The following is a 461,373-nucleotide window of genomic DNA, read 5'->3' on the forward strand; positions in this document are numbered from 1 at the left end:
ACCAGCAAAGTCTGGCAGGACAACATTCAAACCAATGCCTGGACGCCGAGCGTGTTGACCGGTGACGAGTTCGGCAAGTTCGTCGATGAAGAACACGTGCGCCTGCGGGCGATGCTGGTCAAGGTCGGGCTGCTTTGAGATGGCCGGGGTGCGCGCAATCGTACCGACACAATTGGCGATCGGCCTCGGGCTGATCGCCCTCGGCGCCGTGCTGGCCGTGGGGGCGTACCGCTTTCCGCCCGAGATGGGCTTCGTGATTCTGCCGGCTTTTGTTTACCCCTATGTTGTCGCCGGGTTTCTCGCCGTGGTGGGCCTAGTGCTGAGTTACCAGGCGTTCACCGGTGGTTTTCGCGAACTGGACAGCGGCAATGGCGCGATCCCCGGCGGCAAATCCGGCGCGGCCTGGGTGACTGGCGGGTTGGTGGGCGTGGCGTTGCTGATCAACCTGATCGGTTTCGTGCTGGCCGCCGGCCTGCTGTTCGCCTTTTCCGCACGGGGCTTCGGCAGCCGTTACCCGTTGCGGGACCTGGCCATCGGCATTGCCTTGACCTTGCCGATCTACTGGCTGTTCAACGCCGGGCTGGGGGTTTCCCTGCCGCCGCTGGTCAACGCCTGGATCTGAGGGCGAAGGAGATCGACTGCGTGGATATTCTCTCAAGCCTGTTGGCGGGTTTTTCCTCGGCGCTGACGCCGATCAACCTGATGTGGGGTTTCATTGGCTGCTTGCTGGGCACCGCCATCGGTGTGTTGCCGGGCATCGGGCCGGCGCTGACGGTGGCGTTGCTGTTGCCGATCACTGCCAAGGTCGATCCCACCGGGGCGCTGATCATGTTCGCCGGGATCTATTACGGTGCGCAGTTCGGCGGTTCCACCACTTCGATCCTGCTCAACACACCGGGCGAATCGTCTTCCATGGTCACGGCCCTGGAAGGCAACCTCATGGCGCGCAATGGCCGGGCAGGGCCTGCCTTGGCAACGGCAGCCATTGGGTCCTTTGTGGCGGGCACCATCGCGACGATCCTGCTGACCCTGTTCGCCCCCGTTGTGGCCCGACTGGCGCTCAACTTCGGGCCGGCGGAGTACTTCGCGATCCTGGTGCTGTCCTTCACCACGGTGTCGGCGGTGCTTGGCGCCTCGATGCTGCGCGGTTTTGCGTCGCTGGGAGTCGGCCTGACTATCGGCATGATCGGCCTGGACTCGACCTCGGGGATTGCTCGCTACACCCTGGGCGTTCCGGAACTTGTGGACGGCATCGAAGTGGTACTGGTGGCGGTGGGGTTGTTTGCGGTGGGGGAGGCGCTGTACAGCCTGCTCTATCAACAGGAACAAGCGGAGGGCCGGCATCGCCTGACCTCGTTGTGGATGACCCGCGCCGACTGGAAACGGTCGGTGCCCGCCTGGTTACGCGGCACGCTGATCGGCTTTCCGTTTGGCTCGATTCCGGCGGGTGGTGCGGAGATCCCGACGTTTCTGTCCTATTCCACCGAACGCAAGCTCAGCCGGTATCCGAAAGAGTTTTCCGCCAATAAAGGCGTGGGCGCCATCGAAGGCGTCGCCGGTCCGGAAGCGGCGAACAATGCGAGCGCGACCGGGTCATTGGTGCCGTTGCTGACCCTGGGCATACCGACATCCGCCACGGCGGCGATTCTGTTGGCGGCGTTCCAGAACTACAACCTGCAACCGGGGCCGATGCTCTTCGAGACCTCCGCCGATCTGGTCTGGACGCTGGTGGCCTCGTTGTACATCGGCAACGTCATCCTGCTGGTGCTGAACCTGCCGTTGGTGGGGCTGTGGGTCAAGCTGCTGCAAATCCCCCGACCGTATCTGAACGCCGGGATTCTGGTGTTTGCCACCATCGGCGTGTACGGCATGCGCCATTCTTCCTTCGACTTGCTGTTGATGTTGGCCATTGGCTGGGCCGGTGTGCTGATGCGGCGTTTCGACTTCCCGGTGGCGCCGGTGATCGTGGGCATGCTGCTGGGGCCGATGGCCGAGAAACAACTGCGCAATGCCCTGTCCATCAGCCAGGGCGACTGGATGATCTTCGTCACCCAACCGATCTCGGCGTTTTTCATGGGCCTGACTTTGCTGGTGCTGGTGGTGCCGCATCTGCTGCATGCGCGGGGAATCAAGTTGCATGAAGACGACTGAGTGTTGAGGTTACGCGCAACTCCTGTGGGAGCGAGCCTGCTCGCGAAAGCGGTGTCTCAGTCACATCAATGTTGCATGTGCAGGCTTATTCGCGAGCAGGCTCGCTCCCACAGGTTGCAGGATCTAACTTGCTTGCTGGGCAAACCACTGCATAACAAACTCGCACGCCGGATGCGAAGCCGCCGAAGGTTGCAGGCACAACGAGTAAATCCCGCGGGTCTTCAACGGCTGGCCGAACGGGATGTGCAGCACGCCACGTTCGATTGACTCGCCCGCCAGGGTCATGTCGGTCATGGCCACGCCCAGTCCCCGCGCGGCGGCATCCAGAGCCAGTTCGTCGAGGTTGAAAGGGATGTGCCGAAAGTCCTCCAGGGACTTGCCGCCGTTGGCGGCCAACCAATGCTTCCAGTCATTTTTGTCCGCCGAGCGATGCAGCAGGGCAAAGCGTGCCAGTTCTTCCAGCGACGCCAGTGCCAGGCCGGGCGCACACACCGGCACCAGCGCTTCTTCGAACAAGGTCAGGCAATCCGGGGCACCGGACGGCTCAGGCAAGTAGAGGATGTAGGCATCGCTGTCGCTGGCCGGTTCCACCACCTCCGTGGCCACGGTTTCGATAGCCAGTGAAACCTCCGGGTGATGGCGATAGAAATCACTCAGTTTCGGCAGCAACCAACGCACCGCCAGCGACACGTGCATGCGAATGCGGAACGGGCGCTTCTGCGGGGCGATGCGGTCTTCGAGGGTTTTCAGTTGCTCGAGGATGTTGCGCGCGCTGGCCAGCACCTGTTCGCCTTCGGGTGTCAGGCGCAGGCTGCGACTGCTCCTGACGAACAGGGCGACGTCGAAGTGACTTTCCAGTTGTTGAATCTTGCGGCTCACCGCGCTTTGGGTCAGGCACAGCGTTTGCGCTGCCTGGGTAAAGCTGCCCGAATCGGCGACTTCGACCAGCGCCTGCAACCCCTGGAGCGAGGGTACGTGGCGAATTTTATCCATGCGTTTTCAGAATACCTGGATGATTTATTAACGTTGGTTGTATCGAGCAAGAGCCTTTAGATTCTAGCCATGGCCGCCGTCATCTCAAACCATTCATGCGATGAGTGCATACAGATTTGCGGTTGCGCAACGATAGTCGAAGAGGTGATGCATGGAAAACAAATGTGGCTGGATCGCACAGGCCGAGGATTCTCCGCTGCGCGCGTCCTTGAACGGTACGCAACAGGCCGATTGGCTGATCATCGGCGCCGGTATCACTGGCCTGTGTGCCGCGCACTCACTCGCGGAAATGCATCCCCAGGCGCGCATTGTGGTCGTCGACAGGCAACGCGCTGCGCAAGGGGCATCGGCGCGTAATTCGGGATTCGTCGTGGCCCACGAACATCCGACTACCGCAGAGCTGCAAGGCAATGCAGGGTTCGCCGGTTTCCAGGTGGACACCTCGATTTCCCGCGCTGCCAGCGATGAAGTGCGCAAGCGCATCGCCCGGCATGGCATCGAATGCGATTTCCGTGAATCGGGTTACTTCTTTGCCGTCAGCGACCCGCGCAAATTGACCGATGTCGAGGCCAAGTTGCAGACGCTTCGCGCCGTCGGTGCCTCCGCGCAGTTTCTGCAAGGTGAACAACTGAATCAGAAGTTGGGCACCGAGCATTACAAAGCCGCGATCTGGTGCGGCAATGGCAACGCCTTGCTGCAACCGGCGAAGTACGTGAAGGGGTTGCTCGATGCACTGCCGGAAAAGGTGAGGTTGTTCGAGAACACCGAGATCATCGGTTTGCAGCGCATGGGCAATGGCCGGATACGCGCCAGCGGCATCAATGGCTACATTGAAGCCAAGCAAGTGCTGGTCTGCCTGAACGCCTTCATTCCCCGTTCGGGCATCAGCGACAGCGGCACCTTCGCGATGGAACTCAGCGCCAGCCTCACCCGACCGCTCAGCGAAGAGGAGTTTCAAGCCATTGGTGCGCCGAAGTCCTGGGGCGTGCTGTCGACCCGGCCGTTGGGCGCCACGGTGCGCCTGACGCCGGATCGGCGGGTGATGATCCGCAACACCGCCGAATACCGTGCACGGGACTTGTCCCTCAGTGAGCTGGCGGTGCGCCGCCAGCACCATGTGCTGGGTTTGCAGCGCCGGTTTCCGATGCTGGGCGAGCAGGACATCCAGTACACCTGGACGGGCCACCTCAGCGCGTCACGCTCCGGGCAAGCGTATTTCGCCAAGGTCGAGGAGGGCGTGTTTGCCGTGGCCGGCTGCAATGGCTCCGGTGTGGCACGGGGCACGTTGTGGGGACGGCTACTGGCGGAACTGGCGTCGGGCGGCAGCTCGCCCCTGCTGCAGTCGGTCATGGAGCGTGCCCGGCCCGGCTGGCTGCCACCCAAGCCCTTGCTCGATATCGGTGCCATGCTGCGCATGCGCATCGAGACGGCCCGGGCCAAATCAGAAATCTGAAACACCACCTGTTACCCACAATAAAAGCACTTCTGCACGAAGGTGATCGAACATGCGCGTCAATACAATTTCCCTGGTGGCCTTACTATCGACCTGTTGCGCGGCCGCTAACGCCGACGAAACCGTGAACATTTCCAACTGGAACGGCTACATCGCCGACGACACCCTGACCACCTTCACCAAGGAAACGGGGATCAAGGCCACTTACGACATCCACGACAGCAACGAAGTGCTGGAGTCGAAGTTGATGACGGGCAACACCGGGTATGACGTGGTCAGTCCGTCGAACCATTTCCTGTCGCGCCTGATCAAGGCCGGCGCCATCCAGAAACTCGACAAGAGCCAGTTGCCGAACTGGAGCAACCTGGACCCGGCGCTGATGAAAAAGCTCGAGGTCAACGACCCCGGCAACCAGTACGGCTATCCCTACATGTGGGGCACCGCGGGCATCGGCTACAACGTCGAGAAGATCAAGGCGATCTTCGGCAACACCGATGTCACTCATTCCTGGAGCCTGTTTTTCGACGAAGCCAACATCAAGAAACTCAGCGAATGCGGCGTGGCGATCATCGACAACCCGACCCAGGTCCTGCCGATCACCCTCAACTACCTAGGATTGCCACCCCACAGCCACGAGCCTGCCGATTACAAGAAAGCCGAACAGGCGCTGCTGAAGATCCGTCCGTACGTGCAGTACTTCCACGCCTCCAAGTACATCAGCGACCTGGCCAACGGCAACGTCTGCGCGGTGATCGGCTTCAACGGCGACATCGTGCAGGCGGCGGCCAGCGCCAGGGAAGCAAAAAACGGCATCGACATTGCCTACTCGATCCCGGACGAAGGCTCCACCCTGTGGTTTGACATGGTGGTGATGCCCAAGAGCGCACCCCACGAGAAGAACGGCTACACCTACATGAATTACCTGCTGCAGCCGCAAGTGATCGCCAACATCAGCAACAGCATCCACTACGCCAATCCCAACAGCGCAGCGGATGCCTATGTGGTGCCGGCGGTGAAACAGGACCTGGCGATCTACCCGCCGAAAACGGTGATGGACAAATTGTTCACCGTGGAAGACCTGCCGGCCTCCATCGCACGCTTGACCACCCGGTTGTGGACCAAGCTGAAGACCAATACCTGAATCAAAGGTGACGCACTGATTTTGTGCTCGACACAGCGCCCCTGTAGGAGCGGGCAAGCCCGCTCCTACAGGGGTTGGTGGATGGTTCGAATTCGGCTCAAGCCAGCATCGACATCAACCCGCCCTGGCGATCCAGTTTGGCCAGGTCGTCGAAGCCGCCGATGTGCGTGTCGCCGATGAAAATCTGCGGCACGCTGCGTCGTCCACTGCGGTCGAGCATTTCTTCGAGTTTGCCGGGTTCGCGCTGAATGTTGATCTCTTGCATCGCGATCCCTTTGCTGGCCAGCAGCGATTTGGCACTGCGGCAGTAAGGGCAGGTGTCGGTGGTGTACAGGGTCACGGTATTCATGTGCAATCTCCTTTGATTTTGCATTCCCTGTAGGAGCGAGCTTGCTCGCGATGGTCGTAAACGATAACGCGTGCTGACTGGATGAGCGCGGCGTTCTCGGGTTCATCGCGAGCAAGCTCGCTCCTACAGAAAACATGGCGTTGATCAAGCGTCGATGGCCGGAAAATCGACAGCGGTCAGGGCGACGTTGTTCAGGTAGTTGGTCAGCGTCTGCGAAGCCACGTGGGCGATCACTTCAATGATTTTGGCGTCATTGATCCCGGCGACGCGGGCGGCGGCAATCTGCTCGCTGCTCAGGTGGCCACGGCTTTCGGTGAGCTGTCGGGCGAGCAGGGCATAGGCGTCGAGTTGGCCTTGCCGGGCGCTGAGAATCTCCTGGCTGGACAGCCCGGCCTTGCCGGCAAACAGTGTGTGCGCCGCCAGGCAGTAGTCGCAGCCATTGACCTGCGAAGTGGCGAGGAAGATTGCTTCCTTCTCCGTGGCGCTCAGGGAGGTCTTGCCCAGTGCCGCCGAATTTTGCAGATAAGAGGCGAGCACGGCAGGGGCTTGGGCCAGTACCCGGAATACGTTGGGCAGGAAACCGATTTTCTTCTGCACACCTTCCAGCAAAGGGCGGGTGGCGTCGGTGGTGTGTTCCAGGCTGACTGGGGTAATGCGGGTCATGGTGATTCTCCGTTATTTGAAGCGCGACAGGCGCTGGGTACGGAGCTCATGCTAGTGAGGTGCACTGGTCAATTGGATGCAAATCGTCGACGATATGCGACAGATCGTCCAGAACCGCGCCCGGGAGCCTGCCCATGGATCGCTTGTCCACCTTGCTCACGCATTTCGGCGTCAACGCCGGCACCTTTCACAGCGGTACGTTTTGCGGCACGACGGCCTTCGACGGCAGCCAGGCGTGCGGTCATGTGCATTTGCTGCAGGCCGGCGAGGTCGTGCTGAAACTGGCCGATGAGCGCGAGTTGCGCCTCACCGAGCCGACGTTGATCTTTTTCCCCCGGCCGTACCGTCATCGCTTGTTCGCCACGCAAGATTCCGCCACGCAGTTGGTGTGTGCGTCGCTGAGTTTCGATGGCGGCTCGGGCAATGCCCTGGCGGCGGCGTTGCCGGAATATCTGATACTGAAACTCGATGAAATCCCGACCCTGGCCAGCACCCTGGAGTGGTTGTTCAACGAGGCGTTCGATGGCACCTGTGGGCGTGAAGCCGTGATGGACCGTTTGTTCGAACTGCTGGTGATTCTGTTGCTGCGGCACATTCTGAGCACGCGCAACCAACAGCCGGGGATGATGGCCGGGCTGGCCGACCCGCGTCTGGCGCGGCCCTTGAGCCAGATGCACGAAGCACCGGGCAAGGCCTGGAGCGTGGCGCAGCTGTCGGCCCTGGCCAACATGTCCCGGGCCAGTTTCGCCGAACACTTCAAGCGTGTGGTCGGCCAGGCACCGGTGGATTACCTGGTGAGCTGGCGCATCAGCCTGGCACAGAAACGCTTGCGCGAAGGCAAGCCGATTGCCCTGATCGCCGAAGAAGTCGGCTACGAAAGTCCTTCGGCCCTGGCCCGGGCGTTTCGCCGCAAAACCGGGGTCAGTCCGCGTGAGTGGAAAGGGTGAACGATCATGATTCAGTGCAAACGTGTCTGCGACCCTGTCGCGCCGGAAGACGGGCGGCGAATTCTGGTGGACCGTCAGCGGCCGCAGGATTGCCTCAAGGCATCAATGCCTTCCGATGCCTGGCTGCCCGACGTCGCGCCCTCGGCTGATTTACACCAGGCGTTCATCGCTGGGCAGTTGGATTTCGCCGGGTTCACGCAAGCCTATCGCCGGGAACTGGCCGCCCGGCCGGCGCATTGGTGGGCACTTTTGCACTACGCGCAAACAGGCATGTTGACGCTGGTGTTCACAGCGGATGACCCGCTGCAAAACCCTGCCGTTGTACTCGCCCAATGGCTGGAAGAGGAGCTGGATCGATTCCAGGGCTCCAGCTCGCCGGTGTGTTATCGGGATGAGTTTCCAGAGAGCGGCGAACTTTAAGCGCTCGGCCTAACGCTGACGTTGATCCCGCCAGGACGAATGGGGGCTGCGCTGATTGATTTCAGGCGCCGCTGATTCAGGTGTCCGGGAGGCTGTAACGCTCGGCGAAGTATTGCCGCAGGCATTCAACCGCCACCCGCACCTTGGCCGAAGTGGCCAGGGGTGCGGTGTACACCGCCCAGATGTCAGCCGGCTGAATATACTCGGGCAATACCTGCACGAGGCGCCCGTCCTCCAGACTGTCGTACACGTCCCACCACGAGCGCAGCAAGATGCCTCTGCCATCGATGCACCACTGGTGCACCACTTCACCATGATTGGACGACAGGGGGCCCGTCACTTTCACCTGTTCCTCACCCTCCGGCCCTTGCAGGTGCCAGACCCCGAAGGGGTGATCGCGTTCCTTGATCACCAGGCAATCGTGTGTGGCCAGCTCCGCCAGTGTGCGCGGTGTGCCGTGCCGTTCCAGATACGCCGGCGCGGCGCAGAGTACCCGGCGATTGCGCGCCAGCGGCTTGGCGATGAGGTGCGGATCGATTTCGTTGCCGACCCGCACGTCGAGGTCGAAGCCTTCGTCAATCAGGTCGATCAGGCGGTCCTGTACATCGAGGCGGATGTCGAGTGTCGGGTAGCGCTCGGCCAGTTCCGAGAGGGCAGGGGCGACGAAGCGCCGGCCCAGTCCCAGGCTGCTGGCGATACGCAGCTGTCCGCTGGGCTCGCGGTGCAGCGTACTGACGTCATCGCCCATGCGCTGCACCGAGTCGAGGATGCGCAAGGCCCACTGGTAGATACGCTCGCCATCGTCACTCACCGACACCCGGCGGGTGGTGCGATGCAGCAGGCGCACGCCGAGGTTTTGCTCGAGCAGGCGAATGCGCTTGCTGATGAAGGCGGCGGACATGCCCAGTTCGGAGGCGGCGCTGGAGAAGCTGGAGCGACGGGCGACATGGACGAAGACGTTGAGGTCTTCCAGGTTCGGTAGATTGTTCACAGTTCGGATAATAAGTATCAACAGTTGCGCTGATTATACTTGCGTCGTCAACTTATAGCATGCCCGGCATCACATCCAACCTCTGATCCAACAAGGGTGCCAGCATGAACAAGACATTCAGAATCGCCGCGATTGCCGGTGACGGTATTGGCCTGGAAGTACTGCCGGAAGGGCTACGCGTAGTCCAGGCGGCGGCCCGCAAATTCGGCCTGGCACTGGAGTTCGAACACTTCGAGTGGGCCAGCTGCGACTACTACCTGGAACACGGCAAGATGATGCCCGATGACTGGTTCGACCAGCTCAAGGGCTTCGATGCCCTGTACTTCGGTGCCGTGGGCTGGCCAGACAAGGTGCCCGACCACATTTCGCTGTGGGGCTCGCTGCTGAAGTTCCGTCGCGACTTTGACCAGTACGTGAACATTCGTCCGGTGCGCCTGTTCCCCGGCGTACCGTGCCCGCTGGCCGGCAAGCAGCCGGGCGACATCGACTTCGTGGTGATCCGCGAGAACACCGAAGGCGAGTACTCCTCGCTCGGCGGCCGCATGTTCGAGGGCACCGAGAACGAGTTCGTGCTGCAGGAATCGGTGTTCACCCGTCGTGGCGTCGACCGCATCCTCAAGTACGCCTTCGACCTGGCACAGACCCGTGAGCGCAAGCGCCTGACCTCGGCCACCAAGTCCAACGGCATGGCCGTGAGCATGCCTTACTGGGACGAGCGCACCGCCGCCATGGCCGCCAATTATCCGGACATCACCTGGGACAAGCAGCACATCGATATCCTGTGCGCGCGTTTCGTGTTGCAGCCGGAACGCTTTGATGTGGTGGTGGCGTCCAACCTGTTCGGTGACATCCTCTCCGACCTCGGCCCGGCTTGCGCCGGCACCATCGGCATCGCGCCGTCGGCCAACCTCAATCCGGAACGCAAGTTCCCGTCGCTGTTCGAGCCGGTGCATGGCTCGGCACCGGACATCTTCGGCCAGAACATTGCCAACCCGATTGCCATGATCTGGTCCGGCGCACTGATGCTGGAGTTCCTCGGCCAGGGCGACGATCGCTATCGCGCCGCCCACGACGAGATCCTCAAGGCCATCGAGCAAGTGATCGCCAACGGCACCGTGACCCGCGACATGGGTGGCTCGCTGTCCACCCAGGCGGTCGGTCAGGCCATCGCCGAAATCATCGGAGGCTGATCGCTGAAGCGTTTGCGCCACTGTTGGCGCAAGCGCTCAGCCGACACGCTGCTCTTGCGCTGCGTGCTGAATATCTGCAAACTGTTAACCGTTGGGTAGCTGTTAACCAACGGTTAACGAAAGGGAAGTCGTCAACCTGTATTAACGCTGCACTTTCCTTCCGAGTCGCCTGCCTGCGTCGGATGCGAGATTTAAATAAAAAAAACGTCCCAGGAGACGCCTGATGTCCCACAAGAATAAAAAGGTCGATGTGTTCCTGATCACCATGAGCTTGATTGCGGTACTGCTCACGGTAATCGGACTCGCGGCATTCCCCTCCGAAGCGGAGAAAGCAGCGAACCAGTTGTTCGAATTTTCCACCCGTACTTTCGGCACCGCCGTGCAAATGCTGATCTTCGGCAGCTCGCTGGCTGTGCTCTACATCGCCTTCAGCAAATACGGCAACATCCGCCTCGGCAGCGGCAAGCCGGAATACTCCACCGCCACGTGGGTGTTCATGTTCATCTGCGCCGGCATGGGTTCCTCCACCCTCTACTGGGGCGTGATGGAGTGGGCCTACTACTATCAGACGCCGGGCCTGAACATCGCCGCGCAATCCCGTGAAGCGCTGGAATACAGCGTCAGTTACTCGTTCTTCCACTGGGGCATCAGCGCGTGGTCGATCTACGCCCTGGCGTCGCTGGCGATGGCGTATCACTTCCATGTGCGCAAGAAGAGCGGCCTCAACCTGGCCTCCATCATCGAAGCGGTCACTGGCTTCAAGGCCACAGGCCCGGTCGGGCGCATCGTCGACCTGATCTTCCTGCTGACCATGATGGGCGCGTTGACCGTGTCCCTGGCGCTGACCGCGTCGACCCTGACCCGTGGCCTGTCCGGCCTGGTCGGGATTCCCGATACCTTTACCCTGCAAGTGACGGTGATCGGCCTGATCGCCGTGCTGTTCTCCCTCAGTTCCTACATCGGCATCGACGGTGGCCTGCAGAAGCTCAGCAAGATCGTCTGCTACGGCGCACTGCTGTTCGCGGCCGTGGTGCTGCTGGTCGGTCCGACGCAGTTCGCCATCAACAACACCGCCAATGGCATTGGCCTGATGATCCAAAACTACGTGCACATGAGCCTGTTCACCGATCCGGCCGGCGATGGTGAATTCACCCGCAACTGGACCGTGTTCTACTGGCTCTGGTGGGTGTCCTACGCGCCAGGCGTGGCCATGTTCGTGACCCGGGTTTCCCGCGGTCGGCAGATCAAGGAAGTGGTGTTCGCCCTGTTGATGGGCGGTAGCGTCGGTTGCTGGTTCTTCTTTGGCGCGCTGGAAAGCTTCAGCATGCACCAGTTCATCACCGGCGCCATCGACGTGCCGAAAATCCTCACCGAACAAGGCGGTGAAAGCGCGGTGCAAGCGCTGATCATGTCGCTGCCGGTGGGCAAGGTGTTCCTCGCCGTGTACCTGTTCATCATGGCGGTGTTCTGCGCCTCGCACATGGACGCAGCTGCCTACGCCGTGGCAGCCACCAGTACCCGCAACCTGAAGGAAGGCGACGACCCTTCGCCGACCCATCGCCTGTTCTGGTGCATCACGCTGACCCTGGTGCCATTGGCCATGCTGTTCGCCAAGGCATCGCTGTCGACCATGAAGACCGCCGTCGTGTTGACCGCCATCCCCTTCACCCTGATTCTGCTGGTCAAGGTCTACGGCTTCTTCAAGTGGATGCTGCAGGACTACGGCCACGTGCCGGCGCACCGCATCGAAGAGGAAGCCGCCGCCATGGCTGCGCAGCAACCGGTGGCCAAGCCTGCGGCAACCCACGGCGCTGAGCCGGTGGCCGTGGCCTGATGATCCTGGGGTCGCGCCGTCTGCCCGAAGACAGCGCGACCGACAGGCTTTTTTTTGCCTGTCTTGTTAACCATCGGGTTGCAGTTAACTGATAACTAAAGTCCTGCGTTCAGCGCAGGTCATTGAGAGCCTGGAGACACCCATGACTGATTTCGAACGTTTGCCCGCTGATTTCTGCAGCGATCCTGCGCGCGCTTTCACCATTCCTGCCAACTTCTACACCAGTGCGTCAGTCTTCGAACACGAGAAGGAAAAGATCTTCGCCAAGAGCTGGATCTGCCTGGGGCACCGCAGCGAAGTCGCGGAAAACAATGCCTACATCACCCGTGAAGTGATCGGTGAAAGCATCATCGTGATCCGTGGCCGCGACAGCGTACTGCGCGCCTTCTACAACGTGTGCCCGCACCGTGGCCACCAATTGCTCGAAGGCAGCGGCAAAGCCAAGAACGTGATTGCCTGCCCGTACCACGCCTGGACCTTCAAGCTGGACGGCGAACTGACCCACGTGCGCAACTGCGACCAGGTCGAAGCCTTCGACAAAGGCGACTTCAGCCTGGTGCAACTGCGCGTCGAGGAATATGCCGGCTTCATCTTCGTCAACATGGACCCTGACGCCGGTAGCGTCGAAGACCAATTGCCGGGCCTGGAAGCCCGTATGCGCAGCGCCTGCGGTGTCATTGATGACTTGCAGCTGGCGGCACGTTTCGTCAGCGATACGCCGGCCAACTGGAAGTCCATCGTCGACAACTACATGGAGTGCTACCACTGCGGTCCGGCGCACCCAAGCTTTGCCGACTCGGTGGACGTCGGCCAGTACGTCCACACCATGCACGGCAATTGGTCTTTGCAGTACGGCATCGCCAAGTCGTCGGAGCAATCGTTCCAGGTCGACGAGTCGGTCACCGATCCGTCCTTCGCCGGTTTCTGGGCCTGGCCGTGCACCATGTTCAACGTGCCGCCGGGCGCCAACTTCATGACCGTGATCTACGAGTTCCCGGTCGACGCCGAGACCACCCTGCAGCACTACGACATCTACTTCCTCAACAAGGACATCACCGAGGAACAGCAGAAGTTGATCGACTGGTACCGCGAAGTGTTCCGTCCGGAAGACCTGCGCCTTGTGGAAAGCGTGCAGAAGGGCCTCAAGTCCCGCGGCTATCGCGGCCAGGGCCGGATCATGGTGGACAAAGAGCGCAGCGGTATCAGCGAGCACGGTATCGCGCACTTCCACAACCTGATCGCCGTGTCCCACCTCGACTGATAAAGCACGCGCCGCAGGCCCCAGGGGCCTGCGGCCGTTCGCGGAGTACCTTGCGTGAAACTCAATGATTGCAACCTGTTCCGCCAGCAGGCCTACATAAACGGGCGCTGGTGTGACGCCGATAACGGCCGCAGCGTGGACGTTCACGACCCGGCCAATGGCGAACACCTGGGCCACGTGCCGTTCATGGGCGGCGCCGAAGCGGTGCGCGCCATCGAGGCTGCCGACGCCGCGCTGGAAGGCTGGCGGGCCAAAACCGCCAAGGAACGCGCGCAGATCCTGCGCCGCTGGTTCGAGTTGCTGCTCGAACACGAACAAGACCTGGCGCAACTGATGACCTTCGAGCAGGGCAAGCCGCTGCACGAAGCGTTAGGCGAAATCCGTTACGCGGCGTCGTTCATCGAGTGGTTCGCCGAGGAAGGCAAGCGCATCTACGGTGATGTGATTCCGAGCCCGGCGGCGGACAAACGCCTGCTGGTGATCAAGCAGGGCATCGGCGTCTGTGCGGCCATTACCCCGTGGAACTTCCCGGCCGCGATGATCACCCGCAAAGCCGCGCCGGCCCTGGCCGCCGGTTGCACACTGGTGATCAAACCGGCCAACGAGACGCCATTCTCCGCCCTGGCGCTGGTCGAGCTGGCCGAGCGCGCCGGCGTGCCGGCAGGCGTGATCAACGTGGTGACCGGCGATGCCCCGGCCATTGGAGCCCAGCTCACCGGCCACCCGCTGGTGCGCAAGCTCAGCTTCACCGGCTCCACGCCGGTCGGCCGCCTGTTGATGGGCCAATGTGCCGAGACCATCAAGAAAGTGTCCCTGGAATTGGGCGGCAACGCGCCGTTCATTGTTTTCGAGGACGCCGACATCGAGGCGGCGGTGGAAGGCGCGCTGGTGGCCAAGTACCGCAACGCCGGGCAAACCTGCGTCTGCGTCAATCGCTTCTACGTGCATGGCGCCGTTTACGAGCGTTTCACCGCTCGCTTCGTCGAGCGTGTCCGCGAGCTCGACGTCGGTCATGGCTCGGCACAAGGCACGCAAATCGGTCCGTTGATCACTGACAAGGCCGTGGCCAAGGTGCAGGGCCTGATCGACGACGCCACCGCCAAAGGCGCCGAACTGCTGCTGGGCGGCAAGCCTCATGCGCTGGGTGGCAACTTCTTCGAGCCGACTGTGCTCGGCGGCATCCGTCCGGGCATGGACCTGTTGCAGGACGAAATCTTCGGCCCGGTCGCCGCGCTGGTGCGCTTCTCCTCCGATGACGAAGTGATTGCCTTGGCCAACGACACGCTCTACGGGCTGGCGGCGTATTTCTACAGCCGCGACATCGCCCGGGTGTTCAAGGTCGCCGAGCGTCTGGAATACGGCATGGTGGGCGTCAACACCGGGCTGATCTCCAACGAGGTCGCGCCGTTTGGTGGCATCAAGCAGTCCGGCCTGGGGCGCGAAGGCTCCAAGTACGGCATCGAGGACTATCTGGAAATCAAGTACCTCTGCCTGGCGGTCTGAGCCCGGCGAGGTTTTACCGGGGCGGCGCGGCCGCTGCCGCCCCGTGTTGCAGTTGAGGTGAATCATGGCCAATACATACGAAATGTTCAGCGTGCGGGTGTCCGCCGTGGAACAGGCAACACCACAGATCAAGCGTTTTACCCTCGCACGCGAGGATGGCCAGCCGATGCCGGCGTTCACCGGCGGCAGCCATGTGATCGTGCAGATGAAAGGTGCCCAGGGGCAGGTATTCAGCAATGCCTACTCGCTGATGAGCGACCCGCGAGACCTGAGTCACTATCAGGTCGGCGTGCGCCTGGAAGAGCAGTCCAAGGGCGGCTCTGCGTTCATGCACCAGCAAGTGGAAGTCGGCAGCGTGCTGACCATTTCCACCCCGAACAATCTGTTTGCGCTCGATCCAACGGCCGGTCGCCACGTGTTGATCGCCGGAGGCATCGGGATCACGCCGTTCCTGTCCCAGCTACATGAACTGCAAGGCGCTAGCGTGCCTTACGAATTGCACTACGCATTCCGCAGCCCGGAGCATGGTGCGTTTCAAGGCGAGCTGGCCGACGGCCCGCATGGGCAAAACGTCAGCTTCTACATTGACAGCCTTGAGCGTCGCCTGGACCTCGCCGCGCTGTTCGCCGGCCTGGCCGATGACGCCCACGTCTACGTCTGCGGCCCGAAACCGCTGATCGACGCGGTCATCGAAGGCGCGAAAAAAGCCGGCATTGCCGACGCACGCGTGCACTTCGAACAGTTCGCAGCCGCACCTGTCAGCGGTGGCGCCTTCACCCTGGTGCTGGGCCGTTCCGGTCGCGAACTGCGGGTGGAAGAGGGCATGACCATCATTCAGGCCATTGAAAACGTCAAGGCCGCCCAGGTTGACTGCCTGTGCCGCGAAGGCGTCTGCGGTACGTGCGAGACCGCCATCCTCGAAGGCGAGGTGGAGCATTTCGACCAGTACCTGTCCGACGAAGAAAAGGCCTCCCAGCAGACCCTGATGCTCTGTGTCTCCCGGGCACGGGGCGAGCGGTTGGTGATCGATCTCTGAGTGTCGTGGGCGCGGGCTTATTGGCTGAGCGCGTTTCACTGTAGGAGCGAGCCTGCTCGCGAAAAACCTGAGATCGCCGCGGGGAGTCAGGCAGCCCGCGTCATCGTTGACCACCATCGCGAGCAGGCTCGCTCCTACAGGGTTTGATCTGGCCGCCAGGGATCCCTGTAGGAGCGAGCCTGCTCGCGAAAAACCTGAGATCGCCGCGGGGAATCAGGCAACCCGCGTCATCGTTGACCACCATCGCGAGCAGGCTCGCTCCTACAGGGAACGGTTGACTCCTGTGTATACTGCTGTCCCCGGCACCCCGCACAGGACCGAACATGACGGAAAACAGCTTCGCCTTCCGCCTGAAGGAATTGCTCGAACTCAACAAGCTGACGCTGCAAGTCGTGGGCACAGCGCTGGGCATCTCGCGCACCTCGGTTCACAAATGGACCCGTGGGGGTGAGATCGATTACGACAACCTGCGCAAGCTGGCGGACTTCCTCAAGGTCAATTGGATCTGGCTGCGTTACGGCGAAGAAGCCCTGCGCGATGTGCAGGGCGCCGCAACTGTCGAATTGCCGATGACTGACCTGCGCCGCCGCTACACTACCCAGATCATGGAAAGCGAAGAACGCATGAAGCTGGCCCAGGAAGGCGCACGCATCGTCACCTGGGAGTGGAACCTGATCAGCGACGAGCTGACGTATTCACCCAACGTCGAAACGGTGTATGGCTGGCCGGTCCATTCCAACGAGGATTTCTGGCGCCACCTGCCGCCGGAAGATGTCGCCGCGATGCAGGCCATGTACCAACGCGCCATCAACGAGGGCAGCGGCTGTGAATTCGACTTCCGGATCTTCCAGCCCAATGGCGAGATGCGCTGGATCTCCTCGCGGGCGACAGCGGTCAGGGATGCGGTCGGGCGAACGGTGAAGATCGTCGGCATCAGCATGGACAACACCCCGCGCATGATCATCGAGGAAGAACTGCGCATCAGTGAAGAGCGCTTCCGGGCCATCTTCGAGCTGACCTGGGGCGCCCTGGCCTATATCGGCCTGGATGGCGGCTGGCAACGGGTCAATGGCAGCCTCTGCGAATTGCTGGGTTACAGTGCCGATGAGTTATACGGCATGACCTTCCAGGCACTCACCCATCCTGACGACCTGCCGAACAACCTCCAGTTGCTGGACCAGCTTCTGGCCGGCCATATCGAGCGCTACGTGGTTGAAAAACGCCTGCGCCGTCGCGATGGAAGCTACCTTTGGGTCCGGGCGCGTACCTCGCTGCAGCGCCAACCTCAGAGCGGCTTGCCCGACCACCTGATCAGCGTCTTCGAAGACATCAGCGCCGAATGCGTCGAACGTGAGCGCCTGCAGGCACGCATCGTGGAACTGGAAGCGCGTTTGACCGAGCGCGCCTGACACAAGGCCGGCGCGCATTTCGAGTCTTCCTGGATGGGTTAACCGAAGGTGCCGGGCAACAGGATACCGCTGTTGACCTTTTGCACATCCGTAACGCCGCAGAATGCCATGGTCAGGTCCAGTTCCTTGCGGATGATCTCCAGGCACTGGCTGACGCCTGCCTCGCCCATTGCCCCCAGACCGTACAGGAAGGCGCGGCCGAGGTAGACCCCCTTGGCGCCGAGCGCCAGTGCCTTGATCACGTCCTGCCCGGAGCGGATGCCGCCGTCCATGTGCACTTCGACCTGCTCACCGACCGCTTCGACGATGGCCGGCAAGGCTGCGATCGAGGAGGGTGCGCCGTCGAGCTGGCGACCGCCATGGTTGGACACGATCACCGCGTCGGCTCCGTGTTGCACGGCCAGGCGTGCATCTTCGGCATCGAGGATGCCCTTGATGATCAACGTGCCGCCCCATTGTTGCTTGATCCATTCGATGTCGGCCCAGCACAGGGTCGGGTCGAACTGTCGGGCGGCCCAGTGCGCCAGGCTGGCCGTGTCGCTGACGCCGCTGGCATGCCCGAGAATGTTGCCGAGGTTGCGCCGCGACGTGCCGAGCATGCCGTGGCACCAGCGGGGCTTGGTCATCATGTTCAGGAGGTTGGGGAGGGTGAGCCGGGGAGGGGCCGAGAGGCCGTTGCGAATGTCCTTGTGGCGTTGCCCCGGTACTTGCAGGTCGAGGGTCAGCACCAGCGCCGAACAGCGCGCAATCCTGGCACGCTCGATGAGCTGACGGATGAAACCGCGGTCGCGCATCACATAGAGCTGGAACCAGAAGGGTTGGCGGGTGTGGGCGGCGATGTCTTCGATCGAGCAGATGCTCATGGTCGACAGCGTGAAAGGCACGCCGAACTTCTCGGCTGCCCTGGCCGCGAGAATCTCGCCGTCGGCGTGCTGCATGCCGGTGAGCCCGGTGGGTGCCAGGGCGACCGGCATGGCGACTTTCTGGCCGGCCATCATGGATTCAAGGGTGCGATTTTCCAGGTTGACCGCGACGCGCTGGCGAAACTTGATGCGTTCGAAATCATCGCTGTTGGCACGATAGGTCGATTCGGTCCAGGAACCGGAATCGGCATAGTCGTAGAACATGCGCGGCACGCGCCGCTTGGCAAGCACACGCAAGTCTTCGACAGAGGTAATGACGGGCGTCCCGGAACGGATCATCAGGCAATCACCAACTCGATCAGGAAGGGGCCGGGTGTGCGATTGGCCTGGGCAAAGCGTTCGTTGAACTGCTCCAGGGTGTCGACACGTGCAGCCGCCACGCCCATGCCGTTGGCGAGTTGCACCCAATCCAGGTCCGGATTGCCGATATCGAGCATGTCCAGCGCGGTCTTGCCGGTGGTGGCGCCTACGCTCGCCAATTCGTGCTGGAGAATGGCGTACTTGCGATTGGCCAGGACAACGATGGTGACGTCGAGCTTTTCCCGGGCCATCGACCACAGTGCCTGCACGGTGTACATGCCCGAGCCATCGGCTTGCAGCGCGACGACCCGCCGGTCCGGGGCGGCAATGGCCGCGCCGAGGGCCATTGGCAGGCCGTCGCCAATGGCGCCGCCGGTGACCTGCAGCCAATCGTGCGGCGCGGCGTTGAGGGTGCCGGGATAGAAGGCGTGGCCGAAGCTGACGCTTTCATCAACGACGATGGCGTTTTCCGGCAACAGCGCATTAAGGCTTTGCGCCACGGCCTGGGAGGTGATGGCACCGCTGCCGGGTTCAGGGTTGGCCGGCAGGGCGGCGGTCGATGTCAGTGGCGGCGCGTTCAGTTCGTCCGCCAGGCGCGCCAGCGCGTCGGCCAGGTCTTCTTCGGGGCGGGCCAGCACATGGACGACCGCATCGTCCGGATAAGGACGCGGCGACTTGCCAGGGTAGGCGAAGAACGTCGCCGGTACCGGCGTACCGACCAGAATCACGTTGGCGATGCCTGCCAGTTTGGTGCGGGCCATGTCGCCGAAGTAGGGCAGGCGTTCGACGGCAAGACGCCCACGGCCACGGGCCACCCGCGGGTTCATGGTGGTCGACAGCAGGCGTGCATCGGTGGCGGCGGCGATGCGGTGGGCACTGCCCAGGGCATCCTGTTCCAGCGCGCGTCCGGCGAGCAGCAGCAAGGTCGGTTGGCCGCTGCGCAATACACGCGCCATTTGCGCCACCACGTCCGGCGCGACCTTGGGCGTCGGGATCGGCGCCAGCGGCTTGGCCACCTGGCCGCCCGCATCCCAGCAGACGTCCGACGGCAGGATCAGGCTGGCCACGCCGCACGGTGCGGCACTGGCGGCCTGTATCGCGGTGGCGGCTGCCGTGCCGACCGAAGCGGCGGTGGTGGCGGTACGTGTCCACACCGAAACCGGCCGGGCCCAGCCCTCGGTGTCGGCGGTCAGCGGGGCGTCGAACGGGCGGTGGTAAGTGGCCTGGTCGCCGATGATATTGACCACCGGCGTGTTGGCGCGCTTGGCGTTGTGCAGGTTGGCCAGGCCGTTGGCCAGCCCGGGCCCGCAATGCAACAGGGTGGCCGCTGGCTTGCCTTTGATGCGGGCATAGCCATCGGCCGCACCGGTCACCACGCCTTCGAACAGGCAGAGCACGCAATGCATCCCGGGAATGCGATCCAGGGCCGCGACAAAGTGCATCTCACTGGTGCCGGGGTTGGCGAAGCAGGTATCCACACCGCCGTCGAGCAGGGTCTGCACCAGGCTTTCGGCGCCGTTCAGCGAATTCTCGTTCATGCTTGTTCCTTGGTCGGTTTCTGATTGCGACGCTCATTGAGGCTGTGTGCGGGAATTCCGATCAGCAGTGCCAAGGCACCCAGTACGAGCAAAGTGGCGATCACGTCGAAGGCCAGGTACAGGTCGCCGGTCGAGGTCTTGATCGCGCCGACCATGGCCTGGCTGGTGACACCGGCCAGGCTGCCAAGGCTGCTGATGATGGCAATCCCGCCCGCGGCACCGGCTGCATTAAGGAAGGCCGGCGGAATCGTCCAGAACAGTGGTACAGCGGACAAGGCCGCCGCCGCGCCCAGCGTCAGAAGCGCTATCGACAGCATGGCGTTGCCCTGGGCAAAGCCGAGCAGGGCGAAACTGCCGGCGCTGACCAACATCGTCAGACCGAGGTGCCAGCGTCGTTCCAGATGGCGATCGGAGCTGCGGCCGAGCAGGTACATGCCTGCCATTGCGCTCAGGTAGGGCAGGCTGGTGACCATGCCGATGGTTTTCAGGTCGGTCAGGCCAAAGTCGCGAATCAACGTGGGCATCCAGTAGGACACCGTGTTCGAACCGCTGTAGATGCAGAAGTACACCAGCCCGGCGATATACAGCCTGGGGTTGCGCAGCACCTGGCTAAAACCGCCCTGGGTCTTGCCGGGCTCGGTTGCCAGCGCAGTGGCCAGCGTCTGTTTCTGTTCCGGGCTGAGCCACTTGGCTTGCCCCGGTGTGTCGGTCAGCCAGAACCAGCCGAACAGGCCGAGCACAATGGCCGGGATGCCCGTGAGAACGAAGAGCATCTGCCAGTCATGCAACCCCAGCCAGCCGTGGAGATGGGTCATGATCGCGCCGGCCAGGGGGCCGCAAATGATCCCGGCGACGACGCCCGACATCATGAAGGCTGCCGTAATGCGACCACGCAAGGCGGCAGGAAACCAGTAAGTCAGGTACAGGATCACGCCGGGAAAGAAACCGGCCTCCGCCATGCCGAGCAGAAAGCGTGCGGCGATGAGCTGGTTGGCCGTCGTGACGAACGCAGTCGCTACGGTGACCGCGCCCCACAACACCATGATCCGGGTGAGCGTGGCCCGGGCACCGACGCGCTGCATGTACAGATTGCTGGGCACTTCAAAGAGGATATAGCCGAAATAAAAGATCCCGACGCCGATGCCATAAGCCGCATCGCTCAACAGGATATCTTCGGCCATGCGCAGTTTGGCGAAGGAAATATTGATGCGGTCGATGGCGTTGATGATGAACGCGACCAGCAGAAAGGGCATCAAGCGCCAGATGATCTTGCGATAGAGACTCGCCAGATCGACGTCAGGACGTGCCCCGGCGAGCGGCAAGCTTTGTTCGAGTTGATTCATGGAATGATCCCTGCGCGAGTACGCGACTTGTGGCCGTCGCTCTTGCGTGCAACCGTGTGCACACCCCGCATGGATACTGCCCCGCGCTTGGTCGTTCCTCACCCTCTCCAAACGGGGGGGCGCGGAGAAAACGTAAAGGGGACAGATTTATTTTTTCAGAAAGATAAGGCATTGGAGTAGAAAGCGTCCGCCTATAGGCGGACGCTGGAGAGCAGGTCTTTCTATTTCTGCTTCATTTTCTCCGCAATCTGCTTGTCTACCTCTTCGCGAATCTGATCGATGCTGAAGCTGGCCGGACGTTGGCTTGGCGGGTAATCGACAAAGGTCTGCAAGAAGGCTGCGGCTTTTTGGGTTCCCTCAAACAGCAGGTAGTCGTTCTTTGTCAGCCAGTCATAGTATTGATCAGACACCACATCGGCGCGCTCGTAGGGGTCCATGCGCAAGTTGAATAGCTTCGGCACGCGCAGGCAGGTAAAGGGTTCGCTCCATACCTTCAGCCCGCCCGGTGCGCGCTGTTCGCAGTAGACGATTTTCCAGTTGTCGTAGCGCATGCCCACCAGAGCGCCATCATCGTTGAAATAGTAGAACTCGTTACGCGCGCTTTGGTTGGTCTTCCCGGTCAAGTAGTCCAGTTGGTTGAAACCATCGAGATGGACCTTGAAGTTCTTTCCTCCGACATCGGTGCCCTTGAGCAGGCGGTCCTTGATATCAGTGTCTCCCGCTGCGGCCAACAAGGTAGGGAACCAGTCCAGTCCGGAGAACATTTGACTGGACACAGCGCCAGCCTTGATCTTCCCAGGCCAGCGGACCATCGCCGGAACCCGGTAAGCACCTTCCCAGTTGGAGTTTTTCTCATTGCGGAACGGTGTGGTCGCCGCATCCGGCCAGGACCACTGGTTAGGACCGTTGTCGGTGGTGTAGATCACGATGGTGTTGTCGGCGAGCTTGAGGTCGTCGATGCTCTTGAGCAGCTTGCCCACGTCGCCGTCATGTTCGAGCATGCCGTCGGCGTAATCATTGCCGGCCATGCCGCTCTGGCCTTTCATCGAGTCGCGTATATGGGTGAAAGCATGCATGCGCGTGGTATTCATCCAGACGAAAAAGGGCTTGTCCGCCTTGGCCTGTTTTTCGATGAAGCTGATGGCGGCCTGAGTGGTCTCGTCATCGATGGTTTCCATGCGTTTGCTGGTCAGTGCACCTGTGTCTTCGATCTTGCCGTCGGCGAAACTATGGATCACCCCACGAGGCGAGGCTGCCTTGAGGAATGCCGCATTATTCTTCGGCCAGTAGGGGCGCTCAGGCTCCTCTTCGGCATTGAGGTGGTAGAGGTTACCGAAGAACTCGTCGAAGCCGTGGTTGGTGGGAAGGTATTCGTCCTTGTCCCCCAAGTGATTCTTGCCAAATTGCCCGGTTGCATAGCCATGGGCCTTGAGCGCCTGGGCAATCGTCACGTCCCTTGCTTGCAAACCGACTGGCGCGCCTGGCATCCCCACCTTGGAAAGACCTGTGCGCAGGGGCGACTGCCCCGTAATAAAGGTCGAGCGTCCTGCCGTGCAACTGTTCTCGGCGTAGTAATCGGTGAACTTCATGCCTTCCTTGGCAATTCGATCAATGTTCGGCGTTTCATAGCCCACCACGCCGTCGGCGTAGGCACTGATGTTGGTCTGACCGATGTCGTCGCCGAAGATCACCAGAATGTTGGGTTTGTCGGCCGCTATAGCGGTCCCTGATAACGTGAAGAGCGAGGTCGCCACGAGGGCGATTTTGGGAAGCCACTTGCGTACGCATGTCATTTGACTTGCTCCTTTGCCGGTGGATCGCATGCTGCAACTGATATTTTGTTCAGTCCTGCCTCTATGCAGATTGTTGCCGGCTTGAGTGCGGCGGTATCCCGGATGTGTTCGACGCGTATCGGCAACCCTATCGACGATAGCCCAGACGAGAGCGTTGCTAGGTAGAAGGCTTGAACGGAGGGTCAATAAGGCGATTAACGGTAGAGCTATGGAGTATTCGAGTGCGGAGTTTGTGCCTGTTTTTTGAGTTGTAAGACACATGAAGCTACTAATGGGCTATCAGTGAATTGCTTCGGTTTTTTAATCAATGAGTGACCGCTATTGGCTGTGGATTCAACCGGTCGATGCAACACAACTAAATTCTGTGAAGGCAGAAGGCGTGTTGCATATGAAGCAGAGATCTCGGCGCTACTTGACCTCCTCAACCTCATAATTCACATAGCCGAACTCGTTGCTGCGAGCCGCCATGTATTTGCCGTTTTGCTCGAATACCGTGGCCTCGAAGGGTGTGCCGCCGAATGTTGTCACTAGGTGCCCGTCCTTGATTTCATATTTGGCCGGTACACCAAACTGACCGCCATGCAGCATGTTCAGGTATTCCCCTTGCGCAGGTGGATTGCCATCGACGCTGGCGACCAGGCGTTGGCCGTCAGTGCCATAGACGATTTCGAATGTCTGGCCGGTGACGGTATTGCGCACCTTGATGGTTTTGCCCACTACGAAGGCTTGCAACTGCTCGTTGGAGAGCGCTTTGGCGCCTTCGGTTTTCAGTTGATCGATGGTTTTGCCGCCAGCGACAGACTGGCTGTCCTCGGCTGTCGGCGTGTACCAGATCGGTGAGGTCCACGCGCGTTCCTGAACGGTTGACGAGACGTCGGCCGGCGGCGGTACTTGCAGCTTGGCCGCGTCATAGGTGCTCCAGCGCGGAGTCGGGATCTGTAGCACGCGGGCGTAGTAGAACGCGTGCTGGGTCGGATCGAAATCCGGATCGACCCAGACTTTTTTCAGCTCGGTGGCACCGATGGTATTGGTGTAGGTTGCCTTAGAAACATCGACCGTCGAGCCGACCGGCGGGACTTTGCCGGTGACCGGGTCCAGTTGGCGATCACCGGACCAGGCAACGTCGTAGATCTTCTCGAAGGTCTGGCCATTTTTGGTCCAGCCCTTGATGATCTGGATTCGGTCGAGGTTGCCATCGTCGACATCCTTGACCGCCCACACAACGAAGGACGGCACCTGTTTGCCCTGTTTTGCCGGCAAGTCGGCACCCATGGGAACGCCTTTGGCGTAGGCGGCATGCACCCAGTCTTTTTCGTTCCACACACTGTTGTCGAAACCCCAGCCACCAAACATGCGCACGGGGATGCGCACGCCGCTGGTGCCGTAGACCTCTTTACGCTTCATGGCATCGAAGATCGATTCACGGGTGTTTTCTTCGGCCCAGACGCCGGCCAGACCGGAGGTGCTGGTTTGCAGGGCAATCATGCCCGAGTTCTGTTTGCCGGAAAGACGCGCCGCCGGGGTGCTGTCGGTAAAGCCGTGGGAGCCGAAGTTGTAGCTCTGCGAATAAGGAATCACCCCATTGTGCGAGTCGCTGGCGCCGACCACGCCCATTTTGTAAGGGTTGTATCCACGAGCTTGCTGCAAAGCCATGCCGTTTTGCCAGGCTTGCCTGATGTAACTGCCATTGAGTTTCGACGTGCTGTTGTCCATGCCAAGCAGGAAACTCATGACTTCATAATTGGCAAATTCGTCTGTAGGCGACAGTTCCGGGTGGGTTTCCGAGGTGCCCTTTACCTGGTGAATTTCGGTGAGGGATTCATTGCGCATCCGCGACTCGGCCCAGGCGGCATCGATGGGGCGGCCACGGTCATCGACGTCCACCGGAAACATCAGGCCGTTGCTGAGGTTGGCATTGTGGGAGATCGCCAGCACCTCATTCCCTTTTTTGCGTTGATCGTCCATCCAGCCCCACAAATCTTCCGGTTTGTCCGAATCGAGGGCCGTGAAGGGCAGGTCTGGCACTTTCTTCGAGTCGCGGAAAAACACATTGCGGTGCATGTTTTGATTGTTGGGGGCTGAAGTCCATTCATAGGCGACAAACGTGGTGAATTTTCCGGGCTTGTAGTACTTGTCAGCGATGGCGATGCTCTGCTGCCAGATATTGCCGGCGACCTTCGGATCGATCAGCTCCTTGATCGGGTGGCTCAAGCTGCCGGCGATCCATTTGAACACCCGGTTGAAATCTTCCGGGGTTTTGACAATCAGCTTTTGCGCGATGGGCAGCTTGCTGAAGTCTGAGTTCGGATCGTTGGCCAAGGCGATCACGCCCACGTATTCCGAGTGGTCGGTCACGCCATGGAAATCCAGCGGGCGACCCTTGAGTTGTACTTCAAACCCCATTGGATGCTTGATCGGCATTCCAAGTGAGTATTGGTACGTCTGCTCGGGATCGACCTGGTGGTTGCCGATCAGGTAGGCATCGATCGACCAGGAGCTGTGCGAGTGCGTCTGGCCAAAGTAAACCTCGCGATCCGGGTTGCCCTCTGCCAATGCCAGCGCGCTGACAGTTAACACGGCGCAACCGAGCAGTGTTGGCGCGGTGAAGTGTGTAGGGTTTTTCATATTCCACGTCTCCGGAATACGGCAATGACAGGGTGCAACTCAGGACAAGAAACTCGAGACTCTTTCGAAAAACCAGAAGGCAGCCAGCGTGCCCAACCCGTAAGAAGCAATCGGTCGGGCATACAGGACTGCGGGTCGTGGCAGTCGACAACGCAGCAACAGCGCGCGCAGGCTCAACACGACGGCGACGAACATCAGTTGGCCGATCTCGACGCCAACATTGAAGGTGAACAGCGCCAGCGGCAGGTCGCGTTGCGGCAAACCGATTTGCGCCAGCGCACCGGCAAAACCGAAGCCATGCAACAAGCCAAAACAGAACGCCACCACCCATGGCCACTGGAGGGTGAAACTGGTTTCGTCACGGTTCTTGCGGGCGATTTCCACCGCCAGCAACAGAATGCTCAACGCAATCGTCGCTTCCACAGGTGGGCCGGGCAGCCGCACCGCACCCAGTGTAGCGAGTGCCAGGGTGATGGAATGGGCGAGGGTGAATGCGGTGATGGTCTTCACCAGCATCCAGCCATTACCCACCAGCAACAGGAGACCAAAGACGAACAGCAGGTGATCGAAGCCCCCCAGGATGTGTTGGATGCCATGAACCAGAAATATACCGGCCACCGAGAACGCTCCCGGCGTGGCAGCAATCTCAATCCAGGGATGCGCTGGGTGGACGAGAGTGGTCGCCAGGCTGCCGTCCAGGCGCGAGACACGCACCAGCACATCGGTGATGCTCGCTTGCAGGCCGACGAATTCAATACGTTGTCCGACCAGTCCAGCGGGACCGGCATCAATGATCCGACGCTCGATCAGTGAATCGTTCAGTTCGCTTTCCACGGGCTGTACGACAGTGCTCACACCTTCGGCAAACCGGAGCGCAATCGGCAATCGCATGCCTGAAAGCACAGGCGTGCGCCACAATACGTCATAGCGCCCGGCGGCCGTTTCGTTGAGTTCCAGGTAAGCGGGGCGCGACTCATGGGCAATGGCCGTTAGCCCTACGAACCAGAGCATCAGCAGCAGCCATACCGTGCACCGCATCACGGCCGCTCCGTGAGTGTGGCGGCAATCGCACCGGCGGAAGCCGGTATCATAACCTCGACCTTATAGCGTGCTCTCAATGCATCGAAATTCGCGCGTTTCGATGCACTGCGTTGTTCGGACAACCAATCGGACTTGACCTGCTGGGCCACGGCTTCGAAGGGCGGAGGAGGTGATTTGGCCAGCGCATCAATCCAGACCAAATGCCAGCCAAAACCCGACTCCACAGGCCCCACCCACCCCCCCGGCGTTTGCTTGAACAATGAAGTGGCGAACGTTGAACCAAAGACCCGCGCCACCTGATCCTGGGATTGTTCTGTGTAGGCGTTTTTAAACATGAATGCATCGCCTTCACCACTGTTTTTGTCTGACAGTCCACTTAGTGCGGACTGAGCCTGCGCTTGCGCATCGGCACCGCGTTTGTCCAAGGCGAAAAACAAATGATGGAAGGTCAAAAGTGGCGGCGGGGCATATTGGTCCTGATGCTGGTTGTACCAGGTCTCAAGTACACCGGGTGCCGGTTCGCGAAGTGACGCTACATCCTCGGCGAGGAAGTCCATTTTTTGCGCCAGTCGGCGGCGAATAATCGTGTCGTCTTTATCCAGGCCAAGTTTCAGTGCTTCGCGATAGAGGATTTCCTCTTTCACATACTCATCAATCAGGCCCTGCAATTGTTGCTCCGATGCGGGTCGTTGCCATCGCGCCAGCCAGGAAATCGCGATCCGCTGAACAACTTCAGGAGTGATTTCGATGCGTTGCGGATCCTGATCAAGGGTTGAGCGGTGTAAACCTCCGTACATTACAAAGAGCGCAAAACCGGCGATTAGAAAGTGCAATAACGGCTGGCGAAGGCATCGCTTGATTAACGGAATTCGAGATTCTTTCGCTTCACATACACCCAAGTTCATGACTTATTGCCCCACGTTATACTGCGAGTAGTTTTCGCAGCAGAGTGGAGTATTACTGCTGTACCGGAACTTTCCACCAAGGCTAATCACGATAGGCACTAAGGCTTAGTAGCAATCGGATTAACCATTTCTCCAGGGCCGTCCAGTCTTGCACCTATACAGCCCGGGACGGAGCGCCCATGTGATGAAAGGACTGCTTATTTTCGCCGCGATCATCGAGGCAGCCACTGGCGTAGCGTTGATACTTGTCCCGTCGCTGGTCGGGCAACTTCTGCTTGGCATCGAACTAACGGGCGTCATTGTCCGCGTGGCCGGCATTGCCCTCATCGCATTGGCCATCACCTGCTGGCCCGGACCAGCAATGCTCGGCATGTTGATCTATAACGCAGCCGCTACGCTTTATCTCGCCTACGTTGGTTTTTCGGGAGATTCGCGTGGGGTTCTATTGTGGCCAGTGGTCGTCTTGCACGGGATCATGACGGTTCTTTTGATTCGAGCAATGACAAGCGAGAGAAGGAACTCACAGACATAGTCAACGCCTGGCCATATGCGTTTTCAGGCGTTGAAGGGGCATGCTTATCTACTCCTTGTCGGTTGCAGTAATCCTGATGATTCGAAGCCAGGGCAACAGTTCAACGACTGCTTTTGGCCGTTTCTGCCTGTCGCGAGGGGCAGAAAACGACCGAACGGGGTAGTCACTACACATCGGCGGTCCCGCTCCTCAATACGCAGAAGGCGCTCATGTGAAGATCAAGCCCTCGCCTGGTACATCTCACACACTTACTGGTCTTCTACGCTGCTCCAGCTTCAGATTATTTTGCCTTGATGCATCACAAAGATTACCGCGACTTCTTTTCACTCGCCTTGAGGTGATTGGACGATTTTCGCGAGCGAACTCGCTCCTGCAGTCAGGGCGTTCATCTACTTTTTAAACATCATCAGAAGCCGCGTGTTTAACGGGTCTCACGCTCATTTCCTGAAAGCTACAAAGCCTTGCGTCGTTGCCTACGGTTACGCCAGAATCCGCCGGCTTGTGCGCCTGGGACCCGGGTTCTATCGTTTGCCGGTCGCTGAAAACAGCGATCGGGTTTGGTAGCCCGGTTTTTTCAGGTGCGCAGTGCTGCCTTTTGCAGAGGCTGATTCAACTCTGCTTTTATGGTGGCCGTGCGCAGGGCGTCTTCGGATGCGCCGGGTTCCTGGACCGGTCTACCAACCTGTGTATGGCCACCACCCTCGTTTGGTAGCGAAGGATGGTGACTCCTCATTCTTTCCAGGAGCTTCATCCATGTTCAAACCAACACCCAATCCCCCGGACACCGCCCCCACATCTCCTTACGACCCCGATTCCAAAAAATTCAACGAAGCCGCCGAACGCGCCCTCGATTTCCACTTCCCCTCGACCGCCGACATCAAAGCCACCCCGCGTACACCCAGCACCCTGTTTACCGTGAACCCGGAGACCACGATCGAAACCCTGATGGTGTATCTGGTCGAGACGCTGGCTTCGGTGGATGTCATGGTCCATCAGTTGGTGGATCATCTGGACGGTGGATCGCGCAATGCGCTGCTGGGGATTTCCAACAGCATCATGTTGGCGGAGATCACGGCGAATCGGGTGCTGGATCAGATTGATCCCTTGTAGAAGCTGTCGTCAGGTCCGAGAAATAAAATGGCCACCCAGGCATTGAATGCCGGGGTGGCCATTGGTCCTGCCTGCTATTTCACTTCAGGTCAAAGCGATCCAGATTCATCACCTTGGTCCACGCCGCCACAAAGTCCTTCACGAATTTCTCCTTGTTGTCGGAACTGGCATAGAACTCCGCCAGGGCCCGCAGTTGTGCGTTGGAGCCGAAGACCAGGTCCACGCGGCTGGCGGTCCATTTTGGCTGGCCGGTCTTGCGGTCGCGACCTTCGAATTCCTCATTGGTGTCCGAGGTGGGTTTCCATTCCACGCCCATGTCCAGCAGGTTGGTAAAGAAGTCGTTGGTCAACGCGCCCTTGCGGGTGGTGAAGACGCCGTGGGCGGTTTGTCCGACGTTAGTGTCGAGCACGCGCAGACCGCCAATCAGCGCGGTCATTTCCGGTGCAGTCAGGGTCAGCAACTGCGCCTTGTCGATCAACAAGTGCTCGGCCGTTACGCGGTAACGGGTTTTCAGGTAGTTGCGGAAGCCATCGGCGATGGGTTCGAGGAAGCCGAAAGACTCGACGTCCGTCTGTTCCTGGCTCGCGTCCATCCGCCCCGGCGTGAAAGGCACCGTGACGGTTTGCCCGGCATTTTTCGCCGCCTGTTCGACGCCGGCACATCCGGCCAGCACGATCAGGTCCGCCAGCGAGATTTTCTTGCCGCCGGCGTTGAACTCCTTCTGGATGCCTTCGAGTTTCGCCAGTACGTTGGCCAGTTGCCCGGGCTGGTTGGCGGCCCAGGACTTCTGTGGCTCCAGGCGCAGCCGTCCACCGTTGGCCCCGCCGCGTTTGTCGGAACCACGGAAGGTAGAAGCTGCCGCCCAAGCCGTTGAAACAAGCTGCGAGACCGACAGGCCCGAAGCCAGCACTTTGCTTTTGAGCGCAGCGACGTCACTGTCGTTGACCAGGGCATGGTCGACCTTCGGAATCGGGTCTTGCCACAGCAGTTCCTCGTTGGGCATTTCCGGGCCGAGGTAGCGCGAGAGTGGCCCCATGTCACGGTGAATCAGTTTGTACCAGGCGCGGGCGAAGGCGTCGGCCAGCTGATCCGGGTTTTGCAGGAAACGGCGTGAAATCGGCTCGTAGATCGGGTCGAAGCGCAGGGCCAGGTCGGTGGTCAGCATGGTTGGGTTGCGGCGTTTGGACGGGTCGTGGGCGTCCGGAATAATGCCGGCACCCGCACCGTTTTTCGGAACCCACTGGTTTGCGCCGGCCGGGCTTTTTGAGAGTTCCCATTCGAAGCCGAACACGTTCTCCAGAAAGTTGTTGCTCCACTTGGTCGGCGTTGTGGTCCAGGTCACTTCCAGGCCGCTGGTGATGGTGTCGGCGCCTTTACCGGTGCCAAAGCTGTTTTTCCAGCCCAGCCCCTGCAGCTCCAGGCCCGCGGCTTCCGGTTCGGCCCCGACGTTATCGGCAGGACCGGCACCGTGGGTTTTACCGAAGGCGTGACCGCCGGCGATCAGCGCCACGGTTTCTTCGTCATTCATGGCCATCCGGCCGAACGTCTCGCGGATGTCCAGGCCGGCGGCGACCGGATCGGGATTGCCCTCCGGACCTTCCGGGTTCACATAGATCAGACCCATCTGCACGGCGGCCAACGGGTTTTCCAGGTTACGGCCCTGGTCGGTACGGCTGTCCTCGTTTTTCCCGGGTTCGGCCACCAGTGGAACATCGCCGGGTGCTTGTACGGGTTTTTGCCCCTTGTCGTAACGGACGTCGCCGCCCAGCCATTTGTTTTCCGAGCCCCAGTACACGTCCTCGTCCGGCTCCCACACGTCCGGACGACCACCGGAGAAGCCAAAGGTCTTGAAGCCCATGGACTCCAGTGCGACGTTGCCGGTGAGCACGATCAGGTCGGCCCAGGAAATGTTGCGGCCGTACTTCTGCTTGATCGGCCAGAGCAGCCGGCGAGCCTTGTCGAGGCTGACGTTGTCCGGCCAGCTGTTGAGCGGCGCGAAGCGTTGCTGGCCGGAACCGGCGCCACCGCGGCCGTCACCGGTGCGGTAAGTGCCGGCGGCATGCCAGGCCATGCGGATGAACAGCGGGCCGTAGTGACCGAAGTCGGCCGGCCACCAGTCTTGCGAGTCGGTCATTAGCGCAGTCAGGTCTCTTTTGACTGCCGCAAAATCCAGCTTCTTGAAGGCTTCGGCGTAGTTGAAGCCCTCGTCCATGGGGTCGGACAAGGACGAGTGCTGGTGCAGGATCTTCAGATTCAGTTGGTTAGGCCACCAGTCGCGGTTCGTTGTGCCACCGCCGGCGGCATGATTGAACGGGCATTTCGATTCATTTGCCATGTCTGAGCTACCCTCGGTCGAGTTCATTCAGCTTTCCGGCCCGGTACGGGCCTGCAATAGAAGCGAGCGGAATCAATGACTCAGGTTTGCGGACCCGCTTTTCGATCCTCTGATCGATGCGGTCACGCGGGCATTGCTGTCAGTGGCAATCAAATTGCCATCATGACGGCCCACACTACGCCTGGTCAGTTTCTGACTCATTCTTATCTTCGCATCAGGTCTGTGCCGGCCAGACTTCGCCGACGCCAGTAAGGCTAGACCCCGATTGGCAAGTCAGCTAATAGCGCGAGTATTGATTGCCGATAGGCGAAATCTTTCAAGCGAGCACAGAGTTTTGCAGGCGCTCGTGAACGATGTGCCACAATAGTTCACGTCACCGCAGCATTATCAGGCGAACACTATGGATGGCCTTGGATTTCGGCACGAGCAGGAACGCTTCATCGCCCAGCAGGTGCGTACAGACCGATTGCAACAGCTGTTTCGCCAATCGGTAACAGCGGTTTTTGGCAGTTTCCTCGCGCTGGTCATGCTGTGCTGGCTGTGCTGGGAACGTTTCGACCATACCGTCGTTGCCTGGTGGGTGGCCCTGCTGACGGCCTCGACGCTGGTGCGCATCACGATGTTCCTGGTCTATTTCCACAGCCCGGAAGCGGCGCGCACACCGCAACGCTGGGAACGCATCTACCTGGTCACCCTGGTGCTGTCCGCCGGCATCTGGGGTGGGGGCGCGCTGGCGGTCATGCCGGCCAACGACCTGTTGGCCCAGGCGCTGGTCATGTTGTTTACCGTCGGTATGTCCGTCAGCGCGGTGTCCTGCTACTCGGCCTATCGCTACATGACGGTGGTGTCCATCGCGCTGGTGTTGTTGCCCTGTACCCTCTGGCTGTTGTTCCAGTCGTCGACCCTTCAGCTCGGCATGGGCCTGGCGGTCCTGGTGTTCGCGTCCTTTGTGTGCAGCGCGACGCGCAAGCTGTCCGATGCCCTGGAAACGGCGTTCCGCCTGACCCGTGAAATGGAGTTGGCGCACAGCATTTCCACCCGCGCCGCACAAACCGATGAACTGACGGGCCTGAAAAATCGCCGGGCGTTTTTCGAACATGCCCAGCGCCTCTATAACCATTGCCAGAACTATCAGTTGCCGCTGTGTGCGGTGATGCTGGACATGGATCACTTCAAACACATCAACGACACCTATGGGCATCAGGTCGGCGACCAGGTGTTGCGGCAAATGGGGGTGGTGATCTGCCGGTCATTTCGCGAAACCGACGTGTACGGACGGCTGGGTGGCGAGGAATTTGCGGTGCTACTGCCGGAAACGTCTCTTGAGACCGCGCAGAACATTGCCGAGGAACTGGTGCACTCCATTGCCGGGCTGATGACCGGGCCGGTGCACTGCATAACGGCCAGCGTCGGGGTGGCGGCCATGGATTCCAGTGACAAGGATCTGCATGGTTTGATGAGCAATGCCGATAGAGCGCTGTATCGGGCCAAGGCCCGGGGGCGTAATCAGGTTGTGGTGTCGGAGTAGGAGCAAGCTTGCTCCGGGCGGCGCTCCGACGAAAAAACCTGGACAAGGCGATCATTCAGACAGCACGCGTTATCGTTGTCGTCCATCGCGAGCAGGCTCGCTCCCACAGGAGATTACGATCAACTGTGGGAGCGAGCCTGCTCGCGAAGGGGCCCTGTCAGACGACATCATGGGGGGATGCCAGGCCGTATTCGCGAACAGGTTCGCTCCCACATTTGGATTTTTGCCATCCCTCAACGCAACGAACGGAACGCCGTGCGCACTTCTTCGGTAAACAGCTGTGGCTGTTCCCAGGCAGCAAAATGGCCACCTTTTTCGGCCTGGCGAAAGTAAATCAGGTTTTTGTAGGCGCGCCGGGCCCAGCTCTCCGGCGGGCAATAGACGTCGTCCGGAAACACTGTTATCGCCACCGGCAGCGAGATCTCGGCGGTCTTCTGGGCGCTGGCCGACAGTGGGCTGCGTCCCTTGTTTTCCCAGTACAGCCGGGCTGACGAAGCACCGCTGTTGGTCAGCCAGTACAGGGTGATGTCGTCCAGCACTTGATCCCGGGTCGGTGACTGTTGCGGGTCAGCGCCGTAACGCCATCGGGAAAACCCCGGGTGCACCAGCAGGAACGCGGCGAGGGCCACCGGGGAGTCCGCCACGCCGTAGCCGATTGCCTGAGGTCGGGCAGCCATCATGGCGCTGTAGGCCAGGTTGCCCTGTTTGATCAAGGCGGCCACGGCCTCGTAGGTCGCGCGTTCCTGGGCGGAAAACTCCGCCGGTGCGGGCCCGGCAACTGCCAGCGCAGCACCCGTTTCGGGTGGTATCGTCGCCGGCAGATTAAGGTGAATGCCGCGCAACCCCGGCGGCGCCTGACGCGCCATGGCGCCGGTGATCGGCCCGCCCCAGTCGCCTCCCTGGGCGACGTACCGCGGGTAACCGAGGCGCTGCATCAATTGCGCCCAGACCTGTGCAACGCGATCCGGATCCCAGCCGGTGCCACCGGGCTTGCCCGAAAAGCCGTAGCCGGGAATGGAGGGGATCACCAGGTCAAAGGCATCGCCGGCGTTGCCGCCGTGAGCCACAGGGTCGGAGAGGGGACCGATGACCTTGATGAATTCGAACACCGAGCCGGGCCAGCCGTGGGTCATGATCATGGGCAACGCGTTCGGGGACGGCGAGCGTACCCAGATGAAATGGATGTCGACGCCGTCGATGGTCGTGACGAATTGCGGCAAGGCATTGAGCTGCGCTTCGGCCTTGCGCCAGTCGTAATCCGTGCCCCAGTAACGAACCAACGCTTGCAGCTGCGCCAGCTGCGCACCCTGGGACGCATCGTCGACAGTCTCCTTGTCCGGCCAGCGGGTGGCTGCGATGCGCTGGCGCAGGTCGGCCAGTGCCTTCTCCTCGACGGCGACGTGGAAGGGGCGGACGGCGTCATCGGCGAAGGCCGTGAGCAGGGTGCAAAGCCACAGGGCGAGGACGAGCGTGCATCTGGGGTTCATGTTCTTTGTCCCTGAGGCATACGCGAAGAGGTCATTGGTCATCAGCATGGCACGGGGCTAAGGCATGGGTGGGGTGAATAGACGCACGGAACCTTGCCTGGAGTTCTCCGGCGGCAATTCACAAACGCGGACCCTGGGCTTGCGATGGCAATGAATCTGAGTGACCATGCGCGTTATATATAGGTAGGGGGGGTATGGTATGTCTCATGTTCATGGGCAAAAGGATGACTTGCTGAAACGGGTTCGGCGCATTGCCGGGCAGGTACAGGCGATAGAGCGGGCGCTGGAGGCCGATGCGGACTGTGCGAAAACGCTGCACCTGGCGGCTGCTACCCGTGGGGCCATGAACGGGCTGATGGATGAAATCATCGAAGCTCACGCGCATGCACATGTCGCCAATCCTGAGTTGAGTGACGAAGAGCGCGCCAAGGGCGTTGCCGAGTTGCTTGAAGCCATCCGTCGTTATTCGAAGTAGGCCCGGTCATGACAGATTTTGCGGAACTGCTGCAGCAGGGTAGTGCCCATGCGTGGCTCTATTTCCCCAGTGCGATATTGCTGGGTGCGTTGCACGGGCTTGAGCCGGGGCATTCAAAGACCCTGATGGCGGCCTTCATTGTGGCCATCCGTGGTTCGGTCAAACAGGCAGTGTTGTTGGGGCTGGCCGCAACGCTTTCGCACACGGCGGTGGTGTGGCTGGTCGCCATCGGTGGCATGTACCTGGGCGCAGGCTTGAACGCCCGGGCCACCGAGCCTTACTTTCAGCTCGCGTCCGCCGCACTGATCATCCTGATTGCGCTTTGGATGTTATGGCGCACCTGGCGTGGCGAGCGGATGTTCAAGTTCGAGCAAGGCGATGATCACCATCATGGCGAACATGGCCACGATCATCATGATGAAACTCAGCGAATCGATACCGGCCATGGTCGGGTTGAGCTGTCGATTTTCGAAACAGGCATGCCGCCGCACTGGCGTCTGAAAGCATTGAGCGGGCATGCCTGGCCTGCCGCCGACGTGCGTCTGCTGACGACTCGTCCGGACGGCAGCACTCAGGCGTTCTCATTTGTCGAGCAGGGTGGCTGGCTGCAATCGACGACCGATATCCCGGAGCCGCATGAGTTCGACGTTCGCTTGAGTCTTGGGCATGCAGGGCATTCCCATGACTATGACTTGAGTTACCGGGAGCATGCCCACGGGCATGCGCATCCCGACCTGCAAGGCCTGGAGCTGTCGATCGAGGGTTATCAAGACGCCCACGAGCGCGCCCATGCCAATGATATCCGCAGGCGCTTTACCAATCGCGAAGTCACGACTGGCCAGATCATCCTGTTCGGCCTGACGGGGGGGCTGATCCCGTGCCCGGCGGCAATCACTGTTTTGCTGCTTTGCCTTCAGGTCAAGGAAATCGCCCTGGGGGGCATGCTTGTCCTGTGCTTCAGTATCGGCCTGGCGTTGACGCTGGTATCGGTTGGCGCGGCGGCGGCCATTGGTGCCAATCAGGCCGCCAGCCGCTGGCCATGGTTGGGCACGGTGGCTCGTCGTGCGCCTTACCTGTCCAGCGTGTTGATCATCGGCGTTGGGCTGTATGTCGGTGTACAGGGGTGGATCGGGTTGAGTGCCTAGGGTCCGAGGGGGATTGCCGCTGGTCGATGTCATCTTGATCTATGGACTCAACAAGCCTATTTATGAGTCTATGGATCAAAGATGAGAGACCGGACATGCCACTCGCCCTTCAAGTGCAGCAGGGGTTTACCAAGAACCAGTGCGTGACCGGCCTGCGCGCCGCTGTCGGCATACTCGAAAAATGGGCGGCCTCCAGCGAGCAGGCCTGCCACGTCCTGCGCATTTCCCGTAGCACCTACACCCGCGCCAGGCAGCGTGATCCCGACTGGGCCGTGGCCCTGGATGCGGACCAGATGCAGCGCATCAGCTTTGTGCTGAACATTCACGCCACCTTGCGCCTGATCTTCGATAACCCGCAAAACGTCTACGGTTTTGTGTCGATGGCCAACGACAACGAGTTTTTCAACGGGCGGACCCCGCTGGAGATCATGGCCCAGGGGGACATGATCTCGCTGTACGAGACGTTTCGGCGAATCGACGCGCTGCGAGGCGCGCAATGGTGAGGGTCAACCAGCTGCCGGCGTTCGCCGGCGAGTCGCTGCAGGCCTACCGGTTGGTCAATTCGAAGTTTCCGCCGATAGCGATGTTTGATGACGTGGCCGATGCGGACGAATTCGAGGTGTTGTACGAGATCCAGGCGCTCACCAACCCGCGCCTGAAAAACGAGGTCGGGCAACTGGAGTTGATCGCCCGCAGCGAGATCCCGTTCGGTATTCCCGGTTGTTCGTACGCGACCGCGCCCTTTACTCACGTCAACCCGGCGGGATCGCGCTTCAGCGATGGCCGCTTTGGTGTGTTGTACCTGGCCGACTCCATGGAAACGGCGCTGGCCGAGGTGCAGCATCATCAAACGCTGTACTGGTCGAACGTGCACAACCTCAACTATGAGCGCTTTGTTTTTCGGGGTCTGTCCTGTGCTTTTGTCGACAAGGCGATGAAAGACGCGACGGCCATTTCGATCACCGATCCGATCTACGATCCTGACGATTACACCCATTCCCATGGATTCGGCAACGCCATCAGGCAGGCCCGATGCCCCGGCCTGCGTTACCACTCCGTTCGCCGGCAGGGCAGCCATTGCTGGGCGTTGATGACCCCAAGGCCAGTGTTGTCGATTGTCCAGACCGCCCACTACGAGATGATCTGGAACCGGCAGATCACCAGCGTCAACCAGATCAGCGAAGCCTGACGTCAGGCCTTGACCCAGCGCTGTCGGCTCCAGCTGCTCAGCGAGTCGACGGCGAACACCAGCAACAGCATCGCCAGGATCACGGTGCTGGCCTGGGCTTCCTGGAACAGGCTGAGGCTGACATACAACATCTGCCCCAGACCGCCGGCGCCGACGAAGCCGAGCACGCTGGCCATGCGGATATTGTTTTCCCAACGGTACAGGACGTAGGCGAGCAACTGAGGCAACAGGTTGGGCAGGGTGCCGTAACAGAACGCCCACAGGGCGTTGCTGCCTTGCAGGCGGATCGCGTCGGCGGGTTGTGGCGGGGTGTTTTCCAGTGCTTCGGCGAATAACCGGCCGAGCACGCCGGTGGTGTGCAGGGCCAACGCCAGGGTGCCGGCATTCGGGCCGAGCCCGGCGGCCAGGACCATCAACGCGGCCCATACCAGCTCCGGAATCGCCCGCAGGGCGTTGAGCACCAGGCGCGACGCGCTCTTGAACGGCCAGCCGAACCGCCCGGCCGCCGGCAGCGCCAATATCAGACCGAACACCGCCGCGAGCAGGGTACCCAGGGCGGACATGGCCATGGTTTCCAGGGCACCATGGCCGATGGCCTGGAGATGCGCCGGGCTCAGGTCCGGGCTGAGAAAACGCTGCGCATAGGCGCCCATCTGCTTCAGGTTGCCACTGCCGCCCAGTGCGCCGAGGTCGATACCCAGATAGCTGAACGACGCGACCACCGCGACGCCGATGCACAGCAGCAGGGCCAGATTGATCAGGCGATTCATTGCAGTCTCCAGCGCAACAGGCGGCTGAGCTGATCGGCCAGCAGCACCAGTAGCACAAAGGTCAGCAACAGACTGGCCACTTCACCACCGGCGAACATGCGCAGCGACAGGTCCATTTGCTGGCCCAGGCCGCCGGCACCGACGAAGCCCATCACGACTGACGCACGGATGGCGCACTCCCAGCGATACACCGTGTACGACAGCAGTTCCGCCGCGACGTTGGGCAGGATGCCGTAGCAAAACGATGCGAGCCGACCGCTGCCGGCTTGCAGCAGTGCGTGGGCCGGACGCTGGTCCACCGATTCGAAAATCTCTGCATAGACCTTGCCCAACATACCGCTGTAAGTAATGGCGATGGCCAGCACCCCAGCGGTCGGACCAAGACCGACGGCGCGTACGAACAACAGGGCCCAGACGATTTCCGGCACGCTGCGCAGGAAGATCAGCAAGCCACGCACCGGCCAGCGCAGCAGGCGGCCCAGGTAACCGGGACGGCCGGCGCGAGAGGCCGCCGACAGCGACAGCGCCCGACTGGCCAGCAGGCTGGCGGGCACCGCCAACAGCAAGGCCAGGGCCATGCCGGCGGTGGCGATGGCCAGAGTTTGCAAGGTGGCTTGCCACAGCAGCTGGAGGAACTCTTCACCATGGGCTGGTGGCCAGAAGGTTGCCACGAAGCGGCCCATTTCGCTCTGGCTGTCGGTCGCCAGCAACACGCCCAGGTCCAGTTCGCTAAAGCGGATGCCGGGCCACAACAGCGCAAGGGCCAGCAGACTGAGCAGCAGGCGGGGCCAAGTGGCCGGGTCTCGGGAATCGCGGGTCAGCATCGGGGGATCTGCACGCTCAAGGGGGGCGCAGGCGTCGGTGGCGATTGCAGTTGCTCGTTGGCGTAGAGCTTGTCGAGCAGCTCGTGGTCGACTTCGCTGGCCGGCAGGTCGAACAGGATCTGCCCATCACGCAGGCCGATGATCCGCGGAAAATGCGCCAGGGCCAGTTCCACCGCATGCAGGCTGGCGACCAGGGTGACGTTGTGTTCCCGGGCGTGGCGGCAGAGCACCGACAGCGTGTGCCCGGCCAGCACCGGGTCCATGGCCGACACCGGCTCATCGGCCAGCAACACCTCGGGTGCCTGATACAGCACCCGGGCCACGCCGACACGCTGGAGCTGACCCCCGGACAGTTGCTGGCACTGTGCGAACAGCTTGTCACTCAGGTCCAGCCGGGCCAGTGCCGCACGGGCGCCCGGAATGTCCACCGGATGCAGCAGGTTCAGCAGACTGCGGCCCAGGCTCCACTGGCCCAGCTTGCCGGCCAGCACCGCCGTGACGACCCGCTGGCGTGGGGGCAGGGGAGGCGATTGATGCACCAGGCCGATACGGGCGCGCAGGCGCTGGCGCTGACGGGCCGACAACTTCCAGGCGCGTTCGCCCAGGACTTGCAACTCGCCGCTGCCGGGGCGCAGGGCAGTGGCCAGCAGATTGAGCAGGCTCGACTTGCCGGCACCGGACGGACCGATGATGGCGACCTGTTCGCCTGCACCGATGTGCAGGTCCACGTCACGCAGTGCCTGGACGCCATTGGCATGGGTCAGGCTGACCCCGGTCAACTGCAAGGTCATTTGAGCAGGTCGGCGGCGCGTGCGGCTTCCTCGATGCCCTTGTAGTTCTCGGGGCTGGTTTCGATGAAGCGGCTGGCGGCCTGCAGATCCAGGATCTCCTTGTCCGCGGGCTTCGCCGGATCGAGGGCCAGGAAGGCTGCCTTGATTTTGTTGGCGAGCGCCGGATCGAGGGTGCCGCGCACGGTCCAGTTGTAATCGAAGTAGGCCGGAGTGGTGGCGAACACCTTGACCTTGTCGGTGTCGACCTTGCCGGCGGCGACCAGTTTTTCCCACACGCTGGCGTTCAAGACCCCGGCATCGACCTTGCCGGCCTGTACCCAGGCGACCGTGGCGTCGTGGGCACCGGAATAGCCCACGCGACTGAAGTAGCTTTCCGGCTTGATGCCGTCCTTGAGCATGAAATAACGCGGCATCAGACTGCCCGACGTGGAGGACACCGAGCCGAAGGCGAAGGACTTGCCCTTGAGGTCGGCGAGGGATTTGACGTTCGGGTCGGCAGAGATGAATTTGCTGGTGAACTTCGCGTCCTGCTCACGCTGTACCAACGGAATGGCATTGCCGGTTTTCAGGCGGGCCTGCACGAAGGTAAAGCCGCCGAGCCAGGCCAGGTCGATGCGGTCGGTGGCCAGCGCCTCGACCACGGCCGGGTAGTCGCTCACCGGCACGAACTCGACCTTCATGCCCAATTGCTGTTCCAGGTACGCACCCAGCGGCTTGAATTTGCGCAGCAGTTCGGTCGGCGCCTCATCGGGAATTGCGCTGACTTTCAGGGTGTCAGCGGCCTGCGTGAGCACGCTGCAAACAGACAGGGTCAAGCCGATGGCTAATGCCAGGGTACGCTTGAGCATGGAAGTTCTCCGTTTTATTTGCGCAAGTTGGGTCGATGCACTGAGAGGTTAGCCGAAATGACCGTGGGAGCGAGCTTGCCCGGGAAGCGGGCGGCACATCCTACATCATCGTTACCTGACACACCGCTTTCGCTGGCAAAGCCAGCTCCTACGGGGGGCTGTGTTTGTCAGAAATACAGGCGAACATCCCAAATCACTGTAGGAGCTGGCTTGCCAGCGAAGGGGCCGGCACATCCACCATCGTCGATGCCTGACACACCGCTTTCGCTGGCAAAGCCAGCTCCTACAGGGCCGGTGTTGGTCAGGAAAACAGGCGAACATCCCAAATCACTGTAGGAGCTGGCTTGCCAGCGAAGGGGCCGGCACATCCTGCATCATCGTTACCTGACACACCGCTTTCGCTGGCACATTCACCATCACTGATGCCTGACACACCGCTTTCGCTGGCAAAGCCAGCACCTACAGGGCCGGTGTTGGTCAGATAAATAGGCGAACACCCCAAATCACTGTGGGAGCTGGCTTGCCAGCGAAGGGGCCGGTACATCCACCCTCACCGATGCCTGACACATCGCTTTCGCTGGCAAGCCAGCCCCTACAGGGCCTGTGTTGGATGTTCTACCCAGGCCTCAGAGCAGACTCCACGACACCCCGACATAAACGCCCAAACCCTCGCCCGGCGTGGAGCGTGCCGCGTCCAGCCCTTTGTCGTCGTAGCCCGGCGTGACGGTGGCGGCGTAGTGTTTGTCCGTCAGGTTGCGCATGTCCACCCACGTCTGCCAGTCGCCCTTGGGCGCGTTGTAGCCCAGGGTCGCGCCGAACAGGGCATAGGGATCGGCGTAGTAGCTGTTGGCGTAATCCACCGCCACCTTCGACACCAGCTGGGTGTTGAGCGCGGCAAAGAAACCCTGGGGCCAGTCGTAGCGCAGTTCGCCCTGGTAGTAGTGCATCGGCAGTCCCGGCAGGCGGTTGTCGCCGAAGCGGTCGTCGTCGCGGTAGTGGAAGTCACTGAAGGTATAGCTCTGGCGCAAGCTCAACTGGCCGCCATCGGCCCGTGACCACAGGAGACTCTGCAAGCTGGCTTCCACGCCCTGGTGCACGGTGGGGCTGGCGTTGAGCTCGTAGGGCGTGGTGGCGTTGGCATCCGGCAACACCGAGAGCAATTCGTGGCGCACTTGGGCGTAGTACCAGGCCAGGCTCCATTGACCCAGCGTGCTGTCGCCGCGGCCGCCGAGTTCCAGGGTGGTCGCGGTCTGGTTTTGCAGTTCGACCGGATCGCGTTGCGCACCCGTGGCGGGGCCACTGCCGGCCGGGAACCTCTGGTTGGCGCTGTAGATCAGCGACCACGGGTGTGGTGCTTCGACCGAACGGCTGAGATTGCCGAACAATTGCAGGTCAGGGGTCAGTTGATAGCGCAGGCCCACCCGTGGCGCATAGTCCCAGTCGCCCATACTGGTCTTGCCGCCCCCGTCGGGGTAAGTCACCGCGCTTTCACGACGGGTGTAAATGGCAGCGAGGCCGGTGGTCAGCCACAGGTCGTCGGCGATCTCCAGGTCATTGCCAACATGCAGGACGCTGTCCGAGCCCTGGTAGGTGAAGTCGCGAATGTGCGTACCCGGTGCATAGCCGGCGGTGTTGCCGGTGGGGATACGTACAAATTCGCTGGCCCCATCATTGGGCAGGTGTTTGGTCACGCGCAAACCCACCGTACTGTGGCTTTCCAGGCCCCAGAGGGTATCGCGACGCTTGTAGTCGAATGTGCCGCTGACATCCGTGTAGGCCACCTTCAGGCGGTTGGGGCCTTCACGCAAGTCCATGGGATAGTCGTGGTAGACAAGGCCGGTCTGGATGCTTGAGTCGTCATCGAGGTAGAAGGTGGTCTTGTTGCCGATAAAGGTGCTGCCCGGCTGGTCACGGCTGTCGTCCCGCGCTACGTAGGCGGGATTGGCTGCCCGTGGATCGTGTTCGATGGAATGCTTGGTCACCCGCCCGGCGAGGTCGTTGTCGGTCTGGCGGTGGCGCAGATAGAAACGCGTTTCCAGGTTCGGGTTGAAGCGGTAGCCGAAGTTGGCGATGACCCCCTGGCTTTCGCTGGCCGTGTGGTCCTGATAGCCGTCGGAGCGCGCGTCGGTCATGGACAGGTAGTAATCGAAGTCGCCCAGCACCTGCCCGGAGCTGACCTGGCGTTGCTGATAACCGTGGCTGCCCGTCGCGTAGCGCACCTGCAACCTGGGAGCGTCGTAGCCGGTGTGGCTGACGTAATCGATAGCCCCGCCCAGGGCCAGTGCGCCCCTGTCGAATCCGTTGGCACCGCGCAGCACTTCCACATGGTCGAGCCACAGCGGTTCCAGCAACTCATAGGGCGTGCCACCCGGGCCGGTCAGCGGCAGGCCGTCGAGCATCGTGTACAGCCCCGAAGCGTGGGCGCCCGGTGCACGGTTGATCCCCGATCCGCGGATCGAGATCTTGACCCCTTCGTTGCCCGCCGACTGGGCATAAATCCCCGGTTGATAAGCCAGCACATCCTGATTGCTGGCCACGCGGCCCTGCAGGGGACGGCGCATATCCACCACATTGGTACCGCCGGGCACCTGGGCAAGCCGGGCCCTGGCGTCTTCGATGGACGAGTCTTCGTCGCTCCGGTCCTCAGCCCCGATCAGCACCTGTCCCAGTTCCAGGCCTTCGGCCCAGGCGGTGGCCGGACAGACAAGGGCCAGGCCCAACAACGCAGTGGGCAGGGATTTGGGCGAGGGCATTGAGACAACTCCAGACGTACAGAACGGGCAGTGAAGAACTGCGACGCAGGGAGGAACGAAGGAAACACATGGCAATTTTGTTTTTTTGCCGGGTGAGGCTGCAGCTTCCAGCCTCAGGCTGTGCGAACGCTCGTCAGATCGATCCGACAGCCCGGGGCCGCATCACTGACGGCCAGCTTCATGTCATGCAGGCGCGCAACTGCCGACACCATGCTCAACCCCAGGCCATTGCCGGGCGTATGGCGGCTCGATTCGGCGCGGTACAGTCGGCGCAAGACCGCTTCTCGCTCCGCTGGCGCGATACCCGGCCCGTTGTCCGTTACGCGTATCCCGACCCTGTTCGGGTCTGCAATAACGGTCAACCGGACCTGGCTGTGGTCGGGACAGAATTTGATGGCGTTGTCCAACAGATTGCAGATCGCATCGAACAGCAGTTGCGCGTCCCCGGGAATGATCGCGGGTGCCTGGCTGGCGTCGAGTGTCAGGCTGATGCCGCGTTCTTCGGCCAATGGCTCATACAGCTCGACGGCGTCGGCACTGATCAGGTTCAGATCCAGAGGCGCGAAGTGACTGCGACGCGCGCTGTCTTCAATTTCCGAGATGCGCAGCAGGGCCTTGAAGGTCAATAGCAGGCCCTTGGCTTCGGTCAACGCGGCATCGATGCTGGCAGCGTATTGCGCCTCGTCCAGACCACGGCGCTGGGTGCGTTCAAGGCCGGCGATCAGGCGGGTCAGCGGGGTGCGCAGGTCGTGGGCGATGTCGTCGCACACACCCTTGACCTCGCTCATCAAGCGTTCAAGCTCATCGAGCATGCCGTTGACCACCGAGGCCAGTCGGTCAATGTCATCGTTGTTGCCCTGGATCGGCAAACGGCCGGTCAAGTCGCCTTCGATGATGCCCTTGATCGAGCGACTGACCTTGTCCAGCCGCCGGTGAGCCGAGTATCCCAACACCAGCGCACCGAACAGGCCGACCACCAGCAACAGCACGCCACCGGAAACCAGCGCCTTGATCAGCAGTTCGTCGAACTCGCGTATGTCGTGGATATCCTGGGCCACCAGCAGCGTCTTGCCATCGGCCAGGCGATGCACGATGAAGCGGACGGGGCGCTGATGCCCGTTTTCCTTGCGCCAGTCGAATTCCTGGGGTTTGTCATAGGTGGAGAAGGGCGGCAGCTGCTGGATGGCGCCGGCAATAAACTGGCCCTGAGCGTCGAACAAACTGTGGGGCAGGCGTGCTTCGACGTCCTGCACGGCGTGATTGCGGATCTCCCTGAGCTGCAGCTCGGGGTCCTGGGCACTGCGGTTTTCCACCTGGCGATACAGCGCCGTATCGGCTTCGGTCTTCAGGTAAAACGCCGTTTGCCAATAGACATAGCCGAACAGCGCCAGGAACGAACAGCCAAACAGGCCGAGAAACAGCAGCCCGGTTCGAAAGCTGATGGTGCGCGGAATCTCACTCAGGCGAACGGAGGACATAACCGGCTCCACGAATGGTATGAATCATCGGTGGCTCACCCTCGCCGTCGACCTTGCGCCGCAAGCGGCCCATATGCACTTCAATCACGTTGGTGCGCTCGTCATAGCTGTAATTCCACACCGCCTCGAACAGCATGGTGCGCGTGACCACCTGCCCGGCGTTGCGGATCAAGTGTTCCAGCAAGGCGTATTCCCGTGGGACCAGTTCAATGACCCGGTCACCGCGCCGTACCGTCCGGCTCAACAGATCGACCTCCAGGTTGGCGACGCGCAAGCGGGTTTCCCTGGCCTCGGCGACCGGCTCGGCGCGACGGCGGTTCAAGGCATCCAGGCGTGCGGTCAGTTCGATGAACTCGAACGGCTTGGTCAGGTAATCGTCACCGCCGGCGCGCAAGCCGCGAACCCGCTCGTCGAGGGCGTTCAGGGCACTGAGGATCAACACCGGCGTGTTCACGCTTGCCGCCCGTAAAGCGGTGAGTACGCCGAGCCCGTCGAGCCCGCCGGGCAGCATGCGGTCCAGAACGATCAGGTCGAACGGTTCGCTCAAGGCCTTGAGCAGGCCTTCGCGACCATTGTTGGCACAGCTCACGGTAAAGCCGTGGTCACACAGGGCGGCTTCGATTTCGCGGCAGGTAGGCAAGTCGTCTTCGACGACCAGAACATGGGTCATGGCAGTTGGACCGCTCACATCATCGGGCAGAGATGGCATAGTGTGACAAAGCCTGCGGCTGCGCCACGTTCCCGTCGGGTAAACAAAAGTTTAGGTTTGATTCATGGAGACGGTGCCGTGCGCATTCTAGTGGTTGAAGACGATGCCCAGACCGCCGCTTACCTGCTGCGCGGGTTGACCGAAAGCGGTCACGTCGTCGATATCGCCAGTGATGGCAATACGGGGCTGGGCATGGCCCTTGAAGACATTCACGATGCCTTGATCGTCGACCGCCGTTTGCCCGGCCTCGACGGCATCGGTTTGATCAAGGCCCTGCGTGCACGCAAGCTGCGGGTGCCGATTCTGATGCTCAGTGCGCAGGCGTCCACCACCGACAAGGTTGAGGGCCTGCAAGCCGGTTGCGATGATTACCTGGCCAAACCCTATGCGTTCGCCGAAGTGCTGGCCAGACTCGATGCCTTGCTGCGCGGACGGGAGCAGACGACGGGGCCGGCGCGTCAACTGGTGGTTGGCGAGTTGCACCTCGATTGCGCCACCCGCACCGCCGTGCGTCAGGGTCGGGTCATTGCCTTGCAGCACCGTGAGACGCTGTTGCTGGAAAAACTCATGCGCCACAGCGGTCAGGTGGTGACCCGCGACATGCTGCTCGACAGTGCCTGGGATTACGCATTCGACCCCAACGACAACGTGATCGACAAACACATTCATCGCTTGCGACGCAAACTCGATGAAGGTTTCGACTACTCGCTGATCAAGACCGTGCCCGGCGCCGGCTACAGCTTTCAGGTGACACCGGACCAAGGCTAAATAAAAGTTTACCTGCCGACGAACGCTCTGGCAGGCGCCCCTCGCTATCTTCGCCTCATTCGTGGATCGCTCCACACAGGCTCAAGCGGGGGAAAGCTTGCCCATGTCGTTTTCAACCTTGGCCGCGCGCAGTTGGCGCGCGGCATTTCGCTCACCTGTGTCATTGACGTTGCTCGGCGTGCTGATGCTCGGCGGCTGCTCCATGGTGCCCGAGTATCGGCAACCGGAGTTGCCCCTGGCCCGGCAGTGGGATGGCGCGACGAGCAGCCAATCGGCCCAGGGCGGGCAATGGTGGAGTGAATTTCACAGCGCCGAACTGGATCAACTGATCGCCCGTGGCCTGGCGTCCAACTACACCCTCAAGGCGGCGGTCAGTCGGATCGATGAGGCCCGTGCATCGGCGCAAGTGGCAGGGGCGGCGCAATACCCGGCGTTGAACCTGGGGGGCAATGTCCAGCGTCAGAACAACTACGGCACCACGGAAAAACGCAGTGTTTTTGCCGAAGCGACTTACGAGATCGACTTCTGGGGCAAGCAGCGTGCCGCCGCCGACTCCGCCGACTCATTGGCCAACGCGACGGCGTTTGATGCCCAGACCTTGCGCATGAGTCTGGGGGCGAGCATTGCCGACAGCTACTTCCAGGTGCTGTCCCTGGAGGACCGGCTGCGTCTGGCCCGATCCATCGCCGACGATGCGCGGCAGGTGTTGGATCTGGTGGAAGTCCAGGCCAGCCAGGGCGCGGTATCGAACCTGGAAGTCGCCCAGCAACGCAACGCCATGCAGACCTTTGAAGCGGCGATACCGCCACTGCGTCAGCAACGGGATCTGGCGTTGTACCAATTGGCCGTTCTGGTCGGCGCGCAGCCCGAGGGCTTTCACCTGCAAGGTGATGGGCTGAATGCCCTGCAAGTGCCGCAACCTGCGACCGGGTTGCCGATTGGCTTGCTGCGCCAACGGCCGGACATCCAGGCCGCCGAAGCGCGGCTGAAATCAGCCAACTTCGATGTAGGCGTGGCTCGCGCCGCGTTTCTGCCCAACCTCTCACTGGACTTGCTGGGCGGCATCGACACGCTCGCTGGCGGCCAGATCTGGAGCGCCATCGGCACGCTCAGCCAACCGGTGTTTGCCGGTGGCCAGCTCAAGGGGCAGTTGCACTTCGATCAGGCCCACGTTCAGGAGCTGACGTCGAGTTATCGCGAATCAATCATTGAGGCCCTGCAAGATGTGGAGACGCAACTCAGCGCCGCCCGCGAGCTCGACAAGAGCTATGCGTTGAACCAGTCCGCCGTCGATTCGGCGCGAGAAGCGGCGCGCCTGGCGCAGGTTCGCTACCGCCTCGGGTCCACCGATTTCCAGACGTTGTTGATCGTCGAACGCACCCAATACCAGGCCGAAGACACGCTGTTGCAGGTACGCCTCCAGCATTTGCAGGCCGCCGTCGGCCTGTTCCGGGCCCTGGGTGGGGACTTCTCGTCTGACACCCTCGCTTCCAATTCTCCCGCTCAGGTTGCCCACCCATGAATGCCTTGAACCCACGTCGTCGTTTTGTTTTCGGGGGGCTGGTGGTGCTCTCGCTCGCCGCCGCCTTCAGCGGATTTCAATGGATCAAGCGTGCCCAGGCCGCGCCGGTGAAATCCGAGGCCGGTGCCGTGCCCGTGCAGATGACGCAAGTCAGTCGGCAGGACTTGCCGATCTGGATCAGTGCCATTGGCAATGTGCAGGCGCTCAACAGCGTCAATGTGCGGGTGAGGGTGGACGGCGAACTGCAAAAAATCCTGTTCAATGAAGGGCAAACGGTCACGGCGGGCAGCCTGCTGGCGGTGATCGATCCACGGGTGTATCAGGCTCAGGTCGCCCAGGCTCAGGCCATGGTCGCCAAGGATCAGGCGCAATTGGCCAACCTCAAGGTCAACCTCGACCGCGCCAGCAAACTGGCCGCGGCGAAGGCCGGCCCGACCCAGGATGTCGACACTTACCGCGCGCAACTGGCCGCCCAGCAAGCCACGGTACAGGCCGATCAGGCGGCGCTGGATACGGCGCGCCTGCAATTGGAATTCACCCAGGTCAAGGCCCCGTTGACCGGGCGCACCGGCCAGCGTCTGCTGGATGTCGGCGCCATTGCCCATGGCGCCGAAGCCACCGGTTTGGTGACGATTACCCAGATGAACCCGATCTCGGTCGCCTTCGCCGTGTCCCAGGACGAACTGGCGGACATTCTCGAGGAAAACGCCAAGGGGGCGTTGCAGGTGGTCGCGATGACCCGCGATGGCCAACAGGAAATCGCCCGTGGCCAACTGAGTTTCATCGACAGTCAGGTGACCGCCGCCAGTGGTCAGATCCAGCTCAAGGCACAGTTCGACAATGCTGCCGCCAAGCTCTGGCCGGGCGAGTTGGTGACGGCGCGATTGCTGGTGCAGACGCGTCGGGACGTGGCCGTGGTTCCTGCTGATGCCGTGCAATTGGGGCGTCAGGGTAGCTTTGTCTATGTGGTCGATGGTGATCAGCGGGTCCAGCCGCGTCTGGTCGATGCCGCCACTGTCGTTGATGGCAAGCAATGGATTCGCCAAGGCCTGGCGGCCGGTGAAACCGTGGTGGTGCAGGGCCAGTCCCGCGTCGCGCCGGGGCTGAAAGTGACGCCGGTCAAGACGGACACCCCTGCCGAACTGGCAGAGGTGGCCCAATGAATGCCTTGGCCGGATTGATTCAACGGCGAATCGGGCTGAGTCTCCTGGCCCTCGGGGTCATGCTGCTGGGCGCCTTCGCGTATTTTCATCTGCCGGTGGCACCGCTGCCGACCGTGGATTTCCCGACCATCCAGGTCACTGCCAAGCTGTCCGGGGCGAGCGCGGAAACCATGGCGTCTTCGGTGGCGACACCCCTGGAGCGCGCGTTTGCTGCCGTGCCGCAAGTGACCTCGATGACCTCATCGAGTGCAGCCGGTAAAACCCAGGTCGTGCTGCAATTTGATTTGTCGCGGGATATCGACGGTGCTGCGCAAGATGTGCAGACAGCGATCAACACCGCCACGCCGAACCTGCCCAAGACCATGTCCAGTGCGCCGACCTTCAACAAGGTCAATCCGGCCGAAGGCACGGTGATGTCGCTGGCCGTGACCTCGCCAATCCGTACGCTGCCGGAGCTGGATCGCTATGCCGACAACTACATTGCCCAGCGGCTGTCGCAGATGCCCGGCGTCGGCCTGGTGGACTTTCATGGTGAGCAGAAACCGGCGGTGCGGGTACAGATCGATCCCGATGCATTGGCCGCTCGAGGCCTGACGCTGGAAGATGTGCGCAGCGTGATTGGCGTCAGCACCCTCGATCAACCCAAAGGCAGCCTCGATGGACAAAGCCGTTCGATCACCCTGGGCGCGACCGACCAAATGCTCGACCCGCAGCATTATCGCGATCAGGTCATTGCCTATAAAAATGGCATGCCGATCAAACTCGGTGACCTCGGCCGGGTGATCGCCGGTGCCGAAGACACCCAGCAAGCCGCGCAGTTGGGGGCCGAGCCCACGGTCATTGTCGACATCCACAAGCAACCGGGTTTCAACCTGCTGTCGACCATCGCCACGATCAAGGCCAAGCTGCCCGAGCTGACGGCGTCGTTGCCGCGAGACGTGCAGGTGCAGGTGGTGGGCGACCGTACCCAGACCATCGAAGCCTCGGTCAATGACATGCAGTTCACCTTGCTGCTGTCCATTGCGCTGGTGGTCGTGGTGATCTTCGTGTTCCTGCGCAAAGCCACCGCCACCCTGATTCCGAGCCTGACCATCCCGTTGTCGCTGGTGGCGACGTTCGGGGTGATGTACCTGCTGGATTACAGCCTCGACAACCTGTCGATCATGGGCCTGGCGATTGCCGTCGGGTTTGTGGTGGACGATGCCATCGTGGTCATGGAGAACATCGTCCGGCACCTGGAGATGGGCAAGTCTCGCCTGCAATCGGCGGTCGATGGCTTGCGCGAAGTGGCGTTCACCATTGTCTCGATGACCGTATCACTGATTGCGGTGTTCCTGCCGATCCTGCTGATGTCGGGCATTGTCGGGCGCTTGATGCGCGAGTTCGCGGTGACCGTCAGCGTTGCGATCATCATGTCCGGTATCGTCTCCCTGACCATCACGCCGATGCTTTGCGCCTGGCTGCTCAAACCCCACGCCGAGCGCGAAGAAGGGCGCTTTGCCCAAGCCTGCGAGCGGGTATTCGATGGCCTGCACAACGGCTATCGGCGCAGCCTGGATTGGGTGCTCGACCATCAACGCATCACTATGGCCGTGGCCATCGCCACCCTGGCGGCGACGGCAGTGCTGTATGTCGGCATTCCCAAGGGCTTCTTCCCGCAACAGGACAACGGCTTGATCCAGGGCGTGGCGGAAGCGGCGGCGGATATATCGCCCATCGCCATGCGTGCGCAGGTCAATCGTGCCGCCGAGGTCATTGGCCAGGACCCGGCGGTGGCCCGGGTGTACTTCTGGATCGGCCCGAACCCGACCGTCAGTCAGGGCAAGGTCATGATCAACCTCAAACCGTTCAGCGAACGCACCGCCAGCGCGGCCGAGGTCATCCGTCGCCTGCAACCGGCGCTCGACCGGTTGTCCGGGGTCAAGGTGTTCATGCAGGCCAACCAGGACATCCAGATTGGTGGTCGGGCCAGCAAGACCCAATATCAGTACACCCTGCAAGACCCGGACAGCGTCGAACTGGATCACTGGAGCGGGGTGCTGCTGGAAAAACTCAAATCCTTGCCACAGTTGCAGCACGTCACCTCCGACCAGCAACAGGCCATCGCCCAATCGACGCTGGTGATCGACCGGCCCACGGCGGCGCGCCTGGGTGTAACGGTGCAGGCCATTGACGATGTGCTCTACGACGCCTTTGGCCAGCGACAGATCGCGACGATGTTCACGCAACTGGATCAGAACCACGTGATCCTTGAGCTGGACCCGAGCTGGCAGACATCCACCGCGACCCTGGAACATCTGTTTGTCCGCGCCAGTTCCGGCGCGCTCGTCCCTTTGAGTTTGCTGGCGAGCATCAAGACTGAACAGGTGCCGATCATCATCAACCACCAGGGCGTATTCCCGGCGATTACCCTTTCATTCGACCTCGCGCCGGGGCACGCCTTGAGCGAGGCGGTGGATGCGATCAATCAGGCGTCGTTGGCGGTCGCGATGCCCGACACAGTGGTCGGCAGCTTCCAGGGCACCGCCCAGGCGTTTCAGGATTCGTTGAAGTCGCAACCCTGGTTGATTCTGGCGGCGATTCTTACGGTCTACATCGTCCTTGGTGTGCTGTACGAGAACGCCATTCACCCACTGACGATCATTTCGACCTTGCCGTCGGCCGGTTTCGGCGCACTGCTGGCCTTGATGCTCTGCGGGCAGGACTTATCAGTGCTGGGGATGATCGGCATCATCCTGCTGATCGGTATCGTCAAGAAAAACGCGATCATGATTGTCGACTTCACCTTGCAGGCCCAGCAGCGGGGCCTGTCGCCCCGGGACGCGGTTCGCGAAGGGTGCCTGTTGCGCCTGCGCCCGATCCTGATGACCTCCCTGGCGGCCTTGCTCGGCGCCGTGCCGCTGGCGTTCGGTCATGGTGCCGGCTCCGAGTTGCGGCAGCCGTTGGGCATTGCGATTGTCGGTGGCCTGGCGGTGTCGCAGATCCTGACGCTCTACACCACGCCGGTGGTCTATCTGTGGTTTGAACGTCGGCGGGGCAGGGCGCAGGCCGACGCCACGGAGGTCGCCATTTGAAACTTCGACTGCCCCCTGTGGGAGCGAGCCTGCTCGCGATGGGCGTCAACGATAACGCGGGCTGTCTGGATGTCCGCGTTGTCTCGGCATTCTTCGCGAGCAGGCTCGCTCCTACAGGTCCAACGCAGACCTGTAGGAGCGAGCCTGCTCGCGATTGACTTCAACGATAACGCGGGCTGTCTGGATAACCCGCGTTGTCCTGACGTTTTGCGCGAGCGGGCTCGTTCCTACAGGTTCGGGTTGAGAACCTTCAGGGCGGATCGACCTGATCCAGCACCCGATTCGCCGTGATCTCCGCCAGCATCACGCTGTTGGAAATACCGAGCAGCGCGTTCCGATCATTGGCCTACTGCAAAGACAAGGACAGAAAATAGATCCGTCCCCTTTTTCCCAGCTCTGCTTTTTTCGCTGTGCCGCAACGGCTTTGGCGGCGCTGAAAGGTTCAGCTCTTGGCGACGAGGCGTGAGTTTCGTTCATTGCGAAAGGCCAGTTGGTCGATGGTCTGGGTCGCGTGCTCAGCCTCTTCGCGAGCCTTGAGGATCACGCCGTGATGGGGCGACTTGCTGCACACCGGGTCGGCGTGGCTCGCGTCACCGGTGAGCATGAACGCCTGGCAGCGGCAGCCGCCGAAGTCTTTTTCCTTCTCGTCGCAGGAGCGGCACGGCTCGGGCATCCAGGCATAACCGCGAAAACGGTTGAAGCCGAACGAGTCGTACCAGATGTGCTGCAGGCTGTGGTCGCGCACGTTGGGAAACTGCACCGGCAGTTGTCGGGCACCGTGACAGGGGAGCGCGGTGCCGTCTGGCGTGACCGTCAGAAAAATACTGCCCCAGCCGTTCATGCAGGCTTTGGGACGTTCTTCATAATAGTCCGGCGTGACAAAAATCAGCTTGCACGGATGCCCTTCGGCTTCCAGTTTGGCGCGGTACTCGTTGGTGATGCGTTCGGCGCGCACCAGTTGCTCGCGGGTCGGCAACAGCCCGACGCGATTGAGCTGGGCCCAACCGTAGAACTGGCAGGTGGCGAGTTCGACGAAGTCCGCTTCAAGGGCGATGCACAGCTCGATGATGCGGTCGATCTGGTCGATGTTGTGCCGATGGGTGACGAAATTCAGCACCATCGGATAGCCGTGGGCCTTTACCGCGCGGGCCATGGCCAGCTTCTGCGCGAAGGCCTTTTTCGAACCGGCGAGGAGGTTGTTCACCTGTTCGTCGCTGGCCTGGAAACTGATCTGGATATGATCGAGGCCGGCCTGCTTGAAGTCGCTGATTTTCTGCTCGGTCAGGCCGATGCCGGAGGTGATCAGGTTGGTGTAGAAACCCAGCTGGCGCGCCTCGGCAATCAGCTCGGCTAGGTCCTGGCGCACCAGCGGTTCGCCGCCGGAAAAGCCCAGTTGCGCCGCGCCCATTTCCCGCGCTTGGCGAAACACCTTGATCCACTGCTCGGTGCTCAGCTCCTGGCCTTGCCCGGCGAAGTCCAGCGGATTGGAGCAGTACGGGCATTGCAGCGGGCAGCGATAGGTCAACTCGGCCAGCAGCCACAGCGGCAGGCCGATGTCCGGTGTGGGCGGTACTTGCACCGACGAATCAGGCCAGTTCGATCCAGTGCTGCGCACGGGCCACCTCCATGAATTGCTCGATGTCGTCACCGAGCTCGGGCACGCCGGGGAACTGCTGGTCGAGTTCGGCGATGATCGCCGCGACATCCCGCTGGCCATCGATCAGGCCGCCGATCAACGCCGCGCTTTCATTGAGCTTGATCATGCCTTCCGGGTACAGCAGCACGTGGCCTTTCTGGGCCGGTTCGTACTGGAAGCGGTAGCCGGGACGCCAGGTCGGGGTCCGGCTGCGGTCGAAACTCATAAGCTGATTCCTTTGTGCCAGACCCGCTGGTCGGTCACGCTGTGATAGGGCGGGCGATTCAGTTCGTAAGCCATGCTCATGGCATCGAGCATGCTCCAAAGTATGTCCAGTTTGAACTGGAGAATGTCCAGCATGCGCTCCTGGCCTTCCCGCGTGGTGTAGTGCTGCAGGGTGATCGCCAACCCGTGTTCCACATCGCGACGCGCCTGGCCCAGGCGCGTGCGGAAATACGCGTAGCCGGCCGGGTCGATCCACGGGTAATGCTGCGGCCAGCTGTCCAGGCGCGACTGGTGGATCTGCGGCGCAAACAGTTCGGTCAGCGAGCTGCTGGCGGCTTCCTGCCAACGGGCGCGGCGGGCGAAATTGACGTAGGCGTCCACCGCAAAACGCACGCCGGGCAGTACCAGTTCCTGCGAGCGTAGTTGCTCCGGGTCGAGGCCGACCGCCTGGCCCAGGCGCAACCAGGCTTCGATGCCGCCGTCTTCGCCGGGGGCGCCGTCGTGGTCGAGCAGGCGCTGAATCCACTCGCGGCGGATTTCGCGGTCCGGGCAGTTGGCCAGGATGGCGGCGTCCTTGAGCGGGATGTTCACCTGATAATAGAAGCGGTTGGCGACCCAGCCCTGGATCTGCTCGCGGGTGGCCCGGCCTTCGTACATCGCCACGTGGTAGGGGTGGTGGATGTGGTAGTAGGCGCCCTTGGCGCGCAGGGCGGCTTCGAATTCGGTGGGGGACAGCGGGGTGTCGGTCATTGCGGGTCTCCGGTGTACAACCGTTGAAATCCTGGGTGTCTGGTTGGACGTCATCGCTGGCAAGCCAGCTCCCACAGGTTTTGTGTGCGCCACAGATCCTTGTGGGAGCTGGCTTGCCAGCGATGGGGCCATTCGCTACAACACGATACTCATGCCGTCATACGCCACTTCCACACCGCGCCGCTCCAGTTCCGCGCGCTGCGGCGAGTCCTCATCGAGAATCGGGTTGGTGTTGTTGATGTGGATCAGCACCTTGCGCGGCCCGGGCAGTTGCTCGAGCACCTCGAGCATGCCGCCGGGACCGTTCTGCGCCAGGTGACCCATCTCCCGGCCGGTGCGGGTGCCGACGCCACGGCGCTGCATTTCGTCGTCGTCCCACAGCGTGCCGTCCACCAGCAGGCAATCGCTGCCGGCCATAATCGCCAGCAACGGTGCATCGACCTTGCCCAGGCCCGGTGCGTAAAACAGTTTACCGCCGGTGCTCAGGTCCTCGACGATCAGGCCGATGTTGTCGCCCGGGTGCGGGTCGAAGCGGTGCGGCGAGTAGGGCGGCGCGGCGCTGCGCAAGGGCAGCGGGGTGAAGCGCAGGTTTGGGCAAGCCGGGACGCTGAAACTCTGATCGAGTTCGATGCGGTTCCAGGTCAGGCCGCCATTCCAGTGGCTCAGCATGTTGAACAGCGGGAAGCCGCTGCTCAGGTCTTCGTGGACCATGTCGGTGCACCAGACCTGATGCGGGCAACCTTCGCGCAACATGAGCAGACCGGTGGTGTGGTCGATCTGGCTGTCCATCAGGATGATCGCGCCGATGCCGGTATCGCGCAGGGCACGGCCCGGTTGCATCGGGGCGAAGCTCTGCAGTTGCGCGCGGATGTCCGGCGAGGTGTTGCACAGCACCCAGTTCACGCCGTCATCGGAAATCGCGATGGACGACTGGGTCCGCGCCTGGGCCCGCAGGCTGCCGTCGCGAAAGCCGGCGCAGTTCACGCAGTTGCAGTTCCACTGGGGGAAACCGCCGCCGGCGGCGGAACCTAGAATCTGGATATACATGATGTGATCCGACCAACAATCGCGTCAGGGCGACTGCGCAAAAAAATGCCCCGGCGCACCGGGGCCAAATTGAAGTGGTGCCATGCCTGTGGAGTGGAGCAGCGCACGGCACCACGCTCACGGGTCAGCGGCTGGCGAAGTACATAGTGACCTCAAAGCCGATACGCAGGTCGGTGTAGGCAGGTTTGGTCCACATGGTTGAGTTCCTCAGTATTGTTGGATGGTTCATTTCAAAAAGCTGTTGCGCATCTTTGCTCGACATGACGGCGAGTCCGGTCAGGCTGGCTCGCCGTCGTCGCGTTACCGCAGTGCGGTCATGGCGTGGCTTTGGCCGTGGCCGGCTGTTGCGACTTGAGGTAGTCCGCGTACTCCCGGCTCATCACGTATTGCTTGATTTTCTCGACCTCGGCGGGCTCCAGCGTGTCTTTGAAAGACGGCATGCCCAAGGGCCTCAACACGCCGTCCAGGACGATCTGCTGGAACAGGCCGCGCCGCGCCTCGTCGGACTTGCGCAGGTCGGGAATCAACCCGCCGCTGACGGCGCCCACGCCGTGGCAGACAGAACAGTAGGAGCCGAACAGCTGTTGGCCCGCGGCGAGGTCTGTGGCGGATGCCTCGACCGGCTTCGGTATGCGGGTGACGACCTGCGCTTTTTCGGGCAATGGTGGCAGTGAGTCTTTGCCGCCGAGTTTGAACACCAGCAGGCGACTGACGTTGCCCACCCCCGGCGCATTCGCGGCGTCACCGCCGATCAGGGGCGCGACACCACCCCAACCCGCCATTACGGCAACGTACTGCTCACCTTCGAAACGGTAACTGATGGGGGCAGCGACGATGCCGGTCTGGGCGGCAAAGGACCACAGTTTCTTGCCTTTGTCCGCAGAGTAAGCGATGAAGTTACCGTCTGCCGTTCCCTGGAACACCAGGTTGCCCGCGGTGCTCAGGGTGCCGCCGTTCCAGTAGTTCGAATAGGGCACGCGCCAGACTTCTTTTTGCTTCACCGGGTCCCAGGCCAGAAGCGCACCGGATACCGCCTCGCGCGGAATTTCAGTGGCGTCGGAGAACCCGGCGCCGGTGTTGAATCCCTTGCGTTTGATGAAGTCCTTGGCTTCGTTGCGGTAGACGCCCGGAATTTCCTGGTAGGGGATGTACACCAGGCCGGTCTGCGGGTTGAACGACATCGAGTGCCATCCATGTGCGCCGAACGGGCTCGGCCACATCACTATGGGTTTGTCCTTGTAGCGCACACCGGGTGCTTCCACGGGTTTGCCGGTCTTCATGTCGATCTTCTCGGCCCAAGTCACTTTGCCGAATTTTTCAGCGGAGAGCAGTTGGCCGGTTTCGCGATCCAGAACATAGAAGAAACCGTTCTTGGGTGCCTGCATGATGACCTTGCGTGGCTTGCCGGCAATGTCCAGCTCTGCCAGGGTCAGCTGTTGGGTGGCGGTGAAGTCCCAGCTGTCCCCCGGGGTCACCTGATAGTGCCAAGCCAGGCGGCCGCTGTCCGGGTGGATGGCCAGAATCGATGACAGGTAGAGGTTGTCGCCGCCTCGCGGACTGCGGATATTGCGGTTCCAGGGTGAACCGTTGCCGGTGCCGATGTAGAGCAGGTCGAGTTGCGGATCGTAGGCCATGCTGTCCCACACGGTGCCGCCGCCGCCGAGTTTCCAGTACTGGTCACCGGTCCAGGTCTTGGCTGCCTCGGCCAGCTCCGGGTGCTCGTAGGGTTGGTTCGGATCGCCCGGCACGGTGTAGAAGCGCCATTCCATTTTGCCGCTTTCGGCGTCGTAGGCGGAAAAGTAGCCACGTACGCCGTATTCGGCGCCGCCGTTGCCAATGATCACCTTGCCTTTGACCACCCGCGGAGCACCGGTAATGGTGTAGGGCAGGCTGTTGTCGGTGGTTTGCTGGCTCCACACCTGTTGACCGGTCTTGGCATCCAGGGCGATGAGACGGCCGTCGAGGGTGCCGATGTAGACTTTGCCGTTCCACAGTGCGACACCGCGGTTGACCGCATCGCAACAGGCATCGCGGGCTTTGCCGCGATCAATCTGCGGGTCGAAGGCCCATAGCTGTTTGCCGGTCTTGACGTCGATGGCGATGGCACGGCTCCACGACAGCGACGCATAGAGCACGCCGTCCGAGAAGAGCGGCGTTGCTTCCAGACCCCGGTGGTTATCGAGGTCAAGATGCCAGGCCAGGCCCAGTTGGTCGGCGTTTTGTTCGGTGATCTGCTGGAGGGGGCTGAAGCGCTGTTCGGCATAGGTACGACCGTGGCTGAGCCACTGGCTGCCGTCGTTCTCGCTGGCGACGATGGCGGCTTGATCGACCGGGGTGGCGCCGACCATGGGGGCCAGCAGGGCCAGGGCCAGGCTAGCGATTTTCAGGGGTGATAACTGCGTCTTGATCATTACGCAAGAGTCCTATTGTGCTTGTTGTAGGTAGATCGTTTTGCGTGCTCTGCGCGCGAACGCGTGAAAGCTAGAACAATTGCAGGAGGCGTAGATTGATTCGCCTTTCCTCTTTGAAGCCACTGTCCACGGACATGTCCTGGCCGTAATTGGCCATCAGCTGGGTGCTCGGCGTGATGAAGTAGGAAGTGCCCACGGTGTATTTGCTGGTGCCGGGTTTGTCATTCATGTCCAGCCCGGCGATTTCGCTTTCGCCACCCCAAAGTTTCGATACGCCGGCACGTACATCGAAGCGCTCGGTAAAGTTGTAGCGCAGAAAAGCCTGGCCCTGGTAGAGCGGTTCCTGCTTTTGCGTAACGCCTGCGTTGCCGTAGTCATTGTTGTGGCCGAAGAACGTGACATCGCCTACCAGGTCGAGGGTCACCTTGTCGGTCAGCCCGGTGATGTAGCCACTCTGCAATGTGAACTTCCAGCGGTTCTCGCCCAGGTTGATCGCGTTGTCTTTGTCGTAGCTGCCGGTGGGCACGAAGAGAAAAGGGGTGATGCCGAAGTAGCGGCGTTTTTCAGGTTCATTCACCAGCCAGACGGTCGCGGCAAGGATCAGGTCGCCGATGCCGCTGTCGCTGCCCAGGTCTTTCAGATCGTCCTTGGCCCGCACGTTGCCGAATGGCAGGAGAAACTGTGGATCGACGATGTAATCGCCCAACTGCATGAAATGCACGCCACGCAGGATGCCGATATCCGAATCCAGCCCGGCATGGATCGGCACCTTGTGGCCATCGGCATAGAGCGCATTGCGTTCGGCATGTTGGTAATAAAGCAGGCCCAGGTTGGTGTCTTTGGGAAGTGCGGTGTAATCGCCGGCATCGACGTCCATGGCCAGGGCGCCGCAGGAAAAACCGGCCATCAGGCCAAACAGCGAAGCGTGCAACAGATGCGCTTGAAGACGTCCGCGCGATAACCGCCCCGGGTTGGCGCGAGCCGGCCCTGTGCTCATTTTCATGACATCACCTTTATTGTTTTTGTTTATGATTAGCGCCAGGCCGGAGGGGATGTCCGGCTTGGTGATGTCATTGAGCAGGGCCTGTGCCAGTTTTTCTGTTTGGTGGAAAACTTCATATAAATCAATAATATGAATAACATTGGAAGTGGTCGAAGCAAGCGCGGGATTTGTCCCGCTGTATCGCTGGCTCAAACTGAGACAGTGGCTTGGGGTCAGGTTGACCCAGTTCGAGACACCCACCCGCGAGATGCCTGCCATGCGCAAAATCAGCACCCCCTCTGAGACGCCTCCATCGCGCAAACGATTCGTCGATTCCGAAGTGGTCGAACGCTCGTGGCAGCGTTCGCGCAACTACGGAATATGTCAGCGCGACAACCTGCTTTTCGAAGCGCCGGTCGTCGCCAGCAGTTCGCAGATCGCCGAAAGCAATCGCCTGTTATTGAGCTGTGCCACTCCGGAAATGGAACAACTGCATGCGGCCCTGTCGCCCAAGGACTGGGTGCTGGCGTGCCTTGATCTGGAAGGCGTGGTCATCAGCAGCCTGGGCCGACGCAACACAGAGAATCGTGAGTTGAACCAGGTCTTCCGCGTTGGCGCACAGATTTCCGAGCAGAATGTCGGCACTACCGCACCCAGCTGCGTGCTGACCGAATGCGATTCGGTTTTTTTCGTCGGCGAAGAACACTATCTGGAAGAGGCACGCCAGTTTTCCTGCCTGGCCACGCCGATCTTCGGTCTGAACGGCAGCATCGTCGGTGTCCTGGATGCAAGCAGTAAGCAGGGGGCGCCTTCGATCTACACCCTGGAGTCCCTGGTGTTTGCCGCCCGTGCCATCGAAAACCGCCTGTTCGCCCAGCTCGGGGAGGTGCTGCTGGTGCATGTGCACCACCGCCTGGACATCCTGGGAACGCCGATGGAAGGGCTGCTGGCTTTCGACCCGGCCGGCAAGCTACGGTGCGCCAACCGCATCGCCGGTCAGTTGTTGAAGCTCGGCGACATCCAGATCGGCCTGGATTTCTCCGAGCTGTTTGACATGCCCTTCATCCATGCCGCCTGTTACCGCCGTCACGACCTCAGTGCACCGCTGCGTTTGCGCAGTCACCATAGCGGCGAGCTGCACGCTTGCATCACCATGACGCCTGGCCAGAAACCGGCGCGGCGCGAACCTGCGAAGCTCCTGCCAGCCATCGTCGCCGAACAGCCTCCAGCGCCGCAATCTAGGCCCTGTCTGGAGGATCCTGCCTTGCAGGATGCCCTTGGCCGCGCACGCAAGGCCTTTGCCCACGACATCCCGGTGCTGGTCAACGGCGAAACCGGCACGGGCAAGGAGGTCTTTGCCCGACTGTTGCACGAAGGCAGCAAGCGCGCCGGCGAAGCCTTCGTCGCGATCAATTGCTCGTCCATCCCGGCCAGCCTCATCGAATCTGAACTGTTCGGTCACGTTGAAGGTGCCTTTACCGGTAGTCGCAAAGGGGGCGCCAGCGGCAAGATCGAAGAGGCCCACAAGGGCACACTGTTTCTGGACGAGATAGGCGACATGCCCCTGGAGCTTCAGGGTCGGCTGCTGCGTGTGCTGCAAGAGCGCAGCCTGACCCGTCTCGGCAGCAGCCAGGTGATCAAGGTCGATTGCGCGCTGATCTGTGCCACCCACCGCGACCTCAAGCAACTCACGGACAACGGGGGCTTTCGCGAGGATCTGTACTACCGCATCAATGGCCTGCGTGTGGCCCTGCCAGCCCTGCGAGAACGCAGCGATCTTCAGGCGCTGATCGGCCATCTGCTTCGCGCTGAAACCTCCACACACCGGTCGGTTCAACTCAACAGCCAGGCGTTGCAGGCGCTGTTGGCCTACCGCTGGCCAGGCAATATTCGACAGCTTTACCAAACCCTGCGCCTGGCAGCCGCACTGGCAGAAAATGAAGGGGAAATAGGTTTGCAGCACCTGCCGGACGAAGTCCTGGAGACCTGTGCCGTGCAGACCGAAGTGGAGCTTGGCACACCGCAACCTCAGGAGCGGACGACCTTGCACGCCACCGAGCTGCGCGCCATCAAGGCGGCGGTGGAAGCCAACGGCGGCAATCTCTCGGCGGCAGCCCGCAGTCTGGGCATCGGCCGGGCGACGCTGTACCGCAAGCTCAAAGGCATGGAGGACAGTTGACGCTGAGGGCAAGGCTGCGCTCCGACGGGGCGGCAACCTTGTCCGGGCAGAGGGTCTATTCGGCGGTGGTCGGATCGATGATTTCAACCACTTCGGACACGCGGTTGGCCGGGAAACCGCCCTGTGCGGCGTGTTCGCGAACCTGTTGCTCGTTCGGTGCGATGTACAGGCAATAGACCTTGTCGTCCGTCACGTAACTGTGCAGCCATTGAATCTGTGGCCCCAGGGAGCCAAGCACTGCACAGGATTTTTGCGAAATCGCCCGGAGTTCCGGCGCCGAGAGTTTTCCGGCTCCCGGGATTTCTCGTTCGATGACATATTTCGGCATGGTGGTTTCCTCGAAAGCAGTGAGGGGCGGGTCGCCCGGAATAAAAAGCAGGCAGAGGCCGCGTGAGACGGCCCCGACCTGAAAGGGAGCATCAAAGTTTGATCATGACGGTTTTCAGTTCCGTGTAATGCTCAATGGCCGCCGCACCCATTTCGCGACCGATACCGGAAAGCTTGTGGCCGCCAAAGGGCAGTACCGGGTCGAGGGCGCTGTGGCAGTTGACCCACACCGAGCCCGACTTGATGCGCGGGATCATGCGATGTACCGCCCCCAGATCGTTGGACCAGATACTCGCACCCAGACCATAGGGATTGTCGTTGGCCAACCGCACGACCTCGTCGATGTCGTCGAAGGGCATGGCCACCAGCACAGGTCCGAAGATTTCCTCCTGGACCAGGCGATGCTTCTGGTCGACATCCACGATCACCGTGGGTCTGATGAAGTAGCCGGGGCCTGATTTCTCGCCGCCGCAGGCAACAGTGGCGCCCAGCTCGCGGCCCATCTCGATGTAGTGGTGCACCCGGTCCTGTTGCTTGGCGGAAATCAGCGGGCCCATGTCCACGCTGGGGTCGAGGCCGTTGCCCAGCTTCATGCCATTGGCGACGTCGACGATGTCACCCACCACCCGGTCGAAATGCTTGCGCTGTACATACAGGCGCGACCCTGCGCAGCACACCTGGCCCTGATTGAAGAAGATGGCGTTGGCAGCACCGGCGGCGGCTTGCTGCAGGTCGGCATCGGCGAGGACGATGGTCGGGGACTTGCCGCCCAGTTCCAGGGTGACGCGGGTCATGTTATCCATGGCCGTCTTGCCGATCTGCTTGCCCACTTCGGTGGAGCCGGTGAACGTGAGCTTGTCCACGCCGGGGTGGCGGGTAAGGGCAGCGCCGGCATTGAGTCCGGTCCCCGTGACCACGTTGAACACACCGGCGGGATAACCGGCCTCCAGCACCAGTTCGGCCAGCTTGAGCGCACTGAGCGGTGTCTCATCGGCAGGCTTGAGTACCAGGCTGCAACCGGTGGCCAGGGCCGGGCCCAGTTTCCAGCACGCCAACATGAAGGGAAAGTTCCAGGCAACGATGGCGCCAACTACACCGACCGCCTCACGACGGATGAAGGCGTGGAAGTCGGAATCCGGCATCAGCGGCAGCGACGGATCCACGGTGCTGCCGGAAATCTTGGTCGCCCAGCCCGCCATGTAGCGCAGGAAGTCGATAGACAGCTGTACGTCCACCAGCCGCGCCATCTGCACGCTCTTGCCATTGTTCAGGCATTCGAGCTCGGCGATCACCTGCGCATCACGCTCGATGAGATCGGCCAGGCGCCACAGCAGGTTTTGTCGCTCGCGCGGGCGCATGCGACTCCAGGCGGAGTCGTCGAAGGCGCGACGTGCGGCTTGTACGGCACGGTCCACATCGACATGGTCAGCGGATGGCACTTCCAACAAGAGGTTGGCAGTCGCCGGATTGCGCACGGCCATGGTCGCGCCGCTGGAAGCGAACACCCATTCGGCGCCGATCAACATGCGCGGTTGCCTGGAAAGGAATTGGAAGGTCTTGTGATGCAGCGGTACAGGGTCCATGGGTGCGGCCTCGTTGTTGTGGGTCTTGTTCGTGACCCTGGAGCAACGGATGTGCCAGCCACAGGAAAGTGCCACGGGCACTGGCCCCGGCGTTGGTCGTCAGGAAAACCAGACAGTGACGGACATTGGGGAGTTGTATCGAACCCGTACAACTGTCTCAGAACGGGGCAGTCGCCCGGGAAGCCGATACGATCAGATTGGCGCGAAGACCTCGATCACTGCGGCGCAAGTCATTCACGCCCGATCCTGAGTGACTGCTGTTGGCCGATTCGCAGAGGCCCCTTTAAACCCGTGGAGACAACAGGATATCGACTAGCGAGTCAGCGATATCTTGTAAGCGTTGCGGGTCCTGATAGAGCCGCTCGATAACGACAATGCCCCTGGTCAGGGTAATCACCAACCGTGCCGCAGCCGTGGCTTCCATGGCTAAAGTCTGCTCCGCCTCAGCGGATGCGAAACGCTCGATGAGCAGAGCCTCCAGACTATCCAGCAAATCTCGTAACGCCTGGCGGATCGGCTCGCTATTAGCCGTCTCATCGATCGCCGTCTTAGTGGTCAGACAGCCTCTTGGCGGGGTGCCTTGGGTCATTGAGGCAATGGTGTAAGCAAAAAAAGCCTTCAATGCCTGAGCCAGATCAGGCTCTCCCAAAGCCTGACGTGCGGCCTCCAGAAACCGCGTTTGATATCGGGCAAATACTTCTAGAAACAGCGCCTGTTTGTCGCCATAGGCGTTGTACAACGAGCCGCGCAGCACCCCCGTGGCCTCAGCCAATTGCGGCATCGATGTCGCTCCGAACCCCTGACGCCAAAACACCTCCATGGCCAGGTCCAGGGTCTGGTCTTCATTGAACTGTCGTATTCCAACCACGCTGATCGTCCCTAGAAATGCTGTGAAGTGGATCTTGACACACCTGACAAACATGTCAACACTGACAAGCATGACAGGTGTGTCAAAGATCATTTGGCCGTTTGTTCTGCTCACTTCGCTTACCCCCCAAAAGAGGTTTTCCATGCAAAAACGTACTTTCCTCATTACCGGCGCCAGCAAAGGCATTGGTCGCGCGCTTAGCGAACGCTTGGCTACAGCAGGTCATCACGTGGTCGGCCTGGCGCGTCGCGCCGATGATCCGAGTTTTCCTGGCACTCTGGTTTCGGTCGATCTCAGCGACCGGCACGCCACTGATAAAGTCTTGGCGGAACTGGTCCAGCGCTACACATTCGATGGCGTGGTCAACAATGTGGGCTTCATTCGGCTTGGCAAGCTGGGCGAGATAGATCTGGATGATCTTGACGATGCCTTGGCCCTCAATTTGCGGCCTGCGGTTCAGACTGTACAGGCGGTGCTGCCAGGCATGCGTGCCCGGGGCTGGGGACGCGTAGTCAATTTGTCCAGCCTGGTTGTACTCGGGGTGGCCGAGCGTAGCACTTACGCGGCGGCAAAGAGCGCAATGATCAGCTTCACCCGTACGTGGGCCCTGGAACTTGCACGTACCGGCATTACGGTCAATGCCATTGCCCCCGGTCCCGTGGAGACCGAAATGTTCCGTGAGAACACCGCCGCCGGTAGCGAGGCAGAAAAGCGTTTTCTGGCGATGGTGCCCATGAACCGACTGGGCAAACCGGAAGAACTGGCCGCAAGTATTGCCTTCCTGTTATCGGAAGAGGCCAGCTTTATCACCGGGCAAACCTTGTTCGTCGACGGCGGGGCGTCGATTGGCCGCGCACCGCTTTGACCAAAACGGGCGACTGACTTCCCTACAAGTTGGTCAGTCTCCCGCTGACAGAAATGGGCTACCTTGTCGACCCGACTACTCATCGCTCAGGGAGAGCGCCATGCCTTTAGAGATCCAGCTTTCAGAAATTGTGACTGAAGCAGAGCGGTTCGGGATTTTGAACCCGCTGCTGGCCCATAACCTGGCCAAAGGTGGGGACGATGCCCATGAGACATTTGCCCTGTTGCTACGAGATCCCGATAGCAATGAAGTCATTGGTGGACTGTATGGCAAGGTCTCTTATCGATGGCTGCTCATCGATCTTGTCAGCGTTCCCGAGTCGATGCGTGGCCAGGGTATCGGAGAACGGCTAATGCACATGGCCGAAGAAGTCGCGAAGCAAAAGCACTGCATCGGTATTTGGCTGGAGACGTTCAGCTTTCAGGCACCGGGGTTTTATCAAAAACTGGGTTACTCCGAATTTGGACGCCTGGCAGATTATCCGCCGGGACATACCCGGTTCTATTACCAGAAACGGCTGTGCTGACAACCTATTGTGCAGATTGCTCCACTTTGTGCTTGGATGCATCGGTCATTTGGCGCTCTTCTTCAGTTGTGGATTGTTGTCTGTCGCGAAGGGCTACAATCGACCCGATCGGTCGTTCACCCTATCAAGGGCAGATGAGTCACCCTGTGTGCCGGTTGCTTCCCGGTGCAGGCATTCGCCGACCAAAATGGAAGAGGTGTCACCCAACGGAAGATAGCGTTCCTCTCTCTCAAGCAGCCTCCCCGCAGAGGGAGGCTGTGATCGTCAGAAGTCGAAGAACACCGTTTCCGCTTCGCCTTGAAGGTGAATGTCGAAGCGGTAGGCCAGCTTCCCGTCGACTGTGCAGCGCCTGGCAATCAGGGATTCACGCCGATGTGGCTGTTCGATCAGATTCAAGACGGGGTCCACGGCATTCGCCTCGGATTCGTCGTCGAAATACAGTCGGGTCTGCAGGTGAATGTTGATCCCCCGGGCGAACAGCGACACGTTGATATGCGCTGCCATAGGCGCACCCGAGGCATTGTTCACCGGGCCAGGCTTGACGGTTTCGATCGTCCATTCGCCGGCATCGGTAGTGGCGGTACGGCCAAAGCAGTTGAAGGGTTTTTCCAGATCGAAACCGCTGTCGTAGTGGCCTTCGTGATTGGCCTGCCAGAGCTCAAGAAACGCGTCACGAATCAAGTGGCCGTTACCGTCATAAACGTGACCCAGCAATAGAATGTGCTCGCCGGGCGCGCCAGGTTTTGCCATCACATTCCAGATTTCCTGTTCCCGCGGCGGGTTGCCGGCCGCCTCCAGTGCCAGTCCGATATGGACATAGGGGCCGGCTGTTTGCGACGGGGTTTCAGGCAGAAGTTGAACGGGCATTTGCAGGCCTCCTCAGCAGTTTTCGAAGTGGGTCTTGCGCTGGCCGCGCAGGACGATATCAAAGCGATAGGCCAGGCAATCCATAGGATTGGCCATGCTCATGTCGAGCCTGGCGATCAGACTGGGTACCGCGTCCGGATTGGCGATCGACTTGACGATCGGGCACATGGGGATCAACGGATCGCCTTCGAAATACAGCTGGGTAATCAGGCGCGTGGCAATGGACGGGCCACTGATGGAAACATGGATATGGGCGGGTCGCCAGTCGTTGGGGCCATTGCGCCAAGGGTAGGGACCGGGCTTGACGGTGCGGAAGCTGTAGTTGCCATCGCGGTCGGTCAAAGCACGGCCGACACCGCCGAAATTCGGATCAAGAGGCGCCAGGTAACTGTCTTTTTTATGTCGGTAACGACCACCCGCATTGGCTTGCCACATTTCCACCAAAGTGTGGGGGATCGGCTTGCCGTACTGATCACAAACCCGACCCGCGACGATGATGCGTTCGCCAATGGGCAAGCCGCCGTGATTGAAATTCAGCAGCAGGTCGTTATCGTGCCGGCCCATCTTCAGATGGGAAAAGTCCGGGCCGCTGGTTTCCGAGACAGACTGGGGGATGCTCACCAATGCCTGGCGGGGGGAGCGCAGGATCGAAGTCTTGTAGTCAGGTGTCAGGGCTTTGGGATGCCAATTACGGTCACGAATGGCGAAGCGGCTCTCATGCGCATCAGACATGTCGTTCTTCCTGTTGTTATGGTTGGACTGAGGCAGGCACTGCGTTGGCAGTGACGCGACGCCCAGTCTCCGCTTGTGCGACCCAACCCAAAATTGAAAAAGCCGACTTGTTGCATGTCCAAATGGTTATGGATATTTCCCTTCGCGATATTCTTGTCCGACCTCGCGCAGTGCCTCCACGCACCATTGGGCGGCGGGTGTCACCGGCAACACAGGATTTGTGCAGAGCCCCACGGAACCACCGGCTTCACGCATCCCCAGTTCCACCAGCTCACCTAGCTTCAAGTCCTGCCTGACCGCGTCAAACGGCGCGACCCAGATTGCCTGGCTGCATTGTAGGTAGCGCCGGCTCAGGGCAATCGACAGGGTCTCCAGGCGTTGGCGTGAGGGGGTGATCCCGTACTGCACAAACAAGCTGTCGGCGAATTTGCGGATCGTCGTCCCCGCCAACGGTAGTACCACCGGATAGTCTTCGAGGTTTTTATGCCCCGGCGGATCACTCAGCACTGGATGGTCTTTACGTACCACCAGGGTCATGGATTCGCTGTAAAGGTGCTCGAACGTCAATCCGTGAATCGATGGACTATCGGTCATTCTGCCGACCACCAGGTCCAACTCGCCGACCCGCAGCTGGGACAGCAGGTAGGCGCTCGGTCCGGTCACGACACTGACCGCCAGGGCGGGATGCCGGTCATGTAAGCGGCAGACAACCTCAGGCACCAACAGGCTTTCGACGGTGGATAGCACGCCGAGTCGTACGACAATCGGCTCATGTACACCGGAGCGCAAACTGTTGACCCCTTCACGCAGCGATTGCACGCTCGGCCCCGCATAACGCAAAAAGGCCACCCCGGCCTCGGTCAGCGTCGAGCCCTTTTTGCTCCGCTCAAACAGCCTGGCATCCAGCAGGGATTCCAGTTCCTTGAGCGTCTTTGAAAGTGCCGGCTGGCTGATTTCCAACTTGTCGCAGGCACGTGCCAGGCTGCCTTGGCGCGCCACCTCGAGAAAGCAGACAAGATGACGGAATTTGATTCGGGTATCGATGTTCAATCTGCTGCTCCGCCTTCGTGGTGTGGCATTCATTATTCCTGTTGAGCGATGCCGGCAAAACGGTAGCTATCGGTCGACATTCGGCAGTTCGCAGCCCGGGATCAGTCGTCCCAGTTTGACCGCCTGCAGATAAAGCACCTGCATGAGCTGCGTGGCGGATTCGCCAAGCGGCTCGAACCGCGAGTAGACAAAGCTGATATCGAAATGAATCGCCTCAACCAGCGGCACGACGATCAGGCCGCTGTCCTGGGCCACGAACTCATCGATGATGGTCAGCCCCATCCCTTGCTTGACCAGGGCGACCGCTTCGTTGGCATTGGTGAAGTTCAGCATGGAGCACAGGTTCAGGCCCTGGCGTTCGATCTCGTCGGCCAGCAACCGGCCAAATGGCATGTCGGGGCGAAACAGCAACAACGGTTGGTCGACCAGTTCGTGCAGTGACAATGAAGATCGCTGGGCAAAGGGGTGATCGGCCGGCATCACGCAGACCATGCGTGCGCGCATGAAGGCCAACGAGTGCAGGTGGTCATGGATCAGCGGCAGTGCCGAAACAGCCAGGTCGACCTTCTTCGAGAGTATCTGGTTGGGCATATCGCCCATCAACGTGGTTTGCCATTCAATGTTCAGCGATGGCAATTGCTGCTTGAGTCGGGCCAGGGCGAACGGGATAACCACCGTCGACAGCGAAGCACTGCAGCAGATGCGCAGCTGACGGTGGGGACCGTTGGCCAGGGCCAACGCACACTCATTGACCGCCAGCGCGGCTTGGTAGACACGCTCGACTTCCCGGTAAAGGGTCACGGCTTCGGCGGTGGGTACGAGGCGATTGTTGATGCGCTGGAACAGGCGATAGACCAGCCGACTCTCGATATAAGTGATCAGCTTGCTGACTGCCGGCTGCGACACGTAGAGCATTTTTGCCGCACCGCTGATCGAGCCGGTCAGCATCACCGCCCGGAACACTTCCATGTGCCGCAGCTTGAACACCATCGTGTTGGCTTCGGGGCCTTCGCCGTAGGGCATGGGTCATTAACCTTTGGTTATTGTTCGAGCGATATGTGTATGAGCGCTATTGATCGCCGGATCGTATCTTCACTGCAACGGCATCGCCCACCGCGGCGAACGATAACAAAGATCAGTGAGCAAGCGCAGTGACGCTTGGCGGGAGCAGCCTTGAGCATCTACGACGAACCCAAGATCGATTGCCATAACCACCTGTTTGATCCTGCGCGGTTTGCCTATCGCGCCGACACCGTTTACGCACCCGCCGGGCAGGAGGTCGCGACCCTGGAGCAGTTCGGTCGGGTCATGGGCGCCTACGGTGTGCAACACGCTTTGCTGGTGGGGCCGAGCAGTGGCTACCGCACGGACAATCGTTGCCTGCTGCATGCGCTGGCGCAAAGCGATGGCCGTTTCAAGGGAATTGCGGTTGTAGACCGTGACACCCGACTGGATGAGCTGGCAGCGCTCAAGGAGCAGGGCGTGGTGGGCATTGCGTTCAATCCGGCGCTGGAAGGCGTGGACGTCATGAGTGATGCGGCCGGGCTTTTCGGGCAGCTCGCCGAACTGGACCTGTTCGCCCAGATCCAGGTCCAGGGCAATCAACTGGTCGAGTTGCTGGGCTTGATCGAGTCGACTACGCCTCGCCTGCTCATCGACCACTGTGGCCGTCCCGACGCCCGTGCAGGCCTCGGCCAACCAGGGTTCCAGGCGCTGCTGGGGCTGGCGGAAAGCGGCCGGGCCTCGGTGAAAATCTCCGGCATGCAGAAATTCGCCGGCCACGATCATCTCGATGAGCAAGCCGGTGCCTACGTGCGGGCGCTGCTCCAGGCCTTTGGCCCGGATGCCTGCGTGTGGGGGTCGGACTGGCCGTTCATTCGCGAGCAATCGCGTGTGGACTACGGGCCGCTGCTCAAGTTGGCTGAGCGACTGATGCCCGACTCCAGTGAAAGGAAAAAGGTGATGTGGGACACGCCACGGCGACTGTTCGGTTTTGGCGAGCGTTGAACTGGCCCTCGGCAGCCGAGCCACCAGTAATACCCCCTGATAACAACAAGGAACAAAACGATGACGACCGACAATAGATTTGCGGCGGCAACGCTCGCCTGTCCGGTGGCGAAAACCGCCAGGACCCGTACCCGATTCATGATCCTGGCGCTGATTTCCGGTGGCACCATGATCAACTACCTGGATCGCAGCGTCATGGGGATCGCCGCCCCCAGCATCAGTGCCGACCTGGGCCTGAACGCCGTCATGATGGGGCTCATCTTCTCTGCATTTTCCTGGACCTACGCAGCGGCGCAGATTCCCGGCGGCATCCTGATCGACCGGCTTGGCACCAAGTTCACCTATTGGCTGGCGCTGACGTTATGGTCGCTGTTCACTGGCCTGCAGGGTTTCGCCCAAGGCTTTCTCTCGTTACTGGGCTTTCGATTGCTGGTGGGCGCCAGCGAAGCACCGTGCTTTCCCACCAATAGCCGGGTGGTCGCGACCTGGTTCCCGCAAAGCGAGCGAGCTCGGGCGACTGGCATCTATACCTTCGCTGAATACGTCGGTCTGGCGTTCCTCACGCCGCTGCTGTTCTGGGTGCTGCATGCCCATGGCTGGCGTGTGCTGCTGATGGCGGTGGGCATCCTGGGCGTGCTCTATGGCCTGGTGTGGTGGCGCAAGTACCACGAGCCCCATGAGTCGACCACGGCCAATCAGGCCGAGCTGGATTACATCGCCGAAGGCGGCGGGGTGATCGATGGCGGCCAGAAAGCCACGCGGTTTTCCTGGTCGCAGATTCCGGCACTGCTCAAGTATCGCAACATGCTGGGGATCTGCCTGGGGCAGTTTGCCTGCAACTCGACCAACGTGTTCTTCCTGACCTGGTTCCCCACGTATCTGGTCACCGAGCGGCACATGCCCTGGCTCAAGGTCGGTTGGGTGGCGGTGCTGCCGTTCATTGCGGCGTCCCTGGGTACCCTGGCCGGCGGCTGGCTGTCGGATGCGTTGTTGCGCCGTGGGTACTCGTTGAATGTCGCGCGCAAGTTGCCGGTGATCGCAGGCCTTTTGACCGCATCGGTGATCGTGCTGGCCAATTACGTGGACTCCGACGCACTGGTGATCACCATTCTGTGCGTGGCCTATTTCGCCCAGGGTATGTCGGCGCTGGCCTGGATGATCGTCTCCGATATCGCCCCCAAAGGCTTGCTTGGCTTGAGCGGCGGTGTGTTCAACCTGTTTGCCAATGCGGCCGGCATCGTGACCCCGTTGACCATCGGCGTGATTGTCACGACCACAGGTTCGTTCGTCTGGGCCCTGGCTTTCGTGTCCTCGATCACCGTTCTGGGGGCGCTGTGTTACCTGTTCATGGTGCGCGATCTGCGCCGCCTGCCTGAAATCCAATCCGTTCAACAAGGAGCACTTTGATGACTCGATACCTTGAAGGCCAGACGGCCATCGTTACCGGCGGCATGCGTGGCATTGGCCTGGGCATTGCGCGGCGCTTGCACACTGCTGGCGCGCAGATCGCCATCTGGGACCTGGCGGTCGATGGCTGGGACAGCGTCGCCAACGGCTTTGAACCGGTGATGCGTCAAGCCGTCGATGTCGCCTCGCTGGCGTCAGTGGAGGCGGCATTTGGTGAGGTCGTTGCGCAACAGGGGCGGGTCGATATCCTGGTCAACAATGCCGGTATCAATGGACCGGTAGCCCCTTGCTGGGAATACCCGGCAGCCGCCTGGGACCAAGTCATCGCCATCGACCTGACGGGCGTGTTCTATTGCTGCCGCACGGCGATCCCGCATATGCGCGAGCGCGGCTACGGGCGCATCGTCAATGTCGCCTCGATGGCCGGCAAGGATGGCGTGCAATACATCAGCGGTTATTCGGCAGCCAAGGCCGGTGTCATCGCGTTTACCAAGGCGGCGGCCAAGGAGTTGGCCCAGGACGGTGTGCTGCTCAATTGCATCGCGCCGGCCATGGTGGAAACCGGGCTGATGGCGGAAATGACCCCCGAGCACATTGCCGCGAGCAAGGCCAAGATCCCCATGGGGCGTTTCCTGCAAGTCGAGGAGATCGCCAACATGGTGACCTGGATCGCCGGGCCCGAGTGCAGCTTCACCACAGGCTTTGTGTTCGACCTCAGTGGCGGGAGGGCCACCTATTGAGTGGCCTGGGCGTCGCGCACCTCACCGCGCTGGAGCTGGCGCCCGATGCCCTGGTACGGGAGGCGGCGCGCGCCGGTTTCAGTTCGGTCGGCCTGCGCCTGCACCCGGCCATGGCGGGTGGTATCGCTTACCCGCTGGCGCCGGGCAGCCAGGCGCTGCAGCAGTTAAAGGTCACGCTGGATGGCGAAGGCGTGGTGGTCAACGAGATCGAATTTGTCGAGCTGACGCCACAAGTGGACGTCGCCGGGTTTGCGTCGCTGCTGGAGTCCGGGGCGCAGTTGGGCGCGCGTTGCCTCACGGTGTCGGGCGACGACCCGGAACAGTGCCGGCTCACGGATAATTTCGCTGCGGTGTGCGAGTTGTCTGCCGGTTATGGCCTGCGTGTGGACCTGGAGTTCATGCGCTGGCGTCACATTGGCAACCTGCAACAGGCCGTCGCGTTGATCGCGGCGGCGGGGCAGGTCAACGGCGGTGTGCTGCTGGATGCGCTGCACCTGTTCCGCTCAGGTGGCGACGCCGCTGCCGTGGCTCAACTGGATCAACGATACATCCATGGCGTGCAGTGGTGCGATGCGCCAGCGCTCGCGCCCACGGGGGAGGGCATCATCCGCGAAGCTCGCGAGGGTCGACTGCCGCCCGGTCAGGGGCAGTTGCCCTTGACCTGGTTGCTCAACGTCCTGCCTCCCGATGTGCACTGGAGCGTGGAAATCCCATGCCTCGCGACGTGCGCACCAGAGCGCTTGGCTCAAGCTTTCTCGGTCACCCGGGCCTGGTTGGCCAAGCATAAGTTGTCGTGAGCGTGCATGTTTTGCAGATCGTTGGCATTACCTTGCATCCTCTTTTGAGCGGGCGCTTCTGGCCGAATGCTGCCCATCATGGGCGACTGGGGCGGGGCTTGAAAACGCGACAACGAGACGAGCTTGTTGTTTAAATTCCGTACTTGCAGCATTCCTTCTGGCGATCCGCACCAGGGCGCTGAGCGGATAGGGCTGGTATCCAGTGAACAGCCTTTATTAGGCACGACCGCGATAAGCATACCGTCTCCCATCACTTCGGCACTGGCCGAATACCGACGCTCGGCGTCCAAAAGGAATGCTTCGATGAAAGAGTTGCCGGCGTAGGTAAGTTTCACCTCAAAAAAACAACGGGCGTATGCGTGACCAGGCACGGTGGGCGCTTACAACAAGGTCTGCAGTCGCGGTTGAACCGTCAGAGAAATCCAGGCTGTGCCGTTCACCGCCGAGCGAGTAACAGCAGTCAGCTTGTGACCCCAGCGAATGGTGTCGGCGGGCAGGAATTCCAGCGGGATTCTACTCAGTTCGCCCCGTTCTACCTCCGGGCGACCATCATCATTGGTGGTTGGCCAATCGAGTAGGACCTTTCCGCCCTTGTCACATATACGCTTGGCATCGGCACTGACGATGATGGTCTCTAGAAACCTCTCGAACGACCCGGCCGCCTTGAGCGCGAGCTGGCCGCTGTTTTTAAGGATATCAAGCAGGCTGCCTTACGCACGTGAGTTCGCCGGGGTTTTCGCCTCGTAAATCGTCACTGCAATGCCTTGGACATGAAGCTCTAGGGCGAGGGTCAAACCGCCGAGCCCAGCACCGATGAACGCGATAGAGGTAGTCCTCCAGATTCTTTGGTCATGCAGGTCCGCGGTGATTAACGTGTGGGGAATCCCGCGCCACAGCAGCCGGGCGCGAGATTATCGTAATCACTGAGCAAGCGGCGATCACCGGCCCTCCACCGGCCAAGTGTCGGACAGACGATAGCCCGCCGGGAACGGGTCGGTTGGGTCCAGGGTGTGTTGATGCGTGCCGGTGATCCAGGCTTGGCCGGAGATGATCGGACTGATACCGGGTCGGCCACCCACTGACAATTCTGAGTCGATTCGGCAATCGAATTCGGTACCCAAAATCGACCTGCCGATGTAGCGGTCACCCACCTTCATCTGGCCTTTGGCAAGCAGTACCGCCATGCGGGCTGAACATCCTGTGCCGCATGGCGAACGGTCGACTTTTCCAGGGCGTATAGCCACTGCATTGGCTGCGGTCAGCACGCCGTTTTTCATTTCGACCGGGTTGGCGATCTGACAGAAGGAAATATGCTTCCAATCATCGTTTTCCGGGTGGGCAAAACCTAACTGCTCGTTGGCAGCCTGGGTGATTTTCATGCCGTAGTCGGCAATCTCCCTGGCCTCGTCAGGGGTGAGCGAGAAACCCAGTTTTCTAGCGTCGGTGATGACGAAACTGTCGCCGCCATAAGCTGTGTCGACCAGCAGCGTACCGATCCCCGGCACCTCAATAGTGACGTCGAGTTTGTCGGCGAACGACGGCACGTTTCGCACGCTGATGCGTTCAGCCTTGCCATTACGGCAAGTTGCAACCACCTCGATCAATCCTCCAGGCGGTTCAAGGAAAATGCGGGTTTCCGGTTCGACCATGGGAATGATCCCAGTCTCCAGCAGTACGGTCGCCACGCACATCGAGTTGGACCCGGACATCGGCGGTGTGTCGCACGGCTCCATGATTATCCAGCCAATATGTGCCTTCGGGTGCTTGGGCGGCACCAGCAAATTGACATGCCGGAATACCCCGCCACGGGGTTCATTCAAGACAAAATTGCGCAGGGTCTGATCGGTCTCGATGAAGTGGCGTTGGTCCCAGATAGTTTCACCCGGAGGAGGCGCGACGCCACCGACAATGACATCGCCCACTTCACCCGCTGCATGGCAACTGACGACGTGGATGACTTTAGATGCTCGCATGTTATTTCCTCCGGGATCTCATGGGCGTATATCGCCCAGGCAGTATTGAAAGTGCAGAAATTGAAAGCGTCAGGAGTCAGTGGCCAGCCGAGGTCCGTTGATAAGCCAGGATCGCTGCCGCTAGGTCTTCAACTGACGCGCCAACCGACTTGAACATTGTCATAGCCTGATCCGGATTCTTCAGCGCAGTACGCCCTTTATGCTTGCCGGCACAGAGTTCGCTGAACTCGGCGATGACATCGCTTGCAGCGATGACGCCGTTGCGAATCGGCTGGATCAGGTCGCCGGTCTCTGCGAGAGCCCCTTCACGGGTGTCGACGAAAATGTCGCAGCGCGCTACGGCATCGTCATCAACTTCGCGCATGGCTGGGGTAAAGCTGCCGACCAAGTCTAGATGCACACCCGGTTTCAGCCATTGGCCCTGGATGACTGGCTCTGTGGCCAATGTTGCGCAACTGATGATGTCGGCGTCCGCGGCTGCTGCGGGCAGTTCCTGAAGAGTGACGGCTTTTGCCTGGAGTCCCTGGGCACGAATGTCGTTGGCGAATGCTGTTGCGGCGTCAATGTTGAGGTCATAAATAAGCACCTCTTGCAGATTGCGCACGGAGCGGTGCGCACTGACGAGATAGCGGCCCATGCGGCCGGCTCCAACCATCAGCAAGCGTTTCGAGTCGGCACGAGATAGATAGCGAGAGGCGAGAGCAGAAGCGGCGGCCGTGCGTCGGGCTGTCAGCTCATTACCGTCAAACTGACCCAGCGGCAGGCCGGTTTTCGCGCAACTCAGGAGATAGTGGCTGCTGAGTCCCGGTTGACCTTTCGCATTGTTGCCGGGGAACACGGTGACTTGCTTGACTCCCAGGTACTCACCTTCGATCCAGGCTGGCATGAGTAGCAGCATGGCGGCGGGATCGCCTGGCACTTCTATTTTGTGGTGATGACGCACAGGTGAGTGCACGGTGCGGGTGAAGATATCGGACAACGCACCAATGAGGGCGTCCCAGGGCAGTGCATCGGCCAGTTGTTGGGCATTCAAATACATGAGCAACACTCGACATTGGATGAAAGTAAGCAAAGCGCTTTCGGGATTGATCGCTTTCAATCCGAAAACGCCATTCGGTGAGACGTTTAACGATGGGGTGCAGGCGGGGGGGCAGCGACTGAAGCACTGAGGGGCTCTCCGGCAATCACCCAGACGCAAGCCGCTACATCCGTAAAGGTGATCGTGACGTCCTTCGGAGCGGACCCGAGGATCCTGGTAAAGGCAGCGGTTATCTCACGCGCCAGTTCGTGTTTTTTCTCACTAGGTCGTCCTGCGAGCATTTCGATTTTTACTAACGGCATTCTGGGTTCTCCTGAGTGTTCGAATTGCGAGACTCAAAGGCGGGTTTCGATAAACCCATATCAAAGAATGAGCATGTGTTCGGGGGAACTGGGGATCCACATCAGGTCGTGGATGAGGGATCGGAAATCTTCACGTTTTCCGGACTTTTTTGCGTGTTGTTGACGGGCGCCAACTTCGCCAAAGCCTCTGTCTGCCCGCGATTGGAGGGCAGCTTTTTTTTTCAGGTTTTGCATGCAGAGCTTCTCCTGTTGTTTTTATTGATAGCGATGCAGCGCAAACCCTGAGGCTCGCCGCTTGACACCGGATGAACCAAACTCTAGATTGAATATCGTATACGTATAAGATGATGTCAACGGGTTTTTAAGAGCTGATCTGGGTGTGTTAGCGACCCTCACGAGGTTGTATCACCTGACAGACCGGCCGATGGTAAGCCACGATATGATATAGAATACGGTTATTCGATCGTGGCTTCCCGATTGCACACATGGAGTTCAAATTGCCCCTAAGTCCTGCAGATCTGCCGTCGCTTGGTTCCGCGCCAACTGCGTCCGATATCATTGCCAATCACATTCGAGAAGCGATCATCACTGGCGACTTTGACGAAGGCGAACCGATTCGCCAGGACGACGTCGCTAAGCTTTTCGATGTCAGTAAGATTCCGGTGCGTGAAGCACTCAAACGGCTCGAAGCCGAAGGCCTGGTCGAGTTTCAACGCAACCGCGGCGCTGTCGTCAAAAGCATCTCGGAACCGGAAATTGCTCAGATTTTTGAAGTCCGGGCGATGCTGGAGTCCAGTGCGCTGAAACTTTCCGTGCCGCTGATGACCGAAGCCACCTTCAAGAGAGCTGAACAATATTGCGATGAGTTCGCGCAAGAAACGAACGTAGCACGCTGGGCGGAACTCAACTGGCAGTTTCATTCCTGCCTGTATGAGGATGCGAACCGGCCGTTCCTGATGAATCTCATCCGCTCGGTCAATGACCGTATCGAGCGCTACTTGAGAATTCAGCTGACGCTTTCAGGTGGTACAGGGGTGGATGATCGCGAACATCGGCAAATCCTGGCTGCGTGTCGCAAGGGCGATGCTGATGAGGCCGCCGAGTTGCTGTGGCAGCACATCACCAAGGCGTGCGAGTCGCTTCTGACCAATATCCGCAAGTAAAACCCAGGCGTTATCTGCCGTAGATCGCCGTAGCCTCGCTACGGCGACTTTGTTTTAAAGATCTTCGTATACCATATCCGAAACAGCCTCGATTTAATGCAGCCTTCTAAGGGGGATACATGACACTTGTTCATTCTTCCGAGCACTTTCGCTTGTTTTCAGAAAGGGTCGTTGTTGTAGGTGGCGGGATCGTAGGAGTTTGTTGCGCGCTGTACCTTCAACGCGAGGGTTATGCGGTGATGCTGATCGACCCCGCCGCGGCAGGCGACAGCACGGCCAAATGGAGCTGCGGCCAGATGGCTATCGGAGAAGTAATACCGCTGTCCAGGCCTGGGGTAATGCAGAAAATTCCTGGTTGGTTGCTCGATCAGAAAGGGCCCTTGGCGTTGAGAGCAAACGCATTGCCAGGCATGTTGCCATGGTTCCTGAGGTTTCTGGCATGTGCCAGGCAAGCGAAAACAGAAGAAATTGCCCGGGACATCGCCAGCCTTACACATCATTCCCACGCGGACTACGTACCGCTGTTGCAGGCCTGCGCCGAGCGGACATTGTTGCGCGATAGGCCGGTGATCAAACTTTTCGATTGCGCCAATGGGCTGGAGCAGGAACGTCCCCATTTGGCGTTTCGCACGGCCCTCGGCTTCAAGGCAGAAGTACTCGATGCTGCCGCGATTGCCGATCTCGAACCGTCGCTAGCCGGCAAATTCAGTCATGGCTTGCTGTTTCCTGACTGGCGTTCGGTCAGCGACACCGAGGGTTTCATTACGGCGCTGACGCAAAGTTTTATCGATCAAGGCGGTGTTCGCGTGCGCGGTTTGGTCAGACGGCTCGAAGAGGTGGCCGATCACGCCAGCGGTGTCACCCTCGCTAATGGTGAACGCTACGCGGCTGATCACGTGGTGATTGCAGCGGGCGTCGGTTCGCGACAGTTTTTTGATCAACTCGGTGCACGAATTCCGATGGCTGGAATCGCCGGGTATCAAGTGCTTCTGCCAACGCCGGGAGAGACGATACGCCACTCGGTCATTTTCCCGGATGGCGGTTTTTGCATCAGCCCCATGACTCGGGGCCTGCAAATCGGTGGCACCATGGAGTTTGCCCGACCCAATGCCGAGCCGAATTTCAAGCGCGCCGAAATCATTCTTGAGAAGGCGCGTAAGATTCTTCCCGGGCTACAAGTGGACAACTTCGAATACGGTGTCGGGTACCGCCCCTATCTCCCCGATACTAAGCCAGTGATCGACCGTAGTACCCGGCTATCGAATGTTTTCATGGCGTTAGGGCATGGACAGCTTGGACTGACACTGGGCGCCACGACCGGACGACTCATCGCGCAGATGGTTGCCGGCCGCACGCCTGTGCAGAATCTGGAACCCTTCAGCGCCGAGCGTTTTTCCCTGTAACGGGAGCGCGGCCGGCGCCGGGGTTATCCCTCTGACTTGCGCATGAAATTCAGACCGGCCGCTGCGGTGGCAAAGCCCCATTTCTCATAGAAGGGGACCATGTCATCCAGGCAGTAAAGTTCGCGATGTTTGATGTCGACCAGCGCCGGATCGTTTAGTACGGTGTTCATCAAGACTCCGCCAAGACCGGTTCCTCGCCACGTCTCCTTGACGATGATGTCGAAGATCATCGCTTTGTAGACGCCGTCGGTCATCGCCCGCGCGAACGCGACGAGTTCATCATTGTGTGGATCGATGAAAGCGAAGAGCGGGCCGCTTGATTGCACCAGCTTTTCTACATCTGCTTTGATGCGCCCCTTGGTCCACCATTCGGTTTGAAACAGCGCCACCAGTTGATCGATGTGCGAAGGCGTCAGCGATCGATGGAGTTCCAGTTTGTTGGTGTCACGAGATAGGTTGCTCATGTCTCTTCCAGATATTGCATTGAGTTGGGGTGAATGTGTCTGTAACCACGGTCAAGACGACGATGCGGCACCGCCCGTAGCCATTTGAAGCAGCTCCGACAAGGCGTTTTTTGCAATGGGAATGCCGGAGGTTTGTGTGGTATGCCGGTTCTTGTAGCGCCGGGCGCCTGGCAGCCGGTCTTGACCAGCCTCCACCAGGTGCTTGCACAGAAGTGCCGCGCGCTGACTGAAGTCGGTCGATCCGCCGCGATCCGGGTCGATAACGATCAATAGCTGCCCGGCCTTTGGCGTCTGCGCACCAACGCAATGGCCAAAGTCGTTCTCGAACGACAATTGCCCTCCGGTCAATGCGCCAGCCAACAGTTCGACCATGAGTGCGATAGAAGAGCCCTTGTACCCGCCGAATGTGTTCAATGCTCCGCCAGCCAGCACCGCATGTGGGTCGGTAGTGGCGGCGCCTGAGCTGTCGACGCCGGTACCCGGCGGAAGTGGTTGGTTGTCCAACGCATGAAGGCGAACTTCGCCGTTGGCCATGACGCTGGTTGCCTGATCCACCACAAGTGGTTCGGCGTCGGCAACCGGCGTTGCGAAGGCAATCGGGTTGGTGCCGAAAACCGCTGTGTGTCCGCCGTGCGGGACGACATTGGCCAGGCCGTTGACAAAGCTGATCGCGACCAGTCCTTTGCGTGCGAACGGTTCAACGTCTGGCCAGAGCGCGCTGAAATGGTGGGAGTTACGGATGGCGACGACGGCTACGCCGGTGCGTTCGATCGCCTCATCAATGGCACCCGCAGCGGCGGCCAGTGCTGGTTGAGCGAATCCGTTGCAGGCATCAATACGGATGAACGAGGGACTTACGAGGCTCACCTCCGCATCGGCTCGCCCATCCACCCAGCCTGTTTTCAATGAGGCCACATAACCTGGCATGCGGAAGATGCCATGGCTGAGTGCACCATCTCGCTCGCAGCCTGCACAGTTGGCGGCCAGGATGTCGGCGACGAAGGCGGATGTCCCGTGGCTGATAAAGATTTTTCTCAGCAACAAAACAAGCTCGTCGAAGTCCATGCGCACGGCAAGAAGTTCATCTGTCATGGCGTTATTCATCATTTGAAGTGGTGGTGGAGTGAGGTGGTTTTTGCAGCAGCTCATCGGAACTGCATGAGAGTTCGAGGAATTTGCGCAAGCAATTTTCCAGTAGGCGCGACACGTTGTTGTCGTAGTGGTTGTGCGAGAGGCTGCCGCAAAAGGTGATCGACCCAACCGAAAACAGACCGCCACCGTTCTCATCTATGCCGTAGACGATGTTCGAGCGGATGCCACCGTAAGGTCGCGGGCCACCATCGAAGATGCCCGGAAGCAGTAGTTCTTCGAAGGTGGTTTCAAAGGTCGGGCCATGACCTTCGGAAGCGGCAATTACCGTCACGAAGTCCGGAGTTCCTAGGTCCGAACAGACTTGGTCGATCTCGAACCCGGCAGCGCCGCCTCCTGAAAGACCGAAGTCGCCGATTTTCTGTTCAGAAGGGATGCCTTCGAACAGGAAGGCCAGTTCACTGTGAAACGATTCCCGGGTGCGGACGTAGTATGTCCCTTCGAACGCACCCTCGGCGGTGAAGCCCACGCCGACGACTTGTTGTGGTGCGATGCCGTTGCGGCGCCACAAGCCCCCGTACTCGCCATCGAGTTGGTGGTAGTACTCGCCGGGCTGGCTGGCCCAGACCCGCATGCCTCCTTCCGCTCGACGCACCTCGATCAAATGAGGGTGCTGTGGATCGCGACCGATTTTCCAGTAGAAGCCGTTGCCGCCGAGATACATCAATTTTCCGCCGCCCTCGCGATAGGCTATCAGCGCTTCCAGCGTACGGCGCGTGTGGTATTCAGGCTGAGTGCCGGTCAACACGACATCGTAGTGCGCCAAGGCATCAACACCTTCACGATCGAGGTCCTCATCGGTGATGACATCGAACTCGAAGCCCCTGGCGTTCAACCAGTCGGTCAAATGCGAGTCAGAGGCGAAGCCACGCATCCCCGAACCATGCTCGTCGAGGTAGACCAGATAGGCAGGGCGCATGGTCATGATTGGCCGCAGACGGGAGGAGAGGGTAATCCCTGAACCATCGGGATGACGGTTGTAGTTTGAGTATCCAAAGGTGCCGATGACATCCGGATTATGCGGATAGGCGTTCCACTCTCTGACACGGTCTTGCAACGCGCCTGCGAATGTTCCGCGCGTGTGGTTCGCGTAGGCCTGGTAGGTGAATGTGGGTGCCAGAAAGAGGATTTTTCGGCGAGGCGAGTCTGCGCCAGGCAAAACGTAAAACGGGATGGTATCGCTACCTGACCGGTTGTCGACAATCAGTCCGTAAACACCTGATGGCACACCTGTAGGCACTCGAACCGCCAGGGTCGTGCTCCATTCACAGTCGCTCAGGTCATCAGCGTGGAAGGTAATGGCTGCATATTCGTCAGGTGCTGTTTTCCAGTCCATATTGCGGCCGGTCCAACCCGAAGAGCGCACGCCGCGCATTGGCATGTTGACCAGAGTGAGATTGCGCGAGGAATCAATGTCGTCTTTGATCGTTTGGCTGTACGCGTCATTGGCGAAAGACCAGCGTGCAAGCACTTCAGAATCAGTTGTGGAGAAAAGCGGGGAACTGCTCAGGCAGGGCGCTTCGATGGAGCCGTTGAAGCAATCCTCAGGATAGCCGCACCAGATTGCTGCAAGACACAGATGGCTAGTGTTTTTGAGTACGGCTAGAAGCCCCTCCATCGGTACGTCGGACTCGACAGTGTGTCCGTTGATCAAAAGTGTCGAGCGGAGGATTACCTTATCCAAGGCGAAGCTGATTTCCAGCTCGCTCCATCGGTTGATCTCCAGGCGAAGGTCGAGCTCCCGGCGGGTGTGCATCCCCAGCCTTTTTAAAACCAGCGTGCCTTCGTTGAGGATTAATGCGAAGCCCGACGTTCCAGTCTCATCCTGTAGTGAAAAGATCACCTGGTCGGTGGTGCTGAATAATGTGGGTTTGATCAGTAGCGACAGTTTCAGGCTGTGAGCTTCGGGGATAACCGGCAGGGGGGCGATTGCACATGATCCCAAATAAGTCTTTTGTTCGGTCGCGCGATAGCTTTCGTCGAGGCCGAAATCTACTTCCACGCTTTTTAAGCCTGGGCCCTGTGGATTGGGGTCGCAGCAATCCAGCCGGACAACTCTGGCGCAAATGTCCCGATCACCTGCCGAGGAAATTTTGAATTCGAGCAGTCCCCCGGGCTGCGCGCTCAGCGGCGTTACGTAGCCGATCACTGCCGGGAAATCGATATTTGAGTGGGCCATACACCTGCTACCTGATGTTTTTATCGAATATCGTATACCTTATCGCCCCTGTCAACGACATCATGACTGTTCGCGGCTTGACGCTTTTTCCCTTCTCCGAAGCCCTTTTAGGTATTCGCGTCCTGGTCGTCCCTGGGCAGCGGTCTCGACCCAATTGACAGTTGACGAATATAGTTTATCGTATACCATATCTGAAATGGCGATCTGTCCAAGCCATTACCAGCTTTCGCAACCCTGAGATATGGAGAATACGAATGCAGTACGAACGATCATTTGCCACGGTTGAGTTGCACACGAGTGGGGAGACATTCCGTCTTGTTACCCAGGGATTACCCAAAGTGCCTGGCGCAACCATTGTCGAGCGCAGTACCTGGCTGCAACAGAACGCCGACCATTACCGGCGAGCCCTGATGCTTGAGCCTCGTGGTCACAAAGATCTGTATGGTGGGTTTCTCACCGAGCCAGTGAGTGAAGACGCCGATTTCGGCATCATTTTCCTCAACAACATGGGCTACAGCCCTCACTGCGGTCACGGTGTCATTGCGCTGGCTACGGCCGCCGTGGAGTTGGGTTGGATCGAACGCAAATCCCCTGAGACCCGCGTAGGTATCGACGCGCCATGCGGGTTCATCGAGGCGTTTGTCGAGTGGGATGGCTCGCGGACGGGGGCGGTACGTTTCGTCAATGTGGCGTCATTCATCTTCGAGCGAGACGTGACGGTAAGCACGCCGACTTTTGGCGACGTGACGGGTGATATTGCCTATGGCGGCGCGACTTATTTTTACGTCGATGGCAGGCCGCACAACATTGCCATCCGCGAGAAAGACCTGTCGACGATTACCCAGTTTGGCTATGAAATCAAAACCGCCATTAATGCACGGGGTTCTTTCATCCACCCTGAAATCCCAGAATTCAATGACGTGTATGGCGTCATGGTGTATGGCGATCCGCGTCATGAGGGTTCAACCCAGGCTAACTGCTGTGTGTATGCGGATCGTGCGATTGACCGGTCGCCGACTGGATCGGGCACTGCCGGCCGAGTTGCGCAACTTTATCTGCGTGGCGAACTGTCGGCCTCCGATGCATTGGTCAACGAGTCCATCATCGGCACGGTGTTTAAAGGGCGCGTGCTCAGCGAAACCAAGGTCGGCACATTGGAAGCGGTTATCCCTGAAGTGAGCGGAAAGGCCCATATCTGTGGCTACGCCAATTGGGTCATCGACGAGACGGATCCTCTTACCTACGGTTTTCTAGTCCAGTGAGACCAACAATAACGATCTAAGAGCTGTAATTTTACTGCCCCGATAATACGTATACGATATCCAAGATACGCTAAAATAAGCGTATCTTGTTTCTGAGTTCAGCCAACAAACGAGGGGAACAAAAAATGCGCATCAACCAACTCATCCTGGCCGCAGCCTTCGCTGCTTTGGGTACCACCGCCGTTCATGCAGACCAGTTGGACGACATCATTTCGTCGGGCAAGCTGCGCTGTGCGGTGGAACTCGATTTCCCGCCCAACGGTTCCCGTGACAAGGACAACAAGCCGATCGGCTTCGACGTGGATTATTGCAACGATATGGCTGCCGCCCTTGGCGTGAAGGCTGAAATCGTCGACACCCCGGATCCGGATCGTATCCCTGCGGTTCTGTCTGGTCGTGCGGATGTGGGCATCGCCGTGGCTTCTGACACGCTTGAACGTGCAAGAACGATCGGTTTCTCGATTCCCTATTTCGTCTTCAACACGATCATTCTTGCCCGCGAAGACTCCGGTATTAAAAGCGTCGCCGATTTCAAGGGACATACGGTGGGAGGCCCGGCAGGGGCCTACGAAACGACCGCTCTGAAAGAGACGGTGCAAAAGATCAACGATCCGGCAACCAAGATGCTGACCTTCCAGTCCCAATCGGACAGCTTTCTGGCGCTCAGCCAGAAGAAGATCGATGCGACGTACACCACCGCGACGATCGCCACCCACGTCATCAAATCGGGGAAATACCCAGGTCTGAAAATCGTCGGTGATGCTCCTGTCGACCCGGACTACTGTGCGTTTCTCGTGCAGCGCCAGGAACTGGGACTGCTCAACTACGTGAATCTTTTCCTCAACCGCCAGGTTCGCTCCGGTCGATATGCCGAACTCTATGCGAAATGGGTGGGAGCAGAAGGCGGGCCGGCTCCGGATCTGACTGTCAAAGGTACCTATCGTTAAGGAAAACGGAGCACTCGTTCCGGAATAACAAAAACCTTTCGCGTAAAAAAAGGTAATCGTATGTCTTATACCTTCCAGTGGCGCCCGGTTTTGGAGTCGCTTCCGGAGATGTTGTCGGGAGCGCTAGTCACCTTGGAGATTGCCACCCTGGCGATGGCAATTGGTACGGTGATAGCAGTCCTGTTGGCGCTTGCAAAACGATCGGGTAACAAATCCCTTTCAGGTCTGGCCAGTTTGTGGATTGAAACGGCTCGCAATACCCCGGCTCTGTTTCAGATTTACATGGTCTATTTTGGGCTGGGCTCCATTGGAGTGGGTATCGACTCGTACTATGCACTCTTGCTCGGTATTACGTTCAATAACGCAGGTTATCTGGCAGAAACTTTCCGGGGCGGTTTCTCTGCCGTCCCGGAAACGCAAGTTCGGGCGGCTCGTTCGCTAGGCATGGGGGCGGTTCAGACGCTATGGCACATCGTGCTTCCGCAAATGTTGCGTGCGGTGTTCCATGCCATGACCAACCAGATGGTCTGGTCAATTCTGATGACTTCTCTCGGTACCATCGTTGGCCTGACGAGCGACCTGACGGGTGTTACTCAGCAACTTAATGTCATGACTTATCGGACATTCGAGTACTTCTTCGTCGCAGCTTGCCTGTACTACCTGATATCGAAAATATTCACGATTTGCGCGCGGCTATTCGCTTGGCGCCTGTTTCGTTATTGAGAGGTGCGCCATGTTTTTTGAAGGGACATTAGCGTGGAGCGACATCCTGTTTTTATTGAAGGGTGCTGTTGTCACTATCGCTATTACTTTGGCAGCGGTCGGTATAGGTACTTTGTTCGGCACGCTGTTCGGTGTGATCAGGGCTGGTGCCGCGTGGTGGATAAGTTCCCCCCTCGGCTGGGTACTGGATATCTTCCGTTCGGTGCCACTGTTGATTCAATTGGTCATATTCAATTCGTTCAACAGCATGTTTCGCCTGAATTGGCCAACTTATGTGGTTGCATGCATTTGCCTCGGGGTTTATGCCGCCGCACTGTGTACCGAAATCGTCAGGAGCGGGGTGGCGGCAGTACCGACGACAACCCGCCGCGCAGCACGATCGCTGGGTTTGACCTGGCGTCAGGAAGTGGTCTCGATCACTTTGCCGATTGCCACCAGGATCGTGTTCCCGAGCTGGATCGGTCTGGCCCTCGGCATCATGAAAGATACATCGCTGGTGTTATGGATCGGCATTATCGAACTGCTACGCAGCTCGCAGATTGTCACAACCCGAATCCAGGAACCGCTGACTATTCTGGCAATTACCGGCGTGATCTACTTCTTAATGAGCTTCCCCATTGCGAGACTCGGTGCTCGTCTTGAGAAAAGGTGGCAAATACAATGATTAAAATTGAAGACGTACATAAAAACTTTGGCGCCTTGCATGTTCTCAAGGGTGTCAGCCTGAGCGTGAACAAGGGCGAAGTGTTATCAATGATCGGTGGTTCTGGTTCCGGCAAGTCGACCATGTTGATGTGTATCAATGGACTGGAGGATATCCAGCAAGGTCGTATCAGCGTCGATGGCATTCATGTTCATTCGAAAAAAACCGACCTCAATAAACTTCGGCAAAAGATCGGAATTGTGTTTCAGCAATGGAATGCCTTTCCCCATATGACAGTTCTCGAGAATGTGATGCTTGCCCCGCGAAAAGTCCTGGGCAAGTCGAAGCAGGAAGCCGAGGCGATCGCTGTCGAAAAACTCAGGCACGTTGGTCTGGGTGAAAAACTGACGACGTTTCCAGCGCGTCTGTCGGGTGGACAACAGCAGCGGATGGCGATCGCTCGCGCGCTAGCTATGTCGCCGGACTACATGTTGTTCGACGAGGTGACATCTGCGCTGGACCCGCAACTGGTTGGTGAGGTGCTAGATACCTTGCGCATGTTGTCCCATGAAGGAATGACGATGATCGTGGTCACCCATGAAATGCGCTTTGCCCGCGAGGTGTCGGACCGTGTGGCGTATTTCCATAAAGGGCTGATCCACGAGTTAGGAACGCCCGAACAGATCTTCGACCGTCCGGAAAAAGCTGAAACAGCAGACTTTCTACGCTCGGTACTCTGAAGATCACGCTCTTGCAATGAGAGCGGCGAACACGCGGTTACCGGTTGATGCGGTAACCGCGGTGGTGGCGCGTAAAGCGTCATTTCACCTGGTAGCAACCATTGCCTTTGAGCACGCTGAAGTTACCAGGAGTGTCGCATTTGTGCGTCTTCAATTCGGTCTACGACCGCTCCATTTTCCTTTTAACGGTTTCCTTGGCTGGGCTCTAATAATGGCGACTACCCTCGGTGTGAAACTCGACGACCTGACCCGCGAGCGTCTCAAATCTGCTGCTGCATCGATTAATCGAACCCCGCACTGGTTGATCAAGCAGGCGCTCTTCAATTGTCTGGAAAGGCTTGAAGGCGGCGTCACGTTGGATGAGCTCCTGGGCACGCATCTCGGCGATCCGGAAGAACAAGGTGAACTGGTGGTGGAGACGGCCTGTCAGCCCTTTCTGGATCTGGCAGAAAACATCCATCCGCAGTCAGTGCTGAGAGCGGCGATTACTTCAGCCTATCGGCGGCCTGAAGAAGAAATGGTGCCGATGCTGCTGGAACAAGCACGGCTGTCTTCAGAGATGGCCTCATCGACAACCAGACTGGCCGCCGGCATTGCCGAAAAGCTGCGCAATCAGAAGAACGCCAGCGGGCGGGCGGGGCTCGTGCAAGGTTTGCTTCAGGAGTTCTCGCTTTCATCGCAGGAAGGCGTCGCCTTGATGTGCCTTGCCGAAGCGCTCCTGCGCATTCCGGACAAGGGCACGCGAGATGCGTTGATCCGCGACAAAGTCAGCAATGTCAACTGGCAGACGCATATCGGTAAAAGCGGCTCGCTATTCGTGAACGCGGCGACGTGGGGGCTTTTGTTGACCGGGAAACTGGTCTCCACCCACAGCGAAACCGGCATGACTTCGACGCTCACGCGCATTATCGGCAAAGGCGGGGAGCCGTTGATCCGCAAAGGCGTGGACATGGCGATGCGGGTCATGGGTGAGCAGTTTGTCACCGGCGAAACCATCGCCCAGGCGCTGGCCAATGCCACACGATTCGAGTCCAAGGGTTTTCGCTATTCTTATGACATGCTGGGCGAAGCCGCCCTGACCGAGCACGACGCACAAAAGTACCTGGCGTCCTACACCCAAGCCATCCATGCCATCGGCAAGGCTTCTCACGGGAGGGGAATCTACGAAGGGCCAGGCATCTCCATAAAGCTCTCGGCACTGCACCCGCGCTACAGCCGCGCGCAATATGATCGCGTGATGGCCGAGCTTTATCCGCGCCTGCTTTCGTTGACGCTGTTGGCCAAGCGTTACGACATCGGTTTGAACATCGACGCTGAAGAGGCCGATCGCCTGGAACTGTCGCTGGGCCTGCTCGAGCGGCTTTGCTTCGAACCGGAACTGGCAGGCTGGAATGGCATCGGTTTTGTCATTCAGGCTTATCAGAAACGCTGTCCCTATGTGATCGACTGTGTAATCGATCTGGCACGCCGAAGTCGTCATCGTCTTATGATCCGGCTGGTGAAGGGCGCGTACTGGGACAGTGAAATCAAGCGTGCTCAAGTCGAGGGGCTTGAAGGTTATCCGGTCTATACCCGCAAGGTGTATACCGACGTTTCCTATATCGCGTGTGCACGTAAACTGCTGGCCGTCCCTGAAGCCATTTATCCGCAATTTGCGACGCACAATGCCCATACGCTGTCAGCGATTTATCACATCGCGGGCCAGAACTATTACCCCGGGCAGTATGAGTTCCAATGCCTTCACGGCATGGGCGAACCGCTCTATGAACAGGTCGTCGGCAAGGTGTCCGAAGGCAAGCTCAACAGGCCATGCCGGGTCTATGCCCCCGTAGGAACCCATGAAACTCTACTGGCGTATCTGGTTCGTCGTCTGCTCGAAAACGGCGCGAACACCTCATTCGTCAACCGCATCGCTGACCATTCGATCACAATTCAGGAGTTGATTTCCGATCCGGTGCTGACGGTGGATGCGATGGCCTTTGAGGATGGAACCTATGGTCTGCCTCATCCAAAAATTCCGTTGCCACGGGATTTGTATGGAGCGGATCGAGCGAACTCCGCCGGGATCGACCTGGCGAATGAACATCGCCTGGCCTCACTCTCTTGTGCGTTGCTCGCCACGGCGAACACTGAGTGGACGGCTGCGCCGATGTTAGGCGGAGTTGGTCGATCCGGTGATCTGAAGCCAGTCTGTAATCCTTCGGATTTGCGTGACGTAGTCGGTCGCGTTCAGCTGGCTGACCTTGAGGATGTTGAACAGGCGCTAGGATATGCGATCAGCGCCGCCCCTATCTGGCAGGCAACACCTGTCAGCGAGCGCGCTCAAATACTGGAGCGGGCAGCGGATCTGATGGAGGCTGACATTCAACCGCTCATGGGGTTACTGGTGCGAGAGGCCGGTAAAACCTTCGCCAATGCCATTGCGGAAGTGCGAGAGGCTGTCGACTTTCTTCGATATTACGCCGCGCAAGCGCGCAGGGATTTTACCAATGACTCCCATCGGCCATTGGGTCCGGTCGTATGCATCAGCCCCTGGAACTTCCCGCTGGCGATTTTTACCGGACAGGTTGCTGCCGCATTGGCGGCCGGCAATCCAGTGCTGGCCAAGCCAGCTGAGCAAACTTCATTGATCGCCGCACAAGCCGTGTGCATCTTGCTCGAGGCCGGTATTCCAAGCGGTGTGCTGCAGCTTTTGCCGGGTCGTGGCAGTGTCATTGGTGCAGCGTTGATCAGTGATGACCGGGTCAAAGGTGTCATGTTTACCGGGTCGACGGAGGTCGCCCGCCTGCTGCAAAAAAATATCGCCGGGCGCCTCGACGCTCTAGGCCGTCCGGTTCCGTTGATTGCGGAAACGGGTGGGCAGAACGCAATGATCGTCGATTCATCCGCTTTGACCGAGCAAGTCGTTATTGACGTTGTGGCTTCTGCGTTCGACAGCGCCGGTCAGCGATGCTCTGCTCTGAGGGTGCTTTGCCTTCAGGACGACTCGGCGGATCGAGTGATCGAAATGTTGAAGGGCGCGATGGCTGAATGCAGGCAAGGCAACCCGGACCGGCTATGTGTGGATATCGGGCCGGTCATCGATGCAGAGGCGAAAGCCGGCATCGACAAACACATTGAAAGCATGCGCGCCAAAGGTCGCTCGGTTTACCAGACCTCAATCATGTCAGGTGAGGATGTCAGGCGAGGCACGTTCGTACAGCCCACACTGATCGAATTGGAAAGTATCGACGAACTTGAGCGGGAAATCTTTGGTCCTGTACTACACGTCGTCCGTTACAGCCGCAAGAATCTCGATCAACTGATCCACCACATCAACGGTTCAGGGTACGGGCTGACGCTGGGCGTGCACACTCGTATCGACGAAACCATTGCCAAAGTCATTGGCAATGTTCATGCAGGCAACGTCTACGTGAACCGAAACATCGTCGGAGCGGTTGTCGGAGTGCAGCCATTCGGTGGGGAGGGGCTATCGGGTACTGGCCCCAAAGCCGGTGGACCGCTATACATGTACCGCCTTCTGTCGACAAGACCGGAGCAGGCCTTGTCAAAGGCGTTTGTCGAGTCTGACGGGCAAAGCATCCCAGAGAAGAGTGCTCGGGAAAGTTTACTTTTACCGTTGAAGTCTTTAGTCGATTGGGCAAATGCCAATCAAAAAAGCACGCTGTATGCGCTGTGCAATGCATTCGAAAACGAATCTCAAAGCGGCACGACACGCTTGCTGACTGGGCCTACGGGAGAGCGAAATACATACACGATACTGCCCCGGGCTCGGGTGCTTTGCATCGGCGATACAGAAGCGGATCTATTGGTGCAACTGGCGGCAGTGCTTGCCGTCGGCAGTCAAGTCCTGTGGGTCGAAAGTCCGCGAACCAAGGCGTTGTTCAATAAGCTTCCCGAGGCCGTGCAGCGCACTATTTGCATCGCCGCTGACTGGAACAGCGGGACGGCTGAGTTCGACGCGGTTCTTCATCATGGGCATTCGGATCAGTTGCGGCATTTGTGCCAACTGATCGCCTCCAGGTCAGGGGCAATTATCAGTGTTCATGGCTTGTCTCCCGGTGAATCTGACATTCCACTGGAAAGATTGGTTATCGAACGGGCAGTAAGCGTCAACACCGCAGCAGCGGGTGGTAACGCAAGTCTGATGACCATCGGTTAAGCGAAAAGAAAGAGGCCGACAAGGAGCGTTGGCCTTTTGACGTGCAATTGCCGCAATCAATGATCTACATGTGTAGGAGCAGTGATGTTCAGACCCGTTCTGGCTTTGATGAACCGTGCACGATACGCCCAAAAATTTTCGCTGATTTTCACGGTGTTCATGCTTCCTTTTTGTTGGCTCTCCTTCGACAAGCTGGCCAGCATTTATCAGGAGCACCAGTCTGCTCAACTCGAACTGCAAGGCCTTGAAGCCGTCGGAAAAAGTTTATCCGAATACAAAAAAGCAGTGGAAGTCGCAGGTCTTGAGGTCGTCGCAAATGCGCGTAACAAACCTGACATTGCCGAGTTAATCAGCAAGCAGGCTGATTTGCTCAAACAGCAAACAACAGGACTGAATGAATGGCTGAAAAAGAGCCCTTTCTCCGACCACATCGTAACTTTGAATTCCCCGGAGCGGACTGCTGACAGTTCTCAGCTTTTAAGCGTGCAATACACTGAGCAAGCTCGCGCACTGCAAAAACGCTTCAATACCATTAAGGAAATTTCCGCTTCGGCGCGACTCAACCAGGACGACGACCCGCTGGTCTATCGCAACATGGCGCTGCTGCTCGACGAAATTTTGCCCCTGTACCAGATCCTGGCGCAGACCCAAAGCTACGCCAGCTATGTCACTGCCTTTGGCTACCTGGATTCGTCCACACAGTCGACTGTAGTGAACCAGCTGAACAATTTTGATCGCTTTGTTCAGACCGGAAACAATGGGTTGGTAAATTCCGATGTGCGATTGCTCATTGACAATGCGGCTCAAGAGGCTGAGTCCAGATACAAATCCAGCATCATCGACCTGTACTCGGTAACTGGCTCGGTCTACCAGAAACTGATGGGTACATGGCTTGATCGTTTCAACGATTACACGCCTTTTCTGGCAAAGCTGGACCAGGCGACTCAGTCGGTGTTGGCGCAAGCTGACCATCAACTCCGTGTGCGTTTTGCAAACCTTCAACACAAACTCATGCTCTGGGCATTGGTTCTGATGACAACAGTCATTGTGATCATTTATTTGTTTATCGGCTTTTACCTGTCTGTCCGTCAGGCTATCCGCGAAATCTCTGGAGTAACGCGTCTCCTTGCTCAAGGCGATCTGCGGCACGGCATAAAGTCATTGGGGCGCGATGAACTGGGTGACCTTGCGCAAGACTTCAACCTCATGCAAGTCCGTATGCGTGAATTGATATCCGAAGTGAAAAACTTCTCCTCTTCCACACAAGACAAGGCTGTGCATGTCAGCGAGCATGCGCTGTCATCGCAGCAAAGCACAGAACAGCAATCATCCAGATTAGAGCTGATTGCGACCTCAATGGTCGAGTTGGTGAGTAGCGTGCAAGAGGTTAGTGCCAGTTCCAACACCACGGCCGACAAAGCAAGCCAAGCAGGTCAAAAATGTCGCGACGGTAGTATCCAGGTTGGCCGGGCGATGGCTGGAATCAATAACTTATTCCATGAGCTAAACGACTCGCTGGCTTCAATTAACGCAGTGGAGAACGAAAGTCAGGCCATCTCGAAAGCAGTAGGTCTTATCAAAAGTGTTTCCGAACAGACAAATCTGCTCGCACTCAATGCCGCCATCGAGGCGGCCCGGGCTGGGGATCAAGGCCGAGGTTTTGCGGTCGTCGCTGATGAAGTACGAAGCCTTGCGATTCATTCGCATAAGTTGACAGGTGAGATTCACGCCAACATTAGCCGTCTACAGCAAGAGGTGATCAACGCGGTCGCGACAATTCGCAGTTGTCATAGCAATGCATCCGCGACGGTAGACGAAGTGACCCGAGCCGCTGGTTTCTTTGATGAGATTACCTGCGGCATGACTCAAATCATCGATCAGAATATCCAGATCGCTTCAGCCACAGAGGAGCAGGCCAGTGTTGTGCAGGGCGTCGAGCAGAATACTTTTGAGATTAAAGCTCTGAGTGAGTCTACGGCGAGCCAGGCAGTCAGCACGGTAAACATCAGCAATGAGGTTGCGATTATGACGCGCGATCTGCACGGGCTGATTGCCAATTTTAAGGTGTGAGCGAGTAGTTGGCATTCGTCACTGGGTAACTTCACCGACTTGCCCACCCATTTACATTCGGTCTGAGAAGTCATTTGCATCAGATTTAACCAGCACAATTCGCGGACAATACCGGCAGAGAACGACCCAATATAGATAGTCCGTCCCAGGGACATAATCTGGGTGATGTGTACCAGTGGGCTGCGGAGTCGACATGAATGTGTTTTTGCTTTTGAGGCATGAAAGACGTGTCGAGCGTGCCCAGTGCTATCGAAATCCAGTCGGTAAATTCGCCTTGAAATCGTGACCAGAACAACGTAGATCCACAGGTCTCGCAAAACTCGCGTAACACCGTCTCAGAGGATGCATAGGTTTTGATGCTGGTGGCGCCGCCAAGTATCCGTAGCGATTTGCGGGGAACGCTGCCGTACGAAGCGAATGCTGCTCCGTGACCTTTGCGACACTGGCTGCAATGACAATGACTCACTGATTTTGGTGGAGTGAGTAGCTCGTAACTGACGGCTGCGCATAGACAGCTTCCTTGGTATTTCTCTGTCATGCGTCCAGCCCTGCGCTTGAAAACACGCCAGCTTAACCATCTCAGGCTAGTCAGTCGACTGACCGCTATAGGCCGGTTGCTGCCTGTCGTGAAGGGCTGCAATCCAACGCCGACATTGGCAACAGGCAGAGGCTGGCCGCTTCCTGCCGATCATGAGGAATGGCAGTCGGCCATTTAGCAGGCGCTTGCCAAACTGTACTTCGAGCTTGAATAGACGTCCTCCAATCGTCAGTTTTCTTTCATCTTGAAGCTTAGCTGCTGCCTATGGCGGTAGGTGCCTACCCCGTCTGAAAAGGCTCACCTCGTTGTAAGTCATTTTTAAATTTTTTGCGGGCCAACCACTGGTCGACTTTTCTGTGCGCCGCTTGAACCACTGTCTAAAGAGGTCTAATTATTAAGCGTGGGAAAAAATCCCACGAGAAAGTTGCCGAAAAATTTATACCGATTTCCGACTGATTTGGCGTTTCTCACGGTAATGACCAGGAGACGGAAAATGTAAATTCATAGGCTGTTCAACAGGGCTTAATTGGCGATGGTCATTGGTGGTGTGCTGTCGGCGTCCATCGTTTTGGTTCCGGATTCGATTTCTCATGGCTCCAGTGCTTACGCTAAAGAAGGCGGCGGCAATGGCAATGGTGGAGGCGGTGGACACGGCGGAAATGGAGGGAGTGGCGGCGGAAATGGAGGCGGCGGTGGCCACGGTGGAAACGGCGGCGGAAGCGGAGGTGCAGGCGGACATGGTGGAAGCGGCGGCGGTAACGGAAATGGTGGCGGCAGCGGTGGTAGTGATGGTAGTGGCGGTCATGCTGGTAACGGCGGTAATAATAGTGGCAGCAGCCATGGCGTTGCGGGCAACGACTACAGTGGGGTTTCGAGTTCAGGTCGCAGCAGCAACCATGCTGAAGCGGGCGATGATCATGGAAATCACGTTGGTGGAGAGCCTGGCGATGATCATGGCATTCATGTTGGTGGCCAGCCCGGGGACGATCATGGCAATCATATTGGCGGCGAGCCTGGAGACGACCATGGCAATCACGTTGGTGGTGAGCCTGGCGATAATCGTGGCAACCATGTGGGTGACGAACCGAGTGATGACAACTGCAGAAGCCGAGTCGCTCTGACGGGATCTCATATTTTCGTTGATCTTGAATAGCAGGGATGGGAGTAGATCTGTGCTGACATCGTGAATTCTCCGTAGAGATTTCAGCGTAGCGGCAGAGTTCTGGCTGGTTAGCAGTGGAGCTGGCAGGACGCCTGAAGTATGGGAAAGATGGAATAGTTTTGTAATGAATCGCCCCTAGTTTCGAAGACTCGCCGAGTTACCGCTTCTGGCCGCGGGCTGCCTTCCGCGAAGGGCAGCTCTGGGTGGACTTGCGTCGATCATGGCGGGCTCGAATCGATCAGATCATGGTTGGGCGAAGCTCACCTTCGTACCCAGGTGGGGCTCAGATTTTTCTGTGCAATTCTCACCGAAATTTATGCGACCACAGCCAGAGGGCCTGATGGCAACCACGCAGTCCACATAGGCACGTGCAGGGCAATTAGAAAATCCGGGGGGACTCATCTCCTGAAAGATTGGGTTGGGTTATTGACTGATGCCACATCACATCGGTGATGCCGAATCGTTCAGCTAACTCAGTCATGTCTGAATAGCTGCCCACCCAGCCCGATGGTCTTTCAAGTAAAACAGTGCCCGAATGGAAAAACGCATAGCACACAGCGTCGTGTGGAGTCAGGTTATCGTCAGAATGCTCAATGACCTTTCTTTTGCCTTGAAAGCTGTAGCAGATCGTAAATCCCATGGACGACTTCCTCATGTAGGCGATTTGCCACTACAAAGATAGTCGCCCTCCTAGCATTTCCAAAGTAATAAAGTAGCCACTTATCGGGAAGCCTTTGAGCCAAGCTCAGCAGCCTTTGCTGAAGTATTTGTGCAAGGTCATCTCCTGCCTCCCTGAGGAAGCGTCTGGATACACCAATCTTTCACTATCAAAAAACTAGTCACATCTGAATGACTGCTTTTGGCCGATTGCTGCCTGTCGCGAAGGGCAGTAATCGACCCGTAGCAGACGATCAGGGCTATGGAAAATAAATCTGCGTTTTTCTGTTTTTCAGCCAATTTTCTGGGATATGGCCTTTTGCAATCACCGCGCACTCTCTAGAATCCGCCCAGCACTCCGGCTATGGAGGCGCTATGCCATCATTTTAGGAAGCCATCATGCAAATGGGAAAAATTCTGGGGTTGGCCCTGGTGCTAGGGTTGAGCGGTTGTGCCAGCTTTACCAAGGATGAAGTGGCACCGGTGAATCTGCCGTCCATGTCGAGCTATTCGAACAAGCCGAATGTGTATGTGGACTTTGATTTCTACCAAGGCGCGCCAAAAAGCGCCTCAGCCGTTGAAATGCCCCAAGCCCGCGACATGCTCAAGCCTGAACTACAAAAAGTGCTGAGCGATTCCGGGCTCTTTGGTCGTGTCACGCTGGATGAATTCCAGAAGCAGCCTGGGGATTACAACCTGCGCCTCAAGGTTTACAACCACCCGCCTGGTGGTGGTCAGCTTGTCATGGCCTTTATCAGTGGGCTCACCATGACCGTCATCCCTTCGATGGCCACTGATCAATACACCATGAGTCTCGAGGCGCTTGACCAACAAGGGCTGGCAATCAGCAATGCCAGTAACCATGACTCGATCAATACCTGGATCGGTATCTGGTTTGTGCCTTTGATGGGCAATACCCCGAAAGCGGCGATTAGCGATACCTTCAGCCGCCAGGTCAATGCGTTGCTCAAACAAATGGTAGAGAGCAAGAGCCTGAAATATTCGGCACTCGATTCCGGGGTGTCACGGATCTGATGAAAAAAGAGCCGCCATTGCGGCTCTTTTTTACCCTCATTTCAGGGCCTGTATGAACTGCGGGTCGCTGTACAAGGTCTTCAGCAAATCACGAACCATCGGGTTGTAGGCATTGGCGGCGTTCGGGATCGCAATGGCTCCGAAAAAACTGCTGTCCCACTGGCGGCTCACGTCCTTGGTCGCGTCGTAAACCACCTCATTGCCCTTGAGCAAAGTAAAACGGGCAGCGAGCTGGCCGGTACCGGTACTCACGCCTGCCGTCAGCTCATTCTTGACCAGCAATACATCCAGGTGCCGCTGTGCTTGCGTATCCAGCAGGCCCGCTCGGCGCAGTTCTTCGTTGATGGCCTCCTGAATATGCAGAGGGATGCTGCCACTGGGCGAGCTGATCGGATTGGCCCGAACACTCAGCGAGCCCTGGCCAGCGTCCGCCTTCACCTGAGCATTGCTGATTGAGTGCAGTGGTGGGGTCTGCTTGAGTTGTTGGACGTTCTCGTAACTCGGCTCATAACGCGTCATGGTGACACCACAACCTTGCAACAGCAGCGCGAGTAGCGGGACGAACAGGAGGGACTTTTTCACGGCATTTCCTTGCATGAGTGGAGGGGGCCGAGATTATCGTAAGATGGCACTTAGCTATCAATCATGTTTCAACTGTTGGCTGAGAAAAACTGCTCGGCAAGCCCGACGATAATGCCCTCAGGCCCACGCAGATAGGCGAGCCGGTACGAAGTCTCGTACTGCATCCGGCCAATGAGTTCGGCGCCATGGGCCTGCATCCGCGCCACGACAGCGTCGATACCAACGACGGCAAACATGATGCGACGAAGACCCAAGGTGTTTACCGGCGCATCCACGGGGCCGAACCTGACCGCGTCTGGCGTGTGGAATTTATCCAGCTCTATTCCCTGCCCGTCGGGCGTGCGCAGCATCGCGATCGTGGACCGGACGTCTCCAAGCCCTATGAGGCTCCCGACCGCGGGCCCTTCAACGGTGGTTTGGCCTTCGAGTTTGAGGCCTAGTTCGATAAAGAACGCTTTTACCGCTTCGAGATCGTCGACGACGATCAGGACGTTGTCCATTCTCTGGATTGTCATGGGCGTTGGTCCTTCTTTGAACGGTGTCGTGGAGTTCCCAGCTTTCAGGCTCGTCAACCGCCACTGACTTTCCAGTGCTTGACGTCATCGGCAAATACCATCTGCTTCATCTCATGAGCAATGCCGTAGGCCAGGGACTCGTGGGCGGCGATGACTTTTTCCTCGGCGGACAGGCAATGGAAAATATCCAGTTTGGTCACGGCGTCCGCTGTTTCGAGCGTGAAAATTTGCACATAGCGTGCAAGATCATTGTCGAGACTGGACAGGTATTCGCGCAGTCGTTGGTGGTCGACCGATTTTTGGCTGAAGTACCAGTTCATCGGGTGAATCAAGAATCTGGCATGAGGCGAAGTGATGCGTCGATTGGCCGCCAGAAACATGATGATCCCCATCGATTCGATATTGCCGGCGTTGATGGCGCAGAGCGGAACCGGCAAGGATTTGAGGAACGTGTATAGCGTGAAGCCGAAGTTGGTGCTTCCGCCACAGGTGGACAAATTCAGGAGCAGTGAGGTTGCGCCCTGGTCGATGGCTTCCAGGCAGCAATCCCTGAAGCGTTCAGTGGTTGCCTGATCGATCTGGCAGTGAAAATGCACGATATGTTCTGTCATCGACGACCTCCTGAATGACATGCCGGGAGGGCTGCTTTCAAGATAATCAGTCTAGTGAAACTTGGTCCTGATGTCTGAAAATCCGGCATGCGGCGCCCCTTGATCATGGGGATGCCGCCAGTCGAATGAGTTGATTTCCGATGGAACCAAACCCCGAAATCCGCTCGTCGCGAGCTCGATATTTCCGTTCAAACTTTCGATTTTTGGCGCCCTCCGAATTAAACGAGCACCTGCTCGTGTCAACGATCTAGAGGTGAACAGACATGGCCAACACAGGAAACAACAACCCAGGTGGCTTTTCTGACCGGGACAAGACTTCGCAAGCCGGCAAGAAAAGTGGAGATTTTTCCAAGGATCCACAACGCACCTCTGAAGCAGGTCAAAAGGGAGGCCAGGCTTCGGGCGGTCAATCATCACGGGATTCGGATCGCATGTCCGGTGGCGGACAAGGAACGAATCGCGGCGGTGAATTTACCGACGATAACGAAAACATGTCCAAGCCCGGCCAGAAAGGCGGTCAGGCTTCAGGCGGACGGCAATCAAACGATCCTGATCGTATGAGCAGCGGTGGACAGGGCAGCGGTCGCGGGACCAATGTCACCGATGATCGCGACAAGTCCTCCGACATGGGACGCAAGGACAATGAGCAGGGTGGCGGTGGAGGACGCAAATCCTGATGCAGTGTGATTGCCATCAAGCCCCGACCCATACTCGGGGCTTGATTTGATTGAACATCGATCCGGGAAAATCTGAAAAAAGGCCCTAAATCGAGGTTTTCATGGAAGCTGCGCGGTTGAGCCAGGGCATCGAGACCCCGGATCAGATCCAGTTTGCGATCCTTGAGCGCAACGGAAAAATGTCGGTGATTTCCCGTGAGTCGTGAACGTGGAAGCGGCTGATTCGGCGCTGATGGTCGCGCGCGCGCAGTTTGCGATCACCATTGGTTTTCATATCGTGCTGGCCGCACTCACCATTGGGCTGGCCAATTTTCTGATGGTGCTGGAAGGGCTCTGGCTCTGGCGTGGCTGTAAAATCCATCTGGATATTTACCGTTATTGGCTAAAGGTGTTCGCCCTCAATGTGGTGGTAGAAAGGTGCGTTCTGCCCGCAAATGACGGTGACGGTTCCAACAATGCGCCGGGCCTCAAACATGCGACGGGAAGTGCGGCAAGACGTGCTCACTGAGCTCGTCGAGAATCTCTCCATAGGGTTGGCGGCTGACCTTGGGGTTAAGCGCGATATGCGAAATGCCGGCAGCTTGCGCTTGTTCCAGATAATTGCGCAGGCCGTTGCGCCCCGCCCGGAAGCCTCCCTGAATGCGCTGGAATGGGTGGTCCGGGTTGTCGCTGAGGTCAAAATAGCCACCCAGACCTAACGGTTTGAAAGCGTTTCGGCCTTCGATCTCACGCACTTTGGCGTGCCAGCTCTCGCCTAACGATGCCAGTCGCTCGGGGCTTTGCACGCCGGCCAGATAGCCATCGAGGTGTTCGGCCAACCATTCAATGCTCTGCTGCGCCTGGCCGACAGCGATTGAAGGGACGCGGCCATACGGCGCTTTCGGTACCAGGTCGAGGTTTCCGAATGAGTGACCGAATCGCTCGGAGCGAAAACGCGGGAAGTTCTGCTCGATCAGGGTGCGAAACACCGAAAAGGCATCACGATACCGATCACCACGGGTTTCATAATCGATACCCAGCATCGGGTAGTCGCTGTATCGATCGCCCGAGGACAGCCCCAATACCACGCGCCCTTCGCTCAACTGATCCAGGGACGTCGCTTGTTTGGCCAGATACATGGGCTCATGGGTAGGCAGCACGATACCGGTGGTTCCCAGGACGATGTTGCGCGTGGCGGCGGCCAGGAAGCCGATGTAAACCAGGGGCTCGAAGATGTGCGCCACATCGTTGTAATCCGGGTCGTAGAAAGGAATGTCACGCATCCACAGCGCGCCAAAACCCAGCGCCTCGGCGCGTTGCGCCATTTCAACGTGGCCACGCATGGTCGGTGCCGCGCGACCGGCGTGAGTTTCGAGGGGCAAAATAAGGCCAATCGTCAGTGCCTGTGGTTTAAACAGGCGCTGAAAACCAGGGTGACGCTCAAGCGAGGGATCAGCGGTCGGCAGGGCGGCAGGTTGCACGTGTGGCGAGGGTTGGGTGGCAATGGTCATGATGGCAGTCTCGGTGAGTGGCGTTGACTGACATATTTATTGATTCCTCAATCCGGATAAACAGCAGTCACAGACCATTACACGGTCCGCTGAGTCCCTAATGATGTTCAGACTCCCAAGGCACCCCTGATTCCCAGCGTTCAATCAACAGATCAATAAAGGCGCGGACACGCGGGGATAACTGACGCTTGCTCGGGTAGACAACCCGGATGGGGTCGGGCGATGCACGGTAAGGTTTGAGTACTTCCACCAACGTTCCGTCGCGCAGGTCGTTACCGGTGATATAGGTCGGCAAGTGAATCAGGCCAATGCCAGTCAACGCCGCTTCGCGCATGGCTTCAGAACTGTCGATGTTCAGCCGCCCTGGCTGTTCGTACAAATAAAGGCCAGTGGGTGTCTGGTAACGCCAGACACTGGCCTGGCCACTGATGAACGCTATGGTGTCATGCCCGAGAAGATCAGCAGGCGTTTGTGGTACGCCGCAGCGGGCCAGATAAGACGGCGAGGCACACGTTGCGAACTGCTGCCAACCCACTGTTCGGGTTAAGAGTTGTGAATCATCTTTTGGCGCACCAATGCGGATGGCTATGTCGATACCTTCTTCGACAAGGTCGACAAAGCGATCGGTAAACCAGACGTCTGCGCGAAGTTCAGGCCACTGTTTCAGATAAGCATCCAGAATCGGCAGGATATGGCGCTGACCGAAGGATAGGGGGGCTGTGAGTTTAAAAGTGCCGGTCGGCCGCCCACGGCGCAAGGCCATGGTTGCCTCCACCTCATCAAGATCCTCGAGAATTTGCTTCCAGCGTTCATAGGCAACCCGTCCCTCGTCAGTCAGGCTCAGTTTGCGCGTCGTGCGATTCAGAAGCCGTGCTCCCATTCGACCTTCAAGACGAACAATACTTTTACCTACAGCCGATCGGGTCAGACCGAGTGAAGCTGCAGCAGAGGTAAAGCTTCCAGCCTTCACAGCCGAGACAAACGCAGCGATGTCACCGAATCGGTTAGCTTCCATGGGTAGCTTTACTCCAGTGCGTACGCGTTGTAGCGGGAAATGACGCCCCCAAGACTGGTTCTTGCTGTCAGCCCGGGACCACACAATTATTACCCTGCCAACGAGGTAGTGTCTCAAAGTCAAAAACGCTGTCGAACCAGGTTTTGTCGCCTGCTGGTGGGCACATTGAGGGCGGGGCGTCGGTGATCTCATCTGATTATGCAGCTTGCGATTCCACCTTTCGCTGCTAGGCTTAATACGTCGGAGCTGTCCGCAAGGCGACATGTTTCGCCCCTTGGATCCCGGTGATCCGAGGCCTTTCACGCCACCAGCCATCCTCAGCCGCTACTGCCGACCGTGCCAGGCCATATTTCGGTCACGCGCGCTAAACCCATGCACATGTGTTGACCCGCGAAGGAACGGAGTAATGGGTGTGATTTTTCACGCCCCCATCAATCATTGGCAGGCCACAACGACGGCTCAATCGGGAATTCGCATGTCCTCAGGCATTCTTTGGAGAAATTGCCATGAGACTTCAATTGCTTACGGCTGCATTGATTTTCGCCAGCATGGCGACGACAGGTGCTGCTCTCGCTGGCGATACAGCCCCTTCAACCGCCACCAAGGCGGCTTCCACCACTGCGGTCAAACAGGAAATCAAGCTCACGCGAATCACACCCGAATACTGGCGGGTCACGTTCCACAACCCGCCGTACAACATCTATGGTCCGGAAACCATGCCGCAGTTGAACGAGGTGGTCACCGCCATCGAGTCCGATCCGAAGCTGGTGGTCGTCGTGTTCGACAGCGACGTGCCGGATTTCTTTCTCACCCACTATGACTTCGTCCCCCCGCTGACTGACACCACCAGTCTGCCCAACGGCCCGACCGGCCTGCCGCCGCTGCCTGACATGCTGGTGCGATTGAGCAAGGCGCCGGTGGTCTCGATTGTGTCGATTCGCGGTCGCGCTACCGGCGTTGGCAGCGAACTGGCGTTGGCCAGCGACATGCGCTTCGCCAGCCGCGAGAAAGCCATCCTGTCGCAATGGGAAATCGGCGCCGCCCTGGTGCCTGGCGGTGGTCCTATGGCGCGCCTGCCCAGACTGATGGGGCGCGGGCGAGCGCTGGAAGTGCTGCTGACCGGCAACGACATCAATGGCGAACTGGCCGAACGCTATGGCTACGTCAATCGCGCGCTGCCCGACGCCGAACTCGACAAGTTCGTCGACACCATGGCCCGTCGCATCGCCCGGTTCGACAAGCAGTCGATAGCCGACATCAAGCGCCTGGTCGACGCGGCCAGCCTGCCGCCCAATGACGCCATCGCCAGCGAATGGGAAGGTTTCATCGGTTCGGTGAAACGCCCGACGGCACAGGCGCGGATCAAACAATTGATGGAGCTGGGCCTGCAAAAGAAAGCGGACGTCGAAAAACGCCTGGCCCATTACACCGGCACTTTGGGTGAGGCGTCGAAATGATCCTGCATCCCGTTTCCTTATAAGAATCGCGGTTGCTTCCCAGGCTGGCGTAGGGAAGCAACCGTGACAATCTTTATTTATGGCGGACAATCGGGCCAGTGCTCTATGACGCTCTTGTAGCGAGTGTAAAAGCGCACGGCTTCCTCGCCGTATGCGTGATGAGCACCGAACATCGATCGCTTCCAACCCCCGAACGAATGCCACGCTGACGGCACTGGACTCGGAAGGTTGATGCCCACCATACCGATCTGAATCTGCCGGGTGAATGCGCGCGCGGCGCCGCCGTCGGATGTGTAAAGCGACACGCAGTTCCCCAGCTCGTGGGCGTTGACGAGTGCAATTGCGCTCGCGAGATCAGGCACCCGGACAACCGACAGGACCGGCCCGAAAATCTCTTCTCGATAGATGCTCATTTGCGGCGTTACGTCGTCAAACAGCGAGCCGCCGAGAAAGAAGCCCTCTTCGTGGCCGGCCACGGTCTGGCCGCGGCCATCGACGACAAGCCTGGCACCTGCCGTGAGGCCCGCATCGATATAGCCCAACACCTTGGTGCGATGCGCGGCACTGATAAGCGGTCCCATATCCAGACCGGGCTCCATGCCACCGCCCATCTTGAGCGAGCGCACGCGCGGCGCGAGACGTTCGATCAACTCATCACCGACACTCCCTACCGCCACCACGACTGACGTCGCCATGCAGCGCTCGCCGGCTGAGCCATATGACGAGTTGATTATCGCATCGACCGTTTTATTGAGATTGGCGTCGGGCAAGACCACGAGATGGTTCTTCGCACTGCCCAGTGCTTGAACGCGCTTGCCGTATTTCGCGCTTTCTTTGTAGATATATTCGGCAACTGGCGTCGAGGCGACGGCAGATACCGCAACCACATCGGGGTGCTGCATCAGTGCATCGACGACGGCCTTGCTGCCATGGAGGACGTTGAACACGCCTTTGGGAAAGCCCGCTTCGATGAATAGCTCCGCGAGCCGAATCGAAGCCGACGGAGTGCGCTCCGAGGGTTTGAGGATGAAAGTGTTGCCGGTCGCGGCCGCCATCACAAACATCCAGCACGGCACCACCATCGGGAAGTTGAATGGCGTGACGCCCATGGCCACGCCGACGGGTTGACGCAGATTCCACGCGTCGATGCCGGGGGCGCTCTGATCGGTGAAGTCGGTCTTGAGCAGGTTTGGAATGCCACACGCGAATTCGACGATTTCGATCCCGCGTATCACCTCGCCCTTTGCATCCTCAAACAACTTGCCGTGGTCGCGGGTAATCAACTCTGCGAGTTCGTCGCTATACGTCTCGAGCAGTTCCTTGAACTTGAACATCAAACGCGCACGCTTCAGTGGCGCGGTTTCGCTCCAGCCCGGGAAGGCGGCTTTCGCCGCAGCGACGGCCGCGTCGACGTCTTCTGCGTTGGCGACCGGCAAGCGGGCTGTCACTCGGCCTAGCGCCGGGTCCAACACGTCGGCGAACTGTCCGCTCGTGCCTGCAGCGTGTTGACCGTTGATGAAATGACTCAGTTGACGCACCGAGCCTTGATTTGCTTCGCTCATACGGTCCTCCTGAACATCAGGGTCCTGTACTGGCAGCAACATGCTGTGATCCATCCGTCACTATGCGCTCGCCCCGGCGTTTATCAAGGAGGTCGTCGCGTCAACCGTCGAACGAGGTAGTCGCGACCCATGGCGCACGAGTTAAGTTCGGGCTGCAACGAACGGTTGTCCAATACCTCTAAACACCCCGGAATGAGCCGTGAACCATTCTTCCTGAGCAAGCTGCATTCTCCAGGGAGAGTTGTTCGCCTGTTCGCGCGCACTGGATTGGAGGGCATCGGCTGTCGCAAGGTAGTGCAAGGCTAGATGGGTGAACGGCTGCGGCTCCCCATCCACGATCCGGAATCGTCGCACCGCAAGCCAATCGGAGCAGTCGAGCAATGTGGGGATGTGATCCTCTTCATACCAGCGGTCAAACGCTTCGGTGCGGGGCGCGGGCACGGTGAAGAATACGGCATAGACCAGTGCGGCTTCGCTTGAGGATGCGTTGTGCGCCTGCGGATTCTTCCAGCTGCTGATTTCCTCCCCGATATAGCGCGTGACATCTTTGGCTCCGGCCACTATGCGGCGAGTCGATTCACCCGAGCTGGCCTTGATTTCCTTGTACTCGGGTGTCAGCAGGGCACACTTGTCTTGCAATTCGTAGAGGGCCAGGTACGCAGGGCCATCTGCATTGCGAAAGCGCTGCGCACTGACGAAGCCCGGTGCTTGCATGCGCGGCGGGATATGCTCGGTGTCATACCAGTGGTTGAATTCGTCCTCCTGGGTCGCACCAGGCGTCATCTCTGAAAACAGCACAGCTTTGCGGGTCATTGGCCTGTCTCTCGTAAATGTTCAGCGCTAGCGCCAGCCGAGGTCGGGGGCGACATGGGTGAGAATCGATTCGATGACGTGCGCGCAGTACTCCACGCCCAATTGGTTTGGCACCGTGAGGAGCAGGGTGTCGGCGGCAGCGATCGCCTCGTCCTTGGCCAGTTCCGCAACGAGGACATCCGGTTGCGCCGCGTAGTTTCGACCGAAAATCTTCTGAATATCGTCGTCCAGGAAGCCGAGCGTATCGTTGCTCTGAGTGTCTCGACCGAAGTACAGCCGGTCCAGATCGTTCACCAGCGCGAAGACACTGCGGCTGACGGACACGCGCGGTTCTCGTGTATGTCCGGCTTCTTTCCAGGCCTCACGATAGGCGCGGATCTGTTGTGCTTGCTGGATATGAAGGGGGAGGCCGCTTTCGTCGTTCTTCAAGGTCGAGGTCTGCAGATTCATACCCATCTTCGCGGCCCAAACCGCGGTTGCATCGGAACCCGATCCCCACCAGATGCGCTCGCGAAGGCCTTTGGAATGCGGTTCGACCCGTAGAAGCCCAGGCGGGTTTGCAAACATCGGCCTTGGATTGGGCTGCGCAAAGCCCTTGCCCCGCAGCACCTCATAAAAAACTTCGGTGTGACGGCGCGCCAAATCGGCATGAGTCTCACCCTTGTCAGGCTCGTAGCCGAAGTGGCGCCATCCGTCCATAACCTGTTCGCCGGAGCCGCGGCTGATACCCAGCTGCAGCCGTCCACCCGCAATCAGATCGGCTGCCCCGGCATCTTCTGCCATATAGAGCGGGTTTTCGTAACGCATGTCGATGACACCCGTTCCGATTTCGATCCTGCTGGTTTTTGCTCCGATCGCTGCGAGAAGCGGAAAAGGCGATGCAAGCTGTTGAGCGAAATGATGGACGCGAAAGAACGCCCCATCTGCGCCCAGTTCCTCAGCGGCAACCGCCAGGTCGATGGATTGCAGAAGAACATCAGACGCCGACCGCGCCCGCGAACCCGCAGAATCGCTCCAGTGGCCAAAAGAAAGAAAGCCGATTTTTTTCATGGGAACCTCACCGAAAGGGTTCAGATACAGGGTAACGGGTGGTCATGATCACCCTGAAGCTGGTTAATCAGATCGCTTCTCAAGCACGTCCTTAACCACAGGCAATGCCGTATAAACGCTGGACCAACCCGTGTAAAACGCCAGTTGCGTCATGACTTCGCCCACTTGCGTGCCGGTCAGTCCATTGTCCATTGCGCGGTTCAAGTAGAAGGACAGTTGTGCGATCTGCGCCGTGGCCACCACCGAGCTGACCGTAACCAGACATCGATCGCGCGGGGCGAGGCCCGGTCGCAGCCACAGATCATGAAAGAGAACATCTCTGGTGAGCTGGACAAGCCCCGGCGCCACCGCACCGAAGTTCTGCGCGACGGTGGTCTCGCGTTGTGCTTCGGCTACCTCGTCGATGGGGAGGAGGTCGACGGTAGCCGGCGCAAGCTGCGCTGCACCCATTGCGCGTCGTTCAAAGACCGCATTCGTTACCTTCGCGGCCGCCATCGCATTGGCCCAGCCGGAATAGAACGCCAGATGGGTAATGATTTCCGAGATTTCGCCAGGATCGAGGCCGTTATCGAGGGCCAGGTCGAGGTAATACGACATCTCCGCACTCTGATTGCGCGCAATCAATACCGACAGCGTCACGATGCTGCGGTCTCGCGCGGACAGTTGCGGTCTCTGCCATAAATCGCCGAGCACGACGTCGGTCGTATAACGCGCAAGGGCTGGCGAAACCGCGCGGATGCCTTCAAGCGCGTTGCCGGAGTCGTAGCGAACTGAATGTTGCATGGCTGTTTTCCTCAGGTTGGTGTGCGCAACGGTGTCAGGGGCAAAGACTGGCCGTTTTCAGGCGGCCAGCCTGAGGAGGGCGAGTCTTGCCTAGACTGCGAGTGAGGCGTTCTGCGGGAATAGTGCGCGACGGGTTTCTTCGTCGAATTCGGTTTTGAACTGAAGTTTGTCCTTCAGCGCCAGAGCGCGGGCGGCCGCCGGGCGCGACGAGATTTCATCGACCAGGCGCTTGACGTGGGGATAATCGGTCAGACCCTTCTCGCCGAAGATATAGCCGGCAAAATTGGCCCAGCCCCAAAGTGCCATGTCGGCAATCGAGTAAGTATCGCCAGCCAGGTACTTCGAGCCGCCGAGACGCGCATCGAGAACCCGGTAGTGGCGCTCGACTTCTTTGATATAGCGGTTGCGCGCATATGGCAGGGGTTCCGGCGCGTGGTGCATGAAGTGCACGGCCTGGCCGGAGAACGGCGAGAGGCCGGTCGCGATGAACAGCAGCCATGACAGCATCGCTGCATGCTGCGATGGGTTGGCCGGCACGAACCTGCCATGTTTTGCCCCAAGGTGCAGCAGAATGGCGTGGGAATCGAATACCGCGACCCCGTCGTCAACGATGGCCGGGACCTTGCCGTTCGGATTGATCTCCAGAAATGCCGGCTGGTGTTGCTCACCCTTGAAGGTGTCGACGGCAGAAAGCTCGAAAGGGATTTCAAGTTCTTCGAGCAGGAGCGCGACCTTGGTGGGATTGGGCGTCGGATGAAAGTAAAACTCAAGCATGATGTTTCCTTGATTTGACGTGAGATAAATCGCAGTGCATTGGCAGGCACGGAGGGCACGAGATCAGCGAACCTGGGGCTTTTCAGGAGGCCTCCAGAGCGCGTAGGGAGATAGTGGACCGATGTCCCGGGTTTGACATACGATCGCCCCGATGAAAACGTTCGGTGAGATCGCACATGTTGTCTGAAGACGAATTGGCACTGCTGGAAGCGATTCGCGAGACTGGCAGCCTTTCACGCGCAGCCGCGCGGCTGGGCAAGGCGCCGTCGACGATCTCGCACGCCGCACGGCAACTGGAGGCGCGCTTCGACGCCTTGTTGTTTGATCGCCGTCGTTACCGACTGCAACTGACGCCCGCCGGTCAGGTGCTCGCCGATGAAGCCGCACGTCTGATGCTTGATGTGTCGCGCATGACTCAGCGTGTACGGCAGATCGCGAGCGGCTGGGAGGACCAGCTCTGGATCGTCACCGACGAAATTATCGAATTCGCACTGCTGATGCCGCAGGTACGCGATTTCGATGCGCTTGCGTCTGGCGTCAAGTTGCGCTTCACGCACGAAGTCTTGAACGGCACCTGGGAAGCATTGCGTGACGGCCGTGCGGACCTGATCGTGGGAGCGACCAATGAACCGCCGGCGATTCCCGGGCTGCGCTGGTTCGAGCTCGGCTCGATCGAATGGGTGTTCGCGGTGGCGGCGCGACATCCCCTGGCGCGCGTTGACGGGCCTCTCGGACGCGAGCACCTACGCGAGCATCGCGCGGTGGTGGTGGGCGATTCGTCGCGTGCGATAGCGGGGCGCGCTTACGGGGTGATCGGTGGCCAGACTTCGCTGGCCGTGCCCAACATGCAAGCAAAAATACTCGCGCAGCGTGAAGGCCTGGGCATCGGCTGGTTGCCGCGTCAGCGCGTAGCGTCGTTGCTGGAAAATGGCGAGCTGGTGGAGAGAGCGACCGTCGATCCGCGCGAGCCGACCGTATCGTATGTTGCGTGGCGCGGTGATCGCGAGGGGCGGGCGTTGCAATGGTGGCTGGAGCAGTTGCGGCAGCCGCGCCTGGCCAGGCGGTTGATACAGGGCATGGATATGACGATCGGCTCATGACACGAATCGAGTTGCGCGCTTGATCACAGGGCACTGGCATCGTTTTCGTGTTCATCGGCAAAGGCCATGAGCACTTCCAGATCGAGCACATCCAGTTTTATCTGAGCGATAAAAGCGGAGAAGGCCAGGTTGGCAGCGAGTAGCCGTAGATCGCTGGCCCAGGCCGGGACATAGGTGGGGCCCTGGAGCCAGCCGGACTCGAATAGCGGCGCCAGGCGTAAGGTATCCGCCAGGCTGAGGCGTCCGGCAAATAAATGCCCCACCAGTTCCGGTCGATTGTCGCGGATTGCGATGCGCAGCAGTGTATGGACACCCAGTAAACCCGTCAGGTAGGCGGCATCCTTGGTAAACGCCGAGCCACCACGCAGGTCGGCACCACGGAAGACCCGCTGGGTTGAGCGGAAAGACTCCTCTTGTGACTGGCCGGCGGCAAGAAAACCCTCGAAGACCTGTATGAAGTCGGCGCCATCCAACGCCTGCTGGACCGCAAGCACGCGCAGGGCCAGGCGGCGCAAGCGGTTGATGTCCATGCTGCCCGTGAACAGTTCTGCCAGGGTGGCAATGCCTTCCTGGGTTTGTGTCGTGCGTGGCGCTCCCAAACCCAGGCTTTTGAGGTTGGGCTGCAGCGCGCCATTTTGTGCGGTAGCGACATGCACGAAGGCCTCGTGCTGCAATAGCTGATTCTTGTCCAGTTCAGAGAACAGCGCGCCGGTACGCAGGCGGATGCGGCTTGCCCCGGCGATCGCCTTGGCGGCCAGCGTCGGGTCGAGCACGACCGTGACCCGGCCCTCACCGAAGAAACGGTCCAACTCCGGCTGCATCCAGGCGGCGAAGGCCTCGGCCGGAATCTCAGCCTGAGTCGGTGGAATCCGGGCGCCACCCAGCAGGGCGTCGGTGGTCGTGAGAAAGAACTGCGCCGCGTCCAGCATGCTGAGTTTCTGGTTCGGATAATAGAAATCCGGGCGCCGGTACAGCGCGGATGAATAGTGAGTAAAGGCGGGAGTGCCGATCGCACCCAGCATGCGTCCGGCCGTGGCATAGCTACGCGCGGTCATGGCCAGATAGTTCCCGGCCGGGTGCCCCAGGTCGCAACGCCCGATAAAGGCTTCCAGCGCGGCGATGTCGGCGCTGTGTTCGCGGGGGCTCAATTGGACTCTGGGCAATTCTGCTTTCCCTTCGCGCCAGTGCGCCAGGAACACTTCCTCGACGCCATCGGGCCAGGACAGGGCATCCAGTACGCGGATCCTGCGCACCAAGCCGGGTAGGGTGGCATCGAGTTCAGACAGGGGGGCGCTGCTCATGGAGTCACCCTTGGAAGATGAGGTTCATTCGAAAAAGCTTAGCCGTTGCGATGCATTGCGTCGTAACCGATCAACGGTTTCAATTAATAATGACAAAAACATCAATATTGAAATATCTCTCAATATTGCATACCTTGGTGACGCTTGACGATGAGACCTGTGCGCCTCACGACTTCAATCTCCCAAGGGCTCAAAATGAACAACAACAAGAACGTTTGCGAATTGCCTTCCTCCGCCGTCGATGTACTGGTCGTCGGTAACGGTCCCGTAGGTGCGACAATCGCGGCGCTGCTCGGCCGCTACGGGGTTACGACCCTGGTCCTGGACAAGCTCCATGACATCGTACTGATGCCTCGTGCCATTGCGCTGGACAACGAGGCCTTGCGCATCCTGCAACTCGCCGGATTATCGGAGGACGCCTTCGAGAAGATCGTGATCCCGGAAGTGAAGATGCACTCTCCGGTGCTCGGGCAATTCGGTCGAGCCAATACGCAAGGGTGCATCGACGGCCATCCCAAGCTTGTGACCTTCTATCAACCCGACCTCGAGCGAGCGATGCGTGGCCAGGTTTCCCGCCTCAAATCAGTGACCAGCCTGGGTGGTTTCGAGCTGGAGAGCCTGGTTGAGGAAGCGGATGGCGTGGTCGCCACCGTGCGGGATGAAAATGGGCATTCGCATGCTGTTCGCGCCCAATACCTGATTGGTGCAGATGGCGCCAGCTCCCGGGTCAGGGCGCTGATCGGCCAGGAGTTCGAAGGGCAAACCTATGCCGAGGACTGGTTGATTGTCGATGCCAAGAACCGGCATCAGTCGGCCATTGATCACATCGAGTTTATCTGTAATCCGCAGCGGCCCACGCCGCACATGCCCGCCCCCGGTGGCAGGGAACGCTGGGAATTCATGCTGCAACCCGGTGAATCCCGGGAGGAGCTGGAAAGCCCGGAAAGCATCGCCCGGCTCATTGCGCCATGGGTCAATCCGCAGGAACTGGAAATCGAGCGCAAGGCGGTGTATCGATTCCACGCCCGTTGCTGCAACCGATTCAGCAAGGGACGTACGTTCCTCGTTGGCGATGCCGCGCACATCACGCCGCCCTTCGTCGGGCAAGGTCTCGTCGCGGGCCTTCGTGATGGTGCCAACCTGGCCTGGAAGCTGGCGTGGGTCCTGCGTGGCCACGCCGCGCCGGCGATACTCGATACCTATGACGTAGAGCGCCGCCCGCATGCCCAGGCGATGATCAATCTGGCAAAAATGATGGGCCGCCTGGTGATGCCCAAGAACAAGATCGCAGCGTTCTTCATCCATGGCTTTATGCGCACACTGGGGTTGACTGCCTCGACCAGAAGGTACTTCGAGCAGTTGGACATCAAGCCGAAGAACACCTTCAAGCACGGCCTGTTCGTGCCACATCGCCGGGGTGACAAGCTGGTACGTGGCAGCCTGTTTCCCCAAGCCTGGATACGCACCCTGCAAAAGCAGATCAAGCTGAGCGACGATGCACTGGGAGACAACCTGACCCTGGTTGGATTTGGTGTTGACCCGTTGTCACTGCTCACCGCTGATCAGATCGTTGCCTGGGAAAAGATGGGAGGCCACTTCCTGGAGGTCAGACCCCGCGGCCAACGTTCCGGCGGCCGTTGCGACTTCATCGAAGACATGAACCATGAGATCCTGCCGCTGGCGGCGAAAGGAACACTGGTCGCCGTTCGCCCTGACCGTATCATCATGCACCATGCCCCTGGCAAAGAGGCCGGCAGGCTCCTTCGAGAATGCCAGAGCCTGCTGATGAGTGATGAAGTCACTCCTGACAGGGTTTCCAGTACCATCAACGAGCCGATTAGATTAAGAGCTTAATCATGCCTATCTCCACACCTCCTTTAGAAGCGGCTGTGCCGGAACCTCTCACCAGGGGGCACAAGAAGCGCGAGCGCACCCGTCGCGGTCTGATGGACGCGGCATTGCGACTTGTCGCACGCAAGGAGGTGGGGGAGATCGCCTTGTTGGAAGTCGCCGCCGAGGCGGCGGTATCCAACGGCACCATCTACAACTATTTCCGAACGCGCGACGAAGTAATCGAAGCGGTGGGCATCGCCATGGCCGCCGAGTTCTCTGACGCCATTTCTGTCCTGAACGCGGATGTGCAGTGCGGAGCACAGCGGGTTTCGATTGGCGTGCGCATGTTTGTGTGTCGGGCCGCCGCCGACCACCCCTGGGCGAATGCGTTGCTGCGGATCATCCATTTCGACCAGGCCATGCGCTCGCGTCTGGCTGATCATGTGCTGGGCGACCTGCGTGCAGGGCTGCAGGAGGGCAGTTTCACTTACGAAGACGAGGGCATCGCCCTGGATATGGTCGTATCGTGCACAACTGGGGCAATGCGTGCGGTTGTCGAGGGTCGTGCCGTGGCGGAGCATGATGTGCGGGTCGCCGAAATGATTCTCCAGGCGCTGGGCGTAACGCCTGCCAAAGCCCGGAAAATTGCGGCCAAGCCACTGCCTGGGTAACGCAGGACAGGTATTCCGGCTTCCTCATAAATGACGGCGCTGTACATGTCATAGGCGGTAAGCATCGTCCATTTTTTGCCCTGGGCCTTCATCTGTTTCAGGTGGGGAATTCGGACGCGCTCCAGCTGTTGGGCGAGAGGCGCACTGCCATACGGTGAAGGCTGGTCGTTCATTGGGATGTCTTACTGAAAGTGTATTAACCGAGCATCTGTTCGATAAATAGAACCACTGCGATGATGACCATGGCCGCACCAGAGAGGCGACTGACCCTATGTGCGGCGGCTGGACGTGCTCGAAGAACAACCTGCGATCCAAATCCGACTAACAAGTAGATCACGCCACAACTGAACGTGTGGACGAGCCCGAGCGCAATCATCTGCATCGGTACAGGCCAGGGTGCAGTAACGTCGGAAAATTGAGGCAACAACGCCAGGAAGAGCAGGAACACTTTCGGATTCAGCCCGCTGACACAAAGCCCCTTGATCGCCCAGCGCTTCCATGACCTTGACGCCTCGACGTTGTCTGCATGCAGCGTAGAGGGGCGGACGAGCATGTTGATGCCCAACCAAAGCAGGTAACCCGCCCCGGCCACTGTCAGCACTGACAGTGCCACAGGGTGCTTGGCAACCAAAGTGCCTACACCACCGGCTACCACCATTGTGGCAATCAAGTGCCCGGATAACAGCCCGCCCACGGCGGGTATGACGACTCGATGCTTCAAGCCGGCGGATATCGCGTAGGCCCAATCGGCTCCAGGTGTGATGACGAACAGAATCGACACTGCCCAGAAGGCAACCAAAACACTGAAGGTCATGGTGTTACCTGTGCCATTTCATAATTCACTGCATAAGTCATCATCCCGCTTCTCCAATCAAGGCCGTTCCTCTGGTTCTCTCAAGAGGAGTACGGTTGTTAATGAGTGGAGGAAGATTAGTGAAAAATGGTTAGAATTCACTTCCAAAGATGATTGTTTCTGTGGCCCAGCTTAGGAGAATTTTCTGATTGGATAGAATAGATAGGAAGATTCTTGCTGAGCTGCAAAAGGATGGGCGCCTTTCGGTCACGGAACTTGCCGACCGCGTAGGCCTGAGCCTCTCACCTTGTCACCGGCGAGTGCGGGCACTGGAGGAGTCCGGTGTGTTGCTGGGCTATCGCGCGCAACTTGATCCCGGTGCATTGGGTCTGAATTTTTCCGCCATGGTGTTTGCCACCCTTCGCGAGGGCGACCGCAAAGCAGTCGAGGCGTTCGAGGCGGCACTCATTGATATACCTCAGATAGTCGATGCCCAGAGGTTATTTGGGGAGCCGGATTACCTGCTGCATGTCATCGCCCAGGACTTGCCCGCTTTTCAAAGACTTTACGACGAGAGCCTTTCAGCCTTACCCAATGTACAGCGGCTGACGTCGACGCTTGTCATGAAGCGGGTTGTGCAGGATCGCCCCTTGCCTTTGTAATGTTGGTTGCTTTGCTTCGCACTGGGGAACCACGGTCACGGGAAAAAAGCCCAAAAGGAATTGGGCTTTTGTGCTCCTTCCCTTGCGCTAGGCCGCGATGTTCGGCGAGCCGAGACTCTTTTTCAGTGATGCTTTCATTGCCTCCATTTCCTTGCCCAGCTCATCCAGCTTTTCTTTGCCCAGCAGCTTTTTGGCTTGAGGAAACATTTCGGTCTCTTCTTCTTCGATATGGTGTTCGAGTAACTCCTTAACGACTTTCACGCGTCCCGCAAACTCGGGGGTAGAAGGATCAGTGGTTTTCAGATCGGGCAGAACGAGAGAATCGACTGTCCGGTGCTCTTCCTTGGCCTCGTAATACATTTCGTCCTGCTTCTTACCGCCAGCTTCCTTGTAGGCGGGGTACAGGATCTGTTCTTCAAGCTGGGTATGAATCGTGATTTCCATCTCGAGCTTCTCCAGCAGTTCGGTCCTTTTCTTGGTGGCTCGGTCTGTGGATCCGCTCAACTGGGCCAGGATTCCTTTGACTTTTTCGTGGTCGGCTTTCAGGAGGTCGATTGCGTTCATTGGGATTGCCTCTTCTATCACGGATGGCCGGCTGATCGTGGTCAGCGCTTCATGGTTGCCCAGATAGATCGCACTTTGCATGCCAGTTACCCACCAGGTGAAAAACCTAATAAATTTAATGACATGGAAAGCCTGCCGGCGACGTAAGGGCATGCACTATGCACGAGATGGGGTACAAGACCGTGCAGAAGATGGATTTTCGTGACCGTACGTGTTTGTGCAACTGCAAGGGCCTCAGGCGTTATCAATCCACTGCCGATACCGCTTCGCCTGACGTCGAGATTTCAGCTGACTGCTGATCAGTGCCATAAGCGGTGACATCCCGGGTCGTGTCCGCTTCCCTTGGCTCAGCAGGCCAAGCTGTTTCTTGATCAGCGATGCCACAGCCAGTGACGCCAGCGCCTTGTTCTTCCAGCGCACAACGACGGGCTCCACTTCGGTGTCCTGACCTGCCATCCACTGGCTGGGCAGGGTCGGCTCGATGGCCAACGCCGTGGCAAGCCCGACCATCGACACCGAGCCGCTCACCACGCGCTCCGCGACTTCCTTTCTGCGTACGCCACCCGTGACCATCAGCGGCATGCGCGCGATGTCTGCGATCCTCTCCGCGAATTCGAGAAAATAGGCCTCTCGGGCCAGAGTGCTGCCGTCGCGGGTCTGTCCCTGCATCGCCGGGCTTTCGTAGCTGCCACCGGATAACTCAACCAGCTCGACCGCCTTGGCGTTGAGCATTTCCACCACGCGAGCCGCATCCTCAGCATTGAATCCACCGCGCTGAAAGTCTGCGGAATTGAGCTTCACCGCCACGCAAAAGATCGGTGCCACGCGCTGACGTATGGCGTCGATGGTTTGCAGGAGAATGTGCGCACGATTTTCCAGGCTACCCCCCCAGCGGTCGTCACGTCGGTTGGTCAAGGGCGACAGGAATTGGCTGAACAGATAGCCATGCGCCGCATGAATCTGCACACCCGTGAACCCGGCACGCTCGGCCAGCACCGCCGATTGGGTATAGCGCTCGATCAGCTCCTCGATTTCCTGCTCATCCAACGCCCTGGGCGGCACAAAAGCTTTAGACAATCCTGGGATATCGACCGCAACGGCGGAGGGGCCTCTTGCCGGCTGCCCCATTGAAGCCAATAACTGCCGTCCGGGATGATTGATCTGCATCCAGGCTTGAGCCCCGCGACTGCGGCAAGCTTCGGCCCATAAGCGGAAATGGCGCAGGTTCCGATCGTCCTCAAGCACCACGCCTGCGGGGCCGGTCAAGGCGTGGCGGTCAACCATGACGTTACCCGTGATGATCAGGCCGGCGCCACCTTGCGCCCAACCCCGATAAAGCCTGGCCAACGCTTCACCTGGAGCGTGATGTTCGTTGGCAAGGTTTTCTTCCATGGCGGCCTTGGCGATTCGATTGGGAATCACCACACCATTGGGCAATCGAAGCGGTTCGAAGAGTTTTGACGCAGACATGCTCGCACCTACAGTGATGAAACTTCTACCAGCCGACATGGGCGCACGTGGTCGTTGAGTGACACTGAACGGCTGGGTCAGGAACCATGAAATCGAATGGCTATTGAGCACGCGTGTTCAACGATGCCATTAAAAATGGTGAACTGGCAAGCCCTCTGGTAATCACACCTTGCGTTTGCCTGGCCACGCTCATCCAGCCCATTGTCAGATACAGGAAGGGGGAGGGTATTCTCACCCCCAAAAAACCCGTTGACACAAATTGAACACGAGTGTTCAATCAAGGCTCAGATGAGTCTGGAGATAAATTGTGCAATCCCTGAATCCAACACAGCGTCGCATTCACCAGGCTGCATTTCGCTTGTTTGCGGAAAAAGGCACCTTGCAAGTCAACATTCTCGACCTTGCGCAAGAAGCAGGGGTTGCGCGCGGCACGGTCTACAGCAACATCGAGAGCATGGAGACCCTGTTCGAATCGGTCGCCAGCCAGCTCGCCAAAGAGATGCATGAACGGGTCAGCAAGAGCTTCAACTCCCTCTCCGATCCCGCCCAGCGCCTGGCCAACGGCATCCGGTTTTTCATCCGTCGGGCTCACGAAGACTCCCAGTGGGGGGCATTCATCCATAAGTTCGCCATGAGCAACGCTTCGCTGCGTGAAATGTTTTCCAGCCAGGCGACGACGGACCTTCTCAGTGGACTGTCCAGCGGTCGGTACAGGTTTCAGCAAGAGCAATTGCTCTCGGTGCTGACGCTGATATCGAGCAGCGTCCTCGGCTCCATTTTCCTGGTGCTGGAAGGGCACAGAACGTGGCGCGAATCGGGATCTGATACCGCCGAACTCGTACTGCGGGCCTTGGGTGTGCCTCTTGAGGAGGCGAAAGCGCTGGCGACCGTAGAGTTGCCGGCGCTTCCTCCGATCGACTAAGCGCGGTAACCGACACTTCGAACAAACTCCTGGCATTTTCAGGGGTTCGGGGATCGCTTTGCCCTGAGAAACTGGAAAACAAAAACAATGAATAGCAAAAATGAAATCCTTCGGTTGGCAACGCAACAGCCTGCCAGGCATCCGCAACCGACGGTGAAGGCCCAAGGTCTGACTCACCTGATTTTTCAAAGGCCGGACTTGAATGAGGCGGCGCATTTCCTGACTGACTTCGGCCTGACCGTCAGCCATCAAGCAACCGATACGCTCTATCTGCGTGGCACTGCGCCGGCTCCCTATTGCTACCGCGTGCACCGTGCAGAAAAGGCAGGCTTTATCGGATTCGGCCTGGCAGTCCGATCGCTCAAGGATCTGGAAAAGCTGACGAAGATTCCAGGCGCATCCTCGGTCGAGACCTCGATGCATCCTGGTGGCGGCCACTGCGTCAGACTCACCGATCCTTCCGGTTTTATCGTCGAGGCGATTTACGATCAGACACCCGGTAATCCCCTGGAACACCGGGCACCGCTTCCCTGGAATCTGGCGCAAGAGCAACCGCGCATCAACGCCACGCAGCGCCCGCCGGTTGCACCGCCTGAAGTGATCAAACTGGGTCACATCGTCATTGAAGTGGCCGACTATCAGGCGACCTGTGCCTGGTACACCCGCCATTTCGGGTTCATTCCCAGCGATGTGCAGGTACTCGCCGATGGCACCCCGATTGTCGCTTTCATGCGCCTTGATCTCGGCGACAAGCCGGCGGATCACCATACGCTGGCGATTGCGCAGGGGTTCATGGCGACCTACAGCCATAGCGCCTATGAAGTCGTCGATGCCGACGCGGTGGGCATGGGGCAACGAGTCCTGCGCGAGCGGGGTTGGGAGCACTCATGGGGCATCGGCCGACACATCCTGGGCAGTCAGATCTTCGATTACTGGCAAGACCCCTGGGGTGATAAGCACGAGCACTACTGTGATGGGGATGTGTTTACCGCCATGCAGCCTACGGGCATCCATCCCGTGAGCCCTGAAGCCATGGCGCAGTGGGGGCAGCGCATGCCCAAGAGTTTTACCCAACCCAGGATGAGCTTCAGCAACGTGCGAGCGCTGGTTCGCAACCTGCGACGCAGCCCGGACCTGACCCTTCGCAAGTTGATCACGCTGATGCGGATGTTCGGGTAAGCGGCCGCCATGTCGGGCATCACTAAAGGGTATGGCCGGCGCGACGTGCTCAAGGCCGGTGCCTTGATCGCCGGCGGCTCGTTGATCTACAGCGTCGCCAGCCCACCCTCAGAACAACACCACAGATCTCGCGCCCTCGAGCGCGGGACAAACGCTGCTCCAGGAGTACCTTCAATGTCTGCTGTACACGTAGTCCGCTTTGAGTTTGAGAACGGTATCCACTGGGGCGTATTACGCCAGGACCGAATCACGATTGTCCCGGGCACTTTTGAGACCACGGGGGACTTCATCTGCCAGAACAGTATCGATGACCTCGCGCAACTGACAGGTACTCAGTTGGAGTCGCACAAAGTGAAGCTGCTGTCGCCGGTGACCCGTAACCAGCAGTTTGTCTGCCAAGGGGCGAACTACCGACAGCACATGATCGAGTCGGGCATGGACCCGGATGCGAAGAAATACAACATGATCTTCACCAAGGCGACCAGTTGCCTGGTGGCTGCTGACAGCGTCCTGATCAAGCCGCGCAGCGTCCGCTTCCTTGATTATGAGATCGAACTCGGGCTGGTGATGAAACGCGTCATCAGCGGCGCAGTGACCGTCACCGACGCCAACCTGCATGAGTTCGTTGCCGGCGTGGTCATTGTCAATGACTACTCGGCACGCGACATTCAGATTCCGCAGATGCAGTTCTACAAGGGCAAGAGTTTCCGCACCTTTGGCCCGGTCGGCCCGTACCTGTGCCTGCTGGATGCCCGGGGCATGCATTACCTGAAAGCATTGCAGTTGCGCCTGACGGTCAATGGCGAAGTCCGCCAAAGCGACAGCACGGCCAACCTGGTGTATGGCCCCGCTGAAACCCTGACCGAACTCTCCGCTGTCCAGGATCTCGCCCCCGGCGACCTGATCGCCACCGGTACGCCGGCGGGATGCGCGCTGACCATCCCTTCGCCCGCCAAACAGCGCATTGCAGCCCTGATGCCGGAAGCCACCAAGTGGAAGCTGTTCCTCAAGGCGCAGGAAGGGCGGACGCAGTATCTCAAGGCAGGCGACGTGGTCGAAGCGCGCATTCGCAGTGCCGATGGCGTGATTGACCTGGGTGTGCAACGCAACCGAGTGGTAGAGGAAGCCTGACGATGATAGTGCGATCGCTGAACGACATTGAAAATATCGAGCAGGTTTCGTTGGCGAAGCGTGGATTGGCTTCCAGCACCTATGAAGCACTGACACGCACAGCCGAGCTTAGCCCCAACGCGTCCGCACTGAGTTTCTTCACCGACGCCAGCTGCTTCAAGAACACCCACCACTGGAGCTATGCCGAGCTCGTCGAAGAGATCACTCGCGCGGCGAATGCCTTCCACGACCTGGGCATCACCCCGGGTGAAGTGTTGGCCTTTATCCTGCCCAACCTGCCGGAAACCCACTTCACCATCTGGGGCGGTGAAGCGGCGGGTGTCGTCATGGCGATCAATCCGCTGCAAGAGGCCAAACAGATGGCGGCCTTGCTACGGGCCGCCAAGGCCAGCGTAGTGGTCACGCTTGCACCGACACCGGGCAGTGACCTGTGGCCCAAGTTGGCCTCGCAGCTGGATCAACTGCCTGAGATCAAGCACATCGTTTGGGTGGGCATGAGCCCCTATGTTGATGTCGCGCAGCGTGAATCCCTTGCATCCCTTGCACAGACAGAACGTGAGTTGCACCGGGGGGCCACGATTCACGACTTACGGACATTGATGGATGCTCAGCCCGGCACGCACCTGAAAAGCGAGCGGCAATTTCGCCCTGAGGATCGTTCCTCTTACTTCTGCACCGGCGGTACCACCGGACTGCCCAAGATTGCGATGCGTACCCATGGGGCGGAGGTCTTTAACGCGTGGGCCATGGCCACGCACATGCAACCCCGTGGGAGTGGCCAGGTCATTTTTTGCGGGTTGCCGCTGTTCCATGTCAATGCTCAGCTGGTGACAGGCCTGATGCCCTGGACCCAAGGTGATCATGTCATCCTCGGCACGCCGCAGGGTTATCGCGGTGAGGGTGTGATCCCGCGTTTCTGGGAGATGGTCGAGCACTTCGGCATCAACTTCTTCTCCGGCGTGCCTACCGTCTATTCCGCACTGTTGCAAAACGAGCTCGAAGGCCGCGACCTGTCCAGCCTGCGTTATGCCATGTGTGGTGCCGCACCGCTGCCGGTCGAACTTTTCCGGGAGTTTGAAGGCCGGACCGGGGTAAAGATTCTCGAAGGCTATGGACTCACGGAAGGCGCGTGCGTCTCCTCGGTCAATCCGCCCCATGGCGAGCGCTACATCGGTTCCATCGGTATACGGATTGCCTACCAGGGCATGCGTGCGGTCATCCTCGATGACGCTGGAGAGTATCTGCGCGACGCCGACACCGACGAAATTGGCCTGATCGCCCTCACGGGGCCGAACCTGTTCGAGGGTTACGTTGAAGAGAGTCATAACCGGGGCCTGTGGATCGAGATCGACGGACAGCGTTGGCTGAATACGGGCGACCTGGGTCGCCAGGATGAAAATGGCTACTTCTGGCTGACCGGGCGCAAGAAGGAGCTGATCATCCGCGGCGGCCACAATATCGATCCCAAGCAAATCGAGGAGGCCCTGCAAGCCCATCCAGCGGTGGCACTGGCGGCAGCCATCGGCAGCCCGGACGCCTATTCGGGTGAAGTGCCGGTCGCCTACGTGCAACTGCGCCCCGGCCACGACTGTACCCTCGAAGAGCTTGAGCAGTTTGCTCAGCGCCACATCAGTGAGCGGGCGGCCATTCCCAAGCGGATCGAAATCCTCGAAGCACTGCCGTTGACGGCGGTGGGCAAGATCTTCAAACCCGCCTTGCAGCAGCGTGAGGTCGCCCGAGTCATTTGGCAGGAAGTGGAGCGCATGTGCCTGAAGGACATTGCGGTCGAGGTGATTCAGCATGAGCAGCGTGGGCTGGTCGCGTGCATCCGGGCAGGGCGGGATCAAGAGTCCCTGGCCCTGCTTCTGGGTCGCTATAGCTTTCAGGTGGAGTGGCTCAAATGATCCTGACTTCGTAAGTTCGGCACCCCGGCCCTGGTAGTCATCAGCCAAGGCCTTTTTCACAACTTCGATGAATGCCAACCGGCACTGCCAAGTGCACCGGAAGGCGAAGCTTTGCCTGCGCACCAACCAATAACAACAATTCGAGGTGGGAAATGAAACTGAGCAACCGTGCAACCCCGTGTCACTTTGCTGTGCGAGAAGTGTCTTGCTGGATCAAATTCGCAGGTGCCGCGGCAATACTCAGCGCCTCCACAAGCGCGGCGGCCAATGGCATTGCCTTGAACGAACAAAGTGCAAGCAGCGCGGGAACTGCTTATGCGGGAAGGTCGTCTTCGGCACTGGATGCCAGCACCATCTTTGGCAACCCGGCTGGCTTGACCAAATTGAAGCGCAGTGAGATTTCCGGCGGAGCCGCGGTCGTCTCGGTGAGCGACGACATCAGTGATGCACAGAGCAGTGCCCCGGGAACGAATAAAGGGGACTCGGTACCGTTGGGGGTTGTGCCCTTCGCGTATATGTCGACGCCACTGGATGATCGATTTTCGATTGGCCTGGGCCTGTACGCGCCGAGTGGCCTGATCAACGACTACGAGAGCAGTTTTCAGGGCCGTTACCATGGCTCCTACAGTACGACCAAGGAGATCACCCTTCAGCCCACCATTGCCTGGCGGATCAATGATTACGTGTCCATCGGTGGCGGACCGACCATCAACCATTTCGATGCGAAGCTTCAGAATTACCTGGCCACCGGTGCGCTGAACAACGGCGAGGACACGCTGGTCACCATCAAGGGCGATGACACCGCACTGGGCTACAACGTCGGGGTGTTGTTTGACTTGAGTGATGCCACCCGTTGGGGGATTAACTATCACTCGAAGGTGGACTATGAACTCAAGGGGCATACCGAGGTGTCCGGCTCCCCGAGTGCTATTCCGCTGGATGGAAAGTATGACAACAAGATCGACATCACGATGCCCGAATCCGTGGACACGTCCATCACCCATCATTTCAACAGTCGCTGGACCGGATACGTGGGGACCACCTGGAAACGGTGGAGCCGGATCCAGAAGGTCGAGGCAGTCAACAGTGGTCTTTCTCCCGTAGGCCAGGCAGCAGGTCTAGGCACTGTGACCGAAGAAATGAACTGGCGCGACACGTGGTCTACGGCCGTGGGCGCCTCCTATCAATTGAACCAGCAATGGCTGCTGCGCGCAGGCTACGCCTATGATCCGTCGCCAGTCAGGAATGCCGATCGCAGCGTGCGCATCCCGGTTGGCAATCGCCAGGCCGTGACCCTGGGCGGTGCCTATTCGCCGAATACCGATCTGACGATCGACTTTGCCTACGGTTATCTCTGGGATTCCAAAGTCTCGGTGAATCAGTCGAACAACTCCGGTCTTCAACCGGCATACAGTGCCAACTACGACAACAGTGCGAATGGAATTTCAGTGCAGGCCACCTATCGCTACTGATCGCCCTGACCCAGAGCATTTCCACTAAGAATGGATTGATTGGTTTTTCAGCGCCCATGACTGAACCTGTCATGGGGGCTCTTTACAGCGGGCGGACGCTACGCGTTCCACGGCGTTAGTAGCCATGCCCAATCGAGGCGCTTTACCAGGCGCCTTGCTGTCGGTGCACTCTCCACAAGAGGGTCTCTGCTTTATCTCTGCGCCTGTCTGAAGCTCGTCGCTATCCGTGGCGATTTGGAAGACCCCGAACTCGCACTCAGCGAGTTCGGGACGGCGCCACCGAATGACGCAAATCAAAGCCTGGAGGTGGTGTGTGGCCAACAGGACTTGGCGCCCGACCGGGGAAGCCGATCATTATTGGCTGATGTTTATGCGGTATCTGTCAGGCCGTCATCGCGGGCAAGCCTTGCTCCCACGGAATCGGCGTCGTGCCCAAGATCGGCGAACAACACAAAACCTGTGGGAGCAAGGCTTGCCCGCGATGAGGCCAGAACTGCCAACACAAAAACCTCAGGCAACAAAAAGCCCCACCCGACTCAACATCGGGTGGGGCTTCGATGACGCCAAACGCTACTTACGCAACATTCATCGTCTTGTGCGTATCAATCAAATGCTGCACCACCCCCGGGTCCGCCAGGGTGGAAATATCCCCCAACCCGTCATATTCAGCGGTGGCAATCTTGCGCAGAATCCGCCGCATGATCTTGCCCGAACGGGTTTTCGGCAGGCCCGGCGCCCACTGGATTACGTCCGGCGAAGCAATCGGGCCGATCTCCTTGCGCACCCAGTTCTTCAGCTCCAGGCGCAACTGCTCGCTGGTTTCTTCGCCGGCGATCAGGGTGACGTAGACATAGATGCCCTGGCCCTTGATGTCGTGCGGCACACCGACCACCGCCGCTTCCGCGACTTTCGGGTGCGCGACCATGGCACTTTCGATCTCGGCGGTGCCCATACGGTGGCCGGAGACGTTGAGCACGTCGTCCACGCGACCGGTGATCCAGTAGTACCCATCGGCATCGCGACGGGCGCCGTCACCGGTGAAGTACATGCCGCGGAAGGTCTTGAAGTAGGTGTCGACGAAACGGTCGTGATCGCCGTACAGCGTGCGCGCCTGGCCTGGCCACGAATCGAGAATCACCAGGTTGCCCTCGGCCTCGCCTTCGATGATGTTGCCCAGGTTGTCCACCAGGGCCGGCACCACGCCGAAGAACGGACGCGCCGCCGAACCTGGTTTCATGGCATGGGCGCCCGGCAGCGGGCTCATCATGTTGCCGCCGGTTTCGGTCTGCCACCAGGTGTCGACGATCGGGCAACGGGACTGGCCGACGTTCTTGTAGTACCAGTCCCAGGCTTCCGGGTTGATCGGCTCGCCCACCGAACCGAGCAGGCGCAGGCTGCTGCCATCGGCGCCTTCCACCGCCGCCGTGCCCGAGGCCATCATGGCGCGGATCGCCGTCGGTGCGGTGTAGAGGATGTTGACCTTGTGCTTGTCGACGATCTTCGCCACCCGGGTGATGTCCGGGTAGTTCGGCACGCCTTCGAACAGCAGCGTGGTCGCGCCGTTGGCCAGCGGGCCGTAGACGATGTAACTGTGGCCGGTGACCCAGCCGACGTCGGCGGTGCACCAGTAGATTTCGCCCGGACGGTAGTCGAATACACGTTCGTGGGTCATCGCCGCGTACAGCAAGTAGCCGCCGGTGGTGTGCTGCACGCCCTTCGGCTTGCCGGTGGAACCGGAGGTGTAGAGGATGAACAGCGCTTCTTCGGCGCCCATCTCTTTCGGCGCGCACACGGTGCCGGCCACTTTCATCAGGTCTTCGTACCAGATGTCGCGGTGCTGGTTCCACTTGATGTCGCCACCGGTGCGCTGGCAGACGATGACTTTCTGGATGCTGCTGGTTTCCGGGTTGGTCAGCGCGTCGTCGACGTTGGCCTTGAGCGGGATCTTCTTGCCGGCACGGATGCCTTCGTCGGCGGTGATCACCACTTTCGAGCGGCAGTCGATGATGCGACCGGCCAGCGCTTCCGGCGAGAAGCCGCCGAACACCACCGAGTGAATCGCGCCGATCCGGGTGCAGGCCAGCATGGCGACCACGGCTTCGGGGATCATCGGCATATAGATCGTCACCACGTCGCCGCGGTGCACGTCCTGGCCGCGCAGGGCGTTGGCGAACTTGCAGACTTGTTCATGCAGTTCGCGGTAGGTGATGTGGCGGCTTTCGGCAGGGTCATCGCCCTCCCAAATGATCGCGACCTGATCGCCGCGCTCGGCCAGATGCCGGTCGAGGCAGTTGTAGGAAACGTTCAGGGTGCCGTCGGCGAACCACTTGATGTCGACATGGTGATCGTCGAAGGAGGTCTGCTTGACCGTGGTGAAAGGCTTGATCCAGTCGAGGCGCTTGGCTTGCTCGCGCCAGAAACCGTCCGGGTTGACGACCGACTGCTGGTACATGGCCTTGTAGGTCGCCTCGTCAGTCAGCGTATTGGCCAGGACCTCGGGACGAACGGGATACAGGGAAGCCGCACTCATCTTTCTTACCTCGGTGGAATTGGTTGTTTGGGGAATCTGTAAGGGGCGGGTGGTCCGACCTGGGTTCAATGCCATTCAAAGGCAGCCTTCAAATCCTGAAGCGGCTCAGAAGCTGGTCCTGCTGACCGACGTACCCCGCCATCGTTGAACACTGGCGGACCTGCCTTTCGGCACTGTCGGAAACTTCCAGACTGATGTCGCGGATGTTGGTCGTGTTGCGATTGATCTCCTCGGTCGTCGCGCTCTGTTCTTGCGCGGCGGCGGCAATCTGCAAGTTCATGTCATTGATCCGATAAATCGCTTCACGAATGCGCGCAAGCGTCGAGTTGGCGGCATTGGCATCACCGGCCGTCTTGCTCGCCGCGTCGCGGCTTTGCTGCATTCGCGCCTGGGCGTGTTTTACACCCGCCTGCAGTTGATCAATCATCTGGCGAATTTCCTGGGTGGATTGCTGGGTACGTGAGGCCAGCGAGCGCACCTCATCGGCAACCACGGCAAAGCCACGCCCGGTTTCACCCGCTCGCGCCGCCTCAATGGCCGCATTGAGTGCGAGCAAGTTGGTCTGGTCGGCGATACCGGTGATGACCGCCACGATCGATTCAATGCTTTGACTGAGGGTGGACAGTTCATTAATGGCACGACCGGTGTCGTCCATCTCCACGGCCAGGCGATTGATCGCGCCCGTTGACCGGGAGACAAGCGCCACGCCGTTTTCGGTTTCCTCGTTGGCGGCAACCGCCGCCTCGGCCGCAGCCTGGGCATTGCGCGCCACATCCTCGGCTGTCGAGGCCATCTCCCGCATGGCGGTGGACAATTGATCCAGTTCCTGTAGCTGGTTCTGGACCCGGCTGGCAGCCTGATCCGCCTCACAGGACGTGGCCGTGCTGCTCTCGCGGACGTGTTGCGAGCCCGTTTTCACATCGCCGATCAGCGCCTTGAGGTTCTGCAGGAGCCGGTTGAACTCCCCGGAGACCTGGGCAATTTCATCGTTGCCATGCACCGGCAATTCACGGGTCAGGTCGCCGCTCCCTCGATTGATATCGGCGAGCGATTCCTTGAGCTGATCCAGCGGCCAGAGCAGGCGCCTGACCAACAGCCCCAACACCAACAGGCTGAGCAATACACCCAGGCCCGTGCCGATGATTGCGCGCCCGGTCAGGACGCGGAGGGCGGCCATGACGATGTCCTGGTCCAGCACCACGCCGATGTACCAATCCATACCTTTGAGATCGGTGAGCGGAATAAAGGCAACCAGCCGGGACTTTCCACCGCTGCTGACTTCCTGAAGCCGGTTGTCGAGCGCCGGCGAGCTTCCGGCAAAAAGCTCACTGTAGGGCTTGCCGTTCAGCTCGGCGTTGGGATGGGAAATGATGTTGCCACTCTTGCTCAGCAAGAACGCATAGCCGGCCCCGCCAAAATCCAGGGTATTGATGGCATCGGCCACCGCCGTCAGGCGGATGTCACCACCCAACACCCCGAGCAGTTGCCCGGCATCGCTGATCCGGGCGACAGCGGAAATCAGGATTTCACCCGTGGTGGAGTCCTTGTAGGGTTCGGTCAACACGGCCTGGTGACCGGCCTTGCCCGTCGCGTACCAAGGACGGGTGCGACCGTCATAGTCAGGCTTGGGGTTCCAGGATGCGGTGTTCTTGATCGGTTTACCGTCGGACTCGAGGGCACCGAATACCAATTTGAATTCTTCTTTGAGAACGGGCGACTCGATGATTCGCTGGGTCGCTTGCGCGCTGTACTGACTGTCGATCGCCTGGGAGGCCAGATCCATCAGGCGCAGCTTGCCGTTGAGCCAGTTTTCAATCTGGCGTGCTACCGCATTGCTTGTTTCGGCAATGCTCGCCTCGACCTGGTGACGCAAGATCGTACGTACCTGTTCTACCTGGACCAGCGACAGCAGGCTGGTGGTTATCAACAGTACACAGGCAGCCACAAGGCTTACCTTGTAACGGATTTTCATCGAGGGCTCCGCGCGGAGAGAGGGTGATTTTTCGCTGTTTTGAGACCGCCATCGCGAGCAGGCTCGCTCCCACAGGGGGACGCGTTGCAACTGTGGGAGCGAGCCTGCTCGCGAAAGCGGTTGGAAAGGCGATACAGGGCTACCTGCATCGCCCACTGTTTTTAGAAGAAGCCCAACGGATTGATGTCGTAGCTCACCAGCAGGTTTTTGGTCTGCTGATAGTGATCGAGCATCATCTTGTGGGTTTCACGGCCGACGCCGGACTTCTTGTAGCCACCGAACGCGGCGTGCGCCGGGTACAGGTGGTAGCAGTTGGTCCACACACGACCGGCCTTGATGGCGCGGCCCATGCGGTAGGCGCGGTTGATGTCGCGGGTCCAGAGGCCGGCGCCCAGGCCGAACTCGGTGTCGTTGGCGATGGCCAGGGCTTCGGCTTCGTCCTTGAAGGTGGTGATGCTCACCACCGGGCCAAAGATTTCTTCCTGGAACACACGCATTTTGTTGGTGCCCTTGAGCAGGGTCGGCTGGATGTAATACCCGCTCGCCAGGTTGCCCTCGAGTTTTTCCACCTTGCCGCCGGTGAGCAGCTCGGCGCCTTCGCCCTTGGCGATTTCCAGGTACGAAAGGATTTTGTCGAATTGCTGCTCGGATGCCTGGGCGCCGACCATGGTGTCGGTGTCCAGCGGGTCGCCACGTTTGATCTGCAGGACCTTCTTCATCACCACTTGCATGAATTCGTCGTAGATCGACTCCTGCACCAGGGCGCGGGAAGGGCAGGTGCAAACTTCGCCCTGGTTGAAGAACGCCAGCACCAGGCCTTCGGCGGCTTTTTCGATGAAGGACGGTTCGGCCTTCATGATGTCTTCGAAGAAGATGTTCGGCGATTTGCCACCCAGCTCCACGGTGGACGGAATGATGTTTTCGGCCGCGCATTTCATGATGTGCGAGCCGACCGGGGTCGAGCCGGTGAAGGCGATTTTGGCGATGCGCTTGCTGGTGGCCAGGGCTTCGCCGGCTTCTTTGCCGAAGCCTTGCACGATGTTCAGCACGCCAGGCGGCAGCAGGTCGCCGATCAGCTCGACCAGTACGGTAATGCCCAGCGGGGTTTGCTCGGCAGGCTTGAGCACCACGCAGTTACCGGCAGCGAGGGCCGGGGCGAGTTTCCAGGCGGCCATCAGGATCGGGAAGTTCCACGGGATGATCTGGCCGACCACGCCCAGTGGTTCATGGAAGTGATAGGCCGCTGTGTGTTCGTTGATCTCGGCCGAGCTGCCTTCCTGGGCCCGGATGCAACCGGCGTAGTAACGGAAGTGGTCGACGGCCAGCGGGATGTCGGCATTCAGCGTTTCGCGCACGGCCTTGCCGTTGTCCCAGGTTTCGGTGATGGCCAGCAGTTCGAGGTTTTGCTCGATGCGATCGGCGATTTTCAGCAGCGCCAGCGAGCGGTCCTGCACCGAAGTCTTGCCCCAGGCATCGGCGGCGGCATGGGCAGCGTCCAGGGCCTTGTCGATGTCTTCGGCGCTGGAGCGCGGGAACTCGGCAATCGGCTGGCCATTCACGGGCGAGGTATTGGTGAAGTACTGACCTTTGACCGGCGCGACAAACTCACCGCCGATGTAGTTGCCGTAACGGGACTTGAAGGAAACGATGGCACCGGGAGTGCCTGGGTGGGCGTAGTTCATGATCGGGTTCTCTTGTTGTTTTGGGTTGTGACCGCCCGCAGGACGGTCACTGTCAGTGGCATAAGCCCGGCAGGTCAGGAGCCCTGAGGTGTTTCGCCACGTGCCAAACGCTTGTTGATGTCTTCAATGACCGCAGGCAAATCCACGATGGTGTCGATCAGGTAATGCGGGCGAGAGCCTTCGAACATCTTGATGATGCGTGTGCGCTCTTGGGCCAACTCTTCGAGGGACAAGTCTCTGAATTCCTCATAGGTCAGGCCCAGTGCGTTGCCGGAGCAGGTCAGTGCGACTGTCCACATGCCTGCGCTGCGGCCTTCGAGGATGCCCGGCCAGGTGTCGTCGACCTTGACGCAAGCCGCGACATCGTCGATCCCCAGCGCGATGACATTGGCCAACGCCTGTGCGGGATGCGGACGACCGTTAGGCACTTCGTCGGTGGCAACCACATGGTCGGTGACGTAGCCGTTCTTGCGCGCCAGCTCTACGACTTTTTCCATGACCACTGCCGGGTAACCCGAGCAGGAGCCGATCTTCAGGCCCTGGTCGCGCAGGCCGTTGATCGTATCGAGCGCTCCGGGAATCAATGCCGAGTGCAGGGCGATCTTCTCGATCTGCAACGGCATGAAGCGCTCGTAGAGGGCGGTGACGTCGTCGTCCGTTGGCAGGCGGCCAAAGACGGCATGGTAGCGATCGGCGATTTGTGGCTCGTTGCACAGCGTGCGGATGTGATCCCACTTGCCCATGCCCATCGGCCCGCGGGCTTCTGCCAGGGAGACGGCAACGCCGAACTCGGCAAAGGCTTCGACGAAGATTTGCGTCGGTGCGAAAGAGCCGAAGTCGACGACCGTGCCCGCCCAGTCCAGGACCACGGCTTGCAGTTGAGTCGGTTGTTTGTAGTGCATGTTGATTGCTCCAGTAAGGGGAGTTGGACGTTCGGAATCAGGAAGCGGTGCCGACAACGGCCGGTTGCACCGGGGTCGACTCAAGCGAAACGGTTTCCACTGTTTTCGGGCGGCTGTTCCAGAAAGGCACCAGCATCAGGCTGGCCAGCAGTGCCGTGCCGGTGAACACCAGGAACACGGTTATGGTGTCGAAGTAGCCCGGCAGCAGGCCGCCGAGGACCGCCCCCACCGAGCCACAGCCGTTGACGAAGCCTGCGGCAGAGGCCGCGCCGTCCTTGCTGCCGAAGTCAATGGCCGCCGAACCGCTGATCATCGAGTCCGGTCCGTAGAGCGTCAGGCCCATCATGAACAGCAAACCGACCACCATATAAAGGCTGCCGCTCTGCATGGCCGGCACGAACAAGCCCAGGCAAATAGTGAGCACGACCAGGCTCAGGACGCAGGCCGGTATGCGACGCGCACCGAAGTACTTGTCCGATGCAATACCGATGAGGATCGGGCCGACCAGGCCAGCCAGTTCAAACGAGGTGGGAACGATGGAGGAGGCAACCTTGCCGATCTCGGGCATCCGATCGTAGATGATCACCGGACCCCACAGGAGAATGGCGTAGCGCGCAGGCTTGAGCATGAAATAGGCCAGGCCGAGCACCAGCACGGTTCGATTCTTGATCACGGTGCGCAAGCCGGCCCACATGCTTTCACGTGGAACGACGACGTTGCTGACCGGCTCGAGTTCGATCTCGACAGCTGGCAGGCCCACGTCTTCCGGCCGGTTCCGTTGCAGCACGAAGAACAACACCGCCACCACCAGGACCACGACAGCGCTGCTGATGAACGCGATGCGCCAGTCATGGAACGAGTTGTAGGCCCACCAGCCGGCAAATGGCGTTGCCACCAGGCCGCCGAAGGCATAGCTGGTGCTCCAGTAACCCAGTACCCGGCCACGCTCTCCGGTACTGAAGAAGCTGCCGACGTTCTTGCACAGACCTGACCAGCCGGTGGACTGGGCAAGCCCTTGAATCAGCATGCAGGAGACGAAAATCGGCAAGGTGGCGTAGGTTCCCATGGCCAGCGCGGCCACGGCCGAGATGACTAGACCGCTGAGCACCACGACCCTCGGGCCGAAGCGGTCAGAAAAGTTACCCCACAGAAACTGGCCCACGGCATACGCGGTCAGGTAGAGCGCATCGAGGTTGGCCATCATGGACTTTTCGAGCATGAAGCTCGGGTCTTCGCCAATACCCAGCTTGGCCACCGAAAACGCTTTTCGGGTGAAGTAGAAGGCGGCATAGGCCACCCAGGTGATGAGGAAAATCTGCACGCGCCAACGCTGGAGAGATTTCCAGCCAGTTGCGAGTGGGTTTTTGGTGTGCTTGTTCATGGTGTTCTGATCCCGTGTGAGGTGCCAGACAGCGCAAATTTGGTTGGTTTTTGTTTTTGTTTTTGATGCACAAGCCCGTCCGGACTCACGACATTGTTCAGATGGCGGTGAGAACGGCTTGAGGCTTGAACTATCAACTTGTCGCGATCACTGACGGGTGTCCGGCGCAGCCGGGCGATGTGTCAGCGAGTCCATGATTAAAAAAAGATCCCTGTCCAAAGGTGCTACCCATTGCACCTGTGCTCGAATTGACGGGGACCTTGAAAGGGGGCGGTCAGTCAGGCGTTTTGCGCATGTCCACACCCATGGCAATGAGGCTGTCGGCGATGGCGCGTAGCAGTTGATGGACGACGTATTCGTCGATCTGTCCGATGCAGCCGATGCGGAAGCTTTCGGCCTGGGTCAACTTGCCCGGGTAGATGATGAATTGGCGGGTCTTGAGTTCATCGTAGAAACGCATGAACTGGAAATCCGGGTGTTCGGGGCAAAAGAACGTAGTGATGATCGGCGACAGCCAGCAGTCTTCCAGCAAGGTGCGGAATCCCAGCTCACGCATGCCGCTGACCAAAACGTCGCGGTTACGCGTATAACGCGCCAGCCGGCCTTGCACACCGCCTTCGTTCGCGTGCTGTTCGAGGGCTTTGTGAAAGGCCACCACGCTGTGGGTCGGCGGAGTGAAACGCCATTGGCCGGTGCGTTCCATGTAGACCCACTGCTCGTAGAGGTCGAGGGACAACGAATTGGCGCGCCCCTTGGCCGCTTCCAGGACCGAGCGACGGATGATCACGAAGCCAAAGCCGGGGATGCCTTCGATGCACTTGTTGGCCGAAGACACCAGCACGTCAAAGGCGATGTCATCGACGGTCACCGGTACGGCGCCGAAGGTGCTCATGGCGTCGATGATCAGACGCTTGCCGTGGGCCTTCACCACGTCGGCGATCGCGCGCAGCGGGTTGAGAATGCCGGAGCTGGTTTCGCAATGGACCAGAAACACGTGGGTCACATCCGGATTGGCCTTGAGCAGTGCGTCCACTTCATCCGGCTGCGGCGGCAGGTAGTCACCTTTGTCCAGCGTGATGAAGGCGCGACCAAGGTATTCCAGGGTCTTGGTGGCGCGCTGGCCGTAGGCGCCGTTCATCAGCACCAAGGCTTTGCCGTCACGGGGGATGGCAGTGGCCAGCGCCGCCTCCACCGAGTAGCTGCCGCTGCCTTGCAACGGTACACAGGCAAAACTGTCGTCTTGCACGCCGGCCATGTGCAACAGGTGCTGGCGAACCTCGGCGGTGACACGGTTGAAGGCTCCGTCCCATGAACCCCAGTCACGGAGCATGGCTTCCTTGGTGGCTTTCGAGGTGGTCAACGGCCCCGGGGTCAGCAGGTAGGGTTCACCCAGGGCTGGTGTGGCCAGCGGCAGGGGAGTCGGAAACTCAGCTTTGGTCATGATCTTCTCCGGCGGTTTTGTTTTTGTGGGGAGTGATGCACGGAGCGATAAAAACACTCGCTGAAAAATAACTGAAATCGATTTATCACATGTCACAAACAAGCTGAGCTTATAAATGTCCAGGCGATGATCCGCCCGGTTTTGTTGAAATGACAGGTCCTGCATTGCATATCAGCCAACATCAATTGTCGGATTTTCCCGTGGGCGAGCGAGTACGCACCCCTCACGCCGATGTCATCGCGCAACGAAAGGCCTTGAGATTAAGTAATTGAAGTTAAAGATTATTTTTTTGGCTGAGTGACCTTCCACGCACCTCCCGTCTCGAGAGGGTTTGTGGATGAGTCCTGAGGGGGGCGGCGTGGCTGAAATGACACGTGGCAACCGATTCCGAACGATCTGGTTCGTGTGCAAATCATGCGCTTTTAAAAAACCTGCCCGGTCGGCGCCGGGCAGGTTTTCTGTCGGCCAGCGAAAATTTTTTTGCCGGCAAGACGAAGCGGTTAGCCTTTATCCGTCTTGCCTGCCGCGGCGGCGAATTTTGCCAGGTGCACATCGAGTCGACTCGGGCGTCGATTGTGATCTTCGGCTCGTTCCTTGCGGCGAACGGCATTGCGCACCATCAGTGAACCCAGGTAGCGAATCGGCTCCGCAGGGAAGTAGCCGAGCGGGCCTTGCAGTAGCGGTGAGCGCGTCCAGGGATTGTCCAGTCCCAGCACCAGCGACGAGAGGATTTGCCCGCCCATATGACAGGGACCGACGCCACTGCCGGAGTAGCCGAAGCCATAGTAGATATTGCCCCTTGCGCCCATACGGCCGAAGAACGGCAACCCGGTGACCGAGCGATCGGACGGGCCGTTCCAGGTGGCGGCGATGCCGACATCGGCAAACTCCGGGAAGAACTCCCCCAGGGTGTTACGCAACAAGCCTTCATAGGGGGAGGGCTGGTCGAACACCGGCAGGATGCGCCCGCCGTAGGCGAAGGTATTACCTCCTTTGCCGAGCATGATCCGGCCGTCCGGGGTGTTGTGGTAGTAGTGCACGAAAATTCGCGAGTCGAGTACGGTGACCCCGCTGGTCAAGCCGATGCGCTTGAGCAAATCAGGTCGCGGCTCGGTGATGATCATGTCGCTGGAGACGATGGCCACTGTCCGCTCGAACGCTGGAAAGGCCCGCGCCATCCAGGCGTTGATCGCCAGCACCACGCGATCGGCGACGACTTGCCCACCCGGCGTGTCGACGGTGGCCGGCAGCCCTTGTTCCAGGCCGGTCATCGGCGAACCTTCGTAGATTCGCACGCCCAGTTCCAGCGCGACCCGACGCAGGCCGCGGACCAGCTTGCCCGGTTGCACACTGGCAGCCGCTGGCGAAAACCAGCCTTCGATGTGCCGGGTCGAACCCGCCATACGCTGCACGTCAGCCTGGGCGTATTTGGAAAACGAGTTGATGCCATTGCGCTCCAGCGCCGCGATCACCCCGTCAGTCGAACCCACCTGGGCGCGGTTGGTCGCGGTGTAGAGCGTGCCATCGAGACGGTAATCGGCATCCACCGCGTACTTTTCGCAAAAGTGGCCGATGGCGTAAATGCTCTGCTCCGATTCCTTGACCAGGCGTACCGCCTCTTCGACGCCGAACAAGCGCTCCAGGGTGAAGTACTTGGCCGACCAGGACAGCGCGCAACCGCCGTTTCGTCCGCTGGCGCCGGCACCGCAGATGTCGGCTTCGACGATGACCACGTCCAGTTCGGGGTTCTGTTCCTTGATCATGATCGCGGTCCACAAGCCGGTGTAACCGCCACCGACAATGCAGACGTCGGCGCGGGTGTCCTGCTGCAGTCGCGGACAGGGCATGTCGGGTTGGTCTTTCAGGGCCTGGTCGAGCCAGTAGGGTCGCATGGGGGGTATCTCCATTGATCGGTTCGAGGTAAAGGACTGGAAATGATCACGCGCACGCGGCGACCACGATCATTTCCACGCGCCAGGCGGGGTCGATCAACTGCGCCAGTGTGCAGGCACGGGTGGGCGCATGGCCTGCGGGAAAAAATTCATCCCAGACCCTGTTCAGCCCTTCGTAGTCCTCACGGTCGGCGAGCAGGATGCGCACCGACAGCACCCGCGTGCGGTCGCTGCCGGCACTGAGCAACAACTGCTCGATACCCGCGAGCACCTCACGGGTCTGCGCCTCGATATCGCCACTGAGGTCCGTGGCTACCTGGCCCCCGATGTAGAGGTGGTTGTCGTACCGGACCATGTCCGAACGGCGTTTAATCGCGGCAAAACGTTCAATTTCCATAGAGCACTCCAGGTCAATGCCAGCGGTGCCGCTGCTCAGGCAGCAGTCAGACGACTTGCGAAAACCATGCTTGCAGTTCATCTTTCATAAATAAAATCGATTTAACGAATGCATGAATAAGCTGAATCTATAGCAGGGTCTCCAATGTCGATTTCCCATACGCAACTCAAGGCGTTCCACGCCGTGGCCATGAATGGCAGCTTCACCCGGGCGGCCGAACAGCTCTGCCTGTCCCAGCCAGCGGTGTCCGACCAGGTGCGCAAACTCGAGGATTACTACGGGGTGATGGTGTTCTATCGCGACAAGCGGCTGGTGCGCCTGACGGAGGTGGGCGAGCAATTGTTCGGCTTGACCCAGCGGCTGTTCGACATCAGCGTCGATGCCCATGACATGCTCATGGACTACCGCACCCTGTCGACCGGGACCCTGAACCTCGCCGTGGATGCGCCGGTGCATGTATTGCCCTATGTCGCCCGCTTCTGCAGCCGTTACCCCGGCGTCGACGTGAAGATTGAAACGGCCAACACCGATGAGGTCCTGCAGCGGTTGTTCGGGCACCAGGCAGACATTGCCCTGTTGGGACGGCACATCGAGGACGAGCGCTTGCAGACGCTGCACCTGCGCAGTGACCCGATGCTCGCCTTCGTCGCCCATGACCATCCATGGGCGCAACGCACCTCCATTTCCCTCGCTGACCTGGACAACACGCCGCTGGTCTTGCGCGAACAAGGTTCTGTCACACGGCTGTCCCTGGAAGAGGAGATGGCGGCGGCGGGCTTGCGCATCCGCAAGGCGATCGAAGTGGAGGGGCGTGAGGCCGCGCGCGAAGCCGTGGCGATCGGCATGGGCGTCGGTGTGGTCTCGGCAGCCGAGTTGGGCTCTGATTCCCGGCTTCGAGGATTGCCGATCAGCGACTGCCAGCGCTGCTTCACTGAGACTCTGGTGTGCCTGCGGGCACAGAGCTCGCGGCGAATCTTGACGACCTTTTTCGACATCGTCAGGGAAGGGTTGGGAGCGTGAAGTTCATCGTTCAACCTTGGCCGTTTTCTGCCTTTCTCGGCGGGCTGAAACCGACCCATAGGAGACGTTCATACCTGAGATGGCAGATCACACATCCCATGCCTGCACACTACCGGCCGACCTGACAGGTAATTCTTGCGCATTCCCCTGCAGGAGCTGGCCAAGCCAGCCCCTGCAAGTCAGTGTGTTATCTGTAGTCGTATGCGGACTTTGGCTTTACTGACAGTCCGCCAAGGCCACACCCACGGCCTTGATTCAGCAACCAAATCACCGTTTTTAGCGCTTGATCAAGGAAATCTTGGTGCCTTCGATGCTGATCCCGGCCATCAACCCTTGCTGGTCGAAGATGAACGCGTAGGCGTCGTCTTTCAGCGTCGAGCTGGACAGGTTCTTCGCGACCCCTTCATCAACCACCACCACCGTTGGCCCTACGCCGATTTCCCAGCCCTTGGTTTCAGTGATGTATTTCACTGCTTTGTCGGTCATCAGGAACACCACATAGCCGTACGACTGGGCGCCTGCCTGCAGCCCCCATGAGCCGCTGACGGAGTTGTAGTAATTCTCGACTTTCGTGCCCTTCATCAATACGCCTTCGCCATAGCTGCCGCCGAAGACAAGGCCCGCCTTGATGATTTTCGGGAAGACCAGCACAGCCTTGGCCTGGTGCGAGATGGTTTCAGAGAAGGGATTGGTTTTGTAGAGCGTGTGCAACGCTTGCCGGGAGTCGGCATTCAGATCTTCGGCGGTGGCGGCACCTGCAGTGTTCAGGAGGCTTGCCGAGATCAATGATGCGGTTGCGAGGAAGATCGACAGGAAGAAGCGCATTGATTGAGTCATTTGCGTACTCCGATAAGGGAGCATGGGATGGGAGCAGCAGTCAGCACCTGCCTTGGACAGGGCCGAACCCACTGCACGTTATCCTTCGCACCCTAAAGTGTGTGAGCTGCAAGCGTCGTTCCTGAGTGGAGCAGACCCTGGGCCTTTGATCAGGCGCGATGCCATCATTTGTTGTGACCACAGTGCAAGGGCCAAGGTTCGTCGTCAGAGGTTACTTTTGACAGACTGCTGTATCGTCGACAGGGGGGCTCTGGCGAAACTGGAAGCGGACCCGTCAGAACGACGGGTCCTGAAGGGGTCAGAGTGTCGGCAACTGCCCGACGCGTCCCATCATCTCGGTCACGATTTGCAGGTCCAGCAGGAATTGCCCGGTGGTCTTGAACTCGTTGTCGTTATGGCCGGTGTACTTGACGTCGGGCATGGCCAGGCCGAATTGCACGCCGTTGGGCAGTTCATGAACCGACGTGGCGCCGGCGGAGGTGCCGAACTTGTGTTCCATGCCGAGGTTTTCGCTGGTCACGGCGAGCAGGGCCTTGACCCATTCACCCTCGGGGTTGCGGTACATCGGCTCGGCGATCGAATAATCGAACGTCGGTGCAATCCGGGTCTTTTTGCTCCAGGCCTCCAGCTTTGCTGCGATTTCGGATTTGAGCACTTCCGGGGATTTGCCCTTTGGCACACGCAGGTTGACCGCTAGTTTGAAGGCTTTGTCATCCATTCCGACATAGGTCAGGGAAGTGGTCAGCGGGCCCATGAATTCATCGGAAAAGCCGACCCCCAGTTTGCTGCCCAGGTAGTCCAGCCCCCAGTTGTCGGCGGCGTAGCGGGCGGCGTCGGTAAACGCGTTGTGCTTGAGCGCGACCTTGCCGTCGAGGCTATTGATGAAGTCCAGCATCCTGGCCACCGGGTTGACGCCGGACTCGGGCTCGGAGGAGTGGGCGGAAACGCCGGTGACCGTCAGTTTGACGTCCTTGCCGACGACCTTGGCGGTGACGTCGAAGTTACCGCCATTGTGCTGGGCATAATCGCTGCCGGCCTTTTGCAGGCGGGCGGCCAGTTCGGCGGGCTTGTCAGTCACTAGGGTAGCGACCGATGTCGACGGAATCTGGTTGGTGGCCAGGCCGCCGGTCATGGCGGTGATCTCGGCGCCCTTGCCTTGAGCGTTACGCCGGGCAAAGCGGGCCATGACGGTGCCGTAGCCTTTTTCGGCAATCACCACCGGGTAGCCGCCATCCAGCGCCAAGTTGTAGTCGGGCGTCGGGTTGCGCTCGAAGTAATAGGGAATGGCGTCGCCCGTGGTTTCCTCGGTGGTGTCGACCAGCAGCTTGAAATTGCGCGCCAGTGGCAACTTCTCTTCCTTGATGGTCTTCATGGCGTAGAGAGCTACCACGATGCCGTTCTTGTCATCCTCGGTGCCCCGGCCATACATGCGATCGCCGACCAGGGTGACCTTGAAGGGATCGAGTTTTGTGCCGTCCTGCAGCACCCAGTTCTCCGGCGTCACCGGCACCACATCGGCATGGGCGTGAATGCCCACGACTTCATCGCCCGCGCCTTCGAGGGAGATTTCATAGACGCGGTTGTCGATGTTGCGAAAGTTCAGGTCGAACGCCTGGGCAATGCCCTTGATCTTGTCGGCGATCTTGATGAATTCGGGATTCTCGTGCTGGGCCACGCCGTCCACGCGGACAGTCGGGATGGCCACCAGCTCACGCAAGGTTTCGGTGGCCGCGCTGCCGTATTTGACCCGGGCATAGAGGCCCAGCAGGCGATGGATGTCGTTTTGCTGCTCCGCCGAAAGCGTCTTGTTGTCGAGGAAAGCACGGATGGCCGGGCCGAGGTCGTCGGTCTTGGCGACATCGCTCTGGGCCAGGCGTCCCAGGAACTGTCTGAAATCCGTCACCGATGCATCACTGAACGTCTTGAGAATGATCGTGCTCTGTTGCGGGGTGATGTTGGCGTGGGCTGCGGTGGTGAACGACGAAAGGCTGGCTAGCACCAGGGTGGTCGCGGCCAGGTGCTTGAATGAAAAATCCATTGTGGGAGCATTCCTTTGCAGGCAGTTTGTGAGAAATATCTGATCGTTTGATCAGAAACATTTCCAAACTAACACCGCGAAGGCGTGAAGCGGGAGCCCCTGAAGCGGGATCTGTCGCACAGAAATGCAAAAGCGGCGCACAAACGAAAGTCCGGGGAAGCGGTGAACGACGATGTGAACGCGCTATTGCTCTATTGATTTTTGCACTCCGCCAGCACCACTTGGCAGGTATCGGGTGTGCCACCGGATCGACCGGCATAGCGTATGCAGTTGTTCATGGATTTCTGGCGAGCGATGTTCAAGGTAGCGCCCCAGGCCAGGCCACCCTCGCCGACAGACGGTAGCGCCTTTGCATAGCAGTTCGAGCCAGCGGTTGATTCTGCACGGCGAGCGCTGGCAGCTTTGTGCGCACATCCCGCCGTCAGCGCCAGGTTGATGGCGAGCAGGGAAGGGAGGACCCAGGACGGGCATGGGCGTGCTATCAATCGAGTCATCCCGTTTCCCCTGTATCAAGAGGCTGGAGGCGTGATTGCGCTGGCGTTCTACTCAGGTTAGATCAAATTGACCGCTGATTGACGCGCCGGGTCAGTTCTTCTGCCGACGCCTTGCGTTCCGGGCAGCGGTCAACCAGATCAGACGCGTTATGACAGGCGCGATTCGCGTGTCGCGCTGTTCAAGTACCCGGCCGTTACTCCGATGCGCGAATACACCAGCCACACAAACAGCAGCACACTGCCACCAACGAGGAGCGAGGCGATGGCAATCACCGGTTCGACTGACGGGAAGCCCTTGAGGCGCAGCGTCAGTGCGCCGAGCATCACCGGTACGCCAACGTTGTACGCCCAGAACTGTGCGGTGGCGGTGCGGCCTTCGGTGATTGTCGGGTGCACTGCGCCGATGAGTCCGAACAGTGCCATCGACACCCATCCCAACAGATTGATATGGGCATGTACCGCGAAAAGCGAGTGGTCGCCGGAAGCGCCCATCGCCACACCCAGCACCACGCCAATGGCAAAGTAGAGGACAGCGAGCCGAAACCAGGTCCGCGAACGGGGGTTGAGATTCATGGCATTCACCTCATGCGCCCTGAGGCGAGCTCAGTTGCTGAAGAAACGATATAACTCGTTAAGCCCGGCGCGACGGTTGTGTCGCGCCTGCCGTATGCCTATTATGAGACGCGTGTCTCATTACAAGACTGAGTATCATTTAATCCATGCCGACCCCGAAGTCAAGCCCGTCCAGACCGGACGGCGATTCGCCAGGCCGCGCCAATCAGAAGAGCCGAACGCGGCAGGCGCTTATCGAGGCAGCCGTCGCATTGCGCGACGAGGGCCATAATCCGACCGTTGCGCAAGTGGCCGAGCGCGCGATGGTGTCGCGGGCCACCGCGTATCGCTATTTTCCCTCACCCGAGGCGCTGATCAGCGAGACCGCGGCCGATCGCGACATGCAGCCGCTGGAGCGCATCTGGCGACCGGGGGACGATCCGGTCAAGGGTATTGGCCTGGCGGCTGACGCGTTGAACACACTCTTGATCGGCGACGAGATCGGCCTGCACGTGATGGAGCGTTCGTTCATGACGGTGTGGCTTGAAAACGAGTCCCACGAGACACCCCTGCGACCGGGGCGACGCATGAGCTACATCGAGCCGATTGTCGACTCGCTGAAGGACGTGCTCTCACCCGGGGCGTGCAAACGGCTGAAGCAGGCACTGTCGATCGTCATGGGCACCGAGGCGCTGATCGCTGTGCGCGATATTGGGGGGGCGAGCATCGAGGAATCTCTCGACGCTGCCGCCTGGGCGGCGCGGGCGCTCGTGCGCCAGGCGCTGGCGGAGGAGGAACTGTAGGCGCTGGCTTGTCGGGTTGCCGCATCGCAGCGAAGGCCACGGCACATGCAATGGAAGGGATGTCTGACCCACCGCTTTCGCGAGCAGGCCCGCTCTCACAGTGTTGAGCTTCAGCGAACGCCAATGTTGTGGTCGCCAGAAATCCCTTGTGGGAGCGAGCCTGCTCGCGAAGAGGGCGGCACCTCCAAAAGAGATGTCCTCAGACCCACCGCTTTCGCGAGCAAGCCCGTTCCCGCCCAACACCCACCACCAACAGCGAATCAACGGGCCCGCAAAGCTTCACCGCGCGCAAGGGTCCCATCGACCAGGCGGATACGGTTGCGTCCACCGCGTTTGGACTCGTAAAGCGCCACGTCGCCTTGCTCGATCAAGGCTGCCAGGCTGGCCGGCGGCTGGTCGAACAGGTTGGCGCCGATGCTCAGGGTCACTGCTTCGGGCGTGGCGAATGTCTGTGAGGCGGTGCCGTGAAACTGGTCACGCAGTGCGTTGCCCAGCGCCACGATTCGCTCGCTCGAGGCGTGACTGAGCAGGATGACAAACTCGTCACCGCCCAGCCGGGCGGCCAACGCGCCTTCGGGCACCACCGAACGGATCATCTCGCTCAGCGCCACCAGCAGTCGGTCGCCCGCAGTGTGGCCGTACAGGTCGTTGACCAGCTTGAAGTTGTCGATATCGATCAGCAGCAACGCGCCCGGTCGAGCGGTCGAGACTTCACCCAACAAACGCACGGCCCGCTGCTCCAGGGCTCGGCGGTTGTACAGGGCGGTCAACGGATCACGTTCGGCCAGATGTGCGATGCGTCTCTCCCGCTGGTAGCGCTCGGTTCCGGTCATCGACAGGGCGATCAACATGATCGCCATTACGCCTTCGACCAGAGATATCTGAATGATCTCGCCACGCAGGGAGGCCAGATCGATCAGGGTGCCCGGCACCACTGCCGTGATCGCCTTGACGAGATAGAACAGACCGTGGACCAGCAGCACATAACGCAGTTGTACCGCCCCCACGCTCAACGACTTGCCATGGGGACGCAGGAGCAGGCTGGCCCTGAACGACAACAGGGCAATCAGCAACGAATTGGCCAGCAACATGATCTTCGACCATGACGGTTCGTCCGGCAGTAACAGCAAGGCAAGCCAGGCGACGAAAATCAGGTACCAGGCACGAGACAGACGCGCCTGGGTGAAGCGGGCGACACCGAGCAGGAAAAACCAGTGGGCCATGACCAGCAGGCCGTTGGCGAACCAGATGCCGATCAGCAACAGGCCGCTCATGCGCAGCAAGGCGAGTGTGGAACCCACGGTAATCGTTGCAAAACCCGCGCTCCAGATCAGAAGCGAGGATTCACGAATGCTGCGCCACTCGACCGCCAGATACAGCGCGGCGGCCGCGGCGAGGGCGGTCGAGATTGCCAACATCGTGGGAGGGTCAAGCGCCATGTCTTTACTGCCTGTCGGGTTCGCGATGAAAAGGCAGGATTGTAAGCGTTTAAGCGGATTTTTCGCAGACTGTGTCGACCCTTTGCAGGCGCTGGCTTGTCGGAACGCCGCACCGCAGCGAAGGACCCAGGAGCGACATGGTTTGCCAATCCACACGCGTTATCGTTAGCGACCGTCGCTGGCAAGCCGGCTCTTACAGTCGACTGTATTTGCTTAACGCTGTCGAGGCGTTAAAGGGGTTGTAGTAATCATTCGTCGCAAGGCGTGGCCACCAGCAGCAGCGACTGCGGCACAGGGCTTTGCGGGTGCTGCGGCTCTCGCAGTTCGCTCAGCCGAAAGCCGCCCATGTCCAATGCATTGAGCCAACTGGACAAGGTACGGAAATACCACGGCATGGGTTGCCACTGCCCCTTGAACCCGGTGAAGGTCTCCTGGCGCCAGCCATCCTGATAGTCGCCCGCCGCCACGCTCCATGGATGCAGGGTCTGGATCACCAGCGCACCACCAGGGGAGAGCAGGGTTTTCATGGCAGCGAGCAACGGGATGATGTCCTGGTGCAGCAGGGCGAAGTTGGCACAGATCAGGTCGTAGTCACGGCCGATGTCCACTGTCGCGTCCACCAACGCTTCATAGCTCGCCAGATGCACCGGCGATGCGCCCGACGCCCGCGCCGCCTCGACCAGCGTCACATCGCCATCCACACCGACCGCCTCGATGGCCCGTTCCGCCAGCGCCCGCAACAGCCAGCCCTCGCCACAGCCCAGGTCGAGCACGCGCCGGGGCTGGCGACCCTGCACCGCCAGCAGGATGGCCTGGTCGGTGACCTTCTGGCGGCTTTCGATGCTGCCCGTGCGGATAGCTTCGATCCAGGCGTGAGCATTGTGGTGCCAGCTTTGCAGGAGGGTGGATTCGGGGGCGGGCATGTCGGTGACCGGTGTTGTGGGTTGGATCAAAGCATAGGCCAATGGCCTGATGTGGGCCTTCATCGAACTGCTATTTTTAAACCGACCTTTTGTTTGCAGAGGAGACGCAGAATGGACCGATTCACCGGCGGCTGCCTGTGCGGCGATGTTCGAATAGTGGCGTCGGGACGTCCCTACCGGGTCGGCCTTTGTCACTGTCTCGATTGCCGCAAACACCATGGGGCACTGTTTCACGCCTCCGCGATTTTCCCGGAGGATGCGGTCACCATCGACGGTGAAACCAGGGACTACGCCGGACGGTTCTTCTGTCCGCGCTGCGGTTCCTCCGTATTTGCCCGCACCGGCGATGAAGTCGAAGTGAACCTCGGATCCCTGGATGCACCTGACCAACTGATGCCCACCTACGAAAGCTGGACGGTTCGTCGGGAGTCCTGGCTGCCGGCGTTTCCACTGGCCAGACGTTACGCGCATGACCGAGAGGGGGCGGGGCGCTTTGAGGATTAGGGGGCGCCGTGGAGAACATGCGTACCTGTAGGAGCTGGCTTGTCGGGTCGCCGCATCGCAGCGAAGACGGCGGCACAGTCAACATCAATATCGACTGACAATACGCGTTCGCTGGCAAGCCAGCTCCTACAGTGCAGCCCCGTTAAATCCGCGCCAGTGCCTGAGCCAGGTCCGCCCGCAGGTCTTCGACATCCTCGACCCCCACGGACAACCGCACCAGCGCATCGCCGATACCCAATTGTGCGCGGGTGGCGGCGGGGATGGTGGCGTGGGTCATGATGGCCGGGTGTTCGATCAGGCTTTCCACGCCGCCCAGGCTCTCGGCCAGGGCGAAGATCTGCACGTTTTCCAGGAAGCGTTTCGAGCCGGCCAGGTCAGTGTTCAGGTCCAGGGAGATCATCCCGCCGAAGCCGCGCATTTGCTTGCGCGCCAGTTCGTGCTGCGGGTGCGAGGGCAGGCCGGGGTAGTAGACCCGTGCCACCTGCGGTTGCCGTTCCAGCCATTGCGCCAGTTCCAGTGCGTTGCTGCAGTGGCGTTCCATGCGCAGCGCCAGGGTCTTCACGCCCCGCAGGGTGAGAAAGGCATCGAACGGTCCGGCGATGGCCCCCACCGCGTTCTGCAGGAAGCCCAGGCGCTCGGCCAGTTCGGCGTTCTGCCCGACCACGGCGATGCCGCCGATCACGTCGGAGTGGCCATTGAGGTACTTGGTCGTCGAGTGCAGCACGATGTCGAAACCCAGCTCCAGCGGACGCTGAATCCAGGGGCTGGCAAAGGTGTTGTCGGCCACGCAGATGATGCCGCGGTCACGGCAGGTGCGGGCGATGGCGGCCAGGTCGGTGAGGCGCAGCAGGGGATTGCTCGGTGTCTCGACCATCACCATGCGCGTGTCGTCCTGCAACGCCGCTTCGAAGGCGCCCGGTACGGTCAGGTCGACATAGCTGAAACGGTGCCCGGCACTGCGTTGACGCACCTTGTCGAACAGGCGGAACGTCCCACCATACAAATCGTTGCCGGAGACAATGTGCGAGCCGGCATCGAGCAGTTCAAGTACGGCAGAGATCGTCGCCAGCCCGGAGGCGAAGGCGAAGCCTCGGGTGCCGCCTTCGAGATCCGCCACACAGCGTTCCAGTGCAAAACGTGTCGGGTTGTGCGACCGCCCGTAGTCGAAGCCTTTGTGCACGCCGGGACTGTCTTGCAGGTAGGTGGAGTTGGCATAGATCGGCGGCATCAGCGCCCCGGTGGTGGGGTCCGGCGTTTGTCCGGCGTGGATCACCCGGGTGGCGAAGCCACGTGGCGCGGCGTTTTTGTCGTGCTGAGTCATGCAAGGGTTCTCCGTAAGTGATTGAGCATGTCGACCCGGGTAATCAGGCCGTGGAAACCCGAGGCGTCGGCGATGATTGCCACCAGCCCGCGGTCGAGCACTTCTTGCAGTTGCGCCCGGCTGGCGTCGGGAGCCAGGGTTTGCAGTTTGTCGGTCATGGCGCTGGTCACGGTCATGCGAAAGTGCGCGTCACCGTTCTGAACGTTCAACAGAATGTCGGACTCATCGATCACCCCGACCAGTTGCTTGCCACCCACCAGCACCGGCAATTGCGAGACATCCGCCAGGCGCATGCGCTGGAACGCGGTGAGCAGGGTGTCATCCGGTCCCACGCTGATCACCCGGCCATCCTCGAAGCGCCGGGCGATAAGGTCGCGCAGGTCGCCGTAGTGTTTGCTCTGCAGCAGGCCCTGATCGGACATCCACTGATCGTTGTAGACCTTTGACAGGTAACGGGTGCCGGTGTCGCAGACGAAGCTGACCACCCGTTTCGGCTCGGTCTGTTCACGGCAATAACGCAGCGCCGCCGCGAGCAGGGTGCCGGTCGACGAACCGCCGAGGATGCCTTCGGCACGCAGCAGCTGACGGGCGTGATCGAAGCTTTCCTCGTCGCTGATCGAGTAGGCGTGGCGCACGCTCGACAGGTCGGCAATCGACGGAATGAAGTCTTCGCCAATGCCTTCCACGGCCCAGGAGCCGGGTGTGCCGAGGGTGCCGCTGCGGCTGTATTCGGCCATCACCGAACCGACGGGGTCGGCCAGGACCATTTCCAGGTCCGGCTGCACGCGATTAAAGAAGCGGGTCAGCCCGGTCAGGGTGCCGGCGGAACCGACGCCGACGACGATGGCATCAACATCATGTTGGGTCTGCGCCCAGATCTCGGGCGCCGTGCTGTATTCGTGGGCCAGCGGGTTGGCCGGGTTGTTGAACTGATCGGCGAAGAAGGCGTCGGGAATTTCCTCGGCCAGCCGCGCGGCAACGTCTTGATAGTAGTCGGGGTGACCCTTGCCGACATCGGAGCGGGTGATGTGCACTTCGGCGCCCATCGCCTTGAGGTGCAGCACCTTCTCGGTGGACATCTTGTCCGGCACCACCAGTACCACCCGGTAACCCTTGGCACGGCCGACCAGAGCCAGGCCAAGGCCGGTATTGCCGGCGGTGGCTTCGACGATGGTGCCACCGGGTTTGAGGCGGCCATCACGCTCGGCGGCATCGATCATCGCCAGTCCGATGCGGTCCTTGATCGAACCGCCGGGATTTTGTGATTCGAGCTTGAGAAACAGGGTACAGGGACCGGTATCGAAACGGCTGACACGCACCAGCGGCGTGTTGCCGATGAGTTCGAGCACGGCAGGGCGGGAGTCGTTCGGCATGGCGTCACCTCGCTGCATGGATCCTCGATGGATGGCCAGCGATCGGCGGCGAGTCATCGCGCCGATCGCGGCAATGCTTCGTCTGGACCATAGGCCCGGATCGTCATACGCGCAACCGGCCGGGCGAAGGTACCCCCGACATTGGGGAAATTCCCTGTGATTGGTTGGCTTTATGGGGAGTGTTGCCGGTGAACGACGTGCCTAGAGCGTGGCCGCGATCATCAGCAGATTGACCTGTTGCATCAGCTCGGTGACCGTCGCCAGGCTCCCGGTTTGCAGGGTCGCCATGATCAATACCTGGTTCGACGTGAGGGCCAGCGCTGCGAGGGGCTGGATGGGCGGCATGTTCCTTTGCGCCAGGCCAATGGCCGTGAAAGTGGCCGCCAAGGCCCGCGCCGCCGCGGCGGCCACACAGACCGTCACCATGACGATCACGATGGCTGCGAGCACAGCCATCCATACCGCCAGCGTTGTTTCCCCCGCCATGAGTACCTCCGCGATTGCGCCAGTGTGGGCGTTTACCCCTGGGCGGAATCAGCCAAAGCAAGGCGCGGGCCAGCTTTGATGACGGTGTACGACGGCTAGCGAAACCGTTCTGGCAGGGCCTCGGCAAACGGATAAAAAGAGAACCACGGCCTGGCTTCGTCAATGACCCGCTGGAACGAAGGTCGCTGGATCAAACGCTCGAAGTAAGCATTCAAGTGCGGGCAGTCGTCGGGAAGCGGCACGAGGGTGCTGGCATAGAACAGGGCCGGGGCGGCAGAGCAATCGGCCAGGCTGAAGTCAGGGCTGGCCACCCAGGTGTTTTGCGACAACTGGCGTTCGAGCATGCCGTAGGCGGTCCGCAGGGTGGCCCGTTGTTTCGTCAGGTCGCCGTGGGTGGCGTACAGGCGATCGGCGACGATCTGTTGCAGCGGCCCCTGGATGTATTGGTCGAAAAAACGATCCCACAGCCGCACTTGCAACGCGGTGTCAAAATCCTCGGGAATCAACGGATGTCGGCCGACATAAAAACGGTCCAGGTACTCGATGATGACACTCGATTCCGGCACGACGCGCTGCCGGTCGTGGTCGCGGATCACCGGGAATTTAATGAGTGGCCACAGCGCTTCGAGCTCTGCCCGGTCGGCCGGGCTCGAGAGGTCGATGAGGCGCTTTTCGAATTCGACTTCATGTTCGTAGAGCGCGATCAGCACCTTGTGACAGAACGATGAAAGAGGGTGGTAGTACAGAGTCAGGGCCATCTTGCGTCTCCTCGGTACGGGGGTGAAAAAGCAGTATCGACCATCACTCGACAGGGCGCGAGGTTCGATGCAGGCCGGGGGACGTCGATGAAAACCGGTGGGGTGGATTTTCAGATACGACGCCTGGCCGTGCCTGTGTACGACAGGCCTTATCCCTCCACGAAAACTACTTTCACCTTGTTTGATAATTGCGTCTCGAAATGTTTTAAGAGTTTCACCAACGCTTGACTTGTAGGAGCTGGCTTGCCAGCGAATGCAGTCTTTCAGGCGATAAATATGTCGTCTGAACCAGCGCATTCGCTGGCAAGCCAGCTCCTACACAGGGATGCGTGCGCCTAATCCATCAGTGTGTCAGCCGCCAAAAAACTCGAAAGCTTTAAGCCCATGTTCACCCATCGGGCGCGTCATCTTGCGCGCCGGAATTGATAACGAAACACCCCAATAACGATAAGAAAACACCCAGGAGCCCCGTATGTTCAACCGAGCAATCCCCACCGCCATACTCCTAGCCACCGGCTCGATGTGCGTCCAGGCCGCAGACACCAACGCCCACGGTTTTCTCGAAGACAGCAAGGCCACGCTGTCGATGCGAACCCTGTATTTCAACAGCGACAACCGCGACGGCAGTGCCGCCCCTTCGAAAACCGAAGAAGCCGCCCAGGGTTTCGTGCTGCGCTACGAGTCTGGTTTCACCCAGGGCACAGTCGGTTTCGGCCTCGATGCCCAGGCCCTGCTCGGCGTGACGCTCGACAGCGGAACGGGGCGACACGTCGGCAGCGGCATGATCCCGACCGACGGTGACGGGGCTGCCGACACCTGGAGTAGCTTTGGCCCGACGGCAAAGATGCGCATCAGCAAAACCGAGTTGCGCTACGGCACGCTGCTGCCAAAACTGCCGATTCTGATCTCCAACGATGCCCGTGTATTGCCGCAGTCGTTCACCGGCACCCAGATCACCTCGAAAGACATCGATGGCCTGACCCTGACCGGCGGTGTGCTGGAGCACGCCGTGGGACGTGCCTCGACGGATCGCACCGGTCTGTCGGTCGCCGGCGCCACTCGGGACAGCAACAAATTCTCCTTCGCCGGTGGCGACTACGAGGTCACCAAAACCCTCAAGGCCCAGTATTACGTCGCACAGCTGGAGGATTTCTATAACCAGAACTTCTTCGGGCTGACCCATCTCCTGCCGTTCGACGACGGCAGTTCGATCACCACTGACCTGCGCTACTTCCGCACCACGTCGAGCGGTGCCAACAGCTCGGCCGCGGGCCGGGCGCAGGGCTATCGGGTGTCGGGTTACACCCGGGACAACGACGGTGAAATCGACAACAGCACCTGGGCCGCGATGATCACTTATGCCAATGGCGGCCACGCGGTGGCGTTGGGGTATCAGCGGGTAGGGGACGGCAGCAACTTCGTGCAGCCGAACCAGGGCAGCCTGCCGGACAAAGGCGCCGGTGGCGGCAGCGTCTACCTGCCCACCGACCGCATGATCCAGAGCTTTACCCGCGCAGGCGAGCAGACCGGTTTCGGTCAGTACACCTACGACTTCGTGGCGCTGGGCGTGCCGGGGCTGAAAGCGTCGATCGTGTATCTGAAGGGGACCGGCATCAAGACGCAGGATGCCGGGGATCAATCGGAGTGGGAACGCGACATGACCCTGGACTACGTGATTCAGTCGGGTACGTTCAAAAACGTCGGCTTCTCGTTGCGCAACGGCCAGTCGAACACTGACGCGGGCCGCGACGTCAATCAGAGTCGCTTCATCATCAACTACGCGATTCCGTTGTTGTAGTCCGTCCGCAAAGCGGCCCGGCTTGCGCGGGTGTACGCCCCCCCTGTAGGAGCTGGCTTGCCAGCGAAAGCGTATTGTCAGTCGATATTGATGTTGACTGTGCCGCCGTCTTCGCTGCGATGCGGCGACCCGACAAGCCAGCTCCTACAGGAGGTCTCGTATGTCCGGTTTTGCGCGACGGATCAACCCTTGTCCGCGGGTGTTTTTTTCAGGCGATAGGCCAGCGCCGGACGCGTCAGGCCCAGCAAACGTGCCGCTTCCGAGACGTTTTGCTGGCTGCGTTCCATGGCCGCGTGAATCAGTGCGTCCTCCACCGAGTCCAGCGCAATACCGCTGTCGATGATCTTGTCGATCCAGTCCTGGCCGGGGGGCGCAGTGGCCTTGACCAGCCGACCGTCACTGGCCAGGCCTATGCTTTCGGCCAGTTGCGGCGAGTGCGGGAAGAGGGCATCGACGGTGATGCTCTGGTTCTCATCGGTAATGATCACGCCCCGTTCCATCAGGTTTTCCAGCTCGCGGATGTTGCCGGGCCAGTCGTACTGAAGGCACATCTGCAAGGCCCGGTCGGACAGACCCAAGGTCTTTTTCTTGTAGCTGGCGTGGAGTTTTTCCAGGAAGTGTTCGATCAACAGCGGGATGTCTTCGCGACGGTCACGCAAGGCCGGGATACGCACCGGGAACACGTTCAGGCGGTAGAACAGGTCAGCCCGAAAACGCCCTTGCTTGACTGCACTTTCGAGGTCCTCATGGGTGGCGGTGATGACACGTACATCGACCTTGCGGGTCTGCGAGTCACCGACCCGTTCCAGTTCCTGCTCCTGCAACACCCGCAGCAAAGTGGCCTGCGCCCGTGGGCTCAATTCGACGATCTCATCGAGAAACAGCGTACCGCCATTGGCTCGTTCGAAGCGGCCCATGCGCGACTGCTGGGCGCCGGTGTAAGCGCCTTTCTCCACGCCGAACAGCTCGGCCTCGATCAGGTCCGGCGGGATCGCGGCGCAGTTCAGCGCGATGAACGGCCCGCCGGCGCGCTCGCTGCGCAAGTGCAGGCTGCGGGCGATGACTTCCTTGCCCACGCCGGTTTCGCCCAGCAGTAACACCGACGCCTTGCCCAGGGCCACCTTGTCGATCAGTGAACAGGTGCGGCGATAGATCGCCGATTGGCCGATGCCATAAAACTTGCCGGCCTCGATCTGCAAGCGCTGGCGCATGTTCGCCACTTGCACCTGCAACGCTTGCAGTTCATCGATGATCGGATCGCTCTGGAAGTAACGCATGATCTCCTCGGCATCGTCCCATTGCTCGGCCGGTTTGCCGATGATCCGGCACTGGGCGTCACCGCAACCGCGGCAGCTGACCTCCTTGTAGATGATCTGCCGACCGAGGAAAAACGAGCTGTAGCTGATGGCATAACCGAGCAGCATCCAGCACACCGGCTGCTCGGAGTGCAGGTTTTCGCTCTGGCAGTTTTCCACTTCGAAGGAGTCTTGCCATTCGATGTCCGCATAGAACTGGCCATTCTCCAGGTCGATGTCGATTGCCTGCGGACGGACGTTGACCATGCCCTTGAGCGAGTGCAATTGCGGGCCGGTAAAGAACATTTCGATATCGCTGCCCTGGGGCCGCAGCTTGCGCGCCAGCTCGGCGTCCTTGAGCCCGGATTGATAGCCCAGGCGCAGGAAAAATCCCTTGGCGCGTTCGACGCCGAGCATTTCAATCAGCTCGCGTCTGCACGACGCCATCATCGACACCTGGATCAACAACATGCGCTGTTCGTCCAGCCAGATTTTTCCCTCACGCCCGTGAAAGCGAACCTGATCGCTCAGGTCCTTGAGCGGTGGCGGGAGCTGGGAAGCCTTGTACGTGGTGATCATTCACTGCGCCCCTGGGGTTGTAGTTATTGGGGTGGTGACGCGTTCCGCTCAGGCCATGGCGGTTTTTTTACGCATCGATAGCGACCGGTATTTTTCAGGCAAGGCAGGTCGGTTTCTCTTTTTCTAAGCGGCCTGAAAGCGAGTGAAAAGTCAATCGCCACGTGATTGGTTCATTTGATCGAAGGCACCGCAGACGATTGAGCAAATGATCAATTTGACAGTCCGTGGCGTGGGCTACTGACTTGGCTTTGATCGCTCGTTTGTTGCGGGTACGTTCCGTAACTATCTGTATTTAAACGAATAAAAAATCAATTTTAGGCGATTTTGCAGCGCTGGCACCCTTGTTGCTCCGTACCCCGAACATAACAAGGGAGTACCCGAGCATGAACTTACCCGCCAGCACTTTCGATCAGATGCCGCGCTACATCCGCGTGCGCAGCGGCCCTGACGACACCTTCGTCGAATTCGATTTCGCCATCGGCTTTCCCGACCTCTTCGTCGAGCTGGTGCTGCCGCGTCAGGCGTTTCGCCTGTTCTGCGAAAACAACCGGGTGCAGCACATGGACACGCAGATGTCCGAGGCCCTCGACGCCGATGCGCGCAAGTGGCGCTACGGCGAAACCCGCGACGCGGACTGAGCCGACCCTATCCCGAGACATCCCTAAAGAACAATAACCACAGGAGTCCACTCCATGAGTGTCGAGATCAAGACGACCACCGTCGAGACGATCCGCAACACCTTCAGCCACACCCGTCGCCGGTTTGGCGACAAGGTCGCCAGCCGTTATCAGGAAGCCAGTTTCGACCTGGAGTCGGCGACCAATTTCCACTACCGGCCGCTGTGGCAACCGGACAAGCTGCTCAACGATGCCACCCGCACCGCGGTGGTCATGGCCGACTGGTACGCGGTCAGCGACCCGCGCCAGTACTACTACGGCGCCTATGTCCAGGCCCGGGCGAAGATGCAGGAAAACGCCGAGCACGATTACGCCTTCTGCGAAAAGCGCGACATGCTCGCCGGACTGTCCGGCACCAATGTCCAGTTGATCAGCAAGCTGCTGTTGCCGCTGCGTCACGCCGAGATGGGCGCCAATATGAACAACAGCAACATCGCCGCCGATGGCTTCGGCACCAGCGTCACGCAGATGCACATGTTCCAGGCCATGGACCGTTTGGGCATCGCCCAGTACCTGTCGCGGATCGGCCTGATGCTCGATGACGGCGACGTGTTGCTGCTGGCCCAGGCCAAGCAACAGTGGCTCAACGATCCGGCGTGGCAGGGCATGCGCCGCTACGTCGAGGACACCCTGGTGGTTCGCGACTGGTTCGAACTGACCGTGGCGCAAAACCTGGTCAGTGACGGTCTGGTGTACCCGCTGCTGTTCCACAAACTCGACGAACAACTGTCGGCCAACGGCGCCGGCCAGGTCGGCATGCTCACCGAATTCATGCGCCTGTGGTTCGCCGAAAGCCAGCGCTGGGTCGATGGCCTGCTCAAGACTGTGGTCAACGAAAGTGCGGTCAACAAGACGCTCGTGCAGGGTTGGATCGATCACTGGAGCCTTCGCTCGGTGGAGGCACTGCAACCGCTGGCTGGCCTGGGTCTGGATGTATCGGCACTCGATGCGGTGTGCAGCGAATTCAGCGCTCGCCTGAAAAAAATCGGCCTCTCAGGAGCCCAATCATGACTTCCCTCGTCTACATGAACCTGCAGGACACAGATTACGCCCGATCGATCGTCGACGCCATCGTGCAGGACAACCCCCACGCCGAGATCCAGCACCAGCCATCGATGATCCGCATCGAGGCCGAAGGCCGCCTGGATATCCGTCGCGACACGGTGGAAGAGCTCACCGGCAGTCCCTGGGACATCCAGGAAATGCTGATGTACGTGATCACCCTGGGCGGCAACGTCGTGGAAGAGGACGACAGCTTTTCCCTGTACTGGAACCGCTGATCGAGCTTGCCGCCACTGATCCATAACAAGAATTCGGGAGCGCCATCATGGCCGTGAAAAAACGCCTCAATGCCAAAGAAAAATACCGCTGCATGACCCGTGACCTGGACTGGGAGCCGAGCTACCAGACCCACGAAGACATCTACCCTCACGAGCGCTTCGAAGGGATCAAGATCACCGACTGGGACAAGTGGGAAGACCCGTTCCGCCTGACCATGGACACCTACTGGAAATACCAGGCCGAGAAAGAGAAAAAGCTCTACGCGATCTTCGATGCGTTCTCGCAAAACAACGGCCATACCACGCTGTCGGACGCTCGTTATGTCAACGCGCTGAAGCTGTTTCTGTCGGGTGTCACGCCGCTGGAATACCAGGCCTATCAGGGCTTCGCGAGGGTCGGTCGGCAGTTCAGCGGCGCCGGTGCGCGTATCGCCTGCCAGATGCAGGCCATCGACGAACTGCGCCACGTGCAGACCCAGATCCATGCCATGAGTCACTACAACAAGCACTTCAACGGCCTGCATGATTTCGCCCATATGCACGACCGGGTGTGGTTCCTCTCGGTGCCCAAGTCGTTCTTCGAAGATGCGCGCACAGCGGGCCCGTTCGAATTCCTGACGGCGATTTCGTTTTCGTTCGAATACGTGCTGACCAACTTGCTATTCGTGCCCTTCATGTCGGGCGCGGCGTTCAACGGCGACATGGCCACCGTCACCTTCGGCTTCTCCGCGCAGTCCGACGAAGCCCGGCACATGACCCTGGGCCTGGAAGTCATCAAGTTCCTGCTGGAGCAGCACGAAGACAACGTGCCGATCATCCAGCGCTGGATCGACAAGTGGTTCTGGCGCGGCTACCGCCTGCTGACGCTGGTGGGGATGATGATGGACTACATGCTGCCCAACAAAGTCATGTCCTGGTCTGAAGCCTGGGGCGTTTACTTCGAAGAGGCGGGCGGGGCGCTGTTCAAGGACCTGGAGCGCTACGGCATCCGCCCGCCCAAGCACGTCGAAGAGGCGAACATCGGCAAGGACCACGTCAGTCATCAGGCCTGGTCGATCTTCTACCAGTACAGCCAGGCGACCAACTTCCACACCTGGATGTCCACTGACGAAGAGTTGGATTGGTTGTCTTCCAAGTACCCGGACACCTTCGACAAGATCTACCGCCCACGCTTTGAACACTGGCGTGCGCTGCAAGAGAAGGGCGAGCGCTTCTACAACCCGACGCTGCCGATGCTCTGCCAGATTTGCCAGATCCCGCTGTCGTTCGGCGAGCCGGACGACCCGACGACCCTCAGCCATCGCAGCGCCGAGCACGAAGGCGAGCGCTATCACTTCTGCTCCCAGGGTTGCTGCGACATCTTCGAATACGAGCCGACCAAATACATCCAGGCCTGGCTGCCGGTACACCAGATCCTGCAGGGCAACTGCGGTGGCGGCGATGTCGAGTCGGTGGTGCGCGACTACTACAACATCAACCCCGGCCAGGACAACTTCGAGTACCTGGACTCCACCGAGCATCGACGCTGGCAGGACTGGCACCCGAAGGAGCGCAACTCCGCGCCGGCCACCCCCGTCGACCCGGACCGGCTCAAGACTGGTTAAACACCGATCCACTGTGGGAGCGAGCCTGCTCGCGAAGAGGCCAGAACATTCACCCGCTTCAGTGCCTGTTGCACCGCCTTCGCGAGCAGGCTCGCTCCCACAGTTCAACTGACAATAAAAAGGAAACGATCATGCCCGTGACAGCCATCGGCGCCTACAACGCCCAACCCCTGGACCGCCAGGAAAACTTCCACGGCCTGCAACTGGTGTACCTGTGCTGGGAAAAACACCTGATGTTCTGCGCGCCCTTTACCTTTCCACTGCCACCGGCGATGCCGTTCGGCGACTTCATCGAGCAGGTGGTCAAGCCCTCGATTGCCCAACACCCGGATGCGGCGCGGGTCGATTTCAGTCAGGCGCTGTGGCGCCTCAACGACCGGCCGCTCACCCCGGACAACGCAGCGAGCCTGATTGCCAACGGCATCGACCACAAGAGCCTGCTGCACCTCAATACCCCCGGCTTGAACGGCATTGCCGGCAGCTTCAACTGAGGACACGGCCATGAGTTACCAAGTCACCATCGAACCCACTGGCGAACAGATCGAAGTGGAAGAAGGGCAGACCATTCTCCAGGCCGCGTTGCGCCAGGGCGTCTGGTTGCCGTTTGCCTGCGGCCATGGCACCTGCGCCACCTGCAAGGTCCAGGTGCTGGAAGGGGAAGCGGACCTGGGCGCGGCCTCGTCCTTTGCACTGATGGACATGGAGCGTGATGAAGGCAAGGTATTGGCGTGCTGCGCGATCCCGCAGAGCGACATGGTGATTGAGGCCGACATCGATGCCGACCCGGATTTCCTCGGGCATCCGATCGAGGACTATCGCGCGGTGGTCAGCGCGCTGGTTGACCTGTCACCGACCATCAAGGGCGTGCACCTCAAGCTTGATCGGCCCATGTCCTTTCAGGCAGGGCAATACATCAACCTGCAATTGCCCGGCATCGAAGGTACGCGGGCCTTCTCGCTGGCCAATCCGCCGAGCCGTGCCGATGAAGTCGAACTGCATGTACGGAGGGTCGAAAGTGGGCTGGCCACCGGCATGATTCATGACGAGTTGAAGGTCGGCGATACGGTGGATCTCTCGGGACCCTACGGACAGTTCTTCGTCCGTGGCTCGCAAAGCGGTGACCTGATTTTCATCGCCGGCGGTTCGGGTTTGTCGAGCCCGCAGTCAATGATTCTCGACCTGCTGGAAGCGGGCGACAGTCGGCAGATCGTGTTGTTCCAGGGCGCGCGCAATCGCGCCGAACTGTACAACCGCGAGCTGTTCGAGGCACTGGCCCGGGATCACGCCAACTTCACCTACGTGCCGGCGCTCAGCCAAGCGGTGGAAGATACCGAATGGACCGGCTTCAAGGGCTATGTGCATGACGCGGCCAAGCAGCATTTCGACGGCCGTTTCAGCAGTCGCAAGGCCTACCTGTGTGGACCGCCGGTGATGATCGACTCGGCCATCACCTGCCTGATGCAAGGGCGCTTGTTCGAGCGCGACATCTTCATGGAACGCTTCTACAGCGCCGCTGACGGGGGCGAGTCGACCCAGCGTTCCGCGCTGTTCAAAAGAATCTGAAGCTCGCCACAAATCCACTGTGGGAGCGAGCCTGCTCGCGAAGGAGGCGTGTCAGTCGACATTTTTGCCAGCTGACACACCGCTTTCGCGAGCAGGCTCGCTCCCACAGGGGCCAATAACAATAAGAAAGGTTGAACTGCATGACTCCCACCACAAAACAACTGATCGTGACCGCTGCTTTGACCGCCTTGCCTCTGGTGGCCCATGCCACCGAAGGCGGAGGTACTTCCTACCCGCTGGGGGCGGAAAACTACATGTCCGGGGCGATGCCGCCACCGGGTTTCTACGGGCAACTGTTTGTCACTCACTATGAAGCCGACAACCTGCGCGGCAACGATGGCCGCAAACTCCCGGTGGATTTTCGCGTGCGTGCCAATGCCGTCACCCCGCGACTGATCTGGGTCAGCGACTACACCCTGTTCGGTGCCAGCGTGGCGTTGCACGCCATCGTGCCGCTGGTAGATCTCAAGGTTGAACTCAATGGCCAGTCACAAAGCAAACAAGGCCTGGGCGACGTGATCTTCGGTCCGGCGCTGGGCTTTCACCACAGCGAAAAATTCCACAGCATCCTCGCCCTGGACATGATCGCCCCGACCGGTCGCTACGACCGTGGCGACCTGGCCAACACCGGGCGCAATTACTGGGTGATCGAACCGGTCTACGCCATGTCGTACATCGACCCGGACGGACTCAACCTCGATGCCAAGATCATGTACGACTTCAACCGCGAAAATCCGGCGACCGACTACCGTTCGGGCCAGGAGTTTCATGTCGACTATGCCGTCGGCTGGGGCCTGGGTAACGGCTGGGTATTGGGCGTTGGCGGCTACTACTACCGACAGACCACCGACGACCGCCAGAATGGCGAGACGATTGAAAACAACAAGGGGCGTGCGCTGGCCGTCGGGCCTTCGATCAAATACACCAGCAAGGCGGGATGGTTCGTCACGGGGAAATGGGAGCAGGAAACCGAAGTGCGCAACCGCGCGCAGGGCAATGCCTATTGGATGAAATTGACCGTGCCGTTCTGACACGGTCAATGCAAAACCCCATTTAGGGGAACACTGCGAAACCCTGTGGGGGCGAGCCTGCTCGCGAAAGCGATGTATCAGTCGCTATTTATGTCGCCTGACACTCCGCATTCGCGAGTAGGCTCGCTCCCACAGTTAATTTATTGACCGGTAGGCAGCGGCGGGGTACGCGGCGGAATCTGCCGCTTGCTGCCCGTGGACTCGAACGCCGCCGCAAAACGCAGCAGCGCCGAGTCGTCATAGGCTCGGCCGGCAAAGGTCAGGCCGACCGGCATGCCGATATCCGGCATGACACCCATTGGCACCGTGACGGTCGGAACGCCCAGATGGCGGATCGCGAGGTTGCCGTTGGCCACCCAGATACCGTTGCTCCAGGCGATGTCCGCCGACGCCGGATTGACATCGGCATCCGCCGGGCCAACGTCGGCGACAGTGGGGAACAACACAGCATCCAGGCCCAGCCGATCCATCCAGTCCTCGAGATCGATCTTGCGGGTCTTCTCAAGCCCGCGCAGGCCGTCTGGCACCGTGCTGATCTGGTCCCAGGGCGTGATGCCGCGCTCGGCCATCTTCACGTATTCGTCCATGCCGGCGGCCAGGTCGCCCTCGCGATTGGGCAGGGTCCCAGGGTCATGGGGGAAAATCTGCGGGCCGTCGACGTCCACCAGGCGGTTCAATTTCGGGTCGCCGTTGGCTTGCAGGAAGTCATCGAACGCCCACGCCGTCAGGTCCCACAATTCATGATGCAGGAACTCCTTGGACACGATCCCGCGATTGAACACGGTCGGCGCGCCAGGACGATCGCCTTCGCAATTGGAGACCAGCGGGAAATCCACTTCAAGCACTTCGGCACCGGCGGCTTCGAGGGCCTTGCGGGCTTGCTCCCAAAGACCGATCACTGAAGGACGGGTGTTGATGCGCTGCCCGGTCGGGCCACCGATACCGGGTGCTTCGCTGGTGCCCGCTTCGGGGTCGGCGTTGATGTACATCTTCGGAATGCCAAAGCGTTTGCCCGCGAGCGAATCGGCTTTTGCCGCAAGTTCCAGATAGGAAGCAGGACGCACCGAGGCCACGCTCGGAATCGGCACCCAGGGTTGCAGGCGCCACAGGTCGCCACGGGTATCGGTATCTTCGGCCACTACCACATCGAGCACTTCGAGCAGGTCGGCCATGGTCCGGGCGAACGGCACGACCACGTCCATGGTCGGCGTCAGCGGCCAGTTGCCGCGCACCGAGATCACCCCGCGCGAAGGCGTGTAGGCGCACAAGCCGTTGTTCGACGCCGGGCCACGACCGCTCGACCAGGTTTCCTCAGCCAGGCCGAAGGCGGCGAAACTGGCGGCGGTGGCGGTGCCGGCGCCGTTCGACGAACCCGAGGCGAACGGGGCGGTGAGGTAGTCAGCGTTGTACGGGCTCTCGGCACGGCCATAGACCCCGCGCTGCATGCCGCCATTGGCCATTGGTGGCATGTTGGTCTTGCCCAGGCAGATCGCCCCGGCGGCGCGCAGGCGCTCGATGGTGAACGCATCGCGGTAGGCAATCAGGTCCTTGAAGGCCGGGCTGCCCGACGCGGCGGTCAGGCCCTTGACCAGATAACTGTCCTTGGCCGTGTAAGGAATACCATCCAGCGGGCCGAGGGTCTGGCCCTTGGCGCGACGCTCGTCGCTGGCTTGCGCTTCCTTGAGCGCATCGGGGTTGCGCACCACCACGGCATTGAGCGCGGTAGGGGTGTCGGGGCCGTCGTAGGCGTCGATCCGGGCGAGGTAGGCCTGCACCAATTCGACCGACGTGGTCTGGCCGGATTCGAGCGCAGTGCGCAGTTGGGCAATGGAAACTTCAGTGACTTGGATCATGCGGTCAGTACCGGCAGTAGAGGGGGAATATGGTGAGTGTTTGCCTGGCGGGGATCTTGAGCACAGGAGCTTCACTTCTCTTTAAAGGTTTTTCATAACGTTACTGGTTGCACAGCCTTACGCGACAGAGCCGGGATTTCAACCTTGGTGTTGATTTTTTTTAACTAAGGCGGGGCAAGTCGTCACCGTCACCTGCATTTCCTTGAAAAAGCGCTCGTCCGACCGCTCGGTCACTTTCCCGATATTTTTTTCGAAGCGTGTTGACAGCCCGATTCGTTCAAAACTAATCTGCATACAGCGCTGCACACATGACAGCGCACAGAGATGTTGATTTGTACCTTCCTGCCTACAAGAACGAAATTATCGGAGAGGTCAAAATGGCTCGGTTCCTTCCTCGCACCATCCGCAACATGCTCGTTTGTGCATCCGCCATTGGCGCGCTGCTCACTCAGGTCCCAGCCCAGGCGGCTGATGTTTCACTCTGGAAAGACATACAGAAAGCCGGCGTCCTGCGCTGCGGAGCGGCGGTTGCCGCGCCTTACGTCATGCGCGATGCCCGCTCTGGTGAATACAGCGGCTACTTCGTGGACCTGTGCCGGGACTTCGGCGAGAAGGTGTTGAAGGTGAAGGTCGAGTTCGTCGACACCAACTGGGACAACCTGGTGGCCGGGCTGCAAGGTGGCAAATGGGACATGGCCATGGCGCTTAACCAGACCCCGGAACGCGCACTCGCCGTAGGCTTTTCGGTGCCAGCCACTGACTATCAGGTGTCGTTTCTGATCAACAAGGACAACCCGAAACTGGCCAATGCGGGCAACACCCTCGCCGATTTCGACAAACCTGAAGTGACCTTCGCGGTCATGTCCGGGACCGCCCAGGACAAGGCCATTTCCGGATCGATCAAGCAGGGCAAGATCATGCGCCTGCCGGGCATGGACGAGGTGCGGCTGGCGGTCATGTCCAAGCGCGCTGACGTGCTGGTCGATGCCAGCGACACCAACCACCTGTTTGCGGTAGCGAACCCCGGCTGGTCGAAGGAAGTGCTGCCCAAACCCGCGCTGGCCAAGCAGGGCGTAGCGTTTGGTGTCCGCCGTGATGTCAGCCCCGCTGACTTGCAGACGCTGAACATCTACATCTCCCAGCGACGCGAGACCGGTGAGATCGACGCCCTGGTCGACAAGGCTTCGCAACTGGCCAACGCCGACAAAACCCCTCAGTAAACCCTGCCGATGTCGAGCGCGCGGCGGGCTGCGCGCTCCCGGAGAATGATCAATGAAAGCTTCCAATCTGGCAGCGGTGCCGGCACGGCCTCTGCACGTGCGCGAAACGTCGAGCGGCGAGTTCATTCAGCTGCGTGACGTGTACAAATCCTACGGCGAAAACCTGGTGGTGATGGACCACCTGGACCTGGATATGCGCGCCGACGATCGACTGGTCATCATCGGTCCCAGCGGCAGCGGCAAAAGCTCTCTGCTGCGGGTAATGATGGGCCTCGAAAGCATTCAGGGCGGCACCATCCGTTTCCAGGGCAAGCCCTACATCGATGGCAATGCCCGAGGCAAAGGCAAGCCCATGGATTGCTCGCTGCAAACCCAGGTGGGCATGGTGTTTCAGCACTACACCCTGTTTCCGCACCTGTCTGTGCTGGGCAACCTGATCCTGGCCCCGATGAAAGTGCATGGCCTGTCGAAAACCCAGGCCACCGAGAAAGCCAGGGCGTTGCTTGCCCGGTTGGGTCTGGAGAGCAAACTCAACGTTTACCCCAGCCAACTGTCCGGCGGCCAGAAACAGCGTGTGGCCATTGCCCGTGCCCTGATGCTCGAACCCAAGTTGATGCTGTTCGACGAGGTCACCTCGGCGCTCGATCCGGAAATGGTCATCGAAGTGCAGAACGTGATGCTGCAACTGGCCGAGCAGAAGATGGCGATGATCATCGTCACCCACGACATGCATTTCGCCCGGCATATCGCCACCCGCGTGGTGTTTTGCGCCAACGGAAAAGTGGTCGAGCAAGGCCATCCCGATCAGCTGTTCACCCAGCCCAGGGAACCGCGCACTCGCGAGTTCCTGGAAAAAGTGCTGCACCTGGATTGAGGATCAATTCATGAACTATCAATTTGACTTCAACTTTCTGCAGGGCAACTTCGGCCTGCTGTGGGATGGCCTGAAAGTCACACTGCAATTGGCTTTGGTGTCGAACATCGTCGGGCTGGTGCTGGGTTTCGGCCTGTGTCTGCTGACCTTGAGCCGCTGGTTTTTCCTGCGTTGGCCGGCCCAGCTGTTCATCGAGTTTTTCCGCTGCACGCCGGTCCTGTTGCAGATCGTCTGGTTCTTCTACTGCGTGCCGATGCTCTTCGATGTGTTCATCGACCCGATCACCATGGGCGTGCTTGCCCTGGGGTTGAACCTGACCGCATTCAATGCCGAAGCCTATCGGGCTGGCGTTCAGGCCGTACCCCGTGAACACCTGGATGCCTGCGTCGCCCTGGGACTGAGGCCCTGGCAGCGCACCCTCTACGTGATTCTTCCCCAGGCGTTGCGCAGTGCCGTGCCGGTGCTGATGACCAACGGCATCTCGATCCTGCAGCAGAGTGCACTGGTGGCGATCGTGGCGGTAGGGGACTTGATGTACGTCGGCAAAAGCATCGCCACCGAAGCCTATCGCCCGCTGGAAACCTATTCGCTGATCGCGCTCATCTACTTCGCCCTGTCGCTGCCCATTGCTCAGTTCGTGCAGTGGCTGGAGCGGCGTCAGGACGCTGCGCTCGCGCGCTGAGGAGACTGTCATGAACCTTGATTTCACCGTGGTGTTTTCTTACTGGCAAGCCTTGTTGCAGGGGCTGGCGCTGACGCTGGCGTTCACCGTCGGCTGCGCGATCCTGGGCAGTTTGTGCGGGTTCTTCCTGAGCCTGTTGCGTGCAAGCCACCATCGCTGGTTGAGCGTACCGGCCGGGCTCTATGTGGAACTGTTTCGCGGCACGCCGTTGTTGATTCAGCTGTTCTGGGTGTTTTTCTGTTTCCCGGTGGTGTTCGGCGTCGATATCCCGCCCTACCTGTCGGTACTGCTGGCGCTGACCCTGTACATGACCGCGATCACCAGCGAGACCTTCCGTGGCGCGCTCAAATCCATTCCGGGCGAGCAGCACGACGCGTGCGTTGCGCTGGGCCTGGCCTCGTGGAACAAAACCATTTTCGTCGTGTTTCCCCAGGCCCTGCTGCGGGGCATTCCGCCGCTGCTCTCCAACGTGGTTTCGCTGTTCAAGGAGAGCGCGCTGATTTCCTCGGTGGGCATCGCCGACCTGATGTTCGTCGGCCAGAACATCTCCAACAGCACGGCCCGCCCGGTCGAGTTTCTCTCGGCGGTGGCGGTCATCTATTTCCTCGTGGCGTTCCCGCTGACCCGTCTGGTCGGCGTGGTCGAGACGCGGATGCTGCGTCGTTATGCGTACTAACCCCAACCCTCGTATCCAAATCCGTGGAGTGTCTGCAATGACTCAACTCAAAGGCATCCTGCCTGCTCTGGTCACACCGTTCGACAAGGCCGGCAAGGTCAATTACGACATGCTCTCCAACATCATCGAGCATCAACTCAAGGAAGGCGTCACCGGCTTCGTGCCGCTGGGGTCCACCGGTGAGTACTACGCGCTGACCAATGAAGAGCGTCGGCAGATCCTGGCCACCGTGCGTGAAGTGGTGGGTGACCGTGGTGTGCTGATTGCCGGTGCCAATGGCTCCTGCACCCGCGAGGTGATCGAGCAGGTCAAACAGACCCGTGACGCGGGCTACACCAACCTGCTGATCGCGCCGCCTTACTACGCATTGCCTTCACAGGATGAGCTGATCGGTCACTACCAGGCCATTCTCGATGCGGCACCGGACATCAATGTGGTGCTGTACAACTACCCGGTCCGCACCAACGTTGAAGTCGGCTTCGGCGTGCTGGAAGCATTCAAGGACAACAAACGCGTGATCGCGATCAAGGAAAGCAGCGGCAACCTGCTGCGGGCCATCGAAATCGGCAATACCTACAAGGACCACTATCAGTTGTCCTGCGGGTCCGATGACCAGGCGCTGGACTTCTTCCTGTGGGGCGCGACCAGCTGGATCTGCGGCCCGGCCAACTGCCTGACCCAACAGGTTTGTGATTTCTACAGCAAATACACGACGGGCGATCAGGACGGTGCCCAGGCCATCGTGCGCTCGCTGTTCCCGGTACTGGCCGACATGGAGTCCGGCAAGTTCATTCAGAAGGTCAAGTACGGCTGTGAGTTGGCCGGCTTCGATGCCGGCAATGCACGGATGCCGCTGCAACCGCTGACCAGCGAAGAGAAGGCCGGTTTCCGCAAGGCTTTCGAACTGGCATTGGGCTGATATTGGCTGGCTGCCGCATCGGTCGCCACGCCCGGTCGATGCGGCGCTACGGAGTGAGATGAGATGACCCGACACGTATTCAACTGTATCGAAGGCCACACCGAGGGTATGCCGGTACGCATGGTGATCGCCGGGGCCCCGTCGCTCAAAGGCGAAACCATGAGCGAGCGGCGTACGCATTTCGTGGCGCAGTACGACTGGATCCGCCGCACCCTGATGCTCGAACCGCGAGGTCATTCGCACATGTCGGGCACGATTTTCTATCCGCCGATGCGCGAAGACAGTGACTTCAGTCTGTTGTTCATCGAGACCTCGGGCTGCCTGCCGATGTGCGGGCATGCCACCCTGGGTTCGATTACCTTTGCGCTGGAGGCCGGCCTGATCGAGCCAAAGGTGCCAGGTGTGGTCGTGGTGGATGTACCGGCGGGACAGATTCACGCCACTTACACCCGCAACGGCGACAAAGTCAGTTCGGTGTGTTTCACCAACGTCCCGTCGTTCCTGTTGCACCGTGACTTGACCATCGACTTTCCACCCTTGGGATCGTTGAACGTCGACATTGCCTACGGCGGCAATTTCTATCCGATTATCGAGGTGCAACCCAACTTTCCGGGTTGCGAGCATTTCAGCCCGCAGCAACTGCTGGAATGGGGGCGCGACATACAGGGTCTGATCAACCGGACAGTGGAGGTGGTTCATCCGCAAAACCCGGCGATCAGGGGCGTCAACCATTGCATGTGGACCGGTTCGCCGCTGTCGGGCGAGTCTCAGGGAAGGGCCGTGGTGATTGCCGGCTCGAGTCTGATCGATCGCTCCCCATGCGGGACCGGCAGCTCGGCCCGGGTCGCCCAGCGCTTCGCCCGCGGCTGGCTGGCGCAAGGCGCGGCCTATCGCCACGAAAGCCTGATCGGCAGTTATTTCATCGGCCGTGTGGCGCAGCAGCTTGAATTGGAGGACGGCCGCAAGGCGATTCGCCCCAGTATCGAAGGACGGGCGTGGATTACCGGGCGCGCGGAGTTTATGGTCGACGATACCCAACCCTGGTGGGACGGCTTCAGTCTGGAGGACTTTGCCGCTCCAGCCTCTACTCAAGAGACTTCCCTATGACACCGTTGCAGTCCGTTGCACAAGCCCCCGTCCCGCTGGAAAAGGCCGTCGTGGTCGGCGGGGGGATCGTTGGCGTTTGCTGTGCCCTCTATCTGCAACGGGAAGGCTATGCGGTCACCTTGATCGATCCCGCTGCGGCAGGCGACAGCACGGCCAAGTGGAGTTGCGGGCAGATGGCGGTCGGCGAAGTCATTCCGCTGTCCAAACCGGGGATCCTGAAAAAAATACCGGGCTGGCTGCTCGATCAGAAAGGCCCGCTGGCGCTCCGGCCCAGCGCCTTGCCAGGCATATTGCCGTGGTTCCTGCGTTTTCTGGCCTGTGCCCGGCACTCGAAGATTGCCGAAATTGCCCAGGACATGGCGACCCTCACACATCATGTCTATGACGACTATGCGCCTTTGCTGGCGGCTTGCCCGGACAAGACGTTGATGGGCGAACGCCCGGTCATTGAGGTGTTCGATACGCCCTCGGGCATCGAACACGAGCGTGAGCATCTGGAGCTGCGCAAGGCGCTGGGCTTCAAGTCACAGGTGCTGGACGCTGGCGCCATCGCCGATCTTGAACCGGCGTTGGCCGGCAAATTCAGCCATGGCCTGCTGTTTTCGGACTGGCGCGCGGTCAGCGATACCCAAGGGTTTATCGCCGCGCTGACCCAGAGCTTCATCGAGCAGGGCGGGGCGAGGGTACGCGGGCAGGTCAAACGGATCGATGAAGTGGCCGATCGCGCCAGCGGCGTCACGCTCGCCAACGGTGAACGTTTCGCCGCCGATCATGTGGTGATCGCAGCGGGGACCGGCTCGCGGCAGTTTTTCGAGCAGCTCGGTGAGCAGGTTCCACTGGCCGGGATTGCCGGCTACCAGGTGCTGTTGCCCAATCCGGGCGTGGAGTTTCGTCACTCGGTGATCTATGCCGATGGCGGTTTTTGCTTCAGTCCGATGACCCGCGGCTTGCAGATCGGCGGCACCATCGAGTTCGCCGGCCGGAATGCCGAACCCAACTTCAAGCGCGCCGAGATCATTCTGGAAAAGGCCCGCAAGATCCTTCCCCGGCTGCAACTGGACAGCAGTGAATACGGCGTCGGCTACCGTCCGTTTCTGCCCGATACCAAACCCGTTATCGATCGCAGCGCCCGTTTTTCAAATGTGTTCCTGGCGTTCGGCCACGGTCAGCTCGGCCTGACCCTGGGCGCCACCACCGGACGCCTCATTACCGACATGGTCGCCGGGCGCACACCCGCCCAGGACCTCACCCCTTTTAGCGCCAAGCGTTTTGCCCTTGTTGGAGGCCATGCATGAAATCCCGTGACCAGCTCTATATCGACGGCCAGTGGGTTCGCCCCAAGCTCGGCGGCACCTTTGACACCCTTGATCCGAGCGACGAATCGGTCATCGCCCAGGTGGCTGCGGCCACCTCGGAAGATATTGACCTGGCAGTGAACGCCGCACGCCGGGCGTTTGATGAGGGCACCTGGCCGCAAATGACTGGCGCCGAACGGGCGACGATTCTGCGGGCCATCGCCAATGGCATTCGCGAGCGTCAACAGGAATTGGCCGAACTTGAAGTGCGGGATAACGGCAAGCCTCTGCCCGAAGCGCTGTGGGACATCGGTGATACGGCCGGGTGCTTTGACTTTTATGCGGGCCTGGCCGAAGACCTTGATGGTCGTCGCGAGCAGAATATTTTGCTGGCCGACGAGCGTTTCAGTTCAATCGCTCGCAAAGAGCCGGTGGGTGTCGCCGGGGCGATCATCCCCTGGAATTTCCCCATGCTGATGGCAGCCTGGAAAGTTGCCCCGGCCCTGGCCGCCGGCTGCTGCATGGTGCTCAAGCCGTCGGAGCTGACGCCGCTGACTGCTCTGGAACTGGCGGACATTGCCCATCAGGCCGGTTTGCCGGCGGGCGTGCTCAATGTCGTGACCGGTCTCGGTGCGGATGCCGGCGCGCCGCTCAGCGAGCATCCGGGTATCGACAAACTGGCGTTTACCGGCAGCGTTCCGACCGGCACGCGGATCATGCAGGCCGCTGCTCGGGATATCAAAAACATCAGCCTGGAACTGGGCGGCAAGTCCCCGTTCATCATCTTCGATGACAGCGATATCGAAGCGGCGGTCGAATGGATCATGTTCGGGATTTTCTGGAATCAGGGTGAGGTGTGTTCGGCCACCTCAAGGGTGCTGGTCCAGCGGGATTTGTATGAGCCGCTGCTCAAGCGGCTGGTCGAGCAGACTCAGCGCCTGAGCATCGGCAACGGCATGCACGACGGCGTCTTGCTCGGGCCGCTGGTCAATCGCGGCCAGTATGACAAGGTGCTGGCGGCCATCGCCCGCGGCAAGGAGGAGGGTGCCACGCTGCTCACCGGCGGCACCCGTCCGGCGCACTGCGAAAAGGGCTATTTCCTGACGCCGGCGATTTTCGCCGACGTGCCGGAGGACAGCTGGATCTGGAACGAGGAAATCTTCGGCCCCGTGGTGTGCGTGCGTCCATTCGACGATGAAGCCCAGGCGTTGCGCAGTGCCAACGACTCGCGTTTTGGTCTGGCCGCCGCAGTGATGTCCCGCGATTTGGTGCGTGCCGAACGCGTCGCCCGCCGGCTGCGCGCGGGTATCGTCTGGATCAACTGCTCGCAACCGACCTTTACCGAAGCCCCGTGGGGCGGCTACAAGCAAAGCGGCATCGGCCGCGAACTGGGGGAGTGGGGCTTGAACAACTACCTGGAAACCAAGCAGATCACCCGCTATGACAGTGAGCAGCCGTGGGGCTGGTACATCAAGTAAAGGAACCCGCCATGCGCTGGAAAAAGACGCTGCAAATGGCCGACGTGCATTGCGAAGGCGAAATCGGCAAGGTCATCACCGGCGGGGTTATCGATATCCCCGGCAAGACCATGCTCGACAAGATGAACTACCTCAACGAAGTCGACGATAGCCTCAGAAGGCTGGTGATTCTCGAGCCGCGCGGTTGCCTGCAAATGTCGGTGAACCTGCTGTTGCCACCGACCCGACCCGAGGCCCAGGCGGGTTTCATCGTGCTGCAGGCGGACAAGGCACACCCGATGTCCGGCAGTAATTGCATCTGCGTGGTGACGGCCTTGCTGGAGCTGGGCATGGTGCCGATGCAAGAACCCATGACCACCGTGGTGCTGGATACGCCGGCCGGTCTGGTGACGGCACATGCTCTGTGCGAGGACGGGCGCTGCCGCAGTGTCTCACTCGACATGGTTCCGTCCTTTGTCGAGCAACTGGACGTGTCGATCCAGACGCCCGAGTTCGGTTTGATCAAGGCCGACATCGCTTTCGGCGGCGTTTACTACGCCTTGATTGATGTTGATCAAGTCGGTCTGACCATCTCCCCCGAGAACGCCCGCGCACTGGCAACGCAGGGTGTGCGCTTGAAAGGGCTGATCAATGAACAAGTGAATGTCAGACACCCGTTGTTCAAGGAACTCAACGAGGTGGCCTATGTAATGTTCCGTCATCGACTCGACGCGAAGACGTACCAGACCTGTACCACGTTACCTCCGGGGCGGGTTGACCGTTCGCCCTGCGGGACCGGCAGTTCAGCCAACCTGGCAACCCTCAGTGCACGGGGCCTGGTGGCGGTGGGGGACACGCTCACTTCGCGATCCACCATCGGCGGTGAATTCGCCGTCGAACTGCTCGGCCTGACGGAAGTCGGCGGTAAGCCCGCAGTGCTGCCGAGAGTCACCGGGCGTGCCTGGATTTACGGGCTGCACCAGATCGGCGTCGACCCGGATGATCCGCTGGCGGCAGGCTTCATGCTGAGCGATACCTGGGGTGAGGGTTTTTAACTATCCCCGGGCCAATGTTAAAGTTGCGGGCTGGTCGGATGACTGGCCTGTACCCCTGAGAACAAGATCCTATGAGCAAAGACATGCACGAAGTCGCCAGTGGTGCGAAACGCCATGGCGGTCGCTATATCTACGAAGAACTGCGCAAGCAGATTCTGACGCTCAAGCTCAAGCCCGGCACGCCGCTGGATGAAGTGTCGTTGGCCGCGCAATTCGGCCTTTCCCGCTCGCCGGTACGCGATGCGCTGGCGCGTTTGATCAGTGAGGGGCTGGTCACCATCCTGCCTAACCGCACGACCCTGGTGACGCCTTTCGAAATCGAAGAATTCCCCAACTACATTTCCGCGCTCGATCTGATCCAGCGCGCAGTGACCCGCCTGGCGGCACTGCAACGTACCGATGAAGACCTGCAGCGCATTCGCGACGCTGACGCGGCGTATCACGAAGCGGTCGATACCGGCGATTTCCAGGCCATGTCCGAGGCCAACAAGGCCTTTCACATGGCGATTGCCGAGGCGGGGAAAAATCCGTACTTCATCAGTTACTACGAAAAGCTCCTGGGTGAAGGCCAGCGCCTGCTGCATTTGCACTTCGACTACATCGTCAGCGCCGCCGCCAGGAGCAATACCCGCCTGGGTCGCGACCACGATGAAATGGTCAACGCCATCGCGGCCGGCAAGCCAGACGAAGCCGAGCAGGCGGCGCACGAGCATACGATGCTGTTCCAGCGCCGTTTCCTGGCGTATTTGCAGCAAAACCTCACCGAAAAAATGTCGGTTGTTTAAGCGACGCTAATAATGAAATTGTCTGCTTTAACCGCGGTTTTCAGTTTCGAATACAACAAGTTGCTGTTTTAAAAGAAAAATTGTGATCGAGGGGCTTCCCAGGCGAAACAAAAGTTGGTAAATTTCCGCGCATTCCAACACAGCCCCTTAAACAGGTTGTGAATCAGGAATCGAGTGCCAGGCACTCATCGCAACTTTTGCAGGGGCGTCGCCAAGCGGTAAGGCAGCAGGTTTTGATCCTGCCATGCGTTGGTTCGAATCCAGCCGCCCCTGCCATCTTCAAGAAACGCCAGTTCCGATCGGGACTGGCGTTTTTTTATGCCCGCAGATTATCCCCCCAGCTAAGGTCCATCCTGATCCATCGGGACACGGATATTGGCCATATCGATCTCCTTTTGGCCTGCCTCACGCTGTGAACCGTCCGGGCTGTCAGCAAGAATCGGAACCGGGTCGCTTCTTGGCCGTACCCATCGAATCCATAACCTGAATCCTGATTTTCCTTGCCCTTGCCCTTGGCCTTTTTGCAGGCCGCTGCCGTGAATAGAACATAAAAAATCAACGAGCTGACATTGGGGAACTGATCCATGGAAACCATGAAACGCATCCTGGGCGCCACGGTTTGCGGGCTGACGCTGCTGGCCAGCGCGGTGCACGCCGAACAGCGCGAGTTGAGGGTCTATAACTGGGCGGATTACATCCTGCCGTCCGTGCCCAAGGACTTTGCCACGCAAACCGGTATCAAAGTGACCTGGGACACCTTCGACACCAACGAGTCCCTGGAAGCCAAGCTGCTGACCGGCAATTCCGGCTACGACCTGGTGGTGCCATCGAACCAGTTCATCGAAACCCAGATCAAGGCCGGGGTGTTCCAGAAACTCGACAAGTCCAAGCTGCCCAACTGGAAGCATCAGGATCCGGCACTGCTCAAGTTGCTCGACGCCAACGATCCCGGCAACCAGTACGGCGTACCTTATATGTACGGCACTGTGCTGATCGGCTTCAATCCGGCCAAGGTCAAGGCGGCGCTGGGCGAGCATGCGCCGGTGGACAGTTGGGACCTGGTGTTCAAACCCGAGAACATGGAAAAGCTCAAGGCCTGTGGCGTGGCCATGCTCGACTCGCCTTCGGAAATCCTGCCGCTGGCCCTGCATTACCTGGGACTGGACCCGAACAGCCAGAACCCGGATGACTACGAAAAAGCCAAGGCGTTGATGCTGAAGGTTCGTCCCTACGTCACCTACTTCAACTCGGCCAAGTACATGACCGACATCGCCAACGGCGACATTTGCGTGGCCATCGGTTACTCCGGCAGCTTCTACCAGTTCGGCAACCGGGCCAAGGAAGCGGGCAATGGTGTGGTGGTCGACTGGCGCTTGCCGAAGGAGGGCGCACCGATCTGGTTTGACACCTTCGCCATTCCGAAAAGCGCGAAGGACGTCGACGAGGCCCACGAGTTTCTCAACACCTTGCTCGAGCCGAAAGTCATCGCGCCCATCAGCGACTTCCTCGGCTATCCCAACGCCAACAAAGACTCGCTGGCGCTGATCAACAAAGACATTACCGGTAACCCGAACCTGACGCCGACCAGCGAAGCACTGAAAACCTTGTATGTCGTGCAGCCGTTGCCGCAGAAACTGGAGCGGGTGCGCACGCGGGTGTGGACCGCGATCAAGTCCGACAAATAATCTTTAAACACCACTAAAACCTGTGGGAGCGGGCTCGCCCGCGAAAGCGGAGTGTCAATCAATACATGTGTCGACTGACACTCCGCTTTCGCGAGCAGGCTCGCTCCCACACTGGATCAGCGCTTACTTGTCGGCGTTGGTCGTGCGAATCAGGTTATTGCGCAACGCCACGATTGCTTTCTGCATCTGCACAAAATCATCCGGATCAAGGCCGGTTTGCGGAAAGCCGTCTTCTGTCAGTTCTTCGCGAAGTTTGCGACCTTGCGGGGTCAGGCTGATCCGCACCTGACGCTCATCTTCCGGGTCACGCTGGCGAAGCAGATACCCCATCGCCTCAAGCTTTTTAAGGATTGGCGTCAGGGTGTTGGATTCGAGAAACAGCTTTTCACCGAGGCTGCCCACGGTCTGGTTGTCGACCTCCCACAGCGCCACCAGGGTGATGTATTGCGTGTAGGTCAGGCCGAGTCGTTCGAGCATCGGCTTGTAGGCCTTGCCGAAGGCCAGGTTGGTGGAATAGACCGCAAAGCACAGGAAGTCGGAGAGCTTCAGATCCAGTGCGGATGGCTTGTCGGTGGTTTTCATGGGCGATCTCTATGGCCAGTCTTGACAGGCTGAAACTATACGTCGGATGCGATGGTGTCGGAAGTGCTTGAATCCTTCAGTCAGCTCAAGTTGTGTAAAGGCCGACGGCCGGTTCACCCGGTGGAATGCCTGGTGAACCGGCCGTGGGTTGCGTTACGCGGTGACGACATTCAGGGTGACGTCAATGTTGTTGCGGGTGGCCTTGGAGTACGGGCAGATGGAGTGCGCGATGTGCGCCAGTTCAGTGGCGATGCCCTGTTCCAGGCCCGGTGCACGCAGGGTCAGGCGAGCCTGGAGGAAATACTCCGCACCGGTCTGGCCAAGGTCGACTTCGATGTCGACGGCTGTATCGGCCGGCAGTGTCACCTTCAACTGTTGGGCTGCCAGGCCGACCGCTGCGATGTAGCAGGCCGACCAGGCCCCGGCGAACAGTTGCTCGGCTTTCGGGTGCGGCTGGACACCGGTGAACACGTGGGCCGGTGTGGCGCTGCCAGGCGACGACAGTTCGATGTCGAGGCTGCCGTTGTGGCCGCGCGAGGTGTAGCCGGCACTGTTGTGGGTGGTGTGGGTTTTGCCGCTGGCCAGTACTTTTTCGATCTTGCTCATGATGATTTCCTCGGATTTACAGTATGGTGTGTTCGCATGCGCTTGTATCGCATGCGATATTAGTGATTCGCTAAAAGATCACGCCGTGATTACGGTCAGGGCAACGTCGATATTGCCGCGTGTGGCTTTGGAGTAGGGGCAGATGGAATCTGCGATGTGCGCCAGTTCGGTCGCAACATCTTGGGCCAGCCCCGGAACGCGCAGGGTCAGTCGGGCCTGAAGGAAGTAGGCCGGACCAGTCTGGCCCAGGTCGACTTCGATGTCGACGGCCATGTCCGCTGGCAGCACGATGTTGCGTTCCTGGGCCACCAGACCGACGGCGGCGGTGTAGCAGGCCGACCAGGCGCCGGCGAACAATTGCTCGGCTTTCGGGTGGGGCTGGGTGGCGGTGAACACGTGGGCCGGCTGGGCGGAACCGGGCGACGACAGTTCGATATCGAGGTTGCCGTTATGGCCGCGCGAGGTGTAGCCGGCGCTGTTCAAGATGGTGTGGGTTTTGCCGGTGGCCAGTACTTTTTCGATCTTGCTCATGGGTGAATCCTCGGTGGTACATTTTGGTTTGATTTAGTATCGTGTGCGTTTAGATCGCATCCGATGGAAGTGATAGTCCCGCAGAACCCAATCGGCGTCAACGGGTATTTTTGTACCTGGCGACGAGCGGTTGGAGTGCGCATTCCCCGGTAGGAGCTGGCTTGCCAGCGAAGACGTCGGAACAGTCGCAGAAAATCCCGCGGCGTCCTGCGCAGAGAACTCTCTGAGATAGACTCAAGCGACTATCCACCGCTGGAGTGATTCCCATGGCAGGACTGCAATGGACTCGCTGATCACAGCCGCCGCCCAGGCACTGGCGGCCGGTGATCCGCTCGGCGCACTGGACCGGGTTGCGTTGCGCGAGGATGCACCCGCGCTGGCGCTGCGCGGGATTGCCATGGCGCAACTGGGCGATCTGCTGCGGGCCAAGGCGCTGGTACGTCGGGCGGCGCGGGCGTTCGGGCCGAAGGAGGTGGTAGCCAGGGCGCGGTGCATCGTCGCCGAAGCCGAGATCGCACTGGCTTCACGGGACCTCGGTTGGCCGGTGAAAGCACTCTACGCGGCACAACACACGCTGGAGACTCACGGGGATTGGGTAAATGCCGCCCATGCGCGGTATCTGGATATCCGCCGCCTGTTGCTGATCGGCCAGCTCGAGGAGGCACAGGAAAAACTCGCCCGACTTGACCCGGCAACCCTGCCGCCGCCATTGCGGGCGACCCATGAGCTGGTGTCGGCGGGGATCGCCATGCGGCACCTGCAATCACAAACCGCCCGCGCGGCTCTCGCCAGAGCCGAACTCGCCGCCCGGCAATCCGCCATTCCCGCGCTGGTGGCGGAAGTCGACAGTGCCGTTCGCATACTCGACAGTCCCGCCGCGTATTGGCTGACCCTGGGTGAAGAGCGACCGTTGCTGCTCGACGAGGTGGAGGCGTTGCTGGCCTCGACCTCGCTGGTGGTGGACGCCTGTCGTTACCTCGTGCGCGGTGCGGGCATGTCGGTGTCGCTGTCGACGCGGCCGATCCTCTTCACGCTCGTGCGATCACTGGCCGAAGCCTGGCCGCACGATGTGCCACGGGAAACACTCATCGCCAGGGCCTTTCGCCTGAAGCTCAGCGATGAATCCCATCGTGCCCGGCTGCGGGTCGAAATCGGCCGGTTACGGGCGGCACTCAAACCCTTGGCCGGTGTGAGCGCTACCCAACGCGGCTATGCACTGGTCTTGCAGGTTTCACCCGACGTTGTCCTGCTCACCCCACCGGTTGAAGAAAAACATGCAGCGGTGTTCGCCTTGCTCAGCGACGGCGAGGCATGGTCGAGTTCGGCCTTGGCGCTGGCATTGGGGAGCAGCCAGCGCACCGTCCAGCGGACCCTCGATACGCTGGCCGAATCGGGCAAGGTGCAGTCGTTCGGACAGGGGCGGGCACGGCGTTGGCTGACCCCGCCGGTCCCCGGTTTCGCGACGACCTTGTTACTCCCGGTTCCGTTGCCCGGTGGCTAGGATGAACGCCACCAACCCCTGAAGAGGAACACCCACATGAAACAGTCAGCCGCCGAAATCCTCCGTGACTATGGCCCCATCGAAGGTGTCGACGCCGTACACGGCGTCACCTGGGACGGCAAGCAAGTGTGGTTTGCAACCACCGACAAGCTAAACGCCCTGGACCCCGAGAGCGGCCGGATCCTGCGCTCGATCGACGTCGCCGCCCATGCCGGCACCGCCTTCGATGGCAAGCATCTGTTCCAGATCGCCGAGGACCGCATCCAGAAAATCGACCCTCAGACCGGTCGCGTACTTTCCACCATCCCGGCACCCGGTGGCGGCAACGACTCGGGGCTGACCTGGGCCGAAGGCACGCTGTGGGTGGGCCAGTACCGCGAACGCAAAATCCATCAGATCGACCCCGAAAGCGGAGTGATCCTGCGCACCCTGGAATCCAACCGCTTTGTCACCGGCGTGACCTGGGTCGAGGGCGCACTGTGGCATGGCACGTGGGAGGGAGATGAAAGCGAATTGCGCCGCGTCGATTCGAACACCGGCGAGGTGCTTGAGAGCCTGAAGATGCCGGCAGGCATCGGGGTCTCCGGACTTGAGTCCGATGGTGGCGAGCGGTTTTTCTGTGGGGGTGGCAGCAGTGGGCGGGTGAGGGCGGTACGTCGTCCTTCATCGGGCGTCTGATTTGACGCTCAACTCGTTTGTGGGTGCCGATCTGCTATCTCATACCAACTCGCTTTCGAATCGACGCAGCTGTGTTTCTGCTTGCGTACCGGGAACGGCGTATCCAGCGTAGCGATGGCAATCGACATCCACTGTGAAAACGATCCCTTCGAATCACACCAGAACAGCGAAGAGCCGCAGTTGGAGCAGAACTGGCGAGTGACGCCTTCGGATGACTCATAGCCCTTGAGCGACTCACTGCCAGTCAGAATTGATACCGCCGACGCAGGAGCGCTTGCATAAGTGGCGAAGGCTGCGCCATGTCCCTTTTGGCACTTGTTGCAATGGCAATGGGTGACGGCTTTCAGCTCGGTCGATACGCCGTATTTGACTGCGCCACACAGGCAGCTGCCCCGATGTAGTTCTTCCATGCAAGATGATTCCCTGAAGTATGTCGCGCTACTTTAACTGGACAGGGTCAGGTTTGCTGTTACAGCGGAGGCGGCAGGGCCACTTTTCCAGGGCAGCAGCGAGCCACAGCAAAATGGGCAGCACGGTCCTGCGCATGGGCGGGCCTCCGCGGATATCGCTTCGGCAAGCGTAGGCAGGGGCAATCGATAGAGCCAGTGATGTCGATGGCGTTTGTTGCGGTTTTGTAGTGATTCGCTTGCTCACGGGTCTCAACTTGAGTAAACAGAGCACGCAGCGAGCAAATTCGGGTTCGCCGGCTTCGTTTTTTGCGGTCAGGAGCGACAGATATCAAGGCGTTGAATCACATGGTCGTCAACACGACGAAGCGAGGCGTGCGTTGGTAGAGCGACGTCAGTTCAGCGGTGGCATGAAGGGTAAAAACCTGCGCTACCTCAATGAGCACGAAGGCCAGTCAGTCCGGGCCCGGGCGGGCTTTCTGTTGCTGGAGCATTTTTCGTTGCCGGCGTTCACCCAGGCGCTCGACACGATCGTCACCGCCAACCTGTTGCGCCCCGAGCTGTTTTCAACGAAAACCTTTGGATTGAGCGAAGGGGAAGTGATCAGCGATCTGGGGTTGGTGATCCGACCCGATGCCAGCCTCAGTCACGCCGAGATCCAGGAACTGGATTTGCTGGTGGTGTGCGGCGGTTACCGCACCGCGCTCAAGGCCGACGAGGCGTTGATCAACCTCCTGCATGATGCCGCCGAGCAGGGGGTTACGCTGGCGGGTGTGTGGAACGGCGCCTGGTTTCTCGGGCGGGCCGGTTTGCTTGACGGCTATCGCTGTGCGATTCACCCCGAACATCGCCCGGCGCTGGCAGAAATCGCCAAGCTGACCCAAGTCACCAGCGAAGCCTATGTGGTGGACCGCGACCGCCTGACCGCCTCCAGTCCTAACGGTACGTTCTACATGGCACTGGAGTGGATCAGGGGATTGCACGACAAGGCGTTGACCGACGGCATTGAAGATATCCTGGCGTTCGAGGCTTCGCGTTACCGGCGCATAAAGCCGTCGCTGAATGCCTCGGTCTGTGGCCCGCTGCGGGAGGTGGTCAACCTGATGGACGCCAACCTCGAAGAGCCGCTGGAGATGGAAGCGCTTTGCGAATATGCGGGGCGCTCCCGGCGGCAGATCGAGCGGCTGTTCAAGGAGCAACTGGGCACCACGCCCCAGCGCTACTACATGGATTTGCGGATCACTGAAGCACGGCGTTTGCTACAGCACACCACGTTGAGCATTGTTGAGGTGTCGGTGGCCTGTGGTTTCGTGTCGCCCAGCCACTTCAGCAAGTGCTACAGCGCTTATTTCGGCTATCGGCCATCAAAGGAAACACGGCTGGTCAAGTAAAGGCCGGATGGGTTCTGCAATGAAGAGGCCCGCCATCCCGGAGATTTTTGGTGGGGCAGCGATCGCCTTCGCGAGCAGGCTCGCTCCCACAATGGACCGGTGTGTACACAGATTTTGTGTTCACCAAAGTTCCCTGTGGGAGCGAGGGTGCTCGCGAAAGCGGCATCACAGTCAACAGAAATTCAAGCAGTCACCCTCAAGGCGCCCCAAACAACATCGTCCAGTAAACCCCTTCATCACTGCGCGCTTGCGTCGCGAAGCCCGCACCCACCTGGGTAAACATCGGGTTCATCAAGTTGGCGCAATGCCCGGGGCTGGCCAGCCAGCCGGCCATGGCCTGGCTCGGTGAGCCCTGGCCGGCGGCGATGTTTTCGCCAATCTGCCGACCACGGTAACCCGCGGCTCTGGCCCGGTCGGCGGGCATCTCACCATCGGGATCGCGGTGGGCGAAGTAGTTGCCGTAGGCCATTGCCTTGCTGTGCCCCTGTGCTGCAGCGCCGAGGTTGGGGTTCCAGGCCAGTGGCCGGGCGGCGGCGAAGCGCTGGCGACCGCACAGGCGTGGTTTTGCGCGGGCCGCGTTGACTTGCGCCAGCAAGGTTTTGCCGACGCTGCGCGTATCGTTCAATTGACTGCTCATGACCGGCTGCGCCAGCACCACTTGCCATTCACCCCGGCTGCGGCTGACCCCGACATCGGCATATTGGCTGTCGAGCAAGGCGGAGCAGTGCTCGCTCTGCATCAGATCGAACGCCTCATCGGCATCGCGCGCACCCACCACACGAATGCTGCGCACCGACACCGCCTGATACCCGGAATCCTTCAGTCTTTCCCGCAAACCACCGCCATAACCCACCGGCAACGCCAGGCTGGATTTGAGTGCCAGCGGTGCCAGGCGTTGGCCGGGACGACTCCTGCAGCCCTGGGGATGGGCGCGGAAATCATTGATGGCGTCCACCAGTTCTCGCTCCGCACCGGCATGGGCGGGGCTGGTGATCAGGGGCAGGGAGAACAGCAGGCACAGCGAAGTGAAGCGCAAGGCGAGGGCGGTTTGGCGCATGGGGCGGACAACTCTGATGAGATGACGACGGTTGGGAGGAGGATCAATCGCCGGTTTTAGACTGGCGCCCCGAAACTAGTTCAAGGGGCAGGGGGGGATATTTTCTGATGCGCTCGAGTGTCCGACGAACGTAGCGAAGGGACGGGCCTATTCGGTTTTAGCCTTCGGTGCCGGTTCGACCGGCCGCAGTTTGAAACGGCAGACATGACCGCCGCGAACCATGCATTCGCTGTGCTCGACTTCTCCGCCGCCCAGGGTGCCGATCAACGCCAGGTCCAGCTCGCAGACCACCGGGTGGGCCGCGGCCAGGCGATGGAACACGCAGTTGTGGGCGACGATTTGCGGGTCGCCGGATGAGCGAAAGAACACCTCGGCCTCATAACCGGCCTGATTCATGTGCTCCACGATCTTCGCTTCATCGACAACGCCCTGCTCGCGGTCCAGGGCCAGTTTGCGGCCCAGGCTGCGCATCAGCGTCGCCAGGGCCTCGGGGCCGATGATGTCGGCCACTTCATTGATCAGCGCGTTGGCCAGCAGCTGATACTGGCGAGGGAATTGTTCCCTGGCATGGTCCGTGAGCCGATACAGCTGCTCCGGTCGCCGTCCCGTCGGGCGGGTTTCGCCGCGCAGCACCAGGCCGTCACGCTCCAGCGCCGCCAGGTGTTGGCGAATCGCCGTGCGCGTGACGGACAGATGGTCAGCCAACTCGTCGATGCTCATGCCGCCCGCATGGTGCAGCAACGCATTGAGCAAGTCTTGCTGCGTCCGGCCCAGTCCTTCCAGCATGGTAGGTATGCCCCGCGTGGTGTCAGAACTTGTCCGGGAATTGCTTGACCAGTGCCGCGGTCAAGGCATCGGCCAGCGCCAGGATATGCGTGCGCATCATCGACCAGGTGCGCGCTTCACCGGCGTAATCGTGGGCGGCGAACTCATCGATCTGGGCCACGTGATGGCCGCCATGGGCCGACAACATATTCACCAGCGTCGCCTCCGGCAGGTTCGGGTTGGCACCGGCCAGGAACGCTGCAATCGCCTTGGCATTAGTGGTCAACTCGGTGACGGCGGCCTGTTTGCCCTTGGCGTCCTTGGCCACCGTGGCGTCGCTGTAGTGTTTCACCGCGCCCCAGTGACCGGCAAGCAACTTGAGCAGTTGATCCGCCGCCGGCTGGCCGTAGAGCGGGGCGATGCTGTTGGCGATTTTGGTGGCGTTGTCGACCACTTGGTCCGCGGCGACCTTGGCTTGCTTTTGGTCGGCGGATTGATTGGCCTGTGCGTAGGTCCTGATCCAGAAGATGTGCTCGACCCACAAGTCACGCAGCGCCAGGCGCGTGGTCAGTGCCGGGCTGTCGGCGGTGGGGGAGGCGGCGGGCGTTGCGCTCCAGGCCGGTTGCGCGCAGAAAGCCAGCAGGATCAGAGCCAATACCTTGATATTCATGACGGCACCCTCGTGTTGGTGGGAACGACAATATCAATTTAAGCATACAAATATGTTTTTATTGGCTGAAGGCGAAATCTCGGATCAACGGTCGTGAGTGCTGGTAGCCGCACATCAATGTGGGAGCAAGCCCGCTCCCACAGGTTTGTCGGCAACCCATCAATAAACATCCCGCAAATACCGCTTCTGCTCGCTCAACTGGCGCCAGTAATCCGCAGCGCCTTCGGTGCACAATCCGCCATGATCCTGGGCGATCCGGCGCAGTGCCTGGTCGACATCCCTGGCCATGTAGCTTGCATCCCCGCAGACGTATAACTGCGCACCTTCCTGTAGCCAGCGCCACAGTTCGGCACCCTGTTCGCGGATGCGATCCTGCACGTAGATTTTCTGTGCCTGATCCCGGGAGAACGCCAGGCTGAGTTCAGTCAGCAGGCCATCGCGGTGCATGCCTTGCAGTTCATCGCGGTAGTAAAAATCAGTGGCGGCGTGTTGTTCACCGAAGAACAGCCAGTTCTTGCCCTTGTCGCCCCGGGCGCGACGTTCTTGCAGGAAAGCACGAAACGGCGCCACGCCGGTTCCGGGGCCGATCATGATCATTGGCGAGTCGCCATCGGTTGGCGCGCGGAAGTGCTTCGACGGTTGCAAGAACACAGGGACGGTCGTGTTTTCGGCGCGGTCGGCGAGGAAGGTCGACGACACGCCTTTGCGCTTGCCGTAGCGCACGGCGGCCACTGTCAGATGAACTTCCTGCGGGTGCGCCTTGGGGCTGGAGGAAATGGAATACAGCCGGGGTTGCAGGCGCTTGAGGGTGCCCAGCAGCTCACTGGCCGTGCAGTCGACAGGGTACTCCTGCAACACGTCTGCCAGTTGTCGGCCCCACAACCAGTCTTTCAGTTCGGCCTTGCGCTCGCTGCCCAGCAGTTGTTTCAACCCCGGATTGCGGCTGCGTTCGGCGATGAAGGCGAGGGTGTCGCTATTGGGCCGGGCGATTTCAAAGTGCTCGCTCAGGGCCTGAAGCAATGGCCGTTCACCGACCTTGTCGATGTTGACCAATGTGTCGGCGTTCAACCCCGTCAATTGCAGCATTTCACCGACCAGTTCCGGGCAGTTGCGCGGCAAAACCCCCAAGGCATCGCCTGCCTGGTATTGCAGCCCGGAATCGTCCAGCGCCAGGGAAAACATTCGGGTTTCCTTGTTGAGGCTCTGCTGGTTCAGGTGCAGGTTGCTCAACAAGCGTGAGGCATAGGGGTTGGCCTTGCAGGGCGTTGCGAGGGGGCGGGTGACAGCGGCCGGTGATGGCTCGACTGTTATCGGTTGCAGCGATTGCTGGAATTGCGCCAGCCACTGATCCGCCCGCGCCTCGAATTCCGTGTCGCAATCGACCCGGTCCAGCAGCCGTGTGGCGCCCAGTTCCTGCAGACGCTGATCCAGTTTTTTGCCGTGCTGGCAGAACTGGTCATAGTTGCGATCACCCAACGCCAGAACCGCGAAACGCAAGGACTTCAAAGGTGTCTGGGCACTGCAGAGGCTATTCCAGAAACCTTCTCCATTGTCCGGCGCATCGCCGTCACCAAAGGTGCTGCTGATAATGGCCAGGGTTTGTGTATTTGCCAGTTTGCTGGCGGGAAAATCGGCCATCGCGCTCAGTTCGACGGTAATACCCTTGTCCCGCAACCGTGAAGCAAAACGCTCGGCCAAGCCTTCGGCATTCCCCGTTTGCGAGGCCCACAGCAGCGTCACCGCAGGCGAGGACGTGGTTGATTCGCCGCTGTCGGCCAGTGCTGGCGTGGCGCAATCGACCCGGCTGAACAACCCACCCAACACACCGTCCAGCCACAGTCGGGTGTCGCTGGCCAGGGGCGCGTTGGCGGGCAGGGCAGGTACGCCACCCGCCTGACGGCCTGCCGTGGATTGCAGGCCACTGAGAAAACCGGCGAGGTACAGGCGTTCCTGTTCATTGAGCTTCGGTGAGGGCCGGCGACTGATACCGGCGATATCGGCAAAGGCCTCGATAGACGACATGGCAGGTTCCTCTGGCAAGGGGGAAACGGGGGACGGTTTGTCGAAAGCCGGCGCGGGCACTTCGAGGAACTGGTGCTCGATCAGTTCGACCCGTTGCAGGGCGACCGCGCAGAACTTGAATTCAGGCTGCTGTGAGATTGGATCGACCGCGTCGTGGGTGACGGCATTGATCGCCAGGTTTTCTCCGAACACATCGTTCCAGTGAAACGGCGCAAAGCAATTGCCCTGGCGCACCCGGTCGGTCACCACCGCCGGCAGCACGGCCCGGCCACGCACGGAGCGCACTTCGACCGGGTCCTTGTCGCGTATGCCGAAGCGGGCGGCATCTTCCGGATGGATCTCGATGAAGGGCCCGGGGTTGAGCTTGTTCAGGGTCGCCACCTTGCCGGTCTTGGTCAGGGTGTGCCACTGGTGTTGCAAGCGCCCGGTGTTGAGCACGAAAGGGAAATGTTCATCCGGCATCTCGGCGGGCGACATGTGCGGGCGGGGGAGGAAAATCCCCTTGCCGCGCTCGGTGGCGAACACGATCGCCGGCCGGCTGCCATCGGCGTCGGTCTTGAGTGTTTGGCTCACGCCGGTGTTGAGGTAGCGGATCGGATTGCGATCTTCGGCGTCATCCGAAGCGCACGGCCATTGCAACGGTTTTTCCCGCAGGCGCGCATGGCTCGCCCCCCGAATGTCATAACCGGTCTTGGGGTTCCAGGCGCGCTTGATCTCTTCGAATACTTCAGCGCAAGAGGCATAGGTGAAGGCTTCGGCAAAGCCCATTTCACACGCGACCCGGGCGATGATCTGCCAGTCGGCCAGCGCTTCGCCGGGGGGCTCCACGGCTTGTTGCATCAGCGTCAGGTTGCGTTCGGAGTTGATCATCACGCCTTCGGCCTCGGCCCAGAGTGCACCGGGCAGGAGGATGTCGGCGTAGCGGTTGGTCTCGGTGTCGAGGAAGGCATCCTGGGTGATGACCAGTTCGGCGGCCTGCAAGCCCTCGATCACGTTTCGGCGGTTGGGCACCGACGCCACGGGGTTGGTGCAGATGATCCAGCAAGCCTTGATCCGGCCCGCGCTCATGTCCTCGAACATCGCCACGGTGCCACCGCCGACGGTGCGGGGCAGGCTGCCGCGGGGGATGCTCCACAAATCCTCGATGAACCCCCGGTCCGCCTCGACCAGCACCGAACGCTGGCCCGGCAGGCCGGGGCCCATGTAGCCCATCTCCCGACCGCCCATGGCGTTGGGTTGCCCGGTCAGGGAAAACGGCCCGCTGCCGGGGCGGCAGATTGCACCCGTGGCCAGGTGCAGGTTGCACAGGGCATTGGTGTTCCAGGTGCCGTGGGTACTTTGGTTCAGGCCCATGGTCCAGCAGCTCATCCAGTTGGCCGCCTGGCCGATGGATTCGGCAGCCAGGCGAATATCCGCCTCGGCAAGGCCGGTGAGTGCCGCGACTTTTTCTGGTGGGTAATCCTCAAGGAATGCCGGCATGACCTCCCAGCCTTCGGTGAACGAGGCGATGAAGTCCGGGTCGGTGTGGCCGTTTTTCACCAGCAGGTGCAGCAAGCCGTTGAGCAATGCCAGGTCGGTGCCGGGGCGGATTTGCAGGAACAGGCCGGCCTTGTCCGCCGTGGCACTGCGCCGTGGATCGACCACGATCAATTTTGCCCCGGTCTTGACCCGGTCCATCATGCGCAGGAACAGAATCGGGTGACAGTCGGCCATGTTGGCGCCGATCACGAAGAACAGGTCCGCCTTGTCGAAATCCTCATAGGAACCGGGCGGCCCGTCGGAACCGAGCGAGAGCTTGTAGCCGCTGCCGGCGCTGGCCATGCACAGGCGCGAGTTGGATTCGATGTTGTGGGTGCGAACAAATCCCTTGGCCAGTTTGTTGATCAGGTATTGGGCTTCCAGCGACATCTGCCCCGACACATAGAACGCCAATGCATCGGGCCCGTGGGTATCCAGAATATTGCGCAGCCGGCTGGCCGTCTCGCTGATGGCCTTGTCCATGGTGACCCGCACCGGGTCCCGGTCACGGGCCTGGCGCAGGTAGGCATTTTCCATCCGGCCCGACTCGGCGATCGCCTGCCCGCAGGTCGTGCCCTTGGTGCAGAGCCGGCCGAAATTGGTCGGGTGGGCCTTGTCGCCGACGATCTTGACCACCCGATTGCCCTCGACCTGCATGACGATGCCGCAGCCCACGCCACAATAGGGGCACACGCTACGCACGGTTTTGTCTGCCATCTTCAAACCCTGCCAACACTTGATCCATCCAGAAACGCAAAAGGCGCCATGCGACCCTCCATCGAAACGGGGGTTACACGGCGCCTTTGTCGTATAAGTGCAATCTGCGTTGACTGCGTATCGGGTATTGCAAGTGGCGGGCCAGAACAGGCATTTAAATCTGTAGGAGCCGGCTTGCTGGCGATGGCGGCGTATCTGGCACCGCATTGTTGACTGGGCTGCCGTATTCGCCAGCAAGCCGGCTCCTACAGAAACTACCGTTTTCATGCACTTTTTTATTGCGATGTTCGTTCGGGATGCACCAGCTCATGGCGAGCGACACCGAACCCTGTGGGAGCGAGCCTGCTCGCGAAAGCGGTGTATCAGGTACAGATGATGTGACTGACACTCCCTCTTCGCGAGCAGGCTCGCTCCCACAGTGGAGGCTGTGTTGTCGATGAGATCACGGATCTAGGAGCCCCACCCCTCACGCACCGCCCGCCGAATCCCCTCCAGCAACATCGCGAACGCCGGGTTGTCGTTGTTCTCGCGCCAGATCAGGTGCAATTCGCTTTGCACCCCCTCGCCCAGGTCGATGTCGCGGAACACCACGTTCTTGAACACCACGCTGGTGGCGCAGCGGGGCACCAGGGCCAGGCCCATGGCGGCGTTGACCAGGGCGAGGATGGTCAGGGACGAGCCGAGCCATTGCACATAGTCCGGGGCGACGCGGGCCGAGCGCAGCGTGCCGGTCAGCAGTTCGTTGAAGGGCGGGTAGGCGGCGTGGGAATACATCAGGAACGGTTGGGCGTCGAGGTCCTTGACCGATACGGTGGCAGCCGTGGCCAATGGATGGGTGCTCGGCACCGCCAGCACAAAGGGCTCGCGTACCAGGCATTCGGTGGAGTAACCGGGTTCCAGCAACGGCGCGCGGGCGATGCCCAGGTCGATGCGGCGGGCGCGCAAGGCTTCGTGTTGCTGGTAGGTGTTCATTTCCGACAAGTCGATTTTGACGTGGGGCTGTGTGAGCCGTGCTTCGGCAATGACCTTGGGCAGGAACTCGTACACCGCGCTGCCAACGAAACTTATGTTAACGGTGCCGATGTCGCCCTCGGCAAAGCGCCGGGCGGTCACCGCCGCTTGCTGGGCGCGCTCCAGCAGGTTCTGCGCTTCGATGAAGAACGCGCGGCCGGCGGCGGTGAGGGCGACGCTGCGGGTGCTGCGGGTGAACAGCTCAACCCCCAGGTGATGCTCCAACAACTGAATCTGCCGGCTGAGCGGCGGTTGGGTCATGTTCAGTCGCTCGGCGGCGCGGCGGAAATTCAATTCGGTGGCCACGGTGGTAAAGCAACGCAGCTGAGTCAGTTCGAACATTGATCTAATCCAGGTATCAATCGAATGCCAAGTTAGATTAGACGGGATCAATGCCCGCGTCCATGATCGGCCCAGGCCTGAAGCCATCCCAAGCTATCCCTAAAAAGAACAATGACCGGGAGTCGCCCCTTGAAAACCCTCCAGAGTCCACCCGACCCGAATGTGCTCGCCCGCGCTGCCGCCAGGGTCAAGCGCCACGTGTTGCCGCTGTTCGTGATCATGTTCATCGTCAACTACATCGATCGGGTCAACATCGGCTTCGTACGCAGCCACATGGAAACCGACCTGGGCATTGGCGCTGCGGCCTATGGCCTGGGTGCCGGGCTGTTCTTCGTCGGTTACGCAATCTTCGAAGTGCCGTCCAACATGTTGCTGCAACGCTACGGCGCCCGCGCCTGGCTGACACGCATCATGTTCACCTGGGGCTTTGCCGCGATGGCGATGGCCTTCGTGCGGGGAGAAACCAGTTTCTATGTGCTGCGCTTCATCCTCGGCGCCGCTGAAGCGGGCTTCTTCCCCGGCATCATTTACTACTTCACCCAGTGGCTGCCCTCGTCCGAGCGCGGCAAGGCCATGGCGATTTTTCTCAGTGGTTCGGCCATCGCTTCGGTGATTTCCGGCCCGGTGTCCGGCGCGCTGCTGCACATCAACGGCTTGAGCCTGCACGGTTGGCAGTGGATGTTCCTGATTGAAGGCTTCGCGTCTATCGTCCTTTGCGCTTTCGTCTGGTTCTGGCTGCAATCCCATCCACGGGAAGCGAAGTGGCTGAGCGAGGAAGAAAAGACCGCCCTGACTGCCGCCATCGACCAGGAACAACAGGCCCGGGAAGCCGCGCAGACGGTCAAACCGTCGATGTTCAAGTTGCTGGCCGACCGGCAGATCGCGCTGTTCTGCTTCATCTACTTCTCCATCGCCCTGACCATTTACGGCGCCACGTTCTGGCTGCCGAGCATGATCAAGAAAATGGGCAACCTCGGTGACTTCCAGGTCGGCCTGTTCAACTCGATTCCGTGGATCATCTCCATCGTCGCGATGTACGGCTTCGCCGCCATGGCCAGCAAATGGAAGTACCAGCAGGCCTGGGTCGCGGTGACGCTGGTGATCGCCTCGATCGGCATGTTCATGTCCACCACCGGCGGGCCGGTGTTCGCCTTCGTGGCCATCTGTTTCGCCGCCATCGGCTTCAAGGCGGCCTCGGCGCTGTTCTGGCCGATTCCGCAAGGCTATCTGGATGCCCGCATCGCCGCGGCGGTGATCGCCCTGATCAACTCCATCGGCAACCTCGGCGGCTTCGTCGCCCCGACCGCGTTCGGCTTTCTGGAGCAGACCACCGGTTCCATCGAGGGCGGCCTGTATGGCCTGGCCGCCACATCGCTGATCGCGGCGGTGGTGATCTTTTTCGCCCGCACCGCACCACGGGGCAACGCAAAACAACCCATCAATCATCAAGCCCTGAAATCTGATCCAACGGGAGCAGCCTCTTGAAAATCAAACGAGTCACCGTCACCCCCATCGCCTTCCGTGATCCGCCATTGCTCAATGCCAGCGGCATTCACGAACCCTTCGCGCTGCGCTCGATCATCGAGATCGAAAGCGACAATGGCTATATCGGTCTGGGTGAAAGCTACGGCGACGCTCCCGCGCTGGCGATCCAGCAGCAACTGCAAAGCCAGTTGATCGGCCTTGATCCGTTCAACCTCAATCAACTGCGTGCGATCGTGAAGGCCACGGTGGCAGCGAACAAACCGGCAAGCCTGGCCGGCGCAGAGCTGGCCCCCGGTTCCCACGCCAGCAAAGCGGTGAGCAATGCCTATTCGGCGTTCGAAGTGGCGTTCCTCGATTTGCAGGCGCATTCGTTGAACGTGCCGCTGGTGGACTTGCTGGGCGGGGCGATCCGCGACGAGATTCCGTTCAGTGCCTATCTGTTTTTCAAATACGCCCGGCACGTCGATTCACCTTACAAACCCGACAATTGGGGCGAGGCGTTGAACGAGGAGCAGATCGTCGCCCAGGCACGGCGCATGATCGAGGCCTATGGCTTCAAGAGCATCAAGCTCAAGGCCGGCACGCTGCCGCCGGAGCATGAAGTGTCGTGCATCAAGGCGCTGAAAAAAGCTTTTCCCGGTTATCCGCTGCGCATCGACCCGAACGGCAACTGGTCGCTGGAAACCTCGATCCGCATGGCCGAACTGCTCGGCGATGACCTGCAATATTACGAAGACCCGACGCCAGGCCTGGATGGCATGGCCGAGCTGCACAAGCGCACCGGCCTGCCGCTGGCGACCAACATGGTGGTCACTGACTTCGACGAATTCCGCCGCAGCGTGGCGCAGAACAGCGTGCAGATCGTCCTCGCCGACCACCATTACTGGGGCGGCCTGCGCGATACCCAGGCGCTGGCGAAAATGTGCGAAACCTTTGGCCTTGGCGTGTCCATGCACTCCAATTCGCACCTGGGCATCAGCCTGATGGCCATGGCCCACGTCGCCGCTTCGGTGCCGAACCTCGATTACGCCTGCGACACCCATTACCCGTGGCAGGAGCCGGACGAAGAAGTGATCAAGGGCGGCAAACTGCCGATCGTCGACGGCTGCGTGAAAATTACCCGCGCGCCGGGGTTGGGCCTGGAGCTGGATCATGATCAGTTGGGCAAGCTGCATGACCAGTACCTGAGCTGCGGGATTCGTCAGCGTGATGATGTGAAGCAGATGCAGCGGTACAAGCCGGAGTGGCAGGCGGTTAAACCGCGGTTTTGATTGCATGTGGCAACTTTTGGTCCGGGAAGCGTGGTCGCGCTTGCCCGGACTTTTTTTGCCAGGCGAACCACTTTTTGTGCGCGGACAGGATTTGGCACTCTTATCTCGATTTTGTGGGAGCTGGCTTGCCAGCGATGGCGGCCTCGAGATCGCTATCGCTGGCAAGCCAGCTCCCACAGGTCCGCGTTACAGTCCATCCTCCAGCAATCTGAGGTATTCAGGGCTTTCGCTGATCGAATTGTGCCCCGTGCCCGCAATCACCTGCAGCGTCGCCACCCCAGCAGGGAAATGGCTAAGGAGCCGCTGGGTGCTGGAAGGCGGAATGACTTCATCAAGCCCGGCGGCGATCAGTTTTGTCGGCACCGCGATGTGTTCGGCATAACGCCAGGATTCGTATTTATCCTGCAACAACCACTGCACGGGCAACCAGCGGAACTGGCGGACGGCGAGTTCCTCCAGGCTGTTGTAAGGCGTAATCAGCAACAGCTTCTGCGCCGGGCGAACACTGGCCAGGCGCACGGCGACGCCCGAGCCCAGGCTGCGCCCGACCACGGCAATCTGCGGATGCTCGGCGTAGACCTTGTCGAACAAAGCCATGGCATCGCGGGCAATCGCTTCTTCGGAGGGCGAGCCGCTGCTGCCGCCGTAGCCTCGGTAATGCATCAAATACAGGGCATGTTCAGGGAAGGCCTGGGAAAACCCAGGCAAGTTGCGCGAAACGTCCTCGGCGTTGCCACCGAAATAAATCAGCGCCTTGGGGCCCCGATGCGGTCGTATCGAGACCTGTACCTGCACGTCGTCGACGGGCAACGTCAGCAGCGTTTCGGCTGAGCCGACGGCGCGGGGTTGCGGGTAGTAGATGAGCGTGCGCTGGAATACGAACAGCGCGGCACAGAGCGCCAGGTACAGCGCGGCGGGGATGACGACGAGTAACACCAGGGTTCGGGACATTCGGCTAACGTTAGTGGGCGGCATTGACGGCTCCGGGGTGCCGTCAGAGTGTAGCTGGCGGTAAAGGAGGGCACCGATGCCCGGTATTGGTCGCTGGCAGCTACGCTGATACTGGCAGCAAACGCAGCGCGCCACACCTGATCAAGGGGTGAGGGACATGCCATGAGCCATCCGGATGGTTTCACCCGCAGGAAACTACTCACGCTGGCTGCCGGTGTTTCGGCGGCCTTCACGTTCGGTCCGGCGGTCGCGCAAGCCACGCTGTCGACGGGAACAGGAGGCAAGACCATGCAGACCCGCGCCATTCCTTCCAGCAACGAGCCACTGCCGATCGTCGGGCTGGGCACCTACCGCGGGTTTGATGTCTCGCCCCAGGATCAGGCCTATAAGCAGCTGCCCGCCGTGCTGCGTGCGTTGTTCGAGAAGGGTGGGACGCTGATCGACTGCTCGCCGATGTACGGTCGTGCCGAAGAGAACACCGGTGAATTGCTGTCGATCCACGAACCGCGCTCGCCGGCGTTTCTGGCAACCAAGGTGTGGACCCGGGGCCGCGAGGAAGGCATCGCCCAGATGGAACAGTCGTTCCAGCTGTTGCAAACCGACCGTATCGACCTGATGCAGATTCACAATCTGCTCGACTGGCAAACCCATTTGCCGACCTTGCGCCAATGGAAGGAGCAAGGGCGCATCCGCTACATCGGCATCACCCATTACACCGCTTCGGCTTATGAGGAGGTGGAGGCGGTGCTCAAGGCCGAGCCGCTGGATTTCCTGCAAATCAACTATGCCCTGGATGATCGTGGCGTCGAGAAACGCATCCTGCCGCTGTGCCGGGAGCGGGGCGTGGCGGTGATCTGCAACCGGCCGTTCGGTGGCGGCGGCCTGATCACTCGGCTCAAGGACAAGCCGCTGCCCGGATGGGCCGCGCAAGTCGGGGTCAAGAGCTGGCCGCAACTGGCACTCAAATTCCTGTTGTCACATTCAGCCGTGACCTGCGTCATCCCCGGCACCGGCAACCCGCGCTACATGGCGGAAAATGCCGGGGCGGGATTCGGCCCGATGCTCACCGATGCCCAGCGTCATCAGTTGATAGCGTTGGTGGAGTAGGTACTGATGCAAGGCGTTACAAGTGACTGAGCAGGTTTGCGGCGTGCCGTGGAACCTCTCCTATACTGTTTCGCGTCAACCGTTCCCCATGCCGTTGGAGCAGCGTTCGAGCTTCCGGCGGCGCCCCCTGTCCATTACTGCAAGGAGATCGATCATGGCAATCCGTATTGGCGACGAAGCACCGGACTTCACCGCCGAAACCACCGAAGGCACGCTCAATTTTCACGAGTGGATTGGCGACAAGTGGGCCATCCTGTTTTCCCACCCAAAGGACTTCACCCCGGTCTGCACCACTGAGCTGGGCTACCTGGCCAAGCTCAAGCCTGAGTTCGACAAACGCAACACCAAGATTCTGGGCTTGAGCATTGACCCGGTCAGTGACCACAACAGATGGGTCGGTGACATCGCCGAAACCCAGGGCAATGCCGTCAACTATCCGCTGATCGGCGACGAAAACCTAGTGGTGGCCAAGCTCTACGACATGATCCACCCCAATGCCAGCGGCGGTTCGCGCACGGCGGTGGACAACGCCACGGTGCGTTCGGTGTTCCTGGTCGGCCCGGACAAGAAGATCAAGGCGATGCTAATCTACCCGATGAGCGCCGGGCGCAATTTCGATGAAGTGCTGCGATTGCTCGATTCGTTGCAACTCAACGCCAAACACACCGTGGCGACCCCGGTGAACTGGCGTCCGGGGGAAGATGTGATCATCCCGACTTCAGTGTCCGATGAAGATGCGAGGAAGAAATACCCGGATGGCTTCAAGACTCTGAAGCCTTACCTGCGGACCGTCGCACAGCCCAAATAACCATCACCTTTAGATCGCCATCGCGAGCAGGCTCGCTCCCACAGTGGATCTTCAGTGGACGCGGAATTTTTGTCCGACAAAGAATCACTGTGGAAGCGAGCCTGCTCGCGATGAGGCCCTCCCATCACACCAGATACTTTCGAAACCACCCCAACGTCCGGTCCCACGCCAGTTTCGCCGCCGCCTCGTCGTAACGCGGCGTCGAATCGTTGTGAAAACCGTGGTTCACGCCGGGGTAGATGTAAGCCTCATAGGTCTTGCCCCCAGCCTTCAACGCCTGCTCAAAGGCGGGCCAGCCCTCGTTGATCCGCGTGTCCAGTTCACCGTAGTGCAGCATGAGCGGTGCCTTGATCCGCGGGACATCCTTGGCGTCCGGTTGCCGACCATAAAACGATACGGCGGCACCCAGTTCCGGATAGGCCACCGCCGCCGCATTCGCGACGCCACCGCCGTAGCAGAAGCCGGTGATGCCAACCTTGCCGCTGCCGGCCTCATGGTTCATCAGCCATTCCACGGCGGCAAAAAAGTCATTCATGAGTTTTTCGGGATCGATGCTGGCCTGCAGTTCCTTGCCCTTTTCATCGTTGCCGGGATAACCACCGACCGAGCTTAATCCGTCCGGGGCAAGGGCGATGAAACCGGCCTTGGCCACACGCCGGGCGACATCTTCGATGTAAGGGTTGAGCCCCCGATTTTCATGCACGACCACCACCGAGGCGACCTTGCCGGCGGCCTTGGCCGGGCGCACCCGATAGCCGCGAACCTGCCCATGGCCCTTGGGGGAAGGGTAGGTGACGTACTCGGCGAGGATGTCCGGGTCGGTGAATTCGACCTGTTCGGCGAGGGCGTAATTCGGGCTCAGGGAGGCCAGCAGCGCGCTGGCGGTCAAACCGCCGAAAGCGAACAACGCCGCCCGGTCGAGAAACTCGCGCCGGTTGATCAGGCCGTGGGCGTAGTAGTCGTAGAGTTCCAGCAGTTCCGGGGCAAAGTCTTTCGCGGTGAGACGGGGCATCTGTGCGCTTCCTCTTATTCGGCTGGATGTCTGGGCTGAATGGGCTCTATTGATGAAATGCGTTCCTTGTGGGAGCGAGCCTGCTCGCGAAAGCGGTGTATCAGGCACATGGATGCTGGATGTGCCGCCGCATTCGCGAGCAGGCTCGCTCCCACAGTGGATATCCATTTACTTCAAACATTGCGCTCCAGCTTTCGCCACCTGCGCATCCTGCTCGGCCTTGACCCCGGACACACCGACCGCGCCGATCACCTGGCCGTCGACGATGATCGGCACGCCACCTTCCAGGGAGGTCAGCAGTGGCGCCGACAGGAAGGCCGTGCGCCCGCCATTGACCATCTCTTCATAGCCTTTGGATTCGCGGCGGCCTAGCGCTGACGTGCGCGCCTTTTCCGTGGCGATGTAGGCACTGATGGGCGCGGCGCCGTCGAGACGTTCGAGGGCCAGCGGGTGGCCGCCGTCATCGACCACCACAATGGTCACCGGCCATTGGTTGGTTTGGGCTTCGGTCCGCGCCGCAGCGAGGATCCGGCCGACTTCGGCCTGGCTCAGCATGGCTTTGCTTTTCATGGGCGATCTCCGGGATTCGTCTAAGGCAAGGCGTCTTCCACCAGTTCGATCCAGTGTCGGACCGGCGTGCGACCCGCGCCGTCGAGGTGTGACTGACAGCCGATATTGGCCGTGACTATGACTTCGGGGTAGCCGCTTTCCAGCGCATTCATCTTGTTGTCGCGCAGTTGCCGGGACAGTTCGGGCTGGGTCAGCGAATAGGTGCCCGCCGAGCCGCAGCACAGGTGGCCGTCGGGCACGTAGGTCAGGTTGAAGCCCAGGCGTTCGAGCAGCGCTTCCACCGCACCGCCGAGTTTTTGCGCGTGCTGCAGGGTGCAAGGGCAATGGAAGGCCACGCGCCGGGCATTGTGTATGCCGAGTTTTTCCAGCGGCTCGGCACGCAATACTTCGACCAGATCTTTGGCCAGCGCACTGACGGTTCGGGCCTTGTCGGCATAGGCCGGATCGTTGCCGAGCAGGTGGCCATAGTCCTTGATGAAAGCGCCGCAACCGCTGGCGGTCTGCACGATGGCCTCGGCGCCTTGTTCGATCATGGGCCACCACGCATCGATGTTATGGCGGGCACGGTCAAGACCGGCCGCCTGGGCGTCCAGGTGATAATCCACGGCGCCGCAGCAACCGGCCTCGCGACACGGCGTGACGCTGATCCCCAATCGATCCAGCACCCTCGCGGCGGCTGCGTTGGTATTGGGCGACAGGCCCGGTTGCACGCAACCTTCGAGCATCAACACTTGCCGCGCATGGCGCGTGGTGGGGCGCGGTTTGCCCGGCGCTACGCTGCGCGGCAATTTGCTTTGCAGCGCATCGGGCAGCAGCGCCCGGAACACCTGGCCGCTGTTGACCAGGCCCTTGAACAGGTCCGGGTGCGGCACGACCTTGCGCAAGCCCTCGCGCAACAGACGCTGGCCGAGCGGGCGCGGCACCGCCGCATCGACCACGGCGCGGCCGATGTCCAGCAGGTTGTGGTAGTCCACGCCCGACGGGCAGGTGGTTTCGCAGTTTCGGCACGACAGACAGCGATCAAGGTGCAATTGGGTTTTTTGCGTGACCTCGTTGCCTTCCAGCACCTGTTTGATCAGGTAAATGCGTCCACGCGGGCCATCCAGCTCATCGCCGAGCAATTGATAGGTCGGGCAGGTGGCGTTGCAGAAACCGCAGTGCACACAGGTGCGCAGGATGCTGTCGGCCTCTTCGGCGCGGGGCAGTCGGCGGGCTTCTTCGCTCAAGGTGGTCTGCATGGTTCAAAGCTCCGCGTACAGGCGACCGGGGTTGAAGATGCCCTGGGGATCGAGTTGCTGCTTGAGGCTCTGGTGGTAGCGCATCAGGGCGGCCGGCAGGGGCTGGAACGGGCTGTCGATCAAGCCGTGGCTGTAGCAGGTCACGTGGCCGCCAACCTCATCGACCACTTTGCGAATGAAGGGCGCTTGGGCGTCGGATTTGAGCCAGCGCTGGGCACCACCCCAGTCGATCAATTGCCGACCGGGCAGGGACAGTTTTGCCGTGTTGTTGGGTAGTGACAGGCGCCAGAGCGGCTGATCCTCATCGAAGAAAGGCAAGCGTTGCTCGTTGAGGTCGGCCCAGTACGCACTGTCCAGCCGTTCGCCACCCAGGCGGTCATGGGCCGCCGCCACCGAGCCTTCGCCGCCCTCGAGCCGCAGGTTCAGGCGCTCACCGTCATGGCACGCGGCGCTGATCGGCAGCGGTTGCTGGCCCCATTGGGCGAGGTACTGCAAGGCGCGATCGCTGTTCATTTCCAGGCTGATGCTCAAGCATTGCCGGGGCTTGGGCAGCACCTTCAACGAGACTTCCGTGATCAGGCCCAGGGTGCCGTAACTGCCGGCCATCAACCGCGACAGATCGTAGCCGGCGACGTTCTTCATCACTTCGCCACCGAAGCGCAGATGCTTGCCCAGCCCGGTGATGACCCGAGTGCCCAGGACAAAGTCCCGCACCGAACCCGACCACGGACGCCGCGGTCCGGACAGCCCGCAAGCGATCATGCCGCCCACGGTGGCGCCGTCGCCGAAGGCGGGTGGTTCGCAAGGCAGCATCTGTTGCGCGGCGTCGAGCACTTGCATCAGTTCAGTCAGCGGCGTACCGCAGCGCACGGTGACCACCAGTTCGGTCGGGTCATAGCTGACGATGCCCCGGTGGGAGCGGGTGTCGAGTATCTCGCCGGCAACGATACGCCCAAGGAACGCCTTACTGTTGGAACCTTGAATGCGCAATGGCGTGGCGTTTTCCAGCGCCTGGTTGACCTGTTCCAGCAATACTTTGCTGTCATCGACATCGCCTGTAACGTGCATCAGAAACGCTCCAGGTCAGGGAAGGGCAACTGCCCGCCATGCACGTGCATCGCGCCGAATTCGGCACAGCGGTGCAGGGTCGGGATGTTCTTGCCGGGGTTGAGCAGACCGCCCGGATCGAACGCTGCCTTGACCGCATGGAACAGGGTCAGCTCATCGCTGTTGAACTGTGCGCACATCTGGTTGATCTTCTCGCGGCCCACACCGTGTTCCCCGGTGATGCTGCCGCCGACCTTCACGCACAACTCCAGAATCTTGCCGCCCAGGGTTTCGGCGCGATCCAGCTCCCCCGGCGTATTGGCATCGAACAGAATCAGCGGGTGCATGTTGCCGTCGCCGGCGTGGAACACATTGGCCACCCGCAGGCCGTATTCGTTTGACAGTTGGGATATGGCTTTCAAGACGCCGGGCAACTCGCGACGGGGGATCGTGCCGTCCATGCAGTAATAGTCCGGCGACAAGCGGCCCACCGCCGGAAAGGCATTCTTGCGCCCGGCCCAGAAACGCACGCGTTCGGCTTCGTCCCTGGCCAGGCGTACTTCGGTGGCGCCGGCCTGTTCCAGCACCCGGCGCACACGGTTGCAATCGTCGTGAACGTCGGCTTCGACGCCATCGAGCTCGCACAGCAAAATGGCCTCGGCCTCTATCGGGTAGCCGGCGTGGATAAAGTCTTCGGCGGCACGGATGGCCAGGTTGTCCATCATCTCCAGGCCTCCCGGGATGATACCGGCGGCAATGATGTCGCCAACGGCTTGGCCGGCCTTTTCCACCGAGTCGAAGGCCGCCAGCAACACCTTGGCGGACTGCGGTTTCGGCAAGAGTTTGACCGTCACTTCGGTGATCACCCCGAGCATGCCTTCGGAACCGTTGAACAAGGCCAGCAGATCCAGCCCCGGCGAGTCGAGGGCGTTGGAGCCCAGGCTCAGGCATTCGCCGTCGACGGTGAGGATGTCGATCTTGAGCACGTTGTGCACGGTCAGGCCGTATTTCAGGCAATGCACGCCGCCGGCGTTTTCGGCGACGTTGCCGCCGATGGAGCAGGCGATTTGCGATGACGGGTCCGGCGCGTAGTACAGGCCGTACTGCGCGGCGGCTTGGGAAATGGCCAGGTTGCGAACCCCCGGCTGAACCCGCGCGGTGCGGGCGTCGGGGTCGATGTGCAGAATCTGGTTGAAGCGTGCCATCACCAGCAGCACGCCTTTTTCCAGGGGCAAGGCGCCGCCGGACAGACCGGTCCCGGCCCCCCGGGCAACCACCGGCACCTGCATTTCATGGCAAAGCTTGAGCACGCCCTGAACCTGCGCAATATCACGGGGCAGTACCACCAGCATCGGCGTGGTGCGATAGGCCGAGAGGCCGTCGCATTCGTATGGCTTGAGTTCTTCGCGCTGATGCAGGATCTCAAGCGCCGGCAACCGCGTTTGCAGGGCCTGCAATAACGCGTTCCTGTCGACGTCGGGCAGGGCGCCGTCCACGCGTTCGTCGTAAAGAATGTTCATCGGCGTACGACACTCGTTTTGTTGTTATGTGAGGTCTGTTTCCGGAAACCAATATCTATCCTATCCCTGTGGGAACGAGCCTGCTCGCGAAAGCGTCAGGTCAGTCGCCATTGATGTTGAATGTGCTGACCCCTTCGCGAGCAGGCTCGCTCCCACAGGGGAGGGGTGAAAGGTCTGGATACGGGTCGATTCAATGCCCACCCACCACCATATGACTGAACGGCGCCACATACGCCTGCAACGTCACCAGACCGCCCACCAGAATGGCTAGCACAATCGAGTGGAAGAACACGTAACGCAGGATTTCCCCTTCGTGGCCGTACCAGCGGGTGGCGGTGGAGGCGACCACGATCGATTGGGCATCGACCATCTTGCCCATGACCCCGCCGGAACTGTTGGCGGCGGCCATCAACACCGGGCTGAGTCCCAGTTGTTCGGAGGTGACCCGTTGCAAGCCGCCGAACAGCACGTTGGACGCGGTGTCCGAGCCGGTCAGGGCCACGCCGAGCCAGCCGAGCAGGGTGCCGAACATCGGGTAGAAAATCCCCGTCGCGGCAAAGGCCAGGCCCATGGTGGCATCCAGTCCCGAGTAGCGCGTAAGGAAGCCCAGAGCGAGCATCGCGGTGATGGTGATCAACGAGTAGCGCACGACCCAGATCGTTCGCAAATACTGTTTGATCAATTGCGGGATGGAATAGCCCATCAGCAATCCACCGACAATCGCTGCCAGCAGGATGCCGCTGCCGGTGGCGGTAAACCAGGTGAATTTGTACACCGCGTCTTCGGTTTTAGGCGCGGGCACCACCGGCGGAACCTTCTCGATCTGCTGGTGGATGGTGGTGAACGTCAGGACCGGGGCGAAGACCGGATTGGCTTCTCGCAGCGGTTTGCCTTGAGGGTCGAGTTTGGCCGAGCTGGTGGCCGGATCGATTGCCGGGCGGGTATCGAAGCTGTTTTTGAAACCCTGGGTACCCCAGGCGAACACGAAGATCGTGAGGATGATCCACGGCATCCAGGCACGCATGACCGCCGGCTTGGCCTCGTTGGCAAACATCCCGCTGGCGACGGGTTTTTCGTCGTGCTCCTGGGCGATTTTTGAGTTGTCGACCCGCCCGGACAGCGCGGCGGAGGTGTGCACGGTGGCCGGCTTCCAGACCTTCAGGAAGCCGGTCAGGCAGGCCATGGAAATCAGTGCGGCGATCACGTCCACCAGCATCGGTCCGTGATAGTTGGAAACGATGAACTGCGGGATGGCAAAACTGACCCCGGCGATGAGGATCGCCGGCCAGATTTCCAGCATCTTGCGCCAACCGGCGAAGGCCCAGATCAACCAGAACGGCACAATGACCGAGAAGAACGGCAATTGCCGGCCAACCATCATCGACAATTCCATTTCATCCAGCCCGGTGACTTTGGCCAGGGTGATGATCGGTGTACCCAGCGCGCCGAACGCCACCGGCGCGGTGTTGGCGATCAACGCCAGGCCTGAGGCCGCCAGCGGCGAAAAACCCAGCCCGATCAGAATCGCCCCGGTTACCGCCACCGGCGTACCGAAGCCGGCGGCGCCCTCAAAAAAGGCGCCGAAGCAGAACGCGATCAGCAGCAGTTGCAGGCGACGGTCGTCGGTGATTCGCGCCAGGGAGTCCTGCAGCACTTTGAACGAGCCGTTTTCCGTGGTCAGCCGGTGCAAAAAGATGATGTTCAACACGATCCAGCCAATCGGCAGCAAACCATTGGCGGCCCCGTACAGTGCCGCCGAACCGGCCATGTTGGCGGGCATGCCGAAGGCGAAGATGGCGATCACCAGCGCCGAGGCCAGGGCGAGCAACGCCGCCAGGTGTGCCTTGACATGAAAAAATGCCAACGAAGCAAGCATCACCACCACCGGCACTGCCGCCATGACGGTTGAAAGCACCGGGTTATTGAACGGATCGTAGATTTGCTGCCAGACCATGTTCCACCTCTGCTTCTTATTGTTGGAAATGCAGACCCCCGTGGGGGGAGGTGGCTTGTAGTATAGGTGGCATTACGCCGCTGTCCTTTTGTCTCATGAGCCCGCGCTATTTCGATGGCCTGAGCTAGCATGGCCAATAGGGTCGATCACCAGCAATGGGAGGAATGCCGCGATGACAGAGCGTCATGAGGAACACAAGGAGACGCTGTCGAACGGATGCAGTATCAGGGTCAAGGCCGAGATTTTGAAAGACGGCTCGTTGGGGATGTTCATCGGAGTCTACCGGCCGGATGGTTCGGTCATTGATGAGAACCACGATCCGAAGCCCCATATGCTGGACATGGAAGCGGCGATGGATTGGGGGATTGATATTGCCAAGGGGATTGGCAATAGCCAGCGCACGTTGTAGTGGCTGGCTTGCAGTAAACCTGTGGGAGCGAGCCTGCTCGCGATAGCGGTTCGACATCTATGTTGAATGTAAAACGGTATTCGCGAGCAGGCTCGCTCCCACAAGAGATCTTCGTTGTCAGAGGGTGGCCCGTTGACGTTTTGCGCATAGCATTTTTCTTTCCTGCGGCATTTTCCACAGGATGAAATCGGTCTAAAAACACCGTCGCATTCTGTGAGCACTTTGCTAATCTAGACCTTGTAGGTGAAAACGCAGACTGATGCGCAAGCGGATAGCGAGGAAGCGTGGGGCGCGTTCCGAAGGGTACACGGTTAGAAAGATCTCCGCGCTGAGATCCAGCCCTTATGCCGTGTGAAGCAGGACAGCGCATTGCTGTACCTGTGGGAGTCCTGATAAACCTCGTAAGCCAGAGACCAGCGCTGGCCACCTACTAAACCCACTAGAGCCCGCCTTGCGCGGGCTTTCTAATGCCCGTCGGAAATTGGATGCGGCTTTTTTGTGGGACCGAGCCTGCTCGCGAAGAGGCCATCACATCCAACATCCATGCTGACTGACCCACCGCTTTCGCGAGCAGGCTCGCTCCCACAGAAGGGCGGTTAAATCAGATTGATCGTCACGTCGATGTTGCCCCGGGTCGCTTTGGAGTACGGGCAGTTCTGGTGCGCGGCATCCACCAGGGTGCGGGCCAGCACCGGGTCCACGCCCGGCAGGCTGACATTCAGGCGCGCCTGGAGGAAAAACGCGTTGTCGGTCTTGCCCAGGTCGATTTCGGTGGCGACGCTGACGTCAGCCGGCAAGCTGACCTTCAACGCCACAGCGGCTTTGCCCATGGCACCGATGAAGCACGCCGACCAGCCGGCACCCAGCAGTTGTTCGGGATTGGTACCACTGCCGGAAGAACCGGGAGGGGAAAGCTTGACGTCCAGACGTCCATCGTCACTGCGCGACTCGCCTTGGCGGCCGCCGGTGGTGACGGTCTTGCCGGTGTACAAAACGGTTTCGATTTGATTGATCATTGGGGGCTCCTGAAGGTTGTTGGCACTCGGGCCTGGATGTCGCTCAATGGGTCGACCCCTGCACTTTTTCACCTTCATGTACGCCACGTGTGTCCTGAACCGGCGCGGGCGTATCGCTGTGTAAAATCATCCGGCAAACCTACACAGTGATACAAATCATTGACTGCGCATCGTCACACAACCGCCTCACGGCTTTTGCTAGCCTGCGCCCTCCGTCACTCAACAGGCGCCTTCCAATGTTCACTCTGCGTGTCATGACCATGGACGATTACGATGCGGTGATCGACCTCATGTGCCATACCCCGGGCATCTCCCTGCGCGATGCCGACTCCCGCGAGTCGACATCGCGTTACCTGCAGCGAAATCCGGGCATGAGTTTCGTGGCCGACATAGACGGCACCCTGGGCGGCTGCGTGATGTGCGGGCATGACGGTCGCCGAGGCTACCTGCAGCACTTGCTGGTCCTGCCCGAGCACCGTGGTCAAGGCATTGCCAGCGCGTTGGTCGAGCGTTGTCTGTCGAGCCTTGAGCGACAAGGCATCCTCAAATGTCATCTCGATGTATTCAAGACCAACGAAACGGCCGCTCGCTACTGGCAAGGCCAGGGGTGGCAACTGCGAGATGATATCGACCGGTATTCGTTTATCCGGTCGGGGGACCGGAATGCGTGAGAGCACCTACAGGCCTGCGATGAATGCCAGTCATGTGCTGCAATTTAGCGAAAGTCGACCATATTGACTGAAGCATCATGGTTTCGAGCGTCGCCCGACACTTGCAGGAGTTGCCCATGAACCCGCCCGACAGCCCTGCCCAATTACCGGGCCAGGCAGCAGAAGATCTCCAGGAAATCGCCGAATGGCGTGATGCCTTGCGCTCGGTCATCGCCCATGGCGGCACAGCCCAGGCGAAAAAGATCCTCGACATGCTGGTGGCGGTGGCAAGCGAGTCGGACATCGGTTGGCGGCCCAGTCATGGCACGCCTTACATCAACACCATCAGTGTCGAGCATCAGCCGGTGTTTCCGGGGGATCTGGCCATCGAAGAGCGCCTGGCGTCGATCATGCGCTGGAACGCGTTGGCGATGGTTGCCAGGGCCAACCACGCCTATGGTGAATTGGGCGGGCACATCGCCAGTTATGCCAGCGCCGCCGACCTGTTCGAAGTGGGTTTCAACCATTTCTTCAAGGCCCGCACCGAAAGCAGCGGGGGCGATCTGGTGTTCTATCAGCCGCACTCGGCGCCGGGCGTCTATGCCCGGGCCTTTCTCGAGGGACGCCTCGACGAGCAGGATTTGCAGCACTATCGGCAGGAAATCGGCGCAAAGACCCAGGGTGCACGGGGCTTGTCGAGTTACCCGCACCCCTGGTTGATGCCGGACTTCTGGCAGTTCCCGACCGGGTCCATGGGCATCGGTCCGATCAGTTCGATCTACCAGGCGCGTTTCATGCGTTATCTGCACCACCGGGGCCTGCAAGACACCACGGGCCGGACCGTTTGGGGCGTGTTTGGCGACGGTGAAATGGATGAGCCGGAGAGTATGTCGGCGCTGACCCTGGCCGCACGGGAGGGGTTGGACAATCTGGTGTGGGTGGTCAATTGCAACCTGCAGCGGCTGGACGGGCCGGTGCGCGGCAATGGTCGCATCATCGACGAGCTGGAGGCACTGTTCGGCGGGGCCGGCTGGAACGTGATCAAACTGGTCTGGGGGTCCGATTGGGACGGGTTGTTTGCACGGGATACCGATGGCGCGCTGGTGCGGGCGCTGTCCAGCACCGTCGATGGTCAGTTCCAGACGTTCGCAGCCAAGGACGGGCGCTTCAATCGCGAGCAATTCTTCGGTCAGAACGAAGCATTGGCGCACTTGGCCCAGGACCTGACCGACGAGCAGATCGACCGCCTCAAGCGCGGTGGACACGACGTGGTGAAGATCTATGCCGCTTACCGCAGCGCACTGCTCGAAGACCGCAAACCCACGGTCATTCTGGCGCAGACCAAGAAGGGGTTCGGCATGGGTGATGCCGGGCAGGGCCGGATGACCGTGCACCAGCAGAAGAAGCTCGACAGGGAGGCACTGATCGCGTTTCGCAACCGTTTCAATCTGCCGTTGACCGATGAGCAGGCCGCCGCGTTGAGCTTTTTCAAACCCGACGAAGACAGCGCCGAAATGCGCTATCTGCATGAGCGTCGCCGGGCGTTGGGCGGGTACATGCCCGCGCGATCCTCCGCCTGCGAGCCATTGGCCGTCCCTGGCATCGACAGCTACGGTGCCTTTGCCATCGCCGCCGCCGACAAGGAAATGTCCACCACCATGGCCTTCGTCCGGATGCTCGGCGGATTGCTGCGGGACAAGCAACTGGGGCCGCGCATCGTGCCGATCGTGGCCGATGAAGCGCGTACGTTCGGCATGGCCAGCCTGTTCAAGCAGATCGGCATCTACTCCAGCGTCGGCCAGCGATATGAACCGGAAGACATCGGTTCGATCCTGAGCTATCGGGAAGCCCTGGACGGGCAGATTCTGGAAGAGGGCATCAGCGAGGCCGGGGCAATCAGTTCCTGGGTGGCAGCCGCGACCAGTTACTCGGTGCATGGCCTGCCGATGTTGCCGTTCTACATCTACTACTCGATGTTCGGCTTCCAGCGCGTCGGCGACCTGATCTGGGCGGCGGCCGATCAACGGGCCCGGGGCTTCCTGCTTGGGGCCACCGCAGGGCGCACGACGCTGGGGGGCGAAGGCCTGCAACACCAGGACGGCAACAGCCACCTGATGGCGTCGACGGTCCCCAACTGCCGCGCCTACGACCCGGCATTCGCCGGCGAATTCGCAGTGATTCTGGACCATGGCATGCGCCAGATGCTGGAGCGTCAGGTGGACGAGTTTTACTACGTCACCTTGATGAACGAGAACTACCCGCAGCCCGACCTCCCTGAAGGTGTCGAACAGGCGATCATCAAAGGCATGTACCTGTACGCCCGACAGGAAGCAGAAGGTGCCCGTGGCCGCGTGCAGTTGCTGGGCTCCGGGGCCATCCTGCGCGAAGCCATCGCCGCCGCCGAGTTACTGGCCCGCGACTGGAACATCGATAGCCTGGTGTGGAGCGTCACCAGTTTCACCGAACTGGCCCGCGATGCCCGTGATGTCGAGCGCTGGAATCGCCTTCATCCAGAACAACCGGCGCACCAGAGTCACGTTCAACAATCACTCAACGACACCGCGCCGATCATTGCCTGCACCGACTACGTTCGCGCCTTGCCTCAGTTGATCGCCAGTTATCTGAATGCCCGTTACACGGTACTCGGCACCGACGGCTTCGGACGCAGCGATACCCGCCACCGGCTGCGCACGTTTTTCGAGGTGGACCGTCATCAGATCGTGTTGAGCGCGTTGACGGCGCTGGTGCACGAGGGACTGCTCGATGCCGGTGTCTGCTCCGAGGCGATTGCCAGATACGGCATCGATGTCGAGGGGGTGGCGCCTTGGCAGGCGTGAAGGCTGGCTTCAAGCCGTTAAAAGACGAAACCCAGTTTTACGCCATATTCATCCCTGGTTTGTTTGTCCAGGTCGGTGACTGCAAATTGACCTTCCAGGTCATATTTGAAGCGGTTGTAGTACAGGGAGGCGATCAACGGAATTGATCCTTGCCGGTTAAACAGGACACTCAACTCGACAAAAGGATTACTGCTATCTTTCACATCCAGGTTTTCGCTATTGACGCCATGGAGTTTCAGTTGTGAGTCACCGTTTATAAACTTTCGAATGCCCGCTTCAAGGCGCAGGGTTGAAGTGCTGAATTGATGATTGTAGCCAATCGCGGCTTTAGCGAAAGGCGTGCGACTGGTCAGATCAATGTCGTACTTGTTAGAGTCCGGGTGGAATCGATTCCATTTGTACCCTGCGCCCAGCAAGATATCTATAAAGTTGCGGGTATCCAAAGCCATTCTCCAGCCAAGATCCAGGTCGGCCTGGGCATCCTTTACTTTCTGATTCTGCTTTTCCGAGTACTGCCCACTGAATTCTGCCTGGTAAACAAGCCCGCTCTGTGCCGTTATCTTGTTGCCAACGTTAAGAAAAAGCCCTCCTTCCGGCATGTGCTCGGTGTTCGTGCTTTTGTGTCCCTTGAATTCAAGCACGCTGTAGCTTCCCAGCAAGCCAAATGCGAAAACCGGTTCCGTTGGAGAAGCAGCGTAGGAAAGTGTGGGCAGGGTTCCTGCGATAAGCGTGGTGACAACAGCAGCAAGATTGGTTCTTTTCATAAGAACTCCATCAGTGCACTACTGGTCTGGAGTAGACCGATTACTTACAACCATAGTCGCTTTTTTGCGTTGGACTAGTTAACGAAAGTATTAGTTGTTAAGGCGGGTTCTCTCGAGCCGGGAAGGGCGATGAAAGTTAGATTAAGTAGGTTGTCGCAGGAGAGCTACAATCAATGGTCTCTAATAAAAGTTCGGAAGCGATACCCCCGGAGTCGATAAAAAGCCAAGCCGTGGAAACGGCAACGCCCTGAATACTCAGGGCGTTGTATAGGCGCTAAGTTTGTTTGTCGCCAAGCCAGATAAATATTACTCTTTTTGATCGACGGTCACTTCTTTCCAACTGTCATCCGGATCGAAACGCTTCATCGACTTCGCCACTTTGTCACCCTTGGGTCCCAAGTCTTTCTCGAATACCTGTCCTTCGTGACTGATCATGAAACTCATCACGCCGGTGTCATCGTATTTTGCCGGCCAGGCAATCAGTGCAAAGCCGCGGCTCATCTTGTCGCCGATGAGGTAGCTGTAAGCGCCACCGGGTGCCGACGGGCCTTGTCCCTCAAGGATGCGGAAGTGATAACCGTGCCAGTCTTCACCGACTTTAGCTGTGCCGAACAGGGGACCCAATGGGCTGATCTGGCCGCTATCATCGTCTGCCCAATACAGCCCGTCGTGCATGCCGGGTGTGCTGAAGATTTTCTGCGCATATTCGAGTGCGCCGTCACCGTCACGATCCACGGAGGCGTAATCCATCTGGGCGTCGTGATAGGTCAGCACCGATTGCACTGCGGCGAGTTCGTTGCTGCCAATTCGACGCGCACGGATTTCGGCGCTACCGGCCTTGATGTCGAAGCGCCAACCATTTTTGGCCTTGATCATGGGGATCGGCAATGTCCAGTGATCACTGCCGACCGCCAGCACTGCCTTGCGCTCGCTGGGTTTTTCGATGTCATGTTGCTCGTGGTACAGCTTCAAAAACGCATCCACGTCACTGCGTTGTACGCCGCCTCGCGGTATGTAAATGCGCCAGTCTTCACCCAACAGCTCTGTCAGGCGTGCCTGGTCGGCGTGTTCCGTACCCAGTGCTTCGACGAACGCTTGCGCGGCTTTTTCCGGCGTTGGAAATGCCTGCTGCGCCATGGCAATGCATGACCACGCCAGGCCGAAAGCGATTGCCAGAACACGAGGGAGCAAGTCCATGGGTACCTTCACTCGAAGATGGATGTTCAACGCCGGCCCCCCCCTCGTTGTCGCATGGGTGGGCTGGACGGCCTGCTGATCTGACGACCGGCAGATCGCTCGGCACTCGGGCGCAGGGCGGATGCCTGGCTGGAGCGACCACGGGCAGCTTGCAGGTTGGTCTGCGACGGTGACCGCGCGCCGGCGAATGCGTTATTGCGGGCACTGCCGGGACTGGCGGCCGGTCGTTTTTGCGTAGCCTGGCGCGCCTGCGGGCTTTCCTGTCGACGCTGATTGGTCTGAGCGGTCTGTCTCCCGGGCTGCTGATTGTCCCGAATGTTCCGGTTTGTGCCTTGGCTCCTGTCAGATGCCCTTGGTCTGTCCGCACCGGCTGTGCCCTGGCCCCTGTCAGCCGTCCTGGGTCTGTCCGCACCGGCTTGCATCCGATTACCGACCGAGGCATCGGACTGCGCTTTGCGCGCTTGATCCCGGGCCTGGCGATTGCTGGTGGCAGGTCGTTCGATACCGGCCCTGTCCATGGAACTACGGGCGTTTTCTCGAGCCTGGGCTCGTTGGGCATTGTCCCCTCGAAAAGCTTCACGCTGATTGGCACCGTTCAGTTGACGGCCGTACTGTTCCCGGCTCCTGTTGTCGCGATAAGGCACGCCATCGCGATGCACTGCGTTGTGCTGCCACTTGTTCTGGTTATTGGTGATCTGGTTGTTGCGATTGATGTTGTTGTAACGATTGACGTCGATGTCGACGTCGTTATTACCCCAGTCACAATCACCCCATAACGAGGCGACGATAGCCACACCGGTCCCAAACGCCAGCCCGGCCACCAATGCCGAACCGGGGTAGTAAGCGGGCGGCGGTGGATAGTACACGGGCGGCGACGCAGGATAGGGCCAGGTGCCGTAGGTGGTTGTCGGGTTGTAAGTGGGTACGTACACAACCTGTGGATCGGCGGGCTGAATGATGATGGTGGAACTGCTGCTGGCAGGCGCAGGGGCGGGAGCAGGGGCCGAAGAAGTTGTTGGCGCAGGTGCCGGTGGCGCCACCGCCTGAACCGTCACATTCTGATATTGGTTGCTCTGGAGGTTGCCGGCGGCTTGCGCCTGGCGGCGCAAACGTTGCACACCCCCCATGACATCGTCCGGTTGCGCCAGGAAGGCATCGCCCAGGCGCTGTACCCAGACGGGATCCTGTCCCAGCGTTGCCAGGACCTGTGGGAAGGCAACCAGCGCCTGTACGCTCGGATCCCAGGTCTGGTTCGCCACTTGTTTGACCGCGTCATCGCCCTTGGCGTCCGGATGGGCCTTGGACCAGGTGACCGCCTCGGCGATTTCCCCCGGGTACGTGGAAGCCATCAGGACCTGTGCCAGCAGTGGGTCCGGGTAAAGTGCAATGGGAGCCAGCATTTGATCCAGCTGTTCCTGGGTAAATACGGCATCTTTGGCCGCTGCCGTCACGGGCGCTGTAGCGGCAGCGTTTGCGGGAGCGGGTGCGTCCACTGGCTGCGCCAGGCATGTAGATCCACTTAGAAACAGTACAGCTGACACCGCGTAAAATAATGAAATACGCATTGCGCCTTACCCCTATGTGGTCAGGCAGGCATGGATTGACCGGATCAACGTCAGGCACTGAAAGCAGGCAACCTCGTTGCCACTCACTAATGGTAGCAACATATTTTGTTGCCATGGATCCAGATCCTATTTTCCATCATTGGCCCTGAACGGAGCCCGGCAGCCCGCGATGCCCAGCCGATGTGACTAGCGTGAAGTTTTGACATGCATGACTTCGGTGTAGATGGCGTTGATCGTCTGACCCACCTGGAGCTTCTTCATCCGGACCTGGAGCTTGGGGTCCTCGACCTTCAGGACGGTCTCTTTACCTTCTGGAGGAAGCAAGGTCACCTCATGCCGTTTCAAATCAATGTGGGTGATCTTCGAAGTGACCTTGACCTGACGAACCGCCTCACCTCCCGGATTAGGATTGTCCTTAGTGGCCCGGATGGTCATGGATTCGTTGCTGACGCCCGGCGCGCCGTCGACATCGGTGTCGAGCACGTAGGCAACTGAGCGAATAACGTGAATATCGACCGTATCGCCGACTTTCAAATTGTGCAGGGCTTTGGCTTTGTCCGTGAGCTGGATGGGCACCGGGCTTTTGTCGGGGCCTTCTACCGTGACCTGATAGTTCGCCGGATCGACGGCCACTACCCGCGTAACAATGTGGCCTTCCATGGAATGGCTACCCAACGGCACATCGGCTGCACGGGCAAAACCGGCGGTGGAGATGATCGAGGCAAGGGCAACCACGCAGGTAAGGGAGCGGATCGGTTTCATCGGCCTGTATTTCCATGTGATGGCTGACAGATCAGCGCGATGGATCTTGGGTCAGAGCACGTTGCACCCCAAGCATAGTCATTGATCGCTGATGTGTCCGGGGCGTTTGAAGTGGCCCGGGCAGGGTGCTTGCGGCTTCAACCGGTGGTCGTTGCCTTTGGCTTGTCACCGGCGCGTGGCTAAGCTTAATAAATCGAGGCGAATTGAAACTTGGGTGGTACCGGTCATCAACGGATCTGGATCGGCATCAAGACGGTGCTCCCAAAGGAGACGAAAATGTATGCGGTCATAAGAACCTACCTGGGTGCAGGCGCGAGGCAGCTGTTCGCGCTGCTGGAAGAGCGCAACACGGACGTCGAAGCGACCCTGCGGACAGTGCCAGGTCTCGTCAGCTACACACTGTTGAATACGGGTGATGGCGGCACGTCGGTGACTGTTTGCACGGACAAGGCCGGCAGCGATGCGAGCTTGAAAGTCGCACGTGAATGGATTCAGAAAAATGCATCGCATATCCACGCGGAGCCGCCGATCGTAACGGAAGGCCCGGTGGTTGTGCAGATCAAATAGTGCGTCCTTGCGATTGATCTCACGACACTATCGCTGTCGCGGGTTTTGTGTGTTTGCTTCGCAGAGATCTGATCGTCCGCGAACCATCGGATTGTGTTTGATTGCGGTCGAAACGAGCGACGGGGCGGGGGCCTTTTCTGCCTGTCTCGGGAGGCAGTAATCGACCTGAAGCGGGCATCTGGATATCTGGCCGCGCGTAAGGGATAAGGCCGTAAGATGTGTGCTTCATTGCCGATAAGGAAGTCGCCATGTCACCGAACAAGGCTTGCCCCGTCATCCTCTCCAGTATTCCTGGCACACACATCCTTCTGTTCCGCCATCCAATAGCAGGCGTACAACTGGTCAAAGGGACAATCGAGACAGGTGAAACGCCAGCTCAGACCGCTCTGCGTGAATTAAGCGAAGAATCAGGCATAAAAGCCGCCTCGGTTGTCAGCGATATGGGCTGCTGGGACGCTGTGCATCTGGACCAGATATGGTCATTTCAACTGTGTTGCACTCAGGCGTTTTTGCCGGAGCAATGGACTCATCACACGCTCGATGACCATGGTCACACCTTCAGCTTTTTTTGGGCTCCGCTCGATGATTTGCCGTTTGCCGACTGTCATCCGGTCTTCCGTCGAGCCTTACGGCACCTGACTGCCACGCTTTCAGCGCAAGGGTATGTATTGCCCGCGCGGCCCCGCAACCCCCTTGACCACGATGTACAGGAGTGGGCCTATGGAAACGAAAATGAGCGTAAGCAACAGGTACGGCAATGCACCAAGCCACGAACCGCCTCTCGACCTGGTGTCGTTAATCATCCAGAGGCAAGCGAGCGCCGCCATCAGATAGAGATCGATGACTACTTGCGTGGTGTCAGGCCGGGACATTAACTCCAAACCAAAGGCAAAAAGCGACTGTTCTGCCATCAGCAACGTCCAGCCGGTATAGAGCGAAAAAATCAATAACACGGGTAGTGCAACGTAGACGCCTTTCATGTCCTTCTCCTTGGTGGGTTACGTCTACACAGTAGTGATAGTGTTGCTCGTCTCACAATGACCTGAGAGGTCATAGACACTCTTCACATGGACAGTCAGAGTTGAATAATGGGCCAGCACTCCTTTCATCCTACGTATTCAGTCGCCAGTAATGCCGCTGGCGAGCACCTACGACGCCTCCGTCAGCAAGCGGGGCTCAGCCAGCTAAGTCTTTCCCTGTTGGCAGGCATATCCCAACGTCACCTCAGCTGCGTCGAGACGGGTCGTGCCAAGGCCAGCCCTGGCACATTACATGCGCTATTAACAGCCCTCGATGTACCTCTCGAGCATTGCAACGCAGTCTTCATTGCGGCTGGCTATGCGCCGCGCTACGTTGCGTCTGCGCTGGACGCTCCGGCATTGGAGGTTGTCCACGTCGCGATCGATCACATTCTGCAAGCCAACAATCCTGCACCAGCCATTGTCATTAACAGCAGCTGGGACATCACCGCAGCCAACGCCAGCGCGGGATTGCTATTCGAAATGGCCGGTGTTTCAGTGGCTGGTGAGTCAGGTCTCAACCTGCTGGATACCCTGTTGCGTCCCGGCGGCTTGGGTGATTGTCTGGCGAATGCGCAAGAGATACGGGCTATTGCTTGGCAACGCGCCGCAAGGGAATCCGCCAGCAATCCCGATTTGGCTCGCCTCCTGGAAGACCTGGCAGGGCCGAAAGAAATACCACTGCACGTCCCACCGTCACCCTTGATACTGACTCGAGTGCGCACCGAAAACGGGGAACTTCGCTTTCTATCCACATTTACAACTTTCGGAATGCCGCTCGATATCACGGTAGCGTCATTGCGCATCGAACATCTTGTCCCCGCCGATGCTCATACCTGGCAAAGGATGAAAGCAGCTTATGACCAGTGGTTGGCGGCTAGATGAGCGAATCGCCCTGGCGTCCTTCCAGGACTGCCTCATGCAGCCAATTCAGTCAGGTATCGGGAAGGCCGAGACAGGCTCGGAAACAAGGTGGACCACGCGCATTTTCAAAAAAACTGACTTGTGAGTCGATGTTTCTAGACGTTCAAATCGGCACCGCTAAAACCGTTGCGCTGATAAAAGCGCTCCAGCTCACGGGCTTCCGGCTCCCTGCCGGTGAAAATCTTCAGGTACTCGGGGATGTAGCGCATGCGCTGGGCCAGGGGCTCCCGGGTTTTCATGCTGATGTAGCCGATTTGCGTGAGGTAGATCGAACGGGCGCGGGTAATCGCAGCATCGTGTTCAAAGCCGAAACGGTCGAACATCTGCCGCAATGCCTCGACGCGCTGCGCGTCAGCCTCGCTGATTTCCTGCGCCACTTCCGGTGATTGCAGCGCCCAACTGCGCATGGCGAACTCGAACTGCGAGTCGAACAATTCGCTGTTCAACCAGCAGTCGAAGACGTTGAGAATCGCCTCGGTGATGGACTCGGCATAGGCCTGGGATTTGGTCACCAGGTTGAAGGTGTTCTTGTTTTTCCATTGCTCGATCAAGGCTACGAGCAAGGCATCGCGGTCTTCGAAAAACCAGTAGAAGCTGGTGCGCGACAAATTCAGTTTTTTCGCCAGCGGCATCACTCGCACGGCATCGACGCCTGACTCAGTCAGACTTTCGTAGGCCGCATTAAGCCAGCCTTCCAGTGAGCCTCGGCCTGCCGGTTCCGCCGTTGAGGTGGTTGCTTTCATGGGCATTTCTTCCCTGTTTGAATTTGCTTTTCGTGGTCAACTGTACACCAGTGTCAAGAGTATTGACACTGGTGTACAGAGGGGCATATTGTCGGCGTGCCTGATGACCTGTTTGCGAGACCGATATGAAAAACGATCCGCTACTTCAGCCTTATCGCCTCAAGCATTTGACCCTGCGCAACCGCATCATAACCACCTCCCACGAACCGGCTTACCCGGAAGACGGGATGCCGAAAAAGCTCTACCGGGCCTACCACGTTGAACGTGCCAAAGCCGGTGTAGCCATGACCATGACCGCAGGCTCCGCCGCGATCTCCCGTGACAGCCCGCCCGTGTTCAACAACATTCTGGCCTACAAGGACGAAGTGGTCGGCTGGATGAAAGACCTGACCGACGAGTGCCACGAACATGGTGCGGCGGTGATGATCCAGCTCACTCACCTGGGCCGGCGTACCCGCTGGGACAAAGGCGACTGGCTACCGGTGGTGTCGCCCTCGCACAATCAAGAACCCGCACACCGCGCCTTCCCCAAGCAGCTCGAACAATGGGACATCGACCGCATCATTCGCGACTACGCCGATGCCGCCGAACGCATGAAAGCCGCCGGCCTGGACGGCATCGAGTTGCAAGCCTACGGCCACTTGATGGACCAGTTCTGGTCGCCACTGACCAACGAACTGGAAGGGCCATACGGCGGCTCGCTGCAAAACCGCCTGCGCTTTACCTTCGATGTGCTCACGGCCATTCGCAAACGCGTGGGCTCGGAATTTATCGTCGGCATTCGCTACACCGGGGACGAAGTCCTCGCCGGCGGCCTGCAGAAAGAGGAGGGCTTGCAGATCTCCCAACTGTTGAAAGACAGTGGCATGATCGACTTCCTTAATGTGATTCGCGGCAACATCGCCACCGACGCCGGGCTGACCGACATCATCCCGATCCAGGGCATGCGCAATGCCCCGCACCTGGACTTTGCCGGCGAAATCAAGGCGCTGACCGGCTTCCCGACCTTCCATGCAGCGAAAATTCCCGACGTGGCCACGGCGCGGCATGCCATTGCCTCGGGGTTGGTGGACATGGTCGGCATGACCCGCGCGCACATGACCGACCCGCACATCGTGCGCAAGATCATCGAAGGCCGTGAAGACGATATCCGCCCTTGCGTGGGCGCCAACTATTGCCTGGACCGCATTTACAACGCTGGCGCTGCCTACTGCATCCACAACGCCGCGACCGGGCGTGAAACCACCATGCCTCATGAAATACCCAAGGCTGCGCAGAAGCGCAAAGTGGTGATTGTCGGCGCCGGCCCTGGTGGCCTGGAAGCGGCACGGGTGGCAGGAGAGCGCGGCCACGAGGTGGTGGTGTATGAGCTGGCGGACAAACCCGGCGGACAGATTCGCCTGACCGCGCAGTCCGAGCGGCGCAAAGAAATGATCAGCATCATCGATTGGCGCATGGCGCAATGCGAGCGCCTTGGCGTGACGTTTCACTTCAACACCTGGGCAGACGCCGCGATTGTTCTCGATGAAAATGCCGACGTGGTGATCGTGGCGACCGGGGGCATGCCGCACACCGAAGTGCTGGAACACGGCAATCAGTTCCTGGTTTCAAGCTGGGACATTATTTCCGGCGACGTGAAGCCTGGGCGCAATGTGCTGGTGTACGACGATGCGGGCGACCACGCCGGCCTGCAAGCCGCCGAATTCATCGCCCGCAGTGGCGCCAAGACTGAAATCATGACCCCCGACCGCTCGTTCGCGCCGGAAGTCATGGGCATGAACCTGGTTCCCTACATGCGCTCGTTGCAGCAACTGGACACCACCTTCACCGTCACCTACCGGCTCAAGGTTGTGGAGAAACAAGGCGACCAATTGCTGGCTACGATCGGCACCGATTACAGCGACCTGACTAAAACACGCCTGGTGGATCAGGTGGTGGTCAACCACGGCACCCGTCCGCTGGACGAGCTGTATTTCGAACTCAAACCCTTGGCCAGCAACGAAGGCGCCGTGGAGTACATGGACCTGATTGTCGGCAAGCCGCAAACCGTTGCGAGCAACCCCGAAGGGCGCTTCCAGTTGTTCCGCATTGGTGATGCCGTGGCGTCGCGCAATACCCATGCGGCCATCTACGATGCCCTGCGGCTGGTCAAGGACCTCTAGCTGCCGTGTGTCGCCCACAACAATAAAGACAGCCGTCGCCTGATTTAGAAGCCTTTAGTTACTGCCCCGACAGTTGGTCTGATTGAATTTGATGAACATCAAACTCTTCCCAGCGGAGGTTGTTGCATGCATACGGGTTCTGATTCCATTGAGCTGCTCACTGCGTTAACCGAACGCGACCTGCGCTTTCGCAGCGATGCCAAGGTCACTGAACATGCCCTGGCGCCGGTCGACACGGCGTTACTCGATGCGTATACCGCCATCGATCGCAAAGCCCTGCGTCATTACCGCCTGGAGCGCATTCGCGAGCAACTGCGCGCCCAGGATTACGCCGGCATTCTGTTGGCCGATCCGATCAATATTCGCTATGCCACCGACACCAATAATCTCGGCTTGTGGGTGATGCACTCGCCCAGCCGCTATGTGTTTGTGGCCACCGACGGCCCGGTGGTGCTGTTCGAGTTCACCAGCAGCCGGCACAACAGCGAGCACGTGGAAACCATCGATGAAATTCGCCCGGCGATTCCCTGGCTGTATTTTCTTGCCGGCCCCCGCGTGCAGGAAAAAGCCGAGCGCTGGGCCCAGGAAGTGGCGGACCTGATAGCCCGCCACGGTGGCGGCAATCGCCGCTTGGCGGTGGACCGTTGCGACCCTTGGGGCGCGCAGCGCCTGACGCATAAGGGCATTGAGCTGTTCGATGCGCAGCCGTTGATGGAGCAGGCACGCTTGATCAAATCGGCGGAAGAGGTCGCCAGCCACCGGGTGTCCATGGGCGTGTGCGACCTGGCCATTGCCCGGATGCGCACAAGCCTGGTGCCGGGGGTCACTGAAAACCAGCTGTGGAGCATCATGCACGGGACTAATGTCGCGCACGGCGGGGAATGGGCCGAAAGCCGCTTGCTCAGCTCCGGGCCGCGCACCAACCCGTGGTTCCAGGACGCCACCGACAAGGTCATCAAGGCCGGTGAGATGGTCTGTTTTGACACCGACATGGTCGGGCCCGGTGGTTACCTTTCGGACATCTCTCGCAGCTTCGTCTGCCCCGGCAAGGCGCCGACAACGGCCCAGCGCGACTTGCTGGAAATCGCCTCGCAGCAGATCAACCACAACGTCGAACTGCTGCGCCCGGGCCTGTCCTTTCGCGAGTTTGCCGAACACTGTTGGCCTGTGCCCAAGCGCTTTGAGCACAACCGCTACATGATGATGCTGCACGGCGTCGGCCTGGTGGACGAGTACCCCAGCGTCGCCTACGCCGTGGATTTCGCCGAGTGGGGTTACGACGGCCTGTTCGAGGAAAACATGGTGGTGTCGGTGGAAAGTTACATCGGTGAACAAGGCGGTGGGGAAGGGGTGAAGCTCGAAGAACAGGTGCTGATCAGCGCCAACGGGCCGATAAAACTTTCGTGCACGCCCTTAGTCGACGGCGATCGATAGCTGGAGCAAAACCATGAGCAGTATGACCGTGATTGAATCCGCGCCCTCCTTGGCGTCGCGCCCAGCGGCCAGCGCCGAACCGTTCTTGCGCCTGGAGGGAATTCATAAACAGTTTGGCCCCTATCCCGTCCTGCACGACGTGTGTTTTGAAATGAGCAAGGGCGAGGTGGTGGCCATTATCGGGCCTAGTGGTTCGGGCAAGAGTACCTTGCTGCGCTGTATCAATCAGTTGGAGCCGCCGACCCAGGGCCGGGTCAGTATGGATGGCGTGCACATCGAAGCTGGCAAGACGTTGCCCCGTACAGAGCTGCTCAAGCTGCGCCGGCGCATTGGCATGGTGTTCCAGTCGTTTAATCTTTTTCCGCACCTGACGGTACTGCGCAATGTCAGCCTGGCGCAAATCCGTACCTTGGGCCGCAGCGCCAAAGAGGCCGACGCCCGTTCCATGCAACTGCTCGAACGCGTGGGGTTGGCCGACAAGGCCCAGCATTATCCGGCGCGCTGCTCCGGTGGCCAGCAACAACGGATCGCCATCGCCCGCGCCCTGGCATTGGACCCTGAATTGATGCTGTTCGATGAACCGACCTCGGCGCTGGACCCCGAGCTGGGCCTGGAGGTGTTGGCGGTGATGAAAGAGCTCGCCTGCGAAGGCATGTCGATGATCGTCGTGACCCACGAAATGCACTTCGCCGAAACCGTGTCCGACCGCGTGGTGGTGATGGCCGAGGGGCGAATCATCGAGCAGGGGCCGAGCCAGCAAGTGATGCGCCAGCCCGAGCATGAACGGGTGATCCAGTTCCTCCAGGCCGTGAGGAATCGCTGATGCAAGACATCCTGATTATGCTGTTGAACGGTGTGCCGTGGACCATTGCGGTCACCGTGCTCGCCTTCTGCGTCGGCGTAGTGCTGGGGTTTCCGATCTGTGCCCTGCGCCTGTCCAGGGTCAAGCCACTGCGTTTTCTGGCGGCCATGCTGGTGCTGACCCTGCGCTCCATTCCGCCGATTGTCTGGTTGTTTTTCATCTTCTTTGGCATCGGTGGCGGCTATATCAGCCTGTCGCCGTTTACCGCGGCAGTGGTCGGCCTGGGGCTGATTACGGCGGCGCACATGTCCGAGGTGTATCGCGGTGCTTTCGCGGCGATTCCCACCGGGCAGTTCGAAGCCGCCTATGTGCTTAACCTGTCGACATCGCAACGGTTTTTCGATGTGGTGTTACCGCAGTTGGTGCGCATCGCCATCCCCACCTCGGCCACCTACGCCATTGGCCTGCTCAAGGATTCGGCCGTGGCCTCGACCATTGGCGTCGGCGATATCAGCTTCCAGGCCTATCAGGTTTCACAACAAACCTTTCAGGGCCTGAGTGTCTACAGCGCGGCGGCGCTGGTTTACCTGGTGCTCAGCGTGCCGGTGGCCTTGTTCTCCCGTTGGCTCTCGGCCACGTTGAAACAGAGGATTGCCCGATGAGCGAACTGCTGACGATGTGGGCCCAATGGCTGCCGGAGTTGTGGAAGGGCTTTGTGCTGTCGATGCAGGTCACGGCGGTGAGCCTGGGCCTGGGTATTGTGCTGGGGCTGGTGCTGGCACTCAGTGTCTCGGCCCCGAGCCGCTGGTGGCGTTACCCGTCTTTGGTCATCGTGGAGTTTGGGCGCGGTGCGCCGGCGTTGATCCTGCTGCAGTATTTTTACTTTGGCCTGCCCAGCGTCAACCTGACCTTGACCTCGTTCTGGGCTGCCGCGCTGGCCATGGCGTACTGCACGGCGGCCTACACCAGTGAAATCATTCGCGGTGGCATCGAGGCGGTGGCCCCAGGGCAAACCGAGGCCGCTGAGGTGATCGGCCTCAACCGGTTCGACGCCCTGCGCTTTGTGATCCTGCCTCAGGCCTTGCGGGTAGCGCTGCCGTCGCTGCTGGGGTTCTCGATCATGATGTTCCAGGCCTCGTCGCTGTGTTTCACCATCGCCCTGCCGGAAATTGTCAGCCGGGCGTCTTCCATAGGTTCCTCCACGTTTGAGTACATGCCGGTGCTGATCCTGGCCGGTTTGATGTATGCCGCTGTCTGTGCTCCGGCGACCCTGGGCGTGGCAGCGCTGGAAAAAAGACTGGCACCCAGCCAGCCATAACAACAAATGCCACTCACGCCGTTTTCGGCTGCTGCTCTCTTATTGCAAAGGTGACGTCATGACTCGCTCATTTAAACGTTTTACCCATTGGATGTTCTTGTGTTCGACCCTGGCCGGCGCGCCGTACGCCCTGGCCGAATGCACCCCGGCGAACCAGTTTGAAACCATTACGCCGGGTGTACTGACCGTGGCGGCGTATGTCTTCCCGCCTTACTCGATACCGGGGCCGAACAACCAGTTGAGCGGCGTGGATGGCGAGATCATCAAGCGCATCGCCGAGCGCGAATGCCTGAAGGTCAAGACCATGGTGGTGGACACCGCAGCGGTGGTGCAGGCGGTGGTGGCAAAGCGCGCCGATGTCGGCATCGGTGACTGGTATCGCACGGCAGAGCGCAGCAAGGCGTTGGGGTTGTCGGCACCCTTGTACCTGGACGTGATGGGCATTATTTCGGATGAGGGTTACACGAAGATTTCCGAACTGGACGGCAAGCGCATCGGCACCGTGCAGGGCTACCTGTGGGTGGACGATTTGAAGAAGGCCTTTGGCGATAATCTGGTGCTCTACCCGAACCCGGTGGCCATGGCCCAGGACCTGGCGTCCAAGCGCATCCAGGTCGGCGCGGACAGCTTCGCGGTGGGGGTTTCTTCGCAGCAGAAGGGCGCGTACCCCGGCAAGAGCATCAAGGTTTCCGAGCCCGATCAGCGGGTCAAGGCCACGCTTGAGCCTGGGCAGAGCGCCTTCCCATACACCAAGACCAACGCAGCCTTGGGCGAGGCGCTGGGCAAGAACATCCAGGCCTTGCATGCCTCGGGCGAAATCGCTGAAATCCTCGCCTCCTTTGGCCTGGACCGCGAGGCTGCGCAGGTGGGTGAGCCGAGGATGATTCAGTAGAGATAATCAACTGAACGACACAAATCCTGCGGGAGCGGCTCAAGCCGCTCCTGCAGGTTCTCCAGCTGCGGCACACCTACAATCCGAGAACACTGAAGCCACCATGGACGACAACAAACCCGACAAGCGCCTTTCTCTGACCGATGCCACTACCTTCGCACAACAGCTCTGCCTGGCCCACGGCACCAGCTACGCCGTGGCCTCGGCGCTTGCCAACGCCACGGTATCAGCCCAGGCCCATGGCCAACACGAAGTCGGTTTCGGCCATTTGCCTGACTACCTCAGCGGCTTTGCCACCGGCCGAATCGCCATGGCTGCCGAGCCCATCGTGACCCAGGTCGCGCCGGCCATGATCCGCTGCGACGCGGCCCAAGGCATCGCGCAACTGGGGTTCGATCGCGCTTTCCCTGTGCTGTGCAGCAATGCGCATCAACTGGGTATCGCCCTGTTTGCGCAGTTCAACGCTTTCACCTGTGGCGAGTTGGGCTATTACACCCGTCGCCTGGCGCGCGAGGGGCTGGTCGCGATGGCATTCACCAATGGCTCACCGCTACTCACCGTGGCGGGCCAGAGCCGGCCGCTGTACTCCACCAACCCCATCGCATTTGCCGCCGCCAGTGCTGCGGGTCGTTTACTGGCAATCGACCAAGCCAGCAGCGCCACGGCCTACGTAAACCTGCTTCGGGCCGCTGAAGCGGGGGAGGCGATACCGGCAGGCTGGGCGGTTGATGCACAAGGCAATGAAACGCGCAGCGCACGGGAGGCACTGCACGGGACGTTGCTGGCATTCGGGGGCGGTCGCGGCGCCAACATCGCGTTGATGGTCGAGGTGCTCGCGGCGGGTTTGACGGGGGCCAATTGGTCGTTGGATGCAGCAGATTTCCGTACCGGCAGCGAGTCCCCAGGGGCTGGCATGCTGGTGATTGGCATTGCGCCCAGGTTGCTGGACGAGTGCTTTGCCTCACGGCTGGGCGAGCAGATGACGCGGCTTGAAGCCTTGGGCGTTTACCTGCCGGGCAAGGCCAAAGAGCAAGCCTATGCCCGTGCGGTCCGCGAGGGCATCAGCCTGCCGTTATCGGTGTACGACGCGTTTAAGGCGCAGGTGGAATAGTCAAACCCTTCGCCACTGCCGGCCGCGTCAGTAAACGCTCAAGCGCAGCCGTCACGTTGGAAAATCTTTGATGCCCACCAGATCGGCGTGTTCGGCCTGCAGGTACGCCGCGGCCGGCGGGCCTTTGAACAATGGATGCTTCAGGTGGATAGTGCGTATTAGTTGGGTACCTTCCACGCCATTCAGCGCGGGTACCGTAGCCGTTTCGTACTGGGCTTCGTGATCTGCATGCTGATCAATTCCTGGATGCCGCTGACGCAAGGCATCCGGCAGATCGTCGTCGGGCTGGATGACCTGCTGCTGGCCGCAGCCACGGGCGCGCTGGGTTTCAGTACCCGACTGCGCGACGTCCGCAAGGCCGGTATCAAGCCATTGATCCTGGCTTTCGTGCTGACGGCACAGCTCATCGTCGTCGGCGGTGTCCTTACGTTGTGTTGATGACGGGCACCGGTTCTTTGTTTTACGCGATTGAGCACTGGTGAATGCTGAATCGCTCACATTGCCTCGAGCACCACGGCCTGCTCGCTCGGGACGCGCCCAATTGTCTGCATAGGGCTTCACCCAGGTTGAAGTGAGGGAGAAGCCAGCATCGACCAGCTTCTGCCATTCGAGATTAAACGGGCTGCGTTGCTTCTTCCGCGGCAATGGCGGCCTGTACGCTTGGACGTGTTTCGATGCGTTCCATGAATGACGCCAGTTCCGGCCAGTCGTTGATGTCGATGTTGAAGAACGGGAGCCACTTGAGCACGGTAAACAGGTAGACATCGGCCAGGCCGAAGGTGCCCAGCAGGTAGTCTTTGTTCACCAGCTCTTTGTTCAGGTAGTCCAGACGTTTGAACAGTTTCTGCCGGAAAATTTCTTTGGTGGACTCAGGGATATCAGCATTGAACAACGGCGCGCTGCCGCCATGGATTTCCGAGGTGATGAAGTTCAGTAGTTCCTGCAGGCGAGTGCGCTCCCAGGTGCCGTTGGCCGGTGCCAGGGTATTACCCGGAACCTGATCGGCCAGGTACTGGACGATGGCCGGACCTTCGGTCAGTACCTGGCCGTGATCCAGCACCAGTGCGGCCACGTAGCCCTTTGGGTTGATGTCACGAAAGTCATGGCCGTCGGCCGTGGCCTTGGTTTTGTTGTTGACCCGGATCAGTTCGAAAGGCAGGCCCAGTTCGCGCAGCACGATGTGCGGCGACAGGGAGCAGGTCATGGGGGCAAAGTACAGTTTCATAGTATTTCCTTATAAGCGGGCAACTGGTACCCGAACGTGTTGCCGTTCGTTTTCAAGCCGTTGTGGCTTGAGGAGCGCCGCTAGGATCCACGACCGCAGAAGCTTTTTGCAAAGGACTTCTTGGGTGCTACCGTATGACAAAATCTCATGAGCACTACGTCGTCTTATGGTTGCCAGAACTCCCTCTCTCAATGGATTGAAAGCGTTTGAATCTGCTGCTCGCCATATGAGTTTTACCAAGGCCGCCGAAGAGCTCAATGTCACACAGACGGCCATCAGCCATCAGATCCGCCGACTTGAAGACGAACTGGGCGTTCGCCTGTTTCTACGCCTCAAGGATGGCTTGGCGTTGACCACCGAAGGCCATGCGTATTTCCCTGGCATTCGCTCGGCGTTTCATGAAATACGCTATTCCACGGAAATGTTGCTCGAGTTGACCAACAACAGCGCATTGACCATCAGTACCCTGGTTTCCCTGGCGTCCAAATGGCTATTGCCGCGCCTGGCATCCTTTCAGGATGCATTCCCCAACATTAATGTGCGGGTCACCGCATCGACCGAACTGGTGGACTTCCGCAAGGGCGGCATCGACGCCGCGATCCGCTATGGTTTAGGAGACTGGAAGGGCTTGCGGGCGGACTGGCTCATGTCCGACGAAATCTTTCCCGTGTGCAGCCCCAAGCTGCTGAGCGGTCCCAAAGCCTTGAAAACCCCGGGCGATCTGGCCAATCACACGCTGTTGCAAGTCAGTGGCATGACCAGTAACGACTGGAACATGTGGCTGAGCGCGGCCGGGCAACCGAAGAAACTCGCCGAAGGCACGCGGCTGACCTTCGACCTGGCCATGATGGCGGTGCAGGCTGCCATCGACGGATTGGGGGTGTGCATCGGTCGCTCCACCTACGTTGATGACGATCTGAAGTCCGGAAAGCTGGTGGTGCCGTTCAACCTCAAGTTGAAGTCCGACCTGGGTTTCTACTTGGTGACGCCGCTGGAAATCGCCAACTCGAAAAAAGTCGCGGCATTCCGTACCTGGTTGATCGATCTGGTGCGGAACGCCGAATCGGCTTCAGCTTCTGAAGTTCTTCAATGATCTTTGCGTGTTGCAATCACCTTCCCTGGGTGCCATTTCGCTCATCTTGAGCGCCCGCCATGCCTTCCCTCCGGCCAATTCGACCGGTGCCGCGAGCGAGGTGATTGGTGTTCAGCGTCAGTAGGCGATCCATGGCATTCACTCCTGAAGCGTTGTGGCGGTGTTTTGATTAATCACCGAATGAGTCACTGGTGCGAAGCGATGCCGAAAAAAAAGCCCGGCGTCATGGATCATGAGGCCGGGCTTCGATTGGTGTAGCGGCTGGTGCTTCAGATTTTGTCGATGGGTACGCCGTGGTTGTTCTTCCACATCAGCACCACTGCGCTGGCGATGATAGCCACCACGATCAGATAAATATTGAACATCCAGCCGAGGTTCTCTGAATACAGCCAGGTTGTCAGGTACGAAGCGGTGCCGCCGAACACCGCCACACCCAATGAGATGCACACGCCGAACATCCGGGTTCGATAGCGGGTCGGTATCTGCTCGGAAATCGAAGCGGGTTTGCAGCCGGTGATGAAAGCCACCAGCAGCAAACCCGCTGTTTGTGCCACCATCAGGGTCCAGGGTTCATTGGAAATCAGCCCCCACAACGGGAACAGCGTGGCAGCTATCCCGAGCAGGGAAATCAGCGCGGAAATCTTGCGGCCCCATTGATCGGAGACCCAGCCCGAGATTGGCAGGAACACCAAGTAGATCACTTGCGCAATGCAACTCATGGTGAAGGCGCTACGCGGGTCCATGCCTTTGACGCTGATGGCATAGATCGAGGCCGAGGTGACCCAAGTGTAGTAGGTAAGCGTGGCGCCGGCTTCATACAGGAACAGCCGCACGCCGTGCTGAATGATTTTGCCGCGACTCCAGACCGGTACTGTCGAGCCTTCGCCGGCGCTCGGGCTGTGTTCGCTTTCCATCATGTTGCGTCGCAACCACAAGGCGAATACTGCCAGCAGGCCTCCGGTGGCGAAAGGGATGCGCCAGCCCCATTCCTGCATTTCACTGACGGACAATACCGAGGTCAGCAACGCCATGTAGAAGGTCGCCAGCAAAGACCCCGAACCGACGGCGAGAAACACTGTGCTCGACCACAGGCCCCGACGTTTGGGAGGGGCGATTTCGGCGATGTAGGCGTAGGAGGTGGTGGTCTCGCCGCCATGGGCAAAACCTTGCACCAGTCGCGCCAGTAGCAGGAGCGCAGAAGCCCAGCTACCGATGGCGTCGTAGGACGGAATAAAGGCGATCAACAGGCTGGCACCGGCCATCAATAACATGGTGCTGAGCAAGACCATGCGCCGGCCCAGTTTGTCGGCCAGGATACCGAAGAAGATCCCGCCAATCGGTCTCAACAGAAAGCCGGCGGCAAACACGGCCAGGGTGTTGAGCAAGGCAGAGGTGGCGTTGCTTTTATCGAAGAGTGCCGCGGCGATGTACACCGATGCGACGGTATAGATCGTCCAGTCGAACCATTCGAGCAGGTTGCCTACGCCTGTGGCCATCAATGACTTTCTGCGTAGCGAGGTATGTGCTGTTTTGGCCTGCCCGGTCGAGTACCCGGACATGGTCTCGGTGATGTTATTCATTGTTGGCTCCGAGATGTTTCATGAACCACGGAATGTGGTGGGGTGACAGTCCCTGAAAAAACGAGATCTCCCTTAAAACGAAAATCCAATGTGGGAGCGAGCCTGCTCGCGAAGGCGGCGTGTCAGTCACCTTCAGTGTCGAGGCACAAATCGCATTCGCGAGCAGGCTCGCTCCCACAAGGGAAAGGTGGTGATCAGGCGTTGAGGTGCGCCAACGCCACTTCCTCGATCCCGGCGGCATCGAGCTTGTAGTGTTCGTACAAGTGAGTCGGTGGAGCGATCAGGCTGTATTCGTCATAGATGCCGTGGCGCTTGAGCTTGACCCCGACACCTTCGTCCGACAGCACTTCGGCCACCGCCGCGCCCAGTCCGCCGAGCACGTTGTGCTCTTCCACTGTCATCATGCGTTTGCTGCGCGCGGCGGCTCGCAGGATGACGTCTCGGTCGATCGGCTTGATCGACGCCATGTCGATCACCCCGACGGAGCGCCCTTCGGCGTTCATTTTGCGAGCAGCGGCCAGCGCCGCGTGCACGGTGATGCCGCAGGCGATGATGGTCAGTTCCTCGCCCTCGATGTGCTCATGGGCCTTGCCGAATTCGAAGACCACATCGTCCTGGTAAACGATTGGATCGCGACCACGGCCAATACGGAAATACACCGGCTTGTCATAGGTAGCCGAGGCCTTGATCGCCGCCACCAGCTGCGGGCCGTCGGCTGGCGACACCACTGCCAGATCGGCGATGGAGCGCATGGTGGCGATGTCTTCGGTTGCATGGTGAGAGGTGCCGTAGAAGCCCAGGGAAATGCCGGTGTGGTGCCCGATCAGGCGTACCGGTTGTGCCGAATAGGCCACGTCCATGCGGATCTGTTCGCAGCACAACAGGCCGAGGAACGAGGCAAAGGTCGCCACGAACGGCATCACGCCACAGGTGGCCAGACCGGCGGCGGCAGTGACCATGTTCTGCTCCGAGATGCCGAATTGCAGGTAACGCTCGGGGTACTGGCTGGCGAATTTGTTCAGGCCATTGGAGTACTGCAGGTCGGCCGAGCCGGCCATCACCGGGTAGCCGGCCTTGGTCAATTCAATCAGCGCGTCGGACAGGTACGACAGGCCCGGGTTGAGGGCGTTGAGGCCACGGTACTGCCAGGAATTGGGGGAAAGAGGGGCATTCATGTTCAGATCTCCATGGCTTCAATTTCAGCGATAGCGCGTTTGGCGTCTTCAGGGTCCAGGTAGCCGAGGTGCCAGCCGGGTTCGGTTTCCATGTAGGAAACGCCTTTACCCTTGACGGTCTTGGCGATGATGCAGACCGGTTTTTCACGGCGTTCATCGGCCTTCACCCGGCGCAGGGTTTCGGTCACTTCGGCGATGTTGTGCCCGTCGATGACATGCACTTCCCAGCCGAATGCCCGCCATTTTTCGTCCAGCGGCTCGATCCCGATGACGTCGTCCACCTGGCCGTCAAGCTGGAAACCATTGCGGTCGACGATGGCGATCAGGTGTTTGGCGTTGTGGTGGGCCGCACTCATCGCCGCTTCCCACACCTGGCCTTCCTGCATTTCGCCGTCGCCGAGCATGACGAACACGTCATAGACTTCGCCGGTGAAACGCTGGGCCAGGCACATGCCCAGGCCGCCGGAGAGGGCGTGACCGATGGAGCCGGAAGAGAAGTCGATGCCGGGCACTTTGCGCATGTCAGGGTGATCGCCCAGAGGGCTGCCCAGGCGGGTGTATTCATCGAGCCACTCCTTTGGGAACACGCCCAGGTCTGCCAGGATCGGGAACTGACCCACGGCGGCGTGACCCTTGCCCATCAGGAAACGGTCGCGACCCGGCCATTTGGGCTCTTCGGGGCGGATCGTCATTACGTCGTAGTACAGCGCCGAAAACAGTTCGGCGGCGGAGAACACCGAGGTGTAGTGGCCGGTTTTGGCGATTTCGATCAGGCGGATTGTTTCAAGACGAACGAATTTCGCCCGGTCCTTGAGTTTCATGACGGTCTCAGTGGAAGGCACAAAGTTGCTGGCTTTCCACTGTTCGAGCGTTTTGCAGGGTGTAGACATCTCTACCTCCAATCACAGGCATGAAATTGCTGAAGTTGAATCTCAGTGACGCGGGGTGAACTTCAACCGGATGGTTGTGCGTTCAGGGTGTTATCAGGAAGCACTCAATGGGCAAGGCCCTCCAGTGCTCGCATTGCGGCGATGAGCTCGGCGCAGGTCAGCGGGCCGCCGGATAACAAGGCAAAGTTGCGGGCGTGAGGGGCTTTGAGCGTGGGTTCGGCCACCTGCATCAGCAGCGCTTCATCGAAGCTCGACACACCCAGTTCGGCGAGGTTGCGTGGCAGCCCGATGCGTTGATAGAAGCTCAACAAATCGCCCATGAGTACGGCGTCGCGGTCTTCCAGCACCAACTGCACCAGCAACCCGTACGCCACTTGCCAACCGTGAACCTGCTGCTGTGCACCGGGGATTTTCGACAGGCCGCGGGTCATCGCGTGGGCGATTGATAAACCGCCGCTTTCGAACCCCAGGCCGCTCATCAACAGCACTGCCTCGATCAAGTGATCGAAGGCCGGTGTTACCTCGCCGCTGCCCGCCTGGGCCAGTGCCGGTTCAGCGTGTTGGCGAATCACCTGATAGCACTCGCGCGCCAGGGCCAACCCCGACAACGCCGGACGAGCGCCGAACATGTTGATGCCCCCCGACTTGAAGCACTGTTCGGCTTCGAACTTTTTGGTCAGTGCATCGGCGATACCGGCCAACAGAAACTGGCGCGGCGCCTGGGCGATCAGGCCGGTATCCACCAGAACGTAGCGGGGGCTGACGAGCAGGTGACCGACTTCGCTCAATTGATGATGAGCGTCGTAGACCACATAGTTTTTTGAGGTGGGGGCGTCGTTGGAGGCGACGGTCGGCATGGTGACCAATGCGCGCCCGCTGGAGTGGGCGAGCGCTTTGCCAGCATCGATGCACTTTCCACCACCGACGGCCAGGATCATGTCGAAGTCGATTTGCGCCGCAGCCTTTCTCAGAGTGGCAATGCCATCGGCAGTGATTTCGCCATCGAAGTTGACGTAGTGCAATTCGACTTCTGCCTGGGCACAGGTCTCATCGAGCCGCGACTTGATCAAACCCAATACATAACTGTCGATGACCACCACGGCCCGGCGACCGCAGTGCGACAGATAAGTACCCGCCTGAGCGAGCACTTCAGTGCCCTGGACGTATCTTCCGGGCGAGCCGAAAACCAGATTCATTCTGCACCTCACTTCACTGCTTATTGTTTTTCGAGGACTCGGAGGCAGGCTGCCGGGTTCTCGCTCTTGTTGTGATGCATGATATATCATGTTTTTGCACGGTCAAGTGCTCAGTCGACGAGCTGATCTCAGGCGATCGAATATCCGCCGTCTACCGGCAACGTCGTACCGGTCACGTACCGTGCGTTATCCGAAACAAGGAAGGCGATCACGTTGGCCACATCTTCGGGCGCGCCCCAGACTTTCATGGGAATGCGCGCCATGATGCCCTCCGAACGCGCAGGGTCTTCAAAAGCCCGGCGTGAGAGGCTGGTCAGGATCCAGCCCGGTGCCACGGCATTGGCGCGTATGCCATCGGTGGCCCAAGCCACGGCCATGCAACGCGTCAACTCGCTGATGGCGGCCTTGCTTGACGCATAGGCCGGGGTTTTCGCCGAGCCGAAAATTCCCCACATCGAGGCGAAGTTCACTACCGCACCTCGAGCGACCTTCAAACCGGGCAGGGCGGCATTGGTGATACGCAACACGGCGCTCAGGTTGACGTCCATGACCCGATTGAAGCCATCGAGCTCCCACTCGCGGTTGTGATCGATGATGCCGGCGGCGTTGACGATCGCATCGACCCGCTCGAACTGCGCGAAGAAGCTGTTCACCGCTTCATCGTTGGTGACGTCCAATTCCTGGTAATGGATGCCTGACACCCGTTGTTCGGGTTCACCGAGGCCGACGGTGAACACCTCATAGCCATCAGCGAACAGGCGTTGCGCGGTGGCCAGGCCAATGCCCGAACCACCGCCGGTAACGATTGCGGTTTTTTTCATGGTGTTTCCTCAGAGAGTTGTCGAAGGCGCCTCAGGCGCCGCATTGGGCGAACAGAAACTCGGCCAGCAAATCAATCTGGCCGGTGATCATGTGGGCACCTTTGTGAATGACGCAGCCACGCTCGGCGGCAGCGCTGAGTAAAGGTGTGATATCCGGGTTCATCACCACTTCGCCGACCACTGTGCCGGGGCCCAGGGTGTGGACCGGCAGTGGCAGGGGATCGTCGGCCTTGAGGCCCAGCGCGGTGCCGTTGATCACCACGTTGAAACCGGTGCCGTCGGCGGGACCGGCATTGATCCGGCGGGCAGGGAACAGCTGTCGCAGCTCATTGACCAGCTCTTCGGCCTTGGCCGACGTTCGGTTGCTGATCACCAGTTCCTGAATGTCTTCAGCCAGCAGCGCGTGGGCGATGCCGGTCGCCGCGCCGCCTGCACCGAGCAGCAACACGCGTTTGTTGTGCAGGTCGTGGCCCTGTTTTTTCAGGCCTGCAACGAAGCCGTCGCCATCGAACATGCGTCCGCTGAAGCGCCCGTCAGGCAGGCGTTTGGCGACGTTGCACACGTTCAGCAGCGCAGCGGTGCCTTTGAGCTCATCACACAATTTCGCCACCTCCAGCTTGTGCGGAACGGTGACGATCACCCCCGCCAGGTTTTCAATACCTCGTAACCCTTCCCAGGCCGTGGCCAGGTTGGCGGGTGAAACTTCCCAAGGCACCAGCACGCCGTCGTAGCCGAGGCGCTCCAGTAGGGGGTTGAAAAATTCGGGTGTACGCAGGTGTTTGGCGGGGTAGGTCAGATGGACCACGACCCGGGTTTTACCGCTGATAGGCATCGCTATGTTCCTCTGGTCAGGCTTGGAAAGGGGGGGCGGCCAATGCGCTTCGTCCCAGAATCATGTCGGCGGCTTTCTCACCGATCATGATCGACGGTGCGTTGGTGTTGCCTGAGATCAGGTTGGGCATGATCGCGGCATCAACCACCCGTAGATTGAGCAGGCCATGCACGCGCAATTCGGGGTCGACGACGGCCATGTCATCGACGCCCATCTTGCAGGTACCGACGGGGTGGTAAACGGTCTTGGCCCGTTGGCCGATGTATTTCAACAGGGCTTCGTCGCTGCGCACGTTCGCCCCCGGAAATACCTCTTCGCCGGTGTAGTTGCGCATAGCCGGTTGGGCGAGCACTTCGCGCGCCAGGTTCAGGCCCTTGATCGCCACGCGACGATCTTCCGGGTGCGCGAAGTAACGCGGATCGACTAGCGGTGCTGTTTCTGTATCGGTCGAAGCCAGGCGGATTTCGCCACGGCTCATGGGGCGCAACACGCAGGTGTTGATGGTGGCGCCGGGTTTTTTGATCGCTTCCTGATCCAGGTCGAAAAACACGATCGGCACGAAATGCATCTGTGCGTTTGGCCGCGCCGAGGCGTCATCGGTATTGATGAACGCGCAGGCTTCCGTGACGTTCGAACTGACCGGTCCGCTGCCGAACATCAGGTACTGCAAGCCGTTCTTGACGGTGTTCAGCGGGTTGTCCTGACCGTAGTAACCGTATTTGCCATGGCAATAGGCAATGGTCCCGACTTCGGCGTGGTCCTGCAGATTCTGACCCACGCCCGGCAGGGCGTGGCGCACCGGGATGCCATGGCGTTCGAGTTCTTGCGCCGGGCCGATGCCCGATAGCATCAGCAGCTTGGGTGACTGAATGGCGCCGGCACTGAGGATCACTTCCTTGCTGCCCCGAACCTCGATCAATCGGCCTTTGTGGCGGTACTCGACGCCGACGGCCTGATTGCCCTCGATCAGAATGCGCTGCACGCACGCCTCGGTGACGACGGTCAAACGCCTGGATTTTTCAGCGCTGCGCAGGTAGGCCACCGCCGCGCTGCAGCGGCGATTGTTGCGCGCGGTGATCTGGTTGAAACCAACGCCGTTCTGGCGTTCACCATTGAAATCCGGGGTGTAGGGAATGCCGGCCTGTTGCGCGGCGCGCACGAAGCCGCGAGACAACTCGCAGACCTGCTTGAGGTCCGAGACACCGAGCGGGCCGCCCGTGGCGTGATAGCGGTTATCAAAGCGCTCGTTGTCTTCGGCGCGCTTAAAGTACGGCAACACTTCGCGAAAAGACCAGCCATTGCAGCCAGCGTCAGCCCAATCGTCGTAGTCCTCGTGTTGACCGCGAATATAAATGAGTGCGTTGACCGAACTGCCGCCACCGAGTACCCGGCCTTGGGGAAGGATGCGGCTACGCCCGTCCATGGCGGTTTGCGCCTGTGTTTCATGGCGCGACAGTAGGGGGCTGGACAGCAGACGGGTGAACCCCGCCGGGATATGAATCAGCGGATGACTGTCCCGTGGACCGGCCTCAAGCAGCAGGACCGAGGCCCCAGCTTCGATCAGGCGACCCGTTAATGCACAGCCCGCTGACCCGCCTCCAATAACAACATAATCGTGCATGCCTATCTCCGAACGTGTTGTTCTTTTTTTCATGCATCATATATCTTTGATCCCCCCAAGCGTCAATCCCGCTTTTTTTACGTCGGGTCCGGGGGTGAAAAAGCTGTTGGCAGTAAAAAATAAAACATGATATATCATCCATCAATCGAAGGGTCGACCTCTCGCACACGTCCTCAAAGCAATAAAAAAAGCCTCCAAGACGAGGCAAGGATGACGATGACATGACGCAAATGTTTGCTGCACCCGGCCGCTACATCCAGGGCTACAAGGAACTTGACCGCCTCTACCGGCATGTCGCCTGGTTCGGTCGGCGCTTCATGGTGATTACCACCCAGGGCCGGCTCGATAGTCTGAAACAGACCCTCGACACCAGCTTCGACAGTGAGTGCACTGAACTGCACTACGGGATTTTTTCTGGCGAGGTGACGCGTCAGGAAATCCAGCGACTCACCGCCAGCATGAATGCCCTCGAATGTGACGGGGTCATCGGCGTCGGCGGCGGCAAGGTGCTCGATGCCGCCAAAGCCGTCGCCCACCAGGCCAAAGTGCCGCTGTGCATCGTGCCGACCATTGTCTCCAACGATGCGCCCACCAGTTCGCTCTCGGTGCTGTACACCGAGGCGGGCGCGTTTGATGACGTCCTGTTCTATGAGCGCAGCCCGGACGTGGTGGTCGTTGACACGTGGATCATCGCCCAGGCGCCGGTGCGGCTATTGGTGGCCGGTATGGGCGATGCACTGTCCACCTACTTTGAGGCCCGCACCTGTGTCGAGGCGTACCGCGACAATTTTCTCGGCAATGCCGGCACCGGGATGAAGGAGGGCACAAGTGGTAGCCAATCAACGTTGACGTCCATGGCCATCGCCGAGCTGTGTTATCGGGTGCTGCTCGAGGATGGCCTGCAAGCCATGCGCGCGGCTCAACGGCAGTGCGTCACCAAAGCCTTCAATCGTGTGGTGGAGGCCAATGCCCTGATGAGCGGTATCGGCTTCGAGAGCAATGGTGTCGCGACGGCCCATGCGGTGTATTGCGGGTTCAGCGAACTGGGCAGTCGGGCCACGATGTTCCACGGCGAATACGTGGCGTTCGGGACGCTGGTGATGCTGGTGCTTGAAGGCAAATCCAGCCGCGAACTGGATGCGGTGCTGAAGTTTTGCCTGAGCATCGGCCTGCCGGTGACTTTTGCCGACCTCGGCCTGGCCGACATCACCTCCCACGAGCTCGACTGCGTAGCGCGCACGGCCGCCGACCCGAACCAGACCAGCAAGGTCGAGCCATTCGAAGTGACGTTCGATGAAATGAAGGCAGCGCTGATTTCGGCCAGCGATCTGGGTGAACTCTATAAGAACGGTGGCTCGCTGCTGACGGCCTGAAACTGTTTGCGGTACCCCAAAAAACTACAGGTGAACTGATGAAAGCATTTCAGGCAACTCTGCCGTTGACCCTGGATTTTGAAGTCGGCGCGATCAAGCGCATGGGTGAAAAGGTTGCGCCGTTCGGCAAAAAAGTCTTCCTGATGATTGACCCGTTTCTGCAGGGAAGTGACCTGGTGGCTCAGATCACCGCCAGTTTTGTCGAACGCGGCATTACGTTCATCGAGTGCTATGACATCGTGCCAAACCCCCGGCACACCATGATCGACCGCGCCGTCGAGCAAGTGCGCGACACTGGTTGTGATGTGGTCGTCGCGGTGGGCGGCGGCAGTGCCATCGACTCTGCCAAGGCAGTGGCTTTCGTTGCCGTTCATGGCGGCTCCTGCTGGGACTACACCGAGCGACTGGGCGAAGCGGTGACCCGGCCACAAAGTCGAGGACTGCCCTTGCTGGTGGTGCCCACCACTTCCGGAACCGGCACCGAAGCTACGCCGTTTGCGGTGATCAACAATCCGGAACTGGGTCTCAAGTGCGCCATCGTCAACCCGTTCATCTACCCGGATGTCGCGTTGATCGACCCACAGATCCTGGTGTCCAAACCAGCGAAGCTCACCGCACTGACAGCGGTCGATACCTTCTGTCATGCGCTGGAAGCGTACATCAGCATTCACTGCACACCTTGGGTGGAAATGGTGGCGCTGGAGTCGATCCGCCTGTTCGCCGCCAACGCCCTGCAGTGTGTGCAACACGGTGATGACCTTGAGGCACGCGCGCGCATGGCTTTTGCCTCGACCCTCGGCGGTATGGCAATCGCCAGTGCCGGCGTGACAGTTTCCCATGCCCTGGGTCAGCCGCTGGGCGCGATGACCGATGCGCCCCACGGCGGCACTGTCGCGGCCAGCACACCGCATGTGGTTGGCTGGACTCTGCCGGTATGCGCCGACAAGTTCGCGTGCGTGGCCGGGATACTCGACCCCTCAATGCTGGGCTTGAGCGAAAGCGAGCGTGCGCAGCGGCTGCCGGGGATTCTCAAGTCATTGTTTGCCACTCTAGGGGTCACCGACACGTTCCGCAGTTACGGTTTGCGGGTAGAGCAGATTGATGAATTTGCCCAAACCGTGTGGACCAGTTTCAACCAGGACCTGGCCTGCCATCCGAAGAAGATCAACAGCAAAGAGGAGGTCGCCGAGATCATAAGAATGTGTTGTTAACCGCCGTAGTGAAACAGGCGCTGTCAGGCTCGATAGCGCACCTGAGAACGTTCTGAAGACGTTGTATTGGCCGACCTGTCAGTGAGGTCGGTGGGGTTCTGTACGCTCGAAAAACACCAAAACCAACAATAAAAAACAGTTTCGGGAACAATAATAATGACCAGGAAATACAGGGTAGCCGCCGGGCTGCTAAGCGTTTGTGCCTGCGCGGGCGCCCAGGCAGCCGATTACTCGCCCAGCAACTTTTTGCTGGGCGACTGGAACGGCGAACGCACTCGCTTGCATGAACAGGGCGTTGATTTTCAACTGACCTACGTTAACGAACTGGCCTATAACACCCAGGGCGGCGACGAGCACAAAGGCACTTACAGCGACCAGTTGATGATCGACACCAACTTCGACTTGCAGAAGTTGGTCGGTTGGCAGGGTGCAAGCTTTCGTATGACCTTCACTAACCGTAACGGGGAGAACCTGACGGCCGAAGCCAGGACCAACACCTTGCTGGCTGCGCAGGAAATCTACGGCTACGGCAGTGTCACGCGCCTGGTGCAATTCTATTACCAGCAAGCGCTGCTGGATGATCGCCTGGTGGTAAAGCTCGGTCGTCTGCCCATGAGTGGCGATGTCTTTCCGTTTTCCTGCAAGTTTCAGAACCTGACGTTCTGCGGCACGGTGCCCGGCTACATCACGCCCAACTGGTTCACCTGGCCCGTCAGCCAGTGGGGGGCAGCGGCGGCGGCCAGGCTGACGGATGAAGTGTCCGTCAACACCGCGTTGTATCAGGTCAACCCGCGCTTTACCGAGAACTCCCAAGGCTTGAACTTTGGCAGCCCGTCCGGCACCACCGGCTACCTGGCGGTTGGGGAACTGACGTGGACACCCACCGTGAACGGCTTGCCCGGCAGTTATAGGGTGGGTATCTGGCGCAACACTGGCGATTTCAGCGATGTCTATGAAGACGTCAATGGCCGGCCGATCGGCCTGACGGGCAACGCGCCGGTTCAACACGATGAGGCCAGTGGTTACTACGCCCTGGTCGAGCAGCGGGTTTATCAGGATCCGGGTAACAGTGCCCGGGGCATCAACCTGTTCGCCAACTTCATTCAATCGGATCGCGACGTGTCCAACGTGGAGCGGGTCTGGCACGTCGGTACATTTATCAGCGGACCCTTCGCCGCACGGCCACAGGATGAGATCGGCCTGGCAATCGGTCGTCTTGAAGTGAATGGGAAATCCGCCAAGCGTGTCCGGCAGCAAAACGGCTACACCCAACCGGCCGGCGATACCGAATACCCGATGGAGTTGTACTACGGGGTCAGCGTCACGCCAGCCCTGACTCTGCGACCCAATTTGCAGTACGTGGTCAACCCCGGCGGTATGAGCGGGGACAAAAGCGTGGTGGTCTTCGGGCTGAAAACCGAGGTCAGTTTCTAGGTCATTGCAGAACAAGTGATGTGACGAAAATCCCCGGAATCCGGGCCTTTCCACGCTTGCGATTTTAATAATGCATGATATATCGTCGTTCGGCGCTTATGCCTAAAACAATTCAAACAGGAGATGCGTGCTTATGAATACCCTTGTTGATTTTGCTGCGGTCCAGCAGCGTGTCGCTGCCCTGAAACTCCCGGGGAAGGCGTTTATCAACGGTCGCTTCGTCGATGCATTGAGCGGCGAAACCTTCGCCAATGTTTCCCCGCGCAAGGGCCAGGTGCTCAATTACGTGGCGTCCTGTCAGGCCGAAGACGTCGATGTTGCCGTCAAGGCTGCCCGCCAGGCATTCGACAGTGGTGTGTGGTCGCGCCTGGCGCCGAAAGAGCGCAAGAAAGTCATGCTGCGTTTTGCAGCGTTGTTCGAGCAGAACATGACTGAACTGGCGCTGCTCGAGACATTGGACATGGGCAAACCGGTGGCCGAAAGCGCCGGTTTCGATGTGCATGCGGTGCTCGAATGCCTGCAGTGGTATGCCGAGTGCTGCGACAAGGTCTATGACGAAATCGCCCCTTCAGGGCCCGGTGCACTGGGCATGATCACCCGCGAAGCCATCGGTGTGGTGGCCGCTGTAACCCCGTGGAATTTTCCGATGCTGATGGCGATGTGGAAAGTCGCCCCGGCCCTGGCGATGGGTAACTCGGTCATTCTCAAACCCGCGGAACAGTCGCCGTTGACCGCCTTACGCATTGCCGAACTGGCGGCAGAGGCGGGCATTCCGGCGGGCGTTTTCAACGTGCTGCCAGGCTTTGGGCCAACCGCTGGCCGCGCCCTGGGTCTGCACATGGATGTCGACACTCTGGTGTTCACCGGCTCCGGTGAAGTCGGCAAATTGTTCCTGCAGTACTCAGGGCAGTCGAACATGAAACGGGTGTGGCTGGAGTGCGGCGGCAAGACGCCGAACATTATCCTCAATGACTGCCACGACCTGGAAAAGGCCGCAAACACGGCCGCGCGGTCGATGTTTTTCAATCAGGGCGAAGTCTGTGTGGCGCCTTCGCGACTGATCGTCGAGGCAGGCATTCGCGACGAGTTTGTCGCTGAAGTCCTCAAGGTTGCCCGAACCATCGCCGTTGGCGATCCGCTCGATCCGGCCACGCAATTGGGCGCGATGGTCGACCGTGCGCAGATGGATCGGGTGCTGGGTTACATCAAACAGGGCAGCGAGGAGGGCGCGCGCATCATCCTCGGTGGCGAACGCGCCAGCGGTCCTCTGGCCGACGGTTTCTACATCCCGCCGACAATCTTCGACAACGTCACCAACGACATGACCATCGCCCGGGAGGAGATCTTCGGCCCGGTGCTGTCAGTGATCACCGCCAGCGATCACCTGGACGCCGTACGCATTGCCAATGATTCGCCCTACGGCCTGGCCGCCAGCCTCTGGACCCGCGATCTGTCGCGGGCCCACGCCATGATCCGCTCGCTGCGCGCCGGCAGCGTTTGGGTCAATTGCTTCGACGGCGGCGATATCACCATGCCGTTTGGTGGTTACAAGCAATCGGGCAACGGTCGCGACCGTTCGCTGCACGCGTTGGACAAGTATTCGGAGCTCAAATCCGCCTGGATCGATCTACAGGCCTGACCGGCAGGTACGCCTGCAAGTCCGGTGTTGCGCTACGCAGCACCGGATACCCGCTCCAACGATCAAATCAGCGCACTGGAGAACAATAATTATGAAGCTGTCAGCTGTTCGTTCGATCACCGCGTTTACCCTGGCAAGCCTTATCGGCACCCACGCCTGGGCGACCGGCAAACATGAAATCTATAACTTGATGCCCAACACTGCGTTGTCGGGTGTCATCGATCCCGACATGCCCGATCGCACGTCGATCAATAAGGCCTTGCCGCTGAAGAAGAAGGGCGAGCGCCTGCGCATCGGCTGGACCGAAATTACCCTGGGCAATCCCTGGTTTGTCTCGATGATCGACGATGCGAAAACCGTGGCCAAAAAATACAACTACGACATCGAGCTGCAAGTGGCAGATAGCGATGTCGCCAAGCAGAGTGCGCAAGTCGATAACTTCATCACGCTGGGCGTCGATCTGATTGTCATCGACCCTACCGATATCCAGGGTTCGGTGTCCGATGTCGAGCGTGCTGTGAATGCCGGGATCCCGGTGATCACCGTGGGCACCGCGCCGGATGCCAGGGCGCCGGTGATTACCACCAGTACCGGTAACCCTTACGGCAGTGGTTTCGAGGCCGGCCGCTATGTGGCATCGAAAACCGATCCGGCAACCGTGATCAATGCCGCCATGGTCATTGGCGTGATGGGTAATTCCACGTCCGAAAGTCGCCTCAATGGCATGATTTCCGGCATCGTCTATGCGCGTTCGCAAGAGCGCAAGCTGGGTCTTTCCCGGGAAGACGCCATGCTCAAGGGCTTCAAGCTGTTCCAGAAAGTCAAGGCCAAGGGCAGCTTCAGCTGGCCGGAAGGTGGGTTCAATGTGCTGGCGTGGGGGCGCGGCGACTGGACCGAAGAGGGTGGGCTTGCCGCCACCGAGGACATCCTCGCGTCCCAGGGTGACAAGCTGAACCTGGTGCTGGCCGAGAACGATTTCATTGCCATCGGTGCAATCAACGCCCTGGAGAACGCCGGCAAGAAAAACAGCGTGATGGTCGCTTCGGGGGCCGGCAGTTTCCGCCTCGCACTGGACTTGATCAAGCAAGGAAAATTGCTGGTCAGCGCTACCAACAGCGGATCGGAAACCGGGGTTGCCGCCATTGAGTTGATCCACCAGATCCTCAACAAGGGACTGGATGCGAACAACCTGCCGCTGGCCTCTTATTTCCCGGTCACGCTGATCACACCGGATAACGTCGATACCTATATCGCGGCTGACAGCCTGCCACCGTCCACTGAAACCGTGCCGCCATTCCGCTCCATCGAGCAGATCAAAACCGCGATGAAGTGATGGATCGAGGATGAGCCGGATGGCAGTCGCCATGGCTGGCGACTGCCGTTCGATCGGCGGCAGTTTCAAGACGGTGAACACAATGAATGCAATGCAAGAACCAGCAGTGGAGATGCTCGATATCTCCAAGAAGTTCGGCGGCATCAGTGCCCTGGACAGCGCCCGTTTTTCTGCCCGTGCGGGGGAAATCCATGCCCTCATGGGCGAGAACGGCGCCGGTAAATCAACCTTGATGAAGATCCTGTCAGGGGCTTATGTACGCGATGCCGGTGGGGTCAGTCTCAATGGCCAGGCAGTGGATATTCGCAAACCTGGCGATGCCCTTGAACTTGGCATTTCAATCATCTATCAGGAGTTCGCACTGGCAGCGCACCTGTCGGTGGCCGAGAACATCTGCATTGATGACCTGGGAAAGAGCAAAGGCGTTGTTCCGTGGGCAGCCATGCGCCGCAAGGCTCGGGCGATTCTCGATGAGCTGGGTTTCCACGATATCGATGTGCGCCAACCGGTCGGCAGTTTGCCAGTGGCTTACCAGCAAGCGGTGGAAATCTGCAAGGCGCTCTCGCGCAACGCCAGGGTGTTGATTTTCGATGAGCCGACCGCAGTGCTGACTTCACATGAGGTGGAAAAGCTGTTCAGGATTCTCGATGAATTGCGCCGCAAAGGCGTGTGTATCGTTTACGTCTCCCACCGCATGGACGAGATCTTCCGCATCTGCGACCGCGCGACGGTACTTAAGGACGGCAAGACCGTCGGCACGTTGGCCCTGGCCGAGATCACCGAGCGCGGTTTGATCGAGATGATGATCGGCCGCGAGCTCAGCGATCTGTTCCCGGCTCGCCAGGCGAGCATTGGCCAGGTGCTGCTCAAGGTCGATCACCTGTGTGCCGGGCGCCTGGTGCGTGACGTGAGTTTTGAAGTGCATGCCGGTGAAGTCCTGGGCTTTTGTGGCCTGGTGGGCGCTGGTCGCACGGAGACCATGCGCGCGATCTTCGGAGCTGACCGGATAACTTCCGGCACGCTGTACCTTGAGGGTCGGCAGATCTACAACCGCACACCTCGGGACGCCATCGCCAATGGCATCGGTCTGTTGCCCGAAGATCGCAAGCAGCAAGGCGTTCTGCTGGAGATGTCGATACGGGTCAATGGTGCCTTGCGCCCGAACAGTCCCTACACCGGGCGCATGGGCTGGATTGCCAGTGGCCGGGAAACCCGGGGTATTGAAGCCTTGCGCAAACAGCTGGCGGTCAAGACGCGCTCGATCGAGCAACTGGTCGGCGATCTGTCGGGCGGTAATCAACAGAAGGTCGCCTTGATGAAGTGGGTCGATGCCGGATGCCGTGTGCTGATACTGGATGAACCGACCCGTGGCGTGGACGTGGGCGCGAAAACGGAAATCTACCGGGTCATCAATGACCTCGCCGAGCAAGGTGTGGCAATCATCATGGTCTCTTCGGAAATGATCGAAATCATCGGCATGTGTGATCGCGTGCTGGTCATGCGTGAAGGTGCGATCGCTGGCGAGCTGGCGGGAGAACGTATCAAGGAACAAGCAATGATTTGCCTGGCAATGGGAGTCGAACACCATGAGTAACCCAAATTCCAAGTTGGCCACGGCTGAACTGGTGCATAAAAGCCGCCGCCCTCAAGGCAGCAAATTGAGCCTGCGTGCGTTACAGCGTTTGTTCCTGGAGCACAACGCCCTGGTGATGCTGTTGGTGCTGGCCATTGTCGCCAGCGTGCTGTCGGCGGACTTTTTTACGTTCCTGAACATTGGCAATCTGTTGCGCCAGTTGACGCCTTTGCTGCTGGTCAGCGTTGGCATGCTGATTGTCATCCTGACGGCGGGTATCGACTTGTCCGTGGCCTCAGTCGCCGCGGTTGGCGGCGTTGTGGTAGCGATGACTCTCAACGTCATGCCGGTCGAGGGCAGTCTCGGATTGCTGCTGGCAGTGATTGTTGCAGTGGCCTGCGGGGTCTTGATGGGGTTGGTGACAGGCAGCTTCATTGCCTATTTCCGGATGGCGCCTTTCATTGCGACACTGGCGATGATGACGGTTGCCCGGGGCCTGGCATTCATCTTGTCGAACGGCCAGCCTCAACGCCTGGATGATCGACTGGTCAGCGCTCAGTTACTGCGTGATTTCGGCCGGCTGGCCGATGGTTTGTTGGGTGTGCCGTGGCCCGTGTGGCTGGCAGCGCTGGTCACCGTGGTATTCGCCTTGATCCTGCGATACAACGCCTATGGTCGCCTGACTATCGCCAGTGGCAGCAATGAAACGGCGGTGCGTCTGGCGGGCATCCCGGTCGAGCGCTACAAGCTCGCAGCCTATGGCATTTGTGGTGGCCTTGCGGCGCTGGCCGGCGTGGTGATCGCATCCCGTTCGGGAGTCGCCACGCCCAGCGCCGGCATGGCGCTTGAGCTCGATGCCATCGCGGCGTGCGTCATTGGCGGGGCATTGCTGTCGGGGGGCAAGGGCACGATTTTTTACACGGTGGTGGGCGTACTGGTACTGGGGCTGATCGGCAACATCATGAATCTTTTGAGTGTGCCGGCCTACCCACAGCAAATCATCAAGGGTGCAATTATTGTCGTCGCTGTGTTGTTGCAGGGTGTCGGTCGACGAGACGCACGTATTTGAGGAAACCGCCGGACGGAGTGGCAGGCACAGGTTGATGATGTATGATGCGTTATCGTCAACTCATGTCGGCAGATTCACAAGTCTGCCACTGCGGCGAACAGTAATCGACCATGGAGATCGAGTCATAGTGACCGTGCATAAGCCCATTGATAAAGGCAACCTGAGCGAACGGGTGTATTCCATTATCCGCACCGCATTAATGGACGGGCAGTATCAGCCAGGGGATCGGTTGCGCATCAGTACACTGGCTGAAGAGTTCGGTGTATCGATCACGCCGGTGCGCGAGGCGATCTTCCGTCTGGTCAGCGATCATGCGTTGGATATGAAGGCCGCGACCTCGATCTACGTCCCGGAATTGACCGTCAGTCAATTACGGGAAATCCAGCTGATTCGTCATCTGCTGGAGGGCGAGGCTGCTGGTGTGGCGGCTCAGCGCATCACCCAACCGGAACTGGAAAAGCTCGAAGCCATTCAGGATGCGTTCCAGAAAGCGGTGCCCGTCGATTACAGGCAAGCCGCCTTGCTGAACCGGGAGTTCCACTTCGGTTTGATCTCTGCCGCGCGAATGCCGGTGGTGTCCAAGACCCTTGAGAACATGTGGGTCATCATGGGACCGCTGCTCAGCCGCTTTCACGCCGAGGTGCCCAAGCGGGAACTGGCAAGTGCCAAGCACAAGCATTTCGAGGTGCTGGAAGGTTTGCGCACCCGCGATTCAGCCAAGGCCAAAGGCGCGCTGCAAGCGGACATCGCCTGGGGCGAGTTGATGATCGAATGGCTGGAGAAAAAGGAGAACCTGGCGGAGGCCTGAACGACAGCGCTGTCGTCGGCTCCCCCTGAACACATCGCCCGAGCTCCTGGTCAGGAGTCTCGGGCGATGCCGTTTCAAGGTTTGGAGTCGCCGAGGGTGGCAATCCATTTTCCACCTTCGCCGCCCTGTTTGAGCGCGTGCAGGGCCTGGGGAAGGTTGGAGAAATCGAAAGTCTGACGATGCGGCAATAACAGGCGACCGGCCAACACCTGTTCCAGCAGGCGCTCGCCCGCTTGTCGCAGCTGCTGTCGATCGCTCAAACTCGCATGGGCATGGAAACTGTTGAGAGCTACTTCGTGCAGGGAGATTGCGGTACCGAAGGCAGGTAATGGTGCGCTTTCCTGACGGTCCTGGATGCAGACCAGATGACCGTTGTATCCCAGCAAAGGGGCCAGGCTGGCAGCATGGGCGCCGCTGACGGTGTCGAACAGCGCTTGCAATCGACGCTCACCCAAGGCGGTTTGCAGTGCTTGCTGCCACTGATCGTCACGGTAGTCGAACACACCGGCCGCCCCCAGGGCCTTGAGCCGGGAATGGTGTCTGGTCGCTGCCGTTGCCCAGACACGGCAGCCGCGCTGGACGGCCAGTTGCACCAGCAACAGGCCGACTGCGCCGCCGGCACCGACCACCAGTACATCCCCCGGCGCCACGGGCACTTTATCCAGTGCCTGCCAGGCCGTCAGGCCGGGGCAGGGCAGGGCGGCGGCAACGCTTTCATCGAGAGCCTCGGGCACGTTCAAAACGGTACTGGCATCGAGCATGCAGTATTCGGCAAAACTGCCATCGCGCGTCAGCGACTGATGATACGCAACCAGAGCCCCGGCTTTCAGGGTGACACCCGCGCCTGCGGTCACGACCTCGCCCACGCCATCCACGCCCGGTACATGGCCGGTCTTCCAGGCGGCATGACCCCACTCGATGATCTTCCAGTCCACTGGATTCAACGCCACGGCGCGATTGGCCACAAGCACTTCGCCAGGACCTGGCTGGAGCAGCGGTTTACGAATCAATTTCAAGCCATCGATACCTTTATCCGAGGTCCAGGACCAGGCGGCGAAATCAGTCTGCATTCGTGAATCCTCATGGAAATCCGTTAATCACGAGTATCCCTGCCAGCGCTGAACAGCTAAATGTCAATTAGCGCAAAGGTGTTGTGAACTCAAATCAACAATCGCTGTAAGCCACGCGGGGCTTGGTCTGCGTTGGTTTTACTTTGAATCCCCGGGTGGAAGTTCGGGTGGCGGCGACTGATCGATATGGACTGAATAGTCTATTGTGGACTAAAGTGTATTTGGCTTGCCAAGGCAAGTCTCATATCCTTCAAACACACGCTAAACCCGATATGTTCTGGAGATTCACAATGGGTACAAGAACAATAAAAAAATCGTCCGTATTCCCTGCCACGTTGTTGTTTACAAGTTTGATGTGGGTGGCGACGGGCAATGCCACGCCTGTTTTTTCAAAGGCTGATCAAGTCGATGAAATCATGGGTGCGCTGATGAAGGAACAGAACATACCGGGGGCGGCCATCACGATACTTAAAGACGGCAAGCCGCTTTACGCCTCGGCCTACGGTTCAAGCAACCTGGAAACCAGAACGCCTGCAACCACCGCGACGGTATTCCAGTCCGGTTCGGTGGGGAAGATGTTTACATCGTCCGCCATCATGCTGTTGGTTCAGGACGGCAAGCTGCTGCTGGACGATCCGGTTGCGCCCTATTTTCCGGAAGCCAAAGGCATGTGGGACGGTGTGACCATTCGCCAGATCATGCTGCAGCGCTCGGGCATTCCCGACTATGAACAGTTCAACAGTATTGATATCAAACAGGATTACACCGACGAGCAACTCATTACGATGCTGTCGTCCAAAAAGCTGGACTTCACACCGGGTACTCAATATCGATACAGCAACTCGGGGTATGTGGCCCTGGGGGTGTTGATCAAGCGGGCAACCGGGCGCTTCTACGGCGATCTGCTGCGAGAAAGAATTTTCGACAAGTGCGAGATGAAAACTGCACAGGTCAATGTGCTCAAGAGCATCATCCCCAGTCGTGCCGCCGGCTACGTAGTCGATGAAGGATCACTGGCAAACCCGGGCCCGGTATCACAAAGCCTGGCCCAGACGGCCGACGGCAGCTTGCTACTGACGATCAATGACCTGTCTGCCTGGGATCAATGCCTGTCAAAAAACAAAGCCTTGACTGAACAATCCATCAACACTGAATGGCAGGTACCTTTGTTGCCAGATGGCTCACGGCCGATCACCGGCTATGGCTTTGGCTGGCAAAACAATACATTCAACGGACATAGGTTGATTGAGCATGGCGGGTCGTTTCAGGGCTTCCACGCCCATTACGCAAGATTCGATAATGGCCTTTCCATCGGCTTCCTGGCGAACCTGGAATCTGCGCGCAGCGGTTATATCGTCAAGCGTATTGCCGCAGTAATTGATCCGGAACTGGCTCCACTGGAAAAAGAAATTGACGGAACGGTGGCAACCACTCAAAAAACCAAAAAAGCGCTAATTGCATTGATGAGCGGCAATGATGACCCTCTGCTCAGTAGCAATGTGCGCAAGGCTTTTGACGAGAAACGCATCACAGAGATTGAATCGTCATTCAGTAAGCTAACGAACAATACTCAGCTGATACAGGTTGCCGAGACAAAAGAAAACGCCGTCACTCACCGCATCTACAGAGCGATGTCCAAAAAAGTGAATTACCTTGATGTTGCCCTTTCCGATGGCCGCATCATGGACTTGAAGTTCTCCTATGAATAAATGGAAGTTGCGTTAAGGTGAGTTTGAACCCTGGCGGGGGATCAAACCGCCAACCTCAAGGAAAAGCCCTGCAAGCCCGAGCTTGCAGCGGCTTGATGGTGATGGAAGGCAAACACGTGAATCAATCAGGATTTGGGCTGGCTCGGGAGTTTGAGTCGCTCAAGTATCACCCTGGCAACATCCAGCGCAGAGCCAGGGTTTTGACCGGTCACCAGTTCTCGATCGATGACCACATGCGGGCCCCATGGCGAAGTGTTGCTGCTGAATACGCCGCCGGCCAATTCCAGTGCCGTTTGCGGATAGAACTTCATGGCGCCTCCCTTCAAAAGCTGTTTGGCCAGTTCCTCTTCCTGATTGCTGATGACTGTGAATTTGTAACCGGCGTAAGCCCAGTCTGACTTCGCGGTTTTGGTGCCGGCTTCAAGTTTTTGAGTGAAGGCGCTCGGGTCGGGCAGCGTCGAGAGCAAGGCAATCGGCCCATGGCAAACGAGGGCGGTCGTCTTGCCATGTTCATGGAAGTTGTTCAGCAGTTCCCCCAGTTGCGCGCTATGGAGAAGGTCCTGCATCGGTGCGTGGCCGCCGGGTACATAGACCGCATCGAAATGCTCGTAGCCAATCTGTTTGACGCGCGACAGGCTGATGACCGGTGACTCGCCCGCAGAGGTGATCTTGAGCTTTTCCATCAGCGCCTTGTGCTCCTGCAATGCGCTTACGTCATTGTTGAAGTACATCTTGTCGTTGGAAGACGTATCCAGCGTGGGTGCCTTGCCCGTTGGCGTGGCAAAGGTCACCGAATGCCCGGCATCGAGCAGCAGCTTCACCGGTTGCATCAATTCGTTCAGGTAGAAGCCAGTCGCAAAGACTTTATTGTCCTTGAGGTCGAGGTGATCTGAATCTGACAGCACGATCAGTACATTGCTGGCCTGGGCGTTGAAGGCCAAAGTGCAAAGAGTCATTGCAAGAGCAAGTCGGGTAATGGGGCGCATGGGCTTTCCGGACAGTGGAGGGATAGGTGTTCGATCAGCAGTCGCCTGATCGTTGATGCGACTATATTCATGCCTTCATGGGCGATAAACTTGCTAAAAAGAAAAGCACTTGTTCTTTGGAGATAAAGGTGAGCCGCCGATTCGATTATCTTGCGGACGTAGAAGTCTTCATCACCGTCGTGGAGAAGGGCTCCCTGAGCGCCGGGGCGGTTGTCCTGGCGACCACCCCTTCGGTGGTCAGCCGGGCGATCTCACGCCTGGAAACACGCCTTGGCGTTCAATTGTTACGGCGCACGACTCGACGTCTGAGCCTGACCGAGGCGGGTTTGCTTTACCTCGAACAATCCCGTGCGGCGTTCTCGTTGATCGATGATGCGGAGCGGACCATCCTTGGCCAGGAGGGAGCATTGACTGGCCGGGTACGGCTCAGCGTGCCGACGACTTACGGGCACTACCGGTTGCCGGCATTGCTCTGCCGCTTCAATCGGCAGTACCCGCAAGTGCGCATCGAAATGAGCATCAGCAATCGAAATGTGGATCTGGTGGCCGAAGGGTATGACCTGGCTATTCGCCTTGGGCAATTACCCGACAGCGGCCTGATTGGACGCAAACTTGAGGATGCGGGTTTGTGCGTGGTGGCCGCGCCGGATTACTTACGGGATGCAGGTACGCCCCGTAGTGTCGACGAATTGTCTGCGCATGCCTGCCTGCCATTTGTGATGCCCAGCAGCGGGCGGATAGCGCCGTGGCTGTTCTGCGAGCAGGGGATTGACCGGGAGTGGTTCCCCGAGGCGAATATTCAAGTGTCCGACGACGTGCTGGGCACTGTGTCTTTGGCCGAGCACGGCATGGGTATTTGCCAAACCTACGACTTTATCGTTCGCGAGCGAATTCAAAGCGGACGCCTGTTGCCGCTGCTCGAACGGTCGGGTGGAAGGTCCCGACCGTTCTCTGTGATTTTCCCGCCTCATCGCCAGTTATCGGCTGCGTCCCGGGCGCTGATCGACTTCCTGACCCGCGAGGTGGCGGATCAGGCACACCCCCCCCTTATCGAGCGTCAAGCAATCGAGTAGGGCGGGTAATCGGTATAACCCCTGGCTCCGCCACCATAGCTCAGTGCGCGATCTGGTATTAGCAGCGGCCAGTCGTTGTACAGACGTTCGACCAGGTCCGGGTTCGCGATAAATGGCTCACCGAATGCTGCAATGTCGATCAATCCTTCACGCAAGAAACTCTGCGCACGCGCTTTGGTCATGCCCCCGGCGAGAACCAGAGTTCCCTGGTAGTGGCTGCGGAATTTCTTCAGGAAGTCGTCTGGAATCGGCGAACTGCCCCGTGACAGTTGATCCATGAAATGGACATAGGCCAATCCACGCCGGGAAAGCTGATTGGCGACATACAGGTAGGTTTCCTGGACATCGTCGTAAAGCCCCATGTCGAACAGTCCACCAAACGGTGACAGGCGTATGGCCGTGCGGTGCGCACCAATACGATCAATGACGCGATCGACTACCTCGAGCAAAAAGCGAGTGCGGTTTTCGAGGGTGTCGCTGCGGTACTCATCGGTGCGGTCATTGACCAAAGGATTGAGGAACTGCTCGATCAAGTAGCCGTTCGCTCCATGCAGTTCAATGCCGTCGAAGCCTGCATCAATCGCGTTGGCGGCGGCCTGGGTAAAGTCACTAATGACCTCTTTGACTTCCTGCGTACTGAGGGCGCGGGGTTTGGACACCTCCACCGGGCCGGGCTCACCACGCTCAGTCATACCCCAGGCCTGAGAATCGCGAGCAATCTGCGAAGTTGAGCTGACCGGTGCAATTCCGTTCGGCTGGATGCTGACATGGGAGACGCGCCCGACATGCCATAGCTGGGTAAAGATAACGCCGCCGGCATCATGGACGGCCTGAGTCACTTTGCGCCAGCCATTGATCTGGGGCGTAGTGTAGATGCCAGGGATGGCCAGAAACCCTTCAGCCGAGCGTGAAATCGGAGTGCCCTCGGTAACGATCAGCCCGGCACTGGCGCGTTGACTGTAATAGAGCGCGGTCAGTTCGTTGGCAATGCCATCGGGGTTGCGAGCCCGGGTCATCGGTGCCATTGCAATTCGATTGCGCAGCGTCAGCGCGCCGACCTGGCAGGGGTCAAATAATGTGCTCATGGAATCCGGTCCTCACTTGATGGGGCTCAAGAGCGTAAGCGCCCTTTAGCTCGCTGATAACCTGGCAACGATGAACATGTTCTGTGAGAAAGCTTCACAACTGCGCAGGGAAAGCGGGGGAGGAGGTCCGGTGTATCGGATTATCTCTGTGAATTTAATTCTAAAGTTAAATGAACGTTCTCCAATGCTTCCTGTGATTTTTAGCGGGGCGCTTGTGATATTTTTTCACGAGTCATTGAGAAGGGGCTGGACGTGGATAACAGAGCGGGTGAGATGTCGGTATTTGTGCGGGTTGTTGATGCGGGCAGCTTTTCCCAAGCCGCACGCCAAATGCTGATGACGCCTTCAACAGTCAGCAAACTGATTGTTCGCCTGGAGCTGCGCCTGGGCGTTCGCCTGCTGGAACGCTCCACGCGCAAGCTGTCATTGACGGATGAAGGCCGCGTTTACTATGAGCGCAGTCACGCACTGCTGGCAGAACTTGATGATGTCGAACGGGTGTTGGCGCAAGGTGCACAGAAAGCGCGTGGAACAGTGCGCATCAATGCTTCGGTGGCGTTTGGCACACTGGCGATTGAACCCAACTTGCCAGCGTTCTGGGAGGCTCATCCCAATATTCAGATCAACCTGTCCCTGTGCGACGACATCGTCGACATGTACCTGGACAGGACGGACATTGCCTTCCGGGTAGGTGTACTGAATGACTCGACGTTGCGCGCGCGAAAGATCGGGATTGCTCGACGCAAGATCGTTGCTTCGCCGAATTACCTGGAAAAATACGGGGTGCCCGAAACCCTGGAAGACCTTTGCGAACATAATTGTTTGAGCTTTAATTTCCGTCGTTCCAGTCCGGTCTGGCCCATGCATCAGAGTGGCCGTATCGTTGATCGTATCGTCCAGGGCAATCTGCAAGCCAACAATGGTGAGACGGTTCGGCGCATGGCCATTGCTGGCGTCGGAATCGCCAGGCTGGCGGACTTTCACATTGATGAAGATCTGGCCACGGGGCGTCTGGTCGAGGTACTCGCACAAAGCGGTCATGATTGCGAGGAAGTCCATGCGCTGTATCAGGGTGGACAGCATGTGCCCCAGCGTATCCGGACGTTCCTCGACTTCATGGTGCCGCGTCTGCAAGCCTTCATGGATCGCGGGTGAGCCCGCTGCCTTCGTCAGTGGCTGGATTCAATAATGGTCTTGAGGCTCTCCAGACCTTGGCGATACAAGACTTCAAAATGCTCGACGACCTGCGCTTCATCGGCCCCCTGGACCACAAAACTGCTTGACCAGGATGCCAGTGTTCCGCCCTTGCCATCGGACTGCGCTTGCATTCTGCCGACGTAATCAATGACTGGCGAAGGGCCCTCAAGCAAGGCATAGCTGTAATACTTTTCATCCTCATCAAACGCAAGCAAGCGCTCGACAATGGTCGCGCCATTGGTGGTTTGCAGATGACGCAGGCGTCCTCCGTCACTCAAGGTGCTGCTGGCAATAACATCCAGCCAGCGGGGCAACCAGTCAAAGCCGCCAAGAAGCGACCAGACTTGTTCGACGGGACGTTCGATGGCGATCCAGACGTGGACTTCACACATTTTTGCTTACCTGTTTTTGGGGGGAGAAGTTGTTCATGGGAGAACTGATGCGACCAACCATAAATTGGCAGCACTGATCAGCAGGAAAATCAACCAGGCCACGACAGCAACCGGGCGTGAAATCGCGAAGTCGCCCATCAGCGTTTTATCGCGGGTAAAACGAATCAACGGATAGACCGCAAACGGCAGTTGTATCGACAGCACCACCTGAGAAAACACCAACAGGTCGCCCACTGCGCGATCCCCCAGCCAGAGTATTGCGCCAAGCGCCGGCCCAATGGCCAGCAGGCGGGTGACGATGCGCTGCTTGCACAATGAAACCCTGAGTTTCAGGAAACCCTCGAGCACCACCTGGCCGGCGAGAGTGCCCGTCAGCGTCGCGCTTTGTCCGGATGCAAGCAGTGCCAGGGCAAAAAGTACGGCGCAAAAGGTGCCCCCCATCAGGGGGGCCAGCAGTTGGTGGGCTTGCTCGATGCCGCCAATCTCGGTATGGCCGCTGTCATGGAATACCGCTGCGGCCACTAAAAGAATGGCGACCTGTACGGCGGCGGCAATCGACAGCGCACGGATCGTGTCGATTGAACCGCGGCGCAGGGATTGCCTGACCTGCACTGCGTCATTCAGGCGGCTGGGTGATCGGGCCAGAGACGAATGCAGGTAGAGATTGTGTGGCATGACGGTGGCGCCGATGATACCCACCGCAATGAACAGCGCCCCAGGTTCAGCCAGCGTGTCCAATGAAGGGATGAAACCTTGTAGTGCAGCGTTTTTATCGAGTGTGATCAGCGCCAGCTCTATGGCAAAACACAGGACAATGATCGCTACCAGTGCCAGGACGATCTTCTGCACTCGACCATTGGCGGCGCCCTTCACGCCCAGGATGACCAGCGTACTGATGGCAGTCAGCACAATGCCGATGCTCAGCGGCAGGTTGAACAGCAGTTTGAACGCCAATGCCGCGCCCAACACTTCGGCGATGTCAGTGGCGATGATAGCCATCTCTGCCATCGTCCAGTGCGCAAGTGTGGCTTGTCGGCCATAGCGAAGACGGCAGGTCTGGGCAAGGTCCTGACCTGTGACCACGCCCAGGCGCAAAGCGAGTGTTTGCAAGAGCATGGCCGCCAGGCTCGACAACACCACCATGAACAGCAAGCGGTATCCGAATTGCGCACCGGCGGCGATCCCGGTGGCCCAGTTGCCAGGGTCCATGTAACCCACGGCGATCAATAGCCCGGGACCCATCAACAGTGAGAGGCGCCGCGGCATCGGTGATCGTTGGTTGGCCGGTTCACCGGGATGCTCCAAAAGCGACGTCTGTGCTGTCATCGATCAAAGTCTCCTGTGTCGCCGGCCGCGTTGGGGCAGGCGCGCCAGCACCAGGGTATGAATGAACAACAGAAGGCCGGTCACCGCGAGGATCGCCGCGACTGCTCCACTCATGGCTTGGGCTGACAGCAGACACACCAGCGCCGCCATTTGGGTCAGCAGGCGCTGGGCCAGGGAGCTCCGTGATGCTTTCGACACTTCGAACAGGCAGCCGGGCCAGGCGTCTGGCATGGCTCGTGAGAACTGTGTGACGGCGATGATTACCGCCGCATAGAGCCCGATCCCGATACCGGCGGTGCCATCGGTCAGCGCCAGGGCGATGGCACTGACCGTCAGCAACATGGCTATTACAGCGGACGCAACACGGCTATGGCTCATGGTGTTTCGCCCAACCCCATTGGCGCATCCACCCGCAGGCGCAATACATGAAACGGTGGCTGACTGTCGTCCTCACCCGCATTGAGCAGGGGGTGGCGGTGTAACTGGTTCGCCGTGATGTACAACCATTTGCCTTGTGCGTCGAGTTCGACACCATCCGGCCAGCCGAGCAACTGATCATCCTGGGCCAGGATGCGGTAGCCTGCCGGCGACGCCAGCCCGATGGCGTTATTCGCGATGTCGGTCACGTACACATTGCCCTCGGCATCGACATCGAAGCCGTCGCAGTGCGGCTTTTCGCACCAGAATTCCACCGCTTCACTCAACGCTGGAGCGTCAGTGACCTGGGCGAGACTTTCGGTGCTGATCCGATAGACCTTGCGCGCCGACATCGAACCGAAATACACCCATCGACCCAAGGGGTCGATCGCAATCGGGTTGAGGCCGTAGCGATACGCAATGATTTCACCTTCGGGCGTACGCAACGCCAGCGGTTTACCCGCAACGATCAGCGGCACATCACCCGGCATCAGTCCCGGGTAGCACTCCAGCGAGCGCCACGAAAGACCGGTTTGCAGGTCGACCACGACAATGGCCGGGTAGTCGCTGGCGCCACTGGGGTTCATCGTCATGTCTGCGATATAGATACGCTGGCGCCGCCAATCGATGACGAAATCCTGAGTGAAGGAACTGGGGCGCAGGACGTTCTGCGGCAACACAATCATTCGATGCAGGCGTTGCGCGCGATCATTCCAGGCGATGAGGCGGGGCTGTTGTTGCTGTGGCTTGCCCATATCGAGTATCCAGACAATCCCTTCGGGATCGGTACGGATTCCGATTACGGCGGACATGCCGCGTCCATCGTCGCCGGGTTTGCTGGCCCAGGCCTCATTGGGGTAAGCCGAGTGCTCGCCGTTCTGCGCCACCGCCCGTACCGAGATGTCGGGCGCAATAATGGCGGATACCGACACCAGCACTCGCCCGTCAGGCATCACAGTGGGGTTGCCCGGGCGCTCGACCGGGAATGTCGCGAAAATCTCCAGTGGCTGGCTGTTCATGGCTTGGCCTGCACGAACGATTCTGCGGTGCCACTCGAAGGATCGACAAAAATGATGTCGCTTGGATCACGTCGCGGGGTGTCGACTGACACCATGAACAGCGGGTGTTCTAGGATCTGCGGCATTCCGTGAACAGTGAATTTCTTGAAGAACAGCATTTCGCCTGGACCCACTTCGAACTCTTCGCGGTCACCCATGAAAAACGTTGCACGCCCTGACAGCACAATCAGGTATTCGTCACAGGTGGCGTGGTAATGCGCGGGGGTCGGGTGATAGACCCGGAAGACACGGGCACTGGCTTCATCTTCATCGGTCAGGCGCGTATCGACCAGTAGCGTTTCGGCTGTTGCGGGGAACGTCTTGACGATCTCGTCGAGATTGAACGAGGCGTGGGGTGCGGCCTCGACCAGTTTTTTCCGGGTGCTTGCATCGGTCATCTTGAAACCCTCATTCAGGCGTCTTTCGAGGGACGCTGTGATGTTGTCTGTGGTTTCAGAGTAAGCACTGGATGAGCAGCAGAGAACGCAGTGGCCGTGCACAAGATTTGAGAATTCAAATAACAATTCGACTCGCTCGCGTGCCAGTCGGGATGGCGTGCTTCTGCGAATTCAATTCCAAACAGCTACGCCCGATGATGCATTTCTGGCACGGACGGCCTGCGGCATAGTGATGAGCACTCACTATCGAGTCCAGCTGTGTCGGAGACAAAGATGCAAGTCAGAGCTGCTGTTCTGAGACACATGAATGCGGCCCCGCCCTATGCGCAGAGCAAGCCGATCACGATCGAAACCATCGAGCTGGCGCCGCCAGGGCCGGGCGAAGTGCTGGTGCGAATCCGCGCCGCCGGCCTGTGCCATTCCGACTTGTCGGTGATCAATGGCGACCGGCCTCGACCTATGCCCATGGCGCTCGGTCATGAGGCTGCAGGTGTGGTCGAAGCCTTGGGAGACGGGGTCGGCGACCTTGAGCCAGGGGACCATGTGGTCATGGTGTTCATGCCCAGTTGCGGTCATTGCTTGCCATGCGCCGAGGGCCGCCCGGCACTCTGCGAGCCTGGGGCAAAAGCCAATGCCGCCGGGACGCTGATCAACGGCTCGGTGCGTTTGAGCTCGCCTGCCGGCCACGTCCATCATCATCTGGGCGTTTCCGCGTTTGCCGAGTACGCCGTGATGTCACGCAACTCCCTGGTCAAGATCGACCGCGAGTTGCCCTTTGTTGAAGCGGCGCTGTTTGGTTGTGCGGTGTTGACCGGTGTCGGTGCGGTGGTTAACACCGCGCAATTGCGTGTGGGCTCGACCGCCGTGGTGATCGGCCTGGGCGGCGTAGGTCTCGCTTCGGTGTTGGGTGCACGGGCTGCAGGGGCCAGCAAAATCATTGCTGTCGATCTGTCACCGGAAAAACTCGCCTTGGCCAAGGAAGTCGGCGCCACCGCCGTGGTCAACGGTGGTGACCCAGACGCCGTTGACCAGGTGCTGGCGCTGACCGGTGGCGGCGCCGACTACGTGTTCGAAATGGCTGGCTCGATCCGGGCTCTGGAAAATGCAATGAAGATGACCAGGCGCGGTGGCATGACGGTGACCGCCGGCCTGCCACCACCCGGCTCGGCGCTGCCGGTCAATGTCGTTCAGTTAGTGGGCGAAGAGCGCACGCTCAAAGGCAGCTACATCGGCACTTGTGTACCACTGCGCGATATCCCGCGGTTCATCGAGCTCTATCGTGACGGTCGCCTACCGGTGGATCGACTGTTGAGTGGCAGGCTCAAGCTCGACGATATCAACGAAGGTTTTGACCGCCTGCATGATGGCAGCGCGGTGCGTCAGGTCATTGAATTCTGAGAAGCGACAAAATGACCGATACAAGTTTCCTTTCAACGCTTGAAAGCTAATGACTCTGCCTGGGCAGTATTGATCGCTGAGTGTTCAAGGAGATGGCTGTCAGGCCATCTCCTTTTTTGGTTTTTAATGGCTCTGACTCTTTTAAAAGAACTTTTCGCAGGTTTTTCCATAACTAATAAGTGACCACCGAACACACTTCGCCGGTTGTTTTCGCGCGGGCGATCGAATGCCTTGGCCCCTGTTCCAGGGCGCTGGTTCTTGTTTTTTAGTCAATATTCTTTTTGCATTTTGGCGGTTTATCTCCAAGTGGTGCTCACGGAAAATCCCGTTCATTCAAACACTACCGAGAACATCTGAAATGACCTGCTTAAAAAATATTCTTGCTCTACTCACTACCTTAGTTGCTATCTCTACATCCTTGGCGATTCATGCTGAAGAGTCAGGTGCCTTTGTTGAACGTAATAAAGCGCAAGGCGAACACACCGCAAAAGTTAATTGAAGCGCTCTTTGATATTTAACGTTTAATCGCTGATATTTTAATTCAGTCAATTCGTTGGTCATTGCATGAACGCCATTCAATGGCCAACAGCGGAGCATGCAAAAGTGAATTCGTCTACAACGGGGAAAGCGAAAATATCGTTTCCACTCAAATCGGCATTTGGAAAAGGTGTGGCGGTGTCGGCGTCAGGTCTGGCGCTGGCAGTCGCTCTGAGCGGTTGCGGTCCGGATCAAGCCGGCAACGCACCGATTGCTCCCAGTGTCACGGTCAGCAAGCCCGTCAAATCCGTGGTCACGGATTGGGACAGTTTTACCGGTCGCTTCGAGGCCACCGATTCGGTCGACGTTCGCTCGCGGGTGAGCGGATATCTGGAGAAGGTCGCGTTTCAGGACGGCGCCATCGTCAAGAAGGGCGATTTGCTGTTCGTGATCGATTCGCGCTCGTTCCAGGCTGCCGTGGTCCAGGCGCAAGGCAAATTGGCCCAGGTGCGCTCACAACTGGCGCTGGCCGAGCAGGAGTTTGCCAGGGCCAATGTTCTGATCGAATCCAAAACCATCGCCCGTAGCCTCTACGATCAACGCCTGCAAGCGCGCCAAGCGGCGCAAGCCGAGGTCTTGAGCGCTGAAGGTGCATTGAGCAATGCCAAGCTTGATCTGGAGTTCACCCGGATCACTGCCCCCATGAGTGGACGGATCAGCCGAAAGCTGATCAGTGAGGGCAATCTGGTCAACGGCGGCAACAGCAGCGCAACGTTGCTGACCACCATCGTGTCGCTTGACCCGATCGACATTTACTTCGATATCGATGAACAGAGCTACCTCAAATACCGTCGCCAGAAAAATCCCGGCGCCAACCAGAGCCAGGTACGGATTGCCTTGCCGGGTGAAACCGAACCGAGCATGACCGGGCGCATGGATTTCATCGACAACCGCCTTGACCCGTCGACCGGGACCTTGCGCCAGCGTGCCCGGGTCAGCAACCAGGACCTGCATTTGAGCCCCGGGCAGTTTGGTCGCGTGCAGTTCTCCGGCCAGGCGGCTTACTCGGCACTGTTGCTCCCGGACACCGCGATCAGCGTCGACGCGACGCGCAAAGTCGTCTATGTACTCAACCCGCAGAACAAGGTCGAAATTCGACCCGTCACCCTAGGGAAATTGCATGACGGTCTACGCGAAATCTCCAGCGGGTTGCAGGAGCAGGATCGGGTGATCGTTGATGGCCTGCAGCGTGTGCGTGCCGGTGATACCGCGACAGCACAGGACCGTGCGTTGGTTCAAGCCGCGAAAGAGACGACCACCGAGGAGGCCCGGTTATGAACCTGGGACGCACATCCATCGAGCAACCGGTGCTGGCGATTGTGCTTTCAATTGTCTTGATGATCATCGGTGGCCTGGCCTATCTCGTCTTGCCGACGTCCGAGTACCCGGACATTGCACCGCCGACCGTGGTCGTGACAGCGACGTATCCCGGCGCTTCGGCGCAGACCGTCGCCGAGACGCTGGCGATTCCTATCGAGCAAGAGGTCAACGGTGTTGAAGACATGCTCTACATGTACAGCCAGGCGACGTCCGATGGCAGTTTGAACCTGACGGTGACCTTCAAAAGCGGTACCGATGTCGACAAGGCTCAGGTGTTGGTGCAGAACCGTGTGGCGCTGGCCACACCGCGTTTGCCGGAGCCGGTGCAGCGCAGTGGCGTGACGGTGCGCAAGTCCTCGCCGACGCAACTATCGACGATCTTCATCTCCTCGCCCAAGGGCACTTACGATCAACTCTACGTCTCGAACTTTGCGATCCGTAGTGTTGCCGACGTGCTCAAACGCATCGACGGCGTCGGTGACATCAACCCACTGGGCGCGCGCGAGTATTCGATGCGTATCTGGCTCGATCCTGAACGCGTGGCAGCCTTCAACCTGACCCCCGCCGACATCATTGCCGCCGTGCGTTCGCAGAACACTCAGGTAGCCGGAGGTGTGATCGCCCAGCCCCCGGTGGCGTCGCAGGCCTTCCAACCCAATCTGATTTTCGAAGGCCGCTTGAAGGAGCCTGCCGACTTCGACAACATCGTCCTCAAGTCGGGGACTGCCGGGCGCCTGGTGCGGCTCAAGGACGTGGCGCGCACGGAAATCGCCGGGTTGGCCTACGTCAACAACACCTATTACTTGCGCAACCCGGCCATCGGCCTGCAAGTGCTGCAACGTCCGGGCGCCAATGCCTTGGCGACGATGAAAGTGGTCGAAGAGACCATGCAGAAAATCGGCAAGGACTTCCCTGAAGGCATCGAATACAGCATCGGCTACAACCCGACAGCGTTTATTGCCGACAGCATCGGTGAGCTGGGCAAGACCATCTATGAGGCGGTCATTCTCGTGGTGCTGGTGATCATGGTTTTCCTGCAAGGCTGGCGGCCGTCGATCATTCCGATCCTGGCGATCCCCGTGTCGTTGGTGGGGACTTTCGCGGTCATGGCGATGCTCGGCTACTCAATCAACAACCTGACCCTGTTCGGTTTGGTGCTGGCGGTGGGGATCGTGGTCGACAACGCCATCGTGGTGGTGGAAAACGTCGAGCGCCATTTGGCCGATGGCAAGAGCCCGCTGGAAGCGACCATCGTGACCATGCAGGAAATTGGCGGAGCCTTGATTGCGATTACGCTGGTGCTGTGTGCGGTATTCATTCCGACCGCATTCATTCCAGGGATTTCCGGTGAGTTCTTCCGCCAGTTCGGAATTACCATTGCGGTGGCCACGGCGATCTCGCTGTTCAATTCGGTGACGTTGTCGCCAGCGCTGGCGGCGATGATTTTGCGTCGACATGAACCCGAGGCTCCTCACACCCCGAAAGTCGGCCTGTTCGGTCTGCTCAAGCGCGCGGCGGATGGTTTCAACAGCGGTTTCCTGAAACTCTCTTCAAGCTATGCCGGCAGCGTGCGCGGACTGGTGGCCAAAACACCGTTGATGCTGGCGGTCTACGCTGTGTTGATTGCAGCCACGGCTTATTTGCTGGTGTCGACCCCCAAGGGCTTTATTCCGACTCAGGACCGCGGTTACCTGGTGGTCATCGTCCAGCTGCCGGACGGTGCTTCGCTGGAGCGGACCAACGAGATCTCGCGACAGATCGAAGCGATTGCCCTCGAGGTGCCGGGCGTGGACCGGGTGCCGACGTTCTCCGGCTTCTCGATGGTGACCGGCACCAGTTCATCGAACTCGGCCGGTCTGGCGCCGGTGTTCCAGCCGTGGTCCGAACGCAAGTTGCGCGGACTGACGTCGGACAGGATCGCCGAGGATCTGCGCGAGCGTTTGAAAGTGGTCAGCGGTGCAAGTGTCATTGTCGCCACGCCACCGCCGGTTCAAGGGTTGGGTAGCACCGGCGGATTCTCCATGCGATTACAGGACACCGCGGGGCTGGGCACCGAAGCCTTGGCCAAAGCCACCGACGATCTGATTGCGGCCGCCAATGCTACCCAAGGCATGACCGGTGTCTATTCACCGTTCTCGGCCAGGACGCCTCAGGTCTTTGTCGAACTGGATCGCGAGCGCGCCGAAATGCTTGGCGTGCCCAGCAGCCAGATCAACCAGGCGATCGAGACGTACTTTGGCTCGTCCTACATCAACGACTTCAACCTCGTCGGGCGTACGTATCGAGTGACTGCGCAAGCGGACCTGCCTTACCGCGTCACTCCGCAAGATCTCGCCCGGGTCAAGGTACGCAACGATGCCGGGCAGATGGTGCCGATTGCCAGCGTCACACGTCTGCATGAGGCGTTGGGTGTGGAGCGATTCCCGCGTTACAACCTGTTCCCGACCGCCGAAATAAACGGCGATACCTTGCCGGGGCTGGGCTCCGAGTTCGGGATCAAGGTCATGGAACGCCTTGCGAAGGAGACGCTGCCGGCCGGTATCACCTATCAGTGGACCGACCTCAGTTACCAGCAGACCACGGCCGGCAATACGGGGCTGTTGGTGTTCCCGTTGTGTGTGATTTTTGTCTACCTGGTCCTGGCAGCGCAGTACGGCAGCTGGAGCCTGCCGTTGGCGATCCTGCTGATTGTACCGATGTGTCTGCTGGCGGCTGCCGGTGGTGTGCGGCTGATGGGGCTGGATATCAATATCCTCACCCAGATCGGCTTTATCGTCCTGGTGGGGCTGGCGGCGAAGAACGCGATATTGATCGTCGAAGTCGCGCGTCAGCAAGAGAAGGAGGGGCAGGGCATTGTCGATGCGGTGGTTGAAGCCTGTCGTCTGCGCTTGCGGCCGATCCTGATGACCTCGCTGGCCTTCGTCCTCGGTGTGTTGCCGCTGGTGATGTCTGAGGGTGCGGGTTCCGAAATGCGTCAGGCCGTGGGGGCGGCGGTGTTCTTCGGGATGATTGGCGTCACGTTGTTCGGTCTTTTGTTCACGCCGGTTTTCTATGTATTGATCCGTCGTTTGGCCGGTGGCGAGCGTCAGGCACTTCCTCAATCCATCCATTCTCAACAGGGCGTGGCTCATGAATAACTCTCTTCGTGTTTCAGGCCTGGTGCTGGGCGCCGCGCTGCTGAGTGCGTGTGTGTCGCCGGTCATGCCGCCCCGGTCCGAAGTGCCGGTGGAACGTTTCGTCAATGCTCCAGCGGCCCAACCCGTGGGCGTGACCGATCATTGGTGGACGCTGTATCAGGACCCATTGCTCGACCGCCTGGTAGAGCGCGCCGTGGGGGAAAACCTTGATTTGCAGATTGCCTTGGCACGCATTGATGCCGCACGTGCGTTACGCAATATCGTCGGAGCCTCGGGCAGTCCGCAGGTCGATCTGGGGGCCAGTGCGGCGCGTCAGCGGATATCGGCTGACCAGGCCGGTTTCACCGATTCGCTGATCACCGAGCCGACCTCAATCGGCGTGAGTACGACTTGGGAAATTAATCTGTTCGGGCGCATCCGCGAAGGCGTGCGTGCCGCCGATGCTGAGCTCAACGCTACCGAAGAAGAGGCTCGGGGTGTGCGGGTGGCGCTGATTTCGGAAGTGGTCCAGGCCTATGCCGAGGCGCGTGGCCTGGAGGAGCGTTTGGCGATCGTCAGGCAAAGTGCAGCCAGCCAGGCCGAGACCTTGCAATTGACCGAGCAGTTGTATGCGGCCGGTGACAGCCCGGAAGCGGACGTGCTGCGCGCCCGCTCTCAGTCGGACTCCACCGCCGCCCAGGTGCCTGCGTTGCAACTGAACTGGCAGCGCTCACTGCATCGCTTATCGGTGCTTCTGGCCCAGCCGGCCGAGACGTTGTATCTGCAGTTCAAGGACAGCCCGGCGAACGTCTCTACCGTGTCGTTACCGGACGCCGGAACGCCGGCGGATCTGTTGCGTCGTCGCCCTGATGTTCGCGCTGCCGAAGCCCGTTTGATTGCGGCTTATGCGCGGGTCGGCGTGGCCAAGGCGGATCTGTTGCCGCGCTTGAGTCTGTCCGCGGCATTGGGGTTGTTGATTGACGGTGTGAGTGCCGCAGATTTGGCCAGCTCGACGTTCTGGTTGGCCGGTGTGAATGCCAGCGTGCCGGTGTTCGATGGGGGGCGACGACGCAACGTGGTTGATTTTCGGGAGACCGAGGCGCGGCAGGCGTTGTTGAGCTATCGACGCACCGTGTTAACGGCCGTTTCCGAGGTGGAATCAGCTTTGGCGGCTGCTCAGCGCAATGCTCAACGGCAGGCCCTTCTGGCGAATGCGGCCAGTCAGGCCAGCTCTGCTGCCGAGCAGATTCAACGCGCCTGGCAAGCGGGCGAGACGCCTTTTCTGGATGTGCTGCAGGCGCAAAGGGTTGAACTGGCGGCGCAGAATGCGCTGTCCCAGGTCAAGACCGCGCAATGGCAGAATCAGGCGGCTTTGGTGAATGCGTTGGGTGGATAATCCAACCGGAGGAACCTCCAGAGAGTTCTGTGTGGTCTTGCCCGCGGAGGCGGTCCGTCAACCAGAAATGGCTGAATGATCTATCACTTTCGCGAGCAAGCCCGCTCTCACATGTCATGCACTGCAGATATTGCGCAGTGAACAACGGGATCGTTTTTTCAATGACGGGTCCTTGTCTTTGACCTGACCAGCCGCCGATGCGGTTAAAGCGCAGCCTCATTTGCCGCGATTATTCGCACATTGGTTGAGTCAAAACGGTCGAAAAGACCTGGAACCAATCTTCTAAAAAGACACTTTGGGTCGATTAAGACTGCTTCTGACAGACTGCTATTGGCTTCGGATTCAACCGGTCGATGCGACAGATTGGCTAAATCGCTCAGCGGGCGTTTCGTAGTTTAGTGTTTTCCGAGGCTGACTACATTCTGCTGGTGAACGTGGTGCGCGGTCGGCGGGGCTTCCCCAGCGAGATCGAGGATGACCCCATTCTGCAGATCGCGATGCCGGAGCCAGAGGAGTACCCCTTCGACGAGGAGCGCAGCCTTTTCTACGTCGCCCTCACGCGCGCGCCGCGGAACGTTCATCTTTACCCTCGAGGACCGGGTCTCATCGTTCCTAATGGAGCTTCTGGGGGCAGGATGTATCGCGATGGCGTATCGAGCTTTTTGAAGTACTGCACGGCAAAATCGACGAAGGTCTTGACGCGTAACGGCAGCTTTTTGCCACCCTCCGTCAGCAGGTGAAATCCGGTGCTTGGGCATTGATAGTCTTCAAGCAGTGGGATCAACCGTTTGGCTTGTATGTCGTCCGCCACCTCCCAGACCGACTTCCAGATGATCCCCAAGCCTTGAACTCCCCATTGACGCAAGGTAAATCCGTCATTGGCCAGCCGATTGCCCTTGACCTGAATTGTGGTTGGCACCCCTTTGTCCATGAATTTCCAACGATCAAGTGTGAAATCCGCACTCAGGTGTACCAGGCAGTTGTGATGCTGCAGGTCTTCAGGGCTGAGCGGTGCGCCGCGCTGCTCAAGATACTGCGGAGAACAGCAAACTATATGCCGGTCCACTCCAAGGGAGCGGGCGATAAGTGTGCTGTCCGGAAGGTCACCGAACCTGATCGCAATGTCCGAGCCGGACTCGACAAAGTCCAGTACGCGGTCGGTGAGAAAAAGGCGAACGCGGATATGGGGATTTTCGCTGATGAAGCTATCGACCAATTGGCTGATCCACTGCCGACCCAGATCGGTAGGGCACGTCAGGCCGATAGTGCCTAGCAAATCGCTTTGGCCGTTTTTGATGATGCTGTCGAGGGCGTCGACCTCCTCGAGAATTTTCTGGGCATTTTCAAACAGCAACTGGCCTTCGGCGGTAGGGCTCAAGCTTCGGGTGTTGCGCTTGAGCAAGCGCAATCCGTAGAAGTCCTCCATCGCCTTGAGTCGACCACTCATGGCGGCTGGCGACAGGCCCATTTGCCGACCCGCCGTTGAAAGTGAACCTGTCTGAACGACGAGACGAAACAGCCGCATGTCCTGCAATCGATCGACCATGGGGATTTTGCCTCGTGAAAGTTACGTTTTATTGTTAACAAAGTATCAGTCAATTGTTCAGTAAAAACCATCTAATCAAAAAGTCGGCAGGTAAGGCGAGCAAGTACGCAAGCGCTTTGGAATAGGGGTTTGAGGGCGCCTGTGAAGCGAATTCAAATATGTTTGTTGTTGGGTTCATCTTTCAGTTTCAGTGAAGAGTCAATTTTCTAAAATCGAATAGAAAAGTTCGGCTGATTGTTAATAATGCAAGCCAGTGCCTGTGAGTCACAATAAAAAGAGGGTTTATGCTATGCGTGTTCAATATCAAGAGGCCGCCCCTTCGATAGACCTGGCCGGTCAATTCAAATCGGCAATGGGCCGCTTTGCCTCTTCTATAACCCTGATCACCACACTTGATGACGATGGTCAGCCCCACGGCCTGGCCGCGACTGCCTTTTCCTCGGTGTCGATGGACCCTGCGTCGGCTCTTATCTGTGTCAATCGCAGCGCCAGTGCGTCACCGATCATCAAGCGTTCCGGGCTGTTCTGCGTGAACATGCTGCAAAGCCAGCATGAGCCGATCTGCAAAATATTCAGTCAGCCCGATCTGCGCGAACGACGCTTTGTCGAGGGTGACTGGCGTACCGGAGTTCACGGCATTCGTTACTTGGCCGACGCCCAGGCAGCGATCTTTTGCGAAGTGGTGCAGGAGATTGAACACGGTACGCACACGGTGATTATCGGCAACGTCATTTATGTCATCACTCAATCACTGGAAGAGCCACTTCTCTATATGGGAGGACGCTATCGGGAACTGGGTCGTTAATTCGTAGCTATCACGTGCTGCTCGATCTTATAACAATCAAATAAGAAGTGGATGTGGGTATGAACAATCAGTTGTTGGTAAAAACAAGATTGCCCGGGTCGATTCCAAAGTGGATTGGACTGGACAACAGTGTGGCGGGTCCGATGGCCGGGCTTTTATTGTTATGCGCAGTATTAACCTTCTTTACCAATAGTTTTCTGACCTTGAGTAACTTGCTCAATGTGCTGGATCAAGTGACGGTGCTGGGCATCATGGCGCTGGGCATGACGCTGGTGATTCTCATCGGTGGTATCGACTTGTCCGTGGGTGCTGTGCTGGCGGTGGCGATCATGGTCATGAGCTGGCTCGAACAGGCGCTCGGCCTGCCGATGTGGGTGGCCATGCTCGGGGCGATTGCCGTGGGTGCAGCCTGTGGTTCGACCACGGCCTTGCTGGTGGTTCGGGCCGGCCTTCCATCATTCATTGCGACGCTGGCGATGATGTCCATCGCCCGCGGCCTGGCCTATATGGTCACGGACGGTGCGCAAGTCAGTGGATTTCCGGAATGGTTCAGCAACCTCTCGGTTATCCGCTACGGCGGCGTGCTGTCGCTGACTGTCTGTTGTTTCGTGGTGCTGGCGCTGGTGTTCTGGTTCGTTCTCAAGTTCACGGTATCCGGTCGCAGCCTGTATGCCATCGGCGGTAGCAGCAAGGTGGCCAAGCTCGCCGGAATCCGGGTCAAGGGTTACACCAGCGCGGTGTACATCATCTCGGGCATCTGTGCGGCCCTGGGCGGCATCATCATGACATCCCGCCTGGACACCGCTGGCGCTGGTGCAGGTGTCGGCTATGAGCTGGATGTGATCGCTGCCGTGGTGATCGGCGGCGGCAGCCTCAAGGGCGGTGCGGGGAGTGTGGTCGGCACGATCATCGGTGTGTTGATCATCGGCGTATTGCGCAACGGCTTGAACCTGGCCGGCATTTCACCCTTCGTCCAGCAAGTGGTCATCGGCGCGGTGATCGCATTCGCGGTGATGCTCGATCTGCTCAAGCGCAAGGCTGACTGATCTCGGGTCATCGATCAAAACCGGCATCGTTCCACGCACAATAAAAAGGTAAGAAACATGAACCTGTCTGCTTTTTCGCTTCGCTTTCTGTGGCTGCCACTGCTGGGCTGCCTGATGTCGGCCGGTGCTTACGCACAAGGCAAACCTACGGACGAAATCACCGTCGGGATGTCGATCCCGAGCCTGCAATGGGTGTTCTACCTGATGGTTCGGGATGGCGTCATGGAACAGGCCAAGACCCTCGGCATCAAGAATGTACTGGTGGCTGATGCCCAGGCCGATCCCGCGCGCCAGGTCAGTCAGATTCAGGACATGTTGAGCAAAGGAATCGATGTACTGCTCTACACCGCGACCGGTAGTGCCGCCTCGGCCGTGCCGGTGCGACTGGCGCGACAGCAGGGTGTGCCGGTGATCTGCATTGACAACTTCCCGAAGAACGTCGAGTGCGACGCCTACATCTCCACCGACAACCTGGCCGCGGCGGGTGAACTGGCCCGGCAAATGATCAAGTTGACCGGCGGCAAGGCTGAAATCGGCCTGCTGCAAGGCACTCTCGGCGACTCCACTGAAGTGGCCCGGGCCAAAGGCCTCGATGCGGTGCTGTCCGAGGCTCCGGAGATGAAGATCATCGACCGCAAACCGACAGACTGGCTGCAGGACAACGGCTTCAAGGTCGCCCAGGACATGCTGCAGAAGAACCCGAAGATCAACGTGTTCATCGGTCGCTCCGATGCGCCGGCGCTCGGTGCGGCTCAGGCGGTAAAGGTGGCCAATATCGATCACAAGGTCTGGGTGTTCGGTTATGACGGTTTGCCATCTGCTCTGGAAGCGATTCGCGATGGAAAACTGGACATGACCATCACGCAACAAGCCGTGGAAATGGGGCGTTCCGCATTGCGTACCGCCGTCGATCTGCAGCAAGGCAAACAGGTGACCAAGACGCAGCTATTGCCGGCCTTCGTCACCACCCGGGAAAACGCAGCAACCTTCCTTGAACAGCATCCTTGAGAACGGTGAAGGGAGGGCAAGTCATGAGTGCGATCAATACCACCCGGGAGCCGTTGTTCCGCGCGAGCAACATCGGCAAGTCATTCAACTCGGTCAGGGTGCTGGAAGATATCAGCCTCGATATCGGCTACGGAGAAGTGGTGGCGTTGCTGGGGGAAAACGGCGCAGGAAAATCGACCTTTTCCTCCATCGTCGCCGGCGCACTGACACCGTCCAAAGGCTCGATGTTCCTGGCTGGTGAACCTTATGCGCCAACCGGGCCGGGAGCTGCCATGGCGCTGGGGATCAACATGATCCATCAGGAAATCCACCTGCTGCCTGACTTGAGCGTGGCGGAGAACGTTTTCCTCGGTCATCTGCCGACCCGCGACGGCATCATCGACCGTAAGGCAATGTTCCGTGAAACAGAGAAGCAACTGCGGCGCCTGGGTCTGGATATCTCGCCGGATACACCGGTGCGGCAACTGAAAATCGCCGCCCAACAACTGGTGGAAATCGCCCGGGCCCTGACGCTCAACTCGCGCTTGTTGATTCTCGACGAGCCGACCGCAGCCCTGGGCAAGGACGAAACCGACCTGTTGTTCAAGCAAATCGAGGAACTGAAGAAGGAGGGGGTGTCCTTCATCTACATCAGTCATCGCATGGATGAAATTGCCCGGATCGCCGACAAGGTCGTGGTCATGCGTGATGGTCACCTGATCGCGCGTCACGACAGCGGTACGGCCGATGTCGGTGTCCTGGTGTCTCAGATGGTGGGGCGCCCGATCGATCGCTTGTTTCCAGAGTTGCCGGCCCCTGGGGATGCGGTGGTATTGAGCGTCGAGCAGCTGTCGGACAAGGCGGGGCGCTTTCACGATGTGTCTTTTTCAGTGAAGGCCGGGGAGATTTTCGGCATTGCCGGCATCGTCGGCGCGGGTCGAACGGAGCTGGTTCAGGCGATAGCCGGGTTGAGTGCATTGAGCCAGGGCAGGGTGATGCTGGGGGATCGATCACTGCCGGCCAATAACGTGCTGGCGGCGATCCATGCCGGCGTCGTGCTGATCCCGGAGGACCGCAAATCCGAAGGCGTGGTGCTGAGTCAGACGATTGCCGAAAACCTGGCCTACTGCAATCTGGATAGCCTCAGCTCCTGCGGTGTCATGGCCAACCACCGGGTAGCGGCATTCGCCCGTGAACGTATTGCGACGCTGGGAATCAAGGGCGTGGCGGGGCAGGTGCTCGACAAGTTGTCCGGCGGCAACCAACAGAAAGTGGTGATCGCCAAATGGATCGCGCGTAATCCGAAAGTCATCATTCTCGATGAGCCAACGCGGGGCATCGACATGGGCGCGCGCGCGGCGATTTACGAGCTGATCATCAATCTGGCCAAAACCGGGGTGTCGGTGATTGTCGTGAGTTCCGACCTGGAGGAGGTCATCGGTCTGTCCCATCGGGTGATGGTCATGGCGCGCGGCCGTTCCCAAGGCATCCTGCATCGGCCGCAGATTGCCCCCGACAGCATCATGACCCTGGCGACCGCTTGATGACGGGCGCTAATCGAGGAGGTTCAAACATGTCGGCCCCATACCAGGCAATGCCGTATCGACCCTTTGCCGAGCTATTGGATTTGTCCGGAAAAACCGCGGTCGTCACGGGTGGCAGCAGCGGCATCGGTTTCGCCATCAGTCGGCGACTGGCCGAAGCAGGGGCCAATGTACTGATCGGCAGCCTGGCGCCGGAGCGTAGCGGGGAATTGATGGAGGCGGGTTATGCCGTGGCATTTGAGGTCACCGATGTCAGTCGACCGGGTGACATTCAGCGGCTGGCGGACATCGCGGTCGAGCGTTTCGGTTGCCTGGATATCTGGATCAATAACGCCGGTGTCTACCCGCTCAAGGCGATTGATGACGTCGATGCGGATTTCTGGGACGGACTGCACGCGATCAACACGCGTGCTGTGTTTCTGGGTGCTCAGGCCGCACAACGGCAGATGCGCCGGCAGAAAGGCGCCGGGGCGATCGTCAATCTGTCGTCGATCTGCGGTCATCGTCCCATGGCTAATCACTGCACCTATGACGCCTCCAAGGGCGCGGTACTGGCCATGACCCGAAGCCTGGCGAAGGACTTGAGTGCCTCCAACATTCGGGTCAATTCGATCTCGCCAGGCTTGACCGCGACACCGGGCAACCTGGAGCCGGAGCTGCTTGAGCAGCACCGGCAGAACAACGTGCTGGGCAACATCGGCCTGGGGCGGGCGGCCGAACCCTGGGAGATCGCCGATGCAGTGCTGTTCCTGGTTTCGCCGCTGTCGTCCTATGTGACAGGCATCGATTTGCTGGTGGACGGCGGCTGGTTGCTGCACGGAAGTTGAATCGCAAACAAAGCATTTGAGGGTGAGCTGCACGCGCTGATGTAACGCGTCACTTGCCCCGGATATTTAACCCATTCCTTGAACGTTGCGACTTGCAGCGCCGGCACTGGCACGCCTGCGAAACGAGCGCTCGTCATGAAAACGGTGTGCAGCGAAACAGTTTCGCAGCGCACCGGTCACTGAAAACAGCAGGAGAACGACATGAAACTCGCCATGTTCATGCAGCCACTTCATCACAAGGGCTGGGACTATCACGAGATGTACGATCAGGACATCGCGTGTGCTGTACATGCCGACAGCGTCGGTTTTGATGAGCTTTGGGTCGGTGAACATACGTCACAGCGCACCGAGCCGATAACCAATGCGCTGCAATTTCTATCCACCCTGATTCCGCTGACCCAACGCATGAAACTGTGCACCGGAGTGCTGAATCTTCCGCACCATTTCCCGGCGCGAATCGCCGCCGATGCCGCGATGTTCGACCACATGTCCAAGGGGCGTTTCATCATGGGTATCGGCCCGGGTGGACTGGCTTCCGACTTCGAGGTGTACGGCAGCAACGGCAAGGACCGTGGACAGATGATGGTGGAGTGCTACGAGATGATCCGTGCGATCTGGAACTCGGGCGCGCCCTATGATTTTTCCTCGCAGCACTACCAGGTCAGCCTCAAGGATGCGGTGCACCACGAATTGGAAATTGGCTACATGCCGACGCCATTCCAGAAGCCGTTTCCGCGGGTGGCAACCACGGCCATGAGTCCGTTTTCCGGCACCGCAAAACTTGCGGGTGCCAAGGATTGGGACCTGATGTCCGCCAACTTCAACCCGACGGCAACAGTGGCTTCCCATTGGCAGGCTTACTGCCAGGGCGCGGAAAGTGCCGGGATCAAGGCGGATGCCAATAATTGGCGCGTGGCCCGTTCGGTATTCGTTGCCGACTCCCAGGCCCAGGCCGAGGACTATCTGGCGCAAGAGAGCTGCACGCTGCGGCGCTACTTCGACTACATGATCGATAACCTGGCCACCAACCACTACACCAAGATCTTCAAGACCCGCCCCGACATGACCGACGAGGAAGTGACGGTCGACCACTGCATCAAGGAAATGGTGATTTACGGCGACGTGAACTCCGTCACCGAGCAACTGGTGGCGTTCAGTGAGCAGACCGGGCCGTTCGGCACGTTGATGACCACTTTCCACGAGTGGGATGACGAAGCGCTGTGGCGGCGCTCGATGCAACTGACTGCGCAACAGGTCATGCCGCGCCTCAACGACTACATGACGCCACGTTTGAAAGCGCAGTAATCGCCCGATTGCGCTGGGCTTATGTGCGGCCGCATCACGGATGCGGCCGAAACTCTGGTAACGCGCCTGGACACTACATATGACTGATTTGACAGATTTCCGCGACAACGCGGATCACGCTTTTGAACTGACTGCGAAAGAGTTGACTCGCCTGCGGGAAAAAGCCCAGTTCATTCGCCTGGAAACCATCCGGCTGATCGAGATCGCCAAGGTCGGCCACTACACGTCGGTGTTCTCCGCCGCCGAGTTGTTCGCCGCGTTGTATTACGACGTAATGGACTTGCGATTCGCCGAGCCAAAATGGCCCGACCGCGATCGTTTCATGATGGGTAAGGGGCATGCGGCCGTCGGGTTGTTTCCGGTGTTGGTGGAGTGGGGTTTCTTCGCCAAAGAAATCCTCGACAACTACACGCGCCTCGGTAATCCGCTGGGTGACCACCCTGATATGCGCAAAGTCCCTGGAGTGGATTTCTCCTCCGGTTCCATCGGTCATGCGCTGTCCGGCGGCTTGGGCATGGCCCTGGCCGGGCGGATGCTGGGCAAGACGTTCACCACTTACGTGATGCTCGGCGACGGGGAAATGCAGGAAGGGCAAGTGTGGGAAGCGGCGCTGTCGGCGGCCCACCATAAAACCGCAAACCTGGTGGCAATCATCGATCGTAATGGCTTTCAGCTCGACGGTAATGTCGATGACGTCATCGGTATCGAGCCGTTGGCGGATAAGTGGATTGCGTTCGGTTGGGAGACACACGTGGTGGACGGCCATGATCTCGCGGCAGTCACCCGCCTGTTGCGTCGCCTCAAAGCCGACACGACGCGTACGCAGCCGGTGTGCATCATCGCCAATACGGTGAAGGGCAAAGGGGTTTCCTACATGGAAACCGAGCCGGGTTGGCACTTGGGGTATCTCGACCCCGAAGATGCGCAACGTGCTATCGACGAAATCAAAAGCAAGGTGATCTAACTCATGAATACCGCACCTCTGTCGAACAACTCCTGGCAATACCGGGAACTAAACAGCCAGACGCCGAGCTTGAATGCCTTGTCGGATGCCCTGATCGAACTGGTCGAACGGGGCGAACCGATCGTTGCCGGTACCGCTGACCTGCAATACTCCAACGGCCTGTCAAAGTTCGCCGAATTGCACCCGGAAAAATTCGTGCAGTTCGGTATTTCCGAACAGAACATGGTGTCTGCTGCGGCCGGGATGGCGGCGGTAGGCATGAAGCCGTTCGTGGCGACCTTTGCATCCTTCCTGCCATTGCTGTGCTGCGAGCAGATCCGGATGGACGTGGCGTACTCAGCCTTGCCGGTGCGCCTGATCGGCCATCATGCCGGGATTTCCCTGGGGTTCTACGGCACCTCGCACCACGCCACCGAAGACCTGGCGATCATGCGTTCGATTGCCGATATCACGGTGGTTGCTCCAGCCGATGGCAATCAACTCAAGGCCGCGATACTCGCTTCGGCCAACTACCCGCAACCGATCTACTTTCGCATCCAGCGCGGGCGTGATCCGGTGGTGTACGAGACCGTTCCGGACTTTGTCTTCGGCAAGGCAACTGTGCACCTGACCGGCGATGAACTGACCATCATCGCGACCGGCTCAACAGTTCATCCGGCACTTGAAGCGGCGCGAGCCTTGAATGCCGCCGGGCGTTCGGTAGGCGTGATCGATATGACCACCATCAAGCCATTGGACCGTGAGGCGGTACTGACCGCCGCGCGCAACAGCCGATCCATTCTTACCGTTGAAGAACACAACATCATTGGCGGTCTGGGTGGTGCTGTGTGTGAAGTGATCGCGGAGGAGGGCATTGGGGTGAAAGTGCGACGCCATGGTATTTACGACGAGTACAGTCTTATTGCGCCGCCGACTCACCTTTATCGTCATTACCGGCTGGACGCGGCGGGTATCGAAAGCGTAGCGCTGGAGGTGTTGGCCTAAGCCTTGATATCGGGCGAAGGCGTTTGACTGACGGTTTTCCCCTTTAGGCTCAATGGGCCTGACGTGCAGCGAGGGTATTCATTGACGATGACCCTGGTTGCACGTTTTTTTATGGGTGTGATTTGCCTGGAAGAGAGCATTCGCCAGCGCATAAAAAAGCTCACCGAAGTGAGCTTTCAGAATCTCGACAGTCAGCGGGTATTACCATTGTACTCCGCTGTTTTCGATCCACTGCAAAATCGATTCGCGCTTGGGCTTCCAGCCGAGCAGATTGCGCGCATTGACTGCCCGCACGCGGCTGTTGGAACCGATGGCAAAGCGCGCCCAATCTCCTAGCTTGGCGATGGCTTCATCAGCCGGCCAGCTTTGAGTCTCGCCGCCAAAGCCAAGGGATTTGCTGATGGACGTAGCGATTTCGAGGAAGGATGCTTCGCCGTTCTCGGCGAAGAACAACGAGGCCGATGGGGCCTTTTCGATTGCAAGGCGATAAAGCTCTGCCAGATCTTCGATGTGCACGTTGGACCAACGATGCACCCCGGCCCCCATGTAGGCCCCGGCGCCATATTTGCGCGATTGCGCGAACAGCTTGGGCAGTTGATCGCTTTTTGCCGGCAACCCCAATGATTCACCGTAAATCATGGTCGGGCAAAACACGATGCTGCGAATACCGTGTTCGACACCTGCGCGCCGCACGATCTGGTTGATGTGGACCCGATCCTTGCGGATGTCCATGGGGGTGAATGGCGTCTCGTCGGTGAAGATCTCGGCACGTTCATAAGCACCGCGAGCATCGTCACCCACAACACTTGAGCCTGAGGTGTGCAGCAGTACTTTTCCGCTGCCGCTCAGAGCGCTGATAAAGGTTTGTACCGAGGCCAGGTGATCCGAATTGGCCGCATTCACGACGGCGTCAGCAGCACGTGCCTGTTCGCTGAGAATAAAAGCGTCATCCAGGGTGCCGAGCACAGGAGTGATACCCAGCGCCAGTAGCGCACTGCGCTGTTCCGGGTTACGCAGCAGGCCACTGACTTCATGCCCCGCATCTACCAGGTATTTGGCAACCGAACCGCCGATGTAACCGGTCACGCCGGTAACGAAAATTTTCAATGTTCTGTCTCCTTCGCATCTTGAGTTTGCCCGGCCCTCACTTGAAACAAAGGCGCGGTCATTCCTGGTTAAGGAATCTCTTCACGATACGACGGGGTCCGTTTGTGAGCTAGACTGCTCTAACTACAAGTATCTGTGAATACAGTTCATGCTAAATCTCAAAGACATCAACCGCTCCGGCGAAATGGAAGTCTTCACCCGAGTCGTTAATGCCGGCACCTTCTCCGAGGCCGCCCGGCGTCTGGACATGTCACCCTCTGCGGTGAGCAAGTTGATCGCCCGTTTGGAAACGCGACTGGGTGCGCGTTTACTTCATCGCTCTACCCGACGCCTTGAACTCACGGCCGAAGGCGAGCGATTCAACAATGAATGCCTGCGGATTCTTGAGCTGATTGACTGCGCCGAGCGTGATATTGCCAATGTAGCCAAACCTAGCGGGTTGATTCAGGTCAATGCCAATCTTCCTTTTGGCCTGCATTGCCTGCTACCGCAATTGCCTGATTTTCTGGCGGCTTACCCGGACATCACCCTGAACGTGGAGCTGACCGATACCGTTGTGGATCTACTGGAACGACGCGCGGATGTCGCGATACGTACCGGACCGATGAAGGAGTCGAGCCTGGTTCAGCGTCGTCTGGGTGAAAGTCGAATGATCACAGTGGCGTCACCGGCGTACATCGCGCGCTACGGTCAGCCGAAAACCCTGGAAGACCTGCAGCGACATAATCGGCTGAGCTTTGGTTTTCATCGTCATTCGCAGGCCTGGGTTTATCGCGACGCCGAAGGCCAGCGCATCGAAATCGAGCCCAAAGGCAACGCCTTGTTCAGCGATGGCGAGAGCATGCGCCAGTCTGCGCTGGCTGGATTGGGTATCGCTCGACTGGCGAGCTTCCATATCAATGCCGATATCGAGTCGGGGCGTTTGATGCCGCTGCTGGAGCAATACAACAGCGGTGAAACCGAGGCGATTCATGCGGTGTTCATCGGCCCGGGACAGCAACTACCCCATCGTGTCAGGGTTTTTATTGATTTTCTGATAGCGAGGATTGGCCCGCATCTCACACCCTCATGACGGCAGGTCAAGCACCCATTTTCAGAGATTTGTTAAAGCAGTCTTCTGCAACCCTTGAAAGACTTCAGCCCGAGCCTGGGGCAAGATTTTGCGCATAACAACAAACAAGGCAGCTTTCATGGATTATCAACTGACTGGCAAAACCGCACTCATCACAGGCGGGGCGACAGGCATTGGCAAGGCCATCGCCCAACGCTTCATTCTCGAAGGTGCGAAGGTTGTCATTAGCGGGCTATTGGCAGACGAAGTGAATGCGGCGGTTGAAGAACTGGGCGACTCCTGTCAGGGCCTGGTTGCCGATCTGACGCAGGACGGGGCGGCGGAGCGCCTGGTCGAGATGGCCCAGGCGTCCGGCCCGATCGACTTCCTGATCAATAATGTCGGGATATTCGAGGTCAGGGACTTTTTCGAAACGGACGATGCCCAGTGGTTTCATTACTTCAACGTCAATGTCATGAGCGGTGTGCGCATGACTCGCCTTGTCATGAGGGATATGCTCAATCGCGGGCACGGGTCGATCGTCTTTATCAGCAGTGAATCCGCCGTAAAGCCTCAGCCGTGGATGGTTCACTACGGCGCGATGAAAACCTGTCTGCTGGGTATTTCCAGGGCCCTGGCTGAGTTGACCAAAGGCACAGCGGTGCGCGTCAACTCGATACTGCCCGGGCCGACCTCCACCGAGGCGGTCAAGCGCTATCACCGGGAAATCGCGGAAGAGAAGGGCATCTCGGCACAACAGGTGGTACACGATTATTTTGACGAAACCGAACCCACATCACTGATCAGACGCATGATCGAGCCCGAAGAAGTGGCTTGCAGCGTCCTGCACCTGGCCGCATCACCGGCGCTCAATGGCATGGCCATGCGCATCGAAGGTGGAACCATACGGTCGATACTTTGAAGTGGTACCCGCTCTTTCACCCTGACGAAAGATAGCACTTCACAGTGCTGTCCTCTTTCCGCCTATCCCGCAGATAAGGCGGTCCGGGCTACCTCCCGCGCAAACAGCAATTGGGATTTACTGCTGACCACACCGGCAACACCCCGCCCGGTTGCGAAGGGTAGAGCAACAAGGGATGTGGCCAGCCTGTTTCAGCTGAAGCGAATATCCAGTGAACGAAGATGTGTCTGCAAGCCCGCATCTTGAATCGGGATCAGAAACGCTTCCTGATCCGACTCATTGAAATGGGCGTGCCAGTATCCGGGTGGTGTCACAAATGCCAACCCCGGAGCCCAATCCACCCGAACCGGGTTACGAATTCGCCCATCGACATCCAGCTCCGTCCCTACCAGGGTGTAGCAGCCTGTCGGGCAATCGATAATGAAATCCAGCGCAATGGACTGGTGCCGGTGAGGTTTCTGGATCGAGCCGGCCGGCAGAATTCCATACATGGCCCAGAGCACGTGGGTCACGGTTCTGGTTTGCGGGAAATTGCTATTGCCAAGCAAGATGCTGATGCGGCTGCGGTCTTGCGCGCGCGGATCATTGGCGGCTACACGCAGCTTCGCGTTGACTGTCTGCGCGGGATACAGCGTGGGAGCGAAGCGATCGGTGCTGCGGGTCACACCGAGATAGCGCAACAGGGGTTCGTCATGAACGTAGTAGAGCCGGGCGTCCTCGGTCGCGCTGAAGCGGGCATCCAGAAGACCCGGTAGCGCAATGAAGCAGCCCTGGGACCACTCAATGCTGTGCTCACCCTGGATGACTTCTCCTGCGCCGGCAATCACGTAAAACACCTGTGAGGTGGCGTTGGGTTGAAGCGTCAGGCTGTCGCCCGTGTTGAGGCGGATGAAGTTCGCGCACAACCCCGGCCCGGTCGCGGGACCTTCACAGCCAAGGGCGTCGCTCAAGTCCAGCGGTATGACCCGAGAGGGCCCGCTGTCACAGAGTGACGCTGGAAAGTTGTGGTAGGGAATTCGGGTAATGAGGTTGGCGCTGATCGGATTGGCCGCCTTGCTGTACTCGAAGTATTCGGCTTCCAGTTGATTGGCCGGTACCGCATCGATCTTCATTGGGCTGTTCATGGTGGTCACTTCAATCACTCGTCCTTTGATGCAGCTTCTGCCGGGTTGTCGCCAGAAGCTGTGATGGGTTTTACAACAGGAAAGGCAGACTATCGGTTGACCATCCTGGCGGGTACGAACACCAGGATGATCATGGCCGACACAAACACGCAGCCCGCGACGATGACCAGGCCGGTGGTCATTGATTGCGTCAGGTCCTTCAGGAAACCGAGCAACGCAGGGCCGGCAAAGCTGGCGAGATTGCCCGTGGAATTGATCAGCGCAATACCCGCCGCTGCCCCGGCACCTCCCAGGAATGAGGTCGGCAGTGCCCAGAACATGGGCAGGGACGTGATGATCCCCGCCGTCGCAATGATCAGGCCGGTAATCGCCAGCCAGGGCGTCAGCGGGAAAAAGGCGCAAATCAGGAACCCGGGCACTGCCACCAACAATGGAATGACCGCGTGCCAGCGACGTTCACGGTGGCGGTCGGAACTTTTACCGGCCAGGTACATGCCCAGCAGCGCCGCCAGGTAAGGCACCGCCGAAATGACACCGATCATTCTCGGGTCGGTAATGCCGGAATTGCTGATGATGCTTGGCTGCCAGAAGCCGATGGTGCTGGTGCCCATGACCAGCAGGAACAGAATGGAGCACATCAGCCATACTCGCCCGCCGAGCAGTCCCTGACGAACCGAACTGTGGGTTTTGGCACGGTTGTCCAGGCTGATTTCTTCGGCAACGATGGCTCGCTGCTCGTTGCTCAGCCAGTGCGCGTCGTCAACTTTGTCGGTGAGAAAGAACATCACCACCAACCCGAGTATCAGTGCCGGTGCGGCTTCGATGATGAACAGCCATTGCCAGCCTGCCAGGCCATGGACCATGTTCATCGTGTGCAGGATATAGCCCGACACCAGCCCACTGAGGATGCCGGACACCGGGTTGCCGGCCATCAGCAGCGCGACCATCTTGCCCCGGCGATGGGCGGGAAACCAAAGGGTGAGGTAGAGCACGATGCCAGGAAAAAAGCCCGCTTCGGCGATGCCCAGAAAAAACCGCGCGATATAGAACTGCATCGGCGTCTGCACCAGCGCAGTCGCCGCCGAGATCAGCGACCAGGTGATCATGATTCGCGCGATCCAGCGTCGCGCGCCAACGCGGTGCAGGATCAGATTGCTCGGCACTTCGGCAAAGAAATAGCCGATGAAGAACACGCCGGCGCCCAGGCCGTAGACCGCGTTGCTGAAGGACAAATCGTTGAGCATGGTCAGCTTGGCGAAGCCGACGTTGATCCTGTCGAGATAGCTGACGACGTAGCAGAGGAACAACAGCGGCATGAATCGCCACATGATTTTCTTGAACGTCGATTCGGCGAGGGCAGGGTCCTGCACGCCGATTGGCTGTTCTGCGGTATTGAGAATAGTCATCGCTGACTCCTTGTTATTTTTATGGAGTGCTCGTGATTTCAATGCCCTGTGATCCCCAGCGAGACGTCTTGACGACTGTACGCCGGGGATTGTGGCAGCTCTGAAGGTTGTCTGGAGAAATCAGCGGCCGCTGAAACGTGCCGGTCGTCGCTCCATGAAATGCGCCACACCTTCCTTGAAATCATCACTCTGGATGCTCAGGAACATCTCCCGGTTGGCCTGGGTGATGGACTCGGTGAGTGTCTGGAAGGGTGATTCGCCCAACTGTTGCTTGATGACCTTTATCGAACGCGGCGAGACATTCAGGGCCAGGTCTTCGGCGTATTTCAGGGTCTGGTCCAACAGGGTATCCGGCGCGAACAGCCGTTCGACCAGGCCCATGCTCAACGCTTCCTGCGCCGAAACCTTGCGTGACGAGAGCAGCAAGTCCGCGGCGTGCCCGGGCCCGACAACACGCGGCAGCAGCCACGCAATGCCGTGCTCGGCAATCAATCCACGTTTGGCGAAGGCCGTGGAAAACACGGCGGTTTCACTGGCAAAACGCATGTCGCTGTACAGCGCCAACACCAAACCCAATCCCGCAGCAGCGCCGTTGATCGCGCTGATAATGGGTTTGCGCACACCGGGGAAATACGAGTAACGGCTTTGATAGTCGGCGCGACGGTTCATGTCATAGGCGCGCATCCAGGCCATTTCACTGATGTCGTCCGGTGGCAGCACCTCGAGTTCATCGATGTCCATGCCGGCGCAGAACGCCCGGCCGTTACCGGTCAGCACGATGACGCGCACGCTGTCGTCGCGATCCAGTCGGGCAAACGCTTCGCGCAGTTCCGTCTCCATGATTTTGGTCAACGCGTTCATCTTGTCGGGGCGCATCAGCGTCACGACCGCAACGTACTCTTGAGCACCAAAACGGCCGAGTTCGATCTGAGTGAAGTTCATGATTTCTCCTTGGTACTGGCAACTGGCATCTGAATGGCACGGACCTCGACAAACTCCTCGATGCCATAGGTCCCGCCTTCTCGACCGAGGCCGGAATCGCCGAAGCCACCAAAGGGAGCCGCCGGGTTATAGGGCGCGCCATTGACATCGACCTGACCGGCGCGCAGTTGAAGTGCGAGGCGAAGGGCGTGATCGACATCGGCCGCCCAGACGGCACCGGCCAGGCCATAGGCCGTGCCGTTGGCAATCTCGATGGCCTGCTGTTCGGTTTCGTAAGTGATGACGCTGAGCACCGGACCGAACACTTCCTGTTGCGCCAGCGTCGATTGAGGCGGGACTCGTCCGAAAATGGTCGGCGCGATGTAGTAACCCGTCGCCGGCACCGGTGCCTGGCTGCCGCCGGCAATCAGGTCAAATCCTTGGGATTGGCTCTCAGCAATCACGGCGTGTACACGGTCGCGATGCGCCGCTGACACCAATGGCCCCATGCGCGTGGCCGAATCCATGGGATCGCCCAGCGTCAGGCGCGTCACGGCATCGGCCAGCAAGGCGCGGTAGGTGTCATACCGCTCGACAGGGACCAGCAGGCGAGTCAGCGAATTGCACGATTGACCCGAGTTCAGGAAGCACGAGCCGATCACCTGGCGGACGACGTTCTCGGCCGGGGCATCGGCTGTCGCGATGCACGCTGATTTACCGCCCAGTTCCAGTGCAACCCGCTTCAGGGCCTGGCCTGCCGAGGCGGCGATGCGCCGGCCCACGGCGGTGGAGCCGGTAAACGACAACAAGGCGACATCGGGATGATCAACCAGGGCCTGACCGGTAGCCGCATCGCCCAGGACGATGTTCAGCACGCCGTTGGGCAGGCCGGCGGCCAGCGCGGCTTCACCCAGCGCACGTGCTGTGCAGGGAGCCAGCTCCGAGGGTTTGAGCACCACGGTGCAACCGGCGACCAAGGCGGCGGCCACCTTGCCGGTGATCTGGTGCAACGGGTAGTTCCACGGCGTGATTGCGCCGACCACGCCCACCGGGACATGGGTGATGGTGGAGTTGCCGACCCGGGCATCCGCCAGGCAATCGGCCGCCAGATCAGCCGTCGCCCGCCAGGCCAGAATGGGGGCTTGCACCTGTATGCGCTGTGACAGCTTGAGCGGCATGCCGACCTCGGCGGCGATGCCCCGCGCGAGGGAATCAACGTGTTCTTCCAGTTGGTTGGCGATCCCGCGCACGAAGTCGGCTCGTGCGCTCACCGGCAGCGCTGACCATGAGGCGAAGGCGTTTTTTGCGGCCTGAACGGCAAGGCCGATTTCTGCGTCTGTGCCGTGGGCGACGTGCCCCAGTTCGGCTTCACTCGCGGAGTCGAAGACGCGGGTGCGGTCGGCGGATTGTGCCGGCGTCCAGCGTCCGTCGATGAGGTGATGTTGATAGGCAGTCATGGCGTATTTCCTTTGCGTGCACGGGCGTCGAGAAACGCACTCATCAAGGTCTGTGGTTCATCGCTGGCATAGCATTCGAGCTGGGCGCGGATGCCGGCGGTGCAGGCGTCGTCGAAGCCGGGTTGCGTCAGCGCCCGGAAACGTTGTTTGGACAGGCGGATAGCGGTCGTGGGCAGCTGCGCCATCGAACGTGCGCGGGCAAGGGCCGCGCCGAGTACGTCTGAAGCATGCAGCTCTGTCACCATCCCGATCTCATGGGCGCGCTGCCCGTTGATGAGTTCGCCGGACAACGACAGTTGCGTGTTATGGGTCAGGCCGACGTGCAAGGAGAGCAAGTAGGAGCCGACGATGCTCGCCAGGCCCGCTTTCACTTCAGGTTGACCAATGCGGGCGTCCGGTGAGGCAATCCGCCAGTCGCCACACAGCGCCAATTGCATGCCCGCGCCGGCGGCGACGCCGTTGATGGCGACCACACAAGGCTTGTCCAGATCGCGAACGGCCTGGTACATGGCGCGTTGCGCGCTCAGCCAAGGGGCAATCTGCTTCCAGTCGACCGTGCTGGCTTCTTCCAGGTCCTGGCCGGCGCAAAAGGCGCGGTCACCGGCACCGGTCAGGACCACGGCTTTGACCGCCGGGTCTTCATTGAGCTGTGCCAGCGCGGCAATCAATGCGCTACGCAGGTGCTGATTCACCGCATTCAGGTTGGCCGGGCGATTGAGCGTCACCAGTGCCACCTGATCCTTGACGTCAATCAGGACGCTGCGTTGTTGATCGAGATGACTGATGCTCATGATGCCTCCTTGTATTGGATAACGGCGTCGACAGCGACCACGCCTTCGGCCATGACCATGACCGGGTTGATGTCGACGCTCAGCAGGTTCGTCTGGTGTTGCAGGGCAAAATTCCCCAGCGCCACCGCCGCCCGGGCCAGGGCCTCGGCATCGAGTGATGGTTGGCCGCGTGCGCCCTTGAGCACCGGGGCAATGCGCAGTCGTTCGATCGCTTGCCTTGCTTGCGCCTCGGTGAAAGGGGCGAGCAATGACACGGTGTCCTTGCGAATCTCGACCAGGGTTCCGCCTTCACCGATGACCACCAGCGGACCGAACAATGGATCGACGACGACACCGAGCATGAATTCATGCAGGCCTTTGACCGAGCGCGCGACGATCAGTCGACCGTGGGGCACACCCAGTGAGTCCAGGGCGCCCAGGCAGCGCTGCGCGGCGTCCTGCACCGCTTGCGGATCGCCGAGGTTGAGGTGGACCAGGCCGTGTTCGCTCTTGTGCGGTACCTGCGCTGCGCATCCCTTGACGACGATGCGCCCGCCGAACTCAGTGGCGATCCGGGCTGCGCTATCGGCGTCATGGCACACCTGATGCTCGACGACCGGCACCCCGGCATGTGCCAACAGGGCCAGACTCTGCGCTTCATCGAGCAGGCCAGCGTATGCACTGACAGTGGTTGCCCTGGCAGCGGGGAGTGTTGAACCTTGCCATTGGCAGTGCCGGGCGTACTGACGAAGCGCCGACACCGCTTCGCTTTCGTTGCGAAAGCCTGGAATGCCGGCTTGCTGGAATTGCGCCCGGACATCCGCTTGAGGCGCGGTCATCACCACGGGCTTGCCGGTGTGCTGCATGAATCGCGCGGTGGTTTGGGCGAGCCCCGGCACGTCGTAGCCCGGGCCTGCCACGGGGATTCCGATAAGAAACATGTCCGCCTCGGGGTCTTGGCCCAGCACATCGAGAACGGCAGGAAACATCCCGCCGTTGCCAAGCAGGGCGGCGGTGAGGTCCAGTGGATTGGCGGCGCTGGCGAAGTCAGGGATCAGACCTTTGAGGCGTTCCAGGGTTGGCGCTGCCAATTCGGTCAGTGGCAGCCCGACACGTTCGGCGGCATCGGCGCACAGCACACCCACGGCGCCGCTGTGGCTCATTACCACGGTGCGGCCCGCGCCCGGAGCAAAACTGCTCAGGTACAACGGTGCTGCATTGACCAGTTCGTGTATGTCGTGGGCACGCCAGATGCCGTGTTTGTCGAGAAATGCGTCGAGGGCGCCGTCCTGACCCACCATGGCGCCGGTGTGCGAGGCGGCGGCAGCAGCGCCTTTGTGACTCACGCCGCCTTTAAGTAGCACGATTTGGCAGCCGTTTTGCCGGGCAATGTGGGCCGCCTCGGCGAGCAGTTGCGGATTCGAAACAGTCTCCACGTAGACCAGAATCAGGCGGACCTGCGGGTCGTCCACCAGCATCCGTGTCAGCTCCGACACGCCCAGATCGGCGTCGTTGCCGGTGGCTGCCAGGTAGCGCACGCCATAACCCTGTTCACGCAACATCGCATAGGGCATGACGCTGGCCGCACCGCTTTGGCTGACAATGGCGATGGGGCCGTCCACAGGCGTTACTTCCATGAACATGGTGCTGAAGTTCAGCACCGCGCCGTTGGCGAAATTGGCGAAGCCCTGGGCGTTGGGGCCGATCAGGCGCATGCCGTGATGCCGGGCGAAGTCCACCAGTTCATTCTGCAACTGACGGCCGCTTTCACCGGTCTCGGCAAAGCCTGAGGCCATGACCACGGCGGTTTTTACACCCGACAGGGCGCAGGCCTTGATTGCATCCACTGCCGCTTGGCCCGAGACCGCGATGATGGCGGCGTCGGGAACGATGCCCAGCGCATCCAGGTCCGGATAGCAACGCAGGCCTTGCACCGACTCGCGCTTGGGGTTGATCGGCAGGATCGTGCCGGTGTAGCCGAACTTGAGCATGTAATGAATGGGGCGGCCGCCGACTTTGTTCGGGTCTTCGGATGCGCCAATGATGGCGACACTGGACGGGTCGAACAGCGATAACGCTGGCGGACTGATTTTATTGTTATGGGCCATGATGGCTCTCGGTGGCTTCAGGTCTGATGCGAGTCTAGGGAGCACCTTGGCCATCTGGAAGTGTCATGAAGGCGATATCAGATACATCAAAAAGTGATGGCGCGCTGCTTGGTGGTCGTTTATGTTCCGACCACTGCAAGAGGGTGCGAGGACAGGATCGATGAATCTGAAACAGCTACAAAGCGTGTTGCTGATGGACGAGCTCGGGTCTATTTCCCGAACGGCGGTAGCGCTGGGCACCGCTCAATCACTGGTCAGTCGGCAATTGGCGCAACTGGAGACGGAGTGGGGCGATCAGCTGTTCGTGCGTACCGGGCGCGGCCTGGTCGTTTCGGATTTCGGTCGGCTGGTACTGCCGGAGATTCGCTTGCTGCTTGCCCAGGCCGAGCGCCTGGAAACTTTGGTCAGGGAATCCTCGGGCGTACCGGCGGGCACGGTGCACATCGGGATCTTGCCGTCGATGTCACGCCGGTTGCTGCCGATGCTGTTCACGGCGCTGCAAACCCATGCCCCCGGCGTGCACCTGCACGTAGTCGAAGGCTTCAGCGGTGACCTCGATGAACAACTGGCCGCCGGTGCCCTGGACCTGATCGTGGTTAACCGGTACGGCATTTCCAACGCCCGGGACGAAGAAACGCTGGGGGTCGTCGATACGTATCTGGTGGGGAAGGCCGCAAGCCTCTGCGGGCTCGGGCAATCAATCGAGTTCGCTGCCTTGCCGGATTTTCCGCTGATTCTGCCTTCACGCCCCAACGGATTGCGCACCACCCTGGACCAGTTGGCACGCAAACATCAGCTGTCGCTGAACGTGGCGATCGAAGTCGATACACTCAATGCAATGAAAGACGTGGCGGCGGCTGGCGGGGCGTTCACTATCCTGCCTTATCTGGCAGTACAGGAGGATGTAGAACGCGGCTTGCTGGATGCGGTGCGAATCGATAAGCCGCAGATTAAACGCACGATTGCCCTGGCGTTTACTCACCAGCATCCGCTGTCCAGGGCTGCCAGAGTAGTAGGCGGATATGTGCGTGAATTGTCGAAAGTGCTTCTCGAGTAGGCCAGAGCGCTTCTTGCCGCTCATCTCTGCACTCACCTCGTTAAGCTTTCGGGTCAGGAAGTGTGTCGCGCGGGAAGGGAGCAGATCTGAGTTGGGCATCACGAATCCTCGGTTATGAGATCAGCGTAGTACCAGGTTCAATGAAGGATTTTTCAGGTTTTGCAGGAGGCCGGGGGAGGGGAACATTCAGCTGAGTTCTGGAACACATCCAGAATAATTATGGAACACATGCCCAGCGTCGCGGATTTCGCCAAACCCCAGAAACGACAAAGCCCTGAATAATCAGGGCTTTGTCGTATAAAGATGGCGGAGGCGATGGGATTCGAACTCATGGACCTGTTACAGTCGACGGTTTTCAAGACCGTTGCCTTAAACCACTCGGCCACACCTCCGTTTGCGTTGCGGGCGCCATAATACCTGAATGAAACACACTGTCAAACTCTCTGCATAGCTTGTTACAGGGCGTCTGTTATGATCTTTGCGACTGAACGTTTCAAACCAACAGGAGTGTCGCCATGCGCGAACAGGATTACGCAGTTAATAACAGCTTGCAGGCTGAGCAGCTAGAGGTTAGCCGCGTCCTGCGCAACACATACGGCTTGCTCGCCCTGACCCTCGCATTCAGCGGTCTGACGGCTTACATCGCTCAGCAGATGCGGGTCGGCTACCCGAACGTTTTCGTGGTGCTGATCGGCTTCTACGGCCTTTTCTTCCTCACCAACAAACTCCGTGATTCCGCCTGGGGCCTGGTATCGGCATTTGCCCTGACCGGTTTCATGGGTTTCCTGCTGGGCCCGATCCTCAACCGTTACCTGGGCATGCAGGGCGGCGCTGAAGTGGTCAGCTCGGCCTTCGCGATGACGGCACTGGTGTTCGGTGGTCTGTCGGCCTACGTGCTGATCACCCGCAAGGACATGAGCTTCCTCGGCGGTTTCATCACCGCGGGCTTCTTCGTTCTGCTCGGTGCGACCCTGGCCAGCTTCTTCTTCAAGATCAGCGGCCTGCAACTGGCGATCAGCGCAGGTTTCGTGCTGTTTTCCTCGGTCTGCATTCTGTTCCAGACCAGCGCCATCATTCATGGCGGCGAGCGCAACTACATCATGGCCACCATCAGCCTGTATGTATCGATCTACAACCTGTTCATCAGCCTGTTGCAGCTGTTCGGCATCATGAGCCGCGATGACTGATTGTCAGCGTTAAATAAAAAACCCGCTTCGGCGGGTTTTTTATTGTCTGGCATTCAGGGTTATTCGGTAATGATGATGCTTCCATCAGCTTGCTGCCGGTAGAGGGTGTAGGGCAGCAGCAAGGTGTCGAAGGCGCCGGAAAGGACCACATCGATCAGCACAATGGCGGGAGCGCTGTCATGGACCTGCGCGTCCCGTCCTTTTTCCAAAGGCGCGTTCAGATAGCAGAAGTCATATGTCACACCGCTGTAGATTCGGGGAACTGCGCCGCAGTAACTATTTTTCTCCCTGAGGCTCTTTGCGGCCACGTCGTCTCCACGTACAACCGTCTGCACTGTGCCGCAACCCGACAGCATCAGCGCTGCCAGCAACATCAACCGAAGTTTCATACCGCCAATCCTTAGCTGGAAAACGGTCAATTTACGCCTCTTCGAACAAAACTTCATTCACGCCATCGGGGGCAACCGGCGTTTGACCGGGGTTTTCTTGACGATCGCGGTGTTGGTTTCGGCGTGGGTGTTGAGCCGGTCCAGCAGGGTGTCCAGTTGTTCCATCGAGCGTACATGCAGGCGCGCGATGAAGCAGTCGTCGCCGGTCACCTTGTCGCACTCGGTGAACTCGGGAATGGCCATGATTTGCCGTTCAACTTCCTGTAGCTGGCCGGGTAGCGGACGAATGCGCACGATGGCCTGGAGTTGATAGCCGAAGCATTTCGGATCGATTTCAACGGTGTAGCCCTTGAGTACACCGCGCTCTTCGAGGCGACGCAGGCGCTCTGCAACGCTGGGCGAAGACAAGCCGCTGAGGTGCGCCAGGGCCTTGAGCGAGCGTCGCGAGTCTTCCATCAATGCCGTGATCAGCACCTGGTCGATGTCATCGGTCATGGCGAAGTCCTCTATTAGGCAGTTTTTCAAAATCGCCTTGATAAAAAAGGCAGATTCCGAGTTTAGCCTGATTTTTGCGCTGGAGAAGCGCCTAGGCTGGTTGGCATACTTTGCCCATCAACAGAGGAGTCTGGAAATGGACAAAACAATTCGTCGCGGCTCGTTCGAAATGACCGCCGCCATGCTGATCTCCGGGACCATCGGCTGGTTTGTGCTGGTATCGGGGCAACCGGTGCTGGACGTGGTGTTCTGGCGCTGCCTGTTTGGTGCCGGCGCGCTGTTGCTGATTTGCGCGGTATTCGGCTTCCTGCGGCCCGGCATCCTGACCCGCACCACGTTCCTGTTGGCCGTACTCAGCGGCGTGGCGATCGTCGGCAACTGGGTGTTGTTGTTCGCCTCCTATTCCCGCGCCTCGATTGCCATCGGCACCGCCGTCTACAACGTGCAGCCGTTCATGCTGGTGGGCCTGGCCGCGGTATTCCTCAACGAGAAAATCACCTTGCAGAAACTGGCGTGGCTGGGCGTTTCGTTTCTCGGGATGCTGGCGATCGTCAGCGCCCATGGCGGGCAGGGCGAGAGCGGCAATGAATACCTGATCGGCATTGTGCTGGCGTTGGGCGCTGCATTTCTCTACGCGATTGCCGCGCTGATCATCAAGCGCCTGACCGGCACGCCACCGCATTTGATCGCGTTGGTTCAGGTCAGCACCGGTGTGTTGCTGCTCGCGCCATTCGCGCACTTCTCGGCACTCCCGCAGGGCCAAAGTGCGTGGGGCAGTCTTATCACCCTGGGTATGGTGCACACCGGCGTGATGTACGTATTGCTGTACGGCGCGATCCAGAAGTTGCCGACGGCATTGACTGGCGCGCTGTCATTCATCTATCCGATCGCGGCAATTTTCGTCGACTGGTTTGCCTTCGGTCATCGTCTGGAACTGATGCAATGGATCGGGGTTGCCGCGATTCTGCTGGCTGCTGCCGGGATGCAGCAGGGTTGGAGCCTGAAGTTTCGACGGACGATGACGCAGTCATAGGTTCAGCGTGTAAAAGTATTCAGGATGGAGTCCATTTTTTCACCCGTTACACAGTAAGACGCATAATAATTATCTGCTCCAAGGGTGCTGAAAGCCTGTGCCTTGTCACTGTCCGCAATAAATGTCCCGCTGGCCTCAAGCCAGCCGGGAGCATTTTTGATATCTGAGGGGGTCAGGTTCCATTCGTCCGAGCAGTCTTTTTTGAAAATCAGAAAAATTTCAATCAGGTCATGGTTCAGCTTTCTGAATAACGGCGTGGTACTGATGTGGTGATTGTCGAGTAGAGTGGCGCACTGTGATTGCAATTGTTCGGTTTCTGCTCTCCAATCAACATTTTGCAAGTTGATGGACCTGCGAATGGTGGGTAAATACCAATCAACCAAGTCACCGTTGAAATGGCTGTCGTGCTGAGTTGCACGAAAAAATAAAGGAAGAGGGATGTTTTCGGGAATAAACACAAAGTGAGCCATTTTTTTGTCGGAACTGGTTTCTAGAGCATTTTGTACGATGAAATCTCCCGAACTTCCTTTCTGGATCAAATAATCCATCATTTCGCTGAAATATCGTGTTTTATTAGGCGTTTTATTTTCGGGGCGGGAAGTTGATTCCTTTAGGTAAATATCTGAATTGTGCTGTGCCAACTGCACAATAGGAAAGCTGTTGAAGAAAACTCTACTGTCGTCCCTGAGTCCACAGTCAAAGAGATTGGGTCTCGGGACCTCCGGATTGCTTCGATAAGCCGTAAAGTCTGGGGTAATGATTTTTTGATGAGGGAAGTAGGGCTTCGTTGGAGTTTGTTCCAGAAAAGGCGATCCATTCAATGTCATTGCGCTTGAATGATTGTTTTGAAAGATAATTGAGTTCGGGCCGTTATTATAAAAATCTGTAATATTTTTTTGAGCTAAGCGTCTTGTGGTGCGGTGTCTTGTTTCATTAGGGTTGTCAAGATTAAGAGCGGCCAGCGTTCTATTTTCAGCGGCGTAGAGTACGCTTTCGGCGAAGGTCAACAGGGCCGGGTCATCAATCAAGTGAAGCATATAGGGTGAAAAGGCATCATGTTTCCCGTGCAATCGTTTGTTTTCCAATGAGAGATTGACAGGCTCTAAGTTTTTAGCGGTAGGTTGCGTCATGTGTATGATGCTGCTGTCGCTTCCTGCCAGTATTGCATCGGCACTGATGTATTCACCGCTATTTTTGCTATTGGTGAGTCTGGCTATATGGGGCTGAGAGTTTGCATTAAGTGTGTTGAATCCACTGATGGGTGTTCGATAGTTTGTGATCGGCATGCTGGCGGTCTTGTGGCGTATTTAAAAAAACGGACCAGGTAGCACCAGTCCGTTTGTTGGGAGGCTTAGATGATTGGTATTTATCTGTCGTCTGAGACGCTGTCACTCATCAGTCGTACTGTGATGAAATGCTGCAGAAGTCGTTCTTTCTGCTGTTTGATGGTGTCGAATTGGACGTCGTCTACCATGATGTTGTTATCGAGAAATATCTGATGAGCGGTGTCAAGATCATCAATCATGTAGTACAGGAAGAGACAAAGCGTTTGATGGGTTTCAGGATGCGTTGCCCTGAGTGGAAGTTGGCTGACATATTCATTGGCGAGTTCTGCTCGGCTTTCAAATAGGCTCAGAAGTCCATTGTTGGGATGCACGTCTTTTAATTTTGAATTGTGCCATGTGTAAAACTCATTGATGTCTTTCGCAATGCCAATGATTTCGCCCATGGGAATCAGGTAAAGGGGATCAATCGTGAACTGGATTTTTTCCAGATCGCGCGTCAGTGGTGCGAGAAACGCTTCATTTGTTCTTTCTCTCAGCTGAGTCCGCGCGGGAAATGCTTTGTTTTCTGAACAGTCGGGTTTAAGTTCCGCATTTTGGTCGTAGTTCATCAGCATTGGAACCATCTGGAGTATTCTCTCCTTCAGTCCATCGCTTCCCTGTATCAAACGGGGAATTTTTTCCAGTACTTCCGGAAGATTGTCGTACGTATCGATCTGCTTTTTGAAAAGGGTTTCGTTGGTCACCTTGATGCCGGTGTGGCTGAATTTCGCTACGGTAATGCTTTCAAGCGGTTTGATTGCATTTTTGTTAATGATTTTTCGTATCTGGGCGTTAAGCAGTGGCTTTTGTTGACCCATGTACTCCATGAATTTGGCTGGGTCGCTGTTTTTAAATCCACCCAACACGAAACGCTGTAAGGGGTTGAGATTGACAGCTTGTGCCAGTTCTTCAGGAGAAAGAAATGGCTGGCATCTGCCTGAACTGTGGAATGTCATTAATTCAGCACTTCGACTCTCGCCGTGGTCCAGCCCGTCCTTGTTGCTGGCAGAGCGATGGTGCGGGATCATTTCGGTGCGAATGCCAGTCTCTATGGGAATGTCGTTATCCGGGTTTTTGATGACGACATAGCGTGCACCAGGAACCTCGCGAAATTCATTTTCGAGACTTTCCAATGTGAGGAATTTTGTGGCGGCTTCGGAGCGGGTGTAGCGAATGAATTGGTTGGTATCGTAAGGGAAGGCCGCCAGGCATTGTTCCGTATTGGCTTCTATTGTTCCTGTTTTGCGAGTGGTTATGATTTTGAACTCAGCAGCATAATTGCTGTTGTCAAAGTGGAACATCCATTCCCTGTATTTGCCATCATCTTTGCTGGCAGGGTTGTCCATAAAGCGAAAATTGGAGACGGCTGGGATGTCACCCAGTTGGAAAGCGGCTTTGAAGAGTTGCAAGGGTGTCAGTTTTGCGTTGAGGCAACGTGCATCTGTAATTTCTGGCTTAATATGTTGGGCGGAGAAGTCGACTTTCGAATAGTCGTCTTTCACGATGGCGTTAGCCATTATTTCATCGTAGAACGATTTGAAGTCGGTATACGCTGATAAGTCAACCTCGCTTGCGGATACGCCGAAGGTTTCCCATTCTTTCAGGACTGATGAAAGTTGTGCTTTCAAATCTTCATCTATCAGCGATATAAGCTCGCAGCGGAGAGCCTCTGTTCGCTCATGGTTGGATAGCTGTTTGTAATTGAGTTGTTCCGATTTATCCAAGTTCATGATGGCTTGGAATCGATTGGGGATTGAGCTTGTCGTATGGAATTGCCCGAGGATGGTAGTTGTCAGGCGGGGCCCCTTCGCCATTTCTGCGGGCTTGCAATGAATTATTTTGTTGATAAATGTTATATTTAGATTTTGTATGTCTGTTTTTGTTATCGGGTGCAGCGTGAATTCGGATTCGGTCGTGTTGTGTGTTTCATTAAGTTGATAACATATTCCGCTAGTCTCATCAAGTATGAGGCGCTTGTTTCCATGGTTGCTTTGTACTTCTATATATTGAAATGATTGGGAGTTATTTAGGGGATTGGAGATGATATTGCCAATCACGGTAAATTCCTTTTATCTGGTTGGTGCAGAGCCTCTATTGAAGATGGTTATTTTAGTAAGATGCTTTGTTTCGACTATCAAAAAAAGCTTATCCGGTGATGATGATGTGAGTTTTATTCGAAACTGTATTTTTCTATAAGGTGTTGCGCGGGGTGTCATTTACTTTCTGTCAAACAAAAGACTAGATGTTCCAGCGTGGTGCAGACTTAGCCAGCCGCTGGCGCATCTCACCTATGTTGGTTGCCAGTTGTTGAGTCAACAATCGATAACCGTCCAGCGCATTGTAGATCGGCGCATCAAGGCTGACGGCCGGCAACTCCATGGTTCGACTCAGCCGTTGGGTGGCGCCTGACTTCAGTGCCCTGGCCATGCCAATCAGCTGCACGCGAATCAGCCGGTGTTCCGCCTTCAACGTCGATTGCAGTTGAGCCATGGCGTCGGAGTCACTGGCATCCGGTCGGGTATTGCCGAGAATCTCCAGGGTACTGACACAGGTGCGCAGTTGACGTTGAATGGCGTCGAGCTCGGTCATCGACATCTTCACTTCTTTCGATACCGATGGCATCAGTGAGCGCAGTTGCACCATGACCGTGTTCAGGCGACCCATCAGCTTGAGGTGTTCCTCAGCCGTGACGGGTTGGCCGTCGATAATGCGCCCGTAGATCGCCGCGCAGTCGCGCAAGGCGTCGGCCAGGTTGTAGCGCCAGGAATAGACCGCATAGAGAGGCAGGGCAAAGGAAAATGCCAGGGCCAAGGCAATGCCAATCAGGATATCCACCCCGCGCCATAGGCCGTCGGTGACCGGATTGTCGCCATGTCCGGCAACGATGAACACGGTAATCGCGGCCAGCAGCGCGGTATAGCCACCCTTGCCGATGGCGTGGTACGAGAAAAACCCACAAATCACCGCCATCGCGAAATAGGTCAGCCATGGCATGCCGAGCCAGGCCTGTTGCACCACCAGCACCAGACCGATAGCGGCGCCGACCAGGGTGCCGATGGCTCGTTCGGCGGCTTTTTTGCCGATATTGCCATGGTGCTGTAAACCGCCGATCACCACCAGCATCGTCACCGATGCCCACTCACCGTGGGGCAGATGGATGCCGGTGGTCAGCAGGATAGTCGCCAGTAACCCCACCGACACGCGCACCGCGTGAATCACCTTGGCATGCCGATAGCGCTGGTATGGGTCAATCAACGGACGCAGTAGCCGGCGCAGCAGCGGTGGCAGTCGAGGGGTAGTGGATGTGCTCAGGTTCACTCTCCTCAGAAAATGTAGTCAGTGGTCAAAAAGCTCGAACTGCGTCCGCTGATGATTTCGCTGATCAACTCCTTGTTGGTCTCCTGGAATTTGGTCGCCACCAACGTGCGGATCGAAAACACCCGTAACGCGTCATGCACCGACAAGGTGCCTTCGGCGGAGTTTTTGCGGCCATTGAAGGGATAGGTGTCGGGGCCGCGCTGGCACTGGGCGTTGAGGTTGATGCGCCCGACCTGATTGGCGAAGGTGTCCACCAGCCGGCCGACCGCTACCGGGTTGGTGCCGAAGATGCTCAATTGCTGGCCGAAGTCCGACTCCAGGACGTAATCGATCACCGTGTCCAGGTGGCGGTAAGGCACGATCGGCACCACCGGGCCGAACTGTTCTTCCTGATAGACACGCATTTGCGGCGTCACCGGGTACAGCACCGCCGGGTAGAAGAACGACGCGCGGGCTTCGCCGCCATTGGGGTTAACCACTTTTGCGCCTTTGTCGATGGCATCGGCTACCAGTGCGTGCAGGTAATCGACCTTGCCTGACTCCGGCAGGGGCGTCAGGGCCACGCCGCTGTCCCATGGCATGCCGGGTTTGAGCGTGGCCAGTTTGGCGTTGAGTTTCTCGATGAAGGCATCGACCACGTCTTCGTGGACAAACAGGATTTTCAGTGCCGTGCAGCGCTGGCCGTTGAATGACAGGGCGCCGGTGACCGCTTCGTTCACGGCGTTGTCCAGGTCCACTTCCGGCAGGACGATGCCGGGGTTCTTCGCATCCAGCCCCAGCGCCGCGCGCAAGCGATGCGGGCGCGGATGCAGTTTCTTCAGGTCACTGGCGGCCTTGTTGGTGCCGATGAACGCAAAAATATCGATCTTGCCGCTGGCCATCAGGGCACTGACGGTCTCGCGGCCGCTGCCGTAGATCACGTTGATTACCCCGGCCGGGAAACTGTCGCGGAAGGCCTCCAGCAGCGGACGTATCAACAGCACGCCCAGCTTGGCTGGCTTGAACACCACCGTGTTGCCCATGATCAAGGCCGGAATCAGTGTGGTGAAGGTTTCGTTCAACGGATAGTTGTAGGGCCCCATGCACAACGCCACGCCCATCGGTACGCGGCGGATCTGGCCAAGGGTGTCCTGCTCCAGTTCGAAGCGGCTGGAGCGGCGGTCGAGTTCCTTCAGGGCGTTGATGGTGTCGACGATGTAGTCGCAGGTGCGGTCGAACTCTTTTTCCGAGTCCTTGAGGTTCTTGCCGATTTCCCACATCAGCAACTTGACCACCGCTTCGCGCTGTTCGCGCATGCGCCCCAAAAAGGTTTCGACATGCTGGATGCGCTCGGCCACGCGCATGGTCGGCCACAAACCCTGGCCGCGGTCGTAGGCGCGGACGGCAGCGTCCAGGGCGGTCAGTGCGGTGTCGGCATCCAGCAGCGGCGTGCTGCCAAGGATCACTTGTTCGTCACCCGCAGCACTGCTCAGATAGACCGGGCTGCGTACTATAGCGAGGGGACCGGGCCAGGTTTTCAACGTGCCGTCGACCAGGTATTCACGCTGCTCGATCTGGCCGTCCAGGCGATATTTTTCCGGGATTCTGTCGGCCTCGGGAAACAGGTTGCCAAGGAGATCTGCTGTGCTCATGTTGCTACCCCATATGAAATGTCACCCGCGAACCCTGCTGCCACCCCCAGCACCCTGTAGGAGCGAGCATGCTCGCGATGGTCGTGAACGATGACGCGGGCTATCAGGTATCCCGCGGCGCTTGGGCGTTTTTCGCGAGCATGCTCGCTCCTACAGTAGGGTTTCCGGCGCTAATAGGCAGAATAGAGGGGTTGAGGGTCTGGATCTTGTGTCTCAAGCGTAGACCGCAATCTTTGACCTCGCCGCACACAACCATCGGTGCTGCGGTTAAACTTCGTGTTCTTTCTGAAGGAGTTCACATGAGTCACTACCAGCCGGGCATTCTCGCCACCCCTGTTCCGCCTCACGCCCGCCATATGTTCTTCGCCCTCGAATCCGTTGCCGATCTGCCGGCCGCACTCGACAAGTTGGTGCAACAGGTGGACGGCAAGTCGGCGGTGGTCGGTTTCGGTGAATCCCTGGTCAAGGCGCTCGATGGCAACATTGAAGGGCTACGGCCGTTCCCGGCACTGACCGGCGTGGGCGTGGATAACCCGTCGACGCAACACGCGCTGTGGTGCTGGCTGCACGGTACCGACCGTGGCGAACTGCTCAATCGCAGCAACGCTCTTGCCGCCGCATTGGCCCCGGCCCTGCGCCTGGTCCAGGTGACCGAAGGCTTCCGCCACCGCGATGGCCATGACCTGACCGGCTACGAAGACGGCACTGAAAACCCCCGCGACGAAGCCGCTGCGGCTGCGGCGCTGGTGGGCGAGGGTGTTGAAGGCACGGTCGGTGGCAGCTTCGCCGCGATCCAGCAGTGGCAACATGATCTGAAGCGTTTCCACGGGATGCCATCCCATGAAACGGACGACATCATGGGCCGGCGCTTGAGCGACAACGAAGAACTCGATGACGCCCCGATCTCGGCCCACGTCAAACGCACCGCACAGGAGAGCTTTTCACCTGAAGCCTTCATCGTCCGTCGTTCGATGCCATGGATCGAAGATGAGCGCGCCGGCCTGATGTTCCTGGCCTTCGGTTTTTCCCTCGACGCCTTTGAAGTCCAGCTGCGCCGCATGAGCGGTCTGGAAGACGGCATCACCGACGGTCTGTACCGTATCAGCCGACCGATCACCGGTGGCTACTACTGGTGCCCGCCGCTCAAAGATGGCCAGCTGGACTTGCGCGCCTTGCGCATCGCCTGACGCATCTGAACCTGTGGGGGCGAGCCTGCTCGCGAAGGCGCAGTGTCAGCCAACATCAACGCTGACTGTACCGAGGCTTTCGCGAGCAGGCTCGCTCCCACATGAGATATCACCGCGCATCTAACCTTATGCCCAAACAATATTTCTCAGGTCCTTCATTAGAACTTTAAGATCACGTCATAACTCGTTATGACAAGTGATCCCAGATGACCGATAACGTTCTTCCTCTCAGTAGCGTTCCGTTGCACACCCAGCTACGCGACGTACTTCGCGCACGCATCCTCGACGGCGAGTACCCGCAAGACAGTCAGATGCCTTCCGAAAGCGAGCTGGGCGCGCTGTTCAAGGTCAGCCGCATCACCGTGCGCCAGGCCCTCGGCGATCTGCAGAAGGAAGGGCTGATCTTCAAGATCCACGGCAAGGGCACCTTTGTCGCCAAGCCCAAAACCTTCCAGAACGTCAGCACATTGCAAGGCCTGGCCGAATCCATGACCGGACGCGGTTACGAGGTGATCAACCGCCTGCGCAGCTTCAAATTCATCGCCGCCGACAAGCTGGTCGCCGAGCGTTTGCAGGTCGCCGAGGGCGAGATCGTGGCGCAGATCAAACGGGTGCGCCTGATCAACCGCGAGCCGATTTCGCTGGAAATCACCTACCTGCCCAAGGCCATCGGCGAGCGGCTGGAAAAGGCTGACCTGGTGACCCGCGACATCTTCCTGATCCTCGAAAACGACTGCGGCCTGGCCCTGGGCCACGCCGACCTGGCCATCGACGCGGTGCTGGCTGACAGCGACCTGACCCAGGCGCTGAACGTTGAGCCCGGTTCGCCAATCATGCGCATCGAGCGTCTGACCCACGACGCTGACGGCCAGCCGCTGGACTTCGAACACCTTTACTACCGTGGCGATGCCTTCCAGTACCGCCTGCGGATCGACCGGCAAAAAGGGGACCAGGCATGAGCCACAGCTCTATAACCAGAAGCACCCTCGAACAGGAATACGACATCGTCGTGATCGGCGGCGGCACCGCGGGGCCGATGGCGGCGATCAAGGCCAAGGAACGCAACCGTGATCTGCGGGTATTGTTGATCGACAAGGCCAACGTCAAGCGCAGCGGCGCGATCAGCATGGGCATGGACGGCCTGAACAACGCGATCATTCCCGGCCATTCGACACCGGAGCAGTACACCAAGGAAATCACCATCGCCAATGACGGCATCGTCAATCAGGCCGCGGTGTATGCCTACGCCACCCACAGCTTCGAAACGATCGAGCAGTTGGACCGCTGGGGCGTGAAGTTCGAGAAGGACGAGACCGGCGACTACGCGGTGAAGAAAGTCCATCACATGGGCGCCTACGTACTGCCGATGCCGGAAGGCCACGACATCAAGAAAGTCTTGTACCGCCAGTTGAAGCGGGCGCGGGTGAGCATCACCAATCGTTTGGTCTGCACCCGTTTGCTCAAGGACGAAGAGGGCGCGGTCAACGGGGTGATGGGCTTTGATTGCCGCACCGCCGACTTTCACGTAATCAAGGCCAAGGCGGTGATCCTCGCCTGCGGTGCCGCCGGGCGCCTGGGCCTGCCGTCCTCAGGTTACCTGATGGGCACCTACGAAAACCCGACCAATGCCGGCGACGGCTATGCCATGGCCTATCACGCCGGGGCCGAGCTGGCGAACCTGGAATGTTTCCAGATCAACCCGCTGATCAAGGATTACAACGGCCCGGCCTGCGCCTACGTCACCGGTCCCCTGGGTGGCTACACCGCCAACAACAAGGGCGAACGCTTCATCGAGTGCGATTACTGGAGTGGCCAGATGATGTGGGAGTTCCACCAGGAACTGGAAAGCGGCAACGGCCCGGTGTTCCTCAAGCTCGATCACCTGGCCGAGGAAACCATCCAGAACATCGAGCAGATCCTGCACAGCAACGAACGTCCCAGTCGTGGTCAGTTCCATGCCAATCGCGGCACCGATTACCGCACGCAGATGGTCGAGATGCACATCTCCGAGATCGGTTTTTGTAGCGGGCATTCGGCGTCCGGGGTGTGGGTCAACGAGAAGGCCGAGACGTCGGTCAAGGGCTTGTACTCGGCCGGTGACATGGCCGCGGTGCCGCATAACTACATGCTCGGCGCCTTCACCTACGGCTGGTTTGCCGGAACCAACGCGGCGGACTTTGTCGCCGGGCGCGAATTTTCAGCACTGGATGCCCGGCAGATCGAAACCGAAAAACAACGGGTCTACGCACCACTGGACCGCGAACACGGCCTGCCGCCGGCCCAAGTCGAGTACAAGCTGCGACGCTTCGTCAACGACTACCTGCAGCCGCCGAAAGTGACGAAGAAGATGCAAATCGGCCTGCAACGCTTCAGCGACATCCAGCGCGACCTCGACCAGATCAAGGCGCACAACGCCCACGAACTGATGCGCGCCATGGAAGTCAGCATGATCCGCGACTGCGCCGAAATGGCCGCCCGCGCTTCGTTGTTCCGTGCCGAAAGCCGTTGGGGGCTGTACCACTATCGGGTCGACCATCCGCAGCGCAACGACAGCGAGTGGTTCTGCCATTGCCACCTGAAGAAGGACGAAAACGGCTTGATGAGCAGCTTCAAGAAAGCCGTAGAGCCTTACATCGTCCCGCTCGATGCCGAAGAAATGCAGGCCTACGACCGGCTGCGTGTCGGCGCCTTTGCTGCCTGAGCCTTACTCACGGAGAGACCGCCAAATGGCCTATCAACCCCAGGAAATCTTCTTCCGTTCCAACGCACCGGTTATCGTCGACGAGGACCTTTGCATCGCCCACAAAGGCTGCACCGTATGTGTCGACGTCTGCCCGATGGACTTGCTGGCGATCAACCCGGCCACGCAAAAAGCCTACATGGCCTTCGACGAGTGCTGGTATTGCATGCCCTGTGAAAAGGACTGCCCGACGGGGGCGGTGAAAGTGGATATCCCTTATTTGTTGCGCTGACTGACAGGACGCCATCGCCGGTAAACCAGCTCCCACAGGTTTTCTTGGTGTACACAAGATTTGCGTCCGACCCCGCCCACTGTGGGAGCTGGCTTGCCAGCGATGAGGCCAGTACAGACAAACCCAAGCCATCCGGCCACAACCGGACGCCCGCTTCAAAACACCCCTCGTTTCCCACCACGCCCTGATCGTGGCGGAGACGAACATCCTACAAATGATTCGAGGGGAAACACCCATGTTCTTGCGCACAGCTATCGCCGGTCTGGTACTGGCTTCGTTCACCCTGTCGGCCTCGGCCGAAACCATCCGCATCGCCATCGGTACCCAGGACACCACCATCAACTGCGCCGCCGGTGGGCTGTTGATCCGCGAGCTGGGCCTGCTGGACAAATACCTGCCCCACGACGGTCAGTACAAAGACGCCCAATACGATGTGCAGTGGAAGAACTTCACCAGCGGCGCACCGCTGACCAACGAGATGGTCGCCGGCAAACTCGACTTCGGCGCCATGGCCGATTTCCCGGGCTCGTTCAATGGCGTGGCGTTCGAGGCGGCGGGCAAGCACAGCCTGTTCATCAGTGTGCTGTCGGGCAGCACCAAGGGCAGCGGCAACGGCATCGTGGTGCCGAGTGCCTCGGGCGTGCAGTCGCTGGCCGAGCTCAAGGGCAAGACCATTTCCGTGCCATTCGCCTCCACCGCCCATGGCATGTTACTGCGGGCCGTAGCGGCCCAGGGCTGGGATCCGCTCAAAGACGTGAACATCATCGCCCAGCCGCCGGAAGTCGCCGGTTCCGCGTTGCAGGCCGGCAAGATCGATGCCCACGCCGACTTCGTGCCGTTTGCCGAACTGTTCCCGAGCCGTGGTTTCGCCCGCAAGATCTACGACGGTTCCCAGGCCGGCGCGCCGACCTTCCACGGTGCGCTGGTCGATCAGGGCTACGCGAAAAAGTACCCGGAAATCGTCGTCGCCTACCTGCGTGCCAGCCTCGAGGCTAACCAATTGCTCGCCGCCGAACCGGAGAAGTACAGCGAACTGATCGCCAAGGTCACCGGGGTCGATGCCGAGGTCAACTACCTGTTCCACGGCCCGCTGGGCGTGCAAACCCGCGACCTCACCTGGAAACCCGAATACCGCCAGGCCGTCGGCACCGCCATCGATACGCTCAAGTTGTTGAAGAAGGCCGATCGCGGACTCGATCTGAATACCTTTATCGACGACCAGTACATCCGCGCCGCGTTCAAGGCGTCGAACCTCGACTACAGGGCGCAGTTGGCCAACTACGCGCAGGCGCCGCTCAAGGCAGTGGATGCATCGAGCGGCAAAGCCATCACCGACTTCAGCCATGTGGCGGAAATCTGGGTGCGCGGCGAGCCGAAAGTCCGCCAGTACGCCTCGGCAGAGTCGGCGTTCACTGCACTGGCCAGTCTCAAGCAGGAAGGCAAGAGCATCCGCGCGGTGTATGCCCAGGCGAGCGACAGCGGGATCAAGTTGCTGGCGGATCAGGCGTGGTTTGCCAGTGATGCGAAGGGGCGGCTCAGCGCATTTCTGTTGAAGGGCCAGGCCCAGCAATTCGCGTCGGCGCAGGGCGGCAAGGTGTTCGACTTTACCGATGCCACCACACAGGCCGTGGCCGTCCGCTAACCCCCAAAAACACCACAATCCCCTGTGGGAGCGAGCCTGCTCGCGAATGCGGTTCAACATTCAACATTAATGTCGACTGACCCACCGCTTTCGCGAGCAGGCTCGCTCCCACAGGGTGGGCTTGGTTGAGAGGACGAATTGTGTACGGATCAATCAATCGCTGGCTTCCAAGAGCCGCCTCGCTGCTGTTCTGCCTGTTGTTCTGGCAACTCGCCGCCAGCCACCACTGGAACCTCGGCCTGGTGACCTTCACCAATGTGCCGACACCGCTGGCGGTGATCGACGCAGCGCTCGGCCTCGGTGACTCCGGCAAACTCGGCCAACACCTGAGCAGCAGCCTTGGCCGGGTATTCGCCGGTTACCTCGCGGCGCTGGTCGTCGGCATTGCCTTGGGCCTGGCCATCGGTCGCTCGAAATGGACCGAAGATTTACTGCTGCCGCCACTGGAAGTGCTGCGCCCGATTCCGGCTGTGGCCTGGATTCCCCTGGCGATCCTGATGTTCCCGTCGTCCGAGCTGTCGATGGTCTTCATTACTTTCACCGGTGCCTTGTTCCCGATCCTGCTCAACACCGTGCATGGCGTCGAAGGCGTCGACCCACGGCTGATCGCTTCGGCGAAAAGCCTCGGGGCAGGGCGCAGGGCCATGCTGCTGGAGGTGATTTTGCCGGGCGCCGCGCCGAGCATCATCACCGGCCTGGCCATCGGCATGGGCACCTCCTGGTTTTGCCTGGTGACTGCGGAAATGATCTCCGGCCAATTCGGCATCGGTTACTACACCTGGGAGTCCTACACCATTCAGAACTACCCCGACATCGTGGTCGGCATGTTGCTGATCGGCGTACTCGGGATGGGCAGCAGCCTGCTGATCAAACGCCTGGGCGGGCTGTTCACGCCCTGGCATCGACCACGAGGAAAAGCCTGATGAGCGTCTTTCAACAACCTGAAGGTCGTATCGATATACGCGACTTGTCGATCAGCCTGGGCGAGGGCAGCGCGGCTTTCGAAGCCGTGCAGGGCCTCGATTGCCAGATCGAACCGGGCCAGTTCGTGTGCATTCTCGGGCCGTCCGGGTGCGGTAAATCCACCTTGCTCGGCGCCCTGGCCGGTCACCTGCAACCGTGCACCGGCAGCCTCAAGGTCGATGGCGTGCCGGTATCGGGCCCGTCACCGCAACGGGGCATGGTGTTCCAGCAACACACGTTGTTCCCCTGGCGCACGGTGCGCGACAACGTCGCCTTCGGCCTGAAAATGCGCGGCATCGGCAAAGCCGAACGGCACAAGGCGGCCTCCGACATCCTCGCGCTGGTCGGCCTCGAAGGCTTTGCCGAACGCTGGCCGAATCAGCTGTCCGGTGGCATGCAGCAGCGAGTGGAAATCGCCCGGGTGCTGGTCAATCGTCCACGCCTGTTGCTGATGGATGAGCCCTTCGGTGCCCTCGATGCCTTGACCCGCCTGAACATGCAGGAGCTGTTGCTGGACATCTGGACGCGCATTCGCACCACCGTGGTGTTCGTCACCCATGACATCGACGAAGCACTGTTCCTCGCCGATCGCCTGCTGGTCATGAGTCCGCGTCCCGGCCGCATCATCGAAGACCTGCGCCTGGATTTCCCCCGGCCCCGTACCACTGAATTGGTGACGAGCCACGAATTTTCCCGCTTGAAGCGTCACTGCCTCGAGTTATTGCGTCACGAAGAGGGTCGGCAGCTACCGCGCCTGAACCCTCTCGGACTTCCTCCAGAAAACCAACTGCCGCGATTTGCCTTATGACCTCACTATTCGATGTAACCGATAACGATGAGATTCTCGCCCTGCAACCGCGCCTGACCGATGAGGATGCCGGCGTGCGCCGCATCGCACTGATCGAACTGGCGGACCTGGAAGAGCCGGACGGCCTGCTGTGGCTGGTCAATCGACTGGCTGAAGACCCGGTCGCCGACGTCCGCGCCGAAGCCGCGCGCTTGCTGGAAGCCTGGGAGGACGAACCGGTGGTCGAGGCGCTGTGCCAGGCCTTGACCGACCCTTGCGACACCGTGCGGGCCGCCGCCGCGCAAAGCCTCAGTCTGCTCAAGAGCGAAGCGGCGGGACGGGTGATTCTGCCGTGGACCGGGTATGCCGACATTGGTGTGCGCATTGCCGCGTTCCGGGCCTTGCGCGAATTGCGCTTTGCCGAAGCGGCCCCGGCTGCCGTGTCGGCGCTGAGCGACCGGGACGCCAATGTCCGGCGCGAAGCGGTCGGCGTACTGGGTTGGCTCAAGCAGCTCGATGCCTTGCCGGCCTTGGCCAGGTTGGCCAGCGATGACCCGGACACCGACGTCCGTCGCGCCGCCACCGGGGCATTGGGCCTGGCCTCCGATGCGCAGGTGTTGCCGGCGTTGCGCCAGGCTTTGCAGGACCAGGCCTGGCAAGTGCGCGAAGAAGCCGCCACCACATTGGGCAAGGTCGGTCACGCCGATGCCGGGCCCGCGCTGGTTGAAGCCTTGGGCGACGACTACTGGCAAGTCCGCCTGCGCGCCACCCGCAGCCTGGGTCGCTTGCGCTACACCCCAGCCCTCGACCCGTTGATCGAAACCCTCGGCCACCGCATCAGCAACCTGCGCAAGGAAGCCGCCCTGGCCCTCGGTGAATTGAACGACAAAGGCGCCATCGCAGCGTTGCAGGCCGCGCAAGATGACGGTGATCCTGAAGTGCGCAAAGCCGTGCGCATCGCCTTGAGTCAACTGCAATGAACCCGCTGGCGGTGGGTAATTCACGCAGCCAACAGCAACTGCGCCTGCAATGGCCGGATGGCCACGAGCAGGTGCTGGGTCATGCCGAGTTACGGCGGCAGTGCCCGTGTTCGCAGTGCCGGGCGTTTCGGTTGCGGGGGATGAACCCATTGGTCGATGACCGGGTTCGCGTGATCGAACTGAACCCGCAAGGTTACGGCCTGCAGTTGATCTTCAGTGACGGACATGAACGCGGGATCTACCCGTGGGCGTATCTGGCACAACTGGGTCTCAAAACCAAAGAGGTCTAATGTGGGAGCGACCCTGCTCGCGAAGGCGGTGCAACATTCAACATTGATGTTGACTGACTCACCGCTTTCGCGAGCAGGCTCGCTCCCACAGGGATCCGCATGTTCAGAAGGATTTGCTGACACTCGCCACGACGGTGGCGCTGCACACATCGTCGAACCCCCAGTTACTGGCGCACTGGCTTTTCGATAGATCCGTGTCGATATAACTCAGCCCCAGCACCACACCGGCCAGTTCATGGGTCAGCTTGACCTCCCATTCATGGTACGAGTCTTCGGCCCTGCCCGAGCTCGAATACAGGTGCGGGTCCTTGAAATCCATCATGCCGTAACGCAGTTTCAGGCCAATGTCATAGGGCAATTCGGTTTCGTAACCGATGTAGCTGTAGAGCGAATTCTGCTTACTGTCGATGCCCGGCGCATCGTCGGAATAATAGGCCGCGAGTTTCACCCCGTAGAGGCTGAGAATGCCGTAGACCTCGCTCTGATTGAACTGGCTCTCTCTTGGGTAAGTGTATTTGAGATAGCCGACATCGAGACTGAGATCGTCAGTGGCCTGCCACAGCCAACCGGCGTAATAATCGACTTCCTGGCGGGTTTTCAGGTCGCCGCCAAAATCGACGTTGGAGCTCCAGGCGCCCAGGTACAGGCCGCTGCTGTGGGCGAGGGTTGCACCGGCCTGCACGGCCGGGTCGTTCCGGGTCTGCGAGATGCCGCGGGTGCGGTAGTCGCTGGCCAGGGTCACGTCCAGCAGCAGCGAGAAATCCTCGTTCAAGGTCAGGGCCTGGCTGCTCAAGGGCAACAGGCTCAAGGAAGTGAGGGCGAGCAGGGGCAAGGCTTTCATGTGAAGTCCCGTTATTGTGATTGTTTTGGGGCGCGAGGAAACCTGTGGGAGCTGGCTTGCCAGCGATAGCGGTGCATACACGTTGAATGTCAGGCCGCAATCGCCAGCAGGCTGGCTCCCACAGGGAGAACAGTGCTGCTAGAGGGTTGGAGCGTAAACCTGGCGACCGGCGAACCAGGTTTGCAGCACCTGGGTGTCGTGCAGGGCTTTGTTGTCGACGCTGAACACGTCGCGGTCGAGCACGATGAAGTCCGCTTGCTTGCCGACGCTCAGCGAGCCGATCTGGTGGTCCAGGCCAATGGTCCGGGCGGCATTGAGGGTGTAGGCGTAGAACATGGTTTCGCGGTCCAGGCGTTCATCGGCGTTGAGCACGCCCAGCGGGCCGTCACGGGTGATGGCCTGGGCCATGGCGTTGAACGGGTTGGGCGAGGACACCGGCCAATCGCTGGCCCCGGCGATGGTTGCACCCTGTTTGAGCAGCGAGTGCGCCGGGTACTGGTAGCGGAACGCCAGGGCGCTGACGTAAGGCTTGATCATGTCCGTGGTGTAGTCGTCGGCGCTGGCCCAGAGCAGTTGCATCGAGGCGATGACATCGAGCGGCTTGAACCGGGCGAACTCTTTCGGGTTGACCATCTGCAAGTGAGTGATGGAGTGGGTGACGCCGCTCTGGCGATCCTTGCGCGCCTGTTCGATACCGTTCAGGGATTCGCGTACCGCCCGGTCACCGATGGCATGAATGTGCACCAGCCAGCCCCGTTGATCGATGGCGCTGACCAGCTCGCCGAAATGCTTTGGATCGATCAACAGTTCGCCCTGTTTGTGCGAGTTGCTGTAGGGATCGATCATCGCAGCACTCTGCGCCGGGTACTCGATCACACCGTCGGCGAAGATCTTGATACCCGGCAAGGTCAGGTTGGGGACGCCCTGAAACTGCTGGCGAACCTTGTCCAGGGTGTCGAGATCGGCCGGCACGCTTTTCGGATTGGCCACCAGCAGCGCGGCGACATGGGCGGTCATGCCGCCGCTTTGCGACAATGCCTTGTACACCGGCAGCACGCCGACGGTTTTTTCCGTGGGTTTGAGCGCGAACACCGGTTCGCCGGGCGCGGCGTTGGCGGCGGGGTCCATCCACGCGGTGATGCCGAGGCTGTTGTTGTAACGCACCGCGGTTTGCGCGGCCTTGAGCAGGTCGGCGGCACTCGGTGCCGGCATTTTCGAGGCGACCCGGTCCCAGCCTGCGTCCACCAGAAAGCCATTGGGCCTGCCGTCCTTCAGCTTGCCAATGGTGCCGTCTTCAGCGGCCGGCAAAGACTTGATCAGCGCGGCATCGACGCCGGCGCGCTTGAGCATCACGTCGTTGGCCCAAGCCGTGTGGTGGTCGCTGCCGGTAAAGACGACGGGCACGCTGGCCCATTCGCCACTGTTGAATGTCTTGCCCAGCGCCTCGGACTGCGCCCAGTACGCCGAGCTCATGCCCGCCACGCTGAGCACATCGCCGTGCTTCGCCTTGCCATCGTCACGCCAGCCACGCAGGCGTTTTTCCAGTTCGCCGAGATCGACCACCTCGTCTTCCATGTTCGCCGAAACCATTTCCAGGCCGCCGAAAATGGCGTGGGAGTGGCTGTCGATCAGGCCGGGCATCAGGGTCTTGCCGCCCAGGTCGATGACCTGGGTTCCTGACTCGATCAGGGCCTTGATTTGCACATCACTGCCCACTTGCAGCACTTTGCCGTCCTGCACAGCCAGGGCTTGAACCGTGGGCTGGCTGCGGTCGGCGGTGAAAATCTTGCCGTTGAGCAGCACCAGATCGGCTGCCGCCATGGCTTCCAACGAGGCAAAACTCATGGCGGCCATCAATAGATTCGGGATGAATCTTTTCATTGAATGTTTCCTTGTTATTGCGTCTGATGGCCAGATTAGTGGCTTGCTGCGCTGGGCAGAACGCCTCGCTGGCGAAAAACGTTTTTGCCTGAATGGAAAAAGCATGGACAAGTTGGGTGCACTGAAAATGTTCGTGGTCACGGCGCAGTTGGGCAGTTTCAGCCGCGCCGCCGAGCAGTTGGGCAAGACCCCTTCGGCCCTGACCAAAGCGGTCACTCACCTGGAGACGGAACTCGGCGCGCGCTTGTTCGAGCGCAGCACCCGGCGGATTGCGCTGACGGAATCCGGGCGGCTCTATCTGGAAACCGCGCGCCAGGTGTTGCAGCGACTGGATGAAGCCGGCGAGGAAATCGAACAGTTGCAACACGGCTTGCGCGGCAGCCTGAAAATCACCGCGCCGCTGGCCTACGGTCAGGCCTTTCTCGATCAGGTGTGTGGCGGTTTTCTGGAGCAATACCCGCAAATCAATCTGCAGGTGGACCTGTGCGACGACTTCGTCAATCTGCTGGAAAGCGGCTACGACCTGGCCTTGCGCGAAGGCCATGACGACCTGCCGGGGCTGATTGCCCGTGTGGTCGGCAGCAATCGCCTGGCGTTGTGTGGCAGCCCGGAATATTTGTCGCGCAAGGGGCTGCCGGTCACGCCGCAGACCCTCGATGAGCACGATTGGTTGCTGTATCGCCATCCACTGCTCAGCCGAGAGTTCTGGTGGGCCGAGCGCGATGGCCAGCGCCTGAGCATCCCGCAGCCCCCGGCACCGCGTCTGCGCAGCGACAATTACGACTTGCTGCTGGCCAATGCCCTGGCCGGGCGCGGGTTGCTGCATACGCCGTTGTGGAGTGCCGCGCCGTATCTGGCCGACGGGCGACTGGTGCGGGTGATGGCCGACTACGACATCGACCCGGACAGCTTCGGCCCGCACATCCTGGCGGTGTACCCCAGCCATCGAAGGGCCACGGCCAAGGTGTTGGCGTTTATCGATTACATCACCGGTTTCCTGGCTTCCCCCGTCCTGTAGGAGCAAAGCTTGCTCGCGATTGCGTTTCCACAATCAATATTGATGTGTCTGACGCACCGCCATCGCGAGCAAGCTTTGCTCCCACAACGGTGTGCGCCACAGTGCGAGCAGACGGACAGTTCTTGTAAGAAAATTCGCAGAAGAGTACAAATGTACTCCATGACGACATTAACTCCCCGCCGTACCGCCATCCTGACCTTTATCCGCGAGCGTATCGCCGAGCACGGTCAGTCCCCGAGCCTCGCTGAAATCAGCGAGGCGTTCGGTTTTGCCTCGCGCAGTGTGGCGCGCAAGCATGTGCTGGCGCTCACCGAAGCCGGGTTTATCGAGGTCAACCCGCATCAGGCCCGGGGCATCCGCCTGCTCGGGCAGCCGCCGCGCCCCGAATTGCTGGATATCCCGGTGCTCGGCCGGGTGGCGGCCGGTGCGCCAATCGGCGCCGATGCCGAAATCCATGGCCGATTGCTGCTCGACCCGGCGATTTTCTCCCGGGCACCGGACTACATGCTGCGGGTGCGCGGCGACTCGATGATCGAAGACGGCATTCTCGACGGCGATCTGGTGGGGGTGCACCGCAGCCCCGAGGCGGTCAATGGCCAGATCGTCGTGGCGCGGCTCGACGGCGAAGTCACCATCAAGCGCTTCGAACGGGTCGGCGACACAGTGCGCCTGCTGCCGCGCAACCCGGCCTATCAGCCGATCATCGTCGAAGCCGACCGGGACCTGGCCATCGAAGGGGTGTTCTGCGGCCTGGTGAGGCAAGGCTGATGGGGGCCGTCGTTGCGCTGGAGACGCTGTTCAATGGCGGCCAGGTCTGGAAGGGCCGGCCTGCGCCACCGGCCGCCAGCCCGCAACCCACCGGGCATGCGGCGCTGGATGCGGCGCTGCCCACGGGGGGCTGGCCCGAAGCGGCACTGAGCGAAATTCTCCTGGCCGGGCAGGGCGTGGGCGAGCTGCAACTGGTGTGGCCGACGCTGGCGCGGCTGTCGGCGGCGGGCGAGCGTATCGTGCTGGTGGCGCCGCCCTATGTGCCGTATCCCCAGGCCTGGCAGAGCGCCGGGGTCGATCTGCGCCAGTTGTCGATCATCCAGGCCAGCGAGCGCGATGCGTTGTGGGCGGCGGAACAATGCCTGCGTTCGGGCAGTTGCGGCGCGGTGCTGTGCTGGCCGCACAAGGCCGACGACCGCGCCTTGCGCCGCTTGCAGGTGGCGGCGGAAACCGGCCAGACCCTGGCGTTCGCCTATCGCTCGCTCAGCGAAGCGGTCAATCCTTCGCCAGCCGCCCTGCGCATCGCCATCGACGCCAGGCCTGCCCAATTGCGCGTGCTCAAGTGCCGGGGCGGCCTGGCCCGCTCGGCGCCGATTGCCTTCTGCGTGGGGCATTGAGGTTGCCATGCGCTGGGTGTGCATTCTGTTCCCGCAATTGGCGCTGGACGCGGTACTGCGTCAGCGCGCCGATCCCGACGAGCCACTGGCGCTGCTGACCGGTCCGGCCCAGCGCCGGGTGTTGCAGGCGGTCAACGGGCCGGCGCGAGCGCTGGGGCTGCGTCCCGGCCAGTCCATGAGCGCCGCCCAGGCCTTGAGCAAAGGCTTTGCCACGGCCGAGTACGACCTCACCGACATCGAACACTGGCAGCAATTTCTGGCCGCCTGGGCCTACCGCTTCAGTGCCCAGGTCAGCGTGCATTACCCGCGGGCGCTGGTGTTTGAAATCGAGTCCAGCCTGGGCCTGTTCGGCGCCTGGCCGCAATTGGAGGCGCGCTTGCGCAGCGAACTCGGCGAGCTGGGCTTTCGTCACCGCATTGTCGCCGCGCCCAACCCGGTGGCGGCGCGGATGCTGGCCAATGCCTATGACGGCCTGGTGGTGCCCGACGATCACGCCTTGCAGCATTACCTCGGACAATTGCCCGTGGACCGCATCGGCCTGGAACCCGGCGTTGCCACGGCGTTGTCGCGCATGGGGCTGCGCACCTTGAGCCAGGTGCAGGCGTTGCCCCGGCAGAGTCTGGCCCGGCGTTTCGAGGCCCGGGTGCTCAAGCATCTGGACGACTTGTTCGGGTTGCGGCGGCTGGCGCTGGCGTTCTATCTGCCGCCGGATCGTTTCGATGTGCGCATCGAACTCAACTTCGATGTGCAATCCCATCAGGCCCTGCTGTTTCCATTGCGCCGCTTGACCGGTGATCTCTCGGCGTTCCTCTGTGGCCGGGACAGCGGTGTGCAGCGCTTCGACCTGCACCTGGAACATGCAGGGTTGCCGGACACGCTGATCAAGGTCGGCCTGCTCAGTGCCGAACGCGATCCGGCGATGCTCTTCGAGCTGGCCCGGGGGCGGCTGGAGCAGGTCCAGGTCGAGGCACCGGTGCGCGGGTTTCGCCTGCGCGCCGAAGACTTGCCGGCCTTCGTGCCCCAGTGTCAGGAGCTGTTCGACGACCGCCCGCAGCAGTCCTTGCCCTGGGAGCAACTGCGCGAACGCCTGCGCGCACGGTTGGGGGACGATGCCGTGCATGGCCTGCGCTTTCAGGCCGATCACCGCCCCGAGTGTGCGTGGCAGGCCAGTGCCGACAGTCAGCCCTGTACGGGATTGCCCACCGTGAAACGACCGGGCTGGCTGCTGACCGAACCGCTGGCGGTGCATGAGGGCTCGACACGCATCCTCATGGGACCGGAGCGCATCGAGTCCGGTTGGTGGGATGGCGACGACGTGCGCCGCGATTACTACCTGATCGAAACCCGTGCCGGCCAGCAGGGCTGGGCCTGGCGAGCGGTCGGCGAGGGCGGCCCCTTGTGGTTGCAGGGCTGGTTCGCATGAGCACCGGGTATGCCGAGCTGCACTGCCTGTCGAATTTCAGTTTCCAGCGCGGTGCCTCCAGTGCCCTTGAGCTGTTTCAACGGGCCAAAAAACAGGGCTATCAGGCGCTGGCGATCACCGACGAATGCACCCTGGCCGGCATCGTCCGTGCCTGGCAAGCGGCGAAGTCCGTCGAGCTGCCGCTGATGATCGGCAGCGAAATGCGCATCGAGAACGGTCCGAAACTGGTGCTGATGGTGGAGAACCTCGAGGGTTACCAGACCCTGTGTCGGCTGATCACCCGGGCCCGCCGTCGTACGCAGAAAGGCCAGTATCAAATCCTGCACGAGGACTTCAACGAAGCGTTGCCGGGGCTGCTGGCATTGTGGGTGCCGGACGCGGTGGATGACGTCGAGTCGGGTCGCTGGCTGAAGCAGGTGTTCGCCGAGCGCCTGTGGCTGGCGGTGCAGTTGCATCGCGGTCAGGACGATACCCGGCGCCTGAACGATCTGCTGAGCCTGGCCAGGGAACTGCGCATCCCCGCCGTGGCCAGCGGCGATGTGCACATGCACGCTCGCGGTCGCCGCGCCTTGCAGGACACCATGACCGCGATCCGTCACCATCTGCCGGTGGCCGATGCCGGGTTGCGCCTGCACCCCAATGGCGAACGGCACCTGCGCAGTCTAGAGGTCCTGCGCGAACTTTATCCGCCCGCCTTGCTCGACGAAACGCTGGCCATCGCCCGGCGCTGCACGTTCGACCTCGGCCAGTTGCGTTATCAGTATCCGCGGGAGCTGGTGCCTGACGGACACACGGCCAGCTCCTGGCTGCGCGAGTTGACCGAGCGGGGCATTCGCCAGCGATGGCCCGCCGGTGCGAGTGAGAAGGTGCGCGGGCTGATCGACAAGGAACTGGGGCTGATCGCCGAGCTGGGCTATGAAAGCTATTTCCTGACCGTTCAGGACGTCGTGGCATTCGCCAGGCGCGAGAAAATCCTCTGTCAGGGCCGGGGCTCGGCGGCCAACTCGGCGGTGTGTTTTGCCTTGGGCATCACCGAGATCGATCCGGACCGGATGAACATGTTGTTCGAGCGTTTTCTTTCCAGGGAGCGCGACGAACCGCCGGATATCGATGTGGACTTTGAGCACGAGCGCCGCGAAGAAGTCTTGCAGTACGTGTTCCAGCGCTATGGCCGGGCACGTGCGGCGCTGACCGCCGTGGTCAGTACTTACCATGCCGCTGGCGCGGTGCGTGATGTGGCCAAGGCGCTGGGGTTGCCGCCGGATCAGATCAATGCCCTGGCCGATTGCTGCGGTCACTGGAGCGACGCAACCCCACCCGTGGAGCGCTTGCTGGAGGGTGGTTTCGACCCCGAGAGCCCGGTGCTGCGCCGCGTCCTCAGCCTCACCGGGCAACTGATCGGCTTCCCCCGGCACTTGTCCCAGCACCCCGGTGGCTTCGTGATTTCCGAGCACCCGCTGGACACGCTGGTGCCGGTGGAAAACGCCGCCATGGCCGAGCGCACCATCATTCAATGGGACAAGGACGATCTGGACGCGGTCGGCTTGCTCAAGGTCGATATCCTCGCGTTGGGCATGCTCAGTGCCATTCGCCGTTGCTTCGATCTGTTGCGCCGTCATCGCGATCTGGATTTGAGTCTGGCAACGATTCCCTCCGAAGACTCGTCAACCTACGACATGATTGGCCGTGCCGACACCATCGGCGTGTTCCAGATCGAGTCACGGGCGCAGATGTCGATGCTGCCCAGGCTCAAGCCACGCAAGTTCTATGACCTGGTGATCGAGGTGGCCATCGTTCGCCCGGGGCCGATTCAGGGGGGGATGGTGCATCCGTACCTGCGACGGCGAAACAAGGAGGAGCCAGAGAGCTACCCGTCGCCAGAGCTCAAGGTGGTACTGGAAAGAACCCTTGGCGTACCGCTGTTCCAGGAACAGGTGATGCAGATCGCCATCGTCGCCGCCGACTACAGCCCCGGAGAGGCCGATCAGTTGCGCCGCTCGATGGCGGCCTGGAAACGTCACGGCGGGCTCGAACCGCACAAGGACCGACTGGCTGCCGGCATGAAGAAAAACGGCTACAGCGCCGAATTCGCCGCGCAGATCTTCGAACAGATCAAGGGTTTCGGCAGCTACGGTTTTCCCGAGTCCCACGCCGCCAGTTTTGCCCTGCTGACGTACGCCAGTTGCTGGTTGAAATGCCATGAGCCGGCGGCGTTCGCCTGTGCGCTGATCAATAGTTGGCCCATGGGCTTCTACAGTCCCGACCAGATTCTGCAGGACGCACGGCGCCATCATTTGCAGATTCGCCCGGTGGACGTGCGGGCCAGCGATTGGGATTGCAGCCTGGAACCGATCACCGGCGCACAACCGGCGATTCGCATGGGCTTGCGAATGATCAAGGGTTTTCGCGAGGACGACGCCCGGCGCATCGAAACGGCGCGATCCAGGGGCGCCTTTGCCGACATCGCCGACCTTGGCGAACGGGCGCAGCTGGACGCCCGTGCCCAGGAGCAACTGGCCGATGCCGGCGCGTTGCGAGGCTTGGCAGGTGACCGTCATCGGGCGCGCTGGGAAGTGGCGGGGGTGCAGAAGCAGCTCGGCCTGTTCGCCGGCCTGCCCCGTCAGGAGGAAGGTGCGGTGGCGCTGCCCAAACCGACGGTCGGCGAAGACCTGCGGGCCGATTACGCCAGCGTCGGCACCACCCTGGGGCCGCATCCGCTGGCGTTGTTGCGCGCTGAACTGAAAGCCCGGCGTTGCCGCAGTTCGAAGGAACTGCTGGAGGTCGAGCACGGGCGACCGGTGAGCGTTGCCGGACTGGTGACCGGTCGACAACGGCCGGGTACCGCCAGCGGCGTGACCTTCGTCACCCTGGAAGACGAGTTCGGCAACGTCAACGTCGTGGTCTGGCGCGACCTGGCCGATCGGCAACGCAAGGTGCTGGTCGGCTCGCAGTTGCTCAGGGTCGACGGGCGCTGGGAGAAGGAGGGCGAGGTGCGGCACTTGATCGCCGGGCGCTTGAGTGACCTCAGTCCACTGCTCGACGGCATCACCGTGCGCAGCCGGGATTTTCATTGATCTGTGACTGCAGCAGATCCCATGTGGGAGCGAGCCTGCTCGCGAAGAGGCCGGTACATTCAGCATTGATGTCAACTGACAGACCGCCTTCGCGAGCAGGCTCGCTCCCACAGGTTATGTGTGAAGGTTGATTACTTGGTGATAGGCCAAAACCGCTCCCCACCCCCCGGCGCATCCGTCCAGGCCTGCAACGACCGGGTCGGCAGGTCAAAGTAATCCCGTGTGCGCGCATAACCATGGCCACCCATCCGTCCAATCGCATCAAGCCCCAGTTGATCGATGTACAGGGTTTTCGGATCGATCAATTCGTCCCGCACATGGGCCATCAGCACTTCGCCAAAAATGATCTCCCGCGACTGGCCGATGGACAGCGCCATCATCCGTCGGCATTCCAGTGCCACCGGGGCTTCGCCGATGCGCGGGCATTTGACCGTGGTGCCGGGGATGGCGGTGAGGCCGGCGGCGGTCAGCTCATCGAAGCCGGGCGCAAAGGGTACGGCGCAGACGTTCATGGCCTCCACCAGGGCATCGCTGACGATGTTGACGGTGAATTCCTGGTTGAGCTGGATATTGCGCGTGGTGTCTTTCGGGCTCTGGTCGCCATAGTTTTCCACGCCCAGCGCCAGGATCGGCGGGTCGGCCGACAGCGCATTGAAGAAGCTGAATGGTGCGGCGTTGACGCGGCCTTCACCGTCGACGGTGGTGACCAGGGCAATCGGGCGTGGCACTACGCTGCCGATCAGAATCTTGTATTTGTCCCGTGGGCTCAGTTGGCTGAAGTCGAAGCTTTGCATAGGCAGCGTTCTCTAAAGAAGGGGATCACTGGCGCACAATGGCGACTGTGCGCTGTAGTCGTCGGCGAACGGAATGGCCGGTTGGAACAGGCTCTTCCAGTCCGGTTGACCGAAGGCCCGATCGCTGTGACTGCGCATCAGTTTTTCGAATTGTCGTTGGGCCTGGCGTTGCAGGGCGGGGTAGTCGATGCCCTTGACCTGACCGTCGTCCATCACGCACCGGCCGTCGATCCAACTGGCGATGCAATCGTCACCGCGCCCGGCCAGCACCAGGTTCTTCAGCGGATCGAACAGCGGCCCCAGGTGCAGGCCACGCAGGTTGAACACGGTGATGTCGGCCTTGGCCCCCGGCGCCAGACGCCCAAGGTCATCGCGACCCAGGGCCTTGGCGCCGCCGAGGGTGGCGGCGTTGTACAGATCGAGCGTGCTGGTCAGCGCGTTGCCGCCCTCCATCAGCCGCGCGACGTTCAAACCCTGGCGCATGTTGTCCAGTAAATCCGCCGGCCAGGTGTCGGTGCCCAGGGCGACGTTGATGCCCTTGGCCCGATAACGACCGAACGAATTCAGCGCCTCGCCATCCCGGGCAAACACCACCGGGCAATGCACCAGGCTGGCGCCGCCGTCCACCAGCCGTTGCAAGTCATCGTCGCCATGGGTGTAGATGCCGTGGGGCAACAGGCTGCGCGGGGTCAGCAGGTCGAGCTGCTGCAACCAGCCCAACGGTGAGGCGCCACGCAGTTGCTCGACCATCGCCACTTCGCCGAGCCCCTGGCAGCAATGCAAACGCATCGGTGCATTCAGCTCGCGGCTCAGCGCGGCGGTGCGTTGCAACAATGCGGGTGTACAAGTCTGGATGCGGTCCGGCAGCAGCGCACCGCGAATCAGGCCGCCATTCGCGCCATCGAAATCCCGGAAAAAACGCTGCGCCGCATCGAGCCCGGCCAGGCCCCGGGCTTCGTCCCAGTGGTGGGCCAGCGTGCCGTTCGCCTGCCAGTAACTCATGCCGCTCATATAGCAGGGGCCGAGGTAGGTGCGCAGCCCCAACTCGGCGGCCACGCCGGCCACCGCGGCAAATTCATCGTAGTTTTCCGCCCACTCGCGGTAATACATCGAGGTGATCGGCATGGCGGTGGTGATGCCGTTACGGATCAACTGAGTGAAGGCGTAGCGGTACTTGAAGACTTCTTCGTCCGGGCTGTAGCTCTCCCGTGGACCGCGCGCCAGATACTCGGCGGACCACATGCGGCCCATGTCGCGCTCGTCGCCGTTGTCCAGGGTCAGCACCGTGGAGTCGAGATCGCCCAGGGCATCCAGATCAATGAAACCGGGGCCGATCAGCGCGTTGCCATAGTCGATCCATTGATCCACCGGCCCTGGATAATCGCGTCCGACGAAGACAATGCGCGAGCCTTCGAAGACCACTCCGCCATTGCGCCACAGCACATGTTGCGTGCCGTCGAAACCGACTACGCAGCTGGCTCGCAAGCCGATGCGCTTCACAAACGACTGTCCAGCAAGCGGCCACCCGAAGCAATCAATTGCCCGTTGCGATACACCTGACGCACCGGCCGCGACACCACGGCTTCACCCAGGGTCTGCACCGGCATCAGCAAAAAGTCCGCTGGCCGACCGATCTCCACGCCATAGCCTTCGATACCCAGCGCCTGGGCACCATTCACGGTCGCCGCATCGAACGCCGCCGCCAGTTCCTCGTCCTTGTTCAAGTCGAAACGGAAGGCCAGCAACATCGCCCGCTCCAGCATGTCGCCATTGCCCATCGGTGACCACGCGTCACGAATGCCGTCCGAACCCAGGCAGACATTCACCCCGGTTTCGCGCAAGGCGAGGAACGGCGGCACCGCGCAATCGGCTGGCGCGGAACTCATCAACGAAATCCCCAATACCGCCAGGCGTTCGGCGACGGGTTTGACCTGGCTCCACAGCAGCATGCCCAGGCAATAGGCATGGCTGATCATCACCCGGCCCTGAAGCCCGAAGCGCTCGGTGTAGTCGGCGATCAATTTGATCTGCCAGAGACCCAGCTCGCCCTTGTCGTGCAGATGTATGTCCACGCCACGGTCGAACTCGCTGGCCAGTTTGAACACGAAATCCAGTTGCGCGATGGGATCGTTGTCGATGCCGCAGGGGTCGAGACCACCGACGTTTTCCACGCCCAGCGCCATGGCTTCGCGCATCAGTTCGGCAGTGCCGGGGCGGCTGATCAGGCCGGTTTGCGGGAACACCACCAGTTGCAGGTCGATCAGGTCGCGGTATTTTTCACGCAGTTGCTGCATGGCCTGGACATGACGCAGGCCGAATTCGGGGTCGATGTCGACGTGGCAGCGCAGGGTCAGCGAGCCCCGGGCGATGCAGTTTTCCAGCAGCGCGCCCGCACGTTGCGCAATGGGAGCTTCGACTTCGCGCAGCACACGGCGCTCGTTGGCAATGTAGTCCTTGAGCGTCGGGCCGGCGCTGTTCGGGCGCCAGGGTTGGCCGTACAGGGTCTTGTCGAGATGCACGTGGCTTTCCACCAAAGCACCGGTGAGCAGTTGGTTGTGGCCGTCGATGTCGGTGGCGAGCAGTTCAGTGGTCGAAGCCGGGCGACGTTGGGTGAACCGGCCATTTTCGATCAGCAGGTCTTCGGCGGGGGCGCCGTAGGGGCGCACGTTGCGTAGCCAGCGGGGTTGGGTCATTGCATACCTCAAGTTTGGTGGAGAATTGGCGGGCCTCATCGCTGGCAAGCCAGCTCCCACAGTGATGTGTGTTGATCACAACATTTGTGAACACCCCAAACCCTGTGGGAGCTGGCTTGCCAGCGATGGCCGCGACTCGGTCTCGGATCAGCCCTTGAGCTTCGCCCAGATCCGGTCCTGCAGTTCCCGCGCCTTGTTGCTGCATTCCTTTTCAGGGCGCAGGCGCGAGGCGAATTCGTCGGGCATGTTGATGGCGTCCATCACCCGCCATTTGGCGTCGATCAGCTTGTCGCTCTGGATGCCGTTGGCATAGGCGATGGCGTTGGACACGGCGGCGGCGTTTTCCGGTTTCATCATCCAGTCGATGAAGATCTTCGCGTTGCCGGGGTGCGGTGCGCTTTTCGGTACGGCGAAGTTGTCCTGGAACATCGCCAGGCCTTCTTTCGGATACACGTATTTGATGGTGCTCTTCTGCAGGGTGGCCCGGGCAGTGGAGCCGTTCCAGTTCTGCATCATGATCACTTCACCGGAGGCCATGCGGTCGACGGTGTTGTCCGAGCTGTACATCTTCAGGAAGGGTTTCTGTTTTTGCAGCAATTCGAGGATGCGCTTGGCGTCCTGCGGGTTTTCGCTGCATTCGTCGACATTCAGGTAATGGCTGGCGGCATTGATCACACTGCTGGAGGTGTCGAGGGCGGCGAGTTGGCCTTGCAGTTCCTTGCGCGGTTCGAAGAATTCTTTCCACGAATCGTCCAGTTTGCCGCCAGGCACCCGCGCGCTGTCATAGGAGAACCCGGTGGTGCCCCACAGGTACGGCGCCGAGAATTTGCGGCCGGGGTCGAAACTCGGGTCACGGAACGCCGGTTTCACGTACTGGAAGTTGGGCAGGGTGGGGGTGTCGATTTCCAGCAGCAGGTTCTGGTTGATCAGGGTGCGCATGATCGACTGCGACGGCACGATCACGTCATAGGCGGCGCCACCGGCCTGCAACTTGGCCAGCAGGGTTTCGTTGCTGTCGTAGCCGTCCATGGTGACCTTGATCCCGGTCTCTTTTTCGAACTTGGCCAGCAGGTCCACCGGGTAGTAATCGGTCCAGTTGTAGAAGAACAATTCCTTGGGTTCGGCAGCCTGGGCACTGAAGGCGGTGAAGCAGCTCAGGGCCAGGCTGGCAACGGCGAAACGCAGGCTTTTTGTTTTCATGTTTGAAGCGCTCCAGGGTTTATTGGTTTTTGCCGCGCTGTCCCAGCCAGAAGGCCAGCACCACCAGCACGATGGAAATCACCAGCATCAGGGTCGAGATCGCGTTGATCTCCGGCGTCACGCCGGCCTTGATCGCCGAGAAGATGTACACCGGCAGGGTCGTGGAACCGGGGCCGGCAACGAAGAACGTCATGATGAAATCGTCGAGGCTGACCACGAACGCCAGCACCGAACCGGACAGCACCGCCGGCCACAACAGCGGCAGCGTCACCCGACGGAACACCTGCCACGGGTTGGCGTACAGATCGTTCGCCGCTTCCAGCAGGCTTTTGTCCAGGTCATTGAGCCGCGCCCGGATAGGCAGGTAGGCAAACGGAATGCAGAAGCCGACGTGCGCGACGATCACCGTCAGCAAACCGAGCTTGATGCCCAGCGCCATGAACAGCAGCAGGGTGGCGACGGCGGTGACGATCTCCGGCAGGATCAGCGGCAGGTTGATCCCGCCTTCGACCATCTTCTGTCCGTAGAACGGCCGGTAGGTCGCCAGTGCCGCGAGCAGGGCAATGGCGGTGGCGCAAACCGTGGCAATACTGGCGACGATGATCGAATTCAACGCGGCGGTCTGGATCGACGGGTTGGCCAGGATTCGCCCATACCAGTCCAGCGAGAACTCGGTCCACACCGTCGCCGAGCGGTTGGCGTTGAAGCTGTAGGCGATCAGCACAAAGATCGGCAGGTACAGATAGGCCAGCATCAACAGACTGACTTCACGGGTCAGGGGCAGTTTTTTCAGGTGCAGGGCGATCATGCTTGGGCTCCCCGACGCAGGGTCTTGGCGGCATTGCGGCTATAGAGGGCGTACAGCACCAGGGACAGCAGCATGATTCCCAGCAGCAGGAACGACAGCGAACTGCCCAGCGGCCAGTTACGTGCGGTGCCGAACTGTTGCTGGATCAGGTTGCCGATCATCAGGGTCTTGCCACCGCCAAGAATCGCCGGGGTGATGAACGCACCGAGGCTCGGCACGAACACCAGCAGGGAACCTGCAATCACCCCCGGCATCGACAGCGGCAGGATGATCCGCCGCAAGGCGTGCCAGCGATTGGCACCCAGGTCATAGGCGGCTTCCACCAGGCGCCAGTCGAGTTTTTCCAGGGTCGAATAGATCGGCAAAATCATGAACGGCAGGAAGCTGTAGACCAGCCCGACACTGACGGCGAAGTCGTTGTAGAGCAGGGTGATGCCACCGGCGGAAGGGAACAGTGCATTGAGGCTCTGGGCGACCCAGCCTTGTTCACGCAGGATGATCAGCCAGGCGTAGTTGCGGATCAGCAGGTTGGTCCAGAACGGGATGGTGATCAGCAGCACCATCAGGTTGCGCCGGCGCGGTGTCAGGCTCGACATCCACAGCGCCACCGGAAAGCCGAACAGGAAACACAACACTGTGGTGCCGCCGGCCTGGAACACCGAGCGGATCAGCGCCTGGGCGTAGACCCAATTGAGCTCAAGCTCACCGTCGAAGCCTTCCTGGAAAAACAGCTGCACGTAGCTTTGCAATTGCCAGTTGGCCTGCCAGTCGACGCCACCGTAGACGTTGCGCGGCAACAGGCTGATGTAGCCCATGATGCCCAGCGGAATGGCGATCAGGGCCAGCAGGGTCAAAACCACCGGGCTGAGCAACAGCGCCCGGTTGAGGGCGGGGGAAGTGCTGCTGACGCTCATCTCAGGCCTCCATCAACAGGCAGGCGTGAGGCGGCAGGTTGACCGCCACGCGATCGCCGACCCCGCGGTTGCGGTTCAGGCCTTCGTTGTTCTCGCGCAGCATGACCTTGATATCGTTGTTCAGGCGGCACTGGTAGAGGGTCGCGGTGCCGACGTACAGCACGGCTTCGATCACGCCGCGCAGGTGATGCGGTTGCGTCGGGTCCACCAGTTGCGAACGCTCCGGGCGGAACGCCAGTTGCACCTTGCCGTCGATGCCTTGGGGCGGGCAGGGGATTTCCACCGGCATGCCGCTGGGCACGAACAGGTTCTCGTTGTGCTGGCCGCGCTTGAGATGACCCGGCAGGAAGTTGATGTCACCGATGAACTGGGCGACGAACTGGTGCTGCGGCCGTTCGTAGATGTCGTTGGGGGTGCCGATCTGCAGGATCTTGCCGGCGGACATCACGGCAATGCGATCGGACAAGGTCAGGGCTTCTTCCTGATCGTGGGTGACGAAAATGAAGGTGATCCCGGCTTCCTTCTGCACGCGCTTGAGTTCGACCTGCATCTCCTTGCGCAACTTGAGGTCCAGCGCTGACAGCGGTTCGTCCAGCAACAGTACTTTCGGTTTTGGCGCCAGGGCCCGGGCCAGAGCCACCCGTTGCTGTTGGCCGCCGGACAGTTCCGCCGGTTTGCGCTTGGCCAGGTGCTGCATCTGCACCAGCGCCAGCATTTCATCGACCCGTTGCGGAATCTGCTTGCGATCAAGACCCTGCATCTCGAGCCCGAAGGCGATATTCTGCGCAACACTCATGTGCGGAAACAGTGCGTAACTCTGGAACACCGTGTTGACCCGGCGCTTGAAGGGCGGCAGGTCGTTGACCGGTTCGCCGGCCAGGCGGATTTCACCCTCGCTGACATGCTCGAAGCCGGCGATGGTGCGCAGCAGGGTGGTTTTGCCACAGCCGGAGGGGCCGAGCAGGGTGAAGAACTCGTTGTCGGCAATGTCGACCGAGACGTTGTCCAGGGCTGGAGCCAGTCCTGGATCGTCGGAATACCGCTTGGAGACGTTACGCACTTCGATTGCAACTGGATGACCCATAATGGTGCATTCCTCTAATTATTGTATGCAAAATCTGGATGCAATTTAGAAATACCCGGATTAACCTGCTCTTGCAACCCCCCTTTTCAAGGCTGTTCATTCGCCTGGGGCCGGTCGCATAGCGCTGAAGGAGTCTTCGTATGGCGGAAAAGAAATTGGAAACAACGGTCGATCGCGTCTACCAAGGGGTTTACGAAGCGATCAGCAAGCGCACCCTGCGGCCCGGCATGAAACTCGGTGAGGCTTCGCTGGCTGAACTTTTCAATGTCAGCCGCACGTCGGTTCGTGCCGCCCTCAAGCAGTTGGAAGCCGATGGCCTGGTCACCACCGAGCCCAATAAAGGGGCGTCGGTGTCGTTACCCAGCGACGAAGAAATCCGTTCGCTGTTCGAAACCCGGCGCCTGGTCGAGATCGGCATCGTCAGCGAGTTGTGCCGCCGCCGCGATACGGCCGTGACCCAGGATCTGCGCGATCATTTATTGCTGGAGGACGAAGCGCACCAGAGCGGCGACCATGAGCGACTGATTCATCTGCTCGGCGAGTTCCACATCAAACTCGCCCGCAGCCTGAACAATCCGGTGTTGCTCGACTGGTTCCAGAAGCTGATTTCCCGCGCCTCGCTATACGCCGCCGCGCTGGATGACGACAGCCACGAAGCCTGTCGCGATGACGAGCATTTGCGCTTGATCGAGTACATCGAGGCGGGTAATCAGAGTGCGGCGATCGAGTTGACCTGCATGCACTTGAACGGCATCGAGAAAGCGATTCTCGATGTCGCCGCTACGTTGAAAACCAGCTACAACCCGCTCAAGCATTTGATTGAGGTGTAATTCACGCTGGAGATCAAACTGTGGGAGCGAGCCTGCTCGCGAAGGCTGAGTGTCAGGCACCATCGATGTTGAATGTACCGGACTCTTCGCGAGCAGGCTCGCTCCCACAGGGATCTCTGGATACCACTGAAATCAGCTATACCTCTATGAAACCATTGGCATCCGCGATGCTCGAAACAAACGGGTGCAGATACAGAGCCAGCCAATGCAGTTTCTAGACGATAGCCACGGGTGTGCCGGCTGGTGCGGCGAAATGGCCGGGCGTATTCGTGCGTTCGACTGGAGCCGTACCGAACTGGGTGCCATCGACACCTGGCCCAGGAGCCTGAACAGCACGGTGCAGTTGATGCTCGCCTCACCGCTGCCGATGGTGATGCTCTGGGGCCGGCCAGGCTACATGATCTATAACGACGCCTATTCGAAGTTCGCCGGCGGGCGCCATCCCTATCTGTTGGGTTCACCAGTGGAACTGGGCTGGCCGGAAGTCGCCGATTTCAACCGGCATGTGGTCGATACCTGCCTGGCCGGCGGCACCTTGTCCTATCGCAATAAAGTGCTGGTGCTGTTACGCGACGGGGTGCCTGAAGACGTCTGGCTGGACCTGTATTACAGCCCGGTCGCCAATGATGACGGCTGTCCTGCCGGCGTCATGGCGATGGTGGTCGAAACCACTGAGTTCGTGATTTCCGAGCGCCTGCGCCAAGCCGCCGAAAATGCTTATCGTGCCGACAACGAACGGGTGCGCCTGGCATTGAATGCCGGGGCCTTGCTCGGCTCGTTCGTCTGGGACATCAAGGCCGATGTACTGAGCGGCGATGAGCGCTTTGCCCGCACGTTTTCCTATCCCGCCGGGCAGAACCTGGACAACTTGCCCCAGGAGATCGCCGAAGCGCACATCCATCCCGATGATCGCAGCTGGGTTCAGGAGCAGATCAAACAATCCATGGAAACGGCTGTGCCCTATAACGCCGAATACCGGGTGTTGCGCCCGGATGGCAGTTACCTGTGGGTGCTCGCCAGCGGTTGCTGCGAGTTCAATGAGCTGGGCGAACCGTTTCGCTTTCCCGGGGTGTTGATCGACATCCATGAGCGCAAGGCCGCCGAAGATTCCCTGCTCAAGTTCACCCGAAATCTGGAGCAGCGCGTGGCCGACGAAGTCGAAGCGCGGCTGGCGGCGGAAGAGCAACTGCGTCAGTCACAGAAGCTCGAAGCCATCGGCGGCCTGACCGGTGGCGTGGCCCACGACTTCAATAACCTGTTGCAAGTCATCGCCGGCAACCTGCACTTGCTGGCGCGCCATGAGCCGGACAATGCCAACGTGCAACGGCGGGTAACGGCGTCGATTGCCGCCGTCGAGCGCGGCGCCAAACTGTCTTCGCAATTGCTCGCCTTCGCGCGACGCCAGCCGTTGTCCCCGGCGATTTGCACGCCGCAGCAGATTTTCGACGGTCTTGGCGAACTGTTGCAGCGCGCACTGGGGGAAACCATCCAGATCCAGATGAGCGCCGTGGCGGACCCCTGGCCGGTATTCGTCGATCGCAATCAACTGGAAAACACCATCCTCAATCTGGCGATCAATGCCCGTGATGCGATGAGCGGCGAGGGGACCATCGAGCTCAACGCCCAAAACATCACCCTCGACCCTGCGTTCTGCGCGGGTAAGGGCATCGTCGCCGGCGACTACGTGTGCGTGACCGTGGCTGACACCGGCACTGGCATGCCGCCGCAGGTGCTCGACCAGGCCTTCGAACCGTTTTTCACCACCAAGCCCGACGGCCAGGGTACGGGGCTAGGCCTGAGCATGGTGTTCGGTTTCGTCAAACAGAGCGGCGGGCATATCGAGATCGCCAGCGTCGTCGGGGAGGGCACCCGGGTTCAGCTGTATTTCCCGCGCAGCCTGCGGCCGGTGGACAGTCAAACAACGGTTCCGGACGTGCAGCCGCGGGGCGGACACGAACGGATTCTGGTGGTCGAGGACAATGAAGCGGTGCGTACCTCGACCGTGGAGTTGCTGCGCGAAGAGGGTTATCAGGTGCTGACCGCCGCCAATGCCGACATCGCCATGCAGATGTTGCTGGAGGGCGAGTTGGTGGACCTGATCTTCACCGATGTGGTCATGCCCGGCCTGATCAAGAGTTCGGACCTCGCGGCGTGGGCGAAAGTGCAGAGCCCGCCATTGGTCGTGCTGTTCACCTCCGGCCACACCCGTGACATTATCTCGCGCAACCACCAGCTCAGCCCTGACACCCATTTGCTGAGCAAGCCCTATAGCCCGCAAGCGTTGACCCAAATGATCCGCACAGTCCTCAATGCTTGAGAAAAAACACTGTAGGAGCGAGCCTGCTCGCGAAGGCGATTTGTCATTCAACATTGATGTTGCCTGACACTCCGCCTTCGCGAGCAGGCTCGCTCCTACAGTGGGTTTGTGTATAGACAACTATCTAATCAAGGCGACCCGATGACTTCAACGCGCTCCCTTAACCCTCCCTCAGGCATGGTCAGGGTGCGCGGCGCCCGGGAACACAACCTCAAGAACATCGATGTCGATATCCCCCGCGATGCCCTGGTGGTGTTCACCGGGGTGTCCGGTTCCGGGAAGTCGTCCCTGGCGTTTTCAACGCTCTACGCCGAGGCGCAGCGCCGCTATTTCGAATCCGTGGCGCCTTATGCGCGACGCCTGATCGACCAGGTCGGCGTGCCGGATGTCGATTCCATCGAAGGCTTGCCACCGGCGGTGGCCTTGCAGCAACAGCGCGGCACGCCGAGCACACGTTCATCGGTGGGCAGCGTGACGACCTTGTCGAGCCTGATCCGCATGCTGTACTCCCGCGCCGGCAGTTACCCGGCGGGGCAGCCGATGCTGTACGCCGAAGATTTTTCACCGAACACGCCCCAGGGTGCGTGCACCGAATGCCACGGCCTGGGCCGGGTGTATGAAGTCACCGAAGCATTGATGGTGCCGGACCCGAACCTGACCATCCGCCAGCGTGCGGTCGCTTCCTGGCCGCTGGCCTGGCAGGGCCAGAACCTGCGGGACATCCTGGTGACAATGGGCTACGACGTCGACATCCCCTGGCGAGACCTGCCGAAAAAACAACGCGACTGGATTCTCTTTACCGAAGAAACCCCGACGGTGCCGGTGTATGCCGGGCTCACCCCGGAAGAAACCCGGATCGCCCTCAAGCGCAAGATGGAACCCAGTTACCAGGGCACCTTCACCGGTGCGCGGCGCTACATCCTGCACACCTTCACCCACTCGCAAAGTGCGCTGATGAAGAAGCGCGTCTCGCAATTCATGCTCGGCAGCCCTTGTCCGTTGTGCGATGGCAAACGCCTCAAGCGTGAGGCGTTGTCGGTAACTTTCGCCGGTTACGACATCGGCGAGTTGTCGCAGATGCCGTTGCTGCAAGTGGCCGAAGTTCTCAAGCCGGTGGCGGCCGAGCACTATCTGCAAGAAGGTGAAGAGGCGGGCGAGGTATTGACCCACAGCCAGACCCGCGAAGCCCGTGAAGAGCGCTTGGCCCATGGCGCCAGTGGCCACGTCAACGCGCCGGATGTACGTCACACACCGAACCTGTCGGTGGAAAAACGCCTGGCCGCGCAACGGATCGCCCAGGACCTGCTCGAGCGGGTCAGCACCCTGACTGACCTGGGCCTTGGTTACCTGGCCCTGGAGCGCAGTACGCCGACGCTGTCGTCCGGCGAGTTGCAGCGCTTGCGCCTGGCGACGCAGTTGGGTTCGCAGTTGTTCGGGGTGATCTATGTACTGGACGAGCCCTCGGCGGGCTTGCACCCGGCAGATGGCGAGGCGTTGTTCGAAGCCTTGCAGCGCTTGAAAACCGCCGGCAACACCTTGTTTGTGGTCGAGCACGACCTGGAAACCATGCGCCGCGCGGACTGGTTGATCGATGTCGGTCCGGCGGCGGGCGAGCATGGCGGTCGGGTGCTATACAGCGGTGCGCCGGCGGGACTGGCCAATGTGCCTGACTCACAGACCCGCGCCTATTTGTTCGCCGAGCACATCGCCAAGTCGCAAACCTTGCGCAAGCCAAGGGATTGGCTGCGCCTGCAAGGCATTACCCGCAATAACCTGAGCAATCTCGATGTCGAGTTTCCGCTGGGCTGTTTTACCGCGGTCACCGGCGTTTCAGGTTCGGGCAAATCGAGTCTGGTCAGCCAGGCATTGCTGGAACTGGTCGGCGCGCACCTCGGGCGCCCGGCCACTGACGGCGACTCGCAAGAGCCGAGCCTGGAAGACGATGCGCCACAAACCAGTGGTGGCCAGGTCACGGCGGGACTGGTGTCAATCAAGCGTCTGGTGCAGGTCGACCAGAAACCCATCGGCCGCACCCCGCGCTCCAATCTGGCAACCTACACCGGGTTGTTCGACAACGTGCGCAAGCTCTACGCCGCCACGCCTGAAGCCCTGGCGGCGGGTTACGACGCCGGACAGTTTTCCTTCAATGTCGCCAAGGGTCGTTGCCCGACCTGCGAAGGCGAGGGCTTTGTCAGTGTCGAGTTACTGTTCATGCCCAGTGTCTATGCACCCTGCCCGACCTGCCATGGCGCCCGTTACAACCCGCAAACGCTGGCGATCACCTGGCAGGGGCGCAACATCGCCCAAGTGCTGCAACTGACGGTGGATCAAGCGGTGGAGGTGTTCGCCGAACAAGCCGTCGTGCGCCGCTCACTGGAGGTGCTGCGCGATATTGGCCTGGGTTATCTGCGCCTTGGTCAACCGGCGACGGAGTTGTCCGGCGGTGAGGCCCAGCGCATCAAGCTGGCGACGGAGCTGCAGCGCAATCAGCGCGGGGCGACGCTGTACGTGCTCGACGAACCCACCACCGGGCTGCACCCTCAAGACGTTGACCGCCTGTTGGAGCAGTTGAACAACCTGGTGACGGCGGGGCACACGGTGATCGTGGTCGAACATGAAATGCGCGTGGTGGCACAGAGTGACTGGGTGATCGATATCGGGCCTGGGGCGGGGGATCAGGGGGGCAGGATTGTGGTGGCGGGGACGCCGCAGAAGGTGGCGAAGAGCAAAAAGAGCCGGACGGCGCCGTTCCTTGCGAAAGTCCTCGGGGAATGATCCGCAAACCTGTGGGAGCAAGGCTTGCCCGCGATGAACGATGACGAGGTATCCCTGACGAACCGCGTCGTCTCAATCGCGGGCAAGCCTTGCTCCCACAGGTTTTGCTTCCACAGGTTTTGTGTCAGGCACCGTCGAGGGTGCGCCTTACCTTGTCCAGCAATTCATTGATCTGGAACGGCTTGACCAGCATCTCCATGCCTTCGCCAAGAAACACCTGGCGATTGATCGCGGTCTCGGCGTAACCGGTCATGAACAGGATCGGCAACTTCTCGCGCCAGCCTCGGGCAATGTCGGCCAACTCGCGGCCGCTCATGCGTGGCAGGCCGACATCGGTCAGCAGCAGATCGATGGATTCGTCGTTCTGCAGGCGTTCCAGCGCGGCTTCAATTTCGCCGACCTGGGTGCAGCGGTAACCGGCGTCCACCAGCACTTCGGCCACGAACATGCGCACCGACGGCGTGTCCTCGACGATCAGTACATGCTCGCCGGCCCCTTGAGGATCGACGGTGGAGGGGGTGACTTCGTTGGCTGTGGGGTCGGAGCTGGCTGGCAGCATGATGGTCACTTCGGTGCCGCGCCGCGCTACGCTGCGAATGTGGGCATCGCCACCGGACTGCCGGGCGAAACCGTAGATGGTCGACAAACCGAGCCCGGTGCCCTGGCCCAGGGGTTTGGTGGTGAAGAACGGGTCGAATACCTTGTCGATCACGCTGTGTTCGATCCCGGTGCCGTCATCGCGCACCGACAACGCGACATAGGCGCCATCGGCCAGGTTGGGATCACCATGGGAATAAGCGGCATAGGTGTTGACCCAGATGTTGCCGCCCTGGGGCAGGGCATCGCGCGCGTTGATGACCAGATTGAGCACGGCACTTTCCAGCTGGATCGGGTCGACCAATGCGATGGCGGCTTTGCTCGTGAGCTCAAGCTTCAGGGCGATGCGTTCGCCGATGGTGCGCACCAGCAGTTCTTCGAGGGAGCGGATGTGTTCGTTGATGTCCACGGGCCGGGTATCGAGGGGCTGTTGCCGGGCGAAGGCCAGCAGTCGATGGGTCAGGGCGGCCGCACTCATGGCCGAGTTCAAGGCCGCTTCGGCGTAGAACTCCACCTTGTCGGTGCGCGAATCGGCGACGCGCTTCTGGATCAGTTCCAGGCTGGTGATGATGCCGGTGAGCAAGTTGTTGAAGTCGTGGGCAATGCCGCCGGTCAGCTTGCCCAGGGCATCCATTTTCTGCACCTGCAACAATTGAGCTTCGGTACGCACGCGTTCGGCGACTTCCTTGGCCAGTTGTGTGGTGGCGTCGTCCAGCCGCGCCAGGTGCGAGCGTTCGCGGTGACGGTGCTCGGTAACGTCTTCGACAAACACCAGGCTCAATTGCGGGGTGCGATAGGGTGAAATCTGCCACTCGGTTTCGCGAACTTCACCCGCGACGCGCATGCTCAAGGTGCCTTTCCAGCGTTCGCCATAGGCCAGGCGCAGACGCAGTTCTTCGATGACCGCGAGTTGGTCGTCGGCAAAGCACTCGCGCAAAGTGCCAGTGTCGAGGTTGTCTTGAATCAGCTGGGAAAATGCATGATTGCACTCATGAACGTTCAGGCCGGCATCAAGCACGGCGATGGGGGCCGACACGTTGGCGAAAATCTCGCGAAAGCGTGCCTCGCTTTCACGCAGGGCGTTTTCCGTATCCCGCACCCGCAGCAGGGTGCGCAGGGTCGCCAGCAGTACATCCGGGTCTATCGGGTGAATCAGGTAGGCATCGGCCCCGGCGTCGAGGCCGGTGATAATGTCGCCGCTCTGGATCGAAGCGGCCGACACGTGAATCACCGGCAGCAAGGCGGTGGCCGGGTCGGAGCGCAGTTTGCGCACAATGTCGAAGCCACTCATGTCCGGCAGATTGACATCGAGCACCAGCGCGTCGAGGTCGACGCTATCAATCAATTCCAGGCCCTCGCTGCCGGTCCCGGCCTCGAGCACTTCATAGCCATGACGCTCCAGGCGCCGGCGCAGGGCGTAGCGCGTGGCGACGTTGTCGTCGACGATGAGCAACCGCAGGTCATGTTTCATCGGCAGGCTCCAGGTTGATGGCCAGCGGGATGATGACGTGAAAGGTCGAACCGGTGCCCGGCGTGCTTTGCATCCCGACTTCGCCACCCAGCAACCCGGCGAAGCGTTTGCACAGGGACAGTCCGAGACCGGTTCCGCGCAGGCGTTTTTGCAGCGGTGAGTCGACCTGGGAAAAGTCTTCGAACAATGCGCCATGCAGCTCGGGAGCGATCCCTATTCCGGTGTCGCTGACGGCAAAGCGCACATGAGAGCTGTTTTCCAGCTGCGCCGAGACCCGGACTACCCCGCGTGTGGTGAACTTCAGCGAATTGGCAATGAAGTTGCGCAGGATCTGCGCGAGCTTCTTGTCGTCGGTGTACAACCGCGGCAGTCCCACCGGTTCTTCGAAAATCAGATCCACGGCCGTGGCATCGACAATCGGGCGAAACATGCCGCGCAGTGCCGCAAACAGGTCGAGCATGTCAAACCAGGCCGGGGAAATGGTGATGCGCCCGGCTTCGATCTTCGCCAGGTCCAGCAGGTCGTCGACCATGTCGCTCAGCTCCCGCGCGGAGCTGCTGACAAAGGCCACTTGCTTGTGTTGTTCGGGACTCAAGGGGCCGTCGAGTTCATCGCTCAACAGGCTGGCGATACTCAGGATCGAGCCCAGCGGCGTGCGAAACTCATGGCTCATGTAGGACAGAAAACGGCTTTTCAGATCCGAGGCCTGTCGCAACTCTTCGGCCTGGGTGTCGAGTTCGGCATACAACGCCAGAACGCCCTGGTTGGTTTCATCCAGCTCGGCGCGCAGGGCATCGGCTTCACCTTGCAATTGCGCGATCTGCGCCGCTTGTTCGTCAATCTGACTCGTGGGTGCTTCAGGCATGGGCTGCCTCCAGAGCAATGACCAGCACCGTGACGTCGTCCCGTCCACGACAGAAATCACGGTGCAAAATGGCGGCAATCACGGCGGGATGGCGGTGCACCAGACCGGGGTAGTCCTGCAGGTTCCAGCGGGACTGCAGGCCGTCGCTGTACATGATCAACAGCTGTCCGTTCACCTGAGCATAGTCAAAGGGTTGCGCCCTGCGATACTGGCCACCGACGATACCCGGATGGGAGGCCAGGCCCCGGGACTTGTCCGCCGCGACCAGACAGGCACCGATATTGCCGATGCCGACGAATGTCAAAGTGTCGCTGCCGCCGTCGAATTGCGCGATGGCCAGTGCACCGCCACGGGTGGCGGTCATGGCCAGATGAATGTCCTCCAGCGCCACCAGCGGCGAGGCAAATGGCAGTTGCGCGAAGGCTTTTTCACCGGCGCGGGCGGCGCGTTCGGCTTCTTCGCCATGGCCCAGGCCGTCGATCACCAGCGCACTGATCCGTGGCCCGTCGAATGCCAGGTGCCACACATCGCCGCAGGCCGGGTCGTTGTGCAGTGAATGCTGGCTGATGCCGATGCGCCGGTCAGGGGCCTTGTCCTGGCGCGGGTACAACCGCGTGAGCAGTACGGCACCCCGTGAATCGGCATAAACGTCGAACACCTCTGCCTGGCGCGATACGGCCCCCAGTCCTATGCCCTGGGTACCACCGGTGGAAAAACCATCGGTCAGGCACGCCTGTAAATCAAATCCCTGGGCGCGGTCGATCGCGAGGATTTCGATGCCGATGCCAGTGGCGCGAGGCAAGGCCCTCAAGTGCAGTTCGCCACGGTTGGCGTGTTTGAGAATATTGCTGGCGAGCTCGGTCGCCACCAGCGCCACCCGCCCGGCATCGTTACTGTCGAAACCGCATTTTTCCGCGAGTTGCTGCGCAGTGCGCCGGGCGTGACCGACCTGGCTGATGTCTTCGACCACCAGTACCTGCGTCATCGTGCCGACGATGTTCATGTCCATCGGGTGATCGTCACACGAGTGCCCCGGCCCGGCGCGGTGTCGATTTCGAATTCGTCCACCAGGCGCTTGGCCCCCGTAAGGCCCAGCCCCAGTCCGGCGCCCGAGGTCCAGCCGTCGGTCATCGCCAGTTTGATGTCGGCGATACCCGGCCCTTCGTCACGGAACGTGAGGCGCAAGCCGGTACGCGGGTTTTCGTCGAGGATTTGCCAGTCCATGTCGCCGCCACCGCCATACACCATGGTGTTGCGCGCCAGTTCGCTGACGGCGGTGACCAGTTTGGTCAGGTCGATCAAGCGCATGCCACACTCTTGCGCGAGCTTGCGTGCCAGTTGCCGCGCCAGGACGACATCCTGCTCGATATGGATCGGATGAGTGCCGCTGCTGCGCGTGTTCATTGCTCATGTACTCGATCCTGAAGCAGTTTCATCCCGCGCTCGACATTCAGCGCGGTACTGACACCGGGCAGGGTCAGGCCGAGCTCCACCAGGGTGATCGCCACCGCGGGCTGCATGCCGACCAGCACGGTCCGGGCATCCATGATTTTCGACAGGCCGGAAATGGTTCCGATCATCCGGCCAATGAAGGAGTCCACCATATCCAGCGCGGAAATATCGATCAACACGCCACGGGCGGAGGTCTTGCTGATGCGTTCGGACAGATCGTCCTGAAGGGTCAGGGCCAGTTGGTCATGCATGTCGACCTGGATCGTCACCAGCAGGAAATCGCCCATTTGCAATATCGGAATGCGCTCCATGGGCTCAGTCCGCCTTACTGATGGTCAATCCCAGCCGGGTCAGTGCCAGCTTCAGGGCATCGGCCAGATTGGCCTTGGTTACCACGCCTTGCAGGTCCAGCCCCAGGTGCACGATGGTCTGGGCGATCTGCGGACGCACGCCGCTGATGATGCAATCAGCGCCCATCAGGCGAATCGCGGTCACGGTCTTGAGCAGGTGCTGCGCCACCAGGGTATCGACGGTCGGCACGCCGGTGATGTCGATGATGGCGATCTCGGAACCGGTGTCGACGATCCGCTGCAACAGCGATTCCATCACCACCTGGGTGCGTTGCGAATCGAGGGTGCCGATCATCGGCAGCGCCAGCACGCCATCCCAGAGCTTGACCACCGGGGTCGACAGTTCCAGCAACTCTTCCTGTTGACGCTTGATCACCGCCTCGCGGGATTTCTGGAAGGTGCGAATGGTGTGCAGGCCCAAGGCATCGAGCAGCTCGGAAATTTCCCAGAGCTGTTCGGCCAGCAAGGCGGGGCTGTCCTGGTAGTGGTTCTGCAGCAGTGCGAACAGCGGGCCCTTGAGCGAAAAGATGAAGCTGGCGGTCTGCTGCGAGTCCTGGCCGAGCAGGGCACGGCTGTGGGAGAGTTTGTCGAGGAACTGGCGTATCTCGTCCCACCCAGGTGTCGCGATGTTCTGACCGTTGCCGTTCTGCAGTCCGGTGAGGACCAGTTGCAGGAATTCCGAGGTCTGCTGTTGCAGGTCCTGTTCCTTGAGATTACGCGTGGCGCCACTGGCTTCGAGGCCGGTTGTCCATTCGGCAAGCAATTGCGTCTGGTTTTTTTTCATCGCATCGAGCGTGCTGGATTGCAGTGCCGCCATGATTTTTGACTCCTTGAATGTGGGCACCGGTTCCCCCAAAAAGTGACCGGCGCAAGTCAGTGACATTTGACGGGTGAAATAGTTGTTCGTTTTTGACAGGTGTTTTCGTCCGCTGCCTATGGACTGTAGTCGGCACCCGCAGCGGCAGCGCTTTTTCGTTGCAAATCAGCCATCCGATGGGGGTCAACAAAAAGCCGCATCCAGGATGCGGCTTGCGGTTTTGCAGTACGGCTATTTACCCGGATGAGCGGCCTGGAGCTTTTTCGCCATATCGAGGTGTTTTTCCAGCCCCGGCAACATTTTCTGTGCAAAGCCTTTCAGTTCCGTGGCGCCTTTGGTCCTGTCGTCCGTCACCGTGTTGGCTTCTTTCTTGAACAAGTCCAACGCTTCTTCATGGGCCTTGACCTGGTTATTGGCATACGCTGCATCGAACGACTCGTCGCGCATGTCGAGGATTTTTTCCTTGGCCTGCTTCACCAGCGTCGTGCTGTCCGGCACTTTGATGTCATGCTTTTTCGCGATGGTCGCCAGTTCATCGTTGGCCTTGCCATGATCGGTGATCATCATATTGGCGAAGGCCTTGACGTCCGCTGACTGGCTCTTTTCGAGGGCCAGGCGGCTGGCTTCGATTTCGGCGATGCCGCCGGCGGCTGCCTTGTCGACAAAATCATTTGAGGTCGCCGCGAATGCCGCGCCCATGCTGCTGCTCAAGGCAACGGCCAGAACGAGATGGCGCAAGTCGAATCCGTCCATAAATGCTTCTCCACACGGGTGATCGAGGTAATGGTTAACCTGTGGAGGCTGGCGCCCGGGCAAAGGTTTTATCGTTTTAGAGCCAGGGCGACGAACGGGCACCGCCGGTCGGACAGATGGTCGACACAACCGGCCAACCGAGGCCATTCTGATAGTTGGTGAACGCAATCAGTCGCGTTTGCTGCCGATTATCAAACGGAGGTGTTCCATGCCGGTGCCCCATAACCTTTTTCTGGACCTGAGTTGCACAAAGGAAGAAATCCAGCAGAAACGCTCCAAGGATCCGTTACTGGATTCACTGATCAATAAGTATTCCCAGGCGGATGCCGAAGTGGTGAAGGCGGAGGAAGCCAAATCCAGCGATGACGCGGTGACGAAGCTCAAGGCGAAGCGCTTGGAGGTCAAGGACAAGATCGTCAGACAACTTCAGTCGTCGTCCTGATTCAGGGTAATGAGTCACCGACGACCGGTGACTGAATAATTGGAACGGCGAAAAAACCGGCACCTCGAATACTCAGAGTCCGAACATCGGGCTCGATGCGAGGTGCCCCATGAAGCAAAAATATCCCAGCGAAGAACAGGGCGGCTTCGACCCGATCCCTACCCATCCCGAACCCTTGAGTCCAGGACGCACAGCCGTCCATCCCGAAGAAGAACCGGGCATCGATGAGTTGCCCAACAACAAAGAGGCCATCCCCGGAAAACACGATGGCGAGACGGATCCGCGGTGATGGAAAAAACAACACCGATCCCCTGTGGGGGCGAGCCTGCTCGCGAAAGCGGTCTGTCAGTCGATTACGAGACTACGTGACAGTCCGCCTTCGCGAGCAGGCTCGCTCCCACATTACTTCTGCAATGCCGCACTCAACGGCAACCGCACCATGTTTTTCGCCGTCAGCGACCCGAAATACAACCACTCCCCATACTCACGCACAGTGGTGATCGGCGAGTAGCTGTCGCTGCTGCCATCCTGAAGGTTGGCGATCACCTTGCCCTCGACGTCCAGGCCCAGGGCAAAGGCGCGTTTTTCCACCGGTTTGGGCAGGACGGTCATGGCGCGCGCAAGCATCTTGCGTACGAATGGGTGCTTGGCGGTAGCGTCAAGCAGAGCGCTGCGCGGCGCGTACAGCGCCACCCAGATACGGTCGCGGCCATTGAACGAAAGGTTGTCCGGCAAACCTGGCAGGTTGTCGATGAACAGATCGTGAGTGCCGGCTTTCGGTCCGCTCAGCCAGTAACGGCTGATGCGATAGGCGCCGGTTTCGTTGACCAGCACAAAGGCATCGTCCGGCCCCAGGGTGACGCCGTTGGCAAACTCCAGCTTGTCCAGCAGCATTGAGGTCGTTCCGGTCTGGAAGTCGTAACGCAGCAAGCGACCATCGCCACCATGCTCGATGATCGCCTCGCCGTCCTTGCCGTAGCCGAAGCGGCTGGAGGCGTCGCTGAAATAGGCGTAGTGCCCGGGCTTGTCGATGGCCACGTCGTCGGTGAACCCGAAAGGCACGCCGTCAGCCGCCGTGGTCATGGCCACCAGACGCCCCTGGGCGTCCAGTGACAGCAAGCCCTTGACCGCATCGGCGATCACCAGCAAGCCGTTGGGATGGCGAGCCAGCCCCAGGGGCCGGCCACCGGTATCGGCCAGGACTTTGGTGACCTTGCCGTCGAGGCTGGTGCGGATCAGGCGGCCGTCATGCAAACCGGTGATCAGCGTATCGCCTTCCAGCAGCAGCGCTTCCGGGCCGTCAATGTCGGCGGCACCGACCCGCTCCACGCCCTTGAGGCGCTGATTATCGGCATAGATGCCGCTGGTGAGGGAGGGCGCTGGCGGCGGTGTCCAGGCCACCGGCCGCACTTTGGTCGGCATCAGCAGCAGGAATGCGCCCATGGCGATGATTACCAGCAACAGCCAATGACGGAACCGGATCCACCGACTCACACTTTGGCTCCCGACTGTGCCAGGTGTTTTTGCGCCATCTCCCGCAACGCCAGCATCGACGCGGCCGATTCGCGATCAATCCGCCGCCTGAGCAGCCATTTGTTGGCGATGCGCATCGCCAGTCCGCTGAACTGATACTCCAGGGTGCGGATAAATCGCGTGCCGTCGCCCTCGGCCTCACACTCGTAAGTCAGTAGCAACGACAGGCCGTGGTCGCCCTGGGCCTGGGCAATCCAGCGCCGTCCCGGCAAATACTCGTCCACCACCCAGGTCAAATGCCCCTCACGTCCACCGGCGCGGATGTCCTCGTCGAACCGCGCACCGGCATGCAATGGGCCTTTTTGACCATTGATCTTGAGGGACGATGGATGCCACTCCGGCCACCGGGTCACGGTGCTGGCGTAGGCGAGTACGGCGACAGGGTTGGCGGCAATTACGATCTGATGCTGCAGGCGGGTCATGGGCGTTCTCGGTAGATACGGGGTGGCCTGATCCGGTTCCCAGTACAGGGTGCCGAACAGGTAATCCATCAACGGAAAAACGATGTTGAAATTGCGTTCGCGCATCATCTCGCGACGGTGATGCAGTTCATGCAGGCGCCGCATCTGGCGGATCCACGGCAGCTGTGTCAGCGGATTGTGCGGCGGCAGATGCTCGCAGGCATGGAACACTTCATAGGCCAGGTAACCGAGAACCAGGCAGCCGCCGACCAGTCCGGCAACGTTGGCATCGAACGGTTTGAGTAGCCACCAGATCGGCAAGGTAACGACCAGGGTGTGCAGGACAATCAGCCAGGCCGGAAACAGAATCACCCGCCAGTCGCGGGCACTGTTGTAGGTCATGTGCCCGGGAGCGAAAAAGTTGTGGTGGTCGCCGGCATGCCGGGCATAGAACATACGCGCGAAGGCCTTTTTGTGATGGCCCAGGTGCCGATGCACCATGTACACGACAAAGTTGAAGAGCAGCATGCTCAACGGCACCGCCAGCCACTCCCGGGGGTGAGCCTGGTGAACGGTGCTCCAGAACGCGGCGATGACCCCGATGCCGAACAGCAGCACAAAGGTGCCATGCAGCCACGGGTTGTAGAGCGGATGAATGTTGGCGCGATAACGGCTGCGGAATGCTTCGGTGGTCTGCCTCACTGCAATCACCTGTCGTTATTGTTATCTCCAGCAGATTAGTCGATTCAGGCGTTTTGGCTGGCCGAACCTTGAGGACACATTGGCCATGATCCGGTGCAAACCGTACTCAGGTCAGCGGGTCCCAGCGTTGCGACCAGTCGTCATTGGTCTTGATCACTTCGCGCAACAGATCAAAAGCCTTTTGCAGGGTTGGCGAGTCGCGGTCGCGGGAGTAGACCAGGTAGGTCGGGTAGTTGAATTCCGGGGCCTTGGGCACTTGCTCCAGCACGCCGCTTTCCAGGTAACTGTGCACGACGCGGGTACGGAAGTAACCGCTGCCGCCGTTTTCCAGAATGTACTGCAAACCCAGTGGACCGAGATTGAAACTCAGGGCCGCCCTGGCCTTTTCCGGCAATGCGGCATCGTGGCGGCGGCGGAAGTCCTGGCCCCAGTCGATGTAGACGTAAGGATCGGGGCGCCCGGGCAAGCGTACGAGCACGAGTTTCTCTTCCAGGATTTGCTCGACTTGCAGACGCGGCCAGTACTCCGGCTGATAGACCAGCGCCGCATCCAGTACCCCCAGCTCCAGTTGGCGCAGCAGGTTTTCACCGTCGCGGATCTCCATGCGCAGGGCATGGCCGGGGATCTTCTCCCGCAGTTGCCCGGCCCAACTGAGCATCAACGGGTTGCACAGGCTGACCTCGCCGCCGATGTGCAGCACGTCGTGATAACCCTCCGGCAAGGGCAGATCCCGCCGCGCGGCGTCCCAGGTCTCCACCAGTTGATTGGCATACACCACGAAGGCTTCGCCGTTGGGTGTCAGTCGGGCTCCGGCGCGGTTGCGCACAAACAGGGTGCTGCCCAGTTGGATTTCGAGTTTCTGCACCCGCGCGGTGATGGCGGTCTGGGTGACGTGGAGCTTGTCAGCGGCCGCGGCGAGGCTGCCGTGGCGGACGATTTCAAGGAAGGTGCGGGCGAGATCGATGTCCATGGGGTGGCCGGTATTGGAAGTGCCGGCATTGTAAGAGCACCGCTGGACTGTGGCGAGCGGGAGACAGGGCCTGCACTTGTAGGAGCGAGCCTGCTCGCGAAGACGGCGTGTCAGTCAACATCAACTGTGACGGTCTCACCGCGTTCGCGAGCAGGCTCGCTCCTACAATGGATTCTTCGTATTCGTTGGATCACCGTTAAAACGCAAAACACGAACAGCCAAACGCTCCCCAGAACGCCCGGAAGTCACTGACCGGCGCATTCGACAATCGCGCACGTTCATGACGGTGCGCATGTACCGCACATGCGCCGACGCATTGATGAACCTGCGCAGTCAGCGGTGCCGCTTTCCAATGCCCCGGCACCTTGGCCACTGGCGACCACTCAGGCACCACCGGAATCGGCGGCGGCCCGAGTTTTTCGAATTCGGCGCTGCCATGGACAATCTTGCCATCGACGATGGTCAGCACCGCTTCGATGTCCTTGATGGCGTGGTCCTCGATGTGGAAATAGTCCGCCGACAGCGCAATCAGATCCGCCAGTTGCCCGACCTTGATCTGGCCCTTCTTGCCTTGCTCGGAGGAGAACCAGGCGCTGCCGTGGGTGAACAGTTCCAACGCGGTATCGCGGCTCAAGCCGTGCGGATACAGCTCCAACCCGCCGACAGTACGGCCGCTGACCAGCCAGTACAATGAAGTCCAGGGGTTGTAACTCGATACCCGCGTGGCGTCGGTGCCGGCACCCACCGGTATGCCTTCGGCCAGCATGCGGGCAATCGGCGGTGTGGTTTCGGCAGCTTTTGCGCCATAACGCTCGACGAAGTACTCACCCTGGAACGCCATGCGGTCCTGAATCGCGATGCCACCGCCCAGGGCTTTGACCCGCTCGATGTTCTGCGGGGTGATGGTTTCGGCGTGGTCGAAAAACCATGGCAGGCCATCGAACGGGATGTCGCGATTGACCTTTTCGAACACGTCGAGCATGCGACTGATGGATTCGTTGTAGGTCGCGTGCAAACGGAATGGCCAGCGTTGTTCCACGAGATGACGGACCACCGGCTCCAGGTCTTGCTCCATACCGGCGGGCAGGTCCGGACGCGGTTCGAGGAAGTCCTCGAAGTCGGCGGCGGAGAACACCAGCATTTCCCCGGCGCCGTTGTGTCGCAGGAAGTCATCGCCCTGACCGTACTGAGAGGTCGAGGTCCAGTGTTTGAAGTCGACCAGTTCTTCCTTGGGTTTCTGGGTGAACAGGTTGTAGGCGATACGCACCGTGAGTTGCTGGTCCTTGGCCAACTGCTGGATGACCTGATAGTCATCCGGGTAGTTCTGGTAGCCGCCGCCGGCATCGATGGCGCTGGTAACCCCCAGGCGATTGAGTTCGCGCATGAACTGACGGGTCGAGTTGACCTGATGCTCCAGTGGCAGCTTCGGCCCCTTGGCCAGGGTCGCGTACAGAATCATCGCATTGGGTCGGGCGATCAGTATGCCGGTGGGGTCGCCATTGGCATCACGCTGGATTTCGCCGCCCGGCGGGTTCGGCGTGTCACGGGTATAACCCACCACTTTCAGGGCAGCACGGTTTAGCAGGGCGCGGTCGTACAGATGCAGGACGAACACCGGGGTGTCGGGCGCGGCCTTGTTCAGTTCGTCGAGGGTCGGCAGGCGCTTTTCGGCGAACTGGAATTCGTTCCAGCCACCGACCACGCGCACCCATTGTGGCGTTGGTGTGCGGTCGGCCTGTTCCTTGAGCAGGCGCAAGGCGTCGACCAGCGACGGAACACCTTCCCAACGCAGCTCGAGGTTGTAGTTGAGGCCACCGCGGATCAGGTGCAGGTGCGAGTCGTTGAGGCCGGGAATCACCGTGCGCCCGTGCAGGTCGATGACTTGCGTAGTGGGGCCTTGCAAGGCCATGGCCTGGGCATCACTGCCGACCACCACGAAATGCCCGTCCTTGATCGCGACGGCACTGGCCTGGGGTTTCTTGCGGTCGACGGTGTGCAGGCGACCGTTGTACAGGATGAGGTCGGCGGGTACTTGCGGCATCGTTTTACTCCCTGCGAACAGCGGGCTGACCCAGGCACCCACGGCACCCGCAGAAAGGCCTTGAAGTACGTGGCGGCGGTTGATGCCGTTGTGGTCGTCAGATGGGCTCATGCCAGTGCTCTCCGCAACTTGAGTCGAGGACAAACAACCGCTGGCTGACGCAGGCGGCCAGAAGGAATATAGACGGCAAATCCATTGCCAGTCGTTTCCCGGCGCCGAAAACGACGAATCCCGCCACAAGGGGCGGGATTCGTGTGCAGCCAGGGAGGCTCCCGAAACAGGGAGCCGCCGTCTTAGGCCGGGAACAGCTCGGACAGTTTCATTGCCAGCATCATGTCGCCTTCGGCGCGCAGCTTGCCACCCATGAACGCCTGCATGCCGTCGGTTTCGCCGTTGACGATGCCTTCCAGGGTTTCGCCGTCCATCACCAGGGTCACCTGGGCGTCCGGGTTCTCGCCTTCCTGCAGTTCGCAGGTGCTGTCCTTGACGATCAGCGAGAAGTTCTTGGTGTCGTCGATGCGGAAACCGAAGACCAGATCCAGACCGGCAGCAGCGGCTGGGTTGAACTTGGCTTTCATTGCTTGTACGGCATCAGCTACGGAGGTCATGGTTTGATCCTTTTTTTGGTCATTGGAGCAGGGTAATAAGAGCTGGGTGATTACAGCCAGGGTCACAATAGTCCGGACTCAGCGAAACGTGATGAGTTCCGGGGCCTTCAGCAGTTGCAGGTGTGCATGACTGTTGAAGGAAGCCAGGGCCACCTCGCGACCACGAAACTTCAGGTGGTTGAGCGAGGTGTTGACGATTTGCCAGTTCAGTTCAAAGGCCTGCCGCGCAGGCATTTGCGTGATGAGGTGGAGCAGGGCGGTGATGGTGCCGCCGGAGGTGAACACTGCAATCTTCTGGGTGTTGTCGGCGCTTTCAAGGATTCTGTGCAGACCCGCCCGAACCCGCTCGACGAAGGCCAGCCAGCTTTCCAGCTCCGGGGTGTCGTAGGTGCCGGCCAGCCAGCGTTCGATGATCAGGGCGAAGATGCGCTGGAACTCGGCGCGGTTTTGCGCGGCGTTGCGCAAGATGTTCAAGGCTTCGGGTTCGTCCGGCAGCATGGCCGGCAACAGCGCGCGGATCACCGCGTCGGCATCGAACTCATTGAAGGCGGAATCGGTTTCCAGGATCGGTACCGGCAGGCCCACGGCGGCAAACTGTGCCAGCGCGCTGTTGGCCGTATGCTGCTGGCGGCGCAGGTCGCCCGCCAGGCAGCGATCGAAGCTGATACCGAGTTCGGCCAGGTGTTGGCCGAGGATTTCCGCCTGGCGAATACCGATGGGCGACAGGACGTCATAGTCGTCTGCACCGAAGGAGGCCTGGCCATGTCGAATCAAATAGATGCTGCCCACGTCCGCGTCGTCCCGGTACGTTGAAGGTTTGGCGAGGTTATGAGGATGGCGGTGAGCTGTCAATGAAAAAACATACGCTTGTTTGAAATGTCCGTTACAGGCCCGTTTCCAGAGGTTTCACGGCTGGCCGCAAGGGCGGCGCATGGGTATGCTGGAGGTATCCCGCGCGCTTCCATACCGCGCATCGTTTAAGGAGTCCCTGTGGAGTTTTTGTCCGAGTACGCCGTTTTCCTGGCCAAGACCGTGACCCTGGTGATCGCCATTCTGGTGGTCCTGGCCAGTTTCGCGGCATTGCGCAGCAAAGGTCGACGCAAGTCCGCCGGCCAGTTGCAGGTCAGCAAGCTCAATGATTTCTACAAAGGGCTGCGCGAGCGCCTGGAGCAAACCTTGCTCGACAAGGACCAGCTCAAGGCCTTGCGCAAGTCCCAGGCTAAAACCGATAAAAAACAGAAGAAAAAGCCCGAGGCCAAGCCGCGGGTGTTCGTGCTGGATTTCGACGGCGACATCAAGGCCTCGGCCACTGAAAGCCTGCGTCACGAAATCACCGCGCTGCTGACCCTCGCCACGCCCAAGGATGAAGTCGTGCTGCGCCTGGAGAGCGGCGGTGGCATGGTGCACAGCTACGGCCTGGCATCCTCGCAACTGGCGCGCATCCGTCAGGCCGGCATTCCATTGACCGTATGCATCGACAAGGTCGCGGCCAGTGGCGGCTATATGATGGCGTGCATCGGCGAGAAGATCATCAGCGCCCCATTTGCGATCCTCGGTTCGATCGGGGTGGTGGCGCAATTGCCCAACGTCAATCGCCTGCTGAAGAAGCACGACATCGACTTCGAAGTGCTGACCGCCGGCGAGTACAAACGCACCCTGACGGTGTTTGGCGAAAACACCGAGAAGGGCCGCGAGAAGTTCCAGGAAGACCTGGATATCACTCACCAGCTGTTCAAGAACTTCGTTTCCCGCTATCGCCCTCAACTGGCCATCGATGAAGTGGCCACCGGCGAAATCTGGCTGGGTGTCGCCGCGCTGGACAAACAACTCGTGGACGAACTCAAGACCAGCGACGAATACCTGGCCGAACGCGCCAAACAGTCCGAGCTTTATCACTTGCACTATGCCGAACGCAAAAGCCTGCCGGAACGCATCGGCATGGCGGCCAGCGGGTCGGTCGACCGCGTATTGCTGAGCTGGTGGAGCCGACTGACCCAGCAACGCTTCTGGTAACCCGCCTGTAGGAGCGAGCTTGCTCGCGATGGACGTCAACGATACCGCTGGAGGCCTGGCATCCCGCGGTGCTCTCAGGATCATCGCGAGCAAGCTCGCTCCTACAGGGTATTCTGAGCATTCGCCGTTTCTATCCGGACACAGCGAACTTTCCTAAAATCGCTGTCGATCACTCCCACATTGCAGAGCGCTCAGATTGGTTAGGGTGAAGTCCCCCAATCTGCAACGGACTGCAAAATGTACGAACGATCAGACGACCATATCCCTCATCCGCGCCCCGCATCACCTCTGCCCATGCGCGACGAACTCAAATTCGCCGTGGAAGCCGCCTTACCGCAAACCCCGTCGCAATTCGGCGAACACCTGATCAAGGAGAAGTGGGGGCGAGATCTTGATCCGCAGACAGCGCACTTGGTCACGCTGCATTACGACTATTGGCTGCGTCCCGAGCCGGACGGCAGCCATCGCGGATGCGTGGCACGTTCGCGGTCGTTGGTGCAGGCGCTATTGTCCGATTACCAGACTGTTGGCGATGGCCGGTTTGGCGAAACGGCCTTCGGTTTGTACACGCCACCGGAGGTTGGTCCGACGGTGCGCCTGATGGAGGAGCCCGAACCGACTGACGACCACCGCACTTATGAAGGTATTTACCGGCGCTCGATCCCGCAAACCTATGGGCCACACACGCAAATCAACCTGCGGCCCGCCGATTTCAAACAATGGGTTTGGAAGCTGGATTTCAAGGACTTGTATCAGGCGTATGTCGACAAAACCTGGCCTTCTGACGAAAGACTCGCCGAGTCCAGTCCCTATTCCCTGAGAACCTCGACCAAAGCGGCTTTTGTCATGAGCGCCTGGCTGCAGCATCGTGAAAACTGCCTGTCTCTGCGTGGCTTGGAGCTCGCCATGCAGGCTGCTGCTTTGCCACCCGATCAGGCATGGGAATCGCTGACCCTGCAGCAAGTGCAAGCGCCGACGCGGATACCCTCAAGTGTCGAGGCCAGCCGTCTGAAGCTCTATCGTTACACCGCGAGGGATATCTGGTGCTACCGCGACCGGGCCAGCGGCAGGGTGTTGATGTACATCCCCGGTAACTCCTCACCGTTGCACGAGTTTTCCGATACCGAGCAGTTGCGTCGCTGGATCGTGGAGCAGGGCAAGGTGCTTGAAACAAAACAGGCATTGGCTGCGCACTTCGCCGATGAGGATCGTGTCGACGGAACGTTTCATGCGGGGGTTCTGACTGCACTGGACGGAATCGCGATGTATCCCAAGGAGCATCGACTCACCCGAGAGGCCGGTTTTTTCAATGACGATGGTTACTGGGATCCAGGCGAATACATCGGCTTGGACCTTGCGTCCACAAAAACCGATCCCTTCGCGCAGCTGGTGTTGACGATGAAGCAGGCGGCCCAAGCGAGTGTCGCGACCATTCGCGATGATGCTCAAGTCAACCGTGCCAATCTGAGCGGCATCGTCGAGCCGATCGTCCAGTGGGTGAATCAATTCGGCCCATTGGCGCTTTTTGTACCGGGCGGCGAGGGGCTGCTGGCCCTGGCCGGGCTGATTGATGCCGGTTACGGCCTGGACCAGGCCATTAACGGTGAGTCGGCGCACGCGCGTTCCCAGGGCGTGACACGCACGGTATTCGGCTTGCTCAATGCGTTGCCGTTGGCTGCGGGTGTCGCCTCGTTGAGCGCCGAAGGGAAGGAGGTGGCCGCGCTGGCGAGGAATGTGGATGAGGAGGCTTCGGCCATGCCGAGGCCCGAATCTGCTGTGGCACCTTCGCGGCCGGTGCTGCCATTGCCGTCGCGCATCGACCTCCTGCGAGGCATCGGAGCCCCCGCCGGCACGTTCAGCGATGAGGTGCTGGCCCAGATCGGCAAAGTCAGCGCAGTCGATGATGACATGCTGCGCCTGATGCAGGCAGGGCGACCACCGACCCCGATGCTGGCGGACACGATCGAGCGGTTCAGGATCGATCAGGAGGTCGCTGCAATTGCTGATTCATTGCCTGCCCGCAGGGAAATGTTCAATCAGCGCTACCAGGTACTCCAGCAATCGGAGCACGAATGGGTGCGATTGTTTCAACGACAATATCCCGACCTGCCCAAGTCTGCCGTGGAGCAGATGCTCGACCGTTATGGCATCGATTTCAAGGCACCACCCGACGCCGTCGAAGCCAGGCGGCTGTTCAAACAGTTGGACAGCAAGGCTCGCCAGTACCAGCAGCATGTGCGCCTCAATCGTGCCTATGAGGGGCTTTATCTACGTTCGATCACCAGTCCTGAGACGGGGACGTTGGCATTGCATTCGCTGAGAAAGCTGCCCGGATGGCCCAAGACGCTACGAATCGAAGTGTATGACCTTTCGCCCATCGGCCGTGTGCTGGATCACAGCGGTCCGCTCGATGCGCCTGACTGTCGACGCTTGATCAAGGTTGATGATCGTTATCTGCCGTACAGCTTTTCACTCCAACCTTCAGCGGGCACAAGTTTTTATGAGGCTATTGTCGGTGTTCTGTCCGAGGAAGAACGTTCGGCCTTGCAGCTCTTGTCAAAGGAGCCCGCCGCTGAGCTCAAGCGCTCAATCAGCGATCATGCGTTGTCGCGTTCAGAGCTTGGCCTTGGGTTGGGCAGGATGGACTCAAGGTTGCCTTTCGAGGCGCAGGGGCTCAAGGGGGGAGGTTATCCAGGAACGCCTCAGGAAGCGGTTTTGACGCATGCCGTGATGAGATTGCAGCTCAAGGATATTTACCCCGAGTTTTCCGACGATGAGGCCGATGCAATGTTGCAGCAGCTGGGAGGCGGGGCTCAGGCGTATGTCGACCGGTCAAGGCTCGAGCTGCAGCAGCTGTTCGTGGATCTGGATGGCTGGCTTGACCGGGTGACGGATGATATCGACGACATGGATATCGGATTCCTGCAAATGGGTGATCCCGGCACTGAAGGGCTGACCCACCTGCAAATTGGAATGCTCAATGCGCAGCGATTGCAAGACACGATTGCCTATGAACGGGAAACCCGCGGCGAACTCGGTGACGAACTGGTTGCCATCTTTCAAAAACGGGCTCCTCAGCAAAACAGCCATTACTCAGGCAATCATGTCGACGGCTTTACGATGAATATGAGCCACGAAGACTTTCATCGACTTCCGGAGCTGAACGTGCGCTTCAACGATGTGGTTGAACTCAATCTTGAACATTTCCATTTGTTCGAACGCGAGACCCTGAATGGCTTTTTGGGGCGTTTTCCAAAACTGCGCAGCCTGAATCTGGAAGGCACTGACTTGCGATTGCCCAACAACAATGGGGAACTGGAGAGTTCATTGCCGTCCACGATTCCTCAGTTGCGGCATCTCGTTTCGTTGAATTTGAGTTCTACCGAGCTGAGGTTCCAGGAAAGTACCGCAGCGCAACTAAGCCAACTGATTAATCTTCAGTCACTGGATTTAAGTGAAAACCCGTTGGGTGTGCCTCCCGTCGTATTGGGCATGGACCAGTTGCGCACGCTTAAGCTGAACGACACAAGAATCAGGAATTGCCCGGTCGGGATTATGGAACGGCCATACCTGACCACGCTGGATTTGCGTAACAACCAGATTAACCGTGTTCCGCAAGCTGTATTGAACCAGGCCATCGCCAGGGATCGAGTGCTGCTGTGGAACAATCCCCTGACCGACGAGGACACCTTGCAGCGGCTGGTCAGGCATCGGGAGCAAACCGGTATCAACCTGTGGCTGAGCAGTCCGGGAACTGGCTATTCAGATTCGGCCGCCTGGTTGCGCGGGCTGCCAGGAGCGCAGCAGGATGCCCACCTGCAAATCTGGCAGCGATTGGCGCTCAAACAATCCGGCATGAGATTTTTGGGGACGATCAATACACTGAGCCTTACCCCGGATTTCCTCGTGGGTTATTCAGCGCTTCAGTCACGGGTATGGCAGCTCTTGAGTGAGGCGGATGCCTCGGATCTGCTGTGGGAGCAATTGGTGCAGGTTGTTCCTCGGGCATTGGCAGCAGCGGACAATCCGTTTGTCGTGTTCAGGGCAATGGAGGACCGCGCGAGGCTTCACGCCAACTGGGTGGCGATGGGGCAACCGTTTCCGGTCGGGGAGCATCAGCCCTGAAAACAAAAAAGCCTGGCTCCGTTTTGGAGCCAGGCTTTTTCATTCAAGCGCAGACTTCAACGACGACGGAACAGCGGCAGCGGTTCGTCAGTGGCGGCCTGATAGGTCACCGAGAAGTCCTTGAGACCTTCCAGGGCTTCGTACGGGTCTTTGTCGGCGCGGATGGCAAAGGCATCGAAACCGCAGCGGTGCATGTAGAACAACTGGTCGCGCAACACATCGCCAATCGCCCGCAGTTCGCCTTTGAACCCATAACGGTCACGCAGCAGGCGGGCATTGGAGTAGTTGCGGCCATCGGTGAAGGCCGGGAAGTTCAAGGCAATGACCTGGAAGCTTGCCACGTCTTCACCGATCTCTTCGGCTTCTTCATCGGCATCCAGCCACACGCCCAGGCCGCCGTCGCGGGCCAGAAGCATGCGGCTGTGTTCACGCCACAACTGCAACGGGACGATGTAGTCGTCGCAGTTGGTGATTTCGTCGATGTTGAAATCCTTGGGCAGCAGGTGCCAGGTTTCGTCGACGACTTCGTTGTTCTTAATGATTCGCTGCATAGACGCGTTCCTTGAAGAGGTCGATGCCGATACGCTGATAAGTGTCGATGAAGCGCTCGTCTTCGGTACGTTGTTCGATGTACACGTCGATCAGCTTTTCGATCACGTCAGGCATATCGTCCTGTGCGAAGGAGGGCCCAAGGATCTTGCCCAGGCTGGCGTCACGGCTGGCGCTGCCGCCGAGGGACACCTGGTAGAACTCTTCGCCTTTCTTGTCCACTCCGAGAATGCCGATGTGGCCGACGTGGTGGTGACCGCAGGCGTTCATGCAACCGGAGATGTTCAGGTCCAGTTCGCCGATGTCGAACAGGTAGTCCAGGTCGTCGAAGCGGCGCTGGATCGATTCGGCGATCGGGATCGACTTGGCGTTGGCCAGGGAGCAGAAATCGCCGCCCGGGCAGCAGATGATGTCGGTCAGCAGGCCGATGTTCGGCGTGGCGAAACCTTTCTCGCGCAACTCGCCCCACAGGGTGAACAGCTTGTCCTGCTCGACGTCGGCCAGGATGATGTTCTGCTCGTGGGAGGTGCGCAATTGGCCGAAGCTGTAGCGCTCGGCCAGATCGGCCACGGCGTCGAGCTGCTTGTCGGTGATGTCGCCCGGTGCAACGCCGGTCGGCTTCAGCGACAGCGTCACCGCCACATAACCCGGCTTCTTGTGGGCCAGGGTATTGCGGGTACGCCAGCGGGCAAAGCCCGGGTGTTCCTTGTCGAGCTCGGCCAGTGCGGCGCTCTGGTTGTCCAGGGCCTTGTAGTCCGGATCGACGAAGTGTTTGGCGACGCGATGCACTTCGGCTTCGGTCAACGTGGTCTGGCCACCGCGCAGGTGCTCCATTTCCGCATCGACTTTCTGGGCGAAGACTTCAGGCGTCAGCGCCTTGACCAGAATCTTGATCCGCGCCTTGTACTTGTTGTCGCGACGACCGTAGCGGTTGTAGACCCGCAGGATGGCGTCGAGGTAGCTCAACAGGTCCTGCCATGGCAGGAATTCATTGATGAACGCACCCACCACCGGGGTACGGCCCAGGCCACCGCCGACCAGCACACGGAAACCCAGTTCGCCCGCGGCGTTGTGCACCGGCTCCAGGCCGATGTCGTGGACTTCGATGGCGGCGCGGTCGGAGGTCGAACCGTTGACGGCGATCTTGAATTTGCGCGGCAGGTAGGCGAATTCCGGGTGGAAAGTCGTCCATTGACGAACGATCTCGCACCATGGGCGCGGGTCGATCAATTCGTCGGCGGCAACACCGGCGAACTGGTCGGTGGTGACGTTGCGCAGGCAGTTGCCGCTGGTCTGGATCGCGTGCATCTGCACAGTCGCCAGTTCAGCCAGGATGTCCGGGATGTCTTCCACGGCCGGCCAGTTGAACTGCACGTTCTGCCGGGTACTGATGTGGGCATAGCCCTTGTCGTAGTCACGGGCAATTTTCGCCATCATTCGCATCTGGCGCGAAGTCAGTTGGCCGTAAGGCACCGCCACCCGCAACATCGGTGCGAAGCGCTGGATATAAAGCCCGTTCTGCAGGCGCAGGGGGCGGAATTCTTCTTCGCTCAGCTCGCCTGCCAGATAGCGTCGGGTCTGATCACGGAACTGCTTGACGCGGTCCTCGATGATCCGCTGATCGTATTCGTCGTATACGTACATATAAGTCCTGTTCTCAGGCTTGGGTCGCTCGGATACAGCTGCGTTTTTGTGCTTGCCGCAGTCCAGGAGCCTCTGCAATTCTGCGCGCACGGCCGCGCACTCCCTACGGAGCCGGGGCAAGATACCAGTTTGCAGTTATGCGCAAAAGTGATGTTTCAATATATGTAAAGAACCAAATCGCCTAACGAGAATAGTTGTCGGCTAACCCACATTTGTCGTGCGGGCAATCATCGTCTTAACTCTGGTCGAGTCTTTCTGCAATCACCGATAAAACCGACAAGAGGCGATGCAATGAGCAACCCAACCAAAGCAAGGAAAAGCGATAGCACCGTCGATGCCTGGGCGATTCTGTTTCTGATTATCCTGGTCGTCGGCACAGCAGTATTTTGGGTCAGTCATCAATAAGCGACCCCGTCCGGGTCCCGTTCCGACGATTGTCGGACAAAAACCGGAATAAACGCCGTTTTGCGGGCGTTCGCTGGCTATAATGCGCGGCGAATTTCCGGGGGCTCGGACGACCAATGTTGAAGTTTCTGTGTGGCGTACTGCTGACGCTGGGTATGGTCATGTTCATGGTCATTGCACCTTGTGCTCAGGCCGCGTCGGTGCTGTTCCTCAATCCGGGAAACACCCGGGAAGCGTTCTGGGTCAGTTACTCGCAATTCATGCAGGCCGCCGCCAGGGACCTGGGCATGGAACTGCGCATCGAGTACTCCGACCGCAACTCTGAAATTACCCTCGCGCAGGCACGCGAAGCCCTGCAAGGGCCAAAGCGTCCCGACTACCTGGTATTCGTCAACGAGCAATATATCGCCCCCGAGATCCTGCGCCTGGCCCACGGCAGCGGGGTGAAGCTGTTTATCGTCAATAACGCCCTGACCCCGGACCAGATGCGCCTGCTCGGTGCCCGGCCCGACAAGTACCCCGATTGGGTGGGCAGCCTGGTGCCCAACGACGAGGAGGGCGGCTACCTGATGCTCAAGGAGCTGATCCGTCTGCACCCTCCGGTCGCTCCCGGTCAATCCATCGACCTGCTGGCCTTCTCCGGGCTGAAAATCACACCATCCGCGCAGTTGCGTGAAAGGGGCATGCGCCGGGCGTTGGCCGAACACCCTGAAGTGCATCTGCGCCAATTGGTATACGGCGGCTGGACCCGGGAGCGCGCCTATGAACAGGCCAAGCTGTTGTTCAAGCGTTATCCGCAGACATCGCTGGTCTGGTCGGCCAATGACGAAATGGGCTTCGGTGTGATGCGCGCGTTCGAAGAGTCGGGCGGCAAACCCGGCAAGGATGCACTGTTCGGTACCATCAACAATTCACCGGCGGCATTGCACGCGTTGCTGGACAACCGCTTGAGCGTATTGCTGGGCGGGCATTTCAGCCTGGGTGGCTGGGCCCTGGTGCAGTTGCACGACTACGACGAGGGCGTCGACATCAGCCAGTATGGCGGTCGTGACCGGCAGATTCCGTTGTTGCAGCTGATTGACCGGGCGCAAGCCAGGCAGCTGCTGGCGATGGGCGCCTCACAGGATTTCGGTGTGGATTTTCACAAGCTTTCCGCCAAGGGACGACCGACGTCCTATCGTTATCCGTTCAGCCTGCAAACCCTGATGCACTAAACCTTTGCCAGATGCACCACCAGTTGCACGATGCCGTAGAGCGTCAATGCAAACACTACCGTGAACAGGATTCCCAGAATCACGAAATGACTGGGCTTGCCGTGGGTGAAATCCCGTGCCCGGTTTTTCCCGCTCTGCACCCCGAACGCCGCGGCCATGACGCTGTGCAGCATCTGCCAGAAGGTCGGCGGCTTGTTGTCGGCTGGATCGTCCATAAACCCCTCGTCACCTGTGTGTGAAAAGTAAGCATAGTCAATCAACCCTGGGGCGACACAAAACCTGTGGGAGCGGGCTTGCCCGCGATAACGGACTGGCAGTCACCAATAATGTTGACTGGAAAGGCCTCATCGCGGGCAAGCCCGCTCCCACAAGGATCTCTGCCAACCACAATATTGTGGCCGGGAGCTGTTTTAGTCGTCGTAACCCAGGTTCGGCGCCAGCCAGCGCTCGGTCACGCTCAACTCCTGGCCTTTGCGCGACGTGTAGCTCTGCACCTGGTCCTTGTCGATCTTGCCCACGGCGAAGTATTGCGCCTGCGGGTGAGCGAAGTACCAGCCGCTGACTGCCGCTGCCGGGAACATCGCATAGTGTTCGGTGAGGAACACGCCGCTACGGCCGGCACGCATTTCGGCGGCCTCGGGGTCGAGCAACGCAAACAGCGTGGCTTTCTCGGTGTGATCCGGGCACGCCGGGTAGCCCGGGGCAGGGCGGATGCCGGTGTATTGCTCTTTGATCAGCGCCTCGTTGTCGAGGGTTTCGTCCTTGGCGTAGCCCCAGTGCTCTTTACGCACCTGCTGGTGCAGCCACTCGGCGCAGGCCTCGGCCAAACGGTCGGCCAGGGCCTTGACCATGATCGAGTTGTAGTCGTCGCCAGCGTCCTGGTAGGCCTTGGCTACCTCTTCGGCACCGATGCCGGCGGTGGTGATGAAGCCGCCCACGTAGTCGGTCAACTCGCTGTCCTTCGGCGCCACGAAGTCGGCCAGGGAGAAGTTCGGTTTTCCGTCGGTCTTGATGATCTGCTGGCGCAGGTGATGCAGCTTGGCCAATGGCTTGCCGTCATCGCCGTAGAGCTCGATGTCATCGTCGCGTACCTGATTGGCCGGCCAGAAGCCGAACACCGCACGGGCGCTGATCAGCTTTTCGTCGATCAGTTTGGCGAGCATTTCCTGGGCATCGGCGTACAACGCGGTGGCGGCTTCGCCGACCACTTCATCCTGGAGGATGCGTGGGAATTTGCCGGCCAGGTCCCAGGAGATAAAGAACGGCGTCCAGTCGATGTACTCGGCCAGCACCTTGAGGTCGATGTTATCCAGCACTCTGGAACCGGTGAACGTCGGTTTGACCGGCGTGTAGGTGCTCCAGTCGAACTGCGGTTTTTTCGCAATGGATGCGGCGTAGCTCAGGCGTTCGGTACGGGCACTGCGGTTGGCGGTGCGCTCGCGGACTTCGATGTATTCCTCGCGGGTCTTTTCGACGAAACCGGCTTTCAGTTCCTTGGACAACAACTGCGTGGCCACACCCACCGCGCGGGAGGCGTCGGTGACGTACACCACCGCATCGTTGCTGTACTTGGGCTCGATCTTCACCGCCGTGTGCGCCTTGGAGGTGGTGGCGCCACCGATCATCAACGGCAGGTGGAAATCCTGGCGCTGCATTTCACGGGCAACATGGACCATTTCATCCAGCGACGGGGTGATCAGGCCGGACAGGCCAATGATGTCGCACTTCTCTTCCTTGGCCACCTGGAGGATTTTTTCCGCCGGCACCATCACGCCGAGGTCGACGATGTCGTAACCGTTACAACCCAGCACCACGCCGACGATGTTCTTGCCGATGTCGTGTACGTCGCCCTTGACCGTGGCCATGAGGATCTTGCCCTTGGCTTCCGGCTTGTCGCCTTTTTCCAGTTCGATGAACGGGATCAGGTGGGCCACGGCCTGCTTCATTACGCGGGCGGATTTCACCACCTGCGGCAGGAACATTTTGCCGGCGCCGAACAGGTCACCGACGATGTTCATGCCGGACATGAGCGGGCCTTCGATCACTTCGATCGGGCGGGCGAAGGACTGGCGGGATTCTTCGGTGTCTTCGACGATGTGCGTGGTGATGCCCTTGACCAGTGCATGCTCCAGACGCTTGTTGACGTCCCAGTTGCGCCATTCTTCGGTCTCGGCTTCCTTGACGCTGCCGTCGCCCTTGTACTTGTCGGCGATGGCGAGGAGGGCGTCGGTGCCTTCCGGGGTACGGTTGAGGATCACGTCCTCGACCGCGTCACGCAGCTCCACCGGAATCTGGTCGTAGATTTCCAGCTGACCGGCGTTGACGATACCCATGGTCAGGCCGGCGCGGATCGCGTACAGCAGGAATACCGAGTGGATTGCCTCGCGCACCGGGTTGTTGCCACGGAACGAGAACGACACGTTGGACACGCCGCCCGACGTCAGGGCATACGGCAGCTCGTCGCGGATGTAGGCACAGGCGTTGATGAAGTCCACGGCATAGTTGTTGTGTTCTTCGATACCGGTGGCCACCGCGAAGATGTTCGGGTCGAAGATGATGTCTTCCGGCGGGAAGCCGACTTCGTTGACCAGAATGTCGTACGAACGCTTGCAGATCTCTTTCTTGCGCGCTTCGGTGTCGGCCTGGCCGGCTTCGTCGAACGCCATCACCACCACGGCGGCGCCATAGCGCTTGCACAGCTTGGCGTGATGGATGAACTGCTCGACGCCTTCTTTCATGCTGATCGAGTTGACGATGCCCTTGCCCTGGATGCACTTGAGGCCGGCTTCGATCACTTCCCACTTCGAGGAGTCGATCATGATCGGTACGCGGGAGATGTCCGGTTCGCCGGCAATCAGATTGAGGAAGGTCACCATGGCCTTCTTCGAATCGAGCATCCCTTCGTCCATGTTGATGTCGATCACCTGGGCGCCGGCCTCGACCTGCTGCAGGGCGACTTCCAGGGCTTCGGTGTAGTTGTCCTCGCGGATCAGCCGGGCGAATTTGGCGGAACCGGTGATGTTGGTGCGCTCGCCGACGTTGACGAACAGCGAGTTGCGATCGATGGTGAACGGCTCCAGGCCCGAGAGGCGGCAAGCCTTGGGGATTTCCGGAATCTGGCGCGGCGCATAGCCGGCCACGGCCTTGGCGATGGCTTCGATGTGGCCCGGGGTGGTGCCGCAGCAGCCGCCGACGATGTTCAGGAAGCCGCTTTGGGCGAATTCTTCGATGACCTTGGCGGTCTGCGATGGCAGTTCGTCGTACTCGCCGAATTCGTTCGGCAGGCCGGCGTTCGGGTGCGCGGAAACGTGGGTGCCTGCCTTGTTCGACAACTCTTCCAGGTACGGGCGCAATTCGCTGGCACCGAGGGCGCAGTTCAGGCCGACCGAGATCGGTTTGGCGTGGGCCACGGAGTTCCAGAAGGCTTCGGTGGTCTGGCCGGACAGGGTACGGCCGGAGGCGTCGGTGATGGTGCCGGAAATCATGATCGGCAATTCGACGCCCAGTTCTTCATAGACGCCTTGCACGGCGAAGATTGCGGCCTTGGCGTTGAGGGTGTCGAAAATGGTTTCGATCAGGATCAGGTCGACGCCGCCTTCGATCAGGCCTTTGGTGGCCTCGGTGTAGTTTTCCACCAGCTCATCGAAGGTCACGTTGCGGTAGCCGGGGTTGTTCACGTCCGGGGATAGCGAGCAGGTACGGCTGGTCGGGCCGAGCACGCCGGCGACGAAGCGCGGCTTGTCCGGGTTCTCGAGGGTTTTCGCGTCGGCGACCTTGCGCGCCAGGCGGGCGCCTTCTACGTTCAGTTCGTAGGCCAGTGCTTCCATGCCGTAATCGGCCATGGAAATCCGGGTGGCGTTGAAGGTGTTGGTTTCCAGGATGTCGGCGCCGGCATCCAGGTAGGCCTTCTCGATGCCGCCAATCACGTCCGGGCGGGTCAACACCAACAGGTCGTTGTTGCCTTTGACATCGCTCGGCCAGTCGGCGAAGCGTTTGCCCCGGTAGTCCTGCTCTTCGAGCTTGTAGCTCTGGATCATCGTGCCCATGCCGCCATCGAGAATCAGGATGCGCTCTTTGAGGGCGTGCTTGAGAGCTTGAAGGCGGACGCTGCGATCGGACATTGGGACTACTCGAAAAGACCATGACGAAGGGCCGGGATCATAGCAAACCTGTGCGCTTTTGGAGCATGTGCGGGTTTTGCATGAATATCGCTCATGTTGGGCCGTGCGCCAGCCCGGTAGAATCGCGGCGTTTTTTCCAGGATCGGGACCAGGGACATGTCGTATCGCGTCGTCATCAGCACTGTATTGCTGTTTTTAAGCTGGGGCGCGCTGGCGCAGACGCCAGTTATTTCCTACACCCGCGACATTCAACCGATCTTCACCGAAAAGTGTGTGGCCTGCCATGCCTGCTACGACTCCGCCTGTCAGCTCAACCTGGGCAGTGGTGAAGGCGCGGCCCGCGGCGCGAGCAAAACCCCTGTGTACGACGGCGATCGCAGCCAGGCCGCCGCACCGACCCGGCTGTTTTATGACGCCTTCGGCAAGCGTGCCTGGCAGCAGAAGGGCTTCTATTCGGTGCTCGATGCCCAGGGCAGTCAGGCGGCATTGATGGCACGCATGCTCGAACTGGGCCACCGCACGCCATTGCAACCCAATGCCAAACTGCCGGACGACATCGTCCTGGGCCTTAACCGCGACAACCAGTGCGCCATGCCGGCGGAGTTCGACGGCTACGCCAGTTCCCATCCGAAACAGGGCATGCCGCTGGCGGTCACCGGCCTGACCGACCCGCAATACCAGACCCTGCAACGCTGGCTGGCTTCCGGCGCGCCCATTGATGAGCAGGGCCTGGTGCCCAGCACCAGGGAAGCGTTGCAAGTGGTTCAGTGGGAAAACCTGCTCAACGCACCGGGCGCCCGGCAGAGCCTGGTGGGGCGCTGGTTGTTCGAGCACTGGTTTCTCGCACACATTTACTTCAAGGACGGCGAGCCGGGGCATTTCTTCCAGTGGGTGCGTTCGCGCACGCCCACCGGCCAGCCCATTGACCTGATCAATACCCGCCGCCCGAACGACGATCCGGGCGCGCAGTTTTACTACCGCTTGTGGCCGGTGCAGGGGGTGATCGTGCACAAGACCCACATCACCTATCCGCTCAGTGCGGCGAAAATGGCTCGGGTCAAAAGCCTGTTCTATAACGGCAAGTGGCAAGTCAGCGCATTGCCGGGCTATGGACCGCAAAGCCGGGCCAATCCCTTTGCCACCTTCGAAGCGATTCCGGCCCAGGCGCGTTATCAGTTCATGCTCGATAACGCCGAGTATTTTGTGCGTACCTTCATTCGCGGCCCGGTCTGCCGGGGGCAGATCGCCACGGACGTGATCCGTGACAACTTCTGGGCGCTGTTTCAGGCGCCGGAGCATGACCTCTACATCACCGACCCGAACTATCGCGGCCAGGCCACGCCGCTGCTGGCGATGCCGGGGCAGAACGACGATGTCGGCAGTGTCCTGAGCCTGTGGCACGACTACCGCGACAAGCGAAACAAGTACGAAGCCTTGCGCCGTGACAGCTACGCCGAACTGCCGGCGCCGAGCTGGTCGACCCTGTGGGCAGGCAACGATAATGCGTTGCTGAGCATCTTCCGGCACTTCGACAGTGCCTCGGTGACCAAGGGCCTGATAGGCGATGTGCCGCAAACGATGTGGCTGTTCGACTATCCGCTGCTGGAGCGGACGTATTATCAGTTAGCGGTGAATTTCGACGTGTTTGGCAATGTTTCCCATCAAGCCCAGACACGCCTGTACTTCGACCTGATACGCAATGGCGCCGAGCAGAACTTCCTGCGCCTGATGCCCGCCGATTCCCGGGACGGCTACCTCGACGATTGGTACCAGAGCAGCGGCAAATTCAAGATGTGGCTGGATTACGAGTCCATCGACAACGACAAGCCGACCGCGCTGAAACTCGATGCAAAGGACCCGAAACGCGACTTCGCCCTGCAGTTGCTGGCGCGCTACGGCGAGCTCAACGCCAAGCCTGATCCGATCAATCGCTGCGACGGCGCCTACTGTTCGCGACCGAACATCGACCTGGCGTTGCAGAGTGCCGAGCAGGCCTTGAGTCGCCTGGCTTCCCGCCCGGCGGCCGGGCTCAAGGTCATTGATCAACTGCCGGAAGCAACCCTGCTGCGCGTCGAAACGTTAGGCGGGCAGCGTGTGGTGTACAGCCTGCTGCGCAACCGCGCGCACAGCAACGTGGCGTTTTTGCTCGGCGAGTCGCTGCGTTATCAGCCGGGGCTGGATACTTTGACGATTTTCCCTGGCGTACTCAGCAGTTACCCGAACTTCATGTTCAATATTCCGGCCGGGGAAGTTCCGGCGTTCGTGGAGGCGATGGAAAACGCCAAGGATGCCGATCAATTCGAAAAAATCGTCGAACGCTGGGGGATTCGGCGCAGCCATCCGCAGTTCTGGCAGTACTTTCATGACCTGAGCCGCTATATCCACGAGACCGATCCGGTGGAAGAGGGCGTGCTGGACATGAATCGCTACGAAAACCTGTAATCAACCTGTAGGAGCAAAGCTTGCTCGCGATGGCGGTATGCCTGCAAACATTGAGGCTGAATGTGCCGCCGTCATCGCGAGCAAGCTTTGCTCCTACAGGGGGGGGCAGCGGAATCTTTCCCGACAAAAATACTAGGACTTTGTGCGCGGCGATGATTGGCGTAAACTGCGCCCAAGCCTGCGAGGAGTTTCCATGACCGCTATTACCATCACCGACGCCGCCCATGATTACCTGGCTGATCTGCTCTCCAAGCAGAACACCCCGGGCATCGGCATCCGCGTCTTCATCACCCAGCCTGGCACCCAGTATGCCGAAACCTGCATTGCCTACTGCAAGCCGGGCGAAGAAAAACCTGAAGACACTGCGCTGGGGCTGAAAAGCTTCACCGCTTACATCGATCACTTCAGCGAAGCCTTCCTGGACGACGCGGTTGTCGACTACGCCACCGACCGCATGGGCGGCCAGCTGACCATCAAGGCGCCCAACGCCAAAGTACCGATGGTCAACGCCGACAGCCCGGTCAACGAGCGCATCAACTATTACCTGCAAACCGAGATCAACCCGGGACTGGCCAGCCACGGCGGCCAGGTCAGCCTGATCGATGTGGTCGAGGACGGCATCGCCGTTCTGCAGTTCGGTGGCGGTTGCCAGGGCTGCGGCCAGGCAGACGTGACCTTGAAGGAAGGCATCGAGCGCACCTTGCTCGAGCGCATTCCCGAGCTCAAAGGCGTCCGTGACGTCACTGACCACACGCAGAAAGAAAACGCCTACTACTAAGGTGTTCGCTGCAAACATGAAAAACGGCGCCCCGTGAGCGCCGTTTTTTTTATGCGTGAAATTCATGGGCCCCTTCGCGAGCAGGCTCGCTCCCACAGGTGACCGCATTCCATTGTGGGAGCGAGCCTGCTCGCGAAGTGGGCCTAAGGGCGATACAAATGCGCATGCCCGGCACGATACAGCGACGATTCGCTGAAATGATCGCTACCCAACACCCGGCCCACCAGAATCAACGCCGTACGCCGAAACCCCTTCGCTGCAACCTTCCCGGCAATGTCCTCAAGCGTCCCCACCACCCAATCCTGATCCGGCCATGTCGCCCGGTGTATCACCGCAATCGGACAATCCGCACCGTAATGCGGCAGCAACTCAGCCAGGATTTTCTCCAGATGATTGACCCCCAAATGAATCGCCATGGTCGCCCCATGCTGCGCCAGGCTGCCCAGCTCTTCGCCCGCCGGCATGGCGGTTTTGTCCGCGTAGCGGGTCAGGATCACGCTTTGTGACACATCCGGCAACGTCAACTCTGCGCCCAGTAGCGCCGCACACGCTGCCGTCGCGGTCACGCCGGGAATGATTTCGAAAGGAATACCGAGTTCACGCAGGTGGCGAATCTGTTCGCCGATGGCGCCATACAGGCTCGGATCGCCGGAATGCACGCGGGCCACGTCCTGGCCGTTGGCATGGGCGTTTTTGATCAGTTCGATGATCTGTTCCAGATGCAATTCGGCGCTATTGACCACCTGTTCGGCGCAATGGCCTTCCAGTACCGCAGTGGGCACCAGCGAGCCGGCAAAGATGATCACCGGGCAACTGCGAATCAGCCGCTGACCCTTTACGGTGATCAGTTCCGGGTCGCCGGGACCTGCACCAATGAAATAGACGGTCATCGTCAGCTCCTGTGAAAAAGAGGGTCAGTAAAGAGGGCCAGGCAAGCTTCAGATGAAGATTGCTCATGATCGAAGGCGGGGATTATCGGGGATTTTACGCGGCGCCGGCCAATGCCAGAGTCGCCTGGGCATATTTTTGTCGTGGGATCAGCAGTTTGGCAGGGGTATTGGCCAGTTGTTCGGCGAGGGCCAGCGCGGCACTTTCCGCCACGCCGTAGCAACCGGTGCGTTCGAAGGCAATCTGCGAATGGTGGCTGAGCTGCGGTTGATAAACCGCCAATTGTTCGCTGCTGAAATACATCATTTGCAAGCCAAGCTGCTCGGCCAGTTCGATCAGGGCCGGTTCGTCGCGCTTCAAGTCGATGCTGGCGAGTGCCTTGATCTGATGAAGTTCGATCTGGTTGGCCTGTAGCGCCTGATCGAGCAGCGCCCGCAGCGTGCTGACGGGACAGCCTCGCTGGCAGCCCAGGCCGACCACCAGGGTCGGCGCTGTGCTTGCATCAGTCATGCGTGGTATTGGCCATCGTTTTTGCGGCGGAACAACCAGGCGCTGATCAGGCCCAGGGCCAGCCAGAACCCCATGTTGGTCAGCTGCGAAGCGATTTTGAATTGGGCTTCGAGGGCTTCCGGGGCGAGCATCGAGTGCACTTCCGGTTGCGGTGCGCCAATCACATGGGGAACGGCAAGGATCGCCGCGCCGAGGACTTTCATCAGCCAGTGGCGGCTGAACACGATCAGCGCGATACCGACAGCGGTGGAGGCGGCGGTTCCGATCCACCAGATCTGCCGTTGTGCCAGGTCGGCGGCAGCGGTGCCCGGCAATTCCGGTGGCAGGCCGAGGGTCGGCGCCAGTACGAAGGTGGCGTAACCGGCCAGGCCCCAGAGCAGACCCTGGGAGGTTTTGGTTGGCGCGCGCAGGGTGTAGAGACCGGCGAGCATTAGGGCGAAGCCAACGGCTACCACCAGATTGCCGCCCGTGGTCGACAGCACGCGCTGCCAGCCATCTTCCGGCTCCCAGGCCTCGGCATCGTGGGTATGGGCGGCGACGCCGGCGGCATGTTCATGAACTTCCACGACCGCTGGCTCGGCTTTTTCGTAGGTTTCGGCCTGCAAAATCAGCGGGGCGACCCAGAAACTTTGCAACAGCGTCAGCAACAGGGCCGCCAGCAAGCCGGTGAACCCTGCAGTTTGCGCAATACGCTTGATCATGTCGGCAGGTCTCAATGGCACGGGAACGCGGAGCTGTGACGGGTATCGTGGGCGGCGTTGTGGACCGCTTCGATGTGCGAGAAACCGGCGAAATACACAAGGCATGCACCGAGGATCGACGCGCAGATGGCGGCGGTGATGCGTTGGGCAAGGGTGGAAGTCGTGCTGGAGGAGGCTGTGTGGCCGGTGCTGCTGATGATCGACATGGCGTTTCCCTCTGTTCTGTCAGCGGGGGAATCAAAAGCGCATGCAGAGTCACTGCACGAACGGGCGCGCAGCGATTCGAACAGCGCCCGCCCACCGCGGGTTTGTCATTCAGTGAAGTTTGATCACTTCGTGTTGCGGGCCGGTCTCCGGGCTCACGAGGGGCGCAGGCAAATGCCTTGACCTTCAAGCATCACCTTCCCATGCCACATCGGCACAGTGGATCTGACGCTTCGCTCGCTTACCGTTGCGGGGGCAGCACCGGACTGACATGGCTTTAGAGTAAAGCACATGATTCACCGGTTTCCCGTTTCACCCTGTGAAGGGCACCCGTAACAAGGTGTGTAGGAGAGCATGGGCGGGGGTGGGGCGTCAATTGGCACCGGTTCTCATCTTGAGACCGAGTTGCCCCAATCGCGAGCAAGCTTTGCTCCCACAAGGACACCGACAACCTGTAGGAGCAAAGCTTGCTCGCGATGGCGGCATCCCGGCCACCACAGAACTCAGCATGATCATTGACCCGCCCCAATACGATGCGTAGCCTTGCGCTTTCGAGGTTCTTCGGCATTTGCCGAAGCTAAGAAGGGAACGCGGTCAATGCCGCGGCTGCCCCCGCAACTGTGAACGGTGATGTTCGCTGCCACGCCACTGCACGCTCAGGTCCTGAGCCCGCGGGAAGGCGCAGCCAACGCCAATCCAAGGATTGGCACACTGTCAGCCAGGAGACCTGCCTCGATACAGATTCTCACTACAACCGGGCGGGGTGATCCGGTGGCGAATGCTTCCGGCGCGCAGGCGCGTTGCCGGTTCTCGTCCCGTATGCCCGCCACCTTGCCAAAGGGCATCCGATGAAAACACTGGCCAAACTCCCCGTCACCATCGTCACCGGCTTCCTCGGCTCGGGCAAAACCACCTTGCTGCGGCACATGCTCGACAACGCCCAGGGCCGCCGTATCGCGGTGATCGTCAACGAGTTTGGCGAGCTGGGCATCGACGGCGAAATCCTCAAGCAATGTTCCATCGGTTGCACCGAAGAAGAAGCCAACGGCCGCGTCTACGAGCTGGCCAACGGCTGCCTGTGCTGCACCGTGCAGGAAGAGTTCTTCCCGGTGATGCGCGAACTGGTCGCCCGTCGCGGCGATCTCGATCACATCCTCATCGAGACCTCGGGCCTGGCCCTGCCAAAGCCCTTGGTCCAGGCCTTCCAGTGGCCGGAAATCCGCAGCGCCTGCACCGTCGACGCGGTGATCACCGTGGTCGACAGCCCGGCAGTGGCCGCCGGCACTTTCGCTGCGTTCCCGGACCAGGTCGACGCCCAGCGCAAACTCGACCCGAACCTGGATCACGAGTCGCCGCTGCACGAGCTGTTCGCCGACCAACTGTCGAGCGCCGACCTGGTGATCCTCAACAAGGCCGACCTGATCAATCCGGAAGACCTGGCCCGCGTGCGCCTGGAAGTCGCCGAAGAGCTGCCGCCGGCGGTGAAGGTCATCGAAGCCAGCAACGGTCGCCTGCCGCTGGACGTGCTGATCGGCCTCGGCGCCGGTTCCGAAGAACACATCGACAGCCGTCACAGTCATCACGATCACCACCATGAAGGTGAAGACGATCACGACCATGACGCGTTCGATTCCATCTCCATCGAACTGCCTGCCTCTGACGAGAGCCTGCTGCTGGACGCGCTGACGCAACTGGTGGTCCAGCACGGCATCCTGCGGGTCAAAGGCTTCGCGGCGATTCCGAACAAACCGATGCGCCTGCTGATCCAGGGCGTGGGCACCCGTTTCGACAAGCACTTCGACCGTCAGTGGGGCGCCGAAGAAGCGCGCACCACACGTCTGGTGTTGATCGGCCAGGAACTGGACGCCGCCGCACTCGAAGCGCAATTGCGCGCCGCGCTCAGCGTGTAATCCATGCACCTGCTCAGGACCCAGCCCGGCGGATTCGTGTCGGATGACAACATTGCCGACCTTGGACAAACCCCCGCCGAGCTGGTGATCCTGTGCAGCGGCGACTCCAGCCTGGCGCTGCTCGCCGAAGCGGCGCAGCAGTTGCCCGACGATTACCCGAGCGTGCGCCTGGCCAATCCGATGCAGGTGCAGAATCACGCTTCGGTCGATCTGTACGTCGATGAGGTGCTGCGCCATGCCAAGGTCATATTGATCTCGCTGCATGGCGGCATCGCTTATTGGCGCTATGGCGTCGAGCGCCTGGTGGAGTTGTCGCAGCGCGGTGTGCAACTGATCCTGGTGCCGGGCGACGACCGTCCGGACCCGGAGCTCAGCGATCTGAGCACCGTGCCTGCCGAAGACCGTGACCGACTCTGGCACTTCCTGCGCCAGGGCGGCATGGCCAATGCGCTGGACCTGTTTCGCTGTCTGGCCCACCGTTGGCTGGGCCGTGATTACACCTGGGCCGAGCCACACATCCTGCCGCGCACGGCGGTCTACCACCCACGAAAAAGCCCCGCGACCCTGAAGGATTGGCAGGCTGACTGGCAGGCCGGTCAGCCGGTAGCGGCGGTGCTGTTCTACCGCTCGCACTTGCAGGCGGCGAACACCGGATTCATCGATGTTTTCTGCCAGCGTTTGCAGGCAGCGGGGCTGAACCCGTTGCCGATTGCAGTGGCCAGTCTGAAAGAACCCGGCTGCCTGTCGGTGGTCGAGGACTGGCTGGACGAAGTCGAGGCGGGGGTGATTCTGAATACCACCGGGTTCGCGCAATCGAGCCCCGAAGCGCCGCATCTGCGGCCGTTCCGCCGCAATATCCCGGTGATTCAGGCAATCTGCGCCCAGGACAACGAACCGGGTTGGCGCGCCAGCGAGCAGGGTCTCGGGCCCCGTGACCTGGCGATGCACATCGCGCTGCCGGAACTGGACGGGCGGATCATCAGCCGGCCGATCAGCTTCAAGGACCTGGCCTGGCGCAGCGAGCGCAGTCAGTCCGATGTGGTCTGCTACCGGCCACAACCGGAACGCATGGATTTTGTCGCCGAACTGGCACGACGCTGGATCGATCTGGCGCGCCTGCACAATGCTGAAAAGCGGGTGGCGCTGATCCTCGCCAATTACCCGACCCGTGACGGTCGCATCGGCAATGGCGTGGGCCTGGATACCCCGGCCGCTGCGCTGAATATTCTGCGTGCGCTTCATCAAGAAGGGTATCCGCTAGCGGCCGATTTGCCGCAGAGCGGCACCGATTTGATCCAGCAATTACTCGGCGGCGTCAGCAACGATCTTGACACAATCGACCAGCGTCCGTGCCAGCAAAGCCTGGCCATGGACGACTACCTGGTGATGTTCAATGCACTGCCCGAAGCCAACCGCGCGGCGGTGCAGGAGCGCTGGGGGCCACCGGAAAACGATCCGATGTATCGCAGTGGACGAATGATGATCGCCGGCCTGCGTTTCGGCCTGACCTTCGTCGGTATTCAGCCGGCGCGGGGCTATCAGGTCGATCCGAGTGCGGTGTATCACGACCCGGACCTGGTGCCGCCCCACGGTTACCTGGCGTTTTACTTCTGGCTGCGCAACACCTACGGCGCCCACGGCGTGATCCACGTCGGCAAGCACGGCAACCTCGAATGGCTGCCGGGCAAAGGCGTCGGGCTGTCGGAAAGCTGCTGGCCGGACGCGCTGCTCGGGCCGCTGCCGAACATCTATCCATTCATCGTCAATGATCCGGGCGAGGGCGCCCAGGCCAAGCGTCGCACCCAGGCAGTGATCATCGACCACTTGATGCCGCCCCTGACGCGCGCCGAAACCTACGGTCCGCTGCGCAACCTCGAACTGCTGGCCGACGAGTATTACGAAGCACAACTGCTCGATCCGCGCCGCGCCCGGGAATTGCAGCGCGACATCCTGCAACTGGTGCGCGACACGCACATCGACCGCGAACTGCAACTGGACGAACAGCTCGACAGCGACGCCGATGCGGCGATCTGGCTGCCACGGCTGGATACGTACCTGTGCGACCTGAAAGAGTCGCAGATCCGCGACGGCCTGCACGTGTTCGGCGAGTCGCCGACCGGGCGTTTGCGCATCGATACCTTGCTCGCGCTGCTGCGCATTCCCCGGGGTGATGGCCGTGGGGCGCAATCGAGTCTGCTACGGGAGTTGGCCAAGGCCTTCGAACTGGGGTTTGATCCGCTGGATTGTGCATTGGCCGAGCCGTGGACCGGGCCTCGACCAGACGCGTTGTTGTCGATCAGCCATGAACTATGGCGCACCACCGGCGACACCCGCGAACGCCTCGAACTGTTCGCCGCACAACTGATTTCGCAGGCACTGACTTACCCCTGTGGGAGCGAGCCTGCTCGCGAAAGCGGAGTGTCAGGTGACATTGATGGGCCTGACACACCGCTTTCGCGAGCAGGCTCGCTCCCACAGGAAGCGGGTTGGTCTGAGGTGAGCGCCATCCTCGACAACCTGCGCGAAGTGGTCGCGCCAAGGCTGGATGCCTGCGGCCCGGCAGAAATGCGCGGCTTGCTCGATGCCCTCGGCGGTCGTTTCGTTCCGGCCGGTCCCAGCGGCGCACCGAGTCGCGGTCGTCTGGATGTGCTGCCCACCGGGCGTAACTTCTATTCGGTGGACGTGCGCAACCTGCCCACCACCACGGCCTGGCGCATCGGGTTCCAATCGGCCAACCTGATTCTTGAGCGCCACCTGCAAGACCACGGCGATCATCTGCGTCAGCTCGGCCTGTCAGTGTGGGGCACGGCGACCATGCGCACCGGCGGCGATGACATCGCCCAGGCCATGGCGCTGATGGGCGTACGCCCGGTGTGGGCCACCGGCAGTCAACGGGTCGATGACTTTGAAATTCTGCCGCTGAGCCTGCTTGACCGGCCGCGAGTGGATGTCACCTTGCGGGTCTCGGGTTTCTTCCGCGATGCCTTCGCCAACCTGATCCGCTTGTTCGACGCCGCTGTCCAGGCGGTCGCCGCGCTGGACGAGCCAGACGATCTCAATCCATTGGCGGCCAAAGTGCGTGCCGAACGTGAAGCCTTGCTGCAATCGGGGCTCGATGAAGAAACCGCGCGGCGTCAGGCCGGTTGGCGCATTTTCGGCGCCAAACCCGGTGCCTATGGCGCGGGGGTGCAGGGTGCCATCGACGGTCGCCTGTGGCAGAGCCGCGAGGATCTGGCCGAGGTTTACCTGAACTGGGGCGGTTTTGCCTATGGCGGTTCCGACGAAGGCACCGCCGCCCGCGATCAGTTCACCCAGCGTCTAAGCCAGGTGCAAGCGGTGCTGCAAAACCAGGACAACCGCGAGCACGACCTGCTCGATTCCAATGACTATTACCAGTTCCAGGGCGGCATGTTGGCCGCCGTGGAAAGCCTGCGTGGTGAAGCAGCGGCGAGTTATCACGGCGATCACAGCCAGCCTGACTTGCCGAAGATTCGCACGCTGAAGGAGGAACTGAACCGGGTCATCCGCTCCCGGGCAGCCAATCCGAAATGGCTCGAAGGGGTGAAGCGCCACGGCTACAAAGGTGCGTTCGAAATGGCGGCAACGGTCGACAACCTGTTCGCCTTCGACGCGACCACCCGATTGATCGACGATCATCAATACGCGTTGCTGGCCGATGCCTATTTGCTCGACCCGGGCACCCGGGATTTCGTGCGCGAGCACAACCCCCATGCCTTGCGCGACATGACCGAGCGGATGCTCGAGGCGCAGCAGCGGGGGATGTGGAAGGAGCCGGGGGAGTATCGTGAGGCGCTGGAAAACCTGTTGCTCGATATAGAAGAAGACAGCTGATACACCACAACCCCTGTAGGAGCGAGCCTGCTCGCGAAAGCGATTTGTCAGTCAATGATATGTTGAATTTGACGGCCTCTTCGCGAGCAGGCTCGCTCCCACAGGGGGAATCAGGTGTTTGTGAGATTACCGACCATGACCGAGATTTGATAATGACCGACACCCCGCATTTCCCCCTCTCCGCCGTGGTCGGCGCCGACGACTTGAAACTGGCGTTGTACCTGACCGCCATCGACCCGAAGATCGGCGGTGTATTGATCGAAGGCCCGCGCGGCATGGCCAAGTCGACCCTGGCCCGAGGCCTGGCAGACCTGCTCGCCAGCGGCCAGTTTGTCACGTTGCCATTGGGCGCCACCGAAGAGCGCCTGGTCGGCACCCTCGACCTCGATGCGGCCTTGAGCGAAGGCCGCGCACAATTTTCCCCCGGCGTGTTGGCCAAGGCTGACGGCGGTGTGCTCTACGTCGATGAAGTCAATCTGCTGCCGGATCACCTGGTCGACCTGCTGCTCGACGTCGCCGCCAGCGGCACCAATCTGGTGGAGCGCGACGGCATATCCCATCGGCATTCGGCGAAGTTCGTGCTGATCGGCACCATGAACCCGGAAGAGGGCGAGCTGCGTCCGCAACTGCTCGACCGTTTTGGTTTGAACGTCGCCCTTAGTGGGCACACTGCACCGGCTGAACGGGGTCAGATCATTCGTCGACGTCTGGATTTCGACAGCGATCCACAAGGCTTTTGCGCTGAGTGGGAGAACCAGCAGCAATCCTTGCGCGAGCGTTGCCAGAAGGCGCGTAGTGCGTTGGCCAGTATTCCCCTCGACGATGCAGCGCTGGGGCAGATCACCGAGCGCTGTTTCGCTGCCGGCGTCGATGGCTTGCGCGCCGATCTGGTCTGGCTGCGCGCGGCCCGTGCCCATGCCGCGTGGCGCGGAGCGGGCGCCATTGCCGAGGAAGACATCGACGCCGTCGCGGAGTTTGCCTTGCGTCATCGTCGTCGCGAGCACACGCCACCGGCATCACCGCCCAACCCGTCGCCATCGAAGCAGAATGCCAACCCGAGCGAAGGCCAGGGTCAATGGGGGGAAATGCCCGCCCAGGCACTGCCGACCGGCGCCCGGCGTGAAGTGCCGAGCTGGCCAAAAAAGCCCTAGGCATTCGCCCTCGATCTGACGCGGGGGCGAATGCCAGACCCCGCGCCGGACGTCTGGACAGCGGCAAGCAGGGTAAACGTCATGCCGCACGCGATGGCTCGGTCAATTGGCCCGGTACTTTGCTAAACGGCAGGCCGCGTCAGCGCGCCGATGTGCTTTTTCAACTGCGCACCCGTTCACCCCATGAGTTGTGGCTGGTGATCGTCGATGCTTCCGCCTCGACCCGCCGTCATCAAGCCTTGAGTGACGCCAAAGGCGTGTTGGCTAATCTATTCGATGACGCCTACCGGCAACGCGCGCGCCTGGCCCTGCTGACTGCCAGCGGTGCGGTGCCGAAGTGGCAGGTGCAAGGATTGAAAGCGTCCAGTGGTTTACGCCACTGGCTCGATGGGCTCGGCGCAGGCGGTGGCACACCTTTGCTGGCGGCGCTGGGTGAAGCGGGGCACTGGTTGGCTTCGCGGCAAAAGCGTTTTCCGGCGGAGCGGCAGCGCTTGCTGGTGGTGACCGATGGCCGATTGAAGGAATGGGCAGCGTTGCCCGCCATTGACTGTCCGGGGCTGGTGATCGACATCGAGCGCGGGCCGATTCGGCTTGGGCGCAGCAAGGTGTTGGCTGCGCAGATGCGTGCCGAGTATCGGCATATCGATGAGCTGTTGCCGGATTGATTTTTTGTGTTGTCTAAGCTGGCCTCATCCCGAGCAGGCTCGCTCCCACAGGAGATTTGTTAACGCTGGAGATCCACTGTGGGAGCGAGCCTGCTCGCGAAAGCGGCATATCAGCCACCATTAATGTTGGATCACTTACCCATTGCCATGGATTTGCATTGTAAATGGAATTGAGGGTACGGCGGAACAATGGGTTAGAACTAGATTTTTTTACCCTTTGAAATTTTTTTTTCATTTAGAGAGAGATTATGTACCTAGTTATCCTTTCCGGGGATATTTAACCGTTGAGCAATTTCACTTTACGCGATTCCTGGATCCACTGAGGGAGGGGGCGAATCCACTCCGGTTCGTTTTTCGGCTGAGATTGTGAGTGCGTGGATAGCGTATGTTTGAGTTGGTTTGGGACTGTATCTTCTCTGGTTCGATGATTATGAGTTGAGCGAGGATCAGATCGTATACGACGGCATTCCGACCGTTAGCATTTTAGGGCTCGCTATCATGCAAGGCGAGCCGTAATGTGGGGTAGAGGTTTAAGTAAGATTTAAGCTGAATTCGCGAGCTCCTTGAGAAGTTTATTAGTGGTTTCGCGGTTCGTTCTCACTTTAATATGAGTATGATTACATTAATAATTTTCATAAATGCATGTAGATTAAGCGTTATGGAGAAATTGTCACTATCTTAGTGTTTATTTGATGCGGCTGGGAGATTTTCTGAAAGGATCAGTGTGGACGCTGACAAGGAATTAGGGCGGGCGTCTGGGCGATTGCATTACCAGCTTTCATAACATTACAACCGGCGCATGGATCTCAGGCGACATAGTATCCCGACTAGATTAATGGTTGAGGCTTGAATTCATGCCTGGTTTACAGTTCGGTAAGTTATTCGAGCGCTGAAAAGGTAAGCGGACAATTGACCAGCAATTATATTGAAAAAAGCAGTTTCGGAGCGAAAAGTGATCGTGCAACGAAGAAGCCCTTCGCTCAATTAAACTCATGTGTGTTGAAGTTTTAATATGACGCAAAAGTAATTTAACTGTTGTGTGGTTTAAAATTTTTGCTCGTTGGTTAACGTTGCGCTGTGTTTTTTCACTGTGTATTGCTTCATTACCCTTTGTGCCTCTGTGCGAAGTAAAGTCACCTGTCCATTAATGAAGTCTGGATGATCTCTGGAAAGTGGAACCATGCCTCCCTGCTCTATTATTTTTATAATCGCCTCTGTATTGCGCATGAACTCTGTTGCGAGCGTCTGAAGTGTAGTGTATTTTTTTATGTGTTTAATTATACGATTGGCGTCGGGCAAGCTGATTATGCTGGTGTGTCGGAGTAATGTAGAGCTTATAAATCCTGAGCGTATGAAGCGAATAATAATCAGATGCGGACTGCAGTTTGCTTTTTTGCTGACTTCAGATACGGAAAGGTTTTTTTTGCGCCAGGCGATAGCCCTTAGAACGCTTTCTCCGGTGCAAAGCTCGCGCCCTTTTATCTTGTCGCGATTAATTACACTTTTTGTCTGAATTATCCCTAAGTCAATTAATCTGCTGATGTCAGTCCGGGAGATTGCTAAGAGTTCGGCTGTTTGTTTAAAAGTTAATAATGAGTCAGCAGATAAAGGAGGTTTTACAAAAGCCACAGTCTGTTTGTCTACCGTAGAAATGAGTTCCAAAGGGATTTGGTTTCTGAGGTAAATTATGATTTTGTTGGCGTATAAAGTGGTTTTAATAATGGTTGGGATAAAGTTGTCGATGAGGGCCTTGAGTTCAGCATTTCGCAAGCCGCTTCTGGCAGCGATTTCTGATCGGAGAATGTATTTTTCGTTAAAGTCTCTAATTGATAATAGCGTAGTTTTTGGTGATTCTACGTATTTTGATTTAAAGCCCTTTAATAAACCCGAACTGATCAAGTATTTTACAGTTCGAGGGGTGGTATGTAGAAGCGCTGCAGCTTTTTTATGATCAAGCAGTTCGAAGTTTGATTCTGGTGTTGCGTAGACATCCTCCAAGTCCCATGCGCAGTAGTTTTGGTTTATCAGGGTGTTACAAATATTAGGGCATTTATAAAGTGGTCTGCGTACGCTTGGGTAACTTTTTAGATCTGTTCTGATACATAATTTTTCTGCTTTAAGTTGTGTGACATTTGAAATTGTACCAAATATGTAAATAAGTTCTGGGTCTGTAAATAATAGCTCGCTGCACTTGCAGTCTTGTTCATGGTTTAACGGTTTTGATTTATGGCTGTTGTAGAAATATTCGATACCGAATTTGCTTAGGGTTGCATCCGGGCTTAGGATAAATGGTGCCAGCAAAGCTCGATGATGAAGGCTCGGGAAATATTCTTGTAGCTTTCGCATTTCTTGAAAAAAATCGTTTTTTGTACCGGATGCGATTTTAACGCAAGCCTCCATAAAATTGAAACTTTCATCGGATGAACGCAAATAACGGAAAGCAGACATCGATGCCAATAATAGCTTGAAAAAATGTTCGTTACTTTCGAGCATCGCTACTCTAATTGCTTCGCTGGTGTTGTTGTCAGATGGTTGGGAAACTGATTGACGGAGGTCAAATCCGCAACTGCAATGGTAGTTTTTCAAGAGTAGCCAATCGAGGGGGGCGTCGCATTTCGGGCAGGATGCGATGTATCGTTCTGCATGAATGGGGCACACATCCGAAAACTTGAGTGTATGCATCATTTCTAGATGACCGATGCGAATGCAGCTAGGGCAAAGTGCTAGTTGTTGGCGAAGCAGTGGAGCCGGAAACGAAACTCCATTAATGACGATGTAACTTTGACTTCCGAGTCTGCGTTTTGAGTGGAAGGCTGCTTCGAATAATTCTTTATCCGGTGGATCCAGTAGTTCATGCTCGGAAAGTAGCTTATGAGCTTCTGAGTTTTCCCATTGACTGTTCGCGATGTTTTTGAGTTTTAGCCCAAGGACTGAGCTGAAAAATTTAAGATTTTCGTATCCATTTGCCGTTGCACAGCGAAATAATAGAGAAACACTGCTTTCTTGTGGATGAGGTATTGGTACGAATATTAGTTTAGTCATTTTTTCTTCGTACTCGTGGTAATTATTTTTTTTAGCTCGCTGCATGTTTTTTCAAATGGGTTGTGCTCGGTAAGTCGAGTTGCGAGTTTTACTTGGCCGGCGGCCATCGAGAAGTCAGAAATAGTTAAATTGTTATCGTTTCGATTCAATGCATTTATCAGCGAGGCGTTTAGAAGCACCCTAAGGGCGCGCATGTTGCCACCGGTGGCCGCATAAAAAGAAAGTAGTAGTTTCTCGTCCGTGAGCGGCGGGATCTCGATGAAACCCACTGACTCTTTTAGATGAATAGCAAATGCGCGGATCAGTTTGAGGTAGTTACTGTAACTTTCCGGGGTTGCGAGAGAAAATGGCGAGAGCCTGGCGCGGTACGGGAAACGGTCGGCAAGGGCTTGATGTTGATCGATTACGAGCTCGCATGCAGGAGGGCCTACAAGCATCACTTCACCCATGTATATGTCGGTTAGTACTTTTACCCAGTCGGCTGCGCTTTGCAGTGCACGTCCTGTTCCGCCCCTTAGCAAGTGTTGCCATTCATCTAATATAATTAAAACAGTTTGGCATGTATCAAGTATGTTAAATAGGCGAAATTCCAGAGCGTCGACGGATTGGTATTTTGTATAGGTTTCGAAGCAATTGAGCAGGCGAGTAACCAGTGTTTTGATCGTGGCATTGTTAGGGACACGGCAATAAATCACTGGATTGATAATGTGGACACCGTCGTCTGTATGTTTTTTTGTGGGAGGGCCTAGCTCAGCCAGGATGTCATCACAAACTCGAGTTTTTCCGGTGCCTGGATCTCCCAACAATATGACACAAGTTGGTTCGCCGCGGAGTCGTGTGGCCTCCATTGAACGATGGATAGTGTCTAGTGCTTCGCAATATTGGGGGTGAGCGACAGTGAACGCTTTGAATTTTTTTATTTTTTCTTCATTCATCAGATTCATGATGCAAGGTACTCCCAATCTGGTAAGTGGGGAAGTTTGATGGGTCTGCTACCGGGCGGGTGAGAGGTGGGCTAGACGGAGTTTTCTTTGAGCTAGAGGTTTTTTTCAGTTTGTTTTCGTTCTGGTATTCCTGGATGCGTTGGCTCAGTTCGTAAAGCTTGAGGCAGGCTACTGTATGGTCGAATTTTTTCCGCTCACTAATAAATGCTTTGCGAACTGCGTTATGATCTGTCAGGGATAAGCCATTTTGATAATCCGGATTTGTAGCAATTGCGGGATGCCAGTCATCGGGAGTATTGGGGTGAGCCACCCAAACAGTGCCGAGGTCGCAGGGGTTGAAATACACAATTGCGCGCTGCTTAGGTGCCAGTCGTTCGCTCACTTCGAAGAGCCCCGGTCCATACCAAGCGAGGCGCGATTTTTCGACCATCCCTCGGTCCACTCGCAAGTTCCAATTGCTTAGGCAGAGATTCTTTAGTTCCAGTTCGCTGAATTGCTCGGGCGGTGGGGTTGATGCTACTAGGGCCTCGTGCCTTTTATTAGGGCTTGTACAAAGTTCCTCATGCCAAGAACTGTGATATGCATCAATCCAAAGGGTAAATGCACTTCTAAGTTGTTCGAGTGTTAAGCAGGCTCGCTGCGCCGATGGGTAGTCTCCCCGCTCTCTAGGGCTGCCTTTAGTGGTGCCCGGTAGGTTGTGGCAAAATCCCGTATTTACGGTACCGTAGAATCTTTCAATAAAAGATTTAGCATCGTAGTCGCCTACCGGTACATAATCGGTGACAATGCCGAGGGTATTGCATGCAGTCAATGTCCACGTGTTGAAGACTTCTGCTCCATGATCGGAGAAAATAGTTGCCATTTTCCCGTCGGTCACAATAGCTCGGATCGTGGCACTCATCATTTTTTCGGCGCAGGGTGGGCCTATAGAAATATCCCACCCAGGGCATCTTCGAGTAGAGGGTTTTATGTGGGCGGACAATGTCGGCCTACCGATTAGCTGTCCTTTATTATCGACAATATTCACATCCATTTTTTGACTGTCAAACAAGGTGCATGCATAGGGATCAGTGTCGATATAAAGGTGGCCGCTGGCTTTGGCCATGCGTTCTGCTGCTTTTAAGCCATGGCGTTTGTGTGCCACATGAAACCTATCAAAACTGAGCGCTCTTCGACGGAAAGTGGTATACGAAGGCGCAGTCATTGGCGATTTGCCATAGTGGTGACGCTCTCTGTTTTCCGCCGTTATGTGCCCGACGAGCAGACGGTAACAGTGGGTTAGCGTTGGTCGCTCTTCGGTCAAATACACAGTATTGATGTAGTGCCGGATGAGTTCTTCGACTGTGGCTTGTATCCTCTTTTTGCGTGAGCCCGGTTTCTTTTTAAGCAGTGAGAATAGGCTTTGATTGCTAGCGCAGTATCTATTCTTCCATTTCCAAACAGTACTAACACTTGGGGGTTTACTGTCGCCGATTCTTTTGGCGATGCGCTCGATTAGCAACTTTGCTTGTGCCTTTGGCAAACTCCCATTCAATTCCTGCAAGCTGCCGTCCACATAGGCTCGACGGTATAAACAGCGTTGTTTATCATCGGCTGAGAGTGACGCGAATTGAGCGGAAAGGCTGAGGTCGGTGGCGGCGCGCTGGTGTAGCAAAAGCTTGCCCTTTTGTTCCATGCTGGCAAACATTGTCACATCAATGAAACGATGGTACTGGTGGGCGAGTGAACAAAGTGAAATGAGTCCATCGTTGATGGACACGATTTCAAGAATGTGATTGTCGAGAGAGTATTGTGCGCCAACTTTGGGTTCAGTGATTTGCATGAGCCGTCTCTTCAATTGAGGTTTCAAGAGACAAACGGCGAGTAAAGTCAAACGCAATTCTCCGACAGAACATCGCTCGGTAAATAGCGCGTTCTCTCACCCCTTCGTGATGGTTGAGGATCTGTCGTAGGCTAATTGGATAGGGCTGTTTAGATAAAAACCGAAGGCAGGCGCCGTATTCATCGTCGCCCACATTGAACGAATGAAGATACAGGAACCTTAAGTTGCTCAGTTTAGGATTCTGTCGAATACTTTCTAGATCCGCAAACGCCAAGGTAACACCTTGGCACAGAAATTGTTGTTGCGCCGCTTCAAGTTTTAACCCCACGCGCGATGAAAGTTTATGAAAATCGGCTTTTACCTCGGTGTAGTACGCCGACTCCGTAGTCTCAACGAAAAAATCAGGGGAGTATTGTCGCGGACGTCCGGCAACGTTGACTTCAAAGGGCCCTGGTTGAGACTCGTAGCGAATGACTGCAGTGTCGTACTCTAATAATACGCAATAGTCCGCTTCCAGAGCGCTATGGCAGACTAGTGCTTGCTGATTTTTTCGTGACGGAAAAAAAATCAGGTGTTTTCCGTAATAAGCTGTTTGCAGCGGTCGGCGAGGTGGTTGATAAGTACCCATGGGTAAACCTCTTACTGAGCAGAAGATCTCTCGCACTCCGAACCGTGTGCGATTTGCCGTCGCCTTAATGCTAGAGAACGCACTGTGTTGTAGTCGCAACCCGCTCGATCATTGTTGACAGAGCAACACCGCAGAGCGGGCACTCTGTTGGTTGAGGGCAATGAGCCTCGGGTGTTAGGGCTCGCCGCAGCCTCACTGCGGTTCGTACCGGCATGCTTGGGGCTGGCATCAGTCTTCGAAATCGAGAGATAGCCAAATACTATCGCCCTGAATTGAGCCACCGACACAAAGGGTGGGTTGCTCATTTCTTTTTTTCGCGAAATCTCTTCAATCCAGAATAACTAGCGTACACCTTTGGTACAGATCGTCTACTGGTACGTGACAATCGGTATTAAGGTAATTAATTCAATAACCTATGTTGAATAATAGGTGCATCTGATTACGTTATTGGGCCAGGCGGAACATTTCTGGAAGGTGATCTTCAATGAGGTGTCGACACTTTTGGTACGTGTGATGGCACTCATCGGGTAGGGGATACTGCCGGGCTTAAGGAGGGCGTGGGCCGCATTCAACGATTTGCGGGGTGCACGCGTGGATTGTGGGCGATGAGTGTTGCTGAGCTTTTTGAGAATTATTGCTGCTGAAAAAAATGGTTTTAAGACGTACAGGGCATAAAGCTTGGAGTTGCTCAGGCAGGTTCTGCCGAGGCCGAACTTTGCATTTTTATAATTTTTGTACGGCTGGTCTGCAATCAATTGAACTGCTGCGGAGAGTTTTACGCTATTGGATAATTATAGGATTTTCTGTAGTTGTTGCAGGAGTCGGGCATTTTCACGATTAAGGTTGACCAGTTCTTTTTGTGAGCTCAACAGCAAGTCGGCTTGCTGCCTTCGCTCTTCCATTAGCAGTGTTATTTGTTTTGCATGTTGCTGAATAATGGCGTCGTGCAGCTCTTGGCGGGCTTGGCGGAACTGTTCAAAAGCTAAGTTGGCATGTTGCTGTTCATTTTCAAGCAACGCTATTTTGGTGTGTTGCTCCTGCAACATCCTGGTTAACTCATGGTTGTTTTGTTGGGCGAGGGACAACTCCTGAGCCTGTTGTTCCATCCGTCTTGTTGCTTCTTGCCACTGTTGCTGCTCGGTGAGCCGCCGCTCTGTCAGTTTATCGATGCTGTGTTGCTGGTCCTCCAAGTGCTGTTGCGCACGTTGCAACTGGGCGTTCAGTTGGGTTGTTTCCAATAAAAATTGAGCCTGCGTCTTACTCAGCTGTTCATTCGCTTCGGCTTGCAGTTGTTCACCCAAGCTTTGAACTAACTGCGCCAGCGGTTCGGTGAGGCGCTCCAGAGTGGCCTTGGGTGGTTCGTCGAGTTCCTTGAGATAATGGGAAATCGTGCTTTTGGATCCCGTATTGCCCAGCGCGATGCGTAGCGCGTCGATGGTGGGGCGCTTTCCTTGGGCCAGCAATGCCGTTTTCGCTTGCTGCACCAGCTGCTTGTTGATGCCTGTACGGGCCATGTCTTCCCCCTGTTTTTCACGCTGTAATACGTTGCATGTAATTACAGTGTACAAAGCAAAAAATCGAACGCTTGTTTTAGGTGAAAAATAGCGCGGGATAACTCGGGGTTATCCCGGGTCATGACCGTTCATCGGTGCTTTTTGCCTCGCCGGCGGTACGCAGCTCAGGGCTGGCCCGATTTTTTGCGACAGCGAGGAGTACCGGGCAGGATCGCGTCAGGAAGGGAACGCAGACTCCAGTGACTCAGCGTCGTGTCACTGAGTGAGATCCTTACATAATATAATACCGTGTTACAGATACAGCCAGAATCGGATTCACGAATGCTGGAATCCGTTACAGAGCGTCATTTCCGTTGTCTCGGTTTGCTGCAATGTACGGTTGTCTGAATCGCATTCACGCGAGAGGGTTTTCAACGACTGATCCGGCGCCGCATGCCGCTGCGTAGGCACCGTTGGGTGGTTGATGGTGTATTGGCTCAGGTGAGTCACCGAACCGCGATCGATTTCGCACCCCGCTACACAACCTTAATTGCAGGCGAACGGCCCCATCATCCTGGCGTAGTGCGCGAATGGGCAGGTTTGAGCAGTCCAGACGCTCCAATCCCTGAGCTTTTTTTGCAACCCTGCGGATAGCGGGCCCCGGGCCGCAGTACCGAGGCATTTGGTTGGGAGGGAGCGGGAGGCATCAGCGAATCCACCAGCGATGCGGTTGCACCGACGCGCCTGGGCTCAGGGTAGTTTTCGAAAGCAGGTACTTTGCGAGTATTATCTCTGCCTCGATAGTGGCGGTTTGCTACTGCATTTATCACGGCATGCAAAAAGGAAGTTGGCAGATCATGGTGCAACCTATTGATTTGGAAAGAATGGAGCCCGCGGTAGAGCCCGTCGAGGAAAAGCTGCACCGTGCAGTCAGAGCGGCCATTGGCGCACTTCCGATGATCGGCAGCCCTGCCTTGGAGTTTTTCAACTCCATATTCGAGGCGCCACTGAGCAAACGACGTGCCGAGGTCATCCGGCAAATCGGGGAAGGGTTAAACGATCTCATTGCACAAGGAATTGTGACCGAAGCGGGGCTTCAAGAAAACGAAGCGTTCATCAGCACAGTCGCGGAGGTGTGCAACATCTCACTGCGAAACCATCAGGCAGAAAAGCTTGAGGCGTTACGCAATGCGGCCATCAACTCTGCATTACCCGGATGTCCGAGCGATGACTATCGACAAATTTTTCTGCATTTTGTAGATGTGTGCACGGTTTCCCACATCAGGTTACTCAAACTTTTTGAGAATCCGAATCAGTGGTTCCTAGACAACAATCGGGCTGAACCCTATCGCACCGCAGTGTCTCTGTCCCAGGTGGTCGAGCACGCCATGCCTGAGCTGACGCGTAATCGCGAAATCCTCGATACCGTATGGGCTGATCTTTATCAGAAGGGTTTCGTGGACGTAAAACAAATGGAACTGGTGCTGAGTCATGAAAGCTGTTTTTCCAAACAGACGACGCGGTTCGGCAGCAAGTTAATCGCTTTTTTAAGTTAGTAGGTCAGCGCAGTCGTTGCTCATGATGGAGGTGGTGTGAAGCAAATTGTGTATGCGGGCAACGATCGTCAACCCTGCGTCGCCGAATACGCGATCGTGATTGACGACTCCGAAATGATTCAACGGGCGCACATTGTGGTCGTGCAATCTTCAAAAAAAGGCGCATGGACCAGTTTGTATAACACTGATGAAGGTCGTGACAATGTTTTGAATAGAATCTTGGCCCAAGAGTTACCAGGAGTCCGGATCGATTTTTTGTCCTTCAACCTTATTTTGGACCTGTCGGATCACATGGAAGGCTTCCGCTTTCCCATACGACTGAATTGGGATGACTACATCGCCAAAGGCAATCCGTACAAAAAATATCTAACGCCCGCGAGGAGCCTTAAACAGCTACTTCTGAAAATGCTCGGTAAAGGCGCAACTGAGATTCATGCTTGGAATGTGGTGGGTGGCTGTGCTGAGTTTTATACCGACTTCGAGGACCCTGAACGTCAGCGCCTGGACATAGCGCAGACGAGCAAGCTGCTGGAACAGGCTGGCTACAGTCGGCTTCCGCTTCGGGCTTGATGCGGTTGGTGACGGTTTCCCATGGCGCGCTGGCAGGTCGCGAATATTTCGTAGTTTGAAGGGCAAACGTTGGAAATGATACGTGTCAGGAGTAAGACCGTTCGTGACCATCGTGGCCTACCCTGCTGCTCCCCGCGCTACAGCGGCTTTGCCCGGTGTACGCTTGTCAGCATGGGCTGGTGCTCCGCGGCCTCAATCAAGCACCAGTGTTTCGCGCCATTCACCGATGGGGTTGCCTAGCAGCAGGGCAAGTCAACGCGAATAGTCTCTCGCGTAGTTTGTGATTGGCTTTTTTTGCACCGCGGTGCTTCTGACGGGGCATACTCTGCGCAGTCACTGCGCCGCGGTTTTGCTTTTCGGACCAGTCGCCACCACTGGAGTGGCAAACCGTTGGTGGTGTATCGGCGGGTGGGTGGTGCGGTCGGCGGCGCTGCAGTTAGGCCGATGCTCACCTCGATAATGGGGACGTTAAGCGCACCCACTGCTGAAGTGTTCGTGCTGGGGGAAGGGCGCAGATGCAGTGTCGTGACTGATGCCTAGAGGGGGATGTCGGAGGCCAGTCGTATGCCGGTTGACCGGTGCGCTGAGGATGGCAGGCCTGCAAAATTGGTTGTGACATGACCCGATCGCTCGCTTGGTTTTTTAACGCCTGTAAACCGCTTTTTCGATCTGTAAACCACTGAGGTTAACAACGCCAAAAAGTGGTTAACAGCAATTGCGAAATCGAACTCCCGTTGCCTCCCCGTAGGCATTTGAGCTGACCAGTCGTTTGTATGAGGTGATCAGCATGATTTGTGGGCGTGATCGGCAGAGAACGACCCAAAGCGCCGGCGTCATCGTCAAAACATCCAAAAAATATCCGAAAGCGGACGATAAAAAAATACGGCTGGTTTGGGCTGTTCTTTCGCTGATGTGGTCAACCCGTCTCGGACACGACGGTATATTTTTGCGTGAGTTGGCGACCCATCCAACGATGGGGTTGAATCCAGGCTACCTGTGCATAAGAAATGGTGGATATCGTTTGATGTGGGTATTTATTGTTATACGCGGCACACGAACTCCATCGACCCTTAGATATTTCCTATGTCAACGGCACATGCTTGAGCTACTAACGGGCCTCGACAAGGCTGAGTAGATGCTGAATAACCCTAGCGTAGCCAGAAAGTGAAGGCGCAATATCGCTTGGGTAGGCCAAGTCGTAGTCTTCACGATTGCCAAGATGGTCCGTGCAGAGGCGTGTCAGCCACCACGGGCTAATGATAGAAATACGGCACTCGGTTGTTTCAATGTTTGGCGGAAACGTATCGACTGTATTCACCAAAAGAATATGCCTCGAAGGCGCCGGGCGCGGTGGCAAAGCGTTAAACAACTCCTCAAGTCGTTGCTCCTCAGCAAATAGGTTGTTTTGCAATGTGAATCTGACGCCTAAAAATGTGCTCGTCTGGTAATCCCCTTCGATGGCCACCTCCTTGGCAGCAATTGAAATGCGCGCGAGAATTGCCGCTGTATCACGAATGCAATAACCAACGTTGCGGACGTCAAACAAACGTTCAGCTGTTACGAGCTTTCGCGTTTTACCTTTTTGCGGAACACTTGAGTCCCGCCCAGGCATTTGGTGATTAACATTGTGCAGCGGTGCTTCCTGTCCGATTGCGGCCTCTTCCGCGGCTTTCGCCTGACATTCCGAAAGATGTTTTTCTATATCCATCCGAGCTATATCGTCTGCCCAGGACGCTGTACGTCGGTGTTGGGAAAGCCTGGAAACAGCATTGAGAGAAATCCCTATATATAGAAGTCGGCCAGTCGCATCGAAATGCCTATAAAGGTAGTGTTTCTTCGGCGAAGGTCTCATGGCTTTCCTGAATTCAATGAACCGAGGGCAAACAGTTGCGGTGTCGTTATCAGGCTTAAGACTGCAGCTTTGTAGCAGGCAAATGTTTTTCGATACGAAGCAAAACGATCTGTTGCTGCTCATCAACAGGGGCGCCCGGGGTGTCGTTCAGGTTAAGGCGCCGCTTGAGGTAATAGAGTTGCGGTTTGCGCGCTCGGATCTTGGTTTCTCCATCCACCATTTGGTAGTCGTGCTCGATCGCTTTGCGCTTGTTGGGTGGGTAAGTGGGGTTGGGCCCAATCACTACGTCTATGTAGGTCTCCCACTCTGTGTCTTCGGGGACCGGTGAGGGTGGGGGAAGAGAATCCACTACTGCAGCAATTCGTCCCAGAACAAAATCCTTAAAGATCTGCGATGTGAAGCAGAAGGCTCGGATATGCCACCGGAAGCCATCGTGTGCAAATGACGCTGGATGGATGGTGCGCAACGTTGGCTCGTCGAAATGAGTCATCGAGCGGTAGTCGACGGTAAGCGCCTCACCCTTCTGCAGCGCTCTGATCAGGCTGATGAGAATCTGCGCATCTACCTGGCGGGTGGGCGACGGCAGGCTTGCGGCAGGCGGCACCCACCCGATGAAGCTATCGCTGGCGGCTACGGTTCCGATTTCCCGCCACAGCAGTTCGTTGAGGTAATGGCCGCTGTTCGGGCTAGTCAGCACGGGCATAAATGTAGGCGCCGCCACGTAGGTCTTTTGTGTGCGGTCATAGATCATGTTGCCTGGCGCTAACTCTTGATAGGCCGCAAGGTCTAGCGACGCCTGGGGAACCGATATGCGGAAAAATGCCGTCAAATCAGCGCGATTGAGCCGGCCCTCCCAGAATAGTCTGAAGTCAATGAATTCGAGGCGTCTATCTTGCCCCCAGCGCCCGGTGCGTGCAGTCGGATTCGTCATGAGTATTTAGCCAAGCGATTAATGGGTATAAAAAATATTCGCATAAAATGTAGACGGGTCGTTTTTCTATACGTATCTTAACTGACGTGAAGGTTTTCTCAAGCTCGCACTGCGACCCGGGGAGGGATCTATGGCAGCGAAGATCACGTTTTTCCAAGTCGGCAATGGTGACATGTCCCTGGTGCGGCTTGCTGACACACGGGTCACGACCATTCTCATTGACAGCAATATTCGCGCAGCGGCCGATGATTCGGACGACGAAACGCCTGACGTTGCGAGTGCGCTTCGCAAGCGGTTGCTCATTGACAAGGATCAGCGTCCGTTTGTGGATGCCTTTCTTCTGAGCCACCCGGACCAGGATCATTGCCGCGGGCTGAGCAAGCATTTCTGGCTGGGCAATCCCGCCAACTACCCTGACGATAATCTGGCCCAAGAGGACAAGCGCATCCTAATTCGGGAGCTCTGGTCGTCGCCGCTGATCTTCCGACGCCGCTCGTCCAGTCACACGTTGTGTGACGACGCAGCCGCTTTCGACAAGGAGGCTCGCCGTCGGGTCGAGTATTGGCGCAGTTATCGAAGCGCGGGAAGTGGCAACCGCATCCTCATCATGGGCGAGGATCTCAAGGGCAAAACGGATAGCCTCGGCCCCATCGTCATCAAGTCCGGCGAAAAATTCAGCCGCATTGATGGTGAGGACTATCCCGCATATTTCAAAGCGCACCTGCTGGCTCCTGCGCCGCATGATGATGACTCCGCTCTTGAAGAACAGCTCAGCAAGAACGAGTCCAGCGTTGTCATGAACATCGAAATCTCCCCATCGGCGTACGCCACGACTAAAACTCGGTTCTTGGTGGGCGGCGATGCGGCGGTGCTCATCTGGGAGCGCATGTGGGAACGCTTCGAGGCAACCCCCGAAACCCTTGAGTACGACTTGCTGCTCGCGCCACACCATTGCTCCTGGCGCACCCTGTCCTATGACAGCTGGTCAGAGAAGGGGGAAAAAGCCAAGCTCAACGAGGGCGCGCGCAATGCCCTCGGCCAAGCTCGCGACGGCGCCACCATCGTTGCGAGCAGCAAAGCGATTCTCGATGATGACATTGATCCACCGAACATCCGGGCGAAGCGGGAGTACAAGGACATCCTGGATGACGTGGATGGCTGGTTTGGCTGCACCGGGGATCTCAAAGACCAGGCCGTTCTTGAGTTCACCGTGGAGTCCAGCGGGAAGGTTAAGCTGGCCGCAGTGGCTGCTGCACTGGCTGGGGCCACGACTACTTCGGTCGCGGCGGCCGTGGTGCCCCGGGCCGGTAGCGGGAAATGATCGAGTATTTCGTGCTTGGCGAAGTGCTAGAGCCGTCTCGGCAGCATGAGCTTTACCCCGAGACGGCTGCACTGCTGAGAGCTTGTTGCGCGAGCCCCTACATTGAGGTCCGCGAGTTGCGATGTGAAGCGTCGAAAATGTCTCGCACGGAGTACATCATCATCAATGCGGGTGACGGCACCGTCGACTCCGGCAATCCAGCTGGGATTCGTCGGCAGGAACGCCTTGCCATAGGTATCAATCCCCAGTACCGCGTTCCGATTTTGGTTCATGCCTTACGCAAGGACTTTCCTGCGCTTTCACATCAGCACCCAAGAGCACCTGGGCGTCCGCGGACACTGTGTTTGTATGATGCCGACTGGGCGGCGGTACAGCTAAGTTGGACACCCGAGCGCTTCATTGCGCGGATGTTTTGGTGGCTGCGCGATTCAGCGCAGTTGAAGTTGCACCGGGATGATCAGCCGCTGGAGCAGCTTTTCTACATGAGTCCCTTTCAGCTGATTCTGCCTTCGAACTACGCTGAGTACGCGGCCGTTGGCGGAAAAACGCTGACCATCGGAAGGGTCGGAGGAAGTGATTCAGTCATCCTGCGTGCGGTGCCTTCATCACAGGCATCGCAATCCAAAGCTATACGGGTGGTCTCCATCGCAGTTCCGCCGGTGGACGCGACCACCGTGGTCGAATTGCCAGACACACTCGGGGCATTACAGGAACAGCTGGAGATATGGGGCAGTGACCTGTCAGAGCCACTTTACGACAGTGTGTTTGAAGCCATCTCTGAGGGAGTTTCACCTTCAGAGGGGATAGGCGAAGGCATCCTCATTCTCTTGTGGATTCCCCGTACTAGGCAGGGTGAGCCTGAACGGACGGACGTCTTGGGGTTCATGATGACCACCTCTCTGTTCGCCCTTGCTAAAGCATTTGACATGCTAGGTCTGCCCAATGTGCAAGGGCATTGCATGCGCATCGCACTGGTGGGTGGGCAGCGGGGAACTGCCTGGCGCTCTCTGGCGCCAGTGCCTGTTGAGGTACGCGCGGCGCTTACGACCAAGATGGCGCAAGACTTGTCAGCGGTGACGCCGGAAAGCGCTCAGTTCGATGGCGTCTTGGCCGGTGTAGGCGCACTTGGCAGTGCACTGTCAGACCTTTGGATTAGGCAACAATGGGGGCACTGGACATTCGTAGATCCAGATCGACTGATGCCGCATAACCTCAGTCGCCATGTAGCGTCCGACTGTGACATTGGCCTAGCTAAAGCCGATGTTATGCGAGACCTTGCATCCTGGATCTACCCCAATGAACCATCGCCAGTGGCTGTCGCAAAAAGCATCTTGTCACAGGACGAAGAGGTGCTCAGTGCTCTGTCACAAGCCCAGCTGGTTGTAGATGTGACGACGACCTTTCAGGTGCCCCGTGAGTTGGCTCGCACGGCCGACGCCCCACGTACGGCGAGCCTGTTTTTAACGCCATCGGGGCTTTCAAGCGTGATGATGCTCGAGGATCAGGCACGACAGCAGCGCGTCGACGGAATCGAAGGCCAATATTATCGGGCGATACTCAGCAGTGACTGGGGGCGGGAGCACCTAGCGAACCATTTCGGTGATCGATGGGTGGGCGGCGGCTGTCGGGACATTTCGGTGCGCCTGTCCAATGAGTGCATCCATGTTCACGCCGGCATTCTTTCGCGTCAGTTACGCCGGTCAGTGGCAAAGCCTGAAGCGCGTCTCTGCGTCTGGACTTATGAGGAGCAGTCAGGCGCGGTCGCCTCTCACGAGGTTTCTTTGTCCGAGGTTTGCACCACGACCTCGAACGGCTGGACCATCAAATACGATGCAGCGCTCATCGATAAGCTCAAGCAAGCACGCCTCATCGCGCTTCCCAATGAAATCGGTGGCTCCATCGTAGGGGTTACCGATTTGAAGGCCAGGACCCTCGTCATCGTTGACGTGCTGCCCACGCCACCCGATAGCCAATCCAGTCCCAGGCACTTCATCAGAGGTGAAGAGGGGCAGCAGGAGGCACTCGAAGAGGTACATCGTAGAACTGCCCGAGTGGTCGACTACCAAGGCGAGTGGCATTCACACCCAGATGGAGTTCCGGCACGCTCAAGTCAGGATGATCAAATTCTGCTGAATACGGTTCATCGCAAGATGAGTGTTGAGGGGTTGCCAGCATTGATGGTTATTGTCGCCAGAAACGAAATCTCCTTCATTGTTCGCTATAAGGACGCCGCATGATGAACTATGAGATCGATTTTTTGCCGGTGGGAGAAGGCTCCGGCGACGCAATCATCATCCGTTACGGTGATGACGTTAACGGCTATTACCTTCATGTAATCGATGGAGGGCGCACTGCGACGGCTGAGACCATCAGCACGCATATCAATACATTTTATCCGGGATATCACATCAGTCACATGGTGCTTTCGCACGCTGATGATGATCATGCGACTGGGCTGATTGGTGTGATGGAGCATCTTGAGGTCAAAAATCTTTGGATGAACAGGCCTTGGCTGTATGCCAATCAAATCCTCCATCACTTCCACGGTAATTTCACCCTGCAAGGATTGATCGACAACATCAAGGACAGGCATCCGTATTTGGTAGAGCTGGAGAGGCTTGCCGTCGAAAAGGGGACGTACATCCACGAGGTGTTTCAAGGTGCACAAATCGGCGCGTTTACCGTGCTAGCACCAACGAGAGAACGGTACGTCAATTCGATCCCCGATTTTGGCAAGTCACCCAACAGGTACACCGCCGAAGCGGCCGATTCACAAGAATACGGCTTACTGCGGTCTTTAATCGAAGGCGCAAAAAGGGTGCTGGAAAGCTGGGATATCGAAACGCTCGCGAGAAACACCGAGACGTCCGCGTCCAATGAAAGTTGCGTCGTGCAATATGCCGTACTCGAAGGCAAGGGCGTTCTGCTTACCGCTGACGTTGGTCCCATCGGGTTGGCGGAGGCTGCTGACTATGGAACTCAGCTTGGTCTCAGCAGGCCCAAGTTCGTGCAAGTGCCCCACCATGGAAGCAGGCATAATGTCACGCCTTCAGTTTTGGACCGGTGGCTTGGCCTCAAGCAACCACCAGGCAGCGTGGTCGGTACTGCTTTTTGCTCGGTCGGGTCAAATAAGCTCGACTACCCTCGAGCACAGGTGACGAACGCTTTCATGCGTAGGGGTTTCAAGGTCTACTCCACCCGCACTAAGTGGATTTCTCACTCCCACGGCTCCGGTCATCCCAATACAGTTCCGGCGGTGGCGGAGGAATTTACCAGCGAAGTGGAGAGTCTTTAATGGAGATTTTTAAGTTCTTCGACGCCTATTCTATTCGTGCAAGGTTGTTCCCAGCCATTATTGCAGCGGCGCCGGCACTCGCTGCGCTGGCACTCATGATTTCGTGGAAGACATTCGGACTTTCGAACATGATTGCGTCGCTGGGCCTACTTGTCATGCTATTCGCTATCGCGGATTTTTCACGTGCTCGCGGTCGCAAAATAGAATCAAAAATCTACGAAGAGCAAGGCGGTATTCCATCGATCGTCATGTTTCGCCGAAACGATCAGACCATTGATAGTCACTCGAAAGAGCGATATCGAGAGTTTCTCGCTGGAATGCTGAAGGTGGCAATGCCTAGTCCTGAAGAAGAGCACGAAAATCAGAGCGCTGCAGACGTGTTCTATGGTCAGTGCGGAGTGTGGCTTCGCCAAAATACTCGCAACTCGAAAGTCTTTCCGATCTTATTCGGAGAGAACGTCACATATGGCTTTCGCCGAAACCTGCTCGGTGTCAAACATTTTGCGTTGTTACTTAACGTTTTAGTGGTAGCAATTTGCATACTTATGCTTTGGCATATGTCATGGGATATTGAAGCCCCATTGGGTAGCAAAACTACGTTGGTTTTAATTGTAGCGGTAGCACACGCTGCATACATGATCTTTGCGGTAAATCGCAATGCAGTCTTTGACGCCTCGCGAGCTTATGGCCGTGAGCTGATTCTTAGCTGTGAGTCTTTTCTAGTACAGTCGAAGACTCCTGCCAGGAAGACGCCCGCACGCAAGAGCGTATCAAAGATAGAGAGTTCCTCCCCACCGCCTGGACAAACGTAATCGGAGGCTCCTACCTGACTTCGATGGGCAACTCTCTACGGACAATGGTTACTCGAGAAGAGATCAAACTCGCCTTCGGAGCGGGAAGTTTACTAAGGACCAAGTGAAAAATGATTTACACGGATTTGGATCGCACCGCGAAATATGATCAATTGGGTGTATGCCCCCGCCCACAAGAATGGCAGGCTCGGCACGGTCAATTCAGGATGTTTGAATCAATTCATCTGGGCCCTGAAGATTGGAACAGCCACCCACAGGTTGAAACGCTTATTCGAGAGCTTGAGCATGTGTTCTGTGCAGGTGCCTGGGTTGCGACAATCGTGATTGCGCAAGCTGTCGTGGAGGTAAGCTTGGCAGCTTTCAATAAGGGAGGACTAAAGTCACTGGATTTCCTCAACAAATATCAACTTAAAGCCAAGGCTGAATGGTTGCGAGATCAAAGGAATCCAATACTACACAGGCATTCAGGTCAGGGCGCTGCAGTACCACTTGATAAGCAATTACTTTTCCGAGAAACACTTCGTAGAGATGCAAAGAAAGCAGTTGCGTATGCTTTAGAAATATCGTTTTTACCTTCGCGTCATACAGATGCGCAGTAAGTTGACGAAAATAACGTGGGTATTCCCACAGCCGTTCTTAATCTATAACTCGTGGTTCAACGATTGACCTTTAGGCGATGACCTCTAGGCTGTGCAGCGCTGCCGGCACCCGAGATCCTTGAAAAATCGGGGGCGCATTCCTAGCTAACCAGGCTCACTGCGAGATGTGCGACTGCGCCTTGCGCCAGTAGGTACTCAAACATCAGGTAGGGATTAACTTTCAGGGAACGTTTTTGAATGATCTCTGACCGTCACGAAGGACCGATATTGGCTAAATCGTTCAGCGGTTCTCTCCCATGCTTCCTTACTAAACACGTTTAACCTAAGTCGTAGTGAAATATCAAAACGACGCTGGTAATGTCTTGGTTACGTTCGTCAAACCATTAAGGGATGGAGGCGAAAATAGAAGCCCTGGAGCCGCGAACCTCCAGGGCTTTGTTTTTCAACAAGGTAAGGGAATTCGGTCAACATTTATTTCTGTTGTTTAAATACGGCACGGAAGCGATGCAGAAGCGGCTCTGTATAACCACTCGGTTGGTGCAACCCTTCGAACACGAGCGCACAAGCCGCCTGGAATGCTACCGAGCCTTCGAAGTCGGAAGCTATCGGTCGATACAGCGGATCGCCAGCATTTTGCTGATCCACCACATGCGCCATGCGCTGCAGGATCTTCAGCGTCTGCTGTTGGTCAATCACACCATGACGCAGCCAGTTGGCGATGTGCTGGCTGGAGATACGGAGTGTGGCGCGGTCTTCCATCAGACCAACATCATGGATATCTGGCACTTTGGAGCAACCCACGCCTTGCTCGACCCAGCGCACCACATAACCAAGCAGACCCTGTGCGTTGTTTTCCACTTCTTCGCGGATTTGCTCCGCCGTCCATTTAGCGTCAACAGCAACTGGCACGGTCAGCAGGTCATTGAGCAGGTCGTCACTAACAGCTGCCAGGTCAATCCCCTCGAGCTCTTGTTGAATCGCCGCTACGTCGACGTTGTGGTAGTGCAAGGCGTGCAAAGTCGCAGCAGTTGGGGACGGCACCCAGGCAGTGTTCGCGCCTGCTTTCGGGTGCGCGATTTTCTGCTCGACCATGGCCGCCATCAAGTCGGGCATGGCCCACATGCCTTTACCGATCTGTGCCCGGCCGCGCAATCCGCAGTTCAAGCCGACTAGGACATTGTTGTACTCATAGGCCTGTATCCAGGCGCTGCTTTTCATGTCGCCTTTGCGCAGCATCGCGCCAGCTTCCATGGCGGTGTGCATCTCGTCGCCAGTGCGATCGAGAAACCCCGTATTGATAAAGGCGACACGTGACGCCGCCGCAGCAATGCAAGCCTTGAGATTGACGCTGGTGCGGCGCTCCTCGTCCATGATGCCCATCTTCAGCGTGTGCCGTTCCAGCTGCAACACGTCTTCGATACAGCTGAACAAGCGCTCGGCGAAGGCAACTTCGGCTGGCCCGTGCATTTTCGGTTTGACGATGTAGACGCTGCCGGTGCGCGAGTTGCCTTGGCGCTTTAGATCGTGCAGGGCGATCAGGCTGGTGACCATGCCGTCCAGAATGCCTTCGGGAATCTCCCGGTTATTCCCATAGAGTACGGCCGGGTTGGTCATCAAGTGTCCGACGTTGCGAATGAGCAGCAGGGCGCGGCCGTGCAGTTTGAAGGCAGTACCGTCGACGCCAGTGTATACACGGTCCGCGTTGAGTCGGCGGGTGACGGTTTTGCCGTTCTTCTCCAGCGTCTCTGAAAGATCGCCCTTCATCAGGCCCAGCCAGTTGCGATATACCCGTACCTTGTCGTCGGCATCGACGGCCGCGACGGAGTCTTCGCAGTCGATGATGGTCGACAAAGCCGATTCGATCAGCAGGTCTTTCACCGAAGCGGCGTCGCTACGCCCGATCGGGCTCGTCGGATCGATCTGGATCTCGATGTGCAAGCCATTGTTGCGCAAAACGACGGCCGTCGGTGCGGTGGCCGTACCTTGGTAACCCACCAATTTTTCGGGCTGACGTAGCGTGGTGTGCTGATCGCCTTTGAGCATGACAGCCAACGCACCACCTAAGATGCGGTACGAAGTGGCGTCGGCGTGTGAACCTGATTGCAATGGCAAGGCTTCATCCAGGAAGGCTTTAGCAAAGGCCACCACTTTGGCGCCACGCACCGGGTTGTATCCCATGCCGGATTCGGCACCGTTGTCGCTGCTGATCACGTCACTGCCGTACAGGGCGTCATACAAGGAGCCCCAACGCGCATTGGCTGCGTTCAAGGCGTACCGTGCGTTGATGGCGGGCACGACCAGCTGCGGCCCTGCCTGTTGGCTGATTTCGCGATCAACTTTGGTGGTGCTGGCCTGTACTTGCGCAGGTTGTGGTTGCAGGTAGCCGATTGAGGACAGGAACGCGCGATACGCCGGCATATCGGTGATGGGGCCTGGATTGGCTTTATGCCAGATGTCCAATTCCAGCTGCAAACGCTCACGTTCAGCTAATAAGGCGCGGTTGACCGGTGCCAGTTCCAGGACCAGGTCGGAGAATCCGCTCCAAAAGGTGTCCGCGTCGACGCCGGTACCGGGTAGGACTTCTTCGTCGATAAATGCCAGCAGGGCAGGCGCGACCTGCAGTCCGTGAATTTTTTCGTAATCAGTCATGGGGTCTTCTCTCAATTCAAGGCTCGGACGCCGGCTGCGGCAATCTGTGCATCCTGGTCGGCCTTGACGCCGGAAACACCGACCGCGCCCACGACCTGACCCTCGACAACAATGGGTACGCCACCTTCGAGGGACGTCACCAGCGGCGCCGAGAGGAATGCGCTACGCCCACCGTTGACCATCTCTTCATAGCCTTTCGACTCGCGTCGACCGAGGGCCGAAGTCCGGGCCTTTTCCGTGGCGATGTAGGCACCGATAGGCGCGCAACCGTCCAGGCGCTCAAGGGCCAACGGATGACCGCCATCATCCACTACGGCAATGCAGACATTCCATTGGTTGAGCTGGGCTTCGCTGCGCGCGGCAGCGAGGATCAGGCCGACTTCGTTCTGGCTCAATACGGCTTTGCTGTTCATGGGTTTTCCTGTGAGTGAATGGCATCTTCCACCACTTCGATCCAGTGCCGTACCGGGGTGCGGCCGGCACTGTCGAGGTGGGTTTGGCAGCCGATGTTGGCGGTGGCAATAACGGCGGGTGAGCCGCTCTCCAGCGCCTTCATCTTGTTGTCGCGCAGCTGACGCGAAAGCGTGGGTTGAGTGATTGAGTAGGTACCCGCAGAGCCGCAGCAAAGATGGCTGTCGGGCACGGCGGTGAGATGAAATCCCAGGCGAGTCAGAACGCTTTCGACCGCGCCGCCGAGCTTGAGGGCATGTTGCAGTGTGCACGGACAATGGAAGGCCAGGCGTTGCTCGCTGCGAACGCCAAGTTGTTCCAAAGGCTCCGCTTGCAGGACCTCGACCAGATCCTTGCTCATGGCACTGATCCGGGCGGCCTTTTGGGCATACGCCGGGTCATGCTTGAGCAGATGGCCATATTCCTTGACGAAAGCACCGCAGCCGCTGGCGGTTTGCACGATCGCCTCGGCACCACTTTCGATAGCCGGCCACCAGGCGTCGATATTGCGCCGGGCTCGCTCCAGGCCCGCTTGCTGGGCGTCGAGGTGGTAGTCAACCGCGCCGCAGCATCCAGCCTGGCTGATCGGCGTGATGCTGATGCCCAAGCGATCCAGCACCCGCGCGGTGGCAGCATTGGTGTTCGGGGACAAGCTTGGCTGCACGCAGCCTTCGAGCATTAACATCGTTCGTGCGAGCGTTCGCGTCGGCCGGTTTTTCGCTTGAATGATGTGTCGAGGCAGTTTCAGCCGTACGGTTTGCGGTAGCACGGGGCGCAAGCTTTTGCCGATTTTCAGTAAGGGCTTGAACAGGAGTGGGTTGGGCAACAAGGACCGTAAGCCTTGGCGCAACATGCGCTGACCCGTGCTGCGCGGCACTGCCTGATCAACCACGGCGCGACCAATGTCCAGCAAGTTGTGATAGTTCACGCCGGATGGGCAGGTGGTTTCACAGTTTCTGCACGATAGACAGCGGTCCAGATGTTGTTGCGTCTTGGCCGTGACTTCGTTGCCTTCCAGCACTTGCTTGATCAGGTAGATGCGCCCGCGCGGGCCATCCAGTTCATCACCCAACAGTTGGTAGGTCGGGCAGGTGGCATTGCAGAAACCGCAATGTACGCAACTGCGCAAGATGCTTTCGGCTTCTTCGGCGCGCTCCAGGCGCTGGGCTTTTTCGCTCAAGGTGGTTTGCATGATCAGATCTCTGCGTACATTCGGCCTGGATTGAAAATCCCTTGTGGGTCCAGTTGTGACTTGAGCGATTGCTGGTAGCGCAGCAGCGGTGCCGCCAGTGGCTGGAAGGGCTGCTCGGCATTTGCATGGCAGGTGGCATGTCCTCCAGCTTGACTGGCAATGGCGCGGATGGTCTCGGCGTTGGCGCTGGATTTCAGCCAGCGCTGGGCACCGCCCCAATCGATCAATTGCTCGCCTGGCAGGCTCAAAGGGCCGGTGTGGGTCGGCAGTGACAGGCGCCAGAGCGGGCGGTCATCGGCAAAAAATGCCAGGCGCTGGGCGTTCAGTTCGCTCCAGTAACCGGCGTCGAGCAGTTCGCCGCCCAAACGATCATGCGCCGCCGTTACCGAGCCTTCGCCGCCCTCCAGACGCAGATTCAAGCGTTGTCCGTCATGACTGGCCGCGCTGATGGGGATGGGTTGCTGCCCCCACTGCGCCAGTTTCAGCAGGGCCTGCTCGGTGCTCATTTCCAGGGTGATACTGAGGCTGTGTCGCGGCTTTGGCAGGACCTTGAGGGACACTTCGGTCAGCAGCCCCAGGCAGCCAAAACTGCCTGCCATCAAGCGCGACAAATCGTAGCCCGCCACGTTCTTCATCACTTCGCCACCAAAGCGCAGATGCTTGCCATGACCGGTAATGACACGGGTTCCCAGCACGTAGTCGCGAACCGAGCCGGCCCACGGTCTGCGTGGCCCCGACAGGCCTGCGGCGACCATGCCGCCAAGGGTGGCACCGTCATCGCTGTGCGGTGGTTCGCACGGCAGCATTTGCCCGGCGGCGTCCAGTGTTGCGTTCAATTCGGCCAACGGCGTGCCGGCGCGTGCCGTGATTACCAGTTCCGTAGGGTCGTAGGTCACAATGCCGCGGTGGGCGCGAGTATCGAGCAATTGACCGCTAACATCGCGACCCAGATGAGCTTTGCTGTTGCCTCCCTGAATGCGCAATGGAACATGGCTGCGCAGGGCATGCTCAACCTGTTGCAAAAGCGCTGCGCCAGCGTCGTTGGAATGTTGGCCAGGCATTAGAAACGCTCCAGTTCAGGGAAGGGTAACTGCCCCATGTGCACATGCATGGCGCCGAACTCGGCGCATCGATGCAAGGTGGGAATGTTCTTTCCGGGGTTGAGCAGGCCGCTGGGGTCGAAGGCCGCCTTGACCGCGTGGAACAGAGTCAATTCGTCACCGCTGAACTGTGCGCACATCTGGTTGATTTTCTCCCGGCCCACACCGTGTTCGCCGGTGATGCTGCCACCGACCTTCACGCACAGTTCGAGGATCTTGCCGCCCAGGGCTTCGGCGCGATCCAGTTCTCCGGGCGTGTTGGCATCGAACAGAATCAGCGGATGCATGTTGCCGTCGCCGGCGTGGAAGACGTTGGCGACGCGCAAATTGTATTCGGCGGACAACTCGGCGATTGCCCGCAGAACACCGGGCAGTTCGCGGCGCGGGATGGTGCCATCCATGCAGTAATAATCCGGCGAGAGGCGCCCGACAGCGGGAAAGGCATTCTTGCGTCCGGCCCAAAAGCGCACGCGTTCGGCTTCGTCTTTGGCCTGGCGCACTTCGGTGGCACCGGCTTGCTCCAGCACTCGTCGGACGCGCTCGCAGTCGTCGTCGACATCGGCCTCGACGCCGTCAAGTTCGCACAGCAGGATGGCTTCGGCGTCGACTGGATAACCGGCGTGGATGAAGTCCTCGGCGGCGCGAATGGCCAAGTTATCCATCATCTCAAGGCCACCGGGGATGATGCCGGCAGCAATGATATCGCCGACTGCACGACCGGCTTTTTCCACGGAGTCAAATGCTGCCAGCAACACCTTGGCTGATTGTGGTTTGGGTAGCAGCTTGACGGTCACCTCCGTGATCACCCCGAGCATGCCTTCGGAGCCGGTGAACAGTGCCAGCAGATCAAAACCTGGCGAGTCGAGGGCATTGCAGCCCAGGGTCAGGCGTTCGCCGTCCACCGTGAGCATTTCCACTTTCAGCAGGTTGTGCACGGTCAGGCCATATTTCAGGCAGTGCACACCGCCAGCGTTTTCCGCGACGTTGCCGCCGATGGAACAGGCGATTTGCGAGGAGGGGTCTGGGGCGTAATACAAACCATGGGGTGCGGCGGCCTGAGAGATCGCCAGGTTGCGCACTCCCGGCTGGACGCGGGCAAACCGCCCAGCGGGATCGATTTCAAGAATTTTGTTGAAGCGTGCCATTACCAGCAGCACGCCTTTTTCCAGTGGCAGTGCACCGCCCGACAGGCCTGTGCCGGCTCCGCGAGGAACCACCGGAACACGCTGCTGATGGCAGATCTTCAGCAGTTTTTCGACCTGCTCGATTTCGCGAGGCAACACCACCAGCATGGGTGTGGTGCGGTAGGCGGATAAACCGTCGCACTCATAGGGTTTGAGCTCTTCCTGGCAGTGCAGGATTTCCAGGTCGGGCATTTGCTCACGCAATGCCTGCAAAAGCGCGTGTTTATCGGTGGCGGGGAGAACCCCATCAACGCGTTCGTCGTAAAGGATATTCATATTGGGGCAGACAACCCTTTCTTATTGTTGTGACCGGCCAACGACGAAACAACCCCGCAGGCTTCGGCGTCCATTACTGTCACTCCCGCTTCGTTGGTCATCGTGATTTTGGCGATTGCACGGCCTTGATTGCTCAAAGTCTTGATGACCCAGTGGCAGGTGATCATGTCCCCGGTATAGGCCGGCTGCGTGAAGTGGAAGGTGATGCGGTCACCTACCCAGCCAATTTTCCTGCCGATTTCGGTGACCAGGCTGGCCGTCAACAACTCATGGGAAACACGTGCTTTAAAAACAGCGGCCTCGGCACAACACACATCGAAAAATGCAGGTTGATAGTCCCGAGAAAATCTCGTGAAAAGCTGGATGTCTTCAAGGTTAAAGCGGCGGGAAGCTGTGAAGCTGTCCCCAGCCTGAAGCTCCTCCGAGGCACGCTGTCTGAAGCGAGGCATTGGAAAATCCCTTACATGAGTTCGGCATCGTCCGGCGATTGCTCCAGCATCTCGCTGGCCCGTTGCTTTCCAATGATTGGGCAGTAGATTTCGCCAGAGATAATTGCCTGGAGATAACTCTTTTTCAGCTTCATGGCTTTCGTTTCACTCGAAACCTTATTGGCAAACAGGTCGACCAGCACAGCCTCTTCAAATGCTGGTGGGTTCTGAAGCAGCTCAATCAGGCCATTTGTTTGCTCTGCATTCAGGAATCTCGGTGCCATGCCTGCTTTTTCACAGGCCATCAAATATTGTTGATAGGCGTAAAGCATGGGGTGTACCTCCAGGATTCAGTCGAAGGGTGACGTTCATACTATAGCTGGCTTTTTATCAAAAAAATAACAAAATGTCAGTTATTGGCGCCTTAGATGTTGACATTTTTTCAGGCGGGAACAAGAGTGGAGTGCAGGTCATTTCGGCCTTTTTTTCCTGTTATCGCCAAATAGAGAATGCACATGAAAATCCTGGTCCCTCTCAAACGAGTGGTCGATTACAACGTCAAGGTTCGCGTCAAAGCGGACAATTCCGGCGTCGACCTCGCCAACGTCAAGATGTCGATGAACCCATTCTGCGAAATCGCAGTGGAAGAAGCCGTACGCCTTAAAGAGAAGGGCGTCGCGACTGAAGTCGTCGTCGTTTCCGTAGGCCCGTCCGCCGCTCAGGAGCAGCTGCGCACCGCGCTGGCTCTGGGTGCCGACCGCGCAATCCTCGTTGAATCCGCCGAAGAGCTGACGTCCCTGGCCGTGGCCAAACTGTTGAAAGCCGTTGTCGACAAGGAACAGCCCCGGCTGGTGATCCTTGGCAAGCAGGCCATCGACAGCGACAACAACCAGACTGGCCAGATGCTCGCGGCACTGAGCGGCTACGGTCAGGGCACGTTCGCTTCGAAAGTCGAAATCAGCGGCGACAGCGTTACCGTGACCCGCGAAATCGACGGCGGCGCGCAGACCGTTTCCCTGAAACTGCCGGCCATCGTCACCACCGACCTGCGTTTGAACGAGCCGCGTTATGCGTCTCTGCCAAACATCATGAAAGCCAAGAAGAAGCCTCTCGAGACGCTGACTCCGGACGCTTTGGGCGTTTCCACCGCCTCCACCAACAAGATCGTGAAAGTCGAAGCGCCGGCTTCCCGTAGTGCCGGCATCATGGTCAAGTCGGTGGCTGAGCTGGTCGAGAAACTGAAAAACGAAGCGAAGGTGATCTAAATGACAATTCTGGTTATTGCCGAGCACGACAACAAAGTGCTGGCTCCGGCCACGCTGAATACCGTTGCCGCCGCTGCCAAAATCGGCGGCGACATCCACGTTCTGGTTGCAGGTCAGGGCGCTGGCGCCGTGGCTGAAGCCGCTGCACAAGTGGCTGGCGTGGCGAAAGTGTTGGTGGCCGATAACGCCGCTTACGCTCACCAGCTGCCGGAAAACGTTGCCCCTCTGGTATCCGAGTTGGGCAAGGGCTACAGCCACATCCTGGCTGCCGCTACTTCCAACGGCAAAAACATCCTGCCGCGCGTTGCCGCTGCATTGGACGTTGACCAGATCTCCGAGATCATCTCGGTAGAAAGCGCTGACACCTTCAAGCGTCCGATCTACGCCGGTAACGCCATCGCTACCGTTCAGTCGAACGCTGCGGTCAAGGTGATCACCGTGCGTGCCACCGGTTTCGACCCGGTTGCCGCGACCGGTGGTTCGGCCGCTGTTGAAGCCGTTGCTGCTGCACGCGACGCTGGCATCTCCAGCTTCGTTGGCGAAGAATTGGCCAAGTCCGATCGTCCTGAACTGACCGCTGCCAAGATCGTCGTTTCTGGCGGCCGTGGCATGCAGAACGGTGACAACTTCAAACACCTGTACGCCCTGGCCGACAAGCTGGGCGCTGGCGTGGGTGCTTCGCGCGCTGCGGTCGATGCAGGCTTCGTACCCAACGACATGCAGGTCGGTCAGACCGGCAAGATCGTTGCGCCTCAGCTGTACATCGCCGTCGGTATCTCCGGCGCGATCCAGCACCTGGCCGGCATGAAAGACTCCAAAGTGATCGTTGCGATCAACAAGGACGAAGAAGCGCCGATCTTCCAGGTGGCCGATTACGGCCTGGTGGCAGATCTGTTCGAAGCTGTGCCGGAATTTGAACAGCTGGTCTGATCCACTTGCAGCGAGGCGGGCGTCAGCTCGCCTTGCTGACCGTTGAAGGAGGCATCATGCGTTACAAGCTTTTGGGAAGATCCGGTCTGCGGGTGTCGGAGCTGTGCCTGGGTACCATGACATTCGGCAACCAAGGATGGGGCACGGAGGAAGTCGAAGCGGCGAGGCTTTATTCGCACTATCGCGATCAAGGCGGCAACTTCCTTGATACCGCCAATGAAATCTATGCAGGCGGTGCCAGCGAAGAGATGCTGGGGCGATTGTTGCAGGGCCATCGCGATCAAATGGTGGTAACCACCAAATATTCCCTGGCACTTCCGGGTGGCCAGGACATCAACGCCGGCGGCAATCATCGTAAAAGCCTGCACCGCTCGGTCGAAGCAAGCTTGCGACGACTGGGTACCGACTATATCGATTTGCTCTGGGTTCACGCTTGGGACGCATTGACGCCGATCGAGGAAATGCTGCGAGCTCTGGATGACCTGGTCAGACAGGGCAAGGTGCTTTACCTCGGTATTTCCAACACCCCCGCCTGGGTTGTGGCTAAATGCAATACATTGGCGCGTGCCAACGGCTGGACACCCTTTATCGCCATGCAGGCCGAGTACAACTTGCTCGAGCGTTCGATCGAACATGAAGTGTTGCCGATGTGCCGCAGCGAAGGGTTGAGTCTGGCTGCCTGGTCTCCATTGGCGAGCGGGATCCTAAGCGGCAAGTACAGCACCGAAGTAGCGGGGGGCGAGAGAAAGCGTCTGGATGTCGCGGCAATGAAATCACTGGATGAGCGCGGGCTGGTCATGGCCGAGGCCGTAGGCAAAATCGCCAGGAAAATTGACAGGACTCCTGCGCAAGTTGCCTTGAACTGGTTGCGTGCACAACCGGATGTCATTCCGCTGTTGGGCGTGAGGACGCATGCTCAGTTAGTGGACAATATGGGGTGTCTTGAGTTTGATCTGGACTCGGCGTGTCTGGCCGAACTGGGTGCGTCAGGCAAGCCGGCTGCCCATTACCCTTACGATTATTTAAACAAGTATCAAAACCTGATCAACGCAGGTTTTCATTCGCAGATCGATGTCGATCATTGAGTTGGATGCCCCTCACGGCTTAGCCGTGAGGGTTTTTTGCTTCACGCTTCGATTTTGCCGTCTTCCTTGGATACCTGGGTGAACATCTTGATGATGTCGCCCGAGGTCACACAGCGACGGGTTTCGCCTTCAGCCAGCGGCGCCGGGCCACCGAACGATTGCGGACGGGTGTCAATGTGGGTTGCCTGAGCGCGCAGCGCGCCCGCGGTGCAATTATTGCGACCTCCCATCAGGCTGAACGCATCGAAGTTGTAGAGACGCATGGCGTTGCCATGGGTGATCTTGTCGATGGTGCTGGCCGGCAGGTGGGAGACTGTTTCGATCAGGCGATCGGGGCACTCTGGCCAGACGGTATCGGAGTGCGGGTAATCGCACTCGTAGGCCACGTTGTCTTCGCCGATGTCTTCGAGGTTCTTCAGGCCGAACTTGTCATCGATAAAGCATGTGAGGAAATGCTCGCGGAACACTTCGCTTGGCTTCTTGCCACCGAAATCGGCATAGGTCCAGGCGCGGTGGTGGTCGTGCACGAAGTCTGCGCGCTCCAGGAAGTATGGAATCCAGCCAATGCCGCCTTCGGACAAGGCGATCTTCAGGTCCGGATAACGCTGCAAGGCCTTGAGGTGGAGCCAGTCGGCCGCCGAATTGACGATGGAAATCGGCATGGTGATGATCCATGCGTCGATCGGAGTGTCCATTGAGGCATGCGGAGCCTGGGCGCCGGAACCGATATGAATATTGATGACGACCTTGTTTTCCGCGCAGACCTTCCACAGTGGCTCCCAGTGGGCGTCATGCAGGCTCGGCTGGCCTTTGAGGGACGGGTTGTCGGTGAAGCTGATGGCGTGGCAGCCCTTGGCAACCACACGCTTGATTTCCTCGACGGTAGCGTTGATGTCCCAGTACGGAACAATGGCATTGGGAATGTTGCGTCCCGGGAAGCTGCCGCACCATTCGTCGATATGCCAGTCGTTGTAGGCCTTGAGCAGGGTCAACGCGTTTTTCTTGTTATCGAACTGGTGGAACAGACTGCCATCGAAGGTCACGACGCTAGGGAAGTTCAACGAAGCCAGCAGGCCGTTGGCGTTCATGTCATCGATGCGCGCCTTGATATCCCATGCGCCTCTGCGCATTTGCTCGAATGAAATGGGCTCGCAGCCATATTCTTCGCGGTTGCGCCCGACCACGGCATTCAATCCGATATTGCCAGCGCGACGGCCTTCGAAGAGCCAGTAGTCCGCACCATTCTTGTCTTTGAGCACTTTGGGAGCGAAGGCTTTTTGCTCCACTGTCAGGTGCTGATCGAACATGGTGGGAGGCTCTACGATGTGGTCGTCAACGCTAATCAGGATCAAGTCATCGACTTTCATTGGCTGCTGTCTCCATTTCGTATGCTGCCGCTGGCCAGGCAGGGCCAGCATCACGGGCTGCTTCAGGTTTTTGTTTTTAGCTGGGAGAACATTAAGGCTTTTGCCGTGTCTCGGCAAGCAATAACCGACACATTGTTAGTTAATGACTTTATCGCTGACAAGCTGCACCACCGTGCATCATGGAAGTTGAATGGCTGCCCAGGGCAAATGATACTATGTCAGTTAATTTGTAACTTTATCTAACGGTGCAGGTGCAGGTGCAGGGCATGAAACTGTTTCAAGGGGCGGGCAGGTGGGTAGCGTGCTGGATATTTCTGCTGATAACCGTTCAGGCCGGGGCCGCAGAGCCTCAGGACGATGGTCAGGGGGCAAGGGCTCTGCTTGAGCGTGCAGTTCTTTATTATCAGGAGCATCACGAAAGTGCCATGGCGGCTTTCAGTCGCCAGGGGGATTTTGTTGATAACAACTGTTATGTGCTGGTGCTCAATACCAGTGGCGTAATGCTGGCAAGTGGCGGTCCGTCCAGTTATCTGATCGGGAAGAACGTCGGTGAGGTCTTGCCAAAAGAATTGAAGACGGCTTTCTCCGAGGCCCTGCGGACCGAGTCAGGCCAGGGCGTGCGGAAGGCTCAATACCACTGGAAAAACTGGAGTGGCGACCGCGACGAGAACAAGGTCGTCTACTACCGTCGCGTCGATGACAAACTCTTCGCCGTGGGCTACTTCATTTCACGGGAGTCTGCGGAAAATGCCCGGTTGATGCTCGACAAGGTTGCGGATGCCATCGCATCCAACCCTGCTTCCACGCTTGATGCCATCAATCAGGCGAACCCGGCGTTTCGTCAGGATGATCTGTACCCTTACGTGATTGATCTGAACAGTCGGCGCTTTGTTGCTCATGGCCTCAATAAGCGTTTGCTGGGCGTGGATTTCAGTACCCTCAAGGACGCCCATGGTCAGCCATTAGGGGCACCCATTCTGCGCATATCTCAGCGCAAGGGGACAGGAGAGTATCAATACCTTTGGACAAATCCATTGACCAACCGGGTCGAGAACAAGCATGCGTTTTTCCGCCGGGTAGGTTCGTATCTGGTCGCTGTCGGTTACTACCAGGACAAGCCGTAAGGTGTGAGAGAGCGGCGCCGGATAACCGGCGCTGCGGCCTGCATTACTCAGGCGGGGGTAGTCATTTGAGCGAGGATGTCCTTGAGTGACATTGAATCGTCGACAAGGCTTGGGATGTCGGGTTTTTGTCGTCCCTGAACGAGCTTCTTGATCAAGGCGAATTCCGATTGGCGATTGATGCAGTCTGCGGCAATCACCATGCCCTCGCGCAGGTAGAACACAACAAACGAACGCAAAGCCGGTGAGCCGCGCAGGCAGGTCTGGTCGTGACCCTGTGACAAGCCGACAGTTTGCAGTTTCAGGTCGTACTGATCGGACCAGAACCAAGGTACCGAACGATAGGGCAAGGGCTTGGCGCAGATCGCCAGTGCCGCCGTCCGGGCTTGCTCAACGGCATTAGGAATAGACTCCAGGCGCAGCCGGCGACCGTAGAGCTCGCTTGGATGACTGCAGCAATCACCAATGGCATGAATGAATGGGTCGCTGGTGTAAGTGTACTCATCGACCACAATGCCATTGTCGATTTCTAGTCCCGCTTGCTCGGCCAGCTCGGTATTGGCAATGGCACCGATCCCAACCAAAACCAGGTCGGCGGGGAACACACTGCCATCGCTGAGTTGAACCGATTCAACCCGTTCACCCGTGGTGTCGAGATTCAAACGATCGAGTTGGGCATTGAGGTGCAGTTTTGCCCCTTCAGCCTGATGAACGTGCTGATAGAAACTGGAGACATCCGGGGCTGTTACACGTGCCAGAAGCCGGTCCATGCTTTCTATCAAACTGACCTTGAGCCCTCGCTTGAGCGCCACGGCAGCGACCTCCAGGCCAATGTAACCTCCACCAATGATGACCAGGCGTTTGCCTTCGAGCATTTGCTCGCGCATCTGCTGCGCATGAGCGAGGGTGCGCAAATAATGCACGTTTGCCAGGGGGCGCTCTGAGTCCAGGATGGCAAGTTGTCTCGGCCGGCTGCCGGTGGCGAGAATCAAATGGCTGTAGCCCAGGCTGCTGCCATCGGACAATTCAATGGTCTTTTGTGCGGCGTTCAGGCTCACCACCTGAACGCCGAGACGCGTCTCGATGTTGGCCTTTTCATAAGCATCGGCGGGACGAATGAGCAAGGCCTGATCATCGACCGTACCGGCCAGAAAGCCTTTGGACAGGGGAGGGCGCTGATAGGGCAGGCTGACTTCATTGCCAATCAGAACGACGCGCCCGGTGTAACCGTTCTGGCGCAGCGAAATGGCCGCTTCGCAGCCGGCATGGCCGCTGCCGACAATCAGGGTGCAGCTGGATTCAGGTTGGCTCATTTACAGTCTCCCGGCGACGGCCTGTTTCAGGCGATTTCCAGCATGGCGAAGTCTTCTTTGGTGGCGCCGCATTCCGGGCAAATCCAGTCTTCGGAGACATCTTCCCAACGCGTGCCGGCGGGAATGCCCTCGGCCGGCGCGCCGAGTGCTTCGTCGTAGATGTAACTGCAAAAAAAACATTGCCACTTTTTCATGATCGTCGTGCACCTTCTTAACGCGTGGAAATGGAGAGTCGTCGTTTAAGTGTCACGCCACCCTGACGACGACTTTGGCGGACAGTTCGGGGACCTGGGCCATGGCAAAGGCTTCGGCGAACTGAGCGAAATCGAACGAGTGGCTGAGCATTGGGGTGATATCGAGCTGTGAATCGCTGAGCATCTCGATGACTTCCGGAAATTCATCGGGATAGGAGAGGGAGCCGATCAGTACGAGCTCCTTGATCATCACCTGGATCATGTTCAGTTGAACCGGCTTCTTGTGCGTCGCCAGTACCACGATCCGTGATTTTTCCCCGGCCATGTCCACCATTTGCTCCAGCAGCGGGCCATGCCCGGCACAGTCGATGTACAACGAGGCATCGACTACGGGTAGCCCAGTGAGCTTGGCGGTTCGCATGCCCAGGTATTCCTGGAGTGTTGATTGCAAATCGGCACGACCGGGGTTGATGACATGGTCCGCTCCCAGTTGACGGGCGCGCTCCAGTCGCTCGTCGGTTAAGTCCACGGCAACCACTTTGGCCACTCCGCGGTACTTCAATGCGGCTATTACACCTAGGCCAATCGGGCCTGCCCCAAAGACAACGGCACGATCTTGAGTGTTGACGCCAGCCTGGTTCAGGCCATGCATGCCCACAGCAATGGGTTCGGTCAGTACGGCACGCTGGAAGTCCAGCGAGTCGGTCAAGGGGAACAGCGTTTCGCCCAGTCGTGCATTTCGCACCAGCAAGTACTCGGCAAAGCCGCCGTGGTCAGGGTCCCCTGTACCAATGCGGCTCGAGCCCTTCATGGGGTCTACCACCACTCGCAGGCCTGGCTGGATATTTTGCACATCACTGCCGACGGCGTGAATGGTGCCAACCAGCTCATGTCCCAGCGGTAAGGGCTGACCACCCGGTCGACCAATGTAACCGTCGCGGGCAAAGCCAAGATCGCTACCGCAGATGCCAAACATAGCGACCTTTACAATCACATCGAGCGGACCGGCCTCAGGCATCGGCACGTCGACGACTCGCAGATCTTGAATGCCATACAAGCGTACTTGTTTCATCGGGTGGCCTCGTTGAGTGGGTTCAGCCGGCCAGATTGGCGCGGCCCTTTACCAGGCGCAGCGGCGTATACACCATCACTACGGTGCCGTCCTGTTTGACTACTTGGTTGCGGGTGCGCACCAGCCCCATGCCAGGCTTGCCTTTACTTGCCCTGGATTCAATGACTTCGACCTCAACATGCAGAGTGTCGCCGGCAAAGGTCGGCCCTTTGATATCCAGCTCCGTGTGCAGAAAAGCCACGCCAACACCTTGCAGGGCGGTCTGGAAAAGAAGCCCCTCCGCGAAGCAGAACACTTGCCCACCCGGTACCAGGCGGCCATTGAATCCGGCCTCCTTGAGGAACTCGACGTTGGTGAACAACACTTCGAGCATCCCGGTCGCAGAAATGAAGTTGACAATGTCGGCCTCGGTCACGGTACGCCCGAGTGTTTTGAAAGTGCGCCCTACCGGGAGGTCTTCCCAGGGAAAGCCAATGCCAATGGTTTCTGGTTCGCTCATCTTGTTATCTCGTGTCTGGTTGCAAAGTCGGGAACGAGGGATCAGATCGGATCCCAGGTAGTCAGCTCTGGTGATGGCGTGTTCGCATAAAAGGAGGTCTGCATGGCCGGTATCGCGTGCTCGGCGATGGTTTCTGCGGTCCAGCCCTCGCTGCGATGCACCGAGCGGATGACCCGGGATTGCGAGAACAGATAAATCTCGTTAGCGCGCACACCGAAAATCTGCCCGGAAACACCGGCCCCCGCGTCGCTCGCCAGGTACACGGCCAACGGGGCAATCTTGCGCGGCTCCATGAGTTTGAGTTTTTCCATGCGCGCAGCGGCTTCGGGGGTGTCGGTCGGCACTGAAGCGGTCATGGCGGTCCACGCCCAGGGGGCGATGCAGTTCGAACGCACGTTGTAGCGCTTCATGTCCAGTGCGATGCTTTTGGAGAGCCCGACCACGGCCATTTTGGCTGCTGCGTAGTTGGCTTGTCCGGGGTTGCCGATCAGGCCACTGGTGGAGGTCATATGGATGTAGCTACCGCTGGCCTGCTCCTTGAAATAGGGGGCGGCGGCACGGGCGACGTAGAACGAGCCATTGAGGTGCACGTCGACCACCGCCTGCCATTCTTCAAGGCTCATCTTGAAGAAGAAGCGGTCGCGCACAATGCCGGCGTTGTTGATGACCGTATCGATTCGACCGAACTGATCCAGTGCACATTCGACGATGCGGTGTGCGGAGTCCCACTGGGCGACGCTCTCAATGCTGGCCACGGCTTCACCGCCAGCCTGGCGTATTTCTTCGGCGACTGCCTCGGCAGCGCTGCCGCCATCGGGGGTGCGCCCCAGGTCATTGACGACCACCCGCGCGCCCTCGGCGGCAAAAGCGAGTGCATATTCGCGGCCAATCCCACTACCGGCCCCGGTGATAACGACGACTTTGTCTTGAACCATGGATGGCATGCCCGTCTCCTGCGTATTGAGTGCGGTTTCCGATTTGGATTGTGTATCTGCTTGGCTTGGTGACGCTATCATAATAACTGTCATTATGTCAGTTATTGATTTGGTGCGGCAAGCCGTCGTTTCGCCGCTTAGGTAGATAATCGATAGGGAAACAACAGTTGCGTGCGCAGGCCAGTTTGTATAGGTTTCACCAATAGCTGTTCGATTGTTGTTTTTTGGAGCCGACTGGAGCCAAGAACCGGTTGATGCAGCTTTTTTGTTTTCGGATCAGCGATACCCGCATTTTTTCGATTTGATGGAGCGAGACTCAACCCATGGCAAACGACGTCACGATGAACAAGCAGGGCCAGACGCTCGGACGCAAAGGCTTGGAAACCCGGCAGCGGCTGATGTCCGCCACACGCCGATTGCTCTATACGCACCCGCTGCCGGATATCACCGCAGTGGCCATTGCCAAGGCGGCGAGTACGTCATCGGCAAGTTTTTATATGTATTTCGATGATGTGCAGGATGTGCTGTATGCACTGAGTCTTGATGCCGGCGAGGAGATGGCTGAAGTAGCACGCTTGCTTGAAAAGCCCTGGAACCCTGCGCGTTACGAGGAAGAAGCGCTGGGTATTATCGAATCATTGAACATGGTCTGGAGTCGTCATCGCGAGGTGTTGCGTTATCGGAACCTGGAAGCCGACCGTGGCGACCCTCGTTTCGAAGAGCTGCGTATGAACACCTATATCCCGTTCATCGAACGCTTTGCCAAGCTGATCCTTGCGGTCAATCCACCCATGGGCGGACGCAAAAAAAGCGACGCATATGCGGAGGCCACTGTATTGCATGCGGCAATGGAGCGCTTGGCGGCGTTGGATCCGGTGGTCATGGAGCGAGGGCTTGGTGCCAAGCGTGTCAATGCGGCCATTGCTCGAATAGTCGTACAGACTCTGATCGGGCAACCCACCGACAGTGCCAGCATGAGGGCGGCAGCTCTGACCAAACCCAAAAATGGCGCTTCCAAAGCCACAGCTGAAGACGCTGTGGCCCCGGAGGAGACTGAACCCCAGCCTTGATTTCAGGCTGGGTCGAACTCGATGAAGCCGTGGCTCAGCACCGGCGCATCGCGTTCGCAGGCGTGCATCTTGAACAGCGCAAAACCCGAGCGCACGTGCCACAAGTCGATGCGCATGGTTTCACTTGTCAGCATCGGCCCGGCATAGCGCACGCCAATGGCGCGCAGGCGATCGGGTTCATTGTCGCAGGCCATTAGCAAAGCACCTCGCCCGGCCAAACCAAAACAGCCCAATCCGCGCAGCATGTATTGCTGCGTGTCCCCTTGCGCCTGCGCGGCGACCGCAATGTCGGCCGATAACCGGAACAAGGTGTCGGCGCCCTCGGGGGTGCGGATTTCCAGCGTGCAATCAGGGCTGCGATCAGGAATCGCTTCCGGGCGCTGTGAGGGTTGTGGCTGGCCGCCAAAACCGCCGTTACCACGCAATACCGTGGTCACTTCGATGCTCACCAGCGGATGACCCTGCTCATCGCTGAGCAGTTGCTCCTGCACCATCAAGGCGCCTTTGTCCCCTCGATCGAACACGTCTTTGATCTTCTGGGTCAGTACCACGCTTCCTTCTACCGGCAGAGGGCGATGTACACGCAGGCTCTCCTGGGCATGCACCATCTGCTGCCAGACGATCCCGCTGCGCGGATCTTGCTGCCAGAACTCACCATCAGCCAAGGCTACGGCACTCATTGGCAGGGCGGTCAATGCCGGGTTGTCATCGATAAAACGGCTATCAATGTCCTGCCAGCCGGGGTCGACGCCCGCACCGAAACCTTTGGCGAAGCGAATGTTGTCAGCTCTGCCGTAGGTGCGAGTGGAGGCCGCAAACGGCCAGTTTATTAGCGTTTGATAATCAAGGGACACTACGGTTGCTCCAGGCGATGACACGGATGGGCAGGCCCGCAGGCCTGCCCGTTGGGGCTCAGGATTGGGCTTTCTTGGCGGCTTCCAGCGAGGCGCGCATGCCAGCGGCGGCTACGGCGTAGTGCTCGTTGGTCGAGGTGCTGAGGATGTGAGTGTCGAAGTGCGCCATGATCGAATTGCGGAAACCCATGATGTCAGCCGAGCGATTGATCGAGCGCTTGAGCATACGCAAGCCAATGGGCGGTGCCTTGGCGATGTGCTCGGCCATGTTCATGGTGTATTGCTCAAGTTCCGCGCGTGGCACCACATGGTTGACCATGCCCCATTCCTTGGCTTCGGTTGCGCTGATTCTCTGCCCGGTGAACAGAAATTCCTTGGCTTTGCGAATGCCCATTACCCAAGGATGGACCAGTGTTTCCACCGAGGCCGCTGCCAGGCTATGGGCCACCGGGTCGCTGAAGAAGGCGTCGTCGGCAGCGATCATGATGTCGCACATGTTGGCGACCATGAAACCACCGGCGATGCAGGCACCTTGTACCTGAGCGATCGTTGGTTTTGGAAAGTCCCAGATACGCAGAGCGTTGCCCAGGTAATGTTCGCTTTCCCACAACCAGTGCTGCTCGGGCGAGAATTCGCCGCGTTTTTCCATGCCATCCATCAAGTCGTGCCCAGCGGAAAAGTGCTTGCCTATGGCGCCAATGATAAGCACGCGGACATTGTCGTCCTTTTTCGCCAGATCCAGTGCGTGGTCGAGTTCGGCGAGCAGGTTTTCCGATTCGGCGTTGGCATTGCCTGGCCGGTTATGACTGATGCGGGCCACGTGGCCGATGATTTCGTAGCTGATGTCTTGGTATTCCATGATGGTTTTCCTGTTGTCAGTCATGCGTCGAACTCAACGTAACCGTTGTTGAGGATGGTGATGTCGCGCTGTGTAGCGGTAACTCTGAAGGAAGCGTGTCCGGGGCCTTCGCGCCAGGCTTCGATACGCAACGTTTCACCGGGGTACATGGGTGCGGCGAAGCGCAAGTTCAGCACCCGCAGTCGAGCGGGGTCGTTGTCGCAAAGCAGCTTGATCAATGCTCTGCCAGCCATTCCATAGCTGCTCATTCCGTGCAGGATCGGCTTGTCGAATCCGGCGAGGGCGGAAAAGGCCGGGTCGATGTGCAAGGGATTCAAGTCTCCGGACAGGCGATAAATCACGGCCTGCTCAGGACGGCTTTCCAGCTCGATGCTCAAATCGCAAGGCCGGTCCGTAGGGATTGGGTGCGGCTTGGGCTGGCCTTCGGCCGAGCCACCGAAGCCGCCGTTACCACGCATGAAAGTCGACCACTTCGAGGTCGCCAGTAGCGTCTCAGTGCGCGCGCAGTAGATGCGCCGCGACATGTACATCACCGCACCCTTGTCAGCACCCTTGTCGAAAATTTCGTCGACCTGGTCGCGGCCGATCACTTCACCGTGGGCGGGTAGGGGCTGATGCAGGGTCAGGAACTGTTCGCCATGCAGGACCTTGCTCAGGTCGATTCCGGTTTCCGGGTCGGCCAGCCAGGATGCGCCGCCGGCCAGGATGCTGGCCATGGTCGGCAACGCCTTCAAGCCAGTCTCGTAGACGTACTGCAGGTCTTCGGCGGCGAGAGGGTTGCAGGTAGCGGCACCGACACCCAATGCATAAAGGATGGTGTCGCGTTCGCTGTAGGTTTGCCTGGCCTCTGGTATGGGCCAGTTTTTTATACGTTGGTAATCGAGAGACACGTTTTATTCCTCGGCCAGGGTGGTTGCTGAGCCATAGCATTGCCTTTAACATTAAAACTGTCAAATAGTCAGTTATGCGGTGTAGTATTCATGTGAGGCCGCTAAAAACAGGCCATTCGGCATAAATTAATGACTGAGGTTCAGTTGGGTGTCCGAGGCCTCGCTCATAACAAGAACGTTTTGGAGACAGACAATGGCTTTATTGAGTGGGAAAGTCGCAATCATCACCGGTGCCGGGCGCGGGCTGGGTGCTGCCTATGCAGCGTTGCTGGCCGCCGAGGGCGCGGCCATTGTGGTCAATGACCTGGGTCGCGACGAAAACGGTGCTTATATTGCCGAGTCAGTGGCTCAGGGGATTCGCGACAGCGGTGGCCAGGCAGTCGCCCACACCCAGGACATCTCGACCGTCGAAGGTGGCCAGACCTTGTGCGCAACCGCGCTGGAGCATTTCGGTCGTGCCGATATCCTGATCAACAACGCCGGGATCCTTCGTGACAAATCGTTCCTCAAGTTGAGCGAAGCGGATTGGGATGCGGTCATCGCGGTCAACCTCAAGAGCATGTACGCCGTCACACAACCGGTATTTGGCTGGATGAAGGAAAACGGTGGCGGAGTCATCGTCAACACCTCTTCCACGTCCGGGTTGGTTGGCAATTTTGGCCAGGCCAACTACGCGGCGTCCAAATGTGGTGCCTGGGGTTTCTCCAATGTGCTGGCGATCGAGGCTGCCAAATTCGGCGTGCGGGTCTGGACTCTCGCACCGGCCGCGGTTTCCGCGCTGACCGCGCCATTGATGGACGAAATCAGCAAGGCTCAGTTGGCGCCCGAGCATGTGGCCCAGGTGGTGCTTTACATGGTCAGTGAGCTATCCGGTCAGCGCACCGGGCATTGCCTGTTTGCTTCTGGTCAGAGCGTGCGAGAACTGAAGCTGGTGTCGGCTGAAGGCATTCGTGGTGGTGGCGTCGATCCGCAATTCAGTGCCCAGCGTCTGGCCGCTGAAGAGGACAAGGTTTTCCGCTCGGAAACTGCGCTGACCATCATGGATTTCGCTCGTTAAGCAAGCACCGATCAACTCATCTCGGACGCGCATCGTCCTGTGGAGAACAGCATGAGCAATAAAGTTCTGGTCGCCGGTGTTGGCATGGTCAAGTTCACCAAGCCAGGCAAGAGTGAAATGTATGACGTCATGGGCGCACAGGCGATTGCCAGTGCCCTCAAGGATGCCGGTATTGAATATGGTCAGGTGCAACAGGCGTATGCCGGCTTCGTTTCCGGTGACACCTGCTCTGGGCAGACGGCGCTATACCATGCGGGGTTGACGCAGATTCCGGTGATCAACGTCAACAACGCCTGTGCCAGCGGCTCTTCGGCCTTGTTTCTGGCGCGTCAGGCGGTCATGAGTGGCGTTGTCGATGTGGCCTTGGCCGTTGGCTTCGAACAAATGAATCCCGGTGCTCTGGCTGGCAGTGATGCCGCTGCGCGCACGCCAATCACCGTGCGTATCGATGAGGCCACTCGACGCATCCGTGGCTGGGACGAGCTGGCGCCTTCGGGACCCCAGTACTTCGGTGGCGCGGGTGCCGAATACATGGAGAAATACAACGTCGGTGCCGAGCTGTTCGGTCGGGTTTCGGTCAAGGCCCGCAGCCATGCCGGGCGCAACCCTTACGCGCTGTTCACTGACCCGTTGACCCTGGAGCAGGTCATGGGTTCGCCAGCCATTTTTGGTCCATTGACGCGCCTGATGTGCTGTCCGCCGACCTGCGGCGCCGCAGCGACAGTGGTGGTGTCCGAAGCCTATGCACGCAAACATGGCCTGGCCAATTGCGTGGAGATCGCCGGCATGAGCCTGACCACCGACGGACCGCAAAGCTACGAGTCCGGCAGCATGATCCAAGTGGTCGGTGCCGGCATGACCTCGCGGGCTGCTCAGCAAGCCTATGCGCAAGCAGGTGTAGGGCCGCAGGACCTGGATCTGGTCGAGCTGCATGACTGCTTCTCATCCAATGAGATCATCAGCTACGAGGCGCTGGGCTTGTGCGCCGAAGGCGGCAGCGAACGCTTCGTTCTCGATGGCGACAACACCTATGGCGGCAAGGTGGTTACCAACCCATCCGGCGGACTGTTGTCCAAGGGGCATCCATTGGGGGCGACGGGCCTGGCGCAGATCGCTGAAGTGTCCTGGCATTTGCGCGGGTTGGCGGGTGATCGCCAGGTACCTGGCGCACGCCTGGGGCTGCAGCACAACGTCGGGTTGGGTGGCGCCTGCGTCGTCACCATTCTGAAAAAGATCTGATCTGCAGCGCTCCAGGCCCAAGGGCTCGTTTGATTTGCTAAACGAGCCCGCTTTCTTCCAGTCGATTGATTTGTCTGCGCAGGTGTTGGCCGGCGTGGTTTCGTGAGGGCGATATGAGCGAGCAGTTGTCGCAGCACTATCAGGCCATCCTTCAGGGGCTTGGTGAAAATGTCGAACGTGAAGGGTTGCTGGACACCCCAAAACGTGCGGCCAAGGCCATGCAGTATTTGTGTAATGGTTACCAGAAAACCGTCGAAGAACTCGTCAACGGTGCGCTGTTCGAATCGGACAATGATGAAATGGTGATCGTCAAGGATATCGAGCTGTACTCGTTGTGCGAACACCATCTACTGCCGTTCATTGGCAAGGCGCATGTGGCCTACATTCCGTCAGGCAAGGTATTGGGCTTGTCGAAGATTGCCCGCATCGTCGATATGTTTGCGCGCCGCCTGCAGATTCAGGAGAACCTGACGCGGCAAATTGCCGATGCGGTCCAGCAAGTCACCAATGCCGTCGGTGTCGCCGTGGTCATTGAAGCCAAGCACCTGTGCATGATGATGCGCGGCGTGGAAAAGCAGAACTCGATGATGACGACCTCGGTCATGCTCGGACAATTGCGCGAATGTGCCAACACTCGCCAAGAGTTTTTGCAGTTGATCAGAAGCCAGAAGTGATACGAAGTGACCGATAGCTTGTCGGCCCTGAAATCAAGGCCGACAGCATCTTGATGCTAGGCAGGCTGTTCCATAGGTTGGGTCAGCCTACTCCACAAGGCCGCACCGTCGTGGGCCAAAATCTGTTGGCCCAGACATTCTGCCCAGTAGTGTTCGCTGCCGGCATCCGCACGCCATTGCCACAGGCGGCGAGTGTAGTAATGCAGGCTGTGCTCGTCGGTCACGCCAATGGCACCAAAGACCTGGTGGGCCATGGCGGCAGCGCGTCCCGCGGCCTTTCCAACCAGTGCCTTGGCCACGGCCGCCGCCTGGAACGGATTACCTGCATCGATCATGCGTGCCGCGTACAGGCCAGCAACCTGGGCTGCCGCTGCTTGGGAGGCGAGCTCGGCAATCATGTGCTGAATGGCCTGGAACTTACCGATCGGTTTGCCGAACTGCACACGGGTGTTGGCATAGTCGACACAGAACTCCAGCACCTTAGCCAAAGCTCCGGCCATCTGAATGCTTCTGAGCACAGCGATCAGCGGTTGCAGCGCGCTCGTTCCAAGTATTGGCGGTGCGGCTGCAAACTGTTCGGGACGCGTGTTGCTCAGGTTCCATTGCGCGCAGGGAAGGCGGTCGAGGGTTTCGACTATTTGCTGCTCACCTTCACTGGCTCTAACCAGGCATAGGTACAGCTCGCCTTCGCGCTCGGCGAGCAATACGACATGCTCGACCTGCGGCAACCAGCTTAATTGCGGGTCACGACCCAGCAAGCGATCTTGCCCATCCAGTTGATACACGCTGGTCGATACCGCCATGGGACCTTCAGGCACTTGCAGCCCGGCACAGGAAAGCGCCCACGCTGCGATGGCTGTTTCCCCGACGGGCAACGGAACCGCATGGGTGCCACACAGACGCAACATCGGTTCACTCTCGGTCCAGCTCAGGCCGGCGCCGCCATGCTGTTCCTGACACATGGCGAGGGGGATGCCCAACTGCTCGATCTCGGCCCAGAGGACTGTCGCCGGGCGGCCATCTTCAGCATCGACCCAGGTCTGGCGATCGATACGGTCAGTGAAGAGTCGGTTCACTTGTTCTGCGAGCATTTCGCTGATGTTCATGTCTTCACTCATCGCAGTCCAAGCCCCTTGGCAATGATGCCGCGCAAAATTTCGCGTGTTCCGCCACGCAGGGAGAAGCTCGGCACGTTCTGTACGAGGAAACCCTGCAACTCACTCAACTTGTTACCCCTGACAAGGGTGGATGGCGTGTCGAGCAATTCGCGCACGAGCTCCGGGATTCGTTGTTCATGGGTATTGCCCAGGTCCTTGACTAGGGCGGCTTCCTTGGCAGGGGAGTGGCCATCCTGAAGTTGGCCAAGGATGGACAGTGACATCTCGCGCAACACCGTCAATTCCGCGTAGGCCTCTCCCAGTTTGCGTGCCGCCAGGCGGTCGGCCTTGTGGTCGCCATGCAGGGCTTCGATGGTCAAGGGCAGCAGAGGAAAGCTGCTCATATAGCGATCCGGTTGGCTGCGTTCGAAAGCCAGTTCCGCCGTGGCCTGGCTCCAGCCGTCACCTTCTTGCCCCACCAGCATATCGTCAGGGACGAAGACATCGTCGAAGACGACTTCATTGAAGTGGGCTTCGCCTGTCAGATCGTGAATGGGGCGTACTTCGATGCCGGATGAGCGCATGTCGATCAGGAACTGCGAAAGGCCTTTGTGGCGCTCCGAGTCAGCGCTGACGCCGGTGCGGAACAGGCCGATCATGAAGTCGCAGAGGTGCGCGTTGGTGGTCCATACCTTGCGGCCATTGAGTCGCCAGCCACCGTCGACACGGGTAGCGCGCGAACGCAATGACGCCAGGTCGGAGCCCGAATCGGGTTCGCTCAGGCCAATGCAAAACGAGGCCTGGCCTTTGACGATGAGTGGAATGAAGCGGCGACGCTGTTCTTCACTGCCCAGGCGCAAGAGCAGGGGGCCGCTCTGTCGGTCGCCGAACCAGTGCGCACCCAGCGGCGCGCCGGCAGCGAGCATTTCCTCGACCACCACGTATCGCTCCAGGCCGGAGCGCTCGTGGCCGCCGTAGGCTTTGGGCCAGGTCATGCCGATCCAGCCGCGGCGACCGACTTCAAGGCTGAATTCGCGGTCGAAACCCGTCCAGGAATGACCGATCTTCCAGCCGGACCATTGGCTGGCGCTGTCTTGCAGGAAAGAGCGCACTTCCTGGCGTAATGGCTCCAGGGCAGCCGGCAACTGCAAGGGTTTGAAGCTGAAGGTTGATGTCACGGCAGATCCCTCAGATGACGTTGCGTTGGCGCAGTTCTGCGATGTGCGCCGGGTTCATCCCCAGCCAGTCACCGAGAATTTCACTGGTGTGTTCGCCAATCGTCGGTGGGGCCGACTTGTATTGAACCGGCGTCGAGGAAAACCGCATCGGGCTTGCCGCGGTACGAATCGTGCCATTGACCGGGTGTTCTAGCGGCACGATCATTTCGCGCTCGATGGCATGTGGGTCGCGCTCAAGGTCGGCCATGCTGTTGATCGGGCCGCAGGACACGGTGGCGGCATTGAGGTGGGCGATCCACTCATCCTTGCCACGGCCACGCAACGCCTCGGTAAGCAGCGCCGACAGTTCCTGGCGATTGGCGACACGCGCACCGTTGCGGGCAAAGCGGGGGTCTTCGATCCACTCGGAGCGGTCCACAGCGGCGGCTAGCCGGGCGAATTCACGGTCATTGAAGGTCGCGACCAGGATAAAGCCGTCATCCACCGCGTAAACGCCGTAAGGCGATGCGCTTGGGTGATCGTTGCCGGTGCGGCCCAATTCCTTGCCGCCGTTGAACCAGGCAGAAAAGGTGTTGAGCAATGCGGCGACCTGGGAGTCGAACAGCGACACATCGATGTGCTGGCCCTCACCACTCTCATGGCGGTGATTGACCGCGGCGAGTACGCCGATGGCGGCGTAAAGGCCGGCGCAGATATCAGCCACCGGAACACCGACTCGCATCGGGCCATCACCGTCGTGTCCGTCACGATGGCCGGTTACAGACATCACCCCGGCCATGGCCTGGATCAGGTAGTCATAACCTGAGCGGTTGGCGTAGGGGCCGGTCTGGCCAAAGCCGGTGATAGAGCAATAGATCAGGCGCGGGTTGATCTCGCGCAGCTCTTCATAACTCAGGCCGTATTTGGCCAGGGTGCCGGTCCGGTAGTTCTCCAGCAGGATGTCCGATTTGGCCGCCAGCTGGCGCAATAGCTCGGCGCCTTCGCGCTCGGCGAAATTGACGCTGATCGAGCGCTTGTTGCGGTTGACCGATTGGCTGTAGGTGGATTCCTGGTGGGGTTCGTTCTCGGTGCCCTTGATCCATGGCGGGCCGATGCGACGGATATCGTCGCCTTCGCCCTGGCGTTCGACCTTGAGGACGTCGGCGCCGAGGTCGGCGAGTATCTGCCCGGCATAAGGGCCGGCAATGACCCGGGTCATGTCGAGTACGCGCAGGCCTGCAAGTGCTTCTTTGGCAATATTGTGCATAGTCATACCGCTATGGTGTACCCGCCATTGACCGAAAGGACCTGGCCGGTGATATAGGAAGCCGCTTCGGACAGCAGGAAGCAGACAGGGACTGAAACTTCTTCAGGAGAGGCGAAGCGACCCAGTGCAATCTGCGCCAGGTAGGTTTCGAGAAACTTCGGATCGGTACGCACCTTCTCGGTCATGGCGGTTTCCACCATGCCGAAACACACCGCGTTTGCGCGGATGCCGTGTTTTGCCCATTCCCGTGCAGCTGTCATGGCCATGCCGAACATGCCGGACTTGGCCGCCGAATAGTTGATCTGGCCGAGGCTGCCGCGGCGCCCGGCATCGGACGAGATAAACACGATCGAGCCCGGCGCGCTGTCGCCCGCCCGAGCGCGTTGCAATAGATGCTGGCCGACCGCCTGGGTGAAGAAAAACGAGCCTGTCAGGTGCACATCGATCACCTGTTGCCATTGCTCCAGCGTCATCTTTTCGATCATGGCCGGCCGGCCAATGCCGGCGTTGTTGACCAGACCGTGGACGGCCCCGAAGTGGCTGACAGCCTGTTCCACGGCCGACTGTACGAAGGCCTGGTCACTGACACTGCCCGCCAGTGGCAGATAGTGCTCGCCCAGCTCATGGGCAGCGCTGTGCAGGGCATCGGCATTGAGGTCGACAGCTGCGACGTTGGCACCCAATTCGATGGCCAGGCGCGCAATGCCCAGGCCGATTCCCTGACCGGCACCGGTCACGACAATTGTGCGACCGGCAAGTGACATCGGATTTTTCATGATCTATCGCCTAGTGGTGGTGTGGGTCGAAAACGACAAAGAACTGGTCAACTTCCTCGACGATGCGCGCTTTGACACGCATGCCGATCGTGACCTCTTCGGCGGGCATGCCTTCAATGCGCGTCATCATTCGCGGACCTTCATCAAGGTCGACCAAGGACACGTTGTAGGGCTGCGCGGGAGGCTTGGGGCGGATGACCGTCGCTGAGTAGACGGTGCCAAGCCCGCTGGCTTGCACCCATTCCAGGTCGGTATTGCCGGTTCGCGGCTCAAGCACCCGAGGATAAAAAAAGCAGCGTTGGCTCGAGCGGCTGCGCTGGAGCATGAATTGGCCTTGCTTCAGAAATTCCTGAAAGTCGGCGTCGGGGCGAATAGTCGTCATCGAAAGCCTGCTCCATGATCACTAAACTGCCACAGTGTCAGTAATTGACGGTGTATGGCACTGGATTGTCGATTCTTGTTGTCCTATCTGATATAAAACTGTCAAACAGTTAGTTTTTAATATGCGGTCATTCCTTTCGCCAGTCAAGCGCGAGGACTGCATCAGAGAAGGCGAGGCTTCGATGACAGACAGTTCGAATTCGTTATGGGCGCCGCTGCGATTTGCCTCGTTCCGCGCCTTGTGGCTGGGCGCGTTGGCGATGAACCTGGCGATCTGGATGCAGAACGTAGGCGCTGCCTGGCTGATGGTGTCGCTGACCAGCTCACCGATGTTGGTGGCGCTGGTGCAGACGGCAATCAGCCTGCCAGCGTTTTTCTTTGGACTGCCAGGTGGTGTGTTCGCCGATATTTTCAATCGACGTCGTTATCTGCTGGTCACCCAGCTAGGGATGTTTTGCACGGCTGCCACCTTGATCACCTGCAGTGCCCTGGGCCTGGTCACGCCCTGGCTGTTGCTGGGGCTGACGTTTTGCTTCGGTATTGGTTTTGCGCTGCAAGGGCCGGCTTGGTACACCACACAAGCGGAGTCTGTGCCACGACCCTTCATGGCCTCGGCTTTGGCGCTTTCGTCGTTGTCCTACAGTTCGGCGCGTGCTGTTGGCCCAGCGCTGGCTGGCAGCGTGGTCGCGATGTCTAATGTGGTCAGTGTGTTTGCCATTTGTGGGCTGTTGCTGCTGGGGTCGTTGCTGGTGGTGATCCGCATGAAAGTACCGGCCCGTGATACCAGCCTGCCACCCGAAACGCTGTGGGCTGGATTGCGCGGCACTTTGCGCTATGTGCGGCACTCAGCCGTCATGCGTGAGCAATGCTTGCGCACCTTTGCCTTTGTCGGTGCAGCCAGTGGCCTGTGGGCGTTGTTGCCAGTGGTCGCCAGCGAGTCGGGTGGCGCCGGGAACTATGGCGTGCTGTTGGGCAGTCTCGGCGTGGGCACCATGGTGGGAGCGTTTCTGATGCCCATGGTACGCGCCCGGATGTCGCTTAACCTGATGCTGGCGCTGGCGGCATTGTTGTATGCGTTCAATTGTCTGTTGGTGGCGCTCGCGTCGAGCACGGTAGTGCAGTGTGTAGCGCTGTTTTTCGCCGGCATCGGCTGGCTCGCTGTCGGTACCAGCAATCTGGTCGCCATCCAGTCTTCAGTTGCACCGTGGATTCGCGCTCGCGCAGTGGCGATCTACATGTTGGTGTTTCAGGGCTCCCTGGCCATCGGCGGCGCGCTGTGGGGGGCTGCGGCCAGTCACTTCGACAGTCGCACAGCGTTGATGCTCGCAGCCATGGGGGTGGCACTGTCGATGCTGGTGATGTGGCGCTATCCGGCGCGGCTCGGTGACGACGACGAAGTCACCCCGTCGAGCGCAGAACTGCCGGCTTTCAACTTTGCCGGTCTCGAGCCAGGCGAGGGACCGGTGGCGGTGCAGATCGCCTATCAGGTCAGTGCGCAGAGTCGCGAAGAGTTCCTCCGCCAGATCCACCGTATCGGTGCCCAGCGTCGCCGAGATGGCGCCAGCTTTTGGCGAATCTACCGGGAACTGGACCATCCCGATCACTACCTCGAGCGATTCATTGTCGATTCATGGTCCGATTATCTGCGCCAGCAAACCCGAACCACCCTTGCCGACCAGCAGGCTGAGGCGAAGGTCAGAGCCTTTCACTGTGGCGATGGCCCACCGAAGGTTTCGCATTTCATTGGTGAGCACCTGGTGCGTTGAACTCATAAAAACAATAAGGAAAGGAGTGCAGCATGAAGGCTTTGTTTTATCCGGGAATCTGGCTGATGAACCGTCTGGGGTTCGCCATGAAATTCAGCCTGATCAGTGTTTTGTTCTTCGTGCCCTTATTGGGGGCCAATACGTATCTGGTGGGCATTGCCTACCATCAGTGGCGGGTCAGTGCCGCTGTACTGGGCAGCCTGGCGGCGGTGCGGGAGTCTGTGCAGTTGCAGCAACAGCTTGACCTGCTCAAGGATCTGGCCCTGATCCGGCAGCGGGTGAGCCAGGTGGAAAAGAACAGCGATATCACCCAGCGCATCAAACTGGCTGAAGACGCTGCCGTCTCCACCATCAGCCGGCTGGACATCTCTGGCCTTGGTTCGTCGACGATTGAGCGTCAACTCACGGTATTGAACCAGGGCCTGCAAACCTTGCGCAAAACCGAAGGCGCAGCCCCCCGGTCGGAGTTGAGCGCTCAGTTGGCGACGCAAGGTGCGCTTCTGTTGGAAAGTATTGTCGAGCAGGCGGGGCTGAGCCAGAACGATGAGTCGCGCGTGCGTCAGCTCAGTACCCTGATCGCGGTTCAAGTGCCACGGCTATCGGCACTGCTGAACAGTGCCCGAACACTGGGTTCGATTACCTTGGGCCAAGGCTACCCAAGTGCCGCCGACAGCGTTGCCCTGGAGCAATTGATGGTGGGGATGGATCGAGTCGGTGCTGACAGTGCGCAAAAGTTCCAGGTCTTTGACGCGCACATTGCACGTTCGCTTGCACCCGCGCTGCAGGTCGGGTTGCAAAGCCTCGAAAGGGGCAAGCAGCTACTCGATGAGCAAATCCTCAATGCGGCGGAGCCCGTGCAGCAGTGGCCTGCCTATTTCGATCAGATGACCGGCTTGAGTGACAAGGTTCAAGGGCTGAACGAAGCAGCGCTGGCATCGCTCACCCAGTCATTGCAACAGCGACTTGGGCAGGCCCGCGGCGAGATGATCCTGTTGTCTGTGGCGTCACTCGCCATTTTGTTGTTGATCACCTACTTGTACGGTGCTTTTTATTTGGCGACTCGCGGCATTCTGGATGACTTGAGTCGGGTGATGGGCAAGGTTGCCAAAGGCGACATGACCGTGAGTTTCGAGGTGTTGGGCAAGGATGAGTTGGCGGCGCTCGGTACAGCGTTCAACGGCACGGTTGGACAGATCCAGCACCTGATCAGGCAAGTCGATGGCGTCGTGTTGCAGGTTGGCCAACAGAGCGATCTGGTGCAATCGGTGGCCCGCTCCAGCGCCCGTGAGGTAACCGGGCAACGTGAGCAACTGGAGGTCGTTGCCACAGCCATGAACCAGCTGGCGGTGACTGCACGTCAAGTTGCACGCAATGCGGAGAGTGCGGTCAGCAGCGCCCGAGAGGTAAACCGGGAAACCGAGCAGGGTCGTCTCAGGGTGCGAGAGCAGGTCGGTGCAATCCAGCGACTGGCGGGGGAAATCGATGGGTCGATGCACTTGATTCATCAATTGGCGGCCGACAGCGAAGCCATAGGCCAGGTCCTGGAGGTGATCCGCAATATCGCTGAACAAACCAATCTGCTCGCACTCAATGCAGCCATTGAAGCCGCCCGCGCCGGTGAGCAGGGCCGGGGATTTGCTGTGGTCGCCGACGAAGTGCGCACGCTTGCGCGACGCACGCAGCAATCGACACTGGAGATCGAACAGATGATCGGCAACTTGCACAGCCGGGTAGCCGAGACAGTCAAAGCCATGAGCAACAGCCACAAGACTGCAGGAACTACAGTCACCCAAGCCGATGAAGTGCAACAGACGCTGGAGAACATCGTCCGGGCTACAGGGCTGATCGTTGAGCAGAGTCAGCTGATAGCCGTTGCGGCGGAACAACAGACCCATGTTTCGATGGAGATCGACAAGAGTCTTGTCGACATCAGTCAGGTGGGCGAGCAGACCTCTAGAGGCGTTATTCGGGCGGAGCAGGCGAGTCAGGATTTACATGGGTTGGTCAATGTCTTGCGCAAAGAAATTGGTGCGTTTCGGATATGAGAAATGCATCGCAAGTGGTGGGCAGACGGATAACGGTTGACCAAAGTCGGTTCCGACCGCGATCAACTCAGTTTAATGCTCAAGCAGGCCCGCGAAGCAATAGCGCCCCCAACACCAAGTTTTAGTGTGAGGGCCGATTTAACTGGGCGATGTTCGACGTTCACGAATCCTGTAAGCATCTAACAAGCCACAATTGTCCCTGTGAGTAGGGGGCTGGATGTTCACCAAGGCCCGATCATGAGTAAAGCGCCGATGTTGTTGTCGGCGCTCTGAAAGTTCAAAGTATTACGACTTACGCATGAACAACCAAGATATTGGCTTTCGCTGCAGCTTCACGGAACTCGGCAATCTGGTCGAAGGACAGGTAGCGGTAGACATCGGCCGCCATGCTGTCGATTTTGCCTGCGTATTCCATGTACTCCTGGGCGGTAGGCAAGCGACCCAGGATGGACGCCACGGCCGCCAGCTCGGCCGAAGCCAGGTAGACGTTCGCGCCGTCACCCAGACGGTTCGGGAAGTTACGGGTCGACGTCGACACCACGGTGGAGTTCGGCTCTACACGTGCCTGGTTACCCATGCACAGCGAGCAGCCCGGCATTTCCATGCGCGCGCCAGCCTTGCCGTAGATACCGTAGTAGCCTTCTTCAGTCAGCTGGTGAGCATCCATCTTGGTCGGCGGCGACAGCCACAGACGGGTTGGAAGCTGACCCTTGACCTGTTCCAGCAACTTGCCGGCGGCGCGAAAGTGACCAATGTTGGTCATGCAGGAGCCGATGAATACTTCGTCGATCTTCTCGCCAGCAACGCTGGACAGCAGACGGGCGTCGTCCGGGTCGTTCGGAGCGCACAGTACAGGCTCCTTGATGTCGGCCAGGTCGATCTCGATGACTTCGGCGTACTCGGCGTCCTTGTCCGCTTCCAGCAGCTCAGGGTTGGCCAGCCAGGCTTCCATCGCTTGAGCACGACGCTCCAGGGTGCGCGCATCGCCGTAGCCTTCGTCGACCATCCAGCGCAGTAGGGTGATGTTCGAGCGCAAGTACTCGGCAATGGCCTTTTCAGGTAGCTTGATGGTACAGCCCGCTGCGGAACGTTCAGCCGATGCGTCGGACAGTTCGAACGCCTGCTCGATGCTCAGGTTGTCCAGGCCTTCGATCTCCAGGATGCGGCCTGAGAAGGCGTTGATCTTGCCTTTCTTCTCGACGGTCAGCAGGCCTTTCTGGATCGCGTAGTAAGGGATGGCATGCACCAGGTCACGTAGGGTGATACCGGGTTGCAGCTTGCCCTTGAAACGCACCAGCACCGACTCTGGCATGTCCAGCGGCATGACGCCGGTGGCCGCGGCGAATGCAACCAGGCCGGAACCGGCCGGGAACGAGATGCCCATCGGGAAACGGGTATGGGAGTCACCACCGGTACCGACGGTGTCCGGCAACAGCATGCGGTTCAGCCACGAGTGGATGATGCCGTCGCCAACCTTCAATGAAACGCCACCGCGGGTGCGCATGAAGTCCGGCAGGGTGTGATGAGTTTTCACATCCACAGGCTTCGGATAAGCCGCGGTGTGGCAGAACGACTGCATCACCAGATCAGCGGAGAAGCCCAGGCACGCCAGGTCTTTCAGTTCGTCACGGGTCATTGGACCGGTGGTGTCCTGAGAGCCCACGGTGGTCATTTTCGGTTCGCAGTAGGTGCCCGGACGAACGCCGGTCACGCCGCAAGCCTTGCCGACCATTTTCTGCGCCAGGGTGAAACCCTTGGTGCTTTCAGCTGGAGCTTCAGGCTTCTTGAACAGATCGAACGGCGGCAGACCCAGTTCGGCGCGAGCCTTCTCGGTCAGGCCGCGGCCGATGATCAGCGGGATACGGCCGCCAGCACGGACTTCGTCCAACAGGACCGGGGTCTTCATTTCGAAGGTGGTCAGGACTTCGTCGGTGCCGTGTTTGCAGACTTTGCCAGCATGCGGGTATAGGTCGATCACGTCTCCCATGTGCATGTTCGAGACGTCGAATTCGATTGGCAGTGCGCCCGCATCTTCCATGGTGTTGTAGAAGATCGGAGCGATCTTGCTGCCGAAGCAGAAACCGCCGGCACGCTTGTTCGGCACGTAAGGAACGTCGTCGCCGAAGAACCACAGAACCGAGTTGGTCGCCGATTTACGCGACGAACCGGTACCCACCACGTCGCCGACGTAGGCGATTGGGAAGCCGGAGCTGCGCATTTCTTCGATCTGTTTCATCGGGCCGGTCTTGCCTTGCTCGTCCGGAACGATACCGTCGCGAGCCATTTTCAGCATGGCCAGGGCGTGCAGCGGGATGTCTGGACGGGACCAGGCATCAGGAGCAGGGGACAGGTCGTCGGTGTTGGTCTCGCCAGTTACCTTGAACACGCGCAGGCTGATCTTGTCGGCCAGGGGCGGGCGGTTCTTGAACCACTCGCCGTCAGCCCAGGATTGCAGCACGCCTTGAGCGTGAACGTTGCCGTTCTTGGCTTTTTCAGCGACGTCGTGGAAAGCGTCGAACATCAGCAGGGTGTGCTTGAGTTCTTCGGCGGCTACTGGCGCCAGCTCGGCGTCGTCCAGCAAGTTGACCAGGGTCACGATGTTGTAGCCGCCCTGCATGGTGCCGAGCAGTTCAACAGCGCGTTTCTTGTCGAGCAGAGGGGATTTGGCTTCGCCTTTGGCGACGGCTGAGAGGAAACCAGCTTTGACGTAGGCAGCTTCGTCCACGCCGGATGGCACGCGATTGGTGATCAGGTCAACGAGGAAAGCTTCTTCGCCAGCCGGGGGATTCTTCAGCAGCTCGACCAGGCCTGCGGTTTGTTCGGCATTAAGCGCGAGGGGCGGCAGGCCTTCCTCGGCGCGCTCTTGGACATGACGGTCATAGGCTTGGAGCACTGCGATCTCCTGCTGGTAGTGCGCTGGGCAAAGCGCACGCGTGGTGGGGTGGCGGGACAGTCCCTTACGAGGAAAAAAAGCAGGAGCAGAGTTTCGGTTTCCGAGGGTGACCACCCGTGGCAGCACCGAAAGACTCTGCTCCTGCAAACCTGTAAATTCTTTGATTGTCGACACATTGTTGTCTTAAGGCCGAATTTAAAAGGATAATCCGCTAAATGCAACACGATTGTCGACACATGGTTAATTTCGTCCATTTGCCAGATAAGGGATGCGGCCTGCTTCAGCGCTATGAAACTGGCAACCAGACATAGCGGTCTTCTGAACAGGCTGAGTAGGCTCGGCGCGGGCGAAAACGATGTCTATCTGGTCTCGCTCACCTATTTGCATGCCAACCCATTACCGCAGCAATGCCGGGTCATAGGCGGGGGGCAGGTGCACGAGTGTTGCTACCTCGTGCCCGGTACCCCATAGGTGCCGAGCATTGGCGGCGAGCTCTGAGTCCTCATCCCCCCCATGGTCTTAGCCGGTTCTTAAACTGGATGTTGTGTCAGCTAGCGTTCGGCGGGCGCATTGAACTGGTCGAGGAGGGCGTGAGTCCCCAACTCGGTACTGGATGGCATCTGCACATGAGCGATGACTAGTGGAAGCGGCAGGGTGCCGAGGTCATTTCACCATGTCCGCTTTTGACTGATTTCTGCCTGCCGTCACCGACAACAATGGGTTGCTTTTGCTGATTGTTTTTATGAAGCATGTTAGACAGCTCATGGCTTTCTGTAGTTAATAAAAAAGGCACGAGTGATGCTCATGCCTTTTATGTTTTTCGCAGCCAGTATCAGTCCCGAACACCCTCAAGCAATCCCTTGAGGTTGGTGCTCATAACACGTTGGGTCTGTGCTTCATCAAGCATGTCGATGTCTTTGAAGAAGTCCCGCGGGTGGGTGAGGCCTTCCGGGTGCGGCCAGTCGCTGCCGAACAGTACGCGTTCGACGCCGATCAAATCGATGAGCTTGTCCACTGGATCTTCATAGAACGGTGAAACGAACACATGACGGCGGAAGGTTTCCACTGGATCGCGTTTGAACGACTTCGGCATCTTCTTGTAGATGTGTGCCAGGCGTCCCAGCAGTGGCTCCAGCCAGGAGGTGCCGTTTTCCAGCGACGCCACGCGCACATCAGGGAAGCGATCGAAAACGCCATGGCAGATCAATGCCGCCAAGGTGTCGGAGATGGCACGACCCATCCAGTCCAGCACTTCGCCGAATGGCTCTTTCTCGAACGGCCTGAATTCACCCTTGCCACCCGCCGTCCACCAGCTATTGATCTTGTCGTAGCCGGAGTCGGAAACGTGCAGCATGACGAAAATCTTCGCTTCGTTGACTCGAGCCCAGAAGGGGTCGAACTCGGTGAAGCCCATCGACCGGCCACCGGTCAAACCAGCCACGGGTGCCGGACGAACGCCGACTACCCGCGCCCCGGCGGCAAGGACGAATTCCAGTTCCTGCACGGCTTTGTCGACGTCGATGAGGTTGATCATCGGCACCGGAAACAGGCGGTTCTCACGGGCAAAACCGCATTCCTCGGCCAACCATTGGTTGGACGAATGGAACAGGGCGGCAATGGCGTCAGGCTTGTGTGACAGGCGTTCTTCAATGACCGAGCCGAGTGTCGGAATAAACAAGCCGGCATGAATACCCTGCTCATCCATGACCTTCAAATGCGCTTCACCGCTGAAGAAAGCGGGATGGGAAGGTACCGGATCGCCGCCGAACTCACGCAGTGACAGACCTTCCGGGTTTTCACCGCGATACCACATTTCATGGGAGCCGGGTGCGGCGACCACATCGAAAGTCGGGTTAGGGATGTAGTCGCTCAATACGCCGCCAACCGCCAGTTTGGTGCGGCCATTGATCTGCACGTACTGGAATTCTTTGCGGAACTGCTTGGGCAGATGGCGCAGGAATGCTTCCGGTGGCTCGTAAAAGTGACGGTCTACGTCGTAGATCGGGTAGTTGACGGTTGGCATGCTGACCTCGGGTTGCAGGCGTGTTGTTTTGGTAAAGATGACCATATGTCAGTTATTTTTCTGCGTCAAGCTTCCTTCTGAAAAGCCCCGATATCTGGGTTAATCCTAGAGTTTTGCTTGGTTTTGTCGGTGTCGTTCGAATGTGAGGGATATAGCGCTATAAACTGACTCTATGTCATCTTGTTGCTGTCGGGTGTCAGAGGGATGCCCAAGGGACTTGAGTAGGAGCGGTTATGGCGACTGATTTGCACAATAAAACGGCCCTGGTAGTCGGCGGTACCAGTGGTATTGGCCTTGCGACTGTTCGCAGACTGCTGGAGGCCGGATGTACGGTTAAGGCGACCGGTGTGTCTCTGGCGGAGGTCCAGTCCTGCCAGGATGACAGCGGGCTGGCCGCTGTTAATTTCTCCGTGCTCGATGTCGCCGACTCCGCTGCTGTCACCGCGTATTTTTCCGGGCTTTCCAGGCTCGACATTCTGATCAACTCCGCAGGCATTGGCCGTGGGGCCAGTGAGTTCACCGAAGAAGGTTTCCTGCGCACCCTGGAGATCAACCTGTTCGGTACCATGCGCTGCTGTTACGCCGCACGGGATCTGCTGGCGGCCAGTGCCGGTTGCATCGTCAATCTGGGGTCGGTGATGAGTTCCTTCGGCAGTCCGACAGCACCTGCCTATGCCTCGAGCAAAGGCGGTGTCGTGCAGTTGAGCAAGAGCCTGGCTGTGGCGTGGGGCAGGGAAGGCATTCGCGTCAATGCGGTAGCGCCAGGCTGGACCGACACGCCGATGACCCGTGGCATGTCGGCTGATGTCGAGCGAAATGCCCGGGTGCTGGGGCGCACACCCTTGGGGCGCTGGGGGCAACCGGAGGAAATTGCGCAGGGCATTGTGTTCCTCTGTTCTCCGGCTGCCTCGTTCATTACCGGGGCACTCTTGCCGATTGATGGGGGCTATACGGCCTGCGGAGTCTGAGTGTTCAACACGATTTACCCAGGGGGAGCTTGCTCCCCCTTGTTGTGTCTGTAGAGTCGTGCGCTGACGATGAGGCTCATACACGGTGTTGTATTTGACTAAATCAGATAAAATAAAACGACAGCATGTTGTCAGTTTGGAAATGAGGTGTCAGTATGGCTAGCAAGAAAGCCGAGGAAAGGCCTGCGCCGACCTTCGATCATTCGGTTCATAGCGAGGTCGGTGGTCGTCTCGGAGAATTGGTGGATGAGGTCTTGCGTCTGCATGGCCGGGTCATGAGCGTCAAGCGTCCATCAGTATTGGGCGGCCCTGGCCAGACCTTCGTGTTGGCCTCGGTGGTGTTGGCGGTCGAGCCACCCACCGTTGCACGGATTGCCCGCAGTCTGGGTTACACGCGTCAAGCCATTCAGCGATTGGCTGACGTGCTGGCCGCAGAAGGGTATGTGAGCTACGAGGAAAACCCGCATCACAAAACGTCCAAGCAGTTGGTTGCCACCCCACTGGGGCGTCAGGTGTATGCACAGGTGAACCAGGAAAGTGCCGAGTGGACCGAGCGTATTTCCCAGGGCCTGGATGTGGCGGCTCTGGATCAGACGCTGGAAGTGTTGAGACAAGTGCGCCGAAACCTTGAGCAGGACAAGAACGCCGCTGCGCAAGGAGTGACCGAACAACAATAACGATGGGGAAAGCGGATGATGGAGACTTCGTTACGCATGCAGGGCCGATATGATCGGCGCTTGCCAGGGGCTGAACCGAACCGCAGCGGGGGAGGTCGCCTCGTATGAAGCCGACACTTCCCGATTTCGACGGTTTGCTCGATTGGTCCGTGTTGCAGCCGTGGCTTGACGACGCAGGCCTGCCCGGCGACGGCCCGATCACCGAAGTCCGCCAGCTGACCGGCGGCTCGCAGAACAATCTGTTCATGCTCAACCGCGGCACCCGGCAAATGGTGCTGCGCCGTCCACCTCGACATCTGCGTGCCAACAGCAATGAAACCATGTTGCGAGAAGCCCGGGTGCTCAAGGCGCTGGCGGGCAGCGACGTCCCTCATCCGGCGCTCTTGGCTGTCTGTACCGACAGCTCGATGATGGGCGTGAACTTCTTCCTCATGGAGCCGCTTGAAGGCTTCTCTCCGGCCGGTCAATTGCAAGGCCGCTATGCCACCGATGCGAGTTGGCGCTACCAGATGGGTGAAGCCTTCGTTCGTGCGGCGGCGTCGCTGAGTCAGGTGGACTATCAGCAGGCCGGGCTCGCGGACTTCGGCCGTCCCGAGAACTGGCATGGTCGCCAAGTCGATCGCTGGCGCTCGCAGCTCGATGGTTATCGCGATACCCCCGGCTATCAGCAAAGTGGCTTGCCCAGCGTCGATGAAGTGGGTCGCTGGCTCGCGGACAACGTCCCGCAAGATGGCCGCATCGGCATCATCCATGGCGACTATCAGTGGCCCAACGTGATGTTTTCTCTAGAGTCACCGCGCATCAGCGGCCTGATCGACTGGGAGCTGTCGACCCTTGGCGACCCGCTGCTGGATCTTGCCTGGGTGTTGACATCCTGGCGTGAACCGGGCGACCCACAGATTCCGGGCGCTGGCAGCAAGCCGGTGGTTGAGCCTTGGGATGGGTTCATGTCCCGCAGTGAACTGATTGCACTGTATGGCGAACTGACCGGTCGCGATCTGTCCAGCCTGGCGTGGTTCTTCGTGTTGGCCTGCTACAAGCTCGCCTGCCTGCTCGAAGGCACCTACGCGCGCTCCCTGGTCGGCAAGGCGCCGAAGGAAATGGGCGACTACCTGCACAACTACGCCACCTGGCTGATGGCCAAGGCTCGCCAACTCATCTCTGCCGCCTGAGCGGTCCATTAAAACGCTGTCTGGGGAAATACCATGTGGGATTTTTCGACCGACCCTGAGTTCCAAAAAAAGCTGGATTGGATCGACCGTTTTCTGGTCGAGGAAGTGGAACCGCTGGACGTGCTGTTTCCATCGGTGAGTGTGGTTTACAACACTCGCCACGAAGCCTCACGGGCCATTCTCAAACCGCTGCAGGACGAGGTCAAACGCCAGAAACTTTGGGCCTGTCACCTCGGTGAGGAGCTGGGTGGAGAAGGCTACGGCCAGGTCGCTCTGGCCTTGATGAACGAGCGTCTGGGGCGCTCCTTGTGGGCGCCAACCGTGTTCGGCACCGCCGCACCGGACACCGGCAACGCTGAAATTCTTGCCATGTTCGGCACCCCGCAGCAAAAGGAACGCTACCTGCAGCCGCTGCTCGATGGCGATATCGTTTCCTGCTTTTCCATGACCGAGCCGCAGGGTGGTGCAGACCCACGGGTGTTCACCACCACGGCTGTGCGTGAGGGTGGCCATTGGGTCATCAACGGTGAGAAATGGTTCTCCTCCAACGCACGATATGCCGAATTCGTGTTGGTGCTGGCAGTGACCGACCCCGAGGCCCCTATCCAGAAGCGCATGTCGATGTTCATCGTGCCTCGGGAGACCGAAGGCCTGGAGATCATCCGCAATGCGCCTTACATGGGCGAGCGCCTGGAAATGGATGAGGCGACTGAGGGCTATCTGCATTACAACAACGTGCGCGTACCGCTCGATCACATGCTGGGCGAGCAGGGCGGTGGCTTTGCGGTGGCGCAGGCGCGCCTCGGTGGTGGTCGGGTGCATCACGCCATGCGGATCGTCGGGCAGTGCCAGCGGGCCTTGGACATGATGTGTGAACGGGCGCTCAGTCGGCGTACCCAAGGCACGCTGCTGGCCGATATGGGGACCGTGCAGACGATGATTGCCGACAGCCAGATCGAGCTTGAGCAATTTCGCCTGCTGGTCATGAAGACCGCCTGGATCATCGATCGCAGCCATGGCGATCCGCGCCAGGCTCGCGCTCACATCGCCATGGTCAAGGTCGGTATGGCCAAGATCTATCACGACATCGTTCAGCGAGCGCTGCACCTTCACGGCTCCTTGGGCGCGACCTTCGAAACACCCTTGGCCTACATGTGGATGAATGTGCCGACCTTCGGCCTGGCTGACGGCCCCACCGAGGTCCATCGAGTGACCGTGGCCCGCGAGCTGCTGCGTCGCTACAAACCCGCTGAAGGCATGTTCCCCAGCGAACACCTGCCGCCGAAGATCGCGGCAGCGCGGGCCCGCTACGCGCACATCCTGAACAATTAAGACGGTGAATTTGCAATGACCGATTCAACTAACCACGAGTCGTTGTTCGACCTGACCGGCAAAGTCGTGCTGGTCACGGGTGGTAGCCGAGGCCTGGGTTACCAGATGGTTCTGGCCTTCGCCAGGGCGGGCGCCGATGTGATCATTGCCAGTCGCAAGCTCGATGCCTGCGAGGCCGTTGCCGAGCAAGTGCGGGCGCTGGGCCGGCGTGCGCTGGCGGTGGCCTGTCACGTTGGCAAATGGCAGGAAGTCGAGCGCCTGGTCGACGTCGCCTACGCCGAATTCGGTTACCTCGACGTGTTGGTCAACAATGCCGGCATGTCGCCGGCCGTGCCTTCACATGAGGTCACCGAGGAGCTTTTCGACAAGGTCGTCAGCTTGAACTTCAAGGGACCCTTTCGCCTCGGTGCATTGGTTGCCCAGCGTATGGCCGCGGGCAAGGGCGGTTCGATCATCAACGTCAGCAGCACCGGTGGCCTGCGTCCATCACCGCAGATCGTGCCCTATGCGGGGGCCAAGGCTGCGCTGAACGCCATGACCGTGGGGCTGGCGCAGGAATATGGTCCCAAGGTTCGGGTCAACACCATTTCGGCGGGACCTTTCCTCACGGACATTTCCAAGGCCTGGACTGAAGAGATGCGCGAAACCTGCGCCAATGCCCTTGGCCGGCCGGGCAAACCGGAAGAAATCATCACCACCGCTCTTTACCTGGCAAGCCCTTACTCCAGTTATACGACCGGCTCTTTGATCAAGGTGGACGGCGGGCTGCCATAGGCGGTCCGCTGGCAACTGCGCATAACACCTGAATAACAACAAGAGGCAGGAACATGCAGCTCCAAGGTAAGAAAATCATCGTCACGGGCGGCGCGCGTGGTATTGGTGCCAGCGTCGTGCGCGCTTATGCCGCCCAGGGTGCAAAGGTCGCTTCCCTGGATGTACTGGACGCCGAAGGCGAGCAAGCCGCCGCTCAGGTCAATGAGCAATTCCCGGGTGCCGTCACCTTTTATCACTGCGACATCGCCAACCGCGGCGAGGTCGCTGCGGTATTCGAGGCTGCGGTCGGCCTCATGGGCGGGCTCGATGCCATGGCCAACATCGCCGGTGTCGAACGCACCGCACCGGCCGAGGATATCTCCCAGGAGCATTGGGACCTGATCTTCGACGTCAATGTGCGCGGCACCCTCCACACCAACCAGTCGGCCTTCGAGCATATGCGCGAGCGTGGCGGGCGCATCATCAACTTTGGTTCGGCCGCCGGCCTGACCGGCATGCCTGGGGCGGCTCACTATGCGGCCTCCAAGGGCGCAGTACTTGCCTGGACGCGCACAGTGGCGCAGGAGTGGGCGCGTTACGGGATCACGGTCAATGCGGTGGCGCCGATGATCTGGACGCCGATGTACGACGCCCATCGCGCCAAGATGACGCCCGGAGAACTGACTGCCCATGATCGGCATCTGGCGTCGATCATTCCGCTGGGCGGCAAGCTGGGTAATGCAGATCGCGATCTGGCACCTGTCATGGTTTTTCTCGCCGGTGACGGCGCTCGGTTCATCACCGGGCAAACCCTGAGTGTGGACGGCGGAACGGTGCCCGTACGCTGAGACCTGGCTCGAATAGGGAGTGAGCTTCATGTTGGAACTTGCTAACAGAAGGGCCGTAGTGACGGGCGCTGCCAGTGGCCTGGGCTTGGCCATGGCGCGGTTGTTTGTGGCCGAAGGCATGCATGTGGTACTCGCGGATTTACCGGGAGAGAGACTCGAGGCAGCCGTGCAAAGCTTCGATGCAGGGCAGGTAACGGCAGTGCCCACCGATGTCAGCGACCCGGGTTCGATGGCTGAGCTGGCTGAGCGGGTCAGGGCAGAAGGTGGCGTTGATCTGCTGTGCAATAACGCAGGAATAACCGGGGACTTGCCTCGCTGCAGTTGGGAGCATGACCTGGCGAACTGGCGGCGGGTACTGGACGTCAATCTGCTTGGGGTGGTCAACGGCTTGCACAGTTTTGTGCCGATGATGCTCGAGCAGGGCAGGGAGGGGCATATCGTCAACACCGCTTCCATGGGTGGCTTGATGGCCTTGCCTTTCATCAGCCCTTACGCCGCAGCCAAGGCGGCGCTTGTCGCACTCTCGGAATCCTTGGATCTGGAGCTCAAGAGTTTGGGCGCCGATATTGCCGTTTCAGTGCTGTGCCCAGGGCTGGTGCCCACGGGATTGACCGGGCCAGGAAGTGACCATGTCGAATCCCGGGCCGCGCCTCCCGGCGCAACAGCGAAGGCTTTTCATGAACACGCGCAGAAAGCCTTGCACAGCGCATCGGTGACGGCCGACCAGGTGGCAATCCAGTTGTTGATCGCCATTCATGAAAAACGCTTTTACGTGCTGACCCACGAAAACTCTCTCGAACTTGCCGGCCAGCGCTGGAAGCGGCTGACACGCGATTGCTCACCCCATTACCGGAGCTCACAAGCATGACCCTTTTGCCTTCAATCCAGAATCCGCAAGCACTGCCAGGGTGGTCTGCGGGCGAGTCCGATACGGTCAACGATGTGGTCCGTCGTGCAGCCCGCGAATTCGGAGATAAACCGTTCCTTGATGTTCTGGGGCAGGTGCTGACCTTCAACGACATCCAGCGTGAGGCCTGTCGTCTTGCCAATGGCCTGGCTACGCTGGGTGTGGTCAAGGGCCAGACGGTCGTGACCATTCTCGACAACAATTGCGATGCGGTGTTGATGTGGTTTGCCCTGAACAAACTGGGTGCCATCAGCGTGCCGGTGAACACTGCGTTCAAAGGTGAATTTCTTCGTCATCAGATTGCCGACGCCAATGCAGCGGTGGTCATCGCCGAAACTGTTTATGCCGAACGTGTTGGCCTGATTGCCGATCAGTTGCCGGACTTGCGCGTCCTTGTCCATCGCGGTGAAGCGCCCGCTGAATGCCTTGGCGACAAGCAGATCGTCGCCCTGGAAAGTCTGCGCAGCGACGATACCCATGATCCTGACGTCAAGGTCGCACCGGGCGATCTGACCATGCTGATCTACACCGGCGGTACCACCGGGCCGTCCAAGGGCTGCATGATCAGCCACAACTACGCCTGTAACGAAGCGCGGCAGATGGTCATCTGCCTGGGTCGCACGCGAGAGTCGATTACCTGGACGCCGCTACCGCTGTTTCACCTCAATGCCACGGTGACCACGGTGTTGTGCAACTTGATGATTGGCGCGCGCGCGGTGGTCTATCCACGTTTCTCGGTGTCGGGTTTCTGGCCGGATATCGAGCGCAGCGGCGCCAATGAGGCCAACCTGCTGGCTTCAATGGTTCCGCTGCTGGCGGGTGCGCCTGACAACGACGCGATGAAGCGTTGCTACGGGCAACTGGACAAGGTCTACGGCGCGCCATTTCCCCCTGAGTTGCAGCAACGCTGGCGTGAGCGTTTCGGCGTGCGGCACGCCGTAGGTGGGGCAGGTTTTGGCCTGACCGAGTGCGCCATCGTGACCATGCTGCCGTTCGGTGATCCTTACAAGCCCAACTGTGCCGGCAAGCGTTGCGACTCCTTCGATATTCGCGTGGTCGATGACAACGATGTCGAGTTGCCCTATGGCACCCCGGGCGAGCTGATTGTGCGTCCACTCAAGCCACACGTGATGTTCGAGGGCTATTGGAATCGTCCCGCCGACACACTCAAAGTCATGCGCAACATGTGGTTCCACACGGGCGACATCGGCATGATCGACGAAGAAGGCTTCTTCTTTTTCCTCGACCGCAAGAAGGATTACATGCGCCGTGGCGGGGAAAACATCTCCAGTTATGAGATGGAAAAAACCTTCGCGGCGCATCCGCAGATCGAGGATGTCGCGGTCCATGCCGTGTTTTCCGAGTTGTCCGAGGATGAAGTCAAGGTCACCGCGGTACTGCGTCCGGGCAGTAGCGTGACGGAGGAGCAGTTGTGCCGCTGGGCCATTGACCGCGTGCCCTACTATGCGGTGCCGCGCTACATCGAGTTTCGCACTGAAGTGCCGCGCAGCCCGGTCGGGCGGATTCTCAAGTATGAATTGCGCGATCAAGGGGTGACAGCTGCGACCTGGGATCGGGTCAAGGCCAACGTGACGTTTGACAAGCGTTGAAGGCAAGGTGATGATCAGTAAAAATAACAATAAGTCAGTTATTGGGCTCTGGGCAGTGAAGTGTGCAGCGCGATATTCGCTTAATACTTCTCGATCTTTGAGCGCTTGCTAGCTGAAAAACTGAAAAAAAGCTGATGGAGTGTCTGCATGTCTCGCTCATCTGAAAAGCCTGGAACGTCCCTGGCCATCAATTTTGCCGAATTTCGCTTGGGGTGGAGGGTGCTCATCCTTGCCCTGATCGGCATTGGCACTTCCGTCAGCGTCGCGCCGCTGTATGCCTTCGGTTCCATGATCGTGCCCTTGCAGGAAGCCTTTGGCTGGACTCGGGGCGAAATACAGCCGGCCATTTCCTTCTTGTTCGCAAGCTCGGTGATCTCCATCCAGATCACCGGCTGGTTGTTCAAACGCTACGGCATTCGCCCGGTGACATTGTGTTCGCTGGTGGCCTTGGCACTGGGCTACGCGCTGATGACCTTCAACACCGGCTCCATCTGGCAGCTGTACGGCGGTTACGCGCTGCTGGCATTTGCGGGGCTTGGGACCATGCAGGTGACCTGGACGCAGTTGGTCAACCTGTGGTTTGACCTTAACCGGGGCCTGGCCCTGGCAATCATTCTCTCCGGTACCGGGCTCGCGGCATTGGTACTGCCGCCGTTGTTGAGCTGGGCGATCGGGCAATGGGGCTGGCGTGCAGGCTATTGGGTGCTGGGTCTGTTGCCGTTGTTGGTGACGTTGCCGTTGTCGCTGTGCTGGCTGTCCACCGCGGCGCCGCTGATCAAGCAAATGGCTGTGGCTGTCGGAACTGATGTCGAAGCGGTCAAGTTGCCGGGCATGGAGTTGCGTCAAGCCGCGCGGTCACGGCGCTTCTGGGTCTGTAACTTTGCGCTGCTGCTGGCGGTGACGGCGATGATCGGCATGGTGATCAATACCGTGCCCATGCTGCGTGATAAAGGGCTTTCGGCGGCGGATGCGGCCAGTGTATTCAGCATTTATGGCGTTTCCCTGGTGCTCGGCCGGGTCGTGGTCGGTTACTTGATCGATCGGTTGTGGGCACCGGGCGTGGCCTTTGTGGTGTTGCTGACCCCGGCCTTTGGCTGCCTGATTTTCATGACCCAGAGCGACATGCACATTCTGATGCTCGGCTCAATTCTGGTGGGGCTCGGCGCCGGCGCGGAAATGGACATCGCGGCTTTCCTGATGGCGCGATATTTCGGCATGCGCGACTACGCCAGGGTCTACAGCCTGCACATGGGCGTGATTGGCCTGGGCAGCACCCTCGCACCCTTTGGCTTCGCGATTCTGTTTTCCCGCACCGGCACCTACGACTCGATGCTGACCTATTGCGTGCTGGCTTTCCCGCTGTGTTCGGTGCTTTTGCTGACGCTGGGCCGCTATCCGCGCTTCGACGGCATGGCGACGCCTGAGCGTTCACCTGCAGGCGAGCCATTGGCCATGGGCCAGCCCGTTTCTCGAACCTCGCTTTGAAGCACAGGATAAACCTATGGCAGACGGTGCAGCTTTCCTGGCCAATCTCATGGCGGACCAGGGTATTGATCCCTTGATGCAGCACCTGGAAATTCTCGGGGCGCCGCAGATGTACGAGGAGGGGGCGCGACTTCAGGTCCGGCTCAAGGGTTTCCACATGAACGGCGGTGGCAGCGCTCACGGAGGGCTGATCATGACCCTGATGGATGTGGTCATGGCCTGCAGCACCTTCGCTTCCGGGCGCGACCAGCATTGCGTCACCGTGGAGATGAAGAGCAGCTTCATGCGCCCCGGCGGGGTGGCGGGTGACGTTCTGAATGCGCAGGGTTTCCTGCGTTCGAGCAGCCGTTCGCTGGCGTTCTGCGATGCTGAAGTACGCAATGAAGCAGGTGAGTTGCTCGCCACCGCCTCCGGTACGTTCAAATACATCAAGCGTCCGGTTTCCGTTCTCTGACAACCTGCCGGGAAATCCGATGAACCTGTCTGATGTTGCGCAAGCCCGGCTCTGGAATCAGCAGGTATTGGCGGACCTGCTGTGTCTCACTCAACAAGGTCCACTGGTTTTTACCGGTGACGTTCACGATGCCAACCTCAATGGCCGCGTTTTTGGTGGGCAACTGTTGGCGCAGGCCCTTCTGGCGGCCCGGCACTGTTGCCCGGACAAGCAGCCAGCGACGCTGCATTGCCTGTTTTTGCAAGGTGCGCTGCCGACGCTACCGATTACCTATCAGGTGACGCCGCTGCAGGAGGGCAAGCGCTTTGCCAGCTTTCATGTCAGTGGGATGCAACAGACGCGGCGGGTGATCGATGTTCAGGTCAGCTTTCAGGTTCCCATTGAAGGCTTCTTTCATGTCCAAGCGCCGCCGCAAGTGCCGGACCCTGAAGAATTGCCCATGATGACTCAGTTGCGTGACGGCGGCCGGGCGGACTGGGGACGGTTTGAAAAAAGCTGCGCGCAATTGCGCATCGTCGAACCGCAGCGCTACCTGTGCCAGCCTTCCAGTGCGCCCAGCCTGGTGTTTTGGGTAAAGCTGCACGAACGCTTGCCCGAAGATGACGCATTGCAGGCGGCTGGCCTGGCCTATCTCAGTGACTTTTGGGTCAACAGCGCGGCGATTTTGCACCATGTCGCCCTGATCGAGGCGCGCGACCGTCTGTTTATCGCCAGCCTCAACCATTCCCTCTGGTTTCATCGTCCTTGCCGCGCCGATCAGTGGCTGCTGTTCGTCTGTGACAGCCCCAGCCTGCAATCGGGGCGTGCCTTGTCCAATGTGCGGATCTATGACCAGCAGCGACAATTACTGGCATCGATTGCACAGGATTGCCTGATGGGCGAGCGCGATTGAGTCAGGTTGTTCACCCCCCTTGCCATGTCACTTGCGCCTGAGGGCTCTGGAGCGTATCGCGGTGAAAAAACTTCGGGTTATCGTCTGTTATACCGGCGGCGTCGGCCGTCAAATCATCCGCCTTCTCAAGGGGCATCCCGGGATGGAGCTTGCCGGTGTGCTCGTCCATGACGAAAAGAAGGAGGGCGTCGATGCAGGTCTTCTGAGCGGCATCGGGGCCATGGGCATTACGGCGACATGCGATCTGGAAAAGCTGCTCGCCGTGCCGGCCGATTGCGCGCTATGGCACGGTAAATCCTGGAGCCCCGATATTGTGGAGCGCTTCCTGCGCCGCGGTATCAATGTGTACTCCGGCATTGGCGGCTGGTACCTGCAGGGAGAGCCGGAACTGGCGGCACTGGAAGACGCTTGCCAGGCGGGCAATACCACGCTGGTCGCCGGGGGCAATATCCCCGGTTTGATCAGCGATGTACTGCCTCTGTTCGTTTCCGGCTACGCCGGCCGGGTCACGTTGATCCGGGCCTGGCAGCGTGGCTACAACGCCCACTATCCGTCCGCCGTGCAATTGAGTCAGGGTTGCGGATTCGGCATTCCAGTGCAGCAGCAAACGAGCGGCGCCATGGTGGACAACCTATGGCTGTGGGGCATGCGTCAATCCGCTCGCATGGTGGCCGACGGCCTGGGGCTGGTATTGGATGATGTGAAAATCACCAACAAGGAATACGCGCTGGCCCCGGAGGACATGGTGCTCCAGGCCAGTGGACTGCACATCGCTGCTGGAACCCCGGCTGGCGTGAGATGGACCTTCACCGCCTATTCCGACGGTCGTCCTTTCCTTGAGATCGTGAACGAGCAGGTTGCCCGTCTGGCGCTCGGCCCGGGCTGGCGGCAGCGGGCGGACGAGCCCAACTGGCGGGTTGAGATTGAGGGGTCCCCGCGCATCTGCTGTGAGCTCTCGGCTCAGCCGGGCGAGGATGGGACGGATCACGCTGCAGCGCTGAACGCCGCGCGGGCGGTCAACTTCGTGCCGGGGGTCGTGGCAGCGGCACCCGGCTGTCGCTCCATCCTCGATCTGCCAGCGCCACACGCCACGCACTTTGCGTTTCGCTGATCAAAAAAAAAGGGCCCGCGACGGCCCTTGAAGTGATGCGCGCTGCCCTCTTCTAGTGTGCCGGGTAGTGGCGTTGGAGGAACTCGATAATGGCGGCATTGAACAGGTCGTTCTTGTCGCCAGCAACCATATGACCTGCGCCTTCCACGTCGACGAAGGTCATATGAGGAATCATCGCCTGCAATTCTTGTGCGCCCTGAGGGCTGACCACATCGCTTTGTTGTCCGCGCACCAGCAGGGTTGGAATATTGATTTTGCCAGCGGCGTCCTGCATCCGTTGGGCTATGCGGGCAACCTTCTGACGATGATCTCCGGCCATGAAACGCGGGTCCCAGTGCCAGTACCAACGCCCGTCATCACGCAGTCGGAGATTCTTCTCCAGCCCGCGGGTATCGCTCGTTTGCTTGCGATGAGGATTGTAGGCACTGACGACCTGAGCCGCCTCTGCCAGCGAGCCGAATCCATCGGCATTACCGGTCATGAACTGGAAGATATGTTCGATTCCTTCAAGTTCCAGGCGCGGGGTGACATCGACCAGAATCAGGCACGAGGCCAGCCTCGGGTCCGATGCACAGGCGAGCAATGAGTTGACCCCGCCCATCGACGCACCCACCAGCGCAGGCGCCGCTCCCAAGGTGTCGATGACCGAAAGCAGATCCTCGACTTGGGATTGCGGGCCGTAGTCGCCGTTTTCGATCCAGTCCGATTGCCCGTGTCCTCTGGCATCCAGGGAGATTACCCGGTACCCCGCGCTGGCCAGTGTCCGATGTGCCCGTGACCAGGAGTGGCGGGTCTGGCCACCACCGTGCAACAGCAAGATCGGTGGGCCGTCCTCCGGTCCGGAAACATCAGCGGCCAGGCGATTGCCGGCACCGCCGGTGAACCAGACAGGTGTAGGTTGCATGGCAAACTCCTTGGCCGCCGTCATTTAGCGTTTGGCCAGTTTCAGGCCGGACTTTTCCCGGTCCCACGTGGTTGCCGTCACGCCTTCATCGCGCAGCTGGAACTTGTAGATGCGTCCCAGCGGGCTTTTCGGTAGCGCCGAGCGGTACTCGATGTAGCGGGGCACCGCGTAGTAGGGCATCTGGTCGGCGGCCCAGCGGCACAGCTCTTCCTCGCTGAGCGCGTTGCCTGGCTTGAGGGTAATGGTGACCTTCAATTCATCCTCGCCCAGGTCTGAGAGCACGGCGTGCGCGGCGACCTCATCAACGGTTTCGTGCTGCAGGAAGGCACTTTCCACCTCGAAGCTGGAGATGTTCTCGCCGCGACGACGCAGATAGTCTTTCTTGCGATCGACGAAATAGAAGAAGTCATCCTCGTCGAACTTGCCGATATCGCCGGTGTGGAACCACATGTTACGCATGACTTTGAGCGTGTCTTCCGGACGCTTCCAGTAGCCATCGAACATGACGTTGGGTTTGCGGGGGCGAACAATGATTTCACCGGGTGTGTTAGGCGGCAGCTCGACATCATTGTCGTCGACGATGCGCACGTCGAAGTCTTCGGTGTTGCGCAGGCCGGAACTGCCCGGCTTGCCAACCGTACCGAACGGCAGAATGCTCGGCAGCGAGCACTCGGTAAGACCAAAGCCGCCGCAGACGGTGTGGGTGACACCGAATCGTTCCTTCCACTGTTGCTGCACAGCCTCTGGGAACGGCGCCCCCCAGACGGCCTTGACCTGGCCGCGGCAGCGCAGGCTGGATTCGTTGTCCGGCGCGCCTGCCAGCATGGGCATCATCGCGGCGAGCAATTGCACATCGTTGGCGCCGGTACGTTCGATCTGCGGCCAGAAATTGGACACCGAGAAGCGCGGGTAAATGGCGATCCGGGCACCGACCATCATGTTGGCAACGACCGTGGTGGCCACCGCATTGAGGTGGAACAGTGGCAGCGGCGACCAGGTAATGGTGTCTTCCTGGCGATTGGTAATCACCAGCATTTGCCGCGCCAGGCTGCACGTATAGTTGTGGCTGACCATGCAGCCCTTGGAAGGGCCGGTGGTGCCGCCGGTGTAGATCAGCATGGCGAGGTCATGGGGCATGACTTGCACGTCCGGCTCTCTGGCGTCGTCGCTGAGCAGGTCATTCCAGGCCAGCAGTGTCTGCTTGATGCTTACGGTCGGTACGGCACCGCGGTGAACCAGGGTGGTGAGCTCAGGCAGCCTGTCAGCAATGGCCGCGACCCGATCGGCGTAATCGCTTTCGGCGATGACCACGTTGGCGGCGGCGTCGCCCACTTGATGACGCAGGAACTCACCCTTGAGTGCCGTGTTGACCGGCACACTGACGGCACCGAGTTTATTGATGGCAAACCAGATAAAGACAGCGTCGGCGGAGTTATCCAGCAGCGTGACCACGGTCTGGCCTTTCTTGACCCCCAGTTTGCTCAAGCCATTGGCCAGGCGACAGGCGGTCTGGTTGATATCGGCAAAGCTGTAGGTGTCGCCCAGAAAATCCATGAATTGGCGGTCACCATATTTCTCGGTAGCGCGCTGCAAGACGGCGTTGATGGTGTCTAGCTGGTCAGTGCTCCAGCCGGGTTCACGTGCTGCCATGGATCTTCACCTCGAATATTGTTTTTGTAGGTGCCTCTCCACGCTCGGGACGAGAGCAGAGATTTCCCGCTATCTTAGCGCCAGTTCCAGACCTGCGTAACACCCGCAAATTCCAATAACTGACTGTTTGACATTTTTTAGAGTCTGCCGCAGTGTTGCAGGTGGGTCAATACTCAAGACCCCGACAATTGCATATCGCCAAATCCGAAACGGAGAGCGGCGGTGACTCGAGATCAAAAACTAGAGGAATTTTCATGACCACGGCTCCAGAGCGCCAAGCGATCATCTCCGGCATCGGGCAATCGGCAGTGGGTCGCAGGCTGGGACGTAGTGGCCTGGACCTGACGCTGGAAGCCATATTGGCGGCCCTTGAGGATGCCGGCCTGGACCGCAAGGACATCGACGGTGTTGCCAGCTGGCCGGGCTACCGTGCCGATATGCCGGCTTTTTCCCCGGTGTCTATTGGTCAGGTCAAGGAATCGCTGGGGCTGGAGCTGGGTTGGTACAGTGCCGGTAACGAAGCGACGCAGATGAGCGCCTTGATCAATGCCTGCATGGCAGTCGCTTCGGGTCAGGCCAGGCACGTCATCTGTTTTCGCACCGTCACCGAATCCAGCGCATTGGCAACGGGCGTGCGCTCAAGCTCCGTAGGAGGAGAAGGGCGTGTATCGGGCTTTGGCGAATTCCAGGTGCCGTTTCAGGCGGCGTCGGCGGCCAACTGGGTGGGGCTGGTTGCCAGCCGTTACTTCCATGAGTTTGGCGCGACCCGCGAGCAGCTGGCGGCGGTTGCGCTCAATGCCCGGCGCAATGCGGCACTCAACCCCAAGGCGGTCTATCGCGAGCCGCTGAGCATGGAGCAGTATCTGGCATCGCGCATGGTGTCGACGCCGCTTTGCCTGTACGACTGCGACGTGCCGGTGGATGGCTCGACGGTGCTGATCGTTTCTCACCGTGATACGGCGCAGGACTTGCGCTCGCGGCCGGTCAATATCGAATCAATTTGCGGCCCGTTCACCGGTCGCGACGCTTGGGATCAGATGGGCGATCTGACGCGCTATTGCGCCGAAGAGGCCGGTCGGCGGCTTTGGCAACGTACCGATTACAAGCCTGCCGACGTGAAGGTTGCCGCGCTGTATGACGGCTTCAGTTTTCTCAGTCTGCTGTGGCTGGAGGGGCTGGGCTTCTGTGGGCGCGGTGAGGCGGCGGCGTTCGTCGAAGGCGGTCAGCGTATTGCCCTGGACGGCCAGTTGCCAATGGCCACCCACGGCGGCCAACTGTCGGCCGGCCGTCTGCATGGGCTCGGCCATGTGCATGAGGCGGTGGTCCAGTTGCGCGGCGAAGGCGGGGCCCGGCAAGTACCGGGTCAACCGCACCTGGCGGTGGCGAGTAATGGCGGCGGCCCATTGGCCGGGGCCGTGTTGCTGTCCAGCGAGTAATCGGTGCCCGAAGGCTTGCGGATTACTTACCGCAAGCCTTCGGCTGCTACTCAAGCGTGGTAGAGGTTCCATTCGCCGGTGGTGGGCGACCGGGTCCAGCCACTGGAGGCGATGGCACCGCCATCCACCGGCACGGTCAAGCCGGTGACATAGGACGCCATGTTCGACACCAGAAACACCACAACGCCAGCCAACTCATCGGTCGATCCGGTGCGCCCAAGCGGGATGTAACGATCGCGGGCGGCTTTGCCTGCTTCGCCGCCGGCCTCCATATAGGGCCTCAGACCCTCGGTCATGATCATGTCCGGCGCCAATGCATGCACGCGAATGCCATGCCCGGAAAGCTCCAATGCCATCGAACGGCTGAAACTGATCATGCCGGCCTTGCAAGCGGCGTACACGGCAAACCCCGGCGCCGCGCGCAAGCCTTCGCTGCTGGCGATATTGATAATGGTGCCGCCCTGGCCGGCTTCCACCATCACCTTCGCGGCTGCTTGGGTGGCTGTCAGCATGCTGATGAAATTGAAGTCGATATGACGCCGCCAGCTTCGCTCGCTTTGCTCCAGAAAACTGCTATTGCGCACGCCACCGGCGTTATTGACCAAAATATCGAGGCGGCCGAAATGCTCGGCGGTTCGTGCCACGGCAGCAGTGATCTGCTCCGTGTGGTTGACGTCGGTTTCCAGGAACAGCGCCTGGCCGCCTTCTTTCTCGATGTTTTGCACCAACTGCTCGCCGCTCGCGCGGTCGATATCGGCGATGGCCACGCGGGCGCCGAAGCGGGCCAGGTTCACGGCAATGCCGGCGCCGATACCATTGGCGCCAGCGGTAATCAGGGCGACTTTACCGTCCAGGCGAATGTCATTGGGTGTCATGAGGTGCTCCTTTGTTGTTATTGGTTTCAGCCTCTGAGTTCGGCTCGACCGTTATTGATGACCACTACATCGCGTTCAATGCTGCGAACTCGGAAGGAGATGACCGGGCCATCGACCCAGATCTCCGTGCGGAAGGTTTCACCGGGGTAGGCCGGGGCGGTGAAGCGCCCGAAGATGGACCCAATCTGGCGACCATCGAATGCACACACCGCTTGCATGATCGCGCGCCCCGCCAGACCCCAGGTCGCCAGTCCATGCAAAATCGGCTTTTGAAAACCGGCTTTGGCGGCCACCTGTGGATCGGCGTGCAAAGGGTTCCAGTCGCCATTCAAGCGATAAAGCAGCGCCATGTTTTCGGCCGTCACCAGATCAATGATGTGTTCGGGGGCACGCTCAGGCACGGTGTGGGGCGCTGGGGCACTGCGTTGCGGACCACCGAAACCGCCGTCGCCGCGTGCCAGCATGGTCTGGCTGATGGTGCACAACGGCTCGCCACTGTCGGCCTCCAGAATGCGTCGCTCGTAGGTGATCAGCGCGCCCTTGTCCGCACCCTTGTCGATGATGTCGACGACCCGGGATTTGCCGATAACCCGGGCTTGGGCGGGCAATGGTTTGTGCAAGACCAGGCCTTGCTCGGCATGCACGATGCGCACCCAATCAAGCCCTGTGTCGAGGGTGCGCGGCCAATAGCCGGGGTGTGCGAGCACCACGCCCATTGTGGGTACTGCTCGCAACTCGGCCTCATACACCAGGGGCAGCTGATGGGCGTCCAGCGGATCGCTGCCGTAACCCAGGCTCAGGGCGTAAAGAATGCTGTCCTTGTGGGTGTAACTCTGCTGTGTATCGGGGATCTGCAGATCCAGCAGCTTGTGGTAATCGATGGCCATGGTTCGGGTCCTCGGGCTGACAAAAAGCAGGGGTTAGGCAAGCAGCGCGCGCAGCGTGCTGATCAATGCGATGGGCTGGTCGAACATCAAGTGGTGGTGCCCGTCGGGTATGGCGATGGGGCCGCGGGCATCCGTGAGGTGGTTGACGATGCGGTGAGCCATGGCTGGGGAAACGACGACACTGCGCTCGCCGAACACGTACGCGACGGGACGCTTGATCCTGGACAGGAGTTGTTCGCCGTCGGCTTCGCGTGCGCCACCGGGTGGCAGATTGGCGTCGAACTTCCAGCGCACGCCGGTGGCCGTCGCGCGCACTGAATGCCTGGCCACATGTTCGACCAGGCAGGGCATTGCGTCGGGCTGCTGCGGTAGCAGCCGGAAACGTGCAACGGCGGTTTCAATGTCCGGGTATTCACGGTCACCGCGAATTTTCGCGGGCTCCTTGACCGCTTCCTGATCGGAAAACACCACGTAGCTGTCAATGATGATCAGTCGCTCGAACAGCTCCGGACGATCGGCACAGGCGCGTAGCACGCGGGAGCCACCGTAGCTGTGGCCGATTGCAATCAAGCGCGGCGTGTCCAGCCACTCGGCGACGGCAATGACATCTTCGGCCAGGGTATGTGGGCCGTAGCTGGCGCGGTGGGCGCTGTCGCCCATTCCCGATAGATCCAGGGCGATGACCCGGTACCGCTCGGCGAAGAACGGTGCGATGAAATCCCACCAATGGGCATGTCCGCGAAAGCCGTGGACGAACAACAGAACGGGCTTGTCGCGTGCCTCGAAGTTCCAGGACAGCAGGTGCAGTCGGCTGCCGTTGGCTTCGATGTAGTGCGAACGACCAGGGTGCTCCAGTGCCCATTTGAACCAGGCGGGAGGGGCCTGGGATTCATCGGCTTTTTGCTGTGGGATCTCGCTCATGGGTACCGGTCCTTTTTATGGCCTGTTTACGCATTAGCCATGACGCTATTGCAGCGTGCGTTTGCTTAGGCTAATTTGTCGTCATAGCTGATACTATGTTAGTTATTATTTCGAAGTCCAGACCAATCGCCGGTATCGACCGGACCGAAGCGGAGTGCAGCAATGGAGCGTTTTCCTCGAGGGCAGGTGGCAATCGTCGGCGCTGCCACCTATGGCATGGGCGAGTCCCCGGGCATGCGATCGCTGGACCTGGCCGCCAAGGCCGCCGTCCTGGCACTCAAGGATGCCAACGTCAGCCTGCAGGAGGTCGATGCACTGTTCGTCTGCACACCAGATGACGCATTGTCAGGTTTGAGCGCGGCGGAATACCTCGGCATCCAGCCACGCTTTACAGAAAACAACCGCACCGGGGGCTCGGCCTTTCATTCCCATGTGATCGCCGCCACCCTGATGCTCGAAAGCGGTTATTGCGACACGGCATTGATCATTTACGGCAGTAACCAACGCACGGCGTCTGGCGGGCTCGTTTCAATGCGCTTGCCTTCACCTTACGAGAAGCCATACAAGCCGCTGACGCCGCTTTCGTCCTATGCACTGGCTGCCGCGCGCCACATGCACCAGTACGGCACGACCCGTGAGCATCTGGCCGAGGTCGCCGTGGCGGCGCGCAAGTGGGCCCAACTCAACCCGGATGCGTTTGTCAGGGATGAATTGACCATCGAAGACTGCTTGAAAGCGCGGATGGTTTCCGATCCGTTGAGCGTGCGTGACTGCTGCCTGGTTACCGACGGTGCGGCGGCGATTGTGCTGACTCGCTCCGACCGCGCCCGTGACCTGCAGGCGCGTCCGGTGTACCTGCTCGGTGGTGCAGCGGCGACCTGGTATTCGGGTGTCGACCAGTCGCAGGACCTTACCGTGACGGCTGCGCGTGAATCGGGCCAGCGTGCCTACGCACTGGCCGGTGTCACCCCGGCGGATATCGACGTGGTGCAGCTGTATGACGCCTTCACCATCAATACCCTGCTGTTTCTCGAAGACCTCGGGTTTTGCCCGAAAGGCGAGGGCGGTCACTTCGTGTCGGGTGGCAACATCGCCCCGGGTGGTTCATTGCCGGTCAACACCAATGGCGGTGGTTTGTCGTGCTGCCATCCTGGCATGTACGGGTTGTTCACCATTGTCGAATCCTGCATGCAGCTACGGGGTGAGGCTGGCCAGCGTCAGGTCGCCAATGCCCGTTTGGCGCTGGCACACGCCAACGGCGGCACGCTTTCCAGCCAGGCCACGTTGATCCTCGGCACCGCTGAAACTCTTTGATCCACTGGAGATAACCCTTCATGAGCACGACTGTTACAGGCACGCCAATGCAGCATGTGCACACCGAAATTCGCGATCGAGTTGCTGTCGTGACCCTTGACCGTGCACCGGTCAATGCGCTCGATTCGGTAGCCATCCGTGAGCTGACCGCCACTTTCAATGCCTTGGCACGGTCCACCGAAGCCAGTGTGATTGTGTTGACTGCACCCGGCGACCGGCTGTTTTGTGCCGGGATCGACCTCAATGACTCAGCACGGCGGCATGCCCGAACACCCGCCGAAGGCGACACCACCCTTGATTTGCTCGATCCGGGAGCGGTCGTACGCGAATGCTTCTGGTCCATTCTCGATTGTCCGCTGCCGGTCATCGCGGCGGTCAATGGCAAGGCCATTGGTGCCGGGTTGGTGCTGGTGGCGTGCTGCGATCTGATTATCGCGTCAGAGAACGCCACCTTCTCCGTTCCGGAAATCAAGGTCGGAGTGCTCGGTGGTGCACGGCACCTCCAACGGCTGGTCGGGCCGTTCAAGACGCGCAAGATGTTTTTCACGGGCGAGGCGGTTCCGGCACAAGAGTTCTATCGATTGGGTGCTGTCGAGGAGGTCGTCGCACCGGAGAAATTGATGGACGCAGCCCTGGGCCTGGCCGCCAGTATCGCTCGCAACAGTCCAATCGGCTTGCGTCTGGGCAAGGAATCGCTGACACGGGTCGAGGACCTGGGGCTCAAGGAAGGTTATCGTATCGAGCAGGATTACACGGGCCGGGTGACGCGCTACAACGATTCCACCGAAGCGCGCCGTGCCCAAATGGAAAAGCGCGATCCCAACTGGACCTGGAGCTGATATGAAAGCCTTCGAAGTGCAATGGACCGATGCCGAAATCACGAGGGTGATGCGCAAGGTCGAGGATTGTAGATTACCCCCGGCGCCTGCCGGTAGCGGCTGGACGCTGGGCTGTGACAGTGAGTTTTTGCATCGACTGCAACGCCACTGGCTTGAATCGTTCAACTGGCAGGCCTGCCAGGACCGGCTCAATCGTTACCCACAATTCATCGCCGAGATCGACGGCCTGGACGTGCATTTCGTCCATGTCAAAGGCGAAGCCGAAGGGCGTCGGCCATTGCTGTTGACCCATGGCTGGCCGGGCTCGCACCTGGAATTCTGGGACGTCATTGAGCCGCTGGCGTTCCCGTCACGCCATGGCGGCACTGCCGACCAGGCCTTCGACCTGGTTATCCCAAGCCTGCCGGGCTTCGGTTTCAGCGGCAAACCACCTGGCGTCTTCAGTCAGCGTCAGACGGCGAACCTGTGGAACAAGCTGATGACTGAGGTACTGGGCTACCCGCGCTATCTGGCTCAAGGCGGCGATTGGGGCTCCATCGTCACATCCTGGCTTGGCCTGGACCATGGCAAGCATGTCGAAGCGATTCATCTGAACATGCTGGGCTTTCGCTCGCTGACACCACCGCGAGACGACGCTGAGCTCAATTGGCAGCGCCAGGCCGAAGCCGCCCAGCGGGCCTACAGCGGTTATGCAGCAGTACAGATGAGCAAGCCACAGTCGATTGCCTGGGCCGCCGCGGACAATCCAATGGGCCAGGCAGCCTGGATACTGGAGCGCTTTCATGACTGGGCGGATTTGCGTCAGCGCAGCTTCGAACAGGTCTTCGACCTGGACACTCTGCTGAGCAACATCGTGCTGTATGTGATGACCGGCAGCTTCACCAGTGCGCTCTGGTATTACCCCGGTGTGGTCAAGGATGGTTTCACGCTACTGCCTGCTGGTGTTCGCTGTGAAACCCCGACGACGTTCGCCGAGTACTCGGGTGACGCGCTGACGCCTGTGGCGCCACGCAGCCGGATCGAGTTGGTCTACAACCTGGCTGACATGACGTCATTGCCTGAAGGCGGGCATTTTGCGGCGATGGAGGTACCCAAGGATTTCGTCGAAGATATCCGCCGCTGGGGCGCATCCGTGGTGGCCCGCCGTTAGTCCGAGGGGCTCCGTGGCGATTGACGCGGAGCCTGGATAGGAATACAACTGACAAACAGTCATTTATTATTCTTGCAGTTGGGTACCTGCGGCCCGACTTGAGCACAATCAATAACAATAAGAGGAACCGTGGCGATGAAAGTCCGTCTACCCAACTTCGATTTTTCCAGTATTCGACCCCATTGGGCACCGGTCCATGAATTTGCCCAGAGCTACAATGCGTTTTCCACGGTACCTGCACATATCGAACCGTTTCTGGTCAAAGTCATGATGCGCGTCAAGGATGCCCTTGGCGAAAGCCATCCTAAGTTGCGCGAGAGCATCGAGATTTTCAACAAGCAGGAAGTGCAGCACTGCAAGCAGCACGTGGCTTTCAACAAGATGCTCTACAAGTCAGGTTACGAAGGCATGCAGGGCCTGGAGAAACCTTACAAGGAGGATTACCAGCGTTTCCTCGACACAAAATCACTGCGCTTCAATGTCGCCTATTGCGAAGGTTTCGAGGCCATGGGTTCGTCGGCCGGACAGGTCTTTTTCGAAGAACTGAACGAGTACCTCGAAGGCGCCGACCAAGAGGCGGTGGACTTGTGGAAATGGCACCTGGCAGAAGAGTTCGAACACCGGGAAGTGTGCTTCCAGGCCTATAAGGCGCTGTATGGCAATGGCCTGTTCGCCTGGCTGTATCGAGTCTGGGCCTTCGGCTATGCGGTCAAGCACATTGGTTCGCACACCGCGCGAGTGGCGGCTTACTTGACTGACAAAGATCGCGAAGGCATGACCGAAGAACAACGCTCGGCATCCATCGAGCGCCAGAAGCTGCTGAAGGCGAAAATTTCCAAGGCCAGCAAGAAGCGCTTGGTCAAGGTGCTGTCGCCGTTCTACAACCCGGCAAAAATGATTCCATCCCCGGGCATGGCTGAATTGCTCGCGCGTTTTTCCTAAGCTCCAGGCAACAAAGAGTTCCGGGCAGCAAAAAGTTCCAGGCAGCAAAAAGGGGAGCCCAGGCTCCCCTTTTTGCTGCACTCAGGAAGTTATCCGCCCAGTTGTTCTACGCGCTTGATAGCCGCCTCCAATTGATTGGCATCGACTGGGGGGGAGAATCGCGCGGCACTTGGGCTGACCATGGACTTCTCGGCCAGCTCGCGAATCTCTTTATCACTCGGCTGCAGCAGGCCAAAGTCTTGCAACAGCGTCGGCAGCCCAATCTCATGATAGAAGCCGATCAGCTCTTCAATGAACGCCAGCGGGCGATTTTCCAGCACCAATTGGACGAGCAAGCCGTAGGCAACGTGATCGCCATGCAGTGTGCCCTTGGCTCGCTGCAAATAAGAGAAGCCGCGAGCAATGGCGTGGGAAACCGACAAGCCACCGTTCTCGAAACTGATCGTGCTGAGCAGTACCGTGGCTTCGACCAGTGCCTCCAGATCATCGTTGACCTGCTTGGCTTCGACGGCGCGCAACGCCGCGGCGGCGTGTTTGCGAATGATGCTGTAGCAGGCATCGGCGGCCATCAGGCCAGTCAGCGATGCCGGGGTACCCAGCAGGGTATGGGCACCGGCGGAGGCGCAAGCCTGGGCTTCGAATTTCTTTGAAATGGCATCGCCAATACCGGCGCGCAGAAAACGTGCCGGGGCATTGGCAATGACGCCTGTATCGACCAGCACCAGGTCTGGGTTGCGTGGCAAATGGAGGATGTCCTGCATGATGTGTTCATCGTCGTACACGGCAATGGCGGCACTGGCAGGGCCATCGTTCGAGGCGATGGTTGGCACACTGATGCTGCGCAAGCCCAGCTTCAAGGCGACACCCTTGGCGGTGTCCAGAGCCTTACCGCCGCCCAGACCCACCACCATGTCGGCACCGAACCGCAAACTGTCCTGAGCCAGTGCGGTAATGGCGGCATGGGTGATTTCCCCCGGAAAGACTTCAAGTGCACAGGCAACGTCGGCTGCCTTGAAGCTCGCCAGCACGCGGTCACCCAGCAACCGGGCCATGTCGGCGTCGGTGATCACCAGGGCACTCCTGCCCAGCACTTTGCAATGGCGGCCCAATTCATCGAGTGCCGCATCGCCCTGAACATAGCGCGAGGTTGCCGCAAATATCCGCATGGGAAGCTCCTAAAAATGAATGTCAGTTGGTTATTGTTTTTTTCTTGGCTTTTTTGGGCTTGCGTCGCTGTTTCTGGTGCTATACATTCTACACATAACTGACCAAATGTCAGCTTTCGATAAGTTTAACAACAAAAGGCCCTTGGAGGGTGATGATGAATTTCGCTGACTATAAGACGATTGCTTTCGAACGTCGTGGCCGTGTTCTGAACGTGACTTTCAACCAGCCAGAAAAGCTCAACAGCTTCGCCGGCGTGTCGCACACCGAGTTGTCCTGGTTGTTCTACGACTTGGTTGAAGATACTGAAAGCGACATCATTGTTGTCTCTGGTGCTGGCCGCGCCTTCAGTGCCGGCGGCGATATCGAGTACATGCAATGGCTGCATGACAACCCGACCGAGTTCTATCGTTGCGTTCGCGAAGCCAAGCGCATCGTCAACGGCATGCTGGAATGCGACAAGCCGATCATCGCCAAGGTCAACGGCGATGCGATTGGCCTGGGCGCTACCGTTGCAGTGTTCTGCGATGTGGTCTTCGCCGCCGAGACCGCACGCTTTGGCGATCCGCACAACAACGTCGGTCTGATCAGCGGCGACGGTGGGCAGATCATGTGGCCGTACCTGATGGGCTATGCCCGCGCCAAGCACTACCTGTTCACGGGTGAGAAGTTCACCGCTAAACAGGGCGTCGAGTTTGGTATGGTCAACGCCGCCATGCCAGCTGCCGAACTGGATGCCTACGTCGACGCCTACGCCGATAAACTCGCTGCCATGCCGGTACAGTCTCTGCGCTGGAGCAAATCGACCATCAACGTACCGCTGCGCCAGATGGCGGCGAGCATGATGGACGTGGGTATGGCTTACGAAAACGTTTCCTCGGCGAGCAAGGATCATGTCGAGGCCATTGCGGCCTTCCGTGAGAAGCGCACACCTAAATTCAATCAGCGTTGATCGATCATGCTGAGCGCCTCTTTCGCCCAGGCTGCCTTAGGTCGCCGCGCCCAGGAGGTGCCCAGCTGGTTTAGCCGGGCTATCGCCCAGGCGGGACAATCACATCGCGTCAGCGTCGAGGGTATCTCGCTTCATTACCTGAGCTGGTCGCCACTCAATGCTGACAAGCCGGTGCTGCTGTTTGTGCATGGTCTGCGTGCGCATGCCCATTGGTGGGACTGCATAGCGCCGTTCTTCGCCGAACACTATCGGGTTGTCGCCCTCGATCTGTCCGGGATGGGGGACAGCGGTCATCGTTCGGATTACCCGTTTCAGATCGCGGCGGCCGATATCGTCGGCTTTATCGAACAGGCTGGACTGGGGCCGGTCATTGCCGTAGGTCACAGCTACGGGGGAGCGCGGGTGCTGCGTGCCTGTGCCGACCGCCCTGATCTCTTCCAGCGGTTGATCATTCTCGATGCCCTGGTGGTTTATCCCGAGGACATCCCGCCTTTCGATCCAGTCAAGCCTGCACCACGACGTTTTTACCCGGACCAGGCGACGGCGCTGGGGCGTTATCGCCTGTTGCCGGAGCAGCCTGTTGCCTTGCCGTACATCGTCGATCACATCGCCCGGCATTCATTGGCCGAGCATGAACAGGGCCTGTGCTGGAAGTTCGACCCGATGATGCCCTCCGGGGTCGCGCAGGAGGAGTTGGCAGCGAGCTTGCTGCCCAGGGTCAACCGACCGGTGGATTTCGTCTATGGCGAGCACAGCGCGATCGTGTCCAGGGTCATGGCCGAGCGCATCGTGGCGGACCTTCCCGATGGGCGCGGTCCGTTCGGAATACCCGGTGCCCACCATCACATGATGATCGACCAGCCTCTCGCGCTGATCGCGCTATTGCGCGGCCTTCTTGCCAATGGAGCCAACTATGAATGACCTGGTTTTGCTGGAACGCCACGGTGCCGTGGCGGTTGTGACGTTGAACAATGCCAAGACTCGAAACGCCTTGTCCCGTGATTTGCTCACTGTTCTCGCCGATTGTCTCGAGGCACTTAACGAAGACGTCGAGTGCCGGGCCATTGTGATCAACGGCGCCAATGGGCATTTTTGTTCCGGTGGCGATGTTTCCGGCATGTCGGCCGAGCGTCCGCTACCCGTCGGTCGTGGACGGATGGTGCTCGGGCACCGGGTGGTCAAGGCGATGGTTTCTGGCAACAAACCGGTGATCGCCGCGGTGCAAGGTTATGCCGCGGGCGCCGGGTTTTCATTGGCCGCCGCAGCCGACTATGTCGTGGCAGCGCCAAGCGCCAAGTTCGTTTCTTCCTTTGCCAAGGTAGGGTTGGTTCCGGACCTTGGATTGCTCTGGAGTCTTCCACAGCGCATTGGTGTGGCGCAGGCGCGACGGTTGTTCTATAGCGCAGCGGTGGTCGAAGCCGAGGAAGGATTGAAGCTAGGGATAATCGATACTCTGGTGTCCGAAGACGATGATTTGTTGCCTACGGCAGTCAGCCTGGCGCAAAGCTTTACTGCTCACGCGCCGCTTTCTGTGGCGCTGGTACGCTCTGCATTGTCTCGTGGCATGGGCACTCTTGATGAGGCGCTGGGCTACGAGATGGATAACCAGGCGGCGTTGTACCTGACCCAGGACCATCGCGAAGCAGTCGAGGCGTTCATGGGCAAGCGCCCACCCAATTTCAGAGGGGTTTGAAAATGGCGAGGTCGCAGGTTGCACAGACCTGCGACCTCGCTGTAGTAGGGGTCAATGTTGTAAGTGAGTACTGAAGCGCTCCTTGAACTCAGTAGGTACTTCCACGACTTTCGAAGCGACAAAATCGAAGAAAACGAAGCCATTCTTTGCCAGTGCAATCACGCGCGCGTCGTGCTTGCGTGTAATGCGATAGATAAAATCCCCTCCATAGGTGTTCAGGTCCGTCACCCCCACTTCTATAAGCAATTGATCATTGAAATAAGCGGGCGCCTTGTAAATGGTTGCCAGATCGGTGATCAGCGTACCGTGGCGACTGTTAGCGACATCCTCGGGTGGCATGCCGTAGTGGCACAGGAACAGCGTACGCGCATCCGAAATCAAGGAAATCAGCCTGTCGTTGCCCACGTGATTTCCAGCATTGATTTCGCTCATGCGCACCCTGAACGTTGTGCTGAAGCAGAAAGATTCTTCCGGAAGCTCAAGCTGCAAGCGCGGCATCTGTGGATCCTCAGGTCCTGGAGCGCGGCATGCCGAGTGCCTGTTCGGCAATCAGGCTGCGATGGATCTCGCTGGTACCGCCGTAGATCGTCATGCCGATCGACTGCCGATAACCCAGCTCCACATGCCCTAGCCCGGTGTTTGATTGCAGCAGGGTGTCGGGTGCGCAGAGGTCCATCAAGTCGAGGGCATCACGCTGGTATTGTTCAGTGGAAAACAGTTTCGACATCGGTCCGAAGGCGGCGCGGCCAGGCACTTGCTCCTGTACGCCCCAAATGGTCCGGTAGCACAGGTCGCGGGCAATGGTCGTGTGTACCGCCACACGTGCCAGTCGGCGTTGTACATCGGCATTTGCCAACATGGGGTGGCCATCACGCTGAGTCGATTGCGCCCAGGCCAGCGCATGCTTGTACATGTTTTCGAAACTGATGCGGTACTGATCACCGCCGTGCTCCAGCTCCAGGGTCGCGGCCATGACAGCGGTGCCACCGTCGATTTCACCGATCCGATAGCGATCGGCGACGACAACTTCGCTCAAGTAGGTAATGTTGGTGCGCTCATCCTGCAGGGTATGCACCGGATGGACTTCGATGCCCGGCAAGTCCATCGGCACCAGGAACAGCGTCAGGCCTGCATGCTTGGGCACATCGGGGTTGGTCCGCACCAGCAGGAAAACATAGTCCGCCAGGTTGGCGGCGGTAGTGAACATCTTCTGCCCGTTGATGACCCAGTTGCCATCAAGGGTGCGCGTGGCACGCGTCCTCGCGGCAAAAACGTCGGAGCCGCACGAAGGCTCGCTGAAGCCCAGGCAAGCCAACGCTTCGCCACTGGCAAAGCGGGGCAGGGCTTCTGTTTTGACTTCGTCGCTGGCGAAGCGCATGACGATCTGCGCTACCTGGTTGGTGATCGGGGTGGTGATGCGCTGCCAGTTGTGCGTTTCGAACACTTCCTGCAAGGCGGCCATGTCAAAAGCGTTTTTGCCTCGGCCACCGAACTCGGCAGGCCAATGGGGAAACAGCAGGCCTGCGTCGGCCAGCATGCGGTTAAAGCCGGCATGGTAGCCATCGACCGAATGATGGGCGTGGGCTTTCAATTCGTCGGTCAGATGTGTGCGGAAAAACGCTCGCACCTCCTCGGCAAACACGGCTGCCTGCGGCCCGTGGCCGAATTCCAGATTGACCTCACCGACCTCTGGCAGGGCGACGGTGTGACCGTCACTCCACAAACGTGCGGCAACCCTGTCCAGTTCAAGCTGCGGGTCGCCATTGAGCATCCCCCAGGCTTTCGCCCGGCGGTAATACAGTTGCACGTCGTATTCCAGTGAAACGCCGTAGCCACCGAAAGTATGCAGCGCACGGGCTACCGCACGCCCGGCAGATTGCGTTGCCCACCACCAGGCCATCGAGACCAATGCGGCTGCATCGGGTTGCTGTCGCGCGATGCCCCAGACCGCATGCCGCACCAGCAGTTGGCCGCCTTCGATTTCGGTCAGGGCGTCGGCCAATGGATGGGCGATACCCTGAAAACCACCGATAGCTCGACCGAACTGCTGGCGCTCGCATGAATAAGCAGCAGCCAGCTTCAATGCCTGATGGGCAAGGCCCGTCAGCATGGCTGCCTTGAGCAGTTTCCACTCCTCCACGGCTTGCTCGAATGCGCGGCAGGACTCGATACCGCTGGCGACCAGGTGGCTCTCGACCGCGTGGTCATCGGCGGCCAGTATCTGCACGCTATCGGCGCCAAGATTGGCGCTTGGCGGTTTTGCCGCCAGCCCTGTCAGGGCCAGAATGGCATCGCCCTGACGAACAAGCACGGCAATCGCGGCATTGGCACCCGGCAGGGCAATGGATCGCCCCGCATCGTAGGGCTGCGGGGCGAGCGTGATCAATTGGCCCTGTTTGGCCTGATCGAGCAGCGCTGTTGCGGCCGGGCTGTCGAGCTGTGCCAGCAGGCGCGCCGCTGGCAGCGATTCGGCCAGAGGCACCGAGACCAGATGGCGTCCGGCTTCCTCGGCAACCAGGAGTGCCTCCAGCAGTCCCATGTTTGAACCACCGGCGGATGCCGATATGCGCATGGTTGTAATACCGAAATCCACCAGTTGCTGCCACAAGTCAGCGTCGAACCCACTGGCTTCTGCTGCGCGCACGCGTGCAGGGCTGGACTCAACGCTGAAAAGGCGGGTGACGGAGTTGAGCAACATTTGCTGCTCTTCGGATAAATTCAAGTTCATGGCAACCTCGCCTGGGTTCAGTTCGGTTGTGCGTAGAGCTTGCGCAGCTCGATCTTGTTGATCTTGCCGGTGACCAGCTTGGGCAGCGCATCGACCACAATAATTTTTTTCGGTTTCTTGTAACTGGCGATCAATGTCCGCGTGTGCTCGATAAGGACGTCCTCGCTGGTGCTTTCTCCCTGTTTGAAGGTGATGACCGCACAGACGCTTTCACCCCATTTGGCATCGGGGATGCCAATTACGGCACATTCGGATACTGCAGCGTGTTGCAGCAGGGCTTCTTCGACTTCCCGTGAATAAACGTTTTCGCCACCGGTAATGATCATGTCTTTCTTGCGATCGACCAGATACAGGAAACCATCCTCATCGAAGCGCCCCATGTCACCGGTATGGCACCAGCCATCACGCAGGGTTTGCAGAGTGGCCGCATTGTTGTTCCAGTAACCGCGGAACATCGCACTACTCTTGGCGAGGATTTCCCCCGGCTGGTTGGGCAGGCACTCGTTACCGTCCTCATCGACCACCTTGGCCAGCAGGTTGGGGTAGGGCTTGCCCACCGAGCCCAGGCGCTTGCGCTCCTGCTCAGTGCCATCGGGTCGATGTTGGGCCGACGACAGCGAGAACATGCAGATTTCACTCTGGCCGAACAGGTTGACGAAGTTGCAGCCATTGAACACATCGATGGCTTTTTTCAGTACCGGCACCGGCATGGGGGCTGCGGAGTAAATGATGGTGCGTACGCTGGAGAGGTCGGCCTGGCTCACGTACGGATGCTCGAGCACCATCTGCACCATGGTCGGTGCCAGCAGCAGGATGCTTAAGCGCTCCTTTTCGATGGCTTTGAGCACATCCAGAGGCTCGAACTGACGCTGAAGAAAGGCTGCGCCGCCACGCACGTGCTGGGACAGACTGATGACCATGCCACCCAAATGGAACATGGGCATAACGATCAGCGTGACGTCCGGTTGCTGCATGTCGATCAACCAGGTATCGACCTGGACCAACTGCCGATACTCGCGGTGGCCCCAGATCACGCCTTTGGGTTTTCCGGTGGTACCGCTGGTGTAGATCAGGCAGCAGATGTCTTCTTCGGTGGCGCGGATCGGTGGGCCGAGCGGATCGCCAGTGGCGATGAAGTCTTCATAACCGATGGCCCAGTCGCTCTCGCCATCGATGCAGACAAAGGTCTCCACCGACGGCATTTCATGGCGCAACTGCTCCATGATCGGCAGGTACTGTGCTTCGAAAAAGAACAGGCGAGGCGAGCCGTCACGGACAATGCTGGCGATCTCAGCCGGGGCCAAGCGGAAATTGACCGGTGCGAGGATATAGCCGGCCCACTGGGTGGCAGCCATGATTTCGCCGAACTCAATTGAGTTCATCGAAAGGATCCCGACCCGATCCTGATGCTGCAACCCGGCATTATGCATGGCCGAGCCGATCAGTTTTGCGCTGGACAGCAGCTCGCCGTGGCTGATGCGTTTCTCGCCCAGAATATAAGCCGGGTCATTGCGATAGAAGCGAGCGCGTTGCTCCAGGTCATCGGCGAAAGACAGTGGCAGATAATCACGCATACAAAGCCCCTCCGACGGGTTCTTGCAGGTTGCCGGCGGCGCGAGTCAGGTGGAAGTCGCTGTCGCCAAAACGCTTTTCAAAAAGTACGGCTGCCTTGTAGTGATGGCCGACCGCGTACTCATCGGTGGTGCCGATGCCGCCATGTAACTGAATGCCCTGGCTTGCAACGAAATAGTGGGCGCGGGCAATGAATACCTTGGCGCCGGACACTGCCTGGCGCCGGGTCTCGACATCCCCTGAGTCAAACGCATTGATCGCGCTGAACAACATGGCCCGGGCCTGGTCAGTTTCCACGAACATCTCCGCCATGCGATGTTGCAGGGCCTGGAATTGCGCCAGAGGCTTGCCGTATTGCACGCGTGTCTTGAGGTAGTCAGCGGTCATGGCCATGACCGCTTCCATGGAGCCAACGCTGGCAGCACACAGCGCCAGAATGGCGCGGTCGAGCCCGGCTTCAATGGCTTGCTGCACGGCCGCGCCGCGCAACAACAGGTTCGCATCGGTGACCTGTATGTCTTGCAAATGCAGATCTGCGGCGCGGCTGCCGTCGATCAGTTCGTAGGTGTTGGCCGTCATCCCCACAGCCGCACGGTCGACCACGAACAGCGCCGTTTCGTTGCTGTCTTCAAGGATGGCGCTCACCAGAAAGCTGTCCGCTACGCCGCCATGGAATACGCGGTGCTTTTGGCCATTCAAGGCCCAGCCATCGGCGACACGTCGGGCGCTACTGTGCAGTTGCACCTGGTATTCATTGCGAGCGTCTTGTTCCTGATGGGCGAGGGCCATCACGGTTTCGCCGGTGGCAATCGATTCAAGCAGGCGCTGGCGCTCGCCGGTATTGTCACTTGTGCCCAGGATGCGTGCGCAGAGCACAGCGGTGTCGACCACAGGTTCGAGCAGCAAGCCATGTCCGAGGGGTTCCATCAACTGCGTCAGCTCGAAACTGCTGGCACCCACGCCACCGTCCGCTTCGGCGATGTCCAGCGCCAGCCAGCCCATTTCGGCGAAGTGCTGCCAGTGTTTGCGCGAGAAATGGGCACCGCAGGAAACGGTGTGGCGACGCTCTTCGAATACATAACGTTCGCGCATGTAGCGCTCGGCACTTTCGGCCAGCAGTTTGTGTTCATCAGTGAGTTCGAAATTCATGGTCAAAACCCGAAAGCCAGTTTGGCAATGATGTTCTTTTGTACTTCCATGGCGCCGCCAAAAATGGTGCAGGCGCGCAAGTACATGAGGTCTGCGGTGACGCCGGGAACATGGCCTGGCCACAGCGGATCGCCCGTCGGGTCGGCAAACGCCTCGTCGCGGCTGTAGACCCGCAGGCTGCGCTGACCCAACGCGTCGCTCATCAGCTCGGTGAGTTTCTGTTGCAGGGACGAACCGCGCACTTTCAGTACCGACGCGCAGGCGGCAATGGGGTGGTGGCTGGGGGCTTCATGCAGCACGCGCAGCACTGACCATTCCAGCGCTTCAACCTCCAGGCGCACTCCGGTAAAACGCCGCACGAATTCGGGGTCCTGAAGCAGCGGCACGCCATTCTTGTGCTCTGCGCCGGCAATCAGGCGGATGCGCTCAAGGTCTGCGCGGGCCTTATAGATGTCGGCGCTGGAGGTGCGTTCGTTGGAGAGCAGGAACTTGGCCTGGGACCAAGCCTGATTGACTTCACCGATAATGTTTTCCCTCGGGACCCGGACGTTGTCGAGGAACACTTCGCAGGTTGAACCTTCACCGTTGATCATCGGGATCTGCCGCACCGTGACGCCAGGTGACTTCATGTCGATGATCATCATCGAAATGCCCTTTTGCGGGCGGTCACTGTTTTCCGTACGTACAAGAAAGAAGCCTTGCTCGCAGTACTGACCTTCAGTGGTCCAGAGTTTCTGGCCGTTAACCACGTAGTGATCGCCCTCGAGCACGCCCTTGGTCTTGAGTGCGGCAAGGTCGGAGCCGGCACCGGGCTCGGAGAAGCCCTGCGCCCACATTTCATCACCATTGAGGATCGGTGGCAGGTAGCGCGCCTTTTGTTGCTCGCTGCCGTAGGTATAGAGCACCGGGGCGAGCAGGCGCAGGCCTTGCCAGCGCAGCTCCGGGGCGCCGGCCAGTTTGCATTCGTACTCGAAGATGTGCGTCTGCAGATGGCTCCAGCCGGTTCCACCGTATTCGACCGGCCAATGCGGTGCGGCCCAACCTTGCTCGTTGAGCACCCGGTTCCACCAGCGCCGGTCATCTTCGTTCGGTGGATGCATACCGGTGCGGCTGCGACGAATCACGTCATCGGTCAGTTTGTCCTTGAGAAAGGCCCGGACCGACTCGCGAAAGGCCAGATCCTCGGGGGAGAGCGTCAGTTGCATGATGGTTTCCTTGGGCAAGATTCAGTTCGACTGAGCATCAGCACGCCAGCGGACGCATCGGCGCATCGCTGGCGCACAGACCGAGTACGGTCTGATAGGCATCGTGCACGGCATCGCCGATTCGTCCGCCCTTGCGCGCATCGCCGATGGTCGCTACGGCGAGACCCGCCTCGAGCAAGTGATTGAGCAAGGTGTCATCGGGCCTGCGTCCCTGGGCGATCAGTACGCCGAGGGTCTGCAATTCGCTGTGTTCACCGTCGTTGTGTTGCAATTGCACGCGGCCGTCTTCGGCAATGGCGACAATGCTGCTGTTATCGATGATGCGGATACGTGGGTTGCTGGCCAGACGCGTATTGAGCACGCCGCGATAGATCACCTCGGCCGAACGCGCGAGTTGTTTGGCCGGCGAACGGCTGACCAGTACCACGGCATAGCCTTTTTCACTTAAAAGCTCGGCAGTTTCACAGCCCGTCTCGCCGCCGCCATAGACCAGCAATGGCAAGGTATCGTCGACAGCGGGGAAGTTTTGCGTGTGGCCCATCAGCAACTCATAAGCGTCGCGTACATGGCTTGAGTCGATCCCCTTGATTGGCAGGCGCAGGGCTCTGCCGCCGATTGCCAGCAACACGATGGCGGGTGCGCCCGGTCCGGACAGGGTGCTGGCATCGACATGACTGTTCAGGTGAACCTTCACGGCGCTTTTATCGAGCTGGCGAATCAGGTAATTCAAGTACCAGGTCAGCTTGTCCTTGAACGGCGGTGCGGCCGAGGCGATCAGGCCGCCGCCGAGTTCCTCGCGGCTCTCATGGAGCTCGGTGGCGAAACCTGCTTGTTGCAGCATCAATGCGGCGGCCATGCCGCCAGGGCCACCGCCGACGACGACTGCGCGCTGGCCGCGAAGGTTGCCGGCGTCAGGCAAGCGGTCGAGTTCATGACCGCTGCGGGGGTTCTCGGCGCAGCCTATGGTGCCGTGGGCGCCGGAGCTGATGGCGACGCAATAATTGCACGAGGTGCAGGGACGTATATCCAAAGCAGCATCACGCCGTGCTTTGTTGGCCCACTCGGGATCGGCCAGCAGCGGGCGGCCCAGGGCGATCATGTCGGCGTCACCGTCACGAATGGCATTTTCCGCCGTTTGCGGCCAGCGAATCTGCCCGACACTGATGACCGGTACATTGACCGCTTCGCGGATGCGCCGCGAATAGGGCAGGCGCCAGCCTTCGGGGGTCGACATGGGTTCGATGACTTTGTCAAAACTCGTCCAGCCCAATCCCATGGACACATGCAGTGCATCGACGCCAGCAGCCACCAGTTTCGGTGCGATACGCACCATGTCGTCGATATCGAGACCCTTGGGGGTGAACTCGTCTGCCGAGAGCCGATAGATCAACGGGCGGTCACCGATACTCTGGCGCACCCGTGCGATCACGCGCCGGGAGAAGTTCAGGCGCCGTTCTTCATCGCCACCCCAGGCATCTTCACGATGGTTGCTGTAGGGCGACAGAAAGGATGTCAGCAGGTAGCCATGGGCGCCGTGCAGTTCAAAGGCTTGATAGCCGGCCAGTACGCCCAGCTCCGCACTGCGCCCGAAGCATTCGATCAGGTGTTCGATTTGCGCTTCGGTCATGCCGCGAGCGACCAGGCGTGAAGGATCGGATCGCGAGGCGATATCGCTGGGTGCCCAAGGCATGCCATCGGTCACCAGTTCGCGTTTGGCACCCTGGCCGCCATGTTGCAATTGCAGGCACGCCACTGAACCGGCGCCGGTGATGGCTTCCACCAGACGTTGATGCCCGGCAACAAACGCCGGTGTTTCCAGCGTCAGCTGACGGTGCTCGGAGCGGCCACTGGCAGCATCCACACAGCAGAACTCCACCACGATCATGCCCGTGCCGCCTTCAGCGCGCTCGCGATAGAAGGCGATCTGCTGTGGCGTTACCTGGCCATCATGCCCGGCCAGATTAGTCGACATCGGCGCCATCACCGTGCGGTTGGGAATGTCTAGATTACGCAAGCGTATGGGTTCGAAAAGATGCGGATAGGGTGCGGTGGACATCAGCTGGCTCCTGGCTTTTTTGCTTGCCGCACACCTGCCCGGAGGGGGGTTGGCGTGGTCGCATGAAAAAGCCGCTGGTTTATTGTTATGCAGTAAAGCTGACGATATATCAGTTATTTTTCGAATGCCAGTGGTTATTGTGTTGCATCTGACTGATGGGGGAGGAGGGCGCGTGAATCCGGGAAAAATCAGTCGTCCATTTGGACTATATCGTCGCGATTCGCTCATATGACGGGCGGTATTGCACTGATGTTTAACTGTCATTCAGTAATGAACTGGCTCTTGGGTGAAGGTCTTTTGTTTCATTAACAGATTGATAAATAAGTAAAAAAATAGGTAACAAAAAAAATCAGCAGAAAACGTCTTGCCAATAGCTGACGATCTGTTAGCTTGTGACTCAGCGGTTCTGAAGGATCGTCATTGACAGCGTCAAGGCCAAATGCTCTATTTGCGCTCGCCCTTGCTGCAGTCAGTTTGGTCTTCGTGCCCAGTGTCTAGACCCCCAGTTGCAGGGGGTCATAGCCGAAAATAAGAAACCGATTCGAATCGGAGAGGCAGGCAGTGAAAACAACCACAAAACGCAGCGTTAGCGGTCGAAGTGTCAGTTCCATTAAACCGGTCTATGTGTCTTGTTCAATTGCGTTGCTGCTGGGGGCAGCTGCTGGCAACGAAGCGTTGGCGTTTGAAGTCGAAACCGGCAACCCTGACGTTAGCGTCCGTTGGGACAATACCGTTCGCTACAACGCCGGCTGGCGGATGGAAGGGCGCAATGACGATTTTGATAAATCGCCGTTCTACGACGATACGGAGCACAAGTTCGATAAAGGCGACATGGTCACCAATCGTGTTGACCTGCTCACCGAACTGGATGTCGCGTGGAAGCAGAAGCATGGTTTCCGCGTCAGTGCTGCTGGCTGGTATGACGATGCTTATCAGGACAGTGCAGAGCCCAATCCGAACCTGGTAGGTAGTGGCAACTACAACAACAATCACTACAACGGTTATGCCAATCGCTACATCGCCGGGCCATCCGGTGAATTCCTTGATGCCTTTGCATTCACCGGGTTTCAACTCGGTAGCGTAGGCGTCAACCTGAAGGCCGGTCAGCACAACGTCTACTGGGGCGAATCGCTGTTTACCCTCGGTAACTCTATCGCTTACTCCCAAGGTCCGGTTGACACCATCAAGGCTGCTACCAGCCCTGGTGCGGAAGCCAAAGAGTTGTTCCTGCCTCTCAAGCAAATTTCCACTGATATCCAGCTGACTGACGAACTTTCGTTGGGTGCGCAATACCTGCTGGATTGGAAGCCGTTTCGCCTGGTGCCAGGTGGTACCTACTTTTCGAATGCTGACGGAGCACGGTCCGACCTCGGTTCGCCTGCTGCAATCTTCAGAATTCCCAACGGTGATGACATCGAGCCCGACAGCCACGGTGACTTCGGCGTGAACCTGCGCTGGAGCCCCTACTGGCTGGAAGGTACCGCCGGGGTCTACTACCGCAAGTTCGGTGAGAAACTGCCTTGGAGTTTTACCCAGGTCGGTATCGTACAAGTGGCGCCAGGCCGCTTCGCCGGTGTGCCCAACGCTATTCGCTATAACTACGCTCGTGACACCGAGCTGTACGGCCTGAGCCTGACCAAAAACCTCGGTACGGTCAGTGTTGCGGGTGAAGTGTCCTACCGTAAGAACACAGCATTGAACTCGGTGGCGGGTTACACCGTGATTTCCACTGGGGACGCCAGCTACTCCCAGGCCGAAGGTGCACGCGGCGACAGCTACCATGCATTGATTAACGGCATCTATCTGCTACCTCGCACCGCCCTTTGGGAAGGAGGCACTCTTCAAGCTGAGTTGACTTACAACAAGCTGGACAAGATTACTGAAAATGCGGCGCGTTATAACGGGCGTGGCCATGGCTGCGTGACGGCTTACAGCAAGAACTGCGCAGATGACCACTCGGTCGGTACGCAAGTTGGCTTCACTCCTGAGTGGCCGCAATTGTTCCCGGGCTGGGATGTGTCGATGCCGGTGACCTGGGCCTACGGCATTGACGGCAATAGCCCGACGCTGGGTGGTACTAGCGAAGGTGCCTACAACTACTCCGTGGGTATCAGTGGCAAGTGGATGAACTTGCACAACTTCACCCTCAAATGGATAGACTCGCATGCCGATTACAAAAACAATCCGGCTCGCGGCTACGTCACCAGTGACTACACGAATGGCGCGGCGGTGCAGAACGACCATGGCTGGCTGTCGTTCACGTACAAAACAACTTTTTGATTTGCGTCCCTTTACCTGCCTGATGTGAGGGTTGATCAATGAACTACAAGAATATGATGGTATGGGGGGCAGCAAGCCTTCTATTTGCAGGCCAGGTTTTGGCTGCACCGACCGATGAAGAGATCAAACAACTGGGCACCAGCCTTACGCCGCTGGGCGCAATCAAGGCCGGTAACGCCAATGGCACCATTCCCTCCTGGGAAGGTGGCTTGTGCACGGCGCCCGCCGGCTACAAGCCGATCATGGGTGACAAGGGCGGCTCGCCGTATGTCGACCCGTTCGCCAATGAAAAGCCGGTGTTGAGCATCACGGCAGCCAACATGGCGCAATACAAAGACAAGCTCGACGTGGGTACACAAGAGCTGTTCAAGCGCTATCCAGACAGCTACCGCCTGGATATTTACCCGACTCATCGAACGGCCTGTTATCCGAAATGGGTCTACGACAACACCATTTCGCGGGTGAAGAATCCGCAACTGGCCGGTTCCGCACCTGGCCTGATCAACGCCCATGCCCAGTATCCGTTCCCGATTCCCAAGAACGGTTACGAGGCCATGTGGAACGCCAGCGTCAAGTTTGAGCTGCCCTATTCCGAAGGTACTCAGGCGGCTTACCTGATCGATAACAATGGTGGCGTAACGCTGACCAACGTTCAGAAGATCGAGAACCGTAACCTTTTCTGGGATAACACCATCGACACGGTCCCGGACAATCAGCCGTTCTGGGCATTGATCGCCAGTACCATGTCACCGGCCGCATCTGCGGGCGTCAAACAGATGCGTCATGCCTTCCTGAACACTTCCGAACGGGACAACATGGCATGGAGCTATGTGCCTGGGCAGCGTCGTGTACGCTTGGCGCCTGAGTTCAAGTACGACACGGTCAGTACTTCCAGCGGTGGCGTGCTGTTGTTCGATGAGATCAACGGCTTCGACGGCAAGATGGACAAGTTCGACTTCAAGCTGGTGGGCCGGCGCGAGATGTACGTACCGTACAACGCCTACAGAACCTGGGCGGCCGATCCTGTAGCGATCAACACGCCCAAGCACTTGAACCCCGACTACCTGCGCTGGGAGCTGCACCGTGTGTGGGAAGTGGAAGCAACGCTCAAACCTGGCGAGCGCCATGTACAGAAGGTCAAGCGTTTCTATCTGGACGAAGACAGCTGGAGCATCCTGACTTACGTCGCTGAGGATCAGGCCGGCAAAGTTCACCACTTGATGTACCAGCCTGCGGTTCAACAGTACGAGAAACCCGGTTATCGCAATGGTCAGTACGTGCTCTATGACATGACCAAGAACGTGTACTCCAACGGCTCGCTGATGGGTGCACCGAAAATGACCGGTTTCTACAAGGTAGATCCTTACCCAGCCAACTACTTCTCATCGGGGGCATTGTCCGGCTCCGGCGTACGCTGAAACCCGGGAAGAGTCGAGCACCTGGTGCTCGGCTCTTCGAACCCACCTGGCTCAGTAGTGCTGTGAGGATGAAATGGCAACTGTGCGTTATATGTTCGTGCTGGCGGCAGCCCTGGTCACAGGGTTGTCGAACCCGGTGAATGCCAAAACCGACTTCACCGATCCACTGGATCGCCCTGCGTCGACTGTCGGCAATCTGATCGGTGCCCATCTCAATAGTGTGACCACCGCGGGCGAGCGATTGATCGCGGTGGGAGCGCGCGGCCTGATCATTGTTTCCGACGATGCCGGTGCCAGCTGGACCCAGGCCTCTTCACCCGTCTCAAGCGATCTGTTGGGCGTTCATTTCCCAACGGCAAAGCAAGGCTGGGCGGTCGGCCATGATGGTGTGATCCTGCATAGCAGCGATGGCGGGGTTAATTGGGTCAAGCAATTCGATGGCGTGGCTGCGAGCAAGATGTTGACCGAGCACTTTGACAAATTGGCCGCTGCCGGTGACGAGTCAGCCGCCAGTTTTCAGGAAGGGGTCAAACTCAATTATCAGGACGGTCCGGAACAGGCGCTGATGGGCGTCTGGTTCTCCGACGAGAACAACGGCTTAGCCGTAGGGACCTTTGGCACTCTGCTCGCCACCCACGATGGAGGCAAAACGTGGGAGTCCTGGATGGAGCACTCCGACAATCCCGAGTTCCTGCATTACATGGCGATTTCTGGAAGCGGTGAGCAGATTTATATCGCCTCTGAGCGTGGTGTTGTCTTTAGGCTGGATCCTCGGGCGGAACGTTTCGAGCGTCTGGAAACCGGCTACACAGGCAGTTTTTTCAGCATCAAGGTGACACCGACAACGCTCGTTGCCGCAGGCCTGCGGGGCACGGCATTCAAATCCATGGATGGCGGCACCACGTGGCAACCCTTGCCCACTGGAATCAATGTGGCGCTCAGCGATGTGCAGAGTCTGCCTGACGGCCGTTTTCTGCTGGCCGGGGTCGATGGCAAAGTCGTTATCAGTGATATCGCGGTGAGCAGCTTCAAACCCTTGACGGTGTCGCGTCCCGGACGGTTTACCAGTCTGACCGGGCTCAAGAATGGCAAAGCCGTCAGCGTTGGTTTTTCCGGGGTGCGGGAAGTCACTGTGCAATAGGTGCCGACGGCTCCAGTCTTTTCAGAGGCAAATATGGTTGATTTGAAAGCGCTGCAAATGCCCGTCATCGCGGACCCTGCCGACTTCGACAAGAACAGCGGCAATTGGCTCGAACGGCTGGTATTCAATCATCGCATCAGCGTGATCCTGTTTTGCGCAGTGCTGACGCTGTTCTTTGGCTGGAGTGCGCTCAAGCTTCCGGTCAACACCAGTTTCGAAAAAATGATTCCGCAGTCCCACCCCTATATCCAGAATTATCTGGAACACAGGGATGCACTGCGCGGCATGGGCAATGCGACCCGTATCGTGGTCGAGAACACTCAGGGCGACATCTTCGACAAGGATTACCTGCTCGCCTTGCAGAAGGTCAACGACGCCGTCTACCTGATGTCGGGTGTTGACCAGGGCTGGATGCGCAGCTTGTGGACCAGCAGCCTGCGCTGGACTGAAGTCACCGAGGAGGGCTATCGCGGCGGCCCGGTCATTCCCGACCGCTGGGACGGCAGCCCGCAATCGATGGACCGCTTGCGTGAAAACATTAACCGCGCGGGTATTGTCGGCAGCTATGTGGCCAACAACCTCAAGTCGTCGATGATTTTTGTGCCCTTGCTCGACATCAATCCCGAAACCGGCAAGCCACTCGATTACGCGCAGTTATCCCGGCAACTGGAAGCGCAGGTGCGCTCCCTGGAAACCGATACGATCAAGGTGCACATCATCGGTTTCGCCAAGATCGTCGGCGACTTGATCGACGGCTTGTATTCGGTCATGGCGTACTTCGGTTTCTCGGTATTGATTGCTACCGCTCTGGTGCTCTTCTATACCCGATGCCTGCGCAGCACGCTGTTACTGGTGTTTTGCGCCTTGCTTGGCGTGGTTTGGCTATTGGGTTTGCTCAGCGTGCTGGGCTATGTGCTGGACCCTTATTCGATCCTGGTACCGTTCCTGATTTTTGCCATCGGCCTGTCCCATGGTGCGCAGAAGATGAACGGCATCATGCAGGATGTGGGGCGCGGGACTCACAAGTACGTGGCTGCCCGCTATACATTCCGTCGACTGTTCATGGCTGGCTTGACAGCGTTGCTGGTCAATATCGTCGGCTTTGCCGTATTGATCATCATCGACATTCCTGTGATCCGTGACATGGCCCTGACCACCAGTCTGGGCGTGGCGATCCTGATTTTCACCAAGCTGTTTCTGATCCCTGTGCTGCTATCGTATTTCGGCGTCAGCGATCAGGCAGCCAAACGCAGCATTCAGACGTCTGAACAGGTGGAGTCAGGCCATAGCCCGATGCAACGACTGCGTGTGGGTCTGATCCGTTTGACGCAGCGCCGTCCCGCCATGTTCGCTGTTGCAGGGGCGGTCGTGTTGGCGGGGGGAGGGTTGATGATCGGCCACCATGTGCAGTTTGGTGATCTCAACCCGGGTGCGCCTGAGTTGCGTCCCGAGTCGCGCTATAACCGCGATGTGGCTTTCGTGACGCAGAACTATGGCCTGTCCACCGACCAGTTCGTGGTCATGCTGAAAACCCCGGCAAACGGTTGCACCGAGTTCGCCTCGCTCACTGAAGCTGATCGGCTGAGTGCCCGCTTGCGCGAGTTGCCTGGTGTGCAGACCACGTTTTCGCCGGCCGATGGTATTCGCCTGACGACCTCCGGGCTGTTCGAAGGCAACCCCAAATGGCAGACCATCCCACGTAACGCCAGCAACCGCACACAGGCGTTCAACATGTTTGCCACCGACCGCCCGGAGCTGGTCGATCGCTTCTGCGTGATCACTCCGGTGATTGCTTATCTGTCAGACCACAAGGCGGCGACGCTGGAGCGTGTGGTCAAGGAAGTGGAAGCCTACAGCGCTCAGTACAGCACCGAGTCGCGCACGTTTCTGCTGGCAGCGGGTAGCGCAGGCATCGAGGCGACAACCAACATTGTGGTCAAGCGCAGTTTCTGGACCTTGCACCTGGTGCTTTACGGTGCTGTGGCATTGCTGTGTTTCATCACATTCCGCAACTGGCGAGCGGTCGTTGTGGCACTGATCCCATTGATCATCACTTCTATCCTCTGTGAGGCGCTGATGGTGATGCTGAACATCGGCATCAAGGTGGCGACCTTGCCGGTCATCGCGGTTGGGGTGGGCGTCGGTGTCGACTACGCGTTGTACCTGCTCAGCGTGCAACTGGGCTTGCAACGGCACGGCATGACACTCGCGCGCTCGTATGAGGGATCGCTGGATTTCGTCGGGCGGATCGTGGGCCTGGTCGGCCTGACAATGGCGGCCGGGGTGATTCCATGGATCTGGTCTCCGATCAAGTTCCAGGCCGACATGGGGATTCTGCTCAGCTTCATGTTCCTCTGGAACATGGTCGGTGCATTGGTCCTGATCCCGGCGTTGTCCTACTTCCTGTTGCGTACACCGGCGGACGATGCCGACCGGGAAAAGGTAGAAGAAAACGCAGAGATCGATGACCCGATGGCGGTTCTGGAATCGTCGGACGGCGCCGACAAACTCGCCATCAAACTCCGCACCACAGCCTGAAACCCAGCTAAGCACGGAGCAGATTTATCTGCTCCGTGCTTACGCGCACCTTTTGACAATCTGCGGATGTACCGGAGTCTACTGATGAATCTTGGTCTGGAAGGAAAAGTCGCGTTTGTTTCCGGAGGCAGTAAAGGCATCGGACGCGCCTGCTCTGAACTGCTTGCCGCTGAAGGGTGCAAGGTCATGGTTGCCGCCCGCAACAGTGATGCCATCGAGCAAACGGTGGCAGCGTTGCGTGATGCTGGTGGTATTGCCAGTGGCGTGATTGCTGACCTGACCCAGCCTGGCGATGTGCAACGAGCAGTGGCAGCAGCACGGCAGACCTTTGGCTCGCCAGACATTGTCATCACCAATGTGCACGGGGGAGAGCCAAGCGATTTTCTTGATGGGGATGCCGATGCGTTTCTCAATGCCTTTCAAAACCTGGTGATGAGTGTCGTGCACCTGGCGCGAGCAACCCTGCCGCATATGCGCGAGCAGCGCTGGGGGCGTCTGTTGACCATCGGTACCGCCGCGGCCAAGGAGCCGGCACCGGGTTTGAACCTGATGGCTGCGACCACCGCACGCGCGGCGGTCGTCACCTTGAACAAATCCCTGGCCGATGAGTTCGCCGTCGATGGCATCACCGTCAATACGCTCGCCACGGGTTGGATCGCAACGACCACCATGCTCGAAGAAGTGGGGCGCATGGCCAGGGAACGCGGTATGGCCGCCGACGCGCTGCTGCAGCGCTTGACCAAGAGTATTCCCGTTGGCCGTGCGGGCGATCCTCAAGAGATCGCCTCGTTGGCGGTGTACTTGTGCTCCGCTCGGGCGGGTTACATGAATGGTTGCCTTATCCCTGTCGATGGCGGCAGCCATCGCAGTGCCTGGTAATTAGCTGGAGTTGAAAGCCCATGACCCTGTTGCACGCCCCGACCCTGTGGCAATTGCTGGAACGGCGTGCGGAGCTGACGCCGCAAGCCCCCATGTTGATCGATGGTCGCAAACACTTGCACATGACCTTTGCCCAGGCACTGGATATTGCCGAGCGCTTGGCCGCGGGCTTTTACGAGCTCGGTATCAGTGCCGGCAGTCGGGTCACCTGGATGTTGCCCACAGGCTTGCCGGCCGTTATGACCGCCTTGGCCCTGGCGCGCCTGGGCGCTCTGCAAAACCCGATTATCTCGTTGTACGGTGAGCGCGAGGTTCACGGCGTTCTCGAGGGAAATCGTTCGGAGTTCTTGCTGGTTCCCGATGACGGGGAGCGTGATTTTCCGGCGATGGCCGACCGCCTGTGCCAGCAGCTCGAGCGGCCGCCGCAGGTGATTGTCATGGG

Annotated in this window: 398 protein-coding genes, 2 tRNA genes, 8 pseudogenes and 2 riboswitches (2 of these 410 running past the window's edge); of the genes and pseudogenes, 201 read left to right on the forward strand and 207 right to left on the reverse strand. The window is 59.4% G+C overall.

Annotated elements, in window-relative coordinates:
* The 3 genes in view from LAB08_RS10595 to LAB08_RS10605 are tightly spaced (at most 20 nt apart) and all read left to right on the forward strand, a layout consistent with a single transcriptional unit that may run on beyond the window.
* Positions 1-138 carry the 3' end of a Bug family tripartite tricarboxylate transporter substrate binding protein gene (locus LAB08_RS10595; protein WP_096512255.1) on the forward strand. 828 nt of this gene lie to the left of the window's left edge, so 138 of the gene's 966 nt are visible here — the last part of the coding sequence; its start codon lies beyond the left edge, outside the window; the stop codon is at positions 136-138.
* Position 139: 1 nt separating this feature from the next.
* Positions 140-622, forward strand: coding sequence for a tripartite tricarboxylate transporter TctB family protein (locus tag LAB08_RS10600; protein ID WP_096512254.1), 483 nt, complete (start codon positions 140-142; stop codon positions 620-622).
* Positions 623-642: 20 nt separating this feature from the next.
* On the forward strand, positions 643-2,151 hold the full coding sequence (locus LAB08_RS10605) for a tripartite tricarboxylate transporter permease (protein ID WP_096512253.1): 1,509 nt from the start codon (positions 643-645) through the stop codon (positions 2,149-2,151).
* Positions 2,152-2,274: 123 nt separating this feature from the next.
* On the opposite strand, the gene LAB08_RS10610 is transcribed toward LAB08_RS10605, so the two are convergent.
* Entirely contained in the window at positions 2,275-3,144 is an 870-nt protein-coding gene (locus LAB08_RS10610) for a LysR family transcriptional regulator (protein WP_096512252.1), read from the reverse strand.
* Positions 3,145-3,295: 151 nt separating this feature from the next.
* Between LAB08_RS10610 and LAB08_RS10615 the strand changes: the two genes are divergently transcribed.
* Both LAB08_RS10615 and LAB08_RS10620 read left to right on the forward strand, forming a co-directional pair.
* Entirely contained in the window at positions 3,296-4,597 is a 1,302-nt protein-coding gene (locus LAB08_RS10615) for an NAD(P)/FAD-dependent oxidoreductase (RefSeq protein WP_096512251.1), read from the forward strand.
* Positions 4,598-4,649: 52 nt separating this feature from the next.
* Positions 4,650-5,738 carry a polyamine ABC transporter substrate-binding protein gene (locus tag LAB08_RS10620; RefSeq protein ID WP_096512250.1) on the forward strand — a complete coding sequence of 363 codons (1,089 nt, stop codon included), beginning with the start codon at positions 4,650-4,652 and terminating at the stop codon, positions 5,736-5,738.
* Between the two features lie 97 nt (positions 5,739-5,835).
* Here LAB08_RS10620 and grxC read toward each other — a convergent pair whose 3' ends face one another.
* Positions 5,836-6,087, reverse strand: a complete 252-nt coding sequence (gene grxC, locus LAB08_RS10625; protein ID WP_096512249.1) for a glutaredoxin 3 — start codon at positions 6,085-6,087, stop codon at positions 5,836-5,838.
* Positions 6,088-6,231: 144 nt separating this feature from the next.
* Positions 6,232-6,750 carry a carboxymuconolactone decarboxylase family protein gene (locus tag LAB08_RS10630; protein ID WP_096512248.1) on the reverse strand — a complete coding sequence of 173 codons (519 nt, stop codon included), beginning with the start codon at positions 6,748-6,750 and terminating at the stop codon, positions 6,232-6,234.
* 134 nt (positions 6,751-6,884) lie between these two features.
* Between LAB08_RS10630 and LAB08_RS10635 the strand changes: the two genes are divergently transcribed.
* Positions 6,885-7,697 (forward strand): AraC family transcriptional regulator, encoded by an 813-nt coding sequence (locus LAB08_RS10635; protein WP_096512247.1) that lies wholly within the window; start codon positions 6,885-6,887, stop codon positions 7,695-7,697.
* Between the two features lie 6 nt (positions 7,698-7,703).
* On the forward strand, positions 7,704-8,117 hold the full coding sequence (locus LAB08_RS10640) for a DUF488 domain-containing protein (protein WP_096512246.1): 414 nt from the start codon (positions 7,704-7,706) through the stop codon (positions 8,115-8,117).
* A gap of 76 nt (positions 8,118-8,193) precedes the next feature.
* On the opposite strand, the gene LAB08_RS10645 is transcribed toward LAB08_RS10640, so the two are convergent.
* Entirely contained in the window at positions 8,194-9,108 is a 915-nt protein-coding gene (locus tag LAB08_RS10645; protein WP_096512245.1) for a LysR substrate-binding domain-containing protein, read from the reverse strand.
* Positions 9,109-9,212: 104 nt separating this feature from the next.
* Between LAB08_RS10645 and LAB08_RS10650 the strand changes: the two genes are divergently transcribed.
* The 6 genes from LAB08_RS10650 to LAB08_RS10675 all read left to right on the forward strand — a co-directional run bounded on the left by LAB08_RS10650 (position 9,213) and on the right by LAB08_RS10675 (position 17,341).
* Positions 9,213-10,298: a tartrate dehydrogenase gene (locus LAB08_RS10650; RefSeq protein WP_096512244.1), complete on the forward strand. Its 1,086-nt coding sequence runs from the start codon at positions 9,213-9,215 to the stop codon at positions 10,296-10,298.
* A 223-nt stretch (positions 10,299-10,521) separates the two neighbouring features.
* A complete protein-coding gene (locus LAB08_RS10655) occupies positions 10,522-12,132 on the forward strand; it encodes a BCCT family transporter (RefSeq protein WP_096512243.1) in 1,611 nt (536 codons plus the stop codon).
* A 142-nt stretch (positions 12,133-12,274) separates the two neighbouring features.
* Positions 12,275-13,393 carry an aromatic ring-hydroxylating oxygenase subunit alpha gene (locus tag LAB08_RS10660; RefSeq protein WP_096512242.1) on the forward strand — a complete coding sequence of 373 codons (1,119 nt, stop codon included), beginning with the start codon at positions 12,275-12,277 and terminating at the stop codon, positions 13,391-13,393.
* Positions 13,394-13,447: 54 nt separating this feature from the next.
* A complete protein-coding gene (locus LAB08_RS10665; protein ID WP_096512241.1) occupies positions 13,448-14,896 on the forward strand; it encodes an NAD-dependent succinate-semialdehyde dehydrogenase in 1,449 nt (482 codons plus the stop codon).
* Between the two features lie 64 nt (positions 14,897-14,960).
* The gene (locus LAB08_RS10670) at positions 14,961-15,932 is read left to right on the forward strand and encodes a PDR/VanB family oxidoreductase (protein ID WP_096512240.1); all 972 of its coding nucleotides are present in this window, start codon (positions 14,961-14,963) and stop codon (positions 15,930-15,932) included.
* Between the two features lie 323 nt (positions 15,933-16,255).
* The gene (locus tag LAB08_RS10675) at positions 16,256-17,341 is read left to right on the forward strand and encodes a PAS domain-containing protein (RefSeq protein ID WP_096512238.1); all 1,086 of its coding nucleotides are present in this window, start codon (positions 16,256-16,258) and stop codon (positions 17,339-17,341) included.
* Positions 17,342-17,379: 38 nt separating this feature from the next.
* On the opposite strand, the gene LAB08_RS10680 is transcribed toward LAB08_RS10675, so the two are convergent.
* The 7 genes from LAB08_RS10680 to LAB08_RS10710 all read right to left on the reverse strand — a co-directional run bounded on the left by LAB08_RS10680 (position 17,380) and on the right by LAB08_RS10710 (position 27,809).
* A complete protein-coding gene (locus LAB08_RS10680; protein WP_096512237.1) occupies positions 17,380-18,543 on the reverse strand; it encodes an alpha-hydroxy acid oxidase in 1,164 nt (387 codons plus the stop codon).
* Positions 18,543-20,102, reverse strand: coding sequence for an acetolactate synthase large subunit (locus tag LAB08_RS10685; protein WP_197706302.1), 1,560 nt, complete (start codon positions 20,100-20,102; stop codon positions 18,543-18,545). Before LAB08_RS10685 ends, LAB08_RS10680 begins: the two co-directional genes overlap by 1 nt.
* Positions 20,099-21,445, reverse strand: a complete 1,347-nt coding sequence (locus LAB08_RS10690) for an MFS transporter (protein WP_096512236.1) — start codon at positions 21,443-21,445, stop codon at positions 20,099-20,101. The genes LAB08_RS10685 and LAB08_RS10690 overlap by 4 nt, the downstream gene beginning before the upstream one ends.
* Before the next feature lie 221 nt (positions 21,446-21,666).
* Positions 21,667-23,238 (reverse strand): arylsulfatase, encoded by a 1,572-nt coding sequence (locus tag LAB08_RS10695; protein ID WP_096512235.1) that lies wholly within the window; start codon positions 23,236-23,238, stop codon positions 21,667-21,669.
* Positions 23,239-23,646: 408 nt separating this feature from the next.
* A complete protein-coding gene (locus LAB08_RS10700; protein ID WP_096512234.1) occupies positions 23,647-25,863 on the reverse strand; it encodes a DUF3604 domain-containing protein in 2,217 nt (738 codons plus the stop codon).
* Between the two features lie 39 nt (positions 25,864-25,902).
* Positions 25,903-26,901: a HupE/UreJ family protein gene (locus tag LAB08_RS10705; protein ID WP_096512233.1), complete on the reverse strand. Its 999-nt coding sequence runs from the start codon at positions 26,899-26,901 to the stop codon at positions 25,903-25,905.
* Positions 26,901-27,809 (reverse strand): peptidyl-prolyl cis-trans isomerase, encoded by a 909-nt coding sequence (locus tag LAB08_RS10710; protein ID WP_096512232.1) that lies wholly within the window; start codon positions 27,807-27,809, stop codon positions 26,901-26,903. Before LAB08_RS10710 ends, LAB08_RS10705 begins: the two co-directional genes overlap by 1 nt.
* A 184-nt stretch (positions 27,810-27,993) precedes the next feature.
* Between LAB08_RS10710 and LAB08_RS10715 the strand changes: the two genes are divergently transcribed.
* On the forward strand, positions 27,994-28,341 hold the full coding sequence (locus tag LAB08_RS10715) for a hypothetical protein (RefSeq protein ID WP_096512231.1): 348 nt from the start codon (positions 27,994-27,996) through the stop codon (positions 28,339-28,341).
* A gap of 753 nt (positions 28,342-29,094) precedes the next feature.
* A complete protein-coding gene (locus LAB08_RS10720) occupies positions 29,095-29,451 on the forward strand; it encodes a DUF6124 family protein (protein ID WP_096512230.1) in 357 nt (118 codons plus the stop codon).
* A gap of 79 nt (positions 29,452-29,530) precedes the next feature.
* Here the strand turns inward: LAB08_RS10720 and katG are convergent, their stop codons facing one another.
* Positions 29,531-31,786, reverse strand: a complete 2,256-nt coding sequence (katG, locus tag LAB08_RS10725; RefSeq protein ID WP_096512229.1) for a catalase/peroxidase HPI — start codon at positions 31,784-31,786, stop codon at positions 29,531-29,533.
* Between the two features lie 400 nt (positions 31,787-32,186).
* On the opposite strand from katG, the gene LAB08_RS10730 reads away from it, so the two are divergent.
* Positions 32,187-33,314, forward strand: coding sequence for a GGDEF domain-containing protein (locus tag LAB08_RS10730; protein ID WP_096512228.1), 1,128 nt, complete (start codon positions 32,187-32,189; stop codon positions 33,312-33,314).
* Positions 33,315-33,547: 233 nt separating this feature from the next.
* Here the strand turns inward: LAB08_RS10730 and LAB08_RS10735 are convergent, their stop codons facing one another.
* Positions 33,548-34,801, reverse strand: a complete 1,254-nt coding sequence (locus tag LAB08_RS10735; protein ID WP_096512227.1) for an epoxide hydrolase family protein — start codon at positions 34,799-34,801, stop codon at positions 33,548-33,550.
* A 199-nt stretch (positions 34,802-35,000) separates the two neighbouring features.
* Here LAB08_RS10735 and LAB08_RS10740 point away from each other — a divergent pair, with 199 nt between their 5' ends.
* From LAB08_RS10740 to LAB08_RS10755, 4 genes are all read left to right on the forward strand, one after another.
* Entirely contained in the window at positions 35,001-35,276 is a 276-nt protein-coding gene (locus LAB08_RS10740; protein ID WP_096512226.1) for a metal/formaldehyde-sensitive transcriptional repressor, read from the forward strand.
* An 8-nt stretch (positions 35,277-35,284) separates the two neighbouring features.
* The gene (locus LAB08_RS10745) at positions 35,285-36,421 is read left to right on the forward strand and encodes a nickel/cobalt efflux transporter (protein WP_096512225.1); all 1,137 of its coding nucleotides are present in this window, start codon (positions 35,285-35,287) and stop codon (positions 36,419-36,421) included.
* Positions 36,422-36,516: 95 nt separating this feature from the next.
* Positions 36,517-36,924, forward strand: coding sequence for an antitoxin Xre-like helix-turn-helix domain-containing protein (locus tag LAB08_RS10750; RefSeq protein WP_096512224.1), 408 nt, complete (start codon positions 36,517-36,519; stop codon positions 36,922-36,924).
* Entirely contained in the window at positions 36,918-37,610 is a 693-nt protein-coding gene (locus tag LAB08_RS10755) for an RES family NAD+ phosphorylase (RefSeq protein WP_096512223.1), read from the forward strand. Before LAB08_RS10750 ends, LAB08_RS10755 begins: the two co-directional genes overlap by 7 nt.
* A 2-nt stretch (positions 37,611-37,612) precedes the next feature.
* Here the strand turns inward: LAB08_RS10755 and phnE are convergent, their stop codons facing one another.
* The 7 genes from phnE to LAB08_RS10790 all read right to left on the reverse strand — a co-directional run bounded on the left by phnE (position 37,613) and on the right by LAB08_RS10790 (position 45,744).
* Entirely contained in the window at positions 37,613-38,380 is a 768-nt protein-coding gene (gene phnE / locus LAB08_RS10760) for a phosphonate ABC transporter, permease protein PhnE (RefSeq protein ID WP_096512222.1), read from the reverse strand.
* Entirely contained in the window at positions 38,377-39,204 is an 828-nt protein-coding gene (locus tag LAB08_RS10765; RefSeq protein ID WP_096512221.1) for a PhnE/PtxC family ABC transporter permease, read from the reverse strand. The genes phnE and LAB08_RS10765 overlap by 4 nt, the downstream gene beginning before the upstream one ends.
* The gene (locus tag LAB08_RS10770; RefSeq protein ID WP_096512220.1) at positions 39,198-39,995 is read right to left on the reverse strand and encodes a phosphonate ABC transporter ATP-binding protein; all 798 of its coding nucleotides are present in this window, start codon (positions 39,993-39,995) and stop codon (positions 39,198-39,200) included. The genes LAB08_RS10765 and LAB08_RS10770 overlap by 7 nt, the downstream gene beginning before the upstream one ends.
* Positions 39,992-40,843, reverse strand: coding sequence for a putative selenate ABC transporter substrate-binding protein (locus LAB08_RS10775; RefSeq protein WP_096512219.1), 852 nt, complete (start codon positions 40,841-40,843; stop codon positions 39,992-39,994). Before LAB08_RS10775 ends, LAB08_RS10770 begins: the two co-directional genes overlap by 4 nt.
* A 626-nt stretch (positions 40,844-41,469) precedes the next feature.
* The gene (locus tag LAB08_RS10780) at positions 41,470-43,596 is read right to left on the reverse strand and encodes a TonB-dependent receptor family protein (protein WP_096512218.1); all 2,127 of its coding nucleotides are present in this window, start codon (positions 43,594-43,596) and stop codon (positions 41,470-41,472) included.
* A 113-nt stretch (positions 43,597-43,709) separates the two neighbouring features.
* On the reverse strand, positions 43,710-45,074 hold the full coding sequence (locus tag LAB08_RS10785; RefSeq protein WP_096512217.1) for a sensor histidine kinase: 1,365 nt from the start codon (positions 45,072-45,074) through the stop codon (positions 43,710-43,712).
* The gene (locus LAB08_RS10790) at positions 45,052-45,744 is read right to left on the reverse strand and encodes a response regulator transcription factor (protein ID WP_096512216.1); all 693 of its coding nucleotides are present in this window, start codon (positions 45,742-45,744) and stop codon (positions 45,052-45,054) included. Before LAB08_RS10790 ends, LAB08_RS10785 begins: the two co-directional genes overlap by 23 nt.
* A gap of 117 nt (positions 45,745-45,861) precedes the next feature.
* Between LAB08_RS10790 and LAB08_RS10795 the strand changes: the two genes are divergently transcribed.
* The 4 genes from LAB08_RS10795 (at position 45,862) to LAB08_RS10810 (ending at position 52,310) form a co-directional block, all read left to right on the forward strand.
* Positions 45,862-46,551 carry a response regulator transcription factor gene (locus LAB08_RS10795; RefSeq protein WP_096512215.1) on the forward strand — a complete coding sequence of 230 codons (690 nt, stop codon included), beginning with the start codon at positions 45,862-45,864 and terminating at the stop codon, positions 46,549-46,551.
* Between the two features lie 103 nt (positions 46,552-46,654).
* On the forward strand, positions 46,655-48,073 hold the full coding sequence (locus LAB08_RS10800) for an efflux transporter outer membrane subunit (protein ID WP_096512214.1): 1,419 nt from the start codon (positions 46,655-46,657) through the stop codon (positions 48,071-48,073).
* Positions 48,070-49,236 carry an efflux RND transporter periplasmic adaptor subunit gene (locus LAB08_RS10805; RefSeq protein WP_096512213.1) on the forward strand — a complete coding sequence of 389 codons (1,167 nt, stop codon included), beginning with the start codon at positions 48,070-48,072 and terminating at the stop codon, positions 49,234-49,236. Before LAB08_RS10800 ends, LAB08_RS10805 begins: the two co-directional genes overlap by 4 nt.
* Entirely contained in the window at positions 49,233-52,310 is a 3,078-nt protein-coding gene (locus tag LAB08_RS10810; protein WP_096512212.1) for an efflux RND transporter permease subunit, read from the forward strand. Before LAB08_RS10805 ends, LAB08_RS10810 begins: the two co-directional genes overlap by 4 nt.
* Before the next feature lie 250 nt (positions 52,311-52,560).
* On the opposite strand, the pseudogene LAB08_RS30750 reads toward LAB08_RS10810, so the two are convergent.
* From LAB08_RS30750 to LAB08_RS10845, 8 genes and pseudogenes are all read right to left on the reverse strand, one after another.
* A pseudogene (locus LAB08_RS30750) lies at positions 52,561-52,647 on the reverse strand (DUF6124 family protein); the annotation flags it as partial.
* 105 nt (positions 52,648-52,752) lie between these two features.
* Complete coding sequence (gene pqqE, locus LAB08_RS10815) at positions 52,753-53,925, reverse strand: pyrroloquinoline quinone biosynthesis protein PqqE (RefSeq protein WP_217910647.1); 1,173 nt, start codon at positions 53,923-53,925, stop codon at positions 52,753-52,755.
* Positions 53,897-54,172, reverse strand: coding sequence for a pyrroloquinoline quinone biosynthesis peptide chaperone PqqD (gene pqqD, locus LAB08_RS10820; RefSeq protein ID WP_121104052.1), 276 nt, complete (start codon positions 54,170-54,172; stop codon positions 53,897-53,899). Before pqqD ends, pqqE begins: the two co-directional genes overlap by 29 nt.
* Entirely contained in the window at positions 54,169-54,921 is a 753-nt protein-coding gene (gene pqqC / locus LAB08_RS10825; protein WP_096512211.1) for a pyrroloquinoline-quinone synthase PqqC, read from the reverse strand. The genes pqqD and pqqC overlap by 4 nt, the downstream gene beginning before the upstream one ends.
* A gap of 135 nt (positions 54,922-55,056) precedes the next feature.
* Entirely contained in the window at positions 55,057-55,968 is a 912-nt protein-coding gene (gene pqqB, locus LAB08_RS10830; RefSeq protein WP_096512210.1) for a pyrroloquinoline quinone biosynthesis protein PqqB, read from the reverse strand.
* Between the two features lie 124 nt (positions 55,969-56,092).
* The gene (gene pqqA, locus LAB08_RS10835; RefSeq protein ID WP_008365141.1) at positions 56,093-56,164 is read right to left on the reverse strand and encodes a pyrroloquinoline quinone precursor peptide PqqA; all 72 of its coding nucleotides are present in this window, start codon (positions 56,162-56,164) and stop codon (positions 56,093-56,095) included.
* A 118-nt stretch (positions 56,165-56,282) separates the two neighbouring features.
* Positions 56,283-58,379, reverse strand: coding sequence for a PQQ-dependent dehydrogenase, methanol/ethanol family (locus LAB08_RS10840; protein WP_096512209.1), 2,097 nt, complete (start codon positions 58,377-58,379; stop codon positions 56,283-56,285).
* 70 nt (positions 58,380-58,449) lie between these two features.
* Positions 58,450-59,382, reverse strand: coding sequence for a transporter (locus LAB08_RS10845; protein WP_096515467.1), 933 nt, complete (start codon positions 59,380-59,382; stop codon positions 58,450-58,452).
* Positions 59,383-59,638: 256 nt separating this feature from the next.
* Here LAB08_RS10845 and LAB08_RS10850 point away from each other — a divergent pair, with 256 nt between their 5' ends.
* Positions 59,639-61,540: a sigma-54-dependent Fis family transcriptional regulator gene (locus tag LAB08_RS10850; RefSeq protein WP_096515465.1), complete on the forward strand. Its 1,902-nt coding sequence runs from the start codon at positions 59,639-59,641 to the stop codon at positions 61,538-61,540.
* A 55-nt stretch (positions 61,541-61,595) separates the two neighbouring features.
* On the opposite strand, the gene LAB08_RS10855 is transcribed toward LAB08_RS10850, so the two are convergent.
* The 3 genes from LAB08_RS10855 to LAB08_RS10865 all read right to left on the reverse strand — a co-directional run bounded on the left by LAB08_RS10855 (position 61,596) and on the right by LAB08_RS10865 (position 64,462).
* Positions 61,596-61,868: a DUF4242 domain-containing protein gene (locus LAB08_RS10855; RefSeq protein ID WP_096512208.1), complete on the reverse strand. Its 273-nt coding sequence runs from the start codon at positions 61,866-61,868 to the stop codon at positions 61,596-61,598.
* Between the two features lie 91 nt (positions 61,869-61,959).
* Positions 61,960-63,450: an aldehyde dehydrogenase family protein gene (locus LAB08_RS10860; RefSeq protein WP_096512207.1), complete on the reverse strand. Its 1,491-nt coding sequence runs from the start codon at positions 63,448-63,450 to the stop codon at positions 61,960-61,962.
* A gap of 283 nt (positions 63,451-63,733) precedes the next feature.
* A complete protein-coding gene (locus tag LAB08_RS10865) occupies positions 63,734-64,462 on the reverse strand; it encodes a TetR/AcrR family transcriptional regulator (RefSeq protein WP_254007515.1) in 729 nt (242 codons plus the stop codon).
* On the opposite strand from LAB08_RS10865, the gene LAB08_RS10870 reads away from it, so the two are divergent.
* Positions 64,461-65,183 carry an SDR family oxidoreductase gene (locus tag LAB08_RS10870; protein ID WP_096512205.1) on the forward strand — a complete coding sequence of 241 codons (723 nt, stop codon included), beginning with the start codon at positions 64,461-64,463 and terminating at the stop codon, positions 65,181-65,183. The two genes, LAB08_RS10865 and LAB08_RS10870, sit on opposite strands and share 2 nt — an antisense overlap.
* A 100-nt stretch (positions 65,184-65,283) precedes the next feature.
* Positions 65,284-65,709, forward strand: coding sequence for a GNAT family N-acetyltransferase (locus LAB08_RS10875; RefSeq protein ID WP_096512204.1), 426 nt, complete (start codon positions 65,284-65,286; stop codon positions 65,707-65,709).
* A gap of 264 nt (positions 65,710-65,973) precedes the next feature.
* On the opposite strand, the gene pcaG is transcribed toward LAB08_RS10875, so the two are convergent.
* The 4 genes from pcaG to LAB08_RS10895 all read right to left on the reverse strand — a co-directional run bounded on the left by pcaG (position 65,974) and on the right by LAB08_RS10895 (position 69,381).
* Positions 65,974-66,576 carry a protocatechuate 3,4-dioxygenase subunit alpha gene (gene pcaG / locus LAB08_RS10880; RefSeq protein ID WP_096512203.1) on the reverse strand — a complete coding sequence of 201 codons (603 nt, stop codon included), beginning with the start codon at positions 66,574-66,576 and terminating at the stop codon, positions 65,974-65,976.
* A gap of 12 nt (positions 66,577-66,588) precedes the next feature.
* Complete coding sequence (gene pcaH / locus LAB08_RS10885) at positions 66,589-67,308, reverse strand: protocatechuate 3,4-dioxygenase subunit beta (RefSeq protein ID WP_096512202.1); 720 nt, start codon at positions 67,306-67,308, stop codon at positions 66,589-66,591.
* 126 nt (positions 67,309-67,434) lie between these two features.
* On the reverse strand, positions 67,435-68,358 hold the full coding sequence (gene pcaQ, locus LAB08_RS10890) for a pca operon transcription factor PcaQ (protein WP_096512201.1): 924 nt from the start codon (positions 68,356-68,358) through the stop codon (positions 67,435-67,437).
* A gap of 66 nt (positions 68,359-68,424) precedes the next feature.
* Entirely contained in the window at positions 68,425-69,381 is a 957-nt protein-coding gene (locus LAB08_RS10895; protein WP_096512200.1) for a LysR family transcriptional regulator, read from the reverse strand.
* 150 nt (positions 69,382-69,531) lie between these two features.
* Here LAB08_RS10895 and LAB08_RS10900 point away from each other — a divergent pair, with 150 nt between their 5' ends.
* From LAB08_RS10900 to LAB08_RS10915, 4 genes are read left to right on the forward strand one after another with little or no spacing between them, the layout of a single operon-like run.
* Entirely contained in the window at positions 69,532-70,365 is an 834-nt protein-coding gene (locus LAB08_RS10900) for an amidohydrolase family protein (protein ID WP_096512199.1), read from the forward strand.
* 60 nt (positions 70,366-70,425) lie between these two features.
* Positions 70,426-71,772, forward strand: a complete 1,347-nt coding sequence (locus LAB08_RS10905; protein WP_096512198.1) for an MFS transporter — start codon at positions 70,426-70,428, stop codon at positions 71,770-71,772.
* Positions 71,772-72,512, forward strand: coding sequence for an SDR family NAD(P)-dependent oxidoreductase (locus tag LAB08_RS10910; protein ID WP_096512197.1), 741 nt, complete (start codon positions 71,772-71,774; stop codon positions 72,510-72,512). Before LAB08_RS10905 ends, LAB08_RS10910 begins: the two co-directional genes overlap by 1 nt.
* Positions 72,509-73,309, forward strand: coding sequence for a sugar phosphate isomerase/epimerase family protein (locus LAB08_RS10915; protein WP_096512196.1), 801 nt, complete (start codon positions 72,509-72,511; stop codon positions 73,307-73,309). The genes LAB08_RS10910 and LAB08_RS10915 overlap by 4 nt, the downstream gene beginning before the upstream one ends.
* A gap of 938 nt (positions 73,310-74,247) precedes the next feature.
* On the opposite strand, the gene LAB08_RS10920 is transcribed toward LAB08_RS10915, so the two are convergent.
* The 4 genes from LAB08_RS10920 to LAB08_RS10935 all read right to left on the reverse strand — a co-directional run bounded on the left by LAB08_RS10920 (position 74,248) and on the right by LAB08_RS10935 (position 76,857).
* Positions 74,248-75,282, reverse strand: coding sequence for a trans-3-hydroxy-L-proline dehydratase (locus LAB08_RS10920; RefSeq protein ID WP_096512195.1), 1,035 nt, complete (start codon positions 75,280-75,282; stop codon positions 74,248-74,250).
* Between the two features lie 76 nt (positions 75,283-75,358).
* Positions 75,359-76,381, reverse strand: a complete 1,023-nt coding sequence (lhpI, locus tag LAB08_RS10925; protein WP_254007516.1) for a bifunctional Delta(1)-pyrroline-2-carboxylate/Delta(1)-piperideine-2-carboxylate reductase — start codon at positions 76,379-76,381, stop codon at positions 75,359-75,361.
* A 26-nt stretch (positions 76,382-76,407) separates the two neighbouring features.
* Positions 76,408-76,623 carry a tautomerase family protein gene (locus tag LAB08_RS10930; protein WP_096512193.1) on the reverse strand — a complete coding sequence of 72 codons (216 nt, stop codon included), beginning with the start codon at positions 76,621-76,623 and terminating at the stop codon, positions 76,408-76,410.
* A gap of 60 nt (positions 76,624-76,683) precedes the next feature.
* Positions 76,684-76,857, reverse strand: coding sequence for a hypothetical protein (locus tag LAB08_RS10935; RefSeq protein WP_157755724.1), 174 nt, complete (start codon positions 76,855-76,857; stop codon positions 76,684-76,686).
* Between the two features lie 251 nt (positions 76,858-77,108).
* Between LAB08_RS10935 and LAB08_RS10940 the strand changes: the two genes are divergently transcribed.
* Together LAB08_RS10940 and LAB08_RS10945 are read left to right on the forward strand one after the other, a co-directional pair.
* A complete protein-coding gene (locus tag LAB08_RS10940) occupies positions 77,109-77,786 on the forward strand; it encodes a GntR family transcriptional regulator (RefSeq protein WP_254007517.1) in 678 nt (225 codons plus the stop codon).
* 119 nt (positions 77,787-77,905) lie between these two features.
* Positions 77,906-79,189, forward strand: coding sequence for an NAD(P)/FAD-dependent oxidoreductase (locus LAB08_RS10945; RefSeq protein ID WP_096512192.1), 1,284 nt, complete (start codon positions 77,906-77,908; stop codon positions 79,187-79,189).
* 23 nt (positions 79,190-79,212) lie between these two features.
* Here LAB08_RS10945 and LAB08_RS10950 read toward each other — a convergent pair whose 3' ends face one another.
* Genes LAB08_RS10950 through LAB08_RS10960 form a run of 3 tightly spaced genes read right to left on the reverse strand, consistent with a single transcriptional unit; the run spans position 79,213 to position 82,981 of the window.
* Positions 79,213-79,653 carry a GNAT family N-acetyltransferase gene (locus LAB08_RS10950; protein WP_096512191.1) on the reverse strand — a complete coding sequence of 147 codons (441 nt, stop codon included), beginning with the start codon at positions 79,651-79,653 and terminating at the stop codon, positions 79,213-79,215.
* A gap of 51 nt (positions 79,654-79,704) precedes the next feature.
* On the reverse strand, positions 79,705-80,745 hold the full coding sequence (locus LAB08_RS10955; protein ID WP_096512190.1) for an Ldh family oxidoreductase: 1,041 nt from the start codon (positions 80,743-80,745) through the stop codon (positions 79,705-79,707).
* 4 nt (positions 80,746-80,749) lie between these two features.
* A complete protein-coding gene (locus tag LAB08_RS10960; RefSeq protein WP_096512189.1) occupies positions 80,750-82,981 on the reverse strand; it encodes a N,N-dimethylformamidase beta subunit family domain-containing protein in 2,232 nt (743 codons plus the stop codon).
* Between the two features lie 254 nt (positions 82,982-83,235).
* On the opposite strand from LAB08_RS10960, the gene lhpH reads away from it, so the two are divergent.
* The 8 genes and pseudogenes from lhpH (at position 83,236) to LAB08_RS30760 (ending at position 93,528) form a co-directional block, all read left to right on the forward strand.
* Positions 83,236-84,243, forward strand: coding sequence for a trans-3-hydroxy-L-proline dehydratase (gene lhpH, locus LAB08_RS10965; protein ID WP_096512188.1), 1,008 nt, complete (start codon positions 83,236-83,238; stop codon positions 84,241-84,243).
* A 125-nt stretch (positions 84,244-84,368) separates the two neighbouring features.
* Positions 84,369-85,190 carry a transporter substrate-binding domain-containing protein gene (locus LAB08_RS10970; protein ID WP_096512187.1) on the forward strand — a complete coding sequence of 274 codons (822 nt, stop codon included), beginning with the start codon at positions 84,369-84,371 and terminating at the stop codon, positions 85,188-85,190.
* 60 nt (positions 85,191-85,250) lie between these two features.
* Positions 85,251-85,913 carry an amino acid ABC transporter permease gene (locus LAB08_RS10975; protein WP_096512186.1) on the forward strand — a complete coding sequence of 221 codons (663 nt, stop codon included), beginning with the start codon at positions 85,251-85,253 and terminating at the stop codon, positions 85,911-85,913.
* A gap of 10 nt (positions 85,914-85,923) precedes the next feature.
* A complete protein-coding gene (locus LAB08_RS10980; protein WP_096512185.1) occupies positions 85,924-86,577 on the forward strand; it encodes an amino acid ABC transporter permease in 654 nt (217 codons plus the stop codon).
* Positions 86,574-87,296: an amino acid ABC transporter ATP-binding protein gene (locus LAB08_RS10985; protein WP_096512184.1), complete on the forward strand. Its 723-nt coding sequence runs from the start codon at positions 86,574-86,576 to the stop codon at positions 87,294-87,296. Before LAB08_RS10980 ends, LAB08_RS10985 begins: the two co-directional genes overlap by 4 nt.
* Positions 87,297-87,504: 208 nt before the next feature.
* Positions 87,505-91,458 (forward strand): trifunctional transcriptional regulator/proline dehydrogenase/L-glutamate gamma-semialdehyde dehydrogenase, encoded by a 3,954-nt coding sequence (gene putA / locus LAB08_RS10990; RefSeq protein ID WP_096515460.1) that lies wholly within the window; start codon positions 87,505-87,507, stop codon positions 91,456-91,458.
* A gap of 1,032 nt (positions 91,459-92,490) precedes the next feature.
* Positions 92,491-92,670, forward strand: a pseudogene (locus LAB08_RS30755) (HAMP domain-containing protein); the annotation flags it as partial.
* 144 nt (positions 92,671-92,814) lie between these two features.
* A complete protein-coding gene (locus LAB08_RS30760; RefSeq protein ID WP_436799357.1) occupies positions 92,815-93,528 on the forward strand; it encodes a methyl-accepting chemotaxis protein in 714 nt (237 codons plus the stop codon).
* An 85-nt stretch (positions 93,529-93,613) separates the two neighbouring features.
* Here LAB08_RS30760 and LAB08_RS11000 read toward each other — a convergent pair whose 3' ends face one another.
* Positions 93,614-94,066: a GFA family protein gene (locus LAB08_RS11000; RefSeq protein WP_096512182.1), complete on the reverse strand. Its 453-nt coding sequence runs from the start codon at positions 94,064-94,066 to the stop codon at positions 93,614-93,616.
* A 626-nt stretch (positions 94,067-94,692) separates the two neighbouring features.
* On the opposite strand from LAB08_RS11000, the gene LAB08_RS11005 reads away from it, so the two are divergent.
* Complete coding sequence (locus LAB08_RS11005; RefSeq protein ID WP_157755723.1) at positions 94,693-95,187, forward strand: hypothetical protein; 495 nt, start codon at positions 94,693-94,695, stop codon at positions 95,185-95,187.
* A 420-nt stretch (positions 95,188-95,607) separates the two neighbouring features.
* On the opposite strand, the gene LAB08_RS11010 is transcribed toward LAB08_RS11005, so the two are convergent.
* On the reverse strand, positions 95,608-95,868 hold the full coding sequence (locus tag LAB08_RS11010) for a DUF6555 family protein (protein ID WP_096512180.1): 261 nt from the start codon (positions 95,866-95,868) through the stop codon (positions 95,608-95,610).
* Between the two features lie 416 nt (positions 95,869-96,284).
* On the opposite strand from LAB08_RS11010, the gene LAB08_RS11015 reads away from it, so the two are divergent.
* The gene (locus tag LAB08_RS11015) at positions 96,285-96,920 is read left to right on the forward strand and encodes a hypothetical protein (RefSeq protein ID WP_096512179.1); all 636 of its coding nucleotides are present in this window, start codon (positions 96,285-96,287) and stop codon (positions 96,918-96,920) included.
* Between the two features lie 36 nt (positions 96,921-96,956).
* Here LAB08_RS11015 and LAB08_RS11020 read toward each other — a convergent pair whose 3' ends face one another.
* The 3 genes from LAB08_RS11020 to LAB08_RS11030 form a co-directional block, all read right to left on the reverse strand.
* Positions 96,957-97,502: a hypothetical protein gene (locus LAB08_RS11020; protein ID WP_096512178.1), complete on the reverse strand. Its 546-nt coding sequence runs from the start codon at positions 97,500-97,502 to the stop codon at positions 96,957-96,959.
* Positions 97,503-97,570: 68 nt separating this feature from the next.
* A complete protein-coding gene (locus tag LAB08_RS11025; protein WP_096512177.1) occupies positions 97,571-98,017 on the reverse strand; it encodes a VOC family protein in 447 nt (148 codons plus the stop codon).
* Positions 98,018-98,070: 53 nt separating this feature from the next.
* Positions 98,071-98,628, reverse strand: a complete 558-nt coding sequence (locus LAB08_RS11030; protein WP_096512176.1) for an ATP-dependent Clp protease proteolytic subunit — start codon at positions 98,626-98,628, stop codon at positions 98,071-98,073.
* Between the two features lie 263 nt (positions 98,629-98,891).
* On the opposite strand from LAB08_RS11030, the gene LAB08_RS11035 reads away from it, so the two are divergent.
* Together LAB08_RS11035 and LAB08_RS11040 are read left to right on the forward strand one after the other, a co-directional pair.
* Positions 98,892-99,305, forward strand: coding sequence for a KGG domain-containing protein (locus LAB08_RS11035; RefSeq protein ID WP_096512175.1), 414 nt, complete (start codon positions 98,892-98,894; stop codon positions 99,303-99,305).
* Between the two features lie 208 nt (positions 99,306-99,513).
* The gene (locus LAB08_RS11040; RefSeq protein ID WP_254007519.1) at positions 99,514-99,813 is read left to right on the forward strand and encodes a cytochrome ubiquinol oxidase subunit I; all 300 of its coding nucleotides are present in this window, start codon (positions 99,514-99,516) and stop codon (positions 99,811-99,813) included.
* Here the strand turns inward: LAB08_RS11040 and LAB08_RS11045 are convergent.
* Together LAB08_RS11045 and LAB08_RS11050 are read right to left on the reverse strand one after the other, a co-directional pair.
* The gene (locus LAB08_RS11045; protein WP_096512174.1) at positions 99,773-100,795 is read right to left on the reverse strand and encodes an LLM class oxidoreductase; all 1,023 of its coding nucleotides are present in this window, start codon (positions 100,793-100,795) and stop codon (positions 99,773-99,775) included. The two genes, LAB08_RS11040 and LAB08_RS11045, sit on opposite strands and share 41 nt — an antisense overlap.
* A gap of 97 nt (positions 100,796-100,892) precedes the next feature.
* Positions 100,893-101,810 (reverse strand): LysR family transcriptional regulator, encoded by a 918-nt coding sequence (locus LAB08_RS11050; protein WP_096512173.1) that lies wholly within the window; start codon positions 101,808-101,810, stop codon positions 100,893-100,895.
* Between the two features lie 506 nt (positions 101,811-102,316).
* Here LAB08_RS11050 and LAB08_RS11055 point away from each other — a divergent pair.
* A complete protein-coding gene (locus tag LAB08_RS11055; protein WP_096512172.1) occupies positions 102,317-103,267 on the forward strand; it encodes an enoyl-CoA hydratase/isomerase family protein in 951 nt (316 codons plus the stop codon).
* Positions 103,268-103,344: 77 nt separating this feature from the next.
* On the opposite strand, the gene LAB08_RS11060 is transcribed toward LAB08_RS11055, so the two are convergent.
* The 5 genes from LAB08_RS11060 to LAB08_RS11080 all read right to left on the reverse strand — a co-directional run bounded on the left by LAB08_RS11060 (position 103,345) and on the right by LAB08_RS11080 (position 108,249).
* Positions 103,345-104,829: a CoA-acylating methylmalonate-semialdehyde dehydrogenase gene (locus LAB08_RS11060; RefSeq protein WP_096512171.1), complete on the reverse strand. Its 1,485-nt coding sequence runs from the start codon at positions 104,827-104,829 to the stop codon at positions 103,345-103,347.
* 141 nt (positions 104,830-104,970) lie between these two features.
* Positions 104,971-105,642, reverse strand: coding sequence for a DUF4286 family protein (locus LAB08_RS11065; protein ID WP_096512170.1), 672 nt, complete (start codon positions 105,640-105,642; stop codon positions 104,971-104,973).
* Positions 105,643-105,669: 27 nt separating this feature from the next.
* Positions 105,670-106,692, reverse strand: coding sequence for an LLM class flavin-dependent oxidoreductase (locus LAB08_RS11070; protein ID WP_096512169.1), 1,023 nt, complete (start codon positions 106,690-106,692; stop codon positions 105,670-105,672).
* A gap of 63 nt (positions 106,693-106,755) precedes the next feature.
* The gene (locus tag LAB08_RS11075; RefSeq protein WP_096512168.1) at positions 106,756-107,475 is read right to left on the reverse strand and encodes a carboxymuconolactone decarboxylase family protein; all 720 of its coding nucleotides are present in this window, start codon (positions 107,473-107,475) and stop codon (positions 106,756-106,758) included.
* A gap of 90 nt (positions 107,476-107,565) precedes the next feature.
* Entirely contained in the window at positions 107,566-108,249 is a 684-nt protein-coding gene (locus LAB08_RS11080) for a glutathione S-transferase family protein (RefSeq protein WP_096512167.1), read from the reverse strand.
* 176 nt (positions 108,250-108,425) lie between these two features.
* Between LAB08_RS11080 and LAB08_RS11085 the strand changes: the two genes are divergently transcribed.
* The gene (locus tag LAB08_RS11085) at positions 108,426-109,349 is read left to right on the forward strand and encodes a LysR family transcriptional regulator (protein WP_096512166.1); all 924 of its coding nucleotides are present in this window, start codon (positions 108,426-108,428) and stop codon (positions 109,347-109,349) included.
* A 23-nt stretch (positions 109,350-109,372) separates the two neighbouring features.
* Here LAB08_RS11085 and LAB08_RS11090 read toward each other — a convergent pair whose 3' ends face one another.
* Positions 109,373-110,650 carry a peptidase MATCAP family protein gene (locus LAB08_RS11090; protein WP_096512165.1) on the reverse strand — a complete coding sequence of 426 codons (1,278 nt, stop codon included), beginning with the start codon at positions 110,648-110,650 and terminating at the stop codon, positions 109,373-109,375.
* Between the two features lie 195 nt (positions 110,651-110,845).
* Here LAB08_RS11090 and mhpA point away from each other — a divergent pair, with 195 nt between their 5' ends.
* The gene (gene mhpA, locus LAB08_RS11095) at positions 110,846-112,504 is read left to right on the forward strand and encodes a bifunctional 3-(3-hydroxy-phenyl)propionate/3-hydroxycinnamic acid hydroxylase MhpA (RefSeq protein WP_096512164.1); all 1,659 of its coding nucleotides are present in this window, start codon (positions 110,846-110,848) and stop codon (positions 112,502-112,504) included.
* 2 nt (positions 112,505-112,506) lie between these two features.
* Complete coding sequence (locus tag LAB08_RS11100) at positions 112,507-113,154, forward strand: TetR/AcrR family transcriptional regulator (RefSeq protein WP_096512163.1); 648 nt, start codon at positions 112,507-112,509, stop codon at positions 113,152-113,154.
* Between the two features lie 56 nt (positions 113,155-113,210).
* Here the strand turns inward: LAB08_RS11100 and LAB08_RS11105 are convergent.
* Both LAB08_RS11105 and LAB08_RS11110 read right to left on the reverse strand, forming a co-directional pair.
* Positions 113,211-113,327, reverse strand: a pseudogene (locus tag LAB08_RS11105) (3-methyl-2-oxobutanoate hydroxymethyltransferase); the annotation flags it as partial.
* 23 nt (positions 113,328-113,350) lie between these two features.
* Entirely contained in the window at positions 113,351-113,968 is a 618-nt protein-coding gene (locus LAB08_RS11110) for a LysE family translocator (RefSeq protein WP_096512162.1), read from the reverse strand.
* Between the two features lie 188 nt (positions 113,969-114,156).
* On the opposite strand from LAB08_RS11110, the gene LAB08_RS11115 reads away from it, so the two are divergent.
* Complete coding sequence (locus tag LAB08_RS11115) at positions 114,157-114,609, forward strand: Lrp/AsnC family transcriptional regulator (RefSeq protein WP_096512161.1); 453 nt, start codon at positions 114,157-114,159, stop codon at positions 114,607-114,609.
* Between the two features lie 87 nt (positions 114,610-114,696).
* On the opposite strand, the gene LAB08_RS11120 is transcribed toward LAB08_RS11115, so the two are convergent.
* Both LAB08_RS11120 and LAB08_RS11125 read right to left on the reverse strand, forming a co-directional pair.
* Positions 114,697-115,173, reverse strand: a complete 477-nt coding sequence (locus tag LAB08_RS11120; RefSeq protein WP_096515457.1) for a PA2171 family ribosome-binding persister protein — start codon at positions 115,171-115,173, stop codon at positions 114,697-114,699.
* A gap of 234 nt (positions 115,174-115,407) precedes the next feature.
* Positions 115,408-116,643, reverse strand: a complete 1,236-nt coding sequence (locus LAB08_RS11125) for an NADH:flavin oxidoreductase/NADH oxidase family protein (RefSeq protein ID WP_096512160.1) — start codon at positions 116,641-116,643, stop codon at positions 115,408-115,410.
* Positions 116,644-116,950: 307 nt separating this feature from the next.
* Between LAB08_RS11125 and LAB08_RS11130 the strand changes: the two genes are divergently transcribed.
* The 5 genes from LAB08_RS11130 to LAB08_RS11150 all read left to right on the forward strand — a co-directional run bounded on the left by LAB08_RS11130 (position 116,951) and on the right by LAB08_RS11150 (position 123,251).
* The gene (locus tag LAB08_RS11130) at positions 116,951-117,565 is read left to right on the forward strand and encodes a TetR/AcrR family transcriptional regulator (RefSeq protein WP_096512159.1); all 615 of its coding nucleotides are present in this window, start codon (positions 116,951-116,953) and stop codon (positions 117,563-117,565) included.
* 87 nt (positions 117,566-117,652) lie between these two features.
* The gene (locus LAB08_RS11135) at positions 117,653-118,744 is read left to right on the forward strand and encodes a VOC family protein (protein WP_096512158.1); all 1,092 of its coding nucleotides are present in this window, start codon (positions 117,653-117,655) and stop codon (positions 118,742-118,744) included.
* Between the two features lie 174 nt (positions 118,745-118,918).
* On the forward strand, positions 118,919-119,875 hold the full coding sequence (locus LAB08_RS11140; RefSeq protein WP_096512157.1) for a fumarylacetoacetate hydrolase family protein: 957 nt from the start codon (positions 118,919-118,921) through the stop codon (positions 119,873-119,875).
* 2 nt (positions 119,876-119,877) lie between these two features.
* Positions 119,878-121,779, forward strand: coding sequence for an acyl-CoA synthetase (locus LAB08_RS11145; RefSeq protein WP_096512156.1), 1,902 nt, complete (start codon positions 119,878-119,880; stop codon positions 121,777-121,779).
* A 152-nt stretch (positions 121,780-121,931) separates the two neighbouring features.
* Positions 121,932-123,251, forward strand: coding sequence for an outer membrane protein transport protein (locus tag LAB08_RS11150; RefSeq protein ID WP_096512155.1), 1,320 nt, complete (start codon positions 121,932-121,934; stop codon positions 123,249-123,251).
* Between the two features lie 574 nt (positions 123,252-123,825).
* Here the strand turns inward: LAB08_RS11150 and acs are convergent.
* The 9 genes and pseudogenes from acs to LAB08_RS11190 all read right to left on the reverse strand — a co-directional run bounded on the left by acs (position 123,826) and on the right by LAB08_RS11190 (position 135,448).
* On the reverse strand, positions 123,826-125,781 hold the full coding sequence (gene acs, locus LAB08_RS11155; protein WP_121103490.1) for an acetate--CoA ligase: 1,956 nt from the start codon (positions 125,779-125,781) through the stop codon (positions 123,826-123,828).
* 88 nt (positions 125,782-125,869) lie between these two features.
* Positions 125,870-126,388 (reverse strand): annotated as a pseudogene (locus LAB08_RS30765) (methyl-accepting chemotaxis protein); the annotation flags it as partial.
* A gap of 339 nt (positions 126,389-126,727) precedes the next feature.
* A pseudogene (locus LAB08_RS30770) lies at positions 126,728-127,753 on the reverse strand (HAMP domain-containing protein); the annotation flags it as partial.
* 161 nt (positions 127,754-127,914) lie between these two features.
* Positions 127,915-129,435 (reverse strand): acetaldehyde dehydrogenase ExaC, encoded by a 1,521-nt coding sequence (exaC, locus tag LAB08_RS11165; protein WP_096512153.1) that lies wholly within the window; start codon positions 129,433-129,435, stop codon positions 127,915-127,917.
* A 74-nt stretch (positions 129,436-129,509) separates the two neighbouring features.
* Entirely contained in the window at positions 129,510-130,337 is an 828-nt protein-coding gene (gene phnX / locus LAB08_RS11170) for a phosphonoacetaldehyde hydrolase (RefSeq protein WP_096512152.1), read from the reverse strand.
* Positions 130,338-130,374: 37 nt separating this feature from the next.
* On the reverse strand, positions 130,375-131,718 hold the full coding sequence (locus LAB08_RS11175; protein ID WP_096512151.1) for an MFS transporter: 1,344 nt from the start codon (positions 131,716-131,718) through the stop codon (positions 130,375-130,377).
* Positions 131,719-131,992: 274 nt separating this feature from the next.
* Positions 131,993-133,159 (reverse strand): 2-aminoethylphosphonate--pyruvate transaminase, encoded by a 1,167-nt coding sequence (locus tag LAB08_RS11180; protein WP_096512150.1) that lies wholly within the window; start codon positions 133,157-133,159, stop codon positions 131,993-131,995.
* Between the two features lie 500 nt (positions 133,160-133,659).
* Positions 133,660-135,051 (reverse strand): FAD-dependent oxidoreductase, encoded by a 1,392-nt coding sequence (locus LAB08_RS11185; protein ID WP_096512149.1) that lies wholly within the window; start codon positions 135,049-135,051, stop codon positions 133,660-133,662.
* 46 nt (positions 135,052-135,097) lie between these two features.
* Positions 135,098-135,448: a RidA family protein gene (locus LAB08_RS11190; protein ID WP_096512148.1), complete on the reverse strand. Its 351-nt coding sequence runs from the start codon at positions 135,446-135,448 to the stop codon at positions 135,098-135,100.
* A gap of 144 nt (positions 135,449-135,592) precedes the next feature.
* Here LAB08_RS11190 and LAB08_RS11195 point away from each other — a divergent pair, with 144 nt between their 5' ends.
* Positions 135,593-136,468, forward strand: a complete 876-nt coding sequence (locus LAB08_RS11195; protein ID WP_096512147.1) for a LysR substrate-binding domain-containing protein — start codon at positions 135,593-135,595, stop codon at positions 136,466-136,468.
* Between the two features lie 276 nt (positions 136,469-136,744).
* On the opposite strand, the gene LAB08_RS11200 is transcribed toward LAB08_RS11195, so the two are convergent.
* The 5 genes and pseudogenes from LAB08_RS11200 to LAB08_RS11215 form a co-directional block, all read right to left on the reverse strand.
* Positions 136,745-137,305, reverse strand: a complete 561-nt coding sequence (locus LAB08_RS11200) for a lipid-binding SYLF domain-containing protein (RefSeq protein WP_096512146.1) — start codon at positions 137,303-137,305, stop codon at positions 136,745-136,747.
* Positions 137,306-137,603: 298 nt separating this feature from the next.
* Positions 137,604-139,343: a dipeptidase gene (locus LAB08_RS11205; RefSeq protein ID WP_096512145.1), complete on the reverse strand. Its 1,740-nt coding sequence runs from the start codon at positions 139,341-139,343 to the stop codon at positions 137,604-137,606.
* Between the two features lie 191 nt (positions 139,344-139,534).
* Positions 139,535-139,837: a hypothetical protein gene (locus tag LAB08_RS11210; protein WP_096512144.1), complete on the reverse strand. Its 303-nt coding sequence runs from the start codon at positions 139,835-139,837 to the stop codon at positions 139,535-139,537.
* 62 nt (positions 139,838-139,899) lie between these two features.
* Positions 139,900-139,977: pseudogene (locus tag LAB08_RS30320) on the reverse strand (arsenical resistance protein ArsH); the annotation flags it as partial.
* 7 nt (positions 139,978-139,984) lie between these two features.
* The gene (locus LAB08_RS11215; protein ID WP_096512143.1) at positions 139,985-140,410 is read right to left on the reverse strand and encodes a hypothetical protein; all 426 of its coding nucleotides are present in this window, start codon (positions 140,408-140,410) and stop codon (positions 139,985-139,987) included.
* A gap of 146 nt (positions 140,411-140,556) precedes the next feature.
* Between LAB08_RS11215 and LAB08_RS11220 the strand changes: the two genes are divergently transcribed.
* The gene (locus LAB08_RS11220; RefSeq protein WP_096512142.1) at positions 140,557-141,192 is read left to right on the forward strand and encodes a TetR/AcrR family transcriptional regulator; all 636 of its coding nucleotides are present in this window, start codon (positions 140,557-140,559) and stop codon (positions 141,190-141,192) included.
* 260 nt (positions 141,193-141,452) lie between these two features.
* Here LAB08_RS11220 and LAB08_RS11225 read toward each other — a convergent pair whose 3' ends face one another.
* Together LAB08_RS11225 and LAB08_RS11230 are read right to left on the reverse strand one after the other, a co-directional pair.
* Positions 141,453-142,631: a GGDEF domain-containing protein gene (locus tag LAB08_RS11225; protein WP_096512141.1), complete on the reverse strand. Its 1,179-nt coding sequence runs from the start codon at positions 142,629-142,631 to the stop codon at positions 141,453-141,455.
* A 248-nt stretch (positions 142,632-142,879) separates the two neighbouring features.
* Positions 142,880-143,554: a class I SAM-dependent methyltransferase gene (locus LAB08_RS11230; RefSeq protein WP_096515454.1), complete on the reverse strand. Its 675-nt coding sequence runs from the start codon at positions 143,552-143,554 to the stop codon at positions 142,880-142,882.
* A gap of 111 nt (positions 143,555-143,665) precedes the next feature.
* Here LAB08_RS11230 and LAB08_RS11235 point away from each other — a divergent pair, with 111 nt between their 5' ends.
* Positions 143,666-144,058, forward strand: a complete 393-nt coding sequence (locus LAB08_RS11235) for a GFA family protein (protein ID WP_096512140.1) — start codon at positions 143,666-143,668, stop codon at positions 144,056-144,058.
* Between the two features lie 142 nt (positions 144,059-144,200).
* Here LAB08_RS11235 and LAB08_RS11240 read toward each other — a convergent pair whose 3' ends face one another.
* From LAB08_RS11240 to LAB08_RS11255, 4 genes are all read right to left on the reverse strand, one after another.
* Positions 144,201-145,379: a trans-sulfuration enzyme family protein gene (locus LAB08_RS11240; protein ID WP_096512139.1), complete on the reverse strand. Its 1,179-nt coding sequence runs from the start codon at positions 145,377-145,379 to the stop codon at positions 144,201-144,203.
* Positions 145,376-146,752 (reverse strand): pyridoxal-phosphate dependent enzyme, encoded by a 1,377-nt coding sequence (locus tag LAB08_RS11245; RefSeq protein WP_096515452.1) that lies wholly within the window; start codon positions 146,750-146,752, stop codon positions 145,376-145,378. Before LAB08_RS11245 ends, LAB08_RS11240 begins: the two co-directional genes overlap by 4 nt.
* Positions 146,753-146,953: 201 nt before the next feature.
* Positions 146,954-147,238, reverse strand: a complete 285-nt coding sequence (locus LAB08_RS11250; RefSeq protein ID WP_096512138.1) for a hypothetical protein — start codon at positions 147,236-147,238, stop codon at positions 146,954-146,956.
* Between the two features lie 95 nt (positions 147,239-147,333).
* Entirely contained in the window at positions 147,334-147,996 is a 663-nt protein-coding gene (locus tag LAB08_RS11255) for a glutathione S-transferase family protein (RefSeq protein ID WP_096512137.1), read from the reverse strand.
* A gap of 472 nt (positions 147,997-148,468) precedes the next feature.
* Here LAB08_RS11255 and LAB08_RS11260 point away from each other — a divergent pair, with 472 nt between their 5' ends.
* A complete protein-coding gene (locus LAB08_RS11260) occupies positions 148,469-149,794 on the forward strand; it encodes an OprD family porin (RefSeq protein ID WP_096512136.1) in 1,326 nt (441 codons plus the stop codon).
* 182 nt (positions 149,795-149,976) lie between these two features.
* Here the strand turns inward: LAB08_RS11260 and LAB08_RS11265 are convergent, their stop codons facing one another.
* On the reverse strand, positions 149,977-151,668 hold the full coding sequence (locus LAB08_RS11265; protein ID WP_096512135.1) for a sigma-54-dependent Fis family transcriptional regulator: 1,692 nt from the start codon (positions 151,666-151,668) through the stop codon (positions 149,977-149,979).
* Between the two features lie 383 nt (positions 151,669-152,051).
* On the opposite strand from LAB08_RS11265, the gene LAB08_RS11270 reads away from it, so the two are divergent.
* The 7 genes from LAB08_RS11270 (at position 152,052) to LAB08_RS11300 (ending at position 157,823) form a co-directional block, all read left to right on the forward strand.
* The gene (locus tag LAB08_RS11270) at positions 152,052-152,306 is read left to right on the forward strand and encodes a phenol hydroxylase subunit (protein ID WP_096512134.1); all 255 of its coding nucleotides are present in this window, start codon (positions 152,052-152,054) and stop codon (positions 152,304-152,306) included.
* 54 nt (positions 152,307-152,360) lie between these two features.
* Complete coding sequence (locus LAB08_RS11275; protein WP_096512133.1) at positions 152,361-153,356, forward strand: aromatic/alkene monooxygenase hydroxylase subunit beta; 996 nt, start codon at positions 152,361-152,363, stop codon at positions 153,354-153,356.
* Positions 153,353-153,625: an MmoB/DmpM family protein gene (locus tag LAB08_RS11280; protein ID WP_096512132.1), complete on the forward strand. Its 273-nt coding sequence runs from the start codon at positions 153,353-153,355 to the stop codon at positions 153,623-153,625. The genes LAB08_RS11275 and LAB08_RS11280 overlap by 4 nt, the downstream gene beginning before the upstream one ends.
* Positions 153,626-153,672: 47 nt before the next feature.
* On the forward strand, positions 153,673-155,229 hold the full coding sequence (locus LAB08_RS11285) for an aromatic/alkene/methane monooxygenase hydroxylase/oxygenase subunit alpha (protein ID WP_096512131.1): 1,557 nt from the start codon (positions 153,673-153,675) through the stop codon (positions 155,227-155,229).
* A gap of 131 nt (positions 155,230-155,360) precedes the next feature.
* On the forward strand, positions 155,361-155,720 hold the full coding sequence (locus tag LAB08_RS11290) for a phenol hydroxylase subunit P4 (protein ID WP_096512130.1): 360 nt from the start codon (positions 155,361-155,363) through the stop codon (positions 155,718-155,720).
* A 10-nt stretch (positions 155,721-155,730) separates the two neighbouring features.
* Positions 155,731-156,792 (forward strand): NADH:ubiquinone reductase (Na(+)-transporting) subunit F, encoded by a 1,062-nt coding sequence (locus LAB08_RS11295; RefSeq protein WP_096512129.1) that lies wholly within the window; start codon positions 155,731-155,733, stop codon positions 156,790-156,792.
* A gap of 140 nt (positions 156,793-156,932) precedes the next feature.
* On the forward strand, positions 156,933-157,823 hold the full coding sequence (locus tag LAB08_RS11300) for a SphA family protein (RefSeq protein WP_096512128.1): 891 nt from the start codon (positions 156,933-156,935) through the stop codon (positions 157,821-157,823).
* Positions 157,824-157,963: 140 nt separating this feature from the next.
* On the opposite strand, the gene LAB08_RS11305 is transcribed toward LAB08_RS11300, so the two are convergent.
* The gene (locus LAB08_RS11305; protein WP_096512127.1) at positions 157,964-159,676 is read right to left on the reverse strand and encodes an amidase; all 1,713 of its coding nucleotides are present in this window, start codon (positions 159,674-159,676) and stop codon (positions 157,964-157,966) included.
* 377 nt (positions 159,677-160,053) lie between these two features.
* On the opposite strand from LAB08_RS11305, the gene LAB08_RS11310 reads away from it, so the two are divergent.
* From LAB08_RS11310 to LAB08_RS11365, 12 genes are all read left to right on the forward strand, one after another.
* Positions 160,054-160,896: a transporter substrate-binding domain-containing protein gene (locus tag LAB08_RS11310; protein ID WP_096515450.1), complete on the forward strand. Its 843-nt coding sequence runs from the start codon at positions 160,054-160,056 to the stop codon at positions 160,894-160,896.
* Between the two features lie 52 nt (positions 160,897-160,948).
* Positions 160,949-161,770: an amino acid ABC transporter ATP-binding protein gene (locus LAB08_RS11315; protein WP_096512126.1), complete on the forward strand. Its 822-nt coding sequence runs from the start codon at positions 160,949-160,951 to the stop codon at positions 161,768-161,770.
* A gap of 10 nt (positions 161,771-161,780) precedes the next feature.
* A complete protein-coding gene (locus LAB08_RS11320; protein WP_096512125.1) occupies positions 161,781-162,452 on the forward strand; it encodes an amino acid ABC transporter permease in 672 nt (223 codons plus the stop codon).
* A 10-nt stretch (positions 162,453-162,462) separates the two neighbouring features.
* Positions 162,463-163,128: an amino acid ABC transporter permease gene (locus LAB08_RS11325; RefSeq protein ID WP_096512124.1), complete on the forward strand. Its 666-nt coding sequence runs from the start codon at positions 162,463-162,465 to the stop codon at positions 163,126-163,128.
* 37 nt (positions 163,129-163,165) lie between these two features.
* Complete coding sequence (locus LAB08_RS11330) at positions 163,166-164,047, forward strand: dihydrodipicolinate synthase family protein (protein WP_096512123.1); 882 nt, start codon at positions 163,166-163,168, stop codon at positions 164,045-164,047.
* Between the two features lie 63 nt (positions 164,048-164,110).
* On the forward strand, positions 164,111-165,154 hold the full coding sequence (locus LAB08_RS11335) for a 4-hydroxyproline epimerase (protein WP_096512122.1): 1,044 nt from the start codon (positions 164,111-164,113) through the stop codon (positions 165,152-165,154).
* Entirely contained in the window at positions 165,151-166,449 is a 1,299-nt protein-coding gene (locus LAB08_RS11340) for an NAD(P)/FAD-dependent oxidoreductase (protein WP_096512121.1), read from the forward strand. The genes LAB08_RS11335 and LAB08_RS11340 overlap by 4 nt, the downstream gene beginning before the upstream one ends.
* Positions 166,446-167,927, forward strand: a complete 1,482-nt coding sequence (locus tag LAB08_RS11345) for an aldehyde dehydrogenase family protein (protein ID WP_096512120.1) — start codon at positions 166,446-166,448, stop codon at positions 167,925-167,927. The genes LAB08_RS11340 and LAB08_RS11345 overlap by 4 nt, the downstream gene beginning before the upstream one ends.
* 11 nt (positions 167,928-167,938) lie before the next feature.
* A complete protein-coding gene (locus LAB08_RS11350) occupies positions 167,939-168,961 on the forward strand; it encodes a proline racemase family protein (protein ID WP_096512119.1) in 1,023 nt (340 codons plus the stop codon).
* 83 nt (positions 168,962-169,044) lie between these two features.
* Positions 169,045-169,746, forward strand: coding sequence for a GntR family transcriptional regulator (locus tag LAB08_RS11355; protein ID WP_246218998.1), 702 nt, complete (start codon positions 169,045-169,047; stop codon positions 169,744-169,746).
* Between the two features lie 201 nt (positions 169,747-169,947).
* Positions 169,948-170,022: transfer RNA gene (locus tag LAB08_RS11360), tRNA-Gln, on the forward strand.
* A 308-nt stretch (positions 170,023-170,330) separates the two neighbouring features.
* On the forward strand, positions 170,331-171,431 hold the full coding sequence (locus tag LAB08_RS11365) for a polyamine ABC transporter substrate-binding protein (protein WP_096512116.1): 1,101 nt from the start codon (positions 170,331-170,333) through the stop codon (positions 171,429-171,431).
* Positions 171,432-171,554: 123 nt separating this feature from the next.
* On the opposite strand, the gene LAB08_RS11370 is transcribed toward LAB08_RS11365, so the two are convergent.
* From LAB08_RS11370 to LAB08_RS11380, 3 genes are all read right to left on the reverse strand, one after another.
* Positions 171,555-172,013, reverse strand: coding sequence for a MarR family winged helix-turn-helix transcriptional regulator (locus tag LAB08_RS11370; RefSeq protein WP_096512115.1), 459 nt, complete (start codon positions 172,011-172,013; stop codon positions 171,555-171,557).
* Between the two features lie 153 nt (positions 172,014-172,166).
* The gene (locus LAB08_RS11375; RefSeq protein ID WP_096512114.1) at positions 172,167-172,619 is read right to left on the reverse strand and encodes an Ohr family peroxiredoxin; all 453 of its coding nucleotides are present in this window, start codon (positions 172,617-172,619) and stop codon (positions 172,167-172,169) included.
* 78 nt (positions 172,620-172,697) lie between these two features.
* Positions 172,698-173,150: an Ohr family peroxiredoxin gene (locus LAB08_RS11380; RefSeq protein WP_096512113.1), complete on the reverse strand. Its 453-nt coding sequence runs from the start codon at positions 173,148-173,150 to the stop codon at positions 172,698-172,700.
* A 280-nt stretch (positions 173,151-173,430) separates the two neighbouring features.
* Here LAB08_RS11380 and LAB08_RS11385 point away from each other — a divergent pair, with 280 nt between their 5' ends.
* Positions 173,431-174,651: a helix-turn-helix domain-containing protein gene (locus LAB08_RS11385; protein ID WP_096512112.1), complete on the forward strand. Its 1,221-nt coding sequence runs from the start codon at positions 173,431-173,433 to the stop codon at positions 174,649-174,651.
* 36 nt (positions 174,652-174,687) lie between these two features.
* The gene (locus LAB08_RS11390) at positions 174,688-175,329 is read left to right on the forward strand and encodes a Vgb family protein (protein WP_096512111.1); all 642 of its coding nucleotides are present in this window, start codon (positions 174,688-174,690) and stop codon (positions 175,327-175,329) included.
* A gap of 8 nt (positions 175,330-175,337) precedes the next feature.
* Here LAB08_RS11390 and LAB08_RS11395 read toward each other — a convergent pair whose 3' ends face one another.
* Positions 175,338-175,739: a GFA family protein gene (locus LAB08_RS11395; protein ID WP_096512110.1), complete on the reverse strand. Its 402-nt coding sequence runs from the start codon at positions 175,737-175,739 to the stop codon at positions 175,338-175,340.
* Between the two features lie 377 nt (positions 175,740-176,116).
* Between LAB08_RS11395 and LAB08_RS11400 the strand changes: the two genes are divergently transcribed.
* Entirely contained in the window at positions 176,117-177,127 is a 1,011-nt protein-coding gene (locus tag LAB08_RS11400) for a GlxA family transcriptional regulator (RefSeq protein WP_172901616.1), read from the forward strand.
* A gap of 196 nt (positions 177,128-177,323) precedes the next feature.
* On the opposite strand, the gene LAB08_RS11405 is transcribed toward LAB08_RS11400, so the two are convergent.
* From LAB08_RS11405 to LAB08_RS11425, 5 genes are all read right to left on the reverse strand, one after another.
* Positions 177,324-178,184 (reverse strand): CAP domain-containing protein, encoded by an 861-nt coding sequence (locus LAB08_RS11405; RefSeq protein WP_096512108.1) that lies wholly within the window; start codon positions 178,182-178,184, stop codon positions 177,324-177,326.
* Positions 178,185-178,331: 147 nt separating this feature from the next.
* The gene (locus LAB08_RS11410; protein WP_096512107.1) at positions 178,332-178,970 is read right to left on the reverse strand and encodes a helix-turn-helix transcriptional regulator; all 639 of its coding nucleotides are present in this window, start codon (positions 178,968-178,970) and stop codon (positions 178,332-178,334) included.
* Positions 178,971-178,992: 22 nt separating this feature from the next.
* Positions 178,993-179,619 (reverse strand): hypothetical protein, encoded by a 627-nt coding sequence (locus LAB08_RS11415; RefSeq protein WP_096512106.1) that lies wholly within the window; start codon positions 179,617-179,619, stop codon positions 178,993-178,995.
* 159 nt (positions 179,620-179,778) lie between these two features.
* The gene (locus LAB08_RS11420; RefSeq protein WP_096512105.1) at positions 179,779-183,876 is read right to left on the reverse strand and encodes a bifunctional nitrate reductase/sulfite reductase flavoprotein subunit alpha; all 4,098 of its coding nucleotides are present in this window, start codon (positions 183,874-183,876) and stop codon (positions 179,779-179,781) included.
* Positions 183,877-184,326: 450 nt separating this feature from the next.
* Positions 184,327-185,229, reverse strand: a complete 903-nt coding sequence (locus LAB08_RS11425; RefSeq protein ID WP_096512104.1) for a LysR family transcriptional regulator — start codon at positions 185,227-185,229, stop codon at positions 184,327-184,329.
* Between the two features lie 129 nt (positions 185,230-185,358).
* Between LAB08_RS11425 and LAB08_RS11430 the strand changes: the two genes are divergently transcribed.
* Together LAB08_RS11430 and LAB08_RS11435 are read left to right on the forward strand one after the other, a co-directional pair.
* Positions 185,359-186,714, forward strand: coding sequence for an MFS transporter (locus tag LAB08_RS11430; RefSeq protein ID WP_096512103.1), 1,356 nt, complete (start codon positions 185,359-185,361; stop codon positions 186,712-186,714).
* The gene (locus LAB08_RS11435) at positions 186,711-187,985 is read left to right on the forward strand and encodes a glucarate dehydratase family protein (RefSeq protein ID WP_096512102.1); all 1,275 of its coding nucleotides are present in this window, start codon (positions 186,711-186,713) and stop codon (positions 187,983-187,985) included. The genes LAB08_RS11430 and LAB08_RS11435 overlap by 4 nt, the downstream gene beginning before the upstream one ends.
* A gap of 186 nt (positions 187,986-188,171) precedes the next feature.
* Here the strand turns inward: LAB08_RS11435 and LAB08_RS11440 are convergent, their stop codons facing one another.
* Positions 188,172-188,960: an alpha/beta hydrolase family protein gene (locus tag LAB08_RS11440; RefSeq protein ID WP_096512101.1), complete on the reverse strand. Its 789-nt coding sequence runs from the start codon at positions 188,958-188,960 to the stop codon at positions 188,172-188,174.
* Positions 188,961-189,098: 138 nt separating this feature from the next.
* On the opposite strand from LAB08_RS11440, the gene LAB08_RS11445 reads away from it, so the two are divergent.
* Both LAB08_RS11445 and LAB08_RS11450 read left to right on the forward strand, forming a co-directional pair.
* On the forward strand, positions 189,099-190,043 hold the full coding sequence (locus LAB08_RS11445) for an aldo/keto reductase (protein WP_172901615.1): 945 nt from the start codon (positions 189,099-189,101) through the stop codon (positions 190,041-190,043).
* A 154-nt stretch (positions 190,044-190,197) separates the two neighbouring features.
* Entirely contained in the window at positions 190,198-190,851 is a 654-nt protein-coding gene (locus tag LAB08_RS11450; protein WP_096512099.1) for a peroxiredoxin, read from the forward strand.
* A 124-nt stretch (positions 190,852-190,975) separates the two neighbouring features.
* On the opposite strand, the gene yghX is transcribed toward LAB08_RS11450, so the two are convergent.
* From yghX to LAB08_RS11480, 6 genes are all read right to left on the reverse strand, one after another.
* Positions 190,976-191,863 carry a YghX family hydrolase gene (gene yghX, locus LAB08_RS11455; protein ID WP_096512098.1) on the reverse strand — a complete coding sequence of 296 codons (888 nt, stop codon included), beginning with the start codon at positions 191,861-191,863 and terminating at the stop codon, positions 190,976-190,978.
* 168 nt (positions 191,864-192,031) lie between these two features.
* Positions 192,032-192,433: a heme-binding protein gene (locus tag LAB08_RS11460; protein WP_096512097.1), complete on the reverse strand. Its 402-nt coding sequence runs from the start codon at positions 192,431-192,433 to the stop codon at positions 192,032-192,034.
* Between the two features lie 20 nt (positions 192,434-192,453).
* Positions 192,454-193,671, reverse strand: a complete 1,218-nt coding sequence (gene glcF / locus LAB08_RS11465) for a glycolate oxidase subunit GlcF (protein WP_096512096.1) — start codon at positions 193,669-193,671, stop codon at positions 192,454-192,456.
* Between the two features lie 3 nt (positions 193,672-193,674).
* The gene (glcE, locus tag LAB08_RS11470; protein WP_096512095.1) at positions 193,675-194,739 is read right to left on the reverse strand and encodes a glycolate oxidase subunit GlcE; all 1,065 of its coding nucleotides are present in this window, start codon (positions 194,737-194,739) and stop codon (positions 193,675-193,677) included.
* A complete protein-coding gene (gene glcD / locus LAB08_RS11475; RefSeq protein ID WP_096512094.1) occupies positions 194,739-196,238 on the reverse strand; it encodes a glycolate oxidase subunit GlcD in 1,500 nt (499 codons plus the stop codon). Before glcD (LAB08_RS11475) ends, glcE (LAB08_RS11470) begins: the two co-directional genes overlap by 1 nt.
* Before the next feature lie 190 nt (positions 196,239-196,428).
* Positions 196,429-198,192 (reverse strand): L-lactate permease, encoded by a 1,764-nt coding sequence (locus LAB08_RS11480; RefSeq protein ID WP_096512093.1) that lies wholly within the window; start codon positions 198,190-198,192, stop codon positions 196,429-196,431.
* Positions 198,193-198,364: 172 nt separating this feature from the next.
* Here LAB08_RS11480 and LAB08_RS11485 point away from each other — a divergent pair, with 172 nt between their 5' ends.
* On the forward strand, positions 198,365-198,601 hold the full coding sequence (locus LAB08_RS11485) for a hypothetical protein (RefSeq protein ID WP_096512092.1): 237 nt from the start codon (positions 198,365-198,367) through the stop codon (positions 198,599-198,601).
* Positions 198,602-199,197: 596 nt separating this feature from the next.
* Here the strand turns inward: LAB08_RS11485 and LAB08_RS11490 are convergent.
* Positions 199,198-199,617: an organic hydroperoxide resistance protein gene (locus LAB08_RS11490; RefSeq protein WP_096512091.1), complete on the reverse strand. Its 420-nt coding sequence runs from the start codon at positions 199,615-199,617 to the stop codon at positions 199,198-199,200.
* 236 nt (positions 199,618-199,853) lie between these two features.
* Here LAB08_RS11490 and LAB08_RS11495 point away from each other — a divergent pair, with 236 nt between their 5' ends.
* Both LAB08_RS11495 and mdeB read left to right on the forward strand, forming a co-directional pair.
* Entirely contained in the window at positions 199,854-200,288 is a 435-nt protein-coding gene (locus LAB08_RS11495; protein WP_096512090.1) for a GNAT family N-acetyltransferase, read from the forward strand.
* A 116-nt stretch (positions 200,289-200,404) separates the two neighbouring features.
* Positions 200,405-203,104, forward strand: coding sequence for an alpha-ketoglutarate dehydrogenase (mdeB, locus tag LAB08_RS11500; RefSeq protein WP_096512089.1), 2,700 nt, complete (start codon positions 200,405-200,407; stop codon positions 203,102-203,104).
* Positions 203,105-203,121: 17 nt separating this feature from the next.
* On the opposite strand, the gene LAB08_RS11505 is transcribed toward mdeB, so the two are convergent.
* From LAB08_RS11505 to LAB08_RS11520, 4 genes are all read right to left on the reverse strand, one after another.
* Positions 203,122-203,868, reverse strand: a complete 747-nt coding sequence (locus LAB08_RS11505; RefSeq protein WP_096512088.1) for a hypothetical protein — start codon at positions 203,866-203,868, stop codon at positions 203,122-203,124.
* Positions 203,869-204,174: 306 nt separating this feature from the next.
* Complete coding sequence (locus LAB08_RS11510) at positions 204,175-205,065, reverse strand: DUF2950 domain-containing protein (protein ID WP_096512087.1); 891 nt, start codon at positions 205,063-205,065, stop codon at positions 204,175-204,177.
* Between the two features lie 26 nt (positions 205,066-205,091).
* Positions 205,092-206,630, reverse strand: a complete 1,539-nt coding sequence (locus LAB08_RS11515) for a DUF3300 domain-containing protein (protein WP_096512086.1) — start codon at positions 206,628-206,630, stop codon at positions 205,092-205,094.
* A 186-nt stretch (positions 206,631-206,816) separates the two neighbouring features.
* Positions 206,817-207,392 (reverse strand): hypothetical protein, encoded by a 576-nt coding sequence (locus LAB08_RS11520; RefSeq protein ID WP_096512085.1) that lies wholly within the window; start codon positions 207,390-207,392, stop codon positions 206,817-206,819.
* A gap of 276 nt (positions 207,393-207,668) precedes the next feature.
* Here LAB08_RS11520 and LAB08_RS11525 point away from each other — a divergent pair, with 276 nt between their 5' ends.
* Together LAB08_RS11525 and LAB08_RS30325 are read left to right on the forward strand one after the other, a co-directional pair.
* On the forward strand, positions 207,669-207,959 hold the full coding sequence (locus tag LAB08_RS11525; RefSeq protein WP_096512084.1) for a hypothetical protein: 291 nt from the start codon (positions 207,669-207,671) through the stop codon (positions 207,957-207,959).
* A gap of 248 nt (positions 207,960-208,207) precedes the next feature.
* Positions 208,208-208,621: pseudogene (locus tag LAB08_RS30325) on the forward strand (NUDIX hydrolase); the annotation flags it as partial.
* Here the strand turns inward: LAB08_RS30325 and LAB08_RS30330 are convergent.
* Entirely contained in the window at positions 208,610-208,939 is a 330-nt protein-coding gene (locus tag LAB08_RS30330) for a DUF2834 domain-containing protein (RefSeq protein WP_254007520.1), read from the reverse strand. The pseudogene LAB08_RS30325 and the gene LAB08_RS30330 overlap by 12 nt on opposite strands.
* A gap of 108 nt (positions 208,940-209,047) precedes the next feature.
* Here LAB08_RS30330 and LAB08_RS11535 point away from each other — a divergent pair, with 108 nt between their 5' ends.
* Entirely contained in the window at positions 209,048-209,863 is an 816-nt protein-coding gene (locus tag LAB08_RS11535) for a helix-turn-helix domain-containing protein (RefSeq protein WP_096512082.1), read from the forward strand.
* Between the two features lie 134 nt (positions 209,864-209,997).
* Here LAB08_RS11535 and LAB08_RS11540 read toward each other — a convergent pair whose 3' ends face one another.
* Entirely contained in the window at positions 209,998-210,645 is a 648-nt protein-coding gene (locus LAB08_RS11540) for a TetR/AcrR family transcriptional regulator (RefSeq protein ID WP_096512081.1), read from the reverse strand.
* Positions 210,646-210,770: 125 nt separating this feature from the next.
* On the opposite strand from LAB08_RS11540, the gene LAB08_RS11545 reads away from it, so the two are divergent.
* The 8 genes from LAB08_RS11545 (at position 210,771) to LAB08_RS11580 (ending at position 218,802) form a co-directional block, all read left to right on the forward strand.
* Positions 210,771-212,807 (forward strand): NADH:flavin oxidoreductase, encoded by a 2,037-nt coding sequence (locus LAB08_RS11545; RefSeq protein WP_096512080.1) that lies wholly within the window; start codon positions 210,771-210,773, stop codon positions 212,805-212,807.
* Positions 212,808-212,933: 126 nt separating this feature from the next.
* Positions 212,934-214,241, forward strand: coding sequence for a M24 family metallopeptidase (locus LAB08_RS11550; RefSeq protein WP_096512079.1), 1,308 nt, complete (start codon positions 212,934-212,936; stop codon positions 214,239-214,241).
* Between the two features lie 13 nt (positions 214,242-214,254).
* Positions 214,255-215,064 carry an amino acid ABC transporter ATP-binding protein gene (locus LAB08_RS11555; protein ID WP_096512078.1) on the forward strand — a complete coding sequence of 270 codons (810 nt, stop codon included), beginning with the start codon at positions 214,255-214,257 and terminating at the stop codon, positions 215,062-215,064.
* Positions 215,064-215,705 (forward strand): amino acid ABC transporter permease, encoded by a 642-nt coding sequence (locus LAB08_RS11560; RefSeq protein WP_096512077.1) that lies wholly within the window; start codon positions 215,064-215,066, stop codon positions 215,703-215,705. Before LAB08_RS11555 ends, LAB08_RS11560 begins: the two co-directional genes overlap by 1 nt.
* Positions 215,702-216,361 (forward strand): amino acid ABC transporter permease, encoded by a 660-nt coding sequence (locus LAB08_RS11565; RefSeq protein WP_096512076.1) that lies wholly within the window; start codon positions 215,702-215,704, stop codon positions 216,359-216,361. Before LAB08_RS11560 ends, LAB08_RS11565 begins: the two co-directional genes overlap by 4 nt.
* A gap of 58 nt (positions 216,362-216,419) precedes the next feature.
* A complete protein-coding gene (locus LAB08_RS11570) occupies positions 216,420-217,253 on the forward strand; it encodes a substrate-binding periplasmic protein (RefSeq protein ID WP_096512075.1) in 834 nt (277 codons plus the stop codon).
* Positions 217,254-217,356: 103 nt separating this feature from the next.
* A complete protein-coding gene (locus tag LAB08_RS11575; protein WP_096512074.1) occupies positions 217,357-218,364 on the forward strand; it encodes an Ldh family oxidoreductase in 1,008 nt (335 codons plus the stop codon).
* A 162-nt stretch (positions 218,365-218,526) separates the two neighbouring features.
* Positions 218,527-218,802 (forward strand): putative sulfate exporter family transporter, encoded by a 276-nt coding sequence (locus tag LAB08_RS11580; protein ID WP_254007521.1) that lies wholly within the window; start codon positions 218,527-218,529, stop codon positions 218,800-218,802.
* A 175-nt stretch (positions 218,803-218,977) separates the two neighbouring features.
* On the opposite strand, the gene gstA is transcribed toward LAB08_RS11580, so the two are convergent.
* Positions 218,978-219,589: a glutathione transferase GstA gene (gene gstA, locus LAB08_RS11585; protein ID WP_096512073.1), complete on the reverse strand. Its 612-nt coding sequence runs from the start codon at positions 219,587-219,589 to the stop codon at positions 218,978-218,980.
* A gap of 166 nt (positions 219,590-219,755) precedes the next feature.
* Between gstA and LAB08_RS11590 the strand changes: the two genes are divergently transcribed.
* Complete coding sequence (locus tag LAB08_RS11590; protein ID WP_096512072.1) at positions 219,756-220,682, forward strand: transcriptional regulator GcvA; 927 nt, start codon at positions 219,756-219,758, stop codon at positions 220,680-220,682.
* A 269-nt stretch (positions 220,683-220,951) separates the two neighbouring features.
* On the opposite strand, the gene LAB08_RS11595 is transcribed toward LAB08_RS11590, so the two are convergent.
* From LAB08_RS11595 to LAB08_RS11625, 7 genes are all read right to left on the reverse strand, one after another.
* Positions 220,952-222,262 carry an MFS transporter gene (locus LAB08_RS11595; RefSeq protein WP_172901614.1) on the reverse strand — a complete coding sequence of 437 codons (1,311 nt, stop codon included), beginning with the start codon at positions 222,260-222,262 and terminating at the stop codon, positions 220,952-220,954.
* A 194-nt stretch (positions 222,263-222,456) separates the two neighbouring features.
* A complete protein-coding gene (locus tag LAB08_RS11600; RefSeq protein WP_096512071.1) occupies positions 222,457-223,437 on the reverse strand; it encodes a transketolase family protein in 981 nt (326 codons plus the stop codon).
* A 2-nt stretch (positions 223,438-223,439) separates the two neighbouring features.
* Positions 223,440-224,327 carry a transketolase gene (locus tag LAB08_RS11605; protein WP_096512070.1) on the reverse strand — a complete coding sequence of 296 codons (888 nt, stop codon included), beginning with the start codon at positions 224,325-224,327 and terminating at the stop codon, positions 223,440-223,442.
* A 104-nt stretch (positions 224,328-224,431) separates the two neighbouring features.
* Entirely contained in the window at positions 224,432-225,523 is a 1,092-nt protein-coding gene (locus LAB08_RS11610; RefSeq protein ID WP_096512069.1) for a glycerol dehydrogenase, read from the reverse strand.
* Positions 225,524-225,651: 128 nt separating this feature from the next.
* Complete coding sequence (locus LAB08_RS11615; protein ID WP_096512068.1) at positions 225,652-226,344, reverse strand: SDR family NAD(P)-dependent oxidoreductase; 693 nt, start codon at positions 226,342-226,344, stop codon at positions 225,652-225,654.
* 31 nt (positions 226,345-226,375) lie between these two features.
* Entirely contained in the window at positions 226,376-227,176 is an 801-nt protein-coding gene (locus LAB08_RS11620; RefSeq protein WP_096512067.1) for a shikimate dehydrogenase family protein, read from the reverse strand.
* A gap of 16 nt (positions 227,177-227,192) precedes the next feature.
* Positions 227,193-228,797, reverse strand: a complete 1,605-nt coding sequence (locus tag LAB08_RS11625; RefSeq protein WP_096512066.1) for a GMC family oxidoreductase — start codon at positions 228,795-228,797, stop codon at positions 227,193-227,195.
* A 221-nt stretch (positions 228,798-229,018) separates the two neighbouring features.
* Between LAB08_RS11625 and LAB08_RS11630 the strand changes: the two genes are divergently transcribed.
* The 8 genes from LAB08_RS11630 to LAB08_RS11665 all read left to right on the forward strand — a co-directional run bounded on the left by LAB08_RS11630 (position 229,019) and on the right by LAB08_RS11665 (position 239,237).
* Positions 229,019-230,170 carry a glycerol dehydrogenase gene (locus tag LAB08_RS11630; protein ID WP_096512065.1) on the forward strand — a complete coding sequence of 384 codons (1,152 nt, stop codon included), beginning with the start codon at positions 229,019-229,021 and terminating at the stop codon, positions 230,168-230,170.
* 38 nt (positions 230,171-230,208) lie between these two features.
* Positions 230,209-231,381 carry an iron-containing alcohol dehydrogenase gene (locus tag LAB08_RS11635; protein WP_096512064.1) on the forward strand — a complete coding sequence of 391 codons (1,173 nt, stop codon included), beginning with the start codon at positions 230,209-230,211 and terminating at the stop codon, positions 231,379-231,381.
* Positions 231,382-231,537: 156 nt separating this feature from the next.
* Positions 231,538-232,815 (forward strand): carbohydrate porin, encoded by a 1,278-nt coding sequence (locus tag LAB08_RS11640; RefSeq protein WP_096512063.1) that lies wholly within the window; start codon positions 231,538-231,540, stop codon positions 232,813-232,815.
* Positions 232,816-232,948: 133 nt separating this feature from the next.
* On the forward strand, positions 232,949-234,454 hold the full coding sequence (locus LAB08_RS11645) for an aldehyde dehydrogenase (protein ID WP_096512062.1): 1,506 nt from the start codon (positions 232,949-232,951) through the stop codon (positions 234,452-234,454).
* Between the two features lie 91 nt (positions 234,455-234,545).
* Positions 234,546-235,787 carry a sugar ABC transporter substrate-binding protein gene (locus tag LAB08_RS11650; protein ID WP_096512061.1) on the forward strand — a complete coding sequence of 414 codons (1,242 nt, stop codon included), beginning with the start codon at positions 234,546-234,548 and terminating at the stop codon, positions 235,785-235,787.
* A 10-nt stretch (positions 235,788-235,797) separates the two neighbouring features.
* Entirely contained in the window at positions 235,798-237,381 is a 1,584-nt protein-coding gene (locus LAB08_RS11655) for a sugar ABC transporter ATP-binding protein (protein WP_254007522.1), read from the forward strand.
* Entirely contained in the window at positions 237,374-238,429 is a 1,056-nt protein-coding gene (locus tag LAB08_RS11660) for an ABC transporter permease (RefSeq protein ID WP_096512060.1), read from the forward strand. The genes LAB08_RS11655 and LAB08_RS11660 overlap by 8 nt, the downstream gene beginning before the upstream one ends.
* A gap of 127 nt (positions 238,430-238,556) precedes the next feature.
* Positions 238,557-239,237, forward strand: a complete 681-nt coding sequence (locus LAB08_RS11665) for a GntR family transcriptional regulator (RefSeq protein WP_172901613.1) — start codon at positions 238,557-238,559, stop codon at positions 239,235-239,237.
* Between the two features lie 74 nt (positions 239,238-239,311).
* Here the strand turns inward: LAB08_RS11665 and LAB08_RS11670 are convergent, their stop codons facing one another.
* Positions 239,312-240,307 (reverse strand): zinc-binding dehydrogenase, encoded by a 996-nt coding sequence (locus LAB08_RS11670; protein ID WP_096512058.1) that lies wholly within the window; start codon positions 240,305-240,307, stop codon positions 239,312-239,314.
* Positions 240,308-240,597: 290 nt separating this feature from the next.
* Between LAB08_RS11670 and LAB08_RS11675 the strand changes: the two genes are divergently transcribed.
* A complete protein-coding gene (locus LAB08_RS11675) occupies positions 240,598-242,016 on the forward strand; it encodes a serine hydrolase domain-containing protein (protein WP_157755722.1) in 1,419 nt (472 codons plus the stop codon).
* A gap of 125 nt (positions 242,017-242,141) precedes the next feature.
* Here LAB08_RS11675 and LAB08_RS11680 read toward each other — a convergent pair whose 3' ends face one another.
* On the reverse strand, positions 242,142-243,002 hold the full coding sequence (locus tag LAB08_RS11680; protein WP_096512056.1) for a type 1 glutamine amidotransferase domain-containing protein: 861 nt from the start codon (positions 243,000-243,002) through the stop codon (positions 242,142-242,144).
* 128 nt (positions 243,003-243,130) lie between these two features.
* Between LAB08_RS11680 and LAB08_RS11685 the strand changes: the two genes are divergently transcribed.
* Complete coding sequence (locus LAB08_RS11685; RefSeq protein ID WP_096515443.1) at positions 243,131-244,075, forward strand: LysR family transcriptional regulator; 945 nt, start codon at positions 243,131-243,133, stop codon at positions 244,073-244,075.
* Here the strand turns inward: LAB08_RS11685 and LAB08_RS11690 are convergent.
* Complete coding sequence (locus LAB08_RS11690; protein WP_096512055.1) at positions 244,060-245,160, reverse strand: alkene reductase; 1,101 nt, start codon at positions 245,158-245,160, stop codon at positions 244,060-244,062. The genes LAB08_RS11685 and LAB08_RS11690 overlap by 16 nt on opposite strands.
* A 252-nt stretch (positions 245,161-245,412) precedes the next feature.
* Between LAB08_RS11690 and LAB08_RS11695 the strand changes: the two genes are divergently transcribed.
* The gene (locus LAB08_RS11695; protein WP_096512054.1) at positions 245,413-246,315 is read left to right on the forward strand and encodes a LysR family transcriptional regulator; all 903 of its coding nucleotides are present in this window, start codon (positions 245,413-245,415) and stop codon (positions 246,313-246,315) included.
* 14 nt (positions 246,316-246,329) lie between these two features.
* Here LAB08_RS11695 and LAB08_RS11700 read toward each other — a convergent pair whose 3' ends face one another.
* The 5 genes from LAB08_RS11700 to LAB08_RS11720 are packed head-to-tail and all read right to left on the reverse strand — an operon-like array spanning position 246,330 to position 249,948.
* A complete protein-coding gene (locus LAB08_RS11700; RefSeq protein WP_096512053.1) occupies positions 246,330-246,749 on the reverse strand; it encodes an SRPBCC family protein in 420 nt (139 codons plus the stop codon).
* A gap of 33 nt (positions 246,750-246,782) precedes the next feature.
* Entirely contained in the window at positions 246,783-248,075 is a 1,293-nt protein-coding gene (locus LAB08_RS11705; RefSeq protein ID WP_096512052.1) for an Nramp family divalent metal transporter, read from the reverse strand.
* A gap of 3 nt (positions 248,076-248,078) precedes the next feature.
* Positions 248,079-248,453 (reverse strand): hypothetical protein, encoded by a 375-nt coding sequence (locus LAB08_RS11710; RefSeq protein WP_096512051.1) that lies wholly within the window; start codon positions 248,451-248,453, stop codon positions 248,079-248,081.
* Positions 248,450-249,511, reverse strand: a complete 1,062-nt coding sequence (locus LAB08_RS11715; RefSeq protein ID WP_096512050.1) for an L-dopachrome tautomerase-related protein — start codon at positions 249,509-249,511, stop codon at positions 248,450-248,452. Before LAB08_RS11715 ends, LAB08_RS11710 begins: the two co-directional genes overlap by 4 nt.
* Positions 249,508-249,948 carry a cupin domain-containing protein gene (locus tag LAB08_RS11720; RefSeq protein WP_096512049.1) on the reverse strand — a complete coding sequence of 147 codons (441 nt, stop codon included), beginning with the start codon at positions 249,946-249,948 and terminating at the stop codon, positions 249,508-249,510. Before LAB08_RS11720 ends, LAB08_RS11715 begins: the two co-directional genes overlap by 4 nt.
* 303 nt (positions 249,949-250,251) lie before the next feature.
* On the opposite strand from LAB08_RS11720, the gene LAB08_RS11725 reads away from it, so the two are divergent.
* The 5 genes from LAB08_RS11725 (at position 250,252) to LAB08_RS11745 (ending at position 257,715) form a co-directional block, all read left to right on the forward strand.
* Positions 250,252-251,346 carry a zinc-dependent alcohol dehydrogenase family protein gene (locus LAB08_RS11725; RefSeq protein ID WP_254007523.1) on the forward strand — a complete coding sequence of 365 codons (1,095 nt, stop codon included), beginning with the start codon at positions 250,252-250,254 and terminating at the stop codon, positions 251,344-251,346.
* 226 nt (positions 251,347-251,572) lie between these two features.
* Positions 251,573-251,845, forward strand: coding sequence for a hypothetical protein (locus LAB08_RS11730; RefSeq protein WP_157755721.1), 273 nt, complete (start codon positions 251,573-251,575; stop codon positions 251,843-251,845).
* A 176-nt stretch (positions 251,846-252,021) separates the two neighbouring features.
* On the forward strand, positions 252,022-253,161 hold the full coding sequence (locus LAB08_RS11735) for an efflux RND transporter periplasmic adaptor subunit (protein WP_254007524.1): 1,140 nt from the start codon (positions 252,022-252,024) through the stop codon (positions 253,159-253,161).
* On the forward strand, positions 253,158-256,340 hold the full coding sequence (locus tag LAB08_RS11740) for an efflux RND transporter permease subunit (RefSeq protein WP_096512046.1): 3,183 nt from the start codon (positions 253,158-253,160) through the stop codon (positions 256,338-256,340). Before LAB08_RS11735 ends, LAB08_RS11740 begins: the two co-directional genes overlap by 4 nt.
* Entirely contained in the window at positions 256,333-257,715 is a 1,383-nt protein-coding gene (locus tag LAB08_RS11745) for an efflux transporter outer membrane subunit (protein WP_096512045.1), read from the forward strand. Before LAB08_RS11740 ends, LAB08_RS11745 begins: the two co-directional genes overlap by 8 nt.
* A 583-nt stretch (positions 257,716-258,298) precedes the next feature.
* Here LAB08_RS11745 and LAB08_RS11750 read toward each other — a convergent pair.
* Complete coding sequence (locus LAB08_RS11750) at positions 258,299-259,261, reverse strand: LysR family transcriptional regulator (protein ID WP_172901612.1); 963 nt, start codon at positions 259,259-259,261, stop codon at positions 258,299-258,301.
* A 289-nt stretch (positions 259,262-259,550) separates the two neighbouring features.
* On the opposite strand from LAB08_RS11750, the gene LAB08_RS11755 reads away from it, so the two are divergent.
* The 8 genes from LAB08_RS11755 (at position 259,551) to LAB08_RS11790 (ending at position 267,723) form a co-directional block, all read left to right on the forward strand.
* A complete protein-coding gene (locus tag LAB08_RS11755) occupies positions 259,551-260,066 on the forward strand; it encodes a flavin reductase family protein (protein WP_096512043.1) in 516 nt (171 codons plus the stop codon).
* Between the two features lie 203 nt (positions 260,067-260,269).
* Entirely contained in the window at positions 260,270-261,112 is an 843-nt protein-coding gene (locus tag LAB08_RS11760) for an ABC transporter permease (protein WP_254007525.1), read from the forward strand.
* Between the two features lie 57 nt (positions 261,113-261,169).
* Positions 261,170-262,120 (forward strand): sugar ABC transporter substrate-binding protein, encoded by a 951-nt coding sequence (locus LAB08_RS11765; protein ID WP_096512041.1) that lies wholly within the window; start codon positions 261,170-261,172, stop codon positions 262,118-262,120.
* A 23-nt stretch (positions 262,121-262,143) separates the two neighbouring features.
* Complete coding sequence (locus tag LAB08_RS11770; RefSeq protein ID WP_096512040.1) at positions 262,144-263,643, forward strand: sugar ABC transporter ATP-binding protein; 1,500 nt, start codon at positions 262,144-262,146, stop codon at positions 263,641-263,643.
* Positions 263,644-263,672: 29 nt separating this feature from the next.
* Positions 263,673-264,470 carry an SDR family NAD(P)-dependent oxidoreductase gene (locus LAB08_RS11775; protein WP_096512039.1) on the forward strand — a complete coding sequence of 266 codons (798 nt, stop codon included), beginning with the start codon at positions 263,673-263,675 and terminating at the stop codon, positions 264,468-264,470.
* Positions 264,471-264,671: 201 nt separating this feature from the next.
* Positions 264,672-265,775 carry an LLM class flavin-dependent oxidoreductase gene (locus tag LAB08_RS11780; RefSeq protein WP_096512038.1) on the forward strand — a complete coding sequence of 368 codons (1,104 nt, stop codon included), beginning with the start codon at positions 264,672-264,674 and terminating at the stop codon, positions 265,773-265,775.
* A 79-nt stretch (positions 265,776-265,854) separates the two neighbouring features.
* Entirely contained in the window at positions 265,855-266,739 is an 885-nt protein-coding gene (locus LAB08_RS11785) for a transketolase (protein ID WP_096512037.1), read from the forward strand.
* A 3-nt stretch (positions 266,740-266,742) separates the two neighbouring features.
* Complete coding sequence (locus tag LAB08_RS11790; RefSeq protein ID WP_096512036.1) at positions 266,743-267,723, forward strand: transketolase family protein; 981 nt, start codon at positions 266,743-266,745, stop codon at positions 267,721-267,723.
* Between the two features lie 201 nt (positions 267,724-267,924).
* Here the strand turns inward: LAB08_RS11790 and LAB08_RS11795 are convergent, their stop codons facing one another.
* Positions 267,925-268,830 carry an NAD-dependent epimerase/dehydratase family protein gene (locus LAB08_RS11795; RefSeq protein ID WP_096512035.1) on the reverse strand — a complete coding sequence of 302 codons (906 nt, stop codon included), beginning with the start codon at positions 268,828-268,830 and terminating at the stop codon, positions 267,925-267,927.
* A gap of 148 nt (positions 268,831-268,978) precedes the next feature.
* On the opposite strand from LAB08_RS11795, the gene LAB08_RS11800 reads away from it, so the two are divergent.
* Both LAB08_RS11800 and LAB08_RS11805 read left to right on the forward strand, forming a co-directional pair.
* Complete coding sequence (locus LAB08_RS11800; protein ID WP_096512034.1) at positions 268,979-269,902, forward strand: LysR family transcriptional regulator; 924 nt, start codon at positions 268,979-268,981, stop codon at positions 269,900-269,902.
* Between the two features lie 118 nt (positions 269,903-270,020).
* Complete coding sequence (locus LAB08_RS11805) at positions 270,021-270,803, forward strand: SDR family NAD(P)-dependent oxidoreductase (RefSeq protein WP_096512033.1); 783 nt, start codon at positions 270,021-270,023, stop codon at positions 270,801-270,803.
* Between the two features lie 191 nt (positions 270,804-270,994).
* Here the strand turns inward: LAB08_RS11805 and LAB08_RS11810 are convergent, their stop codons facing one another.
* The 6 genes from LAB08_RS11810 to LAB08_RS11835 form a co-directional block, all read right to left on the reverse strand.
* Positions 270,995-271,927, reverse strand: coding sequence for a cupin domain-containing protein (locus LAB08_RS11810; RefSeq protein WP_096512032.1), 933 nt, complete (start codon positions 271,925-271,927; stop codon positions 270,995-270,997).
* Positions 271,928-272,016: 89 nt separating this feature from the next.
* Positions 272,017-273,333: an MFS transporter gene (locus LAB08_RS11815; protein WP_096512031.1), complete on the reverse strand. Its 1,317-nt coding sequence runs from the start codon at positions 273,331-273,333 to the stop codon at positions 272,017-272,019.
* Positions 273,334-273,453: 120 nt separating this feature from the next.
* Positions 273,454-274,275: an enoyl-CoA hydratase gene (locus LAB08_RS11820; RefSeq protein WP_096512030.1), complete on the reverse strand. Its 822-nt coding sequence runs from the start codon at positions 274,273-274,275 to the stop codon at positions 273,454-273,456.
* Complete coding sequence (locus LAB08_RS11825; protein WP_096512029.1) at positions 274,272-275,711, reverse strand: aldehyde dehydrogenase family protein; 1,440 nt, start codon at positions 275,709-275,711, stop codon at positions 274,272-274,274. Before LAB08_RS11825 ends, LAB08_RS11820 begins: the two co-directional genes overlap by 4 nt.
* Positions 275,708-276,502 (reverse strand): enoyl-CoA hydratase/isomerase family protein, encoded by a 795-nt coding sequence (locus tag LAB08_RS11830; RefSeq protein ID WP_096512028.1) that lies wholly within the window; start codon positions 276,500-276,502, stop codon positions 275,708-275,710. The genes LAB08_RS11825 and LAB08_RS11830 overlap by 4 nt, the downstream gene beginning before the upstream one ends.
* Positions 276,499-278,589 (reverse strand): acetate--CoA ligase family protein, encoded by a 2,091-nt coding sequence (locus LAB08_RS11835; protein ID WP_096512027.1) that lies wholly within the window; start codon positions 278,587-278,589, stop codon positions 276,499-276,501. The genes LAB08_RS11830 and LAB08_RS11835 overlap by 4 nt, the downstream gene beginning before the upstream one ends.
* A gap of 160 nt (positions 278,590-278,749) precedes the next feature.
* On the opposite strand from LAB08_RS11835, the gene LAB08_RS11840 reads away from it, so the two are divergent.
* Positions 278,750-279,646 (forward strand): LysR family transcriptional regulator, encoded by an 897-nt coding sequence (locus tag LAB08_RS11840; RefSeq protein ID WP_096512026.1) that lies wholly within the window; start codon positions 278,750-278,752, stop codon positions 279,644-279,646.
* Positions 279,647-279,950: 304 nt separating this feature from the next.
* Here LAB08_RS11840 and LAB08_RS11845 read toward each other — a convergent pair.
* Positions 279,951-280,038: transfer RNA gene (locus tag LAB08_RS11845), tRNA-Ser, on the reverse strand.
* Between the two features lie 123 nt (positions 280,039-280,161).
* Here LAB08_RS11845 and LAB08_RS11850 point away from each other — a divergent pair.
* Complete coding sequence (locus tag LAB08_RS11850) at positions 280,162-280,833, forward strand: Bax inhibitor-1/YccA family protein (RefSeq protein ID WP_096512025.1); 672 nt, start codon at positions 280,162-280,164, stop codon at positions 280,831-280,833.
* A 59-nt stretch (positions 280,834-280,892) separates the two neighbouring features.
* On the opposite strand, the gene LAB08_RS11855 is transcribed toward LAB08_RS11850, so the two are convergent.
* Both LAB08_RS11855 and LAB08_RS11860 read right to left on the reverse strand, forming a co-directional pair.
* Entirely contained in the window at positions 280,893-281,222 is a 330-nt protein-coding gene (locus tag LAB08_RS11855) for a YceK/YidQ family lipoprotein (protein WP_096512024.1), read from the reverse strand.
* A 57-nt stretch (positions 281,223-281,279) separates the two neighbouring features.
* Positions 281,280-281,717 (reverse strand): Lrp/AsnC family transcriptional regulator, encoded by a 438-nt coding sequence (locus LAB08_RS11860; protein WP_096512023.1) that lies wholly within the window; start codon positions 281,715-281,717, stop codon positions 281,280-281,282.
* A gap of 136 nt (positions 281,718-281,853) precedes the next feature.
* On the opposite strand from LAB08_RS11860, the gene LAB08_RS11865 reads away from it, so the two are divergent.
* Positions 281,854-282,750, forward strand: a complete 897-nt coding sequence (locus tag LAB08_RS11865; RefSeq protein ID WP_096512022.1) for a DMT family transporter — start codon at positions 281,854-281,856, stop codon at positions 282,748-282,750.
* Between the two features lie 2 nt (positions 282,751-282,752).
* On the opposite strand, the gene LAB08_RS11870 is transcribed toward LAB08_RS11865, so the two are convergent.
* The 4 genes from LAB08_RS11870 to LAB08_RS11885 form a co-directional block, all read right to left on the reverse strand.
* On the reverse strand, positions 282,753-284,036 hold the full coding sequence (locus tag LAB08_RS11870) for a hypothetical protein (protein ID WP_157755720.1): 1,284 nt from the start codon (positions 284,034-284,036) through the stop codon (positions 282,753-282,755).
* Positions 284,037-284,116: 80 nt separating this feature from the next.
* Positions 284,117-286,132: a hypothetical protein gene (locus tag LAB08_RS11875; RefSeq protein WP_096512020.1), complete on the reverse strand. Its 2,016-nt coding sequence runs from the start codon at positions 286,130-286,132 to the stop codon at positions 284,117-284,119.
* Between the two features lie 181 nt (positions 286,133-286,313).
* Entirely contained in the window at positions 286,314-287,354 is a 1,041-nt protein-coding gene (locus LAB08_RS11880; RefSeq protein ID WP_096515440.1) for an FUSC family protein, read from the reverse strand.
* A 44-nt stretch (positions 287,355-287,398) separates the two neighbouring features.
* A complete protein-coding gene (locus tag LAB08_RS11885; protein WP_096512019.1) occupies positions 287,399-289,024 on the reverse strand; it encodes an NADP-dependent glyceraldehyde-3-phosphate dehydrogenase in 1,626 nt (541 codons plus the stop codon).
* Positions 289,025-289,323: 299 nt separating this feature from the next.
* Between LAB08_RS11885 and LAB08_RS11890 the strand changes: the two genes are divergently transcribed.
* The 9 genes from LAB08_RS11890 to LAB08_RS11930 all read left to right on the forward strand — a co-directional run bounded on the left by LAB08_RS11890 (position 289,324) and on the right by LAB08_RS11930 (position 297,845).
* On the forward strand, positions 289,324-290,211 hold the full coding sequence (locus LAB08_RS11890) for a Dyp-type peroxidase (protein ID WP_096512018.1): 888 nt from the start codon (positions 289,324-289,326) through the stop codon (positions 290,209-290,211).
* A gap of 206 nt (positions 290,212-290,417) precedes the next feature.
* Entirely contained in the window at positions 290,418-291,170 is a 753-nt protein-coding gene (locus LAB08_RS11895) for a GntR family transcriptional regulator (protein ID WP_096512017.1), read from the forward strand.
* The gene (locus LAB08_RS11900) at positions 291,167-292,912 is read left to right on the forward strand and encodes a fumarate reductase/succinate dehydrogenase flavoprotein subunit (protein ID WP_172901611.1); all 1,746 of its coding nucleotides are present in this window, start codon (positions 291,167-291,169) and stop codon (positions 292,910-292,912) included. The genes LAB08_RS11895 and LAB08_RS11900 overlap by 4 nt, the downstream gene beginning before the upstream one ends.
* Before the next feature lie 25 nt (positions 292,913-292,937).
* Positions 292,938-293,183, forward strand: coding sequence for a 4Fe-4S dicluster domain-containing protein (locus LAB08_RS11905; RefSeq protein WP_096512016.1), 246 nt, complete (start codon positions 292,938-292,940; stop codon positions 293,181-293,183).
* Positions 293,184-293,418: 235 nt separating this feature from the next.
* A complete protein-coding gene (locus tag LAB08_RS11910) occupies positions 293,419-294,825 on the forward strand; it encodes an ABC transporter substrate-binding protein (RefSeq protein ID WP_096512015.1) in 1,407 nt (468 codons plus the stop codon).
* Positions 294,826-294,965: 140 nt separating this feature from the next.
* Positions 294,966-295,748 (forward strand): ABC transporter permease, encoded by a 783-nt coding sequence (locus LAB08_RS11915; protein WP_096512014.1) that lies wholly within the window; start codon positions 294,966-294,968, stop codon positions 295,746-295,748.
* Positions 295,748-296,596: an ABC transporter ATP-binding protein gene (locus LAB08_RS11920; protein WP_096512013.1), complete on the forward strand. Its 849-nt coding sequence runs from the start codon at positions 295,748-295,750 to the stop codon at positions 296,594-296,596. The genes LAB08_RS11915 and LAB08_RS11920 overlap by 1 nt, the downstream gene beginning before the upstream one ends.
* Positions 296,593-297,555 carry a HEAT repeat domain-containing protein gene (locus LAB08_RS11925; protein WP_096512012.1) on the forward strand — a complete coding sequence of 321 codons (963 nt, stop codon included), beginning with the start codon at positions 296,593-296,595 and terminating at the stop codon, positions 297,553-297,555. The genes LAB08_RS11920 and LAB08_RS11925 overlap by 4 nt, the downstream gene beginning before the upstream one ends.
* Entirely contained in the window at positions 297,552-297,845 is a 294-nt protein-coding gene (locus LAB08_RS11930; protein ID WP_096512011.1) for a DUF971 domain-containing protein, read from the forward strand. The genes LAB08_RS11925 and LAB08_RS11930 overlap by 4 nt, the downstream gene beginning before the upstream one ends.
* 103 nt (positions 297,846-297,948) lie before the next feature.
* Here the strand turns inward: LAB08_RS11930 and LAB08_RS11935 are convergent, their stop codons facing one another.
* Both LAB08_RS11935 and LAB08_RS11940 read right to left on the reverse strand, forming a co-directional pair.
* Positions 297,949-298,686, reverse strand: coding sequence for a TorF family putative porin (locus LAB08_RS11935; protein WP_096512010.1), 738 nt, complete (start codon positions 298,684-298,686; stop codon positions 297,949-297,951).
* 138 nt (positions 298,687-298,824) lie between these two features.
* A complete protein-coding gene (locus LAB08_RS11940) occupies positions 298,825-300,567 on the reverse strand; it encodes an amidohydrolase (protein ID WP_096512009.1) in 1,743 nt (580 codons plus the stop codon).
* A gap of 103 nt (positions 300,568-300,670) precedes the next feature.
* On the opposite strand from LAB08_RS11940, the gene LAB08_RS11945 reads away from it, so the two are divergent.
* The 5 genes from LAB08_RS11945 to LAB08_RS11965 all read left to right on the forward strand — a co-directional run bounded on the left by LAB08_RS11945 (position 300,671) and on the right by LAB08_RS11965 (position 307,467).
* Positions 300,671-301,585, forward strand: a complete 915-nt coding sequence (locus tag LAB08_RS11945) for a LysR family transcriptional regulator (protein WP_096512008.1) — start codon at positions 300,671-300,673, stop codon at positions 301,583-301,585.
* Between the two features lie 150 nt (positions 301,586-301,735).
* Positions 301,736-302,353, forward strand: coding sequence for a transcriptional repressor LexA (gene lexA, locus LAB08_RS11950; RefSeq protein ID WP_096512007.1), 618 nt, complete (start codon positions 301,736-301,738; stop codon positions 302,351-302,353).
* Positions 302,353-302,970, forward strand: coding sequence for a translesion DNA synthesis-associated protein ImuA (imuA, locus tag LAB08_RS11955; protein ID WP_096512006.1), 618 nt, complete (start codon positions 302,353-302,355; stop codon positions 302,968-302,970). Before lexA ends, imuA begins: the two co-directional genes overlap by 1 nt.
* Before the next feature lie 7 nt (positions 302,971-302,977).
* Entirely contained in the window at positions 302,978-304,393 is a 1,416-nt protein-coding gene (locus LAB08_RS11960) for a Y-family DNA polymerase (protein WP_096512005.1), read from the forward strand.
* Positions 304,369-307,467, forward strand: a complete 3,099-nt coding sequence (locus LAB08_RS11965) for an error-prone DNA polymerase (protein ID WP_197706301.1) — start codon at positions 304,369-304,371, stop codon at positions 307,465-307,467. The genes LAB08_RS11960 and LAB08_RS11965 overlap by 25 nt, the downstream gene beginning before the upstream one ends.
* Before the next feature lie 131 nt (positions 307,468-307,598).
* Here the strand turns inward: LAB08_RS11965 and LAB08_RS11970 are convergent, their stop codons facing one another.
* The 7 genes from LAB08_RS11970 to LAB08_RS12000 all read right to left on the reverse strand — a co-directional run bounded on the left by LAB08_RS11970 (position 307,599) and on the right by LAB08_RS12000 (position 314,960).
* Complete coding sequence (locus LAB08_RS11970) at positions 307,599-308,261, reverse strand: flavin reductase family protein (RefSeq protein ID WP_096512003.1); 663 nt, start codon at positions 308,259-308,261, stop codon at positions 307,599-307,601.
* A 12-nt stretch (positions 308,262-308,273) separates the two neighbouring features.
* The gene (locus LAB08_RS11975; protein ID WP_096512002.1) at positions 308,274-309,761 is read right to left on the reverse strand and encodes an amidohydrolase family protein; all 1,488 of its coding nucleotides are present in this window, start codon (positions 309,759-309,761) and stop codon (positions 308,274-308,276) included.
* Positions 309,758-310,954, reverse strand: coding sequence for an amidohydrolase family protein (locus LAB08_RS11980; protein ID WP_096512001.1), 1,197 nt, complete (start codon positions 310,952-310,954; stop codon positions 309,758-309,760). Before LAB08_RS11980 ends, LAB08_RS11975 begins: the two co-directional genes overlap by 4 nt.
* A 147-nt stretch (positions 310,955-311,101) precedes the next feature.
* Entirely contained in the window at positions 311,102-312,154 is a 1,053-nt protein-coding gene (locus tag LAB08_RS11985; RefSeq protein ID WP_096512000.1) for an extracellular solute-binding protein, read from the reverse strand.
* 19 nt (positions 312,155-312,173) lie between these two features.
* Complete coding sequence (locus tag LAB08_RS11990) at positions 312,174-312,962, reverse strand: ABC transporter permease (RefSeq protein ID WP_096511999.1); 789 nt, start codon at positions 312,960-312,962, stop codon at positions 312,174-312,176.
* Positions 312,959-313,876 carry an ABC transporter permease gene (locus LAB08_RS11995; RefSeq protein WP_096511998.1) on the reverse strand — a complete coding sequence of 306 codons (918 nt, stop codon included), beginning with the start codon at positions 313,874-313,876 and terminating at the stop codon, positions 312,959-312,961. The genes LAB08_RS11990 and LAB08_RS11995 overlap by 4 nt, the downstream gene beginning before the upstream one ends.
* Position 313,877: 1 nt before the next feature.
* Positions 313,878-314,960, reverse strand: a complete 1,083-nt coding sequence (locus LAB08_RS12000) for an ABC transporter ATP-binding protein (RefSeq protein ID WP_096511997.1) — start codon at positions 314,958-314,960, stop codon at positions 313,878-313,880.
* Positions 314,961-315,100: 140 nt separating this feature from the next.
* On the opposite strand from LAB08_RS12000, the gene LAB08_RS12005 reads away from it, so the two are divergent.
* The 3 genes from LAB08_RS12005 (at position 315,101) to LAB08_RS12015 (ending at position 320,882) form a co-directional block, all read left to right on the forward strand.
* Complete coding sequence (locus LAB08_RS12005; RefSeq protein ID WP_095194661.1) at positions 315,101-315,790, forward strand: GntR family transcriptional regulator; 690 nt, start codon at positions 315,101-315,103, stop codon at positions 315,788-315,790.
* A 253-nt stretch (positions 315,791-316,043) separates the two neighbouring features.
* Positions 316,044-318,107 carry a hybrid sensor histidine kinase/response regulator gene (locus tag LAB08_RS12010; RefSeq protein ID WP_096511995.1) on the forward strand — a complete coding sequence of 688 codons (2,064 nt, stop codon included), beginning with the start codon at positions 316,044-316,046 and terminating at the stop codon, positions 318,105-318,107.
* Positions 318,108-318,248: 141 nt separating this feature from the next.
* Positions 318,249-320,882: an excinuclease ABC subunit UvrA gene (locus LAB08_RS12015; RefSeq protein WP_096511994.1), complete on the forward strand. Its 2,634-nt coding sequence runs from the start codon at positions 318,249-318,251 to the stop codon at positions 320,880-320,882.
* Between the two features lie 124 nt (positions 320,883-321,006).
* On the opposite strand, the gene LAB08_RS12020 is transcribed toward LAB08_RS12015, so the two are convergent.
* The 7 genes from LAB08_RS12020 to LAB08_RS12050 form a co-directional block, all read right to left on the reverse strand.
* Positions 321,007-322,950, reverse strand: a complete 1,944-nt coding sequence (locus LAB08_RS12020) for a PAS domain-containing hybrid sensor histidine kinase/response regulator (protein WP_096511993.1) — start codon at positions 322,948-322,950, stop codon at positions 321,007-321,009.
* Positions 322,940-323,815 (reverse strand): sensor histidine kinase, encoded by an 876-nt coding sequence (locus tag LAB08_RS12025; protein WP_096511992.1) that lies wholly within the window; start codon positions 323,813-323,815, stop codon positions 322,940-322,942. Before LAB08_RS12025 ends, LAB08_RS12020 begins: the two co-directional genes overlap by 11 nt.
* Positions 323,808-324,818 carry an ATP-binding protein gene (locus LAB08_RS12030; RefSeq protein WP_096515437.1) on the reverse strand — a complete coding sequence of 337 codons (1,011 nt, stop codon included), beginning with the start codon at positions 324,816-324,818 and terminating at the stop codon, positions 323,808-323,810. Before LAB08_RS12030 ends, LAB08_RS12025 begins: the two co-directional genes overlap by 8 nt.
* Positions 324,815-325,219: an anti-sigma regulatory factor gene (locus LAB08_RS12035; RefSeq protein WP_096511991.1), complete on the reverse strand. Its 405-nt coding sequence runs from the start codon at positions 325,217-325,219 to the stop codon at positions 324,815-324,817. The genes LAB08_RS12030 and LAB08_RS12035 overlap by 4 nt, the downstream gene beginning before the upstream one ends.
* Positions 325,216-325,578, reverse strand: coding sequence for an STAS domain-containing protein (locus tag LAB08_RS12040; protein WP_096511990.1), 363 nt, complete (start codon positions 325,576-325,578; stop codon positions 325,216-325,218). Before LAB08_RS12040 ends, LAB08_RS12035 begins: the two co-directional genes overlap by 4 nt.
* Positions 325,579-325,582: 4 nt before the next feature.
* Positions 325,583-326,434, reverse strand: a complete 852-nt coding sequence (locus tag LAB08_RS12045) for an STAS domain-containing protein (RefSeq protein ID WP_096511989.1) — start codon at positions 326,432-326,434, stop codon at positions 325,583-325,585.
* A 231-nt stretch (positions 326,435-326,665) separates the two neighbouring features.
* Complete coding sequence (locus LAB08_RS12050; protein WP_096511988.1) at positions 326,666-327,187, reverse strand: DUF4142 domain-containing protein; 522 nt, start codon at positions 327,185-327,187, stop codon at positions 326,666-326,668.
* A 208-nt stretch (positions 327,188-327,395) separates the two neighbouring features.
* Here LAB08_RS12050 and LAB08_RS12055 point away from each other — a divergent pair, with 208 nt between their 5' ends.
* Positions 327,396-327,629, forward strand: a complete 234-nt coding sequence (locus LAB08_RS12055) for a DUF465 domain-containing protein (RefSeq protein ID WP_096511987.1) — start codon at positions 327,396-327,398, stop codon at positions 327,627-327,629.
* Between the two features lie 109 nt (positions 327,630-327,738).
* The gene (locus tag LAB08_RS12060; protein WP_096511986.1) at positions 327,739-327,918 is read left to right on the forward strand and encodes a hypothetical protein; all 180 of its coding nucleotides are present in this window, start codon (positions 327,739-327,741) and stop codon (positions 327,916-327,918) included.
* Between the two features lie 113 nt (positions 327,919-328,031).
* On the opposite strand, the gene LAB08_RS12065 is transcribed toward LAB08_RS12060, so the two are convergent.
* From LAB08_RS12065 to LAB08_RS12090, 6 genes are all read right to left on the reverse strand, one after another.
* Positions 328,032-329,072 carry an SMP-30/gluconolactonase/LRE family protein gene (locus LAB08_RS12065; RefSeq protein ID WP_096515435.1) on the reverse strand — a complete coding sequence of 347 codons (1,041 nt, stop codon included), beginning with the start codon at positions 329,070-329,072 and terminating at the stop codon, positions 328,032-328,034.
* A gap of 47 nt (positions 329,073-329,119) precedes the next feature.
* On the reverse strand, positions 329,120-330,265 hold the full coding sequence (locus tag LAB08_RS12070) for a sterol desaturase/SRPBCC family protein (protein WP_096511985.1): 1,146 nt from the start codon (positions 330,263-330,265) through the stop codon (positions 329,120-329,122).
* Between the two features lie 106 nt (positions 330,266-330,371).
* Positions 330,372-331,235, reverse strand: a complete 864-nt coding sequence (locus tag LAB08_RS12075; protein WP_096511984.1) for a LysR family transcriptional regulator — start codon at positions 331,233-331,235, stop codon at positions 330,372-330,374.
* Between the two features lie 196 nt (positions 331,236-331,431).
* The gene (locus LAB08_RS12080; RefSeq protein WP_172901678.1) at positions 331,432-333,276 is read right to left on the reverse strand and encodes an amidohydrolase; all 1,845 of its coding nucleotides are present in this window, start codon (positions 333,274-333,276) and stop codon (positions 331,432-331,434) included.
* A 293-nt stretch (positions 333,277-333,569) separates the two neighbouring features.
* Positions 333,570-333,884, reverse strand: coding sequence for an SCP2 sterol-binding domain-containing protein (locus LAB08_RS12085; protein ID WP_096511982.1), 315 nt, complete (start codon positions 333,882-333,884; stop codon positions 333,570-333,572).
* A 78-nt stretch (positions 333,885-333,962) separates the two neighbouring features.
* Positions 333,963-334,673 (reverse strand): histidine phosphatase family protein, encoded by a 711-nt coding sequence (locus LAB08_RS12090; protein ID WP_096511981.1) that lies wholly within the window; start codon positions 334,671-334,673, stop codon positions 333,963-333,965.
* Between the two features lie 201 nt (positions 334,674-334,874).
* Here LAB08_RS12090 and sohB point away from each other — a divergent pair, with 201 nt between their 5' ends.
* Together sohB and LAB08_RS12100 are read left to right on the forward strand one after the other, a co-directional pair.
* Positions 334,875-335,897, forward strand: coding sequence for a protease SohB (gene sohB / locus LAB08_RS12095; RefSeq protein ID WP_096511980.1), 1,023 nt, complete (start codon positions 334,875-334,877; stop codon positions 335,895-335,897).
* A 237-nt stretch (positions 335,898-336,134) separates the two neighbouring features.
* Positions 336,135-340,022, forward strand: coding sequence for a dermonecrotic toxin domain-containing protein (locus tag LAB08_RS12100; RefSeq protein WP_096511979.1), 3,888 nt, complete (start codon positions 336,135-336,137; stop codon positions 340,020-340,022).
* Positions 340,023-340,078: 56 nt separating this feature from the next.
* Here LAB08_RS12100 and LAB08_RS12105 read toward each other — a convergent pair whose 3' ends face one another.
* Entirely contained in the window at positions 340,079-340,573 is a 495-nt protein-coding gene (locus tag LAB08_RS12105; RefSeq protein WP_096511978.1) for a DUF934 domain-containing protein, read from the reverse strand.
* Positions 340,557-342,215, reverse strand: coding sequence for a nitrite/sulfite reductase (locus LAB08_RS12110; protein WP_096511977.1), 1,659 nt, complete (start codon positions 342,213-342,215; stop codon positions 340,557-340,559). The genes LAB08_RS12105 and LAB08_RS12110 overlap by 17 nt, the downstream gene beginning before the upstream one ends.
* A 521-nt stretch (positions 342,216-342,736) precedes the next feature.
* Here LAB08_RS12110 and LAB08_RS12115 point away from each other — a divergent pair.
* Positions 342,737-343,834, forward strand: a complete 1,098-nt coding sequence (locus LAB08_RS12115; protein ID WP_096511976.1) for an ABC transporter substrate-binding protein — start codon at positions 342,737-342,739, stop codon at positions 343,832-343,834.
* Here LAB08_RS12115 and LAB08_RS12120 read toward each other — a convergent pair.
* Positions 343,831-344,049, reverse strand: coding sequence for a DUF2970 domain-containing protein (locus LAB08_RS12120; protein WP_096511975.1), 219 nt, complete (start codon positions 344,047-344,049; stop codon positions 343,831-343,833). The genes LAB08_RS12115 and LAB08_RS12120 overlap by 4 nt on opposite strands.
* Positions 344,050-344,244: 195 nt before the next feature.
* The gene (metH, locus tag LAB08_RS12125) at positions 344,245-347,955 is read right to left on the reverse strand and encodes a methionine synthase (protein WP_096511974.1); all 3,711 of its coding nucleotides are present in this window, start codon (positions 347,953-347,955) and stop codon (positions 344,245-344,247) included.
* Between the two features lie 156 nt (positions 347,956-348,111).
* Here metH and LAB08_RS12130 point away from each other — a divergent pair, with 156 nt between their 5' ends.
* Together LAB08_RS12130 and nfuA are read left to right on the forward strand one after the other, a co-directional pair.
* A complete protein-coding gene (locus tag LAB08_RS12130; RefSeq protein WP_096511973.1) occupies positions 348,112-350,397 on the forward strand; it encodes a fatty acid cis/trans isomerase in 2,286 nt (761 codons plus the stop codon).
* Positions 350,398-350,590: 193 nt separating this feature from the next.
* A complete protein-coding gene (gene nfuA, locus LAB08_RS12135) occupies positions 350,591-351,175 on the forward strand; it encodes a Fe-S biogenesis protein NfuA (protein WP_007912592.1) in 585 nt (194 codons plus the stop codon).
* A 143-nt stretch (positions 351,176-351,318) separates the two neighbouring features.
* On the opposite strand, the gene cobM is transcribed toward nfuA, so the two are convergent.
* The 4 genes from cobM to LAB08_RS12155 form a co-directional block, all read right to left on the reverse strand.
* The gene (cobM, locus tag LAB08_RS12140; protein ID WP_096511972.1) at positions 351,319-352,065 is read right to left on the reverse strand and encodes a precorrin-4 C(11)-methyltransferase; all 747 of its coding nucleotides are present in this window, start codon (positions 352,063-352,065) and stop codon (positions 351,319-351,321) included.
* A gap of 94 nt (positions 352,066-352,159) precedes the next feature.
* The gene (locus LAB08_RS12145; protein ID WP_096511971.1) at positions 352,160-352,573 is read right to left on the reverse strand and encodes a cobalamin biosynthesis protein; all 414 of its coding nucleotides are present in this window, start codon (positions 352,571-352,573) and stop codon (positions 352,160-352,162) included.
* Positions 352,570-353,274, reverse strand: a complete 705-nt coding sequence (locus tag LAB08_RS12150; protein WP_096511970.1) for a CbtA family protein — start codon at positions 353,272-353,274, stop codon at positions 352,570-352,572. Before LAB08_RS12150 ends, LAB08_RS12145 begins: the two co-directional genes overlap by 4 nt.
* 11 nt (positions 353,275-353,285) lie before the next feature.
* Positions 353,286-353,480 carry a CbtB domain-containing protein gene (locus tag LAB08_RS12155; RefSeq protein ID WP_096511969.1) on the reverse strand — a complete coding sequence of 65 codons (195 nt, stop codon included), beginning with the start codon at positions 353,478-353,480 and terminating at the stop codon, positions 353,286-353,288.
* Between the two features lie 121 nt (positions 353,481-353,601).
* A riboswitch (cobalamin riboswitch) is annotated at positions 353,602-353,827 on the reverse strand.
* Positions 353,828-354,015: 188 nt separating this feature from the next.
* Positions 354,016-354,227: riboswitch (cobalamin riboswitch) on the forward strand.
* 99 nt (positions 354,228-354,326) lie between these two features.
* Between LAB08_RS12155 and cobW the strand changes: the two genes are divergently transcribed.
* The 4 genes from cobW to LAB08_RS12175 all read left to right on the forward strand — a co-directional run bounded on the left by cobW (position 354,327) and on the right by LAB08_RS12175 (position 361,056).
* A complete protein-coding gene (gene cobW / locus LAB08_RS12160) occupies positions 354,327-355,388 on the forward strand; it encodes a cobalamin biosynthesis protein CobW (RefSeq protein WP_096511968.1) in 1,062 nt (353 codons plus the stop codon).
* Positions 355,389-355,391: 3 nt separating this feature from the next.
* On the forward strand, positions 355,392-359,240 hold the full coding sequence (gene cobN, locus LAB08_RS12165) for a cobaltochelatase subunit CobN (RefSeq protein ID WP_217910648.1): 3,849 nt from the start codon (positions 355,392-355,394) through the stop codon (positions 359,238-359,240).
* 152 nt (positions 359,241-359,392) lie between these two features.
* On the forward strand, positions 359,393-360,391 hold the full coding sequence (locus LAB08_RS12170) for a magnesium chelatase ATPase subunit I (protein WP_096511967.1): 999 nt from the start codon (positions 359,393-359,395) through the stop codon (positions 360,389-360,391).
* A gap of 119 nt (positions 360,392-360,510) precedes the next feature.
* Positions 360,511-361,056, forward strand: coding sequence for a vWA domain-containing protein (locus LAB08_RS12175; RefSeq protein ID WP_305955494.1), 546 nt, complete (start codon positions 360,511-360,513; stop codon positions 361,054-361,056).
* Between the two features lie 1,044 nt (positions 361,057-362,100).
* Here LAB08_RS12175 and LAB08_RS12180 read toward each other — a convergent pair.
* The 5 genes from LAB08_RS12180 to LAB08_RS12200 all read right to left on the reverse strand — a co-directional run bounded on the left by LAB08_RS12180 (position 362,101) and on the right by LAB08_RS12200 (position 369,006).
* Positions 362,101-364,098 (reverse strand): TniQ family protein, encoded by a 1,998-nt coding sequence (locus LAB08_RS12180; protein WP_157755719.1) that lies wholly within the window; start codon positions 364,096-364,098, stop codon positions 362,101-362,103.
* Positions 364,095-365,042, reverse strand: coding sequence for a TniB family NTP-binding protein (locus LAB08_RS12185; protein WP_096511964.1), 948 nt, complete (start codon positions 365,040-365,042; stop codon positions 364,095-364,097). The genes LAB08_RS12180 and LAB08_RS12185 overlap by 4 nt, the downstream gene beginning before the upstream one ends.
* Positions 365,026-366,864 (reverse strand): helix-turn-helix domain-containing protein, encoded by a 1,839-nt coding sequence (locus tag LAB08_RS12190; protein WP_110963866.1) that lies wholly within the window; start codon positions 366,862-366,864, stop codon positions 365,026-365,028. Before LAB08_RS12190 ends, LAB08_RS12185 begins: the two co-directional genes overlap by 17 nt.
* A complete protein-coding gene (locus LAB08_RS12195; protein ID WP_157755718.1) occupies positions 366,851-367,492 on the reverse strand; it encodes a hypothetical protein in 642 nt (213 codons plus the stop codon). Before LAB08_RS12195 ends, LAB08_RS12190 begins: the two co-directional genes overlap by 14 nt.
* 791 nt (positions 367,493-368,283) lie before the next feature.
* Positions 368,284-369,006: a DNA-binding protein gene (locus LAB08_RS12200; RefSeq protein WP_096511963.1), complete on the reverse strand. Its 723-nt coding sequence runs from the start codon at positions 369,004-369,006 to the stop codon at positions 368,284-368,286.
* Between the two features lie 836 nt (positions 369,007-369,842).
* On the opposite strand from LAB08_RS12200, the gene LAB08_RS12205 reads away from it, so the two are divergent.
* Together LAB08_RS12205 and LAB08_RS12210 are read left to right on the forward strand one after the other, a co-directional pair.
* A complete protein-coding gene (locus LAB08_RS12205; RefSeq protein WP_239499393.1) occupies positions 369,843-370,541 on the forward strand; it encodes a hypothetical protein in 699 nt (232 codons plus the stop codon).
* A 36-nt stretch (positions 370,542-370,577) separates the two neighbouring features.
* Positions 370,578-371,111 carry a hypothetical protein gene (locus LAB08_RS12210; protein WP_096511962.1) on the forward strand — a complete coding sequence of 178 codons (534 nt, stop codon included), beginning with the start codon at positions 370,578-370,580 and terminating at the stop codon, positions 371,109-371,111.
* Between the two features lie 1,108 nt (positions 371,112-372,219).
* Here the strand turns inward: LAB08_RS12210 and LAB08_RS12215 are convergent.
* Both LAB08_RS12215 and LAB08_RS12220 read right to left on the reverse strand, forming a co-directional pair.
* Positions 372,220-372,819: a hypothetical protein gene (locus LAB08_RS12215; protein ID WP_096511961.1), complete on the reverse strand. Its 600-nt coding sequence runs from the start codon at positions 372,817-372,819 to the stop codon at positions 372,220-372,222.
* Positions 372,820-373,018: 199 nt separating this feature from the next.
* Positions 373,019-373,894 (reverse strand): BrxR family helix-turn-helix transcriptional regulator, encoded by an 876-nt coding sequence (locus LAB08_RS12220; protein WP_096511960.1) that lies wholly within the window; start codon positions 373,892-373,894, stop codon positions 373,019-373,021.
* A gap of 130 nt (positions 373,895-374,024) precedes the next feature.
* Here LAB08_RS12220 and mblB point away from each other — a divergent pair, with 130 nt between their 5' ends.
* The 5 genes from mblB (at position 374,025) to LAB08_RS12245 (ending at position 379,921) form a co-directional block, all read left to right on the forward strand.
* Positions 374,025-375,215: an anti-phage 6A-MBL system MBL-fold protein gene (gene mblB, locus LAB08_RS12225; protein ID WP_096511959.1), complete on the forward strand. Its 1,191-nt coding sequence runs from the start codon at positions 374,025-374,027 to the stop codon at positions 375,213-375,215.
* Complete coding sequence (gene cap2-3, locus LAB08_RS12230) at positions 375,212-377,452, forward strand: anti-phage 6A-MBL system cap2_3 protein (protein ID WP_096511958.1); 2,241 nt, start codon at positions 375,212-375,214, stop codon at positions 377,450-377,452. Before mblB ends, cap2-3 begins: the two co-directional genes overlap by 4 nt.
* Positions 377,449-378,510, forward strand: a complete 1,062-nt coding sequence (locus tag LAB08_RS12235; protein WP_096511957.1) for a ComEC/Rec2 family competence protein — start codon at positions 377,449-377,451, stop codon at positions 378,508-378,510. The genes cap2-3 and LAB08_RS12235 overlap by 4 nt, the downstream gene beginning before the upstream one ends.
* Positions 378,510-379,322, forward strand: coding sequence for a hypothetical protein (locus LAB08_RS12240; RefSeq protein WP_197706300.1), 813 nt, complete (start codon positions 378,510-378,512; stop codon positions 379,320-379,322). Before LAB08_RS12235 ends, LAB08_RS12240 begins: the two co-directional genes overlap by 1 nt.
* A 110-nt stretch (positions 379,323-379,432) precedes the next feature.
* On the forward strand, positions 379,433-379,921 hold the full coding sequence (locus LAB08_RS12245) for a hypothetical protein (protein WP_157755716.1): 489 nt from the start codon (positions 379,433-379,435) through the stop codon (positions 379,919-379,921).
* 471 nt (positions 379,922-380,392) lie between these two features.
* On the opposite strand, the gene LAB08_RS12250 is transcribed toward LAB08_RS12245, so the two are convergent.
* Genes LAB08_RS12250 through LAB08_RS12280 form a run of 7 tightly spaced genes read right to left on the reverse strand, consistent with a single transcriptional unit; the run spans position 380,393 to position 387,532 of the window.
* Positions 380,393-382,570 (reverse strand): malate synthase G, encoded by a 2,178-nt coding sequence (locus LAB08_RS12250; RefSeq protein ID WP_096511956.1) that lies wholly within the window; start codon positions 382,568-382,570, stop codon positions 380,393-380,395.
* Between the two features lie 11 nt (positions 382,571-382,581).
* Complete coding sequence (locus LAB08_RS12255) at positions 382,582-382,983, reverse strand: heme-binding protein (RefSeq protein WP_096511955.1); 402 nt, start codon at positions 382,981-382,983, stop codon at positions 382,582-382,584.
* Positions 382,980-384,212, reverse strand: a complete 1,233-nt coding sequence (gene glcF / locus LAB08_RS12260; protein ID WP_096511954.1) for a glycolate oxidase subunit GlcF — start codon at positions 384,210-384,212, stop codon at positions 382,980-382,982. Before glcF (LAB08_RS12260) ends, LAB08_RS12255 begins: the two co-directional genes overlap by 4 nt.
* A gap of 2 nt (positions 384,213-384,214) precedes the next feature.
* The gene (gene glcE / locus LAB08_RS12265) at positions 384,215-385,273 is read right to left on the reverse strand and encodes a glycolate oxidase subunit GlcE (RefSeq protein WP_096511953.1); all 1,059 of its coding nucleotides are present in this window, start codon (positions 385,271-385,273) and stop codon (positions 384,215-384,217) included.
* Positions 385,273-386,772, reverse strand: coding sequence for a glycolate oxidase subunit GlcD (gene glcD, locus LAB08_RS12270; protein ID WP_096511952.1), 1,500 nt, complete (start codon positions 386,770-386,772; stop codon positions 385,273-385,275). The genes glcE (LAB08_RS12265) and glcD (LAB08_RS12270) overlap by 1 nt, the downstream gene beginning before the upstream one ends.
* Positions 386,769-387,221, reverse strand: coding sequence for a MaoC/PaaZ C-terminal domain-containing protein (locus LAB08_RS12275; protein WP_096511951.1), 453 nt, complete (start codon positions 387,219-387,221; stop codon positions 386,769-386,771). Before LAB08_RS12275 ends, glcD (LAB08_RS12270) begins: the two co-directional genes overlap by 4 nt.
* 11 nt (positions 387,222-387,232) lie before the next feature.
* Positions 387,233-387,532, reverse strand: a complete 300-nt coding sequence (locus tag LAB08_RS12280; protein ID WP_096511950.1) for a hypothetical protein — start codon at positions 387,530-387,532, stop codon at positions 387,233-387,235.
* Positions 387,533-387,715: 183 nt separating this feature from the next.
* On the opposite strand from LAB08_RS12280, the gene LAB08_RS12285 reads away from it, so the two are divergent.
* Genes LAB08_RS12285 through LAB08_RS12295 form a run of 3 tightly spaced genes read left to right on the forward strand, consistent with a single transcriptional unit; the run spans position 387,716 to position 390,480 of the window.
* On the forward strand, positions 387,716-388,465 hold the full coding sequence (locus LAB08_RS12285) for an electron transfer flavoprotein subunit beta/FixA family protein (RefSeq protein ID WP_096511949.1): 750 nt from the start codon (positions 387,716-387,718) through the stop codon (positions 388,463-388,465).
* Entirely contained in the window at positions 388,466-389,395 is a 930-nt protein-coding gene (locus LAB08_RS12290) for an electron transfer flavoprotein subunit alpha/FixB family protein (protein ID WP_096511948.1), read from the forward strand.
* A 56-nt stretch (positions 389,396-389,451) separates the two neighbouring features.
* A complete protein-coding gene (locus LAB08_RS12295) occupies positions 389,452-390,480 on the forward strand; it encodes an aldo/keto reductase (protein WP_096511947.1) in 1,029 nt (342 codons plus the stop codon).
* 41 nt (positions 390,481-390,521) lie between these two features.
* Here the strand turns inward: LAB08_RS12295 and LAB08_RS12300 are convergent, their stop codons facing one another.
* Complete coding sequence (locus LAB08_RS12300; protein ID WP_096511946.1) at positions 390,522-391,847, reverse strand: amidohydrolase family protein; 1,326 nt, start codon at positions 391,845-391,847, stop codon at positions 390,522-390,524.
* A gap of 266 nt (positions 391,848-392,113) precedes the next feature.
* Between LAB08_RS12300 and LAB08_RS12305 the strand changes: the two genes are divergently transcribed.
* The gene (locus tag LAB08_RS12305; RefSeq protein WP_096511945.1) at positions 392,114-392,971 is read left to right on the forward strand and encodes a cache domain-containing protein; all 858 of its coding nucleotides are present in this window, start codon (positions 392,114-392,116) and stop codon (positions 392,969-392,971) included.
* Positions 392,972-393,018: 47 nt separating this feature from the next.
* On the opposite strand, the gene LAB08_RS12310 is transcribed toward LAB08_RS12305, so the two are convergent.
* The 5 genes from LAB08_RS12310 to LAB08_RS12330 are packed head-to-tail and all read right to left on the reverse strand — an operon-like array spanning position 393,019 to position 396,990.
* A complete protein-coding gene (locus LAB08_RS12310; protein ID WP_096511944.1) occupies positions 393,019-394,281 on the reverse strand; it encodes an NAD(P)/FAD-dependent oxidoreductase in 1,263 nt (420 codons plus the stop codon).
* A 26-nt stretch (positions 394,282-394,307) separates the two neighbouring features.
* Positions 394,308-394,475, reverse strand: a complete 168-nt coding sequence (locus tag LAB08_RS12315) for a rubredoxin (protein ID WP_090468934.1) — start codon at positions 394,473-394,475, stop codon at positions 394,308-394,310.
* Between the two features lie 52 nt (positions 394,476-394,527).
* Entirely contained in the window at positions 394,528-395,547 is a 1,020-nt protein-coding gene (locus LAB08_RS12320) for a zinc-dependent alcohol dehydrogenase (protein WP_096511943.1), read from the reverse strand.
* 22 nt (positions 395,548-395,569) lie between these two features.
* Positions 395,570-396,046, reverse strand: coding sequence for a MaoC family dehydratase (locus LAB08_RS12325; protein ID WP_096511942.1), 477 nt, complete (start codon positions 396,044-396,046; stop codon positions 395,570-395,572).
* Between the two features lie 41 nt (positions 396,047-396,087).
* Positions 396,088-396,990, reverse strand: a complete 903-nt coding sequence (locus LAB08_RS12330) for an SDR family NAD(P)-dependent oxidoreductase (RefSeq protein WP_172901610.1) — start codon at positions 396,988-396,990, stop codon at positions 396,088-396,090.
* 314 nt (positions 396,991-397,304) lie between these two features.
* On the opposite strand from LAB08_RS12330, the gene LAB08_RS12335 reads away from it, so the two are divergent.
* Positions 397,305-398,051 carry a TetR family transcriptional regulator gene (locus LAB08_RS12335; protein WP_110963860.1) on the forward strand — a complete coding sequence of 249 codons (747 nt, stop codon included), beginning with the start codon at positions 397,305-397,307 and terminating at the stop codon, positions 398,049-398,051.
* Positions 398,052-398,053: 2 nt separating this feature from the next.
* Here LAB08_RS12335 and LAB08_RS12340 read toward each other — a convergent pair whose 3' ends face one another.
* From LAB08_RS12340 to LAB08_RS12350, 3 genes are read right to left on the reverse strand one after another with little or no spacing between them, the layout of a single operon-like run.
* Entirely contained in the window at positions 398,054-398,905 is an 852-nt protein-coding gene (locus tag LAB08_RS12340) for a hotdog fold domain-containing protein (RefSeq protein ID WP_096511941.1), read from the reverse strand.
* A 58-nt stretch (positions 398,906-398,963) separates the two neighbouring features.
* Positions 398,964-399,764 carry an enoyl-CoA hydratase gene (locus tag LAB08_RS12345; protein ID WP_096511940.1) on the reverse strand — a complete coding sequence of 267 codons (801 nt, stop codon included), beginning with the start codon at positions 399,762-399,764 and terminating at the stop codon, positions 398,964-398,966.
* Between the two features lie 20 nt (positions 399,765-399,784).
* Entirely contained in the window at positions 399,785-400,654 is an 870-nt protein-coding gene (locus tag LAB08_RS12350; RefSeq protein WP_096511939.1) for a MaoC/PaaZ C-terminal domain-containing protein, read from the reverse strand.
* Positions 400,655-400,847: 193 nt separating this feature from the next.
* On the opposite strand from LAB08_RS12350, the gene LAB08_RS12355 reads away from it, so the two are divergent.
* From LAB08_RS12355 to folE, 3 genes are all read left to right on the forward strand, one after another.
* Positions 400,848-401,711, forward strand: coding sequence for an SDR family NAD(P)-dependent oxidoreductase (locus tag LAB08_RS12355; RefSeq protein ID WP_096511938.1), 864 nt, complete (start codon positions 400,848-400,850; stop codon positions 401,709-401,711).
* 51 nt (positions 401,712-401,762) lie between these two features.
* On the forward strand, positions 401,763-402,950 hold the full coding sequence (locus LAB08_RS12360) for a lipid-transfer protein (protein ID WP_096511937.1): 1,188 nt from the start codon (positions 401,763-401,765) through the stop codon (positions 402,948-402,950).
* A gap of 113 nt (positions 402,951-403,063) precedes the next feature.
* Positions 403,064-403,624 carry a GTP cyclohydrolase I FolE gene (gene folE, locus LAB08_RS12365; RefSeq protein ID WP_096511936.1) on the forward strand — a complete coding sequence of 187 codons (561 nt, stop codon included), beginning with the start codon at positions 403,064-403,066 and terminating at the stop codon, positions 403,622-403,624.
* Between the two features lie 56 nt (positions 403,625-403,680).
* On the opposite strand, the gene LAB08_RS12370 is transcribed toward folE, so the two are convergent.
* Genes LAB08_RS12370 through LAB08_RS12390 form a run of 5 tightly spaced genes read right to left on the reverse strand, consistent with a single transcriptional unit; the run spans position 403,681 to position 408,303 of the window.
* On the reverse strand, positions 403,681-404,730 hold the full coding sequence (locus LAB08_RS12370; protein WP_157755715.1) for an acyl-CoA dehydrogenase family protein: 1,050 nt from the start codon (positions 404,728-404,730) through the stop codon (positions 403,681-403,683).
* A gap of 8 nt (positions 404,731-404,738) precedes the next feature.
* Entirely contained in the window at positions 404,739-405,899 is a 1,161-nt protein-coding gene (locus LAB08_RS12375) for an acyl-CoA dehydrogenase family protein (protein ID WP_096511934.1), read from the reverse strand.
* A gap of 10 nt (positions 405,900-405,909) precedes the next feature.
* Positions 405,910-407,151, reverse strand: coding sequence for a CaiB/BaiF CoA transferase family protein (locus LAB08_RS12380; protein WP_096511933.1), 1,242 nt, complete (start codon positions 407,149-407,151; stop codon positions 405,910-405,912).
* A complete protein-coding gene (locus LAB08_RS12385) occupies positions 407,148-407,921 on the reverse strand; it encodes an SDR family NAD(P)-dependent oxidoreductase (protein ID WP_090468961.1) in 774 nt (257 codons plus the stop codon). Before LAB08_RS12385 ends, LAB08_RS12380 begins: the two co-directional genes overlap by 4 nt.
* A gap of 10 nt (positions 407,922-407,931) precedes the next feature.
* Positions 407,932-408,303 (reverse strand): Zn-ribbon domain-containing OB-fold protein, encoded by a 372-nt coding sequence (locus LAB08_RS12390; protein ID WP_096511932.1) that lies wholly within the window; start codon positions 408,301-408,303, stop codon positions 407,932-407,934.
* Between the two features lie 181 nt (positions 408,304-408,484).
* On the opposite strand from LAB08_RS12390, the gene LAB08_RS12395 reads away from it, so the two are divergent.
* From LAB08_RS12395 to LAB08_RS30780, 3 genes and pseudogenes are all read left to right on the forward strand, one after another.
* Positions 408,485-410,068, forward strand: a complete 1,584-nt coding sequence (locus tag LAB08_RS12395) for an MFS transporter (protein WP_157755714.1) — start codon at positions 408,485-408,487, stop codon at positions 410,066-410,068.
* A 983-nt stretch (positions 410,069-411,051) separates the two neighbouring features.
* Positions 411,052-411,255: pseudogene (locus LAB08_RS30775) on the forward strand (HAMP domain-containing protein); the annotation flags it as partial.
* A gap of 144 nt (positions 411,256-411,399) precedes the next feature.
* A complete protein-coding gene (locus tag LAB08_RS30780; RefSeq protein ID WP_436799358.1) occupies positions 411,400-412,113 on the forward strand; it encodes a methyl-accepting chemotaxis protein in 714 nt (237 codons plus the stop codon).
* Positions 412,114-412,405: 292 nt separating this feature from the next.
* Here the strand turns inward: LAB08_RS30780 and acnB are convergent, their stop codons facing one another.
* Both acnB and LAB08_RS12410 read right to left on the reverse strand, forming a co-directional pair.
* Positions 412,406-415,006, reverse strand: coding sequence for a bifunctional aconitate hydratase 2/2-methylisocitrate dehydratase (gene acnB, locus LAB08_RS12405; RefSeq protein ID WP_096511929.1), 2,601 nt, complete (start codon positions 415,004-415,006; stop codon positions 412,406-412,408).
* A gap of 832 nt (positions 415,007-415,838) precedes the next feature.
* Positions 415,839-417,029, reverse strand: a complete 1,191-nt coding sequence (locus tag LAB08_RS12410; protein ID WP_096515428.1) for an amidohydrolase family protein — start codon at positions 417,027-417,029, stop codon at positions 415,839-415,841.
* Between the two features lie 233 nt (positions 417,030-417,262).
* On the opposite strand from LAB08_RS12410, the gene LAB08_RS12415 reads away from it, so the two are divergent.
* The 12 genes from LAB08_RS12415 to LAB08_RS12470 all read left to right on the forward strand — a co-directional run bounded on the left by LAB08_RS12415 (position 417,263) and on the right by LAB08_RS12470 (position 429,238).
* Positions 417,263-417,997 carry an SDR family NAD(P)-dependent oxidoreductase gene (locus LAB08_RS12415; RefSeq protein ID WP_096511928.1) on the forward strand — a complete coding sequence of 245 codons (735 nt, stop codon included), beginning with the start codon at positions 417,263-417,265 and terminating at the stop codon, positions 417,995-417,997.
* 155 nt (positions 417,998-418,152) lie between these two features.
* Positions 418,153-418,674, forward strand: a complete 522-nt coding sequence (locus tag LAB08_RS12420) for a MarR family winged helix-turn-helix transcriptional regulator (protein WP_096511927.1) — start codon at positions 418,153-418,155, stop codon at positions 418,672-418,674.
* Between the two features lie 104 nt (positions 418,675-418,778).
* The gene (locus LAB08_RS12425) at positions 418,779-419,846 is read left to right on the forward strand and encodes a phosphotransferase family protein (protein WP_096511926.1); all 1,068 of its coding nucleotides are present in this window, start codon (positions 418,779-418,781) and stop codon (positions 419,844-419,846) included.
* 33 nt (positions 419,847-419,879) lie between these two features.
* Positions 419,880-421,178, forward strand: coding sequence for an acyl-CoA dehydrogenase family protein (locus tag LAB08_RS12430; protein WP_096511925.1), 1,299 nt, complete (start codon positions 419,880-419,882; stop codon positions 421,176-421,178).
* 15 nt (positions 421,179-421,193) lie between these two features.
* A complete protein-coding gene (locus tag LAB08_RS12435; RefSeq protein WP_096511924.1) occupies positions 421,194-421,952 on the forward strand; it encodes an SDR family NAD(P)-dependent oxidoreductase in 759 nt (252 codons plus the stop codon).
* Positions 421,953-422,005: 53 nt separating this feature from the next.
* Positions 422,006-422,779, forward strand: a complete 774-nt coding sequence (locus LAB08_RS12440; RefSeq protein ID WP_096511923.1) for an SDR family NAD(P)-dependent oxidoreductase — start codon at positions 422,006-422,008, stop codon at positions 422,777-422,779.
* Between the two features lie 28 nt (positions 422,780-422,807).
* Entirely contained in the window at positions 422,808-423,647 is an 840-nt protein-coding gene (locus LAB08_RS12445) for an SDR family NAD(P)-dependent oxidoreductase (RefSeq protein ID WP_096511922.1), read from the forward strand.
* Complete coding sequence (locus tag LAB08_RS12450) at positions 423,644-425,296, forward strand: AMP-binding protein (protein ID WP_096511921.1); 1,653 nt, start codon at positions 423,644-423,646, stop codon at positions 425,294-425,296. Before LAB08_RS12445 ends, LAB08_RS12450 begins: the two co-directional genes overlap by 4 nt.
* Before the next feature lie 147 nt (positions 425,297-425,443).
* A complete protein-coding gene (locus tag LAB08_RS12455) occupies positions 425,444-426,781 on the forward strand; it encodes an MFS transporter (protein WP_096511920.1) in 1,338 nt (445 codons plus the stop codon).
* A gap of 16 nt (positions 426,782-426,797) precedes the next feature.
* Positions 426,798-427,235, forward strand: coding sequence for a PaaI family thioesterase (locus LAB08_RS12460; RefSeq protein ID WP_096511919.1), 438 nt, complete (start codon positions 426,798-426,800; stop codon positions 427,233-427,235).
* Between the two features lie 19 nt (positions 427,236-427,254).
* Positions 427,255-428,127 carry an acyl-CoA thioesterase gene (locus LAB08_RS12465; RefSeq protein ID WP_157755713.1) on the forward strand — a complete coding sequence of 291 codons (873 nt, stop codon included), beginning with the start codon at positions 427,255-427,257 and terminating at the stop codon, positions 428,125-428,127.
* A gap of 61 nt (positions 428,128-428,188) precedes the next feature.
* Positions 428,189-429,238, forward strand: coding sequence for a dihydrodipicolinate reductase (locus tag LAB08_RS12470; RefSeq protein ID WP_197706299.1), 1,050 nt, complete (start codon positions 428,189-428,191; stop codon positions 429,236-429,238).
* A gap of 52 nt (positions 429,239-429,290) precedes the next feature.
* Here LAB08_RS12470 and LAB08_RS12475 read toward each other — a convergent pair whose 3' ends face one another.
* The gene (locus LAB08_RS12475) at positions 429,291-430,142 is read right to left on the reverse strand and encodes an alpha/beta fold hydrolase (protein WP_096515424.1); all 852 of its coding nucleotides are present in this window, start codon (positions 430,140-430,142) and stop codon (positions 429,291-429,293) included.
* Between the two features lie 24 nt (positions 430,143-430,166).
* The gene (locus LAB08_RS12480) at positions 430,167-431,792 is read right to left on the reverse strand and encodes an AMP-binding protein (protein WP_096511917.1); all 1,626 of its coding nucleotides are present in this window, start codon (positions 431,790-431,792) and stop codon (positions 430,167-430,169) included.
* Positions 431,793-432,046: 254 nt separating this feature from the next.
* Between LAB08_RS12480 and LAB08_RS12485 the strand changes: the two genes are divergently transcribed.
* Entirely contained in the window at positions 432,047-433,228 is a 1,182-nt protein-coding gene (locus LAB08_RS12485; protein WP_096511916.1) for a thiolase family protein, read from the forward strand.
* A gap of 50 nt (positions 433,229-433,278) precedes the next feature.
* Here the strand turns inward: LAB08_RS12485 and LAB08_RS12490 are convergent, their stop codons facing one another.
* Genes LAB08_RS12490 through LAB08_RS12500 form a run of 3 tightly spaced genes read right to left on the reverse strand, consistent with a single transcriptional unit; the run spans position 433,279 to position 435,911 of the window.
* Entirely contained in the window at positions 433,279-434,103 is an 825-nt protein-coding gene (locus LAB08_RS12490; RefSeq protein ID WP_096511915.1) for an SDR family NAD(P)-dependent oxidoreductase, read from the reverse strand.
* Positions 434,104-434,129: 26 nt separating this feature from the next.
* On the reverse strand, positions 434,130-434,990 hold the full coding sequence (locus LAB08_RS12495; protein ID WP_096511914.1) for a MaoC/PaaZ C-terminal domain-containing protein: 861 nt from the start codon (positions 434,988-434,990) through the stop codon (positions 434,130-434,132).
* Between the two features lie 33 nt (positions 434,991-435,023).
* Positions 435,024-435,911 (reverse strand): alpha/beta fold hydrolase, encoded by an 888-nt coding sequence (locus LAB08_RS12500; RefSeq protein WP_096511913.1) that lies wholly within the window; start codon positions 435,909-435,911, stop codon positions 435,024-435,026.
* Between the two features lie 162 nt (positions 435,912-436,073).
* Here LAB08_RS12500 and LAB08_RS12505 point away from each other — a divergent pair, with 162 nt between their 5' ends.
* The 4 genes from LAB08_RS12505 to LAB08_RS12520 all read left to right on the forward strand — a co-directional run bounded on the left by LAB08_RS12505 (position 436,074) and on the right by LAB08_RS12520 (position 440,156).
* Entirely contained in the window at positions 436,074-437,225 is a 1,152-nt protein-coding gene (locus LAB08_RS12505) for a thiolase family protein (RefSeq protein WP_090469042.1), read from the forward strand.
* Between the two features lie 20 nt (positions 437,226-437,245).
* A complete protein-coding gene (locus tag LAB08_RS12510; protein ID WP_239499391.1) occupies positions 437,246-438,064 on the forward strand; it encodes an enoyl-CoA hydratase-related protein in 819 nt (272 codons plus the stop codon).
* A gap of 1 nt (position 438,065) precedes the next feature.
* The gene (locus tag LAB08_RS12515; RefSeq protein WP_096511911.1) at positions 438,066-439,214 is read left to right on the forward strand and encodes an epoxide hydrolase family protein; all 1,149 of its coding nucleotides are present in this window, start codon (positions 438,066-438,068) and stop codon (positions 439,212-439,214) included.
* Positions 439,215-439,349: 135 nt separating this feature from the next.
* Positions 439,350-440,156, forward strand: coding sequence for a metal-dependent hydrolase (locus tag LAB08_RS12520; RefSeq protein WP_096511910.1), 807 nt, complete (start codon positions 439,350-439,352; stop codon positions 440,154-440,156).
* An 89-nt stretch (positions 440,157-440,245) separates the two neighbouring features.
* On the opposite strand, the gene LAB08_RS12525 is transcribed toward LAB08_RS12520, so the two are convergent.
* Positions 440,246-441,322: a glycerol dehydrogenase gene (locus LAB08_RS12525; RefSeq protein ID WP_096511909.1), complete on the reverse strand. Its 1,077-nt coding sequence runs from the start codon at positions 441,320-441,322 to the stop codon at positions 440,246-440,248.
* Positions 441,323-441,477: 155 nt separating this feature from the next.
* Here LAB08_RS12525 and LAB08_RS12530 point away from each other — a divergent pair, with 155 nt between their 5' ends.
* From LAB08_RS12530 to LAB08_RS12540, 3 genes are read left to right on the forward strand one after another with little or no spacing between them, the layout of a single operon-like run.
* Positions 441,478-442,272: an enoyl-CoA hydratase/isomerase family protein gene (locus tag LAB08_RS12530; protein WP_090469057.1), complete on the forward strand. Its 795-nt coding sequence runs from the start codon at positions 441,478-441,480 to the stop codon at positions 442,270-442,272.
* Positions 442,273-442,278: 6 nt separating this feature from the next.
* Positions 442,279-443,193 (forward strand): alpha/beta fold hydrolase, encoded by a 915-nt coding sequence (locus LAB08_RS12535; RefSeq protein WP_096511908.1) that lies wholly within the window; start codon positions 442,279-442,281, stop codon positions 443,191-443,193.
* Entirely contained in the window at positions 443,186-443,965 is a 780-nt protein-coding gene (locus LAB08_RS12540) for an enoyl-CoA hydratase/isomerase family protein (protein WP_096511907.1), read from the forward strand. Before LAB08_RS12535 ends, LAB08_RS12540 begins: the two co-directional genes overlap by 8 nt.
* Before the next feature lie 51 nt (positions 443,966-444,016).
* Here the strand turns inward: LAB08_RS12540 and LAB08_RS12545 are convergent, their stop codons facing one another.
* From LAB08_RS12545 to LAB08_RS12570, 6 genes are read right to left on the reverse strand one after another with little or no spacing between them, the layout of a single operon-like run.
* A complete protein-coding gene (locus tag LAB08_RS12545) occupies positions 444,017-444,463 on the reverse strand; it encodes an acyl-CoA thioesterase (protein WP_096511906.1) in 447 nt (148 codons plus the stop codon).
* Positions 444,464-444,473: 10 nt separating this feature from the next.
* Positions 444,474-446,693: an acyl-CoA dehydrogenase family protein gene (locus LAB08_RS12550; RefSeq protein WP_096511905.1), complete on the reverse strand. Its 2,220-nt coding sequence runs from the start codon at positions 446,691-446,693 to the stop codon at positions 444,474-444,476.
* A 17-nt stretch (positions 446,694-446,710) separates the two neighbouring features.
* Entirely contained in the window at positions 446,711-448,267 is a 1,557-nt protein-coding gene (locus LAB08_RS12555) for a class I adenylate-forming enzyme family protein (protein WP_096511904.1), read from the reverse strand.
* The gene (locus LAB08_RS12560; protein WP_096511903.1) at positions 448,260-449,414 is read right to left on the reverse strand and encodes an acyl-CoA dehydrogenase family protein; all 1,155 of its coding nucleotides are present in this window, start codon (positions 449,412-449,414) and stop codon (positions 448,260-448,262) included. Before LAB08_RS12560 ends, LAB08_RS12555 begins: the two co-directional genes overlap by 8 nt.
* A gap of 2 nt (positions 449,415-449,416) precedes the next feature.
* Complete coding sequence (locus tag LAB08_RS12565) at positions 449,417-450,619, reverse strand: acyl-CoA dehydrogenase family protein (protein WP_096511902.1); 1,203 nt, start codon at positions 450,617-450,619, stop codon at positions 449,417-449,419.
* A 37-nt stretch (positions 450,620-450,656) separates the two neighbouring features.
* Positions 450,657-452,675, reverse strand: coding sequence for an oxidoreductase (locus LAB08_RS12570; protein WP_096511901.1), 2,019 nt, complete (start codon positions 452,673-452,675; stop codon positions 450,657-450,659).
* Positions 452,676-453,236: 561 nt separating this feature from the next.
* On the opposite strand from LAB08_RS12570, the gene LAB08_RS12575 reads away from it, so the two are divergent.
* The 6 genes from LAB08_RS12575 to LAB08_RS12600 all read left to right on the forward strand — a co-directional run.
* Entirely contained in the window at positions 453,237-454,955 is a 1,719-nt protein-coding gene (locus tag LAB08_RS12575; protein WP_254007527.1) for a DUF1302 domain-containing protein, read from the forward strand.
* Positions 454,956-454,993: 38 nt separating this feature from the next.
* Entirely contained in the window at positions 454,994-456,373 is a 1,380-nt protein-coding gene (locus LAB08_RS12580) for a DUF1329 domain-containing protein (protein ID WP_096511900.1), read from the forward strand.
* A gap of 91 nt (positions 456,374-456,464) precedes the next feature.
* A complete protein-coding gene (locus tag LAB08_RS12585; RefSeq protein WP_172901609.1) occupies positions 456,465-457,514 on the forward strand; it encodes a WD40/YVTN/BNR-like repeat-containing protein in 1,050 nt (349 codons plus the stop codon).
* A gap of 33 nt (positions 457,515-457,547) precedes the next feature.
* A complete protein-coding gene (locus tag LAB08_RS12590) occupies positions 457,548-460,052 on the forward strand; it encodes an efflux RND transporter permease subunit (RefSeq protein WP_096511898.1) in 2,505 nt (834 codons plus the stop codon).
* 84 nt (positions 460,053-460,136) lie between these two features.
* Complete coding sequence (locus tag LAB08_RS12595; RefSeq protein WP_096511897.1) at positions 460,137-460,931, forward strand: SDR family oxidoreductase; 795 nt, start codon at positions 460,137-460,139, stop codon at positions 460,929-460,931.
* 20 nt (positions 460,932-460,951) lie between these two features.
* Positions 460,952-461,373: the beginning of a class I adenylate-forming enzyme family protein gene (locus LAB08_RS12600; RefSeq protein WP_096511896.1), read on the forward strand. It continues 1,114 nt past the right edge of the window; the window shows 422 of its 1,536 coding nt (coding positions 1-422); the start codon lies at positions 460,952-460,954; the stop codon falls past the right edge of the window.

Source organism: Pseudomonas izuensis (assembly GCF_002356535.2).
Lineage (GTDB): Bacteria > Pseudomonadota > Gammaproteobacteria > Pseudomonadales > Pseudomonadaceae > Aquipseudomonas > Aquipseudomonas izuensis.

Coding starts and splice junctions, on each gene's coding strand:
- LAB08_RS12045 (WP_096511989.1), bottom strand. CDS start 326,434: ATGGCGGCACTGCAATCCAGCACGCTCGATGCGATGAAAAAAAACCAG.
- LAB08_RS12430 (WP_096511925.1), top strand. CDS start 419,880: ATGTGGGATTTTTCGACCGACCCTGAGTTCCAAAAAAAGCTGGATTGG.
- LAB08_RS12390 (WP_096511932.1), bottom strand. CDS start 408,303: ATGACGACTATTCGCCCCGACGCCGACTTTCAGGAATTTCTGAAGCAA.
- LAB08_RS11295 (WP_096512129.1), top strand. CDS start 155,731: ATGAGTTACCAAGTCACCATCGAACCCACTGGCGAACAGATCGAAGTG.
- yghX (WP_096512098.1), bottom strand. CDS start 191,863: ATGCCCCGTCTCACCGCGAAAGACTTTGCCCCGGAACTGCTGGAACTC.
- LAB08_RS10860 (WP_096512207.1), bottom strand. CDS start 63,450: ATGGACCCTGTACCGCTGCATCACAAGACCTTCCAATTCCTTTCCAGG.
- LAB08_RS11050 (WP_096512173.1), bottom strand. CDS start 101,810: ATGGAAGCTAACCGATTCGGTGACATCGCTGCGTTTGTCTCGGCTGTG.
- LAB08_RS11800 (WP_096512034.1), top strand. CDS start 268,979: ATGCTAAATCTCAAAGACATCAACCGCTCCGGCGAAATGGAAGTCTTC.
- LAB08_RS12485 (WP_096511916.1), top strand. CDS start 432,047: ATGACCACGGCTCCAGAGCGCCAAGCGATCATCTCCGGCATCGGGCAA.
- LAB08_RS12235 (WP_096511957.1), top strand. CDS start 377,449: ATGATGAACTATGAGATCGATTTTTTGCCGGTGGGAGAAGGCTCCGGC.
- LAB08_RS12205 (WP_239499393.1), top strand. CDS start 369,843: ATGGTGCAACCTATTGATTTGGAAAGAATGGAGCCCGCGGTAGAGCCC.
- LAB08_RS11440 (WP_096512101.1), bottom strand. CDS start 188,960: ATGCCGCCCACTAACGTTAGCCGAATGTCCCGAACCCTGGTGTTACTC.
- LAB08_RS10610 (WP_096512252.1), bottom strand. CDS start 3,144: ATGGATAAAATTCGCCACGTACCCTCGCTCCAGGGGTTGCAGGCGCTG.
- LAB08_RS12245 (WP_157755716.1), top strand. CDS start 379,433: ATGATTTACACGGATTTGGATCGCACCGCGAAATATGATCAATTGGGT.
- LAB08_RS11275 (WP_096512133.1), top strand. CDS start 152,361: ATGAGTGTCGAGATCAAGACGACCACCGTCGAGACGATCCGCAACACC.
- pcaH (WP_096512202.1), bottom strand. CDS start 67,308: ATGTCTGATGCGCATGAGAGCCGCTTCGCCATTCGTGACCGTAATTGG.
- LAB08_RS11970 (WP_096512003.1), bottom strand. CDS start 308,261: ATGCAAAGCTTCGACTTCAGCCAACTGAGCCCACGGGACAAATACAAG.
- LAB08_RS12280 (WP_096511950.1), bottom strand. CDS start 387,532: ATGCTTTACGCCTATCAACAATATTTGATGGCCTGTGAAAAAGCAGGC.
- LAB08_RS11380 (WP_096512113.1), bottom strand. CDS start 173,150: ATGAGCAAGATCGAAAAAGTACTGGCCACCGGCAAAACCCACACCATC.
- gstA (WP_096512073.1), bottom strand. CDS start 219,589: ATGAAACTGTACTTTGCCCCCATGACCTGCTCCCTGTCGCCGCACATC.
- LAB08_RS12015 (WP_096511994.1), top strand. CDS start 318,249: ATGACTTCAACGCGCTCCCTTAACCCTCCCTCAGGCATGGTCAGGGTG.
- LAB08_RS12510 (WP_239499391.1), top strand. CDS start 437,246: ATGAGCACGACTGTTACAGGCACGCCAATGCAGCATGTGCACACCGAA.
- mblB (WP_096511959.1), top strand. CDS start 374,025: ATGGCAGCGAAGATCACGTTTTTCCAAGTCGGCAATGGTGACATGTCC.
- LAB08_RS10865 (WP_254007515.1), bottom strand. CDS start 64,462: ATGGAAAACCTCTTTTGGGGGGTAAGCGAAGTGAGCAGAACAAACGGC.
- LAB08_RS10640 (WP_096512246.1), top strand. CDS start 7,704: ATGATTCAGTGCAAACGTGTCTGCGACCCTGTCGCGCCGGAAGACGGG.
- LAB08_RS12445 (WP_096511922.1), top strand. CDS start 422,808: ATGTTGGAACTTGCTAACAGAAGGGCCGTAGTGACGGGCGCTGCCAGT.
- LAB08_RS12215 (WP_096511961.1), bottom strand. CDS start 372,819: ATGGATATAGAAAAACATCTTTCGGAATGTCAGGCGAAAGCCGCGGAA.
- LAB08_RS12155 (WP_096511969.1), bottom strand. CDS start 353,480: ATGTCGATCATCAGCAGCACCGGCCACACAGCCTCCTCCAGCACGACT.
- LAB08_RS12395 (WP_157755714.1), top strand. CDS start 408,485: ATGACAGACAGTTCGAATTCGTTATGGGCGCCGCTGCGATTTGCCTCG.
- LAB08_RS11765 (WP_096512041.1), top strand. CDS start 261,170: ATGAACCTGTCTGCTTTTTCGCTTCGCTTTCTGTGGCTGCCACTGCTG.
- LAB08_RS11180 (WP_096512150.1), bottom strand. CDS start 133,159: ATGACCAAAGCTGAGTTTCCGACTCCCCTGCCGCTGGCCACACCAGCC.
- LAB08_RS12305 (WP_096511945.1), top strand. CDS start 392,114: ATGAAACTGTTTCAAGGGGCGGGCAGGTGGGTAGCGTGCTGGATATTT.
- LAB08_RS10720 (WP_096512230.1), top strand. CDS start 29,095: ATGTTCAAACCAACACCCAATCCCCCGGACACCGCCCCCACATCTCCT.
- LAB08_RS11425 (WP_096512104.1), bottom strand. CDS start 185,229: ATGTTCGAACTGACTCAGCTGCGTTGCTTTACCACCGTGGCCACCGAA.
- LAB08_RS11650 (WP_096512061.1), top strand. CDS start 234,546: ATGAAGCTGTCAGCTGTTCGTTCGATCACCGCGTTTACCCTGGCAAGC.
- LAB08_RS11460 (WP_096512097.1), bottom strand. CDS start 192,433: ATGAAAAGCAAAGCCATGCTGAGCCAGGCCGAAGTCGGCCGGATCCTC.
- LAB08_RS11645 (WP_096512062.1), top strand. CDS start 232,949: ATGAATACCCTTGTTGATTTTGCTGCGGTCCAGCAGCGTGTCGCTGCC.
- mhpA (WP_096512164.1), top strand. CDS start 110,846: ATGAACAACAACAAGAACGTTTGCGAATTGCCTTCCTCCGCCGTCGAT.
- LAB08_RS11150 (WP_096512155.1), top strand. CDS start 121,932: ATGAAACTGAGCAACCGTGCAACCCCGTGTCACTTTGCTGTGCGAGAA.
- LAB08_RS11045 (WP_096512174.1), bottom strand. CDS start 100,795: ATGACCATTGCCACCCAACCCTCGCCACACGTGCAACCTGCCGCCCTG.
- LAB08_RS12150 (WP_096511970.1), bottom strand. CDS start 353,274: ATGATCAAGCGTATTGCGCAAACTGCAGGGTTCACCGGCTTGCTGGCG.
- LAB08_RS10960 (WP_096512189.1), bottom strand. CDS start 82,981: ATGGCCCACTCAAATATCGATTTCCCGGCAGTGATCGGCTACGTAACG.
- glcE (WP_096511953.1), bottom strand. CDS start 385,273: ATGCCTGGCCAACATTCCAACGACGCTGGCGCAGCGCTTTTGCAACAG.
- LAB08_RS11205 (WP_096512145.1), bottom strand. CDS start 139,343: ATGGATTTTTCATTCAAGCACCTGGCCGCGACCACCCTGGTGCTAGCC.
- LAB08_RS11710 (WP_096512051.1), bottom strand. CDS start 248,453: ATGAGCCATAGCCGTGTTGCGTCCGCTGTAATAGCCATGTTGCTGACG.
- LAB08_RS11190 (WP_096512148.1), bottom strand. CDS start 135,448: ATGGAAATTGAACGTTTTGCCGCGATTAAACGCCGTTCGGACATGGTC.
- LAB08_RS11600 (WP_096512071.1), bottom strand. CDS start 223,437: ATGAATGCCCCTCTTTCCCCCAATTCCTGGCAGTACCGTGGCCTCAAC.
- LAB08_RS11305 (WP_096512127.1), bottom strand. CDS start 159,676: ATGATCCAAGTCACTGAAGTTTCCATTGCCCAACTGCGCACTGCGCTC.
- LAB08_RS10855 (WP_096512208.1), bottom strand. CDS start 61,868: ATGCCGAAATATGTCATCGAACGAGAAATCCCGGGAGCCGGAAAACTC.
- LAB08_RS11815 (WP_096512031.1), bottom strand. CDS start 273,333: ATGACTATTCTCAATACCGCAGAACAGCCAATCGGCGTGCAGGACCCT.
- LAB08_RS11330 (WP_096512123.1), top strand. CDS start 163,166: ATGACTCAACTCAAAGGCATCCTGCCTGCTCTGGTCACACCGTTCGAC.
- LAB08_RS11085 (WP_096512166.1), top strand. CDS start 108,426: ATGTTGTCTGAAGACGAATTGGCACTGCTGGAAGCGATTCGCGAGACT.
- LAB08_RS10730 (WP_096512228.1), top strand. CDS start 32,187: ATGGATGGCCTTGGATTTCGGCACGAGCAGGAACGCTTCATCGCCCAG.
- LAB08_RS11035 (WP_096512175.1), top strand. CDS start 98,892: ATGGCCAACACAGGAAACAACAACCCAGGTGGCTTTTCTGACCGGGAC.
- LAB08_RS10750 (WP_096512224.1), top strand. CDS start 36,517: ATGCCACTCGCCCTTCAAGTGCAGCAGGGGTTTACCAAGAACCAGTGC.
- LAB08_RS11730 (WP_157755721.1), top strand. CDS start 251,573: ATGCCTTGGCCCCTGTTCCAGGGCGCTGGTTCTTGTTTTTTAGTCAAT.
- LAB08_RS11540 (WP_096512081.1), bottom strand. CDS start 210,645: ATGAAAGCAACCACCTCAACGGCGGAACCGGCAGGCCGAGGCTCACTG.
- LAB08_RS11350 (WP_096512119.1), top strand. CDS start 167,939: ATGCGCTGGAAAAAGACGCTGCAAATGGCCGACGTGCATTGCGAAGGC.
- LAB08_RS12035 (WP_096511991.1), bottom strand. CDS start 325,219: ATGAACACGCGCAGCAGCGGCACTCATCCGATCCATATCGAGCAGGAT.
- LAB08_RS11745 (WP_096512045.1), top strand. CDS start 256,333: ATGAATAACTCTCTTCGTGTTTCAGGCCTGGTGCTGGGCGCCGCGCTG.
- LAB08_RS11390 (WP_096512111.1), top strand. CDS start 174,688: ATGAAACAGTCAGCCGCCGAAATCCTCCGTGACTATGGCCCCATCGAA.
- cap2-3 (WP_096511958.1), top strand. CDS start 375,212: ATGATCGAGTATTTCGTGCTTGGCGAAGTGCTAGAGCCGTCTCGGCAG.
- acs (WP_121103490.1), bottom strand. CDS start 125,781: ATGAGTGCGGCTTCCCTGTATCCCGTTCGTCCCGAGGTCCTGGCCAAT.
- LAB08_RS12310 (WP_096511944.1), bottom strand. CDS start 394,281: ATGAGCCAACCTGAATCCAGCTGCACCCTGATTGTCGGCAGCGGCCAT.
- LAB08_RS11240 (WP_096512139.1), bottom strand. CDS start 145,379: ATGACTCAGCACGACAAAAACGCCGCGCCACGTGGCTTCGCCACCCGG.
- phnX (WP_096512152.1), bottom strand. CDS start 130,337: ATGCACTACAAACAACCGACTCAACTGCAAGCCGTGGTCCTGGACTGG.
- LAB08_RS12025 (WP_096511992.1), bottom strand. CDS start 323,815: ATGCCTGAAGCACCCACGAGTCAGATTGACGAACAAGCGGCGCAGATC.
- LAB08_RS11775 (WP_096512039.1), top strand. CDS start 263,673: ATGTCGGCCCCATACCAGGCAATGCCGTATCGACCCTTTGCCGAGCTA.
- LAB08_RS10975 (WP_096512186.1), top strand. CDS start 85,251: ATGTCTTATACCTTCCAGTGGCGCCCGGTTTTGGAGTCGCTTCCGGAG.
- LAB08_RS11215 (WP_096512143.1), bottom strand. CDS start 140,410: ATGAATCTCAACCCCCGTTCGCGGACCTGGTTTCGGCTCGCTGTCCTC.
- LAB08_RS12565 (WP_096511902.1), bottom strand. CDS start 450,619: ATGCAACTGACGCTCTCCCCCGAGGATCTGGCCTTTCGCGAGTCGGTC.
- LAB08_RS12335 (WP_110963860.1), top strand. CDS start 397,305: ATGGCAAACGACGTCACGATGAACAAGCAGGGCCAGACGCTCGGACGC.
- LAB08_RS10970 (WP_096512187.1), top strand. CDS start 84,369: ATGCGCATCAACCAACTCATCCTGGCCGCAGCCTTCGCTGCTTTGGGT.
- LAB08_RS12195 (WP_157755718.1), bottom strand. CDS start 367,492: ATGGGTACTTATCAACCACCTCGCCGACCGCTGCAAACAGCTTATTAC.
- LAB08_RS11790 (WP_096512036.1), top strand. CDS start 266,743: ATGAATACCGCACCTCTGTCGAACAACTCCTGGCAATACCGGGAACTA.
- LAB08_RS11605 (WP_096512070.1), bottom strand. CDS start 224,327: ATGTCTACACCCTGCAAAACGCTCGAACAGTGGAAAGCCAGCAACTTT.
- LAB08_RS12130 (WP_096511973.1), top strand. CDS start 348,112: ATGTCGTATCGCGTCGTCATCAGCACTGTATTGCTGTTTTTAAGCTGG.
- LAB08_RS10630 (WP_096512248.1), bottom strand. CDS start 6,750: ATGACCCGCATTACCCCAGTCAGCCTGGAACACACCACCGACGCCACC.
- LAB08_RS12320 (WP_096511943.1), bottom strand. CDS start 395,547: ATGAAACAAGTACGCTTGTATGGCATTCAAGATCTGCGAGTCGTCGAC.
- LAB08_RS11700 (WP_096512053.1), bottom strand. CDS start 246,749: ATGTGTGAAGTCCACGTCTGGATCGCCATCGAACGTCCCGTCGAACAA.
- LAB08_RS10600 (WP_096512254.1), top strand. CDS start 140: ATGGCCGGGGTGCGCGCAATCGTACCGACACAATTGGCGATCGGCCTC.
- LAB08_RS11690 (WP_096512055.1), bottom strand. CDS start 245,160: ATGAGCACATTATTTGACCCCTGCCAGGTCGGCGCGCTGACGCTGCGC.
- LAB08_RS12420 (WP_096511927.1), top strand. CDS start 418,153: ATGGCTAGCAAGAAAGCCGAGGAAAGGCCTGCGCCGACCTTCGATCAT.
- LAB08_RS11750 (WP_172901612.1), bottom strand. CDS start 259,261: ATGGTCGATCGATTGCAGGACATGCGGCTGTTTCGTCTCGTCGTTCAG.
- LAB08_RS11310 (WP_096515450.1), top strand. CDS start 160,054: ATGGCTCGGTTCCTTCCTCGCACCATCCGCAACATGCTCGTTTGTGCA.
- LAB08_RS11355 (WP_246218998.1), top strand. CDS start 169,045: ATGCACGAAGTCGCCAGTGGTGCGAAACGCCATGGCGGTCGCTATATC.
- LAB08_RS10895 (WP_096512200.1), bottom strand. CDS start 69,381: ATGCCCTACGGCGAAGGCCCCGAAGCCAACACGATGGTGTTCAAGCTG.
- LAB08_RS11255 (WP_096512137.1), bottom strand. CDS start 147,996: ATGGCCCTGACTCTGTACTACCACCCTCTTTCATCGTTCTGTCACAAG.
- LAB08_RS12250 (WP_096511956.1), bottom strand. CDS start 382,570: ATGACTGATTACGAAAAAATTCACGGACTGCAGGTCGCGCCTGCCCTG.
- LAB08_RS10980 (WP_096512185.1), top strand. CDS start 85,924: ATGTTTTTTGAAGGGACATTAGCGTGGAGCGACATCCTGTTTTTATTG.
- LAB08_RS10850 (WP_096515465.1), top strand. CDS start 59,639: ATGCGCAAAATCAGCACCCCCTCTGAGACGCCTCCATCGCGCAAACGA.
- LAB08_RS11740 (WP_096512046.1), top strand. CDS start 253,158: ATGAACCTGGGACGCACATCCATCGAGCAACCGGTGCTGGCGATTGTG.
- LAB08_RS11865 (WP_096512022.1), top strand. CDS start 281,854: ATGGACAAAACAATTCGTCGCGGCTCGTTCGAAATGACCGCCGCCATG.
- LAB08_RS10695 (WP_096512235.1), bottom strand. CDS start 23,238: ATGACATGCGTACGCAAGTGGCTTCCCAAAATCGCCCTCGTGGCGACC.
- cobW (WP_096511968.1), top strand. CDS start 354,327: ATGAAAACACTGGCCAAACTCCCCGTCACCATCGTCACCGGCTTCCTC.
- cobN (WP_217910648.1), top strand. CDS start 355,392: ATGCACCTGCTCAGGACCCAGCCCGGCGGATTCGTGTCGGATGACAAC.
- LAB08_RS12425 (WP_096511926.1), top strand. CDS start 418,779: ATGAAGCCGACACTTCCCGATTTCGACGGTTTGCTCGATTGGTCCGTG.
- LAB08_RS11675 (WP_157755722.1), top strand. CDS start 240,598: ATGGGTACAAGAACAATAAAAAAATCGTCCGTATTCCCTGCCACGTTG.
- exaC (WP_096512153.1), bottom strand. CDS start 129,435: ATGAACTACGCCCACCCAGGCACTCCCGGTGCCATCGTTTCCTTCAAG.
- LAB08_RS11910 (WP_096512015.1), top strand. CDS start 293,419: ATGTTCTTGCGCACAGCTATCGCCGGTCTGGTACTGGCTTCGTTCACC.
- grxC (WP_096512249.1), bottom strand. CDS start 6,087: ATGAATACCGTGACCCTGTACACCACCGACACCTGCCCTTACTGCCGC.
- LAB08_RS11505 (WP_096512088.1), bottom strand. CDS start 203,868: ATGAAAAGAACCAATCTTGCTGCTGTTGTCACCACGCTTATCGCAGGA.
- LAB08_RS11365 (WP_096512116.1), top strand. CDS start 170,331: ATGGAAACCATGAAACGCATCCTGGGCGCCACGGTTTGCGGGCTGACG.
- LAB08_RS10930 (WP_096512193.1), bottom strand. CDS start 76,623: ATGCCGTTAGTAAAAATCGAAATGCTCGCAGGACGACCTAGTGAGAAA.
- LAB08_RS12115 (WP_096511976.1), top strand. CDS start 342,737: ATGTTGAAGTTTCTGTGTGGCGTACTGCTGACGCTGGGTATGGTCATG.
- LAB08_RS11860 (WP_096512023.1), bottom strand. CDS start 281,717: ATGACCGATGACATCGACCAGGTGCTGATCACGGCATTGATGGAAGAC.
- LAB08_RS12465 (WP_157755713.1), top strand. CDS start 427,255: ATGAACCTGTCTGATGTTGCGCAAGCCCGGCTCTGGAATCAGCAGGTA.
- LAB08_RS11930 (WP_096512011.1), top strand. CDS start 297,552: ATGAACCCGCTGGCGGTGGGTAATTCACGCAGCCAACAGCAACTGCGC.
- LAB08_RS11140 (WP_096512157.1), top strand. CDS start 118,919: ATGTCTGCTGTACACGTAGTCCGCTTTGAGTTTGAGAACGGTATCCAC.
- LAB08_RS11680 (WP_096512056.1), bottom strand. CDS start 243,002: ATGCGCCCCATTACCCGACTTGCTCTTGCAATGACTCTTTGCACTTTG.
- LAB08_RS11110 (WP_096512162.1), bottom strand. CDS start 113,968: ATGACCTTCAGTGTTTTGGTTGCCTTCTGGGCAGTGTCGATTCTGTTC.
- LAB08_RS11520 (WP_096512085.1), bottom strand. CDS start 207,392: ATGAAACCGATCCGCTCCCTTACCTGCGTGGTTGCCCTTGCCTCGATC.
- LAB08_RS11185 (WP_096512149.1), bottom strand. CDS start 135,051: ATGCGACCCTACTGGCTCGACCAGGCCCTGAAAGACCAACCCGACATG.
- LAB08_RS11515 (WP_096512086.1), bottom strand. CDS start 206,630: ATGCGTATTTCATTATTTTACGCGGTGTCAGCTGTACTGTTTCTAAGT.
- LAB08_RS11810 (WP_096512032.1), bottom strand. CDS start 271,927: ATGAACAGCCCAATGAAGATCGATGCGGTACCGGCCAATCAACTGGAA.
- LAB08_RS10935 (WP_157755724.1), bottom strand. CDS start 76,857: ATGCAAAACCTGAAAAAAAAAGCTGCCCTCCAATCGCGGGCAGACAGA.
- glcD (WP_096512094.1), bottom strand. CDS start 196,238: ATGAACATTCTTTACGACGAACGCGTGGACGGCGCCCTGCCCGACGTC.
- LAB08_RS12240 (WP_197706300.1), top strand. CDS start 378,510: ATGGAGATTTTTAAGTTCTTCGACGCCTATTCTATTCGTGCAAGGTTG.
- LAB08_RS12585 (WP_172901609.1), top strand. CDS start 456,465: ATGTTCGTGCTGGCGGCAGCCCTGGTCACAGGGTTGTCGAACCCGGTG.
- LAB08_RS11415 (WP_096512106.1), bottom strand. CDS start 179,619: ATGAATATCAAGGTATTGGCTCTGATCCTGCTGGCTTTCTGCGCGCAA.
- LAB08_RS11670 (WP_096512058.1), bottom strand. CDS start 240,307: ATGCAGACTGATTTCGCCGCCTGGTCCTGGACCTCGGATAAAGGTATC.
- lexA (WP_096512007.1), top strand. CDS start 301,736: ATGTACTCCATGACGACATTAACTCCCCGCCGTACCGCCATCCTGACC.
- LAB08_RS11935 (WP_096512010.1), bottom strand. CDS start 298,686: ATGAAAGCCTTGCCCCTGCTCGCCCTCACTTCCTTGAGCCTGTTGCCC.
- LAB08_RS11830 (WP_096512028.1), bottom strand. CDS start 276,502: ATGAGCATCAGTCATCTCGATCAACAACGCAGCGTCCTGATTGACGTC.
- LAB08_RS12460 (WP_096511919.1), top strand. CDS start 426,798: ATGGCAGACGGTGCAGCTTTCCTGGCCAATCTCATGGCGGACCAGGGT.
- LAB08_RS11820 (WP_096512030.1), bottom strand. CDS start 274,275: ATGAACTTCACTCAGATCGAACTCGGCCGTTTTGGTGCTCAAGAGTAC.
- LAB08_RS11285 (WP_096512131.1), top strand. CDS start 153,673: ATGGCCGTGAAAAAACGCCTCAATGCCAAAGAAAAATACCGCTGCATG.
- LAB08_RS10985 (WP_096512184.1), top strand. CDS start 86,574: ATGATTAAAATTGAAGACGTACATAAAAACTTTGGCGCCTTGCATGTT.
- LAB08_RS11510 (WP_096512087.1), bottom strand. CDS start 205,065: ATGGACTTGCTCCCTCGTGTTCTGGCAATCGCTTTCGGCCTGGCGTGG.
- LAB08_RS11715 (WP_096512050.1), bottom strand. CDS start 249,511: ATGAACAGCCAGCCACTGGAGATTTTCGCGACATTCCCGGTCGAGCGC.
- LAB08_RS11090 (WP_096512165.1), bottom strand. CDS start 110,650: ATGAGCAGCGCCCCCCTGTCTGAACTCGATGCCACCCTACCCGGCTTG.
- LAB08_RS11755 (WP_096512043.1), top strand. CDS start 259,551: ATGCGTGTTCAATATCAAGAGGCCGCCCCTTCGATAGACCTGGCCGGT.
- LAB08_RS30780 (WP_436799358.1), top strand. CDS start 411,400: ATGAACCAGCTGGCGGTGACTGCACGTCAAGTTGCACGCAATGCGGAG.
- LAB08_RS11335 (WP_096512122.1), top strand. CDS start 164,111: ATGACCCGACACGTATTCAACTGTATCGAAGGCCACACCGAGGGTATG.
- LAB08_RS12385 (WP_090468961.1), bottom strand. CDS start 407,921: ATGAAAAATCCGATGTCACTTGCCGGTCGCACAATTGTCGTGACCGGT.
- LAB08_RS11725 (WP_254007523.1), top strand. CDS start 250,252: ATGAATGCGGCCCCGCCCTATGCGCAGAGCAAGCCGATCACGATCGAA.
- folE (WP_096511936.1), top strand. CDS start 403,064: ATGAGCGAGCAGTTGTCGCAGCACTATCAGGCCATCCTTCAGGGGCTT.
- LAB08_RS11905 (WP_096512016.1), top strand. CDS start 292,938: ATGGCCTATCAACCCCAGGAAATCTTCTTCCGTTCCAACGCACCGGTT.
- LAB08_RS12060 (WP_096511986.1), top strand. CDS start 327,739: ATGAAGCAAAAATATCCCAGCGAAGAACAGGGCGGCTTCGACCCGATC.
- nfuA (WP_007912592.1), top strand. CDS start 350,591: ATGACCGCTATTACCATCACCGACGCCGCCCATGATTACCTGGCTGAT.
- LAB08_RS12200 (WP_096511963.1), bottom strand. CDS start 369,006: ATGGCCCGTACAGGCATCAACAAGCAGCTGGTGCAGCAAGCGAAAACG.
- LAB08_RS11025 (WP_096512177.1), bottom strand. CDS start 98,017: ATGACAATCCAGAGAATGGACAACGTCCTGATCGTCGTCGACGATCTC.
- LAB08_RS12285 (WP_096511949.1), top strand. CDS start 387,716: ATGAAAATCCTGGTCCCTCTCAAACGAGTGGTCGATTACAACGTCAAG.
- LAB08_RS11990 (WP_096511999.1), bottom strand. CDS start 312,962: ATGATCGCCCTGCACCTGAAAAAACTGCCCCTGACCCGTGAAGTCAGT.
- LAB08_RS11230 (WP_096515454.1), bottom strand. CDS start 143,554: ATGCCCGCCCCCGAATCCACCCTCCTGCAAAGCTGGCACCACAATGCT.
- LAB08_RS11075 (WP_096512168.1), bottom strand. CDS start 107,475: ATGCAACATTCAGTTCGCTACGACTCCGGCAACGCGCTTGAAGGCATC.
- LAB08_RS11780 (WP_096512038.1), top strand. CDS start 264,672: ATGAAACTCGCCATGTTCATGCAGCCACTTCATCACAAGGGCTGGGAC.
- LAB08_RS11145 (WP_096512156.1), top strand. CDS start 119,878: ATGATAGTGCGATCGCTGAACGACATTGAAAATATCGAGCAGGTTTCG.
- LAB08_RS10705 (WP_096512233.1), bottom strand. CDS start 26,901: ATGCGGTGCACGGTATGGCTGCTGCTGATGCTCTGGTTCGTAGGGCTA.
- LAB08_RS10715 (WP_096512231.1), top strand. CDS start 27,994: ATGAAAGGACTGCTTATTTTCGCCGCGATCATCGAGGCAGCCACTGGC.
- LAB08_RS11070 (WP_096512169.1), bottom strand. CDS start 106,692: ATGAAAAAAATCGGCTTTCTTTCTTTTGGCCACTGGAGCGATTCTGCG.
- LAB08_RS11890 (WP_096512018.1), top strand. CDS start 289,324: ATGAGTCACTACCAGCCGGGCATTCTCGCCACCCCTGTTCCGCCTCAC.
- LAB08_RS10870 (WP_096512205.1), top strand. CDS start 64,461: ATGCAAAAACGTACTTTCCTCATTACCGGCGCCAGCAAAGGCATTGGT.
- LAB08_RS11625 (WP_096512066.1), bottom strand. CDS start 228,797: ATGCACGATTATGTTGTTATTGGAGGCGGGTCAGCGGGCTGTGCATTA.
- LAB08_RS12005 (WP_095194661.1), top strand. CDS start 315,101: ATGGCGGAAAAGAAATTGGAAACAACGGTCGATCGCGTCTACCAAGGG.
- LAB08_RS12110 (WP_096511977.1), bottom strand. CDS start 342,215: ATGTACGTATACGACGAATACGATCAGCGGATCATCGAGGACCGCGTC.
- LAB08_RS11850 (WP_096512025.1), top strand. CDS start 280,162: ATGCGCGAACAGGATTACGCAGTTAATAACAGCTTGCAGGCTGAGCAG.
- LAB08_RS12540 (WP_096511907.1), top strand. CDS start 443,186: ATGAATGACCTGGTTTTGCTGGAACGCCACGGTGCCGTGGCGGTTGTG.
- LAB08_RS11345 (WP_096512120.1), top strand. CDS start 166,446: ATGAAATCCCGTGACCAGCTCTATATCGACGGCCAGTGGGTTCGCCCC.
- LAB08_RS11490 (WP_096512091.1), bottom strand. CDS start 199,617: ATGATCAATCAAATCGAAACCGTTTTGTACACCGGCAAGACCGTCACC.
- LAB08_RS11030 (WP_096512176.1), bottom strand. CDS start 98,628: ATGACAGAACATATCGTGCATTTTCACTGCCAGATCGATCAGGCAACC.
- LAB08_RS12480 (WP_096511917.1), bottom strand. CDS start 431,792: ATGGCAGCACGTGAACCCGGCTGGAGCACTGACCAGCTAGACACCATC.
- LAB08_RS11125 (WP_096512160.1), bottom strand. CDS start 116,643: ATGTCTGCGTCAAAACTCTTCGAACCGCTTCGATTGCCCAATGGTGTG.
- LAB08_RS12000 (WP_096511997.1), bottom strand. CDS start 314,960: ATGGGTCATCCAGTTGCAATCGAAGTGCGTAACGTCTCCAAGCGGTAT.
- LAB08_RS11270 (WP_096512134.1), top strand. CDS start 152,052: ATGAACTTACCCGCCAGCACTTTCGATCAGATGCCGCGCTACATCCGC.
- LAB08_RS12255 (WP_096511955.1), bottom strand. CDS start 382,983: ATGAACAGCAAAGCCGTATTGAGCCAGAACGAAGTCGGCCTGATCCTC.
- LAB08_RS11245 (WP_096515452.1), bottom strand. CDS start 146,752: ATGCCGAACGACTCCCGCCCTGCCGTGCTCGAACTCATCGGCAACACG.
- LAB08_RS10805 (WP_096512213.1), top strand. CDS start 48,070: ATGAATGCCTTGAACCCACGTCGTCGTTTTGTTTTCGGGGGGCTGGTG.
- LAB08_RS12520 (WP_096511910.1), top strand. CDS start 439,350: ATGAAAGTCCGTCTACCCAACTTCGATTTTTCCAGTATTCGACCCCAT.
- LAB08_RS11630 (WP_096512065.1), top strand. CDS start 229,019: ATGACGCAAATGTTTGCTGCACCCGGCCGCTACATCCAGGGCTACAAG.
- LAB08_RS12065 (WP_096515435.1), bottom strand. CDS start 329,072: ATGGGCGCATTCCTGCTGCTGATGCCGACCAAAGTGCGGCCGGTGGCC.
- pqqC (WP_096512211.1), bottom strand. CDS start 54,921: ATGACCGACACCCCGCTGTCCCCCACCGAATTCGAAGCCGCCCTGCGC.
- LAB08_RS11895 (WP_096512017.1), top strand. CDS start 290,418: ATGACCGATAACGTTCTTCCTCTCAGTAGCGTTCCGTTGCACACCCAG.
- LAB08_RS11260 (WP_096512136.1), top strand. CDS start 148,469: ATGTTCAACCGAGCAATCCCCACCGCCATACTCCTAGCCACCGGCTCG.
- LAB08_RS10790 (WP_096512216.1), bottom strand. CDS start 45,744: ATGACCCATGTTCTGGTCGTCGAAGACGACTTGCCTACCTGCCGCGAA.
- LAB08_RS11995 (WP_096511998.1), bottom strand. CDS start 313,876: ATGAGCGTCAGCAGCACTTCCCCCGCCCTCAACCGGGCGCTGTTGCTC.
- LAB08_RS12550 (WP_096511905.1), bottom strand. CDS start 446,693: ATGAACTTGAATTTATCCGAAGAGCAGCAAATGTTGCTCAACTCCGTC.
- glcF (WP_096512096.1), bottom strand. CDS start 193,671: ATGCAGACCACCTTGAGCGAAGAAGCCCGCCGACTGCCCCGCGCCGAA.
- LAB08_RS10940 (WP_254007517.1), top strand. CDS start 77,109: ATGGAGTTCAAATTGCCCCTAAGTCCTGCAGATCTGCCGTCGCTTGGT.
- LAB08_RS11805 (WP_096512033.1), top strand. CDS start 270,021: ATGGATTATCAACTGACTGGCAAAACCGCACTCATCACAGGCGGGGCG.
- LAB08_RS11720 (WP_096512049.1), bottom strand. CDS start 249,948: ATGACCGATGCAAGCACCCGGAAAAAACTGGTCGAGGCCGCACCCCAC.
- LAB08_RS11100 (WP_096512163.1), top strand. CDS start 112,507: ATGCCTATCTCCACACCTCCTTTAGAAGCGGCTGTGCCGGAACCTCTC.
- LAB08_RS11250 (WP_096512138.1), bottom strand. CDS start 147,238: ATGGCGGGGGAAACAACGCTGGCGGTATGGATGGCTGTGCTCGCAGCC.
- LAB08_RS11620 (WP_096512067.1), bottom strand. CDS start 227,176: ATGCCTATCAGCGGTAAAACCCGGGTCGTGGTCCATCTGACCTACCCC.
- glcF (WP_096511954.1), bottom strand. CDS start 384,212: ATGCAAACCACCTTGAGCGAAAAAGCCCAGCGCCTGGAGCGCGCCGAA.
- LAB08_RS11450 (WP_096512099.1), top strand. CDS start 190,198: ATGGCAATCCGTATTGGCGACGAAGCACCGGACTTCACCGCCGAAACC.
- LAB08_RS12490 (WP_096511915.1), bottom strand. CDS start 434,103: ATGACACCCAATGACATTCGCCTGGACGGTAAAGTCGCCCTGATTACC.
- LAB08_RS11560 (WP_096512077.1), top strand. CDS start 215,064: ATGCAAGACATCCTGATTATGCTGTTGAACGGTGTGCCGTGGACCATT.
- LAB08_RS11705 (WP_096512052.1), bottom strand. CDS start 248,075: ATGACAGCACAGACGTCGCTTTTGGAGCATCCCGGTGAACCGGCCAAC.
- LAB08_RS11640 (WP_096512063.1), top strand. CDS start 231,538: ATGACCAGGAAATACAGGGTAGCCGCCGGGCTGCTAAGCGTTTGTGCC.
- LAB08_RS11210 (WP_096512144.1), bottom strand. CDS start 139,837: ATGACTCGATTGATAGCACGCCCATGCCCGTCCTGGGTCCTCCCTTCC.
- LAB08_RS11325 (WP_096512124.1), top strand. CDS start 162,463: ATGAACCTTGATTTCACCGTGGTGTTTTCTTACTGGCAAGCCTTGTTG.
- LAB08_RS11405 (WP_096512108.1), bottom strand. CDS start 178,184: ATGCGCCAAACCGCCCTCGCCTTGCGCTTCACTTCGCTGTGCCTGCTG.
- LAB08_RS10800 (WP_096512214.1), top strand. CDS start 46,655: ATGTCGTTTTCAACCTTGGCCGCGCGCAGTTGGCGCGCGGCATTTCGC.
- glcD (WP_096511952.1), bottom strand. CDS start 386,772: ATGAATATCCTTTACGACGAACGCGTTGATGGGGTTCTCCCCGCCACC.
- cobM (WP_096511972.1), bottom strand. CDS start 352,065: ATGACCGTCTATTTCATTGGTGCAGGTCCCGGCGACCCGGAACTGATC.
- mdeB (WP_096512089.1), top strand. CDS start 200,405: ATGAACCCGCCCGACAGCCCTGCCCAATTACCGGGCCAGGCAGCAGAA.
- LAB08_RS12300 (WP_096511946.1), bottom strand. CDS start 391,847: ATGAAAGTCGATGACTTGATCCTGATTAGCGTTGACGACCACATCGTA.
- LAB08_RS11015 (WP_096512179.1), top strand. CDS start 96,285: ATGCAAATGGGAAAAATTCTGGGGTTGGCCCTGGTGCTAGGGTTGAGC.
- LAB08_RS11055 (WP_096512172.1), top strand. CDS start 102,317: ATGAGACTTCAATTGCTTACGGCTGCATTGATTTTCGCCAGCATGGCG.
- LAB08_RS11920 (WP_096512013.1), top strand. CDS start 295,748: ATGAGCGTCTTTCAACAACCTGAAGGTCGTATCGATATACGCGACTTG.
- LAB08_RS10955 (WP_096512190.1), bottom strand. CDS start 80,745: ATGACAGATGAACTTCTTGCCGTGCGCATGGACTTCGACGAGCTTGTT.
- LAB08_RS12505 (WP_090469042.1), top strand. CDS start 436,074: ATGGAGCGTTTTCCTCGAGGGCAGGTGGCAATCGTCGGCGCTGCCACC.
- LAB08_RS12075 (WP_096511984.1), bottom strand. CDS start 331,235: ATGGACATCGATCTCGCCCGCACCTTCCTTGAAATCGTCCGCCACGGC.
- LAB08_RS12290 (WP_096511948.1), top strand. CDS start 388,466: ATGACAATTCTGGTTATTGCCGAGCACGACAACAAAGTGCTGGCTCCG.
- LAB08_RS10650 (WP_096512244.1), top strand. CDS start 9,213: ATGAACAAGACATTCAGAATCGCCGCGATTGCCGGTGACGGTATTGGC.
- pqqB (WP_096512210.1), bottom strand. CDS start 55,968: ATGTATATCCAGATTCTAGGTTCCGCCGCCGGCGGCGGTTTCCCCCAG.
- LAB08_RS10670 (WP_096512240.1), top strand. CDS start 14,961: ATGGCCAATACATACGAAATGTTCAGCGTGCGGGTGTCCGCCGTGGAA.
- LAB08_RS10675 (WP_096512238.1), top strand. CDS start 16,256: ATGACGGAAAACAGCTTCGCCTTCCGCCTGAAGGAATTGCTCGAACTC.
- LAB08_RS10685 (WP_197706302.1), bottom strand. CDS start 20,102: ATGAACGAGAATTCGCTGAACGGCGCCGAAAGCCTGGTGCAGACCCTG.
- LAB08_RS12170 (WP_096511967.1), top strand. CDS start 359,393: ATGACCGACACCCCGCATTTCCCCCTCTCCGCCGTGGTCGGCGCCGAC.
- LAB08_RS10690 (WP_096512236.1), bottom strand. CDS start 21,445: ATGAATCAACTCGAACAAAGCTTGCCGCTCGCCGGGGCACGTCCTGAC.
- LAB08_RS10765 (WP_096512221.1), bottom strand. CDS start 39,204: ATGCTGACCCGCGATTCCCGAGACCCGGCCACTTGGCCCCGCCTGCTG.
- LAB08_RS12535 (WP_096511908.1), top strand. CDS start 442,279: ATGCTGAGCGCCTCTTTCGCCCAGGCTGCCTTAGGTCGCCGCGCCCAG.
- LAB08_RS11615 (WP_096512068.1), bottom strand. CDS start 226,344: ATGAAAAAAACCGCAATCGTTACCGGCGGTGGTTCGGGCATTGGCCTG.
- LAB08_RS11980 (WP_096512001.1), bottom strand. CDS start 310,954: ATGACCCAACCCCGCTGGCTACGCAACGTGCGCCCCTACGGCGCCCCC.
- LAB08_RS10770 (WP_096512220.1), bottom strand. CDS start 39,995: ATGACCTTGCAGTTGACCGGGGTCAGCCTGACCCATGCCAATGGCGTC.
- LAB08_RS11410 (WP_096512107.1), bottom strand. CDS start 178,970: ATGCTGGAAGGACTGGGCCGGACGCAGCAAGACTTGCTCAATGCGTTG.
- LAB08_RS11495 (WP_096512090.1), top strand. CDS start 199,854: ATGTTCACTCTGCGTGTCATGACCATGGACGATTACGATGCGGTGATC.
- LAB08_RS12370 (WP_157755715.1), bottom strand. CDS start 404,730: ATGAACATCAGCGAAATGCTCGCAGAACAAGTGAACCGACTCTTCACT.
- LAB08_RS10710 (WP_096512232.1), bottom strand. CDS start 27,809: ATGAACTTGGGTGTATGTGAAGCGAAAGAATCTCGAATTCCGTTAATC.
- LAB08_RS11610 (WP_096512069.1), bottom strand. CDS start 225,523: ATGAATCTGGTTTTCGGCTCGCCCGGAAGATACGTCCAGGGCACTGAA.
- LAB08_RS10700 (WP_096512234.1), bottom strand. CDS start 25,863: ATGAAAAACCCTACACACTTCACCGCGCCAACACTGCTCGGTTGCGCC.
- LAB08_RS12530 (WP_090469057.1), top strand. CDS start 441,478: ATGAATTTCGCTGACTATAAGACGATTGCTTTCGAACGTCGTGGCCGT.
- phnE (WP_096512222.1), bottom strand. CDS start 38,380: ATGAATCGCCTGATCAATCTGGCCCTGCTGCTGTGCATCGGCGTCGCG.
- LAB08_RS11635 (WP_096512064.1), top strand. CDS start 230,209: ATGAAAGCATTTCAGGCAACTCTGCCGTTGACCCTGGATTTTGAAGTC.
- LAB08_RS12580 (WP_096511900.1), top strand. CDS start 454,994: ATGAACTACAAGAATATGATGGTATGGGGGGCAGCAAGCCTTCTATTT.
- LAB08_RS11960 (WP_096512005.1), top strand. CDS start 302,978: ATGCGCTGGGTGTGCATTCTGTTCCCGCAATTGGCGCTGGACGCGGTA.
- LAB08_RS12295 (WP_096511947.1), top strand. CDS start 389,452: ATGCGTTACAAGCTTTTGGGAAGATCCGGTCTGCGGGTGTCGGAGCTG.
- LAB08_RS10655 (WP_096512243.1), top strand. CDS start 10,522: ATGTCCCACAAGAATAAAAAGGTCGATGTGTTCCTGATCACCATGAGC.
- LAB08_RS11480 (WP_096512093.1), bottom strand. CDS start 198,192: ATGGTCTGGCAGCAAATCTACGATCCGTTCAATAACCCGGTGCTTTCA.
- LAB08_RS11855 (WP_096512024.1), bottom strand. CDS start 281,222: ATGAAACTTCGGTTGATGTTGCTGGCAGCGCTGATGCTGTCGGGTTGC.
- LAB08_RS11825 (WP_096512029.1), bottom strand. CDS start 275,711: ATGACTGCCTATCAACATCACCTCATCGACGGACGCTGGACGCCGGCA.
- LAB08_RS12145 (WP_096511971.1), bottom strand. CDS start 352,573: ATGACTGATGCAAGCACAGCGCCGACCCTGGTGGTCGGCCTGGGCTGC.
- LAB08_RS12455 (WP_096511920.1), top strand. CDS start 425,444: ATGTCTCGCTCATCTGAAAAGCCTGGAACGTCCCTGGCCATCAATTTT.
- LAB08_RS11395 (WP_096512110.1), bottom strand. CDS start 175,739: ATGGAAGAACTACATCGGGGCAGCTGCCTGTGTGGCGCAGTCAAATAC.
- LAB08_RS12495 (WP_096511914.1), bottom strand. CDS start 434,990: ATGGCCATCGATTACCACAAGCTGCTGGATCTGCAGATCCCCGATACA.
- LAB08_RS11945 (WP_096512008.1), top strand. CDS start 300,671: ATGGACAAGTTGGGTGCACTGAAAATGTTCGTGGTCACGGCGCAGTTG.
- LAB08_RS11785 (WP_096512037.1), top strand. CDS start 265,855: ATGACTGATTTGACAGATTTCCGCGACAACGCGGATCACGCTTTTGAA.
- LAB08_RS10910 (WP_096512197.1), top strand. CDS start 71,772: ATGACTCGATACCTTGAAGGCCAGACGGCCATCGTTACCGGCGGCATG.
- LAB08_RS12545 (WP_096511906.1), bottom strand. CDS start 444,463: ATGCCGCGCTTGCAGCTTGAGCTTCCGGAAGAATCTTTCTGCTTCAGC.
- katG (WP_096512229.1), bottom strand. CDS start 31,786: ATGGCAAATGAATCGAAATGCCCGTTCAATCATGCCGCCGGCGGTGGC.
- LAB08_RS11925 (WP_096512012.1), top strand. CDS start 296,593: ATGACCTCACTATTCGATGTAACCGATAACGATGAGATTCTCGCCCTG.
- LAB08_RS11370 (WP_096512115.1), bottom strand. CDS start 172,013: ATGAAAACCACCGACAAGCCATCCGCACTGGATCTGAAGCTCTCCGAC.
- metH (WP_096511974.1), bottom strand. CDS start 347,955: ATGTCCGATCGCAGCGTCCGCCTTCAAGCTCTCAAGCACGCCCTCAAA.
- LAB08_RS10620 (WP_096512250.1), top strand. CDS start 4,650: ATGCGCGTCAATACAATTTCCCTGGTGGCCTTACTATCGACCTGTTGC.
- LAB08_RS11375 (WP_096512114.1), bottom strand. CDS start 172,619: ATGAGCAAGATCGAAAAAGTACTGGCCAGCGGCAAAACCCACACCACC.
- LAB08_RS11280 (WP_096512132.1), top strand. CDS start 153,353: ATGACTTCCCTCGTCTACATGAACCTGCAGGACACAGATTACGCCCGA.
- LAB08_RS10680 (WP_096512237.1), bottom strand. CDS start 18,543: ATGATCCGTTCCGGGACGCCCGTCATTACCTCTGTCGAAGACTTGCGT.
- LAB08_RS10780 (WP_096512218.1), bottom strand. CDS start 43,596: ATGCCCTCGCCCAAATCCCTGCCCACTGCGTTGTTGGGCCTGGCCCTT.
- LAB08_RS12050 (WP_096511988.1), bottom strand. CDS start 327,187: ATGGACGGATTCGACTTGCGCCATCTCGTTCTGGCCGTTGCCTTGAGC.
- LAB08_RS10740 (WP_096512226.1), top strand. CDS start 35,001: ATGTCTCATGTTCATGGGCAAAAGGATGACTTGCTGAAACGGGTTCGG.
- LAB08_RS12040 (WP_096511990.1), bottom strand. CDS start 325,578: ATGGAGCGCATTCCGATATTGCAAATGGGCGATTTCCTGCTGGTGACG.
- LAB08_RS12345 (WP_096511940.1), bottom strand. CDS start 399,764: ATGGAATACCAAGACATCAGCTACGAAATCATCGGCCACGTGGCCCGC.
- LAB08_RS12560 (WP_096511903.1), bottom strand. CDS start 449,414: ATGAATTTCGAACTCACTGATGAACACAAACTGCTGGCCGAAAGTGCC.
- LAB08_RS11385 (WP_096512112.1), top strand. CDS start 173,431: ATGGACTCGCTGATCACAGCCGCCGCCCAGGCACTGGCGGCCGGTGAT.
- pcaG (WP_096512203.1), bottom strand. CDS start 66,576: ATGCCCGTTCAACTTCTGCCTGAAACCCCGTCGCAAACAGCCGGCCCC.
- LAB08_RS10845 (WP_096515467.1), bottom strand. CDS start 59,382: ATGAAAATGAGCACAGGGCCGGCTCGCGCCAACCCGGGGCGGTTATCG.
- LAB08_RS12440 (WP_096511923.1), top strand. CDS start 422,006: ATGCAGCTCCAAGGTAAGAAAATCATCGTCACGGGCGGCGCGCGTGGT.
- LAB08_RS11545 (WP_096512080.1), top strand. CDS start 210,771: ATGAAAAACGATCCGCTACTTCAGCCTTATCGCCTCAAGCATTTGACC.
- LAB08_RS11320 (WP_096512125.1), top strand. CDS start 161,781: ATGAACTATCAATTTGACTTCAACTTTCTGCAGGGCAACTTCGGCCTG.
- LAB08_RS30760 (WP_436799357.1), top strand. CDS start 92,815: ATGGTCGAGTTGGTGAGTAGCGTGCAAGAGGTTAGTGCCAGTTCCAAC.
- LAB08_RS10755 (WP_096512223.1), top strand. CDS start 36,918: ATGGTGAGGGTCAACCAGCTGCCGGCGTTCGCCGGCGAGTCGCTGCAG.
- LAB08_RS12010 (WP_096511995.1), top strand. CDS start 316,044: ATGGCCGGGCGTATTCGTGCGTTCGACTGGAGCCGTACCGAACTGGGT.
- LAB08_RS12120 (WP_096511975.1), bottom strand. CDS start 344,049: ATGGACGATCCAGCCGACAACAAGCCGCCGACCTTCTGGCAGATGCTG.
- LAB08_RS11660 (WP_096512060.1), top strand. CDS start 237,374: ATGAGTAACCCAAATTCCAAGTTGGCCACGGCTGAACTGGTGCATAAA.
- LAB08_RS12100 (WP_096511979.1), top strand. CDS start 336,135: ATGTACGAACGATCAGACGACCATATCCCTCATCCGCGCCCCGCATCA.
- LAB08_RS10810 (WP_096512212.1), top strand. CDS start 49,233: ATGAATGCCTTGGCCGGATTGATTCAACGGCGAATCGGGCTGAGTCTC.
- LAB08_RS11060 (WP_096512171.1), bottom strand. CDS start 104,829: ATGAGCGAAGCAAATCAAGGCTCGGTGCGTCAACTGAGTCATTTCATC.
- LAB08_RS10905 (WP_096512198.1), top strand. CDS start 70,426: ATGACGACCGACAATAGATTTGCGGCGGCAACGCTCGCCTGTCCGGTG.
- LAB08_RS11835 (WP_096512027.1), bottom strand. CDS start 278,589: ATGGCCCATAACAATAAAATCAGTCCGCCAGCGTTATCGCTGTTCGAC.
- LAB08_RS11870 (WP_157755720.1), bottom strand. CDS start 284,036: ATGCCGATCACAAACTATCGAACACCCATCAGTGGATTCAACACACTT.
- LAB08_RS12360 (WP_096511937.1), top strand. CDS start 401,763: ATGAGCAATAAAGTTCTGGTCGCCGGTGTTGGCATGGTCAAGTTCACC.
- LAB08_RS12055 (WP_096511987.1), top strand. CDS start 327,396: ATGCCGGTGCCCCATAACCTTTTTCTGGACCTGAGTTGCACAAAGGAA.
- LAB08_RS11885 (WP_096512019.1), bottom strand. CDS start 289,024: ATGAGCACAGCAGATCTCCTTGGCAACCTGTTTCCCGAGGCCGACAGA.
- lhpH (WP_096512188.1), top strand. CDS start 83,236: ATGCAGTACGAACGATCATTTGCCACGGTTGAGTTGCACACGAGTGGG.
- LAB08_RS11535 (WP_096512082.1), top strand. CDS start 209,048: ATGGGCCAGCACTCCTTTCATCCTACGTATTCAGTCGCCAGTAATGCC.
- LAB08_RS12450 (WP_096511921.1), top strand. CDS start 423,644: ATGACCCTTTTGCCTTCAATCCAGAATCCGCAAGCACTGCCAGGGTGG.
- LAB08_RS11655 (WP_254007522.1), top strand. CDS start 235,798: ATGAGCCGGATGGCAGTCGCCATGGCTGGCGACTGCCGTTCGATCGGC.
- LAB08_RS11555 (WP_096512078.1), top strand. CDS start 214,255: ATGAGCAGTATGACCGTGATTGAATCCGCGCCCTCCTTGGCGTCGCGC.
- LAB08_RS11595 (WP_172901614.1), bottom strand. CDS start 222,262: ATGAATAACATCACCGAGACCATGTCCGGGTACTCGACCGGGCAGGCC.
- LAB08_RS12185 (WP_096511964.1), bottom strand. CDS start 365,042: ATGAATCTGATGAATGAAGAAAAAATAAAAAAATTCAAAGCGTTCACT.
- LAB08_RS11340 (WP_096512121.1), top strand. CDS start 165,151: ATGACACCGTTGCAGTCCGTTGCACAAGCCCCCGTCCCGCTGGAAAAG.
- LAB08_RS11575 (WP_096512074.1), top strand. CDS start 217,357: ATGGACGACAACAAACCCGACAAGCGCCTTTCTCTGACCGATGCCACT.
- LAB08_RS12590 (WP_096511898.1), top strand. CDS start 457,548: ATGGTTGATTTGAAAGCGCTGCAAATGCCCGTCATCGCGGACCCTGCC.
- LAB08_RS12105 (WP_096511978.1), bottom strand. CDS start 340,573: ATGCAGCGAATCATTAAGAACAACGAAGTCGTCGACGAAACCTGGCAC.
- LAB08_RS11200 (WP_096512146.1), bottom strand. CDS start 137,305: ATGACTCAATCAATGCGCTTCTTCCTGTCGATCTTCCTCGCAACCGCA.
- imuA (WP_096512006.1), top strand. CDS start 302,353: ATGGGGGCCGTCGTTGCGCTGGAGACGCTGTTCAATGGCGGCCAGGTC.
- LAB08_RS11485 (WP_096512092.1), top strand. CDS start 198,365: ATGACAGAGCGTCATGAGGAACACAAGGAGACGCTGTCGAACGGATGC.
- LAB08_RS12080 (WP_172901678.1), bottom strand. CDS start 333,276: ATGCCGCAAGTACCCGCCGACCTCATCCTGTACAACGGTCGCCTGCAC.
- LAB08_RS12085 (WP_096511982.1), bottom strand. CDS start 333,884: ATGACCTCCGTAGCTGATGCCGTACAAGCAATGAAAGCCAAGTTCAAC.
- LAB08_RS12410 (WP_096515428.1), bottom strand. CDS start 417,029: ATGCCAACCGTCAACTACCCGATCTACGACGTAGACCGTCACTTTTAC.
- LAB08_RS11290 (WP_096512130.1), top strand. CDS start 155,361: ATGCCCGTGACAGCCATCGGCGCCTACAACGCCCAACCCCTGGACCGC.
- LAB08_RS12435 (WP_096511924.1), top strand. CDS start 421,194: ATGACCGATTCAACTAACCACGAGTCGTTGTTCGACCTGACCGGCAAA.
- LAB08_RS11940 (WP_096512009.1), bottom strand. CDS start 300,567: ATGAAAAGATTCATCCCGAATCTATTGATGGCCGCCATGAGTTTTGCC.
- LAB08_RS12190 (WP_110963866.1), bottom strand. CDS start 366,864: ATGCAAATCACTGAACCCAAAGTTGGCGCACAATACTCTCTCGACAAT.
- LAB08_RS11315 (WP_096512126.1), top strand. CDS start 160,949: ATGAAAGCTTCCAATCTGGCAGCGGTGCCGGCACGGCCTCTGCACGTG.
- LAB08_RS12380 (WP_096511933.1), bottom strand. CDS start 407,151: ATGACTATGCACAATATTGCCAAAGAAGCACTTGCAGGCCTGCGCGTA.
- LAB08_RS12515 (WP_096511911.1), top strand. CDS start 438,066: ATGAAAGCCTTCGAAGTGCAATGGACCGATGCCGAAATCACGAGGGTG.
- LAB08_RS12275 (WP_096511951.1), bottom strand. CDS start 387,221: ATGCCTCGCTTCAGACAGCGTGCCTCGGAGGAGCTTCAGGCTGGGGAC.
- LAB08_RS11175 (WP_096512151.1), bottom strand. CDS start 131,718: ATGAACAAGCACACCAAAAACCCACTCGCAACTGGCTGGAAATCTCTC.
- LAB08_RS12315 (WP_090468934.1), bottom strand. CDS start 394,475: ATGAAAAAGTGGCAATGTTTTTTTTGCAGTTACATCTACGACGAAGCA.
- LAB08_RS30330 (WP_254007520.1), bottom strand. CDS start 208,939: ATGAAAGGCGTCTACGTTGCACTACCCGTGTTATTGATTTTTTCGCTC.
- LAB08_RS12325 (WP_096511942.1), bottom strand. CDS start 396,046: ATGAGCGAACCAGAAACCATTGGCATTGGCTTTCCCTGGGAAGACCTC.
- LAB08_RS10920 (WP_096512195.1), bottom strand. CDS start 75,282: ATGCGAGCATCTAAAGTCATCCACGTCGTCAGTTGCCATGCAGCGGGT.
- LAB08_RS12020 (WP_096511993.1), bottom strand. CDS start 322,950: ATGAAACATGACCTGCGGTTGCTCATCGTCGACGACAACGTCGCCACG.
- LAB08_RS12355 (WP_096511938.1), top strand. CDS start 400,848: ATGGCTTTATTGAGTGGGAAAGTCGCAATCATCACCGGTGCCGGGCGC.
- LAB08_RS12180 (WP_157755719.1), bottom strand. CDS start 364,098: ATGACTAAACTAATATTCGTACCAATACCTCATCCACAAGAAAGCAGT.
- LAB08_RS11120 (WP_096515457.1), bottom strand. CDS start 115,173: ATGAACGCAATCGACCTCCTGAAAGCCGACCACGAAAAAGTCAAAGGA.
- LAB08_RS10745 (WP_096512225.1), top strand. CDS start 35,285: ATGACAGATTTTGCGGAACTGCTGCAGCAGGGTAGTGCCCATGCGTGG.
- LAB08_RS11135 (WP_096512158.1), top strand. CDS start 117,653: ATGAATAGCAAAAATGAAATCCTTCGGTTGGCAACGCAACAGCCTGCC.
- LAB08_RS12570 (WP_096511901.1), bottom strand. CDS start 452,675: ATGTCCACCGCACCCTATCCGCATCTTTTCGAACCCATACGCTTGCGT.
- LAB08_RS10635 (WP_096512247.1), top strand. CDS start 6,885: ATGGATCGCTTGTCCACCTTGCTCACGCATTTCGGCGTCAACGCCGGC.
- LAB08_RS12415 (WP_096511928.1), top strand. CDS start 417,263: ATGGCGACTGATTTGCACAATAAAACGGCCCTGGTAGTCGGCGGTACC.
- LAB08_RS11900 (WP_172901611.1), top strand. CDS start 291,167: ATGAGCCACAGCTCTATAACCAGAAGCACCCTCGAACAGGAATACGAC.
- LAB08_RS11590 (WP_096512072.1), top strand. CDS start 219,756: ATGGTTGCCAGAACTCCCTCTCTCAATGGATTGAAAGCGTTTGAATCT.
- LAB08_RS11220 (WP_096512142.1), top strand. CDS start 140,557: ATGCCGACCCCGAAGTCAAGCCCGTCCAGACCGGACGGCGATTCGCCA.
- LAB08_RS12330 (WP_172901610.1), bottom strand. CDS start 396,990: ATGCCATCCATGGTTCAAGACAAAGTCGTCGTTATCACCGGGGCCGGT.
- LAB08_RS12220 (WP_096511960.1), bottom strand. CDS start 373,894: ATGACGAATCCGACTGCACGCACCGGGCGCTGGGGGCAAGATAGACGC.
- LAB08_RS11420 (WP_096512105.1), bottom strand. CDS start 183,876: ATGGCAGACAAAACCGTGCGTAGCGTGTGCCCCTATTGTGGCGTGGGC.
- LAB08_RS11080 (WP_096512167.1), bottom strand. CDS start 108,249: ATGCTTGAGTTTTACTTTCATCCGACGCCCAATCCCACCAAGGTCGCG.
- LAB08_RS12555 (WP_096511904.1), bottom strand. CDS start 448,267: ATGCGTGATTATCTGCCACTGTCTTTCGCCGATGACCTGGAGCAACGC.
- LAB08_RS11525 (WP_096512084.1), top strand. CDS start 207,669: ATGTATGCGGTCATAAGAACCTACCTGGGTGCAGGCGCGAGGCAGCTG.
- LAB08_RS12475 (WP_096515424.1), bottom strand. CDS start 430,142: ATGCAACCTACACCTGTCTGGTTCACCGGCGGTGCCGGCAATCGCCTG.
- LAB08_RS11565 (WP_096512076.1), top strand. CDS start 215,702: ATGAGCGAACTGCTGACGATGTGGGCCCAATGGCTGCCGGAGTTGTGG.
- LAB08_RS11840 (WP_096512026.1), top strand. CDS start 278,750: ATGAATCTGAAACAGCTACAAAGCGTGTTGCTGATGGACGAGCTCGGG.
- LAB08_RS10785 (WP_096512217.1), bottom strand. CDS start 45,074: ATGTCCTCCGTTCGCCTGAGTGAGATTCCGCGCACCATCAGCTTTCGA.
- LAB08_RS11550 (WP_096512079.1), top strand. CDS start 212,934: ATGCATACGGGTTCTGATTCCATTGAGCTGCTCACTGCGTTAACCGAA.
- LAB08_RS11195 (WP_096512147.1), top strand. CDS start 135,593: ATGTCGATTTCCCATACGCAACTCAAGGCGTTCCACGCCGTGGCCATG.
- LAB08_RS12030 (WP_096515437.1), bottom strand. CDS start 324,818: ATGAACATCGTCGGCACGATGACGCAGGTACTGGTGGTCGAAGACATC.
- LAB08_RS11770 (WP_096512040.1), top strand. CDS start 262,144: ATGAGTGCGATCAATACCACCCGGGAGCCGTTGTTCCGCGCGAGCAAC.
- LAB08_RS10840 (WP_096512209.1), bottom strand. CDS start 58,379: ATGATCAAGACGCAGTTATCACCCCTGAAAATCGCTAGCCTGGCCCTG.
- LAB08_RS11005 (WP_157755723.1), top strand. CDS start 94,693: ATGGCAATGGTGGAGGCGGTGGACACGGCGGAAATGGAGGGAGTGGCG.
- LAB08_RS10875 (WP_096512204.1), top strand. CDS start 65,284: ATGCCTTTAGAGATCCAGCTTTCAGAAATTGTGACTGAAGCAGAGCGG.
- LAB08_RS11235 (WP_096512140.1), top strand. CDS start 143,666: ATGGACCGATTCACCGGCGGCTGCCTGTGCGGCGATGTTCGAATAGTG.
- LAB08_RS10775 (WP_096512219.1), bottom strand. CDS start 40,843: ATGCTCAAGCGTACCCTGGCATTAGCCATCGGCTTGACCCTGTCTGTT.
- LAB08_RS11000 (WP_096512182.1), bottom strand. CDS start 94,066: ATGACAGAGAAATACCAAGGAAGCTGTCTATGCGCAGCCGTCAGTTAC.
- LAB08_RS10945 (WP_096512192.1), top strand. CDS start 77,906: ATGACACTTGTTCATTCTTCCGAGCACTTTCGCTTGTTTTCAGAAAGG.
- LAB08_RS11265 (WP_096512135.1), bottom strand. CDS start 151,668: ATGATCACCACGTACAAGGCTTCCCAGCTCCCGCCACCGCTCAAGGAC.
- LAB08_RS12500 (WP_096511913.1), bottom strand. CDS start 435,911: ATGAGCGAGATCCCACAGCAAAAAGCCGATGAATCCCAGGCCCCTCCC.
- LAB08_RS11225 (WP_096512141.1), bottom strand. CDS start 142,631: ATGGCGCTTGACCCTCCCACGATGTTGGCAATCTCGACCGCCCTCGCC.
- LAB08_RS12525 (WP_096511909.1), bottom strand. CDS start 441,322: ATGCGGATATTTGCGGCAACCTCGCGCTATGTTCAGGGCGATGCGGCA.
- glcE (WP_096512095.1), bottom strand. CDS start 194,739: ATGCACGTTACAGGCGATGTCGATGACAGCAAAGTATTGCTGGAACAG.
- LAB08_RS11065 (WP_096512170.1), bottom strand. CDS start 105,642: ATGACCCGCAAAGCTGTGCTGTTTTCAGAGATGACGCCTGGTGCGACC.
- LAB08_RS11570 (WP_096512075.1), top strand. CDS start 216,420: ATGACTCGCTCATTTAAACGTTTTACCCATTGGATGTTCTTGTGTTCG.
- LAB08_RS11010 (WP_096512180.1), bottom strand. CDS start 95,868: ATGGGATTTACGATCTGCTACAGCTTTCAAGGCAAAAGAAAGGTCATT.
- LAB08_RS12595 (WP_096511897.1), top strand. CDS start 460,137: ATGAATCTTGGTCTGGAAGGAAAAGTCGCGTTTGTTTCCGGAGGCAGT.
- LAB08_RS10615 (WP_096512251.1), top strand. CDS start 3,296: ATGGAAAACAAATGTGGCTGGATCGCACAGGCCGAGGATTCTCCGCTG.
- LAB08_RS11985 (WP_096512000.1), bottom strand. CDS start 312,154: ATGAAAACAAAAAGCCTGCGTTTCGCCGTTGCCAGCCTGGCCCTGAGC.
- LAB08_RS10660 (WP_096512242.1), top strand. CDS start 12,275: ATGACTGATTTCGAACGTTTGCCCGCTGATTTCTGCAGCGATCCTGCG.
- LAB08_RS10950 (WP_096512191.1), bottom strand. CDS start 79,653: ATGAGCAACCTATCTCGTGACACCAACAAACTGGAACTCCATCGATCG.
- LAB08_RS10735 (WP_096512227.1), bottom strand. CDS start 34,801: ATGAACCCCAGATGCACGCTCGTCCTCGCCCTGTGGCTTTGCACCCTG.
- pqqD (WP_121104052.1), bottom strand. CDS start 54,172: ATGAGTTTCGACCGCAGCCGGACCCCGACCTGGCGTCCCGGCTACCGC.
- LAB08_RS11445 (WP_172901615.1), top strand. CDS start 189,099: ATGAGCCATCCGGATGGTTTCACCCGCAGGAAACTACTCACGCTGGCT.
- LAB08_RS11300 (WP_096512128.1), top strand. CDS start 156,933: ATGACTCCCACCACAAAACAACTGATCGTGACCGCTGCTTTGACCGCC.